This window comes from Streptomyces sp. NBC_01142 (assembly GCF_026341125.1).
Lineage (GTDB): Bacteria > Actinomycetota > Actinomycetes > Streptomycetales > Streptomycetaceae > Streptomyces.
The window spans coordinates 2,746,399-3,207,771 of sequence record NZ_JAPEOR010000001.1; the positions used below are offsets into that span (position 1 = coordinate 2,746,399).

Here is a 461,373-nt window from a genome sequence, read left to right on the forward strand (position 1 = left end):
CAAGACCAGGAATCTGCGCCGCGACGCCCGTGCCGGCTACCACGTGACCAGTAGCAACCGCTGGGCGTGGACCGTTGTGGAGGGCACTGCCGAGCTCTCCCCGGTCGCCGCCGATCCCTACGACGCCACCGTCGAGGAGCTGATCACCCTCTACCGCGACGTGCAGGGCGAGCACCCGGACTGGGACGACTACCGGCGGGCGATGGTCGACGACAAACGCCTCGTACTGAGGCTGCGTATCGAACGGGCCTATGGACAGCCCGGGGGATGAGCCCCGGCCCTCCGGCATCGCCCAGGGCCGGAAGGGGCCCGTTCTCCCGCTGTCGGACCCCCCGCACATAATGGAAAGACCCGAACACCTGGAGGTGCTGTGACCGGCGCTGGTTCCACCCACTCGCTGAGGTCCCGGCTGCGTGCGCTGCGACCTGCCGCCTTCGGGGCCGATCCCGACGGGGAGCGGATGGAGCGGATCCGCCGCTCGCCGAACTTTGCCGACGGAGTCTTCCAGAACCCCGTGGGGGCCAGGACCAGGCCGTCCGGTGCCTCCATGAAGGAGTTCGTCAAGATCTACTTCCAGAAGGAGGCGCGGGCACGCAGATCCCCGATCCGCTCTGTGCCCGTCCATGCCACCACGCTCGCCGACATCGCGAAGCCTCCGGCCTCGGGACTGCGGCTCACCTGGATGGGACACTCCAGCGTCCTCGCCGAGATCGACGGGCGGCGGGTGCTCTTCGACCCGGTCTGGGGCGATCGCTGTTCTCCCTTCGCCTTCGCAGGCCCCAAGAGGCTGCACCCCGTGCCCGTGCCGCTCGCGGCCCTCGGCACGGTCGATGTCGTCGTGATCTCCCACGACCACTACGACCACCTCGATCTGCCCACCATCCGCGCCCTGGCCTCCTCGGCCACCGTCTTTGCGGTGCCGCTCGGCGTCGGCGCCCACCTCGAGCGCTGGGGCGTGCCCGCCGACCGCCTGCGCGAGCTGGACTGGAACGAGTCGACGGAGGTGGCCGGCCTCCGGCTGACCGCCACCCCGGCGCGCCACTTCTGCGGTCGCGGGCTGCGCAATCAGCAGCACACGCTCTGGGCGTCCTGGGCGGTAGCGGGCCCCGAGCACCGGATCTACCACAGCGGTGACACCGGGTACTTCCCCGGCTTCAAGGACATCGGCGCCGAGCACGGCCCGTTCGACGCCACCATGATCCAGATCGGCGCGTACAGCGAGTACTGGCCCGACATCCACATGACGCCCGCGGAGGGCATGCGCGCCCACCTCGACCTTCAGGGCGGGAAGCCTTCCGGCGCGATGCTCCCGATCCACTGGGGGACGTTCAACCTTGCGCCGCACCCGTGGGCCGAGCCCGGCGAGGGCACGGTCGCGGCCGCCGCGGAGGCGGGCGCGCGCATCGCGCTGCCGCGGCCTGGCGAGCCGTTCGAGCCGACCGCCGAAAGCGTGCCGTCCGAGTCGTGGTGGCGCGCGGTTGCGCCGGAACCCGCCCAGGGATGGGCCAAGCCGACCGGGACGGGCACGCCCGAGGTGGCGCCGACCGCCTGACGCTCGGGCGTACGCCCCCTGCCCCGCCCCGATTTCCGCCCCCGGCCCCCGTCTGTGTTCGAACGCAGGCGGGGGCCGCGGTGTTCGAACGCAGAGGGCCGCGGTCAACTCGGCGTTTTCGCGCTGCCGTGCGATGCCTCATACCAGAGCGGGACGAATGGCGGGCAAGTTTGTCAACTGCCCGTCGCACGTGCCCGTTTGGCGACTACCGTGTGTGGCCGGTGATCAACGATGGGCTCATATGGTGTGTCCGAGCCTCTCCTTGCGCCGAAGCTGACCACTTGTCGTACGCCGATTCCTGGGGCCCCACGTACCAAGGACGCTGATGTCTCAACTACGCGCACCCGCCGCGCGGACCGACCGTCGCGAGGGCGGGCGCCACGGCCGGCCAGGCGCTCGCTCCCTGTCGTCAGCGGGAAGACAGCATTCCCCGCCGTCGTCGCCGGAAGCCCGCATACGCCCTCAACTCCTGCGCACCGCAGTGCTGCCGACGGTCATTGCCGCACTCAGCGGCGGTACCGGGGTGGTTCTCACCATCCGCGCTGCTGCCCCCGAGCCCTCCAGCGGCCTGTGGGCGGCGCTGACCGGCACCGCCGTGATCGCCATAGCGGCCGTGGCGGCCGCCGCGCTGGGTGCCGACCGTATGGCGAAATCCGTACTCGACCGCTGCGCCGCCATGCGCCGTTCCGCCGCACGCGGGCAGGCCGACCTGCGCACAGTGGTCGATCAGCTCAGACGGGGCGAAGGCCCGCCCGCCCGCAGTGCGCCCCTGCCCGCCTCGCTGGACGGGGACGAGTTCGACCTCCTGTCGCAGGAGCTGGGACGTTCCCACGAGGCCGCGGTAGCCGCGGTGGTCCAGGCGTCCCGGCTCTCCAGCAGCGTCGGCAATGAACAGAAGGTCGAGGTCTTCGTCAACCTGGCCCGGCGGCTCCAGTCGCTGGTCCACCGCGAGATCCAGCTCCTCGACGAGCTGGAGAACGAGGTGGAGGACCCCGAGCTGCTCAAGGGCCTCTTCCATGTCGACCACCTCGCCACCCGTATCCGCAGGCACGCCGAGAACCTCGCCGTTCTCGGCGGAGCCATGTCCCGGCGGCAGTGGTCCAACCCGGTCACCATGACCGAGGTGCTCCGGTCGGCCATCGCCGAGGTGGAGCAGTACCCGAGGGTCAAGCTGGTGCCGCCGGTCGACGGCACTCTGCGCGGCCACGCTGTCGCCGACGTGATCCACCTGCTGGCCGAACTGGTCGAGAACGCCACGCTGTTCTCCGCCCCGCACACCCAGGTACTGATGCGGGCAAGCCTCGTCACTGCCGGACTCGCCGTCGAGGTCGAGGACCGCGGCCTCGGCATGCCCGCCGGTGAGCAGCACAAGATGAACGCTCTGCTCGCCGACCCCGATCAGGTGAACGTCGCCCATCTTCTGCAGGACGGCCGGATCGGTCTCTTCGTGGTCTCGGCGCTCGCCCGCAGGCACGGCATCGCGGTCCGGCTGCAGTCGAACATCTACGGCGGCGTCCAGGCCATTCTCGTACTGCCGCAAGGGCTGCTCGGTTCCGAGCCGGAGGGACTCCCGCACGCCGGGACGGCCACAGCGCCCGATTCCACGCAACGCCCCGGCGCGGTGCAGGCGCCCGTGGGGCGGGCGGCCGCAAGGCCGCCCTCGATCCCGCAGCAGGCCCAGCCCCATCAGGGCCAGCCACAGCAACATCAACAGCCCCGCCAGCCGCAGTTGCACCAGTCGTCGCAGTCCCCTCATGGGCAGCATCAGGAGGCGCAGCCGCGACACGGCCGGCCCCAGCCGCCACCCCTACCTCAGCACGCCCAGGCCCAGGCCCACGTCCAGCCCCAGCCCCAGCAGCCTCCGTCACTGCACCAACTGCAGCCACAGCACCGGCCGGTGCACGCCGTGACGGCCACCGGCCCTCTGCCGGTACGCGGAGAACACAGCGACCGCCCCAACCCGTCCGCTGCTGTCCCGGGCGTCAACCACGCCCCGCTGCCGGAGAACCCTTCCGCCGCAACCGGGCACACCACGGCGAGTCCCCCCTCCGGCCCCGTGGTGCGCGGCACCATGGACCGGCCTCAACTGCCCAGGAGGCGCAGCCAGGAACACCTCATCCCTCAGCTCAGGGACGCCCCGCTGCCCCGCAAGGACAACGACCACGCCCTCCACGACCCCGGCCTGATGGCGGCCTTCCAGCGGGGCATAGGCCTGGCCGAGTCCCAGCCACTCGCGGAGCCCGCACCGCAGCCCGAACCGCACCGCCACGACAACACCTCCAAGGAGTAGATGCACCATGGCGAGCGATGTGCCGACCGGCCATGCCTCGGACCTCGACTGGCTGCTCAGCGGCCTGGTCCAGCGTGTGCCGTACACCCTCAATGCGGTACTGCTCTCCTCCGACGGGCTGGTGAAATCCGTACACGGCCTGGACAACGACAGCGCCGACCACATGGCGGCTCTCGCCTCCGGCCTGTACTCGCTGGGCCGCAGCGCAGGAGCGCGCTTCGGCGACGGGGGCGAGGTGCGCCAGGTGGTGGTGGAGCTCGACTCCACCCTGCTGTTCGTCTCCACCGCCGGCTCCGGCACCTGTCTCGCCGTGCTCGCAGGGCGCGAGGCGGATGCCGCGGTCCTCGGCTATGAGATGGCGATGCTGGTCAAGAGCGTGCGTCCTTACCTGACCACCCCGGCCAGAAAGTCCGCAGGGGCGCCGAGCGTCGCGGGGCAATGAGCGTGCCGGCCCCCAAGGACGGGCCGTTGCTCGACGACGCGGCCGGCCGGCTCATCCGTCCGTACACAGTGAGCGGCGGCCGCACCCGTCCGACGGCCGCCCTGGATCTGCTCTCCCTGGTGATGGCCACCGGGACCGTCCCGCAGGCGCAGCTCGGCCCGGAGCACGCCCTGGCGCTCGGGCTGTGCGACGGGCCGACCTCGGTCGCCGAGATCGCGGCCCACCTCCGGCTGCCGGCGGTCGTCACCAAGGTGCTGCTCTCCGATCTTGTGGACTGGGGCGCGTTGACCGCGCGAGCGCCCCGCTGCCATGACACACCCACCGATCGTTCATTGCTGGAGGCGGTGCTCGATGGCCTACGACGACGGCTCTGAAGTTGGCGAGCTCTTCCCCACCGCACTGAAGATCCTGGTCGCGGGTGGATTCGGGGTGGGCAAGACAACCTTTGTGGGAGCGGTGAGCGAGATCGATCCGCTGAGCACGGAGGAATTGCTGACCCAGGTCAGCATGGCGACCGACAACCTGGACGGCATCGAGTCCAAGACCACCACCACGGTCGCCATGGACTTCGGCCGGATCACCCTGGACGAGCACCATGTGCTCTATCTCTTCGGCACGCCGGGCCAGGAGCGGTTCTGGTTCATGTGGGACGAACTCTCCGAGGGCGCGCTCGGCGCGGTCATCCTCGCCGACACCCGTCGGCTGGAGGAATCCTTCTCCGCGGTGGACTTCTTCGAGCGGCGAGGCATCGGATTCGTCGTCGCCGTCAATGAGTTCGACGGCGCCTACCGCTACGACCCGGATGAGGTACGGGCCGCGATCGACCTCAAGCCGGAGGTGCCGGTGGTGCTGTGCGACGCGCGGATCGCCAGCTCCGGGATAGGGACCCTGGTCACTCTCGTCCAGCATCTGCTCACCACCACCGCGGTGCCGGCTCCGGCACCGAGCTACGGAGCACCGACATGACGTACGACCCGACCGGGCATCAGCTGCTCACCCCTATCGACCGAGAGGCGCCCGTGCGGGTGCAGCGGCTGCGCCAGCTGGGTTTCGGGGACCGGCCGGACCCCGCCTTCGACGAGTTCGCGCACAAGCTCGCCGAGGTGACCGGGGCGCCGTACTCCATGGTCAACTTCATTGACGAGGAACGGCAGTTCTTCGCCGGACTCCACACCCCGGCGGGTACGCACACCGGCACGCACAGCGGCAGGGACATGGGTGCGACGGCGGGCGGTGGCGAGGTCCGCCGCTTCATGGCGCGCGACCACGGCTACTGCCCGCATGTGGTCGTACGGCGCAAGGCGCTCGTTCTGGAGGACGTCTGCGACTATCCGAGGTTCGCGGGGAACCCGGTCGTCGACGAGATCGGCATCCGCTCCTATCTCGGGGCGCCGCTGATCGACCGTACAGGGATCGCGCTGGGCACGATCTGCGTGGTGGACACCCAACCGCGGCCCTGGGGCCGGGCCGGCCTTGAGACCATCAAGTCGCTCGCCGCGGAGCTGCTGGTACAGATCCACCGGCGCGAGGAGGGCAGCATCTGAGGACGGGCGGCATCCGAGGATGTCGGAACGCGATGTGGGGTGACGTCCCCGGGGGTGCTTCCCGCACTCCCGGGGACGTCGTTTGTCTAGGTCAGACGGTCGCTTCCAGCCGAACCATGTCGGACAGCCGCTGCGACCACTGGCCCTTCGCCGTGCCGAGCGCCACCTCCGCCAGGCGCAGCAGCTGTATGTCGGACGTGCCCGCCGGGGCGAACATATGGAGCGCGTCCCGCAGATACCGTTCGATGGGACGGTCGGTGAACAGTCCGGCCGCGGCGTGGATCTCCATGGAATTGCGCGCGGAGTCGATCGCCGACTCGACATTGACCAGCTTGGCGTTCATCAGCTCCGCGTCGCACGGCAGCCCCTGGTCGAGCAAATGCACTGCGTGGTACGCGGCGAGTCTGGCGGTCATCAGCCGGGACTGCAGTTTACCCAACTTCAGCTTGATGGACGGCAGTTCATGGAGCGGTTGGCCATAGCGGTGCCGCTCCTCGCAGAACCTCGTCGTCTCCTCCAGGATCGCCCGGTGGATGCCGAGCGATACGGCGGTGAGGTTGGCGCGCCCGTAGAGCACGCTGGAGGAGTACGCCACGGACAGCCCCTCGCCCTCCTCGCCGAGCCGATTCGGAGCGGGGACACGGCAGTTGTCGAAGTGCAGCTCGCCGAAGCTGAAGCCGTGCAGGCCCATCGTGGGCTGCTGCTCGCCGACATCGAGCCCCGGCCGGTCCGACTCCACCAGGAAGGCGGTGAGCCCCCCGGACCCGGGCCCGGTCCTGGCCACCACACCGTGCAGATCACCAATATGACTGTTCCCGACAAATACCTTCCGGCCATTGAGAATGTAGTCGTCGCCGTCCCGCACCGCGGTGGCGCTCATGCCCAGCACATGGCCGCCCGAATCGGGTTCGGTGACCGCTATCGTCGGCAGGCATTCCCCGGCGGCGATAGCGGGGAGCCAGGTCTTCTTCTGCTCGTCGCTGCCGAAGTGGACAATCTTGGCAGCACCCAGCTGAGAGGCCTGCACCATGGCGCCCATCGCGCCGCTGACGCGGGAGAGCTCCTCGATGATGATGGTCTTGGCGAGATGCCCCATCCCCATTCCGCCGTGCTCTCTGCTGATGGTGGCGCCGAGCCAGCCCTGCCTGGCTATCAGCCGGGACAGCTCGCGGTGGACCGAGCGGCCCGCCTCCATGGCGGGGATCCGTGGACGCACCTCGTTCTCGGCGAAATCACGGACATGGTCACGTAGTTGATGATGCAGTCGACCGGCGAAGTAACCGTCCATCGCGAGCCTTCCTCTGCGAAACGCCTGCTCGCGCGGTTGTTCGAGCAGGTGGTGCATCGGCAGTGATGCCGTCCCGAACAGGCCGACCACATCATGGTGTTGATCGATTCAAGGTGGTACAAGATCGACACCAACGTTGTCCAAAACGGGACCGTTGACGTTTGATTGAGGCTGTGCTCTGTGTGGTACGGGCCCGTCCGGTCCTGCCGTACGGCATTCCCCCCGCGCTTCTCTCTGCCACATGCCAACGGCAATGGTTTCATGGGCATATGGCACTGAGGGGCAAGTGTCGCCTCAGATATGCGCAGCTGTGGCATTCGGAAACATCGGAAAAACCGATACAGCGCGGCCCCTGAGCCAAAGTGGGCACGCTCGTCGGGCGGACAGGCATGAAGGTGGCGCACGGACGTGCCGTCCGGCGCTCGCGGCGCGCGAGAGGTGCAAGGGGCGCGTGTCTGTGCGCGCGTGAGCGATCGCGCGCCGCCCGGGACCCCGTCAGCCGCACCCGCAGTCCTCGGCGTGCGCGCACAGCCGCCGCGACAGGGTGGGTCCGGCGCTGTGTTGCTCCTTGGTGATCGCCGCATCCAGGCTCGTCGTGGGTCACAAGCCACAGCTGTGCCACGGCAGTTGACGGATCAGTTGGGGACCGTGACCGACGGACCGGGCATGAGTCCGTCGGTCCTGGGGAGGCCAGCCCCAGGACCGGAAACCGACCCTGGGGAGGACCTGTGCCCGCGTACCGTCCAGGACTGACGCACGCCCACGACGGCGTTCAGATCGCCACCTACACCTGGCTGCCGGAGAGTGGCCGACCGCGCGCCCTGGTGCAGATTGCGCACGGCGCCGCCGAACACGCCCTGCGCTACGACCGGTTCGCCCGCCACCTGGTCGCCCACGGCTATGGCGTCCTTGCCACCGATCACCGGGGCCATGGCGCGACCGCGCCCGCCACGGGTGGCCACGGCGTCACCGGCGAGGACAGCTGGCGTGCGATCGTGCGCGACCTGAAGGCGGCGGGCGACCGGCTCCGTGCCCTTCATCCGGGTGTGCCGCTGGTGCTGTTCGGGCACAGTCTCGGCTCGATGCTGGCACGCGACTACGCCCAGGAGTACGCCGGCGGGCTGTCCGGTCTCATCCTCTCCGGCACCTTCCGCACTCTGCCGGGAGCGGAGATCGAGAGCTCCCTCACCGCACTCGAACGGCAGGTCGCCGAGCGCGGACGCGCGGCCCGGTCCTCGTTCATTCCTGATCTCTTCGCCTCCTTCAATGACCCCTATCCGCGGCGCACGGGCTTCGAATGGCTCTCGCGCGACGAGGCGGAGGTCGACGCGTATGTCGCGGACGGCCGCTGCGGCTTCCCCTTCGGCGCGGGCCTCGCCCTGGACTGGGTGCGCGCGGTGCGCAAGGTCAACGACCCGCGCAATCTCGCCAGGATCCCGTCCGGCCTGCCTGTCCATGTCGCGGTCGGCACCGACGATCCGTGCAACCAGCGGATGACGCAGGTGTACGAGCTGCTGGAGGACTTCCGGTACATCGGGGTCGAGGACCTCAGTTGGAGGGGCTACCGAGGGGCACGGCACGAGATCCTGAACGAGACCAACCGCGACGAGGTGCAGGAAGATCTGACGGCCTGGCTCGACAAACACGTCTGATCGCGGACCGGGGATTGCGGATTGCGGACTGCCGACCGCGGGCGAGTGTCAGTGCCGCGTCGTACCGTCTTCGCATGGCCACGGCAGACGACGTACGGAGGCTGGCGCTCTCCCTCCCCGGCGCGAGGGAGAAGCTCGCCTGGGGCATGCCCACCTTCCGGCTCGAGAGCGGCGGGAGGATCTTCGCCTCGCTCGATGACGACGACACGGCGATGGGCGTGAAGTGCCCCAAGGAGGACCGCGAGGAACTGATCGCCTCCGAGCCCGACAAGTTCTTCATACGTGCGGGGCACGACGACAACTTCGCCTGGCTGCGGGTGCGCCTGGCGGCGTTGGAGGGCGATGAGGAGCTGTACGCGATCCTGCTCGACTCCTGGCGCCAGGCGGCACCCCGCAAGCTGCTCGACGCCCACCCCGAGCTGGGGCAGGCGCCGACGGGCTGAGCGGGCTCACCGCCTGCTGCCGACGCGCAGGAATCCGCCGATCCGCTCCCGCATGCTCCCCGCGTCGAGCCCGGGCCCGTGTCCGGGCCCCGGAGGGCGCGGCCAGGACTCGGCGCTGTGTGTCCGACACCCACCGTGAAACCTCACGTTTGATTGAGGTCGAGCACTTCGGGGCGCGGAAAGGGGTTCGTGACCATCGGTCGAAGTGCGGTATTGTTCTCATGCGCGTTCGGCCGGGGGAAACCCCAGGTCAGACGGGCATCGGGACGTGGCGCAGCTTGGTAGCGCACTTGACTGGGGGTCAAGGGGTCGCAGGTTCAAATCCTGTCGTCCCGACTTTTCGAAGTCGCAGATCAGAGGTCGTATCGGAGAACTCCGGTACGGCCTCTTGATCGTTTTCGGGGCGGCGGAGGGCCAGGCGCGCACGGTCTCCCGATGCGTAGGTGCGTAGGTGCGTGGCCCCGGCCGGGAGCCGGGCGAGTGCCGCGGCTCAGCCCCCGCCCGCCGCGCCCGCTGCGCCCGACGGACCCGACGGACCGGACGCGCGGGAGGCGGCGACGGCGGCAGCCACAGCGACCAGGACGGACTCCGCGTCGCCGACGACCCTGCGGATGATCTCGCCCGCCGGAAGGATCTCGTGGACGAGTCCTGCCGACTGTCCGGTGAACGGCAGATACTCGTCGCCGCGCCCGCTGCGGACAGCCTCCATCAGCAGCGGCACGACCTCTGTCGGGTCAATCCGCTCGGGATGCTCACGCAAGGTGTCCACCAGAGGGGTGCGCAGGGTCCTGGGTACGCCGAAGCTGCCGGGACGGGTGTACGGCGACAGTATGCCGTCGCTGTTGGTCGCCTTGACGGCATCGACGGCGTCCGCCGCCACGATCCGCTGTTTCCACTCGTCGGACGCGGTCATCTCCGCCGATGCCAGAAATCGGGTCCCCATCGACACTCCCTGGGCGCCCAGGACCAGCGCCGCGGCGAGGCCACGCCCGTCGGCGATTCCCCCGGCCGCGACGACCGGGGTGTCGCCCGCCATGTCGACGACCTGCGGTACCAGCACCATGGTGCTCACCTCGCCACCGTGGCCTCCGGCCTCGCCGCCCTGCGCGACGATGACATCGGCGCCTGCGTCGAGGGCCTCGGCCGCCTGCCGGGCATCCATCACCTGCTGGATCCACAGAATGCCGGCGTCATGAGCCCGAGCGATCAGGTCGTCGGGCACCGCGAGGTGGAAGGAGATGGCCGCGGGGCGTTCCTCGATCGTGGCCCGGAAGGCGTCCTCGTCGAGCGGCCGCGTCGTGTGGTTGATCGCGAACGGGCGGTCGGTCAGCCCGCGCAGCCGGGACCACTGCTGCCTGAGTTCGGGGAGGGACCGGGCCGCTGTACCCAGGCTGCCGAGGCCGCCGGCCTCGCACACGGCCGCTGCCAGCTCGACCTCTTCCCACGGACCGAAGGGGGCGCAGATGACGGGCACCTCTATGCCGAGCAGTTCACACACGGGCGTATGCATGTCTGCCTCCTGCATCGGGAGAGGTCACCGGCGCTGCTCGCCCAGGACACCGCCCGGGGGTCATTTCCATCATCCCCCCGGCTGCCGGGCCCGGCCCTCCGACCGCCGAGCGGACAGGCGTGCCCTGCGCCGCGGGCCCTTCCCGGCGCGGCGGAGCTCGGGCACCATGGCCGGACACACGTCGAACGCACGGCCGGACGTACAGCGCGCTCACACCGCAAGGACCTGTGCAGGAACCTTCCTTCCGACCGGAGGCGCCGCGTGGCGAGCAAAGATCACGCCAGGCTCGACGAGCTGCAACGCGATCCCTATCCGCTCTATGCGCGGGCGCGCCGGGCCGAGGGGCTCACGTTCGTTCCCGAGCTCGACGCCTGGCTCGTGGCGCGGGACGCGGATGTACGGGAAGTGCTGCGGCGGCCCGAGGAATTCTCGTCGGTGCGCGCACTGCTCCCCGAAGTGGTGCCCTCACCCGCCGCGCTGGAGGTACTGGCCAAGGGGTACGGGAAGCGGCCCACGGTCGTCTCCACCGACGGCCCCGCCCATCAGCGCCACCGGGCCCCGCTCAACCGTGGACTGTCCGCCGGACGCATCGCCGCGCTGGTGCCGTACGCCGCCGAGCGCGCCGAGGCCCTGCTCGACGGTTTCGCGCCGGACGGCGGCGTCGAGCTGATGGAGGCGTACGCGCGCGAGTTACCCGGTCAGGTGATCGGCCGGCTGATCGGCCTCGACCCCGCGGATGTGCCCCTCGCCGTGCATGGCGGCTACCGTGCGGAAGAGCTGCTGTTCCGGCCGCTGGACCCGGACGAGCAGGTCCGCGCCGCCCACGATGTTGTCGCGCTCCAGAATCTGCTCGACGCCTGCATACGCGACCGCCGGGCGAGCCCCCGCGACGATCTCTGCTCGATGATGGTCGCCGCGCTCGCGCCCGGAAGCGGACCACTCGCACTCGACCAGCGCCACGAACTCGTCTCGAACCTCCAGAACCTCCTGATCGCCGGGCATCTGACCACCACCGCGCTGATCGGCACGACACTGCTCCACCTGCTGCGCGACCGCAGCCAGTGGGAACTGATCTGCGCCGAACCGGAGTTGATACTGGGGGCCGTGGAGGAGGCCGCACGGTACGACACAGCGGTCCAGGGTTTCCGGCGGACCACCACCCGGCCCGTCACGATCGCCGGAACCGAACTTCCCCCCGGGTCCACCGTGTTCGTGGCCTACGGATCGGCCAACCGGGACGAGCGACGCTACGACCGGCCCGAGGTCTTCGACATCACCCGGCCGCTCTCCCGTCAGCATCTGGCATTCGGTCACGGAGCCCATGGCTGCCCCGGATCCCAGCTGGCCCGCGAACAACTTCGCCTGACGATCGGCCTGTTCACCCGCAGACTGCCCGGGCTGCGGCTCGCCGACGACCGCCCGCCGGTCGTGATGCGGCCCACGCTGATCCATCGCTCGCCCGAGGAGCTGCATCTCGCCTGGTGAGCGGCTCATCGAAGGCGGTCTGGCGAAGGGCCCGCCGAGCAGCACCATGTACTGCTCGCCGCGCTCCCGGCCCGCGACGAGAGCGCGGTCGGTGGCGTGGTGACCGGCCACCCGGGCCATGTACGCGACCTCTGGCCGAGTAGCCTCGATGCCATGCCCGGCACGCACATCCTCGTCCTCGGCGGTACTGCCGAAGCCCGGCAGCTCGCCGCCGAGCTCGCCGCCCGCCCCGCCACCCGGGTGACCACCTCGCTCGCCGGGCGGGTGGCGCAGCCCCGGATGCCCGCCGGAGACGTACGCATCGGAGGGTTCGGCGGGCCCGAAGGGCTCGGCGGCTGGCTGCGCGAGCAGGAGGTGGACGCCGTTGTCGACGCCACCCACCCCTTCGCCGCCGTCATCAGCGCCCATGCCGCTCAGGCCGCCGCCGCCGTGGGCATCCCGCTGTGCGTGCTGCGGCGGCCCGGCTGGAGCGCCGGTCCCGGGGACCGCTGGCATCCGGCCGACTCGCTCGCCGACGCCGCCGCGCAGCTGCCCGCGCTGGGACGGAGTGTCTTCCTCACCACCGGGCGCCTCGGCCTCGCCGCCTTCGCGGACCTCGGACAACTGCGCTTTCTCGTACGGTCGGTGGAGCCCCCCGAGCCGCCGCTGCCCCCGCACACCCACGTCCTGCTGGCCCGCGGCCCCTTCACCGTCGAGGGCGAGCGGGAGCTGCTGCGTACGCACGGCATCGACGTCCTCGTCACCAAGGACAGCGGCGGACCCGCCACCGCCGCCAAGCTCACCGCCGCACGCGAGCTGTCCCTGCCCGTCGTCGTGGTCCGCCGCCCGCCCGCGCCGACGGGGGTGGCCCTGGCCCCGGACGTGGCGGGCGTTCTCGAACTGCTCGGCGGACTGCTCAGCCGCGCCGCAGCAGGTAGGTGTCCATGATCCAGCCCTTGCGGGCGCGTGCCGCGGCCCGCAGCTCCTCGATCCGCTCCGACACCTCCGACAGCCGCCCCGACACCAGGATCTCGTCCTCGGTGCCCACATAGGCGCCCCAGTAGATGAACAGATCCTGGTCGAGGTGACGGGTGAAGGCATGCCGGGCGTCCAGCATCACGACCACGTCGTCCACGCCCTCCGGCCAGCCCTCGGCGAGCCGCCGGCCCGTCGTGATCTGCACGGGACGGGCGACCCGGTTGAGCCCGGTGCGATGCCTGGCGAGCAGCGCCGAGACGCTGCTGATGCCGGGAACCACCTCGTGGTCGAAGGCGACCGCGCCACGCTCCAGGATCTCCTCGAGGATGCCGAGGGTGGAGTCGTACAGCGCCGGATCGCCCCAGACGAGGAACGCCCCGCACTCGTCCTCGCCCAGCTCCTCGGCGATGAACCGCTCATAGAGGTCGGCCCGGCGGCGGCGCCAGTCGTCGACGGCGGGGGAGTAGTCCGATGTTTTCCGGTCCCGCTCCGGATCGCGCGCCTCGATCAGACGGTACGAAGGGTCCGCGATGTGCGCGTCGAGGATGTCGCGCCGCAGCTGTGTCAGATCCGACTTCTCCTCGCCCTTGTCGAGGATGAAGAACGCATCCGCCTTGTTCAGCGCCTTGACCGCCTGCAGCGTCAGATGGTCGGGGTCGCCCGCTCCGATGCCGATCACATAGATCTGTCTCACGTCCCCGAGTATGCCGGGTGCGCCGCACCGCTGATCGCGGGACCTACCGGGTCGGCCGGGACCGGCCTATCCTCCGACCATGCGTGTCGCACTCTTCGTCACCTGCGTCAACGACGCGTTGTATCCGGCCACGGGTATCGCGACGGTGAGACTCCTGGAGCGGCTGGGGGTGGAGGTGCACTTCCCGGCCGCGCAGACCTGTTGCGGGCAGCCTCAGTTCAACACCGGATACCGGCGTGAGACCGAACCTCTGGTACGGCGGACGGCACGGGCCTTCGAGGGGTACGAGTACGTCGTGACCCCGTCGGGATCCTGCGCGGCCATGGTGCGTGAGCACTACGCGGAGTTCGGGGAGACGTCGCTTCCGTCCCGTATGTACGAACTCACCGAGTTTCTTGTCGACGTCCTCGGTGTCACGGACGTCGGCGCGTACTTCCCGCACACCGTCACCTACCACCCCTCCTGCCACGGTCTGCGGATGCTCGGACTGGGGGAGCGGCCGAGGAAGCTCCTCGACGCGGTCAAGGGCCTGGAACTGCGTGAACTGCCCGGCGCCGAGGAGTGCTGCGGCTTCGGCGGCACGTTCGCCGTCAAGAACGCCGATGTCTCCCTCGCGATGGGCCAGGACAAGATCCGCAACGCCGCCTCCACTGGAGCCTCGGTGCTGTGCGGCGCCGACAACTCCTGCCTGATGCACATCGGCGGCATCCTGCGCCGCCAGGGCGAGCACACGAGCGACGCGCCACTGCGGGCCCTGCACATCGCGGACATTCTGAGCTGCACCGAAGAGGAGCCCCACCGATGAGCGGGACGTATCTCGGGATGCCGCCCTTCCCCACGGCGGCCAAGGAGGCCGTGCACAATGCGACGCTGCGCGCCAATCTGCGGCACGCCACCCACACCATCCGCGACAAGCGGGCCAAGGCAGTGGCGGAACTCGCCGACTGGGCACAGCTGCGCGAAGCCGGCAAGCAGATCAAGGACCGCACACTGCGTCATCTCGACCGATATCTCGAGCAGTTGGAGACGGCCGTCACCGCGGCCGGCGGCACCGTGCACTGGGCGGCCGACGCCGACGAGGCGAACAGGATCGTCGCCGACCTCGTGAAGGCCACCGGCGAGCGTGAGGTCGTCAAGGTCAAGTCGATGGCCACCCAGGAGATCGGCCTCAACGAAGCGCTGGAGGCCCAAGGCATCGCGGCGTACGAGACCGATCTCGCCGAGCTCATCGTGCAGCTCGGCGACGACCGGCCGTCGCACATCCTGGTCCCCGCCATCCACAGGAACCGCGGCGAGATCCGCGACATCTTCGAGGAGAAGATGGCGAGTTGGGGGCGGGCCGCACCCGAGGGGCTCTCCGACAGCCCGGCCGAACTCGCCGAGGCGGCCCGCCTTCACCTCCGGGAGAAGTTCCTGCGGGCCAAGGTCGGCATCTCCGGCGCCAACTTCATGGTCGCCGAGACCGGCACCCTCGTCGTCTTCGAGTCGGAGGGCAACGGCCGGATGTGCCTGACCCTGCCCGAGACGCTGATCTCGGTGGTGGGGATCGAGAAGGTCGTGCCGAGCTGGCGCGACCTGGAGGTCTTTCTGCAGACGCTCCCGCGCTCCTCGACCGCCGAGCGGATGAATCCGTACACCAGCATGTGGACCGGCACGGCCGATACGGACGGACCAGAGACCTTTCATCTGGTGCTGCTCGACAACGGGAGGACCGCCGCACTGGCCGACGAGGTCGGACGGCAGGCGCTGCGCTGCATTCGCTGCTCCGCCTGCCTCAATGTGTGCCCGGTGTACGAGCGGGCGGGCGGCCATGCGTACGGCTCCGTCTACCCCGGCCCCATCGGCGCGATCCTCAGCCCCCAGCTGCGCGGAACGCAGAGCGAGATCGATGCCTCCCTGCCGTACGCCTCCTCCCTCTGCGGTGCCTGTTACGAGGTGTGCCCGGTCGCCATCGACATCCCCGAGGTCCTCGTCCACCTCCGGGAGCGGGTCGCCGACCGGGGCGGCAAGGGGCACCGGCTGGAGAAGGCCGCGATCAAGGCGGCAGGCTGGGTCCTCGACCATCCCGCCGCGCTCGCCGCGGGGGAGCGCATCGCGTCCAGGACTCGCAAGCTGCATCCGAGGAAGCCGCCGGGCGCCGGGGCCTGGACGGCCGGCCGTGAACTGCCCGAGCTGCCCGCCGAATCCTTCCGTGACTGGTGGAAGAAGAACCGCACATGAGCACCGGGCCCCGCTCCACCGCGAGCTCCCGTGACCGCATTCTGGCGCGTGTCCGTGCGGCGGTGGCCGACGCGCCCGACACTCCAGAGCCCACCCGCGAGTACCTCCACAGCCACACTCCCGACGACCCTGCCGCGATCCTCGACCTGCTGCATGAGAACCTCGCGGACTACCGGGCCGTCGTGCACCGCACGGATGCCGGCCAACTGCCGTCGCTGCTGTCGCGGCTGCTCGCCGAGCACGGATCCGGGACCGTGCTGGTGCCGCCCGCGCTGCCGCAGTGGTGGCTCGGCGCTGCCGAAACCACCCGTATCCACGACCGCGCGGAGTCCACGGCACAGGAACTCGACGCGGTGGACAGCGTCGTCACCGGATGCGCGCTCGCCATCGCCGAGACGGGAACCATCGTTCTGGACGGCAGCCCCGACCAGGGACGCCGCCGCATCACGCTCGTACCGGACCATCACATCTGTGTCGTACGCGCCCCGGACCAGGTCGTCGCGTCGGTGCCGCAGGCGATGCCGCGTCTCGATCCGACGCGCCCGCTGACCTGGATCTCAGGCCCCTCCGCCACCAGTGACATCGAGCTCGACCGGGTCGAGGGTGTGCACGGCCCCCGCACCCTGGAGGTCGTCCTGCTACAGGGCTGAGGTCAGCCGGGGGGCCTCGGCGCCGGCGTCCAGCGGTCCTTCGACCCGGGCCGCGAGTTCCTGTGCCCAGGCGGTCAGTCCGGCCACATCGATGTCGTACGGGTCGGGGAATCCGGCGATCCGGTCCGCGCCTCTGAGCAGCAGCCGTGCGCCGCCCGCCGTATTGCCGCGGGCGGCGTGTGTGAGGCCGACTGCCAGCTGGGCGAGCCCGCGCCACAGCTCACGCTCCGCCTCGGGCCCGGACTTCCAGGCGTCCTCGAGGACCTCGTGCGCATGGAAGGGCATGCCCGCGTCGAGGAGCCGCTGCGCCTCGGTCAGTGTCTGACCGGGAGTGCGGATCACCCCCTCGGGCTGCCGCTCCACTCCTGGAGTCCCGTACGGAAGCGGGCGTCCCAGCCCGTCGCGGGGGCGTGCGTTGCGTGCGCGCCCCTCGGCGTCGCGGTCCCTTCGTGCGTTGTCCACGTCTCGGTCGTTGTCCACTCCTCGATTGTCCCCCGCGGGGGTGGGGACCGTACGAGCGCCTCCCTGTTGGTCAGACGCCGTTCCGTGCCGCCGGCCTTGTGTGCGGCAGGAGCAGGCAGCACGCCGCCGCGGCGGCCACCGTCGCCACCAGAGTGAAGATCCAGCCGTGCCGGAAGGCAGCGGCCACCTGCGCGCCCTGCGGCCTGCCGAGCACCGCGACGAGTCCCGCGACCCCCACCACACCGCCGGTCTGCCGTGCCATGGTCACCACCGCGGAGCCGGTGGAGAAGTTCGTCGGAGGAAGCCTGCTGACGGCGGTGCCCACCAGCGTGGGCAGCGTGAAGCACACGCCGATGCCGGTCAGCACCATGCCGGGCAGGAGCCCGGACACATAGTTGTGGTCGTCGGCGTTCAGGGTCGCGATCCACCAGATGAGGCCGGTCGCGAACAGCACACAGCCGGCAGCGGCCACGGTCGCCGCACCGAGCCGCTGCGCCAGCGTGCCCGCGAGCGCGGACAGGAGCGGGACCATCAGCGGCCCGGGGCTGATCGCCAGACCGGTCTGCAGCGCGGACCAGTGCCATACGTCCTGGCACCACAGCGCCGCGGAGAGCAGCATGGCGCTGAAAGCCACCGCGAACAGCAGATTCGCGAGCATGGCAGGGCCCATGGCCGGCAGCCGCAGCAGATCCAGCGGGAGGACCGGCGAGTCGTGCTGGGCCGAGCGCCGGACGAACAGCGCGAGCAGGACGACCGCGGCCACGAGCGTGAACGCCACAGAGCCAGACGTCCAGCCCCAGTCCGGCGCCTTGACCAGCCCGACGCCGCCCGCAGTCTTCAGTCACTCCTGCGGCGAGGAACTGGACATGGTCCACAGCTGCCGCCACTGCGGCGAGGAGGTCGTGCCCGACGATCTGCGGCTGCGGGTGCGAAGTCCCGGCTGGGACAAGCGCGGTCCCGTCGAGCGGGACGATGAGCCGGCGTGAGTGGTGAGGCGTGAGGCATGAGGCATGACCGCAGGCCGCGCGTCCGCCGGCCCCTCGGAGTGGGGTAATGTTCTCTTCGTTGCTCGGCCGGGAAACCGGCGGAACCGCAACGGGACGTGGCGCAGCTTGGTAGCGCACTTGACTGGGGGTCAAGGGGTCGCAGGTTCAAATCCTGTCGTCCCGACTCGAAAGAGTCGCAGGTCGGAGGCCGTTCTCTCATCGTGAGAGGACGGCCTTTTCCATGCCCGGGCGCGTGGTGGTCGCAGTGTGGTCGCACGTCCCGCGCGGGGCTGGTTCGCTGTGGAGCCGACCCCGAGTTTCACAGCGACCTCCTTCATCGCGGCTCACTCGGTGTCGTACCCAGGCACCTCAGCGGCCATCCGCACCGCACGGCGGCGCAGCTCGACGGGATCCTCGACGGACGTGCCATGGTCTGGGTGGAAGCAAGCCTCCACAGGTCCCCGGAGCGGTTCAGTGTTCCTTTCTGCGGAAGCTTCCGCCGGCGAGTGGAGTGGGAGGGCAGCCGGTCATGACCCTGTGTGTGACAGGTGCGCGGTGGGCACAGTCGTCCCGCGATGCTTGATGTTGACGGCCGAAGCCTTGGCCAGCGCCACGGGGTTCAAGAATCGCAGCGGACCGATCAGGCGGGATGCAAACAGGTGCATGTGCCGCGCCACCGACTCGTCGCGCGCTGCCGCCGAGAACATCAGCCGCTCCATGGGATTGAACGGACGGGCCTTGGCGAAGTCGGCGGCCAGGTACTGGTGACCGCGCAGCTGGCGCCGGTGCCTGCGTGCGTACATCACGAGCGACCTACTGAGGTCGCCCCGACCGGTTGCGGCCGAGGCGACCGTCTCTGCCAACCATTGCGCAGACTGCAGAGCCCACCCGCATCCCACTCCCCACAGGGGGTCGCCGGTCAGGGCGGCGTCGCCGATGAGCGCGACGCCCGGTGCGGTCGGCCTGCGGCTGTGAAGCGGGTAGTTGACAGTGCCGGTGATCTTCGTGAGGCGCTCGGCGGAGTCGATGGGCGGTGCCTCGGGTAGGGCGCGGACGAATGCGAAGAAGCTACCCTCCAGGTCTTCCCGGAAGGCCGGCAGCCGTTTCTTTTCCGGGAGCACCGCGATGACCGTCACCCCGTCGTCGTTCGGAAACGCGTACGCCATGTCGGGCTCGAGGAACCATGTGTGACCGATCCCGCCGTGCAGCGGAAGGTTGCGGAAGTGCGCGAGATAGCCGAACCGCGCGTTCTCGTGCAGCCGAGCAGGCACCCCGGCGAACTTCGCTACGGCCGAGTCCTTGCCATCGGCGCCGACCACCAGGCGGGCCCGGATCTCGCGCTCGCCCTGTGATGTCGACGCGCGCACCCCCAGAGTTCGCCCGGCTTCCCGGACCAGCCCGGTCACATGATGACCGAGGAGCAGATCGACGCCAGGAGTCTCCGCCGCATGGGACCTGATCAACGGGTCAAGGGTGCTGCGCCGAATGTTGTATGCGTACGGAAGCTCGGGGCCCGTCGGCGCTGCCCTCGGCTCGATCCATCCCCAGCGGGTGTACCAGCGGGCCTCGTTGCGGACGGCTCCCGCCTTCTCCAGAGCGGGGATGAGGCCGAGTTCGTCCAGCACCGGGTAGGCGCTGGCCTGGAGGGAGTGGGTGCAAAGCACCTTGTACGCTTCGGGGTCCGAGCGGCGTTCCAGCAGTGCAACGCGGACACCGCGTCGAGCGAGCAAGATCGCCGCGGCGCTGCCGGCGAGACCGGATCCGCTGATGACGACGTCGTAGTCGTATACCGCGCTCTCAGGCTTGGTCATGCCTGATCGCTCCCTTCGGGGTGTGGTGCCGTTCGTGGGAGTGGTGCAGTGCCACTGCTGTCAGGTGCATGAACAGTTGTCAAGAGTTGTGGATCGGGTGATGTGTGATCAGGCTGCGGTGGCCTCCTCCGTGCGTTCGATCAGGGCGCCGTTCTCGAACCTCGCGCCGGAGCGCGACACCTGCGGCGACTTGCGGCACCACGGGGCCAGGATCTTCGAGGAGAACCGCTTGTGCTCGCCGGTGGCCTCCTCGACGCGGCGGTCGTTCACCCGGGGCGCGGCGACCTCGACCGGGGACCGGCCGCGGTGACAACCGCGCGGGGCCGGTGGCGACCGTTGCGGACCACCAGGCGGTGCCCGCGCTCCTTCCGTTCGCCGGCCAACTCGGCTATGTACTGGCTGACTTCCGCCTCCAGCGTGGCGGCCGGCATCCGGCGGGAGCCTTCGCACGGGCGTGCCTTCCCAGCCCGCGCTGCAACGCGGGCCTACAGTCTGTGGGCTCCTCACCTGTGTGCGGACGTGACGGAACAGCGGTCGTCGCCGGCGAACGCGTCAGCGAAGGGGTCTCCGAGCGCCGGGAGGTTTGGTTACGGCTCAGTGCTGCTGAAGAAGCAGGGCAGGGTGGCGGCGTAGCGTGGCAGCGTGGCAAACGAAGACCTGGGACGGACCCTGCGCCGCTTGCGCCGTCTGGCCTCCCTGGCACAAGAAGAGCTGGCCGAGCGATCCGGCGTGTCCGTCGATGTGATCCGCCGGCTCGAACAGCGGCGGAAGCACTCGGCGCGCCTGCCCACACTGCACGCACTGGCCAACGGTCTCGGCGTGGAACTGACCACGCTCCTGGGCGACCCGCCTGCGGTCTCCGCCACAGGAGAGAACGACGGACCACGCTTGGTGGCCGTACGCCGCGCCATCATGCCCGTGCTCTGGGGGCCGGCGCCGGAGCCGCCAGGACCTGACTTCTCGCTGGACCGTCTTCGCGAGCAGATCGCGGACGGCTGGACGCAGTGCCACGCCGCCGAGTTCGACACGGTGATGAAGGCGCTGCCGGATTTGCTCTCGGACGCGCGCACTGCCACGGCCTCGGGCAACGACGACGATCGCAGGGCCGGTTTCGCAGCCCTGGGCAAGGCACGTCAGCTCGCCGGGCACGTCGCCGTGCGGATGGGCAGGACGACCTTGCCCTGACGAGCCTGGAGCGCGCCATAGACGCTGCGGGACAGTCCTCCGATCCACTGCTTCTGCCGATGATCGTCAACTCCACTGCGTGGACCTATCAGCGGCAAGGTCGCCTGGAGGATGCGTTGAGCATCGCCCTCTGCACCGCCGACGACATGGTGAACGCAGGCCGCGACGAGACAGCCGACGGCCTGAAGGTGTGGGGCGCACTGACCATGAGCGCCGCCACGTCGGCCGCAAGGAGCGGCGACTACGAGCGCGCGGCGGCGATGATGGAGACGGCGGAGAAGGAAGCCGCCCGAGTCTCGAAGCTGCCTGACGGTGGCGACAATCGCATGGTCAGCGTCTTCAGCCCGTCGTCGGTCCGCATCGAACGCGTCCGGCTCGCAGTCCAGTACGGGCACCCCCAGGACGCCTTGGCGCTGGCCAAGGGGATGCGGTTGAGCAAGGACACCCCTCCGTCCTGGCGGACGTGGCTGCTGCTGGACGTGGCCCGAGCCCACACGGACATCGGGGATGCTGCCGGGGCCGTGAAGACCCTGGAGTCCCTGCGCCGGGTGGCGCCGACGTGGATGCAGCACCACACGCTGGCCGTGACCATCGTGCGCGACCTGTGGGCGCTCCCCAAACACCCGCCGGGACTCCGGCCGTTGGCGGAGTTTCTGGGGGTCAGCGAATAGCGTGCTGGAAGTGGGACGTTGCGCGTGTACCTCCCGCGAGTCCACCACAGGGCCGGATCAGCGTGCCGACCGGTCCAGGAACGTGGTGATGAGCTTGAGCCATTCGTCGGGGCGTTCGGCGAACGGGAGGTGGCCGGTCGGGATCTCGACGAGTTCGGCGTCGGGGAGCGCGTCGGCTACCTCGCGGTGCAGATCGGGCGTGACCAGGAGGTCTTCGGTCGTGGAGATCACCAGGGTCGGTACGGTGATGCGGGCGAGGTCCTCGCGGACGTCGACGCGGGTGACGAGGTCGGTGTGTTCGGCCGAGCCCGGCGGGAGGGTCCGGGCGGTCGCCTGCAGCAGGGCGTCGAGATCATCGCCGGGGACGGCTTCCAGTACTGAAGCGCCGAGCGCCAGTGGTACGAGGAACTGCGCCAGCGGTGCGTGGGCGCCGGAGGCGTAGAGGTCCCGCCAGTGTTCGGCGTTCAAGCGCAGGCGTGCGTTGGGCCGGGCGAACGGTGCGGTCAGCACCATGGCCGTGATGCGCTCCGGGTGGCGGGCGGCGGCGCGGATCGCGACGGCGGTGCCCAGGGAGTAGCCGACGGCCGTAAAGGTTTCCAGGCCCTCGGCGACCGCGGCGGCCACAAGCTGGTCGGCCAGTTCGTCCAGGGCGAGGGGCGTGAGCGAACGGAGCGTGTCGCCGGTGCCAGGAAAGTCGACACCGACAACGGTGTGGCCGACGGTGAGCCCGTCGAGGATCGGTCCGTAGTTGGCCGCGATGCTTCCACCGGCGCCGTGGGCGAGCAACAGTCCCGGACCTGTGCCATGGACGCTGCGGGCGAAGGCGGGCTCGGGCAGGGTGATGTCAGGCATGGGAGTCCCCCAGAAGTTTTGTAGCGGTCGCTAAGAATCTGACCCGACCGTACCAGGTTTCTTAGGGGGCGCTATAAAATGGGTCCATGACGAAGACTGGAGGCCGCCCGAGGGGCTTCGACCGCGACACCGCCCTGGAGCAGGCGCTGACCGAGTTCTGGCGGCACGGGTACGAGGCCACCTCGATCGCCTCGCTGACCGCGGCGATGGGCATCAACCCGCCCAGCCTGTACGGAGCCTTCGGGGACAAGCGGAAGCTCTTCACCGAAGCGGTCCGGCGCTACGGGCAGACCTACGGCGCGTTCGGCGGCCGCGCCCTGGCGGAGGAACCCACGGCCCATGCCGCGGTACGACGTTTGCTGCATGAAGCCGCACAGGAGTACACCGATCCCGGCCACCCGCCCGGCTGCATGGTCATCACCGCCGCGACGAACTGCACGCCGGCGGCCGAGGACATCAAGGCCGAACTGCGCGCCCTGCGCGAGGCGAGCAAGCACGCCATCCACGAGAAGATCACTGCCGACCTGCGCGCCGGGTGCCTGGCCGCCTCCGTCGACGCGGCCGCGCTCGCCATGTTCTACGCGGCCACCCTCCAGGGCATGTCCACCCAGGCCTGCGACGGCGCCGGCCGAAGCGATCTGGAACGACTCGCCGACATCGCCATGACCGCCTGGCCGTCATGACCCCTTATCGGCTACGCGCGGTCTCGACCGCCGACCGGAACCCCGGCCATCAGATCGACGCCCTGCTGCGTGCAGGTGTTGATCGTGATCACATCCACCTCGACAAGGCGAGTGGCGCGAAGGTGTCCCGTCCGAAGCGCGACCTCGTGATGCAGCCGGCTGCGTGAGGGCGACACCTTGACGTGCGGGCAGCGACCCGCCCGCTGCGGGAGCCGCACGGAGCCGACGACGGCGCGGCATGAGTCACGCGGCCGGGGCGCGAGCCCAGGGGGCTCTCGTCTCACAGCTGGGTGACCGGCGCCTCCGGCGGTAGGCGGAAGTGCGTGCGGGCCGTTGCCTCCAGCGTGGCCGTTCCCTGCCACTCGCCATGCCGCACCATCTCCGCACCCCCTTCGGAGAAGGAGCGGCCGATCCAGTCGTCGTACCCCGCACCGTCCGGAGGGCTCTCCTGGTGGCGGACGCGGTAGCCGCCCTTCCCGTCCCGCGACAGCTCCATCACCCAGGGGGCCGCTATGCCGGTCCCCTCGACGAGGGTCCGGCCACGGACTGCCAGCTCGGAGCAGGCCATGTCCAGGCCGACCCTCAGGACTCCGTCCTGGGCCTCCCGGATCTCCACGACCTTCTCCGCACAGAACCAGCGGGCCTTGGATGCCGGCGCGGAGTCGCCCAGCATGCCGCCGTCCTTCCCCACTTCGGCGACCAGTGCCGCGTGCACGACGGGCTGGACGGCCTTCCTCAGCCGGGGGTCGACATCCGGGGGAGGTGCCGTGCAGCCGGCAACCACCCCTGCCACGACCGCGCACGCCCCCGCACTCCGCCACACACGCGCCCTGCTCATGGTCCCCCCACGCACCCCTGCGCCTGCCGTTCGCACCTCAACTCTATGCCGGAGCCGGGCTGCTGAGGCGGTGGCGCCGGAACCGGCGCCACCCGGCGCCGGGAGCCGCCCCGCGAGTCCGCGCCCCGCGAGTCCGCGCCCCGCGAGTCCGCGCCCCGCGAGTCCGCGCCCCGCGAGTCCGCATGCCCCGAGCCCGCATGCCCCGAGTCCGCACGCCCCGAGCCCGCACGCCCCGAGTCCGCACGCCCCGAGTCCGCACGCCCCGAGTGAAATGTCGGCACTCTTCGCCGTATCCGGGGTCCGTCGGAGTATCGACAGGAAGCCGCCTATTTTCCGTATCGTCCGGCCCAACTCCGTTATGCGGTTATGTTTCCCTCTCCGGACAGCAGGCCCCTTTCCTGCGGACTCCGGGCGAAGGCGACGTCTTGCAATGGCCGCGTAACACCTCTCGCCGCTGGGCGGACAGGAATTGGCGTCCTTCAGCGAATCTGCACACCGAATGCTCGGGCGGCACACGGTCTCCCAAGGTCTTCCCTGCGCTGACCTGCCCAGGAGCCCGTCTGTGGGGGAATGTCTCGTTCGATGTCAGGAAGTCACCGGATCCCGGGAATCGAGTCGGGTGATCTCGTGAAGAAGCTGCCACTAATCGATGGACGAACGTGCACGTCGAGGTAATTCCCCGCCGGGATGTGCCCTGACCGGCCGCTGTCCGATTAGCGGCCCAACGCGCTTACGTGCTTTGATCCTTCGCACTGCGGGAGTCGGCAAGAAGGGTTCCCGATTTCGGGTATCCGGCAGGGTCGGTCGCAGCCATTTCGAAATATCCATGCGAAGGGAAGCTCCCATCATGAACTTCATCCCCCAGGTCGAGACCCAGGAACTCTCCGACAGCGACCTGGACAACGTGTCCGGCGGCCTGCTCGGCGGCCTCGTCGGCAACGCCACGGCCACCCTCGACTCCGTCGCCCCGGTCTCGGGCACCCTGGGCTCGGTCACCGGCACCGTCGAGGGCGTCACCGGCCTGAACACGGCCGCGGTCACGGGTCTCGCCACCACCACGGTCGCCGGCGTCTGAGTCGGTCGTGTGCCGCTGAGCGGCACCGTCACACGCGGTGACTACGGCACGTCGGCATCCCCTCCTTGCCGACCGGCCGGGACGTCTGCCCCGGATCCGCCCAGGCTCCGGGGCAGGCGGCCACCGCCCCGGCGCGCGCCACGGGCGCCGCGTCGATCCAGCCGGACCATTGCAGTTGTTGCCATTGCAGTTGTTGAGGGAAGAGTGTCGTGCAGTTCCGCCAACAGGCCCTTTCCAAGCTGCAATCGCCCGAGGAAATCGATCTGCCGGTGCGTTTCGCCCGGCCTCAGGGCTGGTTTGTCCTGACCGTCACGGTCGTCGTCATGATTGCCGCATCCGTCTGGGCGGTGACCGGCACGGTGTCGTCCACCCTCGGCGCACCCGGGATCCTCACCCACGCCCAGGGCAGCTACGTCCTGCAGAGCCCCGTCGCGGGCCAGGTCACCGACGTACTCGCCGAAGAAGGCAAGAGGGTTCCCGCCAACACGCCTCTGCTGAAGGTCCGTACCGCGCAGGGAAGCACCGTCGTACGCACCATCGCCGCAGGCCGGCTGACGACACTCGTCGCCACGATCGGCTCCGTGGTCACCACCGGAGCGGACGTGGCGGCCGTGGAGCGCGTCGACAACGCGGACGATCCCCTGATGGCCGTCTTGTACGTGCCGGCCGACAGCGGCTCGACCGTGCCCGTCGGCGCGTCGGTGGATCTCACCGTCCAGTCGGTGCCGACACAGCAGTACGGGGTGCTGCGCGGCCGGGTGAAGGCCGTCGGCCGGACTGCCCAGACCCGCCAGCGGATCACCGGATTCCTCGGCAGCAGCCAGCTGGGCGAGCAGTTCTCGCAGCAGGGCCAGCCCGTGGCGGTACTGGTGCGGCTGGACCGGTCCTCGGCGGGTACGTCCGGCTACGCCTGGTCGTCCTCGGGCGGCCCGCCGTACGACGTCGACTCCATGACCCTGGCCACCGGCGCCATCCACCTGGCCGAGCAGCATCCGATCGATTGGCTGCTTCCATGACCACGCAGCAGCAACTGCCGCCGGCGGGACGCGGCCGCCATCGCCCCGACAGCGCCCCGGCCTCTCGACGCCGTGCGCGCACCCCTGCCCCGAAGGCAAAGAAGCCAAAGGCCGTTCGCACCCCCACCGTTCTCCAGATGGAGGCTGTGGAGTGCGGTGCCGCGGCACTGGCCATGGTCCTTGCCCACTACGGGCGGCATGTGCCTCTCGAGGAGCTGCGGATCGCGTGCGGCGTCTCCCGCGACGGCTCGCGGGCCAGCAACCTGCTGAAAGCGGCGCGCAGTTACGGTCTGCAGGCCAAGGGCATGCAGATGGAGTCGGCAGCGCTCGCCGAGGTGCAGGCGCCGGCTGTCCTGTTCTGGGAGTTCAACCACTACGTCGTCTACGACGGCACGGGGCGCCGCCTCGGCCGCCGTGGCGTATACATCAACGATCCGGACAAGGGCCGCCGCTTTGTGGCGACGGAGGAATTCGACACCAGTTTCACCGGTGTCGTCCTGGTCTTCGAGCCCGCCGACTCCTTCCGCCGGGGCGGCCGCAAACCGGGAGTGATGGGCGCCGTGCCCGCGAGGCTGCGCGGCACCACGGGCACCCTGCTGGCCGCTCTGCTCGCCAGCCTGCTGCTCGTCGGCGTCGGCGCGGCGGGGCCCGCGCTGAGCCGTACGTACATCGACATGTTCCTGATCGGCAATCAGACCTCGCTGCTGGGGCCCCTCTTCGCGTCGATGGCCGCGATGGTGGTGCTCACCGCCGTGCTGACCGGTCTCCAGCAGGCGAACCTGCTGCGCGGACGCATCATCTCGTCCACGCTGAGCAGCGCCCGCTTCCTGCGGCATCTGCTGCGACTGCCGGTCACGTTCTTCGCCCAGCGCAGCCCGGCCGATCTGGTGCAGCGTCTGCAGTCCAACGACGCGGTGGCCGAGACACTGGCGCGTGACCTCGCCGCCGCGGGCGTGGACGGCGTCGTGGTCATCCTCTATGCCGTCCTGCTGTGGACGTACGACCCTCAACTGACGGTCATCGGGGTGCTGATCGCGTTGCTGAACGTGGTCGCGATGCGGATCGTGATCCGGCTGCGGGCCACCCATACCCAGAAGCTGCGCGCGGACAGCGCACGGCTGACCAACACCTCGTACACCGGCCTTCAGCTGATCGAGACCATGAAGGCCACCGGCGGCGAGAACGGGTACTTCCGCCGGTGGGCCGGCCAGCACGCGACCACGCTGGAGGTGCAGCAGCGCCTCGGCGTGCCGAGCGCGGCCCTGGCCGTCGTCGCGCCCACCCTCGCGACGCTCAACAGCGCGCTGATCCTCTGGATCGGTGGCCTGCGGGCAGTGGAAGGCCATATCTCGATCGGCCTGCTCGTCGCCTTCCAGGCGCTGGTGGCGCGCTTCACCGCACCGATCACCCGGTTGAACGGAGTGGCGGGCAGGATTCAGGACTTCGCCGCGGATGTGGCCCGGCTGAAGGACGTCGAGAGTTTCCCGGTCGACGTGCTGTACTCGCGCCGGGAGCCGGACGCGAGCACGCGCAGGCTCAAGGGCAATGTGACGCTGGAGAACATCACCTTCGGCTACAGCCCGCTCGACAAGCCGCTGCTCAGCGGCTTCTCGCTGGCGGTCGGTCCTGGCCGGCAGGTCGCGCTCGTCGGCGGATCCGGCAGCGGCAAGTCCACCGTCTCCCGGCTGATCTCCGGCCTCTACAGTCCCTGGGAGGGGACGATCCGTATCGACGGGCAGCGACTGGAGGACATTTCCCGCAGCGCGCTGGCCGCCTCGGTCTCCTTCGTCGACCAGGACGTGTTCCTCTTCGAGGGCACGGTCCGGGACAACGTGGCGCTGTGGGACCCGTCGATACCCGACGAGGCTGTGGTCGCCGCTCTTCAGGACGCGGCGCTCTACGACGTGATCGCGCGGCGTCCCGAAGGCATCCACAGCCGGGTCGAGCAGGACGGCCGCAACTTCTCCGGCGGACAGCGGCAGCGACTGGAGATCGCCCGGGCCCTCGTCCGGCGGCCGAGCATTCTGGTCCTCGACGAGGTGACCAGCGCCCTGGACGCGGAGACCGAGCGGGTCATCATCGACAATCTGCGGCGGCGCGGCTGTGCCTGCGTGGTGATCGCCCACCGGCTGAGCACGGTGCGCGACAGCGACGAGATCGTGGTCCTCGACCACGGCTCGGTCGTCGAACGCGGCCGGCACGAGGACCTCGTCGCTGCCGGAGGCCCGTACGCCGAGCTGGTCAAGGAGCACTGACGTGTCATCCGGATACCCGTCTCACCCGTCCGCGGTCGTGGGACCGGGCGAGAGCGACGCGGTGACCCACGCGCTGGGCGGACTCGGCTCGCCTGTCGACTGCGCCGGACTGCGCAGCCTGCCACTGGAGGGGCCGCACGTGCTGTGGCTCGTGGTGGGCGGGACCCTGGATCTGTTCGCGGTCGACGCCGCCCAGCAGGGGCACTGGCACTTCCTCGGCCGCCTCGAGACGGGGACTCTGCTGCTCGGCCCGGTCGAAGGTCCTCAGCACACCCTCCTCGGCCGGCCTTCGCAGGACTGCCTGCTGCGCCGGATTCCGCTGCGGGAGCTGTACCGGCCCGAGTACGGCGAGTACGGCGATTCCTTCGCGTACGGCGATTCCTCCGCGTACGGGAGTCAGTACGGCGCCCAGTACGGGGTGGTGGCGCCGACGCCGCTGGAGCATGCCTTCGCGCTCGGCATCGGCCGCAGCCTGGGCGTCCTGTTCGAGGCTCCGCTGGACGGCCGGCCGGTCATCGACGAGGCGGTGGCCGACGACGACATCCTGTGGATGCCGGTGCCTCCCGGCAGCGTGCAGTACGGCGCCTCCTTCAGCGCGGAAGCGGCGAGCGACCTGCTGGTCGACGGCGCGCTGTGGCAGCGGATGGTCAACCAGCAGTACCGGCTGCTGTCCGCGGTGGACGGCTGGATCGAACAGCTCGAGCGCGCTCACGAGGACCGGACCGCGGCCGGTATCAAGGCGGGCGCAGCTGTCCGCGCGCGGGCCGACGAGGCGCTGCTGGCCTCCATCGGCAGACCGGACCGGTCCGGGCGGGCCGCCGCGGGTGTGGACGGCGCCACCGACGACGCGACGTTCGCCGTCTGCCACCGCGTCGCCGAGGCGGCCGGGATCACGCTCTGCGAGCCCTCGAAGGGCGGCGCGGTGGGCGATCGCATCACCCCGGTCGAACGCATCGCGGTCGGCTCCCGCATCCGTACCCGCGCGGTCAGACTCGACGGGCGCTGGTGGCGGTCGAACGCCGGTCCGCTGGTGGGCTACCGGGCCAAGTCCGGAGCCCCGGTCGCCCTGCTGTGGCGCCGTGGCAGGTACGAGGCCGTCAACCCGGCCACGGGCGCGCGGATACGCATCGGCAAGGACAACGCCGAGGAATTCGAGCAGCGTGCCGTCATGTTCTACCGCCCGCTGCCGGAACAGCCGATGACCGCCTGGCGGCTGATGCGCTTCAGCCTGCGCGGCACCCGCCTGGATGTGCGGAACCTGGTCATCAGCGGGCTGGTGACGGTCGGCCTGGGCGGGCTGGTGCCGATCGCGACCGGACAGGTGCTCGGTGTCTACGTACCGAACGCCGAGAGCAGCCTCATCGTGCAGGTCTCCCTGGCCGTCGTGGTCACCAGCATTGTCTCCGCCGCGTTCATGCTGCTGCAGAACCTCACCATCCTCCGTATGGAAGGCCGCATCGAATCGACGCTGCAGCCTGCTGTGTGGGACCGGCTGCTGCGGTTGCCGACGAAGTTCTTCACCGAGCGGTCCACCGGAGAGCTGGCCAGTGCGGCGATGGGGATCAGCTCCATCCGCCGTGTGCTGTCCGGCCTGGGCCCGGTGGCCGTACAGGCAAGCACGGTCGGTGCGATGAACCTGTTCCTGCTGCTCTGGTTCAGCGTGCCGCTGGCGCTGGCGGCGATGGGCATGCTGCTCGTCATCGCCGCCGTGTTCCTGGGGATGGGTCTGTGGCAGCTGCGGTGGCAGCGGCGGCTGGTCGAGCTCGGCAACAAGCTCAACAACCAGGCGTTCCAGACCCTTCGGGGACTGCCCAAACTGCGGGTCGCCGCGGCGGAAAGCTTTGCGTACGCCGCCTGGGCCCGGGAGTTCGCCCGCTCCCGCGAACTGCAGCAGCGGGCGGGCCGCATCAAGAACCTGACCACGGTTCTCGACGCGGTCTATCTGCCGCTCTGTTCGCTCACCCTGTTCATGCTGCTGGCCGGACCGGCTCGCGGCAGCATGACGGCCGGCGAGTTCCTCACCTTCAACACTGCGGTGACCATGCTGCTGACCTCGGTCACCCAGCTCACCGGCCTGCTCGTCTCGGCCGCTGCCGTACTGCCCATGTTCGAGCAGATCAAGCCGGTCCTGGACGAGGCACCGGAGGTCCGCGGTGCCAGCGCGCAGCCCGGCGCGCTGTCCGGCGGGATCGAGGCCAGGAAGCTCTCCTTCCGCTACGCCGACGACGGCCCACTGGTCCTCGACGACGTGTCGCTGCGGGTGCAGCCGGGGGAGTTTGTGGCCATCGTCGGACCCAGCGGCTGCGGCAAGTCGACACTGCTCCGGTTGCTCATCGGATTCGACAAACCGGTCTCCGGCAGCGTGCTGTACGACGGTCAGGACCTGGCCGCACTCGATCAGGCGGCCGTGCGCCGTCAGTGCGGGGTCGTCCTGCAGAACGCTCAGCCGCTCACCGGGTCGATCCTGGACTGCATCTGCGGTGCCGAGGCCTTCTCCCAGGAAGAGGCGTGGGAGGCCGCCGAGATGGCGGGCCTGGCCGAGGACATCAAGCGCATGCCGATGGGTCTGCACACCATGATCTCCGGCGGTGGCGCGATCTCCGGCGGACAGCGGCAGCGCCTGATGATCGCCCAGGCTCTCGTCCGCCGCCCGCGCATCCTCTTCTTCGACGAGGCCACCAGCGCCCTGGACAACGAGACCCAGCGCATCGTGATCGAGAGCACCCGCAGGCTGAGCGCCAGCCGCCTGGTGATCGCGCACCGCCTGTCCACGGTCATGGACGCCGACCGCGTGATCGTCATGGCGGACGGGCGGATCGTCGAACAGGGCCCGCCGGCCGAGCTGCTCGCCGACGCGGGCGGCCGGTTGCACGAACTGGTGCGCCGGCAGATGAGCTGAGCCCGCCCTGCTGGCGGACGGCGCTCCTTCCGCAACACGCCCCGGCCGACGCCACACCGGTCGGCGCCCGTCCTTGTGACGTGCCCCGACCGGTGTCGTGAACGGTGTGGTGAACGGCGATGCGTCAGACGATGTTCTCGGCGATCTCCGCCTGCTCACGGGCGTTTCCGTACGCTGCCGGCGTGCTGTACGAGCGGCGTGCCACGAACCACCACACGGTGGCCAGCACCAGCACCGCGGCCAGCGCGATCGAGGCGTAGTTCATCGAGTCGACCGTCACCGGGTTCGACTGCGGCAGACAGAACAGCACGGTGACACCGGCCACCCACACCACGGCCACCCAGCCGATCGGCTTGCTCCAGCGGCCCAGGTTCCACGGGCCGGGCTCGAAGCGGTTGCCGGCGCGCAGCCTGAGATAGATGGGGATCGCGTACGCCGGGGTGATGCCGATGACGTTGATCGCGGTCACCGCACCGTAGGCGGTGGCGGAGTACAGGGACGGCACAGCCAGCAGGCAGGCGAAGACGACCGAGAGCCACACCGCCGGGACCGGGGTCTGGGTGCGGCTGCTGACCTTGCGCCACAGCGCGGAGCCGGGCAGCGCGTTGTCGCGGCTGAACGCGAACACCATCCGGCTGGCCGCCGCCACCTCGGCGTTGCCGCAGAACAGCTGCGCCACGATCACGACAAGGAGCAGGGCCGTGGCACCGCCGTTGCCGAGGGCGTCCAGCAGGATCTGCGCGGGCGGCACGTTGGTGGAGGTTTCCTGGGTGCCTGTGTAGTCCTGGATGGCGAAGGTCAGGCCCGCCAGCAAGGCGAAACCGGCGATCCAGGAGACCCAGATGGAACGCACGATGCCCTTGGCGGCCGAGACGGAGGCGTTGGACGTCTCCTCCGACAGATGCGCCGAGGCGTCGTAGCCGGAGAAGGTGTACTGCGCCAGCAGCAGGCCGATCGCGGCCACATAGACGGGGTTGTCCCAGCCGGTGCCGTTGACGAACTCGCCGAAGACGAACTCGGGGACTGGTGGTTGGAGGGGACAATGGCCAGGGCGCCCACGATCAGGGCGACGCCGCCCAGATGCCACCACACGCTGATCGAGTTGAGGACGCTGACCAGCCGTACGCCGAAGAGGTTCAAGGTGGCGTGGAGCAGCAGAATGCACATGAAAATGATCATGGTGGAGCCGGGTGTGGGTTCAAATCCCCACTGCAGATTCAGGAAAGCGCCGGTGAACAGGGCGCAGCCGTAGTCGATGCCCGCGATCGCACCCAGCAGACCGAGAAGATTGAGCCAGCCGGTGTACCAGCCCCACTTACGGCCGCCGAGCCGGTCGGCCATGTAGTAGAGCGCACCGGAGGTGGGGTACGCGCTCGTCACCTCGGCCAGCGCCAAGCCGACGCAGAGGACGAACAGGCCGACGCCCACCCAGCCCCACATCATCACTGCCGGGCCGCCGGTGTTCAGCCCGAAGCCGTACAGCGTCATACAGCCGGACAGGATCGAGATGACGGAGAAGCTGATGGCGAAGTTGCCGAAGCCTCCCATGCGGCGCGCCAGAACCGGCTGGTAGCCGAGTTCCCGCAGCCGCTCCTCCTCGTCCTTGGGGGGAGCCGGGTCCGGACTCGACCACGTGGGCGGGGATATGGACATCGAAGTACCTCCGGGGGAAAGGAAGATGCACTGAGCGGACAGGGACAGGGGGAGAGAGCGGTGGATCAGTCGCGCCACCCGACGCCGGCATCGCGCGCGGCGGCGAGACATCGGCTGCGGGCACGGAGAAACATCTCTTCCGCCAGGCTCGCGTCGCCCGGACTGCGCGTGCGGTACGCCCACGGAAGGGTGGTGTAGTACGGGCCCAGTGCCTCGAAGACCCGTGCGCCGTCGGTGAACTGGTGCGCGCCCCACAGCGCGTGGGCGAGATGGTCGAGATCGAGCAGGGAGCACCCGGCCGGGGAAACGTTGTCGAACCAGAGGTGCAGTGCGCGGCGGGCGTCACGGGCCGCGTCGTCGGTCACCCAGTGGAGATCCAGCGCCTTCTCGTTGCCCTTCCCCCGGCGGTAGCGCTCGACCCGGACGTACAGCGGAAGGGCCAGCAGCGACGATCCGACCGGAGCCGAAGACGCCGCCCACTGAACGAAGTTGACCGCCTCGGACAGATGGCCGCCGGTCCTGCGGGCGTACACGAACTGCAGCATCCGGTGGTACGCCTCGCGGTTGTGCGGGTCGCGCTTGTCGGCCTGCGCCAGCAGACCCCACGGGCCGGGGAACAGCATCGGACCCGGCGGTGCCATCCGGTGCTCGTCCAGCCGCTGGTCCTCGTCGAGCTGGGACAGAGCCAGCAGGCACACCCAGGGCACCGGATCCTCCGGGGCGTGGTGCGCGGCGATCCGGCACGCCTCCCACGCTTCGTGCCACAGCTCCCGGGTGCGCTGGTGCCCTTCGCGGTGGGCCCGTAACGCCCGCTCCACCACGATCCGGCAGTGCATCACGGTCGCGGCGACACTGTGGGGTTCCTCGGTCCGCCAGGCCCGCACCGCATCGGATCCGGCGGCCACTGCGGCGAGCACCTGGGTCCGCTGGGTCCATCGCGTCCAGTCGGTGGTGGTGGTCAGCAGATTTCGCATCGACAGCCATCGGCCGGTGCGTAAGTCCTGCATGACGGTGCGCAGTTCGTTGTCGTGACCCGCCGGGTGATACACCGGGCGGAACTCGTCATGGGGCATCAGTCGGCAGGGCGTGTGGCGGTCGTCATGGGCCGGGGTCCTCTGGGGACGGTGGGGGGGCGAGGCGTTCCAGTGGTCAAGTGGGCGGCCGGCAGTGGCGAGGGTGACGTGCCGGCCCTCGCCCTGCTTTCTGTGCGTCGCCGATCTTACTCAAACGTACTGTGACGGCAAGGATTTGATGATGCGTCAGTGACTGAGGAGGCGAACCGGCGCCGATGGCGCAACCCCCTTGACGGCGGCCGTGCCCTGCTTCACCCTTTCGTCAGCGATCAAGGTTTCCGTCTACCGAGGAACGGGGTGGCCGATGACAGGCCCTGTGCTTGCCGTCGACCAGGGCACATCCGGCACAAAGGCGCTGGTCATCTGCCCCGACCGGGGTGTCATCGGCTCCGGCGCCGCACCTGTGAGCCCTCGCTACGGCTCCGGCGGACGTGTCGAGGCCGACCCTGCCGCGCTCCTCTCCTCGGTCGTCGACGCCGGGCGCCGGGCCCTGGCGCAGGCCGGGGAACCGGTCGCCGCCGTGGGCCTCGCCAACCAGGGCGAGACGGTTCTGGCCTGGGACCCCGCCACGGGAGACCCGCTGACCGAGGCGATCGTCTGGCAGGACCGCCGCGCCGAGCCGCTGTGCACCGAACTCGCCCCGCACGCCGAGAAGCTGACCCAGCTGACCGGGCTGCCTCTCGATCCGTACTTCGCCGCGCCAAAGATGGCGTGGATACGCCGTGAACTCACCCGGGAAGGTGTCGTCACCACCAGTGACGCCTGGCTGATCCACCGGCTGACCGGAGCGTTCGTCACGGACGCGGCGACCGCCGGACGCACCCAGCTGCTGGACCTCGACCGTGTCACCTGGTCGCCGGAGGCGCTCGACATCTTCGGCCTGGCCGAGGAGCGGATGCCCGAGGTCGTCGACGTGGACGGCGCCGTCGGCATCACCACCGCCTTCGGCGCGCCCTTGCCGCTCACCGGCCTTCTCGTCGACCAGCAGGCCGCACTGTTCGCCCAGCGCGTCACCGAACCGGGCACCGCCAAGTGCACCTACGGCACCGGGGCGTTCCTGCTCGCCCAGACCGGCCCCCGCCCGCGCCGTACCGGCAACGGCCTGGTCAGCTGTGTCGCATGGCGGCTCGCCGGACGCACCAGCTACTGCCTCGACGGGCAGGTCTACACGGCAGCCTCGGCCGTCCGCTGGCTCACCGACCTCGGAGTGATCTCGGGCGCGGCAGACCTGGACCCGGTCGGCTCCGCCGTGCCGGACAGCGGCGGCGTCACCTTCGTACCGGCGCTCGCCGGCCTCGCCGCCCCCTGGTGGCGCGGCGACCTGCGGGGCTCGCTGACCGGCCTCGGCCTGGACACCGGCCCCGGGCATCTCGTGCGGGCCCTGTGCGAAGGCATCGCCGCGCAGGTCGTCGAGCTCACCGACGCGGTCGCCGCCGACCTCGGCGCGCCGCTGACCTCTCTGCGCGTCGACGGCGGCCTGACCCGCTCCGCCCTGCTCATGCAGACCCAGGCCGATCTGCTCCAACTGCCCGTCGAGGTATCGGCGTTGCCCGATGCGACCGCGCTGGGGGTCGGCGCCGTGGCGATGCTGGGTATGGATCCGAGCCTGACGGCCGAGGAAGCCGTCCCGGCCTGGAAGCCGTCCGCCGTCTACGAGCCGCGGATCAGTGAGGCCGCGGCCGCCGAACGCCTCGCGGGCTTCCGCGCCCAGGTCGAAGCGCTGCTGGACCGTACGCCGCCGGCCGCCCACTGAAGGACAGAACAGGCACCATGACCGTCACGACCGCAGGGGAACTGCCGGACACCGTCCACGACGTGATCGTCGTCGGCGCCGGTGTGGTCGGCACGGCCATCGCCCGCGAACTCGCCCGCCACCGGCTGCGTACCGCCCTCCTCGATGCCTGCGACGACGTCGGCAGTGGCACGTCGAAGGCGAACACGGCGATCGTGCACACCGGCTTCGACGCCGTGCCGGGATCCCTGGAATCCCGGCTCGTACGCGAAGGGCAGCGGCGGCTGGCCGCGTACGCCACGGAAACCGGCATCCCCGTCGAGCCGCTCGGCGCGCTCCTCGTCGCCTGGGACCAGGAGCAGCTCGCCGCCCTCCCCGGGCTCGCCGCCAAGGCCGAACGCAACGGCTACCACGACGCGCGCCTGATCTGCGCCGACGAGGTGCGTGTACGAGAGCCGCACCTCGGACCGGGCGCACTCGGCGCGCTCGACGTCCCGGGCGAAAGCATCATCTGCCCCTGGACGACAACACTCGCGTACGCCACCCAGGCCGTCCGCGGCGGCGTCGATCTGCATCTGAACTGCCGGGTGGAGTCCGTGACCAGCGGCACCCACCACGAACTTGCCACCACCCGAGGCCTGTTGCGCACGCGCTACCTCGTCAACGCCGCCGGTCTGTACGCCGACGCACTCGACCGGCAGCTCGGACACGGGGACTTCACCGTCACCCCCCGCCGCGGCCAGCTGATCGTCTTCGACAAGCTCGCCCGTGACCTGGTCCGCCATATCCTGCTGCCGGTCCCGACCGCGCTCGGCAAGGGCGTGCTGGTGGCGCCCACCGTGTACGGCAATGTGATGCTCGGCCCGACCGCCGAGGACGTCGACGACAAGGAAGCCACCGCATCGACGGCCGAAGGGCTGGCCGCCCTGCGCGAGAAGGGCCGGCGGATCATGCCCGAGCTGCTCGACGAGGAGGTCACCGCCGTCTACGCGGGACTGCGCGCCGCCACCGAGCACGACGACTACCGGATCCGCGCCCACGCGCGGCAGCGGTACATCGCCGTGGGCGGCATCCGCTCCACCGGACTGACCGCCTCCATGGCCATCGCCGCGTACGTCACCGAGCTGCTCGCCGACGCCGGGCTCGGCCTCGGGCCGGCGAGTGAACTGGAGCCCCTGCGCATGCCCAACCTCGGGGAGGCACTTCCGCGCCCCTACCAACGCGCCGACCTCATCGCGGCGGACCCCGCGTACGGCACGCTCGTCTGCCACTGCGAACGTGTCTCGCGCGGTGAGATCCGCGATGCGCTGGACAGTACGGTCCCGCCGGGCTCGCTCGACGGACTCCGGCGCCGTACCCGTGCACGAGGCGGCCGCTGCCAGGGCTTCTACTGCGGGCCGGCCGTGCGCGACCTCTTCGAGGCCGGACAGCTCGGGGCGGGGCGATGAGCCGGCGGACACGTACGGCCGACGTCCTCGTCGTCGGCGCGGGCCCGGCCGGACTCGCCGCAGCCGCGCGGCTGGCCGCGGCGGGCGCGGGCCGCGTCGAGATCCTCGAGCGCGAACAGCAGCCCGGCGGCATCCCGCGCCACTGCCACCACGGCGGCTTCGGGCTGCGCGACCTGCGCCGTCCGATGAACGGCCCGCAGTACGTCCGCCACCTCGTCGACGCCGCGGTACGTGCCGGAGCGGACCTGCGCACCGGCGTCACCGTCACGGGATGGGCAGGCTCGCGCACCGTGGACACCACGAGCCCGGCAGGCCTGGAACGGATCACCGCACGGGCGGTCGTCCTGGCCACCGGAGCGCGCGAACGGCCGCGCAGCGCCCGGCTGGTGCCCGGCACCCGGCCGGCCGGGGTGCTCACGACGGGCGAGCTCCAGCAGGCGGTCCACCTCCACGGGCAGCGGGTCGGCAGCCGCGCCGTCGTCGTCGGCGCGGAGCCCGTCGCCTTCTCCGCGGTGGGCACCCTCCGGGCGGGCGGCGTCGAGGTCGTCGCGATGGTCACCGACCAGGCGCGCCCGCCGCAGACACTGCTCCGCGGCATCCCGCTGCTCACCCATGCCACGGTGACCGGACTGACCGGCCGGGGCCGCCTGACCGGAGTCGGGCTGCGGCACCGGGACGGCAGAACCACCACCGTCGGCTGCGACACCGTCGTCTTCACCGGCGACTGGATCCCCGACCACGAGCTGGCCAGACGCGGCGGAATCACGCTCGACCCCGGCACCCGGGGACCGGCCGTCGATGCCGCGTTCCGTACGGACGAGTCCGGCGTCTTCGCCGTCGGTAATCTGCTGCACGGAGGCGAGCGGGCGGACACCGCCGCCGAGGAGGGACGGCACGCCGCGGGCCCTGTACTGCGGCACCTCGCCGGGGAGCAATGGCCCACAACCACGCTGCCCGTGCAGGTCGAATGGCCGCTGTGCTGGGCCGCACCCAACATCATCGACCCCGACGGGCCGGCACCACGGCACGGCCGGTTCACACTGCGGACGTCCCGGACACTCGCCGGGCCGCGCCTTGTCGTCACCCAGGACGACCAGGTCCTGCACCGGCAACGTCTGCTCCGTCCCGCGGTGCCGGGGGGCCGTGCGCTCCAGTTGCGCGCCGACTGGATCAGTGGCGTGGACGTACGGGGCGGCCCCGTGCTGATCGCCGCGTACTGAACCCGCTACCGACTCCGGTACCGCATCCCGGGGTGCCGGTAAGAACTCTGTCGTTGAAGCCGGGCCGGGACGATCGGCGATCGTGGCACGGGCGCCGATGGATGTTGACGAGCTGGTTGAGCACTGGACGCTGCTGAAGGACGAGCAGGCGCTCGTGGCGGGCAAGCGTGGTGCGACGCGGTTGGGCTTCGCTGTGCTGCTGAAGTACTACACGCAGTACGGGCGGTTTCCCCGGGGCCGGTTCGAGCTGCCGGGCGAGGCCGTGGAGTTCGTCGCGCGGCAGGTGCAGGTACCCGCGTCCGAGCTGGGGGCGTACGAGTGGACCGGCCGGACGATCGAGTATCACCGTGCGCAGATCTGCGGGCACCTGGGCTTCCGTGAGTGCACCGTTGCGGACGCGGACAAGCTGACGCCTGGCTGGCCGAGCACGTCGCGTGCAAGGAACGGCGGCATCTACGATGGGCCGGTGACCGAGACACTGCCCCCCCGTGGGCATTGACCTCTTCGACGTTGAACGGCTCCTGCTGACCGAAGCTGCGGAGCCGCCGCTGCCGCCCCAGGACGCTGAGGCCCGAGACCGGGTGTGGGACATGGCAGTCCGGGCCAACCCCACCCTCTTCGACGGGCCTGTGGTGGCGTGTGGGGGACTGGAGCGGACTGGCCCGCGCATCCTGCGCCTCTCCTGGGTGCGTGTGACCTACCGGCACTACGCCTTGCGTCGCGTTCCCGGCGCCACCGCACTGCCCTCGTTGTTCGTGAACGTCGTCCAGCCGACAGACGACGGCCGTGTGCTGGCAGCGAGGATGTCGCCCTCTACGGCCGCCCCGGGCCGCTGGCAGCTGCCAGGGGGGTCTGTGGAGCCTCCCCAGAACGGGGCGGTGCTGGACGAGTCGGCACTCGCCGGCCAGGCCGCGCGAGAGCTCGCTGAGGAGGTGGGGATCGGCGCGGCCACCGAGGACCTGAAGCTGTGGGTCGTCACCCGCGGCGAGAACAGCAGCATCGGCCTGACCTACCTCGCCCCGGCTCTTCCCGAGGAAACGCTGCGCGCAGACTTCACCGCTGCTGCAGCAGCCGAGCGCGTCCAGGGCCGCGAACCTGAACTCGACGACATCGCCCTGGTGCGCTCGCCGGACGAACTGGCCGGTCTGGCCGGTCCACACGCGGACTATCTGGAGCCGATCGCCTGCCGCTTCTCCGGGTGCCGCTGAGGTCAGACGCGGGCGAGGAAGTCGCGTCCCCGTTCGTCGAGCTCGGCCACGCACCGCAGGCCACGGGCCCGGAAGCGTGCGAGGTCGCTGCGCATGCGGGAGACCGCCTTTCGGGTGCGGACGGAGCGGACACCGCCCATGTGGTCGAAGGCCCGGTGCCAGGTGGCGCACGCCTGCTCAACGCTGCCGCGCTTGAGGTGCATCTCCGCGCCTGCGACCAGGTCCAGGGCAACGATGCGCGCGTACATCGACGGCCGATCAGGACCCCGATCATCAGATCGACGCACTACTCCACCACGATGTCGACCGCGACAACATCCACGCCGACGTCGCCAGCGGCGCGAAGGCGTCCCGCCCGAAGCTCGACCTCGTCATGCAGCTGCTTAGCGAAGGCGACACGCTGCAGGTCACCCAGCTCGACCGGCTCTCCCGCTCCGTGCTGCACCAGGTGACCCTCGGCGCCGAACTGCGCGAGCGCGGCATCGGGCTGCACGTCATCGAGCAGGGCATCGACACCGCCACCACGTAGGGCCGGGCGACGTTCGGGATGCTGTCCGTACTGGCAGAGCTTCAGCGCGAGCTGATCGTGGCGAACACCAACGACGGACTCGCCTCCGCACAGGCTCGCGGCCGGGTCGGCGGGCGCCGGCCACGCTTCACCGAGGACCAGGCCGCACTCGCCCAACGGCTCTACGACGAGCGGGAGAAGACCGTCCAGCAGATCGCCGACATGTTCGGCGTGCCGAGGCCAACGGTGTACGGGCACCTCGACAAGACCAAGACCGTCCCTCGTCAGCCCAAGAAGACCGTGGTCACGAAGCCCTGACCGATCGATTGCGGCTGGTGACAGAGTTCTTACCGGCACCCCATACCATGCGGAACCCCCGCCCGAACGCCGTGTCCGATTTCCGCCAGCCCCGGGCCCGCGGCGGTGCCCATACTGGCCCCATGACGATCGAGGACAGCAGGTACGAGGCGGTGAGCAGCAAAGATGCCCGGTTCGACGGGGTGTTCTTCTTCGCCGTGTCCACCACCGGGATCTACTGCCGGCCCAGTTGCCCCGCGGTCACCCCCAAGCGCCAGAACGTGTCGTTCTACCGGACCGCCGCAGCGGCACAGGGCGCGGGCTTCCGGGCCTGCCGTCGCTGCCGCCCCGACGCCGTGCCCGGCTCCGCCGAGTGGAACGCCCGCGCCGATGTCGTCGGCCGCGCCATGCGGCTGATCGGCGACGGGATCGTGGACCGGGAGGGTGTGGCGGGTCTCGCCACCCGGCTGGGGTACAGCGCCCGGCAGGTGCAGCGGCAGCTGAACGCCGAACTCGGCGCGGGCCCCATCGCGCTGGCGCGGGCGCAGCGCGGTCACACCGCGCGCGTCCTGCTCCAGACGACCACGATGCAGACGGCGGAGATCGCGTTCGCGGCCGGGTTCGCGAGTGTGCGGCAGTTCAACGACACCATGCGGGAGATCTACGCGGCCACCCCCAGCGAACTCCGCTCCGCGAGGACCGGGCGCACCTCGCGCTTCGGCCCCATCGCCCAGGAGAACGGGGCCGCCGCCGGAGTCCCGCTGCGGCTGGCCTACCGCGGCCCCTACGCCTCCGTGGAGGTCTTCGACTACCTCGGCAGCCGCGCGATCACGGGGATCGAAGAGATCGTCGGCGAGCGCGGCTCCCGGATCTACCGCAGGACCCTCCGGCTGCCCGGCGGGTCCGGTATCGCCGAGGTCGGCGAACAGACAGGCCCCGGAGGCTGGCTCGCATGCCGGCTGCACCTCACGGACCTGCGCGACCTGACGACGGCCACCCAGCGGATGCGCCGCCTCTTCGACCTGGACGCCGACCCGTGCGCCGTCGCCGACCGGCTCGGCGCCGACCCGTCCCTGGCCCCGCTCGTCGCCGCCCGCCCGGGGCTGCGAGCCCCGGGGACCGCCGACCCCCACGAACTCGCCGTACGGGCGGTGCTGGGCGACCGACGGCTCGGCGACGCACTGGTGGCGGCGTACGGGCAGCGGCTGTGTGAGCCGAGCGGCGGTCTCACCCATCTGTTCCCGCAGCCGGACGCCCTCGCCGAGGCCCCTCTGGACGAGGCCGGTCTGGAGGCACTCGCGATGCCCGACGCGCGCCGCGCCACGCTCCGTACCCTCACCGCAGCACTCGCCGAGGGCGCGATCGCCCTCGACCCCGGCGCCGCCCGGGACGAGACCGAACGAGAGCTGCTCGCCCTGCCCGGCATCGGCCCGTGGACGGCCGGCTACATCCGGATGCGCGCGCTCGGCGACCCCGACGTCCTGCTGTCCGGGGACGCGGCGGTCCGGGCCGGGATGCGACGCGCGGGATCGACGACGGCCGACGCCCAAGGGTGGCGGCCCTGGAGTTCGTACGCCATGCACCACTTCTGGAACACGCCATGAGCACCCCCACGAAGCGGCCTCGCGCCGACTGGAGTGCCCTCGCCGAAGAGATCGACGAGTACGGCTGCGCGCTGACGCCGCCGGTTCTCACCCCCGCCCAGTGCCGGTCCGTCGCGGAGCTGTACGACGAGACGGACCGATTCCGCTCCACCGTCGACATGGCCCGCTACCGCTTCGGCTCCGGCCAGTACCGTTACTTCGCCGCGCCGCTGCCCGCGCTCGTTCAGGAGCTGCGGGAGACGTTCTACCCCCGTCTGCTGCCGATAGCCCGCGACTGGGCCGAGCGCCTCGGCCGGCCGGCACCCTGGCCGGATAGCCTGGCGGAGTGGCTGGCCATGTGCCACGAGGCCGGACAGACCAAGTCGTCGCAGATCCTGCTGCGGTACGGCGCCGAGGACTGGAACGCCCTGCACCGCGACCTGTTCGGCGATGCCGTCTTCCCCCTCCAGGTCGTCATCGGCCTCGACGAGCCTCAAGTCGACTACACAGGGGGAGAGTTCCTGCTCGTCGAGCAGCGGCCGCGGGCGCAGTCGCGCGGCACGGCGACGCTGCTGAAGCAGGGCCACGCCCTGATCTTCACCACCCGCGACCGCCCGGTCCGCTCACAGCGCGGCTGGTCGGCCTCCCCGGTGCGCCACGGGGTCAGCGCGGTGCGCTCGGGGAAGCGGCACTCACTGGGCCTGGTCTTCCACGAGGCGTCGTGACGTCACACGGAGTCTGTGGCGCAAGCCCCTCCCGGGACTCCGGGTGGACCCCGAAAATATCAACCGGCCCGCAGGTGAGGAGGCATCCTGGCCGGGCTGCTCGGGTAGCTCAGGCGATCGACGCCGAGACGATCGCCGACACCGCGATGTTGCAGGAGGCGGTCACCCACACCGCCGGGTGCGGCTCCGGCTCGACCAGGGTCGCGCCCAGCTTGCCCGGCGTGACCAGGTCCACCATCAGGAAGGCCACCGCCATCATCACCAGGCCCAGCAGACCGAACGCGGCGGTCGATGCCAGGCCCTTGCCGAAGTTGTCGTACGTCGTCCAGATCGAGGTGAACACGATGCCGCCGATGCCCAGCAGCGCGGAGCTCAGCAGTAGTGCGGCGTTGCGGTTGCGGTCCTCCCATATCTGCCGGCCGAGTTTTCCGGGCGTCAGCAGGTCGATCAGGACGATGCCGAGGATCAGGAGGACCACACCGAGGGCGCCGTACGCGCTCGCGCGGCCAAGTCCGTTGACGATGTCGCTCATTGAGGGGCCGGTCTCCGTGTCGATGAATTGGTACTGGTCAAGGGCGCGCAAAATCTACCGCACGGTTCCGGCCAGTGGATCAGGGCCCGGGTGGGAGGGGTCTTCTGCCCTGCTTTCGACCCGACCGTCGCCTCCGCGGCCCAAGGTCGCACTCGGACGGTACTCGGCCAACCCTTCGGCCCTTGTGTGGAGCCCGCGGCATTGCTGCCCGGCGCGCCCAGGGGATGAGCGGTTTCTTCACGACCCCGTGAGCGGAGGATCCTGAACGGGGTCTTACGGTGCGCCATCAGGCCGAAGTCGGCAGAAGGACCCAATTGGCGGCTGCAACAGGGAGTTTGATGAAGCGTCAACGAGCCAAGGATCTTGACAAGGACTCCCGGCCATCTCACGATTGAAACACGCATGACCCCTGTCAGTGAACTACAGGGAGCGGGTACCGATCAGAGCTCACAAGATCGGTTTGGCCGAAAATGCCGAATCGCATCGCCTCGCCACATTTCACTAGTTGTCCTGAAGAGAACCGCCCTGGCGGACGTCTCCGGTGCGTTGATGTACCGGGCGGCCAACATGAACACAACATCTGGCTCGGCGCGACGGCATGGCCTCGCACGGATGCATCAATCGCTAAAACGGGGAGCAGTCATGGCAGAAGTCAACGATGAGATCACTTACGTCGTGGTAGTGAACGGCGAGGAGCAGTATTCGATCTGGGTGTCCGGCCGTGAATTGCCGGACGGCTGGCGACAGGTCGGCGTGACGGGTACGAAGCAGGAATGTCTGTCCCATATTGAAGAAGTGTGGACTGACATGCGCCCCTTGAGCCTTCGCCGGTCGATGGCCCAGTCGCGGTAACTGTTCCCTCGATTCTCCTGGTTGTGCCAGTGGAGATGTGAGCGGATACGGGCGAAATGCCCGGACTCCGAGGCGTTGTCGTCGAACGGGAACGCGGAGGCCGTGCGCCGCTGGTGTTCCTCGGTGCGGTCCCGCAGCCGCCCCGGCCCGGACCACGGGGCGGGGCGCGTCGGGCGTCCTCGGCTGTCTTCGGCGCGGCGGCGCCGGCGGGCGCACATCACGTGCAGCGGCTGCGGACGCCCCTCCGCCCGCACCCCGTACGCGTCCGCCGACTCCTTCTACGGCCCACCAGCCCTCCTCGCCCCGGCCCGACTTGTGTCCGAACGCCGACGCGGCAACTTCGGCGCGGTCGTGCTGTGGGGAGGCATCGGCGCCGCCGGCTCCTCGTTCGCGGGCGGCGGCCGATCCGGGGTCGCGAGGGCACACCCATCGACCGCAGTGACCGATTTGTACCGCATCACCGCAGTTCACGAGTTGCCCTGAACAGTTGCAAAACAGCTAACAGGGTGCATTTGAGCAGTTTGAGACAACGGGGAGATCAGCATTGTCCGGCACAGCGATCGACCAGTGGTTCACCGGACGGCAGCGAGAATTGAACATCCTCGCGAAGGCAGTCCGTAATCTGCACAAGCGGCCCAGGCTCATCAAGATGCCCGGCGAAGCGGGCATCGGGAAAACCAGGCTGCTGACCGAATTCCTGGCGCTCGCGGCTGAGAATTCCGGCACGACCGTGATCGGCAGCACCGCCGCCGAGGACCAGCACGGCCCTTTCGACACACTGACATCGGTGCTCGGCACCCCGGCGCCCGGAGCCCCGGCAGCACCGCACCAGTCCCGCGCCCCGCTGGCGGAGCTCGCCGGACCGGGCGGACTGGTGCTGGTAGTCGATGACCTTCACGAGGCGACGCACGGGATCAACGTCGCTCTGGAGCAGTTACTGCGCCACCCACCGCTGACGAACCTGCTTGTGGTACTGGCCTACCGGTCTCGCGGTATCGCGAACCGACTGCTCGCCGCGCTGGGCACCGCGCAATCCCACTGGGACATCGAGGACCTCCCCCTGGGAGCGCTCGGCAGCGAGGCGGCCGAGCAGTTGTATCCGGAACATCTGTGCGGCCAGCATCAGATGACCCTGCACCAGCACAGCGGCGGCAACCCGCGCTATCTGCATCTCCTCATGGCGCTGTGCCAGGGCAAGAGCTGCCGTGGTGAGTCGATTCTGCGGGCGGGTATCGAGCTCCCGCACGAGGTCACCGCGCCGATCCTGATGGACCTGGACAGGCTGTCCGGCACTGCCCGGGTGGTCGCCCAGGCGGCAGCGGTGGTGGGTGATGCCTTCGATCTGGAACTGACCACGCTGGTCGCGGAACTGGACCGTGCGACCGTGCTCGTCGCGATCGACGAACTGCTGGCCTTCGACCTGGTCGAGGCGGAGAACGTGCCCGGCTGTTTCCGCTTCCGTCATCCGGTTCTCCGCGGTGTCGCCTACCGGTCGGCGCCGGACGGATGGCGGCTGGGCGCCCACGCCCGTGCCGTCGAGGCACTGCGCAGCCGGAACCAGCCGGCCGTCCGCATCGCCGAACACGTCGAGCGGGTGGGCGACGACGGCCCGGACAGCGTCGCCGTGCTGATCGCCGCGGGCCGGGCGATCGATCTGAGTGCTCCGGACACCGCGGCCTCCTGGTACCGCACCGCGTTGCGCCTGCTCGGCGACCGTCCGGAGCACCATGAGCAGCGCTTGGAGCTGCTGACCTCACTGGCTCGCGGCGCCATACTGACCGGACGGCTCGATGACGGCCGGGAAGCGCTGGACCGCCGTGACGAGCTGCTCAAGGGCGGCATGGATGGCTCCGCCGGCGCCGCTGCGGCCGTGGAGTGCCGTGCGCAACTCGCCCTGTATGCCGGCCGGTACACCGAAGCACGTGCGATGCTGCGGCTGGCCATCGCGCATGGGGACCCCGCGGCAAACGTGACGCGGCTGCGCCTGGCCCTGGCAGCCACCACCGTGTGGGACACCGGCTGGGAGTGGTCCGAGGACGCATTGCTCGGCGCGGCCGGCAGCGGCGATCACATGCTGCAAGTACTCGCGCTCGGCGTCCACGCCATTGCCTCGTTGGCCAAGGGCTCGTCCGTGGTGGCTCACCGCAGCGCCGGGGAAGCCGCACAGCTGATCGACCGGCAGCCCGACGATCAGCTGGCCCGCAGGCTCGACGCGGTGTGCTACGTGGGCTGGGCGGAGATCCATCTCGAACGGTATGCGCAGGCCATCCGGCACTTCACCAGGGGGCTGGCCCTCAGCAGGCCCTACGGCCAGTGGCAGCCGATGGTGCCGCTGCTGGTCGGTCTCGGCACGGCGCATCTGCGCCGGGGGCACCTGGAGAGCGCCCAGGCGCAGGCCGAGCAGGCGATCCGGCTCGCGCAGAACCACGGCTGCGAAGACCTGCTGGCGATGGCGCTGACCCTCCGAGCGCAGATCGCCCTCGCCGTGGGAGCCACGCTGAACTCACTCGCGGACAGCCGGGCGGCGAGCAGTGCGGTGACCCCGGACAGCCCGAGGTGGAGGCAGGCCCGGCTGACGCAAGCCGCTGCACTGCTGGCGAACGGCCAACCCGCCGAATGTCTGGAGGCGGTCCTCGACGCGGGCGGCGGTGCCTCGCTCCTCGATCTGCCGCTCTGGGACCACCCGAGGGCGTACGACCTGATGAGCCGGGCAGAACTGGTCAGGGACCGCCCGGACGAAGCCCGGGTCCGGGCCGAGCAGGTGCGGATCTCCGCCGAGGCGCTCGGACTGCCCGGCGTCATCGGGCTGGCCGCCGCGGCGCTCGCCCGGGTCGCCGTCTGCCCGGCCGAGGCACTGGCCCATGCCCTGCGGGCCATCGACGCCGGGACGACGAACGACCAGCCACTGGAAGCGGGGAAGGGGCATCTCCTGGCGTCCCGTGCACTGCTGGCGTTGGGGGAACCCGCCAGAGCCGAGAAGCACCTGGACGCTGCGGAGTCGACGGCCGTCAGCAGCGGTGCGGGTGATCTGCTGCCGGCGGTGCGCGCGCTGCGGGCCGAGATGAGCGCCAGGGTACCGGCGGCCCCTGTGCCGCCGGAGGAGCAGTACATGCTGAGCCAGCGGGAGTTCGAGATCGCCAACCTGGTCAGTCAGGGCAGGACGAACCGGCAGATCGCCCGGCAGCTCGAGGTCAGCCACAAGACCGTGGAAACCCATCTGGGCCGGATTTTCACCAAGCTCAGTGTCTCCTCGCGGGCCGAGATCGCCAACATGGTCGGCCGGGCCTCTGTGATCGCCAGGCCCCGCCGGACGGCCGCTGTTCGTTAGAGGCTCCATCGCCCGGGTGCCGGCACGCCTTGCCGGCACCCGGGCGATCCATGCCCGTGGCAGCTCGGTTCGCGGCGTTCCCACGCCATCGCGTGCTCGCCCGCCCGTGACAGTCAGGGTAATGACCGACAGGTCCGGCAGCTGCTGCGATGACAGTGTGGTTGACGAATCTGGTGACCGTCACGACCCAGAACGGGCCCAACATCACAGCAGATTTCGAACCGACGGAGGGATGTAATGGGGGCCTTCGGTGTGGCCGCGAGCAACTTCATGGGAAACCCGGTGGAAGGGCTTGCCGCGGCGACCGTTCGGCGCGGTTTCACGGTGTTGGAGGGAGCAAACCTTCGCCCGTTGCTGTCGGCAGACGAACTCGACGCATTCAGCCGGTTCTGGAACGACCTTCCGCTCGATGAAGCGCTGATCGACGGCGGAAAGTACCGGTACCGACGATATGGGCGGCTGCGAGTGGAGATCGGTGGCGACGGCCCCGAATTCGAGGTGTTGCCGCACAAGACCTTCCGGCAGGACGGCATTCCGCTGTGGAAGGGCGCGGATCGCGAATTCGCGCCCATCGAGGAGAAGGCGCTGCTGCACCCCGGTATGACCGCGCTGGTCGGTTTCGACACCGAACTGGCCACCACGATCTCCGGACAGCGAAGCTGGGAGCTGGGGATCCACCAGATCCGTATGGTCGCCCGCCGCGACGAGGTCGGTCTGCCGACGCCCGAGGGCCGGCACCGGGACGGTCATTGCTATATCGGAATGCATCTGATCCGCCGCGAGGACTGCATCGGCGGAGAATCCACGGTGTACCCCGAGAACGGTGAGGCGGCGCGTCTGACGCTGACCGATCCGCTGGACTCGATCTTTGTTGACGACCGGCTGGTCACCCACGAGGTGTCGCCGACGCAGGCGGTGAGCGAAACCGGCATCCGCGACATGCTGCTGGTCGACATCAATCCCCTCGGCGGCGGCGAATGACCTGGCCGGCCCCCGGCGACGAGACCGAACTGTTGCGGGCCATGGTGGAGATCCCCTCCTTCTCCGGAGAGGAGGGGGAGCTGGCCGCCATGCTGGCCGAGCGCATGGCCGCAGCGGGTTTCGACACGCACGTCGACGCGGTCGGGAACGTGCACGGGGCGGTCGGCGATCCGGACGGCCCTGAAGTGATGCTGCTCGGGCACATCGACACGGTGCGCGGATCGCTCCCCGTACGGCTGGACGGCGATGTTCTCTCCGGCCGGGGCTCGGTGGACGCGAAGGGCCCGCTGGCCACGATGATCTGCGCCGCCGCCAGACTCGCGGACAGCATCCCTGCGCGCCTCGTGGTGATCGGTGCCGCCGGCGAGGAAGCCACGTCCCACGGTGCCAGGCATCTGCTGCATCTGCCGGCGCCCGACGCATTGATCATCGGTGAGCCCAGCGGGGTGCATTCCATCGGCATCGGTTACAAGGGCGTATTCCGCTTCCGGATGGACTTCACCCAGCCCCCGGCCCACACCAGCTCCGACCAGGCGACCGCGGCCGAGGTCGCGTTCGAGTTCTGGAACGCGCTGACTGCCAGGCTGGCCGCGGACCACGCCGAGACCTCACCGCTGTTCGAGCGCGCGCTGCCGACGATCGTCGCCATGAGCGCGGATCTCGAACGGGCCGCCCTCGAGATCTCCTGCCGGATCCCCATCGGGTTCGACGTCGGAGCGTTCACGTCCTGGCTCAGTGACGGAGAAGGACGCCGGGTCACCGTGGTCGAGGAGGTGCCGGCCGTCCGCTCGGCCCGCACCGACCCCGTGGTGCGGGCCATCAGCGCGGCCGTGTCCGCCCGCGGTGCGCGCGCCGTCCCGAAGCTGAAGCTCGGCACCTCGGACTGGAACGTGGTCGGACGGTACTGGCAGGTGCCGACCGCGGCGTACGGGCCGGGCAACTCCCGGCTTTGCCACAGTGTCGACGAACACATCGAGATACCCGAATACCTGGCCGCCATCGATGTGTTGACCGATGCGTTGCCACGGCTCGTCGATTCGCTGCGCTCGATTCCGACACCCGGAGGCGCCGCGCGAGCGGGAAATGGAGCGTCAGATCGTGACCGCAGAACGAAAGAAGCTGGCCGTACTCACCTCGAGAGTACGACTGGAGGAGCGGCTGCTCCTCGCTGAGCTGCGCAGGCGCAACATCGAGTTCGACCAGATCGACGCCCGGAAGTTCACCGTCCGGCTGAACAACCAGGAGCGTCTGCACCTGCCTTACGCGGGAGCGCTCAGCCGGGAGATCTCCCACACCAGGAACTACTACGCCTGCCGACTGCTGGAGCATGCCGGAGTGCCGGTCGTGAACAGCTCCAGCGTCATCGGCCTGTGCGGCGACAAGCTGCTCACCACACTCGCTCTGCGGGACGGCGGCCTGCCCACGATCCGCGCTCTGGTCGGCCTGACTCCGGATCCGGTGCTGGAGGAGCTGGACGACTTCGGCTACCCGGCGGTGGTCAAGCCGCTCACGGGTTCCTGGGGCCGGCTGGCCGCGCGGATGCACGACCACGAGCAGGCCGAGGCACTGCTGGAGCACCGGGCCGCGCTGTCCGGACCGCAGCACCAGATCACGTACATCCAGGAGTATGTGGACAAGCCCGACCGCGACATCAAGGCCTATGTGTTCGGTGGCGAGGTGATCGGCGCGATCTACAAGGTGCGGCACGACCACTGGCGCACCAATACCGCGCGTGGCGGCCAGGCCGAGAACTGCCCGCTCACCGACGAACTGGTCAAGCTGCTGCAGGACACGGCGAACGCGATCGGCGAAGGTGTCCTGGGTGTGGACGTCATCGAGCACCGCGACGGCCGCCTCTTCGTCAACGAGGTCAACCACACGCCGGAGTTCCACGGTGCGATCGAGGTGCTCGGAGTGGATCTGGTCGGCGCGTACGTCGACTACGTGATCAGCCAGTTGAAGCTGTGGGGTGACCGGTGACCCGGTCCGTCGCGCTGGAGCTGACAGAACCGCTGCCCTGCCGCGGGCAGCTCGTCGACCTGCCCCACGGCCGGTACGACTGGCTGCGGATCGACCTGAGTGCCCCCGCGCAGCCGGAATCCGCCGAGACGGCCTGGCTGTACTACGAGCACGGCGTCGATCCCGAACGCTTCGTCGTGTCGGCGGCCGAGCCCGACCGGGTCTGGCTGCCGGTGCCGCGCCGGGACGTGCTGCTGGCTGTCCGGCTGCCCGACCGTCCAGAACTGGTCCTGAGCGCGATGGCCATGGTCGTTCCGCAGCGGGCGGCAGAAGAAGTGGGGGCGGGGACATGAGCGATGCCGTCAAACTGGCCATGTTCGGCGGGAGCCGTACGGTTGGCAAGCAGGACGTCAGCAAAGCGCTGGTCGGCTGGCCGGTGGTGACAGACCAGGAACAGGATGCGCTGCGCGGCGTCCTCGACCGTGGCCTGTTCACCTCCAACGACGCGGGCCGGGGCGAAGTCAGCGCATTGCAGCAGGAGTGGGCGCAGTACGTCGGCACCCAGTACTGCGCCGCTGTGGCGAACGGAACGGCGGCGCTGGAACTGTCGTTGGCGGCCCTGGACATCGAGCCGGGGTCGGAAGTCCTGGTGCCCGCACTGACCTTCATCGGCAGCGCGGCGCCGATCGTGCAGCGGCAACTGGTGCCGGTGTTCGTCGACATCGACCCGGTCACCTACACGATGGACCCGGTCGCGGCCGAGAAGGCCGTCACCGGGCGGACCAGGGCGCTCATCGCCGTACACCTGCACGGACTGCCCTGCGACATGGGCGCGCTGCGGGCGCTGGCCGACAGGCACGGCCTGTATGTGATCGAGGACGCGGCGCAGGCCCAGGGTGCCGAATACGGCGGACGGCGGGCCGGATCGCTCGGTGACATCAACGCGGTCAGCCTCAACGCGGTGAAGAACCTGCCGACCTGCGGCGAGGGCGGGCTGGTGACCACCAACGACGAGAACCTGCATGAACGTGTGGTGCTGCGCCGCCAGTTCGGCGAGGATCTGCGCCCCGGCCGCGAACGCGACTACATCTCACGGGTGCTCGCGGGCAACGAGAAGATGAGCGCGGTGCAAGCCGCCTTCACCCGCTGTCAACTGAGCCGCCTCGACAGCGACTCGGCCGCGCGCGACCGGGTGGTGCGCCGCTTCCTCGGCAGGCTGAGCGCCCTGCCGGGGGTGATCGCGCCGACCTGCCCCGACGACCGCACCCACGCCTGGCACATCCTGCGGCTGCGCTTCGATCCGGCCGCCGCGGGATTCCCCGAGCTGCCGGCCGGCCAGTTCCGGGCGATGCTGCAGCGAGCGCTGCGTGCGGAGGGCGTGCCGCTGCAGTCCTACCAGATCGTGCCGTTGCCCGGACAGCCGGCATTCCAGCACCTGGGTGTGCCGATCGCCGACTACCAGGTCAGCATGGCGGTGATCGACGAATCGGTCACCCTGCAGCGCTGGCACCTGAATCCGAACTGCGGCCCGGTGCTGGATCTCTGCGCGAGTGCCTTCGAGAAGGTGTGGGCACGGCTGGACGAGCTGGCGCCGCTGGCCGCCGCGATGAACCACCGACCGCCCTGGCACCAGGTGATGAGCGGAGCGGCACGATGACCGCCCCGACCCAACGATCAGACGTCGCATGCGCCGACCGTGCCTACCGGGTCAGGGAACGCATCCTTCAGATGGGCGCGACCGAGCACGGGGCGCACATCGGCGGCAGCCTGTCGTGTACGGACGTACTCGTACACCTCTACACGGAGGTGCTGCGGCTGCGGCCGGCCGAACCCGAATGGCCGGACCGTGACCGGTTCGTGCTCAGCAAGGGGCACGCCGCGCCTGCTCTCTACGCCGTGCTGGCAGAAGTCGGCATCATCGATCCGGACGAGCTGGAGACCTACACCCAGCAGGGCAGCAGGCTCGCGGGACACCCGTTGCGCCGGCTGCCGGGGGTGGAGTTCCCCACGGGGTCACTGGGCCATGGCCTGTCCCTGGGCGCCGGCGTCGCGGTGGCGATGCGCCGACTCGGGCGTGACAGCCGGGCCTTCGTTCTCCTCGGTGACGGCGAACTGCAGGAGGGTTCGGTCTGGGAGGCGGCGATGATGGCCTCCCAGTACCGGCTGGACAACCTGGTCGCGGTGGTGGACCGCAACGGTCTGCAGATCACCGGCGATACCGAGGACTGCATCGCGCTGGAGCCGCTGGCCGAGCGGTGGCGCAGCTTCGGCTGGAACGCCGTCGAGGTGGACGGGCACGATCACGCCGCCCTGCGAGCGGTCTTCGACGCACTGCCCGGCACATCGGGCCGTCCGACGGTAGTGATCGCCAAAACCGTCAAGGGGCGCGGTGTCGCCCTGTTCGAAGGCAAGAAGAAGAGCCATTCCGTTCAGCTCACGCCGCGGCTGTACCAGCGTGCGAAGGCAGGCCTCAGAGCAGGTAGGCAGTCATGAACGAACTGATCACCGACACCCCGGCGGCTCAGCAGGACTGGGCGGAGCGCTACGCGGTGCCCACCAGGGAGATGTACCGCCGCACACTGGTCGAGATGGCGCGGCTGGATCCCCGGATCTTCTGTGTCGACTCGGACATGGGCGGGCTGGAGGACCGGTTCGGGGAGCTGCTTCCGGACCAGTACGTCAACGTGGGCATTGCCGAGGCGAACCTGATGGGCGTGTCCGCCGGGCTGGCCCACTCCGGGCTGCTGCCCTACGCCAACACCATCTCCAGCTTCGCCGCGAGCAGGGCATGCGAGCAGGTGAAGATCGATGTGGCCGGCAACAACCTGCCTGTCCGCATCGTGGTGACGCATGCGGGGGTGTCCGCCGGGCACTACGGGCCGACGCACCACGCCGTCGAGGACATCGCGATCATCAGGACGCTGCCCAACATGACGATCGTCGTGCCGTGCGACGCCGCGGAGACCGAGGCCGCTGTTCACGCGACGGCCGATCTGCCGGGCCCGTTGTTCCTGCGGCTCGGCCGGGCGACGACACCGATGGTCAACACCGAACCGTACGAATTCCGGCTCGGCGAAGCCCGCCTGCTGCGGGACGGCGATGACGTCACCGTCGTCGCCACAGGGCCGTATCCCGTGGTGATGGCCCTGGAGGCCGCGGAACTCCTGGCGCAGCAGGGGTATTCCACGCGGGTGCTGAACATGCACACGGTCAAACCGCTCGATGTGGCGGCGCTCGGGCGCGCGGCCCGTCAGACCAGAGGGCTGGTCACCGTGGAAGACCATGTGCGGGTCGGCGGGCTGGGAGCAGCCGTCTGTGAGGCCGTCGCGGAGGACCACCCGTGCCCGGTCCGCCGCATCGGAGTGCCGGACGGGTACCTCGACTTCGTCGCCGACGAGCGAAACCTGCTGGAGCACGCGGGGGTGGGCCCCGAGCGGATCGCGGCTGCTGCCCTTGAGATTGCCCGGTCGCCGGGGTGACCCGGTCAGCTCGGCCGTACGGGCCGCTGTCGTACGGGCTGCTGTCGTACCGCGGTACTCCGCCACCACGCCAGCAGCGCGGGATGGAGCAGCCTCGGTCCGCAGAAAGCGGCAATCCCGGTCGCGGGCCGGCCGAAGAACAGTTCGTCCCGGCCCACCTGATCCGCCTCCTCGGCCAGCGCGTCCCGGACCCGGGCGAGTTCGGCCGGCCCGGCGGCGGGCCAGAAGTCGGCACCCAGTGGCGTCCGGTGGCAACCCGCGTCCGGCACCCCTTCGCCGGAGATCAACCGCAGACGGCAGACGGTTCCCGTGGGCACCGCCAGCCAGTCGAGCAGCAGACCGGGTCTGGCGGGGGGAGCGTCGTGCGGGACGGGGGCGGGGGCCTCGCGGAGATCTCGCTCCATCCGCACCTCGGACAGCGGCTTGTCGCCGGCCGGGAAGTGTCGCACGGTGCGGTACCCGACACGTGCGTAGAACGCCGGATTGCCCCGTTCCACAACGGCGTCCAGAACCACCCGGGACGCGCCGGCGGCCAGGGCGTCGGCCTCCAGCCGGCGCAGCAGGCGGCGGGCGGTCCCGGAGTGCCGGGACGACGGCGAGACGGCCAGTCGCCGGACCTCCCAGCTGTCCGGCGCGTTCCGGACGGCCCGGACGGTGCCCACGATCTCGCCCGACACCTGGGCAACCCAGAGCAGTTGCCCGGCGGACAGGTCGTGGAACAGCTCGGCGGAATCCGCCAGGGCGCCGTCCGCGGTCGGCAGGCCGGGCAGGAGATCCCCTGATGAATAGGCCGCCCGGATGATTTCTGAAACCGTCTCGGCCATTTCTCGGGAAACGGAACTTATGAGGTTCGCGTGCATCCACAAATGATAAGCACTGTCATTGACATTTCTGAAGCCTGTAACAATCTCGGTATCGGAAAGTCGGGGGCCGGTGAGGATTACGGCTTCAACATCTGGCGCAACACTTTCCCGGCCGAGGACCTGCCCGCGCCGGGATCCACCGTGGCGGTGGACGGCGTCGATTTCGAGTTCCCGCCGCGCGAGACCGGAAAGGGCGACAACATCCGCTGCCGCGGGCAGCTGGTCGCACTGCCCGGTGGCCACTACGAGTGGATCTATCTGCTGGGCGCGGCCGAGCGGCGGACCGAGGACGAGGTGGAACTCCACTACGCCGACGGTGCAGCACGCACCGAGTGGCTGCGGATGTCGGACTTCTGGCCCGAGACCGACTCCTGGTTCGGCGAGCCGGAGGCGTTCCGCGCCACCGGGCTGCGCTACCCCCGGCACACCCAGGCCGGGCACCGGCCGGTGATCTGGCAACAGCGCATCCCGGTGACCGTACCGGGGGCCCTGACCGCGCTGCGGCTGCCCGACAACCCGGCCATGCACGTGTTCGCACTCACCGCAGTGACGGATCCGGGGGTTCGTCATGCGCGTTGAACTGAAGCCCGTCGAGTACTGGCGGCACGAACTCGGGCACTGCCTGCACACCACCGCAGGGGTGCTGCTGGCTCAGCGGGGCATGGACCCGGTGGCTGTACTCGGAGCCGCCTGGGGTTTTCACTACCCCGGTGATCTGCGGCGGGAGGAGTACTACCTGCCGGGATACGCCGACTCGCTGTTCAGCGGTCTGGCGCCCCACCACGGGATCCGGTCGCGATGGCACCGGCCGGCCGACGCCGATCAGGGCTGGCTGCAGGTCCGGGCCGAGCTGGCCGCCGGGAACACGGTCGCGGTCGCCGCGGACAACTTCCATCTGCCCTTCCGGCCCGCGTACCGGGACGTGCACACCAACCACCTCCTCGTCGTCTACGGATTCGACGACGAAGCGGCAGAGGTGCTGGTGGCGGACCCGGTGCCGCCGGCCTTCCAGGGCGCCATCCCGCTGGACGAGTTCACCGCGGCCCGCGATTCCGGCAACCCGGTCACGCACGATCGCGACATGTTCTTCACCGCAAACCCGATCGGCAACCGGTGGCTGGAGCTCGAGGTGACCTCGCCGCAGCCCCGGTTCGAGCCGGATTTCGTCCGGCACGTACTCACCGAGAACCTGCGCGCGTTCACCGATCCGGCAGATCCGGCCACATCGGGACTGCCCGGGCTGCGCACCTTCCTGGCCGGTTCGTGGGACCGGATCGAGACCATGCCCGAGGTGGTGGACGAGGTGTTCATCGTGGCAGGGCCCGTGCTGGCGGTGACCGGCCTGCACGCGGCATTTCTGGAACTGGCCGGACGGCGCTTCGCCGATGCCCGTCTGCTCGAACTGTCCAGGCGGGTGGACGCGGTGGCGCACCACTGGTCGGCGCTGCGGATCGCGGTGGCCACGGCGCGCGCAGAGCGTGCCGCCGCCGTACCCGCGCTGCGCCGGCGGACCACCCGGCTGCTCTCGGAGTACGAACGCGTCCTCGAGGCGATGACCGTCCACCTGTCGGGGGTTTCCCCTACTGTCCGCGTGCCTGAGATTTCGCGAGCCTCTAGCCTCGCTGTTTCGGTTGGGGGTGATGAGGCGTCGCTGATCGTCAGCTGTCGGGTGGGCGAGTGTTTTCTCTGCTCGGGCATGGCGGAGTCCCGGCGCGGGGGTCGGGTTCTCCGAGGTCTTTCGGGTCGTGGGCGGGCTGGGGGTTACCGGTCAGCCGGCGGGTCGGGGCAGTGCGGCGAGGCGATGGAATGCCGTGGCGAGTTCGTCTCTCCAGGGCCAGGTCGCCGATATCCGCAAGCGCAGACGCCGACCGCCGCGGGTGAGGCGTGCGGCGACGTGCAGCAGCCGGTAGCGGAGCTTCTTCGGCTCGGCAGACGCGAGTTCACCGTCCAGCAGCAGGACGCGCATCCAGGCCAGCAGGTCGATCGCCGCAAGGCTGAGTTCGAGCCAGGCGGCATTGACGTTGAAGTCGCGGGAGGGGAAGCGGCCGAAGCCGGTGGTCTTGCCGCACCGGATGTGGTCCTCGACGCGTGCATGGCCGCGGTGACGGACCTCCAGGAACTGGGCGGATCCACCACCGGGGGAAGGGGTGTCGGTGAGGAACACCTGATGCCGCAGGCCCTCGTCCTGGTCGAACAGGGACAACTGGGCTCCGGGGTGCGGCCGCTCCCGGCGCACGATGATGCGGGTGCCGGCCGGGTAGCCGTCCAGGTCGACCATGCCGGTCAGCTCGGCGACCTCGGCCCCGGCACGCAGTGTCCCGTCCTGGTCCAGGGCGGGATGCCAGAGACGGCTGGGCATGGCCCGGATAGCGCGTCGGACCGGCTCGGTGATGGCGTATCCGACCGAGAAGAAGGTACGGATTCCTCGTTTGCGCAGGTCGCGGACGTGGGCGAGGAAGGCTTTTGCGGATCCGGCGCCGTCGGTGCGGATGAGGAGGTCGGTGCCGTGCCGGTGGGCTTCGGGGATCTGCCCGAGCGCCTGGTCGAGCACCGTGATGTGGTCGCTCGCGGTGTTGGCGCCGGCATTCCCGGGCCGCAGCCGGCCGGACAGTGCCTCGCCGGTGTTGGCGAGGAAGCACAGCAGCGGGTGGAACCCGAAGCCGCCCTTGTAGGTGGGTGCGGCCTGCGCTTTCTCTGAGTGGCAGGCGATCAGCGTGGCATCGAGATCCAGGACCAGACCGGGCAGCAAGCGCCCCGCGGTGCGGACTGCGGGTATGCCCTCACCGTGTTCGGCGGCCTGCAGCCAGGCGACTTCCCGGGCCTGGGCGCGAGCAGAAGCCAGCGAGGCGAGGGCGGTCTCGTCGACGTCGGCGAGCAGCCGCCAGGCCGTCGGTGTCGAGGCGATCGGGCCGAACACCCCTACCTGGTCCCGTAGCACGGCCAGGTCCGCGATGGCCTCACCGCCGTCGGCGAGCATCACCGCCAGGTCGGTGGCGATCCGGCCGGGGTCATGTCCCGTCCCGCGCGGTCGAAGCGGCCTGAGCGCGGCGGAGTACGCGGCGGTCAACCCCGTGGCATCGGCGAGATCCGCCAGCAGCCGTGCCCCGGCATGACCGACCACCCCCGAACCATCGGCGCTGACATGGATCTTGGGACGCAACCCGATACCCTGCACGTAGAAAGTGCCCTCCGCCTGGACCGACAGAACCCCTCAGCAAGGTTCATCGTCCCAGGTCAGGAAGGCACTTTCGCGTTTCCGCCGCAACAGCCGCCGTATTCAAGCGAAACGGCGAGGCTAGGTGTTGAACGAATGACCTTCAGGCGGAGGTAGAAAATTGATCGTGGCCTGTCCCGAATGTGTCGCGAACGTAGAATTCGCGGAAAAGCCCGAGCTCAACGAGATCATCGAATGCGGTGACTGTGCTGGTGAACTCGAGGTCATTTCGGTCGACCCGCTGGTAGTCGCAGTGGCGCCGGAGGTCGAGGAGGACTGGGGCGAGTGACCAGTGTGGGGATTGTGGGCGGGGCCGGTTATATCGGAGGCGAGCTGCTCCGGATCATCTCCGGGCACCCGGAGCTCGAGATCACCGCAGTCACTTCCTCCCGGCTGGCCGGTCGACGGGTGGACGGCAATCATCCGAACCTGCGCGGCAGGGTGGACCTCGCCTACATCTCCCCCGACCGGCTGCCCGAATGCGACGTACTGTTCCTGACGAGCTCATCGGTGGCCGACGTGGAGCAGCGAAGCTCACTCGTGGCCCGAGCCAAGATCGTCTACGACCTCAGCCCGGATCTGCGCCTCGCTGATCCCGATCGCTATCGCGAGCACTACGGCGAGCATCTTGCGCCGGAGTTGCTCGGCAAGGCGGTCATCGGCCTGCCGGAGCTGTACCGCGAGTCATTGCGCACCGCCGACACGGTCAGCGTGCCCGGATGCATGGCCACGGCCGCCATCCTGGCCCTGCGCCCGCTTGCCGGCGCAGGACTGCTCGAGTCGCGCGTCACCGTGGACGGCCGGGTCGGCTCCAGCGGCTCGGGCGCCTCCGCGGGAGAGCTGAATCTGCATGCCGAGCGCAGTGGCGTGCTCCGGGTGTTCGCCCCGCTCAACCATCGGCACCAGGCCGAGATCTCCCAGTCGACCGGCCTGGATGTGCGGATGACGGCCACCGGGGTGGACGCCGTGCGCGGGGTGCAGGTGCTGTGCCGGGCAACGGTGAGCCGTGAGGTCACCGAGGCGGAAGTACGCGGCGCCTATCGCGCCAGCTACGCCGAGGAACCGTTCGTCCGGGTGATCACCCAGAAGCGCGGCAACTACCGGCTTCCGGAGCCGAAGATCCTTCTCGGCTCCAACTACTGCGACGTGGGGTTCGCACTGGACCCGGCCAGTGGTCAGATGCTGCTCATCGGCGCACTCGACAACCTGGTCAAGGGCGGTGCCGGCAACGCCGTGCAGAGCTTGAACATCCGGATGGGCTGGGACGAGTCGCTCGGACTCGAATTCCCCGGTCTGCATCCGGCGTAAGGGAGCCTGATGACTGACGAGATCACGGTGGTCAAATGCGGCGGCGGGCTCTCGCTCGACCATGAGGCCATCTGCCGCGACCTGGCGGCGCTGCCGGCCGGACGGGCGGTTCTGGTGCACGGAGGTGCCGCCGAACTCGACCTGCTGGCCGGCCGGCTCGGCGTACCGCAGCGTCGGCTGACCACGCCGAGCGGCTCGTCGAGCCGGTACACCGACCCCGCCACCCTTGAGGTGCTGCTGATGGCGCTGGCGGGCAAGGTCAAGCCTGCCCTGGTGGCCTCGCTGGCCAGGCACGGCGCCCGTCCGGTGGGACTGACGGGCATGGACGCCCGCTTGGTGACGGCCAAGCGCACCGCCACGCACAGAGCGGTGCTGTCCGGCCGCAAGGTCGTGATCCGTGACGACCACAGCGGAAGGATCCGTACGGTGGACCCTTCCCTCCTGGTCACCCTGCTGGACGCGGGATGCCTGCCCGCCGTCTCGCCGCCCGCCATCGGGGAGGACGGCGAGGCGGTCAACGTCGATGCGGACCGAGCCGCGGCGGCGATAGCGGGTGCGCTGGCGCGGAGCCGGCCGGTACGGCTGGTCCTGCTGACCGCCGCACCGGGGGTGCTTCGCGATCCGGCCGACGAGAGTTCGCTGATGCCGGAGATCACCGTGTCCGAGGAGCCGTCCGGTGATGCGGCGATCATGGGCGGGATGACCGCGAAGCTGCAGGCCGCCCATGACGCACTGGTCGCCGGGGTGGGCACCGTGGTGATCGCCGACGGCCGCGTCGCCCACCCGGTGCGCGACGCGCTCGCCGGCGCCGGAACCACGGTCAAGAGAGTCGCAACCGTCGGGAGCCTGTGATGTCGAATCCATCGAATACCGGCGGGAAGAGCCTGGCCGAGACGCGCAGGAGTCTGCTCGCGCTGAGGGAACGTCAACGCGCAGGAGTGCGCGGCACGGGCGAGCAGGTGGTCCCGGTGAGCCGCGACCGGGCACTGCCGCTCTCGTACACCCAGCAACGGCTGTGGTTCCTCGATCAGCTGGCGCCGGGCACGTCGGTCTACAACGCCCCGGTCATCCTGTCGCTCCGTGCCGATCTCGATGAGCGGGCCCTGGGCAGGGCGCTGAACGCGTTGACGGACCGGCACGAGATCCTGCGCACCCGGTATCCGCTGCGCGACGGTGTGCCCTACCAGGACATGGCCCAGCCCGGGAACGCGGTACCGCTCCCGGTGACGGATCTGACCGGGGCGGACGAGCAAGAGGTCCGTGATCTCGTCTTCGGGCTGGCCCAGGCGCCGTTCGATCTCGAGAACGGTCCGGTCCTGCGCGCGCATCTGGTCAGAGTCGGGGCCCGTGAGCACGTGCTCGTCCTGGCCCTGCACCACATCGCCAGCGACGGCTGGTCGATGCCCATCGTGGTGGGCGAACTGTTCCAGCTCTACCGGGCGGAACTCACCGGCGAACCGGCAGGGCTGCCCGAACTCACGGTGCAGTACGCCGACTATGCCGTCTGGCAACGCGGAAGGATGACCGGGGCGGTGCTGGACGACCATCTGGCTTACTGGAAGCGGCAGTTGGCGGATCTGCCCACACTGGACCTGCCGACGGACCGGGCCCGCCCGGCCGTGCCCTCGCAGGCGGGCGCGGCCACGGACTGCCTGCTGCCCCTGGACCTGCGCGCGAACCTCAACCAGCTCGCCAGGGCCGAGCGGGTCACCCTGCTCACCGTGGTCCTGTCCGCTTTCATGGTGATGCTCGACCGCTACACCGGCCAGGACGACATCGTCGTCGGGTCGGTGTTCTCCGGGCGTGAGCGTCCCGAGATCGAGCCGCTGATCGGTTTCTTCGCCAACACGGTGGTGCTGCGCTGCTCCACGGCAGGGGACCCCACGTTCCGGGAACTGCTGGCGCGAGCCAACGAAACGGTGCTCGGAGCCCACTTCCACCAGGAGCTGCCCTTCGGCCGACTGGTCGACGAGCTCCGCCCCGAGCGTGACCCGAGCCGTAATCCGCTGTTCCAGACGTCCTTCACTCTCCAGCACGCCGGCGTCGAATCGGCACAGATCGCCGGCGTCGACGTCGAGGCGTACCCCCTGGAGGGGGACACCGCGCGGTTCGACCTTGCCGTCCAGCTCACGGAAATCCCGGAAGGCATCCGGCTGTGGGCGGAGTACTCCACCGACCTGTTCGACGCCGACCGGATCGAGCGCCTCTTCGGTCACTATGCACAGATCCTGGATGCAGTGGTGGCCGATCCGGACCTCCGCCTGAGCCGGCTGCCGATGCTCACCGAGCCGGAACGCGACCGGCTGACCGAAGTCAGCGGCAGGACCGCGCCCGTGCCGGAGGGATGCCTGCACGAACTGTTCGAGTCGGTGGCGGACACATCGCCGGACGCTGTGGCGACATCCTTCGACGGTCACCGGCTCACCTACCGCGAGCTGGACGACCGGGCCAACCGGCTGGCGTGGGCGCTGCAAGCCGTCGGCGTCGGCCCGGAGACCGTGGTCGGTGTGCTGCTCGACCGCGGCCCGGAACTGCCCACCGCGTTCTTCGGCGTCCAGAAGGCGGGCGGTGCCTATCTGCCCCTCGACCCGGACCACCCGGCCGGCCGCTGGGAGACCGGACTGACCGAGGCGCGCTGCGAGATCGTGGTGACCACCAGCGACCGGGCAGGCGAGCTGCCGCCCGGAGTCACCGCGGTCTGCGTGGACGACCCCGCGCTCGGTCAGCACTCCACAAAGCGGCCGCGTTCCGGCGTCGGACCGGGCAACCTCGCCTACATGATCTTCACGTCGGGTTCCACCGGCAAGCCCAAAGGGGTCCAGGTGGAACACCGGAGCATCGTCAACTTCACCCGGGCGAGCATCGAGATGTTCCGGCTCGGCGTGGGGGACAGGGTTCTGCAGTTCGCGAACCCCTCGTACGACGTCAGCCTGTTCGACTTCTTCAGCGCCTTGTGCTCCGGCGCGCAGCTGGTACAGGCGTCCAAGGCGACCCTGCTGGACCCCGAACGTCTGGCCGGGCTGATGCGCGAGGAGGGGGTCACCGTCACCGACCTGCCCCCGGCCGTGCTGGGACTGCTGGACGCCGATACGTTCCCGGCGCTGAGAGCTCTGTTCGTGGGGCTCGAGGCGTTCCCCGGCGAGCTGGTGAACCGGTGGAACATTCCGGGGCGGGAGTTCCACAACGGCTACGGTCCGACCGAGGCCACCGTGGCCTGCATCGACTATCTCTGCCCCGACGGCACGTACGCCGCCATGCCCCCCATCGGCACGCCGATGGCGAACTACCAGGCGCATGTGCTGGACCGGTACGGCAACCCGGTGCCGGTCGGCGTGCCCGGTGAGCTGTTCATCGGCGGTGTGGGAGTGGCCCGCGGATACGCGCATCAACCCGGGCTGACCGCGGAGCGCTTCGTGCCCGATCCGTTCGGCGAGCCCGGTGCGCGGCTGTACCGGACAGGGGACCTGGTGCGCCGTCAGGCCGACGGCAACCTGTACTTCCTCGGCCGGGTGGACAACCAGATCAAGATTCGCGGCCTGCGCGTGGAACCGGGTGAGATCGAGCACGCGGTGGAGACGCACTCCGCGGTCGCCGAGGCCGTGGTCGTCGCGTGGGGCTCCGGTGCCGAGGCAAGCCTGGTGTGCTATCTGTCCACGGCGCCCGGCCGTGAGGCGGAGCCCGAAGATCTGCGGCGCTACCTGGTCGACCGGTTGCCGGCCCATCTGGTGCCTGCCATGTTCGTGGTACTGCCCGAACTGCCGAGGGCGAGCAGCGGCAAGCTGGACCGCAAGCGGCTGCCGGAACCGGGCAAGGCAGCGGCGCGCCAGGCCGTGGCGCCCTCCACGCAGACAGAACTGATGCTCGCCGAGATCTGGCGTGAACTGCTCGACGAGACGCTGGAGATCGACGTACACGACAGCTTCTTCTCCGTCGGCGGCAACTCGCTGAAGGTGACGCAGCTGGCGTCCCGGATCCGCGGTGTGTTCGGTGTGGAGGTGGACCTGCGGGACCTGTTCGTACGGTCCACCATCGCGGAGCTCGCCGAGCTGATCGAAGCGAGTGAGCTGGACGACGCGTCCGAGGACGAGCTGGCGACCCTGCTTGCGCAACTCGAGGAGACCCCGTGACGAGTTCCGCTCCACCGGCCGTCCTGGAACAGGAGACCTTCCGTCAGGAGGTGCGGCGCTTCTTCGCCGGCGACGAGGTCCGCCGCACGCTCAAGACCGTCGCCGGCCATCGGCCCGACGAGGAGGCCGCCCGGCTGGATCTCTACCGCCTTCTCGGCGAACGCGGATGGCTGGCCCCGAACTGGCCGGTCGAATACGGCGGTCTCGGCCTGGGTGCCAGGGAAGCCGCGGTGGTGACCGAGGAGATGACGCTGGCCGGGGTGCCCGACGACGTGCACGTCCTCAGCATCGACATCGTCGGGATGTTCCTGGTGAAGGCGGGCACGGAAGAGCAGAAGCGCAGGCACCTGCCCGCGCTGGCCCGTGGCGAACAGACGGCCAGCGTGCTGTTCACCGAACCGGAAGCCGGTTCGGACCTGTCCGCGCTGCGCACCAGGGCGGAGCCCGACCAGGACGGATGGCGGCTGTACGGCACCAAGGTCTTCAACATGAAGTCCCAGTTCGCCGACGTCGCGCTGTGCGCCGCCCGTACCACCGACGGAGCGGTCGGGATGCACGGCATCACCCTGTTCCTGCTGCCGCTGCGCTCACCCGGCGTGCACATCGAACCGGTGCCGAGCATGCAGAACGACCAGTTCAACCTGGTGGTGATCGACGGTGTCCGGCTCACCGCCGCGGATGTCGTCGGCCGGGTGGACGACGGCTGGTGGATGCTGAACGACCTGCTCCAACTGGAGCGCACGGGCATCGACTTCCACGGCAAGGCGCGGCGGCTGCTCGATCTGATCATCCGTCGGGCCGCCGCCACCGGCAGGCTGACGGACCCGGTGTACGCCGTTCAGCTGGTCGAACTCGACGCCAAGTTGCGGGCCGGCCACGCGATGGCCTGGCAGATGGTCCGCAACCTCGCCGACGACAAGCCTGATCCGGTCGCTTCGGCGATGTCCAAGTGGTACGTGAGCGAGCAGTTCCGCCCCATCCTGCAGGCCGGCATGGAGATCGAGGGGGCGGGCGGCGTGTTGTCCAGCTGGGACGCAGAGGCGCCCGCCGAAGGCCTGCTGGAGGCGAACCACCGGCTGGGACCGGCGCACCGGCTGGCGTCCGGGACCTCCGAGATCATGCTCTACCTGATCGCGACCAACGGTTTGGGCCTGTTGTGAACCTCACCGAACTGTTCCACGAGGAGCTGAACCCTGTCCTGCGCCGTCTCGGGGCCAGGGCCAAGGGCGCCGGGCAGGAACTGCCGGACGAGGAGGACAGTGCCGTCCGGCACAGCGTGTGGTCCACGCTCGCCGAACTGGGAGGGCTGCGTCCCGCGTTGGCGCCCCGGCTGGGAGGACCGGCCGACGCGATGGCGGGGCTGGTGGAGACAGCCGAGCTCATGGGGCCCGCGCTCTACCAGAGCCCGTTCCTGGACACCATGATCGCAGCCGACCTGCTGGCCGGCGACGGCCGGCACGACCCGCTGCTGGCCGAGATCGCGGCGGGGCACCGGACCATCGCGCTCGCTGTGCGCGAGCAGGGCACGGACGAGCCGTCCGTGCCCCGGCCCATCGCACTCGACGCAGACCGCGGCGTGGTCGGTGGAACGCGCCGCTTCGTGGCCTTCGCGGCGGAGGTGGATTTCCTGCTCGTGATCGGCGAGCCCGGACACGCGCTGGTGCCCGTGGAGCAGCCGGGCGTGGTGCTGCACCGGCATGACGACATCGGCCGCGGAGATCTGTACCGGGTCACGTTCGACGCAGCGGAAACAGTCGCCGACGGAGTACTGGCACCGGGGCCGCGATACCCCGCTGCCCTGGCGCGAGGACGGCTCCTTCAGGCGGCCTATCTGGCCGGCCTGTCGCGCGGCGCCCTGGAACTCACGGTCGAGCGGCTGAAGAAGCGCACTGCGTTCGACCGCCCGCTGGCCAAACAGCAGGCGCCGGCCTACCGGCTGGCGGCGATGGCCGCCGAAGCGACGGCCGTGATGAGTCTGGTGCGCGCCGTGGCCGGGGACGCGGACTCAGGGGCGGATATCCGCCTCGCCTCGGCACAGGCCCTGTTTCTCTCCGCGGACCTGGCCCGTCAGGTCAGCGCCGAGGCGGTCCACCTGCACGGTGCCGCGGGCCTGACGGAGGAACACGACGTGTCCGTTTTCTACCGGCGGGCCGCTGTGGACGCCGTGCGGCTCGGCACCCCTACGCAGCTTCGCCGGGAAGCGGCCCAGCTCCTCGCCGCCGCGTACGACTCGACCACGGAGTGACCATGAGTACCTCGTCCGCCGTCGATCCGGTCCCCCTGCTGCAGGATCTGATCCGGATCAACACCACCAACCCGCCCGGCAACGAGATCGCCTGTGCCCAGTATCTGGTCGAGCGGCTCGCCCACCGGGACGACCTGGACATCAAGATCGTGGGCCGGAGCCGGGACCGGGCCAACCTGATCGTCCGGTTCCCCGGCCGGGGCATCGCCCCGCCGCTGCTGCTGCACGGACACTCCGACGTGGTACCCGTCTCCGGCCAGGACTGGCAACACCCGCCCTTCGAGGCCACGTTGGTGGACGGAGAGGTATGGGGCCGCGGTTCGATCGACATGAAGGGCGGCCTGGCGATGATGCTGTCGTCGCTGGCACGCCTGCACCAAGCCGGAGAACGGCCGCCCGGTGATGTCGTGCTGGCCGTGGTCGCGGACGAGGAGCACGGCAGCCTGGCCGGCGCCCGTTGGCTGGTCAGGGAGCACCCGGAGCTGTTCGCCGGGATCCGCTGTGCGATCGGCGAGGAGGGCGGCGCCGGAATCGAGCTCGGCGGGCGGCGGTTCCACCCGATCGTCGTCGCGGAGAAGCGTGCCTGCTGGTTCCGGGCGACGCTGCGCGGCCCCGGCGGGCACGCCTCCAGACTCACACCGCCCGGTACGCCCATGGAACAGCTCGGCCGGCTGCTCACCGCGCTGACCGGGGTACGGCTGCCGAGGCACCAGGAGCCCGCCGCCTACCGCATGCTGACCGAGCTGGCCGGCGCCCTGCCGGAGCCGCTTTCCGCGGCGATGCGCGGGATCAGGGACGACAACGACGGCGACGCGCCACCGGCCGGTCTGCCGATGTCACAGGCACTGCAGATCGACTCGCTGCTGCGCAACACCGTGAACCCGACGATCGTGCGGACGAGCGACAAGATCAATGTGGTGCCGGCCGAAATCACCGTCGACCTGGACGGCCGGATTCTGCCGGGAGCCCACACCAGGGAGGAATTCCTCTCCGAACTGCGCGCGCTGACAGGCCCCGACCTGCCGCTGGATTTGCTGGTGGAAGGCCTCCAGGTCGTCCAGGACCGGATCGAGGAGCCCGAGTTCGGCGGGTTCTACGAGACGTTGGCGGACATCACCCGCAAGGCAGACCCGGACGCCGTCCCCCTGCCGATGATGTCGCCCGCATCCACCGACGCCGGATTCTTCGCCCAGCTGGGCATCCGCTGTTACGGCTGGCTGCCGATGAAGCTGCCGGCCGGCAGCGACCACCGCACACTGCTGCACTCCGCCAACGAGCGCATTCCGGTCGAGGCGCTGGAGTTCGGCACCGAGTGCCTGACGTCGCTGCTGCGCGACTACCGGTAGCCACCGGGCATTCATTCCCCATGCAGGAGCCATGATGACCGAAGATCTTTTCGTCCTGCCCGCTTCGTTCGGCCAGCAGCGACTGTGGCTGCTGGAACAGATCCAGCCGGACATGCCGCTGTACAACGAGGCGGTCGGCCTGCGCCTGCGCGGCAGGCTCGAACCGGCCGCGCTGGCCCAGGCGATGACCGAGGTGCTGAGCCGGCACGAGGTGCTGCGAACGGTACTCGAGCTGGACGGCGCGGAGGTCGTACAGGTGGTGCGGGCGCCGGAGCCGGTGGAACTTCCGGTCTCCGACCTCGGCAGCTACGACGAGGCCATCGCCGAAGCGCGCCGTCTCGCCCTGATCCCCTTCGATCTGGGGCGAGGACCACTGATCCGCTGCCGGCTGATGCGGGTCGCGCCCGAGGAGCACCTGTTCGCCATCGTGGTGCACCACGCGGTCGCCGACGGCTGGTCGCTGGGCGTCATGCTGCACGAGCTCACCACGCTCTACCCCGCGGCGACGCGAGGCGAATCGCTGAACCTGCTGCCCGAACTGCCGGTGCAGTACGCGGACTTCGCCGCCTGGCAGAAACAGCGGTGGGACGAGGGCGAACTGGCCGGACAGCTCGAGTACTGGCGCGGGCAACTGGAGGGAACCGTCCCGTTGAGGCTCCCGGTCGATCACGCGCCGACCGGCGCGATCGGCTACGACACGGTGCACGCGCCGCTGAAGCTGCCGGCCGCGATGATCCGGCAGCTGCGCGCGATCGCCTCGGACGGCGACGTCACTCCCTTCATGGTCGTACTCGCCGCGTACGCGGCGGTGCTCTCACGCTGGACCAGGCAGCAGGACGTGGTGGTGGGCCTGCCCTTCGCCGGCCGGTCACAGGCGGACCTGGAGCCGCTCGTCGGTTTCTTCGTCAACACGCTGCCCGTGCGGCTGGACCTCTCCGGAGATCCCGGGTTTCTCGACCTGCTCCGCCAGGTCCGGGAGCGGTGCCTGGGCGCCTATCAGCACGCCGAGGTCCCTTTCGAACTCCTGGTGAACACGCTGAAACCGGAACGGCGAGTGGGACAGACGCCCTTGGCGCAGACCATGCTGGCCGTCAACAACACCTGGTTGCCGGAGTCGGTCGAGGCCGCCGGGCTGACGATCGAACCGGTCCCGCTGCTCCAGGAACGCGCACACTTCGAGGTGACGGTCGACCTGGACGGATCGGACGACGCGCTGAGCGGGTCCGTGGTGCTGCAGTCGGATCTGTTCGGCCAGGAGACCGCGGACCTGCTGGCCAAGTCGATCGTCTCAGTGCTGCGGACCGCATCCGCGAACCCCGGCGCCCACGTGTCGACGCTGTCCTGCCCGCTGGCCGACCAGCGCTCGGCCGCGGAGATCACACAGGAGCCGGCGGTGACCGGCCCTGTGGACCGGGAACCGTCGGACGGCCTGCCGAGGACCTCGACGGAGGTGATGTTGAGCCGGTTGTGGGCCGACGTGCTCGAATTGGACACGGTCGGCGTCAACGACGAGTTCTACGCCGCCGGCGGGAACTCCCTGCGGGCGGTGCGGGTGGTCATGCGCGCCAGGGAGCTCGGCGTCGAGCTGCCGGTGGAGAAGGTGCTCGGGGAGCACACCATCCGGGAACTCGCGGCCACGGTCTGAAGGATCTCGCGGCGGCGGTCCGAGGCGGCGACTCAGAGCCGCCGCAGGTTCCAGATGGTCCGGTTGGCAACCGGGAGCACCGACGCCAGCAGCACGATCGGGGCCAGCCAGAGTGTGGTGCGTCCGCCGAGCGTGTCCACCATGACACCGGCGATCACGGCGCCGATGGGGATGGTCCCGAAGTTCATCAACCGGTAGGTGGCGTTCATCCTCGCGTGCAACTCGGGCGGTGTGACCTTCTGACGCACCGTCACAGCGATCACGCTGCCGGCGGCGGAGCCGCCGAAGCCGAAGAAGAAACCGATGGACGCCGACCAGAAGACGGCGGTGTCCGGACCGGTGATCGCGGGCAGCAGGAAATAGGCGTTGGTGGAGAAGAACAGGGCGACGAGCAGGGCGGGGCCGTATCCGATCCTGTTGAACAGCACGGGCACGCCGATCGCGCCGCAGATGGCGCCGACCCCGCCGATCACCGTCACCATGCCGAAGGCAAATGTGCCCATGTCGAGGTCACGGATGAAGTGCATCAGGAAGGCCACGTTGATCAACGACCCGCCGGCGTTGTAGATCGCGGCGTGCAGGGCGATGGCGCGCACCGGCGGGTTGCCGAACACCGATCTGAGTCCGTCGGCGAGCTCGCGGCGCAGATTCCGCTCGGCCGTCGGCGGCTCGGCCACCTTCTCCCGGTGGCGTACCCGCATCAGCGCCACCGCGGATATCAGATAGCTCAGGGAGTCCAGGAACAGCACGCTGGCCGCTCCGAAGAGACCCGCCAGCCAGCCTCCGGTGCCCGGCCCCATCGTCGCGCTGATCGCCTGGTCCGTGGTGAGCTTGCTGTTGGCCGACCCGAGCTGTTCGGGCGGGACGAGACGTGGCAGATACGACTTGGCCGCGATGTCGTACACGACGCTCAGGGATCCGACGAGTACGGCGACCAGATACACGTGGGCGAGCGACAGCCGGCCCAGCACCGCGCCCACCGGAACCGTGACCACCAGCGCGAAGCGGGCGAGGTCCGCGGCGATCATCACGGGGCGACGGTCCCGGCGTTCCTGCCATACCCCGACGAACAGCGGAAGAGCGAAGAACGGGAGGGTGTACAGCGCCTCCAGCAGCCCTATCTGGGTGCCGGAGGCGTGCAGGGTGCTCACCATCACCAGCGGAAGAGCGAAGAGGGTCATCTCGGACCCGAGCTGGGAGACGAGATCGCCGGTCCAGAACAGGCGGAAGTCCCGGTGCCGGAGGAGGCTGCCTTCTGCGGTCCCGGTCGACGTCATGGCCGCCCGGCTGACTCGGCTGACTCGGCTGCCTTCCTTTCGGCCTCCTTCTCCGCGTTGTACGCGCGTTCGGCCGCCGCGTGTTCCGCCGCGTTGCCCTCGACGCAGAACTCGTTCCCGGCCGGATCCGCCATCACCACCCAGCCCCTGCCGTTCGGCTTGCGCCGGTCGTCGACAATGGTCGCGCCGAGGGCCGACAGACGCTCGACCTCCAGGTCCCGCGGCTGCTCCGGTCCCAGGTCGAAGTGCACCCTGTTCTTGAGTGTCTTCTTCTCCGGCACGCGCACGAACAGCAGGGTCGGCCGGCCGTCGGGCACCGTCAGGCACACCTCGTCGTCACCCGGCCCGTCCTCCGGATCCACCGGATGGCCGAGTACCTCACTCCAGAACCCGGCCAGCTCGTAGGGCTCGTGCGGGTCCGCACAGTCGAGGGTGATGTGCCGGATGAGGGACCTCAAGCTGATCTCCAGGGTCGGGAGGCGGTGTTCAGATCAGGGCACGGCCGTGGCCGCCGAACCGGCGGCCCGCGGAACTCCGCAGATCCGCCGTCACGTTGATGCGGCGCAGCCAGCGGTCGGTGCCGTCGTAACGGGCCTGGAAGGGCCGCCGCCCGTGCACCGCCCGCTTGTTGTCTATGATCAACAGCTCCCCGCTGTCCAGCGCAACATCTTTCATCCGTGCCTCAAAAGCGCTGATGACGGCCTCAAGTGCCTGCTCTGCGGGGGCGTCGTCGAGTTCACGCTGCATGAACGCGGGGTCGATCCGTACGTACGGCGTGTCCGGATCACCGCTGAGGATCGAGATCCGCTCCGGCTCCTGGTTCATCCGCCGGATCCGCTGGAAGGCCGCCGCCTGACTGCTGTTCGCGTCGATGCCGGTGGTCTCGGAGTTGAACTGGGCGGTGTGCGACTCATCGGGCAGGATGACGAACCGCTCCTCGAAGAGGATCTTCCCGTGCTCGTCGTCGATCTCCAGACCCTCGACCGGCGCGAACATGGTCGGCACCGCATCCGGATTGCGCAGGCAGAGCAGCATGATCCAGTCGGCGCGGTTGGGATGGAACGCGTCCTCGTTGTGCCACTCCAGCAATGTGGTGGAACTGGAGCCCAGTTGCTCCTCCTCGTGTCCCGCGATGGGGAACACGTCGAGGACCAACTTGCCGCGCTGCTGGGAAAGGTAGGAGAAGGGGTCGCCGAGCAGCGAGCCGACCAGCAGCAGGATCGCGGTCGCCGTGGTCACCTCCGCGCCGTCGGGCTCCGCCGTGTAGTCACCCGGAGTCGTGCCGACGGCATCCTCGTCCACCGGCAGGCCGGACAGCACCAGACCGCCGTTGGGCCGGCCGGTCAACCGGAACTCGTTCAACACCACCCGCAGGCGCTCCGGCATCCGGTGCGCGTACAGGGAGATCTCGCCCAGCAGCCGCTCCAGCTCGTCCGGTTCCTCTGCGCCGAACTCCCTGACGAAGGTCTCGGCGAGCGCGCGCACCTCGGTGCGTTCGGACGGCGTGAGCCGCAGATAGGGAATGCCGTCATGCCAGCTCAGCGCGGCCTCGGAGTTCTGTGCCTGGGTCCCGCCCACGATTTCCTCCCTGGCCGCGGATCATGCTGTCTCTTGGGATAAAGCATCGGTACAGAGAATGTGCGATGCGGCGTGACGGACACAGTCAGGAGGAATCCCTACGGCTTGCGGACGTGCCGTCCTGACAGGATCGACCGTCCCAGCACCGCCGAGCGCACGGGGGAGACGAGAAGGTGGACGACGATATCCAGCGGGAATGGAACGACACCGCCGAGGACTATCCGGACATCGCCGGTCTGTGCGTGCACCAGTCCTTCGAGCGCTGGGTGGACGTCCGGCCGTCGATGGCGGCGGCCCGGTTCGAGGGCGAGGAGCTCAGCTATCTCGAGCTGAACCGGCGTGCCAACCAGCTGGCCCGCCACCTGCACCGGCTCGGCATCGGCCCGGAATCGGTGGTCGGGGTCCTGCTGGAGCGCGGCCTCGGCCTTCCGGTGGCTCTGCTGGGCATTCTCAAGTCGGGCGCGGCGTATCTGCCGCTGGACGTCCAGCACCCGGCGAGCCGGCTGGGATACCTGGTCGAGGACGCCGGCTGCGAGGTGGTGGTGACCACCGGCGCGCCGGCCGCAGGGCTGCCCGACGACATCCTGCCGGTCTGCCTGGACGACCCCGCGGTCTCGGCCGCGCTGGCCGGTCTGCCGGACGGCAATCCCGACTGTCCGGTGCACCCGGACAACCTGGCCTATCTGCTGTACACCTCCGGTTCCACCGGTCCGCCGAAGGGCACACTCATCCAGCACGGATCGGTGGTCAACATGGCGGAGTACTGCCGTCAGGCGTACCGCCTCGAACCGCCGGACCGGATCCTGCAGTTCGCGAACCCGAGCTTCGACGTGAGCGTCTTCGACTTCTTCGCCGCGTTGTGCAACGGGATCACCCTGGTCCAGGGGGCGAGGCTGACCCTGCTCGATCCTCGGGCGCTCACCGAGCTGATCCGTGCGGAACGGGTCACCGTGATGGACATCCCGCCCGCCGTGGCGCGACTGCTGGACCCGGCCGGGCTGCCGGACCTGCGCATGGCGAACATCGGCGGTGAGGCCCTGCCGGGCGAGCTGGCCGACCGCTTCCAGGCGCCGCATCGGCAGGTGCACAACACCTACGGGCCGACGGAGGTGACCGTCACCTCGACCGACTACCGGTGTCCGCCCGATCTGCACGACAGCAGACCACCGATCGGAAAGCCCATCGCCAACCTTCGGGCCTATGTGATGGACACGGAGGGCAACCCGGTACCCCTGGGTGAACCGGGGGAGCTGATGATGGGCGGGATCGGGGTCGGCCGGGGCTACCACAGACGCCCGGCACTGACCGCGGAGAAGTTCGTGCCGGACCCGTTCGGCCCGCCGGGCACCCGGCTGTACCGCACCGGTGATCTGGTCCGCCGGCGTCCGGACGGGAACCTGGAGTTCCTCGATCGCATCGACACCCAGCTGAAGGTGAACGGCCACCGGGTCGAGCCGGGAGAGGTCGAGGCCGCGTTGTGCGAGCATCCCGGCATCGGCGCCGCGCTGGTCGATCTGACCGGCGGAGGCGCCGATCGCACGCTGGTCGCCTTCCTGGTGCCGCCGGACGGTGCGACGGCACCGTCGATCGAGGAGGTCCGGGCGCATCTGCGCGGACAGCTGCCCTCGTACATGATCCCCGGCCGGGTCATTGTGCTGGACGCTCTGCCGCTGACCCCGAACGGCAAGGTCGATCGGGGTCAGCTGCGGAGCGTGGCGGCCGGCCGGAGCTGACCGGGGTCAGGCCACCACCAGACGCTCCTTGAACAGTGCCTGGTAGAACGGCTCGTGCCGGGCACTGAAGTCCGCCAGCATGGCGTTGTTCCGGACGGTGGCGGCGTACTCGGTGGACTTGGCGGTGAAGCCGGAGCTGTTGCTCACCTCGGTGTGCCAGCGGTCGGAGCGCTCCCACTCGGCGCGCTTGCCCGGCTGCCAGTTCAGCGCCTCCGGCCGCGAGGGCAGCCCCACCGCGGCGCAGTAGGCGGCCACGGTCTCCACCGGCCGCCGCACGAGATCCTCGGAGTCCAGGACCACCGGACGGTCGCCCTTGTCGCACGCCGCCCGGTAGAGCTCGTACATCTGCTCCAGGCCGATGTCCTTCGCGGTCATGTCCTGCTTGAGGGCGTAGTACGACGCCGCGATCTCGTCCGGATGCCGGATCAGAAAGGTGTGCCGGGCCTCGCGCAGAAAGCGCGCGTCCTCGAGCACCGAGGGGTAGCGGTAGTCGGTGGTGTCCTTGAAGAACACCCGCTGCCGCTCGGACAGCGTCCGCATCGCCTCGATCAGCTCCTGGTCGGAGCGCACGACCTTGTCGTCGACCGTGGTCTCACCGAAGTCGACGAGATTGCAGAAGGGCTCGTGCAGCGTGGCCAGGTCACCACGCTCCACCATCGACCGGAAGAAGGCGGTCGACCGGGCTCGGGGTGCACTCCACAGGGCGATCACACGAGGGATGTTCTGACCGTCGTTCATAGAGGTTCCTCACACGTTGATCGTTCGGATGCCGATGCCCTGGCCGAACCCGGAGGGCGTCCAGGCGATCGTGGCGGGGCGCGGCGACTTGAGGGCCGAGGCCGGTACTTCGGCCGCATAGGCCAGCAGCCGCAGCGGCACCGGCGAGTCGCCGCGCAGCCGCAGCACCACCTCGAAGCCGCCTGCGGGAGCGACGAGGTGACAACCCCATTTCCAGGGAGTCGACGTCTGCCTGTTGCGCCCGCCCGGCAGCCGCTTCCCGTCCACCGTGACGTCGACCAGTTGCGTCCTGCGGGCGTCCGCGTAGAACGACAGCGCGGTCGCCGTCGCGCGATCGGCGCTCAGCCGCAGCCGTACCTCGCGGATGTCGCCGGAGCGCCGCTGCTGAAGCACCTTCGCCTGCGGCACCGGTGTGGTGCCACCGGACGCGGGGCCCTTGCGGTAGCCCCCGGGCTGGATGAGCGCGGGAATCCGCTCTTCCACGGAGGTCTTCGGGCCCGGCGCGTGCTGCCTGACCCAGGGTTCACCGGAGTCGGCGTCGCTGTACCAGGAGTCGGCACCGGTGTCCGCGTCATGCACATAGAACAGACCGGCCTGGGCGGGGTGGTGAGCGTCGACGCCGTCCGCGGCGGCACCGACTCCGACCAGGGCGCCTCCCAGCAGCGCACCAGCGGCCAGGGCCACCGGCACCAGCCGCCGCCGGGGGAGCGGCAGCAGTCCGGGCAGCGCGGGCAGAAGCAGCAGCACGACGACCGCGAGAGCCGCGCCGGAGAACGCCAGCCCGAGAGTCGGGAACAGCACCGCGGTCAGCGGCAGGAGCAGCACGACGGACGGCACCGCGGCGGCGGATAGGGCCACCGGCTGCCAGGGCGACTCGTCCGCCAGCCGCAGGGCAACGGCGAGCCCCAGTACGCCGATCAGGGTGGGCCAGAGGAACAGGTAGGACGCACCCGGCAACAGGAAGGCGGTCAGCAGGGCAAGGCCGGCGAACCAGCACAGGACCCCGGCTCCGACGGTGAAGGCGTCGCGCCGGCGGCGCATCCACAGCAGCCAGAACAGACAGGCCACGGCGGTGAGCACGATCAGTCCGGTGATCGCCGGGCCCGGGCGGTACGGATCGCCGAACTGGAACGCGTCGTAGTGCGGCCGCAGCACTACGAGTACCTGCCAGCCGAGAAAGCCCAGCGCCACCGAACCGACCAGCGGAAGCGGAAGCGTCCCTGCGACCAGCGCGACGCCGCGTACCCGGACGGCGCCGCGCCTGCGGGCGAACCAGATCAGTACCGCCGCTGCGGCCGAGCCGAGGACGGCCAGTGCCGTACCGAGCCCTTGCGGATAGCTCACCAGCAAGCCGAACACCGTGAAGTAGGTGCTGTCGCCGGCCTCCGGCACGGAGAGGTCGCCGCCGCTCAGTTTCCTGGTCGCCGCCAGCACGGTGGAACCCATGTCCTGCAGCGTTTCCAGTCGCTGGTTGGCCAGATTGTCCAGCTCCATGTCGTAGCGGGCCGAGCCGGCGACCACCGCGAAGTTCATCCCGGTGAAGCCGGCCTTCTGGAAGACCGTGAAGTCGGTGTCGTTCGGCAGGAGCCGGTAGATCTCGTCGGAGGTGGACGTGGCGAAGGGAGTGCGGTCGGACAGCGACGACAGGAAGGCAGCGTTGCCCTCGCCTGTCTCGAACATCACCAGCCGTCCCTTGGTGCCCCTCGCCTCCAGATTGAGGATCACGGTGTTCTTCGGATCCCCGGCGAGGGCCGAGTCGGTGAAGCCCTTGGCGCCGAGTGACCCAGGTTCCTCGCCGTCGGTGATCAGCAGTTCCACGGTGTTGCGCGGGGCCGGACCCGACTTCAGCGCTCTTGCGACCTCCAGGACGGTGGCCACACCCATGCCGTCGTCGGTCGCGCCGGGCCCGGTGAAGACCGAGTCGTAGTGGGCGACGATCAGCACGCGCCCTGTGCCGCCCGTGCCCGGGACGGTCGCATGGACGTTGCTGACCCGCCCGGCCACCGAGGCGTGATCCGGATAACTGTCGGCCGCGGTCACCTGCTGGACCTTCGGTTGCAGGCCCAACGCGCGGAGCTGCTCGACCAGATACGCGCGGACCTCGGCGTTTGCGGCCGACCCCATCGGCCGCGGCCGGGTCGCGATCCGCTCAATGTGCGGACGGGCACGTTCCGCGGAGAATTCGCCGGCCGGCGCGTCGAGACCGGCCGGGTCAGGACTGCGCAACGGCAGCAGCGCCAGAGCCCCGAGGACAACGAGCCCCAGCATCAGCAACAAGGTGCCGAGCCTGGCGCGCGGCATGCGCTTGGTCAGCAAGGTCCCTCCCAGGTATTCCGTTCATCCTCCCCGCCGCGGAGGGTCGCGAGTCTGTCGGTCATTTGCCCGACTGCCGGGTACACGCGGGCCATCCGCACCCTGTGACAGCGGACTTTTTGCACGGCGGAGGGGAGCTGTATGCGCCAGGACCTTCGGCAGAGGCTTGCACGGCTGACCCCCGAGCAGCGGGAGCGATTGCTTCAGGACATGCGCACGGAGAGGGTGAAGCGCCGCGCCGAGGATGTGATCCGCCCGGTGGACCGGGACCGGCCGCTCCCGCTGTCGTTCGCCCAGGCGCGCATGTGGTTCCTCGACCAGCTCGCTCCCGGGCTGCCGCTCTACAACACGCCGCTCGCGATGAGGCTGCGCGGTCCGCTCGACCGCCGGGCTCTGATCGAGGCCCTGAACGCGGTGGCGGCCCGGCACGAGGTACTGCGCACGCGCTACGTGGGCACTGAGGACGGCCCACGTCAGGTGATCGACCCCGCCGGACCCGTGGCGCTGGAGACACTGGAACTCGGCGCCTGCGACGAAGCCGAACGCGGACCGCGGGCCCTGAAGGTGGCCGCCGCGGCAGGATCCCGGCCGTTCGACCTCGCCCGTGGCCCGCTGGTGCGGGGCACACTGGCCAGGTTCACCGACGACGATCACGTCTTTGTGCTCGCGATGCACCACATCGTGCTTGATTCGTGGTCGGTCCCGTTGCTGATGCGCGAGCTCTCGGAGTGCTACCTGGCCATCAAGGCCGGTTTCCGGCCGGCGCAGGACCCTCTGCCGGTGCAGTGTGCCGACTACGCGATCTGGCAGCGTGAACGGCTCTCCGGCGGTGGTGCGGACGCTGACCTCGACTACTGGCGGCACAGGCTCGCCGACCTGACCGTACTCGAGTTCCCCACCGACAGGCCGCGGCCGGTCGATCGCACCTGGCTCGGGGAGAACATCACCGCCGAGTACCCGGCCGAGCTGCAACGCGGTCTCACCGCGCTGGCCGATCGCGCCCAGGTCCGGCTGCTGCCGGTCATGGTGGCGGGCTTCTCCGCGTTGCTGTCCCGGTACACCAACCAGCACGACATCGCGCTCGGTTCGGTGTTCACGGGTCGCAGCCGGCCCGAGATCGAGCCGCTGATCGGCTACTTCGCCAACACCGTCGTCCTGCGCACCGACACCTCCGGCGATCCCAGCTTCCTCGCATTGCTCGCCAGGGCCGACGACGCGGTGCTCGGCGCCCATTCCCACCAGGACCTGCCCTTCGACCAGCTCGTCGAGAACCTCGGCATCGAGCGGGACCCGGCCCGCAATCCGCTCTTCCAGTTCGCGCTGTACCAGGCGGATGCGGACCGGAGCGGATCACGGCTGGGCGATGTGCGGGTCGACGAGCTGCCGGTCGATCTGGGCGCCTCCCGGTTCGACGTCGGCCTGGGGTTCTCGGAGCTGCCGGCCGGGGGCCTGCACCTGAACATGGAGTTCTCCAGCGAGCTCTTCGACCGCCCTCGGACGGCCCGCCTGCTCGACCACTACCGGCGGGTGCTGGCCTCCGCGGTCGCCCGGCCGGACTCCCCGCTCAGCGAACTCGAGGTGATGTCGCCCGCAGAGCGCGAGCAGGTCGTGGTGCGGTGGAACGACACCGGCCGCGACTGGTCGGTACGTACCGTCTGCGATGCCTTCCAGGCCACCGTGGCCACGGCGGGTGATGCACCCGCGCTCGGCTTCGGGGACCTCGAGCTGTCCTTCGCCGAGCTCAACGCCAGGGCGAACCGCCTTGCACACTTCTTGATCTCTCGTGGTGCCGGTCCTGAGCGCAGGGTGGCGCTCGCCATGGGACGCAACGACCACCTGGTGGTGAGCATCCTGGCGGTGCTCAAGTCCGGTGCCGCCTATATGCCGGTGGATCTGGAGTATCCGGCCGAGCGGATCGCGTTCATGCTGGCCGACACGGATCCGGTGCTCCTGGTCACCACGGCGGTCGACGAGTCGTACATCCCGGACGCAACCGCAACCGCAACCGCAACCGGAACCGGAACCGGAACCGGGATCGAGCGGATCGTGCTCGACTCCGAGGAGACGTCTCAGGCACTGCGGAACTGCCCGGCGACCGACCCCACCGACGCCGACCGGATCGCCGCCCTCGATCCGGCCCATCCCGCGTACGTCCTCTACACCTCCGGTTCCAGCGGGAAGCCGAAGGGCGTGATCGTCGAGCACCGCTGTCTGGTGAACCTGCTGGACAGCCAGCGGCGCCGTGTGTACGACCCGGCGACGGCAGCACTGGGCCGGCCGCTGCGCACCGCCCACGTGCTCGCGCTGTCCTTCGACGGATCGTGGGAAGGCATGCTCTGGATGCTGGCCGGGCACTCGTTGTACCTCGTGGACGACGAGACCAGGCGCGATCCCGCGGCCACCGCCCGGCTGATGATCGAACGACGGGTGGACGCCATGACGTCCACTCCGTCCTTCGCGGAACAGCTGATCGGCGGCGGGGTGCTCGACGACGAAGCGCACTGTCCTTCGGTGCTTTCGTTCGGCGGCGAGCAGATCAGCGAGTGGATGTGGCAGCGGCTGCGGACGACTCCGGGACTGCGGGCCTTCAATGTGTACGGTCCGACCGAGGCCACCGTGCTCGCCACGATCGCCGACTTCGCAGACTCCGGGCACCCGGTCATCGGCCGCCCGGTGGACAACGTACGGGCCTACGTCCTCGACTCGCGGCTGCGGCCGCTGCCCATCGGGGTCCCCGGCGAGCTGTTCCTGGCCGGTGCCGGGGTGGCGCGCGGCTATCTGAACCAGCCGGGCCTGACCGCCGACCGGTTCCTGCCGGATCCGGCAGGCGGGCCCGGAACGCGGATGTACCGCACCGGTGATCGCGCGCGGTGGAACGCGGAAGGGAACCTGGAGTTCCTGGGACGCAATGACGATCAGGTCAAGATCCGCGGCTTCCGGATCGAGCTCGGAGAGATCGAGACCGCCCTGGTCGCCCACGAGGGAGTTGCCCAGGCGACCGTGACGACTTTCGCCGCCGACGGCGCACAGGACGAGCGGCTGGTCGCCTATGTCGTCCCGCAGCCGGGCACCGTCCTGGAGCAGGCCGCTCTGCGCGCCCACATCGTGGAGACCCTGCCCGAGCACATGATGCCGGCCGCGATCATCGAGTTGCCGGCGCTGCCGCTGACGGTCAACGACAAGCTGGACCACAAGGCACTCCCGGCACCGGACTTCGCTCGTGCACCCGACTCCCGGCCTCCGCGGACCGAGCGGGAACGGATGCTCTGCGAGCTGTTCGCGGACCTCCTCGGCCTGCCCGAGGTCGGCATGGACGACAACTTCTTCCAGCTCGGCGGGCATTCGCTGCTGGCCACCCGGCTGATCAGCAAGGTCCGGTCCGTGTTCGGCGTGGAGCTGCCGGTGCGCAGCCTGTTCGAGGCGCCGACGGCGGCCGGCCTGCTCGGACGGGTCGACGCCGCGCGCGGTGCCAGGGAGCCCGTACGGCCGATGCCGCGCCCGGACCGGATCCCGCTGTCGTACGGGCAGCGCCGGCTCTGGGTGCTCAACCAGCTCGACACCGCCGGCGCGGCCTACAACATGCCGATGGCGCTGCGGCTCTCGGGAGCACTGGACCGCCCCGCCCTGCAAGCGGCGCTGGCGGATGTGGTGGCCAGGCACGAGGTGCTTCGCACCGTTCTGCCCGAAATCGATGGCGAGCCGTACCAGCGGATCGTGGACATGCCGGCCGCAGAGCCGGTCATCCCGACGCGGACGGCCCGGGCCACCGAGCTTCCCGAGCTGATCAGCGACGCGGCCGGACAAGGGTTCGACCTGACGGTGGACCTGCCGCTGCGGCCGCACCTGTACCAACTCGGGCCCGACGAGCACGTGCTGGTCCTGGTGATCCATCACATCGCCGGCGACGCCTGGTCGGCCGTCCCGCTGGCACGGGATCTCTCCCTCGCCTATGTGGCGCGCACCGGCGGCACGGCCCCGGACTGGACGCCGTTGCCGGTGCAGTACGCGGACTACGCGTTGTGGCAGCGTGAACTCATCGGTGCGGAAGCCGATCCGGACAGCGTGGCAGCACAGCAGCTGGCCTACTGGTCGCGGACGCTCGCGGGCCTGCCCGAGGAGCTCACGCTTCCGACCGACCGGCCACGGCCGGTCGCGACCGGCTACCAGGGAGAGCTGGTCGACCTGAACATCGACGGGGAGCTGCACGCCAGACTCCTCGATGTGGCCCGCTCCCACGACGTGACCCTCTTCATGGTGTTGCAGGCCGCGCTGGCGGGATTGCTGACCCGGCTCGGCGCGGGTGACGACATCCCCATCGGCACGCCCGTCGCGGGACGGACCGACGAGACCCTCGACGACCTGATCGGTTTCTTCCTCAACACGCTGGTACTGCGGACCGACACGTCCAACGACCCGACGTTCAGCGATCTGCTGGCACGCGTGCGGGAGACGGATCTCACGGCGTACGCACATCAGGATGTGCCCTTCGAACAGCTCGTGGACAGGCTCAAGCCGGCGCGGTCGCTGGCGCGTCACCCGCTGTTCCAGGTGAGTCTGATGCTGCACAACAACGAGGAGGCACGGTTCGAGCTTCCCGGGCTGAGGATCGGCCTCGAACCGGTCGGCACGCGCACCACCAAGTTCGACCTGACGCTCTCGGTGTCCGAGAGCCGGGACACGGCGGGTGCGCCTTCCGGGATCAGCGGCGTCCTGGACTTCGCGACCGATCTGTTCGACCGGGTGACAGTCGAGGCGATGGCGGGGTGGCTCGTCGGGTTCCTGGACGCGGTCGCCGCCGACCCCGGTCTGCGGATCGGAGCCGTCGATCTGCTCGATGCCGAAGAACGCCGTACGCAGTTGGTTCGCTGGAACGACACCGAGGCCGAGGTGCCGCAGAACCGGTGGCTGACCGACCTGTTCGAGGAGCAGGCCGCGCGGACCCCGGACGCAACAGCGGTGCGCTCCGGCGACACCGCTCTCACCTACCGTGAGCTGAACACGAGGGCCAACCGGCTGGCACGCCGGCTGCTGCCGGCCGGCGTCGGCGCGGAACCGATGATCGCTCTGCTTCTTCCGCGTGGCGTCGACCTGTTGGCCGGTCTTCTGGCGGTGCTGAAGTCGGGAGCCGCCTACATTCCGCTCGACGCCGGGTACCCCGCGGACCGCATCGACCACATGCTGACCGATGCGGCCCCGGCGCTTGTCCTGACCACGACCGAGTACGCGGGCCTCCTGCCGCGGGACGTTCCCGCGCTCTGCCTCGACGCGGCCGACGACATCCACCGGCTGCCGGGGGAGAACCTGACCGACCAGGAACTTCCGGGCGGCCGGAATCCGGAGCATGCCGCGTACGTCATCTACACGTCAGGTTCCACGGGCCGGCCCAAGGGCGTCGTGATCTCCCACGGCGCGCTGCTGAACCTGCTGCTCGCCATGCGGGACACGACCCGGATCGGATGCGAGGACGTCCTGGTGGCGGTGACGACCATCGCGTTCGACATCGCGACCGTGGAGATGTACCTGCCGCTGCTCGTCGGCGGAAGCATCGTCATCGCCGACCATGACGTCGTGCGGGATCCGGTGGAGCTGCCGAAGCTCCTCGCGGACAGTGGCGCCACGATCATGCAGGCCACCCCTTCGCTCTACCAGGCCATGGTGACGGCGGACCCCGGCGCGTTCCGGGGCATGTCGTTGCTGGTCGGCGGGGAGGCGCTGCCGGCAGATCTCGCCGGCCGTCTCACGGCTGTGGCCGAGCGGGTCGTCAACTGCTACGGCCCGACCGAGACGACCGTCTGGTCGTCACTCAAGACGCTCACCGGCACTGCGGGGACGCCGTCGATCGGCACTCCGGTCTCCAACACCCGGATGTACGTCCTCGACGACGCTCTGCGTCCGGTGCCCGTCGGTGTCCCCGGCAGGCTCTACATTGCGGGTGACGGCGTGGCCCGCGGATATCTCCACCAGCCCGCCCTGACCGCGGAGCGGTTCGTCGTGAACCCGTTCGGGCCCGCCGGTTCCCGGATGTACGACACGGGCGACCAGGCCAGGTGGACCAGGGACGGTGAGCTCCACTTCCTCGGCCGGGCCGACCACCAGGTGAAACTCCGCGGCTTCCGGATCGAACCGGGCGAGATCCAGGCGGTTCTGAGCCGGCACGCGAGCGTCGCCGAGGCCGTGGTGATCCTCCGCGAGGACCGGCCGGGGGTCGAACACCTGGTGGGATACGTCGTCGCGGCTCCCGATGCCGAGGTCGACCTGGACCGGCTGCGTGCTCATGCGCACCTGGCGTTGCCGGACTACATGGTTCCCGCCGCGCTGGTCGTCCTGCCGGAGCTGCCGCTCACTCCCAATCGCAAGCTCGACCGCAAGGCGTTGCCCGCGCCGGAGTTCACCTCGGGCGGCCGTCAGCCGCGAACCATCGCGGAGCGTGCCCTGTGCGCGTTGTTCGCGGAGGTCCTGGGTGTCGCCGAGGTCGGTATCGACGACGACTTCTTCGCACTCGGCGGGCATTCGCTGCTGGCGGCACGGCTCGCCGGCCGGGCGCGCCGGGAGCTGGGCGTGGAGGTCACGATTCGTGCCCTGTTCGAGGCGCCGACGGTCGCCGGGCTGTCGGATCGATCGCGCGGCGGCGACCGGGCCGGCGAATTCCCCGTCCTGCTGCGGCTCCGGGCAGGCGGCTCCGACGCACCGCTCTTCTGCGTACACCCGGCGGCGGGCATCAGCTGGGGCTACGTCGGGCTGCTGCGTCACCTGGATCCGGACCGGGCCGTCTACGGGCTCCAGTCCAGAGGACTCACCGAGCACGGCTGGAAGCCGGCGAGCACGGCGGACATGGCATCCCAGTACATCGAAGAGATCCGCAAGGTGCAGCCCGAAGGCCCGTACCACCTGCTGGGGTGGTCGTTCGGCGGTCTCGTCGCGCACGACATCGCGGTCCGGCTCCAGGAGGACGGTCAGCAGGTCGCCTCCCTCACGATGCTGGACAGCTATCCCTTCATCGACGATGCCGGACCGGTGCAGTACGACGATCCGGAACTCCTGGCGGCCGTGGCCGGCTCGCTCGGATACGAGTCGGCCGCCGAGGGGCTGCTGGCCGACTTCGGGGACGACGGCGTTCAGGCACTGGCCAAGGTCTTCGCCGACAACGTGAACCTGCAACGGCACTTCGCACCCCGGGTGTTCGACGGTGACGTGCTGTTCTTCGCCGCCACGGAGGAACGCCCCCCGGGGTCGCCCGAGGCCGCGGCATGGCAGCCGTTCGTGACCGGACGCATCGAGATTCACCCGATCGCCGAGGCCCACGGGGCGCTGACCCGGCCGATCCCGATGGCGGAGATCGGACCGGTGCTCTCCGTCCGGCTGAAGCCATGACGATCAAGTTCTTCACTCACAGACGGAGCGGGGCTGTACGTGTTCATTGATCTTCCTTCCGTGGTGCGCGGACATGCCGGCCTGCGAGGCTCGGCGCAGGCGCTGACCTTCGCTCCGACGACGCTGGGGACGCCGAGGACCGATCTGACGTTCGGACAGGTGGACGACAGATCGCGTGCGGTGGCGGGCGTGCTTCAGCAGCGGCTCGGTCCCGGCGACCGTGTACTGATCATCATTCCGACCGCGCCCGAGTTCGTGCCGGCCTTCCTGGGATGCCTCGCGGCCGGCGTCATCGCGGTCCCGCTGCCCCTGCCGGTCGACGAGTCCTCCACCCAACGGGTGTTGAACGTGGCCAAGGACTGCTCGGCCACCGCCGTCCTTTCGATGTCCCCGGTCCGCCAGTACCTGGGCGACACCCCCTTCATGCAGCAGCTCGATCCTTCGATCGCCTGGATCGACGTCGATCTTGTCGACGAGGGGGAGTCCTCGGGGTGGTCGCAGTGCGGCATCGCGCCGGAAGACGTGGCCTTCCTGCAGTACACGTCGGGTTCGACGAAGGCTCCGCGCGGCGTGGTCGTTTCGCACGGCAGCCTCATGCACAACGAAGCCGCCATCCAGAAGTGCTTCGGAGTCACCCCGGACTCGACCAGCGTCAGCTGGCTGCCTCTGCACCACGACATGGGATTGATCGGCGGTCTGCTGCAGCCGCTGTACACGGGCTCCCGCGCCGTCATCCTCGATCCACTGTCCTTCCTGCAACGGCCCGCCTCGTGGCTGGAGGCGATCTCCGAGGAGAAGGCCCAGATCAGTGGCGGACCCAACTTCGCCTACGACCTGTGCGTACGGAAGATCACCGAAGAGGAGAAGGCACGGCTCGACCTGAGTTCATGGCGGCTTGCCTTCAACGGGGCGGCCCCCGTCTCGCCGCGGAGCCTGCGGTCGTTCACCGAGACCTTCGGCGAGGTGGGATTCCGGTCCCCGACACACACGCCCTGCTACGGCCTGGCCGAGGTGACGCTGCTCGTGGCGAGCGCCGAGGCGACCGTGGACTGCGAGAGCCGCTCGTTCTCCGTCGAATCCCTGGAACAGGGCCTGGCGCTCGAGGAGAAGGCACCGGACGCGGGACGTGAGCTGGTCTCCTACCGACTGCTCGAACATGCCTCCGTGCGTGTGGTCGATCCCGGCGACAGGCGACCGCTTGCCGAGGGGCACATCGGCGAGATCTGGGTGGACAGCGACAGCAACGGATCGGGCTACTGGGGCGACTCTGCCGGAAGCCTCTCCGCCTTCGGCGCCACGGTGGCCGGGGACGAATCGGCCACCTATGTGCGTACCGGGGACCTCGGCTTCCTCCACCGGGGCCGACTCCATGTGACCGGGCGGATGAAGGACCTGGTCATTCATCGGGGCCGCAACCTCCACCCGGAGGACCTCGAGGTCGACGTGGCCGCGAGCAGCCCGTCGCTCAGGCCGGGTTGTGGCGCGATCTTCAGTGTGGACGGCGACGGCGAGGAGGCAATGGTCGTCTGCCAGGAGGTTCGTACGGGCACTCCGCAGGAGCAGTACCCGGAGCTGGTGCGCGGGATCAGGGAGGTGCTCTCCCGTCGGTACGGAGTCTCTGCCCGGACGATTGCGCTGGTGCCGGCAGGCGCGATCATCAAGACGTCCAGCGGCAAGGTCCAGCGCTACACGGCCAGGACGAAGTTCCTGGCGGACACACTGCCCGTGCTGTGGTCCGAGACCTCGGACGCCGGGCCGGACGGAACAGTGCGGATGTCCGACCTGATCAGCGCCCACACCTTCCAAGAGGCGGACGGAGCAGACCGGATAGACCTCCTCACGCGCGCCATCCGCGCGTATCTCCAGCAGGTGCTCGGCGCGGACGAGCCGCTGGACGAATGGGCGTCGCCCACCTCACTGGGTGTGGATTCGCTGACGGCGGTGCAGCTGCAGCACGAGATCGAGAACCTGCTCGGGGTGCGGCTCCGCCCGAGCCTGGTGCTGCGGGCGGAATCGATCGCGGAGCTGGCCGAGACCGCGCTGGAGCACACCGCGCGGCCGACGAGCCCGGCCCCCGGCCCCGGCCGAGAGGATTACGAACTGACAGAGACGCAGCGCGCGCTGTGGTTCCTCCAGCGCACGTCGCCCGACAGTTACGCCTACAACGTCACCCGCGCCTTCAGCCTGACGGGCGACGTCGACATCGAGCGGCTGTCCGCCGCGCTCAACGCGGTGGTCCGCCGGCACGCCAACCTGCGGCTGTCCCTGCGGACGGTCGACGGCAGCCCGACCGCACACGTCGAGCCCGAGTGGGACGTGCGACCGGAGATCGTTGACGCGCGGTCATGGACGGAGGACCAGGTACAGGACTGGATCGCTGATCTGGCCACGAGGCCCTTCGTTCTCGAACAGGACAGGTTGATCCGGGCGGCGGTCGTCCGCCGGGAGGACTGCCACCTCCTGGTGCTGTCGCTGCATCACATCGTGTGTGATCTGACCTCGCTGGCCATCATTCTCGGGCAGTTCAAGGAGGCGTACGGTCCGGCTCCGGTCCGGGACGAGAGCGAGGATCCCGGCCTGTCGCCGTCCGCGCTGGAGCGTGCGGCACTCGCCGACCGGGGTGAGGAGCTCACTGCCTACTGGAAGGAACAGCTCGCGGGAGACCTGCCCGTGCTGGAGCTTCCCTCCAGCACCCGGAGCAGGGGGCACGCGGGCGCCACCGCCTCCTTCGAGGGTTCCCGGGAGCTGTTGTCCGCACTGACGCGGATCGCCCGGGACGAGGGGCTGACTCTGCACAACGTGCTGCTTGCCAGCTTCCAGGTGCTGCTGCACCGCGTGAGCGGGCAGTCCGACGTGGTGGTCGGCGTGCCGGTGGCGGGCCGGACGCATCAGGAACTCGCCTCCCACGTCGGCTACTTGGTCAACGTGCTGCCGATCCGGTCGGGATTCGGTTCCGGCATCGGCTTCGGGGAATTCGCGTCCACGGCGCACCAGCGGATGCTGGACGCCCTGGACCACCAGGACCTGCCTTTCCCCGTCATGACACAGCAGATCAACCCCGATCGCACCGCCGGTGCGCCGCCGATCTTCCAGGCGATGTTCAGCCACTACTCCGCCGCGCTGCCCGGCGGCCGGTCGGTGGCGGGAGCGGTTCTGGGCGATCCGTCCTCGGTGCTGGATCTGGACGGTGTCACCCTGCGCGGCTACGCAGTCCCGGACCCCACGGCCCAGTCGGACATCTCACTGAACGTGGCCGAGTTCCATGACTCCCTGCACTTCGGATTGCAGTTCGACACCGCGCTGGTGCCGCGTGCGCAGGCGGAGCAGTTCATGGTGGCCTACAAGGCGCTGCTGAGTGCTGTCGCGGCGGATCCGCAGGCCGACGTGGCCAGGCTCCCCCTGGTGGACTCCGACGGCGTGAAGGACCTGATCGCGACCGGTACCGGACCTCGTACTCCCCGCGAGGAGCACTACCTGGCGACCTTCGAACGGCAGGTGGTACGTACACCGGAGGCTCTGGCAGTCGACGACGGCACCGATCGGCTGAGCTATGCCGAGCTCAACGGGCGGGCGAATCACGTCGCGGAGCAATTGCGGGAGGCGGGCATCGGCTCCGAAGCGAACGTCGTGATGTGCGCCGGCCGCACGGCCGACTTCCTGGTGGCGCTGCTCGGCATCCACAAAGCAGGCGCCTGCTACGTACCGATCAGCCAGACGGAGGCGCCACGGCGCGTCGCGGACATGATGGCCACCCTCGGCGCCCGCGGGGTCATCGCGGACGGGAAGGGCCAGGCCCTCGTGGACCGGGCGCTCACCGAACGGGACGACATCGACCGGCCTCAGGTGTTCGCCATCGACGAGCTGTGCGACGGCCGTACCGAGCAGAACCCGCTGTGCTCCACCCCGATGATCGGCAGCGCGTACATCATTCACACGTCGGGATCCACCGGCGTACCGAAAGCCGCGATCGTGACGATGGGGGGAATGACCAATCACCTCTGGCAGATGATCGAGCATTTCGGCATCGAGTCGCACGACTGTATCGGCCAGACGGCGCCCGCCACGTTCGACATCTCTGTGTGGCAATTCCTTTCGCCTCTGATGGTGGGCGCCAGGCTCCGGATCGTCGACGATTCGCGTGTCATGTCGCCGGCGAAGCTCAGGGATTCGATCGTCGAGAGCAGAATGAGTCTCATGGAGGTCGTGCCTGTCGTGGTGGCGGCGCTGCTGGAGGCCGGTATTCAGCACGAGTCCCACGCTCTTCGTGCGATGATCTCCGGCGGCGAGGCGTTGAGCTGGGAAACCGCTCGGCAGTGGCTTTCCGAATGCCCGACCGTTGACCTCTACAACGCTTATGGGCCGACCGAGTGCGCCGACGACGTCAGCATCTATCAGGTGACCGAGGATTCTGATCAGTCTCGGCCGGTGTCGATCGGAAAGCCGCTGGCCAATATGACCGTATATATCCTCGACAATGAACTCGGGCTGGTGCCGAAGGGCATGGTGGGTTCATTGTGGGTCGGCGGGCTGGGCGTCGGACGCGGATATCTGGGAAACCCGGGCCGTACGGCCGAGGCCTTCATTCCCGACCCCTTCGGCGAACCGGGGGCCCGCCTCTATCGCACGGGTGATCTGGCGCGGTTCACCGTCGATGACGACCTCGAGTACATGGGACGCGTCGACCGGCAGATCAAGATGCGCGGTCTGCGCATCGAGCCCGGCGAGGTGGAGGCCATGCTGCGGCAGGTCCCGGGCGTTGCCGACGCGGTGGCGAAGGTGCATCGGACCCGGCAGGGCATGTCCCTGGTCGCCTACCTCGTAATGGAGGGCGAGGGCGAATCGAGACAGCTCGTGGCAGGGGAGTACGAGCACATCAGGCTGGCGCTGACCGACCGGCTGCCCAGGCACATGATCCCGACGGTGTTCGTGCGCGTCGGGGATCTGCCGCGGCTCAGCAACGGAAAGATCAACTATGGCGCCCTCGACTACGAGCCCGTCGAGTCCTCCAGTGAGATGAGCGCCGAGCTGCTGAGCGATCCCACCGTTGCCGCGGTCAGATCGATCTGGAGTGAGCTTCTCGACCATGAGGCGCTTGCGTGGCAGGACAATTTCTTCCTGCTCGGCGGCCATTCACTGCTGGCGCTGAGAATGATCGACAAAGTGGGCCAGGATCTGTCCGTCGACCTGGAGATCGATGCGGTGTTCGCCAATCCGACCCTGAACGAGTTTGTGGAGGCGGTGCGCCATGCAAAGCCTCGCTCGCATGCGGTAACCCCCATCTCGAAGATTTCCCGAGTTCCGGTCGGCGGCCGGCGTATGCATCGATCAGAGCCTTAAATCAGACGAGCCGACTCTGTCGTTCCCCTCGATCTATTTCGGCGAACGGCAGAGTTTGTGCTGCAAAGAAACGGCTCAAATATTATGGCTTGAGCGCAAAGCGCGGTTGTGTTTAGATAAATGGGCAAGTTCGGTCCGTGCCCAAGACGGCACCTTCATCGGGAGTGCATATGCAGAACACCGAAACGCAGACCCCCGCTTTCGAGCTCCTCCTCGAGGACGAGTACGAGGCTCCGCAGTACTGCCTGATTCCCAACTGCGCCTGAAACACATAACCATCCGCCGCCCGATGCCCCGCATCGGGCGGCGGGTCTTTCTCCCGAGGGGGACTGATGCGGCTACGCGTCTCGCGCCTGACCGTCTTCACCTGCAGGAACGGGCAGCTCGTCTGTGACGATCCGGTCAATCACCGCCAGTTCGCTCTGCGCCCCGCGGTGTGGGGCCTGTTGCCGCACTACTCGGCATGGTCGGAGCCCCGCGAGGGGGACGCGGACCTGGTGAAGCAACTCCTGGCGGCGGGCCTCCTGATCGAGGAGGGCTCGCCGGAGCACCGCCGTGAGGACGAGCTCGGCACGTGGCGGACCTGGGGCACCGCCGCGACCTACTTCCATCTGGCGTCCCGTACTCACGACGGCGAGCGCTTCGTCTCCGCGGCCGAGGACACCGTCCGGCTGCGGCAGAAGGGGGAGCAGGAGCCGCAACCCGAGCCGTTCAAGCGCTACCCCTCGCCGGCGATCCCGCTGCCCGACCCCGCTCCGCTGCCGATGGACCTGGCACAGGCGCTGCGGCGGCGCCGTACGACCCGGAGGTTCGCTGCGGACGAGCCGGTGAGCCTCATCCAGCTCAGCACCATGCTCCACTGGGCCGCGGGCGTCCAGCATCAGGTCGATCTCCCCGGCTTCGGCGTCTCGCTGCTCAAGGCGAGCCCGTCCGGGGGATCACGTCACCCGGTCGAGATCTACCCGGTCGTCCGCGACGTGGCGGGCGTGCGGCCGGGGATCTACCACTACGCCCCGGACATCCACGCCCTGGAACCGCTCCCCGTGGACGCCCCCACCGACGAGGAGATTCTCCACTGGTGCGGCGACCAGAGCTTCGTGGCCAGGGCTCCGGTCCTGTTCATGTACTCGGCGGTGCTCGAGCGTTCATCGTGGAAGTACCCGATGAGCAGGACGTACCGCGCGCTGTTCGCCGATCTCGGGCATGTGAGCCAGACGGCCTATCTCACAGGTACGGCACTGGGACTTGGGGTGTTCTTCACCGCCGCGATCCGGGACGAGACCGTGGAGAAGGTCCTCGACCTGGACTGGAACGTGGAGATCCCGATGGGCGTCACCGGCTTCGGGGTCCCGGATCCGGAAGAGGCCGAGCGGCAGGCAGGGATGCTGGAGGGAGGGGAGATCGCGTTCTCCTACCCCCGTGACGAGTGGGACGGGCTGGGATGAGCCGGGTCCGTGTGGACGTCGCCCGGGTACGGAAGAACATCGCCGCGTTCCACTCCCGGGCAGCGGTTCCGGTACGAGCCCATGTCAAGGGGCATCGAACGGTCGAGATCGCCCGTATGCAGCAGGAGGCGGGCGCCTGCGGGATCGCGGTGACGCGGCCACAGTTGGCCCGTCCCTTTGTCGCGGCGGGGTTCGAGGACATCGTCGCGGCCTGGCCCTGGCGCGATCCGTCCGTGCTGGACCGGTTCGCCGGGCTCGCCGCGGACTGCCGCTTGTCCGTGCACGTCGACGACGTCGAGACGGTCGAGATCCTGAGCCGGGCCGCGCGCCGGCACGGCGTGCGAGTCGGAGTCCGCGTACAGGTGGATCGCACGACCGATGTGGAGGCAATCGCCCGCGCCGTGGAGAGCACGAGGGAGCTGACGCTGGACGGAGTGGTCGGCTATCAGGCGCTCCTGAGTGCCGAGGATGCCCTGGATCGGTCGGCATCGGCTCGGGAACAGGCTCAGCACCTGGTGGAGAGCGCGGACCGGCTCCGTTCCGGTGGGCTGCCCTGTCCGGTAGTGGCGTTCGGCGGCACTCCGTCGGTGGACGCTCTCGTCCCGGGCATCACCGAGCTGGGAGCGGGCGCATACCCGCTGGGCGATGCCGGGCTGGTAGCGCTCGGCCTGCACGAACTGGACGACATCGCGGTCACGGTCGACCCCGCGGATGCCGAGCTCATGGCCGACTGCGGGCAGCCCTGGCATCCGCAGCCGTGGGTCGGACGAGGCGACGAGCTGGTGCCGTCTCACATCTGCCCCCTCGTGCTTCGCGTACCGCTGCTCCACACCAGCACCGGTGAGAGCTGGCCCGTCCTCGGCCGGGAAGATCTCCAGTGATCAGCAAGCTCGACGTCCTGCGGGTGCGCGACTTCCGCTGGTTCTTCCTGGGCAGCCTCGCCTCGCTGATCGGTGACTTCATGGCGCCGGTCGCGCTGGCGTTCGCCGTACTGTCCATCGGCGGGCCGGAGGACCTCGGCCTGGTGCTCGCCGCCCGCGTCCTCCCGCTGGTGGCGTTCATGCTGATCGGCGGCGTGATCGCGGATCGGCTCCCGCGCCGGACGGTGATGCTCTGGGCGGACGTGGTCCGCGCGGGCAGCCAGGGTGTGCTGGCCGTCCTGCTGCTGACCGGTTCGGCGAACGTCTGGCAGCTGGTCGTGCTGCAGATGGTGCACGGAACGGCTTCGGCGCTCTTCATGCCCGCGGTCACCGGCTTGGTCCAGCAGACGGTGCCCGAGGAGCGGCTGCAGGAGGCCAACTCGTTGACGAGCCTGGCCCGGGCCTCCGGGAACGTGGCCGGCCCCGTGCTGGCGGGTCTGCTGGTGGCCTTCGCCGGTGCCGGCTGGGCCATCGCGGTCGACGCGGCAACCTTCGCCCTCAGCGCGCTGTGCCTGGGATTCCTGCCGAGGGCCGTCGTCCCCGCCCGGCTGTCGGCCCGCGCGATGCTGGACGATCTGCGCGAGGGATGGCGGGAGTTCACGGCTCGCCGTTGGGTGTGGACGATCGTGGCCACGGCCTCGCTGGCCAATATGTTCCAGGCCGCCTACGCGGTGCTCGGCCCCGTCGTCGCGGACGACCAGCTCGGCGGCGCCGTCGGCTGGGGCCTGATCATGGCGAGCTTCGGTGCCGGAGCCGTCTGCGGCGGTCTGGTCACTCTCTGGCTGAAGACCCGCTTCCCCCTCAGAACGGGAGTTTTCGCGGTCTCTCTCTTCTCGGCCCCGATCCTGGCGCTGGCTCTCCAGCTCCCCGTCCCCGTCGTGGCGTTGGCGGCCTTCCTCGGCGGCTGCGGCCTGATGGTCTTCAACACCCTGTGGGAGACGACCCTGCAGAGCAACGTCCCCGCCGACCGGCTGTCCCGCGTCAGTGCCTACGAGTGGCTGGGCTCCATGGCCTGCCAACCCCTCGGCATGGTGATCATCCCCGTCGTCGCGGCAAGCACCGGCCCCCAACCGGTCCTGTGGACGTGCGGAATTGCCATGCTCGTCATGTTCCTCTCCCTCATGCTCATCCGCGACGTCCGGGAAATCCCCTCCGCCACCACAGCCAAGGTCCAGATCTAGGGAGGTTCAGCCGGACTCGACCACCTCGTGACCGGCAGCACGCAATGCGACACAGGCATCGGCCATCCGTACGCGGGGAACCAGGACGAGATCACTGTGGAAAGTTGACGAAACGAAGACCGGGACCGCCGCGGCCGCGAGGGGACCGATCACGGCTGCCAGCATGCCGGGCAGGTCCAGACCGTGGGCGACGTCCCCGTAGAACCCGGCCCAACGGTCCTGGGGGCTCGCGGTTGCTGTGCTCGGCTCCCCGGGCCCCCGCGCCTCGCGCACCACGGTGAGTCCTTCCGGAGCACGGAGCAGGGCATACCAGGAGTCGTCCGTCGGCAGCTGTCCGTCGGCCAGATGCTCGATGGTGAAGTCGACGGACAGTATCCGCAGGCGCTGAACCGGAGGTGTGATCATGCTGCACTCTAACGTTGCCCCACTGCCCGGACGACGGTGAACTCCCGTACTCCGAACGCTGGATGGGCGTTCCGCATCCCCTCCGCAGGGCGGCCCGCCCCTCGCTCTGCGCAACCCGCACACCCGTCAACCCCCACGCTCGAAAGGCAGGACCACCGGTGACGCGATCAAACGGAGAAGCCCCCGGAGCCGGCCAGGACCGTCCCTGGATGAACACCCTCCGCCGTGGCCGGGTCCCCGGACCCCGGCTGTCCCAGCAGCGCGTGGTGGACGACACCGGGACGAGCACCCGGAGCGTGCACGCCGGAACCTACGAGGACCCGGTCACCGGAGCCGTCGGCACCCCAGTCTTTCAGACCAGTACGTTCACCTTCACCGAGGACACCTACGAGGCGTTCGACCAGGGCCACATCAGGGACGTCCCGATCTACGGCCGGTACGGCAGTCCCAACCAGTGGGTCGTACAGGAGAAGCTCGCGTCGCTGGAGAACGCCGAGAGCGCCGTGCTGTTCTCCTCGGGCATGGCGGCGATCACGACGACGCTGCTCGCCCTCACCAATCGTGGCGGCCACATCGTCTCCTCGCGGGATGTCTACGGCGGCACCTTCAATCTGCTGCGCGAGGACATGCACCAGCTCGGACGCGAGGTCACCTTCACCGACCCGGTCGACATCGATGCCATCCGAGCGGCCGTCCGTGACAACACCCAGGTCCTGTTCTTCGAGACCCTGACCAACCCGCTGCTGAAGGCGGCGCCGCTCGTGGAGCTGGGCCGGCTCGCGCGGGAGAAGAACCTCCTGCTGGTCGTGGACGGCACCTTCCTGCCGCCGGTCTGCCTGCGTGCCCTGGAGCACGGCGCACACATCGTCATCCACAGCGCGACCAAGTACCTCAACGGTCACAGCGATGTGACGGCGGGCGTCGCGGCGGGTCCGCGCAAGTACGTCGACCGGATCTGGGCCCAGCTGCTGAAGTTCGGCGGCTCGCTGGACGCGATGATGTGCTTCCTGCTGGAGCGTGGCCTGAAGACGCTGGCGCTCCGGATGCGCCAGCACAGCGAGAGCGCCGTCGCCATCGCCGAGTTCCTCGCCGGCCACTCCGCGGTGCACCGGGTCCACCACCCCTCCCGCCCCGACTACCCCTACACCTGGCTGCACGAGATGCGCCCCGACGGCTTCGGCGGGATGGTCGCCTTCGAGCTGGGCGGCGGCGACGAAGCAGCGCTCAAGCTCATGGACCGGCTGCGCATCCCGGTGGTCGCCACCAGCCTCGGCGGCGTGGAGTCCCTGATCAGCCTGCCGTTCAACACCTCGCACAGTTTCCTCACCGAGCGTCAGCGCGCCGAGGTGGGGATCGCTCCGGGCCTGGTGCGGTTCTCGGTCGGCATCGAGGACACCAGCGACCTCGTCACCGATCTCGACCAGGCGCTCAGCAGCCTCTGATCCGCACGGAAAGGAACCAGCAGCATGCGCAACGGGCTGAACATCACCGGGGTCTCGGAGATGGTGCACGAGATCCGGGAGTACCCCGCGGAGGCCATCGCCGCCTTTGCCGTGCAGGCACCGGCAGGTGCCTCGGCCCCGGGCACCGTCACCTCCCGCACGCTCACGGCGCGCAACGGCACCGTGCGAATGGCCCGCGACTTCCGGCTTGCCCACCGGTTCGCGCTCACCCCTGACGGCTCGGACGCACCACCCCCCACGCCGTACGAGTCGGCGCTCGCCTCACTCGGCGCCTGCGTCCTGGTGACCACCGTCAACGGCTACACCGCACGCGGTGTCACGCTCGGCGGAATCTCCGTCACGGTCCGGGCCGAGCTGGCGCTCGACGACACGGGGCGGCCGGCCGCGGGCCGGCCGCTCGAGAACATCCGGTGGCGCTGCGACGTCGACTGTGACGCGGACGTGGACACGGCCCGCTCGATCAACCGGTTGGTCACCGCGTTCAGCCCCAACCACCGGATATTCCTGGACGAGGCCCCCTTCGACTCGGTCGGTGTCACACTCCCCGACGGCCGTACAACGCCCGTCACCCTCCCGCCGCCCGCCATCTCGTCGGACTTCCGCTCGTCGGACTTCCGCACCACCTGCTCCCTCGAGGCAACCGTGACCTGGGAGTACGGCTCCGAGGGCCGCTACAGCACCGCCGTCCGCGCCGACGGCGTACGCCATGAGTCGGGGCCCTGGCCGGTGGACCAGGCGAAGCAGATGCTGGGCATCGACCGGGCGCCCAACTCCCAGGAGATCCTGCTCGCCGCCCTGTGCGCCGAGCTGACTGCCCTGCTGTCCGGCGAACGCATCCCGGTCCGACTGCGGGCCGAGGGGCGACTCGACACCCGCGGCATGCTCAACGTCACCCGCGAGGCACCGAGCCGCTTCCACGGTCTGGCTCTCCAAGCCGCCGTACCAGACTCCACGATCGGTGCCACGGCGCTGACCACGGCGCTGACCACGGCATTGTCCCGGTCGGTACTTGTGGCCACCCTCGCCGCTCCACGAGCCGTAGATGTCGCACTATGGCTCGGCGGCGAACGCGTGGTGTCCGTGAACAGCACCACCGCGGACGCCGAAGCTGTCCGCGACGAACTCACACAGCGCTGACGCGCCACCGCCTCGTCGCGAACTTCGATCCTTCGAAACGGTCCGCCGGATGTTCCGGCGGACCGTTTCCTCCGTTCCTTGGTTGTCTGCCTGGGTGAGCCGTGTCTCACCCGGGCGGTGCCGCTTGTCTATGCAACGAGTTGCATAGAAGGATCGCCTGGGACGACCCGGCCGCGCTGATCCGCGAGGTCGGGCGGCACCATCAGGCGCACACCGACCGGCTCGCGCACTGTCTCGCGGGGGGAGCAGCGTGACGTCACCCGAGGCCTCCGGAACGTCCGGCGCCGGGGGAGCTCCGGCACGTCGTGCTGCGCGGCGGCATCGCGTACGAGCGGATGACGCCCGCTCGGCTCGACGACGTACTCGCCACCCTCCACCGGCTCTCCCGAGCGCTGAACCGGCGCCGGCGAGCCTCCCGTCCGCCCCGAGCACTCCCCTCACCACTCAACCCGCACCCTCAAGCCGGAAAGGCGAACATCCATGGCCGACCCGCTTCTGTTCAACCCGCGCACCTACGACCCGGCGCACTTCGACCCCGAGACCCGCAGGCTGCTGCGCGCCACCGTCGACTGGTTCGAGGACCGCGGCAAGCGCAGGCTGATCGAGGACTACCGCTCCCGTGCCTGGCTGGCGGACTTCCTCGCGTTCTCCGCCAAGGAAGGGCTGTTCGCGACCTTCCTCACCCCGGCCTCCGCCGCCGGGCAGCAGGACACGCGCTGGGACACCGCCCGGATCGCCGCTCTCAACGAGATCTTCGGCTTCTACGGGCTCGACTACTGGTACGCGTGGCAGGTCACCATCCTCGGTCTCGGCCCGGTCTGGCAGAGCGACAACGCTGCTGCTCGCACCCGAGCGGCGGAACTCCTCTCCCAGGGCGAGGTGTTCGCCTTCGGTCTGTCCGAGAAGGCCCACGGCGCCGACATCTACTCCACCGACATGCTGCTGGAGCCCGACGGCGACGGTGGCTTCCGGGCCAGTGGCTCCAAGTACTACATCGGCAACGGCAACGCTGCCGGGCTCGTCTCCGTCTTCGGCCGCCGCACCGACATCGAGGGCCCGGACGGCTACGTCTTCTTCGCCGCCGACAGTCGCCACCCGGCGTACCGGCTCGTGAAGAACGTCGTCGACTCCTCGAAGTACGTCAGCGAGTTCCGCCTCGACAACTACCCGGTCGGTCCGGACGACGTACTGCACACCGGCCGCGCTGCCTTCGACGCCGCCCTCAACACCGTCAACGTCGGCAAGTTCAATCTCTGCACCGCCTCGATCGGCATCTGCGAGCACGCGATGTACGAGGCCGTCACTCACGCACACAACCGCATCCTCTACGGCCGCCCCGTCACCGCCTTCCCGCACGTGCGCCGCGAACTGACCGACGCATACGTCCGCCTCGTCGGGATGAAGCTGTTCAGCGACCGAGCCGTCGACTACTTCCGCTCCGCCGGCCCCGACGACCGCCGCTACCTGCTCTTCAACCCGATGACGAAGATGAAGGTGACCACCGAGGGCGAGAAGGTCATCGACCTGATGTGGGACGTCATCGCCGCCAAGGGCTTTGAGAAGGACACCTACTTCGCCCAGGCCGCCACCGAGATCCGGGGGCTGCCGAAGCTGGAGGGCACGGTCCACGTCAACCTCGCGCTGATCCTCAAGTTCATGCGCAACCATCTGCTGGACCCGGCCGAGTACGCACCCGTGCCGACCCGCCTCGACGCCGCCGACGACGCATTCCTCTTCCAGCAGGGACCGGCCCGCGGCCTGGGCTCCGTACGCTTCCACGACTGGCGCACCGCCTACGACGCGTATGCCCATGTGCCCAATGTCGGACGCTTCCGGGAGCAGGCGGACGCGCTGTGCGAGTTCGTCACCACCGCAGCCCCGGGCGAGGAGCAGAGCCGCGACCTCGACCTTCTTCTCGCCGTCGGCCAGCTGTTCGCGCTGGTCGTCCACGGTCAGCTGATCCTGGAGCAGGCGCACCTGACCGGGCTCGACGAGGACGTGCTCGACGAACTGTTCGCCGTCCTCGTACGCGACTTCTCCGCGCACGCCGTCGAGCTGCACGGCAAGGACTCCGCCACCGCGGAACAGCAGCGCTGGGCGCTGGACGCGGTCCGGCGTCCGGTCGTCGAGGACGCCCGTTCGGCGCGCGTCTGGGAGCGTGTCGAGGCACTGTCCGGGGCGTACGAGATGGCGCCGTAACAACCGAGCGACCGAGTCGTCCGCCCCCCCCGGGGACGACAGCCGGCCCGACGTCGCGCACGTCGGGCCGGGCCCGCGGCGACTGCCGTCGGCGTACCGGCAAACTGGCCGTGCACTAGGGCAACGAGCGCACCGAGTGCAGTAGCTGATGAGGTCACCGACGGGTGCTCCCGCCAAGGGCGAAGGCTCACAGGCCGGAGCCGCCAGTCGCGTCGATCACCTTGCCGGTGACCCAGCGTGCGTCGTCAGAGGCGAGGAAGGCCACTATGTCGGCGACGTCTTCCGGTCGGCCGACCCTGCCCAGTGCTGCCAGCGAGGCCGCATGGGCTTCGGCCTCCGGGTTGCCGCGCAGCCAGCCGGCGTTGACGTCCGTGTCGATGATCCCGGGGGCGACCGAGTTCGCTGTGATGCCCCGGGCGCCCAGTTCCTTGGCGAGGTTGAGGGTGAAGTTGTCCAGGGCACTCTTGGTGGCGCCGTAGGCGATGGCCTCCGGCATGGCGAGGTGGGCCGCGCCGCTGGAGATGTTGATGATCCGGCCGGCGTTGCGCAGTCGCTTCAGCCCCTCTTGCACGATGAAGAACGGTGCTCGCACGTTCACGGCGAAGACCTCGTCGAAGCCGTCCTCGGTCAGTGACGTCAGGTCCGCACTGCGTCCTATGCCGGCGTTGTTGACGATGATGTCAACGGTCGGCTCGGACGCGTGGTGGGGAACCTGGGCGTCGAAGGTGGACCACAAGGCGGTGGCGTCGCCGCGACGGCCCAGCTGTGCCTGGAGGGCGAAGGCCCGGCCGCCGTCCTTTCGGATGCGCTCCACGACGTCGCGCGCCGCGCTCTCGTCGCGGGCGTAGGTCAGTGCGACAACAGCGCCGTCCTGGGCAAGCCGCGTCGCGACGGCCCGCCCGATGCCCCTGCTGCCGCCGGTGACCAGTGCGATCTTTCCTTCAAGTCGCCGCATACCCATGGTGGTTGGTCGCCTTTCATTTGTTGAGTGATCGACCAAGAAAGAAGCTAGCACGATTTCTTGGTCGGTCACTCTAAAATGGGGTGCATGACTGAGACGCCCAAGCGCGGCCGCCCGCGCACCTTCGACCGCGCAGCGGCGCTGACCGCGGCCACGCGCCTGTTCTGGGAGCGAGGCTATGAAGGCGTCTCCATCGGCGAGTTGACCGATGCGATGGGGATCCGCTCAGGGAGCCTGTACGCGGCCTTCGGCGACAAGAAGTCCCTGTTCGAAGAAGTGGTCGACACCTATGGCCGGTCACCCGTCGGCGGCTTCGCCGGCGTGGCGCTCCGCGAGGAGTCCACCGCATACGGGGCGTTCGCACGCATCCTCCGGGAGGCCGCGGTCATCTACCCGGACCCCGCGCACCCGGCCGGCTGCCTGGCCATCAGTGCCGCAACCAACGTCACTCCGCAGGACGCGGAGGTGCAGGTATTCCTCCGCAAACTGCGCAACAAGAACGTGGACGGGTTCGAGGCCCGGCTGCGCAAGGCGCAGCAGGCGGGCGAGCTGCCCGCCGAGGCCAGCCCTCGGGCATTGGCTGACTACTTCGCCGCAGTCCTCCAGGGGCTCTCGCATCGAGCCCAGGACGGCGCCACTGCCCCCCAACTGGCCGCGGCGGCCGAGCTGGCCCTGGCGGCCTGGCCCGGGCGCAATGCTGATCGGTTCGCCCACCCGGACCGGCAAGATCGCGAACTACAGCTGTAGTACTAGGCGTCGGGCCCGTGGCTGCGTAGGCTTGGCTCGGCCTCGTGAGGTGAGGTGGAAGGCGCGTTCGGCCTCCGCACTCGCCTGGCGAGGCATCAACAGAGTCAGCGATCGGTCAGCGTGCGTCGTGAAGTGCGACGAGAGCTGCCCGGGTGTGCAAGACATCATTGGGTAAGGAAATGCCCCTGACCTGCAATGGCAGGCGGGGAGCTGATAACCGGGAGCACCTCAGTGTTGCGTACCATGTTCAAGTCCAAGATCCACCGGGCCACCGTGACCCAGGCCGACCTGCACTACGTCGGATCCGTCACGGTCGACGCCGCCCTGATGGAAGCCGCCGATCTGCTGCCCGGCGAGCTCGTCCACATCGTTGACATCACCAACGGCGCCCGGCTGGAGACGTACGTCATCGAGGGCGAACGCGGCTCCGGCGTCATCGGCATCAACGGCGCGGCCGCCCATCTGGTGCACCCCGGCGATCTGGTGATCCTCATCAGTTATGCGCAGGTCGACGACACCGAGGCGCGCTCGCTGGTGCCGAGTGTCGTCCATGTCGACGCGGACAACCGTATCGTCGCCCTCGGCTCGGACGCCTCCGAGCCGGTGCCCGGCAGCGGCACCGCACGCAGCCCGCACGCCGTCACCGTATGACCCGCTCGAAGGAGACAGGTGCCATGCCGGAGCTCGCGATCCGTGACGACCGGGCGAACGGCCTCCTCGAGGCGTACGAGGGCGGCCAAGTCGTCGGCCGTATCGCCTACTTCACCCTCGACGGCACCCCGGCCGCCCTGGTCGCCGTGCACACCGTCGTCGAGCCGGAGCACGAGGGCAAGGGCATTGCGGGCGCGCTGGTGCGGGAGTTCTACGCGAGGGCGGGGCGCGAGGGCGTCCCCGTCGTGCCGCTGTGCCCGTACGCCGCCAAGTGGGCCGCGCGGCACCCGGACGAGGCCCCCGAGGCCCCGGCCGAGCCGGTGCGCGCGGCGGAGCAGCAGCTGAAGGCACATCCGCAGCTCGGGTGACCGGGGGCGTGGCGCGGGCATCCTGGTCATGCCGGCGCTGCTGCCCACCTCCCCGGTCCACATCCCGGTCTTCAACGCCCTGCGGGACGAGGACCACCCGGCTCTCGAGCTGCGGCATCTCATGGACGAGACTCTGCTCGCCCGGGCCCGGCAGGAGGGCCCCAGGCGGTCGCCCCCGCGGTCGCGGCCCTGCTCGCCGAGGCTGTCGCCGCGGGCGCGCGTGCCGTGTTGTGCACCTGCTCGACGATCGGGGCGTCGCGGAAGAGAGTGCGGCCGGTGTCGGCGCACCCGTACTGCGGGCTGATCGTCCGATGGCCGCAGCGGCCGCCCGCGAGCGCCGGGATCGTGATGGTCGCGGCCGTGCACAGCACCCTGGAGCCGACGGTCGCGCTCATCCGGGATAGAGGCGGCGGGCCGCGGCGCCGAGCTGCGCACGCTGCTGGTCGAGGGCGCCTGCGAGTGCTTCGAGGCGGGCGACCGCGACGGCTGTCTGACGGCAGCGGCAGCCGCGGTGGACACGGTGTGCGACGCGGACGTCATCGTTCTGGCCCAGGCGTCGATGGCGGATGGGGCCGCGCGTACGACCGCCGCGCTCCCGGTGCTCCCGAGCCCCCGGCCGGGCTCCTGGCAGCGGCCGGGCCGGCATCGTACGGATCATGACGCGTGGATCCGGCGCGCGTGGGCACGCGCCTCGGGAGACATTGGGAACGCACGACTGTGAACCCTGGAGGCCCGGCATGACCCATCCCCCCGTACCGCCTTCGCCCATCCCCTCTCCGGGGCCGCCCGGACCCGATCCGGGCCCGCTGCCCGGTCCGGTGCCGACTCCTTCACCGCCGCCGGGACCCGCGCCGGACCCCATTCCGAACCCGCCGGGACCCGGCCCCACCCCCGTCCCGCCGCCGGAGCCGGAGCCCGCGCCGGGCCCCGCGAGCTGATCAGCGTCGCGACAGACCGCTGATCAGCCGCCCGGAGCCCTGATCAGCCGGTGTTCACCTCCGAGCGGTCGCCGCCCCAGAGGGTGTGGAACGACCCCTCCCGGTCGGTCCGCCGGTAGGTGTGCGCACCGAAGTAGTCACGCTGGCCCTGGGTGAGCGCCGCGGGCAGCCGCTCGGCACGCAGGGCGTCGTAGTACGCGAGGGCCGCCGAGAAGCCCGGCGTCGGGACGCCCTGCCGGGCAGCTGCCGCGACCACCTCGCGCCAGTCGTCCTGGGCCGCGCCGATCTCCTCGGCGAACTGCTTGTCCGCCAGCAGACTCGGCAGATCGGGCCGTGCGTCGTACGCAGCACGGATCCGGTCCAGGAACGCCGCCCTGATGATGCACCCGGCCCGCCAGATCGCAGCCACCGAACCGGCGTCGATGTCCCAGTCGTACGCCTCGCTGCCCGCCTGGATCTGGTGGAAGCCCTGCGTGTACGACACGATCTTGGACGCGTACAGCGCCTGCTCCACCCGGTCGGCGAAACGCGCCGCCTCCGCCTCGCCCAGCGGCTGCACCTTCGGGCCCGGCAGCGACCGCGAGGCGTCACGCAGATCCGCATGGCCCGACAGCGAGCGGGCGAAGACCGCCTCCGCGATACCGGAGACCGGCACACCCAGATCGAGCGCGATCTGCACGGTCCAGCGGCCCGTGCCCTTCTGCTCCGCCTGGTCGGTGACGATGTCGACAAAGGGCTTTCCGGTCGCCGCGTCCGTGTGCGCGAGCACCTCCGCCGTGATCTCGATCAGATACGAGTCGAGCCGGCCGGTGTTCCAGGTACGGAAGGTCTCCGCGATCTGCGCCGGGGAGTAGCCCGCTACCGAGCGCAGCAGGTGGTACGCCTCGGCGATCAGCTGCATATCGGCGTACTCGATGCCGTTGTGCACCATCTTCACGAAGTGGCCCGCGCCGTCGGGGCCGATGTGCGCCACGGTGGGCGTGCCGTCGGGCGCCTTGGCGGCGATCTTCTCCAGCAGTGGGCCGAGCGAGGCGTACGACTTTGCCGAGCCGCCCGGCATGATGCTCGGCCCGTGCAGCGCACCCTCCTCGCCGCCCGAGATCCCCACGCCCACAAAGTGGATACCGCGCTCCCGCAGCTCCTTCTCGCGCCGCCGGGTGTCGGCGAAGTGGGCGTTGCCGCCGTCGATGATGACGTCGCCCTCCTCCAGCAGCGGCGCGAACTCCTGGATCACGGCGTCCGTGGGATCGCCCGCCTTGACCATGATGACCAGGCGGCGCGGGCGCTCCAGAGCCGCGACGAACTCCTCGGCCGACTCGGCCGCGACGAACGTGCCCTCGTCGCCGAACTCCTCGACCAGGGTGCGCGTCTTGGCGGCCGTGCGGTTGTGCACCGCCACCGTGAAGCCGTTGCGGGCGAAGTTACGGGCGAGATTGCGGCCCATCACCGCGAGCCCCGTGACGCCGATCTGGGCTGTTCCACTCATAGGTGTGCTCCTGGATGTCCGTCGGAAAATCCCATGTCCGCCCCTACGGATACGTACAGGCGGATCAAGCTATTCAAGCCATTCATGGATCTTCAAGTCCTCCCCAGCGTTCCGCATTCCGGGCCCCGGGAATCCTGCCCGCAGGCTCCATCCTGTCCGGCCGCGGGCGGAGATCGGACGCCGCCGGACCGCCAATCGGGCAGTGCCGTATGCCACAGCAAGCGTGTACGTCCGCCCGACCAGCATCGACACCATCACTGAAACGGGCACGAACGGGCACAGCAGATACCACGAAGAGCCTGGTCGAGGGGCCTTCCTTGCTTGTACAAACGACGCATGGGCCCGAACGGACGCCGGGCCCGCGGCAGAAACAGAGCACAGAGCACAAGCAGGGAAGTGTGCCGTGGACACCGAGGAACGCCGACGGGGAATTCTCGAGACGGCCCGACGGGACGGGTCGGTCGACGTCAACCGGCTGGCCGATCGGTTCCGGGTGGCCAAGGAGACCATCAGGCGGGATCTGCACGCGCTCGAGGAGCACGGTCTGGTCCGGCGCACACACGGCGGGGCGTACCCCGTCGAGAGCGCCGGCTTCGAGACCACGCTCGCGATGCGGACCACCCGCCATGTGCCACAGAAGTCGCGGATCGCGGCGGCCGCCGCCGATCTGCTCGGGGACGCGGAGACGGTCTTCGTCGACGAGGGCTTCACCCCGCAGCTCGTCGCCGAGGCACTGCCGAGGGGCCGGACACTGACCGTGGTCACCGCATCCCTGGCGGTGGCGACCGTTCTCGCCGACAGCGAGAAGATCGCCGTACTTCTGCTCGGCGGCCGTGTCCGCGGCGGCACCATGGCCACGGTCGACCACTGGGCCACCCGGATGCTCGCCGACTTCGTCATCGATCTGGCGTACGTCGGCGCGAACGGCATCTCCCGCGAGTACGGACTGACCACGCCGGATCCGGCGGTCAGCGCAGTCAAGGCACAGGCCATGCGCAGCGCACGCCGACGGGTGTTCGCAGGCGTCCATACGAAGTTCGGCGCGGTGAGCTTCTGCCGCTTCGCCGACGTCGGCGACTTCGATGCCGTCGTCACCGACACCGGCCTCCCCTCGGCCGAGGCCCAGCGCTACTCCCTCCTCGGCCCGCAGGTCATCCGAGTCTGACCACGCCCGCTTCTCTCCCCCGCCTCGCAGCATCCCCAGGCCCCGCAGCGGTCCCGGGGGCGGGCCGGTCATGCCCCGACACCGAACACCGAGCCGCTACGACTGATCAGGAGAACTCATGCCCCTCCAGCGACGACGACGTGGAATCCGCGTGCGTATGGGCGCGGGCACGGTTGCGACGGCACTCCTCGCCGGGTGCGCCGGAGCCGGCGGCACCTCCTTCGGAGGGGGTGACGCACTGAACGTACTGATGGTGAACAACCCGCAGATGGTGGAGCTGCAGAAGCTGACCGCGGACCACTTCACCAAGGAGACCGGAATCAAGGTCAACTTCACCGTGCTCCCGGAGAACGACGTCCGCGACAAGATCAGCCAGGACTACTCCAACCAGGCGGGCCAGTACGACGTCGCCACCATCAGCAATTTCGAGGTGCCGTTCTTCGCGAAGAACGGCTGGCTGCACGCACTCGACGAGTACGCCGACGCCGATACCGCCTTCGATCAGCAGGACATCCTCGAGCCGCTGCGGGAGTCGCTGACCGCGAAGGACGGAAAGCTCTACGCCGAGCCCTTCTACGGCGAGTCGTCCTTCCTCATGTACCGCAAGGACGTCTTCGCGAAGAAGGGGCTGACCATGCCCCCGAAACCCACCTGGCGGCAGGTCGCCGGCCTCGCCGCCGAAGCGGACGGGGCGGAGCGCGGCATGAAGGGGATCTGTCTGCGCGGACTGCCAGGCTGGGGCGAGGTCATCGCCCCCCTCACCACCGTCGTCAACACGATGGGAGGCACCTGGTTCACCGAGGACTGGCAGCCGAAGCTCACCTCTGCCGAGTTCAGGAAGGCCACCACGTTCTACGTCGATCTGGTGCGCCGGCACGGGGAGCTGGGCGCACCGCAGTCCGGGTACGCCGAGTGCCTCAACAACATGACTCAGGGCAAGACCGCGATGTGGTACGACGCCACCGCCGGCGCCGGATCGCTGGAGGCGTCCGGATCCCCGGTGAAGGGAAAGATCGGGTACGTGCCGGCGCCGGTGGAGCGCACCAAGAGCTCCGGCTGGCTCTACACCTGGGCCTGGGGCATGCAGAAGGCCTCCAAGAAGTCCGGCGACGCCTGGAAGTTCATCTCCTGGGCCTCCGGCAAGGAGTACGAGGCACTGGTCGGCGAGAAGAGCGGCTGGGCCAATGTGCCGGCGGGCAAACGGGCATCCACCTACGCCAACGCCGAGTACCGCAAGGCAGCGGGGGCGTTCGCGGACGTCACCGAGCAGGCCATCTCCAGCGCCGATCCGCAGAACCCCGGCACCCAGCCCCGCCCGACCACCGGCATCCAGTTCGTCGGCGTACCCGAATTCACCGATCTCGGCACCAAGGTCGCGCAGGAGATCAGTGCCGCCATCGCCGGCCGCCAGTCCGTGGACAAGGCCCTCGCGGCCTCCCAGAAGCTGGCCGAGAAGGTCGCCAAGGAGTACCGATGACCACATCGATCAGCAGACCAGCACTGTCGCGCCGCCCCGCCGTGATGCGGACCGGGAAGAGCGGCAGGGCACGCCAGTGGGCCACCCGTGCCCCGCTGCTGCCCGCCCTCGTCTTCCTGATCGCGGTCACCCAGCTGCCGTTCGTGGCAACCCTGGTGATCTCGCTCTTCGACTGGAACTCGCTCAGCCCCGACAAGCGTCACTTCACAGGCCTGTCCAACTACGCCTCCGTCGTCACCGACCCCGCGCTGCGCGACTCCGTCATCACCACGGTCGTGCTCACCACGAGCGTCGTCCTCGCCACCGTGGTCCTGGGCCTGCTCTTCGCCCTGCTCCTGGACCGCACCTTCTTCGGGCGGGGCATGGTGCGCACCCTGCTCATCACCCCCTTCCTGATCGTGCCGGTCTCCGCGGCGCTGCTGTGGAAGCACGCGCTCTACAACCCGGAGTACGGACTGCTGAACGGCACGCTCACCTGGCTGGGCGACCTGTTCGGCATCGAGAGCATGTCCCAGCCGGACTGGATCTCCGGGATGCCGCTGATCGCCGTCGAAGCGGCGCTGGTGTGGCAGTGGACGCCCTTCATGATGCTGATCCTGCTCGCGGGGCTGCAGAGCCGGCCCGCCGAGATGATCGAGGCCGCACGACTGGACGGGGCGAGCAGCTGGCAGACCTTCCGCTATCTGACCCTGCCGCATCTGCGCCGCTACCTCGAACTCGGCGTACTGCTGGGCTCCGTGTACATCGTGCAGAACTTCGACGCGGTGTTCACCATCACCGCCGGCGGGCTCGGCACGGCCAACCTTCCCTACACGATCTACGAGACCTTCTACCGAGCCCACGAGTACGGGCTGGCGTCCGCCGCGGGAGTCGTCGTGGTGATCGGCACCATGGTCATCGCCACCTTCGCTCTCCGGGTGGTCTCCTCCCTCTTCCGTGAGGAGGCGAACCGCGCATGAGCGCTTCCACCGCACCTTCCACACCGTCCCCCGTCGCAGCGACCGGTCGGACGCCCCAACTGCCGCCCGCCGCACGCAGGGCCGCACGGCGCTCGGCCGCCCTGGGAGTCATCGCCTGGATCGTCGGGCTCGGCTTCTGTCTGCCCGCCCTGTGGATGGTGCTGACCTCTTTGCACTCGGAGGCGGACGCGGCCACCAACCCGCCCTCGTTCGCCGCGTCGCTGACGCTGGACGGTTACCGCCAGTTCTTCGGCGGCGGAGGCGGGCCGACCCCCTGGCCGCCCCTGGTCAACTCCCTGTCCGCATCACTGTTCTCCACCGCCTTGGTGCTCGTCCTCGCGCTCCCGGCCGCGTACGCGCTCTCCATCCGGCGGGTCCGCAAGTGGACCGACGTGATGTTCTTCTTCCTCTCCACCAAGATGCTGCCGGTCGTCGCGGGCCTGCTGCCCGTCTATCTGTTCGCGAAGAACGCCGGGATGCTCGACAACATCTGGCTGCTCGTCCTCCTCTACACCTCGATGAACCTGCCGATCGCGGTGTGGATGATGCAGTCCTTCCTCGCGGACGTGCCGGTCTCCATCATCGAAGCAGCCCAGGTGGACGGCGCCAGGCTGCCCACCGTCCTGACCCGGGTCGTCGCGCCGGTAGCCGGCCCCGGGATCGCGGCCACCGCGCTGATCTGCTTCATCTTCAGCTGGAACGAGCTGCTCTTCGCCCGGGTGCTCACCGGCGTGGTCGCCCAGACCGCACCCGTCTACCTGACCGGATTCGTCACCAGCCAGGGGCTGTTCCTCGCCCAGCTGTGTGCCGCGTCCGTCGTCGTGTCCCTGCCGGTGCTCGTCGCCGGCTACGCCGCCCAGGACAAGCTTGTCCAGGGCCTCTCCCTTGGAGCTGTGAAATGAGGGCAGCGATCGTCGAAGCCCCCGGCAAGGTCTCCGTCACGACGGTCCCCGACCCCAGCCCGGGACCCAGGGATGTCGTGGTCTCCGTGGCCTCGTGCGGGCTGTGCGGCACCGATCTGCACATCTTGCAGGGCGAGTTCGCGCCCACCCTGCCGATCGTGCCCGGCCACGAGTTCGCCGGTGAGATCGTCGGCATCGGCAGCGACGTCACCGAACTGGCCGTCGGAGACAAGGTCGCCGTCGACCCGTCCCTGCACTGCCACGAATGCCGCTACTGCCGGTCCGGCCGCGGCAACCTCTGCGACCGCTGGGCCGCCATCGGCGTCACCGTGCCCGGCGGCGCGGCCGAGTTCGCCCTCGCGCCGGTCGCCAACTGCGTACGCCTGCCCGACCACATCGACGTCAAGGACGCGGCACTGATCGAGCCGCTGTCCTGCGCGGTCCGCGGCTACGACGTACTGAGCGGCACCCTCGGCGCCGAGGTGCTGATCTACGGCTCCGGAACCATGGGCCTGATGATGCTGGAACTCGCCAAGCGCACCGGGGCGGCCGGAGTCGACGTCCTCGACATCAATCCGGACCGGCTCGCCACCGCCGGACTGCTCGGCTGCTCCCGCTCGGCCGCCTCGGCAGAGGAACTGGACCGGCCGGGCGGCTGGGACGTCGTCATCGACGCGACCGGCAACGCCGCGGCCATCCAGGACGGCCTCGGCCGGGTCGCCAAGGGAGGCACCTTCCTGCAGTTCGGGGTCGCCGACTATGCGACGACAGCGGTCATCGAGCCGTACCGCATCTACAACCAGGAGATCACCATCACCGGCTCCATGGCGGTGCTGCACAGCTATGAGCGGGCCGCCGCGCTCTTCGCCTCCGGAGTGCTCGATCCGTCCGTCTTCATCAGCGACCGGCTGCCACTGGAGCAGTACGCGCAGGCAATCGACCAGTTCACGGCGGGCCGGGGCCGCAAGATCGTGGTGGAGCCGTGACGGGCGTCCCCGACGCCGTACTCGTCCTGGGCGAGGCGCTCATCGACCTCGTCCCCGTGGCCGGCGAGCCGGACGTCCGGTGCGCCCAGCCCGGCGGCGCGCCGGCCAATGTGGCGGTCGGCCTGGCCCGGCTCGGCCGGCAGGCAGTGTTCGCCGGGGCTCTCGGCGGCGACGGGTTCGCGCGGACCATCGAGCGTCGGCTGACGGACGCCGGCGTCGACCTGTCCCTGTGCGCGCGCTCCGCCCTCCCCACGGCGCTGGCGGTCGCCGATCCGGGAGAGACGGGGACGGGCTACCACTTCCATGTCCAGGACACGGCGACCTTCCAACTACCGGACCACAGCGCGGACATCGCGCACTTCGGTGCGGTGTACGTGGGGGGCCTGGCCGGCGTCGTGGATCCCGCGGCGCAGACCGTCGCGTCGACCGCAGGGGCAGCCGCGCGCCGTTCCCTCCTGGTGGTGGACCCCAATGTGCGCGAGGACCGCACGGTCGCCCCGGGCCGTGGCCCGGCGCTGCTGCGCGAGCTGTGCGACCTCGCGCATGTCGTCAAGGCCAGTGACGAGGACCTGGCGCGGCTGTGGCCGGACACCGCCCCGGACGACAGCTGCCGCAGGCTGGCCGGCGAGGGACGGCTGGTGGTGCTGACCCGCGGCGCGCAGGGTGCGGCCGCGTACCCTCCGGACGGCCCGCCCGTGTCCGTACCGGCGGTACCGGTCGAGGTGGTCAACACGATCGGTGCCGGGGACGCGTTCATGGCGGGAGTCCTCGCCTGGCTCGGCACGGTGGGCGGGTGGGAGCGCGCGCTGTCCCCGGAGCGTGCCGAGGCCATGCTGGAGTACGCCTCGCGGGTCGCCGCGTCCGTGGTCACGCAGACCGGCACGGAGCCGTCGGCGCCTGCGCATCTCTGACCGCGCCCGCCCCGCCGGATCCGATCCTGCGGGGCGGGCGCGGCCCCGGTCCCGGTCCCGGTCCCGTCGATGCTTCCGTGGGTGGGGTTGGCCGCGTTCAGGCCGTGGCTACGACTGCGGCGACGACCTCCTTGGTCGTCACCACCGTCGCGAAGCCTCCGCCGTGCAGTGACACTGCCGATGCCTGCGCCAGCTCGTCCGCGGACCGCCGCCAGCCGAACGGCCCCTCGAGATCGAATGTGTACGTCGCGTCCAGCGCGAAGAGCACCTCGTACCCGAGGTTTCCACCCATCCGTGCCGTCGTCTCCGCACACATATTGGTCTGGATCCCGGCCACCACGAACTGCGCGATGCCCTCGGCCTTGAACCACGCGTGCAGGTCCGGCGTTCCGTAGAAGGCCGAGTTCACGGTCTTCGTCACGAACAGCTCCGCCGCGGCCCCCTTACCCCGTCGCTGCTCGACGTACTCCTTGAAGCCGTTCCCCTCGTGCCCCTCTCGCAGCGGCGAGTCCGGCTTCGACGAGTCGTGCCGGACGAAGACGACCGGCCGCCCCGTTGCCTGCCAAGCGTCGATGAGCGAGGCGATGTTCTCGTCCGCCTCCGGATTGTTCCGCCGACCCCAGAAGTCCGGCTCATCGAAGCCCTTCTGTACGTCCACCACGACCAGTGCTGCGTTCTCTGCGATCTCCATACCCACGATGCTGCCGACCCGGTCGGCCTGGCCCCAGAGGGGCGCAAGTCAGCGATCGATGGTTTACTGCCACTGTGGCCGCCGACCCCGCCCCGTACCGTGTCGCCCTGGTCAGCTTCCCGGGTGTCCGAGCCTTCGACGTCTCCGTCGTCACCGAGGTCTGGGGCACGGATCGCACCGACCGCAGCGTCCCGGCCTTCGACCTGCGCCGCGTCGCCGCCGACAGCACGCCCGTCCCCATGCGCGGGGGGCTCAGCCTCACCCCCGACCGCACCCTCGCCTGGCTGGCCCGTGCCGACCTGATCCTGGTGCCCGGCCTGGACGACCATCTCACCCGTGCACCGGAACCGGTACTCGAAGCCCTGCGCCGCGCACACGTCCGCGGCACCACGGTCGCGGCCCTGTGCGGCGGTGCCTTCACACTCGCGCAGGCCGGCCTCCTGGACGGCCGCCGCGCGGTCACACACTGGAACCTCGTCGATCTGCTCCGCGCCCAGCACCCCCGCGTCACCGTCGAACCCGACGCCCTCTTCATCGAGGACGGCAACATCTGGACCGCCGCCGGTACGGCCGCCGGCATCGACCTGTGCCTGCACCTGGTCCGCACGGTCCACGGTGCCGAGGTGGCCGCGACCATCGCCCGCTCGATGGTCACCGCCCCCTTCCGCACCGGAACCCAGGCTCAGTTCATCGAGCACCCCACCCCCCGCACCGACCGCGACGCCGACGCTCTCGCGTCCGTGCGCGCATACGCGCTCCATCACCTCCACGAACCGCTGGCCGTCGCTGACCTCGCCGCCCACGCGGGCATGTCGGCACGTTCCTTCGCCCGCCACTTCGCCGCGGCCACCGGCATCACGCCCCTGCGCTGGGTCCTGGACCAGCGCATCGCCGCCGCCCAGAAGCTCCTCGAACACACCGACCTGCCCATGCCCGAGGTCGCCCGCCGTACGGGCTTCGGCAGCGAGATCACGATGCGCCAGCACTTCGCCTCGCGCCTCGCCACCAGCCCGCGCGCCTACCGCGCCTCCTTCGCCGCCCAGGCGTCCGGATCCTCCGAGCCGGGCCTGACCGGGAACCGCTGACCCAGGCGATTTGACCTTCAAGCTGGATGAACGTCGAGAATCGCGGTCATGGACGGCACCACGGAACTGTTGAGCATCAGCGCCTTCGCACGGCGCGTCGGTCTTGCCCCGAGCGCCCTGCGTTTCTATGACGACTGCCACGTCCTGCCACCTGCACACGTCGACGGGGTAACCGGTTACCGCTACTACAGCCCTGGCCAGGAACCTCGGGCACGGCTGGTGCGAAGTTCCGGGGAAGAGGCCCGCGCTGTACTGGAGCGGCACCGGAGCAGAGTGCGGAATCAGACCCGGGCGGCGGATGCCACGATCGCGGCGGTTCTGCGCTCCCTCTCCGAGGCTGGATCTCCGGCCTGGGTTCGAGTCGGCGGTGTCGAGCTGGCCAGTGCGGCCCGTCAGGTCGCGCTGGCCGTCGGCCACGACGAGCAACACCCGGAACTCGGGTGTGTCCTCGTCGAGATCGACGATGCCGAGATCCGGCTGGTGGCCACCGATCGCTACCGCTTCTCGATGCGCATCCTGCAACCGGCAGCGATGGATGGGCCTTCCTGCCGATTCCTGATGGACGCGGCTGCCCTGATCGAGATCGGGGCGTGGGCTGCGCGTTCTGCCGAGGTGACCATCGAGATCGGACCGGACGGAGCCAGAGCGCGCAATGCGTCCGCATCTCGCATCCTCCCGGTGGTCGACGGCCAGTTCCCTGCCTACCGCGACATGCTCTGCGCCCTTGCTCGCCCTCAATGCCGTGTGATCGTGGACCGGTCGGCGCTGCTCGCCGCCGTCTACAGCTGCGGTGACACGCCCGGGATCGCACTGAGGCTCGTCGAAGACGAAGTCGTCGTTTCGCTGCCTGATCACTCCCGTGCCACTGCTCTGTCGGCCGTCCGCCAGGAGGACCTGCCACTGACGATCGGGTTCGACCCGGCCGTCCTGGCACCGGCCTTGGAAGCCGGCGTCGGCCCCGACGTCCTGCTGGAGATCTCCACCGTGACCCAACCGGTCGTCGTGCGTTCCGCGGACCAAGGCAGCTTCACCACCTTGGTCATGCCGATCAGTCTCGGCACCCGCATCTGACGTCCCGCCACACCTCAGGCACCTGCCACACCTCAGACACCTGTCCCCCGAGGAGCCGAGATGGACCCCGAAAACGTCGTCGTGCAGCTGTGCACGAAGGGCATGCAAGCCGAAGGCGAAGGCAGGGAGGCCGACGCGCGCGACCTGTTCCTGCAGGCATGGGAAGCCGCCGAGAACGACTACGAGGCCTGCATAGCCGCGCACTACCTCGCCCGGCACCAACCGACCCCGCAGGAGACGTTGCGCTGGAACCAGGAATGCCTGACCCGTGCCGACCGGGTCGGCGACGACCGCGTCCGCGGCTTCTACGCCTCACTCCACGGCACCATGGGCCGCGCCCTCTTGGACCTCGGGCAGACCGACCAGGCCCGTAAGCACTTCGAGTCGGCGGCCGAGCACCTGGCCGACGTTCCGGCAGGCCAGTACGGAGAATGGCTCCGTCTCCGCATCGCCAGAGGACTGCGCGTCACGGCTCGAGCGGAGGGGACAGGGAATGAAGACCCCATTCGTGTACTCCTGCTACGGCTCTGCGAACGCGCCGATCTCGAATCGCTGAGTCTGCTTCTTCCCGCCTGCATGGGCAGCACCGGCAAGCCCGAGGACGAGGAGCGCATCACCACCGTCCTGCGCATGCTCCACGCCGAGAACCGCCTCCCCGAGCCGGAGCAAACCGCCCTCAGCCACGCGATCACGCTCCGGTCCGCCGTTTAGTACTTCCGTCTGGGCCTTGTCCGGCGGATCATGCCTGGGGCGTGATGGTCCGGCACGCCCATCGGCGGTGTTGTCGTCCGGTGAGGGAGGAGAATGAGCGGCATGACCATGGTGAAGGACATCGAAGTCCGCGGTATGCAGCACTGCGAGACGACGGCGCTGGGGGTGCTGCTGCGCCATGAGGGACTCGACTTGTCCGAGCCCATGCTGTTCGGGCTTGGCTCCGGGCTGTCCTTCATCTACTGGGACAGCAAAGGCATGGGCTTTCCCTTCCTGGGAGGCCGGGTCAAGCCGTTCGAGCTCACCAGGAACCTGGCCGCAGTACTCGGGCTTCAGCTGCTGGTCGGGGAGACCACCTCCCCACGCAAGGCATGGCAGAACGTGGCGGCATCCATCGACACCGGTCGCCCGGTCGGCCTTCAGCTCGACAGCTACCACCTGGACTACTTCAGCACCAAGGTGCACTTCGGCGGGCACGTCGTGGCCATGTACGGCTACGACGAACAGGACGCCTACCTGGTGGACACCGACCCGCAGGGCGGAGCCGTCTCGACCAGCCTCGCCGGCCTGGCCAGGGCCAGAGCCGAGCGCGGCCCCATGACCGCCAAGCACCGCTCCTTCACCATCACAGCGCCCAGCAACCTGACGTCACCGCAGGACCGGATCATCCCCGCGATCAAGACCTGCGCCGACGCCTTCCTGAACCCGCCCATCGCGAACCTGGGCCACCGGGGCATCGAGAAGACCGCGAAGCAAGTGCCGAAGTGGCTGCAGCGCAGCGACAATCCGCGGGAGGACCTGCCACGGGCCGCCGTCCTCATGGAGAGGGCAGGCACCGGCGGCGCCCTGTTCCGCAATCTCTACCGGGACTTCCTCGCCGAGTGTGCCCAGTTGATCGACAGCAGCCACCTGCGCACTGGCCACAGCCTGTATACCGAGGCCGCCACCCTCTGGACACAGGTGGCCGCACTCATCGGGACAGCAGGCGAATCCGGCGACGCGAAGAACCTCATACAGGCCGGCTCCATCCTCCACGAGCTCTCGCGCATCGAACGCGATGCGATGCAGGCACTCAGCATGCTCTAGGAGGCCCGTCCGGCGGGTCATGCGCGAAGCCAGAGTCGGATCGAGGCGGATGCGTTCCATGACCGGGATGAATTGCGGGCGTCGCCCTACTGGACCGGGGTGATCAGCAGGGCCAGTGGGCGGCGTCCGCCCTCACCGGCGAGATGGATTTTGCAGGTCAGGCCGCCCCGGCAGCACCGCCCCGACGAGGGACTCGGACTCAGGGAGGGGGCACCATGGCGGAGCGCAACAGACGGACAGTGCGTGACCTGCGGCGAGGCAACCGGGCGCGGGTCCTGCAACGTTTGTATTTCGAGGGACCGCTGAGCCGGCAGGAGCTCGGGCCCGCCGCCGGACTGAGTTCAGGTTCCCTCAGCAACGTTGTCACCGAGCTCATCGCCGAGGGGCTGCTCGAGGAAGCCGGAGTGGTCGACTCCGACGGCGGCCGCCCGCGCACACTGCTGCGGGTCGCACCCAACAGTGGCCTGCTGATCGGCATCGACATCGGCGAGACCCGCGTACACGTCGAGCTCTTCGACCTCTCGTTCACCGAACTCGCCCGCACCGAGAGCCTGCTGGCCCAGCACGGCTACGACGTCGAGCGCATCGTCGCCCATGTCCGTACCGGCGCCGGCGTCCTGCGGGACGCGGGCGCCGACGCGGCGAGCCTGCTCGGCGTCGGCATCGGCGTTCCCGGCATCATCGAGCAGGACGCCCCGGGCGGCGCGACCGTGCACGGCCAGACGATCGGCTGGAGCGCCGTCCCCTTCGAGAAGCTGCTGCGCGACGCCGTCGAACTGCCTCCGGAAGTACCGCTGTTCATCGACAACGGCGCCAAGACACTCGGCCAGGCGGAGATGTGATTCGGCGGCGGCCGCGGGGCCCGGGAGGCAGCCGTCGCGCTGATCGGCTCAGGCGTCGGCGCCTGCGTCGTCCATGGCGCCGCGCCCGACGAGAGCGCTCGCAGCAGCGCACTCGAATGGGGACACACGATCGTACGGATCCGGGGGCGCCGCTGCCGCTGTGGCTCCCTCGGCTGTCTGGAGGCGTACGCGGGCGCGGAGGCACTGCGCGAGCGCTGGCAGGAGGCGGGCGGACCGCTCCCCGCCGACGCCGACGACGAGACCGCGCTGGCCGCTCTGCTGGCGGCGGCCTTCCCTGCCCCGGGCGGACCCGGCCCCGACCCGGTCGCGCTCTCCCTCCTCGACGACACCGCCGAGTATCCGGGCGCGGCCGTCGCCGATCTCATCAACCTCTTCCGTCCCGAACGCATCCTGCTCGGCGGCTGGGCCGGACTGCTCCTCGGCCCCCATCTGCTGCCCGAAGTGCGCCGCTACGCGGGGGAGTACGCACTGCGCCACGCCGCCGATCGCACCATCATCGAACTGGGGCGGCTCGGTCCGGACGCGGTCACCATCGGCGCCGCCACCCTGCCCCTGGCCGACTTCCTCGCGCGTGGCGGCAGCAGGCCCCCGGTCCCGACGGCCGACGCGGCCGCCACGGCGGGAGCCGGCCGGCCGGGCGGCGCGCGACGCCGGAACCGCACCCCGGCGCAGACGGGAGGGACCCCGGGCTGAAGGGCCACTCGGTCCAGCGGCGCGTACGGCCCTTCAGGCCCCCCAGTACCGGTGCGCCGGGGCCTGAGCCCTTGTCATCGTCCTTGCCCTGCCCCTAAGTTGGCCGCTTGTGTGACCAACATGTGTGACTTACGTGTATGACCTACATGTCAGTGGGGGAGTCCCAGCATGGCCGCAACCGGTCGGCACCGCCGATATCAGCCGAGCCGCATCAACCGCGCTTCTCTCACTGTCACCGCGGGCGGCGCGGGGATAGCGCTGCCACTCATCGGCGCCGGGACGGCGCACGCGGCGTCCGTGGATGTCTGGGAGAAGGTCGCGGCCTGCGAGTCCACCAGCAACTGGAAGATCAACACCGGCAACGGCTACTACGGCGGGCTCCAGTTCAGCCAGTCCACCTGGGAGGCGTACGGCGGCACGCGGTACGCCCCGCGTGCGGATCTGGCCAGCAGGGACCAGCAGATCGCGATCGCCGAGAAGGTGCTCAAGGGGCAGGGCCCGCGGGCCTGGCCCGTGTGCTCGGACAAGGCCGGCCTCGGCCGCGGCGGCGATGCGCCCGACATCACGCCGGCCAAGCGCACGGAGGCCGCGTCCACGCCGAAGAAGACCTCCTCGTCGCAGAAGACCTCCCCGTCACAGAAGACCTCCCCGTCACAGAAGACCTCCTCGTCGCAGAAGGCCACGTCGCCCACCACCGTGCCCACACAGCGCGAGGGCTACACGGTCGCCCGCGGCGACTCCCTCTCCAGGATCGCGGATTCCGAGCGGGTGCAGGGCGGCTGGCAGCGGCTCTACTTACAGAACCGCGCCGTCGTCGGAAGCGACCCGGACCTCATTCGCCCGGGCCAGAAGCTCATCCTGCGGATCGAGGCGCCCTCCAAGCCCTCGACGCGCCCCTCCGTGCCCCCGGCTGCCGCCGCCCCGGCCAAGCCGGAGGAGAAGCAGAAGCCTGCGCCGCAGACCCGGCCGAGGACGCAGCCCAAGACCCCGCCCAAGACCCCGCCCACGACCCGGCCCAGACCTCAGCAGACGTCGAAGCCGGTACAGGCCGCCAAGCCGGCGCAGCGGGCCGGATTCAGCGCCCCCGTCGAGGCGGGCCCCAGCACCGCGTACCGCCAGGCCGGTTCCTCCTGGTCCAGCGGCTATCACACGGGTGTGGACTTCCCGGTCCCCACCGGCACCTCCGTGAGAGCCGTCGCCTCCGGCAAGGTCGTCTCGGCCGGCTGGGGCGGGGCGTACGGCTACCAGGTCGTCATCCGCCACAGCGACGGCAAGTACAGCCAGTACGCGCATCTGTCGGCGCTCACCGTACGTGAGGGCCAGCAGGTCAGCAGCGGTCAGCGCATTGCGCGCTCAGGATCCACCGGCAACAGCACGGGACCGCATCTCCACTTCGAGGTGCGTTCGGGGCCGGGGTACGGATCCGACATCGATCCCCTGGCCTATCTCAGATCGGGCGGAGTCTCGGTCTGAGTGGACGATCGTCGGCTGCGGCTGCGAAAGCAGCTGCGGAAGTGCCTGCGGTTGTCCCTCAGACCGAGGTTGAACTTGCGGATGGGCTGCTCCTGGACGCTCCGTCGTGAGCAGGATCAGCCCCCCGGCCGCCACCACGCCGAAGCTCAGCGCCAGCACCGTGCCCGGCACGCCGTACCGGAACTGTTCGCCGAAGAGCGTGATGCCGACCGCGGCCGCCACCACCGGATTGACCACCGTCACCGTGGCCAGCGGGGCCGCGAGCCCCGCGCCGCGGTAGGACGCCTGGGACAGCAGCAGACCGCCGGCCGCGAGAACCGCGATCACCAGCAGACTCGGCCACTGCGCGAACGGCACCCTCGACGTCCAGTCCACCGCGACGGTCTTGGTGAACACCGAGGCGATACCGAAGGCCACGCCCGCCGCACCGGCCAGCAGCACGCTCCGCACGATCGGCCGGTGCACGCTCTGCGCGAGAGCGAAGAGCAGCGCGACGCCCGCGAAGGTCGCCGCCGCCAGCACGGCGCGCTCCCCGCCGCCCAGCGAGTGGGACTCGGCAGGTCCGGTCAGCGCCAGCAGACCCGCGAGTCCGGCCGTCGCCATGATCGCGCCACGCCAGGCGGTGGGTCCGGCCTTGCGCCGTACGAACAGCGCCGCCATCGGCAGCGCGAAGACGATCGTGAGCGCGCCGAGGGGCTGGACCACGCTCAGCGGCCCGAAGGCGAGCGCGATCACATGCAGCACCGCTCCGATGCTGTTGAGCGCGACGGCCACCCACCATCCTGCCTGGTGCAGTGGGGCGTACGGGCGGTCGGGGGTGGTCGCCGCAACGTGCTCCTGCATGATCGCCCCGGCCGCGTAGGCGACCGCGGAGACCAGGGACAGAAGCACTGCCAGCGCAAGGGAACTCATAAAGACCACGATGTCCCTCTTCTGCGATCACGTCGTCGTCCTTGAGCAGGCACTTGGACATACTGCCGACGTAGTACGGGAGTAGGTCTCAGGTCCCCCTCCCGGCGGGGGCGAGGGCCGACGGATGGAGGCCGACCGTCCGGCGTGAACGAATTTCTCCACCCAGTATCCGGCTCACGGACCTCTGTCGCGCGCTACGGGGCGAGGGCCGCCGGGGGCAGGGGCCACAGCGTCCTGGCTACGGTATGCGGGACGGCATGCGGCTGCGGTATGCGGTGACGGGTATGCGGCAGGGCATCTCGTACAGCGATGACAGTGAGCGGGAGCGTGGGCGTGGATCTGGAGGAGCTGAACTCCGTGGGCGGGTTCTTCGCTCTGCGGGCAGGTGGGCCGAGCGGCGCACACGTCCCGCTGGCCCGTGTGTACGCGGGCGACACCGCAGCGCTCACGGACCGTGTCGACACGGTCGCGTCCCGCCTGCGCGCCCCCGAGCGCCGTGTCGCCGCCTCCATCGCGCATCTGGGGCTCGCTGCCCGGCTCTGGTCGGTCGCGCTCGGCTCCGCAGCTCTCCATGGACAGCTCCCCGACCTCGATCCCCGGCAGCTGTACTGGGATCCCGCCCGCACCTCGCCCGACGATCTGCGCCTTGCCGACCTGCGCCCGCTGCCCGCCACAGCGACAGCCACCGCCGAGACGGTCCGGGAGGCAGTCCAGTACGGCCATCTCGTCCCGCTGGCCCAGGCGCTGCGGCGCGATGTCCGGATCTCCCCGCGGCTGCTGTGGGGCAACGCGGGCTCCGCGCTCGCCGGGGCCGTACGTGAACTCCGCTCGTGGGCGCGGCGCAGCGGCCGGCCGGAAGTGGCCGAGCGGGCCGCGGCGCTCGCCGCCGGGCTCTTCGCGCACCCCGATCTGTCCGGCACGGTCCAGGGCACCGCGCTGCGGCGGCGCAGCTGCTGTCTCTACTACCGCTGCCCCGGCGGCGGCCTGTGCGGCGACTGCGTCTTCGACCACCCGCCGCAGAGCCCGGCGCACAGTTCCGCGCAGTGATCCTGACTGCGCTCTTCCGCGCGCGCCGTATCTGAGTGACCATCATGGGGTGAAAGTCGGACTGCTCACACGCGAGTATCCGCCGGACGTCTACGGAGGCGCCGGGGTCCATGTCGAGTTCCTCGCCCGGGAGTTACGGGCCCTGACCGATCTCGAGGTGCACTGCTGGGGCGAGGGCGCGGCCGAAGGGGTCCTGCGCCACCAGGCGCTCGCCGGACTCGACGGCGCGAACGACGCACTGCGCACCTTCTCCGTCGATCTTGCGATGGCCGCCGAGCTCCAGGGCCGCGAACTGGTCCACTCCCACACCTGGTACACCCATCTCGCCGGCCATCTCGCCAAGCTGCTTTACGGCGTACCGCATGTGATGACCGCGCACTCGTTGGAGCCCCTGCGCCCCTGGAAGGCCGAGCAGCTGGGCGGCGGCTACGCCCTCTCCAGCTGGGCCGAGCGCACCGCGATCGAGGCCGCGGACGCCGTGATCGCCGTCTCCCGCGGTATGCGTGCCGACATCCTCGCCTGCTACCCCGGCCTCGACCCGGACAAGGTCCGCGTCATCCACAACGGCATCGACACCCGCCTGTACCGCCCCGATCACGAGACGACCGCGCTCGACCGGATCGGTCTCGACCCGGACCGCCCCTTCGTCCTGTTTGTCGGCCGCATCACCCGCCAGAAGGGTGTCCCGCATCTGCTGCGCGCGGCCCGCTCCTTCGACCCGGGCGCCCAGCTGGTGCTGTGCGCGGGAGCCCCGGACACCCCGGAGATCGGACGTGAGTTCCGGGAGCTGTTCGAGGAGCTGGAGCGCGTACGCGACGGAGTGCACTGGATCCCCGAGATGCTGCCCCGGCCCCAGGTCATCCAACTGCTCAGCCACGCCGCCGTGTTCGTCTGCCCGTCGGTGTACGAGCCACTGGGTATCGTCAATCTGGAGGCCATGGCGTGCGGGACGGCCGTCGTCGCCTCGGCGGTGGGCGGTATCCCGGAGGTCGTGGACGACGGGGGCACGGGGCTGCTCGTGCCGTACGACTCCGCTGATCCCGAGGCCTTCGAATCGGGTATCACCCAGTCCGTGAACCGGGTCCTCGACGACGCCGGAGAGGCCGCCAGGATGGGTGCCGCCGGACGGGAGCGTGCGGTACGGGAGTTCGGCTGGGACCGGGTGGCCCGCCGCACGTACGAGGTGTACGAGGAGTTGCTCAAACAGGCGTAGCGGCAGTCACAGGTACAGCGGTCGTAGCAGCAGTCACAGGTACAGCACGTACAGCAGGGGCAACAGGTACAGCACGTGCAGCAGGTACAGCAGGTACAGCAGGCATAGAGGGGGCGCGATGCGCGGTGGACCTTCGGTGCTCGGAATCGTCCTGGCCGGTGGGGAGGGCAAACGGCTGATGCCGCTCACGGCCGACCGCGCCAAACCGGCGGTGATTTTCGGCGGTATGTACCGCCTCGTCGACTTTGTTCTCTCCAGCCTCGTCAACGGGGACATCCTGCGCATCTGCGTGCTGACGCAGTACAAGTCGCACTCGCTGGACCGCCATGTGACGACCACCTGGCGGATGTCGAGTCTGCTCGGCAACTACGTCACGCCCGTCCCGGCCCAGCAGCGCCTCGGGCGGCGCTGGTACCTGGGCAGCGCGGACGCGATCCTGCAGTCCCTCAACCTGGTCCACGACGAACAGCCCGACTACATCGCGGTGTTCGGCGCCGACCATGTCTACCGGATGGACCCGCGCCAGATGCTCCAGCGGCACATCGAGAGCGGCGCGGGTGCCACCGTCGCCGGGATCAGGGTGCCGCGCTCCGAAGCCTCCTCCTTCGGGATCATCACGCCCGCCTCGGACGGCACCCGGGTGGAGCGTTTTCTGGAGAAGCCCACCGACCCTCCGGGGCTGCCGGGCGACCCGGGCCGGGTGTTCGCGTCCATGGGCAACTACCTCTTCACCACCAAAGTCCTGGTCGACGCCCTGCACCGGGACGCCGAGGACGAGCACTCCGTCCATGACATGGGCGGCTCGATCCTGCCGATGCTCACGGAGCGGGGTGTGGCTCAGCTCTATGACTTCCATGAAAACCATGTGCCTGGCGAACGTGCCTGGGAGCATGGCTACTGGAGGGATGTGGGCACCCTCGACACGTACTACGAAGCCCACATGGATCTGATCTCCGACCGGCCCGCATTCGATCTCGACAACCGCCGCTGGCCCGTCTACACCCACTCCGGCCAGCTGCCGCCGGCTCGCTTCATCGGCGCGGGCATCACGAGCGAGTCGGTCGTCAGCCCCGGCTGCATCGTCCGCGGTCAGGTCACCCGCTCTGTCCTCTCGCCGGGCGTACTGGTCGAGGAGGGCGCGGTGGTGCAGGGCTCGGTGCTGCACGACAACGTACGCATCGGACGGGGCGCGGTGGTGCGCGGCGCGATCCTGGACAAGAACGTGGACGTCCCGCCCGGTGCGACGATCGGCGTCAACCCCGAGCGGGACCAGGAGCTCTACACCGTGTCCAAGAACGGAGTCATCGCGCTGGGCAAGGGGCAGCCGGTGCTCTGAGCTCGCACAATCCGGCCCGTTCAACCCGGTCGCGCGGCCGGTCCGGGTACGGGTTCGAAGCACGGCTGATTGCCGATCACGTCTCCCGGGCATCACACACGGGTGACGTAGTCGGCCGTTGTGCGAACTGTGCGGGCGGCCGCCCCATCCGGGGTACTCGGCTGTATGCGAAGGAACGGAGTGATTCCCATGCGTGCGCCCATGCGCGCCCGTCGGCGAGCCGCACGCGCGACGTACCTTCTGCCGCAGGCGGAGACATCGGCCGGCTGGGCGCGGTACCTGACGACCGTCTTTCTGACCCGCGGATGCGGCGAGGAAGTCTCCGGCGAGCAGGTGGAGGATGCGACGCTCATCGTCTCCGAACTGGTCACCAACGCCACCCGGCACGGGCACAGCAGCTGCCGGCTGCGGCTGCATGTCGACCCCGGGCTGGTCACCGTAGAAGTGGAGGACGACAGTCCGATCCCGCCGCGGCTGTGCGCACCGGATGCGACGGACGAGGGCGGCCGGGGCATCGCGTTGGTGCGTCTGCTCGCGCGGGACTTCTCCGTGCTCGGCGGACCCGGCGGAGGCAAGACCGTGCAGGCGGTGCTCGCCGCGTCCTGAGGTACCCGAGGTACCCGAGGTACCGGCCCTCAGCATGCCTGACGCCACACCCCCAGATCGAGCTTCTTGCGCATGGAGCTGAATCCGAGCTGGCGTGCCCGTTTGCAGAATCGGTCGACCGGGAGGGCGTACTCGACGTGGAAGACCGCCTTCCCGGCCTCGACGAACGGCTTCAGTGCCGCACAGTCGCCGTACTGCTCACACTCCTCGTTCACGGCGAAATCGAAGTCGTCCACCAGCTGCGGCACCTGAGGCAGATCGTTCTTCAGGCCCACTGACAGACCACGGTCATGGGCCAGTTGCGCGATCATGCGGTTGTACGCGAGCTGGTGTGCGGCCGTCAGCGGGAAGCCGGTGTCGTTGAGATACGCGTCCAGCAGATCGGGCTCGACCGCGTCGAATCCGCGCTCCCGGCACAGATCGATGCGCTTGGCCATCAGGGGGCGAAGGGTGTCGAGGCGCCGGATGTCCAGCCAGCGCTCGCCCTTCCAGCCGTTGGGGCCGCCCAGAACCGAGCGGGGAAAGTCCCTGTGGTCGGGACGGAAGGACTCCCACGCGCCCGCGTTGATGTAGCAGATGACCTTACGGCCGTCCCGGTGAAGTCCGCGGACGGTCGCCGCGTCGTTCTCGAAACCGTCGATGTCGTAGACGGGCACATCGACGCTGGTGTCGATGCGCCCGTCGAGCTGCCACTGCCAGTCCATGCCCGGCCGGGGCAGCCAGCGTGGCCCGGGGGACTGGTCCGGCGGCGGGGCCGAGCAGGCGGCGAGGACCGTGAGAGAGAGCACGAGGAACACGGCCCACAGCCGGGTCGGGCGGGTCATGAGGCCTTCCGGAGAGCGGGTGGCAGGGCGGACCAGGGGTTAGGGCCGTGGCCGGCGACGGCGCAGTGCACCGCGGCACGGCGGAGTTCCGCGGTACGGGCAGCGAGGCCGCAGAGCCTCGTGGGGACGCCGTGCACCAAGTGGCAGAAGGTTTCGGGAGGGTGGTCGGCGGTCCAGGCCGGGGCGACCGGGGCCGTACGGTAAGCGTCCCAGTTGCCTTCGAAGGTGACCAGCAGATCGGCGACCGATGCATAGCCGGGCGCGGGGTGGACTCCTGGATTGAGCGCGACGGTCCGCCCGCCGCGGGCGCGCGCGGCACGGGCGAGCCGCCGGTAGTGGCGCAGCCCGGCCGGGTCGGGTGCGACCTGGTCGAGAAAGAACCCGTCCGTCGCGTACCAGTCCCGGTGGCGCTCGAAGTCGAGAGCGACGGCGCGGGCGGGACGGCGCCCGTAGTCGGTGTCGGTGTACCCCAGCACCCGTACGCCGGCCGCCCGCAGCGCGCGGGCGGCGTCGGCGAACGCCGGATCGGGGGCCGTGCCCGGCCCGTCGTCGATGTTGAGCACCACGCCGTACAGCCGGGGCGCGGCCGCGACAAGGGCCCGCCAGGCGGCGGGATCGACGGCGGGGTGGACGTACATGGGCACCAGGAGCGTCATGACGGAGCGACCTCCACGGCGATGCGGCCGGCCGGGGCGGCGCCGACGGGATTCCCCGTCGGCGCGGGGCGGACGGCCCGGTCGCCGGGCGCGCACCGTGCCCCGGGCAGCTCTGGGCCGCGAGCTCTCCACGCCGGTCCCAAAGCCCTTCTCCCCGACGGCAGTTGCCTCTTGCCGAACCCGTCACCCTCGTCCCGAACGCCGCCCGGCAGCCGTACGGCCCGGTTTCCGCCCGCCGGTCGGCAGCCGTTCCGCACCGTCCCGCTCACAGCGCCGCCCCTGCCGGGGCCAGGGTCTTCCACAGATCCGTGAGCGAGTCTGTCAGCGTGCGCTCCGGGTGCCAGCCCAGTGCCGCACGCGCCGCCTCGATGTCCGCGCACTGCCAGGAGACGGCCGTGGACCGCGCCGAGCCCGCGCCCGTCTCCTCCAGGCGGCCGCGGAAGCCGGCCGCCCGGACCAGCCCGTCGGCCAGGTCGCGCACCCCCGTGGCGCGGCCGCTGCCGATGTTCAGCACGGGCGGGAGCGGTCCCGGAGCGGTCGCCGCGCGTACGGCCGCGGCCGCCACGTCCCGTACGTCCACGAAGTCGCGCGTCGCGGACAGGTCGCCGACCCGGACCACACCCTCGTCACCGGCCCGCCGCAGCTCCGCGGCGAGCCTGCCGGGCAGGCCCGCGGCGGGCGCGCCGGGACCGACGGGGTTGAAGACGCGGAGCACGACGGCGTCGAGACCGGATGTCGTGACCGCGACCGTGCCGGCGAGTTTGGTTGCCCCGTACGGCCCCAGCGGCCTCGTGGCGGCCGATTCCGCGACCGGTTCGCCCGGTGCGGTCGGCCCGTACTCGGCGGCCGAGCCGAGGTGGACGAGTCGTACACCCGGCACGGCCTCCCGCAGTGCCTCGCAGAGCGCGGCCGGGCCGCGCGCGTTGACGTCGGTGAGCCGGACCGTGCTGCCGGCCACCAGGCCCGCGCAGTTGACGACGGCCTCGGGCGCCGCCGCGCGCAGCGCGCCCGTGAGGACGGCGGGCCCTTCGGTGAGGTCGAGCGGGACGTCGGCCGCCGCGGACCGGCCCCCGACGAGCAGCCGCACACCCGGCAGGGCGCGGAGCTGCTCGGCGGTGTGCCCGCCCAGGAATCCGGTGGAGCCCAGGAGGAGGATGCGCACGGAACGTGTCACGCTCCCTTGAGGAGGAGGCCGCGGTGGGTGGTGAATTCCGCGTTCGCCCGGTCGTAGTCGTCGGGCCGGCCGATGTCGAGCCAGTAGCCGTCGAATTCGTAGGCGTGCGGCGGGTTCTCCGCCTTGAGCAGGTCCAGTACGAGTTCGTCGAAGCCGAGCGGCAGGCCGGGCGTGTAGCCGGCGAGCGTGTCCCGGGTCAGTCCGCACACCCATGGAGACGCGGTAGTCCATGCTCGGCTTCTCGGCGAAGCCGACGACCCTGCCCGACTCGGTGGTGAGCACCCCGAAGTCGATGGCGACCTTGCGGGCGTAGGTGGCGACGGTCAGCGAGGCGCCGGACGCGCGGTGCTGGGTGATGACGTCCCCGTAGTCGAGATCGGTGAGGATGTCGCCGTTCATGACCAGGAAGCTGTCGGGCAGCCGGTCCATCATGGTGAGCAGCGGGCCCATGGTGCCCAGGGGGCTGTCCTCGGTGGAGTAGCCGACGCGCAGGCCCCACTGGGAGCCGTTGCCGACGTAGGCGCGGATGATGTGCCCGAGGTGGCCTATGGCGATGGTGCAACTGGTGAAGCCGGCGGAGGCGAGCTGGCGCAGCACGATCTCGAGGATCGCGTGCTGGTCGCCGATGGGCACCAGCGGCTTGGGCAAGGCGGTCGTGTACGGCCGCAGCCGGACGCCCTTGCCTCCGGCGAGGATTACTGCGTGCATCGAGACTCCCCTGTGAGTGTCGTTCGGATGTCACTTGCGGACACGGTCGGTTGAGTGCGCGGCGGCGCCCGGTCGCGGGTCAGATGTTGTAGATGCCGGTCTTGTAGCGGGCCAGGTTGGCCGGGTCGCGGAAGAAGTCGATGGTGTGCCCGAGCCCCCGCTCGAGAGCGTGCTCGGGCTGCCAGCCGGTGGCCGCGCGCAGCCGGGTCGCGTCGGCGACCAGCCGCATCACCTCGGATGCCGCCGGCCGGATCCGCTGCTCGTCCTCGCGCACATCGAGGTCGGTGTCCATCAACTTGCCGATGAGCCGGGTAAGTTCTCCCACCGAGATCTCACCGCCGGTCCCGGCGTTGAAGGTCCGGCCGACGACCGCCTCGGCGGGCGCGGTGCCCACGGCGAGGAAGGCGCGTGCGGTGTCCTTCACGTACAGGAAGTCGCGGGTGGGCCGCAGGTCCCCGAGGGTGATGACCCGCTCTCCCGCCGCGACCTGGCCGATGACCGTCGGGATGACGGCCCGCATCGACTGGCGGGGCCCGAAGGTGTTGAACGGGCGCAGAGTGACGACAGGAGTGGCGAAGCTGGCGTGGTAGCTGTCGGCCAGCCGGTCCCCGCCCGCCTTGGAAGCCGCGTACGGAGACTGGGTGTTGATGGGGTGGTCCTCGGTGATCGGCACGGTCTGCGCGGTGCCGTACGTCTCGCTGGTGGAGGTGTGCACCATGCGCGGTGTCCCCAGCCTGCGCACGGCCTCCAGGACATTGAGGGTGCCCGTGACATTGGTGTCCACGTAGCTGTGCGGGGCCTGGTAGGAGTACGGGATCGCGATCAGCGCGGCGAGGTGGTAGACGGCCTCGGCGCCCTCCACGAGCTGATGTACGGAGCCGGGGTCGCGGACGTCGCCGAGGACGATCTCGACCTGGTCGAGGATGTCGGGAGAGAGCGTCTCCAGCCACCCGTAGGAGGAGAAGGAGTTGTACTGGGCCATGGCGCGGACCCGGTGGCCGGAGGCGACGAGGGTCTCGGTCAGATGCGATCCGATGAAACCTTCGGCTCCGGTGACGGCGACAAGCGCGTTCGATGTCACGAAAGGTGCTCCTGTTGTCGATGGACTGTTGTCGATGGGCAGGTGCGGTGCAGGCGGTGATGTCAGCGGTGCGCGGTGGGCCGGCCGAGGAACCGGCAGGCCACGACGGCCAGAGCGGCCGCCGCTGCGGTACGGCAGATCAGCTGTACGGGGCCGGCCGGCAGCCCGGCGGCGAGTGCCCCCGCCTCGAGAGCCGCGGCGGCGAGGCAGACGGCGGCCGGCGGCCAGGCCACCGAGAACGCCTGGAGCAGCAGCGCCGTCCAGAGCACAGCTCCCAGAGCCAGCAGGGCCGGCGGCCCGGTCCCCGCGACGAGAGCGCCGAGCGCGAGCAGCGCCAGATACGCGCCGAGGCAGACTGCCAGCGCCCGGCCGGCGCGCAGGGTGAAGCCGCGTGCGCTGGTACTGGCCCGCAGGGCGCCCAGCGCCAGCGAGCGATAGCGGTACAGCAGCCATTCGGCGAAGCCCATGCTGAGCGTGAGGACGACGATCGAGCGCGGGTCGTCCGCCCCGGCCAGGGCTGCCAGCACGCCCGCGGCCAGGCCGAACAGCCCGTACGGAAGGGAGAGCAGGAGCCCGGGAGAGGTATCCGGTCCGGGCGTGGGCGAGGACCGCAGGGCGGCGCGTACCGCGTGCCCGGCGGCGAGCACGGAGAGCGCCACCGTCACGAGCAGCAGCCCCAGGGCCAGCGGTGGCGGGGGCCGCCACACCACAACGGCCGCCGCACCCGCGGTGACGGGCAACAGGGTGACCAGCAGGGCGCGTTCGCGGCCCAGGACGAGCAGGACGCTCGCCGCGGCAAGATAGCAGGACTGCCCGGCGGCGAACGCCGCGCCCGTACCGGGCCCGGAGACGAGCAGCCCCGTGGCGGCGGCCCCCAGCGCACCGGCCGGCGCGCCGATGCGCAGGGTGCGTCCGGCCGCCGCCTGCCCGCCGGCCGCGAGCCGCAGATACGCGCGGTGACTGAGTCCCTGGTTCCACGCCCACGCCACGAGGGCGGAGGCGATGAGCCCGGTGACGTCGGCCGCCCCGTGCCACAGTCCGGCGCCCAGGACATACGCCAGTCCCGGCAGGGCGAAGACCAGTCCGCGCAGCGCACAGCGCAGATGGTCGGGGCGCCAGGGATCGGGTGCGGGCGGCGGCTCCGGGTAGTGGCGGGGCACACGTTCGTAGAGATCCTCGGCCAGCGTGAAGAGGTCATGACGCGCGTAGCGGTCGGTGATCTGCTCTCCCGTCAGGCCGTCCGACTCCAGCAGGGCCGCCACCTCGTAGGGATGGACGGCGGCGGCAACCGGTTCGACCAGACGCTCGGCGAGCTCGTCGATCGGGTCCTCCGCCCAGCTGGGCCGGGCACGGGTCCGGGAGCGCGGTCTCGGAAGTGCCGGCAGGGAGTCGCCCTCGCCCGGCAGCAGCCGCAGCGGGCCGCTCATGCGAGGACCCCCGCCGTCCGCCCGGCCGGGGACGAGGCCCAGGTCCCGGACGCCGGTCCGGCCGTACCCAGGGCGAGTTCGAGATAGATGGACCGGAAGGTGTCGACGGTCTGCCGCAGCGTGAACTGCTCGATCACCCGCAGCCGCGCCGCCTCGCCCATCGCGGCCCGGCGCTGCGGATCGCGCAACAGCTCCAGCGCCGCGCCCGCCATCGCCTCCGGCTCCCGTGGCGGCACGACCAGGCCGCTGTCGCCGACGGCCTCGCGCACCCCGCCCACGTCCGTGGAGACGGTGGCACGCCCGCACGACATCGCCTCTATCAGGGTGAAGGGGAAACCCTCGCTGATGCTGGAGAGCATCACGACGTTGCCGGCCGCGTACGCGTCCCGGATGTCCTCCACGCGCCCCTCGAAGGTGACGGCGTCCGCGTGCCCGAGCTCGGCGGCGAGCGCCTCGCAGCGCTCGCGGTAGGCCTCGCCGCCGCGCGGAGTGCCGCCGAAGAGCCGTAGCCGCGCCTCGGGTATCTCCTTGCGCACCAGCGCGAAGGCCCGGATCAGGGTCTCCAGGTCCTTGATCGGGTCGACGCGGCCGGCCCAGCTGAGGGTGGGCGCCTGCGGCTCGGGTCCCGCGGGCGGGAAGGCCGCCGGGTCGACGCCGTTGTAGACGGTGCGGATCAGCCGCGGGTCGGCCCCGCCGCGCTCCTCCCACAGCCGGTTGTAGCGGTTGCCGGGGGTGACCAGGGCGGCCACGCGGTACGTCTCCTCGGCGAGCAGCCGGAAGAAGCCGAGCAACAGTGCCTTGACCGGCCAGCGGTAGGGGCTGGAGCGGTAGCCCAGATACCGCTCGCGCAGATAGACGCCGTGCTCGGTGAGCAGGAGCGGTACGCCGTGCAGCTGCCTGCCCGCCAGGCCGGGCAGGCAGGCTATGCCGCCGCTGACCGCGTGTGCCACGCCGCGCTCCGGTGGCGCCGCCGTAAGCGGCCGCAGCGCGTGTTCCAGCAGGTCGGTGGCGGTGAGCGCGTCGTGCAGGGTGGGCCGGGCCGCGTACACCGGCAGGTCGTGCCGGTTCCAGACGCCGACCAGGGTGCGCACGGCGCGGTCGGTGCGCAGCGCGGGCGCGAGTACGCCGTCGCGGGCCCACCGGGCCAGTTCGTACAGCGCGGGCCCGAAGTGCTCCTCGGCGGCCGGGTCCAGGAGCGCGGTCAGGAACCGCTCGTACGTCGCCATCAGCTGCCGCAGCCGCCGTCCGCGCGGCGCGGGCCCGGCCGGGTCGGGGCCCCACATGGGGACGGTGACGGGCGGGGAGACATGGGCGGGCAGCTCCCAGGCGAGGGACTCCCGTCCGGTGCCGGTCACCGCGATGACCCTGAAGTCGACATCGGGCATACCGTCGACGAGTTGGTCGCACCACACGCTCACGCCGCCGTGGCTGTGCGGATAGGTGCCCTCGGTGAGGAGGGTGACCAAGGGCGCGCCGGATCGCGGCGCGCGGAATGACTCCATGTGGAACTGCTCCCCTGGGTGCGAGAAAGGGAAGGGGGCGCCTCGCCCGTCGGGCGGTGCGCGTCGGATGCGCGGTGGGGCGAGGCGGTACGCCCGGACGGGCGCCCGGCCCGGTACGGGCACGTGGTGCCGTACCGGGCGGGACCTCGGTGCCGTCAGCCCGTGACGCCGTAAGGAACGCGCTTGCGCGCACCCGTCGGCACCGTCAGCCGTGGTGTGACCGGCGAGAGGGGAGCGGCCTGGGCGGTGCGCCCGGCAGCGGGGGCCGATGCGGCGGGCAGGGCCAGGGTCACGCGGTCCTGGAGCAGTCCCGGCGTGACCCAGCCCGACGCCGATCCTGCATACGCGGTGCCGAAGCCCGCGGTGCCCAGGAGGAGGTTCTGGCGGGTGCCGGCCGGCATGGTGGCGGTGACCCGGACGCCGCTGGGAGCCTGCACGGTGACGGCGTCGCCGATGCGGTACGCGGTCACCCGGCCCGCCTTGACCGCGGTGTTCCAGGCTGCCCGGTCACGCAGCTCCGCCCCGATGTCGCGCTGGCGCAGGTTCACGAGCGGAGTGTTGTCCGCGTACAGCGCCCGGTAGTCGTCGATGATGCGGTTCAGGACCGGGTAGGCGATACGGTCCTCGGCGAGGTTCGACTGGTGGATGAAGTGCGGCCGCGGGTCGTTGGCGAGGGCATGACCGAGGCCGATACGGGCCTCCAGCGGCACCACGTAGTCGGTGTATCCGGTGACCGTGTCCAGCGGCTCCGCGAGGCAGGTGGAGTTGGCGGCGGTCTCACAGATGCCGCTGCCGCCGTCGGCCGCCCGGGTGTAGATCCAGTTGTACTCGTCGATCTGCTCGGTGGTGCGGCCCGCGTTGTAGAAGACGTTCATCGGGAAACGGGGCACGGTGAGGGCGGGGCCCACCCGACGCTGGGCGCGGTCGCGGGAGTTGTCGGAGCCGAGCCAGCCGACGGAGTTGTCGGTGAGCGCGGGGCCGAGGTGGGGGTTGTCGTCGGGCTGCTGCGGCAGGATCCTGAGCCCGGAGTGCTCGCCGGTGACCAACTCGTCGTTCTGCAGCGGAAGTCCGGCGCGCTGCGCCCAGGCGCGGTTCTCCCCGATCTGGGCGGATATCTCGGCCCGGGTCACGTACTTCGTGGAGCCGTCGGTGTTCTTGGCGCACGTCCACGGCACGGCGCTGACGTCCTGGACGCAGCCGAGGAAGGGGTGGTTGTAGGTGTGGTTCACCCATCGGTAGGAGTTCTTGTCGGCGGTGAGCTGCTGCGCGAGCGCGTCGTTGCCGCCGTTCTCCTCCTTGAACAGCTCGCTGCCGCCGCCGTTGAAGACCATGTCGAGGGTGAAGCCCTTGTCCGTGGACCACTGGGCCGCGTGCTGTGCGTCCGCGGCCGTCATCCGGATCGGGTCGGGCTCGCCCTGACCCGGAGTGCAGTCCACGTCGCCCGGGGTGCAGTTGAGCACGGTGTCCCAGCGGTCGTCGGCACCGAAGACGTCGTCGACATGTACGGCGAAGTAGTTGCGGGCCGCGCCGATCCGGACGCCCTGGGTCATCCAGTTCACGATGCCGCGGGCGAGCAGCCGGAACTGCTGCTGGTGCTGGTTGTAGACGAAGGTGACGACGAGCTCGCGGCGGCCGTCGTGCCGGTACTCGCCGACGATCGAACCGCGCTCCTGCGAGCCGGGCAGCGGTGCGTCCACGTAGCTGGTGAAGTCGGCGCCCGCGGCGGGTCTGGCGACGTAGGCGTAACTCTCCCCCACGGTGGGGGAGTTGTCCTCGAAGGGGACGGGCCCGTCGAGGTAACCGAAGGGGCCGGCCTTGCCCGCCGCCGTCACCGCAGCCTGCGCGCCGTCCAGCGATCCGCTGTAGCCGCCGTTGACCGGGTAGTCGAGGCCGACCTCAGGGCGGGCGTAGGTGTACGCGTCGACCTGCGGGATCGCAAAGCGCTGCTCGTACGAGGCGAGAGCCGCCAGCTCCGCGGAGTGCATACCGGCGGGGCTGTCGCTGGGCAGCACCACGGCCTGGAACTTGGCGCGCGGGCGCCCGTCCACGGTGTCGGCGAGGAACGTGGCATCGATCACCGGCCGGTCGGCCCGGGAGATGTCGACCACGGTGTACGGCGTTCCCGCTCCCTCGAGTTCCGCGGCGATGGCCGCGACGGCCGGGCCGCCGTCGTCCACCACCAGCACCTTCAGATCGATCCGTGGCGCCGGGGCCACGGCGCCGGCGGCAGGCGCGGCGAGCGCCAGCAGTAGTGCTCCGGCGGTGGACAAGGCAGCCGTACGGACAGTGCGCCTCATGTGTGTTGGTTCCTCCCCGGAAGGGCATGCCGGACCGAAGTCCGGCATGCCCTTTCCCCCCCTGCGGTGGTGGCCCCCCTGTTGGCGACGCCCCGCGTGTCCCGCTGTCGGATCACATAGTGGGGCGCGCTTTGGTCAAACTGTGTGGGCATTGTGAAACCTGGCGTAAAACGGATGCAAGGCATGTGTTCGGGTGATCGCCGGACCGGTATCTTCGGTGCCCCCTCGGGGCGCCCTTTCGCCACTCCCGCGGGGCCGGGAAGCCAGGTAATTGAAGGCGAAAGCGGTTGCCGGGGAGGGCGAGTGGCGTCAGAGGTCTATACCAATATGGCGGCGACTGGGCCACTCGTTGAAATTCGGCCAATGCGCCGGCGTCCGGCTGTCGTGTCCGGAGATCGCCGCCCGGTCGGCCGGGTGAATTGAGTGGCTTCTCCTGGCTCGGCACCATCACGTGGGGCCGCCCCGCGCCACCGATGGGGCCGCCCCGCATCATCCCGACTCCTCGCCGCAGCGGTCCAAGATCGCGGCATTTTGTCGACACCTCAACACTCAGTAAGATTGCGCTTTTGAAACTACTGCGTACGAGTGATCGAGGAACGGCAAAGACGATGACGGTGACAGATGACAGCCCGGTGTTCGGCCCGGGCATCGAGCCGGAGCGTCTGGCCGTCTGCCTCGGCGTGCTCGAGGAGCTCGACAAGCTGGACGTCGACCACCCCGACGCGATCACGGTACGCCGGGCCACCGCCGGCATCTACCGGACGGTGAAGCAGCGCCGCCGCCAGGAGCGCCGCGCCGCCAAGACCGCCCATGACAAGTCCGTCACCGAGGCGACCGCCACCGGCTCCGCCGAACGGATCGACGACGAGACCCAGGGTGTACTGCCGTCCTCCTCCGTCACCGGAGAGATCGCGGGCATACTTCAGCGCCCCCGGTCCTGCTACATCTGCAAGACCCGGTACGTCGAGGTCGACGCCTTCTACCACCAGCTGTGCCAGAAGTGCGCCGCCGAGAACCGTGCCCGCCGAGATGCCCGCACCGACCTCACCGGCAAGCGCGCCCTCCTCACCGGCGGCCGCGCCAAGATCGGCATGTACATTGCGCTGCGGCTGCTGCGCGACGGTGCCCACACCACCATCACCACCCGATTCCCCGGCGACGCGATCCGCCGCTTCAAGGCGATGCCGGACAGTGACGAGTGGATCCACCGCCTCAAGATCGTCGGAATCGACCTGCGTGACCCGGCACAGGTCGTCGCGCTCGCCGACTCGGTGGCCGCCGACGGCCCGCTGGACATCCTGATCAACAACGCCGCGCAGACGGTACGCCGCTCCCCGCAGGCGTACAGCGAACTGCTTGCCGCCGAGTCCGCGCCGCTGCCCGCGGGCGAGCTGCCCAGCTCCCATGTGATCGGCGCGTTCGGCAGCGGTGCCCAGGCCGCGCTGCCCGTCGGCCGCCCCGACGCGCTCTCCGCCCAGGACGTCACCGACCTGGCGCTGGTCACCGGATCCACCTCGCTCGCCCGGATCGAGGCGGGCACCGCCATCGACGCCGGTGGCCTGGTCCCCGATCTGCACGACACCAACAGCTGGGTCCAGACGGTCTCCGAGGTCGAGCCGGTCGAGCTCCTCGAGGTCCAGCTCTGCAACTCCACCGCGCCGTTCATCCTGATCAGCCGGCTCCGCCCGGCGATGTCGGCCGGCGCCGGCAAGCGCACCTACGTGGTGAACGTCTCCGCCATGGAGGGCGTCTTCGGCCGCGGCTACAAGGGCGCCGGCCACCCGCACACCAACATGGCCAAGGCCGCGCTGAACATGCTCACCCGCACCAGCGCCCAGGAGATGTTCGAGAACGACGGCATCCTGATGACCGCCGTCGACACCGGCTGGATCACCGACGAGCGCCCGCACCCCGACAAGATGCGCCTCGCCGAAGAGGGCTTCCATGCCCCGCTCGACCTGATCGACGGCGCCGCCCGCGTCTACGACCCGATCGTGCGCGGCGAGGACGGCGAGGACCTCTACGGCTGCTTCCTCAAGGACTACGCTCCGGCGAACTGGTAGCCCCCCGTCACCCATTCGGCCGAGCGGCAGACCCTCGGTGAACCACTGTTCGGTGCCCCGTCCGACGGAGTGTGACATCCCGGTGCGTACGCGCCCCGGTGCGCCCGCGTTCACCCGTACGGCCGGGGCCGGTTCACCGGCGAACTGCCGCGTGGGTGGCTGCCCGCGCCGCGGCGGGTGCGCTGTCCCCGAGCCGTACGCGCCGGGCGTCCCTGTCCGCCCCAACGTGCTTCGGCAGCCGCGTGGTTGACCGGAAAGTCGAGCCGCTCCCGCTCCCGTACCGCCGGAGCGTCCGGCGTGGAGCGGAGCTCCGGCGATGGCGAGCCCGAGGCCGTGGGCGGATCCTGTGAGCCAGAGCCGCCCTGCCGTCGAGGGATTTCTGTGCACGCCCGGACCGCATCGGCGCACGATGCCACGAAGGCCCGCGCTCTGACAGACCGTTGGCCGGAATTGAGCCGATGTGCAGGCCCCATCGAGCGGGGGCGCGCTCATTTGGTTAATGTGGGGCGAACGGACGCCACCAAGGGATCCACAAACGCCCCTTGGCCGTCCTGGGACAAGTCTGCAACCAGGCTGCGGTCCCGCCCGAGTGACGGCGCCACCGCGACCGAGCTGCCCCTGTCCCAGTTACGCGACACAGAGGAGTGCGCGGTGACAACTGAAGCGACGAAGCACGAACAGCGACCGCCGGAAAGTGGCGGCGAACGGGCCGGCCGGCCCAATGAACTCCCCAACCTGGAAGTCTGGGCCCGTTCGGCCCCGATCCGGCTGGCCGGGTACGAGGAAGACCTCGCCGAGCCGCACATCCTGCCCGGCATCGACTGAGCGGGTCGCTTCGCCCCGTACCCCCTGCCGCCGAGGCAGGGGGTACCGGTGGTCAAGGAGCCGCCCGTACCCCCGTGCTGATCACCACATCGCGCTCCACCAGTCGCTCCCCGCACACACCGCAGACCAGTCGCGGTCTGAACTCCCGTCCGCAGGGGCGGTGTACGGACACCAGCGCGGGTCCCTCCGGTGCCGCGTACCAGCGCTGCCCCCAGTCGATGAGCGTCATCACGACCGGGAAGAACGCCCGGCCCTTGGCGGTGAGCCGGTAGGTGGTTCCCGTCGCCCGGAGAACTCCCCGTGCGCAGAAGGTCTTCAGCCGGTCCGCGATCACCGTGGGCGGTGCGCCCAGGCGTTGCTGGAACTCCCCGAACCGCTGGTCGCCCAGGAAGGCCGAGCCGAGCAGCGCGACCGACCAGCGGTTGCCGATCAGCGCCGTCGTCTCGGGGAACAGCCCGGCCGCGCCGCCGTCCCCCGAGATGCTCCGCCGGCGGGTCGCCCCCGCGGGGACGGACCGGCCGGCGTCGCCGCTCGGCCCGAGGGCGGAGCGTACATCGCGCGGCTCGGTCTGCCCGCCGCAGGCGTCGCAGACCAGGACCGGCTCGCTGTGCCGGCCGCAGGAGTGGTGCCCCGTCCACGGCAGCTCCTCGCGCTGCCCGGCGACCCAGCGGAACTCCCAGCCCCAGACGGTGACGAGCACCGGCCACAGCGCACGGCCGCGGGGGGTGAGCCGGTACTCGTACCGCACCGGCCGCTCCTGGTACGCGGCACGGGTCAGCAGCCCCTGCTCCGTCATCCTGGCGAGCCGTCCGGTGAGCACGGCGTCCGAGATGGGTAGCTGCTCGCGCCAGTCCTGGTAGCGGCGAACACCCTGATGGGCGTAGCGCAGGATGAGCAGCGTCCACTCGTCGCCCAGCAGCCCGAAGGTGACCGCGATCGCGTTCTGCCCACCGGCCGGCAGCGGCGTCGGCGTCTCGTCGGTCACGGTATCCCCCAGGGGGTGTCTTTGGGATCGGGCTGGTTGAGCGGGGTCCGGTGATAGGGGCGCCTCCCGTGCACGAAGGGCCGCGGAGGATGGGGCCGCCGAACGCAGGGGGAGAGTCCACGCGGAGCGTAGCGATCGACGGCAACACAGCGAGGTGCCGTGCCAGGGCACGGCACCTCCAAGATCCCCAGGACACCCCTAGATGTCCATGGGCCCTTCGTACCAGCCGGGGAGGGCGGAGCCGGGAGCCCAGGTGGAGTGGGTGCCGCTGGAGATCCGTTCGGGCAGCCGCACCCGTGCGAGGGGACCGTCGCCCAGTCGTGCCGCGTCGAAGACCAGGCACTCGGAGCGATCGGCGTTCATGTCGGTCGTCAGCGTAACGAGGTAGCCGTCGTCCTCCCCGGCGGAGCCGGTGCGCGGTGCCATGGCAGTCTCGCTGCCGAAGACCCCGTCCCCGTACACGTACCGCTCCTCGCTCCCGGTGCGCAGATCGTGCTTGACGATGCCGTCCATCAGGAACCAGCCGGGCTGCTGGGTGGCTGCGTACGCATAGCGGTACGCCCGCCCGCCACGGTCCGGGTTGATCATGCCGAACTCGGTGAAGCGCTCGCTCAGCCGCTCCTCCTTCACCTGTCCCGTACGGAGATCGAGCCGCCAGCGGTGCAGTCGCGTCTGCAGCCGCTCCACCGCCAGAAAGCGGAACATCCGCTGGTACACGCCGTCGCCGCGCGGGTCCTCGGGCTCGGGGCAGCCCTGGTGGAAACCGTCGAGGACGATCTCGTCACCGTCCTCGTAGGCGTTCGTGAAGTGCAGGGCGTAGGTGGGCTCCGCCTCGAACCAGCGCACCTCGGTGCCGAGCCGCGGTACGACGCCGAAGCGGCTCGGCAGGCCGGGGTGGAACCGGGAGGCGTACTTGCCGAGCGTGATCAGCTCCGGGTCCCAGAAGAGCGGGAAGTCGTTGAGGATCGCGTAGTTCTGGGTGTACGCCATGTCGTGGGGCAGGCGAGGTCCCGGCAGGGGGACATCGGTGAGGTGCTTGAGGCGGTTGTCCGGACCCACGACCCCGTAGCGGAGATACGGCGCGTCGGTCGCGTACGAGAAGAACAGCAGCTCGCCCGTCGATTCGTCGACCTTGGTGTGCGCGGAGACACCCCAGTCCGGTGCCCACGGCGACTTGCCGACCGTCTCCAGGGTGAGCGGGTCCAGGCGGTAGAGGTCGCCGCACTGCCAGAAGCTGGACAGCGCCTGCCCGGCGTGGACGACGATGTCCGTGCTGGAGGCGTCCTTCATCCGGGTGCGCGCGCCCCAGCCGTCCTCACGCAGGGCGAGAGAGGGGCGTTCGGCGATGCCCGCCCACAGACTCTGCCCCGCCTCCTGCTCGGCCCGGAAACCGTCGGTGCGCACAAAGCGGTTGCGGTAGAAGGCCTTTCCGTCCCGGAAGCCGACGACATGGACCATGCCGTCGCCGTCGAAGGGGTGGTACAGCCTGAGCGCCGGGTGGACCGGGTTCTCGGTGTTGCGGAGATAGACGCCGTCGAGATCGGCGGGGATCTCGCCGGTCACCTCGAGGTCGTCGGCCCGCCACTCGGTGGTCTGCGGACGCCACGGGCCGCTGCGGTACGGATGGTCGTCGTCCGCCGGGAGCGTCGACAGTGCGCGCGAGACGATCTCAACGTCCATGGGTGTGGTCTCCCCTTCCACGACGAGGCCGACCGCGGTGGCGGCCTGCGTCGAGCAGCATCCGTACGCGGCGGCGGCAGTGAGCAGCCACTCCCCGGGCGGCCGGTCCTGTCAGTGCCCCGGCGACACCGAGCGCTTCACGCCACGAAACTACAATAAGCAGAGTGACGTGACCATCCTTCCCGCAGATCAGGGCGATTCATCCGATGCCTGTGCGAGGAAAGGTGACTTCTGGCGTGACTTCTGGCCCGTAGAGAGCATTGACAGGTCTCCGTCATGCTTCAATCATCGGATCTCATGACCGAACTTCCCAGGCGCCAGGTACTTGGAATGACGGCAGGGGCGGCAGTCGGCGCCGCCCTTATCCTCCCGGCCACGGCCGACGCCGATCCGCTGCCGGCGGCGGCGGACGAAGGTGAGGGCGCCAACGAAGGCGCCAACGAAGGCGACAACGGCGCAGGCGGGGGCGACTGGGGCACGGTCCCCACCGCGGTCCCGGTGCCGCTGGAGCGCTGGTTCGACAACGACGGCATCGACACCGCGGACGCCCGCGGCGGCAACTTCGACGGCTCCGGCCACACCTTCCCCGGTGAGGAACTCCCCGTCGGACAGACGGAGATCGACGGCATCGCCTACCTCTTCCCCGCCGCCACGGCGGGTGCCAAGAACAACATCGTCGCCCTCGGACAGCGCATCGACCTTCCCAGGGGCCGCTATCTCTCCGGCCTGTTCCTCCTCGCCGACAGCTACGGCGCGGCATCCGGCAAGGCGACCGTCCACTACGCGGACGGCACCACGCAGGCCGCCGCTCTCGGTGGCCCCGACTGGTACGCGGGCAGCGGCCCCATCACCGCCCCGTACCGCTACAACCCGGCCGAGCCGGACAAGTCCTCGCTCCACATCTTCGCGCTCACCCTCCAACCGGCCGCCGAGGGAAGGGCATTGGCGCTGCGCGACGCTCACTCCACGTCCTCCCTGCTCGACTCGGGCGCACAGAGCGTCGAGGCCACCGTGATCAACGCGGGCACGGCCGGCATCCTCGCCTCCGACCGGCTCACCCTCTCCGTGGAGGTACCGGGAGCGCGTACCGTCGCGCCCGCCACGGTCAGCCGGCTGGCGCCCGGCGAGCAGGCCAGGGTCCGCATCGGCATCCGCAGCAGACCCGGAACCCCGCCCGGCACCGGCCGCGACGGCAGGATCGTGGCCCGCGGCCGCGGCCACCGGGCGGCGGAGGCGCGCCGCGCCCTCACTCTCGGCGTGCCCGACTACCAGCCCACCGATGCCTCCCTGAACACCCATCAGGCGCCGTACTGGTTCCAGGACGTGAAGTTCGGGATCTTCATCCACTGGGGCGTCTACTCCGTGCCCGCGTGGGCACCGGTCGGCAAGCAGTACGCCGAGTGGTACTGGAACCAGATGCAGGATCCGAACAACCCGACGTACGCCCATCACCGCCGGACGTACGGGGAGTCCTTCGCCTACGACGACTTCATCCCGCGCTTCCGGGCCGAACGCTTCGACCCCCGCTCCTGGGTGGAGCTCTTCCGGGACGCCGGCGCCCAGTACCACGTCCTCACCGCCAAGCACCACGAGGGATTCGCGCTCTGGGACACCCGGCTCAGCGACCGCAACTCCGTGAAGATGGGCCCGAAGCGGGACCTGGTGAAGGAACTCTTCGACGCCTCGCGCCGCCACACCCCCGAGCTCCACCGCGGTCTGTACTTCTCGATGCCGGAGTGGTTCAACCCCGACGCCCCCTGGATGGGCCACGCGCCCCGCAACCCGTACACCCTGGAGCCCGTGCCGTACACCGGTCACCGGCCCGGGGACTACATCAAGGACCTGCAGGCCCCGCAGATGCTGGAGCTGATCAACGGGTACGACCCCGAGATCCTCTGGTGCGACATCGGCGGCGCCAACGACAGCCACCGGGTTCTGGCGGAGTACTTCAACCACGCCAAGAACCGGGCCCGGCCCGTCGAGGTGACTGTCAACAACCGCTCGGGGATCGGCCCGCACGACTTCACGACGCCCGAGTACACGACGTACGACTCGATCGTCACCGACACATGGGAGTCGAGCCGCGGACTCGACCCCTTCAGCTACGGCTACAACGCCGCCACCCCCGACGACCGCTACATGACGACGCAGGAAGTGGTGCACTCCCTCGTCGACATCGTCTCCAAGAACGGCAACTTCCTGCTGGACATCGGCCCGCGCGCCGACGGCATCATCCCCGAAATCATGGAGCGCCGGCTCCGCGAGACGGGCCAGTGGCTGAAGGTCAACGGCGAGGCGGTCTATGGCAGTACGTACTGGGCGCGGATGCCGCAGCTCGGCGAGGATCTGCGCTTCACCGTCCGCCCGGACAAGGCCTTCTACATCCACTCCCTCGCCGCGCCCGGCTCCGCCCTCACTGTCGAGGCTCCGGTGCCCGTCCGGCCCGGCGACAAGGTGACGATGCTCGGACACGGGCGGCCGCTGCGGTGGCGGACGACCGGCGGCAAGCTGGTGATCGACGTCCCCGCCGCGGCCCGCCGGGCCGGCAGACATGTCTGGGTGTTCAAAATAGCCTGGTCGGCCTGAGGAACTCCCGTACGTAGGTCCGGTGCCACCAGGCGCCGGTGGCCCGCAGTTCGCGCCAGGTGGTGTACCGGTAGCGGTACAGCCTGGCGCGGACGTACGTGGGCGGGGCGTCCGGGAACGGGTTGCGGCCCAGTAGCCGCAGCGTGTCCCGGTCGCCGTCGAGCAGCCGCTCCACGAAGGGGCCGAACCAGGAGCGGGCATAGACGGGGGAGAGCGCGGCGAACCACATCATCCAGTCGAGCCGCAGATGGTACGGGGCGAACTGGCGCGGCATCCTGCGTACGTCTGTGGGCTTGCCCTTGAACGTGTACTCCCGCCACACCGTCCCCTCGTGGAGCACTGTCTCGTCCGTGCCCTCGACGACCAGCTCATGGCGGACCCGCCCGACCGTGCCGAAGGCGCCGTAGGCATTGACCAGGTGGAGCGGGTCGAAGGACCGGTTCATCGCCTGTCGTCGGGAGAGCAGATTGACCGCCGGGCGGTAGCTCAGCGCCAGCAGCAGGGCGGCGACGGCGATCACGACGATCTCGTACCAGAGCGGCGGGGCGGGCAGCGCGGGCGGGTCCGCGATCAGCGAGCCGTCCACGGCGGACAGCGCGAGCACGATCGTGATCCAGTTCAGCCAGGCGAAGTTGCCGGAGAGCACCAGCCACAGCTGGGTCAGCACGATCATGCCCGCCGCGGCGCTCGCGACGGGCTGCGGTGTGAAGAGCAGGACGGGGACGAGAAGTTGGGTCACATGGTTGGCTCCGACCTCCACCCGGTGGAAGGGCCCGGGGAGATGGTGGAAGAACCAGCTCAGCGGGCCGGGCATCGGCTGTGTCTCGTGGTGGTAGTAGAGGCAGGTGAGGTTGCGCCAGCACTCGTCTCCGCGGATTTTGATCAGCCCCGCGCCGAACTCCACCCGGAACAGCACCCAGCGCAGCAGCCACAGCACCAGGACGGGGGGAGCCGTGCGCTCATTGCCGAGAAAGACGGCGAGAAAGCCCGTCTCGAGGAGAAGCGACTCCCAGCCGAAGCCGTACCAGGTCTGTCCGACATTGACGATCGACAGATACAGCACCCACGGCACAGCCCACCATGCCATCGCGGCCCACAGGGGGATCCGGTCGGCCGCGCCCGCGACCAGCGCCGCCGAGAGCAGACAGCCGGCCCATGCGACGAGGGCGAAGAACCGGTCGGAGTAGTGCAGTCGGAACAGACTCGGCGCGGCGCGCGGCGGCACCCGCCGCAGATATGCGGGCACCGGCAGCATGCCCCGCTCGCCGATCAGCGCCCGGAACTGCAGGGCGGCGGTGAGAAAGGCGATCAGATAGACACCGGCCAGAGCCCGCTGGAAAACCAGCCGGCTCAGCCAGTAGTCGCCGTCGCTGAACCACTCCATTGAGTCCAGTATCAGGTCGTGGCGATCCGCCGCAGTGTGTGACCGAGCCGCCGGGCGTACCACTTCTGCAGTACGGGCACGAGCGGACCCGCGAGGCGGGTGTACCAGGTCACCGGGCGGCTGAAGGCCATGACGGTGAACCACACCGACCCGTCGTCCCGGATGTCGACGATGAACGACTCCTCGCCGCACTCGGGGTGCCCGGCCAGAGTGCCGTATGCGAAGCCCGTACGGTCCTTCTCGTACGCCGTCCAGATCACCTCGCACGGCACGCTCAGCCGCAGCGGCCCGATGCCGGCCGAGATCTCGACCCGGGTGCCCGCCTCGGCGCGCTCCGCCCGGGCGCGGACCCGGGCGCCCGACAGACGGTGCATCCGCCAGGTGGTGACCGCCGCCCCCGCCGCCTCGAAGGCGGCGCGCCCACGGCCGATCCGGGCGGTGTGGTGGAGGTGGTGGTAGCCGTCGGGCAGCGGGCCGAGCCGGGTGGCGCCGGTCTCGGGGTAGGTGAGGGTGCTGATGTGGCTCACGCCGTGATCTCCTTGAGTCGTTGCCGGGCCAGCACCGAGCAGAGCGCGAAGCCGAGGGCGTTGCCGAGGCCGTGGGTGGCGGCCATCCAGGTCAGGGTGGGGTGGGGGAGTCCGGTGGCTTCGCCGAGCGCCCAGCTCAGGGCGAGCAGCATGGTGGCCACCAGTGCGGCGGCCGAGACGGCCAGCAGTACGCGGGTGAACCGGTTCCGTCCGCCTGCCCGGACATCGCGCCAGGTGAGCAGGGCGACGGTCCACATCCCCGCGGTCAGGACGAGCGCTCCCACCAGCTCGGCCCAGTCGTCGAGGAAGTAGCCGGCGAGGACCAGCAGGGTGCCCAGCGGCACGCTGAGCGCCGCGAAATGCCCGGCCGGTCCGGGTGCCGCCCTGCAGACCAGGCCCGCCACCAGCGCGGCGGCGAAGCCGGCGAAGTGGAAGTGCGGCACGGTCAGCGCCAGGATCGGCAGGCTGAAACCGAAGAGTTCGTGGCCCGAGCGTTCCGCGATCAGTGCGAGGCCGGCGACCGACGGTGTCACCAGAGCGGTGAGCACCGCGATTTCGGCCGGTGCGAGCGAGCGTGTGCGGGCGAGCCGCCGTGGGGCCTGCAGCGCGAGAACCAGCGTGCCGAGCGCGTACACGGCGGCGAGTACGGCCGCGATCGTCGATCGCGGAAGCCAGAGAGCGACCGCTCCCGGGACGGCGAAGAGCGGCCAGGTCCGCCGAATGGGTGCGAGCCCGTCGGTGTCGATGAGACGGAGTCCGGCCGGCACGACCACCAGCATGCCGAGCATCACGATCAGGTTGACCAGTACGGACATCTCCGCCCCACCCCTGGGTTTGAACGTGTTCAATTCCTTGGAGCCGAGCCTATGCCCTTACTTGAACGTGTTCAAGTAGCGGGGGTTGCGGGAGTCCGGCAGATATGGAGGGACATTTCGGATGGAAAGGCGGGAGATCTTCGTGCGCTCACCGATTCGTCGCGGGTACGGTGCCGTCGCGCTGTCCGCCACGCTGTCTGTCGGGCTGCTGGTTGCCGGATGTGGCGGCGACGGCAGCGCGGCGGAATCGGCGGATGTCTTCCTCCAGCCGGCCGCGGTCCAGGGCCCCGATCCGTACACCGCATCGACGGTGGGATCGCGCGCGGTCTCCCCTCAGCTCCCGCCCCTGCCCCGGTCGTCGAGCGCGCGGAGCAGGCCGCCCGGAGTGACGCAGGCGGTGCGCACCTTCTCCGGCGCGACACCCGGCCTGTACGGCGGCACGCAGTCGCTCGCCAGCTGCGACGTGGAGAAGCAGGTCCGCTTCCTCAGCGGCGACCGGGCCAAGGCGCGTGCCTTCGCCGAGGGCGCGGCGGTCGAACAGGCGGACATCGCGAGCTTCCTGCGGGCGCTGACGCCCGTCGCGCTGCGCGCCGACACCCGCGTCACCCACCACGGATACCGCAAGGGAGCCGTCACCGAATACCAGTCCGTGCTCCAGGCCGGCACGGCCGTACTGGTGGACCAGTACGGTGCGCCGCGCGTGAGATGCGCCTGCGGGAATCCGTTGGAGCCGGCGGTCGCCGTCGAAGGCAGGGTGGTCCAGAAGGGGCAGCCGTGGAGGGGCTACCGCCCCGAACGGGTGATCGTCATCAAGCCCACCGCACAGGTCATCACCAACCTTGTGATCGTCAATGACGTCGACAACACCTGGATCGAGCGGCAGACCGGGACGGATGGCGAGGAGGACAGGGCCCCCGCCGTGCTCCCGCTCGTCGACCCGCGTGACGTGTTCAGCGAGCCGTCGCTCGCCGGTTCGCTCGACCCCGGTGAGTCGGCCGGCCCGGGCGACCCGGGCGGCGGTCCGAAGACCGCGGGGCCGGCGCTGCCGGCGCGTCCACCCGTCGCGCCGCCGGTGGCCCCGCCCGTCGCCCCGGATCTGCCCCCGGAGGTGCCCCTCGACCCGCCCGTCGCTCCGGACCTGCCCCTCGAGCCGCCCATGGCCCTGGATCTGCCCCCGGAAGTGCCCCTCGAGCCCGAAGTGACCTTGGAGGAGGATCTGCCGCAGTCCGATCCCGGCGGCCTCAACCTCGGTGAGGAGCCGTCCGAGCCGGACTCCTTCCAGGGCTGAGCGGGTTTGCCGAACTGCTCGAAGAAACCGACAAATGATGGCAGAGTGGCCCCATGGTTGATCGGGCAGCGGGTGCCCTGTCGCTCCCCGACGACTGGCCGGCCCACGCGGATCTGAGCCTGACCCTCAACCGCATGGGCAGCTTCGACTGGGATTTGGCCAGCGGGCTGATGTACGTGGACCGGCCGGGCCTCGACGTGTTCGATCTGCGCCCCGACGAGTACGACGGCCACCCGGAGAGCCTGGCCCACCGGGTGCCGCGGGAGGAGGCCGCCCGGCTGGACGCCGTGGTGGCGCAGGCTCTCAAGAACGGCAGCGAACACTACGGTGCGTACTTCCGCATCCGCTGCCGCGACGGAAGTCTGCGCTGGACGCACACCCAGGGTCACGTCCGACGCGACGAGACGGGCCGGCCGCACCGCATCATCGGCATCATGCGCGACGCCACCCAGGAGCTCACCGACGCCACCGAGCGCCAGGAGGTCGATCAGGAGCGCCGCCGGCAGACCAGCGTCGTCGAGAGCACCACGGCGGCCCTCGCTCACGCCAGGACGGTTCAGGACGTCATCGACGTACTGAAGGACTCGCACGGTCTGGAACACTTCGGCGCGACCAGCCTGGTGATGGGCCTGCTGGAGGCGGGCAGGATTCATCTGGTCGCCGAGGGGCCCGTGGGCTCCTTCGTGCCCGGGACCCGCTGGACGAGAGTCGACGAGCAGTACCCGATGAGTGAGGTGGTGCGCACCCTCACCCCCCGTTTCATCGAGTCCAAACAGGACTTCGCCGACTCCTATCCGCGGTTGTGGCCGCACATCAGCGACCTGGATATCTGCGCCGCGGCCTATCTGCCGCTGATCGCCCAGGCCAAGCCGATTGGAGCGCTCGGCCTCCTCTACCGCGACAAGACCGGGTTCAGCGCCGACGAGCGCAATGTGCTGGTCGCGCTCAGCAGCAGCATTGCGCAGAGCCTCGCGCGCGCCGTGCTCTACGAACAGGAGCACGATCTCGCCGAGGGTCTTCAGCAGGCCATGCTGCCGCGCCGGATTCCCGACGTGCCCGGTGCGCAGATCGCGGTGCGCTACCGCTCGGCGCGGCTCGGCAGGGACATCGGCGGCGACTGGTACGACATCATCGCGCTCCCCGGTGGACGGGTCGGCGCGGTCATCGGAGACGTACAGGGGCATGACACCCACGCGGCCGCGGTGATGGGGCAGTTGCGCATCGTGCTGCGGGCGTACGCGGCCGAGGGGCACACCCCGGCCACCGTGATGGCGCGCGCGTCCGTCTTTCTCCATGAGCTGGACACCGAGCGGTTCGCGACATGTACGTATGCGGAGGCCGATCTGTCGACCGGTGTGATGCAGCTGGTGCGGGCGGGTCATGTCGACCCGCTGATCAGGGACAGCGACGGCAGCACCCGGCGGCTGTCGTTGGAGGGCGGGCTGCCGCTGGGGCTCTCGGCGGAGTTCGGCCAGCTCGAATACCCGGTCAGCACCGTCGAGCTGGACCCCGGGCAGGCATTGCTCCTCTACACGGACGGACTTGTCGAGCAGCCCGGCGCCGACCTCGACGACGGAATGCAGACGCTGACCTCACTGGTGCGCGGCGGCCCGCGTGATCTGCAACAACTGGCCGACCGGCTCTGCGAGGTGGTGGACGAGCGGGGCGGCGACGACGATGTCGCGATCCTGCTGCTGCGCCGCAAGGGTGCCTACACCGCGCAGGCGGGCGGTCGGCTCCAGCAGCACGTCGCGCAGAGCGACCCCGAGGCGCTGAGTTCGGCCCGGCACATGATCCGGGCGGCGGTCAGTGCCTGGGGGGCGCGGGAGAGGGCGGACGAGATCGAGCTGGCGGCCGACGAGATGACGACCAATGCGCTGATGCACACCGAAGGTGGGGCGATCGTGACCATCCGGGTGCTCTCCGGCATCGAACGGCGGCTGCGGGTGGAGGTCGAGGACCGTTCGAGTGCGCTGCCGCGCCGGCGTGACGCGGGCGAGTCCGGTGTCTCAGGGCGCGGGCTGATGCTGGTGGACAGGCTCGCGGAGGCGTGGGGCGTGGAGTCGCGAGGCAGTGGCAAGTGCGTGTGGTGCGAATTCATCATTCCGGACAGGCAGCCGATCGCGTGATCATTTACCTGTTGTTAACTGTCCGTGAACTGTTCATCCTTGACCGTAACCGACCGGAGGCGATTGACTGCGCACTCCCTGGCCTTCTAGGACATGAGGAACCTTTGAGCAGCGAGCTTCTCGCCCCTCTCGACCTGGCGTTCTGGCACCTCGAGTCCGCCGGGCACCCGATGCATCTCGGCGCCCTCGCCTTCTTCGCGCTCCCGCCAGTCGCCGCGTCCGCTGCCGCTCCCGTTCCTGCGCCGGGTCCCGTTTCCGCGCCGGGCGCGGGGGGCGGCGGGCGCATTCTGGATCTGCTCGCCACCCGCGCCGCCGCGATCCCCCGGCTGCGGATGCGGGTGAGGGACGTCTGGCTGCCCATCGGCGGCGCTGCCTGGTCCGTGGCCAAGGACTTCGACGTACGGCGGCATGTGCACCACATCCGTCTCCCGGACATCGACTTCGCCGCCGGGGCCGCGGCCCTCGCCGGTGAACTGATGGAGCGGCCACTCGAACGAGGCCTGCCGCCCTGGGAGATGTACCTCCTCACGGGAGGCAGGGAAGGCGGGGGAGGGAGGGACGGCTCCTTCGCGGTGCTGGTCAAGCTCCACCACGCGCTGGCCGACGGTATGCGCGCGGTCGCCATCGGGGCCGGGATCTTCGACGAGATCGCCGGCATCGCCGGCGCCCGCACGGCCGGCGTACGGCGGGTGCGCACCGTGCCGCCCACGTCCTGGCTCGCGGGCCCCCGGCAGGCGGCCGGCCTTGCCCGGAACCGTCTCGAGGAGCTGGGCAGGGCTCTGGACGTCGGAGCCTCGGTCGTACGGTCCAGCCGGTTCGACCCGCGCGGCGTGCCCGCCCTGTCGGCCGCATCGAGCGGCACCCGTCGGGTCGGCACCGCCGTGCTCGACCTGGAAGATGTGCAGCGCGTCCGCCGGGCGGCGGGCGGTACGGCCAACGATGTGCTGCTCGCGATCGTGGCGGGCGCGCTGCGGCGCTGGATGGGCGACCGCGGCGAGCGGCTGTCCCCGGCCGACCCGCGCGCCCTGGTCCCCGTCTCCCGGCGCAGGCCCGGCAGCCCGCCCGGCTCGGGCAACAAGCTCTCCGCGTATCTGCTCACCCTCCCGGTCCGTGACCCCGACCCGCGCTCACGGCTGGCTGCCGTACGCCGCGCCATGGACCGCAACAAGGAAGCGGGCCCCTCGCGAGGCGCCGGGGCGGTGGCCGTACTCGCCGACCAACTGCCGCCGCTGGCACACCGGTTCGGTGCCCCGCTGGCCGGCGGGGCGGCCCGGATGCTCTTCGACATCCTGGTGACGAGCGTGCCGCTGCCGCGCTCCGCCCTCTCGCTCGGCGGCTGCCCCCTGCGCGAGATCTACCCGATGGCGCCGCTCGCCCGTGGACAGTCCCTGGCGATCGCGCTGTCGACGTACGGCGGACAGGTACATGTCGGCCTGGTCGCCGACGGAAAGGCCGTACCCGATCTGGGCCGGCTCGCGCACGGTCTGCGTGAGGAGCTCGAGGAACTCCTCACTCTCACCCGATAGAACGGCACATCAAGAGAAGAGAATCCCTATAGATCGGATAGCTCGAAGGTTCGTCACGGAATCCAGGTCCCTTCAAGGGTGTTGACGCCCCAAGTGATCCGATGAATATTCGTCCTGACCGGTGGATGCCACGGCGAGGGGGCAGCGGCGGGATGCGATGGAGCACGCTCGGACACAGTGCGGTCGAGATCACCGAGCTGTCCTTCGGGGCAGCCGGAATCGGCAATCTGTACGCCCCCGTCGACCCCGGCGCGGCCGCGGCCGCGATCGATGCGGCCTGGGACGCGGGCATCCGCACCTTCGACACGGCACCCCACTACGGGCTCGGCCTGTCCGAACGCAGACTGGGTGAGGCGCTGCGCGGCCGCCCCCGCGACGCGTACACCCTCTCCACCAAGGCCGGACGGCTGCTCGAACCCTGCCCGGCCGAGGGCGACGACCTGGCCCACGGCTTCGCCGTCCCGGCCGACCACCGCCGCGTATGGGACTTCAGTGCCGCCGGGGTACGCCGCAGCATCGAGGAGAGCCTGCTGCGCCTCGGCCTCGACCGGATCGACATCGTCTATCTGCACGACCCGGACGACCATGAGGAAGCCGCCTTCCGCCACGGCTATCCGGCACTCGAGAAGCTGCGCGCCGAGGGCGTCATCGGTGCGATCGGCGCCGGAATGAACCAGGCCGCGATGCTCACCCGCTTTCTCCGCGACACCGACGTCGACGCTGTCCTCTGCGCCGGCCGCTACACCCTGCTCGACCAGAGCGCGGTGGCCGAGCTGTTGCCCGAAGCCACCGCCCGCGGCAAGAGCGTCGTCGTCGGCGGGGTCTTCAACTCCGGGCTGCTCGCCGATCCGCGGCCCGGAGCCACCTACGACTACACGGCCGCGCCCGACGACATCCTTCAGCGGGCTCTGCGCCTCAAGGCCGTCACCGAACGGCACGGCGTACCGCTGCGCGCCGCCGCTCTCCACTACCCCCTCGGCCATCCGGCCGTCGCCGGCGTCCTGGTCGGCGCCCGGTCCGCCGGCGAAGTACGGGACGCGGCCGATCTGCTCGGCCGCCCCGTGCCACCGGCACTCTGGGACGAGCTGCGAGCCGAAGGGCTGCTGCCCACGGACGGGGGTGCCCGATGAGGGTCGCCCTGCACACCACGGTCCGCGCCGACCGCATCGACGCGTACGAGGCGGCCCACCGCGCGGTCCCCGAGGAGCTCACCGCCGCGATCCGCGCCGCAGGCGCCACCTCCTGGACGATCTGGCGCAGCGGCACCGACCTCTTCCATCTGCTCGACTGCGACGACTACGCCCGTCTGCTGGCCGCACTCGAAGAACTCCCGGTCAATATCGCCTGGCAGGCGCGGATGGCCGAACTGCTCGATGTCGTCCACGACTACTCGACGAACGGCGCGGACGCCGGACTACCCGTCGTCTGGGAGCTGTGAGCCCCATGACGATCATCGACGCCCACCACCACGTCTGGGATCTGGCCGTACGGGACCAGGAGTGGATCACCGGTCCCGAGTTGGCCCCCATCCGCCGCACCTTCACCCTCGAGGACCTCACCCCCGACGCGCGCGCCGCGGGTGTACGGGCCACCGTCCTGGTCCAGACGGTCACTGTCGCCGAGGAGACCCCCGAATTCCTGGCTCTCGCCGACAGCCATGACCTCGTCGCCGGCGTCGTCGGCTGGACCGACCTCACTGCTCCTGATATCGCCGACACCCTCGCGGCCCTGCGTGAACTCCCCGGCGGGGACCGGCTCGTGGGCATCCGTCACCAGGTCCAGGGCGAACCCGACCCGCAGTGGCTGCTCCGCCCCGACGTGCTGCGCGGCCTCGCCGCCGTAGCCTCCGCAGGGCTCGTCTACGACCTCGTGGTGCTCCCGTGCCAGCTGCCCGCGGCGGCAGGGGCTGCGGCCCGGCTGCCCGAGCTCACCTTCGTACTCGACCATCTGGGCAAGCCGCCCATCGCCTCGAAGGAGATGGAGCCCTGGGCGGCCGATGTGCGCGCCCTGGCCGCCCGGCCCAACACTGTCTGCAAACTCTCCGGCATGGTGACCGAAGCCGCCTGGTCCACCTGGACCACCCCCGATCTGATCCCCTACGCCGATACGGTGCTCGACGCCTTCGGGCCCGGCCGGCTGATGTTCGGCTCCGACTGGCCGGTGTGCCGGCTGGCCGCCGGCTACGCCGAGGTGGTCGCCGCGGCCCGCGCGCTCACCCACCGGCTGGCCGACGGCGAACGGCGCGCGGTCTTCGAGACCACGGCGAGCCGCGTCTACGCACTGCGGGAGCGGGATCTGTGAGCGGGGTGGGGCCGCCGGCCCGGTGAACCTGCGGCTGCCCTGCCCCTGCGGCACCCTGGAGACATGCCGGAGCTGCCCGAAGTCGAAGCGCTGAGAGAGTTCCTCGACGGTCATCTGGTGGGACAGGAGATCGTCCGCGTCATGCCCCTGGCGATCAGCGTCCTCAAGACGTACGACCCGCCGCTGACCGCCCTCGAAGGTGCCACCGTCACCGCCGTGGACCGGCACGGGAAGTGGCTCGACATCACCGCGGGCGGACTCCATCTGGTCGCCCATCTCGCCCGTGCGGGCTGGCTCCAGTGGAAGGACGAGTTCCCGGCCGCGCCGCCACGACCCGGCAAGGGGCCGCTCGCTCTGCGCACCCTCCTTGCCGCGGGCGGCGGTTTCGACCTCACCGAGGCGGGCACCACCAAGCGCCTCGCCGTCCATCTCGTACGCGACCCGGCCGAGGTGCCCGGCATCGCCCGGCTCGGCCCGGACCCGCTCGCCGACGCCTTCGGCCGCGACACCTTCGCCGCGCTGCTTGCCGGCGAACGGCGGCAGATCAAGGGCGCGCTGCGCGATCAGAGCCTGATCGCCGGCATCGGCAACGCCTACAGCGACGAGATTCTGCACGTGGCGAGGATGTCGCCGTTCAAGCCCGTGCAGAATCTCGACGAGGACGAGACCACGCTGCTGTACGAGGCGCTGCGTTCCACGCTGCGCGAGGCCGTGGAGCGTTCGCGCGGCGTCGCGGCGGGCCGGCTGAAAGCCGAGAAGAAAAGCGGCCTGCGTGTCCACGGCCGTACCGGTCAGCCGTGCCCGGTGTGCGGGGACACGATCCGCGAAGTCTCCTTCAGCGACTCCTCGCTGCAGTACTGCCCCACCTGCCAGACCGGCGGCAAACCACTCGCCGACCGCAGACTCTCCCGTCTGCTGAAGTAGGCCGCCGCCGAAGCGTGGGACGTCCAGAGCCTGCCCTACCCACCGATGGAGACCAGACGCTTGCCGTCCCCGGTGCGGATCTCCCAGTGACCGATCTCGGCGCTCTGCAGGCCGGTGCCCCCTTCGATGTCCAGGGGCTGCTCGTGGCCCGGGGAGTCCGGCATCCCGTAGCCGCCGTCGGGCACCGCCCAGCTGAGGACCGGATGTTCGGCGCCGTCCTTGCCGATGGCGATCAGCCGGCAGACGCGCGGCCCGGTCAGCCCCGCCAGCTGCAGAGCGACCGCGGTGCCCCAGCCCCGTTCCCTGAGCGCGACGGATGCGGTGACACCCGACGCGAGGTCCGTCGCGACGATCTGCTGCCCGCCCGCGCTCCCACCGTCCTGGAGTGCCACCGCCGCGGCGGGCAGAGCGATGATCAGCGCGGCCGCCGCCGCGACCAGCCGCAGCCGGCGCCTGCGGCTGCGCCGGCGCAACGCGCCGACCTCGTCGGTGAGCCGCTCCAGCAGTCGCGGGGTGGGACGGGGCTCGGCCCGGCCGGGACCGGCGAGTTCGGTCAGGGCGGCGGTGACAGCGGTGAAGTCGGCGAGCTGCACCGCGCACATGACGCAGTCGGTCAGATGCTCCTCGAAGCGGAATGCGTCCGCCGGTTCCAGGACGCCCAGCGCATAGGCGGCCACGTCCCGGTGCCGCTGCTGCAGGTTCATGGGCGGTCCCCTCGATTCATCTCTTCGTCTCTTGCGGTCTGTCGCCCTGGAATACGGACCAGGGCCCCTGTCTGCTCAACCCGGCGCCGGGGCGGACACCAGGCCGTGGTCCCGGAATCGAGGCCCGCCTACACTCCGCAGCATGCTGCGCGTACTGGCTGTCGACGACGAGAAACCGGCGCTCGAGGAACTGCTCTACCTTCTCCGCTCCGACGCACGGGTCCGGAGCGCGGAAGGTGCCACGGATGCCACCGAGGCCCTGCGCCGCATCGGCCGTGCCCTGGACGCCGGCCCGGACGGGGAGGACGGCATCGATGTCGTCTTTCTCGACATCCACATGGCCGGGCTCACCGGGCTCGACGTCGCCAAGCTGCTGGCCGGCTTCGCCCGGCCGCCGCTGATCGTGTTCGTCACCGCTCATGAGGGCTTCGCCGTGCAGGCCTTCGACCTCAAGGCCGTCGACTACGTGCTCAAGCCGGTGCGCAGGGAGCGTCTCGCCGAGGCTGTACGCCGGGTCCGTGACCTCGTCGTCTCGGCGCGCGAGCCGCGGCAGCCGGAGCCGGTGGGCCCGGCCGGCCCCGGCGCCGCGGCCACCGTCGTGCCCAGCACACCGCCCAACGTCGAGCAGATACCGGTCGAACTGGGCGGTGTGACCCGGTTCGTGCCGATCGACGACATCGCCTATGTCGAAGCCCAGGGGGACTATGCCCGGCTCCATACCAAGGACGGCAGCCACCTGGTGAGAATTCCGCTCTCCACCCTGGAGGAGCGCTGGGCCTCCCGCGGTTTCGTACGGATACACCGCAGCCATCTCGTCGCGCTGGGCCGTATCGACGAACTGCGCCTGGACGCCGGTACGACCACGGTCCGGGTCGGCGACGCCGAGCTCGCCGTCAGCCGCCGCCATGCGCGCCAGCTGCGCGATCTGCTGATGCGGCACGCCGGGGGGTGACCGACCCGCGGTCGTGCCCTGCCCCCGCGGCCCCGGCAACTCGACGCGTCCGCCGCGTCCGTCCGCCCCTCCGCCGACCCCGCCCGCCGCGTCCGCCCCGTCCGCCCGTTCGGCGGCCGCGGACAGCCGCTCATCGCCCGGGAGCGGCCGTACGGCGACGGACATCCTCCGCTGACAGAGCCGGAGCCGCTTTCGGCGGCAGCCCCCTCCCACGCCGCCTAACCTTGATCGCGCAAGGGGAGAAGGGGCCTGATGTCCGACATCGAAGCGTTGCTGGAGGAGCTCCGGAGCCTGCCGGCGACCCGGCCGTCCAGCGCCCATGACATCGAGGCACTGATCGCCACGGCGAAGAGTGCCGCAGGCCGCTGGGCCGATGTGCTGTACGAGATCCGGGAATCGGCCCAGGGACTCGTCGGCCCCCGCGCCGAAGCCGCCCTCGGAGTTGCCTTCCGCAGGGCAGAGGAGTCCTACGTCGAGCTCGAGATCGCACTCAGCGACTGCGCCCGGCGCCCGGGCCGCTGACCGGTCACTGGCCAGCCGCTGACCAGCGATGGAGCGGCAATCGAGGTACTGCCGCCGGTGTCTACCGTCGGTAAACACTCCTGCGTAGACTCCACAGCTCCCGAGGGTTCGCCGAGAGACGCTGGAGCGGACGACGATGTCTGCAGAGCAACACCCCCGCCGCGAGGTCGTCACCGGGGTGCCGCGCGGCGCCAGGCGCGCGCCCGGGCATGCCCCCGCCCGGTCCGAGATCAGCGAGCAGACGACACTCGGCGCCACCTACGTACGCTCCCTGATGCGCAGCCAGCTGCGGGCCGCGCTCTACGCGCTGGGGGCCCTCGCCCTGCTGGTCGGTTCCCTGCCGCTGCTCTTCGCGCTGCCGGCCGCCGTCGGCGGCGATCTCTCCTCGCCGGAGCCCTTCGTCTGGTCATCGCTCGGCCTGGCCGTCTACCCGGTGATGTGGCTGACCGCTCGCTGGTACGTGCGCCGGGCGGAGCGCAACGAACGCGACTTCACCAGGCTCGTCGAAGGCCGCTGACCGGTGCTGCCCGGTGAAGCTTCATGAACCAGACCTACGCGGTGACAGCCGTCACCGTCGTGGTGCTCGCCACCCTGCTCATCGGCGCGCTCGGGCTGCGCATATCCCGCACCACCTCCGACTTCTATGTCGCCTCCCGCACGGTGAAGCCCGGTCTGAACGCCGCGGCCATCAGCGGTGAGTACCTCTCCGCCGCGTCCTTCCTCGGCATCGCGGGCCTGGTGCTCCTGCAGGGCCCCGACATGCTCTGGTACCCGGTCGGCTACACCGCCGGCTACCTCGTACTCCTGGTGCTGGTCGCCGCCCCGCTGCGCCGCTCGGGGGCGTACACCCTCTCCGACTTCGCCGAGGCCCGGCTGGAGTCCGGCGCGGTGCGCAGGCTCGCCAGCCTCTTCGTCGTCGGCATCGGCTGGCTCTATCTGCTGCCCCAGCTGCAGGGCGCCGGACTGACCCTGGAGATACTCACCGGCGCGCCCGACTGGGTCGGCGGTCTGGTCGTCGCGGTCGTCGTCACCGGAGCCGTTGCCGCGGGCGGCATGCGCAGCATCACCTTCGTCCAGGCTTTCCAGTACTGGCTCAAGCTCACCGCCCTGCTGGTGCCCGCGCTCTTCCTCGTCGCCGCCTGGCTCGGCGACGACGCGCCCCGAGCCCGCTTCGACGCGCCGACGCTCTTCCGCGAGCACACCGTCGTACGCGTCGACGACAGCGTCCGCATCGATCTCGACGAACCGCTCACTCTCACTGTCTCCGGCGGCATCGACGGCACCCGGCACGAGAAGCGGCACGTCACCCTGGACGAGGGCACCCACCGCATCGAGGCCGGCACCACCCTGAAGTTCCCCCGGGGCGCCGAAGTGCCCGAGCGGGCCTCCTCGGGAACCGACCCGTTCAGCTGGTCCCAGCCGCTGTCCGGCGGCCGGGACGGTTACCAGCTGTACGCGACGTACGGACTCATCCTCGCCACCTTCCTGGGCACGATGGGACTCCCGCATGTCGCCGTCCGCTTCTACACCAGCCCCAACGGCCGCGCTGCGCGCCGCACCACCCTTGTCGTCCTCGGGCTGATCGGCGCCTTCTATCTGCTGCCGCCCGTCTACGGCGCACTCGGGCGGATCTACGCACCCGAACTCGCCCTCACCGGCGAGGCCGACGCCGCTGTCCTGGTGCTGCCCGAACGGATCGTCGGCGGGCTCGCGGGAGATCTCCTCGGCGCGCTGCTGGCGGGCGGCGCGTTCGCCGCGTTCCTGTCCACCGCCTCCGGACTGACCATGTCCGTCGCCGGTGTCATCACCCAGGATGTGCTGCCCTCGCGCGGCGTACGGCACTTCCGCCTCGCCACTCTGCTCGCCATGGCGGTGCCGCTGGCGGTGAGTGTCGTGGCCACCAATGTGCCGGTCGCCGACGCCGTGGGGCTCGCGTTCGCCGTCTCCGCGTCCTCGTTCTGTCCGTTGCTGGTGCTCGGCATCTGGTGGCGGGGGCTGACCCCGCCCGGCGCGGGCGCCGGACTGGTGATCGGCGGCGGGTCCGCGCTCACCGCGGTGATGGCCACCCGCGCGGGCCTCCCTCCCGAGGGCTGGGTGCACACCCTGATGGCCTGGCCCGCCGTGTGGTCGGTGCCCCTCGGCTTTCTGACCATGGTGCTGGTGTCGCTCGCCACCCGGCACCACATACCTCCCGGCGCCGCCGCCATCCTTGCGCGGCTGCATCTGCCGGAAGACCTCGTCGGCAGGCCTCAGCCCGAAGGAGTGGAACGATGACGGGGACGGGACTGGCCGCACTGGCAGCGGCGGGAGCGGTACTGCTGGCGACGGGCATCGTCCTGGGCAGGATGACGGCACGCCGGGGCGCCAGGCCCGACCTCGACCTCGGCACGCCCGTCGAGCGTGCCACCTTCCACACCCTGCACACCGCCTCGCTCGCCGCACCCCCGCTGCGCGCCGGCCTCACCGAGGACACCGCACGCAAAGCCGCCCGGCGGCTGCGCTCCCTGCTCGGCACCGAGGCGCTCTGTCTCACCGACCGTGAGTCCGTGCTCGCCTGGGACGGCCCCGGCGCCGACCACCATGAGCAGCAGGTCATGGTGCGGGTCGCCGAAATACTCGACTCGGGGCGCAGCCAGAGCGTGCACACCGAGTGCGCGGACCTGGAGTGCCCGCTGCGCTGGGCCGTGATCGCCCCGCTGACGGGGGAGGAGGGAGTGCTCGGCGCGCTCGTCGCCTACGGGTCGCGGGAGTCGGCCGTCCTGGTGCGTGCCGCGACCGAGGTGGCCCGCTGGGTCTCCGTACAGCTGGAACTGGCCGAGCTCGACCGGTCCCGTACCCGGCTCATCGAGGCGGAGATCCGGGCCTTGCGCGCCCAGATATCGCCGCACTTCATCTTCAACTCGCTCGCCGCCATCGCCTCGTTCGTCCGCACCGATCCCGAGCGGGCACGTGAACTGCTGTTGGAATTCGCCGACTTCACCCGCTACTCCTTCCGCAGGCACGGCGACTTCACCAACCTCGCCGACGAACTGCGCTCCATCGAGCAGTATCTGGCGCTCGCCGGGGCCCGCTTCGGCGACCGGCTCAAGGTGACGCTCCAGGTGGCGCCGGAGGTGCTGCCGGTGACGCTGCCGTTCCTGTGTCTGCAGCCGCTCGTCGAGAACGCCGTCAAGCACGGCCTGGAGGACTCCAGGAACGAATGCCGTGTCGTGATCGCGGCGCGGGACGCCGGAGCGGAGGCCATGGTGACCATCGAGGACGACGGTGTGGGCATGGACCCGGCCGTCCTGCGGGGGATTCTCACGGGGGAGCGGACGGCGTCCTCGGGAATCGGCCTGTCCAATGTCGACGACCGGCTGCGCCAGGTGTACGGGGACGATTACGGACTCGTCATCGAGACAGGCGTCGGTGCCGGGATGAAGATCACGATCCGGATCCCCAAGTACCGCGCGGGGGTGCATTCCTCGGCAGGCCACTCGTCCCCGGGCTGAGCCCGTCGGCGCAGGCTGCCGGCGCAGCGCCGTCGGCCGCCCGCCGAGAGCCTCGCAAGCGTCTCACTCGCAAGGCCCTGACTCGCAAGGATCTCAGAAGAGATGGATGGCGAGATGACTCAGCGGCAGCCCGAGCTGCCAGGCCGGAGTCCAGACCTGCCTGCCTTCGTCCACGCCCGCACCCATCGGGTTCGCCGGGTGCCACGGCTCGCTGTCGCCGAGGTCGGCCGCGAGCAGCTCCGTCATCCGCAGCCAGTTCCAGGCGTCCCGCGCGAGCGCCAGATCGGGGTCGGCCCCGCCCTCGAGGTGGCGCTCCCGCTCCTCGCGGGCGGCCATCCGCTCCAGCACCCACTCCTGCCAGGGGTGTCCGTGCGAGGTGAGGGTCAGCCACTCCTCGATCCGGGCGACGGCACGGACACCCGCGAGTTCGTCCGCGCTGTCGCACAGACAGATGGTCAGCGCCAGTGTCTGCCGGCCGGCACGGAATTCGATCGAGCCGCTTTCCACGAGCTCTCCGGTGCGCAGCATCTCGTCGGCGATGTACTCGGCGCAGAGCCATGCCATGGGGACCGCCAGCCCGCCTGGGCTGGTGCCGTTCGTACTTTCGGGCTGCACCCTTCCCACCTTCTCCCGGACGACTTCGTGTGCCGACTCGACGTCGAGCCTCCACCGAGAGACACGGCTGAGGGTGCCTCTTTACTCAACTTGAGCGTGAGGTTTCGCATACTGTCGCCTGCTCGCCGTGGCCCGAGGGGGACGACGTCACCACCGGGACATCCGGGGCGTGCGTGACGGAGGCGTGGACCAGTACGAGCCACCGTCACACGCCGCCGTGTCACGCCACCGACGCCTCGGAGGCGGTCCGACTCGGACGCCAACTGCCGTCGTGGAGCTGCACACGCAACAGTGCGGCGCGGCACCGCCGCCACGCCGGGCTGCCCGGGGCCGCCGCGTTCAGCGCGATCAGGGCGAGCGCGGTGGCGGGCAGTTCGTCCTCGGTGCGGGCGTTGTCCTGCCGGGCCGCCGCAATCCTGGCCACTGCCTCGCGCACCGGCCGCCCCCCGCCTGCCGGGTGCTCCGCCAGGAGCCGTGCGGCCCACAGCGCGGGGGAGCCGGGCCGTCCGGTGAACGGGCAGGGTGTGCCGGTCGCGATGTCGCGGTCGAGCAGGCCGGCCAGCCGGCCGAGGGGCGCGCCGCCGACGACTGCCAGATCGACATGGACGGCCACCGCCTGCACGACCCGGCTCAGGACTGCGTACCCGGACGCGTCGAGCCGGGGGTGGCTCAGATCGACGGGTTCCTCTTCGCGCAGCGCCAGCGTGCGCAGCGCCGAATCGATCAGCTCGTCGGCGGAGCCGCGGGGCGGGGAGGGGATTGCGCGCAGCCAGCGGCGTGCCCGGCGTGCCGCCCGGGTGGCCGCGGTGTCGGGGCACCGGCTCAACGCGACGCAGGCCAGGGCCGTCGAGGCGATCGCCGGCCGTCGCGATGGGGGTGTCTCGGTCGGTGTCTCGGTCAAGGAAACCGTCCTCGGGTCGTCGCGCGTTCTCCGCACAGGTGCAGTACGCGCGCCGCCCGGCGCCGGTTCAGTTCCCGCTGTCGGCCCCCGTCCCCGACCCGGCCGGGCGGGGGTCGCGGCCGATGAGACCGAGCAGACGGTCCTGCAGCGGGGAGTCGTCGGGGACCTTCACCTCGGGACCGAACACCTCGATGTCCGGACCGAACGCGCCCGGCGTCCGGAGCTTCTCCATCACCTCGGCCGGAATCGCCGTGGTGCCCGCCCACAGCCGCGCCACGTCCTCGGCCGGGATGGTCTCGTCCTGCCCGGTGGCCCGGGCGAGGTCCCACCCGTGCAGGACGAGATCGTCGCTGACGACCTCGTCGATGTGCCGCTCGGCCGGCATGCGGCCCATGGGTGTGTCGCATACGGTCCCGGCGAGGCCGGGATCGTCGAGCACGGCCTGGACATCGGCACGAACTGCCCTGAACGCGGCCAGCGGGTCGTCCTGGACCGACGGCGCCGGGCCGGGCCGGCGGCCCACGGGGGTCAGCATGTAACCGTGCATCGAGACGATGTGGTCCACGACGTCGCGGGCGTTCCACTTCGCGCAGGGGGACGGGTTCGTCCACTGCTCGGGCCGTACCTCGGCGATCTTTCGTTCGAAGGCGTCGGCGTGCCTGCGATAGCGCTCGGCGATGGCGTTCATGGCCTGGGTTCCTTCCGCGTGCGAGGGGATGTTCGTACGGACTCCGACGGAGCCCTCACATCATCGGTCGCACAGGGTCCGCAGGCATCCGGGTCAGCGGCTGGACCGGGGACGCCGGGGCCTGCTGTACCCCGGAAGGCAGCGGGCGAGCGCGCGCAGCCCGTAGTACGAACGCGACTTGACCGTGCCCGGAGGTATGCCGAGCGCCTCCGCGGCCTCACTCACACTCAGGCCGCAGAAGTAGATCTGCACCAGCACCGCGCGATGCTCGGGGCTCAGCGACTCCACGGCCGCCCGGACATCCAGCGCGGCGACCGCGCTCTCCGTGACGTCCGCCGGGTCCGGAGTGCTGGCCAGAACGCCGTCACCGATCTCGGTGGGCCGGGCCATCCGGGAGCGGCGTGCGTCGATCGCGAGGCGGCGCCCGACCGTGAAGAGCCACGGCCGCATCGACTCGTACGGGGCGTCGAACGCCTCGGGATGCAGCCAGGCGCGTACCAGCGTCTCCTGCAGCAGATCCTCGGCCCGCTGCTGATCCCCGTACGTCAGATTGACCAGAAAGCTCAGCAGCGCCGGACCGTGCTCACGCTGCAGCTGCGCCATGGCCCGCTCGTCGGTCGTCGCGGTCGCCGTCGCCATTGCCAACACCCTTTCGTGCAGAGGTCGCTGCCACGTGGCGTATACGAACGCATCCGGCCGCGAAGGGACAGATGACGCACCGCTGTCGTCGCCGAGCGGTCGCACGGAGCGACGAATGGTGCGGTGAACGGTCAACCGGAGCCGGGCGGAGCGGATCGTGCCGCTCCAGGGGCCGGGGGCGGCCCGTCGCTCGAGGAGGCCGCGTCCCCCCGCGCCGCCCGCCCCCTCTCCGGCGGGAGCCCCGGCACCGCGCGGCTTCACGCTCCTGACGAGAAGCAGGTCGTCGCCGACGCCCGCGCCGCCCGGAACGCCGGTGGGGATGTCGTTGCCGTGAGCCTGCACCGGGGCACGGAGTGGAGGCCGGCCCGGACGACGAGCAGCTGCGGCTCGGCAGGAAGCACACCGCCTTACACCGCCACGGGGCGCGTGATCAATCTGCCGGACGCCCTGCGCCGCCACCGCGACAGGAAGGACTGCGGCCGGGTCCAGGAGGCGATCCGCGAGGCGGTCCTCCGCCGCGGCGCGGCCGAGAACGGTCTCTCCACGGGCCGGTAGGGGGTGTCTTCCGGATCTTGCCGGGCCCGCCGGCCTGATCCGGAGGACACCCGCCCGGCGCACACCCGTACACAACGCCGTACGACGGAACGGCAGGGCTACGGAACGACGGTCACCGGCCAGCGCCCGGCCCTCACCAGCCGGACCGCCACCGAACCGATGAACCGGTGGCCCGCCGACTCCGAAGCCCCCACCACCACGGCGTCCGCCTTCAGATCGTCGGCCGCGGTGACCAGCCCGCCGTACGGGTCGCCGTGCACGGTGTGGAACTCCCAGCGGACGTCCCAGATCCCCTTCACCCGCTCGGCGGCGGAGCGGATCTCGGCCACCAGCTCCTCGGCGATCTCCCCGGTCGTAGCCGCGACGGGCACCCCGAGCGCCGCGCCCGCCGGCATCACCGGCTGGACGTACACGATGGCGAGGCGGGCGTTCTGGCGCCGGGCGAGGCCGCTTGCGTACGCCGCGGCACGCAGTGAGGAGTCGGATCCGTCCACGCCCACCACGATCACCTTCGGGCCGTCTGTCCCGCGTTCGAACTGGTGAGGTCGCTGCGCGGTCACGCCATCGAGGCTATCCGTGCCCGACAGGCGGCCCGGTGCTGGTCTCCCTAGAGTGCAGATCATGAGTGTCACCGTGGAGGAGCCCACTCCCGCCCGTGGCAGCGTGCTGAGCAGGGTGCCGGGTGCGTTCGCGATGTTCTTCGCCGCGCTCGGCGTGTTCTGCGTCGTCATCTCGCTCATCCCCCCGCTGCGGCAGCTGCTGCGCCCGGTCGCACTCTTCCTGGACCGAGTCACCGTCCCGGTCAGCGCGAACCTCGCCTACGCCGTCTTCCTGCTGCTGCTCGCCGCCGCCATCGGCGCCCGCAAGAAGGCGGCGTGGTGGCTCGTCGTCACCTATATGGCGCTGCTGCTGATCGCGGACGTACTGGTGGTGGCCATCGACCACGACTGGACCTGGATCCCCAATCTGGTCCTGTGCCTGATCGCCCTGGTGGTGCTGGTCATGGCGCGCGGGGAGTTCTACGCCGAGACCCGGCGGGGCGCGCTGCTCCGCGCGCTCCTCGTCCTGGTCCTCGGACTCGCCGCCGGCGTACTGGCCGGCTGGGGTCTGGTCGAGCTCTTCCCCGGCACGCTGCCCCAGGACCAACGGCTGCTGTGGGCCTCCAACCGGGTACTGGGCGGGCTGGTCTCCGGCGACCAGTTCGACGGAAGCCCGCCCCGCATCCTCTTCTTCGTCCTCGGTCTGTTCGGCGCGCTCGCCCTGCTCGGCGCGGCCCACACGCTCTTCCGGTCACAGCGAATGGAAGCCGCCCTGCACGGCGACGAGGAGCCCCGCATCCGTGCCCTTCTCGGCGCGTACGGCTCCCAGGACTCGCTCGGCTACTTCGCCACCCGCCGTGACAAGGCCGTCGTCTTCTCGCCCAGCGGCAAGGGCGCCGTCACCTACCGGGTCGAGGCCGGGGTCTGCCTGGCCAGCGGTGACCCGGTCGGCGAGCGCGCGGCATGGACCCCCGCCATCGAGGCCTGGCTGGACGTCGCCAAGCGCTATGCCTGGGCCCCCGCCGTCATGGGCGCCTCCGAGGAGGGTGCCAAGGTCTACGCCCGCTCCGGTCTCGGTGCCATCCAGCTCGGCGACGAGGCGATCCTCCAGGTTGCCCGCTTCGACCTGGACGGCCGCGACATGCGGGTCACCCGGCAGGCCGTGAACCGGGTCAGACGGACCGGGGCCACCACCGAGATCCGCCGTCACTCCGCCCTGACCGACGAGGAGATGCAGCAAATCGTCTCCAAGGCCGACGCCTGGCGGGACACCGAGACCGAACGAGGCTTCTCCATGGCGCTCGACCGGCTCGGGGACCCGGCCGACGGCGACTGCCTGCTCGTCGAGGCTTTCGACGGGGACGGCAATCTGATCGCACTGCTCTCCTTCGTGCCCTGGGGGCGGGACGGCGTCTCGCTCGACCTGATGCGCCGTGACCGCACCGCCCCCAACGGGGTCATGGAGTTCATGGTCGCCGAACTCTGCGCGCACGCCGCGAAACTCGGTGTCCGCCGGATCTCCCTCAACTTCGCCGTCTTCCGCTCGGCCTTCGAGGAAGGCGCCCGCATCGGCGCGGGCCCGGTGCTGCGGATGTGGCGCAAGCTGCTGCTCTTCTTCTCCAGGTGGTGGCAGCTCGAGGCGTTGTACCGGTCCAACGTCAAGTACCAGCCCGAGTGGTATCCGCGCTTCCTCTGCTTCGGCGACGCCGGCTCCCTCGCCCGTGTCGGCCTCGCCTCCGGGATCGCCGAGGGGTTCGTCTCCGTACCGAGCCTGCGCAAGCTCTGGGGGAAGGGCAGAGGCCGGCCGCGCGGTGTCGTCAGCCCCGTCACCACCGAAGGGCTGCCGTCCATCGACTCGCTCGGCCTGGTGGGTCCCGGCGCGCCCGCGGAGGCGGGGGAGCAGCGGCTGCCCGAGCAGGTGCGCATCCGCCACCGCAAGCTGGAGCGGCTGCGCGCGGTCGGCATCGACCCGTACCCCGTCGGTGTCGCCGGGCGCACCCGCACTGTCGGCGAGATCCGTACCGCGTGTCCCGCGCCCGTCCCCGGCACCCGCAGCGGCGAACACGTCACCGTCGCGGGGCGCGTGATGGTCGTCCGCGACTTCGGCGGCGTCGTCTTCGCCGTGCTGCGGGACTGGTCGGGCGACCTCCAGCTCGCCTTCACCCGCGACGGTTCGGGCCATGACGTGCTCAACCGTTTCACTTCCGACGTCGACTTCGGCGACCACATCACCGCCACCGGCGAGATCGGCGTCACAGACAAGGGTGAGCTCTCGGTCTTCGTCACCGGCTGGCAGCTGACCGGCAAGTGCCTGCGCCCGCTGCCCGACAAGCGAGGCGGACTCGCCGACCCCGAGGCCCGGGTCCGCCGCCGCTATCTGGACCTGGTCGCCAGCCCCGGTGCCCGTGATGTCGTACGCCACCGTTCCACCGCCGTCCAGGCGTTGCGTCAGGGCCTGCTGGAGCGCGGCTATCTGGAGGTCGAGACGCCGATGCTGCAGCAGATCCACGGCGGCGCCAACGCCCGCCCCTTCACCACCCACATCAACGCCTACGACCTCGACCTGTATCTGCGCATCGCCCCCGAGCTGTATCTGAAGAGGCTGTGCGTGGGTGGCATGGAGAAGGTCTTCGAGATGGGCCGCACCTTCCGCAACGAGGGCGTCTCGTACAAGCACAACCCCGAGTTCACGATGCTGGAGGCATACCAGGCCTTCGCCGACTACGACGTGATGCTCGATCTGACCCGTGAGCTGATCCAGGGTGCGGCGACCGCCGCCTTCGGCTCCCCGGTCGCCCACAAGGCGGGGCCGGACGGCAAGTTCGTCGAGCACGACATCTCGGGCCCCTGGCCGGTCAAGACACTGTACGGCGCGGTGTCGGAGGCGCTCGGTGAGGAGGTCGACGCCGACACCGACGAGGATGTCCTCAGAAGGCTCTGCGACCGGGCGGGCGTCCCGCACGTCCCCGACGACACCCGCGGCGATGTGGTGCTCGAGATGTATGAGCGCCTCGTCGAGGAGCGCACCAAGATGCCCACGTTCTACAAGGACTTCCCGACCGACGTGTCCCCGCTCACCCGCCAGCACCGCCACGACCCGCGGCTCGCCGAACGCTGGGACCTGGTCGCCTTCGGTACCGAACTTGGCACCGCCTACTCGGAGTTGACCGACCCGGTGGAGCAGCGGCGCAGGCTCACCGCGCAGTCCCTGCTCGCGGCGGGGGGAGACCCGGAGGCCATGGAGCTCGACGAGGACTTCCTCGACGCGCTGGAGTACGCGATGCCGCCGACCGGCGGGCTGGGCATCGGCGTCGACCGGCTCGTCATGTTCCTCACCGGGCTGACCATCCGCGAGACACTGCCCTTCCCGCTGGTCCGCCGCAACTGACGGACGCGACCTGCGGGCTTCCGTTGATCCCTTCGGGTAGTTTCACCCGTGTAACCGGTGTTGATGAAGTCTGCGGGGCAAAGGCCGTGCGAGCAGTTGGTCATGAGAAAGGATCAGATGCTGCCCGCGCGTCGGTCGGTGCTCGGCATCGCGGCATGCCTCGGCGCAGCCGCCACCACCGGGCTGCTCTTCACCGAGCGCGCGACGGTCCCGGGCCGGACCACCACTCCGCGTCCGGCCGCAGGTCCGATCCCGGCCGCGGGCCCGGCGGCTGCCGCGGGCCCGCCGCTGAAGGCGACCACCTACCGGCTCCAGCCGATGACCACGCACGCACCGCCGAATCTTCGCCGGACCATGCCGCCGGTGCGCCGACGGCCGTTTCTCAAGGTGTCGGAGGCGGGCCGCGACATGGTTCTCACCTTCGACGACGGGCCCGATCCCCGCTACACCCCCGACATCCTCGGCACGCTGCGCGAGTACGGCGTGCGGGCGATGTTCTTCGTCTGTGGCGAAATGGCCACCGCCAACCGTGACCTGTTGCGCGAGATGGCCGGTGACGGCCATGTGGTGGGTAATCACTCCTGGTCGCACCCGCTGATCCCCAGGCTCCCGCCGTCCGCGATCCGCGCCGAACTGGGCCGTACGAGCGAGGTGGTCGAGGAGACGCTCGGTGCCGCGCCACTCTGGTACCGGGCCCCCTTCGGGGCCTGGAACAGGCACTCCTTCGAGATCGGCGCGGAGTTCGGCATGGAGCCCCTCGCCTGGACCCTCGACACGCTCGACTGGACGGAGCCCGGCACAGGGACCATCGTCCGCCGGGTGATGGACGGCGCGGGGCCCGGAGTCATCGTCCTCTCGCACGACGCGGGCGGCGACCGCTCGCAGAGCGTCTCGGCGCTGCGCAGATATCTGCCCGAGCTGCTGGACGCCGGATACCGCATCACCCTGCCGCCGCGATGAGCCGCGCGGCGGCAGAGTTCGGCCGGTCCGGGGATCAGTGGGTCTTGACCATGCGCGCGAAGACCACGACGTTCCCGTCGTAGCCCCCTGCCTTCGAGTAGCCACCGCCGCATGTGATCACGCGCAGCTCCGCCTGTCCGGTGTCGCCGTACACGCGGGGCCCGGGGAAGTTGTACTTGGAGAAGACCTCGACGCCGTACACCTCGAAGACCGCGGTCTTGCGGTCGAAGCGGCTCACCTCGATCCGCGCGCCCCTCCGGATCGAGCCGAGGCCGTAGAAGACGGCCGGCCCCGACAGGTTGTCGACATGGCCGACGACGACCGCCGTGCCCCGCTGGCCGGGGGCGATGCCGTTCTGGTACCAGCCCGCAACATTGGGGTCCTGTGGCGGCGGGGCGTCGATCCAGCCGTCCTGGTCCAGGCCTACATGCATGACCGGAGCGTCCACGTCGATCGACGGGATTCTCACGCGTTCCGCGGGGGCGTACGCGAGCGGCTCGAGGGGGACGGGGAGGAACGTCTCGCCCTGGGCGCGGCCGGCCAGCGCGGCTGCGGCGGCAGGCTGCGGCGGTCCCAGGGGCACGTCCACGCCATTCTTTATCAGGGCGATCCCGCTGAGCAGGACGAGAGCCAGTGCGCCCCAGGGTGAGCGGATCCTTGACACCGAGCCGCCGTAGTGCTGGCCCATTGTTCTCCCTTCGTGGCGTCTGTAGGCACGCTAAGTCCGCTGGGTTCAAGCGGCCAGGAGGGAAGGGCGAACGGGTGGTGGGGCCGGTGCCGATGACCCATCCGAGTATTCAGCAGATAAAAATACTGACGGTCTGTGACCTGCGACTCCATCAGATACTTCGGCGCGTCGTCGGCGTGTCGCCTCACCGGGGTGGACCAGTGCCGAAATGCGGCGACTCCATGCCCCAGTGAGTGTTCGTCATGGAGGACGTACTCGTCGAATCTCCCGGAGCACCGCTTTGGGGCGTCTTCCACTGGAGGTTCAACGATGCGTGCTTCACGCGCTCTCGCAGTGGCCGCGGCCTGCGTGGCCGTCGGGCTCTCTGCTCCGCCGGCCGCCGCGGGCGGCGACGACCTGGGGGGCAATGGTCTGGTGGGCATTAATCAGGGCAATGGTCAAGGTGACAATGGTCAGGGGGGCAACGGTGAAGGAGATAATGGTCTGGGGGACTTCGGCCGGGGGGACAACGGTCTTGGCGGTAACGGCCGCGGGGACAATGACCAGGGCGGCAATGGCCGCGGGGACAACGGGCTGGGCGGCAATAACCAGGGCGGTAACGGCCGCGGGGACAACGGGCTGGGCGGCAATAACCAGGGCGGTAACGGCCGGGGGGACAACGGGCTGGGCGGCAATAACCAGGGCGGTAACGGCCAGGGCGGCAACGGCCGGGGGGACAACGGGCTGGGCGGCAATAACCAGGGCGGTAACGGCCAGGGCGGCAACGGCCGGGGGGACAACGGGCTGGGCGGCAATAACCAGGGCGGTAACGGCCAGGGCGGCAACGGCCGCGGAGACAACGGTCAGGGCGGTAACGGTCAAGGTGGCAACGGCCGGGGGGACAACGGGCAGGGCGGCAATAACCAGGGCGGCAACGGCCGGGGAAACAACGGGCTGGGCGGCAATAACCAGGGCGGTAACGGCCAGGGCGGCAATGTCCGCAAGGACAACGGCCGGATCACTGTCCGCGTCAACCCGCAATCGGTCCACCAGGGCGGCACCCTGACGATCACGGTGCAGGGATGCAAGCGTGGTGGCACGGTCGCGTCCAACGCGTTCTCTCAGGTACAGCTCTCCAACAACGGTCAGAACCAGTCGACCGCTTCCGCGCGGATTCACGATCACACAACACCGGGTCAGTACAACCTGGCTGTCAGGTGCAACGACAACTCGAACGTGGCGACTGTCCAGTTCACCGTGCTCTCGGCCCGGGGCGCGCAGGGTGGCCTCGGTGGCTCGGTCGGTCCCAGCTCCACCGAGATGGCGATCGGCGGCGCCCTCGTCGCCACGGCGGCAGTCGGAGGCGGTCTGTTCGTCGCCCGTCGCCGCCGCACGGTCAGCGGGAGGGGCTGACCGGCCGAACCTCCCGGTCGGCCGAAACCGCCCGTCGCCCCGAGTCCTGGCCGGGACTCGGGGCGACGGGCGGTTTCGGTGTAGCGGGGGCGGAGAGAGGGACGTCAGTGCTGACGGCTCTCCGACCGCCGGCGTACGACATAGATGGTGCCGGTGGCCGCGGCCACGACCAGCGCCGTACCGGCCGCGAGCTCACCGGTGTTCAGTCCGCCGATGCTGCCGCCGAGGCCGCCCCTGACACCCTGGGGCGCGACGGTGGTGGAGCTGGCGGTCGGACGGGCCGGCGTGCCGGAGATCCTCATATCGAGCGATGCCGTGTCACTGCCGCAGGCGAAGCTCACGGCGTAGACGGCGCCCGGCTTGGCATCCCCGTCGACTGTTGCCGTCGCGGAGCCGTTCGACGGGATGGTGACGCTGTCGAACACCCCGGAGGAGGCGCTGGCCGTCGTGTTGCATCCGCCGGCGGTCAGCGTGACCCGCCCGCCCGGTGCGACGGTCGAGGGGGTGACAGTGAAGTCGTACGGCGTGTTGTTGACGCTCGTGGCCGCCGCCGCGAGAGGGGTGGCCAGTCCGAGTGAGGCCACTCCCAGCAGAGCGGCGGATGCGGCACGTATGGCGCGCATGGTGAATCCTCCGGATCCCCGAGGAGCAGCTGCGGAACCGATTTCCACAAAAGGCTGAAAGTGCACCTCGATGATCGAAACGCTAAGAGAATCCCTTTTTGTCCGCTATCGGTGTCGGGCGAATGGGTCATTCTTATCCCCCATGTGGCGGACACGATGACGTGTCGGGGCGGCAGCCCGGCGGGTGGATGAGGCCAGGGGCCGCGTCGGCGATCCGCTGCCGCATCGGCCGCCGGTGCAGCGCTTCCAGGGCTTCGCCGATCAGCTCGCTCAAGGGGAACGGCAGCTCGGCCTCGAAGGTGGCCGCTGCCGCGGTGGTGGCCGCCCACTCGGCCTCCAGTGCGGGCAGCAGAGCCTCGGCCTTGGGGGTCAGACGAACGATGCGCCGCCGTGCGTCCTTCCCGGGACCGATGGTGGCCAGCCCTTCCCTGACCAGCTGGGAGACCGTCTGGCTCGCCGCCGAGTGCGTCACGCCGATCGTGTGTGCCAGGTCCTGGATGGAGCGGGGGCCGTCGGCGGCCAGCGTACGTACGGACGGGGCGTACCGCGGGCGGAAACCGTCCAGTCCGAGGTCGGAGTAGACCGCGGTGACATCGGCCTCCAGGAGGCCGAGCAGGTGGCGCAGCCGAGTGCCGAGCAGTTCGGGGCCGGGGCCGGGCTCGGTGGCGGGGGAGCTCATCTGCTTAACATAACAGCGCTGTTGTATTTCTCCGACGGAAGGGACCACGACTCGTGCCTGAGCTGTATCCGCCGATCGAGCCGTACGAGCAGGGGATGCTCGATGTGGGCGACGGCAACCTCGTGTACTGGGAGGTCTGCGGCAATCCCGAGGGCAAGCCCGCGCTGTACGTCCACGGAGGGCCAGGGTCCGGCTGCACCACGCGCGCACGCCAGTACTTCGACCCGGACCGCTACCGCGTCGTCCTGTTCGACCAGCGCGGCTGCGGGCGCAGCACTCCGCATGCCGCCGACCCCGCGTTCGGCATGCACCACAACACCACCGGCCACCTGCTCGCCGACATGGAACAGCTGCGGCACCAACTCGGCATCGAGCGCTGGCTGCTGTGCGGCGGCTCCTGGGGGTCGACGCTGCTCCTCGCCTACGCCGAACTGCACCCGCACCGGGTGTCGGAGATCGTGATCGACGGAGTCACGACAACCCGGCGCTCGGAGATCGACTGGCTCTACCGGGGGGTGGGGCGGTTCTTCCCCGAACAGTGGGAGCGGTTCAGGTCCGGCGTCCCCGAGGCCGACCGCGCCGGCGATCTGGTCGCCTCGTACGCCCGCCTGATGACGGACCCGGACCCGGCGGTACGGGAGAGGGCCGCCACGGAATGGTGCCGCTGGGAGGATGCGGTGCTGTCGCTGGAACCCCATGGCGGGCCCACCCCCTACAGCGGCCGTCCTTCGGCCGGGCGCATCGCGCTCGTACGGATTGCCTCCCACTACTTCGCGCACGGCGCCTGGCTGGAGGAGGGCGCCCTGCTGCGCGGCGCCGGAGGTCTGAAGGGAATCCCGGGGGTGCTCCTCCACGGCCGCCTGGACATGAGCTCTCCGCTCGACACCGCCTGGGAATTGAGCCGCGCCTGGCCCGAGGCGGAACTCGTGGTCATCGGCGATGCGGGACACAAGGGCAGCAAGACGGTGAGAGCGCGGGTGCGCGGCGCACTGGACCGCTTCGCATCAACGCTCCCCGAGTGACTGATGGAGCCTGTGGTGCGGATGAGATCAAGCCATTCCGTCTTGGGGTGAATTCCCCTGATCGAGGGGGGATTTCCACGTTTCGCGTTTGCGGCACCGAAGATTTTTTTCAACGCGTTGAACACTCGCGGCCCCCACGTCCGTACCTAGGGCCAGGAACGGCGCACTGAAGCGTCGCAACGGGCTCGAAGGACTACGGGAGTGGACATGAACACCTGGCGGAACGCCTCGCTCGCGGTGACTGCGGCGGCCGTACTCGCGCTGACGACGGCGTGCGGTCAGGACAAGGGGAACGAGACCCCCAATGGCCAGGCGGTCGGAGCGGCCAACCCGGCGCAGCCCGGCGGTTACGGCTCGGACAGCGGTTACGGCGGCGCGGGCGCCGGTGCCGGCGCCCAGGGAGCTGCGGCGAAGCCCGGCGGTCAACTGGCCGTCTGGGACAGCAAGGATCTCGGCAAGGTCCTCACCGACAGCGCCGGCCTCACTCTCTACCGGTTCGACAAGGACACGGACAGTCCGCCGAAGTCGAATTGCGAAGGCGACTGCGCGAAGGCCTGGCCGGTTGTCGCCGCAGGCGGCGTCACCGCCGCACCCGGTGTCGACACCTCCCTGCTCGGCGAGGTCACCCGGGCGGACGGCACCAAGCAGCTCACCATCGCGGGCTGGCCCATGTACCGCTACGCCAAGGACACCAAGGCGGGTGACGCGAAGGGCCAGGGCGTCGGCGGGACCTGGTTCGCGTCGGCCCCCGACGGCAAGAAGGCGGCGCCGGGCGGCGCGGGCGCCGGCGAGGAAGCGGGCGAGGAGGGCGGTGCCGACCTGGCCGGCCTCTCCACCCGCAACGACCCCAAGCTCGGCGAGATCGTCATCGACAAGAACGGCATGACGGTCTACCGCTTCATGAAGGACTCCGCCTGGCCCATGAAGACGGCCTGCACCGGCGACTGCCTCAAGAAGTGGCCGGTTGTCGAGCCCGTCGGGAAGAACGACACCGAGGGAATCCTCAAGAAGGGCTTCGTGACCTTCGACCGTCCCGACGGAATCAAGCAGCAGACGATCGACTGCTGGCCCATCTACACCTTCGCGGGCGACTCCAAGCCCGGTGACACCAACGGCCAGGGCGTGGGCGGCACTTGGTATGCCGTCTCGCCCGAGGGCAAGCCGGTCGGAGCGCCCAAGTAGTCCCCACGCTGCGCGTCCGACCCGGCCGGCCCGTCTCACGCCCCCCGCGTGACGGCGGGCCGGCTCTCTGTTCCGCTGTCTGAGTCCTCGCATGTTCCGTCGATGTGACCAAGACGTGTGACCAAGAACGGACCGCTAATTTCCGTTTGGGCTCGCTCTCTTGGCGGGCGATCAGTAGCCTCGGCTCGAACACTGGCCATGGTCATGGCCGAACTCCCCCGTGGCGACTTGTTGGAGACATCGATGGAGCGTCCCGCCTGGGCCCCGCAGGGCATCGACATATCGGTGCCGAGCGTGGCCCGTATTTACGACTACTACCTGGGCGGCTCGCACAATTTCGAAGTCGACCGGGAAGCGGCCCGCCGCGCCATGGAGTTCATGCCGGGCCTCCCCAAGATCATGCAGGCGAACCGGGCGTTCATGCGCCGAGCCGTGAACTACGCGGTGGGGCAGGGCATCTCCCAGTTCCTCGACATCGGCTCCGGCATTCCGGCCTTCGGAAATGTGCATGAAGTGGCACGCAGGGCAAGCCCCGACGCCCGCGTGGTCTATGTCGACCACGACCCGGTGGCCGTCGCACACAGCCAGGCCGTACTGGAGGGTGACGAGCAGTCAGCCGTCGTCGCCGCCGATCTGCGCAAGCCGCGGCAGATCCTCGACAGTCCCGAAGTCACCGCGCTGCTCGACCTGGAACAGCCGGTGGCGCTGCTCCTGGTCGCCGTACTCCACTTCATCGAGGACCAGGACGACCCGTACAGTGCCGTCGCCGAGTTGCGCGACGCTCTCGCGCCCGGCAGCCTGCTCATCCTCACTCACGCCTCGTACGAGGGCATTCCCCTCCCCAAGGAGCAGGCGGGCGGCGCGGTCGGCATCTACCAGAACATCCGAAACCCCCTGGTCATGCGTTCACGCGCGGAGATCGCGCGGTTCTTCGAGGGGTACGGGACGATCGAGCCCGGGCTGGTGTCCATGCCGCTCTGGCGGCCCGACGCCCCCGCCAAGGAGGAGGACCCATACGCCTTCTCGGGCTTCGCCGGGGTGGGGCGCAAGGCGTGATGTCGCCGTCGCAGGCGGCGGGTCCCGCAGCGGACCCGGACAGCCCTGAGGACAGACTCCGCCGGTTCGCGACGATCTGGAGCCGGGCCGTCTTCCCGGTGACGGCCACGTCGATGACCCGGCCCGAGATCGAAGAGCATCTGCTGCCGCTGGCCCGGCGGCTGAGCGAGACGCTGCACGCGCGCCCCTTCGACCCGCAGGCCGCCCACCGTGTCGGGACCGCTCTGATCGATGCTCACTGCACCGACCCCGAAGCGCTCAGCCGCACACTCGGCGTCGTCGACTCCTATCTGGTCCTGTACTGCGGCGCCGGCGGTGAGTCCGAGCTGACCGCCGAAGAGAGCCGGGCCCGCTGCGCCAGGCTCCAGCACGCCCTCGCTGCCGGTTTCGCCCACGGGCTGCGCGAGCGCACCCTCGCCGAGCAGGAGGCCATCGCCCGCTCCTCGCTGCGGGCCCGCAGCGACGCGGCGCAGGCTCTGCACGCCACCGAGGCGCGCTTCAGGGCAGTGTTCGAGGGCGCCGCGATCGGCATCGGGATCGCCGACCTCGACGGCAACGTGCTGGAGGTCAACGAAACACTCACCCGGATGTTCGGCGGGCTCGAGCACCATGTGCGCGGCAGGAAGGTGACCGACTGGTCCCATCCCGAGGACCGGCCCCATGTCTGGCAGCTCTACCGGGAGCTGGTGCGCGGCGAGCGCGAGCACTTCCGGGCGGAGAAGCCGTTCTTCCGCAACGACGGCACCGTGCTGTGGACCAACCTGACGGTCTCCCTGCTGCGGGACGCCGACGGCAGGCCTCAGTACCAGCTGGCACTGATGGAGGACACCACCGAGCGGCGGCTGCTCAATCTGCGGCTGCGCTATGAGGCCACCCACGACGCGCTCACCGGACTGCCCAACCGGACGCTGTTCTTCGAGCGGTTGGAGAAGGCCCTGTCGGCGGGCGACGGCGCCCGCTTCGGCCTCTGCTACCTCGACCTCGACGGCTTCAAGGCGATCAACGACAGCCTTGGCCACGCGGCGGGGGACCGGCTGCTGGTGGAGGTCGCGGACCGACTGCAGAGCTGCGCCACCGCGCCGGGCGAGATGGTGGCCCGCCTGGGCGGCGACGAGTTCGTGGCACTGACCACCGGACCCGACACCCAGCGCGAGGTCGACGAACTCGCCACGCGCATCCTCGGCGTGCTCGGCTCGCCCATCCGCGTCGACGGCCGGGAGTTCACGGTCCGCGGGAGCATCGGCATCGTCGAAGGACCGGCGGGCGAGCGCACCGCCGCCGAGGTGCTGCGCAGCGCCGACATCACCATGTACCGCGCCAAGTCGGCGGGCGGCAACCGCTTCGAGGTCGCCGACCCGGAGGCGGACGCCCGCGCCATCACCCGGCACGGCCTGACCACCGCGCTGCCCGCGGCCCTGGAGCGGGAGGAGTTCTTCATCGAGTACCAGCCGCTGGTGCACCTGGGGGACGGAAGCGTTCACGGGGCCGAGGCGCTGGTGCGCTGGTGCCATCCGCAGCACGGCGTACTGGGACCGGACCGGTTCATTCCGCTCGCCGAGCATACCGGGCTGATCGTGCCGCTGGGCCGCTGGGTGCTCCAGGAGGCCGTACGGCAGGCCCGGTTCTGGCAGAAGCGTCACTGCGACGGCGGCCCGTTGCGGATCAATGTCAACCTCTCGCCGGCCCAGCTGCACCACCCGGGGCTGGTCGCCGACACGGTGGACGTGCTCGAGCGCTCCGGCCTCGAACCGGGCGCCCTGTGCCTGGAGGTCACCGAGTCCGCGCTGATCGGTGCCGACGAGGATCTCCTCAAACCGCTGCGCCAACTCGCCGAGATGGGCGTGGACATAGCGCTCGACGACTTCGGCACGGGCTATTCGAACCTCGCCAATCTCCGCCGGCTGCCCGTGAGCGTGCTCAAGCTGGACCGCTCCTTCACCCAGGGAATGCAGCGGCACCCGGCCGACCCCGTCGATCTGAAGATCGTCGAAGGGATCGTTTCGCTGGCCCACAGCCTGGAGCTGGCCGTCACGGTGGAGGGAGTGGAGACCGGCGCGCAGGCGGAGCAGCTGCGGGAGCTGGGCTGCGACACCGCCCAGGGCTGGTACTACGCCCGCCCGGGCGCACCCGACCGGATCCACTCGCTGCTACTGGCCGACGCGGTGTAGCGCGCTCAAGCCTGCGGAGGTCCCCCGGACGACGTCAGGGGGAGGGCGAAGCAGCCGTCGCCCGGGAACTGAGCAGCACCCGCTGCAACTCCCGGGCGGCGCGCGGCGGGGCCACATCGCTGCGGTGGGCGAGTGCGATCGTACGGCGCAGCCCCGGACGAGCGAGCGGGGTGACCCGCAGATCGTGCCCGGCCCGCTCCGCGACCATGCTCGGAACCACCGCGACACCGAGTCCGGCGCGTACGAATCCGAGTACGGCGTCCATCTCGCCGCCCTCGACGGTGAAGGACGGTTCGAAGCCCTCCGCGCGGCACGCGGCGACGGTCAGCTCGCGCAGGTCGTAGCCGTGCCGGAACATCACCAGCGGCTCGTCCTGCAGATCGGCGATCCGTACCGGGCGGCGCGGGCCCTTCGCCGTGGTGGGGGCACCTCCCGGCCGCCAGGCCGGGGGCGACACCACGACCAGGTCCTCCCGCAGCAGCTCGACGGTGGTCAGTGCGGGCGAGGAGGCCGGCAACGGCAGCACGATCAGGGCCAGATCGAGGGACCCGCGCGCCAGTTCCCGTACGAGATCGTGCGAACCGCTCTCCTCGATCAGCAGCTCGATGCCCGGATGCAGATCGTGGAAGGTCCGCAGCACATCGGGCAGCAGACCGGTGCACAGGCTCGGCGTGGCTCCCAGCCTGACCCGGCCGCGGCGCAGCTGGGCGAGCTCCTGCACCTCGTGGCGTGCGGTGTCGGCGTCGGCGAGGATGCGGCGCGCCAGGGGAAGCAGTGCCTCCCCGGCGTCGGTGAGGGTGATATTGCCACGGGCCCGGCTGAACAGTTCGGCCCCCAGCTCCTTCTCCAGCGCCCGGATCTGCTGCGAGAGCGACGGCTGGGCGACATGGACCCGCTCGGCGGCCTGGGTGAAATGCCGGGTTTCGGCGACCGCCACAAAGTAGAGGAGCTGCTGGAACTGCATGGACCCACGATAGGTCATGCCTATGGACATGAGCAGTACCATGTCTTGGACCTCTGGGGTGCTTCGGCCCTAGCGTCGTACCCATGGCTCTGGCAACGCGGACGGATCGAAAACCGTCCCACACGCGAACCTTCTGGGGATCCACCGTCGGCAAGAAGACGGTCATGGCCGTGAGCGGCCTGATCATGCTCGGCTACCTGGTGGCGCATGTGATGGGCAACCTCAAGGTCTTCTTCGGCGCGGGGGAGTTCAACGCCTACGGCCACTGGCTGCGCACCATGGGCGAACCCGTCCTGCACTACGAGTGGGGGCTCTGGATCGTCCGCGTGGTGCTGCTCGCGTCCGTCGTGGGGCACGCCGTCGCCGCGTACCAGCTCAGCCGCCGGGATCTGAAGGCCCGGCCCACCGCCTACGTCCACAAGCGGAAGCGGTCGAGCTACGCCACCCGCACCATGCGCTGGGGCGGCATCATCGTGGCACTGTTCATCGTCTGGCATCTGCTGGATCTGACGACCCTCACGGTCAACGAGAACGCGCAGCCCGGTCATCCGTACGAGAACGTCGTCGCGACGTTCTCCACCTGGTACGGCAACGTCATCTACATCGTCGCGATGCTCGCCGTCGGGCTGCACATCCGGCACGGCTTCTGGAGCGCCGCCCAGACCCTCGGCGTCGGCAACGCGACCCGCGACCGGATGCTCAAGACCGTTGCCAATGGTCTCGCGCTGGTGCTGACCGTGGGATTCGTCTCCGTCCCCGTCGCCGTCATGACCGGAGTGGTGAGCTGACATGAACTCGAACAACGAACCCAGCGAATACAACGAACCCAGCGAATACAACGAACCCGGCGAATACCGCGACGCCGGCGCGTACAACGACTACGCCGCGTACGCGACCGGCGAGCCGGTCGCCGACACCAAGGCTCCCGAAGGCCCCATCGCCGAGCGCTGGGACACCCGCCGCTTCGAGGCCAAGCTGGTCAACCCGGCCAACCGCCGCAAGCACACCGTCATCGTCGTCGGCACCGGCCTCGCGGGCGGCGCAGCGGGCGCCACGCTCGCCGAACAGGGCTACCACGTCGAGCAGTTCTGCTTCCAGGACTCGCCGCGCCGGGCGCACTCCATCGCCGCGCAGGGCGGAATCAACGCAGCCAAGAACTACCGCAACGACGGGGACTCGATCCACCGTCTCTTCTACGACACCGTCAAGGGCGGCGACTTCCGCGCCCGCGAGTCCAACGTCCACCGGCTCGCCCAGATCTCGGTGGAGATCATCGACCAGTGCGTGGCGCAGGGCGTGCCGTTCGCCCGCGAGTACGGCGGACTGCTCGACACCCGCTCGTTCGGCGGCGTACAGGTCTCCCGCACCTTCTACGCCCGCGGCCAGACGGGACAGCAGCTGCTGCTCGGTGCCTACCAGGCGCTCTCGCGGCAGATCGCCGCCGGAACAGTGACCCTGCACGCCCGCACCGAGATGCTCGATCTGATCGTCGTCGACGGGCGGGCGCGTGGCATCGTCGCCCGCGATCTGATCACCGGCAAGATCGACACCTACTTCGCGGACGCGGTGGTCCTGGCCTCCGGCGGCTACGGCAACGTCTTCTATCTCTCGACGAACGCCATGAACTCCAACGCCACCGCCATCTGGCGCGCCCACCGGCGCGGCGCCTACTTCGCCAACCCCTGCTTCACCCAGATCCACCCCACCTGCATCCCACGCACCGGCGACCACCAGTCCAAGCTGACCCTGATGAGCGAGTCACTGCGCAACGACGGCCGTATCTGGGTGCCGAAAGCGAAAGGCGACGCACGGCCGGCGAACGAGATCCCCGAGGACGAGCGCGACTACTACCTGGAGCGGATCTACCCCGCCTTCGGCAACCTCGTCCCGCGCGACATCGCCTCCCGGGCCGCGAAGAACGTATGCGACGAAGGCCGCGGCGTCGGCCCCGGCGGCCAGGGCGTCTACCTGGACTTCGCCGACGCCATCCGGCGCATGGGCCGGAATGCGGTCGAGGAGAAGTACGGCAACCTCTTCGACATGTACGCGCGGATCACCGCCGAGAACCCGTACGAAGTCCCGATGCGGATCTACCCCGCCGTGCACTACACGATGGGCGGACTGTGGGTCGACTACGACCTGCAGACCAGTGTCCCCGGGCTCTTCGCCATCGGCGAGGCCAACTTCTCCGACCACGGGGCGAACCGGCTGGGTGCGTCCGCGCTGATGCAGGGACTGGCGGACGGGTACTTCGTCCTGCCGTCCACGATCAACGACTATCTCGCCCGAAACCCCCTCGGGAACGACGTCGACTCCGCACACCCTGTGGTGGCCGAGACCGTCGCCGAGACGGAGGACCGGCTGAATCTGCTGCTGGCCGTCGACGGCGACCGCACCCCCGACTCCTTCCACCGCGAGATCGGTGAACTCATGTGGGAGTTCTGCGGCATGGCCCGCACCGACGAGGGTCTGCGCAAGGCGCTCGCCCGGATCCCGCAGATCCGCGAGGAGTTCTGGCGCCGTATCAAGGTGCCGGGCACCGGCGAGGAGTTCAACCAGTCGCTGGAGAAGGCCAACCGGATCGTCGACTATCTGGAGCTTGCCGAGCTGATGTGCCTCGATGCGCTGCACCGCTCCGAGTCCTGCGGCGGGCACTTCCGTGAGGAGTCCCAGACCCCGGACGGCGAAGCCGCCCGCAGGGACGAGGAGTTCGGCTACGCCGCGGCCTGGCAGTTCACCGGGACGGGCGAGGCGCCCGTCCTGCACAAGGAAGACCTCGTCTTCGAGTACGTCCATCCCACCCAGCGGAGCTACGCATGAAGCTCACCCTGCGCGTCTGGCGCCAGCGGAACCCCGACGCCCCCGGCGCCATGGCCACCTACGAAGTCGACGGCATCTCCCAGGACATGTCGTTCCTGGAGATGCTCGACACCCTCAACGAGGAGCTCATCCTCAAGGGGGACGAGCCGGTCGCCTTCGACCACGACTGCCGCGAGGGCATCTGCGGCGCATGCAGCCTCGTCATCAACGGCGACGCCCACGGCCCGGAGCGCACCACCACCTGCCAGCTCCATATGCGCTCCTTCAAGGACGGCGACACCATCGACGTCGAGCCGTGGCGGGCCTCCGCCTTCCCCGTCGTCAAGGACCTGGTGGTGGACCGGTCGGCGTTCGACCGGATCATCCAGGCCGGTGGCTACATCAGCGCTCCGACCGGCGCGGCTCCCGAGGCCCACGCCACAGCGGTGCCCAAGCCCGACGCGGACTACGCCTTCGAGCACGCCGAGTGCATCGGCTGCGGCGCATGCGTCGCAGCCTGCCCCAACGGCTCCGCGATGCTTTTCACCTCGGCGAAGATCAACCACCTCAATGTGCTCCCACAGGGCGCGCCCGAGCGCGAGACCCGGGTGCTGGACATGGTGGCGACGATGGACGACGAAGGCTTCGGCGGCTGCACGCTGACCGGAGAATGCGCCACCGCCTGCCCCAAGGGCATCCCGCTGCCGTCCATAGCGGCCATGAACAAGGAGTGGCTGCGGGCCACCCGCAAGGCCAAGCGCTAGCCGGGCGGGGACGGCGTCGGAGGGGACGCGGCGGACGGCTTCCTGGACGGCGGCGGTTCCTGCACGGCGAGGCGGCCGGCCCGCTCGCCCGCATCACGCCGGGTGGGACGGGAAGGTGGTCATTGCCCGGAGCCCAGCGCCCGGGCCAGATACGGGGCCGTAGGACCGCCGTCCGCACCCGCCACGTCGGCGGGAGACCCGGCGGCGACGATACGTCCGCCCTCGTCGCCGCCGCCCGGGCCGAGGTCGATGACCCAGTCCGCGCCCGCGACCACGTCCATGTCGTGCTCGACGACCACGACCGAGTGGCCCGCCTCGACCAGACCGTGCAACTGCCGCATCAGCACCTCCACATCGGCGGGATGCAGCCCGGTCGTCGGCTCGTCCAGGACATAGAGGGTGTGGCCTCGGCGCAGTCGCTGCAACTCCGTGGCGAGCTTGATCCGCTGGGCCTCACCGCCCGACAGCTCGGTCGCCGGCTGGCCGAGCCGCAGATAGCCGAGACCCACATCGAGCAGGGCGCGCAGACTGCGTACGGCGGCGGGCACACCGGCGAAGAAGTCCGCGGCGGCCTCGACCGTCAGGCCGAGCACCTCGGCGATGTTCAAACCCTCGTAGCGGACCTCGAGCGTCGCCGGGTTGTAGCGGTCGCCGTCGCAGTCGGGGCACGGGGCGTACGTACTGGGCAGGAAGAGCAGCTCCACCGAGACGAATCCCTCGCCCTGGCAGGTCTCGCAGCGGCCGCCCGCCACATTGAAGGAGAACCGGCCCGCCTTGTAGCCGCGGGCACGCGCCTCGTCGGTGGCGGCGAAGAGCTTGCGTACGACGTCGAACAGCCCGGTGTAGGTGGCCAGGTTGGAGCGGGGAGTACGGCCGATGGGGCGCTGGTCCACCTGCACCAGACGCTGCACGGCCGCCAGACCCTCGACCGAGACACAGCCGGGGGGAGCGGGCGATGCGCTCTCCGTGGACGCCGTGGTGTCCGTGGTGTCCATGATTTCCGAGGAGTCCGGGGGCTGTGAGCCGAGGTGCTCGGCGAGCACCCCCGCAAGCACCTGCCCCACCAGCGTCGACTTCCCCGAACCCGATACACCTGTCACCGCGGTGAACACCCCGAGCGGGAACCGCGCGTCCACGCCCCGCACATTGTGCCGGTCGACCCCCTTGAGCCCCAGCCAGCCCGACGGCGTACGGACCTCGCGCTCCGGCACGGCCTGCCGGTGGAAGAGGAACCGCCGCGTGGCCGAAGCCTCGACACCGGCCAGGTCGGCCACCGGACCACTGTGCAGCACCAGACCGCCGTGCTCGCCCGCGTGCGGCCCCACATCGACCAGCCAGTCCGCGCTGCGGACGACATCCAGATGGTGCTCCACCACGAAAACCGAGTTGCCGGCCGCCTTCAGCCGTTCCAGCACGACCAGCAGTGCCTCGGTGTCGGCGGGATGCAGACCGGCCGACGGCTCGTCCAGGACGTAGACGACGCCGAACAGCCCCGAACGCAGCTGGGTGGCCAGCCGCAGCCGCTGCAGTTCCCCGTTGGACAGGGTGGGAGTGGTGCGGTCGAGGCTGAGGTAGCCCAGGCCCAGCTCGGTGACCGTGGCGATGCGGGCGAGCAGATCGGCGGTCAGCACGCGCGCGGTCTCACCGCCGCCGACCGAGCCGGATTCCAGCACCTCGGCGAGCGAGGTCAGCGGCAGGCCTGCCAGGTCGGCGATCGTACGGCCCGCGAACGTCACCGCCAGCGCCTCGGGACGCAGTCTGCTGCCCCCGCACGACGGACAGGGCGCACTGGCCAGGAACCGCTCGGCCCTGGTGCGCAGCGTCTGGCTCTTGGAGTCGGCGAAGGTGTGCAGCACATAGCGCCGGGCGCTCATGTACGTGCCCTGGTACGGGCGTTGGATACGGCCCGCATCCCGTACCGGATGCACCGTGACGACCGGCTGCTCGTCGGTGAACAGGATCCAGTCCCGGTCCTTCTGCTCCAGCTCCCGCCACGGCCGGTCGATGCCGTACCCGAGTGCGTCCAGCACATCACGGAGGTTCTTGCCCTGCCACGCACCCGGCCAGGCGGCGATCGCGCCTTCGCGGACCGAGAGCGAGGGGTCGGGAACGAGAAGCTCCTCGCTGGTGCGGTGGACGCGGCCGAGACCGTGGCACTCGGGGCATGCCCCGGCGGCGGTGTTCGGCGAGAACGAGTCCGAGTCCAGCTGCTCGGCGCCCTCGGGATGGACGCCTGCCCGCGAGAAGAGCATGCGCAGCGAATTGGAGAGCGTGGTGACCGTGCCGACCGAGGAGCGCGAGGAGGGTGAGGAACGGCGCTGTTCCAGCGAGACCGCGGGCGGCAGACCGGTGATCTCGCCGACCTTGGGCGCGCCCACCTGGTGGATCAGCCGCCGGGCGTAGGGGGCGACGGACTCGAAGTAGCGCCGCTGCGCCTCGGCGTAGATCGTGCCGAAGGCGAGCGAGGACTTCCCGGACCCCGAGACGCCGGTGAAGACGACCAGGGCGTCGCGTGGGATGTCCACATCGACGCTGCGCAGATTGTGCTCCTGGGCGCCGCGTACGCGGACATACGGGTCATGGGGGCTGTGCATGGCGGACGATTCTAGGCGTCCGCCCCAGGGGGCGTCTTTCGGATCGTGCCGGGCTCGCGTGCCCCGGCGCGGCACCTCGCCGGCGTTGCCGTCGGTCACCGACTCAGAATGGGGCTCCCGCCTGCCTTCGGCGGGCCCCATCCTGAGCCTTGCGATGCTCCCCCGCAGCCCTGAGGGCACCGGAGGCGCCCCATGGCCGGACCCCGCTCACCGATCCAGCCCGATCCAAACGGCACCGCCTAGCCGTCCGCGCTGGTCAGCCCCGCGATCCCGGCGAGACGACGGAAGGAGTCGAGCAGCGCCTCACGGTCGTACGTACTGGTGGTGACCAGGACCTCGTCGGCGGCGCTGTCCTTGATCACAGCCTCGAGTGCGTCCGTGACCTGCTCCTCGGTCCCCGCGACATGGCCGCGCAGCCCCGACTCGTAGAACTCCCGCTCCCTGGCCGTCATCGTCAGCCCCTCGATCCGCCCGGGCGGGGCGAGCGGCGGGAACACGCCGTGCGTGCGGGAGTACGCCATCGACCAGGCCTCCGGCATCAGCATCCGGTGCGCGTCCTCCTCGGTGGCGGCGACCGCGACCGTGCCCGCGACGACGACGTAGGGCTGATCGGACCAGGCGGACGGCCGGAAGTCCTGGCGGTACCGGTCGATGGCAGCCAGCATCTTGTCCCGGCCTCGGAGGTCGCCGATGACCAGTGGCAGCCCGGCCCCGGCGGCGATCTGTGCCCCTTCGCCGATGGCCAGGACGTACGGCGGGACCCGTAGGCCCTCCGCCGGGCGGGCGTGGACCTGCGGATGCGCCGTCTGCCGGCTGCTGCCGTGCCCCTGTGGTGAGCGATCTGCGGACCCCCGGAAGTAGCCGAGCAGCTCGTCCAGCCGGCCTGCGAAGTCCTCCGCGTCCTTTTTGTCCCTACCGAGCGCCCGGCGTACCCCGTCGGTGAAGCCGACCGAGCGGCCCAGTCCCATATCGATCCGGCCGGGGAAGAGGGATTCGAGCACCCCGAACTGCTCGGCGACGACCAGGGGTTGGTGGTTGGGGAGCATCACTCCGCCGGTGCCGACGCGGATCGTCGAGGTCGCGGCCGCGACGGCCGCGGCGAGGACGGTCGGAGCGGAACCCGCCACACCCGGCACGCCGTGATGCTCGGAGACCCAGAAGCGGTGGTAGCCGAGCGCCTCCAGCTCCTGGGCCAGGCGCACGGTGTCGCGCAGGGCCGCGGGGCCGTCATGCCCCTAGCGGGTACGGGAACGGTCGAGTACGGAGAGGCGGGTGGACGCGATGACTGTGCTCACACAGGCTTCAACCCGCTCGCCGGTCCAGGATTCCCGCCGCGTTGCCTAGGGTGGGGACGTGACGCGAAACAGCAGGCCACTGGCCGTATTCGACCTGGACGGAACGCTCGCGGACTCCGGGCACCGGCAGCATTTCCTGGAGCGCAGGCCGCGCGACTGGGACGCCTTCTTCGAGGGCGCCCCCGACGACCCGCCGCTGGCCAAAGGTGTGGAGCTGTGCCTTGCGGCCGCCGAGGAGTGCGAGGTCATGTACCTCACGGGCAGGCCGGAACGGTGCCGCCGGGACACCCTCGCCTGGCTGGCGGAACAGGGGCTGCCCGAGGGACGGGTGTTCATGCGGCGCAACGACGACCGGCGGCCCGCCCGCAGGACCAAGCTGGAGATACTGCGGCGGCTCGGCCGCGACCGCGAGCTGCGGATGCTGGTGGACGACGACGAGCTGGTGTGCGACGACGCCGAACGGGCCGGCTTCCCTGTCGTACGGGCCCGGTGGGCGGCCGGTACGACCGAGGCGCTGAAGGACGCGCAGGAGCGGGAGGGTCGTACCTGATCCCCGGCGCGCCCGATCAGCCGCTCGGCCCCCCGTCAGTCGCTCGGCCCCCCCCGTCAGTCGCTCTCCTCGAGGCGGAAGCCGACCTTGAGACCGACCTGCCAGTGCTGGATCTGCCCGTCCACGATCTGGCCGCGAACCTCGGTCATCTCGAACCAGTCCAGTCCCCGCAGGGTCTGGGACGCACGGGTGATGCCGTTGCGGATGGCCTGGTCGACGCCCTCCGGCGAGGTGCCGACGATCTCGGTGACCCGGTAGGTGTGATTCGACATGTGTGGAGCACTCCTCTCGATGCGTTGACTCCAACCGTGCCCCACCGCAAGGCGGCGCGCGAGGCGTCGGGAGCGGACGGCCGAAGCCGGCGGCGCCGAGGGAATGCCGGGAAGGCGGGAGCGGCCGCTGCGATGGAGGGCGTCTGCCTGTTCCACAGGCAGGCAGGCAGGCTCGATCACCCGTACGGTCCGGGCGGTCACGACTCTGCATCGCTGCCGACGCCGGCCCGGCGCGGCCTCCGTGCTGTTCGCCGCCCGTCCCGCCGACTCATGAGTCGGCCTTACGGATCCCGCGCCCGCAGATGTGCATTTCGCTGTATATGCGGCGTTTACGGCGTACCGACAACGAAGGCCCCGACCGGCGAATCGGTCGGGGCCTTTCATCCGGTGGAGGACGGCCGCCCGTCCCCGCAGAAGTGGTACCGGGGCATGTGGCGGCCGGATTCGGGCCTTCTATCGGGCCGTTCCGAAGTCCTGCGTCCAGTAGTTTCCGGGCTGCGCGAGGCCGACGCCGATCTCCTTGAACGCACAGTTGAGGATGTTGCGCTTGTGGCCGGGGCTGGTCATCCAGCCCGCCATGACGCTCTCCGGCGTGGTGTAGCCGTAGGCCACGTTCTCGCCGTAGGTGCTCCAGCGATAGCCGGCATCCGTGATCCGGTCGCCCGGAGACGACCCGTTGGAGCCCGTATGGGACATGTTCCGATGGGACGCCATGTCCTTGCTGTGGTCCTGGGCGGCCTTTGTCAGCTTCGCGTTCAGGGTGAGCGGAGAGCATCCGGCCTTGCTGCGCTCGCTGTTGACGAGCTTCAGCACGCGCGCCGCAGCTCCGGATGCCGGCGCGGTGGCCTTCGGCGCGCTCGGAGCCGCGGTGGCCTTCGGAGCGCTCGGAGCCTTGGTGGTCTTGGGTGTGCTGGGGGCCGCGGTGGCCTTCGGTGCGCTCGGAGCCTTGGTGGTCTTGGGTGTACTAGGGGCCGCGGTGGTCTTGGGAGTGCTTGGCGAGGCGGTGGCCTTGGGCGTACCTGGAGTCGCAGAAGGCTTCTGCCACTTTCCCGCAGCCGGATTCTGGCCCCATGCGTCACCCCTCCACCGGTCCTCGGAGTTCGTGCTCTTCCAGTGGCCGTCGGACCGGCTGCCCGCGTTTTCCTGAGGGTCGAAGCAGGCCATGGCGGCAGAGGGCATGCCCACGGCTCCCACTGCGACGGCAGCGATGACTATCTGCCGGTAGTACGTCTTCTTACGATGCTTGCTCATGCGTGACCTCGCTCGGTAATCGCGGAGCGCCCCGGTGCTGCCGACTCTGCGCGTATCTGCGCCTGAGCTGCGGAGACGCCTTGCGGCCGCCATTCTTAGAACCACGGTCGGGGCAGGGCAACGACGGCACGTACTACCTCGGTTCGTAGGACCGGAGGTCTCTTGCAACGAGCGCACAGGCGTGCTGGTCCGGATCCTGGAGTTCCGGAAATCCCTGTTGCTCCGTCAGAAGTGCTTGCTCGCTCGACGGACGGGCAAAAGCGCCGAGCGGACCGAATGCCGCCGAAGGCTGTGCAGGGTATGTCTGCACCAAGACGGACAAATCTCCCTATGTCCCCGAGGTGTCATCTACTATTCAGCGACCTAAGTGCCAAAAATCCCTGTGGCCGATGTCACTTGACGCAAGCGCGGGATCATGGTTTCAGGCGATTCGCCGCTTCGATGCCCTCCCTGCCGACCTGGACAAACCGGTCACCGTGGTCGCATCGCGGGCACTTTGCCGACCGGGGGCGGATGCGAGGCGGACCTCCGTGCCCGCCGCCGGATCCGGCTCCACGCCTTCCGGCGCCCTGACCGGTTCTGCCGCCATCGACGTCATCAAGGCGACGGCGGGCAGGCAGTGGCAGACAGACCTCGCCCGGACGATGAACTACGTGCCGAACGAGACCACCCTCGCGGGCGTCATCGCGGACGAGGAGAGCACGGCGGCGACGGCAGCGGGAGCCGCGCGCGGCCGAGCCACGCCCAGCTCACCGCTGAGGGTCGACGTCGAGGCCGACAACCCCCATCAAGCCGCAAGTGAGTGCCGTCCTGCAGGCCGGGACCACGCTCGCGCGGCGCGGGCGGCATCCGGGCGCATCACCGAGGCGGTCGAGCCCCACTGAGCGGCACCCCCTCCCCGCCCCTCTCCCTGCGCTCTGCCTCCTTACCCTCTGTGCAGTTCCGGTGGCACCGCATTCCCCGGCATTCAGCCGTCGCACATCCGCACTCCGCCGGGCGGTCATGTCGAATCCAGCCGGCCACGGAAGAAGTAAGGAGCCGGGCCGCCGCACCCGCGGCCCGTCTCTTCCGTCCGGCACAGGAGACAGCCATGCCCGCATCGCCCGTCGTCGTCCCCGCCCCTCTCTCCGCGTCCGTTCCCGTCCAGCTTCCGTCGCCCCTCTCCGAATCCGACGAGCCCCGCTATGTCGTTTCCCTGGCCCGGGACCAGGAGGACGTACGAGCCGCGCAGCGGTTGCGCCACCAGGTGTTCGCCGGGGAGATGGGAGCGCGGCTCGAGAGCCCGGAGCCGGGCTTGGACATCGACGCCTTCGACGCGTACTGCGACCACCTTCTCGTCCGCGAGGCCGACACCGGCGAGGTCGTCGGCACCTACCGGCTGCTCCCGCCCGACCGCGCACGGGGCGCCGGACGCCTCTACTCCGAGGGCGAGTTCGACCTCACCAGGCTCGCCCCGATCCGCGACGACCTCGTCGAGGTCGGCCGCTCCTGTGTCCACCCCCTCCACCGCAACGGCGCCGTCATCGCCCTCATCTGGGCAGGACTCGCCCGCTACATGACCCGCACCGGGTACACCTGGCTGGCCGGCTGCTGCTCTCTACCGCTCGCGGACGGCGGCACGCTGGCGGCAGCCACCTGGGACACCGTGAAGGACAGGAACCTCGCCCCACAGGAGTACTGGGTCACCCCCCACAAGCTCTGGAACCCGGACTCCGTCACCCGCCCCGCCGGGCGCACCGAACTGCCGCCCCTGCTCCGCGGCTATCTGCGACTCGGCGCCTGGGTGTGCGGAGCGCCCGCCCACGACCCCGACTTCGGCGTGGCCGACCTGTACGTCCTGCTCTCCCTGCGCCGCACCAACCCCCGCTACCTGCGGCACTTCCTCTCCCTCGCCCCCGTGCGATGAGCGCCTGGCTGCCCAGCGCCCCCTGCACCCCGAAGGGCTGTGCCGTCCACCAGGGCCCGGCGGCCGGCGCTCTCACGGCGGCGGCCCGGCTGCTGGCCGGGACGCTGGCCGTGGCCGTGGGTGTGCTGCTCGCGCCGGCGGCCGCGCTGCTGGGGGCCCGGGTCCGTGACCCGCTGACCCGGTACTGGGCACGCACGGTGCTGCGCGCCTTCGGGCTACGGATACGGATCACCGGCCGGCCGTACGGCCCGCGGGCGTCCCTGGTGGTCGCCAACCACATCTCCTGGCTGGACATACCGCTGATGGCGGCGGCCCTTCCCGGACGGATGCTGGCCAAGAGCGAGGTCCGGCGCTGGCCGGTCCTCGGCCCGCTCGCCGCCCGGGGCGGCACCCTCTTCGTGGAGCGCGACCGGCTCCGTACGCTGCCCGGCACCGTGCGGGAGATGGCGTCCGCGCTCGGCGGCGGCGCACGCGTGATCGCCTTCCCCGAGGGCTCCACCTGGTGCGGACGCGATCAGGGCAGATTCCGGCCCGCCGTCTTCCAGGCCGCACTGGACTCGGGCGTCGCCGTCCAGCCCGTACACATCAGCTATCAGCCCACCGGAGCGGCCGCGTTCGTCGGGGACGATCCGCTGGCCGCGTCCCTGTGGCGGGTCGCGGCGGCCGGCGGGCTCACCGCGGAGATACGGCTGTTGCCGCCGATCCCCGCGGGGAGCTGCCCCGACCGCCGCTCACTGGCCCGCGCCGCTCAGCTGGCCGTTGCCGCTCAGCCTGCCGTCGCGAGAGAGAGCGCGAAGCGGCCCTCCGTATCCGTCCACCAGCGCATCAAATCCAGCCCGGCTTCCGCCAGTTCGGTGCGTACGCCTTCCTGACGGAACTTCGCCGACACCTCCGTGCGCATCTCCTCGCCCGCCTCGAAGGGGACCGCCAGACCCAGCTCGGGGATCTTCACGGTGAGCGCGGAACGGGCGCGCAGCCGCATCTCGACCCACTCCTGTTCGCGGTCCCACAGCGCCACATGCTCGAAGTCATCGGGGTCGACGTCCGCGCCCAGCTCCCGGGCGATGACGGCGAGCACGTTCTTGTTGAACGCGGCCGTCACCCCGGCCGCATCGTCGTACGCCCTGACCAAAACCGCCTCGTCCTTCACCAGATCCGTGCCCAGCAGCAGCGCGTCACCGGAGTCCATCAGCGACCGAACGGAGCGCAGGAACACCTCACGCTCGGCCGGCAGCAGATTGCCGATCGTGCCGCCGAGGAACGCCACCAGCCGCGGGCCCGGAGTACCGGGCAGGGCAAGACCGCGGGTGAAGTCGGCGATCAGGGCATGGACATTGAGTCCGGGCCGCTCGGCGAGCAGCGCCTCGGCCGCGCCGGTCAGCGCGCTCTCGCTCACATCGACCGGCACATAGCTGTGCAGGCCGGGCAGCGCGTCCAGCAGATGGCGGGTCTTCTCCGAGGATCCTGAGCCCAGCTCCACCAGGGTGCGCGCACCGGTCGCCGCTGCGATCTCGGACGCCCGGGCGGTCAGGATCTCCCGCTCCGCGCGCGTCGGGTAGTACTCGGGGAGCCGGGTGATCTCCTCGAAGAGTTCACTGCCGCGCGCGTCGTAGAACCACTTGGGCGGCAGGGCTTTGGGCGTACGGGTCAGGCCTTGCAGCACATCGGCGCGCAGGGCGGCGTCCGTCGCGTCCTCGGGCAGGGTACGTGTCAGCAGGAACGGGCTCACGCGGGGGGCTCCTTGAGCGGGGTCAGCAGGACATCGGTTCGGGTGGCGGCGAGCAGGGTGCGGTCGGGTACCTCCCGCCAGTAGGGATCGTCGTCGTACGGCTCCGAGGCCACGACCGTGCGACGGCCGGGCTCGGCGAGATACCAGAGGGTGTCGCCCCACGCGGTCGCCGCGATCGTCTCGCCGTCGGTGAGGAGCAGATTCAGCCGGGATCCCGGCGCGGCCTCGGCGACATCGTGAACGGTGTCGGCGAGCGCCTGGCCGAGCTCGTCGCCGTCGCGCAGCCGGTGCAGCACGAGCGCCCACAGCAGCGCGGAGTCGCAGCGGGCCTCGAGCGAGAGCAGCTCGGCCGCGGACAGGGACAGGGCGAGCGGCGCCAGTGAGCCGGGCCAGCCCTTGACCGCGCCGTTGTGGCTGAACAGCCAGGGCCCGCCGGTGAACGGCGCCGCCGCCGCCTCGCCGTCCGCGCCCGCCTCGGTGGCGTCCCGGACGGCGGCGAGCAGGGCACCGCTGCGGACCACCCGGGTGAGATCGGCGAAGGAGAGATCGGCCCAGATGGGCCCGGAGCGCCGGTAGCGGGCGGGCACGGGATCACCCTCGGCGTACCAGCCGACCCCGAACCCGTCGGCGTTGACCGTCCCGTACCGCTGCCGGCGCGGCGCCCAGGACTGCCGGAAGAGGCTGTGCGCGGGCTCGACAAGGAGCGCGCCGAGCGGCAGCGGGGGCCCGAGGAAGGCGAGATGCCTGCACATATCAGCGCACGCCTCCTTGCGGGAGCGCGCACGACGCCCGCCGTCGGGCGGTGTCACGCGCCGGCCGTTCCGGCTGCGCGATCGGCGCGCGTACGGCCGTTCCCAGGAGTCCCCCTCGGGTCGTCGCGGCCCGGGCGCGCGGCACATGCTGCCGCGCGTGCCGCTGTGCACTGTGCGTCGAAGTGGCACAGGCCCACGGCGACGGACGCCGTCCGCACGGCAATGGGTGCCGTCCGATTCGGCGTGCGCCGCGGCCGGGTGACGCGCCACGCGTCGTCCGTGCGGCCGGCCCCGTCCGTGTACTCACGATCCCTCCTGCGGGTCCGCGTCCCTCGCCGTGCGGAAACCGGAGAAGATCTGGCGGCGCACCGGCAGGTCCCAGTTGCGGAAGGTACCGCGGCAGGCCACCGCGTCCACGGCGAACGAACCACCGCGCAGCACCTTGTGCGCGCTGCCGAAGAAGACCTCGGAGTACTCGCGGTAGGGGAAGGCGGCGAAGCCCGGATACGGCAGGAAGTCGCTGGCCGTCCACTCCCACACATCACCGATCAACTGCCGGACGCCGAGCGGGGATTCGCCCTCCGGATAGCTGCCGGCCGAAGCGGGCCGCAGATGGCGCTGGCCGAGGTTGGCGTGCGACGGTGTCGGATCGGCGTCGCCCCACGGATAGCGCAGGGAACGGCCCGCGTCCGGATCGTGCCGGGCGGCCTTCTCCCACTCGGCCTCGGTGGGCAGCCGCCGCCCCGCCCAGCGGGCGTACGCATCGGCTTCGTACCAGCTCACATGCAGCACCGGCTCGTCCGCCGGCACCGGCTCCACCACCCCGAAGCGGCGGCGCAGCCACTGCCCTCCCTCGTGCTGCCAGAACAGCGGCGCACTGATGCCGTGCTGCCGGATCTGGTCCCAGCCCTCGGCCGCCCACCAGCGCTGCTCGCGGTAGCCGCCGTCCTCGATGAAGGCCTGGTAGGCGCCGCAGGTCACCGGCACGGTGTCGATGAAGTACGCCGACACGAGACGCTGATGCGCGGGCCGCTCATTGTCCAGCGCCCACGGCTCGGTGGAGGTACCCATCGTGAACGGGCCGCCCGGGACAAGCACTTCGGCAGGCAGGTCCTGAGCGCTGCCCGCCTGAGGCTCGGGAGCGGTGAGCGCGGCCGGGCCCCTCCGCAGCTGATGGGTGATCAGCATGGTCTCGTCGTGCTGCTGTTCGTGCTGCGCGATCATCCCGAAGGCGAAGCCGGAATCGATGAGCCGCCCTCCTTCGAGGGGGGTGCGGTCGAGGATGTCGAGGACTCTGCCCCGTACGTCCGAGGCGTAGACGCGCGCCTCGGCCGGGGCGAGCAGCGGAAGCGTGGGCCGCAGCGCGCGAGGATGCTCGAAGGCGTCGTAGACCGAGTCGATCTCGGGCCGCAGCGCCTCACGCCCGCCCACCGTCCGCAGCAGCCACTGCTCCTCCTGGTTGCCGATGTGTGCCAGATCCCAGACCAGCGGAGACATCAACGGGGAGTGCTGGGCGGTCAGATCATGGTCGTCCACGCAGGAGGTGAGCAGCGCGGTGCGGCTGCGGGCGGCGGTGAGTGCGTCGAGTGCGCGCCGTCGTAGTTCTTCACTCATGTGCTCAGTTCCTTCCCGAGGGACGGGATGCGCAGATCATCGGCGGGACATCGGCCCGTCAGGACATGACGCTCGTTGAAGTCGGCGACCGTGTCCTGCACGGCTTTCGACGCACCGATGCGGGGGAGTGCCTCCAGGGCGACGGCGAAGCAGGTCACCGCCGCCGCGTGCAGCTCGGGATCGGCCAGCCCGTCCCTGGCGGCGCTGACCCAGAGGGGGTTGCGCGGCGCGGGCAGCGGACCGGCAGTCTCCGCCAGCGGTTTGACGGCGCGATAGACCGTCTCCGCCGCCTCGGCGTCGTCGAACAGTGCGGTGGTGACGGCCAGCGGCACCATCCAGCCGTCCTCGCCCGACTGGGCGTCGATCATGCGCAATTCGAGATGGCCCCGGGGCCGTACCGGGGGAAAGAGCGTGGTCAGGTGGTAGTCGAGGTCTTCCCGGGTGGGCCGGCGTGGCACCCCTGAGCGCATCCACTGGCGAAAGGTGAGTCTCTCGGGCTGCTCCCACGGACTCTCTGCCATACGGACACACATCACCGGCGCGTCCAGCGCATGCGCGGTCCAGGCGGACCGCGGCTCCAGGCCCAGGGGCGGCGCAATGGGCCGTACGGCATCGAGCTCCGCCCACACGGCCTGCCGGGTGGAGCGCCACCCGGTGTAGCGGCCCTCCCGCGCGGGGGAGTTGGCGAACGCCGCCATCAGCACCGCTCCCAGCAGATGCGCGAGCTGCCAGCGCCGGCCGTGCCCGAGCGGACCCGGCTCCGCCTCGCCCGCGTCCAGACAGATCTGTATGGAGGCCGACGTGCACATCATGGCGCGACCGGACGGGCCCGTCCGGTCGAAGTATGCCTCCATGACGTCGTAACGGGGTGCGTGCAGCAGTCGGCGCGGCGGATGCCAGGGATCGAGGCCGAGTCCGGTGAGAGCGAGGCCTGCCGGGCGGAGCGCGGAGCGTACCGCGTCCAGATCGGCGGCGATGGAGTCGATGCACTCCATCAGGGAGGCGGCGGGAGCCGAGCTGAGCTCCAGCTGGCCGCCTGGTTCGAAGGTGAGGGCCGAGTTCAGTGGCAGGGAACGTACCTGGTCGAAGGCCGCCTCGAGACGGTCGGCCCGGACGCGGTGCTGGGGCAGGTCCAGGTCATGGACGAGCCATTCCACCTCCACGCCCACGGTGCGCGGTGGCCCGTTCTTGAAGCAGATACATCGGAGCAGGTCTTCTGCCTCGTCCTCGGCGATCGGCCGGCCGTAGTCGCCCGGATCGGGTGGATGCATGATCGGCTCCTCTGTCGACGGCTCTCTGCCAACCTAAGGCTACGGCCGCCGCTTCGCACAAGAGTGCCGCCGATATGCCCCTGACCTGCCCGTTACCTGCCCAGGGACAGGCCCGATCTGCCCGTGACGGGGCGCTGACGAGCGGAAATCCGATTGCCGCATACCCCCCTGGTCGCCGAGGATGCGCGCATGAGTGCACGACTGCGGGGGATCGCAAAGGAAACCGAAGAGATCGTCGAAGCGGGCCGGTATCACCTGCCCGGCGGACGAGAGATACGGATCGGGACCGAGGTGAGTGCCGCGCTGGAGGGCACCCGGATGTACGGCCCCGGGCCCGTACCCGTCACGCCCGGCACGGACCGTACAACAGCGTTCGAGGTCACCGGCGAGAGCAGCATGGAAGCCGCCCGTCGGCTGACCGCCGCGGACGCGGGACCGGTCGCCGTCCTGAACTTCGCCTCCGCGCGCAACCCGGGCGGCGGCTATCTCAACGGCGCACAGGCGCAGGAGGAAGCGCTCTGCCGTGCCTCCGCCCTGTACGTCACGCTGCTGCGTGCACCCGAGTTCTACAGCCATCACCGCGCCGACCGCAGCCCGTTCTACACCGACCGGGTCATCCACTCGCCCGGTGTGCCGGTCTTCCGTGACGACCGAGGACGGCTGCTGGACGCGCCGTACACCGTGGGCTTTTTGACCTCGCCCGCGCCGAACGCCGGAGTGATCGCGATGCGCACCCCGGACCAGGCGCACCGCATCCCGGCCGCCCTGGCCGCCCGCGCCGAGCGGGTCCTGGAGACGGCGGCCGGGCGCGGCTACCGGCGTCTGGTGCTGGGCGCCTGGGGCTGCGGGGTCTTCCGCAACGACCCCGCAGTGGTGGCGGGCGCCTTCCACGCACTGCTCACCGGGGGCGGACGGTTTGCGGGGCACTTCGAGGAGATCGTCTTCGCGGTACTGGACCGTACGCCCGCGCAGGCCACGCTCGGGGCGTTCCAGCGGACCTTCGCCGACCGGCTCGAGCGGCTCGGTCAGCGCCAGCCGTAGCGCTCCCGCAGCCGCTGTACGACCATGTCGAAGCGGGATCGGTCGAGCGCACACGCCTCACGGCGCATACCGTCCTCATGTACCCGCAGGACGCGGTCGAGGTCTACCCAGGACTCGCGTCCCGCGCGGTCCCACGGCCCGACGCCGATCGCCACCCACTCGCGGTCCCGGTCGTGGCGCTTGCTGGAGAGCTGGACGGCGAGCAGCGTGCCGCTCTTCTCCCGGGCCACCACCAGCACCGGGCGATCCTTGCCGCGCCCGTCGTTCTCCTCGAAAGGCACCCAGGTCCAGACGATTTCGCCGGGGTCGGGATCACCGTCGCGGTCGGGGGCGTACGAGGTGCGGACCGAGCCCACCTCGGTGGGATCGGCCTCGGTGGTGGCGGCGGGGCCGCTGCTGCCGGGAAGGTCGGAGGGCCCGCCGGATGTGCTGAATGCGCCGGATGTGCCGGATGCGCCAGGGAAGATCGTCACCCGCCTCACGGTAGGACCAGTAGCGGCAGTGCCGGGAGGCGGGTCGGGGAACGGGAGCCGTCACCTCCGGCACGGCACATCCGGCATTTCACCTCCGGCTGGTAGATCCAACCCGTCAGATCCAGCCCTCCAGCGACGTCATGAAGGCGTCGAAGTCGTCACGGTGGATGGTGTGGCCCGCGCCCTTGACCGTACGGACCTCGAAGCCGCGCCTCGCCAGCTCGGCGGCGTCGGCGGGAGAGACGAGAAGGCTCGGGTCGGCACGTGTCACCAGCGAAGGTACGACCGGTTTCGCCGGCCGCAGATCTGCGCCGAAGGTCTCGGTGAGGCCGAACGCGGTGGCCTCGTCCCAGAGCCTCAGAGTCTCCAGCTCGATGTCGACGTCACGCCCCTCCCAGCGCGGGTTCAAGGCCGCGATCTCCTCCCGCGTAAAGGCCTTGGCCCGGGCGAGGCGCTCGGGTCCGGTCCCGAGCGCGGCGGGGAGATGCCAGGCCGGGTCGGAGTAGACCGCACGCCGGGGCGCGAGCCGCTCCACGGCCAGCGAGAGCGTGAGGCCGCCCAGTGAGTGACCCACCGCCAACTCGGCGCCGCGGGGCAGCGTCTCGACGAGGTCGTCCGCGAAGAGCAGCGGGCTGTACGTGTCGCGGCCGCTTGCCCCGTGGCCGCGCAGATCGACGGCGATGACGCGGTAGCCCTGGGCGGCGAGCGCGGGCCCGACCTTCCGCCAGGTGCGGTGGTCGGCCATGATCCCGTGGACGAGGAGCGCGACGCGGTCGCCCTCGCCCCAGCTGGTGGTATGGAGTTGCACAGTGATGCCCTTCGAGTCCGATGCGGTGCGTGCGGTGCATGTCGGTGGGTTCAACAGACAGTACGGATCAGGTGCCCGGCACGTGCCCCGACGGCTGAGAGAGCTCCTGCCGCCGGTTCGAAGGCCCCGGCGGAGATCGCGGAGAGACCGGATACCAGGCCGAAGCCGGTCACGTTCCGGCCCTTGGGGCTGTGTGGCCGGCCGGGGCAAGAAGCGGCCGCTGTGCCCTTCCCGATAGGTGATCACATGCGGGGACCAGGAAGGAGACTCCGGCGTGTTGCACGTGTCAATGACTCGTGTAAACCCTGTGTGGCACTCGTTTCCGGCCATCCGTCAGACCTCGTGCACGACAGGTCTGGAAGGATGCCGAGGGCGATGAGCCAGACACCCGAGCAGTCCGCAGAACGCCCCGTTCCGACCAGTGCAGATGTCGCCCGGCTGGCCGGAGTCTCGCGGGCCACCGTCTCGTACGTCCTCAACAACACCGCAGCCGTACGGATCAGTGAGCCCACCCGCTGCCGTGTCCGGGAGGCCGCCGAAGAACTGGGTTATGTACCCCACGCCGCGGCCCGCAGCCTGCGCGCCGGACACACCCGGATGGTCCTGCTCCCCACGGCGCACGTCCCCGTCGGACCGCTGTACAGCCGCTTCTTCAACGAACTCCAGTGGGCGCTGCGCCGCCTCGACTACACCGTCGTGCAGTACGGCAGCCTGGGCCTCGACGGCGACGAGGCCGCCCGCGCCTGGGCGGAACTGCGCCCCGTCGCGGTCGTCTCCCTCGGGGAGGTCGCGCTCACCCGGCAGGGCGTCGCCGTTCTCAAGCGCTCCGGGGCCAAAGCCGTCATCACGCTCGGCCCGCAGCAGGTCGAAGGCGCCCACTCCCTCGTCATGGACCAGCGCGAGATCGGCGGCTGTGCTGTGGCGCACCTGCTGGAGCGCGGCCGGCGCGGCATCGGCGTCGTCATGCCGCAGGAGCCGGGGCTCGAGCTCTTCTCCGAGCCGCGGCTCGAAGGGGCGCGGACGGCAGCGGCGGGCACCGGTGCCCGGATCGAGCCGCTGACCATGGCGTACGGCGAGGAGTCGGCCGCCGTACTTGCCGCCCGCTGGCGGGGGCTCGATCTCGATGCCGTCTACGCCTACAACGACGAGTACGCCATGCTCCTGATGCGTGCCCTCCAGGACGAGGGCATCGACATCCCGCACGAGGTGGCGGTGATGGGGGCCGACGATCTGCTCCTCGGCAGACTGCTGCGGCCCCGGCTGAGCACGGTGCAGATCGACCTGGTCGCCGGTCAGCGACTTGCCGAACTCGTCGACCGCGTCGTGCGCGACCCCGGCGACGAGCCCGAGCGGCACGATCTGATGGGGGCGCGGCCGCTCCACCGCGAGTCCAGCTGACCCCCGCACCCGTACCCCCGGTGCCTCCCGGTGACGACATGCGCGCCCGACGGCGCGTGTCTAGCGTCGTTGCATGAGCACTCATCCGCAGCGCTTCGAGATCCTGGTGGTCCCCGAGCACGTTGAGGGCAGCGATGCCGCTTCCCTGGCCCAGAGCGCCCTCCGCTCGGCCGTGGTGCAGGCCACGGGGCAGCGCGGGTCCTCCGGCTACCCGCGCTATGTGGGCGAGGGCATGGAGGCCGACATCGACCCGGCGACCCGCACGGTCGAGGCCCTGCTGGTCGACGGGTCGGAGCTGGACTACGGGATGTCGGCGCGGGTGGTCGAGGTGCCGGACAACTGACCACCCGCGCGGGCCCGGGCCCCGCCTCCCGGGACGGGGGGCGAGGGCAGGGCGAAGGCGAGTACTGGCTTCTTAAAGCACGTCCTAGTACTGCAACGGTGCTTGCCGTGACGGTTGGGCAGGTCGGTCGTTTATCAGGTCATGGGTGGGGAACTTGCTGATGCCCGGTCGTGGGCCGGTGAACTGAAGGCCTTGCACGAGCGGTTCGTGCACCGTTTCTCCAGGTCGGAGCCGCGGGAGTCGGCTCTCGCCTATATGCGGGGGCTGATAGCTCCGCTGGAGCGGAAGAACGGCTGGACGCTTGCCGAGGAGGCCGGGCATGGCGGCCCGGACCGGATCCACCGGCTGCTGAACCGGATCGACTGGAGCGCGGACGAAGTCCTGGACGACGTGCGGGACTACGTCGTCGAGCACCTCGGCGATCCGGATGCGGTGCTGATCGTGGACGACACCGGGTTCCTGAAGAAGGGCATCCGCTCGGCCGGGGTCCAGCGCCAATACTCCGGAACCGCCGGCCGGACGGAGAACTCCCAGATCGGGGTCTTCCTCGCCTATGCCGGCGGACGCGGCCGCACATTGATCGACCGCCGCCTCTATCTGCCCACCTCATGGACCGATGACCGCGACCGGTGCCGGGCCGCGGGCATCGACGACACGGTCGCCTTCGAGACGAAAGTGGTGATGGCCAAGGCCATGGTCCGCCGGGCGATCACGGACCGGATCCCGTTCCGGTGGGTGACCGCCGACGCCGCCTACGGCTTCTCCAAGGGCTGGCGTTCTGAGCTGGAGCGGGCGGATGTCTTCCACGTGATGGCCACCACCCGGCATGACACCGTCGTCACCCGCTGGGCCATGGACCACCCCGTTCACGATCTGTTTCCCGGGCTGTCCCGGCAGAAGTGGAAGCGCCGTTCCTGCGGCAACGGCGCCCACGGCCCGAGGGTCTACGACTGGGCGAGGGTCGAGGTCCGTCCCTGGCACCGCGAGGACCGTCGTCACTGGGTGATCGCCCGCCGAAGTGTCCGCCGGCCCGAGGAGATCTCCTACTACATCGCCTACTGCCCGGCCGACACCACACTCGACGAGCTGATCCGCATCGCGGGCAGCCGGTGGGCGGTCGAGGAGTGCTTCCAGACCGCGAAGCAGGAGTGCGGCCTGGACGACTACCAGGTCCGCCGCTACGACGGCTGGCACCGCCACATCACCCTGGCCATGGCCGCACACGCCTGCCTCACCGTCCTGCGGGCCCGTGAACTCGACACCGGGAAAGCAGAAACGGATCCTCCCAGCTCATACCCCTGACCCTCCCCGAACTCAGACGCCTGATCACCCGCCTCACTCGACCCCGCCCAAGCACCGACCACGTCCTGCACTGGTCACACTGGCGCCGCAGACGACAACACCAAGCCCGCATCAGCCACTACAAACGACGCGGCCACACACCACCAGAAGCCAACAAACCATCAGAGCAAAGACCGTTGCAGTACTAGGACTCGGTCGAGGCCTCCGGCGCCGCAGCACCGTCCTTGGCGTCCTCGATCGACTTGCGGACCTGGTCCATGTCCAGCCCGCGCGCCTGACCGATCACATCCTCCAGGGCGGCCTCCGGCAGCGCGCCGGGCTGGGCGAAGACCGCGACATTGTCGCGGACGATCATCAGCGTGGGGATCGAGCGGATCTCGAAGGCGGCTGCGAGCTCCTGCTGAGCTTCGGTGTCGACCTTCGCGAAGACCAGGTCCGGGTGACGCTCGGCGGCGCCCTCGTACACCGGGGCGAACTGTCGGCAAGGACCGCACCAGGAAGCCCAGAAGTCGATCAAAATGAAGTCGTTGTCGGTCACGACCTGATCGAAGTTTTCCTTGGTGAGCTCAACAGTGCTCATGACGTGCTACCTCTTCCTGATGTCCGGCGGACTCGCCCCCGACAACGGTGCCCGGGGCCTTGCTATTCCTCCCCCTGCCCATGTGGCCAGGACGCACACCCGGGACCAGACTGGCTCTATGACGGATGCTGTGGAGTACGACGTCGTCGTGCTGGGTGCGGGCCCGGTCGGGGAGAACCTTGCGGATCGGACAAGGGCGGCGGGCCTGAGCACGGCGGTCGTGGAGAGCGAACTGGTCGGTGGCGAGTGTTCGTACTGGGCGTGCACGCCCAGCAAGGCCCTGCTGCGCCCGGCGATCGCGCGGGCGGATGCCCGCCGCGTCCCGGGCCTGCGTGAGTCGGTACAGAAGCCGCTCGACCCCGAGGCCGTCCTGGCCCACCGTGACGAGTACGTCTCCCACTGGAAGGACGACGGCCAGGTCGGCTGGCTGGACTCGATCGGCAGCCGCCTCTACCGCGGACACGGCAGGCTGCACGGCCCCAAGAAGGTCGTCGTCGAGGGTCCCGAGGGCGAGCGCCATGTCCTGACCGCGCGACATGCCGTCGCCGTGTGCACCGGCAGCCGTGCCGTCCTGCCAGGCGTTCCCGGCCTGGCCGGCGCCAAAGCGTGGACGAGCCGCGAGGCCACCAGCGCCCGCAGTGTGCCCGGCCGGCTCGCGGTCGTCGGCGGGGGAGTGGTCGGGGTGGAGATGGCCACCGCCTGGCAGGCGCTCGGCGCGCAGATCACCCTGCTCGTACGCGGCGCAGGGCTGCTGCCCCGGATGGAGCCCTTCGTCGGTGAGCATGTCGCCGATGCCCTGACCGAGGCAGGCGCCCAGGTCCGCACGCACACCGCTGTCGCCTCGGTCGAGCGCTCCGGCGGCACCGGCCCCGTCACGCTGGTGCTGGACGGCGGCGAGCGGATCGAGGCCGACGAGGTTCTCTTCGCGACCGGCCGCGCCCCGCGTACCGACGATCTCGGCCTGGAGTCGGTGGGCCAGGAACCGGGCTCCTGGCTGCCCGTCGACGACAGCTGCCGGGTCAAGGGCAGCGACTGGCTGTACGCGGTCGGCGACGTGAACCGCCGGGCGCTCCTCACCCACCAGGGCAAGTACCAGGCCCGTATCGCGGGAGCCGCCATCGCGGCCAGGGCCCAGCGGGTCCCCCTGCTGGAGAGCGACCGCTGGGGCGCCCACGCCGCGACCGCCGACCATGCGGCGGTCCCGCAGGTCGTCTTCACCGACCCCGAGGCCGCGGCCGTCGGACTCTCCCTCGTCCAGGCCGAGGAGGCCGGCCACCGGGTGCGCGCCGTCGACTACGACCTGGCCTCCGTCGCGGGGGCGGCTCTGTACGCGGACGGCTACCGCGGCCACGCCCGGATGATCGTCGACCTGGACCGCGAGATCCTGCTCGGCGTCACCTTCGTGGGGCCGGGTGTCGGTGAACTGCTGCACTCGGCCACGGTGGCGGTCGCGGGAGAGGTGCCGATCGACCGGCTGTGGCATGCGGTTCCCGCGTTTCCGACGATCAGTGAGGTGTGGCTGCGCCTGCTGGAGACGTACCGCGGTTGAGTCACTGCCGTCGCGCCACTGCCGTCGAGCGTCGCCGTCGAGCGGATGCGGATACGGCGGGTGCAGACGGCTGCCGTAACGGTCCACCGGGGTCCCGCTCTGCCGGTCAATCGCTCCGCCGCCGACCGGACGGCGGCCACGGTGCTGCTGCCGCTGGACGACAAGTGTGGTGTGACGAAGGACCGGTCGCCTGGGGAACGCGGGTCGGCGCTGTCACCTCGTGGGGTAGCGGTGGCCGCGCCGGCCCGGCCGGTGGCGGTCAGCTCCAGTCCGTGCCCGCGACCTGGCGGGTGGCCAGGTTCAGGCGGTTCCAGACATTCACCGTGGCGATGGCGAGGATCAGGGACGCGAGCTGCTCCTCGTTGTAGTGCTTGGCGGCCTCGTCGTAGACCGCGTCCGGGACCGGGTCGGACTGGTCGGCGGTGCGGGTGACGGCCTCGGCGAGGGCGAGTGCGGCGCGCTCGGCGTCGGTGAAGTACGGCGCGTCGCGCCAGCCGGCGACGGTGTCGATGCGCTCGTCCGATTCGCCGGCCTTGCGCAGGTCGCGGGCGTGCATGTGCAGGCACACGCTGCAGCCGTTGATCTGGCTGGCGCGCAGGTTGACCAGCTCGAGGGTGGCGGAGGGGATGCCGGTGGCGGCGGCCGCCCGGCCGAGCGCGAGCAGGGGCTTGATGGCATTGGGAACGACCAGTGCGGGGTTGCCCATACGTGCGGTCATGACAGTTCTCGTTGGGTTTCCGCCGGGCCCGGAGGCGGAACAACCACCGGCTCGTTCGGCGGGTCCTATCGTCGGGATCTTGTTCGTCACTGCACTGACGGAACGCGACGGGAGAATGTGACCGGTGAACGAAGAGGAATTTCTGGCGGAGCGGTTCGAGGCCGACAGAGGCCATCTGCGGTCGGTGGCCTACCGGATGCTCGGCTCGCTCAGCGAGGCGGAGGACGCCGTGCAGGAAGCCTGGTTCCGGCTTCACCGCACCGACGTCAGCGAGGTCCGGAACCTGAGCGGGTGGCTGACCACCGTCGTCGGCCGGGTCTGCCTGGACATGCTGCGCTCGCGCACGTCACGGCGTGAGGAAGCGCTGGACACCTACGTGCCCGATCCGATCGTCAGCCCCGCGGCCGGGGGCGACCCCGAGCACGAAGCCCTGCAGTCCGACTCCGTAGGTCTCGCCCTGCTCGTGGTCCTGGAGGCGCTGCCGCCGGCCGAGCGGCTCGCGTTCGTCCTGCACGACATGTTCGCCGTGCCCTTCGACGACATCGCCCTCATCGTGGAGCGCACCCCGGCCGCGACCCGGCAGCTCGCCAGCCGCGCACGCCGCCGTGTCCAGGGAGCCGCCCCGGCCCCGGAGGCGGACCGCACCCGCCAGCGCGAGGTCGTCGACGCCTTCCTCGCCGCGGCGCGCGGCGGCGACTTCGAGGCGCTCGTCGCGGTCCTCGATCCCGATGTCCTCCTGCGCGCCGACACCGGCGCCGGACCGGCCGGTGTCTCCCGGCTGATCCGTGGCTCGCTGGCCGTGGCCCAACAGGCGCTCACCTTCCAGCGTTTCGCCCAGTACGCCCGGCCGGCACTCATCAATGGAGCCTGGGGAATCGTCACTGTCCCCCATGGACAGGCGTACTCCGTCATGGACTTCACCGTCAGGGACGGGAAGGTCGTCGAGATCAACCTGCTCGCCGACCCCGCGCGCCTTGGCCGGCTCGGCCTGTAGCAGTTGACCGCTGCCGCCCGCCGAGAGGTCCGCGGCATCGCCGAGCGCCCCCAGCCCGATTCACGTGGGCTGAGGGCGCTTGCGTGTGTGATGCCGGGATCAGTTCAGCGGGGCGCTGATGGTTCCGTTGAACTGGATGGGAGGCCATCCACGGGAAGCGGCGACCTCGTTCAGAGCGTTCGCGATCTCCAGCGCGGTGATGTTGTTCTTCGGCGGCGCGTTCTCGACCCGGACGCTGAACTTCACTTCCATGTACGCATCGATGTCGCCGATGCTGGTGGACCCCTCGAACTGGGTCCCGGGACCGAACTCGACGGCTGACGCCTTTGAAGCCCCGGTGGTCTCGACTCCGGCTGCCTGCGCGGAACCGCTGGACGCGAGGACCGCACCGGCTGCGGCGGTGCCCGAGTAACCCAGCAGAGCACGTCTGGAAACCCTGGTCATGTTCCCCTCCTTGATCACGCAAAGCCTCCCCCCTTGGAGGCTGGCGTTGATCATATGAACGCGAGGGATGTCGTGAGGCAGAACGAGATCATCCGCTTATCTCGGTCTTAAACGTCCGATGCCGCTGGTGCGTCGAGCGTGATCGCTCGGTTCGGTAGCCGGCGTACGCGGAAGCGGCCTTCGTCCGAGACATGCGCTCCGACCGAGGGGTACGCATGTCCGGTTCTTGCGGTCTGGTGGTCGTCCGGGGCCGGGTCGGCAGGGATTCGGCGCTCGGGCCGGGCAAGTGGACTTCGGGGCGGACGTGCCGGCCTTCGCGAGCTAAGCGGGCGCGTCGCCCTCGAGGCGGCGCACCCGCTCCGTGTCGCAGGTCCGGGGGCAGGTGCCGCAGGCCTCGGCGGGGCGGATCGTGTAGTAGAGGCAGCAGCCGAGACGCGTGCGGGTGGTGTACGACTGTCCTTCGCGGCCCGTCAGCCGGCGGAAGTCGGCACCGCCGGGGAACGGTGGGACGGGCCCCGGAAGCAACTCTCCGGCCGCCCGCACCGCTTGCTCCTCCTGCCCGAGCATGCGTCCGAGGTACCAGATACCTGACACCAGGTCGTCGCCGACCATGCCCCACAACGCCCGTGGCCCCCGCCGCAGTTGCGGGCCGATTGCGGCCAGCAGGGGGCGTACGTGGTCGGCGACAGCCGCCCGCAGCTCGTCCCGCAGCGCTTCCTCGTGCGCCACCACGCGGGCGCCGGGCAGCTCGGCCGCCGGATCGTCGGGGAGGCACGCGAAGCCGCCCGGGACGATTCCGTAGGCCCCCGTGGTCAGGCTGATCCGGACGTCGTACGGGCGGATCCTCGGCACGCGCCGTTCCAGGTACCAGGGGCCGCTCATCAGCAGGCTGACGGACCAGAGGTAGTCGTGCAGCGCGCGGGAGGCGACGACATCGCGCCGGGCGGTGTGTGCGTGACGGTTGTGGATGCGCCGCGCCTCGGCGTCGAGGAACGCGTCGAGGAGTTCCGGACGGCCCGCCAGTTCGGCGCCGTCGGCCCAGCCCTGGGCGGCCGGTGAGCCGGGTTCCGCGATGTCCACCTGCAACGACTGGCAGAGTACGGCGAGTCGTCGGTAGGTCGAGGTGAGCAGGGCGGAGCAGCTCACGACGGGTGCGGCCAGTGCAAACCCCGGGGCCAGGGTCACGGGTACTCCTCAACACCAAAGCGAATACGAGGGAGGAGATAAGGCAAGGCTCACCTTAACCACACTGAGGATCTCGATGGCGAACCGGGCCCGCCCCGCGGCGAATTGACAGACTTAGGTATGCCTAACCTAGGCTCTCCGTTCGTGATCCAGAACAGAGGGGTCGCTCTCCCGGGCGGCCTGCCCGCCCGGCGGATGCCGCTCATCCCCGCCGGTGCAGGCGCGTCGGCGCCGTGCGCCGCGCCGGGAACCTGTCCCACCCGACCTTGCGCGCGGAAGTGATCCCTTCATGCAGCTGTACCTGCTCGCCCTCAACCCGACCGACTCGGTCACCGAGGGATTCCTCCCCGCCGCCCACCGGCTCGGCCTCGACGTGACCGTGCTCACCGACCGGCCCGAGGCGCACCGTGCCGTCCACCCGGACATCGAGCTCCTGGAGTGCGACGTACACGACTTCCGTGCGGTCATCACCCGCATAGCGACGCACCGCACTGCGGACGCGGTTTTCACCAACAGCGACCACCTGCAGACCCAGGCGGCCCTGGCCGCAGGTTACTTCGGCCTCCCCGCCAAGAACTGGCAGGCCACGCTGCGTACCAAGGACAAGGCGGAGATGCGCCGCCACCTCTCCGCCACCGGCGCCGACACCGTCCGGGCGGCGGAGCTCGCCGCCGGACAGGACCCGGCCGGAGCACTCGGCCTCGACGTGCCGTACCCCTGTGTGGTCAAGCCGCGCGAGGGCGTGGCCAGCGAGGACGTGGTACTGGCACAAACGCCCGGAGACCTGGTGCTGCGCTGCAAGGAGATCCAGGCGCGCCGGCCGCGGGCCGCACTGGTCGTCGAGGAGTATCTGGCCGGCGAGCTGTACACCCTGGAGACGCTCGGAGACGGCCGCATCCGCCATGTGCTGGGCGGATTCCATACCGAGCTGTCCCCACCGCCGTACTTCATCGAGGAGCGGCTGTCCTACGTCCCGGTCCACCCCGAGCCGGTGGTGGCGCAGGTCCTCGCCCAGCTGGACGCGCTCGGAGTCGGCTTCGGCGCCTGCCACACCGAGTTTGTGGTGCACGAAGGACGCGCACGCCTCATCGAGGTCAACTACCGTGCCATCGGCGACCAGTGCGACCTGCTCCTCGCCCAGTTGCTGGACGTTCCGCTCTTCGAGCACATCCTCCGTACGCACCTGGGTGAGCCGCTGCCTGCGGATTTGGGGATACGGACCGACGGCGTGGCCCGGCTGGACTATCCGTGTGCGGAGCGCGCCGGAACGTTGCGGGCCGCACCCGCCGCAGCCGATCTGGCGTTCGGTGACGTGAAGCTGACATACCGTCCGCTGCGCGGGATCGGCGAGCGGCACGAGCTCTACCGCACCAACCGCGACTTTCTGGGCGTTGTCCGGGCCATCGGTGCCGACAAGGAATCCGTGGACCGGGTCGTGGCCGACTTCCTCGCCGCGCAGCGCTGGGAGATCACGCCGTGACGGAGAAGCGGCCGGAGGCGGGGAAGGAAACGCGGGCGGGGGCGGTGACGAAGGCGGGGGCGGTGACGGGGACGAAGGCGACGGAGGCCTCCGCGGCCGAGGCGGAGCTGCTGCAGCGCGTGCTCGGCGCGCTGCTGCGCGAGGACGTCGTGGGCCTGCGCACCCGCGGCACCGTCCTCGAGCGGCCGGACGGAGCCTGGCTGCGCCTGGCAACCGATGACGGGGACGCGCTGCTGCTGCCGGTCCACGAGGACGGATTCCAGTGCGAGAGATCCGCCCGGCTGCCCCTGCTGAGACGGGAGTCCGACGGGACGGAGCTGACCACCGCCGACGGCATTCTGACTGTGCTCGGCGCCCTCGCCGACCCCGTGGACCGCCGCGGCTTCGACGCGTTCGCCGAGGAGTGCCGGCAGACGCTGGAGACCCTGCGCCTGCACGCCGACACGCAGGACGAGGTCACCACAGCGCTCGCCGACCGGCACGGCGCCGATCCCGCACAGTGGACCGGCCTCGCCGCAGGTCTGGCCCACGACACCCTTGCCGCCCGCCTCGACCACCCCGTCTACCCGACAGGACGCGGCCGCTCCGGGCTCACAAAGCACCAACTGCGCACGTACGCACCGGAGTTCCATCCCCGCTTCGCTCTGCGCTGGCTCGCCCTGCCCATCGAAGAGGTCACCTCGCAGGGCGGGGACCCTGCGGCGGACCCGGCCTGGCCGTGGCCCGCGCCGACGGCGCTCGGACTGCCGGAACTCGACGGCAGCCACCTCGCCCTCCCCGTCCACCCACTGACCGTGGGCGAACCGCTGCGGGACGCGCTGCGCGCCACCGGACTCGACAGCCGGGCCGTCCTGGCCGAGAGACCGTACCTGGAGGCCGTACCGACCCTGTCGATGCGGACCGTCGCCCTCGCCGCGCACCCCCGCATCCATCTCAAACTGCCCCTGGCCACCTCCACCCTGGGCCTGCTCAACCGGCGCACCATCAAGCCCGGCACGCTCGTCGACGGTGCTGCCGGCCAGCGCCTGCTGCAGACCGTGATCGCCCGCGAGCACCGCTTCCGCGACAGCATCCTCCACGCCGACGAGACGCGGTTCGCCCATGCCGGCCATGAACTCCTCGCCGTACTGGTGCGCCGCAACCCCGCCGGTCTGGACGACGCCGTCGTCGTACCGATGGCGGCCCTGCTGAGCCGGGCACCCGGTGGCCGACTGCTGATCGACCACCTCGCCGACCGCTTCTACGGCGGCGATCCGCTCGCCCTCCTCGATGCCGCTCTCACTCTGCTCTTCGACTGGCAGACCATGCTCTTCGGCTACGGGATAGCCCTGGAGTCCCACCAGCAGAACATCTCTCTGGTCCTGGAGGAGGACGGGGGCCGCCCCCGCATCCGGCTGCTGCTCAAGGACAACGACGGCCCGCGCATCAACACCGTCCGGATGCGCGAGACTCTCGGCGCCGACGCGCCGGACCCGGCGGCGTTCGACGACGTACGGATCTTCGGTGACAGCGACGGGCCCGTCGTCGATCTGTTCACCACCATCACCGTCCACCTGTGCGCGGGAGCGTACGCCTTCGGGCTCGCCCGGCACGGCCGCGCCCCGCTCCACCGGCTGCTCGGACTCGTCCGCGAACGGCTCGGAGAGGCCGTGGCACGGCTCGGGACGCGGCCGGGACAGCCCGGCGCCGTACTGCGCGAGCACGTCCTGGACGCGGCGCACCTGCCCGTCAAGGCGATGGTGACCGCCGGTACCCTGTTCACCAAGGACCGCTCGGGTGCGTCCGACATCAACAAGCACTACACCACCGGTCCCAACTACCTGTTGCGCGGAGTGTGACCGGCGATGTCCCCAGCCCATTCCTCTGCTCGTTCGTCCGCCCAGTCCTCCCCTCCCACCGGGCTGCCCACCGCCGACCAGGCCGTGGCCCACACCCTCCTCAACTGTCTGCTCCGCGAGGTGTCGGGCCCCGAGCACCAGACCGCCGTCATCGACGACCACCTGCTGCTGCGTCTGCCGCTGCGCGGGGTGCTGCTCCGGGTCGCCCTGCGCCGTACGTCCCTCCTGGGAGCGCACCGCTTCACCGGCCCGGTCACCGAACAGACCGACGGCGGCTGGTCCGAGCTGGACTGGCTCCGCCTCGCCGAGTACACGCATGCAGAGCTCTCGCTCCGTACGGGGTCGCGCAACGACGAATTCCTGGACCAGATCGTCTCGAGCCATCAGGGAGTCTCCTCCGCGCTGGCCGCGCCCCGTCCGGCCGTTGAGGCGCCGCATGCCGGAGTCGGGTCCCCTGACTGGCTCGTCACCTATCTCGCATCCGAGCAGTCCCTCGTGCTCGGCCACCGCTTCCACCCCACCCCCAAGGCACGCAGCGGCGATCGGGCCTCCTGGTCCGCCTATGCCCCGGAAGCCGCCGCCTCCTTCCCGCTGCGCCTGCTCGCCGTCCGCGACCACCTGATCGCGCAGGAGTCCGCCGAGCCCGGTGCCACCGACCCGCTGGACCGACTGGACCCGCTGGACCGGCGGGCGGTCCCCGACGGCTACCGGCTGCTGCCCGCACACCCGTGGCAGTACGGACTGCTGCACGAACACCCGGCACTGCGGTCGGCGCTCGACCGGGGCGACATACTCGACCTGGGCCTGGGCCGCAGGCGCTTCACCGCCACCGCGTCCGTACGCACCGTCTACGACGGCGACACGTTTCTGAAGTTCAGCCTCAACGTCCGTATCACCAACTGCCTGCGCAAGAACGCCAGTTACGAGCTCGCCGGTGCGGTGGCCCTCACCCGTCTGCTCGGTCCGGCCCTCACCGACCTGACTGCCCGTTTCCCGGGCAGTGGCATGCTCCGCGAACCCGCCTACCGCAGCCTCGCACTCCCCGGCCCGGACGGCCGGCCCGACCTCGCGCTCCTCGAAGGCTTCGGGGTGATCGTCCGTGAAGGGCTCACCGGCCACCTCGTCCCCGGCGCCACCCCGCTCCTCGCCGCGGCCGTCGCCGACGAGTACGCCACGGGTCCCGGCCATATCTCCCGCCTGCTGGCCGATACGGATCAGGGAACAGCGCTGGAGTGGTGGCAGACGTACCTCACGCTGCTCATCCCGCCCGTCCTGGCCGCCTACTTCGACCACGGGCTGGTCCTCGAACCCCATCTGCAGAACGTCCTCGTCTGTGTCGACGCCGACGGCAGGCCCGCCCAGGTCCTCTTCCGCGATCTGGAAGGCACCAAGCTGATTCCCGAGCACCACGCCCTCACCCTGGCCGCGCTGCCGGAGGAGGTCGCAGGCCCGATGACGTACGACGCACAGCGTGGCTGGGACCGCGTCGTCTACTGCCTGCTGGTGAACCATGTCGCCGAAATGCTCGCCGCCCTCGCCGATCTGCACCCGCAGACCGAGCCCGCCCTGTGGTCGCAGGTCCGCCGCACACTCCAGGACTATGCCGACGAGCACGGCTGCCCGCCCCGCCTGAACGCCCTGCTGGCAGGCGCGCCACTGCCCGCCAAGGCCAATCTGCTGACCCGCTGGGAGCGCACTGCCGACCGCGAGGCGGGCTATGTCCGCGTGCCCTCTCCGCTCGCCGAGGACGTGCTGTCCGGAGCGATCCGCACCGATGACGTCTGGAACGCCCGATGACGGTCTCCACGAACCCTGTTGCCCCCACCACCCCTGTTGCCCCCACCACCCCTGTCGTCCCGGCCCCCCTTGCTGTCCCCACCGCGCCGGTGCGCGAGCACGCCCTGTCGCTCACCGCCGAGAATCTGCCCGCGTACCTGTACGACCTCGGCGCACTGCGCGCGCACGCCGCGTCCGTACGATCGGCGCTTCCCGAGCGCGTCGAGCTCTACTACGCCGCCAAGGCCAACCCGGAACCGGAGATTCTCGCCACGCTCGCCCCGTACGTGGACGGCTACGAGGTCTCGTCCGGCGGCGAACTCGCCCATGTCGCCAAGGCCGTGCCGGGCCGTCCACTGGCCTTCGGCGGCCCCGGCAAAACCCCGGCCGAGACAGCAGCGGCCCTGGAACTGGGTGTGGAACGCTTCCATGTCGAGAGCGTCTCCGAACTCCATATGCTGGCGAACCTCGCCGCCCGCCTGGCACCCGACGCACACATCGCGGTCCTGCTCCGCTTCAACCTTCCCTTGGCGGACGGTTCGTTGGAGGCCAGCGCCCTGTCCATGGGCGGCCGCCCGACCCCGTTCGGACTGGACCCGTCCCAGGCGGACACCGCGGTCCGCATCCTCACCGACGGCACCCACCCGCAACTGGAGCTGCGCGGCATCCACGCCCACCTGGCCAGCGGCCTTCAGGCCCCCGAACAGCTCGCGGTCGCCGAGTCCGTGGTGGCCTGGGCCGCGAGCCTGGCCGCCCGCCACGGCATCTCCCTCCCCGAGGTGAATGTCGGCGGCGGCATGACGGTCGACTACACGGACCCGGAAGCCCGGTTCGACTGGCCGGCCTACGGCGCGGGCCTCGCCCGCCTCACCGCCGCCCACCCGGACCTGCTCCTCCGTATCGAACCGGGCCGCGCCCTGACCGCGTACTGCGGCTGGTACGCCACCGAGGTGCTCGATGTGAAGCACAGCCACGGCGAGGAGTTCGCGGTCGTCCGCGGTGGCACCCACCACCTGCGCACCCCCGCGACGAAGGGCCACGACCAGCCCTGCGCGCTGCTCCCCGTGGACACCTGGCCCCACCCCTGGCCGCGGTCCATGGCCAGGCAGGACCTGGTCACCCTGACCGGCCAGCTGTGCACACCGAAGGACGTCCTCGCCCGCCGGGTCCCGGCGGCGGGGCTGAGGGCGGGAGACCGTGTGGTGTTCGCGCTGGCCGGGGCGTACGCGTGGAACATCTCTCACCACGACTTCCTGATGCACCCCCGGCCGGGCTTCCACTTTCTCGACTCCTCCCTGCCGGCCGGGCCGTTCAATGGTGATCAGCAGCCGTCGAACGAGGACTAGAAGTGTCCTGAAGATCTTGAAGTCGCGCCTGGCTTGCCCACATTCATGGCGATTGACATTTACCGGCAATCCGGGGTGAGTCGGGCGGTCAGAGCAAGATCTTCATCGGTCTTCTAGTGGCGCTGGGCTTCCCGCGGGGGAGGGGCGGTGAGTGAGCTGCCGGCCTGGTATGCCGTCCCCGCGGGGGCTTGGCGGACTGCGTCGCCGCCCGGGCGATCCTGCGGCTGGTGTGTGCCGTGGACGATCAGTGCCCAGGTCAGGCAGGCGAACGCCGCGGTGTGGAGGAGAGCGCGGACGACGTTCCAGGTGACCCACTTGGCCTCGAACTGGGCCCGGACCACGCCTAGTTCATTGATCCGGTCGGGGTCGCCGGCCTGGGCGAGCTGGTCGTTGAGTGGGACGTTGACGCCGCTGGTGACCGCGAGGGCCACCACGTACAGGACCAGCGCGGCGATCAGCCACGGCAGTGCGGGGCGGCTGTGGCCCCGCCAGGCCAGGACCACGGCGAGGCCGACGAGCGGGATCGCGCCCATGAAGGGGAGCATGAACACCGGGTTGAGGATGGCCTTGTTGATGCCCTGCATGGCGTCGACGAGCGTGTGGTCGGAGGAGCGGGCGAGGCCGGGCATGACCGCGTAGGCGAAGGCCGCGAACAGGCCGGCCATCAACCCGGTGGAGAGGGTGGCGGCGAGCAGCGTGGCGGTCTGCAGGTGTCTCATTCCGCGCTCCCGGGGGCGGTGGCGGCGGCCGTCCAGACGCCGGTGGCGGCCGTCTCGTGGGCGTAGGCGGTGAAGTCCCGGGCCGGGCGGCCGAGGACCTGCTGGACGCCGTCGCCCAGGTAGGCGTTCCGGCCGTCGAGGACCGTGGTGAAGAGGTAGGTGATCAGGCCGGTGACCTCGTCCGGGACACCCTCGGCGGCCAGCGCGGCGGCGTAGGCGTCGGCCGGCACGGAGACGAAGGGGATGGTCCGGCCGGTCGCGTCGGCGATGGCGGAGACGGCGTCGGCGAAGGTGAGCAGGCGCGGTCCGGTGACGTCGTACGTCCGGCCGGTGTGCCCCTGCCCGGTGAGGACGGCCGCGGCGACCTCGGCGATGTCGCCTGCGTCCACGAAGGGCTCGCCCACCTCGAAGGCGGGCAGCGCCACCTCACCGGCCCGCACGGGCTCCAGCAGGTAGTCCTCGCTGAAGTTCTGGGCGAACCAACTGGCCCGCAGCACCGTCCAGTCCGCCCCCGAGGCGGCCACGGCCTTCTCGCAGTCCTCCGCCTCCGGCTCGCCGCGGCCGGAGAGCAGCACCAGGCGCCGCGCGCCCGACGCCACGGCCGTCTCGGCGAAGGCGCCGATCTCCTCCGGCGCTCCGGGAGCGGCCAGATCCGGGTAGTACGAGATGTACACCGCGCTCACCCCCGCCAGCGCGGGCGCCCAGGTCGCCCGGTCCGTCCAGTCGAACGGCACGCCGCCCGACCGGGAGCCGATCCGTACCGGCAGATCGCGTCCGGTCAGCAGCCGTGCGACGCGGCTGCCGGTCTTGCCGGTGCCGCCCAGGACGAGGGTCAGGTCATCACGGGTCATGGTGGTTGTCCTCCGCGTTCTCGGTGGTGGCGGCCGTGTCGTCCGGCCACATCCCTATCGTCGGGTGGCGGGGGATCGGCAACAACGAGCAAGCGTGCAAGGATCGTTGACCTACAGGTTCACGAACAGAGCCGGCGGCCGGACGGGTGGACACGGGCCCGGCGGACAGCGAACCGCGGACACCGGCCCGACGGACGAGGTGGTCATGGAACGGCGTGACATCGAGATCTTCCTGACCCTCGCCGAGGAACTGCACTTCGGCCGCAGCGCCGAGCGGCTGCACGTCTCCGTCGCCATGGTCAGCAAGGCGGTCAAGAAGCTGGAGCGCGCCGTCGGGGCCCCGCTGTTCGACCGCACCAGCCGCCGGGTGACCCTGACGCCCATCGGACAGCGCCTCGACGACGACATACGCCCCGCCCACCAGCAGATCCTCGAAGGCTTCGCGCGGGCGGTCGCCGCGGGCTCGGGACTCGACGGCGAGCTGCGCGTCGGTTTCCTCGGCACCGCGGTCGCCCAGTTCGTCCTGCAGGTCGCCGAGGCGTTCCAGGCCACCCACCCGGCCTGCCGGGTCGAGCTCATCGAGAGCCGTTACGCCGACGGCACCGCACTCCTGCACGGCGACACGGTCGACGTCCTGCTGATCGCCGCACCGGGCTTCGATCCCGACCTCGTCGAGAGCCCCGTGCTCTTCCGCGAGCCCCCGGTCCTCGCGGTCTCCGCCCGCCACCCCTTCGCCCGCCGCGCCTCCGTCTGCCTGGAGGACCTCGCCCGCGACAAGGTGCTGCGCCCGCGCGGCATCCCCGCCGAGATCGACGCCCTCTCCGTGCCCAGCCACACCCCCGCCGGCCGGCCCATCGAGCGCGGTACGGACTTCGCGACCGTCCAGGAGATGTTCGCCCTGGTGGGCGCGGGCCGCGGCATCTTCCCCGTCCCCACCCACGCGGCCCGCTACGACGCGCGGCCCGACGTGGTCTACGTCCCCCTCAGCGACGGCCTCCCCTACGCATGGCGCCTGATCTGGCGGGCCGCCGCCGAGACCAGCCGGACCCGCGCCTTCTGCCTGGCCGCCCGCGTGTTCGTCGAGGCCCACGGGAACCCGCTCTTGGCCGCGTGACGGACGGGCGGCCGTGAGGGTCCAGGCGTACGGGGGCCGAGTAGGAACGGACCAGGAAACCGGTGTTGCTGTCAGAAGTTTTGACAGGCCGTGATTCGGGCCGTCAGGGTGTGCGGGTGAGCGATGACCCGACGATCGGTTTCCTGAAGGCGGATGTGGCGCGGTTCTGCGCCGGTCTGGATGAGGTGGCTCCCGCGATCCGGTTGCGGCTGGTCGTCCAGTTGCGGCAGGCGTTGGGAGAGGTGACGGACGCGGCGCTGGACGGCGGGATGGCCGCGGCGAAGGCGGAGGGCTGGGGGCTGCGGCAGATCGGTGCTCAGGCGGGTCTGTCGCACGAGAAGGTCCGCTACCGGCTCGCCCGGGTGTCGGACGAGCCGCCTGGGCCTGCCTAAGTACTACAGATCTAGCGATGTGGTACTAGTTGCCGATGTCCGTGCGTCGCGTCGTGCCCGACATCCGGTCCGAGGCCATGGAGGAGAGCCGGGACTTCTACGGACTCATCGGGCTGGAGGAGGTCATGAACCACGGCTGGGTCATGACGCTCGCCTCCCGGTCCAACCCCACCGCGCAGGTCACCCTCAACACCCATGACGCGACCGCGTCGGTGGAGCCCGACATGAGCATCGAGGTGGACGACGTCGACGGGGTGTACGCGGCCATGCTCGAGCGGGGCGCGGAGATCGTGCACGCGCTGCGGGACGAGGAGTGGGGCGTACGCCGGTTCTTCGTACGCGACCCCAACGGCCGGGTGGTCAACGTCGTCACCCATCGCACATGACACCCGCGCGCTTCTCCCGGTGACAGGGACCGGCCGCCGGGACCGGCCGCCGGGCGTGGGCGTGTCCGCGGCCGCATGCCCCTTGCGCCCGGCGTTCGGACTGCTGCGGAGCAGGCGTGAGAGGTGGGCCGGACTCAGCAACTGCCGCAACTGCCCCTGCGCAGCCCCCTCGTGGAGGCTCTCGGCGCCGGGTTCACCTGGCCGGTCGGGCCGCCTGCCGGTCAGGACCTATGGTTGCCCATTCAACTAATGTCTCGGCGTGGGGGCTGACGGCTCATGCCCGTACAGGAATAGGTTGAGCGGCATGAGCAATCTGGATCGTCAGGCCGCCCTCTCCGTCTGCGGCGGTCGTGGCTTCGTTGTCGCCGAGCCCGTCCGCGAACTCCTCAGCCCCCGCAGGGTCCAGCTCGGCGAGTCCACCGAAGTCCGCCGACTGCTGCCCAACCTCGGCCGCCGGATGGTGGGAGCCTGGGCCTTCGTCGATCACTACGGTCCCGACGACATCGCCGACGAGCCCGGCATGCAGGTCCCGCCCCACCCGCACATGGGTCTCCAGACCGTCAGCTGGCTCCACGAGGGCGAGGTACTGCACCGCGACAGCACCGGCAGCCTGGCCACCGTCCGCCCGCGCGAACTCGGTCTGATGACCTCCGGCCGGGCGATCAGCCACTCCGAGGAGAGCCCCACGTCGCACGCGCGGTTTCTGCACGGGGCCCAGCTCTGGATCGCGCTCCCGAACACCGAGCGGAACGTCGAGCCGCACTTCCAGCACCACACCGGCCTGCCGACCGTCACCGCGCCGGGCCTGACGGCGACCGTCATCCTCGGCGCACTCGACGGCGCGGCCTCGCCCGGCACGACGTACTCCCCGCTCGTCGGCGCCGACCTGGCACTCGCCGGGGGCACCACGACGAGCCTGCCGGTCGACCCCGACTTCGAGTACGCCGTGCTCTCCATGTCCGGCGAGGCCCATGTCGACGGCGTGCCCGTACTGCCCGGCTCGATGCTCTACCTCGGCTGCGGCCGCACCGAACTCCCGCTGCGCGCCGAATCCGACGCCGGTCTGATGCTCCTGGGCGGCGAGCCGTTCGAGGAAGAGATCGTCATGTGGTGGAACTTCATCGGACGTTCCCACGAGGAGATCGAGGCAGCGAGGACGGACTGGATGTCCGGCTCACGCTTCGGGGAGGTGAAGGGCTACGACGGTGGCCCGCTGTCGGCCCCCGAGCTTCCGCCAGTGGCGTTGAAACCGCGCGGACGAGTGCGCTGACCTGGTGTTTGTCGGTCCGTTATGCGTGTCGGTCCAGTTCTGGGGAGGTGAGGGTCCCACGCCGCCTGCCTCAGTGCGGCCGGCGTCGACGGTGCGCACCGGCATCCGGCGGCTCACCCGCCGGGCCGTACGCGAGAACGCGCGCGGGTTGCCGAACGACGTGCGTGCACCGGCCGGGTGGCGGGCTCGTCGGCGGTCATCTCGGCTCCCTCGTCCCCCCATTGACGCTGTCAGCATCCGCCGGGCCGAGCCCGCGCCCCAGGGGCCGCCAGGGCAAGGACGGGGCCGACCGGCCCTGATGGCGAAGGCCTCGGTGAGCACGTCGTGCGGCTGCGCGGCGGACGGAATCCGGACCGGCTCGGCATGGGCCGAATGTCCCCGGCCGGGGCCGGTTCGCCCCTCCCCGGCCGCCCGCTGCCGTGGAAGCGTCCGAAGCGACGCTCCAGAGCGGGGGGTGTCCGGAAGGCGGTGACCCCGTGGACAGGCCGTTGTGCGTAGGAGCAGACGGCTCGGAGCCGAGCCCGCAATGCGGCCCGGTCCACCACGCCGCGCTGCACCACGCGGCCTGCCCGGTGGCCGTCGTTCCGCACGACTGACCGCAGCCGCGGCCCGGCTCACGCCGTTACTCCGCCGCACAGGGAGACTCACCATGGAACGCCACATCACCGCAGGCATCGACGGATCGAGCGAGAGCCTCGACGCCGCCGACTGGGCGGCCCGGGAAGCCCTCAGCCGCGGCCTTCCGCTCCACCTGGCCCACGCCGTCGACGAACCCGCGTCGCGAACCCGCCTCCCGGAACTCGACACCCCCGCCGAGCGCGAGCGCACGGCCCTGGACCGCGCCGCGCTGCGGCTGTCCTACGGCCACCCGACGCTGAGGATCCGTTCCAGCCGCGTCCCGGGCCCGCCGGTCCCAGCGCTGCTGGCCGCCGCGGAGTCCGCCGAGACCCTGGTACTCGGCTCGCGCGGCTACACCGGCTTCGCCGCCTTCATGGTCGGCTCCGTCGCCTTGGCGGTCACGGCCGGTGCTTCACGACCGGTCGTGCTCGTACGCGCGGGGGAGCGGCCCGCGGACGAACACGAGGACTCGACGTCCAGTCCTTACCTCCCGGTCGTCCTCGGCCTCGACCTGGAGCATGCGTGCGACGAGGTACTGGAGTACGCCTTCGACGCCGCGGCCGTCCGCCATGCGCCTCTCCACGTCGTGCACACCTGGATGGTGCCGCTGATGCCGTCGGCATCAGCCGACGACCCCGCGGAGGAGAAGGCCCGCGCTCTGTCCGCGACGCTGGCCCCGTGGCGCCACAAGTACCCCGAAATCCCGGTGCGGGAGCAGCTGTTCCACGGCCGGGCAGGTCACCATCTGCTGATGGCCTCCACCAAGGCGAGCCTGATGGTCATCGGCCGCCGCACCACACCGGGCGGGCATCTGGGGGTCACCACGCACTCGGTGGTCCACCATGTGCTGTGTCCGTTGGCGGTGGTACCGCATGCCTGATGGACGCAGTCGCCAACCCCGGCCGTGTGCCGCCGGGACCGGCCTCAGGAAGCGCCGGGACCGGTCTCAGGATGCACAGCCTCTGAGGACGCCGACGCTGCGGTGCTCGCCGGTGGACCGGTCGGTCACGTCGCATGTCACGCCGACCACGCCCTCGACCGCATGCGCGAGGCGGGCCGCCACCGGAATGAGTGCGCTGTCCCGGACGGCCGCCGCCGAGCGCGACCACTCCCTGAAATCCTTGGCACTCACCGAACCGGCCTTCGCCGTGTCGCGGAGCCGCTGCATCTGCTCGGTCGTCCCCGGACCGTCTTCGTGGAACTCCTCCTTGTGCAGCAGATCCGCCTCGGAGACCACCCCGACCACGCCTCGGAGACCACCCCGACCACATGGCACTCGCCTTCCGGGACCGGAACGGCCGTGACTTTCCACTGCCTCATGACGGCGACGATCTCCTTGAACTGAGCGTCGGGCGCGACAGCCACGAGGGTCGTGGTCACGACGCCGTGCACGGTGTACGGGCTGCCGGCCATGACGGGATCCTCATCCGACGTGGGCCGGAGCGGTATCTCAGCCTCAGCGTGGGACGGCCGTCGCGCTGCCGGACAGTGCCGACCGGGTGCCGCGGCGGCCGCACCGGCTCCCGTCGCGCACGGGCCGACAAGTCCCGCCGTGGGACCGCCCGGCCCAAGCGCCGCCGCCCTGCCCCGGGACACGCTGGAGGTGACCACCGGCAACCCAGGAAGCCCCAGGAGGAAGGACGACGTCATGAAGGCATTCGTCTTCGAGGGTCCGGGACAGACATCCTGGCGGGACGTACCGGATCCAGGTATCAAGGACGCCGCGGACGCGGTCATCCGCGTCGATGCGGTCACCATCTGCGGCACCGATCTGCACATCATCAAGGGAGACGTGCCCGAGGTGACCTCGGGAAGGATTTTGGGGCACGAGGCAGTCGGCGAGGTCATGGAAGTCGGGAGCGACGTCCGCTCCGTACGCCCCGGCGACCGAGTCCTGGTGTCCTGCATAGCGTCCTGCGGACGCTGCCGCTTCTGCCGGGAGAACCGGTACGGGCAGTGCCGGGGCGGCGGTGGCTGGGTGCTGGGCCATCTGATCGACGGCACCCAGGCCGAGTACGTCCGTGTGCCGTTCGCCGACCTGTCCGTACATCTGCTGCCCAGCGCCGTGGACAGCTACGACGCGGTGCTGCTTGCCGATATCTTCCCCACCGCCTACGAAGTGGGCGTACTCAACGGCCACGTGTGTCCCGGCGACACTGTCGTGGTGGTGGGCGTAGGTCCGATCGGGCTCGCCACGATCGCGACCGCCGAGCTGTACACGCCCGGGCGGGTCATCGCGGTCGACCTGGCCGACTCGCGGCTGGCCGCCGCCCGCGCCATGGGTGCCGACGCGACGGTCAACGCGGCCGAAGGCCCCGAGAAGCTGGTCGAAGACCTCACCGAGGGCCTCGGTGCCGACGTGGTGGTCGAAGCCGTCGGCGTGCCGGAGGCGTTCGAGATGTGCACCCGCATGGTGCGCCCGGGAGGACACGTCGCCAATGTCGGCGTTCACGGCAAACCCGCGGCCCTCCACCTCGAAGACCTGTGGATCAAGGATGTGACCATCACGACGGGCCTGGTCGACACGTACTCCACCCCGCTGTTGCTGCGCATGATGGCGGCCGACAGGCTGCCCGCCATCGCGCTCGTGACGCACCGCTTCGAGCTGGAGCAGATGGAGGAGGCGTACGACGTCTTCTCCCGTGCCGCCGACACCGGCGCGCTCAAGGTGGTGCTCGGAGAGGCCCAGCACACCACTGTGGTGCGCGCGTAGCGCCACCCGGGTCAGCGGCCGCCGGGCAAGCGCCGCAGTGACGGTTCGCGACACGAGCACCTCAGTTTCGCGACACGAGCACTCGATTAGGCACGAGCACCTCAGTCAGGCAGGAGCCGTCCTGAGGAGGAGGCACAGATCTGTGCAGGCCCGTCACACGATGTCGAGTATGTCGTTCACCGGTCGCCGCGGGGTCGCCGCGGGGTCGCCGCGGGGTCGCCGGGCCGGTCGGACCGTACCCGAGACGGATCACCATCTGTACGTGTGACATGGCCGATTCCGGATCCCGTACCGCCCACCGAAGCTCGGGCCATTCCAGAGCATGCGAGGTCATCGACGTGACCAGTCCGTCCAATGTCGCCTGCAACAGCACTCGTTCCATCGCCTGCCCGGCCAGCAGCCAGTCCGCCGGACGGTCGGAGGCCGTGCCCAGCAGCGCGATCCGTGGCCGCTTCTCGAACGTCGCCGAGTCACGGCCGGGTATGGGACGTCGCCCGGCGAAGTCCCGTACCGGAGCGGTGACATCGCGCTGACGAGGACCGAAGGCGTACGCGGGAATCCCCTCCACACGCGTGGCGTCGTCCTCCGCGCCCGTGCCCGTCCAACGGGCCGTCTCCTCTCCCCGGCCCGGATCCAGCACCTCGCGGCCCTCGGCGTCGTGGATCAGGTCCAGCACTGCCTGGACATGCCACTCGTCGGGCACATACAGCCGAACTCCTTCGAGTGTCGCGGCACCGCGCAGCTCGTCGAGAATCTCCGTCGGGATCTCCTCGTCGGTGAAGGGGAAGCGGCTGGTGTGCCGACGGCGGATCGCGGGGTGGAGGACGGCGAGTTCGTCGTCCGGGCTCGCGGGGCGGCCGAGGGCGACCTCGGCGAGCAGCCACGGGTCGGCCGGGTCGGGCAGCAGCGTGGTGAGCGGCTCCCAGCCCGCGTGTCGGGCGGCCACGCGGAGGTTGAACAGCGCGGCGCCGCAGCCCAGGTGCAGGGCGCGGTTGTCCGGGTCGGCCTTCGGCATGGTGCGCTCCGGGTCGGCACGGACCTGGAGCGAACCGTTCTCGCGCAGGAAGCGGAACCTCCATGGCTGGGCGTTGTGCATGGACGGGGCCGACGCGGCGTCCTCGACGAGGGCTGCCACGGAGGTCGCGTCGAGTGAGGGTGCGGACACTGGAGCCTCCTGGCGGTGAGCGGTCGCGCGCGACGGCAGCGCCCTTCCAGGGTCGCCGCGCGGCAGTCCGCGGCAGGAGGGGCCAAGGGGCCCTGCGTGGGACCGAACGGCACTGGCTCCCTGTTTCGGCCGTATCCGAAAGGTTGTTTCCGGTCACAAGCCGTAATGACTTCTGGTCAGGACGGCGGGCCGGGGGGCTCCCCGGGCGATACCGTGAAGGTGCAGGTGGCGTGCCGTGTTCGCTCGACCTTGGCGGAGGGCTCATGGGCGGGGAAGACCGGGGCGACGGGGGCCGAGTCCCGCGGCTGCGGTTCGACGAGCTGCTGGAGGAGCTCCACGCTCGTATCGACGAGGTGCGGGGGGCCAGGGACCGGCTGAACGGTCTGCTGGAGGCAGTGCTCTCCGTGGGCCAGGGGCTCGATCTGCCGCAGGTGTTGCGCGAGATCGTGGAGGCCGCCGTCGTCCTGGTGGACGCCGGCTACGGTGCTCTCGGCGTCATCGAGGGCGGCAAGAAGCTTTCCCAGTTCCTGCCGGTGGGCATCAGCGACGAGCTGCGCGCACAGATCGGCGACCTGCCGTCCGGGCACGGCCTGCTCGGCGAGCTGATCCGGCATCCCGAACCGCTGCGTCTTGGCGAGCTGTCCGAGCATCCGGCCTCGTCCGGCTTTCCGGCGCACCATCCGCCGATGCACTCCTTCCTCGGAGTACCCATCCGCGTCCGCGACGAGGTGTTCGGCAATCTCTATCTGACGGAGAAGCGCGGCGGGGCCGAGTTCGACGCCGAGGACGAAGCGGTGCTCTCGACGCTGGCCGTCGCCGCCGGAATTGCCATCGAGAACGCCCGGCTCTTCGAGGAGGTCCGGCTCAGAGAGCGCTGGCTGGCGGCGAGCGCGGAGTTCACCAGTGCGTTGCTGTCCGGATCGTCCGAGATCCAGGTGCTCGAGGTGATGACCGAGCGGGCCCGTCAGATCACCTCGGCCGAGCTCGGGGCGGTGTATCTGCTGGGCCGGGGCGGCGAGCTGCGCGGGGCGCTCGCGCTCGGCGAAGGTGCCGATGCGCACCGGGGGGTGGTCCTGCCCGGCGAAGGAACGCTGGCCGCCGCCGCGCTCGTCGAAGGGGGCCTGATCACCGCGGTGGATGTGGCCGCCGACGAGCGCGTGACTGTCGAGCGGGGCTGCTGGGACGGTTTCGGTCCCGTCGTGGCTGTCCCGGTCGGCACGAAGGACAAGGTCCGGGGTGTGCTCATGCTGGGGCGCCGCGCGGGACGTCCCGCGTTCACCGAGGCGGAGACCGCCCCCTTGTCCGGTTTCGCGGGCCAGACGGCGCTCGCACTCGAGCTGGCCGACCGGCGGCGGGACGCCGAACAGATGAGCCTGCTGGCGGACCGTGACCGGATCGCCCGCGATCTGCACGATCTCGCGATTCAACGGCTGTTCGCGACCGGCATGACATTGCAGAGCGTGCAGCGACTCGTCGAGCACCCGGAAGCCTCCGAGCGACTGGTGCGCGCGATCGACGACCTCGACTCCACCATCAAAATCATCCGGTCGACCATCTTCGGGCTCCGTGAGCACGAGACGCCGAACGCGCTGCCGGGGCTCAGGATTCGCGCCGTGCGGACCCTCGAAAAGTCGGCCGAGGTGCTCGGCTTCGCGCCCGCCCTGCGGTGGGAAGGCTTGATCGATACCGACGTGCCGCGCCCGGTCGCCGACGATGTCGTCGCGGTGCTCGGCGAAGCGCTCACCAACGTGGCCCGTCACGCGCAGGCATCGAAGGCAGAGGTCTCGCTGGTGGCGCAGGCCGGGACATTGGCTGTGACGGTCGTCGACGACGGTGTCGGCATCGCGGAGGACGGCCGACGCAGCGGCCTGCGCAACCTGGCCGAACGCGCTGCGAATCTCGGCGGCGAGCTGAGGGTGGCAGGCGCAGCCGACGGCGGTACGCGACTGGAGTGGCGTGTGCCGCTGGGCCGACGGCCTTGACGGCGGCCGGGTGTCAGGGGCGGCGCCGGGGTCAGTGAGGTGGATCCTCGTGTCCATGGACCTGTGCCGCGATGACCGCGGCCTGGACGCGGCGTTCCACACCGAGCTTCGACAGCAGCCTGGAGATGTGGTTCTTGACCGTCTTCTCCGACAGATAGAGCTTCTTGCCGATCTCCCGGTTGGTGAGCCCTGCTCCGATCAGCTCGAGAACGGCTCGCTCGCGCTCCGAGAGCACCGCCAGCCGTTCGTCCCCGGCGGGCTGCGTGGCCTCGGGATCGCGCAGCGAATGCATCAGCCGTGCCGTCGTCGCCGGGTCCAGCATCGACTGGCCGGTCGCCACTGTGCGTACGGCGGAGACGAGGTCGGACCCTTTGATCTGCTTGAGTACGTATCCGGCGGCTCCGGCCATGATCGCGTCCAGCAGCGCGTCCTCGTCATCGAAGGAAGTGAGCATCAGGCAGGCGAGCTGCGGCATGCGTGAGCGCAGCTCGCGGCAGACGGTGATGCCGTCGCTGTCCGGGAGACGGATGTCGAGAACCGCGACATGGGGACGGAGCGCGGGCCCGCGCGTCAGGGCCTGTTCGGCGTTCGCCGCGTCACCGACCACTTCGATGTCGGGCTCGCCGCCGAGCAGGTCGTGCAGTCCGCGACGGACGACCTCGTGATCGTCGAGGAGGAAAACCCGGATCGGGGTCTTTGCCGAGAACGCCGGTACCTCGGACATGTCAGCCCCCTGAAGCTCTGTCCCACTCGATCATGTCCATCGCCGGGCTGCCGCAACAGGGCCGAATGGTCCCCATCGCGCCCCCTTGCCCGCTCAGTCGTCGGCAACGGCGGCGTGAAGGACCTGCCATGGGTGGCGCTGGGCGAGAACCCGGGCCGGCCCGGCAACGATGACCGTGACGGCGATCAGCCTTGCGGTGGCCGCGGTACCGGAGTCCTTGCCGGCCGTCGTCACGCTTGCCCTGGTGCTGGGCGCCCGGCGTATGGCCGCTGGGCCGCCGCGGCGTGCTTCACGAGGGCTTGGACGTGACGCCCCCACCGCTGGCGTCCGGGCGGACGATCACCACCGGACACTTCGCGTGCTGCGCGCACTGCTGGCTCACCGAGCCGAGCAGCGCACGCGCGAACCCTCCCAGGCCACGGCTGCCCACGACCAGCACCTCGGCGCCGTCGGCCGCGTTCAGCAGCACCTCAGTCGGGTTTCCGCGGACCAGGAGCTCCCGCACTTGCGAGGTTCCCGACTCACCGAGCACCTCACGAACCTCGTTGACCAGCCCCTGTTCGGCTGCCTCCTTGTCGAACTCGACGTCCACCGCCGGCGCCGACCATCCACGCGCACCGGGCAGCTCGTACGCCGCCACCGCTTCGACGGCTCCTCCGACCAGACCGGCATACCGGACCGCCCATCGCAACGCAGCATGCGAGGAGGGCGAACCGTCGACACCGACCACGACGCGCGGAGACGAATCCTGCCTGTCCATACCGCTCCACCTCTCTGCATGCCCCTGGCAGCCACGCTGCGCGATTCCGCCGGGGTCCGCAATCCGAGCGCGGCCGAGCGGGGGCGGAGAGGTGGCGTGAGCCGACCGGTCATACGGGTGAGCACGGCCCCAGCCCCCGCAGACGGCAGCAACCGCGCCCCGGCCGCGTCGACCCGCCGCTCGACGTTCCGCCACCGGCACCGCAGCGGCCCTTCTGCCGCCAGATGTGATCGCCCCGTCGTCTACCGGCGGGTGCGTACGAGCAGATAGAGGAAGTACGGCGTGCCGATCACCGCGGTCATCAGGCCGGCGCCGAGCTGGGCAGGCGCGATCACCGTCCGGCCGATCAGGTCCGCGACGCAGACGAGCAGGGCACCGAGGAGCACCGAGACCGGAACCACCCGGGCGTGCTGCCGGCCCACCAAGGCCCTGGCCGCGTGCGGCGCCACGAGTCCCACGAAGGCGATCGTGCCCGCGGCGGCCACGGCGGTGGCGCTGAGCAGGACGCACAACACGAGGAAGCCCAGGCGTCCCCGCGACAGGTTGAGCCCCAGAAGCTTCGGGGTGTCCTCGTCCAGCGACACGAGATCGAGCTCGGTGCGCCGCAGGACCGCGACGAGCAGGCCCACGCAGAGCACGCCCGCGAGAGGAGCCACGTCGGGCAGGGTCCGCCCGTAGGTGGAGCCCGACAGCCAGGTGAGCGCCTTCGTGGCGTTGAACGGGTCGGTGAGGACGATGAGCAGGCTGATGAACGCGGCGGTTCCGGTGGCGACGCCGAACCCGACGAGGACGAGCCGGTTCTGCTGGAACCCGCCCCGCGCGGCGAGCCCGAAGACGAGGGCGGAGCTGGCCGCGGCGCCCGCGAACGCCGCGCCGGCCACGCTCCACGAGCCGGCCGCGGGCACCGTCGTCACGAGGAGCACTGCGCCGAGCGCGGCCCCGCCGGAGACGCCCAGGGTGGCGGGCTCCGCGAGCGGATTGCGGGTCACGGCCTGGACGAGTGTCCCTGCCAGGGCGAGTGCCGCGCCGGCGAGGAGCGCCGCGAGGACGCGGGGCACCCGGGTGTCGAGGACGAACCCGACGGTCTGGCCCGCTCTGCCCTGCGCCCAGTTCACCACGTCTCCCAGCAGCAGCTTGCTGTCGCCCAGCAGCACGGCGGCGATGGCGACGCCGACGAGCACCGCCACCAGGACGGCCGTGGTGGTCAGGAAGACGGCCCGGCTCCTGATGCGCAGCCGGTCGGGCGCGGCGGCTCCGGCGGTGTCCCGGACGCGGGTTGCCATCACGATCAGGAACACGGCGCCGACGAGGCTGGTGGCAACGCCCGTGGGCACGGCGACCGCCACGTCCGCCGCTACGAAGGTGCGCAGGAGCACGTCCGAGCCGAGCACCAGCACCGCACCGGCCAGGCCCGCGATCGGAACGCCCGTACGCGCCCGGGAGAACGCGCGGAACCTGCGGGCGAGCGGGCGGACCAGGGCGGGGGCGCACAGGCCGACGAAGCCGATCGGTCCGGCGAGCGTGACGGCAGCCGCGGAGAGCAGCGCCGAGAGCACGACTGTCGTGACACGCGTGGAACGCACGGGGACGCCGAGGCCGCGTGCCGCGTCGTCGCCGAGGGCCAGGGTGTCCACCCGGCGGGCGACGAGCAGCAGCCCGACGAGTCCGGCGAGGCCGATCGGCGCCATCTGGAGCACGCCGTCGAACCCGTTCTGCGAGATGCTGCCCTGGTTCCACCGGAAGATGCCCTCCGTCTGCTGGGGGAACAGCAGGAGCATCCCCTCGGTGACGGCGGTCAGGCCGAGGGTGAGGGAACTGCCGGCGAGAACGAGCCGTACGGTGCCGGCGCCCAGGCCCGACACACCGAGCACGGCCGCCGCAGCGGCGAGGCCGCCGACGAACGCGACGCCGGAGGCGGCGAACAGCGGCAGCGAGACACCTGTGACCGCTATCAGCCCGAGGGACAGGTAGGAACCCGCGTTCACCGCAAGGGTGTCGGGTGAGGCGAGCACGTTGCGGCTCACCGCCTGCAGGGCGGCGCCCGCCATGCCGAGCACGGCCCCGACGAGCAGCCCCGCGGTCATCCGCGGCAGCCGGGAGGCGATGATGACGGACGCGTCGTCCGGGTCGGCGCGTCCGGTGAGCGCCTTCCAGATCTCGGGGGCGCCGACGGAGGCCGTGCCCTGGGTGATGTCGACGACCGCGAGGGCGGCGACGAGGAGGACCAATGCGGCCGTCACCGCGGCCGCGCCCGTCCGGGACGGGGCCGTCGACGGACGGGTGGCGGGAGTGGAAGCGGTGACGGCCATGGGTGTTACTTCTTCGTCAGTGCCTGGACGACGGAGTCGACGTACTTGCCCATCGATTCGGGGCCGCCGAACATCCAGATGCCGTCGGGCAGCCGGTGGACGTTGCCCTTCTTCACGAACGGCAGCGAGGTCCACACCTTGTCCTTGGCCAGGACGCCGTTGAACGGCGTGCTGTTCTCGTCGCCTTCGCTGCCGATGTAGGCGAACTGCACGTCGCCGAGCTTGGTGAGGCCCTCGACGTCGGTGGTGGCGAGTCCGTAGGCCGGGTCGCCCTTGACGGTCCAGGCGTTCTTCAGGCCGATCTTCTCGTTGACGGCACCGATGAGCGAGCCGCTGGTGTACGGCCTGATCGAGACCTGCTTGGAGACGACGTAGCCGTCGGCGAAGGCGTACTTCGCGTCGGCGAGCTTGGCGTCGGCGAGGGCCTTCTTGCCCTCGGCGAGCTTCGCCTCGAAGTCCTTCTTGAGCTTCCCGGCCTGCTCCGTGGTGCCGGTGGCCTGGGCGATGAGGTCGAGGTTCTTGGTCATCTCCCCGATCGGGTCCTTGGCGTCGGCGGGCCGAACCTCCAGGACCGGGGCGACCTTGCGCAGCTGCTTCACGGCGGCCGGCTTCAGGTCGCTGGTGGCGACGATGAGGTCCGGCTTGAGGGAGGCGATGGTCTCCATGCTCGGCTCGCCGCGCGTGCCGATGTCCTTGGGCTCGTTCTTCAGCGGGACTGCGGTGTCCCAGGTCTTGTAGCCCTTGACGTCGGCGACGCCGACGGGGTCGACGCCCAGCGAGATCAGGCTCTCGACGACGTTCCACTCGGTGCCGACGACCTTCTTGGCCGGCCCGTCGAGCTCCACCTTCGCGCCGGTCGCGTCGGTGAGGGTGATGGGCTCGGCGCTCTTCTTCTTGGCGTCGTCGGCGGCGGGCTCGGTGGTACCGCAGGCGGTCAGGGTGAGGGCCGCCGCGGTCGCGACCGCGGCGGTGAGGAGGAGGCGTCTCATGAGGTGGGGCTGAGCCTTTCGGTTCGTGTGTGGTGGCGGCCGATCGCGCGGGTGCGCAGCCGGCCCGTCAGGGGATCGGTGTCGACTTCGATGCGGATCCCGTAGGTCTCGGTCAGCTGCTGCGCCGTCAGCACGTTCTCGGGGAGGCCGTCGGCGATGATCCGTCCCGCCTCGAGCAGCACGATCCGGTCGGCCACGGCCGCGGCCTGGTCGAGGTCGTGCAGGACGGCACCAACGGCGATTTGGTGGTCGTCCGCCAGGTCGCGGACGAGATCGAGGAGTTCGATCTGGTAGCGCAGGTCGAGGTAGGTCGTCGGCTCGTCGAGGAGCAGCACGCCGGTCTCCTGGGCGAGGCAGCAAGCGAGCCATACGCGCTGGAGCTGTCCTCCGGAGAGATGCTCGGCTCCCCGTTCGGCGAGTTCCGCGACGCCCGTCATGGCGAGCGCGCGGTCCACCGCGGCCCGCCCGTCCGGGTCCGCCTTGCCCCAGCGCCCCCGGTACGGGTAGCGGCCGAACTCGATGACGTCCCGTACGGTCAGCCCGCTGGGCGTGGGGCGTCCCTGTGTCAGCAGGGCAACACGGCGCGAGAACTCACGGGAGGTCAGAGCAAGGCCGTCGGTGTCGGCGTCGATGACGATGGTGGCGGTCCTGGCCCGCTGCAGCCGCGCGAGCGTGCGCAGCAGCGTCGACTTCCCGCTGCCGTTCGGTCCCACCAGGACGGTCACTTCGCCGGGCCGCAGCGTCAAGGACGCGTCGTGCACGACATCGACACCTTCGTACGCCACGGTGACACCCGTGGCCGACAGTTCATGACCGCGGGGGCCCATGGCCTCGGAGGTCTCTTCACCAACGTTCACGACGCAAAGGTTAGCCTAACCTTAGATCGGTTCGTGAAGAGGGTGGAATAGTCTGACGCAAGGCGATAATCCGCCAGATTGTGGCGGGCTGCTACCGCTCCGGCACTCCCGCCGGTGGAACGGAATCCGCAGAGGTCGGCTGCGTTGATCTTGCGTGTCGAAGGCGAACCGGTGTCTGTGTCGCGGGACGAGCAGCGCACCGTACAGAGGCGGCGAAAGCGGTCCACGCCAGGCAGAGGCCCGGCAGGCCGATCCGGGCGTGAACGCCGAGGAGCCGGCCGAGTGGGATGAGCAGCTGGTCGCTGGTCGCGGAGGCGATCATGACGCTTCGGGCACGCCATGTTTCCACCGGGCGGGGATTGACCGTCGGCGGAACCCTCCCGCAGCCGCAGCCGCAGCCGCAGCCGCAGCAGCCGTGCTGGACATCTGCGCTGTCCAGGAGCGTGCCGCGCGCATCCGCATCACTCGGCGATGTAGGTGCGGTAGGTCCAGCGGTAGACGGGCATTCTTTCACCGTGCAGAGTGCGGTACTCGTGCGTGAACTCGAAGTGCTCATAGGCGTTGTGGCGCAGTATCTTGACTGGCTCCCCGCACCCTCCGGGTGGCAGGGCCCGGACTTGAGGAAGGTCGTCCGGGCCTCCTTGAAGAAGCACTAGATTCGATGGGTGCATGGCTCATGCCTCCAGAGCCTGGGACGAGACGGAGTGAAGCAGCGTTGAAGGGCGAGCCGGTCGTACGAGCCGTCGGCGCGGCTCGCTTGAGGCTTGTGACGTGTGGGCTTATGAACCGTCAGGGTCCTGGAGCCTGAGGCCCATGTGGTCGGCGAGACCTGTGGCGAGCGCCGCCAGCGTCGGATGCTGATAGACGAAGTTGGCGGCGATCTTGATGCCGAGACCCGTTTCCAGGCGGGTTCGCAGTTCCAGGGACAGCAGCGAGTCGAACCCCAGTGACTTCAGCGGAGTCTGCGGATCGAGGGTGGTGTTTCCCAGCCGGAGCACCGCGCGGATGTGGTCGGCGATGTAGGCCTCGAGGGCGGTTCGTCGGGCAAGACCTGCCGGTATGGAGCTCAGCTCGGCCCGAATGTCGATGCTGTCGCCCTGCTCGGTGATTCCGGACGGTTCGTCTGCGAGGAGGCTGAACAGCGACGAATGCCTGACAGCCGGGAGGATCCAGGTATCCGGTTTCCCGGGGATCACGGCGGTGCGTGTGCGCCGGTGCACGAGGAGCGCGTTCAGCGCCTGGAGTCCCTTTTTCGTGGGGATGGTCTGGTAGCCGCGTTCGGCGAAGTCGACGGCGGCTCCTGTCTCACCCCATGCGCCCCAGTTCACGGAGAGGGTCGGCATGCCGCGGCCCGTCCGCCAGGTGGCGAATCCATCCAGCCAGGAGTTGGCGGCGGCGTAGACGCCCTGGCCGGGATTGCCCAGCAGGGAGGCCATGGACGAGAACACGACGAACCAGTCGGGGGCGTGGGTGGCGGTGGCTTCGTGCAGCCTCCACGCACCGGTTGCCTTGGGATGCCACACCCGTAGGAGCTGGTCGTCGGTGATGTTGGTGACCGCGGCGTCGTCGAGGACCATGGCCGCGTGTACGAGGCCGCGCAGGGCCTGGCCGTTCGCGGTGGCAGCGGTCACGAGGCGTTCGGCGGTGCCCGGGCCGGCGATGTCGCCGAGAACGACCGTGATCCGGGTCCCGCGGGCGCGCAGCTCCTCCAGGGTCCGTTCGGTGGACGGTGAGCCGGGCGAGCGGCCGTTGAGGACGAGATGACCGGCGCCCTGTTCGGCGAGCCAGCAGGCTGTCGCGAGGCCGACACCCCGCAGTCCGCCGGTGACGATGTAGGCGCCGTCCGGGTGCACGGCGGAGGGTCCTTCGGGGATCACGGCGGTCGTGTCGCCCCGGTCGGGGACGGTCAGGATCAGCTTGCCGATGTGACTCGCACCCGCCATGAAGCGGAACGCCTCTGTGACCTCGGCCAGGGGGAAGCTTCGGTGGGGCAGCGGCTTCAGACGTCCCGAGGCGACCTCGCCGAGCACCTCGCGGAGCATGCTGGTGAACACCTCTGATCGCTCGTGCTGGACCTCAATGAGGTCGACGGTGCTGAGGGTGATGTTGTGCCGGAACGGCGACAACCCGACGGACGCGTCGGAGAGGATGTCGCGCACCCCGAGTTCGACGAAACGGCCGAAGGGGCGCAGAGTTTCGAGCCCGGAGCGGATCGCCGCGCCCGACAAGGAGTTGAGGACGACATCGACGCCCTCGCCCCCGGTGGCGGCTCGCGTCTGCTCGGTGAAGTGCAAGGACCGGGAATCCATGACGTGCTCGATGCCCATACCGCGCAGATAGCCGCGCTTCTCCGCGTTGCCGGCTGTGGCCAGTACCTCGGCCCCCAGCATCCGGGCGACGCCGATGGCGGCAAGACCGGTCCCGCCGGTCGCCGAGTGGATCAGAATCCGTTCACCGGCGGTGAGCCGCGCCACGTGGCGCAAGGCGTACCACGCGGTGACGTACGCGGCGGGGAGTCCTGCCGCTGCGGTGAGATCGATTCCGGCCGGTACGGGCGCGACGGCTTGGACGGGCACGGTGACGAACGAACCGAAGGCCCCGCCCCGCAGGTCGACGGCCAGCACCGGGTCGCCCACGCGGACGGCCGTGACGTCCGGCCCCACCGCGGTGACCGTCCCCGCGCACTCGAAGCCGATGCGGTACCTCGCTTCCTCGTCCACGGAGAGAAGGCCCATGGCTGTGAGCACGTCCCGGAAGTTCACCGCTGCGGCACGGACGCGGAGTTCGACTTCCCCCGGCCCCGGGGCTGGCCTGTCGGTGGCGGTGAGTTCGAGAGAGCCCAGGTCGCCGAAGCGGCCGACCCGGAGCCGGAAGCGGTCCGTACCGTAGCGCACGGTGCGTGTGGTGGCCGTGCCGCGCTCGGTCTCCGTCAGCGGGGCGTAGTCCAGCCGGGCGATGTGGCGGGTGCCGCCGCGCAGGGCGACCTCGTCCTCGGGACCCGCGTTCAGCAGTTCGGCCGCCACGTCGTGCAGCGCGACGTCGGCCGGGTCGGCATCCAGATGGGTGGCGCGGACTTCGGGGTGCTCGTAGGCGAGGACGCGTACCACTCCGCGCAGTGCGCTCTGGCCGGGGTCGGCCGGGTCGCCGGGGTCGACGCTCTGGGCGCCACGGGTGACCACGAACAGGCGAGGAGGTTCGAGACAGCCGGAGACGGCGGCTTGCGCGACGTCGAGCAGCCGTCGGGTGCGTCGCAGCGCATGCGCTGCCGGGTCCCCGCCGTCGGCGGGTGGCGCGCAGACCAGCACCACCGCGTTCGGATGCGCCGGGTGGTCTGCCCAGCGGTCGAGGAGTGCGTCTTTGAGCAGCCCGAGCGGGTGGTCGCCGATGGGGGTGTCGAGCACGTCGGTGGTTGCCCCCGCCGTGTGCAGCACGGCGGCCAGCGCCTGGGCGGAGCCGTCCGCCTCACCGATGACGAGCCAGCTTCCGTGCGGTGTCGTCCCTTTCGTCTCCGGGCGCGCGGCTCGTTGCCAGCGGGTCTCGAGGAACCAGCCGTCGACACCGGCTGCACCGGGCGCGCCATGGCGTACCAGCTGCAGGCTGTCGATACTGAGCACGGGCTTGCCCGCCTCGTCCAGCAGACGGACGTGTCCGGTGACGCCGTCGGCCTTCTCCTCCACGATGCGGGCGTGGCAGTACACGGCTGTCGTGGGGTCGCCGAGGATGCGTATCGCCTTGACCCCGACCGGAAGGACCAGGCCCTGGCCGGGCTCCCGGATCAGCCCCGCCACCAGCGTTTGCGCGCAGCAATCGACAAGGACCGGGTGGATGCGCAGATCGTGCGGCGTCGATGTGGCCTCCGCCGGTATCTCGACGCGGGCCCACGTGCTCTCGCCGTCGCGTGAGACCCGCAGGTTCGTGATGCCGGTGAAGGCCGGGCCGTGTTCGATGCCGCGGGCACGCATGCTCGCGTAGAGGGAGGCCGGGTCGAGGGCGACCGGATGTTGTGCCGGCAGAGCTGTCAGCTTCGCCGTCGGCGGCAGCGGCAGTACGCCGGTGTGGTGCAGCTCGGCAGTCGCCTGCCGTACCCAGCTTCCGTTGTCACCGCGACCGAAGATCTCGCACTCGGCACGGTCCGGAGCGGTCACGGTGACGCTTGTGATCACCTCGGTATGCGCGGACAGTTGCAGCAACTCGAGGAACCGGACGTCGGTGACCTCGATTTCCTGCGGAGGCGCGCCGAACACCTCGCAGGCTGCTGTCAGGGCGACGGCGCAGTAGCCGGCGCCGGGGAATACCGGATCGGCGTGCACCCGGTGGTCGGCCAGCCATGGCACCGCCGCGGTCCCCGCGTCTCCCTGCCAGGAGTGGCGGACCTGTTCACCAGGGACCTCGGTGTGTGTGCCGGGCAGGCCGCCGGCCGTTCCCGCGGGAGCGCTCGGGAGCGGGGCGACATCGGCCCAGTGACGTTGCCGGTCGAAGGTGAAGGAGGGTACGTCGGCGAGCTCCGCGTCCGCGTAGAGCTTCGACCAGTCGACATTGACGCCCGCGCAGTGCAGAGCAGCCAACTGGGTGCGGAACGTGGTCAGTTCCTCCTCGTCGCGGCGCAGTGTGGGCAGGACGACCGGGTTCTCGATGAGCCGGGACAGGCTGTCCGTGACGGAGCGGGTGACCACCGGGTGGGGAGAGACTTCGACGAAGAGGTGGTGCCGGTCCGCGGCAGCTGCGGCGATCGCGGAGGCGAACCGGACGGGACGGCGCAGGTTCGCGCACCAGTAGACGGCGTCGAAGTCGGGAGTCCGGCGTGGGTCACTCAGCACTGTCGAGTAGAAGGGGACTCGGGGCTGCTCGGGTGTCACGTCCGCCAGAGCCGTGCGGAGGTCGGCGAGCAACGGATCCACCTGCGGAGAGTGCGAGGCGACATCCACGGCGATCAGGTGCGCGGGGATGGCCCGCGCATCCCAGGCGGCAACCAGCCGTTCCACCTCTTGCCTTTCACCGGCGACGACCGTTGAGCCGGGGGCAGCCAGGACGGCAATCGAGACCGCTCCGGTTGCACAGGCGGTGCTGAGTTCCTCTTCCACCGCGGCCCGATCCAGGTTCACGGTGGCCATCGCGCCGGCTCCGGCAATCCGGGTCAGCAGCGAGGACCGGCGGCAGATGACCCGCACACCGTCGGCGAGAGTCAGCGCTCCGGCCACGACAGCGGCCGCGACCTCACCCATGGAATGGCCCACGACGGCGGCCGGTTCGACCCCGTGCGCCCGCCACAGGGCGGCAAGCGAGATCTGCAGTGCGAACAGCAAGGGCTGCACCCGCGAGCATTCGGTCACCGGCACCCGGGTGTACACCATGTCGAGTACGGAGAACCCGGCCTCGTCCCTGATCAGCGCATCGGCTTCGGCCATGGCCTCGGCGAAGGCCGGTTCGTGGTCCAGCAGAGTGCGTCCCATGCCCGGCCATTGCGAGCCCTGCCCCGAGAACACCCACACCGGGCGCCGCGAGACTCCGGCGGCCACCGTGCCGGACACCAGGCCCGGGTGGGCCACTTCGGCCGCGAAGGACCTCAGGGCGCCGACCAGGTCACGGCGGGAGGCGGCCACCACGCCGAGGCGGCCGCGGCCCGGCGATCGCCTCAGTGCGAGTGTGTGGGCGACGTCGCACAGCGGCACGCTCGATCCGTCACCCTCGAGCCAGTCGGCGAGCCGTTCCGCCGCCAACGGGAGCACTCTGGCGGACCCCGCGGGTACGAGAAAGACCTCGGGCGTCGTGCCCTCCGGGCGGCGTGGGACAGGCCGACGGCCGGAGGCGGCGGCCGGTGCCTGCTCGAGTACGACGTGGGCGTTGGTGCCGGAGTATCCGAAGGACGAGACCGCCGCGAGCCGGGGGCTCGAGCGGGTGGGCCACTCGGTCAGCCGGGTGGGCGCGAAGAAGCGGGTTCCTTCCGCTCGGATGGCCGGGTTCCACTCGGTGAAGTGCAGGTTGGGCGGGACGAGTCCGCGCTGCAGGCACAGCACGGCCTTGATCAGGCCGCTGATTCCGGAGGCGGGTTCGAGATGTCCCAGGTTCGTCTTGACCGATCCGAGCGCGCACCGGTCCGGGCCCACGCCGTAGACCTGTGCCAGGCTCGAGAACTCGATCGGATCCCCGATCGGCGTGCCCGTACCGTGCGTCTCGATCAGCCCCACGTCCTGTGGGTCGGTCCCGGCACGTTCCAGTGCCTCCCGGAACAGGGCCTGCTGGGCGGTCGCCGAGGGGGCGGCCAGCCCGTCGGACCGACCGTCCTGATTCACGGCCGAGCCGCGTATCACGGCGAGTACACGGTCACCGTCCCGCAAGGCGTCGGCCAGGCGTTTGAGTACGACGACACCGCACCCCTCACCGCGCACGAAGCCGTCCGCGGCGGCGTCGAACGTATGGCAGCGTCCCGTCGGCGACAGCATTCCCATCCGCGCGAAGGACCTCATTGTCCTGGATCCGAGGATGAGCGTGACGCCGCCGGCCAGAGCGAGGTCGCACTCACCGGACTCCAGCGCCCCGCATGCCAGGTGGAGTGCCACGAGCGATGAGGAACACGCGGTGTCCAACGCGACACAGGGGCCGTGCAGCCCCAGGAGATAGGAGATCCGTCCCGCGGCGACGCAGTGACCGTTCGTCAGGAGCGAGCCCTCCAGCTCCAGCGGCTGCCCGGCGAGCCCCTCGTAATAGTCGTTGTAGCTGATGCCCAGGTACATCCCTGTGGAGCTCCCGGCCAGCCGGTCGGGCGGCAGCCCCGCGTGTTCCAGCGCCTCCCAGGCCACCTCCAGCAGCAGCCGGTGCTGCGGGTCGAGCACGGCCGCCTCGCGACCGGAGACACCGAAGAAGTCCGCGTCGAAGCCGGACACGTCCCGCAGGTAGCCGCCCTGTCGAGCCATCGGATTCCCGTTCCCGGACCCGGCGCTGTGCTGAGCGCCTGATGCCCCGGATCCGGTACGACCGGCAGGAGGGTCCCCCACCGCATCTCGTCCGTCGGCCAGCAGTCGCCACAGTGCGGCGGGCGAATCGGCGTCGCCGGGAAGCCGGCACCCCAGTCCGACAACAGCGATGCGCTTGTGCTCTCCGCTCGCTGGGAGCTCACGCTGGACCATGGGAAACCTCTCCTCCCGTCTGTCAGACGGGTCCGGATCGAAACACACTGTGGAATGGCTGTGCACCAGTCGGGTTTCAGCGCTGCTGAGCGGCGTCCAGGCTGCCCAGCAGGAGCGCGCTCTTCACACCGCCGATCTGGTAGGTGAAATTCAGCGCATGATGGAAGTCGAGAGAACGGGTGCGCACACCAGGGACCGGATCGAATACGAGACCGTCGGCCGGCTGCTCGCAATTCGTCGTGGGGCATACCTCGCCGCGTTCCATCATGAGGAGGGTCAGTGCCACCCCGAGGCATCCCGCCGGGGCTCCATTGTGGCCGAAACAGCCTTCCTGGGACGTCATGAGCAGACCGGCCGCGGCCGAGCCGTACAGGTGCCTGACGGCATTGACTTCAAAGGCGGTGACAACGGCGTCACCGTCGCTGCCGCCGTGAATGTAGGGAACCTGCTCGATGGACCACCGGTCCCCGAGGCAGGCACGGACGGCGGCCACGAGCCCCATTCCGCTCTCGTCGCTCGACAGGGGGTTGGCGAGCCCGTCGCGGGTCGTGGCCTGTGCGAGAACCTGGCCGTATGCGTGAGCGCCACGCCGATGTGCGTGGTCCCGGCTTTCGAGGATCAAAGTCACGGAACCCTCGCCGTAGTTCACGCAGTCCGCACGCCGGTCATACGGCCTCATAAGACGGTCGAACGACGGCAGGAGTGCGGGTTTTCCGGTCGATCGGATGGACGCGTTCGCTTGCTGAGCGACACGTAACAGGCGCTGCGCGTTCCGGACCAGGTCGACGTTGAAAACGTCGACGCCGGTCACCACCGCAATGTCCACCACACCATCGGCAATCATCTGGCGGGCGTTTCCGAGCTGCACGGCGGACGACGCACAACCGCAGGAAACCGTGTAGCAAGGACCGGTGGAGCGGGTCACCGCTCCCTGCACCAGGGCGACATCGGACGGAGATACGGCCAGTTCGGTGCCGATGAAGAGATCCATCGCCTCCAGGGCGCTGATCGTTTCAGGGTCGGCCCGGAGAACCGCCTGATAGCTGCCCACTTGGGCATCCACCCCGCCCCGTCCGGCCAGAATCGCCGCGGCTGTCAGGTCTCCCGCGTAAGGGTTCAACTCGGCGTCCCTGCACGCCTCTGCCAGTGAGGCCAGGCCGAACCGATGCGCGCTGGTGAAGTGACGGGCGAAAACTCCCGGAAATTCGGGCAGACGTTCCTCGAACATAGCGTCGGAAAGGTGGACCGGGCCGTGATAGACACCGTCACGAAGGAGGCAAGAACGCCCGTGCGAGGCGATGTCCCAGACTTCCTCCGCGGTGAAAACGGGCCGGCCCTCACCCGGCAGGCAGAACCCCATGCCGGTAACCACGGCATCCCGCGCACTCGCGCCCGCACTTCCTCGAGTTGCCGCCGCTCGACCGCTCATGTCACACCTCCGCACGCCGGGACGGCGTGGCAATGCACCACGCCACTGCCAGAGACTGGGTTTGGATCAGGACCCGGAATGCCGGACGCACTGGTGGGCGGACCGGCTCACAGCCGAGACCTGCTTGAAGACAACTGGCGGCGTTCACGGCGCGATGAAGGTCTGGCGCACCAGCCGGTCGCCGACAGCCTGAACAAAACCGACTACAGTTTTGTTCTGTAAGGGCTTTCCCAGCTTAAGTGGTGACGGGCAGTTACCGATAGGCCGGCGCCACGGCGCTCGAAGCACTGATAACGGCAAAACGTGCGCCGGAACTCCACCGGCGTATTCGTTTTTCCCGAAGGAATCGGGTTCGACGGTCGAGTTTTACCGCCGTTCGCCCCGAACGCAAGTGCCGGGCAACGTTCGCTCGGGCGCAGCGGGCAGGGTACCGCACGCGCCCGGCCGTGGATTTGCGGCTGAGAGGCAGGAGTCGAACGACTCGGTGCTGCGAACACGAGCCTGAAACTTTCCTCGGTTTCTCGTGGGCGAGTTGTGCAATACGAGAGTGGATCTCGGTCGTAACGATCGCGAGCCGTGGGCAGAGGACCGCACGGGAGCCTCAGGCGTCCGCGCCTCCTCGATCTCCTCATGGGGCCGCCCGACGAAGTTCCGTCACATCTGGGGCACTTGCACGGCCGCCTGCATCCGAGCTCCCGCCGGCGCCCTGAAACCCCGACGTCGGACGTGTTGACGTGGGCCTGTGTGGCCTGCTCGCGCGCCGGCAGCCGACGCTTCCCGTTCGTCACCGATTGCAACAATGAAGTCACCCTGTGCAATGATGATCTGGAGGGATGTTCCTTGCCCGAACCATTCCCGGTGATGCGCAGACAACAGGTGTGCCAGGTACTCCCCGAGCCGGATACGGAACTGGCCGTGATCGCGGCTGCGCGAGGCCCGGGAGTCCGCCAGTGTCCGGAGAGTGATCATGACGAGGGCGAACGCGGTGCCACAGGCCCCCGGTGGACTGCCGCTGGTCGGACACGCTCCCCGACTGCTGCGGGGTGTGCTGGAGTTCCTGCGCACGCTGCCCGCCCATGGCGACCTCGTCGGCGTCCGTCTCGGCCCGCTGCGGACGGTCGTGGTCTGCGAACCGGAGCTGACCCGGGAGTTCCTGCGCAGCGATCACATCTTCGACAAACGCGGTCCGTTCTTCGGGCTGGCCCGCGAGCTCGCCGGACCCAATCTCGCCACCTGCGAGCACGGACAGCACCGGCGCCAGCGTCGCCTCATGCAGCCGGCCTTCGCCCGCGACCGTTTCTCGGGTTACGGCCGCATCATGTCCCGGCGCGTCTCGGCCGTCGCCGACGACTGGCGGGGCGGCCAAGTGGTGGATGTGCTGCCGGAGATGCAGCGGATCACCATGGGCACGCTCATGGAGGCGATGTTCGCCGACGAGATGCCGCTGCCCGTCCAGCGTCGGGCGACCGCGGACCTGAGCACCATTTTCGGCGGCTCGTTCCTGCACGGCGTCGTGCCGGGCTGGCTGGCGTGGCTGCCCGGTATGCGCAAGCGCATGATCGTGCAGGCGGCGGACCGGCTGCGTGGCGACCTCGGCGTCATCATCTCCGGACGCCGGGCCGACGGCACCGATCGCGGGGACCTGCTGTCGGCGATGCTGGCCTCCGGTGGCGCCACCGACCGGGAATCCACGGGTTGCCCACACAACGGGAACGGGAACGGCTTCACCGCGACCGAGATCGGCGACCAGGCCATGGCGCTGCTCGGCGCGGGGACCGACACCACCGCCGCCACACTCGCGTGGGCGCTGCACCTGCTGTCGCAGCACGCCGACATCCAGCGCCGCATCCATGCCGAGGTCGACGACGTCCTGGCCGTTGCACCGGCACGCCTGCACCACCTGCCCGAGCTGACTCTGACGGGCCGGATCGTGACCGAGACGCTGCGGCTCTATCCCCCGGCGTGGCTGGTTCCCCGGGTCGTCACCGCCGACACCGTCCTGGGCGGCTACCGGCTGCCTGCCGGGGCCACCGTTTTCTACAGTCCCTACGTCATCCATCACCGCGGCGACCTGTACGAGGGTCCGGAGCGGTTCGACCCCGATCGTTGGGACGACTCCCGCCGGCCGCAGCCCCCGCGCCATGCCTATCTCCCCTTCGGCGCGGGGGCCCGCAAATGCATCGGCGACCAGTTCGCCTTCAAGGAAGCAGTCCTGGCGCTGGCCACCATCACCGCCCGGTGGCACCTGTACCCCGTCGCCGAACGGCCCGTGACCGCGCACCCCGGCATCGAGCTGCGGCCACGAGGGCTGCACCTGCGGGTGACGGCTCGGCCCGGGCCGTGAACCGCTCCGCCCGATCCCCGTCCCCCCGGGGGACCCGTAGCTCCGAAAGGCTGGTGACCGCTGCGATGACGGCGACCCAGGTTCCCGGTCCGACCGATGTCGGCTCGATGTACGACCGGTTCAACGATCTGTTCACTCGCCACCTGGGCGACAACCTGCATCTCGGCTTCTGGTCCGACGACCAGGACGGCGCGACCGCCGCGGAAGCGACCGACCGGATCACCGACATGGTCGCCGACCGGCTCGCGCCCGCACCCGGCACCGAGGTGCTCGACGTGGGCTGCGGCAGCGGGCGGCCCGCCGTCCGGATCGCCGACCGGCACCGAACCCACGTCACCGGCATCACCGTCAGCGCGCACCAGGTCCGGCTGGCGCACGCGCGCCCCGGGGCGGGGCCGGGCGCGGGCCGGGCCTCGTTCCAGCTCGCCGACGCGATGGCGCTGCCCTTCCCGGACGGCCGGTTCGCCGGCGCCTACGCCATCGAGTCGCTGCTGCACATGTCCGACCGTGCCAAGGCGGTCGCGGAGATCGCCCGGACGCTGCGCCCGGGCGCCCGCCTGGTGGTGCTCGACTTCTACCAGGACGGCGGCTTCTCGGCGCCGGAGTCCGACGTCATGAACCCCGTCTTCCAGGCTTTCCGGCTCCCGCCACTGCCTTGCTCCGGCCAGTACGAGCAGTACATGGCCGCGGCGGGCCTGGAGGTCACCGGGCTGGAGGACATCACCGGCAACGTCCGCCGCAGCCACCGGCTGATCGCGGACGCGATGCAAAACATCTCCGACGAACTCGACGTCGACGAGGAGACGCGCGGGCAGATCCGGCGGTACGTGGAGCTGAACGAGATCATCGGCCTTCATCCGGAGGTGCACTATGCGCTCATCACCGCCCGCCTGCCATGACGCATCGTCAGTTCCCGATGGTCGAGAGCCCGTACGAACCGCACATCTCGAGACAGTCCACAGATGGGAAACAGGAACGTGATCCGCGGATGTGATCTCCCCGAAGCGCCGGGGGGCCTGCCGGTGCTGGGGCACACCTGGGCGCTGCTGCGCGACCCGATGGGGTTCCTGGCCTCCCTGGCGGCCTGCGGGGACCTGGTCCAGATCCGGCTCGGGCCGCTGCGCGCGGTCGCGGTGTGCAACCCGGAGCTCGTCTCCCGGGTGCTGGCCGACGACCGCACCTTCGACAAGGCGGGCGGGCTGTTCGAGCGCGACGGCCGGGCAGCGCTGGGGGACGGCCTGGCGACGTGCCCGCACAGCCGGCACCGGCGCCAGCGGCGGCTGATCCAGCCGGCCTTTCACCGCTCCCGCCTCCCCGGCTACGCCGCGACGATGGCCGAACAGGCCGAGACCGTGTGCCGCGGGTGGCGCGAGGGCCAAGTGGTGGACGTCCCCCGGGAGATGAAGGAAATCACCATGCGGTCGCTGTCGGCCACGCTGTTCGCCGGCATGCTGACCGCCTCCCGGGTTCTCTCCCTGGCAGACCTCGACACGATCATGGCCGGGATCTACCGGGCCACGGTCACCCCGCCGCTGCTCGCCCGCCTGCCCACGCCCGGCAACCGCCGCTTCCGCCGGGTGAGCGCGCGCGTGCACCGCACCCTGCACACGCTGATCGCCGAGCGCCGCCGGGACGGCGTCGACCGCGGCGACCTGCTGTCGGCGCTGCTGGCCGCCCGTGACCCGGAGGGCACCGGCGTCGACCGCGGCCTGACCGACACCGAAATCGGCGACCAGGTCGTCACCTTCTTCGTCGCCGGTACCGAGACCAGCGCCGTCACGGTGTCCTGGGCCCTGCACCTGCTGGCCCGTCACCCCGCCGTCCAGGCCCGCGTGCACGCCGAGGTCGACGCCGCACTCGCCACCGCCCCTCTCGGCATCGACGCGCTCGACAGGCTGGAGCTGACCGGCCGGGTCATCGCCGAGACGCTCCGGCTGTATCCGCTGCCCTGGCTGTGCGCCCGGAGCGTCACCAGCGACACCGTCCTGGGCGGCCATCCCCTGCCCGCGGGCACCACGGTGGTCTACGCGCCCTATGTGATCCACCATCAGAGCGGTGTCTACGACGACCCCGACTGCTTCGACCCCGACCGCTGGGACCCGGTGCGACCGCAACCGCCGCGGCACTCCTACATCCCCTTCGGCGGCGGTGCGCGCAAGTGCATCGGGGACGAGTTCGGCACCATCCAGGCAACTCTCGTCCTGGCCACCGTCCTCGCGCACTGGCAACTGGAGCACGTCCCCGGCCCGCCGATCCGTCCGACCCTGAGCATCGTGCCGGGCCCCGGGAACCTGCGGATGCGCGCGACCCGGCGCACCCGACGGACGGCAGAGCTCGGTACGCCGTCGTAGTGCGGAGGTCTCCACGGGCCGGACGCCTCCCCGGTCACTGCAACCGCTTTGAACACGCACAGTCATGTTACGCTACGCATAGTAACGACCCGGTGGCTATTTGTAGTTACCGGGGTCTCTGCGGTCCCTCAGGCCGGAGGAGGTCATGGTGAGGATTCAGACGGCACCCCGCAGCCGTAACAGCGAGGACCAGGCGGACGGCAGGGAGATGCTCGCCCGCACACGCGCTCTCGTCGCGCCCGCCCTGCGCGAGGCCGTGGCAGGGCTGCGGCCGGAGATGGAACGCGTTGTGGGCTACCACCTGGGCACGCACGACCGCCACGGCGCCCCGGCGAACGGCGACGGCGGCAAGGCCTTCCGCCCTGCCCTCGCGTTGCTGGCCTGCCAGGCAGTGCACGGCGATCCGTCGCGGGCGTTGCCGGCCGCTGTCGCCGTGGAGCTGGCGCACAACGCCTCCCTGATCCACGACGACATCATCGACGGCGACCGCACCCGCCGCGGGCGGCCCGCTGTGTGGAGTACGTTCGGCATCCCCACCGCCATCCTGGCCGGCGACGCGCTGTTCTTCATGGCCGTCCAGGTCCTGGCCGAATCGCCGTCGCTGGCCGGTCAGGGCGTGGCGATCCTCACCACCGCGGTGCAGCGGCTGATCGAGGGCGAGCACACCGACCTTTTGCTGGAGAGCCGGACCGGCGCCGTACTCGCCGACGCACAGGAGACGGCCGCCGCCAAGACCGCGGCTCTGATCGCGGCCTCCTGCGCGCTGGGCGCCATCGCCGGAGGCGCCAACGCCGACCAGGTCGAGCGGTTGCACGGTTTCGGCCGCCACCTGGGCGCGGCCTTCCAGTTGATGGACGACCTGCAGGGCATCTGGGGCGACCCCGCCGTGACCGGCAAGCCGTCCTCCGACCTGGCCTCCGGCAAGAAGTCGCTGCCCGTTGCCTTCGCCCTGGCCGGCGACGGCAGGCCCAGCGCCGAACTGGCCGCGCTGTACGAGAGCGACCGCGCGCTGTGTCCCGATGAACTGGCCCGCGTCGCCGACCTGGTGGAGGCGGCCGGCGGCCGGGCCTGGGCCGCCGGGGAGGCCGAACGCCATATCCGCCAGGCGCAGTCCCTGCTGGAGAACGCCGCGTGCGACCCGGACGCCGCCGCGCACCTCGCCGCCCTCGGCAGCCTGATCACCACCATGGGCCGCCACAACTGACCGGCCGTCGGGGCAACGGCAAACGGGCCGGGCCCCGGGGCGGTCGGGGGTCGGCCACCCCGACCACGAAGCAGGGAGATGGATGTCGTGTCCGACGCGGAACGCGCAGCGCGGATTTCCGAGTCGTTGGAGCTGGCGGTGGCGGCGTTGCTGTCCGAACAGTCACCGGAGGGGTACTGGGAGGGCGAGCTCGACAACAAGATCAGTGTGGATGCCCATCACTTGTTGGTGCATCAGTTCCTCGGACTCGGACAGCCTGCGGAAGGCGACGCCATCAGGGCCTGGATCCGCACTCAGCAGACCGACGAGGGCGGCTGGCCCAATTTCGCGGGCGGACCGGACGACGTCTCGACCACGGTGATGGCGTATCTGGCGCTGCGGTTGGGGGGCGAGCCGCCCGGCCTGCCGTATATGCGGACGGCGGCCGAGCGCATCAACCAGCTCGGCGGCCCGGCGGCGTGCCGCACGTCCACCCGGCTGTGGCTGGCCCTGTTCGGGCTCTGGCCGTGGAGCGATGTGAAGGCGCTCCCGCCCGAAATCGTGTTGCTTCCTTCGCGGGGGCCCCTCTCACTGGACGACTTCGCCGACTGGGCGCGCTATCTGGTCGTCCCGCTCTCGGTCATCATGACGCTGCGTCCGGTACGGCGGACGGAGCTCGACCTCGGCGAGATCCGCGGCCTGCGGCCGTTGGACCGGGAAGCGCCGCGTGCCACGGCGGCGCCTCTCCAACGGCGCGCCCTGCTCTCCCGGGTACGCGCCCGTGCTCGCGCGCGCGCCGGCGAATGGCTGCGGGAGCGGCAGCAGTCCGACGGCTGCTGGAACGGCACCCACTCGGCGACCGTCTACGCCATGATCGCTCTCCACCTGCTGGACCGGCCCGGCGATCGGGAGGCGGTGGAGCGGGCCGCGGAGGGAGTCTCTCTGTTCGTCCGCCCTCGGGGGGACGGACTCAGCAGGGTCCAGTTCTCGCACGGACCGGTGTGGGACACCGCGCAGAGCCTGCTGGCCCTGCGCGCGGCGGGCGTCGAGAACGGCCATCCCGCCGTGCGCAAGGCCCGTGAGTGGCTCCTGGGACGGCAGACGTGCGATCGCGGGGACTGGGGCGTGCACCGTCCCGGCCTGCCGCCCGGCGGATGGTCTTTCCAGAGCGCCAACCGGATCAGCCCCGACACCGACGACACGGCCCTGGTGCTCTGCGCGCTCCAGGGCGGACCGTCAGTGGACGATCCCCTGCTGCCCGGCGCCGTCGAGCGCGGACGTCGCTGGCTCGCGGGAATGGAGTGGCGCGGCGGTGGCTGGGCCGCGTTCGACGTCGACGCCCGGGTGCGCCGGGTGCTGCGGTTGCCCCTGCGCGACGGACGGGCCATGACAGATCCGCCCACCGCCGATGTCACGGCCCACGTCGTGGAGTCCCTGGCCCGATCGGGCCCGCAGTACGCGCCGGCGGTGCGCCGCGGGGTGGGCTGGCTCCTGCGCCACCAGGAACCGGACGGCTCCTGGTTCGGTCAATGGGGCTGCAACTACCTCTACGGAACAACGGCGGCGCTGTGCGCGCTGGCCGCGGCAGGCACGGACGGCGGCCATGTCGCCGTCCGCAACGCCGTGAACTGGCTGTACTCACGGCAGAACGACGACGGCGGATGGGGCGAGGACCAGCGCTCCTACCGCTACGGCGCCTGGCGCGGGCGCGGTGAGGCGACCGCGTCCCAGACGGCCTGGGTGCTGCACGCGCTCATCACGACGGGGGAGCGCGACCAGCGTGTCACGGCCGGAGTCGACTGGCTGCTGCGGAACCAGGAGCTGTCGGGCCGGTGGGAGGAAACGCTGTACACCGGCACCGGGTTCCCCTGGGACGCGCCGATCCGATACGGCTCCTATCCTCGCGTCTTTCCCATCCTCGCCCTGGCCGGTTACCGCCGGACACTGGCCGATCCGGAAGTGGCAGCCGCGTACCGGTGAGGCCGCGCCCCAGCACCGCACCCACGAGGTGACCGCCAGAGAAAGGCGACCATGAAAAACACGCTCCGAGGTACCCGCCCGTCCGGCGAGCCGAGCGCGATGCCTTCCTTGCCGGCGGACGTCGCCCAGCGGCAGTGGGCGCCGTCCGACCGGGCCGTCGCGGCACAACGGCAGGCCCTTGAATGGCTGCATCGCCACGAGTTGGCACCGGACGCCAAGCTCCGGGAGCAGATCGAAGGCATCCACGTGGGGGCCGCTTTCGTCATGCTGTTCCCGAACGGGACGCCGGAGATCCAGGAGTTGGCGAGCGACGTCTTCACCTGGATCACGGCATTCGGTGATGTCCTGGTGGACGGCCGCGAATCCCGTGACCGCGACTTCACCGCACTCATGCTGCATTCGTCCGAACTGCTCCACGGCACCGCCGACACAGTCAGTGAGCCCGGCACCGGGTTCGCCGCCGCGCTGGCCGACATCCTGCGCCGTTCCGAAGAGCTGCTGCCGCCCGAGCACGCCCACCGTGTGAGGCAATCGCTCAACTCGTTCGTCATGACGCAGAACTGGCATGTCAACATGCTCGCGAACGCGGTCCCCCCCGACCTGGCGGACTATGTCGTCGCGCGCCGCCATCTGGTGGGCGGCTGGGCGCTCATCGCGCTGCTCGGCCCCCTGGAGAACTTCAGGTTCTCCGACAGGCCGTACCGCGATCCGCGCGCAGTCGAGCTGAACAAGGCGGCCTGCAACCTGCTGGCGTGGCTGAACGATCTCAGGTCCTACGAGCGGGAGAGCAGGGCCGGCGACGCGGAGCTCTCGCTGCCCTCGATCGTCGTGCGGGACCGGAACTGCACCCTGCAGGAGAGTCTGGCGATCGTGGCCGAGATGTGCGACGCGCAGACGGTCGACGCACAAGGTCTCGTGGCCCGGTCGCGCCGAGACGGGGACCTTGAAATGGCGGACTACGGGGAGCTGGTCTGCGGGCTCATGGGGCACTTTGCCTACTGGCACGCGACCATCGCCGCCGACCGCTACCGCTGACGCCCTGGATGCCGGCACGACCGTCACAGTGATCACCGCGCCCATGGCGCCCCGTTCCCACGGCGCCGTCCCACCAGATCGGGAGCACGATGAGTAGCGATCAGATCGGGAGCACGAAGAACAGCGATCAGATCGGGAGCACGAAGAGCAGCGATCGCCCGGCCCGCCTCCCGTCCCTGACCGGCCTGCGCTGCGTACTGAGCCTCACCACGCTGCTCTGCCATGCGCTGTACGTCTTCTACTCGGACCCGGTCCTCAACTCCACGGCCGTCCAAGCCGTGATGCTGGTGGGCCGGATCGGCGTGACCTGTTTCTTCGTACTCTCCGGCTTCGTGCTCACCTGGTCGGCCCGTATCGGGCACAGCGCCCCCTCGTTCTGGCGGCGGCGTGCCTGGAAGATCGTGCCGAACCATGTCCTGGCATGGACGATCGGCATGGTGTTCATCCTGCTGACCGGAGTCCGGCCGCCGTTCAGCGCGGGCGGCCAGGAGATCACCCCGGCCGACATCTGGTGCCTGCTTCTGGTGTCGGGATGGTGGCCGGCCCAGCACGACGGGGGCCCCAATCCGGCGATCTGGACGGTCACCTGCGAGGTCTTCTTCTATCTGTTGTTCCCGGTGCTGTTTGTCGCGCTCCACAGACTGTCCGGCCGCGTCCTGAAGCGCACCTGGCTGATCGTCGCCGCGGTCATCGTCCTCGTTCCGCTGCCCGTGTCGTTGATCCCGGGGCCGCCGCTGACGGAATCGCTGGGTGTCAGCTACGTCACCCTGTGGGCATGCTTTGTGCTGCCGCTCACCCGCTCGCTGGAATTCGTGCTCGGCATGGCCACGGCCCGCCTGCTCCAGACCGGCCAATGGCCCCACGCGATTCCCAGAACGGTGACGATGGGTTTGCCGGTCCTGATGTGCGCGCTTCTGCCGCTGCTGCCTCCGCACTACGCGCTCGGGCCGCTCTTCGCGATGCACACCGCCGTCTTCATCGTCGCCATCGCCCGCGGCGACATCAAAGGCCGCTCCGGGATGCTGGCCCGGCCGAGGGTCGTCCTCCTGGGAGACGCCTCCTACGCGCTCTACATCATCCATTTCCCCCTCCTGTTGATCGCAGCACACTGGATCGGTCCGGTCAGCGGACCTCGGGCCATCGTGGTCATGACGGCCTGCATGGCCGCGATGCCACTGGTGACGCTGCTGGTCTACCGGTATTTCGAGAAGCCGTTGCTGCTCCGCTACAGCCGTCCCACCCCGTCGCGGGCACCGCTCCCGGCGCATCCCGAACCGCCTGTGGCGAGCAGCGAATCCGAGCGCGCACTGCCCAACAGGTGAATGACAGTCAGCAGTCGAACGAGGAAGGACGCTCGATGTCGGCAGTCTCCGTGCCCGGCGGTTCCCACGCGATTCCCCTGGGGAAAATGGTTCATGGACTGCGCACGGGCGGTCTGCTCGGCGCGCTGAACCAGGTGCAGGCGCATTCGCAGGGAGGCATCAGCCGACTGCGGATGGGCCCGTTCCAGCCCCTCGTGGTGTCGCACCCCGACCATCTCGACCACATTCTGCGCCGCAACAGCGACAACTACACCCGCGGTACGGCGCTGTGGAAGGCGCTGCGACGGTTGACCGGGGACGGCATCACGGGCGAGGGCGCCCCGTGGCGGGTCAGCCGCGACATCATGCAGTCGGGGCTGTCGGCGCGCTGCCTGCAGGAGATGGGCGACGAGATGCTCTCCTCGATGACCACCGCGGTGGAGGACCTGGGGCGGCGCTCACTGCGCGAGGGCCCCGTGGACTCGCTCGTGGAGATGCAGCGCATCGTGCACCGGATCATCAACCCGGTGTTCTTCGGCTCGCGCATCCCGCAGGCGCAGTGCGACCGGCTCGCCGCAGCGGTCTCCACTGCGCTCAGAGGGGCGATGCGGCGCATGGCCGTCCCGTTCGTGCCGATGGCGATCCCCATGCCGGGGGACCGCGCCTTCCGCCGGGGCAGGAGCACCGTGTTCGAGATCCTGCGCCCGGTGATCGACCACGCGCGCACCCGGCCGCGCGACGGCGCCGACCTGATGACCAGGATGCTCAACGGCACCCACGCCGACGGCCGTCCGCTGTCGGCCGATCACATCACCCACGACGTCATCGCACTGTTCTTCGCGGGCTCGGAGACCAGCGCGGCCACCCTGAACTGGGTCTGGCTCCTGCTCGGCCGCCATCCCGAGATCGCCGCCGAGGTGAAGCGGGAGGCCGACCGGGTGCTGGCCGGGGGCCCGCCGAGGCGCGAGCACTACCGGCAGCTCACGTACACCCAGATGGTCATCGCCGAGGTGATGCGGCTGTACCCGCTGGCATGGATGCTGGGACGCACCGCGATCTCCGACGACGTCATCGACGGGACGCCGGTCCCGGCGGGTACGACGCTGGCGCTGTCACCGTTCCTGACCCACCGGTTGGCCGAGTTCTGGAAACGGCCGCTGGAGTTCGACCCCGAGCGCTTCACCAGACAGGCGGTCCGGGCCCGGCACCCGCTGGCCTACCTCCCGTTCGGCGACGGAGCGCACAGTTGCGTCGGGCAGTCCTTCTTCACCCAGGAGGCCACGCTCGTCCTGGCAACCATGATGAACCGCTACCACGTCACCGTGCTGAACGCCGTCACACCGAGCTTCACGTGGACGATGAACCCGTCCGAGCGGGTCCAGTTGGTGCTGAGGCCACGGGGCTGACGGCACACCCCGGTCTGCGCCTCCGGTCCCCGGACCCGGCTTGCCCCTGCCGTTCCCCGCTCCGGCTTGCCCTCCGCCTCAGCGCAGGTCTTCGGCAGCGACCGGACTGGGCGCGAGCTTCGTCGGCGTGTCCAGGTGCGTCCGGGGCCGCCGCGGCTCCGACCAGCGCCGCACGAGCGGCGCCTCGACGTACCGGTACACCACCAGACCGATGAGCACGGAGATCACCATGTAGGCGAGGGTCAGCAGCACGGACTCCCACAGCGAGTAGGCCCGGTTCGCGCCGAGCAGATACAAGCCGATCATCAGAATCGGTGTCTGGACGAGGTACAGCGCATAGGACGACTCGCCCAGGGCCATCGGGACGGGGCGGGCCAGCCGGCCGGTGCGGCCGTCGATGTCGGCCAGCGCCACTGCGGCGACCACCAGGGCGACCGGCGCGGTGAAGGTGCCTCCGAACAGGCACTGCAGGGGCAGAACCGGCATCAGTGCGACCGAGACGACCAGCGGCACGGTGATCGCGGTCCGCGACAGCCGCGGCCAGCGGCCGGTCTGGACGAGCCTGGCGGTCACGACGCCGATGGCGAACTCCGGGAGCCTCACCGGCGGCAGGAAGTAGCTGAACCAGAGACTGTTGTCGTCGAGCCCCAGGGGATCGCCGTAGACCAGACCGTGCATGGCGACGGGAACCAGCGGCATGACCAGCGTGGTGGCGGCCAGCACCCACCACGCGTGCCGGAGCCTGCTGTCCGGAATCTTCCGGACAGCAATGATCAGCAGCGGAAACATCGCGTAGAAGAACGCTTCACAAGACAGCGACCACGCCGGGATGTTGAAGCTTCCGATCACTCTCCAGTCCGGAATCCAGTTCTGCACGAGGAACAGCTGCAGTACGGCTGCGCGTAGTGAGTTCTCCCCGACAAGGTCGGGCAACGGCCGTGGTGTGACGAACACGTAGATCGCCACGACGATCCCCAGGCACAGGACATGATTCGGGAAGATCTTCCAGAAGCGGCGGCGCCAGAAGGCACGGGCGCCGTGGCCGGGCCGGTGCTTCCAGGTCAGGAGGAACCCCGACAGCACGAAGAAACCGCTCATCGCCGCCGTGCCGGGCGGCAAGGTCATCAACGCCAGCGTCTTCAGCGTGCCGGTGAAGAAGTTCGGCGCCACGAGCGCGTGGGCCAGCAGGGCGATGAAAGCCAGCGCCCATCGCAGACCGGTCAGCGAGGGCAGTGTGGGGGGTTTCTCTTGCATGAGCATCTCCCGGCACCGCAGGCAGGCGGCACGGTCTGGCAGACCGAGGCCCGGACACCCACCCGTCGATTGCTCATAGTAATCGGTTGATGACTAACAGTTACCACAAAGGTGCGCCCGGGGGGATGAGCCTCCAGGAATTCCCGCTGACAGGGCTCAGGCCGTCTCGGCGATGAGGTCGGCGGCGTGCCAGGCCGTAGCCATGATGGGGCCGTTGAGGTTGCCGGCGACCATGACGGGCAGGACCGAGCAGTCGACGATGCGGAGGTTGTCGATGCCGCGCACCCGGAGTTCGGGGTCGACGATGTCCTCGTCCGCGGGCCCCATCGCGCAGGTGCCGATGGCGTGGAACCCGCAGTAACCGCCGGTGATGGCCGCGTCGATAATCTCCTCCTCGGACCGCACGCCGCGGCCGGGGAAGGTCTCGTGGCTGATCCGGTTCGCGATCGGCTCGCCGGCGAGGAACTCGCGGATACGCCGCATCAGGTCGGCGCCCACCCGGCGGTCATGGTCGGTGCTGAAGAAACCGGGGTCGATGTCCAGGTCGCCGTCCGGGTCGGCCGAGGTGATCGCCACCGACCCTTCCGAGGTCGGCCGGAGGACCTGGCCGGCGACGGAGAAGCCGGGCTCGCGCTCGATCCTCACTGCCTTGCCCGGCACACAGACGCCGGTGGACCACGGGGCGAACAGCAGCATCCCGTCGGGTCGGTCCAACTCGGGCCGGGTCTTGAGGAACGCGATGACATCGTAGGCGGGGCCGGCCAGCGGGCCCTTGTGTGTCGCCAGATACTTCATCCCCGCCCAGGCCTGAGCCGCCGGGGTGGCCAGCTTCCTGTTGAGCCCCACGTCCTCGTTCAACCGGACCCGTACGGCCAGGCCGCGGTGTTCGCGCATCCGGGCGCCGACGTTGGCCCGATCCAGCCGTACGTCAACCCCCGCTCCACGCAGCACCTCGGCAGGCCCGATGCCGGACAACTGCAGCAGCTTCGGCGTCCCCAGACTGCCCAGGCTGAGCACGACCTCCCGCTCGGCGTGGTGGTCGGCGGTTCCGCCGCCCGGCGTGCGGGTGCGGACGCCGACGGCTTTGTCCCCCTCGAAGAGAATCTCCGAGACGAGGGTCCCGGTCAGGACCGTCAGGTTGGGCCGCCTGCGGACGGGGTGCAGGAAGGCGTCGGCGGCGCTCCACCGTCTGCCGGCCTTCATGGTGCACATGGCGCGGCCGATGCGTTCCCCGTCGGACTCGTTGATGTCGGGCATCGGGGTCAGGCCGACCGTGGCGCCGGTGGCGATCAGTTCGTCACACAGCGGATCGAGGTCGGGTGGCGCGGAGACGTGAAGCGGTCCTCCTGAGCCACGGGTCGGGGATGCGCCGAAGGCGTTGTCCTCGATCGCCCGGAAAATCGGCAGTATCGTGTCCCAGCCCCAGCCGGGGTTGCCCAGCCGTACGGGCTCGTCGTAGTCGGCCTGTTGACCCCGGTTGTAGATCAGGCCGTTGACCGAGCTGGACCCGCCGAGGACCCTGCCGCGGGTCCACTGCTCGGGCTGCCCACCCGGCTTGAGCGGCCGAGTCCGGTAACTCCACGCCACTTTGGGGTTCCCGAACAGCTTGCCGACCCCCTTGGGGATCTTGATGTACGGGTTGCGGTCCGGCCCCCCGGCCTCGATGAGCAGCACCTGTCTGCCGGGATCGGCCGACAGCCGGTTGGCCAGCACGCAGCCGGCGGACCCGGCGCCCACGATCACGTAGTCGAACATTCCGTTCCCCTTGGCAGCTTGGCAGCATTGGCTGCGGGCAGCGAGGTCGTGCACCAGCGGTACGTCCGTGCGCAGGAGCTGTCCGGCGTGTGCGGCGAGGGCGGTCGGGACTGCCGTTGCCGGGCACGACCGAGCCGAAGACTTGCTGAGCAGTTCGGTGAGATGCCCGCAGGCTGTGCGGAACGCCCGGTCGGGCCTGAGCGAGGACCTGGTCATCGTGGCAGCCCGCACGTGTTCGCCGCAGGTGCGACGCGCCGTACGGCAGGTTGCTGAGGTCTTGCGGATGGCGGAGGCGGTAGCCGCGTGTGCTTGCGGGGTTCCGCCAACGCGGGCACGTCGAACGGCTCATCGGGAAAACGACCGGATGTGCTCGACCTCCCCACGTGGTCGCTCAGTTGGCGATCGGGCCGCATTCGCCCATTGGTTGAGGTTCCGACCCCTCCTCCCGCCAAGGCCCGGGGCTCCTGCGTCTGCCCCCTCCGCACAGTTGCCCCGGCGCCCCCGCCGCTCCGAACTACCCCTCGACGACCGGCCGGTAGGTGCACACGTGCACGCCCGCGCCGCTGACGACGGTCGAGACCAGCTCGAGCGTGCGCAGCCCACCATCGCCCGGGAAGATCGATTTACCGCCGCCGAGCAGCACCGGCATGATCATGAGCCGGAGCTCGTCGACCAGGCCCTCGCCGAGGAGAGTGCGCACGAGCGTGGGGCTCCCCATGACCACCAGGTCGCCGCCGTCACGCTCGCGCAGCTCACGGATGCCGGCAACGGCCTTGTCGCCGGGGATGAGTGTGGTGTTGTCCCACGTCAGCTCGTCCTCGCCCAGTGTCCGGGACACCACGTACTTAGGGAGGGCGTTCAGCCGGTCGGCGAACGGGTCGCCGGCCCGCTCGGGCCACGCCCCCGCCATCGTCTGCCACGTGCGGCGCCCGAACAACAGTCCCCCGGCCGTGGCCGTCGCGTCGACAAAGGCACCGCCCACCACCTCGGGATCGAAGAACGGGTGCGACCATCCGCCGTGGGCGAAGCCACCGTCGTTGTCCTCGCCCGGTCCGCCCGGTGCCTGCACGACGCCGTCCAGGCTGATGAACTCGCTGATCACGATGCGCATGAGACTCGCTTCTCTACTCGCTGTGGATGTACGGCAATGGAGACTGCCGTGCCGGTCAAAAATCATCGAGCCCAATCGTTTCCGCAACAGTGATGTAGAACACGCAGCCACGCGTTACTCCTCGGGCCGTAGCCGTAGCCGTAGCCGTAGCCGTAGCCGTAGCCGTAGCCGTAGCCGCGGGCGCCGAGCAGCCCGCGGCCGGCTGTCGGGCGAATCCGGGGTGCGACGCCAGATGCGCGACCTTCACGACTGCTCGGTTACGTCCCCGCCGGCGGCCTGCGCGCGGCGTACGTTCCCGCGCACGCCGCCAGCAGCATCACGCAGCCCGTGAAGATCAGCCCGGCTTGGCGCAGCCCGATCCATGTCGCCATGGCGCCGACACCGACCACCGGCACCGAGATCCCCGCGTAGGCCACGACGAAGAACGCCGAAATGGTTCCGCCGCGACGCTGTGCCGGGGCCGCGTCGCTGACCAGGGCGAGTGCCGCGCGAAAGGCCAGTCCCTGGCCGGTGCCGCCGCACAGGGCACCCAGGACGAGCAGCAGCATGGATTCGGCGATCAGTGAGGACGCCACCAACAGCAGGCCCACGACGAGGATGCCGCACCCCACGGGGAGCGCGAGGCGCGCGCCGATCCGTTGTGTCAGGGACTGCCCGACGGTCGAAGCAAGGAACACGGAGAACACCACCGCGCCCGAAACAGCCAGGTTGTCCACACCCAGTGTCTGCGAGGCAAAGCTCGGCGCGACCGCCGTGAACAGCCCGAGAAGCGCGAAGCCGGCGAACGCCGCCAGCGCGGCGGGCGCGAACACCCCCTTCACCTCCGCAGGCACCGTGACTCCCTGCGGCTTCAGAGGTGGCCATCGCTTCGGCTCCGCCACGGTCTCCGGCAGGAACCAGGTGACCCCAGAGGCCACGGCCACCAGCCCCAGGTGGACCCAGAACGGCAACATCAGTGGCCAGGGCGTGTACTGCGCGAGGAGGCCGGAGAGCAGTGGTCCGCAGCCCAGACCACCCATGTTCGCCGCGGTGGCGGCGAACCCGGCCCGCGCCTTCCGCCCAGGACCGGCCAGCTCGATGACGGCCGCTGTCGCCGCGCCGCTCAGCAGGCCGGCCGCGCAGCCGGACAGCAGCCGCCCCGCGAAGAGCAGAGGCAGACCGCTCTGCAGGAGGAAGCAGCCCGCGCTCGCGGCCGACAAAGCCATGGCGCACAGGAGCACAGGTCTGCGGCCGACCTCGTCGGAGTAGTTTCCCGCCACCAGCAGCACGGTGATGACCGCGACGGCGTACACGGCGAAGACAACGGTCACCATCAGCTCGGAGAACCCGATCTGTTCCTGGTAGAGCCCGTACAGCGGTGTGGGCAGGGTGGTCCCGGCCATCCCGACGGCGAAGACTCCGGCCGCAGCCGGATAACCCGGTCGCCAGCCACCGCCTGCGTTCACTGCGTCCTTGCGAACGATCACGCCCGTCACCCTACGAGCGTCCCTGCGCTGCCGCCGCCCGGCACGAGCGGCGCGCTGCACCGCACGAATGGGAGCGGGCGCAGGCCTCGCCCGGCTCCGTACCGGGCCGTCCCTGGGGCTGCACGACCCGCGGCGGCTATCAGCGCAGACGACTGCGGAGAGCGGGGCGTACGCAGGTGATCAGCCTGCCCACTTCCTCGCGGCACATCGACGGGGCCGTTGTGGAGTGGACATGGACGGCTGCTCTGTTCCCGTGGGTGAATCAGGGGGCACGGTCGAGGTCCGGCTCAACCGACGAGGGCAAAGCTCACCAGAAGCAGTGTCACCCCGGACGTGCCGGCGAGCCAGAACCACCACGCGCGGCGCATCGTGGTGAGGGCCGTGGCGGCGAGGGCCTCGGCCACCACGGCGACGGCCGTGGCCGATGCCAGGAAGAGGGCGCGCCGACTGGCGCGTTCCGCCAGATCCACCTGGCGTACCTGCTCGGCCTGGGCGTTCGACAGGCGCTCCGGTGCCCTGCCCAGGGCTGCTACCGCCGCCGGGTCGACGCCGTCCGTGGCGGTGGGCGGCCGTCCCATGTAGTCGACGATCTTCCGTACCTGCTGCGCGATCACGTTCTCCACGATCGCAACCGTCTGCTCGTGCCGGGCCTCCTGCGGGCTGACTCCCGTCTCCAGAGAGGCGAATTCACGTGCCGTCGCCTGCAGGGCCGCGGCCTCGGCGGCACGCAGACCTTCGGTGAGGAACGCGGTCCGCTGGCCGTGGGCGGTGATCGAGGTGCTGAGCTGGACCGCCCTGCGCGCCGCCTCGGCCTGGGCACGCTGTTCGTTTCCTGCCGCGAGGATCTGGCCCAGGGGCAGCAGGAGCAGCATGGCGAAGACGAACAGATGGAGCTGGGCGGCGCGGCGGTTGCGGGTCGTGACGGCCGGTTGAGGGATGATCTCCACCGCCCTGAGCACGCGCGGACCGCCGGGCGCCGGTGTGCGGCGCCAGCGCCGTGGCCGGACGACGTTGCCGGTGACCACCGCCAACAGGACGGCGGCGACCGCAACGGCGGCACATGCCAGACCCCAGGCCACCTGCCGGTCGCCCGCCCGGAGTGTCGCGCCGGGATCGACGTCGTACAGCTCGGGCGTGCGCCGCTGTACGTCGGCCAGCCGGCGCGGCAGGTCGTAGCCGAGATCCTGGTGGCGGTAGCCGCCGTTGCCGAGCAGACTGCCGGGTTCCGCGGCGCGCCGCAGGCTGAAGGCGGTCTGTGCGGCAAGCGTGTGCTCGGAGGCCGCTACGCGCCCCTGGCCCTTCACGGCCTCAAGTCCGTCCGCGCGCGCGTGCGACGCGGCGACGCGGAGGGCGAGCGGAGCCTCGTCGCCGTACACGTACCGGATGTCCTCCAGCACGGCGGCCTGCCGTTTGACGTCCTGCCGCACCGCGTCCTGATAGGTACCGGATGCTTCGCTGAACTGCCAGGTGGCCAGCAGCACCGCCGCGGCGACGACGGCGATCAGCGCGAGCTGCACGCGGATACGGACACTGAACCGCCGCTCGGGGTCACTCACGTCGACGGCCGTTGAAAGGTCAGCCGCAGCCCATCGTCGCCGGTGAGGGCAAGGGTGTCGCCCGCCACCTCCCAGACGCGGGCCTCGGGTGTCAGCTCGCCGGGCTGGTCGGTGTAGTTGCCCGCCGGGTCCCCGGGGTCCTGACGTGTCCTGGTGACACTGGTCGGCTCCAGGAGCAGCACGTTTCCGTCGACGCGCGCGGTCCCGTCCGCGAGGTGGGTGATCTCGACGGTTCCGGCCGGCCCGGCGTAGGACATCAGACCGATGAACCGGTAGCGGCCGTCCGGCATGAACCGGTAGGCCAAGGTGGCGTCGTCACCCTCGGAGTCGCTCTCCCAGGCGCCCGCCAGGGACTCGGGGATGACCGTGTCCACTGCGGGAGGGGGGTCCGGCGGCGCGTCCGGAGAAGTCGTCACGGGGCCGGGACCCTGTCCGGAGTCGCTCGCATCCGACGAGGAGTGGTGGTCAGCGGTGTGGCCTCCGGAGGTGTCGGGGCCGGGGGAGCAGGCCCCGATGGCTGCGACCAGCAGCACGGAGACGAACGTCGTGCGTATGCCGGTGCGGGCCCGGCCCCGCCACGTGCTCGGCGGGCCCCCTGTCCGACGGATGTGGATGATCACTGCATGCCTCCCGTTGAGGTCGCGCGGTAGACCCGGGCGCCACCTTTACTGTTCGGCACGCTACGGACGAAGCGAGGGACTGCGCCTCGACAGGCGCCCCAGGGTTACCCCTAGCCTTGGGTCGGCCTGTCAGGCATCCGGGGCGAGCCTGCCCGCCAGATCCCTGCGGGAGGAGATGCCGAACTTGGCGTAGACATTGCGCAGGTGGTACTCGATGGTCTTGACGCTGAGGACCAGCTCGCTCGCGATCTGACGGTTCGTCCTGCCCTGGGCCGCGAAGGTGGCCACGGCCAGTTCCTGGGGGGTGAGCAGCGGGTGACGGGCGTCCTGCGGGCGCGTGGACACCCGGCCGCACGCGGCCAGCTCCGTGTCGCACCGCTCCAGGTACGGCGCGGCCCGCAGCTGGTGAAAGGCGCGCCGGGCGGCCTCCAGTTGAGGAACCGCGGTGCCACGCCTGTTGACGCGGCGCAGGAAGGTTCCGTAGGCGAGGCGCAACAGGGATTCCTCCCAGCACGGTTCGCCCCGCTCGCAGTGGGCCAGCCCGGTACGGAAGGCCTGTTCGGCTGCCCGCACATCGCCGCGTGAGCTTTCCACGATGCCGCGGCAACGCGCGGCCGCCGCCTGGTCGAGCCACCGGTTCCGCTCGGCGGCGCGGCTTTCGTACGGCTCCAGTACCTCTTCCGCCTCGTCCGGGCGTCCGCTGCGGGCCAGCGCCTCGACGAGCAGCGGACGCCACGGAACGATGCCGGCCTCGTCGATGCCGACGCGGTACGCGATCTCCTGCGCGAGGAGCGGGCTCAGCGCGGTGATCACCCCTTCGTGATCGCCTCGGGCCGCGTGTACCAGGGCCAGTGCGCTGGACGCGAACGCGGTGTCGTTGACGTCCCCGAGCACGCGCGCGTGCCCGGCCGCGGCCGCGGCATGCGCCTCGGCGGCCGGGAAGTCGCCCCGGCCGGCCAGGGGAAAGGCGGCGCAGGCGTGCACCACGGCGAGGATCGACACCTGGTCCGTGTCCTCGGCCAGGGACACGGCCTGCGTACCGTGGGCGATCGCGTCGTCCCACCGCCCGGCGCGGTACTCGGCGTCGGTGAGGAATCCGAGCGACACGAGAGCCGCGTACGGCAGCCCGCCCCGCCGATGGGAGGCGAGGGCATCCCGCAGATCACGCCTGGCGTCCCTCAGTTGCCCGTTCCACAGCCGCAGCATGCCGCGTGCGAGCAGGCCGTCCAGCTGCTCCGGCCCCTTCCGCGGCCCCGAGTCGGGCAGGTGCGCCAGGCACGCCATGCCCTGCTCGTAGTCGCCGGAGAGGGCCAGCCCGATCGCGAGGGAGTCCCGCAAGAAGGACGACCGTGACCCGGGCGGCAGGTCCAGTCCGCGCCGGGCCCAGTCGACGATGCCCCCGGCATCTCCCTGGATGAGGCTCAGCCAGGCCAATTGCTCAGCAGCGCAGCGGATGGTCTCCGTCCCGGTCGCCGCGTCGATGGTGTCCCAGCAGGCGGTGAGTTCGCGGCGCGCCTCCTCCAGCCGGCCGGCGGTCAGGGCGAGATGCCCCAGAACATAGTGCTGTTCGGCCGTCGGGGCCATCTCCCGCAGGCCCCCGGCGAGTTCGGTGGCCTGGCTGACGTCCCCGGCGAGCAGCAGCCATCCCACCGTCCGAAGCATCCGCTGAGCGTGGTGGGCGCGGCTCGTGGACAGCCGCGCGGCCGCCATCGAGGCAGAGGCGGCAGCCGACCAGGCCCCCTCGTCGGCCTGCTGCGCTGCGAAGGCCTCCAACTCGTCCGCCAGCTCCGCGTCCGGCCCGATCGCGGCATGCACCCGGTGGTGCAGGGCCGCGCCGGGGTTGTCCGCGAGGGCTGCCGCCCGTGTGTGAAGGCGGGAACGCTCGGCCGGTTCCACACCCTGGTACACGGCGGCCCGCAGCAACGGGTGGGGGAAGACGGCTCTGGGCATGGCACCGACCGGGCCCTCCTCCAGCAGCTCCCGGTCCATCGCCTCCGTCAGTGCCTCCAGAGGCTCCTCCACGCCGCCTACCTGCGCCGCGATGTGCAGCGGACTGGACATGCCGATGACGCTGACGGCACCGACCAGCCGACGCGTACGCGGCGCGCAGTCATCGAGCCGCTCGGCGATCAGCCGCTCGTACCTGCGCGGTGCGGGCAGGGGCATGGTGCCCGTACCCAGCACCTCGGCGGGGAACTGCTGGAGCAGCGCCTTGGTGTGCAGGGGGTTCCCGTGCGTGTGCCTCCTCAGCCGGGCGAGGGCCGCCCGAGGCAGCGGCGAAGTCCCCAAAGCCGCGTTGAGCGCGCTCAGTTCGGGCATGTCCAGGCCTTCCAGCGTCAGCCGGAGAGTGGTGTCGTCGTCGAGGATCCGGCGCAGCCCCCGCGGCAGCCGGGGATGACCGGCGTCCCGGGTCGCGAGCACCGTCAGCACGCGGTCGACACTCAGGCGGCGCAGCGCGAAGGTGAGCGCGTGCAGGGACGGTGTGTCGGCCCAGTGAGCGTCGTCGATCACCATGACGACGGGGGTCTTCTCCTGGAAGCCGCCCAGTGCGTCGATCAGGGAGGCGCCCACGAGAACGGGGTCGGGCAGCGCGGCCCCGGAGCGCCCACAGCGGCCCAGCTCCCGTAACGGCGAGTCGCGGGCCTGCGGCACATGTGCCAGCAATTGTGCGACGACCCCGTACGGCAGGTGCATCTCGATCTCCTCGCCGCCGGCCCGCAGGACGCAGCAGCGCGGATCCATGTCGGCGAGGAAGCGCCGTACGAGTGAGGTCTTTCCGATGCCTGCAGGCCCGTCGACGAGGACGATCTGCGGCTCACTGAGGATGGCTCTGGCCCACCGGGCGCCCATCCGTGAGAGCTCGTCCGCCCGACCGAAGAACAGCGCTTCGGGTACCTGCCGCCGCGGCATACGATTTCCTTCCCCCGGAGCGTCCCGCCGACCCTGCTCGCCGGCCCACGCCCATGCAGTGACCGACGTGGGCGCCGCCCGCCTGGTTCGGTGGCGGCGTACGCATCACCCGCACGAGCGAAACCCGCCGGGCCGGCGTGCCCGGCCCGCACCCCGAGCGAGCCGCGCTCGACAGCATCCCTCACGCCGCCGACGCGGCCGGCCCCGCCCGGGAGCGGCGGCGCGCCGGCGCGGAGCAGCCCCCCGAGGTGCGAAGCGGATCACTTGGGCCGAGATTGGAAGTAACCCGATCGGCCGTACGGGCGACCGTCCGACAGACCGGTCGTAGAGACGAAGGAGCGCATCATGACGAGTCATGTGAGCGGAACCCAGCCGGGTGCCGCGGCGCACAGTTCGGCGAAGAGCGGCCTCGGCAGCGGGTGGCTGGTCTTCGCCGGTGTTCTGATGATCTTCGGCGGCTTCATGACGCTCTTCGCGGGCATCGCCGCCATCGCCAACGACGAGGTGTTCGTCGCCACCCGCAACTACGTCTACCAGTTCGACCTCACCGGATGGGGCTGGATCCATCTCATCCTCGGAATCGTGATCGTTCTCGCCGGATTCGCCCTGTTCACGGGTGCCGCATGGGCGAGGGTCGTCGGTGTGGTGCTGGCAGGTCTGGGCATGGTCGCGAACTTCATGTGGCTGCCCTACGCGCCGCTCTGGGCGATCGTGCTGATCGCCGTCGACGGCTTCGTCATCTGGGCGCTGTGCGCGGCTCCGAGTCCTTCGGAGAGCTGACGCCAGGCACACCACCGGCACCGGCATCGGCGCGCGACGCGGGCGGAGCGGAGTCTGCGGCCCTGCTGCTCGTCGTCGGTCCCTCGGGATCGGGCAAGTCCACGGTGGCCCGGTTGCTCGCGGACCGGCTCGGCCGGCCCTACCGGGACGCGGACGATTTCCACCCCCCGGCCAACCGCGCCAAGATGGCGGCCGGTGAACCGCTGACCGACGCGGACAGGCGGCCGTGGCTGAACGCCATCGCCGCCTGGATGGACCAGGAGATCGCGGCGCGGCAACCGGCCGTCGTCACCTGCTCCGTACTCAAGCGCGTCTACCGGGACCAACTGCTCCGCGGACGGCCCCGGGTGCGCCTTGTGTACCTGCACGGTTCGCGGGAGCTCATCCGCTCCCGACTGGCTGCCCGGCAGGGCCACTTCTTCCCGGCCGCTCTGCTGGACAGCCAGTTCGCGGATCTCCAGGAGCCGGAGCCCGACGAACATCCCTGCGTGGTGGAGATCGACCAGCCGCCGGAAGCCATCGTCGCGGCCATCGTCTCCTTGCTGCGCGTGGACACCGCCCCGGACCACCCGGCCACCGGCGCGGCGGCCGCCCGCACCGCACCGACCGAGGAGCCGCACATGCCCCCGCGCGCGACGGGAGACGCGACAGGAGAACAGTGGCAGCTGCGCCACGGCGGGCAGTCGGCCGTCGTGGTCCAGCTGGGCGGCGCCCTGCGCCACTACGAGGTGGACGGCCGGCAGCTGCTGGACGGGTTCACCGCCGACGCACGGATCACCGGCGGCCGAGGGCAGCTTCTCGTCCCCTGGCCCAACCGGGTGGGCGGCGGGCGCTACCACTTCGAAGGCCAGGACCTGCAACTCCCGCTGACCGAGCCGGAGAGGCACAACGCCATCCACGGACTGCTGCGCTGGACCCCGTGGCAGCTGCTCGCCCGCAGCGACGACGGAGTCAGGGCGGGCACCACGCTCTTCCCGCAGCCGGGCTATCCCTTCCACCTCGAGGTATTCGCCGAGTACAAGCTGGGTCCCGAGGGGCTCGAGGTCACCGTCACCGCGACCAACGTGGGGGACACCGCGGCACCCTACGGTGTGGGCCAGCACCCCTACTTGACCGTGGGCACGGGTCGGGTGGACACGGCACTGCTGACGGTGCCCGCCCGCCACCGGCTGTGCACCGACGAGCAGGGCCTGCCGACCGGCCAGGAACCGGTCGAGGGCGGGGCGTACGACTTCCGCACCGCCCGCCCCATCGGCGACCAGCAGCTGGACACCGCCTTCGCCGGACTCGACCGTGACGCCGCCGGCCGGGCCGTAGTGCGGCTGGCCCACCCCTCGGGCCGCCACGGCATCGACCTCTGGCTCGGCGAAGGCACCCGATACGTGCAGGTGTACACCGGTGACACGCTGCCCGAACCCGAGCGGCGGCGGCGCGGTGTCGCCGTGGAGGCCATGTCCTGTCCGGCGGACGCGTTCCGCAGTGGTACGGATCTCACCACCCTCGAGCCGGGCGGCAGCCATGTGCTCCGGTGGGGGCTCAGCCCGTGGGGGACCAGCGGCTGAGGCCGGTGCCGCGGTCGCGGTCCCGGACCGGCCGATCGACAATGAGTCCGATCGATGAGGCCGATCGACAACGAGACGGCCGTACGCACAACTCGTCGGCGGGAGGCAGCATCCTCATGACCTCGCGCACGGAACCACCGGCCTCCCGGTCCATGACCACGGACGCCTTCCGGGCGCTGTACGAGCACCTGCGCGACGGGGCCCGGCGCGGTCCCGGCGACCGGCGCGGGGCGCTCTGCCACCTGACGCCCGAGCGTGTGGTGGCAGCCGCCGCCGAGGTCCGGTCCGGCCGTACGGTGTCCCTCGCCGCGCCCGTCGAGACCCGGCCCGGGCCGGACAACCCTGAACCTGCGGACCACCGGATGACCGGACCCACTGCCGGTGACATCGGCGCGGGCGGGCTGCACTTCGCCGTCGACCGGTTCGCGATGAACGTGCACGGGGACGCCGACAGCCATCTCGACGCGCTCTGCCACGTGCTGTTCGACGGTGAGCTCTACAACGGGGTCCCCGCGAGCAGTGTGACACCGGACGGCGCCGGCTCACTCTCCCTCGACGTCGTCCGGGACGGCATCGTCGGCCGCGGCGTGCTCCTGGACATCCCACGACTGCGCGGCGTGCCCTGGCTGGAACCCGGCGATCATGTGACGGCCGCCGACCTGACCGCCGCCGAGGCTGTCCAGGGCGTCCGGACCGGCCCGGGAGACCTGCTGTTCGTCCGGGTGGGTCACCGCCGTCGGCGCCGGGAACTCGGGGCTTGGAACGCGGCGCAGGCCCGGGCCGGCCTTCATCCGACGGCGATGCGGTTCCTGGCCGAGCGGAAGGTCGCGGTGCTCGGCTCGGACGGCAACAACGACACCGCCCCCAGTTCGGTGGCGGACATCGCGTTTCCCGTGCATGTGCTGGCCATACACGCCATGGGGCTGCACCTGATGGACTATCTGCAGTTCGAGGAGCTGGCTCCCGCGTGCGCAGATGCGGGCCGCTGGAGTTTCTTCTGTGTGGTCGCCCCGCTGCGGCTGCCCGCCGCCACCGGGTCGCCGGTGAATCCGATCGCCGTCCTGTGACCGCGGCCCGACGGCCGCGGCAGCGCCGGTCCGGTCGCCGCGAACCGAAAGGGCGGATAACTTCGAATGGGCGGGACGGGTGCGTTTCCGCAGCGCGCAGTGACAAGGTCCCAGCGGGGAGCGCAGGGCCGCGAGCGCAAGGACGGTGGTCGCCGTGGGCGATGCCCCTGGCTACGACATCATCATCATCGGTACCGGCGCCGGCGGCGGTACGCTCGCCCACCGGCTCGCCCCCTCCGGGAAACGCGTGCTCATCCTCGAGCGCGGTGACTATCTCCCGCGTGAGCGCGACAACTGGGACTCCACCGCCGTATTCGTCAAGGGCAAGTACCGGGCCCCGGAGTTCTGGCTCGACAAGCACGGCAACGAGTTCCCGCCCGAGGTCAACTACTACGTCGGCGGCAACACCAAGTTCTACGGCGCCGCCCTCTTCCGGCTGCGCCCCGAAGACTTCGGCGAACTCCGCCACCACGACGGCATCTCGCCCGCATGGCCGATCCGCTACGAGGACCTGGAGCCGTACTACACGCAGGCCGAACACCTCTACCTGGTGCACGGGCGGCACGGCGAGGACCCCACCGAGGGCCCGGCGAGCGGGCCGTACGCGTACCCGCCCGTCGAACACGAACCGCGCATCCAGCAGCTCAGCGACGACCTCGAGAAGCGCGGACTGCACCCGTTCCACCTGCCCATCGGCGTCAATCTGAGCCAGGACGGAAACGGCCGTGCGACCCATTCCAGCGTGTGTATCCGCTGCAACCGGGTGGACGGCTTCCCGTGTCTGGTGCGTGGCAAGTCCGACGCCCAGGTGATCTGCGTCGAGCCCGCACTGCAGCACCCCAACGTCGAGATGATCACCAACGCCCGGGTGGTCAGGCTGGAGACCGACCCGTCCGGGCTCAGCGTCAGCACGGTCGTCACCCGGCTCGCGGACGGCTCCGAGGCCCGGTTCGAGGCGAACATCGTGGTCGTGGCGTGCGGGGCGGTCAACTCCGCGGCTCTGCTGCTGGCATCGGCCAACGACCGGCACCCCCGGGGACTGGCAAACAGCTCCGATGTGGTCGGCCGGCACTACATGCGGCACAACAACCTGGCGTTGATGGCCATATCGAAGGAGCCCAACGACACCCAGTTCCAGAAGACCCTCGCGCTCCACGACTGGTACCTGGGAGCGGACGACTGGGACTACCCGCTGGGCGGCATCCAGATGCTCGGCAAGTCGGACGCCGAGCAGATCCACGGCGAGGCCCCGCGGTGGGCCGGAGCCGTGACCCCGGACCTGCCGTTCGAGGTGCTGGCCCATCACGCCGTGGACTTCTGGCTGTGCGGTGAGGATCTTCCCCTTCCGGACAGTCGCGTCACCCTGGACGCGGACGGCAGGATCCACCTCTCCCTCGACGAGAAGAACAACATGGCCGGGCTGAAGCGTCTGCAGCACAAACTGCAGTCCATGCTGGGCCACTTGGGCATGCACGAACACCACCTGCTGTCGCACAGCATCTATTTGCACAAGGGCATGCCCATCGGCGCCACCGCGCACCAGGCGGGCACCGTACGGTTCGGCGACGACCCGAACAGCTCTGCCCTGGACGTCAACTGCAAGGCCCACGACCTCGACAACCTCTATGTGGTCGACACGAGCTTCTTCCCGAGCATCGGCGCGGTCAATCCGTCGCTGACGGCCATCGCGAACGCCTTGCGGGTCGGCGACCACATCTTGGACCGGCTGACCTGACCTGACCGACCGGCCGACCTGCTCTGACCTGACCGACCGGCCGACCTGCTCTGCCCTGACCGGCCGGCCTGACCGCTGCGCCGGCGGTTGGGCCGACCGGGCGGAGATCGTCGGCCCAACGGCCCAACCGGAGCTCAGAGAGCGTGCCGCTCCCGCCCGCCGGTGATTCTGTGGCAAGCCGGGCTCGACCGGTGCTGCGGCACGCGGGACCCGGGGCCACGCACCGAGGAGGCAGGGCATCGTGAATTCCACCGCCGGCGCAACGCAGGGCGTGATCCCGGCGCACCTGCTGAAGGGGCAGAAGGCGCTGGTCACCGGCGCCAATTCCGGTATCGGCAAGGCGACGGCCATCGGCCTCGGCCGGGCCGGCGCCGACGTGGTCGTGAACTACGTGGCCGACCGCGAGGCGGCCGAGCAGGTCGTCGCGGAAATCAAGGCATTCGGCGTGCAGGCAGCTGCGTACGAAGCCGACGTCTCCCAGGAGGACCAGGTCACCGGCATGGTCGACCGTATGGTCCAGGAGTTCGGGACGATCGACATCCTGGTGGCCAACGCAGGGCTGCAGCGGGACGCCGGGTTCACCGAGATGACACTCGCCCAGTGGCAGAAGGTGCTGGACGTCAACCTCACCGGCCAGTTCCTGTGCGCCCGGGAGGCGACGAAGGAGTTTCTGCGCCGAGGCGTCGTCCCAGAGGTGTCACGCGCGGCCGGAAAGATCATTTGTATGAGCTCGGTACACCAGCTCATCCCCTGGGCGGGACACGTGAACTACGCCTCCTCCAAGGGCGGCGTGCAGATGATGATGCAGACGCTTGCCCAGGAACTCGCACCCCAGAAGATCCGGGTGAACGCGGTCGCCCCCGGAGCGATCAAGACGCCGATCAACCGCAGCGCCTGGGACACGCCGGAGGCCCAGACCGAGCTGCTGAAGCTGATCCCCTACGGCCGTGTCGGAGACACCGAGGACATCGCCCACGCGGTCGTCGGCCTGGCCTCCGACCTCATGGACTACGTGGTGGGGGCCACCCTCTACGTGGACGGCGGAATGACCCTCTTCCCCGGATTCGCCACCGGCGGCTGACCCACTTCTGAACGTCGCGAGCAGCAAAGGCACGTATGCACACCACGCTCCACCTGCTGGCGGACACCCCGGCCCAGCTGCTTCCGGCCAGACAGCTCATGGCGTTCACCCTGGCCTCCCACATCATCCTGGTGCCGCTGGGCGTGGCACTGCCGTTCATCACCCTGCTGATGCACTATCGCGGCCTGCGTCGCAACGACCCTGTCGCCCTGCTCCTCGCCAGACGCTGGTCGGCCGTCATGGCAGTGCAGTTCGCGATCGGCGTCGTCACCGGTACCGTCCTGTCCTTCGAGTTCGGCCTTCTCTGGCCCGGTCTGATGGGCAAGTGGGGCGACGTCTTCGGTATCGGCTTCGGTGTCGAGGCGTGGGCCTTCTTCCTCGAAGCGGTGCTCATCGCCATCTATCTCTACGGCTGGCGGAGGCTGAAGCCGCGCACCCACTTCCTGCTCGCCCTGCCCCTTCCGGCGACCGCGCTGCTCGGGGCGTTCGGAATCCTGGCGGCCAACTCGTGGATGAACACACCCCAGGGCTTCTCCCTCGACTCCGACGGCAACCCCGTCGACGTCGACATCTGGGCGGCGATCTTCACCCCGATGTTCGGACCGCAGTACTGGCACTTCGTCGTGGCGATGCTGGTGACCGCCGGATACGTCGTCGCCGGGGTCTACGCGGTCGGCTGGCTGCGGGGCCGCCGGGACCACTACCACCGGCTGGGCTTCACCATCCCCTTCACCGTTGCCGCGGTGTTCACCCCGGTGCAGTTCGTGCTGGGCGACTCCATCGCCCGTTCGGTCTTCCACAAGCAGCCGGTGAAGTTCGCCGCGATGGAGATCGTCTGGGAGACCGACACCCATGTGCCGGAGTACATGTTCGGCCGTATGCACCCGGACGGAAGCATCTCCGGCGGCTTCAAGATCCCCCAACTCGACTCCATCCTGGCCGGGTTCAAACCCGACACCAAGGTGACCGGGCTGACATCGGTGCCGGCGAGCGACCGGCCGACGGCCACCCAGGCCACCATCGTCCACTGGGCTTTCGACCTCATGGTGGTGATCGGCTCGCTGCTGCTGCTCCTCGCCCTCTGGTACGGCTTTGTCTGGCTGCGGCACCGCAGGCTGCCCGCCTCTCCGTGGTTCTTCCGCGGCGCGGCCTGCGCGGGTGTCGCCTCCGTCGTCGCCGTCGAATGCGGCTGGATCACGACCGAAGTGGGACGCCAGCCCTGGATCGTCTACCAGAACATGCGGGTCTCCGAGGCCGTGACGTCGACCCGGTCGTCGAGTCTGTGGATCATGCTGGGCCTGGTGATCGTGGTGTACCTGCTGATCTTCGGCTCACTGCTCGCCGTACTGCTCAAGATGCGAACCCGCTGGAGACTTGCCGACGAGGGCAGGGAGGCCGGGGAGCAGGACGAGGGACCGGAGACGGACACGCCCTACGGGCCCCGCTCCCGGCCGCCCGCCGACGACGCACTCGCCTCCCGTGGCGCCGGTTCCGGACCGGCCGAGGACGGCCGGCCATGACCGCGGATCTCATCGCCATGGTGCTGCTGCTCGCGGTGGCTGCCTATGCCTGCGCCGGCGGCACCGACTACGGGGCCGGATTCTGGGACCTGGCCGCCGGCGGTGCGGAACGCGGCAAGCGCCCCAGATGGCTGATCGATCACGCCATGGCCCCCGTGTGGGAGGTCAACAACGTCTGGCTGATCTTCATCTTCGTCATCATGTGGACCGGATTCCCAATCCTGTTCCAGACCGTGTTCTCCGCGATGTGGCTGCCGCTGGCGGTCGCCGCCATCGGGCTGGTGCTGCGCGGCGCCGGGTTCGCGCTGCGCAAACCCGCCCGACGCCTGGCCCGTCGGCGTATCTACGGGGCAGTGTTCGCCATTGCCTCGCTGCTCACGCCGTTCTTCCTCGGCGCGGCCGTCGGCGGCATCGCCTCCGGCCGGGTGGTGCCGGGAACCGAAGCCTCCGCGGACGCCTGGTCCAACCCCACCTCGATCCTCTTCGGACTGCTCACCGTCGCCTCGACGGCGTTCCTCGCAGCCGTGTTCCTGACCGGAGACGCCGCACGCTTCGGTGTGCCCGACCTCGTCGGCTACTTCCGGCTGCGGGCTCTCGGTAGCCTCGTCGTCGTGGCCGTGCTGGGGGTGGCCGCGCTCGCTGTCACTCGTGGCGACGCCTCCTACGTGTGGAACGGACTCACCGGCGGCCTCGGGCTCGCCTTTGTCATCCTGGCAGGAGTGTGCGCGGTAGCCACCGGATGGCTCCTGCTGCGGGCTTCCGGCGTCTGGTCCCGCATCACGGCGGTCGGCGTGGTCGCGGCGGCCGTCGTCGCCTGGGGGGTCGCCCAGCGCCCCTACCTCATCCCCACCTCACTGACCGTGGCGGAAGGCGCCGGCGCCCCGACGACGCTGCGGTGGCTCGCCGTCGTCACCCTGGTCGCCGTGGTGCTCGTCGGCCCGGCCGTCATCCTGCTCTACTGGCTGGACACCCACGGTGAGCTGGAACCCCTCACCGACGCCGACCTGCGGCGCGAGGGGGCCGGCCCCGGAGGCCCGGCCGACGGCGACTGACGTCCGCCGCCCTCGGCAGCGTACGCAGGTGTCTGCGGCAGGCGGGCGCCTGAAGGTGTCGTGCCGACGCGGGCGGCCACCCGGCCGGCAGGTACTGCGTCGACCGGGGGCCGGTGGTCGCGCTCGCCCTGGACGGCGTCACTCTCCGCGAACTCCGTCAGCGCGCGTTCAGTGTCGCGTCCAGGGTGATGGCCGCGTCGATGAGAGCGAGATGGGTGAAAGCCTGCGGGAAGTTGCCCAGCTGACGCCCGGTCAGGTCGATCTCCTCGGAGTACAGGCCGAGGTGATTGGCGTACGTCAGCATCTTCTCCAGGACGAGCCTGGCCTGGTCGGTCCGCCCGGCCCGGGCGAGGGCGTCGACGTACATGAACGTACACAGGGAGAAGGTTCCTTCGGAGCCGCGCAGACCGTCGGGCGATGCCTCGGGGTTGTACCGGTACACCAGGCTGTCGGACACCAGCTCCCGGTCCATCGCGTCCAGCGTGGAGATCCACATGGGATCGTGCGGGGTGATGAAGCCGACGGTGGGCATCCGCAACAGCGAGGAGTCCAGCACATCACTTCCGTAGTGCTGGACGAAGGCCTTGCGCCCGGCATCCCAGCCCTGTGTCAGGACCTGCTCGTTGATCTTGTTCCGCTCACCTGCCCAGCGCTCGACCGCGGCCGGCCGGCCGCTGGCGGACGCCAGTCGCAGCGCGCGGTCGAAGGCGACCCAGGACATCACCCGGCCGTAGGTGAAGTTCTTGCGACCGCCACGGGTCTCCCACAGGCCCTCTCCGGGCTGGTCCCAGTGATCGGTGAGCCAGTCGAGGAGGGTACGCAGCGAGTTCCAGCCGCGGTAGTCCAGCTGGATGCCGCGCTCGTGGGCGAAGTAGATGCTGTCCAGCGCCTCGCCGTAGATGTCCAGTTGCAGTTGGTTCGCGGCGCCGTTGCCTATACGCACCGGGCTGGAGCCCTGGTACCCCTCCCAGTGCTCCAGGATCTCTTCGACGAGATCGGACGAGCCGTCGACGCGGTACATGATGTTCAGCGGTCCCGTGTCGCCGTCACTGCCCGCCCTTTCTTTCACGCGGTCGCGCAGCCAGCCGATGAACGAGGCTGCCTCCTCCTTGAACCCCAGCCCCAGCAGGGCGTAGACGGAGAACGAGGCGTCGCGGATCCAGGTGAACCGGTAGTCCCAGTTCCGCTCGCCGCCCAGCTGCTCCGGCAGTCCCGCCGTCGGGGCCGCGACCAGAGCGCCGCTGGGTGCGTACGTCATCAGCTTCAGCGTCACGGCGGAGCGCTCCACCGCCTCCCGCCACCGGCCCGAGTAGCGGGACTGGCCGAGCCAGGACCGCCAGTAGCGGACGGTGGCGTCGAAAAGCTCCTGGAATTCGGCGAGGCGGATCTGCCGCGGCGGTCCGTCGGCGGCGGACTCCATGACCAGACCCCGCTCCTGACCGGCCTGCAAGGTCAGCGAGAGGTGCAGGTCGTGCTCGCCTGTGACGGAGTGCGCCAGCCGCTCGTCCTCCGGCTCCCGGACCGCGTGCACGGTCAGCTCCATCCCGTCCGCGGCGGCGAACACCGCCCCGTTCTCGGTGATGTGCAACTGGTGGGCCGTGCGGCCGTAGTTGAACCGGGGGGCGATCTCCACCTCGAACGTCATGCTGCCCCGCACGCAGCGCAGCATGCGGACCAGACGGTGGCGAGGGGTGGCAGTGTGGCCGGTCACCGGCATGAAGTCGACCACCTCGCCGGCACCCGCCTCGGTCATGAAACGGGTCACGAGAACCGCGGTGTCGGGAAGGTACAACTGCTTTGTCGCGTAGGTCTTGTGGGCCGGGCAGACTGTGAAATGCCCGCCCTTTTCACGGTCCAGCAAAGCCCCGAACACACTTGGCGAGTCGAAGCGTGGACAGCAGAACCAGTCGACCGTCCCATCGGTGCTCACCAGCGCCGCGGTCTGCAGGTCCCCGATCAGACCGTGATTCTCGATCAGCGGGTAGTCGCCCATCGTGAGCCCCTTTCGGCCCGTGCCGAAAAAAGTACCGGCTGCGCAACCTTCGGTACGGTTCTCCCGCATCGCGGATGTGAATCACCCATGTGCCGTTGAGCCGACTCGATGCCACCCGAACAGCTTAAGCAAGGAATTCCCCATGGGCCTGCCGAGCCGACAACGGTCCCTTTGAGCGGCGGAAACAGGCACAGGATCGCGAGTGCGCAATACGGGGGATCCGGACGGCTTTCTGCCTCTGCGCCCGCCGAAGAGGGGCATTACCGTGAATCTGGAAGGCCTGATTTCACGGAAGGCCTGATGCCAGAACCGAACCCGGAGGGTGCGGTGCCCGTGCTGTTGAGTCCTGCGCCTGCGCCCAGGCGGGGAAGGATCCGGGGGTGCGGACCATGATGTCCTGGGCGACGGTGTTCCGGCTGCGGCAATACGCCACGGCGCCAGCCTTTAGATCGTCCCGCCGCTCGGACTCGTACTCGGCGTCATTCTCGCGGAGTGAGCCGTAGCCGTAGCCGGATGGCTGCCGGCCGGCTGGCGCTATTCCGCGACAATGGCGAGCGGTGTGCTGAGTGTGATCGCCGGGCCATGGTCGCCCTGCTCGGATTCGTCGTGACCATCGGCGTTCTCGTCGTCCAGCGGGCCGCGGGAACGCTGTCCCCGCGGTGGGGGCAACAGGATTGCCGCTCGGCGCGCACAAGGGGGTCCACGTGCACCCCTTTGGCTGGACGCGTCGAGGACCACGGGTGCCGTACGGCACTGGCAGCAGGTCACCCCACTGGCGGGCGGTGCGGTGTTCGCAGGCCCGGCGTACGCGGCGCCGGCGTGACCGTCACCTGCTCATGGAGCTTCGTCGCTGTGTCCGCACACCCAGGCCAGGGCGTCGTGCACTCCGCGGCTGTAGTCGGCGGGGCCGGGCGGGCTGGTGGGGTCCTCCATCTGCACCACGGCAGCATCCACCTCGGCGGTGAGCAGCTGCAGATCCGGGATTCCCCGCGCGTCGACTGCCCCGGTTACCGGCGAGCGGTCGGCGCGGCCCAGCGCCCAACGGTAGGCCGCTGACGCGCCGTCGGAGAACTGCGGCGACCGGCCCCGCTCCGCATTCCTGGCGTCCAAGTGCTTGTGCGCCAGCTCGACGTCGCCGTAGCCCCGGGTTCCCACCCGCCGCTCCTCGCCCTGCCGCACGTTCTCATGAAGGGTCATACCCGCACGTCTACCCTGCGCGCGTCCCGTGATGTCGGCGTCGAGGGCGCGTGTCGCGTGTGCGACGTCTGTGGCGTCTGTGGCGTCTTCGACGTCTTCGGCGCAGACTGCGGCGGCAAGACCGCTCGCGTGACCCTGACCGCCACATCCGTTGCCGCCACGCGCCTGCCCGGATGTCGCCCGCGTTGCCCGGCGGGACGCGGTCACGCGGCACTCCGCGAGACCGCGTACGGAGCAGCTGAGGTCGGAAACCGGATGGACGACACATGAGGTTGCCGGTCGGGTGGTAGACGAACGGTCACCCCTTGGGCGCCGGGCACAGCCGTTCCCTACCGCTCGAAGGGTGCTGCCGAGGCGAGAAGGGCGCGGCTGAAGGGATGATGAACATGCTGGAGGAATCAACATCGATCGTGCATGACGTCTCGGTCGCAGCAGCCGTGGGACGACGCGCTCTGCCGCACCGACTCTGCACCGCGTTCCGGCAATCGCTGGGCGCGCAGCGGGCGGCCCTGTCGTTGCTGCCCAGACTGGAGCACTGGCAGCTGCTGCATGCCACCGACGAGCCGGCCCTTCAGGGAGAGGCCGCACAGTTCACCCTCGCCGACGGTCCTTCGGTCAGCGCCGCGCTCGAGATGAGGCCGGTCTTCGTACCCGACCTGCGCGACTACCACTGCCGCACCGGCCCACGTCTGTCGGAGGAACTCCCCGACGTCCAGCATGTGCTGGCGCTCCCGCTGTACGCTCGCCACACGCCGATCGGCGTGATCTGCCTCTACTACGCCGAGCGCACCGAGGTGACCGACACACACATCACCCATGCGCAAAGCGCCGCCGGCCTCGCTCTCGAGGCACTGCTGCGCTGGCGGCCCGTGCACGCGAGCACCGGCTGCCATCGCCCGGTGTGGACCACCGATACGCGCGCGGCGCGCTGGGAGCGCATCCACCAGGCCGCCGGCTATGTCGCGGTACGTGAGGACTGCGCTGTTGCCGAGGCGTTGGCGTGGCTACAAGCGGTGAGTGCACGCGATGGGCTGTCGCTGCTCGATGTGGCCGACGCCGTACTGCAGCCGTCGCACACCCATCGAGAGGCGGCCGGCCTTGAGGGCGTACTGCCCAGACAGGCGGCGGGTTGACGGCGTGGCTGCGGGGCCCGAAGAGGGCGTCCCGCAGCCACCGGCATCCCGGCCGGCCGCTACCGCTCAGAGCCCAGCCTGGTACGCATCCGGGCAAGCGTGCGGGCGAGCAGGCGTGAGACATGCATCTGGGAGATGCCGAGTTCGACGCCGATCTCCGCCTGAGTCAGGTCGTGGACGAACCGCAGCGCCAGGATCCTCCTGTCGCGCTCCGGCAGCGTGGCGATCAGCGGCTTGAGCGCGACGAGTTCTTCGATCCTCTCCATATCCACGTCGTGGATGCCGATGTGGTCGGCCAGGGTGTCCGTGGCCGCGTCGTCGGTCTGTGCGTCCAACGACGCCGCGCTGTAGCCGTTGGCGGCTGCCAGCCCCTCGACAACCTCATCGGGTTCCAGGTTGAGGTGTTCGGCGAGCTCGGCGACCGTGGGCGGCCGGCCCAGGTCCTGCTCCAGGGCGGCGGTGGCGCTCTGCAGGGTCAGGCGCAGCTCCTGCAGGCGGCGCGGGACACGCACGGCCCAGGTGGTGTCGCGGAAGAAACGCTTGATCTCGCCGATGATGGTGGGAAGGGCGAAGGTGGTGAACTCGCTGCCGCGCGCGGGATCGAAGCGGTTGATTGCCTTGATCAGGCCGATGGTGCCGACCTGGAGGACGTCCTCCATCGACTCGCCGCGGGTGCGAAGGCGCCGAGCGGCATGGTGCACCAGGGTCAGGTTCAGCTCGACCAGCGTGTTGCGCACATACGCGTACTCGGCGGTGCCTTCCTCCAATGCGTCCAGCCGTGCGAACAGCGGTTTGGACAAGGCACGGGCATCGGCCGGTGCGACATCGGTGAGGACTCCGAAACGGGGAAGGCCATGCGGCACGTTCGGGTCCGGCGCGGGGACGGTGGTGGCCACCGCGGTATGTCGGTCCAGCGACAGGCTGCACGGATGGTCTCTCACCGGGCTCGTCATCGCTTGCTCCTCTGCATTCAGGCGCCTGCGGCCGCGACCGCGACCGCGATGTGACGGTCTGTTACCTCATGCAGATTTCCGTACACCTTCAGTCACATCCATCGCTCGGCAACACCTGCGTCCGCTCGGCAACACCTGCGTCGCCGGTCGGACTCGGGAGCACGCGGCGTGCGGCATCACTCCAGTGGCGCCCTGTCACGAGGGTGAGTCTCACTCCCCCGGCAAGGAGCGCGGGGCCATCCGGTCGGCCGCAGCCTGGCGCAGGATTGCCACTGCTGATGCGGGGTAGCTGCACGATCACACTGCGTGGCGCTTGGTTGTCCGGCGCACAGCGGTGGTGAGATCGAGGGAAGGAGCGGCCATGAACGCGTCCGTGGAAGCGCTGCTTGACCGGGTTCAGGAGCGCGGAGGATACGCCGAGCGGCAGGAGGCGGCCGGGGCGGTGCAGAGTGTGCTTGAGGTACTGGGGGCACATCTGGTCGGCGATGACCGCAGTGATCTCGCCTCTCTGCTGCCCCGGCAGTGTGCTCCGTTACTCATCGATACCGCGCCGGCCAACGAACCCCTGACGCCCTCGGGTTTCGTCGAAGCGGTGGCTGCACGCCATGACGTCGGTGTTGCGGACGCCCGGCGTGCAGTCACCGCAGTGCTTGCCACGGTTGCGGAGGTGGCCGATGACGCGCTGCTGCGGCGCATCATCACGCAACTGCCGCCGGGGCACGCAGGCTTGTTCGGCCGCACGGATCCCGCGTGAATCGCCACCACGCGCGTGCCGTTCATGATCGCTCGGCCATGGGGCGACTTCGCGATGTGCATGTCCCCATGGCCAGGCTCGGCGGGGCCGGCTCAACTCTCTGAGGCGGACGTCTCAGTCCGGTACCGGGTCCTGGAACCCGCGCCGTCGGGCTGCTCGCGGACGGCAGCGCAGCAACCTGGCGACGATCAGTCGCCCACCACGAAGTGCTCCGTGCTGGTGCAGGGCTTGCACGGCATAGGTGGAGCAGGTCGGGGTGTAGGTGCAGCAGGCCGGCCGGAGAGGGCTGATCGCGACGCGGTAGTGACGTACGGCCTTGTACATCCTGGAGGCTGCGCGACCGGCCGGCCGTGGAGCTGCGGGGTCCTCGTCCGACCTGGCGGTCACGGCCGAGGGGCGGCAGACGGCGAGAAACAGAACCGTCAGCCACGCGGCTGGACAGCATCGGCTGTAGCCGACATAGGTGTCGAGCGCTGTCAGGCAGCAACCCTCTTCGTCATCATCCCGTTTATTCTGCTGTGTGGACCTGTTGGCCCGCGGCGACTTCGACACGACGTCCTGCTCCTCCCGGTCGGGCGGATCATACGCGTGGCGGCCCCGGGCACTCTGGGCAAGGGTGTTCCCAGGAGGCGCTCGTGGTCGGCGCGGCCGGACATCTGCCGACGGAGCATGTTGATGTCGTCATGCTCAGGCGGCGTCGTCGGCGAGGTCACACGGTCAGGCGGCCGATGTCCTGGGGGTTCAGGCCGGTGAGCTGAGCGATGCGTGGCGCGGGAATGCCCGCGGTCAAGGCGCGGTGCACAAGAGCTTCCCAGTCCTGGGTCGTGTCCCGGAATTCCAGAAGCTCCGTCTCCATGTCCGTGACGGACTGGGGCGCACACTCCTGCTGTACCCGCAGTGCTTCCTCCTCGCTCAGCGGAACGGGCAGGCGTTCGGCGTCCTCGGGGATGAATGCCTGCGACGCGGCCGGCAGGATCCTGACCTGTTCCGAGGAGGCCGAGACCCCGTGGGCCTGAAGCCAACCGTGTACGGCCGGTGTCTCCGCGCACTCCAGGGAACCGACGGCGGCCAGCGCGGCCCCCAGCCGCGGATGCCGGTCAGGGAGCAGGAACAGGTATGCGTCATCGGCCATCGCGCGGCATCGCCTTCTCGATCGGACATCAGCGGCGCACTGATGCTAGCGCCACCGCACGGGAGCATTCACGGACCACGCAGACCGCGAACACCATCCGGACGACAGCGGCAACTGCACCGGCACCCTCATGGGTGAGCGTGCCCGTGACGGAGCCGGGCAGGCGCACAGGATGGGATTCCTCGGAACCGTCGAACGTGTCATGGAGCGATGGACAACACCCCTGTGGGGCCTGCTGCTTCCCCCTGGGCAGCGGCAGGGGGAGGTCGTGGCAGTACTTCGCCGGCAGTGCGACGACAACGCCTTGATCCTGAGCCGCCGGCGCGTCGTGGTACCCAACGCCTTCGTCATCGAACTGCTCCCCGAGATCCATCGCCGGCTCGCGGCCCATGCTCTGCCGGTGGAGCCGCACCTCGTGAATCAGGTGCGCCGTCACGCCGCCGAACATGGCTACACCTTCGCAGGACCGGTGGCCGTCGACCTGTGCCCCTCTGCAGGCGGCACGACCGTCCGCTTCCGCATCCACAGCCGGATCGCACCCGCCGAAAAGCAGCTCTACCCCGTGGGCACTCGCAACAGGCGATGACCTGCTGCTCCGGGCCGACCAGAACCGTACCTGCCCGAATCGGTGCGGCCACCGAAACGGGACCGCGGGCATTCCGACCACGACATGCCGCTGCCGTCGGCGCAGTCGGTCGGGTGGTTCCCGGGTTCAGGTGACGTTGACACTCAGGTGACGGTGACACGCAGGACGTACGGCTCGCCGGTACTGATCGCGTCGGCCTGCTCGCGCAGATCGGCGTGAGTGAACTCGAGCAGGGCCTGATCGGCGGCCCGCCGTAGCAGGGGCAGGATCTCGGCCGCGGGACGGCCGCGGTGCGTCTCGGCGAGCTCGGTGAACGCCCGCTGGTAGGGGGCGCCGTACGCGCCTGCGCTGTCGGCCAGCAACCGGTCCAGGTGCTGCCTTCCCACACTGATCTCACCCATGGCCTGCTCCGTGCCCAAAGAGGCCCGGCCGGTCCGGGCCCTCACTCACGACGCTACGAGCTGGGTCTGACAGTCAAGACCTCGCACGGCATCGGCCCGCCCCTGCCCGGCCTGCCCCTGCCCGGCCTGCCCCCTGTCGCCGTTCGGTGAGCGATCTCGGACAGTCGTGCCGCAGGAGCGTTCTTTCCAGTGGAATCCCCAGGGAATCGAGGTGTGCCCCGCTCGACGATGTACGGACTCCACGGCGGCACACCGGTGCCGACCCAGGTGCATGCGCTCGGCCCGGCGGGGCAAGCGGCAACCAACCATCAACCCAGGGAGTCCTTCGTGATTGTTGTCGGTATCGTCGCCGTGTGCGTCGTCCTGGCGGTTCTCGCCTTCTTCGTGCCCCGCCTGTCCCGCCACCCCGAACGCGGCACCCAGCGCACCCTAGGAGCCGGATCGCGCGCAGGGGGCAAGGCCCCCGGCATCCTCGGCCGGATATTCAGCAAGCCCTTCCACAGCAGCTCCCGTGCCGTAGGCCGCAGCGGATCCGCCGGACGGCGTGCCCGCGGCCGCATGCCTTTCTGAGCGACGCGCACGCTTGAACATCCGACTGGCAGCACCAGCGACTCGAGGCATTCCGACGTTACCGAGCAACAAGGAGCAGACCACCGTGCTGAGGGCCCACCCCGCCATACTGCGGAACCTCGTCGAGGAGTACAAGGCGCTTCGTTCACTGCGCACCGAAGAGGAATCGATCGAGGCACGGCGTCAGCTGGAGGACGTCACCTACACGCTCTGTGTCTCAACGGGAACGCGCACCGCGGAGGCCGCCCTCATCGTGGCAGAGCAGCAATTGGCCGCAGCGCTCGCCGTCGCGTCGGCCGAGCCGGCCTCCGTGCCCGGCGGCGTACAGCTCACCGCCTGAACGGACACCCTGTGTTTGTGTCTGGGCCTGTGCCGTGCTCTTCCTGAGACAAGCCGCCACATGATTTCCTCGTCCCGGCCCAGCAGGACCGTGCCCGCACCCTTTTATCTGCAGCCGAGACCAGTCAGGTGACGCACGTGACGAGTACGCAGGATCCGCCGCAGCTGACACCTCATGTCTCGGGAGCGCAGGCCGGATCGCCGCTGAGAGGCCGTGCAGCGCGGATACGGCGTCGCCTGGAGCGGCTGATCGGGATCGCCGCGACGGAGGGAAATGTGCTGATCCCCTTGCGCAACGGGGATGAGATCTTCGCGGCGATGCTCAAGTGCATCCGCTCCGCTCAGCACACCGTGGACATGATGACCTTCGTGTACTGGAAAGGCGACATAGCCCGCGAGTTCGCCCAGGCATTGGCCGAGCGGGCCCGCGAGGGCGTGCGGGTGCGGCTGCTGCTGGACGGCTTCGGCAGTCGGCTGATCGAGAAGGACCAACTGGAGGCGATGGAGCGGGCGGGGGTCGACGTGGCCTGGTTCCGCAAGCCCCTCTACCTCTCACCCTTCAAGCAGAACCACCGCTGTCATCGCAAGGTTCTCGTCGTGGACGAGTGCACGGCGTTCGCCGGCGGGGTGGGGATCGCCGAGGAGTGGTGCGGCAACGCGCGCAACGAGCACGAGTGGCGTGACACCCACGTCGAGGTGCGAGGTCCCGCGGTGGACGGCATCGCCGCCGCGTTCGCCCAGAACTGGGCCGAGTGTCACGGCGAACTCTTCGACGACCGCGACCGGTTCATCGAGCATCGAGCCCAGGGTGACGCGGTGGTGCAGGTGGTGCGCGGTTCGGCGAGCTTCGGCTGGCAGGACATGCAGACCCTGCTCAGGGTGATGCTGGAGTCCGCGGAGGAACGCTTCCGTCTGGCCACCGCCTACTTCTCGCCCGACGAAACCTTCGTCGACCTGCTCTGCGCGACCGCGCGGCGCGGAGTCGAGGTGGAGATCCTGCTGCCCGGCCCGCACACCGACAAGCGAGTCTGCCGACTGAGCGGTCAGCGCTACTACGAGGCCCTCACCGCCTGCGGCATCAAGATCTTCCAGTATCAGCCGACGATGATGCACGCCAAGGTCATCACAGTGGACCGGACCGCCGCACTCATCGGCTCGACCAACTTCAACCGGCGTTCCCTCGACCACGACGAAGAGGTCATGCTGGCCATCCTGGACGAGACGTTCACCGCCACTCTGGACGCGCACTTCGATGAAGATCTGGCGGTGAGCGAGCGGATCCGGGAGGGTCGCTGGAGGAGACGCTCAGTGGCACAACGGGCCCGGGAATCGGCAGTCCTTCCCATCCGGCGGTTCCTGTAGCCCAGCCCGGGACACATCGTGAGGGATTCCGCGGGTTCTGACCGGCGCCGAACTCGTCGGCTGTTCTGGTCTGCGGCAGCCGACGCCGCGCTTGCGTGTTGAATTCCGCAGACCGGGGGCATACGGCAGCCATGAGTGATCTTGATGTTGTCGTCCGCGGGGGTGACCGCCACATATGACCGTACCCGTCCGTCGGCCCGGAGCGGCCAAGCGGAGGAGGGCCTTCAGTCTTCGGCAACTGGCCCTCTTCTTCGGGCTGGTTGCCCTCGCTCTCTGCGCCGCAGGGCTCACCCTGAAGTTGACCGTGCGAGCGGTCGAGGCTCACCCGGCCGCAGTGGTGGTCGTGGCTGTGGTGGTCATCGCCGCCGCTGTGGGGCTGTCAAGCGCACGCCGCCGTCGCGCCGCGGGAGATGTCGCCGACGGGCTCGTCGACCTCACGCACCGGATCGCCGAGCGGAACGCGGTGGAGCAGGAGCGACCACCCACGGCGGGCGTGGTCGAAGCGCCTGGTGAGACGTTCGTGGCCGCGGACTATGCGGCCATGGACCCGGTGAGCTTCGAACAGGCAGTAGCCGCCCTGTGCGAGCGCGACGGCTGCCGGGACGTCGAGGTCGTGGGCGGCGCCGGGGACCTGGGCGCGGACATCATGGCGATCGCGCCGGACGGGCGACGTGTGGTCATCCAGTGCAAGAGGTACGGGCCCCTGAACAAGGTCGGCTCCCAGGACATGCAGCGCTTCGGGGGAACCTGCTTCGCGGTACACGAGGCGCATGTCGCAGCCGTGGTCACCACGGGTGAATTCACCCAGCCCGCCGTCGAGTACGCCGAGCAGTGCGGAATCCGCTGCCTGGACCATCACCAGCTCCTCGCCTGGACCGACGGTTCAGGCCCCGCACCATGGGGGGAAACCGAAGCAGAGCTGCACCCCTGACGGGGCGAGATCGCGACGGCAACGCCGGAACCCGGCAGCCCTCCCGGACAAAGGCCCGGGCAACGGCCCTTCCATGCCCCTTCCACACCCATGGAAGGGGCATGCGTTGTGGGCGACGAGCCTGCCCCGGAGTGTGGGGGAGCCCTGGCTGCGGCTGCGGCAGACAGCGTTCACCGTGGCCGCAGTCGCGTTGTCACCGGGGCGACGCTCCAGGGACCGGGTCAGGGACCGGGACCGGCCGAGGAGCCTTTCTCGCCAAGTCGCCCTCCTCGGCGCGGATGTGAGGCGCCGATGTGCACGATTGCGGGTCCACCCCCGGGCACTACTCGCCGACGCCCTCAGCCGTCCTCTCCGCCTGCTGTGGAACGTGGCTGCGTCCGGCGGCCGCGAGCGCCTCTTCGACGTTGGGATGGATGGGCGTGGCAACGCTCAGTCCAGTGATCTCAAAGAGCCGGCGGACGGCAGGAGCGGGCGCGGCGAGGTGGAGGTCCCCGTCTGTGTTGCGCGCTTCGCGACCGGCTTTGATCAGAACGTTCAGCCCTGAGGAATCCATGAACTGCAGAGCGGAAAGGTCCAGGACGACGTGGCGGCGTCCGTGGAGGAACTGATTGGCCATGTGGTGGTGAAGCAACGTCGCGGTATCGATGTCCAGTTCGCCGCCGATGGTCAAGATCGCGGTGTCGGTATCGTGGATTGCGACCTCGATGTCCAGGTTGTTCTCTGTGGGGGACATTCCTCCGCCCTTCTGTGCAGGTGGTCTGGTCACTGGCGCTCATCTCGCTGTACGCCAACATCGATCGGTTGTGCCGCGCCGGCTCACCCGACCCCCGGGGGAGAGTGCAACAGCGCGTCGTGCAGCGTCGCAGCCGGCCGCGTACCCGCCGTGGCGACCTGCGCGCATGTGCCCCTCCCTGGTTTGTTGTCGCCCGGCAAATGTTAGCCGGTGTGCCGGCGTCGCCTGAGGGGGCGTCTTCCCGCTGCCCGGATTTCCGTTGTCGCCACAAGGGGGGTGGGCGCTCAGGAACCTGGCCCGGGATCGGGGTGCACCGGTTCGGTGATGCCTGCCCGGGCCGCCTCGAGCTGGGCGGCGAACGCGAGGCCGAGGAAGAGCGCGATGCCGGTGAGATTCGCCCACAGGAGCAGCGCGACAAAGGCTGTCAGGGGCCCGTAGACGGCACCGAACGAGCCGCTGTGTTCCACATAGAGGGCCAAGAGCCAGGTCGCGGTGATCCAGAGGGTGAGATGAACGGCCGACCCGAAGGCGAGCCATGTGTATCCCGGTTGGGTACGCCGCGGCGCCCACCGGAAGATCGCGGCCGACGCCACCCACGCCATGGAGATGCCGACGGGTATCTGCAGCCAGTGCCACCACCCCGGCAGTCCGGCGTCGCCGCCGAACGCTTTCACCGCGGCCTCGGCGACCGCGTCACCGGCCACGAGCACGAGGAACCCGGCCGCCATGGGTGCCCCTGCCGCTACCGAGAGGAGCAGGCTCCTGCCGTACTTGGAGCCGAAGGGGCGATCGCGTTCGATGCCGTAGATACGGTTGGCGCCGCGCTCGATCTGAGCCATGGCCGACGTCAGACTGACCACGGCGAACCCCAGACCCAGCCACATGGCGACCGCACCCGCGGCATCCGAATCCGCGTTGCGGCGCCCTTCCGCCAGGGCATCTTCGATCAGCCTCGAGCTGGCGCCTGGAGCTATCTGTGTGAGCGTGAGTTCGACGATGCGACCGACACTCTCGGTGTGGAGGGTCGTCGCCACGCCGACCAGCGCGATCGTGAAAGGCACCAGGGCGAGTGTCACCTGGAACGCCAGTGCGCGCGAGTGACTGAAGCCGTCGGCGTAGCGGAAGCGCAGGAACGCGTCGGTGAGAAGCGTTTGCCCGCCGTACCGCCTCAGCGCCGCCCAGGCCTCGTCCCCGGAGAGCTCTTCGCCGGCCATGTCCCGCGTCTGCGGAACATGCGCTGCGCTACCCATCCGTGTCCGCCCCCGTCTCTGCGTTGATCGTCGGTGCGGCTGCCGCCCGCGGGAAGTCTCTCGTGGCCCGGTTCGCGGCTATCGTTGCCGCGTAGCAAATGTTGTGCGGGTTCGTAGAATAGTGGGTGTTGTTGTGCCCGGCGCGGTCGCAGGCCGCATCGACGGGAGCGAGAGTGACCTGGCCCGCCGGGTCTGGTGTTACCGGCACGAAGAGAAGCCGGGGCTGGTGTCGCCGGCGCGAAGAGAAGCAGGATGACGTGGACAAATTCGCCGCCGTCGAGCGAGCTCTGCGCAGCGCTGCCCCGCACACCCTGCTGGATGTGGTCACTGGCGCGCTGAGGGACCAGTACGGCGTCGACCGTGTGGAGCTTCGGCTGGTCGACTACGGGATGAGTTCACTGCAGGCCGTGGAGAACGTGCCGTACACAACGGAGCCGGTGCCGGTGAACGGCAGTGCGCAGGGGCGCGCCTTCGGCTCGCAGGAGCCGTACGTGACGAGGGATGCCGGCGCGGTCGATGTGCATCTGCCCGTCACGATCCGCGGGGACCGGATGGGGGTCCTGACGGCGAGGATGGCCGAGGACCGCTATACGCAGTCGCTGCTGCCGGAGATGCAGCAGGTCTGCGAGGCGCTCGGTCACGAGATCCTGGTCGCCGAGCGGGACACGGACCTGTATGTCCTGGCCCGGCGGGCCGCGCGGCTGACGCTGGCGGCGGAAATGCAGTGGCAGCTGCTGCCGGGGCGATCCTGTGCCCGCCCGGAGTTCGCTCTCGGCGCGCACCTCGAACCGGCCTACGCGATCTTCGGCGACAACTACGACTGGTCCGCTTCTGCCGACCATCTGACGCTGACGGTCACCAACGGGATGGGGCAGGGCATCGAGGCGGCTCTGCTGACCAACCTGGCCGTCAATGCGCTGCGCAACGCCCGCCGGGCCGGTCTCGATCTTGCCGGACAGGCGTCCTTGGCTGATCAGGCCGTATACGCGCAGTACCGGGGCCGGGCATACGTGTCCGTTCTGCTGCTGCGTTTCGACCTCGATACCGGTGAGGTCGAGGCGCTGGATGCGGGTTCTCCGCGGATGTGGCGGTTGCGTGAAGGGGCGGTTGAGGCCATCTCCTTCGATGCGCAGCTGCCTCTGGGCATGTTCGAGGACACGGTCTACTTTCCCGAGCGGTTCACGGTGCAGTCCGGTGACCGTCTGCTGTTCGGGAGCGACGGTGTGTACGACGCGTCATCTCCGGCGGGGGAGCGCTACGGACAGCGGGCGCTGGCGCGGTCCCTCTCGGGTACGAGGCTTCTCCCGCCGACGCAGGTACCGGGCGCGGTACTGCGCGAGCTTGCCGGCTATCACGGGGAATCACCCCTCGACGATGACGCACTGGTCGTCTGTCTCGACTGGGCGGGGCGTCAGGGCATCGGCGACGGCGGTTTGCTGCACGTGGAGGAGCAGTGACCCGCCGACCGGGTGGTCACGTACGGGCGGGTCGGACGCTGTCCGCTGTCAGGCGGACTGTGCCGGGCTGACCGGCGGACTGTGACCTCGGGCGAGGTCCGTTGCTTGGGCTGCGTCGCGAAATCCGTTCAGGCCGTCCAGGAGCGCGGCCCGGGAGGCTGGGCGCATGGCCTTGATGGCTGTCAGCAGTATCCTCTCGCGGCGCGCGCGTAGCTCAACCAGATGCGCCCTCCCATGACTGGTCAGGCGCAGGGTCAGTTCCCGCCGGCTCACCGGGCTCGGTGTGCGCTCCACGAAGCCCAGTGCCTCGAGGCGGTCGCACAGGCGGCTTGCCGATGACGGAGCGGATCCCAGCAGACGGCCGAGTGTGCGGAGGTTGATGCCCTCCTCGCGCTCCAGGCTGTACAGCACGCGCAGTTGGGGCGGTGATACGGCTGAGGGGCCTGTGGCGTCCCGGCCCCGTTCCCACAGCACTTCGAGCAGCTCGATGACCTCGCACGCTGCTTGCGCTGCTTTGATGGACCGCTGCGGAGCGGGAGGGGGATCCGTGCTCATACCTTGACACTCCGAATCAGATCTTCTCTGTCGGCGCCGCAGACCGCCCGCCCCGCCCCTGCCTCATGTCGCTGCTGTGGCGATCTTCGGCCTGGCCGGCTTCAGCGCCGCAGGGGTAGTACTCCGTTCCGCACGTCAACCCTATCTCTCCCGCGTTTACCCGCCCGCGCTGAGCGCATTTCCCCTGCGGCAGAACATCTCGAGCGGATCATCGCCCGGACTTGACCAATACTTGCTTTAGGGCAACTGTTGTGGGGTAGGAAGGGTCATGGACGGGGGTGCGACGACAGAGGAGGAGTGATGACCACGGTGCCGGCGATGACGGAGCAATCGGTGAACCGCGTCGAGGCGGCTCGCAGCGCGGGATCGGGCGAAGTCAGCCTGCCGCGTGTCGAAGATGCCGCGGAAATGGCGCCGGCGGACGCACGAATGATCTCGAAGGTGTTCTTCGACAGGCTTCAGGAGCTCGAGGAAGGCACCCCGGAGTATCAGTACGCGCGCAACGCCCTGATCGAGATGAACATCTCGCTGGTCAAATTTGTCGCGCGCCGGTTCCGGCATCGCTCGGAAGCGGACGAGGACGTAGTCCAGGTGGGCACGATCGGCCTCATCAAGGCGATCGACCGGTTCGACCTCAGTCGCGAGGTCGAGTTCACGACCTTCGCCGTCCCCTACATCCTCGGGGAGATCAAGCGCTTCTTCCGGGACACGAGCTGGGCTGTGCACGTGCCGCGCCGCCTTCAGGAGCTCCGGCTGGAGCTGACCCACGCGACCAATCAGCTCTCCAGCACCCTCCACCGTTCACCCACGACGGCGGAGCTGGCCGAGTACATGGGACTGTCCGCCGAGGAGGTCACCGAAGGCCTCGTGGCCATGAACGGATATGTCGCCAGCTCCTTCGACGTGCCGAGCACCGAAGGGGACGGCGCAGGCGAGGCCTCCATCGCCGACCGCTTCGGTGACGTCGACCCGGCACTGGACCTGGTGGACAACCTGCAGGCACTCAAGCCGCTGCTCGACGGACTGGAAGACCGGGACCGCCTCATTCTCCAACTCCGCTTCGGGGACGAGCTGAAGCAGGCGGAGATCGGCGCCAGGCTGGGCATCTCGCAAATGCAGGTCTCGCGTCTGCTCACCCGTACGCTGACAAAGCTGCGCAAGGAGATGCTGGCATAGGGGCACTCTCGCCGGCGGCTTCGTTCCGGACGGGGGCCATGGCGGACAGGGCTCATCACGCCTGGCGGAGCGCCGAGGTCAGGCGGATCGGGCGCCCTTGACTGCAGAGTCCAGTCGGGGGGCAGGTCCTGCTTCGCCCAGTGCGTCCTGGAAGCCCATGAGTCCATTCAGCAGTGCCTTGCGCACCGGCGGCGTCATTGCGTCGATCACTGACAGCAACGCCTCCTCGCGCCGCGCCCGCAAGTCCCGTAGGTACGCCTTGCCGGGGGTGGTCAGATGCAGTTCCAGCTCCCGTCGGCTGACAGGGCTGGGAAGCCGCTGGACGAACCCGAGCGCTTCGAGGCGGTCGCACAGGCGACTGACCGACGGCGGAGTGGAGCCCAGCAACTCACCAAGGGTGCGGAGGTTGATGCCCTCTTCGCGATCGAGGCTGTACAGCACGCGAAGCTGAGAAGCGGACACGGGTGCCGAGGACACCATGTCCCTGCCGCGTTCCCACAGCACCTCCAGGAGCTCGATGACCTCGCGGGCCGCCTGAGCGGTCTCCTTCGGCCGGCGGTGGGAAGAGGCGCGGTTCGCGTCCATATCTAGTGACACTCCGAATCAGACGTCCTCGGCCGGCGGCGCCGCCCCTGCGCCGCGCTCCTTGTCTCCACATCCGTCCAGAGAACGGTGTTGGTCCGGTGGCACGACGGGTGCTGGGGGAACGAGCTTTGCGCGGGGCACCGGTCCATGGCCTCTTTGCACAGCAACCATATCTTTCCACTGGACGAGCTGACCGGTCGAGCGTGGCCGCGCCATGGGGGAGCGCGCGCGAGGGGTGGGTACACGTCCACGAGATGACTCAAGGGCGGGGGCAGGGGCGCCGCAGCCCTCACGTAGGCTGCCGACACGCATTCCACATTTCAGTGGGCCCGCTCATTGGCCGTCGATGGTTCGGAGGACTCTGCGTCGCGGGAGACAGCATGCACGGTGAACAGACAACGCCCTTCGGCCTGTCGCAGAGCCCAGCTGCCGTTCCACGCGGCCTGCCGCCCTGGGGCGATGTGCTCAGCGCGTTGCGCCGTACGCCCGGGGCCGTATGGACCGATGACCTCACCGACTGGGCTGCCGCTCTGACGTACTACGCCGTGCTGGCCCTCTTTCCGACCTTGCTCGTCACGGTGTCCTTGATCGGGATCGCGGATGCCTCACAGACCGGGACACTCATCGAGCGGCTGGCCGCCATCGTGCCGGCCACGTCGCGCCCGGTTGTGGAGAGCACGCTGCAGGACATGGCAGGCCGCCACTCGGCCGCATGGTTCCTCGCCGTCGCCGCAACGGGTGGCGCTGTGTGGTCCGCGTCCAGCTATCTCGCTGTGTTCCGCCGGGCTCTGCACGCGATGCACGACGTACGAGACCGTGGTTCCGTATGGCGTACGGCGCCACGGATCGTACTCACCTCGTGCGTACTGCTGGGGGTCCTGGTCTCCAGCGCGCTGGTGCTCGTGCTCAGTGGCCGGCTGGCCGAGTCCCTCGGTCAGGCACTGGGGGTAGGCGGCGCGGCAGCCGCCGCATGGGACGTCATGAAGTGGCCGATCCTGCTCTGCCTGGTGGCCACGATGGTTCTCGTGCTGTTCCGCTCGGGCCCGGCCCAGACGCGCGGGGTACGACGCAGGGCGCTCGGCGGCGTCCTCGCCGTTCTCCTCTGGCTCATCTCCTCCGCGGGATTCGCCCTGTACACGTCCCACGTCGGCACATACGACCGCCTGTACGGGTCTCTTGCAGGGGTCATCGTCTTCCTGCTCTGGCTCTGGGTGTCCAATCTCGCACTGCTGGTCGGCGCGCAATTCAACGCGGAACTCGCCAAGGTCACTTCGCGCTGAACGGGTACGGCCGTCCGTGCGAGTGAGGTCAAGTCCTTTCACTCCCGTCGGTGGCCGGTGTTGCGCCGGGCATTGTTTCCCCGGCAAGCCGCGGCGGGGTACTCTGCCTCGTATTTTGTCGCACGACAACAGTCTGGGAACGAGACCGTGAGGCGTGGAGACGGCGGCCCCGCCGGAAGGGCCGTGGCAGTGTCATGTCCTTTGACGGGAATCCGGATGAGCGTAACGAGGGTGGGTCATGGCTGATACGACAGTCGAGAACTCGCGTCCCGTACAGCGGACTCGGGCGCGCGGTACCGGCAAGGTGGGGGAGCCGGAGCTGCGGCAGCTGCTGGCCGGGCTCACGGCGGTGCGCGACGGGGACTTCGGTACGCGCCTGCCGGACGAGGCGGACGGCCTGCTCGGCGAGATCGCCACCGTGTTCAACGGCATGGTCGATCAGCTGTCGCTGTTCACCTCCGAGGTGACCCGCGTCGCCCGTGAGGTCGGCACCGAAGGAACACTGGGCGGGCAGGCGGAGGTTCCGGGCGTTTCCGGCACCTGGGCGGACCTCACCGACTCCGTGAACGCGATGGCGGGCAACCTCACCACCCAGGTCCGCGACATCGCGCATGTGGCCACCGCGGTGGCCCGGGGTGATCTGTCGCAGAAGATCGACGTCGATGCGCGGGGCGAGATCCTGGAGCTGAAGGAGACCATCAACACGATGGTCGATCAGCTGTCGGCGTTTGCCGACGAGGTGACGCGTGTGGCCCGTGAGGTCGGTACGGAAGGGCGCCTCGGCGGTCAGGCCGACGTCAAGGGCGTCTCCGGCACCTGGCGTGACCTCACTGACTCCGTGAACTTCATGGCGGGCAACCTGACCGCGCAGGTGCGCTCCATCGCGCATGTGGCCACCGCGGTGGCCCGGGGTGATCTGTCGCAGAAGATCGACGTCGATGCGCGGGGCGAGATCCTGGAGCTGAAGGAGACCATCAACACGATGGTCGATCAGCTGTCGGCGTTTGCCGACGAGGTGACGCGTGTGGCCCGTGAGGTCGGTACGGAAGGGCGCCTCGGCGGTCAGGCCGACGTCAAGGGCGTCTCCGGCACGTGGAAGGACCTCACCGAGTCGGTCAACGTCATGGGGGACAATCTGACCGCCCAGGTGCGCTCCATCGCCCAGGTCACGACGGCCGTCGCGCAGGGGGACCTCACCCAGAAGATCCGCGTGGACGCCCGCGGCGAGATTCTGGAGCTGAAGGAGACCATCAACACGATGGTCGACCAGCTGTCCGCGTTCGCCGACGAAGTCACCCGCGTCGCCCGCGAAGTAGGCACCGAGGGCAATCTCGGCGGGCAAGCGACCGTACGGGGCGCCTCCGGCACGTGGAAGGACCTCACCGACAACGTCAACGTGATGGCCTCCAACCTCACCGGCCAGGTGCGCTCCATCGCCCAGGTGGCCACCGCCGTGGCGCGCGGTGATCTGTCGCAGAAGATCACGGTCGAGGCCAAGGGCGAGGTCGCCGCGCTCGCCGAGGTCATCAACACGATGGTGGACACCCTGTCCGCATTCGCCGACGAGGTGACCCGCGTGGCGCGCGAGGTCGGCACCGAAGGCCGGCTCGGTGGCCAGGCCCGCGTACCGAACGTCGCCGGCACCTGGAAGGACCTCACCGACAACGTCAACTCCATGGCGAACAACCTGACCGGGCAGGTCCGTAACATCGCCCTGGTCACCACCGCCGTCGCCAACGGAGACCTGTCCAAGAAGATCGACGTCGACGCCCGCGGCGAGATTCTGGAACTGAAGACGACCATCAACACGATGGTCGACCAGCTGTCCTCCTTCGCGGCCGAGGTCACCCGCGTGGCCCGCGAGGTGGGCAGCGAAGGCCGGCTCGGCGGGCAGGCCGAGGTCGAAGGCGTCTCCGGCACCTGGAAGCGCCTCACCGAGAACGTCAACGAGCTGGCCGGCAACCTCACCCGGCAGGTGCGGGCCATCGCCGAAGTCGCCAGCGCCGTCGCCGAGGGCGATCTGACGCGGTCGATCACCGTCGACGCTTCCGGCGAGGTCGCCGAGCTGAAGGACAACATCAACTCGATGGTCGGCTCCCTGCGCGAAACGACGCGGGCCAACCAGGAACAGGACTGGCTGAAGTCCAACCTCGCGCGGATCTCCGGGCTGATGCAGGGTCATCGCGACCTGGCCGCTGTCGCCGAGCTCGTCATGGACGAGCTCACCCCGCTGGTCTCCGCTCAGTACGGCGCGTTCTACCTCGCGGAGGAGACCCCGGACGGCACCGAGCTCAGGCTCGTCGGCTCGTACGGACGCCCCGCCGACTCCGGCCATGATCGCTTCAAGCTGGGCGAATCCCTGGTCGGCCAGGCAGCGCGCAGTCGCCGCACCATCGCCGCCGACGGGGTGCCCGGCGACTACGTGAGCATCTCCTGCGGACTCGGCCGGACGACACCGGGAAGCCTGATCGTGCTGCCGATCGTCGTCGACGACCAGGTCCTCGGCGTCATCGAGCTCGCCTCCTTCACCTCCTTCACCGCCGTCCACCGGGCCTTCCTCGACCAGCTCATGGAGATGGTGGGCGTCAACGTCAACACCATCGTCGCCAACGCCCGCACCGACGAGCTGCTCGACGAATCGCAGCGGCTCGCCGGTGAACTCCAGTCACGTTCCGAGGAACTGCAGGTCCAGCAGGACGAACTCCAGCGCTCCAACGCGGAACTGGAGGAGAAGGCCGCCCTGCTGGCCTCCCAGAACCACGACATCGAAACCAAGAACCTGGAGATCGAACAGGCCCGGCAGGAACTGGAGGACCGTGCTCAGCAGCTCTCGCTGGCGTCGACGTACAAGTCCGAGTTCCTGGCCAACATGAGCCATGAACTCCGTACCCCGCTCAACAGCCTGCTGATTCTGGCTCAGTTGCTGGCCCAGAACCCGACCCGTAATCTCACCGCCAAGCAGGTCGAGTACGCGGGCATCATCCACTCGGCAGGATCCGATCTGCTCCAGCTGATCAACGACATCCTCGACCTGTCGAAGGTCGAGGCCGGAAAGATGGACATCAATCCGGAGCGCGTCTCGCTGCGGCAGCTTCTCGACTACGTCGAGGCGACCTTCCGCCCCATGACCACGCAGAAGAGTCTCGCCTTCACGATCACCACCGCACCCGGCGTACCGGTCGACCTGCTGACCGACGATTCCCGGCTTCGGCAGGTCCTGCGGAACCTGATCTCCAACGCCGTCAAGTTCACCGAACGCGGCAGCGTGGAGCTGTACATCGAACCGGCCGCCGACGGCGAGCTGCCGGGCCCGGTCCACCGCGGCGGTGCCATCGTGGCGTTCCGTGTCAAGGACACCGGCATCGGTATCGCCGAGCAGCAGCTCGAGGTCATCTTCGGTGCCTTCCAGCAGGCGGACGGCACCACCAGCCGCAAGTACGGGGGCACGGGACTGGGTCTGTCCATCAGCCGCGAGATCGCGCATCTGCTCGGCGGTGCCCTCACCGCCGAGAGCGCGCCCGGCAAGGGAAGTACCTTCACTCTCTATCTGCCCGTCGCACGCGCCGACTTCCAGGAGCGGACGGCCGACGACCCGGCCGGCTCTGGCGAGGCCGGCGAGGCTGCGGAGGTACCCGACAGGGTGCGGCGGGCTCTGGCCACCGCGGCCCCGCAGCCACGGCAGCCGCGCCGACTGCTGGTGATAGAGGAGCGCCCGCGCGGGCTGCTGTCCCTCGTCGCCGAGAGCGCGGTGGCCGAACTCACCGGCGGTCACGATTTCACCGACCGGGAGGACATCGAGGTCATCGCGGCGCTCGGACCGCAGGAAGCCGCCGGCGCTCTCGCCGCCCAGCCGTTCCACTGCGTGGTGCTCGAGCTCGACATGGCCAACAGCGAGGCCCTGCACTTCCTCGACGCGATGGACGGCGATGCCGCTCTGCGGACCGTCCCCGTCCTCGCACACAACAATCGCCGCCTGGACGCGGCGCATGAGCAGGCACTCCAGTCGCGTGCCCGTCGGCGGCCGCTGGAGCTGCTCTCCAGCCTGGACGAACTCCGCGAACGGATCGCGCTGCACCTCTCCGCCGAGCAGCCGGGGGACGTGGTGCCCCTGGTACGCGACGAGGAAACCCGTCAGCAGACCCCTCAGACCATCGACGACAGTCTCCACGGCCGTACCGTGCTCGTCGTCGACGACGATGCCCGTAACCTCTACGCCCTCAGCGGCATCCTGGAACTCCACGGCATCCAGGTCCTGCACGCGGAGAACGGCCGGAAGGGTATCGAGACACTCGCCGAGCACCCGGACATCGACTTGATCCTCATGGACGTGATGATGCCCGAGATGGACGGCTACACAGCGACCTCGGAGATCCGCCGGATGCCCGCGCACGCCGACCTGCCCATCATCACGGTCACCGCGAAGGCGATGCCCGGAGACCGGGAGAAGAGCCTTGCCTCCGGCGCCAGCGACTACGTCACCAAGCCGGTGGACGCCAACGACCTCATCGCCGGCGTCCGCCGATGGCTGAAGGACACCCCCTAGCCCGAGGACGGAATCCGCAGACCGTCCCCAGGTATTCGTACGACGATCCCGCGACATGCAGACACCCCGCCGAGGAGTCACCAGCACCATGAGTACTCCTGAACCCTTCCCCGACCCCCTCGCGGACGACGCACCGCCGAGACCCGAGCCCGGCCGGGAGCAGGACCTGTCCGCGGCCTCGGTGACCCACACCGCAGAGGCCGCTCGGCACATGCCCGTCGAGCCGCCGACGACCGGCCTCGTGCCTACGGTCGGGGCATTCGAACGGCCCCGCGATCTGCCGTCCCCACCCCTGGCGGCGGGGGGCACGGAGGGCATGACCAGCTCCGCCGTCCCTCCGGAACGGGGCCCGGCCCCGGCGGAGCCCTCGCCGGAGCAGACGTCCACCGTCGGTCGCCTGGCGGCCACGGTGGAACGGCTGCGCGGAGAGGTACAGGCGGCGCACGCCGCGGCCGACGGGCGCGCCCTGATCGAACTCGCCAAAGGCGTCATGATCGAGCGGCTCCAATGCGGTCCGGCACAGGCGGCACGGCAACTCGCCGAACTCGCGGACCAGGCCGGCCTGTCACAGCTCGAGCTGGCAGCGGACATCATCAACCAGGCCGCCCGCGACCAAGTGGCCGAAGCAGCAGGTGACTTCGTCCTGCGGGCAAACGGCGACGCCAAGCCCGAAGGAGAGGCCGCTTCGTCCGTCGCGGTGCGCCTGCGCACCGCGGAAAGCGCCGCGCTGGCCGCCGGCGACACTCAGGCCGTCGCCGAATCTCTGCTCGAACATGCGCTGACCCCGTTGGGAGCGACGGCCGTCGCCGTCTGGACCGCAGGCTCGGACGCCTCTCTCACCCTCTGTGGCCACGCGGGATTCAGCGCCGACGAGGCGGGACGCTGGCGGTACGTACCGCCCGGTGTGGCAACCGTCGCCCGCCAGGCCCTCAGCGAGCGCCGCACCGTGCGGATCTCCTCCCTCGCCGCGGCCGGCGTGCCCTCCATCGGGCATACGCAGAGCCCGGACGGCGGCCGTATCGCCCTGCCCGCCGGAACCGGCGGCCGCATACACGGCGTTCTGGAGATCTGCTGGCCCCAGCCGCTCGCTCCGCAGTCCCCGGCCGTCGTCCGCCAGATCGAAGCCCTGGCCGAGCTGTGCGCCCACACACTCGAAAGCCTCCCCGCCTCCGGCGTGTATCTCCCGGCCACACGGGAACCGGCCGACGTCTCCGAACTGGTGGACCTGTCCGACGGGCTGTACGACCCCGCGCTGGTCCTCACCCCGCACCTCGACGCGGAAGGCCACCTCACCGACTTCCGCATCCGTCACGCCAACAGCCGCTTCCTGGACCCGGCCGGACGCCCCCGCAGCGCCGTCAACGGGGCCTTGCTGCTGGAGGCCTACCCCATGGCCGCCGGCGACAGCGACCTCTTCGAGAAGACCGAACGCGTCTACGCCACCGGTGAACCCTTCCGCGCTCAGCGGATGACGCTGACCGCGCTCGTCGACCAGGTGCCGCTCGCGTCCGTCGCCGATCTCAGCATCAGCCGGCACGGCGGCAGCGTGCTGCTCATCTGGCGCATCGAGGACGAGACCGCCCGGCTCGCCAGCCTGCTCCAAAACGCGCAGCGCCTCGGCCGTATCGGCGGCTTCGAGGAGAACCTCGTAACGGGTGAGATCACCTGGAACGGGCAGCTCTTCGGCCTGTACGGACGTGCGGTCACCGACACCCCCGTGTCCCTGCAGGATCTCGCCGGTCACGCACACCCCGACGACGCCGTCGCCATCGGCCGCTTCCTCCAGGCAGTGCTTCACCACCGGCGTCCCCATTCGACGGCCTTCCGCCTTCAGCGTCCCGACGGAGTCACCCGCCACATCCGGGTCATCGCCGAACCCGTCCTCGACGCCGACGACCGGCTCCTCGCGGTGCGCGGCGCGTACCAGGACATCTCCTCCCAGCACTGGACCGAGGTGGCGCTCGCCGCCACCCGCGACCAACTCGCGCACACCGAACAGGAGTCGGCCGAGCGCAACCGCATGGCGCTGCAACTCCAGCACGCCATCATGCCGCCGACCCGGGGCCCCCTCGACGCCCCCGGCCTGCAGATCGCCGTACGGTACCGGCCGGCGGAGTCGGAGTCCCTGGTGGGCGGCGACTGGTACGACGCCGTCGTCCTGCCCTCCAAGCGGATCCTGCTCTGCGTCGGGGACATCGCCGGCCACGGCGTGGAGGCGGCAACCGGCATGGTGGTTCTGCGCAACGCCCTGCGCGGTCTCGCCATCACCGGCGCGGGCCCCGGCCAGCTGCTGTCGTGGCTGAACATCGTGGCGCATCACCTCACCGAACAGGTCACCGCCACCGCCGTCTGCGGCCTGTACGACCCCGACACCCGCATCCTGCGCTGGGCCAGGGCAGGCCACCTGCCTCCGGTCCTGGTGCGCGGAAGTGGGGCCACCACCCTGCCTCTGCTCGGCGGACTGCTCCTGGGTGCCCTGGCGGAGGCCGAGTACGAAGAGGCCGAGGTCCAACTCGAGCCGAACGACACCTTGCTGATGTACACCGACGGCCTCGTCGAACGCAGGGACACTTCCGTCCACGAGTCCCTCACCCAACTGCTCGCCACAGCACAGGCACCCGCACCCACCCTCGAGCGCCGACTCGACCGCCTGCTCACCCACAGCAAGTCGGACACCGATGACGACACCTGCCTCATCGGCATTCAGGTGTCCTGAACGGTCGCCTCGGGGCGGGAAAATGCCGGTCGGACGGGGTGGGGGCTTCACCGCGGCGGCGGTTCACTCCGGATCGGTGCCAGCTCCGGAGTCGGTGCCCGCCCCCGAGTCCGCCAGTTGCGCGATCACCTGGGCGTGGCACGCCTCCGGGACGCACCAGCAGCCGAGCCGGTGCCCACGGAGCTCCGGAAGCAGGGGGAGGAGGTCCGGGCGGCCGAGGAGATGTTCCCGGTACCGCTCCATGACCTCTTCCCGGCTGCCGTCGCGACCGGGACGGAAGGGGCTCGCCAGCGGGGAGGCACTCAGGTCCCAGCCGCCCCGGTGCATGGCCCGGCCGACGTAGACCACATCCGCGAACTCGGGATCGTTCCGGTGGCCCTTGAGATTGACGACCGTGGTCCTGGTCATGTCCTCAATCCTCCCCCCTCACCCGGCGCCCGGCAGGGCGAAGACCGCGCAGGTAGTGGTGCCGTGTGCGTACAGCTTGCCGTCCACGGCCCCGACGACCCGGGCCTCCGCCGTCGCGGTCGTGCGGCCCACATGGATGGCCGTGCCCTCGCAGCGCAGTGTCGGGGTGTTGCCGTACACCGGGCGTACCAGATTCACCCCCAGTTGCACGGTGGCGTAGGCCCGCCCGGCAGGCAGGGCGCTCATGACCGAGGTGCCGAGTGCCGAATCGAGCATCGTGGCCATGAAGCCGCCGTGGACGGTGCCCATGGGGTTGAACAGATGCTCGCCGGGATCGCCTTCGAAGACGGCCCGGCCCTCGTCGACCTCGACGAGCCGGAAGCCGAGCGTGCCGCAGATCGGTGCCGACGGCAGACGGCCGTCCAGGCCCATACGGATCAGCTCGATCCCCGAGCGGTCGCCGGCGTCGGCGTAGCTGGTCGGTGGTGCCCAGGTGTGGGTGCGCGAGCGCGCCGCGGGGGTGTCGGTTTCGGTGTGCTGGACCGTGGGCTGCGCCATGGTGCGTTCCATCCCTCTGACTCGTTGGATGTCATGTGCCGGGTACAGCGAACCCAAAGTGCCAGGCGCTCTTTTGCAGTGTCGCCTGCGACTCTTTGCATACCGTTCCCGTCATGCCGGACGCGTCCGGCACCGCGTTTCACCGGGTCAGGGAAGCTTGACCGCCAGGATGTCCACGGGGCGGATGTCCGGTGCGGAGCTGAGCATCGTCTCCGCGGCCTCCATCAGTGCCGCGGCGATCCTGCCCTGCAGGTGGGCGGTGCGGCCCTCCTCGTCCTGGAAGGTGTCGAACACCCCGAAGGTGGTGGCGTTCTCGCGGAACGCGAACCAGGTGACGGTGTGCTCCTCCTCCTTGGCGAGCCGCAGCGCATCGCGCAGCATGTCCCCGACCTTCTCTGCGTACTCGGGCTTGGCTTCGATCCTGGCCAACAGGCCGATCTTCGTCATGACGTACTCCGCTTCTCGGTGTTCGTGCCGGTGGTCGCCCGGTGGTCGTCCCGGTGGTCGTCCCGGTGTCGACGGGCCGGTCCGGTGGGCCGGTCTCGATCTGCCGCGCGTCCGTGTCCGTGTGGTGTGATCCGGACATCTGAAAGAAGCCTACGGCGGCGAACGATCGTGCCCCAGTGTCGTAAACGACGAGTCGGATACTGTTTCCGCCATGGATGTAGCTGTACTCGCCTACGACGGTGTGTTCGACTCCGGGCTCGCGGCGATCCTCGATGTACTCCAAGGGGCCAACGCCATGCGCGGGGAGCTGCCTCAGCCGCCGCCCGCCTGGGAGGTCACGACCGTAGGTTTCCACCGCCGGATCCGCACCGGCGCCGGACATGTGGTCGCCACCGCGCCCGTCTCGGAGGCAAGGGGGGCGGACCTGCTGCTCGTACCGGCCCTCGCCGAGCGGCGGCCCGAGGCACTGATCGACCATGTTTCGGGTCCCGGCTCCGCAGCCGTGCGGCGTCTGGTGGCCGATGCGCGGGAGCGGCAGACGCCTGTCGCCTCGGCCTGTACGGGCACTTTCCTGCTGGCCGAGTCCGGGGTGCTGGACGGACGGCGGGCGACCACGAGCTGGTGGCTCGCGCCGGTGTTCCGCATGCGCTATCCGGCGGTGACGGTCGACGAGACCAGGATGGTGACCACATCGGACGGCGTGACGACGGCCGGCGCGGCCTTCGGGCATGTCGACCTCGCCCTCGCGATCGTCCGGATGAGCAGCCCCGCCCTCGCCGATCTCGTCGCCCGCTATCTGGTGGTGGACGAGCGACCGTCCCAGTCGGCGTACACCATCCCGAGCGCGCTCGCCCAGAGCGATCCGACCGTGGCGGCCTTCGAGCGGTGGGCGCGACTGCATCTGGACGAGCCGATCAGTATCGGGCAGGCGGCGCAGGCGCTCGGCGTCAGCGAGCGCACCCTTCAGCGGGCCGTGCAGCGCGCACTCGGTACCTCACCCATCCGCTTCGTTCAGGACCTGCGGATCGAACAGGCCTCCCACCTGCTGCGGACCACGGACCTCTCACTGGAGGCCATCGCCCGCAGGGTCGGCTACGAACACGCCAACACCCTGCGCATCCTGTTGAGGGAACGCACCGGGAGCACGGCCGGAGCTTTGCGCCGCCGCTGACGTCGCATCACCCAGTGCGGCATACATGACGTGGGTGCGTTCGCCCAGCAGGGCGAGGAGTTGGAGTTCAGGCGTGTGGGCTCGCCACTGCTCGATGGCATCGGCGGGTTGACATCCGGAGTGCCGCCGACCGGGCGGGTATACGGCGGTGTGCCCGATCGGCCGACGTGCGCGTTCCTCCTCGCTGCGCTGTCCCCAGTGCCCGGCTCCGGTCGGCTATCGGCCCTGCAGCCACCAGGCGATTCCGGCGATGACAGCCGAGCCGGCTGCGGTGGCGATGCCGCGGACCAGACCGAACATGGCCGTGTGGCCGAGCTGCCGGACGGTTTGCCTGGTGTTCCTTTTGTTCGTCATCGTGATCCTTTTGGCGAGACGGTGTCCGGTTCGGTGCCAAATGCGCCGGACCATGAGCGAGTGGAGCTGGTGCAATCCGAAGTAGCGGCCACAGCAGGCGTGTTGCCCTTACGCTCCTGCTCGACAGCCCGGCCGGCGGATACCGCAGCGGAGGGGCCGGTTGCGCGAGGGGGAAATGGTGCCGGCGCGTGACCTTGTTCATTTCGACCAGCTGGGAACCTTCGAGGAGGGGCCGATGCCGCTCGCACCAAGGCGGCCGAGCGGAATTCACGGCGGGAGACGACGCGGGCGCTGGAGACGGCCCCGTACCGTCCGGCTCCGGGCACGTGATGGATCGGCACCCGGCTTCTGGCCGAGTGGGGGAGGGGCCCGACGGGCCCTATGGGGACACTGTCCCGGACTGTGCCGGCTGACACGCCCCACTCGTGCCGCCCTTGTGTCTCCGGGCTGGTTGACCGGTTGTCCCGGTGCGCTGCTGACCCGCCTTGAGCGCCGATGCGGCTCGCGGTTGCACCGGACAGTGAGGGAAACCGCGGGCGGTGCGAGTCGGCTGTGGGTGCTGCTGGATGGCCCCTCCGCCCACCAGCCCCGCGTCTGGGGGAGGACCTTCCTCACGGATTTCAGCGCGTGGGCGGCGAACTCCCGTACTTCCACCATCGCTCTCTCCGTCCTTTTCGGAACCTCGGATCACAACGGCGGCCAGCGTGCGCCGCAGAAGCGGCCGAGATCACCAGCGACGGCCGACCCCGGACCTGCCTGCCAAAGGTGCAGGTCAACGGACGGTCGGCAGCCATCAGCGCCGGATTCCGCCGGACACCGGACTCACGGGGAGGGACATGAGCGACGCTGCAGGCGGGGGTGACGCGGTCGAGGCGCAGCGGCACCGACTGGGGAAGCGGCTACGTGCTCTGCGCATCGAGGTCGGCCTGACCCAGACCGGTCTGGCCGGAAACATCGCCTCGGCCAACTCAACGATCTCCGATCTCGAGAACGGCAAGGGAAGGAATGCACCCGACCGCGGTCTGTTCGAGAGGTACGTCAGCGCCTGCCTGGCCGAGTCGGAGGCGGGCAAGGCCGTGAAGCAAGAACGGTGGGCGAGCCTGCTGGGGGACTACAAGGTGCTGCAGCTGTTGCTGGAGCATGCGCAGGATCACGGCGGTGGTCTCGCCGACCCGGCACCTGGTCATCTCGATGGCCGATGCCCCTACCCCGGCCTGCACTCCTTCACCGAGGACACAGCCGAATGGTTCTTCGGCCGCGGCACGCAAATCCAGGAACTGGTCAGGCTGCTGAACAAGCGCATCGGCGGCGGACCGCCCTTGTTCCTGATCGGCGCCTCGGGCGCCGGCAAGTCATCCCTGCTGAACGCTGGTTTGGCCCCCCTGTTACGCCTGGGACGTCTGTCGGCGGACGATTCGGCTCCCGCGGCGGTGGTACGGCTCACGCCGGGGGCGCATCCGCTGGAGGCGCTGCGCGCCCAGCTGGAGAGATCGAAGGGCAGGACCAGTGGCCGCTGGGTGCTGATCGTGGATCAGTTCGAGGAGACCTTTACCCAGTGCACGGACAGCGACGAGCGTCAGGCCTTCGTGGCCGCGCTCGTCGAGCAGGCATCCGGAGACAGGAGCCGCCGACCGGTCCCGGTCGTTGTGGCGGTGCGCGCCGACTTTTTCCACCGCTGCATTGCCGTGCCCGGACTGGCCGGATTGGTGAACAAGGGAAACATCGTGCTCGGACCGATGACCGAGCCCGATCTGCGCCAGGCGATCACTGGTCCGGCGCGCGCGGCACAGCTGGAACTGGAGCCGGGGCTGGTGGAGATGCTGCTGCGCGACCTGGGTGTGCGTGGCGGGGGTTATGACGCGGGCGCGCTGCCGCTGCTGGCGCACGCGCTGCAGGCCACCTGGGCCCAAGGCGACGGCCGTCGCATGACACTGGCTGGCTATCACGCCTCCGGAGGCATCCAGAACGCGGTGGCCAACACGGCTCAGGGGGTATACGACTCCCTGGATCGGGACGAGAAGCAAGCAGCGCGACGCATGCTGCTCCGCCTGGTCGCGGTGGACGACGGCGGTGAGGCCGTGCGGCGCCGGGTTTGCGAAGACGAGCTGGCACACGAGGGGGGTCCTGCCCGTGTCGCCCTGCAACGCCTGATCGAGGAACGTCTGGTCACCGCGGATGACGGGGTCGTGCAGATCACCCACGAAGCACTCGTACGAGCCTGGGCCCAGCTGCGGGAGTGGTTGGCCGAAGATCGTGACTGGCTGCGTGTGCACCGCGCCCTGACCGTAGCCGCCGAAGCCTGGCAGGCCCTGCAACGTGATCCAGGCAGCCTGTATCGGGGACACCGGCTGGCCCAGGCCACAGAGATGGCGGCCGGACGCCGAGCCGACCTCAATCCGCTGGAGCGCGAGTTCTTGGAGGACAGCGTCGCGGCGGCGCAGGCTGAGATCAGGAGGGCGGAAGCCGAGGCCGCAGCCACCGGTCGCCGAAACGAACGGCTTCGGCGTCTCACGGCAGCCCTCGCACTGTTGGTGGTGGCGTCACTGGTTGCCACAGCTGTCGCGGTGTGGCAGTGGCAGGCCGCTGAGGGACAGCGCAGGACGGCCGACCGGAAGAGCCGGATAGCCGCCGCGAGCAGTCTTGCCGCACAGTCCCGCGCGGTCCTGGGCACCCAGCCCGACCTCGCGAACCTTCTCGCCCTCGCCGGACTCCGCCAGGCAGCCATCGCTCCGACCCACGCGAGTGCACAAGCTGCCCTGTCGACCCCCGTGCATCCGGCTCGGCCGCTCGTCGGTCACACCGGGGAGGTCATCGCGGTGACGTTCAGCCCGGATGGGCACACCGTGGCTACGGGCAGCAAGGACGGGACCGCCCGACTCTGGGCCGGCGGGAGCCACCGAGTGGCCACCACTCTGCCCGGTCGGAGCGGCGAAGTCACTGCGGTGTCGTTCAGTCCGGACGGGAAGTTGTTGGCCGCGGGGTCTGCCGATGGCACCGCCCGGCTCTGGGACATCCGTACCGGCCGCACAGCCGCCATCCTGCGAGGCCATTCGCGCGGAGTGTACGCGGTGTCGTTCAGTCCCGACGGAAGGTCGTTGGCCACGGGATCTGCCGATGCCACCGCCCGGCTCTGGGACACCCGTACCGGACGAACAACCGCCACCCTGGCCGGTCACACCGGCAAAGTGAGTGCGGTGGCGTTCAGTCCCGACGGCGGGAGGCTGTTGACCGGCAGTTGGGACGACACCGCCCAGCTGTGGGATCTGGGCACCCGTAGGGCAGTTGGCACCTTGACGGGTCACACGGGCGAGGTGTACGGGGTGGCGTTCAGTCCGGACGGGAAGTCGTTGGCCACGGGGTCCGCCGATGGCACCGTCCGACTCTGGGACACCAGTACCCGGCGGGGCATCGCAACTCTGCGAGGGCACACCCGCGTAGTGAGTGCGGTGGCGTTCAGTCCCGACGGCGGGATGCTGTTGACCGGCAGTTGGGACGACACCGCCCGGCTGTGGGATCTGGGCACCCGTAGGGCAGTTGGCACCTTGACGGGTCACACGGGCGAGGTGAACGGGGTGGCGTTCAGTCCGGACGGGAAGTCGTTGGCCACGGGCTCCGCCGATGGCACCGCCCGGCTCTGGGGCACCCGTACCCGGCAGGCGACCACGACGCTGACCGGTCACAGCGGATACCTCGATGCGGTGGCGTTCAGCCCCGACGGCCGCATGCTTGCAACCGGGAGCAGGGACGGGACCGCCCGACTATGGGATCTCCGCACCCACCGAACGACCGCGACCATTGGCGGCCGGGCCGGCTACGTACTCGCGGTGGCATTCAGCCCCGACGGCCACACGCTTGCAACCGGCAACAAGGACGGAACCGCCCGACTATGGGACACCCGCACGCACCAGCTCATCGCTGCGCTGCGCGGGCACAGCGGCGCGGTGGCCGGGGTGTCGTTCAGTCCGGACGGCAGGACGTTGGCGTCCGCCTCCACCGACGGGACCGCCCGCCTCTGGGGCACCCGCACCCGCCGGCTCATCGCTACGCTGCGCGGGCACAGCGGCTGGGTGAGCGCGGTGTCGTTCAGTCCGGACGGCAGGACGTTGGCGTCCGCCTCCACCGACGGGACCGCCCGCCTCTGGGGCACCCGCACGCACCAGCTCATCGCTACCTTCAACAGCAGAACCGGATACATGAGCGCAGTGGTGTTCAGCCCGAACGGGAAGACCTTGGCCACTGCTCCCACCGATGGCACCGCCCAGTTGTGGGACGTCGCCACCCACAGGGCCATCGCCACCCTCACGGGCCATACCAACGAGGTGACCGCGGTGGCATTCAGCCCCGACGGAAACACCATCGCGACAAGCAGCAGGGACGGCACGGCACGCCTGTGGGCCAGCAGCAGCGGCGACCCGATCGCTACCCTGACGGGCCACACCGGATGGGTAGCCGCAGCGGTGTTCAGCCCCGACGGCAAGACCCTCGCTACTGCATCCTGGGACCGCACCGCCCGGCTCACCCCCGTACCGGGCGTGTGGGCTCACGAACTATGCCGCGGAGCGGGCCGCAACCTGACTCACGACGAGTGGAACTTCTACGTCGGCGACGACCGTTACCAGCGTCTGTGCCCGAACTTCCCCTCCGGTTGAGGATCAGTCCCGTGGGCAGGGCACCGCCGCTGTATCCGTAACAACACCGCGGGAATCCGACCGCGCTGGTGCTATGCGGTGCCCGCCGCTGTCAGGAGCGCGACCGGCAGGAGCAGGATCCACTGCGGCAGCCGGAGCAGGGGCCTGGGCCAGCCGGCCGACAGCGTGACGGCCAGGAAGACCGCCGCGTACGCGAGGAAGTGCGCGGCCACGAACCACGCGACCAGGCCAGTCCCTGACGTACCGTCCGCCAGAGCGAGGTAGACCAAGGCGGCTGCGGAGAGCACCAGGTCCGCGGTGACCATGTGCCATACGGCGTGCATGACTCTCCTGGGTTCGTCTGCGAGTCCACTGGACAGCAGCGGGCGTACCACGTCCCGGTGCCCGCCGGCGATGTGCACCGCGGCCACGCCGAATGCGGTGATGCCCGCTGCGAGAAGCCAGCCGTTCATCGGATCTCGATTCCTTTGGCAACGACAGCAGCCAGCCGGCCGGCCAACTGCGGGGTGGGGTGCTCTCCCACCAGTCCGACATGGAAGAACACCGCTCCTGCCAGCGTGTCCAGGACCAGGTCCACCGGTGTGCCGGCGGCGATCTCCCCGCGCAGCACGGCGCGTTCGAAGACAATCAGCAGCCGTTCCTTCGACGGGGCGAGGAAGTCGCTACGGATGCGCGCCTTCAGGGCCGGATCGGCGGCGAAGTCGGCGAGCAGTCCCGGGAGCGCCGCTGCGGAGGCAGGCGCATGGAACTCCTCGACCAGGCCCCGCAGCAGGGCGGTCAGGTCCCCGGTGAGCGTTCCCGTGTCCGGTATCGGAGCGTGGTCGGTGGTCGTGAACACGGCCTCGAAGACCAGCTCCGGCTTGCCCGACCATCGTCGGTAGATCGTGTCCTTGCCGACACCGGCCCGCGCCGCCACGGCCCCGATCGACGTCGCGGCGTAGCCGGCCTCGGCCACCAGCTCCGCGGTCGCGCTGATGATCGCCTCGTGCGAGCGGGGGTCCCTGGGGCGCCCCCTGGAGGGAGGAGAAGAGTGCATGGCAATTACTTTACGGGTCGACCCGTTTGGTTAACAAGAGTTGCGGTTGGCCGCGTGCCCGGCACGTGACCCCACCGCCTTCCGGTCGGATCGCCACACGCCAGCGCCGGGGGCGACAAGGCGGCCGGCCGAGGGAACCTGTTCGAATGCTCAGGGCCTGCGCAGGGGGAGCTGCCAGTACGTCGGCGAATGGCCGTCGGCGATGCGCAGTTCGGAGCGCAGGTACGGCGTGCCGACGGGGACGTAGACCTCCATCGTGACCGTGGTGCGCTCGCCCGGGGCGAGGCGGTCCGGGAACCACGGTTCCTGTGGGCGGCCGATGCCCCACGCGCCGCGTGCCATCGCACCGTTGGGGAGCGTCATCTCCTCGTCGATGCCGTTTTGGACGAGTTCGACGGTTCTGCTGCCGTCGTTGGCGTAGGTGACGGTGTAGGAGTACATGGCGTCTCCCGGCCGGTACCCGGGGTCGTCGGTGATGGCAGTGACGCGGCGGGGTACGCCCACGGTCACCCGTACGTCGTCCTCGTACCGCTGCGGGTCTCCGGCCGCCACTGGGCTGCCAGGACCGGTGTAGGGGCCGGCCAGTTCGTAGTACGGGGCGGAAGCCCTGGTGTGTTCCAGGGACCACAGCATGAAGGCGAACCAGCAGACAACCGCGAGGACCATGGCGAGGACCGCCGCCAGGACGGCCTTGACGACGCGTGAGGCGGCGCGCGCCGGGTCGCGCGGCAGCCAGGACCGCGGCGCGGCGGGGGCCGGGACGGAGGTGGAGGAACGGGCGTTGCCACTGTGCATGGGGGCACGCTATGCCTCGTCTCCAGTGGAGACATCGGTACGGAAACGCGGAGGCGGGTGGGTGCGGGTACTCAGGGAATCAGCCAGTGGTGAGAGCGGCAGGACGACCCCGTCCGCGCTTTCGCGTGGAACGTGCTTCCTGGCGGTCAACGCCACCGGTCTGCTGCCACCACGGCCGGCAGCGGACCGGTGGCGTTCGCCGTGATCTGGTTCCGGCACCGCCGGCGAACGCAGCAGGGCTATGAGAGAGGACCCACACCCGTTGCACGGGGGTGTGGGTCCTCCTGCCCAGGGCTTGGCACGACGGGGTACCGACTCCGACCTGCGTACCGGCCGAAGCACCACCGGATTCTGGGCAACGGGATGAGGATGCCGCCCCCCCGCTGTCGGTCACGGCATAGCAGGATCGAGCACGACGGGCAGTTCCGCGAGGCCGCGGAAGGCCGGGAACGGAACCTCCATCCAAGGCGCCTCACGTGCGGGGTCGGCCAGAGCCATCCTTGGGAAACGGCTGAACAGACCGGTGAGAGCGAGTTGCATCTCCAGTCTGGCCAGAGGCGCTCCCAGGCAGTAGTGAATGCCCTGCCCGAACCCCAGATGGGCACTTTGCGCGTTGTCCGGTCGCGTCACGTCGAACTGGTCCGGGGAGTCGAACTTCAGCGGGTCCCGGTTGGCCGAGGCGAGCGCGATCTGAACCAGAGCGCCCTTCGGAATCCGCGTCCCGGCGATGTCCACATCCTCGGTCGCGAAACGGAACGTCGCGCTCTCCACCGAGCCGTCGTAGCGCAGCACCTCCTCAACCGCCTGTCCGACCAGCTCCGGGTTCCGCTGCACGGCGCGAAGCTGCGAAGGATGGGCGAGGAGATGGTAGACCGCGTTGCCGATGAGGTAGGCAGTCGTCTTGTGACCCGCGAACATCAGCAGAAACGCTGTCGAGGTCAGCTCGTTCCGGGACAGCCCGCCGTCCTTGTCCCGGACTTCGGTGAGCGCGCTGAGCAGGTCATCACCCGGGTGGCTGCGCTTACGCGCGAGGAGATCCTCGAAGTACGCGTGCAGGCTCTCCTCGGCCTTCTGGTGGGCCTGCTTGGCTTCCTTGCTGAACCCGGTGTTCGCCACCGTGGTGGACCAGCCCTGCACCTCCGACCGCTCTTCCGGCGGCACGCCGAGCAGTTCACAGATCACGGTGATCGGCAGCGGAAACGCGAACGCGGGCAGCAGGTCGACGGGTTCCTGCGTCGCGAATCCGTCCATCAGGGTCTCGACGATGTCCTGGATCTGCGGCCGCAGGGATTCCACCCGGCGCGGAGTGAACTGGGAGTTGACCAGCTTGCGTAGCCGGGTGTGCTTGGGCGGGTCGGAGTTGAGCATGTGATCGTCCAGTGCGACGGACGAGTCACCGAAGATCCTTCGGTAGGCGTCCATGGCCCCGTACATGTCCTTGCTCAACCGGGGATCCGACAGGGCGGCCCGCGCGTCCTCGTACCGGGTGATCAGGTACGTGTCGATGCCGTGCGGCGGCCGCATGGGGCAGACGGGCGCCGCATCCCGCAGGTAGGCGTAGACAGGGTAGGGGTTCCGTCGGAACTCGGGGGTGCACCGCGAGGCTGCGGCGACGGGGTCTTCCAGTGTGGTCACGGACGGCTCCTCAGGTCGAAGAGGGCCTCGGCGTTGCCACCGAGAATGAGCTGCTGAGACGCTTTGTCGACAGGCAGCTTCTCGATCATGCGCAGGAACTCCTCCAGCGGCGCGGACATCGGCGGCGAGTCGGTGCCGAACAGCATCCGCTCCGGCCCCAGCACCTCCGCGTTGAGGCTCAGGTGCGCCGTGCTGAACGGGCTGGTGTCGACATACATGCGCCGAAGCGCCGCGCCCGGGTCGGCCGCCGGCGGGGCGGGGGGCGCCGCGGGCGCGCCCCCGCCCCAGTGCCGGGGGCGCGCCGCCGTCTGCAGGCGTTCCGGCAGCAGAGCCATCGCGCCGCCGCCGGTGGCACCGATCAGTCGCAGGCCGGGATACTTGTCCAGCCATCCCGCGAACGCGATCATGGCCATGCTCATGGTGATGTCGCCGAACCGTCCGATCTGCTCGACGAAGCCGACGTCGTCGACCCGCTCCGTGCCGATCGGTTCGGCAGGGGCGTGCACCAGGACCGGCACTTCCATCTCGGCGGCCAGCGCGAAGAAGGAGTCGGCTCGCGGAGAGCCGAGCAGCTCGCCGTGGACACTGGAGGTGGTGATCAGGCCGACGAAGGCGGGATCTGCCAGCGTCTCCCGGACTCCTTCCAGGTGATCGTCGTCCCCGAACGGGTTGGCGTACACATACCCGCGCAACTGGTCCGGGAAGGAGGCGATCAGGCCCGACATCCAGGCGTGGAAGCCTCGCAGCCGGTCTCGTGGTTGCGCGTAGTTGTCGACGCCCGGGACTCGCGCCATCGCCCCGGCGCCCACCGGGCTGCCGATGATGGTGAGGTCGATCCCGGCCTGAGCGCGGGCGGCGAGCATTCCGTCGACGTCGGTCAGGCTGGGAGGCATGGGGAAGCGTTGGGCGGCCTCCGGTGGGGACAGATGCCCGTGGATGTCGATGATCATGTGGCGGTTCCCCGCTTCGGCGTGAGTGCGTGGGCGACCGCGACACAGTCCTCGTCGCCGAATCCCTGCTCGGTGGCGCGGAGGTGGGTCTCCGCGGCTGCCGCGGCGAGCGGAAGCCGCAGCCCGGCCGCCGCGGCCTGGTCCGCGACAAGCTTGAGATCCTTGGCCATCAGGCGGAGCCGGAAGTCGGGCTTGTCGAAGCGCCCGACAGCCAGGCGTTTCGACTTGAACGACATGACCGGCGAGGCGAAGCCGCTGCCCGCGATCGTGCTGAGGACGAGCTTCGGGTCGAGGCCGGTGCCGGCCGCCAACTCGACGGCTTCGGCCAGCGCCTGTACCTCTATTCCCATCAGCAGGTTGAGGAGCAGCTTCATCCGCATGCCGGAACCGAGTTCGCCGAGGTGGACGACCTGCTTGCCGAGCAGTTCGAGCAGCGGCCGCCCCGCGGTGAAGACCCGCTCCTCGCCGCCGACGAACAGCCGCAGCTCGCCGTTGCGGGCGTGCTCGTTGTTGCCCAGCATGCCGACGTCCAGAACGGAGGACACGCTCCCGGCGAGGCGCACGACCTCGTCGGGGGCGACGGTGCTGGCGCACACCAGGGCGCCGGGGTACGGGCCTCCGGAAAGGACCCCGTTTGGTCCCCGCAGCACAGCGCCGAGGGCTTCGCCGTCGGCCACGGTGCAGATGGCAGCGCTCGTACCCTCGACGGCATCGGCCGGGTGGGCTGCGGCGAAGGCGCCGGCCTTGGCGAGCGGACCGGTCCGCTCCGCGGTGCGGTTCCAGACCCGGACCTGAACGCCCTGGTCGAGGAGGCGGGTGGCCAGACCGGTGCCCATCGTGCCGAGACCGAGGACGGCGACAGGCCCGCTGGGGCGCGTCATGCCTTCACCCCAACGGTCTCCTGTATGACCCGGTAGCGCAGCGACTGGGTCTCCTCGACCCACTCGCGCAGCGGAGCCACCAGTTCGCGGTGGTCCTCGCCCTGCTGCCAGGCGAAGAAGTGCTCGGGCGTCTCCCACTCGCTGGTGATCACCCACTGCCGGGAGTCGTCGATGGGCTCTCCCAGCCGGTCGATGATGTGCCCGGGCACGCGGGAGACGGACTTCCGAATCCGCTCGTACATGGCCAGAAACCCTTGCTCGCCACCCTCGATGACGCGAACCGCGTACACCACGGACAGCTTGTCGGCCGATTGGCCCTTCGGAACAGCGCTCATGTCTCCTCCTGGGGGTGAGATCTGGTAGAGCACGACTCCCACCGACTCATGGCTCCCGTGGCCATGCAACTCCGACGGGGGGACAGCCCAATGGAGACAAGGGCTCTCCCGCGGTTGCTAGCCCGTACGGGTGACAATTGAAGTGCCCCTTTCGGAGGGGATTCTGGGTGCCTCGCGCCCCATCACCGAGGACTCGCCTGCTCCTTGAGATCCGGCTCCGCGCCGAGGCCGGCAGTTCGCTTCCCGGCCTCCGCGTCCGCCCTGGGCGGCCGGTTCCGCATGGGCCCTCGAACAGGCGAGCAGAACGCGCGGGCGTCCCCCGGCCGGGCTGCAATGGACAGGTGACTGCGCCCCCCGACGACTGCCTCGCGCGCAATGAATGGATCTGTGGTGAGTACCTCTCCACCCGCAGCGAGATCCTCCTGGACGCGGTCCTCCAGCACCTCCAGCTCACCCTCGTCGCCGTCCTCATCGGCGTCGTGCTCGCCGTCCCCTTCGCCGTCGCAGCCCGCCGCTGGAACTGGGCCGCAGGTCCCGTACTCGGCCTGACGACGATCCTCTACACGGTCCCGTCGCTCGCGATGTTCTCCCTGCTCCTGCCGGTGTACGGACTCTCCGCCTCACTCGTCGTCGCCGGCCTCGTCCTCTACTCGCTCACCCTGCTCGTACGGAACATCCTCGCCGGGCTGCGCGCGGTGCCCGAGGAGACCCGGCAGGCCGCACGCGGCATGGGATACGGACCGATCCGGCTGCTGCTCGCCGTCGAGCTGCCGCTCGCGCTGCCCGCCGCCATGGCCGGGCTGCGCATCGCCACGGTCTCCGCCATCTCGCTGGTCACCATCGGCGCGATCGTGGGTTTCGGCGGTCTCGGCAATCTCATCTACTCCGGTATGAACACCTACTTCAAGGCCCAGGTGCTCACCGCGTCCGTACTCTGCGTGATCATCGCCGTCGTCGCCGACCTGCTGCTCCTGCTGATCCAGCGGCTGCTCACCCCGTGGACGAGAGGGCAGAACGCATGAACACGCTCTCGTCCGCCTGGGACTGGCTTACCAGCGCCGCCAACTGGTCGGGTGCCAACGGCATCTGGAACCGTCTCGGCGAACATCTCTTCCTCACCGTCGTCTGCCTCGCCCTGAGCTGCCTGATCGCGCTGCCGGTCGCACTCGTCCTCGGGCACCTCGGCAAGGGCGGCGCGCTCGCGGTCAATATCTCCAACGTCGGCCGTGCCGTGCCCACTTTCGCCGTCCTCGTTCTGCTGCTGCTCAGTCCCATCGGTTCGTACGGCTCGTGGCCCACGATCATCGCGCTGGTGCTCTTCGCCGTCCCGCCGCTGCTGACCAACGCGTACGTGGGGATGCGCGGCGTCGACCAGGACGTCGTACGCGCCGCCCGCGGTATGGGAATGACCGGCTCGCAGATGCTGCTGCGGGTGGAAGTGCCCCTCGCCCTGCCGCTGATCCTCACCGGCGTGCGGATCGCCGCCGTACAGCTGGTGGCCACCGCGACCATCGCCGCGCTCGCGGGCGGCGGCGGACTCGGCCGCATCATCACGGCGGGATTCAATCTCGCCTCCACCCCCCAGGTGGTTGCGGGAGCGGCCCTCGTGGCGGCCTTCGCGCTGATCGTGGAGACGCTGTTCGTGGTGGCGCAGCGGCTGTCCCCCGAGTGGGCGAGGGGGACAGCCGGATGAGTCCGCGGCGGGCGCTCGTGGCCGCCGCTCTGCTGGTCGTCCCCGCCTGCACCACCGGGCCTTCCCTGGAGACGCAGGGCGAGGTGACCGTGCCGCCCGGTGACAGCAGGCATCTGACGATCGGCTCCGCAGGCTTCACCGAGAGCGATCTGCTGGCGCAGATGTACGCACATCTCCTCGACGAGGCCGGATATCACACGGAGATCCTGTCCGTCACCAACCGCGAGATCTACGAACCCGCGCTGGAGAGCGGCCAGATCGACGTGGTGCCGGAGTACGCCGCGACGTTCGCGGACTGGCTCAACGCCAAGGCCAATGGCCCCGAAGCGAAAACGGTCGGCTCGCCCGACCTGACCGCGACGATGACGGCGCTGCGGGGGCTCGCCACCCCGCGCGGCCTCACCGTGCTCGACGCCGGGAAGGCCGTCGACCAGAACGCCTTCGCCGTCCCCCGGGCCTTCGCCGAGCGGCACCGGCTCAAGACCTTGAGCGACCTGGGCAGGTCCCGACTGCCCGTACGGCTCGCGGCGGGCGACGAGTGTGTCCAACGTCCGTACTGCGAACCGGGGCTGAAGAAGACCTACGGCATCGACATCACCGGCGTCGACCCCAAGGGGGTGGGCACCACACAGGCCAAACAGGCTGTCCAGAGCGGCCAGGACCAGATGGTTCTGACCACGACCACCGACGCGACGCTCGATGAATACGGCCTGGTCCTGCTCGCCGACGACAAACACCTGCAGAACGCCGACTACATCGTGCCGGTCGTCAACCGGGCCAGGGCGGGCAGCGCAGGGGCGACGCGTGCGCTGGGCCGGCTCAACACCGTACTGACGACCACGGATCTGGCGTCCCTCAACGAGCAGGTGGACAGCTGGCGGCGGCTGCCCAAGGACGTCGCCAGGAACTATCTGGAGTCCAAGAAGCTGCTCGGCACGTCCGGCTGAGGGGCAGTCGGCTCAGGGACAGCCGACCGAGGAACAGTCGGCTCAGGGACAGCCGACCGAGGAACATTCGGCCGCTCAGCCGGTGAAGCGACGCACATAGCGCCGCTGCCACGGGGTTTCGACGGCCCGAGGGGCGTAGTGCCGGCGCACGTAGTCGACCGCCTTCTCCGCCGGCACTCCGTCGAGAACGGCCAGGCAGGCGAGGGCCGTTCCGGTCCGGCCGCGACCGCCGCCGCAGGCGATCTCGACACGTTCGACGCCGGCACGTGCCCATGCCTCGCCGAGAATCTCCTGGGCGTGTGCGTGGTTGCCGGGGAGCCAGAAGTCCGGCCAGCGCAGCCAGCGGGCCTCCCAGGGGACTTCGGGGGGCTGTTTGGCAAGCAGGTGGACGGCGTAGGTGGGTGTCGGTCCGGCCGGAAGCGGCCGGCGGAGCGCACGGCCGCGGACCAGGCGCCCGGAGGGGAGCCGCAGGACACCGGCGTCGGTCGAATTCCAGCTCTCGGTCACGTGCCCACCGTACCCAGTGCCTGGGGCGCACACCGCTACGCGTCCGCCACCGAATCGAACTCCACCTCGTCGCGCGCGACACCCTGCGCGTCCGCGTCCACCGAGCGGCGCAGCGCCTCGTGCAGCTTCGCCGGGGTCAGCACGCCGAGGAAGCGCTCCTCGTCCAGCACCGCCACCCACCCCGCGTCGTGCTGCAGCATCTCGCTGAACGCCTGCTTCAGCGGCGAACCCACCGGCACCCAGGCCTCCATCCGACGGGCCAGATCGCCGACCGTTCCCTGCTCGCCGGCGATCGAGAGGGCGTCCGCGGAGACCCAGCCGTGCAGCTCGCCCTCGGCGCCCAGCACCACGGCCCAGCGCGCGCCCTCGGTACGCAGCCGGGCCGCGGCCGTCCTGGCCGTCTCGTCCAGGCGGGCGACCGGCGGTTCCTCCAGGTCGTCCACCTCGACCGTGGTGACCGAGAGCCGCTTCAGTCCGCGGTCCGCGCCCACGAACTGCGCCACGTACGGAGTGGCGGGTGTGCCGAGGACCGCCGCCGGGGTGTCGAACTGCTCGATCCTGCCCTGCCCGTAGACCGCGATACGGTCACCCATCCGCACCGCCTCCTCGATGTCATGGGTGACCAGCAGCACCGTCTTGCGGACCGTCGCCTGCAGACTCAGGAACTCGTTCTGCAGGCGCTCACGCACCACCGGGTCGACCGCGCCGAACGGCTCGTCCATCAGCAGCACCGGGGGGTCGGCCGCCAGCGCCCGCGCCACTCCCACCCGCTGGCGCTGTCCCCCGGAGAGCTGTGCCGGATAGCGGGAGCCGTACGTCTTCGGGTCGAGCCCCACCAGATCGAGCAGCTCGGCGGCCCGCTTGCGCGCCTTCGCCTTCTTCCAGCCGACCAGGGAGGGGACGGTCGCGGTGTTGTCGAGGACCGTACGGTGCGGAAAGAGCCCGACCTGCTGGATGACGTAGCCGATCCGGCGGCGCAGTTTGACCGGGTCGACGGTGGAGATGTCCTCGCCCTCGACGAGGATGCGGCCCGAGGTGGGCTCGATCAGCCGGTTGACCATCATCATCGTGGTCGTCTTGCCGCAGCCGGAGGGGCCGACGAGGGTGACCAGTTCGCCTTCCGCGACCTCGAAGGACAGGCCGTCGACGGCGGTCGTCCCGTCCGGGTAGACCTTGCTGACCTGCTCGAACCGGATCATGCCCTCACGCTAGGAGCGGCCGGGCGGCGGCGCACACGGGCCACGACTGTACGAGTCACGAGTCACGTGGCACGCCCCCCGGCACGTCCCCGACGAGTGGCATCAGTGACAGAGTCGCAGGAGGCGTCACGGGCGGCGTCAGGCGAGTCGCCGGGCTCCCGCGCTTGCCGGTCCGTGACCGGATCACAAGCGCGGACAACTTCCCGACGAGCTGAGCCGGACTCCGTACGACTGCCGCCCGCCCCGCATGATCCACGGGTTGGGTGGCGCGGGGTATCGGCCCGCCCGGAGCCGTATCCTGCGCGCATGACCGAGCAAGTGATCGAACAGCTGGCACCCATGCCGGAAGACTGGACGCGCGCGCTGGCCGTCGTCGCGCACCCCGACGATCTCGAGTACGGCGGCGCCGCCGCCATCGCCGGCTGGACCGACGGCGGCCGGGAGGTGGTCTACCTCCTCGCCACGCGTGGCGAGGCAGGCATCGACACCATCGAACCGGCCAAGTGCGCCCCGCTGCGCGAGCAGGAGCAGCGGGCGAGCGCGGCGGTCGTCGGTGTCTCCACCGTGGAGTTCCTGGACCACCAGGACGGGGTGATCGAGTACGGGACCGCGCTGCGCCGGGACATCGCGGCAGCCATTCGCCGTCACCGCCCCGAACTGGTCATCACCCTCAACCACCGCGACACCTGGGGCGGCACCGCCTGGAACACACCCGATCACCGGGCTGTGGGGCGGGCGACGCTGGACGCGGCCGGGGATGCCGGAAATCGCTGGATCTTCCCCGAGCTCATCTCGGAGCGGGGGCTGGAGCCGTGGAGCGGGGTGCGCTGGGTTGCCGTCGCGGGCTCCTCGAGTCCTACCCACGCGGTCGACGCGACCGCGGGCATGGAGCGTTCCATCCAGTCCCTGCTGGCACACCGCACGTATATCGAGGGGCTGACGGACCAGGACCCGGAAACGTACTGCCGAGGCTTCCTGACCGGAAACGCGCAGGCCACCGCGGCGCGCTTCGGCGGCCGGCCCGCCGTCGCCTTCGAGCTGTTCGGCCGCTGACACCGAGCGGTACGTCGCCCAGCACCATTTTCTGATGAATCGTCAGAAAGGCTGGGGCGGTGATCGACCATTGAACCGGGAGATCGCCGAGGGTGAGGAGCGGATACGCCTCGACACCGAGGACGGCATCGCCTTCTCACTCTCGGCCGGCCCGACAAGCTCAACGGCTGGAGCGGGCAATCCTGCCGCCGACCGGGCCCGATGGCCGATCGGATCCGCTACGACCTCACCATCAGGGCCGTGCTGCTGCGCGGCGAGGGCAGGGCGAACGCCCTTCTGGGGGCCGCGGATTCCGGTCGGATTCGTACGTACGACAGTCGCGCCCATTGTCATGCCCGGGCATCCCCTCAGGCAGTCGCCGCGCGGTCCAGGTCGGCGAAGACCAGCTCGTTGTTGATCGTCGCCCCCGCCCGGTGCCCCGCGCTCGCGGCGTTCACCACCTGCTCCCCGGGCCCCGCCACGTTCCCGGCCGCCCAGACGCCCGGCACGGTCGTCCGCCCCGTCCCGTCCACCCTGACGAACCGGCCGAAGGGTGTGTCGTCCGTCTCCGCCCCGAGCGCCGCCAGCAGTCCGTCCCGCGGCCGGAAGTGCGGAGGGACGAAGACGACGGACCTGGGGTGGACCAGCCCCCCTTCCATCCGGACGCCCGTCAGCCGGTCCTCCTCGACGGCCAGCCCCGCCACCTCGCCGCTCACCACCGGGACCTTCGCCGCCGCGAGCCGTCGCCGGTCGTCGTCGGAGAGCGTGTCCACCGTGTGCAGGAAGAGCGTCACGTCGTCGGACCACTGCGAGACCAGCAGCGCCTGGTGCGCGCCCAGCACCGGTGAGGCGATCACGCCGAAAGCCTGGTCCCGGACCTCCCACCCGTGGCAGTACGGGCAGTGCAGCACATCCCGGCCCCAGCGCTCGGCCAGCCCCTCGATCTCGGGCAGCTCATCGACGAGCCCTGTTGTCACGATCAGGCGCCTCGCGTGGACCGCGCGCCCGCCCGCGAGCCGGACATCGAAGCCGTCCGCCCCGTCCGGTATCGCGTCGGTCACCTCGTCCTCGGCCAACTCCACGCCGTACGCGGTGACTTCACGGCGGCCGACGGCCAGGAACTCCGCCGGGCTCATTCCGTCCCGCGACAGATAGCCCTGCATGTGCGCGGCCGGGGCGTTGCGGGGCTCGCCCGCGTCGACCACCAGTACGCTGCGCCGCGACCGGCCCAGGATCAGCGCGGCGCTCAGCCCGGCCGCAGAGCCGCCGACAACCACCACGTCGTATTCGTTCTCGTTGATGACCATGACGCGAGCATTGATCCGCCTCGCGTCATTGACAAACCTTGTTGCTGTTTCTGCAATAGGGGCATGGACGACGACGCACGGCTCGATGCCGTACTGAGTGAGGTGGGGCCCCGCCTCCGCAGAATCCGGCGCGAGCGGGGCGCCACGCTCGGCGCGCTCTCCGAGGCGACCGGCATCTCGGTGAGTACCCTGTCCCGGCTGGAGTCCGGTGGGCGCAAGCCCAGCCTCGAGCTGCTCCTGCCCATCGCCCGGGCTCATCAGGTCCCGCTCGACGAGCTGGTCGGCGCCCCGCCGGTCGGTGACCCGCGGGTCCGGTCCAAGCCCATCGTGCGGGGCGGCAGGACGATGCTTCCGCTCACTCGCCAGCCGGGCGGCCTCCAGGCGTACAAGGTGGTGCACCGGCCCGACGGCGAGGAGCCCGTGCAGCGGACGCACGAGGGCTACGAATGGCTGTACGTCCTCGCCGGCAGGCTGCGGCTGCTGCTGGGCGACCACGAGGTGGTGCTGGGCGCGGGGGAGGCGGCGGAGTTCGACACGCAGGTTCCGCACTGGTTCGGCCCGGCGGGGGAGAGGTCGGTGGAGTTTCTGAGCCTGTTCGGGCCGCAGGGCGAGCGGATGCATGTGCGGGCGAGACCCAAACAGGGCTGACACCGAAGCGGGGTCGAAGGGGCCCTTCCCGTGAGACAAGCGACCGCTTAGTATGCGTTCGAGCGTGGTACTGCCTACGGTTTGTGGAGGCCCGAAATGCAGGCATGGCGAGTGCACCGGAACGGCGAGCCGAGCGAGGTGATGCGGCTCGAGGAGGTGGACCGGCCCACGCCGGGCGAGGGGCAGGTGCTGCTGAAGGTCCGCGCCGCGAACATCAACTTCCCCGACGCGCTGCTCTGCCGCGGTCAGTACCAGGTGCGGCCGCCGCTGCCCTTCACGCCGGGCGTGGAGATCTGCGGCGAAACCGAGGACGGCCGCCGGGTGATCGCCAACCCGGCGCTCCCGCACGGCGGACTCGCCGAGTACGTCGTCGCCGACGCGGCGGCGATGCTGCCCGCACCCGAAGCCCTCGACGACGCCGAGGCGGCCGCACTGCACATCGGCTACCAGACAGGCTGGTTCGGGCTGCACCGCCGTGCACATCTCCAGGCCGGTGAGACGCTCCTCGTGCATGCGGCGGCGGGCGGCGTCGGCAGCGCCGCCGTGCAGCTCGGCAAGGCGGCCGGCGCGCGCGTGATCGGTGTCGTCGGAGGCGCCGACAAGGTGCGTACGGCACGCGAGCTGGGCTGCGACGTCGTCATCGACCGCAGGGCGGACGACATTGTCGCCGGGGTCAAGGAGGCGACCGGCGGGCGCGGCGCGGACGTCGTCTACGACCCGGTCGGCGGAGACGCCTACGCCAAGTCCGTGAAGTGCATCGCCTTCGAGGGCCGGATCGTGATCGTCGGCTTCGCGAGCGGCGCGATCCCCTCGCCGGGCCTCAACCACGCCCTGGTGAAGAACTACTCCATCGTCGGCCTCCACTGGGGCCTGTACAACCAGATGGATCCGGCCGCGATCCGCGACTGCCACGAGGAGCTGACCAAGCTGGCGGCGCAGGGCGTGGTCAAGCCGCTGATCAGCGGACGCGTCGCCATGAAGGACGCCGCCGACGCCGTCCAGCGGGTCGCCGACGGCACGACCACGGGCCGCCTGGTCGTCATCCCGGAGGGAGAGGCCCGATGACGGACGCCGCCGAACTGCGCAGCCGCACCGAGGAGTTGCTGGCCGCGCATCCGCCGGCCACCACCGGCCGCACCGACTTCCTGAAGGCGCGCTTCGACGCGGGTCTCGCCTGGGTGCACTACCCGAAGGGCCTCGGCGGCCTCGGCGCCCCCCGCTCGCTGCAGGCCGTCGTGGACGCCGGGCTGGCGGCGGCCCAGGCACCCGACAACGACCCGCGCCGGATCGGCATCGGCCTCGGCATGGCCGCGCCGACGGTTCTCACGTACGGCTCCGAGGAGGTGAAGCAGCGCTTCCTGCGTCCGTTGTGGGTCGGTGAAGAGGTGTGGTGCCAGCTCTTCAGTGAACCCGGTGCAGGATCCGACCTTGCGGCTCTCGGCACCCGGGCCGTACGGGACGGCGACGACTGGGTGGTCAATGGGCAGAAGGTGTGGACCTCCAGCGCCCATGTGGCCCGCTGGGCGATCCTCATCGCCCGCACCGACCCCGATCTGCCCAAGCACCGGGGCATCACCTATTTCATCTGCGACATGAGCGACCCGGGCGTCGAGGTGCGCCCGCTGCGCCAGATCACGGGTGAGGCGGAGTTCAACGAAGTCTTCCTGACCGACGTACGCATCCCCGACGCGCACCGGCTCGGGGAGGCCGGCGAAGGCTGGAAGGTCGCCCAGACCACCCTCATGAACGAGCGTGTCTCGATCGGCGGCAGTCGCATTCCCCGCGAAGGGGGCATGATCGGCCCGATCGCGCAGACCTGGCGCGAACGCCCCGAGCTGCGCAGCCACGATCTGCACCAGCGGCTGCTGACGCTGTGGGTGGACGCGGAGGTCGCCAGACTGGCCGGAGAGCGGCTGCGCCAGCAGCTCGTCGCGGGCCAGCCGGGCCCCGAGGGCAGCGGAATGAAGCTCGCCTTCGCCCGCCTCAACCAGGAGATCAGCGGTCTCGAGGTCGAACTCCGCGGTGAGGAAGGCCTGTTGTACGACGACTGGGCCATGCGCCGTCCCGAACTCGTCGACTTCACCGGGCGCGACGCCGGCTACCGCTATCTGCGCTCCAAGGGCAACTCCATCGAGGGCGGCACCAGCGAGGTGCTGCTGAACATCGTCGCGGAACGCGTCCTCGGACTGCCCTCCGAGCCGCGCAACGACAAGGACGTCGCCTGGAAGGACCTGGCCCGATGAACACGCAGCCCGATCTTCTCTACTCCGAGGCCGAGGACGACCTGCGCGCGGCCGTCCGCTCGTTGCTCGCCGACCGCAGCGACACGGCGTCCGTCCTGGTGCGCGCCGAGTCCGGCACGCCGTACGACCCCGAGCTGTGGAAGGCGCTCGCCGGGGAGGTCGGCGCCGCAGGACTGCTGGTTCCCGAGAAGCTCGGCGGACAGGGCGCGAGCCACCGCGAGGCCGCCGTGGTGCTGGAGGAACTGGGCCGCAGGGCCGTCCCGGCGCCGTACCTCACGGGCTCCGTCATCGCGACCGAGACGCTGCTTGCGCTCCACACGGGCACGGCGAGCGAGGCGGTCGCCGGACTGCTGACCGCCCTCGCGAACGGCCGCAAGGTCGCCGTGCTCGCCGTGCCGCTGTCCGCGTCCCCGGACGGCCCGTTGCCCGTCGATGCGACGAGGATCACCGGTGTCGCGGACGCGGCAGCCGCGGATGTGCTGCTGGTGCTGAAGTCCGACGGGCTGTACGCCATCGACACGGCGAGTGTCACCGTCGAACCGCAGACCTCGCTCGACCTGACCCGTCCGCTCAGTGCCGTCACCCTCGAGGACGCATCCGCCGCGACCCGCCTCGCGGACGCGGAGAGCGGGCATGCGGCCGTCCGCCGGGGGCTGCTCGCCGGGGCCGGACTGCTGGCCTCCGAGCAGCTGGGGCTCGCCGAATGGTGCCTGGAGGAGACCGTCCGCCACACCCGTGAGCGCCATCAGTTCAACCGGCCCATCGGCTCCTTCCAGGCGCTCAAGCACCGGATGGCACAGCTGTGGCTCGAGGTCGTCTCGGCCCGCGCGGCCGCCCGCAGCGCGGCGGACGCCCTCGCCACCGGCAGTCCGGAGGCCGCCCTGGCGGTGGCCGTCGCCCAGGCGTACTGCTCCAGGGTCGCCGTGCACGCCGCCGAGGAGTGCGTCCAGTTGCACGCGGGCATCGGCATGACCTGGGAGCACCCCGCGCACCTGTATCTCAAGCGCGCCAAGGCCGACGAGATCGCCCTGGGGACTCCGGGCCGGCACAAGGAGACGCTGGCCGGGCTGGTCGACCTCCCCGTTCCGTAGGGGGTCATGGGTAGCTGCGCCCTTTACATACTGTTTAATTGCCAGTGCTTGGCAATAACAGTTGATCTTCAATAGGGGTGCGCAGAGCATGACGGCCCGATCGATACGGGTGTTGGCCGCCGCGACGCTGGCCGCCGCGCTGACCATCAGCGCGGCGGCCTGCTCGAACCCGGGCAGCGGCACGGCAGGCAACAAGGCCGCCAAGGGGACGGTGGTCGTCGGCATCGCATACGAGCCCGAAAGCCTCAGCCCGCTGCTCGGGTACGGCAAGGACGGCAACTCCAAGATCTTCGACGGGCTGCTAGCCGTCGACGGTGAGATGAAGCTCCGGCCGGCACTCGCCTCAGCGCTGCCCGAGGTGAGCAAGGACGGGCTGACGTACACGTACAAGCTCCGCCAGGGCGTGAAGTTCAGCGACGGCAAGCCGTTCGGCGCCAAGGACGTCGTCTTCACCTACCGGACCATCCTGGACAAGAAGACCAACAACGCCTCCAAGACCGAGCTCGACGCCGTCAAGGACATCAAGGCGACCGGCGACGACACCGTCGTCTTCACACTCAAGTACCCCTACGCGCCCTTCGCCGAGCGCACCGTTGTGCCCATCGCCCCCGAGCACATCGCGGCCGGACAGGACGTCAACACCGGTGACTTCACCACCAAGCCGATCGGCACCGGCCCCTACGTCCTGACCGGCTGGTCCAAGGGCGAGAAGATCAGCTTCAAGGCCAACCCCGGCTACTGGGGCGGCGCGCCGAAGGTGAAGAAGTTCACCATGGCGATCATCAAGGACGACGATGTCCGCGCCACCCGGCTGCGCTCCGGCGACCTCGACGGCGCGATCCTGCCGCCCAACCTCGCCAAGGGCTTCAGGGGCGAGAACGGCAGGAAGACGTACGCCGCCACGACGTACGACTACCGCACCGTGACTCTGCCGACCCACAACAAGGTCGCCGGCGACACCGCCGTCCGCCGGGCCCTCGATGTCGCCGTCGACCGCGAGACCATGGTCGACAAGATCCTCGAAGGCGCAGGCAAGCCCGCCTACGGCCCTGTCCCCACCGACAGCGAGTGGTTCGCCGAGGGCACCGAGCGCACCCACGACATCGCGCGGGCGAAGAAGATCCTCGACGACGCCGGCTGGAAGCCCGGCAAGGACGGTATCCGCGTCAAGGACGGCGTACGCGCCACCTTCCCGCTCTGGTACCTCTCCGGCGACAAGCTCCGCCAGGAGCACGCCCTCGCCTACGCCTCCGACGCCAAGAAGGCCGGCATCGACATCAGGACCGAGGCGGGCACCTGGGAGGTCATCGAGCCGCGCATGAAGGACGACGCGGTCCTCGCGGGCGGCGGCGCGCCCGGCGACCCCGACTTCGACCAGTACCTGCTGCTGAAGTCCTCCCTCGGCGGCGACGGCTTCAACAACATGGCGTGGTACGACAACAAGGCCGTCGACACGGCCCTGGAGAAGGGCCGCAAGAGCGGGACGAAGGCGGTACGCAAGGCCGCGTACGACACCGTCCAGCGCGAGCTCGTGAAGAACCCGGGCTACACCTTCCTCACCCACATCGACCACCTGTACGTCGTGGGCGACCACTGGGACGGCCTCTCCACCCAGGTCGAGCCGCACGACCACGGCCTGGCCTCGGGGCCCTGGTGGAACGTCGAGGACTGGACGCCGAAGAAGTGATCCGCAGCCTCCCCTGGGGGGCAATGGCACGGATGACGGGGCGGCGGGCACTGCTCGCCGCCCCCGTCCTCCTGGTGGTGACCTTCGGGGTCTTCGCCGTCGCCGCGGCCTCCCCCTTCGACCCCGTCAAGGCGTACACCGGCACCGCCGGGCTGACCGCCTCGCAGGAGAACCTCGACCAGATCCGCGCCAACCTCGGCGTCGACCAGCCGCTGGTGACCCGCTGGTGGAACTGGCTGACGGCCGCTGTGAGCGGCGACTTCGGCGATTCCAGCGTGATGCGCCAGCCCGTTGCCGACGTCATCGCCGAGCGGATCGGCTGGTCGGCGCTGCTCGCCGCCACCGCGTTCGCCGTCGCGATCCTGCTCGGCACGGTCCTCGGTGTCCTGGCCGCCCGACGCAGGGGCGGCTGGCTCGACCGCTGCGTCAGCTCCGCGGCGTACACCCTCGAGGCCGCGCCCGCCTTCTGGCTGGGCCTGCTCGCCATCTGGTTCTTCGCGCTGAAGCTGGACGTGCTGCCGGCCGGCGGCCTCACCGACACCGCGAGCGACGTCGTCACCGCCGGCCAGGTCGCCTCGCATCTGGTGCTGCCCGCGGCCGTCCTCGGGATCTCCCAACTGCCCTGGTTCTTCCTGTACGTACGCCAGGGAGTTGCCGACGCCCTGGACGAGGACCCGGTGCGCGGCGCCCGGGCGCGGGGCCTCGCCGAGCGGACCGTGCTGCTCGGGCATGCCCTCAGGTCCGGCATGCTGCCGATGCTCACCCTCATCGGCTCTCGTGTACCCGAGCTGATCACCGGCGCGCTGCTCGTCGAAACGGTCTTCAGCTGGCCCGGCATCGCCGCCGCCACCGTGCAGGCCGCGACCTCCGTCGACTTCCCGCTGCTGGCCGCGCTCACCGTTCTCGCCACGGCCGCGGTGCTGCTCGGCAATCTCCTCTCCGACCTGCTGTACGGACTCGCCGACCCGAGGGTGGGCTTCGATGGCTGACCTCGTATGGCGCTCGCACGGGCGCACCCGCCGCTCCACCCGCACCGTCCGCGTCTCGGTCTCCGTCGTGATCGTCGCCGCCGTGGTGCTTGCCGTTCTCGTCGTACCGCCGCTGGTCCAGCTCGACCAGCAGGCCGTCGATCTCGCCCGGAAGCTTCAACCGCCGTCCCTCGCACACCCCTTCGGGACCGACGACGTCGGCCGCGATCTGCTGCTGCGCTGTGTGTACGGACTGCGGGTCTCGCTGCTCGTCGGCCTTGTCGCGGCGCTGGTGGCCACCGTCATCGGCACGGCGGTGGGCGCGGCGGCAGCGGCCTTCGGCGGCTGGACCGACCGGCTCGTGATGCGGCTCGTGGACACCTTCTCGTCCGTGCCGCACCTGCTGCTCGGCATCTTCATCGTGGCCATGTTCCGTCCCGGGGCAGGGCCGGTCATCGTCTCCGTCGCGCTGACGCACTGGCTCTCCACGGCCCGTATCGTCCGCGCCGAAGTCCTCTCGTTGCGCTCGCGCCCGTACATCGACGCGGCGATCAGCGGAGGCGCGAACCGGTGGCGGGTCACAGTGCGCCATCTGCTGCCCGGTGTGCTGCCCCAGGCGGGGCTGGCGGCCGTGCTGATGGTGCCGCACGCCATGTGGCACGAGTCCGCGCTGTCCTTCCTCGGCCTGGGCCTGCCCGCCCACCAGGCGAGCCTCGGCAACCTGGTGCAGTCCGCGCGAGGCTCACTGCTCGCGGGCGACTGGTGGCCGACGCTCTTCCCCGGACTGTTCCTGATCATCCCGACCCTCGCCATCGCGGGCCTGGCGGGCGCCTGGCGGGAACGGATCAACCCGCGCCGCCGATCGGAGCTGATGCTGTGACCACGCCGCACCCCGTCCTGACGGTGCGCGAGCTCTCCGTACGGTTCCGGATGCGCGGCGGGCGGCACATCGCCGCCGTCACCGGCGCGAGCTTCGACCTCGCCGCAGGCGAATGTCTCGCCCTCGTCGGTGAGAGCGGCTGCGGCAAGTCCGTGCTCGCCTCCGCGCTGCTCGGCCTGCTGCCCGGCAACGCCCGGACCGCCGGCTCCGCCGTCGTCGACGGCATCGAGCTGCTCGGCGCGGACGAGCGGACACTCGCGCGCACGGTGCGGGGGCGCCGCATCGGACTCGTACCGCAGAGCCCGGCCGCCCACCTCACCCCCGTACGGACCGTCAGATCGCAGCTGGAGGAGACCCTGCGCGAGCTGACCGGTACACCCCGGCGCGACGTACGCAGGGCCGCAGTGGTGGCGGCCGAGCGGGCCGCCTTCCCCGCCGATCACCTCGACCGCCATCCGCACGAGCTCTCCGGCGGGCTCGCCCAGCGCGCCGCTACCGCACTGGCTCTCATCGGAGACGCGCCCCTGCTGCTCGCCGACGAGCCGACGACGGGGCTCGACCGCGAGCTCGTGGACCGTACGGCCGACGAGCTGCGCCGTCACGCCGACGAGGGCCGGGCGCTGCTGATGATCACCCATGATCTGGCAGCGGCCGAGCGGATCGCCGACCGCGTCGCCGTGATGTACGCCGGCCGGATCGTCGAACTCGCCGACGCGGACGCCTTCTTCGGGAAGCCGGGACCTCGCCACCCGTACGCCCGTGGACTGCTCAACGCCCTGCCCGAGCGGGACTTCGCGCCGATCCCCGGCCTGCCGCCGGAGCTCGGTGACCTGCCCGACGGCTGCGCCTTCGCACCGCGCTGCGATGTGGCGACCCCGGCATGCGGCACTCGGCCTGCCCTCGTGAACGGGTCCGCCTGCCACCACCCGCTGGGCGTGGATGCGCCCCGTTCCCAGGAGGCGCACCGTGCTTGAGCTCGAAGCGATCACCGCCGGGTACGACCGTCGCCGGCCCGTCGTACGGGACGTCTCACTGAGCCTCGCCCCCGGCGAGGCGGTCGGACTGCTCGGCCCCAGCGGCTGCGGCAAGTCCACCCTCGCGAAGGTGGCGGCGCTGCTGCACCGGCCGCACGCCGGCCGCGTGGTCATCGACGGCGAACCCGTTCGCCGCTGGCGGCACGGCGCTCCACAGTCCCAGCGCACCGCCATCGGCGTCGTCTTCCAGCAGCCGAGACTCTCAGCCGATCCACGGCTGCCGCTGCGCGACCTGATCGCCGAGCCTCTGCGTGCCACGGGCCGCAGGAGCGAGATCACCGAGCGGACCGCTGAGCTGGCCGACGCCGTGGGGCTCACCGGCGAACTGCTGGGCCGCCGCCCGCACGAGGTCAGCGACGGCCAGCTGCAGCGTGCCTGCCTGGCGCGGGCGCTGGTGCTGCGGCCGCGCTGGCTGGTGTGCGACGAGATGACCGCGATGCTCGACGCGTCCACAACTGCCGCGCTGGTCACCGTCGTCGAGGAGTACCGCCGCGAACACGGCGCGGGCCTGCTCGCCGTCGGCCACGACCGCGTCCTGCTGGAACGCTGGTGCGACCGTACGGTCCACTGGTCCGAGCTCGGCGGCCGGTGACCCGCAGGCCGACCGGAACGCCACCGCCCCGGCGCCTGTGCTCCGCGATGTGCTCTGAGACCGTGCTGATCAACAGGTGACGCGTGGCCGAACTCTTCGCGCTGCTCTGCCCATTGGGCCGCCCGGGGCGGATACTCGCCGGTGTCCCTCCCGACCCGCAGAGCCCGGAGGCACCATCGTGCTGATCACCCGCCGCAGAGCCGTCACCACCCTCGCCGCCGCGCTGGCCGGCGCCGTTGCCGTGCCCACGTACGCGCAGGCCGCGCAGGCCGCGCAGAAGCACAGTGGGCCCACTCGCCCGAGGCCGCTGCGCCAGGCACATGCTCACAACGACTATCTGCACGAACGGCCCCTGCACGACGCCCTGTCGCACGGTTTCACCAGTGTGGAGGCCGACGTCTTCCTGGTGGACGGGGAACTGCTCGTCGCCCACGAGCCGGCGGAACTCGACCCGACCCGTACGCTGCGTTCGCTCTACCTGGACCCGCTGCTGGCCCGGGTGAAGGCCAACCACGGCCGCGTGTACCGCGGATACCACCGGCCCGTTCAGCTGCTGATCGACATCAAGACGAACGGGGTCGCCGCGTATCTCGAACTCGACCGCCAGTTGAGGCCCTACCGGCGGATGCTGAGCAGCTGCACGTACGGCCGTGTGCGCCTCGGCGCCGTCACCCCGGTCATCTCCGGTGACCGTAGTGCCCGCGTCCCGATGGAGGCACAGCGTGTGCGGTACGCCTTCTACGACGGCCGTCTCGAAGACCTCGGCAGCTCGGCCCCTGCCGCCTTCATCCCGCTGATCTCGAGCAACTGGACGCAGAGCTTCAGCTGGCTCGGTACAGGACCGTTCCCGGCCACGGAGCGGGAGAAGTTGCACACGACCGTCTCCACCGCCCACCGCAACGGCCAACGGGTCCGCTTCTGGGCCACGCCGGACGTGGCCGGGCCCGCGCGGGACGCCGTCTGGAGCGAACTGCTCGCCGCGCGCGTCGACCACCTCAACACGGACGACCTGGCCGGCCTCGAACGCTTCCTCCGCGCACGCGTCCAGTAGCCCCAAGTCCCTGTCGGACAACACCCGAACGGCGGACATGCCAGTCGGCCGTTTGGGCCCTCCGTTACGCCACACTGGCGGCCGAATGCCGCAATTCCGGCGCGGCGGCGGAGGAGGTTGGCGATGGCCATTTCGATCTCAGTGGTGCTGCTTCTGCTCGTTCTCGCAGTGATCTTTCTGCGCAACGGCGGACTGAAGCTGTCCCACGCGCTGGTCTGCGCCCTGCTCGGCTTCTTTCTCGCGGGCACGAGCATGGCGCCGACCATCCAGGAAGGCATCGCGGCCACCGCCCATGTGGTCGGCAGCCTCACGCCCTGACGGACGAATCAGCGCCGAGGCGGGACCCGTCCCCATTCGGCCGCGGTTCAGAACGCACCGGTTCGCCTCCCGCCCGGTGCGCGAAGGCGGCTCGTCTCCGGACGCCTCGCAAAGTCGGCCGTCAGGCGGGAGCAGGCCAGGGAGAACCCGCCCGCCCACCGCCCAGCACCCCCGTCGGTGATTCCGTCCACGCCGGTGATGAGGTCAGGGCGTCTTCTCCGTCGTCGCAAAGTTCCTCCAGCATGATGCGCCGACACCTGTACCTGCCGGGTTCTGCTGTGAAGTGGACAAGAACTTCCCGGTCGTGAAGCGCCCATGAAATATGGCGCCCATCCATGGACACCTCGAGGGGCCCGCCCTAACGTCGGGCGGCGGCGCGGCTGTACACCGCACGTACCGTACGCAACCGAGGAGCCGAATGTTCCCAAGAGCGCTCGCCCGCGCCCTGGCCCTGACCCTCGCCGTCGGCGCCATCACCTTCACGGCCCCGGCCGCCGGCCGGGCCGAGGAGATACCCAAGGCCCCGGGGCACCGTCTGGTCAGTCAGTACGAAGGTGCGCCCGCCGCCGCGCGGCCGGTACCGGGGCAGGCGCCTCCGCAGCACCCCTTCCTCGCCCCCAACGGGCGCAGCGGCATGCACGCGGACGCCGCCGGCAGCGGCACCCACCCCTATTCCGGCCCCCTCGGCCACGACCCGCGGGTCACCAGCGAGAAGATCGCGCCGATCGGCGGCGAGTGCGCCACCGCGACCTTCGACGCGGACGGCCGGCTGATCACCGTCTGCGGAACCTTCACCGGGTTCCTCCTCAAGCTGCTCGACCCGCGCACCCTCGACACCCTTGCCGAGTACCGGCTGCCACAACGCTCCTCGACCGTCGAGGCCATCACCCGGCTCGACTTCTCGAAGATCTTCAAGGACACCTCGGGCGGCGCCTACTTCTACCTCGACGACCAGGACCGGGTGATTCTCGCGGACTCGCGCCAGCACGTTCTGCGCATCGCCCACAACCAGGCATCGGACGGCAGTTGGCGCTTCGCCGTCGAGGACGACTGGGACCTCACCGCACATGTCCCGCACGACTGCGTCAGCTGGACGAACCTCTTCCCCAGTGGCACCTGCGACCCCGTCACCTCGGTCATGCCCGACTGGCAGGGCCGGATCTGGTGGGTGACCCGGCTCGGCCGGGTCGGCACGGTGGACCCCGAGACCTCCCGGATCCGCTCCGTCCGGCTCGAGGGTGAGGAGATCCAGAACTCCTTCTCGGTAGCGAAGGACGGGGTCTCGATCGTCTCCGACCACGCGCTCTACAGCTTCCGCGCGGACGCGGACGGCACGCCGCAGGTGCAGTGGCGCCAGACGTACGACCGCGGAACCGGTACCAAACCCGGGTCGGTGAACCAGGGTTCGGGCACCACACCCGACCTCTTCGGCAAGGACTACGTCGCCATCACCGACAACGCCGACGACCGGATGAACGTCCTGGTCTACCGCCGCGGCACCGGCATCCCGGCCGGGGGCCGGCTGGTCTGCAAGGTGCCCGTCTTCGGCCCGGGCGCGTCCACCACCGACAACTCCCTGATCAGCTGGGGCAACAGCCTCGTCGTGGAGAACAACTACGGTTACGAGAACCCCGCCTCGCTCACCTTCGGCCGCAGTGTCGTCGGTGGTGTGACCAGGATCGACGTACGCGAGGACGGCAGCGGCTGCGACACCGTCTGGCAGAGCGACGTCCGCTCGCCGTCCACGGTTCCCAAGCTCTCCACCGCCAACGGACTGCTCTACTTCTACGAGAAGGAGCCCCACCGGCTCGGCATCGACGCCTGGTATCTGACGGCCGTCGACTTCCGCACCGGCGAGCGACGCTGGAAGCGGCTCACCGGCACGGGAGTGTCGTACGACAACAACTGGGCGCCGATCACCATCGGTCCGGACGGCACTGTGTACGCGGGTGTCTTCAACGGCATCGTTGCCGTACGCGACCGGGACTGACGACCACGACCACGACCGCGTCGACGGTCACGACTGCGCCGGATCGTCGGCCAGCCGGGACCGAATGAGGAAGCGGACCCCTTCTGGCGCCTCCAGCGAGAACCCGCTGCCCCGGCCCTCGACCACGTCCACGATCAGCCGGGTGTGCGACCACACCTCGTACTGGCTGACCGACATCCAGAAGGAGACGGGCTCCTCGACGCCCTCCACCCGAAGGGATTCGAGGAGGACGTCGGACGCCCCCGTACGGAACTCACCGTCCGGGTAGCACATGGGCGAGCTGCCGTCGCAGCAGCCGCCGGACTGGTGGAACATCAACGGGCCGTGGGTCTCCCGCAGTTGCCGCAGCATCGCGGCGGCCGCGGGGGTGAGTTCCACACGGGGAGCCTGGGACATGGGCGACTCCTGGAAGAGACCGAGGTGCGGGAGGAGGAGCGCGCGGCCGGCCGGTCGGCCGGATTCCATGGGACCATCCGGCCCGTTGCGACTACGTTGCAGGATCCGGATCCGGATCCGGGTTTGTGGCCGGGGTCGTGGTGGGGTCCGGGGCCGCGTCAGGAGCCGGGGCGGGAACCGGGCCCTTCACCTCCAGCATGGGGATGAACATCTGCGCCAGCGGGCCGATCGCGACGGCGTAGATGACCGTGCCGATGCCGAGCGTGGCCCCCAGCAGAAAGCCGATGACCAGTACGGTCAGTTCGATGACCCAGCGGACCCCGCGGATGGAGTGGCCGCGCGCCGCCCAGCCGGTCATCAGACCGTCGCGGGGGCCGGGTCCCAGTCCCGCGCCGATATAGGCGCCGGTGGCGACGCCGTTGAGAACGACACCCGCGATCAGCACCGTCCAGCGCAGCCACATGGCCTCCGGGACGGGGGTCCAGGCCATGAAGATGTCCATGACCGTGCCCACCAGCAGCACATTGCACACCGTGCCCAGACCGGGCTTGGTGCGCAGGGGGATCCACAGCAGAAGCACCAGCGCGCCGATGATGTTGGTCCACATGCCGATGCCAAGGCCGACCGTCCGCGACAGCCCCTGACTCAGCGCGTCCCACGGCTCGACACCGAGACCGGACTGGATCACCATCGCGTCGCTGACGCCGTACAGGACCAGGCCGAACAGCAGTTGCGACATCCGCCGGGCGGGCCGGTCGGGAATCAGCGGGCGCTGGATGACCGTACCGGCCCCGCGCGAGAAGCGGCCGGGCTTGCGCGCGAAGGGGCGCGGGCTGTCACGCGTCGATGTCATGGGTGCTCCCGAGTGCGGGGGTGGCGAGCCACTCTGCCACCGCGTCCAGGTACGCCGGGACCTCCATCAGGAAGGCGTCGTGCCCGCCCCGGGAGGTCTCCTCGTGGAAGTGCGCACAGCGGACCCCGGCCTTGGTCAGATGCTCGAGGATGTGGCGGCTGTGGTCGATCCCGTACAGCCGGTCGGACTCGAAACTGAAGAGACGCACATCCGGGTCGGCAGCCGTGACCAGGTCGCACGGCGTGGCGAAGGCGTCGAACAGGTCCATGGCCGTGGTCAGGGCGAGATAGCTGTTCGCGTCGAAGCGCGCGACGAGCTTGTCCGCCTGATGCTCCAGATAGCGCTCCACGGAGTACGGCCCCCAGGCCGGGACCGTCCCCGCATCGGCGCCGCCCGGCGGCGAGAGATCGCGCCCGAACTTGGCCTGCAGTGAATCCCCCGACATATAGGTGAGATGGCCGACCATCCGGGCGATTCCCAGCCCCACTGCCGGGCCGTCGTCGGCGGCATAGGCCCCGCCACGGAAGCGCGGGTCGCTGCGGATGGCGGCCCGCCCGATCGCGTTGTACGCCAGGTTGTCGGTGGTCAGCTGTGCCGAGGTGGCGATCAGCCCGTACTGGCGGGCGTCCCGCGGGTGGCGCAGCAGCCATTCGAGAACCTGCATACCGCCGAGCGAACCGCCGATGACGGCGTGCAGCCGCGGGACACCCAGGTGGCGCAGCAACTCGCGGTGGACAGCGACCATGTCGGCAACCGTCACCTGCGGGAACGGTGCGCCCGCGGGGCCGTCGCCCCTGGCGCCGGGGGCCGGCCCCAGGGTGCCCGAACAGCCGCCGAGCACATTGGCGCACACCACATGGAAACGCCGTGTGTCGATCGGCCGGCCGGGCCCCACCATCGCCTCCCACCATCCGGGCGCGTCGTCCTCGTCGTGCCGGGTCACATGCGAATCACCGGTCAGCGCATGGCAGATGAAGACCGTGTTGCGGCCCGTGGGGTCCGGCGGTCCGTACCGTTCGAAGGCCACCGGGACATCGGTGAGGGTCCCGCCCGACGCGAGGCGCAGCGGACGGTCCGCGCCGAAAAGCAGCGCGCGTTCCGGGCGGTGAGGGGTGTCCGTCACCCGCGCCTCCCGGCGCGTTCGGCGGCAGCCGCGCCGAAGGCGGTGAACAGCGGCTTGGAGACCGGATCCGAGGAGGCGTACCACTCCGGATGCCACTGCACGGCGAGACAGAAGGCGGCCGCGTCCGTCGCCGAGACGGCCTCGATGACGCCGTCGGCCGTCGTGGCCTCACGGCGCAGCCCCGGCGCGAGTCGGTCGATCGCCTGCTGGTGCAGGGAGTTGACCCGTACGGAGTCCTGGCCGGTGATCTCGCGCAGCAGACCGCCGGGAGTCAGAGCGATGTCGTGCCGCGGCAGGTACTGCTCGTCCCTGGGCAGCGTCAGGTCCTCGCGGTGGCCCGCACCGAGCGGCAGCGCGCCGATGTCCCGCAGCGTTCCGCCGTACGCCACATTGAGCTCCTGCAGCCCGCGGCAGATGCCGAGTACGGGAATGCCTGCTTCTACGGCCCGGGGGAGCAGGGACAGCGCCAGCTCGTCCCGTTCCGGGGCGCGTGGGCCCGGCGCGGGCGGGCTTCCGAACCGCTCGGGCGCGACATTGGACTCGTGTCCGCCGAGTACGACTCCGTCGAACCGGTCGAGCACGGCGGGCAGCCAGGCCGCCGGACCCTGCACCAGGGCGACCGCGCAGCCCGCGACCTCCTCGAGAGCGGAGACATACACCTGGCGCACCGCCGCGTGCGGCACTCGGCCGATGTCTTCGGTGACGCAGGCGAGGGCGACCAGCGGTGTGCTCATATCGCCTTCAGGGCCTGGTCGAGATCGGCGAGCAGATCGTCGATGTGCTCGACGCCGACCGCCAGCCGGATCGACCCCTGAGTGACCCCGGCGGCGATCTGCTCCGCCTCCGGGAGCTGCGCGTGCGTGGTGGACGCGGGGTGCGTCGCCATGGACCGGACGTCCCCGATGTTGGTGACGTGGGAGATCAGACGCAGTGCCTCGATGAACCGGCTGCCTGCCTCCCGTCCGCCCGTGACCTCGAACTGCACCAGCGGACCGCAGTTGCCGCGCAGATAACGGCGGACGCGAGCGCCCTCCTCGCCCTCGGCCAGGCTGGGGTGGAGGACCTGCTCCACCAGCGGATGGCCGTGCAGGAAGGCGGCCACCCGGGCGGAGTTCTCGCCGTGCACGCGCATACGGAGGGGGAGTGTCTCCAGCCCCTGGAGCAGAAGAAAGGCGTTGAACGGGCTCAGACACGGCCCGAGATCGCGCAACAGTGTCTCGCGGGCCTTGAGCAGATAGGAGCTGCGCCCGAGCGCGCCGCTCAGCTCCCTCCCGGTGCGGGTCCACACGACGCCGCCGTGCGCCTTGTCGGGAGTGGTCATCAGCGGGTGCCGGCCGGCATGCCGGTCCCAGTCGAAGGTGCCCGCGTCCACGATCAGCCCGCCGAGGCTGGAACCGTGGCCGCCGATGTACTTGGTCGCCGAGTACACCAGGATGTGCGCCCCGAACTCGATCGGCCGCAGGACGTACGGCAGCATCGTGTTGTCGAGGACGAGCGGCAGACCGTGGGCCTCGGCCGCCTCGGCGACCTCCTCGATCGGGAACAGCCGCAGGCGGGGGTTGGGCAGGCTCTCGCCGAAGTAGCAGCGGGTGCGGTCGTCGGTGGCAGCCGCGAAGTTCGCCGGGTCCTCGGGGCTGACGAACCGCGTCTCGATCCCGAACCGGGCGAAGGTGTTCGCCAGCAGGTTCCAGGTGCCGCCGTAGAGCTCGTTGGAGCTGACGATGTTGTCCCCGGCCTGGCAGAGGTTGAGCAGCGCGAGACTGACGGCGGCCTGGCCGGACGCGACGGCGAGTCCCGCGGCCGCGCCGTCGATCGCGGCCATCCGCTCTTCGAGGACGTCGCATGTCGGATTGTTCAGCCGGGTGTAGGCGTGCCCGTCCTGAAGGAGATCGAAGATGCCTGCCGCGACAGCGGTACTGGGCAGTTCGTACGCGGCGGTCTGGAAGATCGGCGTCACCACCGGCGGCGTGAGGCCCATCCGCGCCTGCGAACCGCCGTGCACAGCAGCCGATTCGGGCCTGGTGAAGTCCTTGGCTGCGGGAGTCTCCCGGTCACGCTGCGACATCGCGTCCTTCTTGGATCTGGTTCCCGGGCGTGGCCTCGGTACGGGTCATGGAACGGACGATCTCCGACATGGTGCTCGGCTGGCCTTCGGGACCACGGTGGAACAGCCCGCCCAACGCACCATCGACAGCCGCATAGTTGGGGTCCCGTAACCGGACCAGGCGTGTCTTGTGCAGGTTCCAGAAGGGCGTACGGGGGTCGAGGTGGTGCTCCAGGTGGTAGTTGTCGTTGTGAATGCCCGTCAGGAACTTCTCCCAGGTGCGGCTCTTGCGGTTGCGCGTCATATACAGATCGACGTTGGAGTCACGCACCAGCGGGGTGTGTTCGGAGAGTTCGATGTACCAGCCCAGGATCTGGAAGCTGGTGAGGTACGGAACCACCCAGAACAGCAGCAGGCCCAGCAGCCAGCCTCCGTACCAGGCGAGCCCGACGACGGCGGCCCAGAACAGCCAGAATCCCGCGCGGTCCAGCGCACGCTTGCGCCGCTGCACCGGTGAGGAGGCCTCGGCCCGCGTGTCCACTCCCTTGAGTACCCGGTACCGGTTGCGCACCAGATACCGCAGATAGGCCCAGGTCTGTGACCCCAGCAGCGGGAGGATGACCACCCGGCGCACATAGTTGCGCGTCGCGGCCTTGCGGTAGGCGCCCTGCTCGATGAAGAACCGCAGATCGGGGTCGCCGTCGGGGCTGCCCAGCTTGGGGTGGTGGGTGAAGACGTGCGAGACCTTGTAGGCGTAGTGCTGCTGGAAGATCGGGTACGCGGTGAGCACCGTCCCGGCGAACATCTGCAGCCGCTTGTCCGCGACGCCCACGCCGTGGGCGCAGTCGTGCAGCAAGGTGGACAGACCGCGCTGGCGGGCGCCGATGATCAGCGCCGCGAGCGGATAGAGCCAGTAGGAGCCGTACACGCAGACAGCGACGGACAGCGCCATCCAGAACACGTCCTCGGCCCAGGCGAGGAACACATGCCAGTTGTCGGCCCGGTTGAGGGTGTTCAGTTCCTGTTGGACATCGGAAGGGAATCGGTACATCCGGTAGCGCTTGCCGTCGTACGCCCACGTGCTGCTGGTGCTGGTGCTCAACAACTGCTCCTCATGCCCTGGTCCGGGATGACTTGTCGTGCAGCAGTGCGATTCTGCTGACACGAGCGAGCAGGGGACAACAGGATTTTGAGACAGCACTCATCGCCGCGACACCACTGACAAGGCCGGCCTCCGGGCCGGTCCCGGCTGTGGTGCAGAACACGCCGAGCCGCGCGCTCGGGCGACTGCGTCCCGGCGGTGTGCACCGAGAGGTTCGCGTGGCTCGAGCCTCACGGTGGCTCGACAGAACTTCAAGGGATCGGCGTCAGTGATGAGCGGTGAATACGGCCGGTCCGGGCTGCGCTGCCGAGAGCGGTACCCGGCCCCCTGGCGCCACCCTCGGGTGCGTGTCCGAAAAGCGACGGCACGCCACAGCGCTTCCGCTCCAGAGCGCGGCACGGCGAACATCCGGACCGCGGTCGGGATGCCGCATCGGCATGGCACCCGGGGCCGATGTGTGAGACGCCCGGTCCGCACAGTGAGACGTGGCATGAGGGAACGCATCGCGGCGGAGCCGTTCACGTGCCGAATGTCGCCGATGGCAACCGAGCCCGCCCGTGCCCGGGGGTGGTACCTGGTCGACCGAGAGGGCCTCACCCCCACTCCGCGCCCGGTGAGCAGGCAGCTCGCCCGCCTCGCCGTACCAGGGAGAGGGGGGCGCAGCGCCGCAGGTCACGGACTCCGCTCCCCGCGCACACGGGGCCGGACCATCCACTGCCGCGACGAGACGACGTGTTTGTGCCGCCGGTAGGGGCAGGGCCCTGTCGAGAGGGGGGCGATCGCCGGATATCTTGATGTCGAGCAATGTTGCAGAACGTGGAGCGGAGCACCCGGTGACTGACTCGACCATCATCTATACGCACACCGACGAGGCCCCTGCCCTGGCGACCTATTCGTTCCTGCCTGTGGTCGAGGCGTACGCCTCGACCGCCGGGGTCACTGTGGAGAGCCGTGACATCTCTCTGGCGGGGCGGATCATCGCCAGTTTCCCTGAGCGTCTTGAGGCGAGCCAGCGCATCGATGACGCGCTCGCCGAGCTCGGTGAGCTGGCCAAGACGCCCGGGGCCAACATCATCAAGCTGCCGAACATCTCGGCCTCGATCCCGCAGCTGAAGGCGGCGATCGCCGAGCTGCAGCAGCAGGGCTACGCGCTGCCGGACTACCCGGACGACCCGAAGACCGACGAGGACAAGGACGTCCGCGCGCGTTACGACAAGACCAAGGGCAGCGCCGTGAACCCGGTGCTGCGCGAGGGCAACTCCGACCGGCGCGCCCCGGCGTCGGTCAAGAACTACGCCAAGGCGCACCCGCACCGCATGGGCGCGTGGACGTCCGAGTCGAAGACGAACGTCGCGCACATGGACGCCGACGACTTCCGCTCCACCGAGAAGTCCGCCGTGATCGCCGAGGCCGGCTCGCTGCGCATCGAGCTCGCCGGGGACGACGGCAGCACCACCGTCCTGCGCGAGTCGGTGCCCGTCCTCGCGGGCGAGGTCGTGGACGCGTCCGTCATGCGTGTCGCGCCGCTGCGCGAGTTCCTCACGGCGCAGGTCGCCCGTGCCAAGGCCGAGGGCGTGCTGTTCTCGGTGCACCTCAAGGCCACGATGATGAAGGTCTCCGACCCGATCGTCTTCGGCCACGTGGTGCGCGCCTTCTTCCCGAAGACGTTCGCCGCGCACGGTGACACGCTCGCCGCGGCCGGCCTGAGCCCGAACGACGGACTCGGCGGCATCCTCAAGGGCCTGGAGTCGCTGTCCGAGGGCGCGGAGATCAAGGCTTCCTTCGAGGCCGAGATCGCCGAGGGCCCCGCGCTGGCGATGGTCGACTCCGACCGCGGCATCACCAACCTGCACGTGCCGAGCGATGTCATCGTCGACGCCTCCATGCCGGCCATGATCCGCACCTCCGGTCACATGTGGGGTCCGGACGGCCAGGAGGCCGACACCCTCGCGGTCCTCCCCGACAGCAGCTACGCCGGCATCTACCAGGTCGTGATCGACGACTGCCGTGCGAACGGCGCCTACGACCCGTCGACGATGGGCTCGGTACCCAACGTCGGTCTGATGGCGCAGAAGGCCGAGGAGTACGGCAGCCACGACAAGACCTTCGAGATCCCCGCCACGGGCACGGTGCGGGTCGTCGACGGTGACGGCAACGTCGTGCTCGAGCAGGCGGTGGGCGCCGGCGACATCTTCCGCATGTGCCAGACCAAGGACCTGCCGATCCAGGACTGGGTCAAGCTCGCCGTCACCCGCGCCCGCGCGACCGGCGACCCGGCGGTGTTCTGGCTGGACGAGGGCCGCGCGCACGACGCGACCCTCATCGCGAAGGTCAAGTCCTACCTCGCCGACCACGACACCGACGGTCTGCAGATCGAGATCATGCCGCCGGTCGACGCGACCGCGTTCTCCCTCGAGCGGATCCGCCGGGGCGAGGACACGATCTCGGTCACCGGCAACGTACTGCGTGACTACCTGACCGACCTGTTCCCGATCCTCGAGCTCGGCACGAGCGCGAAGATGCTCTCGGTCGTCCCGCTCATGAACGGTGGCGGACTGTTCGAGACCGGTGCCGGCGGCTCCGCGCCCAAGCACGTCCAGCAGCTCGTCAAGGAGAACTACCTGCGCTGGGACAGCCTGGGCGAGTTCCTCGCGCTCGCGGTCAGCTTCGAGCACCTCGCGCAGACCACGGGCAACGCGCGCGCCCAGGTACTCGCCGACACCCTGGACCGCGCGACCGGCACCTTCCTCAACGAGGACAAGTCGCCGAGCCGCAAGCTGGGTGGCATCGACAACCGCGGCAGCCACTTCTACCTGGCGCTCTACTGGGCGCAGGAGCTGGCGAAGCAGACCGACGACGCGCAGCTCGCGGAGGCGTTCGCCGCTCTCGCCAAGACGCTGAGCGAGCAGGAGCAGACCATCGTCGACGAGCTGATCGCGGTGCAGGGCTCGCCCGCCGAGATCGGCGGCTACTACCAGCCCGACGCGTCCAAGGCCTCGGCCGTCATGCGTCCGTCGACGACCTTCACCCAGGCCCTGGCGACCCTCGGCTGACACGAACGAAGGCTGTTGCAGGTGAGCGTTTCACCTGTTCCGCCCCGGCCGGCATCCGCCCGGCCGGGGCGGCGCCCGTTGTGGCTGCGCCGCTGCGCTCCGTCTGCCGCCCGGTCGGTGGCTGCCGAAGCGGGTCCTCCGCGGTGTGTGACCCGAAGCGGTTCACCGTGTGGCGGTGCCTTACGCACAGTCAGATTCCATCACCCCAGGGCCTGGTGGCCGGCCGTGTGCTTCGACCGGACCTCCTCGTACCTCTTCTCGGCCTCGCCGGAGTTGGCGCCCACAGGATGGGCTGGGGATGCACATGGCAGCATTCGCGCGCACCATGTCAGGTGAGGGAGAAGACGCACGACGGAATGCGCCGCGCAGGGAAGCCATGAGCCGGCGCCGAGTCCAGTTTCGGCATGTCCCGCAGGTGCAAGGTGGGCAGACTCGTGCTCGAAGTGAACCGGCGATCCACAGAGTTCCATCCACTCCCCGAGGCGGGCGTTGCTGCACGGAAACTGCCGCGCGCCAAGCCCGCACTACTTGCGGCCGGGCTCCTGGTCACCGCCGCCCTGTGCACCACCCAAGCGCATGCGGAGGCGTCCGCCGCGCCGGCTGCGGGTCCGTACGGCCCCGACACGTGTGTGCAGGGCACGGTCTGGCGTGAAGCGACGCCCGAGGACCACGTGTGCGTCCCCTACCAGACACGCACTCAGACACGGGCCGAGAACGAAAGGGGTCCGAGCCTGCGCGAAGGGAACTCCGACACCTGCGTGGCCGGCTTCGTTCCGCGCGCGGCCGTACCGGGTGACCGCGTGTGTGTGGACCCCGGAGTGCGCGAGCAGGCGCGCAAGGACAACGAGCGGGCACCGATCAACTGGGCGGCCACCCGGGACCGGACGGATGCCGGCAACTACGTCCCCCACCCGTTCGCGTTCCCGGGGAACGACTACCTCATCAAGAGTTCCGACACGAGAGAGCGCGACGGACTTCATGTCCTCGTGGCCGACGTCTCCAACGCCAGCACCGCGGACGGCACCGGGCTCGTCGTCTGGGAGAGAGTGGGCGGCGGGCACCAGGAATTCGACTTCCGGCGGAAGGGCAACGGCCTCGCCTTCCAGAACAGCTTCGAGATCGTGGCGCGGCACAGCGGCAAGTGCCTGGATGTGGCGGCCTGGAGCAAGGACGACGGCGCCAGGGTGATTCAGTGGCCCTGCCACGGTGGAGCGAATCAGAAGTGGTACCTGGAGCGGCGCGCTGACAACGAATGGCAGGTGCGCTCGGTCCACAGCGACAAGTGCCTGGATGCCCACAACCCGGCGTTGACCGCTCCTCCGCAGGGGACGTACCTGCAGCAGTGGACGTGTGTCGGAGGAAAGAACCAGGCATGGCGGCTGCTGAGCGTGGGCTGACCGCGGCGGAGCCGGACGGGGGAGCCGGACAGGGGAGCGCGTCGCTCACGCCGGCCGTCCATGGTCGCCACAGGGGAACTTGTACCGCCGTTTGTTCTCCTCGCCGAAAGGAGAGTCCCGCTGGAATTGAGCGGACAGAGGACCACCGGTGGCTGCCGACGGCCCGTACGGAAGCCCGACTGCGCTCGGAGGCCGAGTGGCGAGGAGGGCTTTCACCCTCGCAGGCGGAGGTGTGGGACCGACGTGCTTGCGACGGTGAAGACAGCGACACGTGCGTGAGTACGCTGCCTGCGGTCGGGCCGGCCGGCGCCGTGACGGCCGTTCATCAGGGCGGCCCACACGGCGCTCGGTGCGAGAGCCGGCGACCCGATCGGTCCGGCGACGGAGGAACAGCGCGGCGCAGGGACGTGTCGGCTCCGTTCTGGATGACACACCGTCAGGAGGTCTGCGATGAACCGGCGGTCCGCGGCCCGGCAACTGCCGCTCAGGCTGAGCGCAGGGGCTTTCATCCTCAATTCCGGGCTCACCAAGTTGAAGGCGGACGAGGAGGCTGCCGCACAGCTGCAGGGATTCGCCGCCACCACCTACCCGTTCCTGGGCAAGCTCGATCCGCAGCAGTTCGCAGGGCTGCTGGGCAAGGCGGAGCTCGCGCTGAGCGCGGTACTGCTGCTGCCCGTGGTCCCGCCCGCTGTCGGGGGTGCTGCCCTGACTGCTTTCTCGTCCGGCCTGGTCGGCTTGTATCTGCGGACGCCCGGTATGCGCCAGGAAGGCAGTCTGCGCCCCACGGAACAGGGGGTGGTCCTGGCCAAGGACGTCTGGATGCTCGCCATGGGGCTGTCCCTGGTGGCGGAGGGCCTCCTCCCCGAGAGCAAGGGCAGGAGAAGGCGCCGGCGCTGACCCCGGACGGGGAGCGCGGCACCGGGCGGGGGTGCGGTCCGGGCGGACGCGTGGGGCCGATGGGATCGGACCTCCCGGGCGGCACCGGGTGTGATACGGGTGGACTCGCCTATTCAGCTGTTGCCAATTCCCCGCGGAGCCCAGGGCCGCTAGGAGGGCGAGCCCGACCAGGATGAGGCCGATGAGGTCGAGAGCGGCGACCGCGACGAGGGCGGGCCCCGCCCGCGAGGTGCGCGGCATCAGCCCTCGTAGTCCTCCTGGTCCTCACCCTCGTCGTCGTACCAGCCTTCGACCATCCCGACGAGCCGTTCATCAATCGGATTGCCCACCTCGTCGTCCTCGGCGAGCAGGCGGCGTAGCGTGTTCAGCGGGTACCAGTGCTCACCGGGACCGGCCGCGGGTGCGCCCACGCAGGGGGTGTCCAGGAGTCCCGGCGCTTGTGTCTCGCCGTAGAACGGTGGTACTTCGCCTGTGTCGAAGTCCGGCTCGAACTTCCATACCCACCCCTTGCGGCGGCACAAGACTTCGCCGATGTACCACACGGCGCCTTGGATGAAGAGGGCGCGGCGGTGCTGAGTGATCTCCTCCGTCTTGGTGTACGTCTCCCTCACCAGGTCTTCCAGTGCGTCTAAGGAGGCGTTGGAGAAGTCGAACAGGGTGACGCCTCCAGCTTCGTGGGCCCAGGGTTCGAAGCCGGTCTGTCGTTCGGTCAGCCACGCCAGGAGATCGGGGTGACGGGTCGAGTCGTAGCTGTCACGGGGATCAGGCATGCCCGGAACCGTACCGAAGTCGATTCCCTTCACCTTCCTGGCTGTCGGGGTACTGTTCGGCCGCGAGGGGAGGCCGACGCCGCTGGGGCAGGCGTTCGCCGAAGCCAGCTGGAGCGCGCCCACACCGACCTCGCATCCCGGGAACTGAGCGGTCAGCCCGTTCAGGCGATCGCGGCCCGCTGGGGCTTCTCCAGCGCTACCAGGTTCAGCCGGGCGTTCCGCGAAGCCTACGGAATCACCCCTACCGAACACCGTGCGCTGTCCCTGGCCGCCCCACGGCACGCAGAGCACAGAAACCCTGCACGCCATGAACACCACCGCACGCTCCTCGGGCCTACATTCTCCGCTGGAGACAGCGCCACAGCGTGAGTTGGGGAGGCCGGTCGCCCCGCCCTGAGCAGGGCGACCGACGCTACTCATGGTGTGAGTGCCGATGGGCAACAATTCGTCAGGGGAGACATCGCATGGCTGGAAAGATCAGCAAGTTCGCGGCCGCGGCGGCCGCGGCGACGGCGCTCGTGACGCTCGCGGGGAGCCCGGCGAGCGCGGCCGACACGGCGTACAACACGCGGAGTGTGTTCCTGGACGGCGAACCGAGTGGGGCAAACGTAAGCGCGTGCACCACCAGGAGCATGTACCTGGCCAGCGGCACCTACACGTGGACGCAGATCCTCGGGGGCAGCCGCACGCCGACCCGCGACATCTACCTGGCCACGGGCACCTACACGTGGAGGGACTGCATCGTCCCCCATAACGGCTACTACGAGCAGACGTCCAGCCTGTCCAAGCCCGGTTCGGAGACGGCGTACCTCATCGAACCGAGCTTCCGCCAGCCGGCGCGCACTTACACCTTCGGCTCGCTGCTCGACCCGCACTTCTGATCGACCGCCCGGGCATCGCCCCGATCCGCTGAGGCGCGCCGGCCAGGGCCGGCCCGCCTCAGCGGCAGCGGCGCGCCGGCCCCAAGCAGCGGGCGACCACCGACACCAGCGCGGCGTGTGACCCGTTAAGGAACATCTGCCACTACCTGACCCACCAGGCATAGTCACCGCCACGAAGCTGTGCCACTCCGGCCGGACGAGCGTGGCGTCGGCACCCCACCGAAGATCACATAGGGTCACCAAGAGTCCCGCCAAGGCCGACAACTGGCGATAGTTGAATAGGCGAGCTCACCAGTATCACACCCGGGCACCGGGCGGGCTCAGCAGGCTGGCGCCGACACCAGAACCGAACGCCCGACAAGCCGTTCACGTTGTCCGGCAAGGGAGCACGCGCCATGAGGCGGCTGACCTCCGCCGGGCCGGCACAGCCGAGCTCGGCCACCTCGGCAGAGCGGGTGCCGGCGGGCTGATCAGTCGTCCGAACCCGCAATTGCGTCCCGGGCCTGTTCGGTGGGTAGTTCCGCGAGGAGGGTCCTGGCCCGGCGCAGTACGGTGTCATCCGCATCCTGGTCGCCGGCGATGGCCTTGTCGAACCAGTAACGCGCTTCGCCGGGCAGGCCTTCTCCTTCGGCGGCCCGACCCAAGAGGACGAGCAGGGCGAGCGGGAGCCGGGGCAGGACAGCCGTCCCCTTCGCTCCGAGGGCAGGGGCGGCCGCAGGGGCCGCGACCGGGGCATCGGTCATCCGGTCCGCCTTGCCGGATGTCGTCGCTGCGAACTCTGGAGCAGGCTCGTCCCAGGGACTGCTGCTCGGTGGCAGGGCACGCGCCGGGGGCCGGTGTCCGACCGCATGTCCCGAATCCTCCATTGCCAGCAGCGCCTGGGCCCTGGCGTCCATGTCGACCGAGGCGGCGGCTTCCTCGAAGTACTCCCGTGCCTCGTCGGGCCGTCCCCCCAGGACAGCCAACTGGCCGAGTACGACGAGACCTTGTGGCCGGTGTTCCCTGTCGTCGGAGCGGGCCAGTGGCAGTAGTACCTCCTGCGCCTCGGGCCAGCGGTCGAGCTGGGCCAGCGCACTGCCGAGGTAGCGCCTGACCAGTGGTTCGATCGCGGCCACCTCGCAGGCGAGCGCCTCCGTGAGCGCCTCCCGTGCTCCCTCGAGGTCGTTTTCGGCGAGCAGGGCGACCCCGATGAGGGCGAGGGCCTTGGGTGAGACTTCCGGGTCGTCCATGTCAAGTGCGGCATGCAGGTACTGCTGGGCGACAGCGGAGTCCCCGGCGTCCAGCAGATACTCACCGCGGCCCATCAGGGCGATCGCCGCCGCATCGGGGCGGTCGGAGGCGGCCGCTTCGTCGAGCAGTTCCAGAGCCGCGTCAACCTCGCCCCGGCGCAGCCGAAGTGCGCCCAGGTGGGCGCGGGCCAGCGGGGCCATCTCGGCCGCGACGCCACTGTCGGAGGACAGCAGGGCCTGGAAACGCGCTGCCGCTTCGTCCAGCCGACCCGCGTCGGCCGCCAGCTTCGCGAGCTGGATACCGGCCAGGTCCACAGCCTCGGCCGACTCCGATGCAGCGGCCCGCTCGAGGAGTTCACGGCCTTCGTCGGCATGACCCTGATGGATGCGCAGGATGCCCAGGAAGCCCGCGGCGATGTCGGCGAGCGACGACCCCGTCTCGGCCTCCTCGGCCAGCAGGGCCGCGGACCGAGGAATCTCGTCGATGTCCGCCAGCATCAGTGCGAGGTCCACCCGGGCGACCGCGGCCCAGTGCTCGTGCCCGGAGTCGATTGCCTTCCGGTAAGCCGCTTCCGCTCCGGTCCAGTCGCCCCGGGCGGCCAGCGCGTCGCCCAGCAGATCCCCGGCGCGCGGGCCCTGGTCCGTCTCGCCGGAGTCCGCGATTCGGGTCAGCATAACGAGGCCTCGCTCGTCGCCGATCCTGGTGAGCATCACTGCAAGGTCCATCCGAGCGATGGAGGCCCACACAGGGTGGCCGGAGTTGATGACCCCCCTGTACGCCGTTTCGGCACCCGCCCAGTCCTCCTGGGCGGCCAGCACGTCACCGAGCAGGTCGGCGGCGCGTGGTCCCTGTTCGGGGTGGTTCGAGCCGGCGATCTCGGCGAATGCGGCACGGGCCTGCTCGTATTCGCCGGCCTGCGCCCAGTACATGGCCTGATCGGCCCGGGCGGCCACCGCCCACCCGGGATGCCCGGAGTCGACCACCATCTGGAGTGCTTCGACGGCGCCCTCGAGATCCCCTTCGGTCGCCCGGACTGTGCCCAGCAGGCAACGGGCGCGCAGCACTGCTTCCGGATTGCTGAAACCGAGGGCGCGCTCCAGGTGCTCCCCGGCCTGCTCCGGTTCACCCTGCAGACACAGCAGCCAGCCGAGGGTGACCTCGGCATGCTGCGCTGCGAAGAGGTTGTCCGAACGGACGGCGGATTCGAGGAGCTCGCGGCCCTGGTCGAAGTCGCCCTGCTGGATGAACAGCCCGCCCAGACTGGCCTGGGCCAGCGGTACGACCAGGGGGTTGGCGGAGGATATGGCGGCGTGCAGGAGGTCGCCGGCGCGTTCCAGGTCGCCCGTGTCGATCAGGAGTGCGGCGAGGTTGGCCTGTGCGAGTGGCACGGCCTGGGAGATCGCCGATTCACGGACTGCGCGCGGCAGGCTCAGAGGTCCGCCGCCGGCGCTGCCCGGGTGTCCCGGCGAGGTGGGTGCTGTGTGCGGTCCGGACGGTTCGCGCTTGTCCTGGGAGGGTGCACGCGCCGTGGACATCTCACCGCGCTGCACGATCAGTCCGCCGAGGTTCGCGGCGGCGAGCGGGACGATTTGCGGGTCTCCCGAGTTGACCGCGGATTCCAGGAGTTCGCGTGCGCGGTCGAGTTCCCCCTGGGCGAGCAGCAGCCCGCCCAGACTGGCCTGGGCCAGCGGCGCCGCTTGCGGGTCGCGGGACGCGAGCGCCAACTCCAGCATGTGCTGCGCGTCCTCGGTCTCTCCGACGAGTTGGAACAGGGCGGCGAGGTCGACCTGCGCCAGCGGCACAACGTCGGGCGATTGTGAGGCATGGGCCTGTTCGAGCAACGTCCTGGCGCGTTCGAGGTCCTCGTTGCGCATCGCCACTTCGCCCAGGATCAGAGCCGCCCAGGCGACGACTTCGCGGCGTGCCGCGCTGTCGTGGGCGCGCTCCAGGGCGCTGACGGCGATGTCCGGCTCCTCGCGGGTGAACGCGGCGAAGGCGATACCGAGCAGGTCGTCGGGCGGTACGTACTGCACCGCGTAATCCCAGGCAAAGCGCGGGACGAGTGTGGTTTCCGGGTCGCCGCGGGCGTCGACGTAGGCCGGCAGATAGGCGAATGCCTCGTAGTGGTTCTCGCCGTCGTCCCCGCCCCCCAGGTACTCGCTCAGCAGGGCGATGCTGCCGGCCACGTTCCTGGTCGCCCAGTCCAGCGAGGTGTCGAAAGCGGCGTCCGTCGCGGCCCGGTGACTCGGTCCCGCCGCCAGATAGTGAACGAAGAGTTGGCGCAGGGCGGTTTTGGTGAGCGGCGCCTCGCACCCCATCCGCTGCCAGTCGACGGCTGCGCGCACCACGGCCCAGCCTTCGGGGCACTCCTCCCTGCCCCCGTTGAGCCGATCCTCCAGGAGGGGCGCGGCGATCATCTGTTCGCCGATGCCACGGTCGGTGAAGTCCTCCTGCTCATAGAGGCGTTGTGCCTCGGCTCGGTCCTCGTCGCGCAGCAGACGGGGCAGAATGATCGGCTTCACCTTGCCGAGCACCTGACGTGCCGCGCGATTCACCTCCCCCTTGGGGGCCTTGAGCCGGCTGTACGCCTCGGAGGTGATCGTGGCGACCACGGTGACGGCCGGCTGGTGCCGTGCGAAGGCTTCGAGGACCTTCAGGTCGACGCCGCCCGGCCGCAGGTACTCGTGGATGTCGTCGAGCCAGAGCACCGCACGGTCCCCGCCGGTGGGCAGCGACAACTTGCCGAGATCGCCGGGCGCCGAAGGTGTGTCCTTGGGAACGATCAGCCGGGCGTCCGGGCACGCGTGACGCAGCAGTTCGATCAGAGTGCGGGACTTGCCGGCCTTGGATTCCCCGGCCAGCAGGATGAACGGCTGGGTGTCCAGGGCGCTCTTGAGGAGCCCGTCTTCGATCTGCCGGGGCACATAGGGCGGGTCCGGGTCGTGTGCCAGATTCTTGGAGGGCGTCACGCCGATGTCGTAGATGCGGACATCGCGGATCCTGGGCAGCTCTCCGTCCGGCCGCAGCGGCAGCGCCAGCAGGTTCTCGACCTCGGCGCGCTGTTCCTCGGCGACCGGCTTGCGGATCAACTCCCGCAGCGGCGGCCAGAATCCGGCGAGCGCTTCCACGGGGATCGCGTACCCGGTTCTGGGATCGTGCTTCTCGCCGGGCTTGTCACGGGCGGCGACGATGCCGATGACACCCCCGAGCGTGATGTCCCACACGGGCGAACCGGAGAAGCCGGGGGCCAGACCATGACCGAGCGTGGACGTCGACTCGAGCTGGATCCAGTCCGGCCCCGCCCGCCCGCTGATCGTGCCGTTCGCGGATACGCCGCCCGCTCTGTGATCGCCCTCCGGGTAGCCGTACACGTGGAAGCGGTGGCCCCAGACCCCGTTTTCGGTGGATACCAGGGGCGCGGTGGCGGCGGTTCCCGGCAGCGGGGTCTGCAGTTCCAGTACGGCCAGGTCGCCCGTTCGCAGGACGCTGTCCTGAGGGTGCCAGCCTCCCTCGACGACGACGGCGGGTATGGGTTCGTGCGGGTCTGCGTGGTGGAAGTGAACGAAGAGGGGACCCTCGGGCGGCTGCCGGCGGTTGTTCGGGACCGTGACATGGGCGCAGGTCAGCACATGACGGTCGGTGACGAGCACACCTGCGCCGTTGGGCGCCCGGTCATGCGCTCGTCGGATGCTCACCAGCCAGGGTGCTTTCTCCCAGAGCACCATGCCGGGTCACTCCGGCACGGTGGAGCCGGTGGCTGCGGGAGCAGGGGAGCCGGTTGTCCCGGTGGCGCCGGCCTGCCCGTCGGCATCCCGCCGTTCTGACCGCTGCCAGGCGAGGCGCACATTGAAATGCCCCTCGGTGGCGGTCTTGGCGACCACCACGCCCGCCTCGGCGTTGAGCTTGATGCCGAACTCGACTTCGTACTCGTCGGGCGCCAGTCCCCTCAGCAGCCCGAGCACCGCTTCGATGGTCGGCCGGGCTCCGGAAAGAATCTGGTCGAGACGTCGGCCGGCCTCCAGTACGCCGTTGTCGTTGCGCGAAACGTTCTCCAGCCCCGGCGCGCTGTCCTCGACCTCCACGATCATCGCCGAGCCGTCCCGCGTCTCGAACCGCACCAGATCGCTCATACGCCCGCCCCCGTCGCCCCGGTGTCGGCCCCCTCGGCCGAAGTGCGCCACGAGTGTAGTCCGTATCATCGGCACGGATTCTGAAATGAGGCCATCTTCCTGGAAAGTGCCGGAAGCTGGCCGCCGCTCGGTAATCTGGGCGGGACCGGTGAGTGCGCGAGCAACACGGGCCAAACAGAAGGCGCGCGGGTGCGCGGGGCGGCGGGCGGGCGGTGGGGCCGTGTTCGTGGGCATGGACGTCGGCACGGGGACGGTCGTGACAGGCGACACGGACGGCGATCGGCCGCCGGAGTTCGCGCCAAGGGGACTTGGAGAGATTCTGCGCCGGGCTCCGGAGCGGGTCGAGAGTCTCGTACTCGCTGTTCCGGACAGCTGGTTCGACGGCGACGGCGACGGTGCCGCGCGGCGGGAGGCGCTGCACGGCGAGCTGGTCGCCCAACGTGGGTTTCCCTTACGTCAGTTCGTGCCTCAGACGGTTGCCGCCGCGGCGTGCGGCGCTCAGGACCTTCCCGCCGCATGCCCCGACCGGCTGGTGTTGCGCATCGGCACGGACGAGGTCGGCGCGGGGCTGTGCCGCGTCTCCGGTCCTTCCGTCGGTCTCGTCGCCACCGAGAGCCGTCCCGTATCCGGCGATGGCGCCGAGCTGGTGGCCCTCGCCCGGGCCCATCGGGATGCCGGGAGTGACCGTGGGCGAAGGGCCGCTCTGCTGCTCGCCCGTGCAAGGACCTTTCCGCGCTACCGAGCCGCCCCGGTGCATGCCTGTGAGACCGCGGAGGGACGCAGGACCATGACGGCCGGAGCGGTCATCGATGACTTCGAATCGGTCGCGGAGGCCCTTCGGGCTACGGTCACGGGCCTTCTCGACCGGTGTCCCCCCGGTCCCCGGCCGTCGGCAGAGCACCGAGTCCTGGTGAGTGGTGACCTGAACGCCCATCCCTTGGCGCTCGTCGCCGTACGGGACTCACTCCGTGACCCCGTGCCGGAGCCGGGCCCGCAGGTGCTCGATCCTCATGCGACAGCGCTCGGCGCGCTGCGGATCGCCCAAGGCGCGGTCCGGGCGCCCGAGACGGCCCGGCACTCGCTGAGCCTGTTCGCCCACCGGCTCCGCCGCGGCAGGCCGGCGGAAGTGCGCATCCCGCTCACCGTGACCGGAGCGGCCGTGCCCATGACGGTGACGGCCGGAGGCGAACCCCTGACCGTGGACATGCCCACGGCGAGCGGCTTCCGGCTCGGGATCGACGTACAGGAGTACGGGCAGGGGCCGTACCGAGTCCTCGAACTGCCGTGCCCTGGACTGCCTGCGGGCAGTGTCCACGTGGGACTGCATCCGGCGGGAACCGGGTTCGGAGTGCTGGTCCTCCGTCCGGTGGGAGGCGGGGAGTCTGTTCTGCTGCCGCTCGGCGGGCCCGTCGGCCGCGGCGTGACGACTACGGAGGCAGGACGTTGAGCGAGGAAGCGAAGGAACGGCTTGCCGAGGCGGTGGAGCGCGGTGACGACCTCGACGCCCTCCACGCCCTGCGCTGGAGCCTGACGTGGTCGGCCCAGGCCATGGGCCGACTGTCACGGGAGCAGTCCGCGACGGCCCCCGTCGAGGCGGTGTTTCTCCTGGATGACGCGCTCAGTGAGACCGAGGCCGTGTCGCGGGCCGTACCCGGGCTGCTCGCGGCAGCGGATCCGGGCCCGGATGTGGGGGAGTACGTCGAGCAGCGGGAGCGTGAGATTGCGCAGGTGCGGCAGCGGATTGCCGCGTGCAGGCAGCAGATGGACGCGGCGGCCAAGGACGAGGCCGAGCTGCGGGACCGGCTCGCGGAACACGAGGCGCTGCGGGCGCAAGTAGCCGAACTGCGCCGCCTGGAACGGCTGGTCGAGGTACTTGACGAGGTCGAGGGGCAGCGCCGCGTCGTCGAGGAACGACTTCTGCTGCTGCGGGAGCGGGCGAACGGTACAGAGCCGACCCTGGAGCGCGGAAGTGCCGAGCTTCTTCGGCTGACACAGGATCAGCTGTCGCGACTCGCCCCCTCGGTGTGTACGGCGCTGGAAGGGGCCGCGCGCAAACAGGCGGAACTGGCCGCGGCGGAGGAGTCGCTGGCGGGCGCCGAAGCGGACGTGACCGCGGCCTCCTCCCGGCTGGCGGAGCACGAGGTGCGATTGGCGGAACTGGGTGCTCATGCCGACGCCAACCGGCGACTCATGGAGGCGATGGCTTCGTTCGAGGATGCCGCCCAGGCGGACGGCAGCCACCTCACCGCTCTGGAGCGGGCCCGCGTGCTGATCGACGGCATCGAGACGCGGCTGCGCGAGGTCGACACGGCTCTGAGCAGCGCGCTGGAGGCCGGCGACCGGGCCACCGGTCCCGGCCGGGCTGTCGTCGCCTGGAGCGGCGAGGACCCGGCCGGGCGTCGCTGAGCGGCGTATCACGAGGAGCAGCCCGTTGCTCAGGAGACGAGCAGTTCCGCCGCTTCGGCGAGGGCGTCGAGGTCATCGGCGATGCCCTTGGCGATCTCACTCATGAGTTTTTGCCCACCGTCGTCCAGGAACTGCGCGCTGAACGCCGCCGCCAGCTGCGCCTCCTGGGGCCCTGCCCCCTGACGCAGCTTGTTGACGAGCCGGTTCTCGCCGCCGACCTTGCGCATCCACATCGGAATATTGGCCTCCTGCGCCTTGCGCATCGCCGCTTCCTTGCCCTCACTGAGCCCGACCAGCACCACGACGAAGGCGATGATCACGGCGAACGGCCCGGTCGCGGCGATGATGGCGGTGCCGGCACCGAACAGGGTCGTCGCGACCACTCCGGCGACGACCACGTTCATGACTTTGGCGATATTGTCCAGCACCTGCGTGGCGGCGGCCGAGTCGAACGGCACCTCCAGCTGCCCGCCGCTCACCTCCACGGCGGGCAGTGCCATCGCTGACGGCGGAATGTGCCAGCGTCGGCAGATGGGCCTGGTCAACTCCTCCAGGTCGGGGCGCAGTTCGTTCTGCCAGTCGGTGATCACCTGCTTGAGCCGCGGGTTGTCGGGATCGGTCAGCTCGGCGTGCAGAGCCGAAGTGATGCCCGCCGCCATGTCGTTGAGCGTCGCGATGTGACCGGCCTGCCAGCGCCGGAAGGCGGGGATCGCATGCCGTTCGGTCATTCCGTCCGCCACCGCCTCACCCAGCTTCGCGCCCAGGGACGGCAGCCTGTCCTGCACGAGCGATCCGATCCGGTCGCCCTCGAGGAGCTTGCGGATGTCGGCCCGAAAGCCCGCGGCCCGCAGGCTCATCCGGCCGGCCAGCGCCAGTCCGCGAGCGATCGCCACCTCCGGTTCCAGGCCGAGCAGCACCCTGTCCGCCCCGAACACCTCCCGGGTCTGCTCCTGCACGAAGTGCATGCGCGATGCCCCTCCGGTGAGCAGTACGGCGTCCGGCTGCCCGCCCACCTCTTGGGCGACCTCGTCCAGGGCGTCGCGAAAAGCCTGCCGCCAGGAGCGGCCCTCAAGACTGGGCTGGGGCGCGTCCAGCACGGCCTCCATGTCGGCTGCCGTCAGTTCGATGTCGAAGTAGAACGACTTCTTGTCGATCTGGACCCGGTGGACTCCGCCCACCGTGGCGTCGGGGTCGTCGGCGAATCGGCTGGGGTCGGTGCGGAAGTAGATCTCCTTCACCTCCCGGCACAGCAGCTCCAGTCTCAGCCGCAGCAGTCGGTTGTTGTGGAGCAACTCCTCCAGTGCCTTGCGCTCGGAGTGCCGTTCGAGCTGGCGCTCCAGGATGGTCCGGTCGATGAGCCCGGCGCCGAGCTGGACGCCGGTGTCGATGGGTGGTCCGGTGTGATAGCCGAGAACGCGAGTGAAGTCGGTTGTGGAGGACCCGACGTCCGTGACGACGATGCTTCCCGACAACTGGTCCTGGCCGATGGTGATGTCCATGGACTCTCGGGCATACAGCATGGCGGCCCGCGACTCGGGGACCACGTCCACATGCTGCAGGCCCGCGGACCTCAGCAGGTCCGCATAGGCGCGGCGCAGGTCACCGCTCCAGCCCGAGGGCGCTCCGAACACCCAGCGCACCCGGCGCTTGTCGCCCAGTTCACCGTCGCGGGCGACGGCATCCGCCTTCACTTTGGCCACGAAGAGAAGAACAGGGTGGCGAACTTCCTCACGGCCGAATTCGGGCGACTTGAAGGCGAGATAGAGCGACGTGACGCCCTTGGCTTCGGCAGCCTCCCTGCCGACGAGGACACCGCGGGTGGGGTGCTCCGCGACCACGGTGACATGCTGCCTGCCGCCTCCGGTGGATCCGATGTCGACGATTTCGGGCGCCAGCGTCGTGCTGGTGTGCGCTTTTGCGAGTGCGCTCTCGCCGTGCCCGAGGTCGAAGCCCACCACTACGGTGCCGGACGTGTCAGCCATTGTTGCGCTCCTTGTGCTCGTCGCCCTGCTCCCCGTGGTCCGGGCGCTCGTGGGCAGGGGCAGGGGCCCCGCCGCCCGGTGGTCCCGGCGGCGCCGGGGCGGGCTCATGGACCTCTCCCCGGCGCAGTACCCGGCCGTCCGCCGTCACCAGGGCCGGTTGTACGGTCACGACCCGTTGCTGCTCCGGATCAGGATGGATACCGAAGGCGAACAGCCTCTCGTTGGTTCCGTCGAAGTCGACGACTTTGATGTCGTGCAGCAGCGCCAGGTTCTTGCGCAGCCGGTCGATGTGGCGCAGCGCGAGTTCGCCGTCCCACTCGGCATGCGCTGCCATCAAGTCCCTGATCAGATTGAGGAGTTCCGCGTCCTCGGACCATGGCAGCGCCACGCGCTCCGGGGGCGGCGGCTCGGCCTCGGCGAGCAGCCGGTCCGCGGCCTCCATGGCGGCCTGCACGTGGTCGAGCAGCGAGAGCGTGTGCACGGTCGGGCGCGGCGGCTGTCGTCGGCGCTGTTCCTCCAGTTCTCGTGCCTCTGCCTCGTGGCTGTCCTCGTCGTCGCCGCCCAGACCGAGGAAGGCGATGCGCGGGAACGGCGAGCGGCGCGCCGGCGGACGGGGTCTGGGCGGGGGTACGGCGGGGGCGCGCACGGTGGAGAGCGTGCCGACGACGGCGGCGCGCAGCAGATCCACGGTGGCGACGAGTTGCTGGCGGGCGGCGTCCGCAAGCGTGCTGTCCGGGGCCTGTCCCGGCGCCCGGTACGAGGCGCCGTAGGACGCCGCGTCGAGGCGCTCCAGGACTTCGCGCAGGGCCGCGGTCACGGTGTCCGCGCCTGCGTTGTCGTCGAGGCGCATTTCGAGCTGGGGCCGCTGGTGCTTGAAGGCCGAGGTCAGGAAGCCTTCGGTCACGGCGCCCTCCTTTCGGGCAGAGTCGGTACCGGTGTCAGTGCAGGCGCGGGAGGCGCCAGGCCCGAACGAGCCCGTCGCCGTCCGCGCTCAGAAGTTCTCCGAGCCGGTTGAAGTCCAGTGCACGCACCGGGCTTGAGTGCGCCCCCACGGCCAGGCTCTGGACTTCGCCGGGCGGCGCTCCGCGCGGGTCGGCGCTGCGCACCCGGATGCCTCCGGTGTCGTCGGCGGCCGCCAGGGACCCGCCGGGCCCGAAGGCGAGGGCACGCAACGGGCCGCTGTGGCCGGTCCATCGGCCGACTGGGTCGCGTTCGTGCAGGTCGTGGATGTGGATGGTGCCGTCGGCGCAGCCGATGGCGAGGAGCCGGTCCCCGGCGTCCAGGGCGAGGGCGGTGACGGTGGAGCCGGTGGTCACGGAGAACAGCCGGGTGCCGCTTGTGCCGTCCCGGACGACCGCCTCCCCGGCGCCGCCGACCACGAGGATCCGGGCGTCGGAGGTGACCGCCAGCCGGGCCGCGGCCGACGACCAGGCGACGCGCAGCGGAAACGGGGTGGCGGCGTCGTTCGGTTCCGCGAACAGTGTGGACCTGCGTATTCCGTCGTCGCTGAGGCTGAACACGACGCCGGCCCGGATCCGTACGGCATCGACCCAGCCCTGGTGCCGGGCCAGTGTCCGCGCTCGCCCGGAGCCGCCGAACGACCACAGCCGTACGGCACCGTCCTTGCCTCCGCTCACCACCGATCTGCCCTCGTCGGCGATGTCGACGGCGGTCACCCGGCCTTGGTGCAGGGACCGGACTTCGAACGGCTCGGGGTCCCACAGCCGCCAAATGCGGACCGAGCCGTCCGCGCCGCCGCCCGCGAGCCGCACGGCGTCCGCGTCCTGTTCCCAGGCCGCCGCGGTGAACCCGTCAGCGTGCCGCATCGTGTCCGGCGGCGGCGCCTCGCCCGGCAGCCGTACGGATTCGGCGTCCGGCAGCCGCTGCTCCAGCAGTCCGAGCAGAGACTCGGGCACGGTCCAGCCGGATACACGGTTCACCAGGACGGTCCGCTCCGCCATGTGCTCGAGTGTCTCGGGTATGACGAGAGCGTCCGTACCTGCCCGCGGTCCCGTCCCGTGCCCGATGCCGCCCGCGAGGATGAACAGCGCCGCATCAGGGTCCTTCGGCAGCCCGGCCAGCAGCTCGGCCCAGCTCCAGGTGCGCACATCAGCCCGCTCGGTGGTCTCGCCGTCCTGCCCCCGGCCGAATACGGTGGCTGTCAGCCCGCTCGCCGTGATCTCGGCGAGCGTGACATCCGGCGAGTGCCCGGACCCGGCGGCGAGGGCCGCGCGCGCCAGATCCCGCAGCGTCCGTGCGCCGGCCGCATCGCTCGGCCTGCCGGCGCTGTCGGGCGAGACGGCAGCCGGCCGCTTCCCCTCCTCTTCCAGTTCGCGCAGCACGTCCTCCCGTTCGCCCGGCGGCGGCGGCCCCTCCCGAACCAGGGCCTCCATCCGGTCGAGCCGTACGAGATCCGTCCGCCACGGCGCGCCGGACGCACGGGCCGCGGCGGTCAGGTCGAAGCGGCGTCGGGCTGCTGCGAGCCGATCGTCGATGTCGTTCCGGATCTTCGGCGTGAGGCGGCCGAGGATGAGCTTCCCGCTCAGCATGCAGCCGCAGCTGCCGCACTCCGGCTCGTCGCCGATCGGCGCGGCGCAGACAGGACACGCTTCGTCGGCCAGGGGCGCGGTGGCAGTGACGGAATCAGTCGTCGCCATCGGGCACGTCCTCCGGGGCGAAGGCGAGGGGGCCGGTGACGGGGCCTTCGCCGCCACCGAGGCGCCGGGCCAGGCGTGCCTCCATACGGTCCAGCAGAACTCGTACGGTTCTTCCGTTACCGAAGTCCCGGGGGTGCGCGACGCGTTGGCGATCCAGCCAGGTCCGTGCCCGCCGGGCCACCGGCGCGGGAAGGACGTACCCCTGCTGCTCGGCCGTGCGGCGAAGGATCTCGACCAGTTCGGGCCCCGAGTAGTGCGGGAAGATCACCCGTTCTGTGAACCGGGAGCGCAGTCCGTGGTTCTCGGCGAGGAAGTCGTCCATCGGCGCCGGGTATCCGGCGGCGACGACCACAAGGCGGCCGCGCAGGTCCTCCATCTCGCGTGTCAGGGTGTCGATGGCTTCCGTGCCGAAGTCTCCGCCGTGCTCACGGCGGGAGAGGCTGTATGCCTCGTCGATGAACAGCACTCCGTCGAGAGCGGACCGTATCGCCTCCTTCGTCTTGAGGGCCGTCTGTCCGACGTAGCCTGCGACGAGTTCGGCCCGGGTGACCTCGATCATGTGTCCGCGGTTGAGCAGCCCGAGTGCGTGGAAGAGGCCACCGACGAGTCGCGCCACGGTTGTTTTCCCGGTCCCGGGCGGACCGACGAACAGCAGATGGGGCGGCGGAAAGGACTCCTTGCCCTGCTGCCGGCGTAGCCGCAGCCGTCCCGCCAAATCCCGGATCAGTTCCTTGACGGGATCGAGCCCCACCAAACCGTCGAGTTCGGCGAGGAGTTCATCGACCGGGGGAGTGGGCTGCCGCAGATGGGTCCGGTACCTGTCGGGCAGATCCCCCGGTTCCATGGGCTCGCTCACCACTGCCCGTACGCGCCGTGCCCAACGTGTCTTGAGCTCGTCGGCGAGGTCGCGCATGGCCCGGCCGTTACCGAAGTCCGCGCCGCGTGTGGCGTGCATGCCCTGCGTGACCTCGCGCAGCCGGTCCTCCAGCTCCGGGGTCCAGCTCAGGCCGAGGTCGCGCATCCGAGCGAGGAGGATGGCATGCAGCTCGGGCGGCTCGTAGTCGGGAAAGTGGATGATGTTGGCGGCGGAGGCCCGGCTGCGCAGGCCGGGGTTGGAGCCGAGGAACTCCTCCATCTTGTCGGGGTAGCCGGCGACGATCAGTACGAATCTGCCGCGGTCGTTCTCCATACGGCTGAGCAGTGTGTCGATGGCTTCCTGTCCGAAGCCGCGGCCGCTCTGGTCGCTGAGCCGGTACGCCTCGTCGATGAGCAGCACTCCGTCCAGGGCCCGGTCCACGGTCTCGTTGGTCCTGATCGCCGTCTGGCCCACCACGCCGGCCACCAGGTCCGGGACCTCGGCCTCCACGAGATGCCCTCGGCGCAGCAGGCCGAGGTCGCGGTAGATCTCGCCGACCAGGCGTGCGACTGTGGTCTTGCCGGTGCCGGGGTTGCCGGTGAACACCAGATGCGGTGAGCCGGGCTCCGCGTCGAGGCCGAGACCCCGGGCGCGCAGTGCGGCGTCCGTGGTGACACGCCAGCGCAGGTCCTCCAGATGCTCTTTCACCGAGCCGAGGCCCACCATCCGGTCGATGCGGTCCGAGACGCTGAGTTCGTCCTGGGTGCTGCCGCCGACCCACTGTCGCTGCCGCAGTTCGGCGAGGCGCAGCGGGTGTTTCTCGTCGGCCAGTCGCCGCAGCAGCGACTGCCAGTTCTTGGCCGGCATCGGCTCGGCAGCCATGGCCCGGACGACGAGCGGAAGTTCACGCCAGTCGCCGATGCGCAGCCCGTTCCTGATCCGCGTGGCATGGACGAGCCGGTCCAGTTCCGCTGCGTGCGGATGGCCGATCGCCGCGGTGGCGCGGCCGGTGGAACGCTGCCGCTGGTCGTGCAGGTAGCTCTCCAGCCGCGGGACACTGCGCAGGTCGGCAACGAACTGCTGCACCTCTTCAAGCGTGTGTTTACGGAAGAGGAGGACGCAGAGGTTGTGGTCGTCGTGGTGCTCCGCCCAGCCCGCGAGCGCTCCGGCGAGGGCTCGATCCGCCCGGTCGTAGCGCAGGGACTCCTCGGCGTGGCTGAGGACGACGGCGGTGCGAACCCCGCTCTGCCGCATGAAGTGGTCGAGCATCATCACACGGTGCTGGTCGGTCAGTGTGACGGGTGCGGGATACACGGCGCCTGGGTCGGGGGAGGGCACTTTGGGCACGTCCCCCGAGCCGGCCACCGTTTCGGGCAGGAGCCGCCGGCCGAGCGGGCCGCGGAACTCGGGACGCATCAGGTTGCGGCCGGTGGCCGCGGGTGCCGGTTTGCGCCGTCGGGACAGATCCCGCGACCGCGTGTCCCTGAAGTACAGCGGCCGGGACAGCGTCGAATACACGACCCGCTCGAAGCCCGCCGCGTGCAGCAGTTCCCACAGAAGTTCCTCGATGCCCCGACCGCGGTAGTCGTGACCGACGAAGACGTCGTCCATGCCGCGGCCGTGCACGATGAACAGCGAGTCGCCGACGGGCAGCCGGAACCCTTCGAGGCGCTCGACGAGGGGGCCGTGGACGAGAGGGCCGTAACGGCCGTGCACCGACATTTCCGGGTCCGCCCGCTTCAGCTTTCCGTGGCGGTGCTCGGCAGCGCCTGGCCCTGGGTCTGCGTCGGTGCCTGTCCGAGTGCTTTGAAGTCTCGGTACAGGGGGTCAGGGTCTCCTTCCTCGGCCTGCGGTTCGGAGGCCCGGATACCGTGCGCCTGCAGCTGCCGGCTCAGTGCTCGTCCCCGGTCGTCCAGTTCGTCACGGGCCGCGGTGTCGTGGTCGTACGACAGCACGCGCAGCACTGACCCGCCCGAGTCGCCCTCGGCGGGAGCGACTTCGATGACCATCTCGTTCCGGTTGCGGTGGACGAGCTTGGCGAAGTACGCCTCCCGCTGGTCCTGTCCGAGGTAGGTGACCTCGTCCAGCTCATAGGCGGTCATGTCTTCTAGGGTCTGCACGACGGCCTCGGCCAGGTTCACGCGCTGCTGGGAGGCGATCAGCCGCTGACCGGCCCGTCCGACGATCGCCGCGAGGCGCTGCTCGAGGGCCGGTGCCCTGTGCTCCACGATATCGCGCAGCTCTTGCGCCTCCAGGGGCTGGTTCTCGTCCTTGATGCGCTGTTCGAGGGCGGTGGTCTCCGCTCGCAGCGCCGTCAGTTCGCCGCGCGACCAGTAGTCGACATCGAGGTCCACATCGCCGAACACCTCGCCTTCGGGTCCGTACACCGGCTGCGAGGCACTGCTTTTGGTCTGCAGTTGTACGACCAGGATCCGCTCACTGGCCTGCACCTGCAGGTAGCGCTGCTCGCGGTCGCGTTCCTCGAGGTCCAGCCGGAGTTCGCTGAGCTCCTGATATGCGCCTTGGGCGGTGGCCAGGGCTGCGTCGAACCTGGCCTGCGCGATATTTCCGTCCGCGCGGTCGAGGTGCTGCTCCAGACTGGCGAGGCGTCCGGCGGCGTACCGCTGGTGCGGCAGTGTGTCCCGGATCAGCCGGTGCATGGCGCGTGCGTCGGAGAGAGCGTCGCGGGCGATGACGGCGGCTCGCTCCTGGTCCTGGACCAGTTCGCCGAGTTCGGTCGCCAGGCGCTGTACATCCGCCTGGCGCCGTCGTCGCTCGTCCGCGATCTCGCCCCGCAGCCTGTGTGTCTGCTCGGCGAGATGTACTCGGGTCTCCTTGCGCAGTTCGCCTGCGGAGGCCCTGAGTTCCTCGGCCCAGCGGCGTGCTTGCGCCTGCAGGCGCTGCTGGGTCTCGGTCTCCAGGCGGCGCGTCTGCTCGCTGAGACCCTCCACCACCTGCTCGACCGAGCGCTGGCGGTCCTCGATGACACCGAAGACCCGCTCCAGGTCGTCGTGCGTCTGGCGGCGTACCTCTTTGATCAGTCCTGGCAGGCTCCGTCGGATGTCCTTGAGCCGGGATGCCTCGCGCTGCAGCCGGTACCACTCCGACTCTTCGACCTGGATGCGCTTCCTACCGCTCATGTGCCCCCCTGGTGTGCGCGGCGTTGTCGCGCCGTGCCCGGCGTGTCCGGTCGACGGCGGCGTCGAAGACGGTGAGGAGGGCGGGCGGAGGAACGCCGATGAGCAGCGCTTCGGGGCCGTCCATGGCTATCTCGGCCGTACGGGCACGGCCGGTGAAGTCGTAGCCGCTGTCCGCCAGTCGTCCGGAGAGATGGTGCACCCGTTGGTTCGTGCTGCCGCGCAGTCCGGTCCCGTCGTCGCGCCCCGCGATGTACAGCCCGTCGACGAGCACGTCCACTTCGGCGAGCAGCTCGGCCACCCCGGGTGCGGGCGGGCGGGCACGCAGCCGCTCCAGTCGGTATCCGGTGAAGCAGACCAGGGTGACGTCGCGGATGCGGCGGGCGCACCTGGCCAGCTGCGCCAGTCCTGCGGCCTGCTGCATCGGCTCGCCGCCCGAAAACGTCAGCCCGTCGATTGCGGGGTCGGCCAGCAGCTCCGCAGCCAGCCCGGCAGCCTCGGCCGAGTGAGCGGGCACCTGCGGTATCCAGTCCGCAGACATACAGCCGGGGCAACTGAAGGGACAGCCCTGCACCCATACGACGGAGCGGACGCCGGGACCGAGCGCGGTGGTGCCGACCCACGTCGCGGCAACATTCAGCGATTCATTCAGTCTCACAAATCCCCCCGCCCGCGGGCGCCGGCGGCATCTTCATGTCCGCGCGTCCCGTCGAGCCCTCTCAGGCTCCTCCGGCCCCGAAGTCGGGTCAAGGGGCGCGAACCGGAACGGATGGGGCGCTCAACTCCCGTTGCGCGCGCCCCCGGTCATCGGGAACCCTTGTCCAGCCACGCCGGCTTCCAGCGGGTCGCGCCGGCCTGCCGGTGCCGTTCCGCCGGGCGGCCGAGACAGACGGCGGCGAGATCGGCGACGGTCGACCGCGAGAACAGGTGCACCGCCCGGCCCGCCGGGGAGAGACCGACCGTGTGCCGGGGGAGCCGCAGGCGGAGGGCCCCGGGGAGCGTGGCGAACACGATCGGCGGCTCGACCGTCAACGCCTCGCCGTCGACCCCCACGGCCACGGGGCCGCCGGAGCGCACTTCGAATCGCTCCGCGGTCCACTGGAGCCAGCCGGGGAACCGTCGCACCTGCCCGGCCGCCTGCAGGGTCGTGAACTGAAGGGCTTCGGCGGCGTCGCGGATCGTGAGCGTGACCACGCCGAGTCTCCCGGAGTCCATGCGCTCCCGGGTGCCACGGCCTTCGAGACGGTCGAGCTGGTAGGGGCCGTTCGAGACGAGGATGAGCTGCGCCGTGGAGTGCGGGGCACCGTCCGGCCCTGTGAAGCGCAGGTCGGGCCCGACCGCGTCCGGACCGAGGAGGTCCGGGAGTGTCTCCGCGGCGGTCTTGAGCTTGGCATCCCGGTACTGGGGCGACTGCACGACGTGCGCGTACAGGCCGAGCGAGGCGTTGTTGACGAACACACGGCCGTTGAGGGTCGCCAGGTCGATCCGCCGTTCCACTGCGTCGACGAACGCGTCGAGGGCCCCGACCACATCGTCACGGTCCAGTCCGAGGTCGAGCGCGAGATGATTGCGCGTGCCCGTCGGGACCACGACGTACGGGATGTTGTGCCGCGCGGTGACCTCCGCGACGATCGCCTGCGAGCCGTCCCCGCCGGCCATGCCGATGGCATCGGCACCGCGCGCAAGCGCCTGCTCGGCGAGCTCTCGCAGATCCTCACCCGGCTTCAACAGGACGGCCTCGACGCCGCGGCGGCGGCATGCGTCCGCCAGGCCAAAGCGCTCGACCTTGCCTCCGCCGGACTTCGGGTTCATCAGCAGGACCGGGTGGGCCGGTTTCGCGGCGGGTCTGCCCGCCGCCGCGACGGATCTTCCGTGCCGGCGCAGCGCGACGCGTGCCGCTGCCGTGGAGAGCGCCGCCAGCACGAGGACCACCGCGAGACGCGGCAGGCTGAGCTCCGCGAGGACGACGGCCACCAGCAGCGCCAGCGCGAGGACGGTGCCCAGGCCCGCCACTGCCCGTCGCGTTCCTCTGCGCGAGACCGCGTGCCAGCCTGCCGTCACTCCGACCAGCAATGCCACGACAGCCGCCACCAGGGCTGCCCAGTTCATGACGGCTCCGACGAGGAGGATGGTCAGCGCTGCCGGCAGCGCCGCCAGGGCCACGAACGCGGCGAGGCGCTCGGCGGGGCGGGGCCGGCCTGACCGGTCGTGGTCGGCCACTACGGAAGGCACCTCCTGTGTCGGTGGCGCGCCAGGCGGCGTACCAATGCCTGTGCCGCAGGATCGTGAGGCCGGAGTACAGGCAGGCCACCGCAGCGGAACGGCCGGGGGTCGTAAGCCGCGATCATCGGAATCCTCCAGCGTGGATGCCCGCTGACCGCCGCTTGTGGGACCCGCTTGGCACTCGGCACCGAGGGGCCGCCACCGAGGCGGCACAGAGGGAAGACGGTTGCGTTGCGGGCGAGGCGGCCGTCGCATCGGCTGCCGCCCGCGGCGCCAGGGAACAGTGGGCAATGCCGGCGCGCGCCAAACGGTGGGCGGTCCCGCGCGACCTGCGACAGCACCACATGGGATTTCCTTTCGAGGTGCTCACCGCGTGGGCCGACCACGGTCGAGGAACCCCCACCACTCGCATGCTAACTCTGCTCGCTCGGCCCTCCGGCCGCCCACCGCTGTGTCCGGCATTCGGCGGCATCGGCCGGGGGCCTATCGCCAGAGCCCGGGATCAGGGTATTCAGAGCTCCGAGTCATGGCGCCGCAGTGTGAGGGGCACAGGGCCTCCAAGCGTGTGAGTCGGCCGGCCCGGTTCTCGGTGCCGAGAGCCGTCCGCCGTCCGCTGTCCGCGAAGACGTCCTCACGGGCGAGCGCACGGGTGGTCGGCCTGCCGATGTTGCCTGTGGTACGGAAATAGGGGGAAGAGCTCAAGGGTGCGTGAAGTTACCGACCCTTTGCTGGATCTCGTCCGGCGGCACAGAGAGCCCGTGGTCGTGCAGACGGTCCGGTCGACCGTAGCCGCCGTGATCTCCTACGTCGTAGCCCTGATGCTGAGCAGTGAACCGGCGCCGCTGACCGCACCTCTGACCGCGCTGCTCGTCGTCCAGGTCACTCTGTACACGACCCTCACCACCGGCATGCGCAGAGTGAACGCGGTCGTGGCGGGCGTGGTCATCGCCATCGGCTTCAGCTCCTTGGTGGGCTTGACCTGGTGGAGCCTGGGACTGGTCATTCTCGCCTCGCTGGTGATCGGCCGTTTTGTACGCGCCGGTGAGTTCGTCCCCGAGGTGGCCATCAGCGCCATGCTGGTGCTGGGTGTGACACGGGTCGCCGCGACGGCCTGGGACCGGGTGCTCGAGACCCTCATCGGGGCGGTCGTCGGACTGCTTTTCAACGTCCTGTTCGTGCCACCCGTCTGGGTGCAACCCGCCAGTGCGGCCATCGAGGATCTCGCCGGCCGTATGCGGCGGTTGCTGCTCAGTCTCAGCGATGTGGTGTGCGGCCACACCCCCGTGGCGGAGGCCGCTGCGCTGCTGCACCAGGCGCGGCGGCTGGATCACGACATCGTCCAGGTGGACGAGTCCCTGCGCCAGGCGGAGGACAGCCTCCGGCTCAACCCTCGCGTCAAGAAGGGCCTGCTCTACCGCGTCGTCCTGCGCACCGGCCTGGACACGCTGGAGATCTCCGCGGTGGTGCTCCGTACGGTGTGCCGCACTCTGACGGATCTCGCCAAGGCGCGGACGGAAGAGCCGCTCTTCCCTGCGGACATCGCCAACGCCCTGCGGGAGCTGTTCACGCACATGGCCCGTGCGATCGAGAGCTTCGCCGTACTGATCACCACGCAGGTCAGCGCCAACGCGGAGGAGGCCGAGGAACGGCTCGTCAGGGAGCTCGAAGCCAGCCGCCACAGCCGTGGGATCGTCGCGCATCTGCTCCTCGACGGGGTGCAGGAACACCCGCGCCAGTGGCAGCTGCACGGAGCGCTGCTGGCCGAGATCGACCGGATCCTGGACGAGCTGGACGTGGACAAGCGGTCCCAGCGGCTGGCGGAGGAGCTGCACCGCCAGTCCCGTGAGCAGCGGGAGAGGTACCGGCTGGTGGACAAGCTCCGGGGGCGGTTGAGCGTTGGCCGGTCGGCTGAGTGACGCAGCGGCCCCAGGTTGCATACCCCCAGACGGGCGATGCGGGGAAGGCGGCCCGAGTCGGCTCCGAGCAGGAGACCCGGGCCTGGGCCTGCATCAGTCGTCGGCCGCACTCCGGTCCGTCCTCTTCCCGTCCTCGGTGGCGCCCGAGGTGTCTCTCAGCCGTTGCTGACGATCACGGTGGCGTCGGCCGTATGCGGCGTTGTGTACCGCTGTGCACTCCTCGAGCCCCGTTCCGAAAGCCCCGCCGATCATGGAGATGGAGGCGATGAACCAGCCCAGAAACACGTACTCATAGTCGCCCGAATCGACATCAGTGCAGAACGACTGGGTCAATCCGCAGTGTGTATATCGAGGCATCGGACAAGCGGGTTGTGTAGGGAATTGGATCCGCATGTGATCTCCAGCCACTGCTTTTGCAATTCGCGACGGGCTCTGCGATAAATGGCAGTCGATCAAGGTCCTGGCTGCTCCGGGGGAGTAATCCGTGGGGGAAATTCGCGCGCCTGACAGGCAGGGAGACAGGTCCCCCGCTGTCACTGTCCCCGGGCGTGCAGAGACCGGCGAACCTGAGCGCAGCGATCTGCGGCGGGGGAAGAAGACGCTGCCCACGGTCCGGGCCGCCGCCGAGAGCCCCCCATTCGCAGGCCGGCTTTCCCGGCTTCTCGAACCACCTTGTGAAGATGCCGAGTTGGAGCATGCCTGTCGACTGAACGAGCGCGCGGGCGGGCGGCAGCGCTGCCAGGAGCAGGCATACCGGCGACCGGAGTGCGCCCGGCCGGCGGCCGACGAGTTACCGCTCTCCGTCGAGGCCCGGGATGAACTGACCGCCATGGCGGGCCAGTTCATCCTGCCGCGCTCAGTGGCCGGATCCCGGCAGGGCTGGGGAGCGCCATGACAGTCGAGTTGCCGACGGCGTCCGCGCCCCGGCCGTCCGGTGCTTCTGCCGCGCGGGTCGGACGCATGACGCCCGGGATCCGCCCCCAGCTGGAGCTCATACGGCTCGACCCTCCGGTCGGTGCCCTGCCGGCGGTTCTCCCCGGCTGGGTGAGCGTGGCGCCGGCGTCCGGCGCTCTCGCCGGCTGGCGCCTGCCCGCAGGCATGCTGGTCCAGGGCGTTCCGGCGAGAAGTGCCGGATGCACTGTCAAGGACATCGCCGACCGCCGCTTCGATGCGTGTGTGCCCCGCACCGCCGGACGCCCGGGGATGCCTTCACCTGAACGCGCCGGGTGTGAAAGGAAGATCGTTCAGCCATGACCGCCTTACGTATTGCCATCGTCGGCGGGGGAATCGCCGGGCTGACCCTCGCCCTGGCCTCCCATCGGGCCGGGCTGCACCCGATCGTCTACGAGAAGTCCCGGCAGCCACGGGACACCGAGACCGGCCTCCAGCTCAGCCCCAACGCGGTGCGGCAGCTGCGTCGTCTGGGAGCAGGGCCGGGCCTGCGGTCCGTCTCCTCGCTCCCCCAAGCGCTGGACTTCGTGCACTGGCGGGAGGGCGCCCCGCTCCTGCGGGTGCCGATCCGTCCTGCCTATGCCGAGCGCTTCGATTCGGACCACCACGCGCTCCGGCGTGCGGACCTTCGTGACATCCTGCTGCGCCTCCTCCCCGTGGGCACCGTCCGCCTCGGCCGTCTCTGCGGTTGGGTGGACGAGCACGCCGACGGTGTCAGGCTCACCTTTGCCGACGGCACCAGCGCGGAGGCCGACGTGGCCGTCGGCGCCGATGGTGTCCACTCGGGTATCCGCGCGCTCTCGAACCCCGCCAGCGAGCCCGTGCACTCGGGGATGGACGCGTACCGGGGTCTGTCGCAGGCCGACTCCGCCATCCCGGGCGAGCCCCCCGTCGTCAGGGTCTGGCTCGGCCAGGACCGCCACTTCGTGTGCTACCCCGTTGACTCCGGCCGCCTGATCAACTTCGTTGCGGTCGTGCCGACCCCATCGCCACGCGCCTTCGCAACCGCGGCGGGGGCGCCGGCGACTCACGAGGACGTCCTCCGCGAATTCGCCGGGTGGGACCCGGCTGTCGGCGCCCTCGTCCGCGCCGCGCCCTCGATCAGCCGCTGGCCGGTGTTCGACCAGGACCCCCTCACCACCTGGAACACGGCACGCACCACCCTGGTCGGCGACGCGGCGCACCCGATGCTTCCGCATCAGGCCCAGGGAGCCTGCCAGGGAATCGAGGACGCGGTGGCCCTCGCCGAACTCCTGCGGCACACCGGCCGGCTGGGCGTCACCGAAGCCCTGCGCAGATACGCCGCCCTGCGCGCTCCTCGAACCGCCCGCATCCAGTTGCTCTCCCGGGAGTACGGCACGTTGATGCACTCGCCCGAGGGTGCCGAGCTGGCCGCGGTGCTCCAGCCCCGGGATGTGATCGACCAGATGGCGGAGACCTACGCCTACGACGCGCACGCACGGGCCGTCGAAGCCGCCCTGGAGTGAAACCGGCAGACCTCGACCACCGTGGCCCTGACTCCCGCTCTCGCTGCGAATCACGCTGTTCCCACGCCTGGAGGACATCCACCCGTGATCAGTGAAGCGACTGAGCCGACCGCCCCGCCGCCGGCACCCGACTGCCTCGTGCAGCCGGCCTTCGGGTTCAGCGTAGCGAAAGCAGTGCTGAGCGCGGTGGAGCCGGCAGTGTTCGCGGAGCTGTCGCGCCGTGGCCCGCAGGACGCCGCCGCCCTGGCCGCGGGGCTGGGCCTGCACCCCCGGCCGGCCCCGAGTCCATGGTGGTCGGCATCACGTAACGACTGGCCCGCCGCCGCCGCCACCACGCCGCGCCACGCGAGAACGACGCGCTGAAGAGGGTGCAGGGACTTGCGGCCGGGCGCTCCAGGGGGCGGATTCGCCGACTGACGCACCCGCTGCGCTGCCCTGTCCCTCTGACCTCGAGGTCTTCCACGGCGCCCCGGGGCGCCGTGGAAGGTCAGGATCGCCCGGAGTATCCGCTGCGCGCCGCCCGTAGGCGCGCAGCGCCCCGCGTCGACCTCTCGGATAGGGTAATTCGGAAGGAAATGCGCCCCCCGGGGTTAGGCCGATGCATTGGACACTCACCAGTCGATGAGCGAGGTGCCGGACCAGCCCGTGGCGGCTGTCGGGCACGCGGGTGTGCTCCGCGAACTGCTTCCGATCGCGCTGTGGAGGGAGGACGCGGAAGGGCGTGTTCTGGAGTGGTCGCTCGCCGCCCAGGACCTGCTCGGTCACCGACCCGAAGACCTCCTGGGCCGCCCTGCCTCACCCGTACTGGTCCCCGAGGCCAACCGGGAACTGGCCGAGCAGCTCACGCGGCGGGTCCAGGCCGGCGAGACCGTGGTCGGGACCCTGCCCGTGCGGCATCGCGACGGACACCAGGTGACGATGGAGATGTGGATCGTCCCCGCCGTCGACCCGCAGGGCCGTCCGGGCTCCATGCTGATCGCCGTGGAGACCTCGGAGGTCCTGCGCATGCGGGACTCACTGGCGGCTCTGCAGAGTCTCTTCACCCAGTCACCCATCGGCCTGGCCACCCTCGGTCCGGACCTGCGGTTCATCCGGGTCAACGACGCCTTGGCCCGGATGAACGGCGTCCTGGCGACCGAGCACCTGGGCAAGCGGCTCACGGAGGTGGTCCCCGGTGTCAACGCCACGGCCTTGGAGGCGATGATGCAGCAGGTCCTGGACCGCGGTGCGCCGGTCGTCGACGCGCGCCGCACCGGCCGGACCCCGGCCGATCCCGATCACGACCGGACCTGGTCCTGCTCCTACGCCCCGCTGCTCGACGGCGCCGGCCGGCGGCTGGGTCTGATCGCCTCCCTCATCGACATCACTGAAGGGCAGCGGGCGCTCATCGAGGCCGACCGGGCCCGTCGGCGCTTCGCCCTGCTCGCGGAGGCGGGCGCCCGCATCGGCACCACCCTGGACCTGCGGCAGACCGCCGAGGAAATGGTGCAGGTGCTGGTGCCACAGCTCGCCGACTCGGCCGACGTACAGCTGCTGGAAGCGGTCCTTGCCCCCGACGAGGGCGCGGCGGCGGCCGCGGCCACCCGGGGCGTGCTCCGCCGGCTGGCGGTCGCCTTCCCCGACCCGACCGCCCCCACCGCGAAACTGGCGGCCGGCCAGACCATGCAGATCCCGCCCGGCACGGTGTACGAGCGGGTCATCGCCGACGGCCGGCCGATGAACCTGTACCGGTCCGACGTCCCGGCGCTGATCAGGGACCCCCGCGCCGAGAGCCTGCGTAACTACCTCGCCAGTCTGGGATCGGCGCGACTGGTCCCCCTGGTCGCGCGCGGCAAGGTGCTCGGAGCGGTCACGGTGACGCGGCTCCGCAGCCGCGAGTCGTTCGACGAGCAGGACTGCGTCCTCGTCGACGAAGTGGTCGCGCGAGCGGCGCTCAACATCGACAACGCACGCATGTACACCACCCAGCGGGAGGCGGCCCTCACCCTGCAGCGCAGCCTGACGAACAACGCGCTGCCCGATGTCACCGGCCTCGAACTCACCGGGCGTTACCTCCCTGCCAGCGACCACGACGTCGGCGGCGACTGGTTCGACGTCATCACCCTGCCCGGGGGCCGGACCGGACTCGTCATCGGGGACGTCATGGGCCACGGGATCCACGCGGCGGCCGTCATGGGGCAACTGCGCACAGCGGTGCGTACGCTCGCCCGGCACGACGTTCCGCCCGCGCAGATGCTCCGCTCCCTCGACGCTGTCGTCTCCGACCTGGGGGAGGACGAAATGGCGACCTGCGTCTACGCCGTGCACGACCCGGCATCCGGTGGATGCGTGATCGGCAGGGCCGGCCACCTTCCGCCGGCCGTGGCCACGCCCGGCGGGGCGATCACGTTCCTCGACGGTCCACTGGGCACCCCCCTGGGCACGGGAGGGCAGGACTACCCCACCGAACAGGTGCCACTGCCCCCGGGCAGCCTGCTGGTCCTGTACACCGACGGTCTCATCGAAGCCCGGGACAGGGACCTCGACCAGGGCATGGACCAGCTCGCGCAGGCGCTGCGGAACCTAGACCAGCCGCTGGAGGAGCTCTGTGACAGTGTCCTGGGGCGGCTGCTGCCCCGTCCTGCGCAGGACGACGTGGCGGTGCTCCTGGCCCGCACCCTGCGGACGTGACGCTCGCCCCCGAGGCCGTCAGATCGCGTCGATGTCGAGGAAGTCCGGGAACTGATTCACCGAGCCCTCCGAGGAGCCCGACAGCGGCTGCTCGGCCCAGATGACCTTGCCCTCGGGGGTGTACCGGGTACCCCACCGCTGGCTGAGCTGCGCCACCAGGAAGAGCCCACGCCCGCCCTCGTCCGTGGTGGCGGCATAGCGGAGATGGGGTGAGGTGCTGCTCCCGTCGGACACCTCACAGGTCAGCGTGCGATCGCGCAGCAGCCGTACGCGGACCGGGGCGGAGCCGTGTCGGATCGCATTGGTGATCAACTCGCTGAGCATCAGCTCCGTGCCGAATGCGAGATCGGACAGGCCCCATTCCTCCAGCTTCTCCACGACGACGGCTCGCATGGCGCCCACCGCGCTCGGCTCGAACGCCACAGCCCAATCGACGACGTCACCGTCGCCGAGGGTTCGGGTCCGTGCGATGAGCAGAGCCACATCGTCGCGAGGACGAGCCGGCAGGAGTGCGTCGAGAACCGCCTGGCAGCTCTCCTGCGGGTGCCGGTCGGGATGGCTCAGGGCTGTGCGCAGCAGTTCCAGTCCGTCGCCGATGTCACGGGTGGGGTCCTCGACCAGTCCGTCCGTGTAGAGCACGAGCTGGCTGCCCTCGCTCAGGCTCAGCTCCGCCGTCTCGAACGGCATCCCGCCCAGCCCCAGCGGCGGTCCGGCCGGCAGCTCCATGATGTCCACCGTGCCGTCGGGGCTGACTACCAGCGGCGGCATGTGTCCCGCCCGTGCCACGATGCAGCGCTGGGACACCGGGTCGTAGACCGCGTACAGGCAGGTGGCGCCCAGTACGCCGCCGTCGCCCGCATCCCCGTCATGATCGATGCGCTGGACGAGGTCGTCGAGCCGGGCGAGCAGCTCGTCGGGCGGCAGGTCGAGTGACGAGAAGTTGTGCACCGCCGTCCGCAGCCGGCCCATGGTGGCCGCGGCGTGCAGTCCGTGCCCGACCACGTCGCCGACGACGAGCGCGACGCGGCAGCCCGGCAGCGGGATGACGTCGAACCAGTCGCCGCCCACCCCGGCCTGCGCGGGCTGGTAGTAGTGCGCCACCTCCACGGCGCTCTGGTCGGGCAGGGCGCGCGGCAGCAGGCTGCGCTGGAGCGTCACGGCCATGGCGTGCTCACGGGTGTACCGGCGGGCGTTGTCGATGCTGACCGCGGCCCGGGCGACCAGCTCCTCGGCCAGGGACAGATCTTCGTCGTCGAAGGGCTCCGGCTTCTGCGAGCGCCAGAAGGTGACGATTCCGAGTACGACGCCCCGCGATTTGAGGGGGGCTGTGATGAGGGAGTGGATGCCGTAGTCGATGATGCTCTGCGCCCGTGGCGGATCCTGCGCGTACCAGCCCGGCGCGTCGGCCAGGTCCGGTACCAGTTCGGCCTGGCCGCTGCTGAGGCCCCGCGCGTGTGGCGTGGACGGTTTGAAGTTGATCATTTTGCCGCGCGGATAGAGAGGTTCGTCGTCGCGAATGCCGCTGACCGCCGTACGGCGCACGTCGGAGCTCGTGCCGGTCGGTTCGTCGCCGTGGAGTACAGGGTCCGCCAGATCGACGGTCACGAAGTCCGCGAACCGGGGTACGGCGACATCCGCCAGCTCCTCGGCCGTCCGCGTCACGTCGAGACTGGTGCCGATGCCGATACCGGCGTCGTACAGCAGTTTCAGCCGTCGGCGAGCTGCTTCCGCCCGGCTGGTGAGGATGCGCATCTCGGTGGAGTCGCGGATGGTGACCACGGCCCCCTCGGGCTGGCCGCGGGGCATCGTCGGCCGCTGGTTGACCACCAGCAGCCGGTCCCCGGCCGCGAGGACCTCGTCCGTGGCCACCCGGCCGGACAGCAGGAGGCCGGCCACGCGCTGGTCGAGTGCGGGCAGGCGTTCGATATCGCGTCCCTCCGCGTCGGCCGGCAGTGCGAGCAGCCGTCTGGCCTCGTCGTTCGCGAGCACCAGCCGACCGTCCCCATCGGTGATCAGTACGCCCTCGCGGACGGCGTGCAGGACCGCGTCGTGGTGTTCGTACATCCGGGTCATCTCGAGGGGCCCGAGCCCGTGGGTCTGCCGCTGCAGCCGTCTGGTGATCAGTGCCGTGCCGACGGTGGCCACGCCCAGGCCGGCCGCGCTGACGCCGAGGATGACCGGAAGCTGCCGGTCGACCACGCCGGTCACGTTCTCCACCGTGAGACCGGCCGACACCAGCGCAATGACCCGGCCGTTGGCGGAGGTCACCGGGACCACGGCCTGGATCTCCTGGCCGAGAGGCCCTCGCACGCTCTCGGTATGCACCCGGCCGGCCAGGGAGGGTGCGATCGTGCCCACGAATCGCTTGCCGATACGTTCGGGCTGGGGGTGCGTGTAGCGGATTCCGTCAGTGTTCATCACCACGATGAAGTCGACGCCCGCGGCCTTGCGCGTCTCTTCCGTGAGCGGCTGGAGGATCTTGGACGGGTCCGGGGTCCTCAGCACCGCGGGGAGCCCGATTGAGTGGGCGAATGTCTGGGCGACCCCCACCGATACGGCGCGGGCCTCACGATCGACGTCGTGGCGCGACTGGAGCACCAGCGCCAGTACGGCACCGGCAGCGAGCAGCACCACAACCGCCGCCTGGAGTATGAACACCTGTCCGGCGACGCTTCGTGGGTGCTTCCCGGTCAGTGACCGCACCAAGGCGCTCGGCACGGGTTGCATGGATGAATCACATTTTCATTTAACACCGCAGAGCCTTCGAGGGACGGGCCGAAACCGGCGGACGGCTCGCACGACCTGCCGGACGCCGCTCGTGGGCGTGGAGCGTGGGCACCACGTGATCAAGGTGTCTGCCGGGGAACCCGCCGGCCCCGCGGCCATCACCTGCGGGCCTGCGGCAGGGGCGCCGGGATCGTGTCGTACATACCGCGCTGCGGCTGACGCAGACCCCGAAGACGCCCGCCGGATGGGCACCGGCGCGGCCGGCTCCTTACGGGGACGGGCGGGCGTCGTTCTTCCCGGACTTCTTGTCCGCTGTCGGAACCTCTGACGCCACCGGCACTCTCCCTCGCGGAGCAGCATCCGCGCCGGTCCGGGAGCCGTGACTCGAAACCGACCAGGGTGACGTGCTCGTCCGCCGACGGCTCGATCCATGACGTGGCGCAGGCTCGTGCGGGACAGATCGACAGCCGACGGGTGGCCAAGCTCGCGAAGCTCCTGGTTCAGACGGTGAATCTTGGCCGTGACCCGTCTGTCAGGCGCTTCGTCGTTCATGCTGTACGGGATGACCACCCAACGCGCCCGGCCCGCCCGCCAGGTTGCGAAGGCTCAGTCTGTAGGTGCCTCGCTGTAGTTGCCTCGATCACCGGACCGGAGGAGCACAGAACCATGCCGGAAGCAGCCGACGCCCCCGTGATCCTGAGCAATGAGCCAGGATCGTTCGCCTGGGGGGTTCTGGCCGAGCGGCATCCGGCGCTCATCCAGAAGGTCCGGGACGCCTTCCCCTACGGCCCCGAACAGCGCCGCGCGCTCGACGCCCTGCTGAAGAGCGGCACCGAGGGGGTGATCGAACCGCTCGGCGCGGGAGCGCACGACCGGGAGCAGTGGGACGAGTGGGGACGGGAGTACTTCGGCCTGCCCTGGTTCGACGCGCCGTTCCTGTGGGCCGAGAGCTACTTCTATCGCCGGCTCCTCGGTGCTGTCGGGTACTTCGCGGCCGGGCCCTGGCAGGCAATCGACCCGTTCCGCCCGTTCAAGCTGCTGGAACTCCAGACCTCGGAGGCCGACGAGGAACTGGCCGCGCTCGACCGGCTCGCACAGCGGCCGTCCGACGAGCAGGACCGGGCGCTGGTCCACGGCTCGCTCTGGGGCAACCGCGCGGACCTCGGCTTCCACATGTCCTCCGGCGCTGCGGCGACGGAGGCCGCAGACTCACATCTGGTCGCGGACGACAGCGAGTTGCTGTGGTCGCTGCTGCCCGGCGGAGCCGCGGGCACCCTGTGCCTGGTCGCGGACAACGCCGGACGGGAACTCATCCCCGACCTGATCCTCATCGACCACCTCCTCCGGCACCACCACGCCGAGCGGGTCGTCCTGCACGTCAAGCCGTACCCCTACTTCGTCTCCGATGCCACGACCGCCGACGTCGTCGACTGCCTGCGCCGCCTGGCCCGGGCCCAGGGGGTTGCGGTCGAGGTCGGCAAGCGCCTGTGGTCGGCGATGGGCAGCGGTCGGCTCACGGTCCGGGCCCACCCTTTCTCCTGCGCGCCGCTGCCGTACTCCGAGATGCCGGACGATCTCCGGCAGGAGTTCGCCGAGGCCACCGTGACCATCATGAAGGGTGACCTGAACTACCGGCGCCTCGTGGGCGATCAACTGTGGTCTCCCACCACGCCCTTCGCAGACCGCACCGCGTACTTCCCCGGCCCGGTGGCTGCATTTCGTACGTTGAAGTCCGACGTCATCGTCGGTCTCGACGAGCGCACCGAGTCCGCGCTCGTCGCGGCGCACGCACAGCGGTGGCGTACGAGGGGGACCCATGCGCTGATCCAGGTGCGGACGTGACGACGGCAGCGTGACGCACCTGCCGGCGTCCCTCGCCCATCTCGCCCGGGACGGGGACAGCCTGTCGGCGCTCGTCGGGCTCGTACCGTCATCGCCAAGGACCGCCCGGACCGCCGTCGTGCTCTGGAGCCGCCCCGCCAGGATCGGGCGACGCCGGTCGCGGTGGCGACCTGCCCGCCCGAGCCGGCCCGCACCGAAGCCTGCACCCGGAGCTTCACGTGCTCGGTTTCGTCGTCTCCTCTGCGGCGCTGCCCCGCGGGGCCGCCATGTTTCACGCCCCGGAGGGGGCCGCCCGGGTGAGTCCTGCTCAGTCGCCGCTCAGCGGCATGTCCGGGGCCACATGGTTGGCGATCGAAACCAAGAGCGCCGTACTGAAATTCTCGCTGGCGTTGTTACCGATCCCCTGTGTCCCGACCGTCGCGATCGTGATCTTCTTGGACGGCAGATAGGCGACCGTTGCCTGGTAGCCGGCGAACGACGGATTCTGCAGGAGCCAGGTGTTCTGCACGGCCAAGCCAAGGGCATAGGAGGTATTCGACGAAACCTTGGAGACGGGTGTGATCTGTTCCTTGTGCGACTCGGGCGTCAGCAACTTCCCTTCGCCCAGCGCCGTCACGGACTTCCCCAGATCCTCCAGTGTTCCCGTCATGATCGCTCCGGGTGCCAGTGTCCATGACGGATTCCAGTAGGTGGAGTCCTCGAATACGCGCCGTTCGTTGTCGAAGGCATGGAGCACCGGGGGCGGGATCTCGGCCGTGGACGGGTTGTCGGTCTGAGTCAGGCCGAGCGGCTTCAGGATGTCATTCCGCATCACTTCCGCCAGGGGCTTCTTCTCCACCTTCGAGATGATGTCACCCAGGATCACCCAATTGGCGTGCGAGTACACAAAACCCGTTCCCGGGGGTTTCACGAGGGGCTTGGAGACGGCGATCTTCACCCGTTCTCCCGCCGTCCACTCGCGGAACGGATTCTTGTAGAGTTCGGCCAAGAACGTACGATCCTGGACGTAGTCCGAGTATCCAGAGGTGGTAGAGGCCAGCATCTTCAGTGTGATCTCGTCCGCGTGCGGAAGGTCGGGGCGCCACCGGGAAATCTTGTCGTCGAGCTTGACCTTGCCCTCGTCGACGAGCTTGAGGATTTCGGTCGTCAAATAGGGAATCGCAACCGATCCGATCCGGAAATGCATGTCCGTCGAAACGGGGACGCCCGTCATCGATTCTCCTGAAGCGACGGTCGTAACTCTCTTTCCGTCGACCCATACCCCTGCCATGACTGCGTTGAGCTTGTACTTCTTCAGGGCGTCTGCGACCTGCTTCCTGGTGAACGCGGAAGTGCCGGCCGGAATGCACGTGTCGCCTTGAGCGATCTGGCCGGACGGACATGCCTTCGGCGCGCTCTCGGCCTCACTGGCTACGCAGCCCGCCAGCGAAGCACCCAAAAGAAGTAGCAGGCACACGAGGGTAACTGTCCTGGGTCGACGCACCGCGGAACCTCCCTACAGGTCGAGGCTGAGATCCTCGAAGGCTGAGATCCCCCTGTCGCAATTTCGGGCCCCGTTCCGCATGCTAACCGTCGGCGTCATCTGTCGCGCTTCAGAAGAATTCCAGGAGCTCCTGAATGGGCGCGATCGCGAACACGCACTGCGCGGGAGCCGCCGACCGCGACCGTCCCAGGCGCCTACTGAGGGAAGGTGGCCCCGGCCGACGAGACTGACGCACGCAGCGCGCTCAGGAGTCCTGCCGGATACGCGCGTGAAGGTGCACGTCGTGCCAGCCGTCCGCATGCAGCCAGGCCCTGCGACGGATGCCCTCCTCCTCGAACCCGGCCTTGATCGCGACGCGGCAAGACGGCCGATTGGCGGTCGAATGCTCAAGTTCGATTCGGTGGAACCCGCCCTTCCCCAGCGCCCAGCGAGTCAGCACCATGACCGCGCGGGGGCACAGTCCACCACCGCGTGCTGACGGCACCATCCAGTAGGCGAGTTCAGCCTTGCCATCCGTCAGGACCAGTGACTTCAGAGCGACCCGGCCCAGAAGCGTGTCACTTTCGGCGTCGACCACCGCCCAGTGAGCGCCCGTCTCCTCCCGCCAACCGCTCCGCCACCCTTCGATCCACTCCCGCGCCTCATCCAGGGAATCAGCCCTCCGCACATGCCAGCGTTGGATTGCCGGATCCTGGAACGCCTCCCTCACGGCAGCAGCATCTGTGAGCAGCCAAGGACGCAGCAGCACATCATCTCCGACCGGCAAAGTGGGCTGGTCGGATTCGGCAAGATGACCAACGGACATCGCGGGAGCGACCAAAGAAGGCATGACCAGCATTCTGCCGAAGACGCCTTGCGGCACAGGCCGCTGTCTCCCCATGGGCTATCGATATGTCCGCCCGCAGGCACCGTTCACGTCGCAACGCTCCCTGGCGGTTCGTCCGTCAGTGAGCGCAGGCATCCCGGTGCGATGGAGTGCCATGTCGTCGAGCCGGCCGCGGACGGCTCCTGTGTGCGCCCGAGCGGCCCTCGCGGGTCCCGACCGCTCGGGACATCCGCCCGGCTCGGCGAAGTGCCCCGGAGAAGCCGACGGCTCTCCGGGGCACTCGACACAAGGGCGCGGTTACTTGACGTTGACCGCTGCCCAGGCGGCGGCGACGGTCTTCGCCTCGGTCCCGTCAGCTCCGTACAGGTCGTTCGCCGCCTTCACGGTCGCCTCACGGGCGGCCTTGTAGTCGGTCGTCGAAGTCATGTACGCGGTGAGGGCCTTGTACCAGATCTTGTAGGCCTTCTCCCGGCCGATCCCGGCGACGGTCGAGCCGTCCGAGGTGGGGGAGTCGTACGCGACACCGTTGATCGTCTTCTTGCCGCTGCCCTCGGCCAGCAGATAGAAGAAGTGGTTGGCGATGCCCGAGGAGTGGTGGACATCGGCGTCGCCGGCGCCCTCCTTCCAGGCGTCCAGCGATTTGCCGTCCTTGCTCGGCTTGTCCATGTAGCGCAGCGGGGTGCCGTCTCCGCGAATGTCGATCTTTTCGCCGATGAGATAGTCGCCGACGTCTTCCTTGTTGTCGGCGAAGAACTCGACCGAGGTGCCGAAGATGTCGCTGGTCGCCTCGTTGAGTCCACCGGACTCACCGCTGTACTCCAGGTTGGCGGTGTGCGAGGTCAGACCGTGGCTCATCTCGTGGCCCGCCACGTCGATCTCGGTGAGGGGCCTCTTGTTGCCCTCTCCGTCGCCGTAGGTCATGCAGAAGCAGCTGTCGTCCCAGAAGGCGTTGACGTACGCGTTGCCGTAGTGGACCCGGGAGTAGGCGGCTTTGCCGTCGCCCGCGATCCCGTTGCGCCCCAGCTCCGCCTTGTAGAAGTCCCAGGTCACGGCGGCCCCGTAGTGGGCGTCGACGGCGGCGGTCTGCCGGTCGGAGTTGCTGCCGTCGCCCCACTTGTCGTCGTCGTCCGACAGGAGCTCGCCGGTGCCGCTCTGGCCCTGGGCCAGGTCGTACGTCTTGTGGCCACCGCGCTCGCCGTCGGTGAGCTCGAAACCGGATCCGCCCTTGGTGGTGGTGAGGGGGACCTCACCGCTGTACTGGCTGGTGCCGGTGCCGGTCTCGATGGCCTCGTACTGGTGGAGCTTCTTACCGGTGGCGGCGTCGGTGATGACGTGCAGTCTGCTGGGAGTGCCGTCCTTCTGGACACCGGACTTGACGGTCTCGAAGGCGAGGACAGGCTTGCCCTTGCCGGCCCAGATCACCTTGCGGGCACCGGCGACGGCCCGTCGCGCCGTGTTGGTGGTCGCCACCTGTATTCGGGCGTCGTTCGCCTTGTCCACACTCTTGAGCTTGCCGTTCTTGGCGGTGTGGGTGACGAGGTCGCCGCCGAGGACCGGCAGCCCGGCGTAGGTGCGCTCGTAGCGGGTGTGTACGGTGCCGTCGGCGTCCTTGACGACGTCACGGACGACCAGCTTCTCCTCGGAGCCGAGCCCCAGTTGTCCGGCGGCCGTGACGGACTGCGCCTGGGCCGCCTTGATGACTGCGGCGCGCTCGGAAGCACGCGGCGCCGGGGTGGGGCTGTCGGCGCGGTCGGGGACGGCGGTTGCCGAACCGGTCTCCACGCCGACGACGAGCATGGCGGCAGCGGCCACGAGGGCAGCGGCGCGCCGGGTGTTCTTGTGGGGGGTCATGCGATCTCCATCGCTTGTCCTGTGGGGGGTTGACCGCGACTGAGCGTGCCACCGAACGAGCGGAATCGACCGAGCGCTGACAATTACCTCACAACTTTTTGACCAGCTCTTGTCCGACTGGGGTGTCTCTCTATCCGATATCCGACAATCCTTGACGTCCTGTCAGCACTGTTTGTGCACAACCGGATTGACAGTGACCTGCTCGGGGCGGGGGATATCGGCCGGAACGGCTGTGGTGCGTGGCGCGTTCGTATCCCGTTGGCTGAACCGGCTCGTGATGCGACGATCCGGGCCCTGCAGCCCCTCGCTCCCGAGGAATCCAACTCCGTTGGACACCCAGGGTTTACATGCGCTCGACCTGCCCGGCCGAGGGGACTTGCTATGGTGCTACTCATCGGTAGTAGCCGAACGGGGGGCACGAGGAGTCGGTGGACGCATCGCCGCAACTCCTCGTGCGGGCGGTCGAGACGGACGACCTGGCAAGGGGGCCAGGTCGGCGACGACTTCTGCGCATACGTACGACGCGGCCCCGGACTCCGGCTTCCTCGCCCACCTATCCGGACAGGTGAGACTCGTTACATGGCTCGTTCCCTGGTCGACTTACTGACCGCGCATGCCTCGCAACAGCCCGACCGGACCGCCTACCGCTATCTCGTCACGGGGGACTGCGGCGGAGAGATCCAGAACATCTCGTACGGGCGTCTGGCCGGCCGGTCCCGCGCCATCGCCGCCTGGCTGCAGGAGCGCGGCCTGGCCGGTTCCCGCGCCATGCTGCTGTACCCGCCCGGCCTCGAGTTCATCTGCGGCTACCTGGGCTGTCTCTCGGCCGGAGTCGTCGCCGTGCCCGGCGTGCCCCCGCAGGGGCGGTCGCAGAACCACCGCGCCCTGACGCGGATGAAGCGCGTGATCGCCGACGCGGACGCCAAGGTGATCCTGGGCGGCCGTGAGGTGATCGCCGCCCTGGGCGCCATGGCGGAACACCTGCCCGAACTGGCCGAGATCACCTGCGTCGCCACTGAGGACATTCCCGACGAGGCGGCCGGCTCCTGGCGCGAGCCCGATCTCACCGCCGACTCGGTCGCCTTCCTCCAGTACACCTCCGGGTCCACCTCCGCCCCGCGCGGTGTGATGGTGACGCACGGGAACCTGCTGGACAACGAGCGGGTCATCACCGAGCGGATGGGCCACTCCCCGGACATGATCGCGGAGTACGACCACGAACTGTTCGTCAGCTGGCTGCCCGTGTACCACGACATGGGCCTCATCGGCCCGGTCCTGAACACGGTCTATCTCGGCGCCACTGCCACGCTCTTCTCGCCCCTGCACTTCCTGCAGCAGCCCGGGCGCTGGCTGACCGCCCTCAGCCGCTACCGCCCGCACACCAGCGGCGGCCCCAACTTCGCGTACGAGCTGTGCCTGAAGCACGCTGCGCCCGACCTCATCGACGGCCTCGACCTGAGCCGGTGGAAGGTTGCCTTCAACGGCGCCGAACCGGTGCGGGCAGCCACCCTGCGGCGGTTCAGCGAGACCTTCGGTACGGCCGGCTTCCGCCGCGAGGCCCTGTACCCGTGCTACGGCCTGGCCGAGGCCACCCTGATGGTCACCGGCAGCTCGGTGGAGGCCCCGCCCACCCTGATCGAAGCCGCTGCGACCGGGCCGCACGCCGGCGCGGCGGACGCGGCGGCGGTCAGCTCCGGCCGCCCCGGCCCCGGCATGACCGTGGTGATCGCCGACCCCGAGCGGCAGGAGGAACTGCCCGAGGGCGAGGCCGGCGAAATCTGGGTCGGCGGCGCGAGCGTCGCCAAGGGCTACTGGCGCAATACCCTCGCCACCCGCGAGACCTTCCGGGCCACTCTGAAGGGCCGGGAGGGCCGTTTTCTGCGGACCGGTGACCTCGGATTCCTGCGTGACGGCGAACTGTTCGTCACCGGCCGCCTCAAGGACCTGATAGTCATCGACGGGCGCAACCACTACCCGCAGGACCTGGAGCTGTCCGCCGAGATGTCCCACTGGGCGCTGCGGCCGGGCTGCACCGCAGCGTTCTCCGTGGACAGCGGAGTTGAGGGCGAGCGGCCCGTCATCGTCGCCGAGACGGCCCCGGAGGTGGCGGGCGAGTCCGAGAAGATCAACGACCTGATCCGCAGCGCGATCGGCGAGGCCCACGGCCTGTCGCTGCACGACATCGTGCTGGTCCACCCCGGCACCATCCCCAAGACGTCCAGCGGGAAGATCCAGCGCCGCGCGTCCCGGGCGGCGTACCTCGACGGCACCCTCTCGGTGGTCGACGCGCCCGCCACGAGTTGACGTCCGCCCGCCGTCGGCGCGCGCGTCCGCGCCGACGGCGGCATGACGGACATACGGGTCGTGCGCCGGTTCCACGGTCGTACGTTGCCCGAATCCGCCGTACGTCGGCCATCAGCCGTACCCCAGGCGTACCAGCCGCATCGGTCGTACGGAAACCGCCTGAGCCCGAGTTCACGAGGACACCTGTCTAGATGCCTGCGAACGAGACCCCGAAGCAGTTCCCCGAGATATCCATCACGACTCCCGAGGGCGTGCGAGCCTGGCTGGTGCCGGCCGTCGCCGAGGCGGCCGGGCTCGACCCGCTGGCCGTCGACCCGGAGCGGCCGATCGCCGAATTCGGTCTGGGATCACTTCAGTTGGTGAGGCTGGCCGCAGACCTCTCGGCGCGGATCGGCCGGTCTTTGGAGCCGTCCCTCGTCTTCAACCACCCGACGATCGCGGCGATCGCCGACGTGGTCTTCGACGCACGGCCCGCCGGCGCGGTGGCGGCGGACCCGGCGCCGACGGTAGCGCCCGGACGGGCGGACGACGACATCGCGATCATCTCCATGGCCTGCCGCTTCCCCGGCGGAGCCGACAGCCCCGAGGCGCTGTGGCGGCTGCTGGCCGAGGGCGAGGACGCCATCGCCGAGGTGCCCGCGGGCCGTTGGGACACCCAGGGGCTCTACGACCCCGACCCGGAGGCCACCGGCAAGGCGTACACCCTGCGCGGCGGCTTCCTCCGCGACATCGACCGTTTCGACGCGTCCTTCTTCGGGATCTCGCCGCGCGAGGCCGCGGCCATGGACCCGCAGCAGCGGCTGCTGCTGCAGACCACCTGGGAGGCCATCGAGCGCACCGGCATCGTCCCGGAGACGCTGAACGGCAGCTCCACAGGCGTCTACATCGGCCTGTACGACAGCGGATACCTGGCCTCGGCCGGACTGGAGCAGCTCGACGGGCACGTCGGCACGGGCTCGGCATCCAGCGTGGCCTCCGGACGTATCGCCTACACCCTCGGACTCCAGGGCCCGGCGCTGACCGTCGACACCGCCTGCTCCTCCTCCCTCGTCGCCCTGCACCTGGCAGCACGGGCGCTGGCGAACGGCGAGTGCGACCTCGCACTGGCAGGCGGTGCGACGCTGCTGGTGACGCCGCGCGGACACGTCGAGTTCAGCAGGCTGCGCGGGCTGTCGCCGTCCGGGCAGTGCAGCCCGTTCTCGACCGACGCGGACGGCGTGGTGTGGGCCGAGGGCTGCGGTCTGGTGCTGCTCAAGCGGCTCGCGGACGCGCGCCGGCACGGTGACCGGGTCCTTGCGGTCGTCAAGGGGTCGGCGATCAACCAGGACGGCCGCAGCCAGGGCCTGAGTGCCCCGAACGGCCCCGCCCAGGAGCGGGTGCTGCGCGCGGCGCTCGACTCCGCCGGCCTCCGGCCGGACGACCTGGACTACGTCGAGGCGCACGGCACGGGCACGCGGCTCGGCGACCCCATCGAGGGCGGGGCGCTGGCCGCCGTCTTCGGACCGGGGCGACCGGCCGACCGGCCGCTCGGCGTCGGCTCCCTCAAGTCCAACATCGGTCACACACAGGCCGCGGCGGGCATCGGCGGCGTCATCAAGACGGTACTGGCCCTCGGCCATGAGCTGCTCCCGGCATCGCTGCACGCCGATACCCCGACCGAGCACGTCGAGTGGGCGGACAGCGGCCTGCGCGTGCACAGCAGCGCCCAGGCGTGGCCGCGAGGCGACGACCGGGTGCGGCGCGCCGGGGTGAGCGCGTTCGGGATCAGCGGCACGAACGCGCATGTGGTTCTGGAGGAGGCGCCTTCGGACCTGGCGCGGATGGCCGGCGCGCCGACGCCTGCCCAGCAGCCGCCTGCCCAGCAGCCGACCACGGGGCAGCCGACCGAGGAGCAGTCGACCGAGGAGCAGTCGGCTGCCGAGCCCGAGCCTGCCCAGGAGCCGACCGCCGAAGAGCCCACCGCGGAACTGCCCGCAAAGACCCTCTTCCCGCTCTCCGCCCGCACCCTCCCCGCCCTCCGGGGGCAGGCCGGCCGCCTCCTCGAAGTGCTCGCGGCGCAGCCGCAGTTGCCGCTGCCCGACGTGGCCGCAACGCTGACCCACCACCGTACGCACTTCGAGCACCGAGCCGTCGTCCAGACGAGCAGCCGCGACGAACTGCTGACCGCGTTGCGCGGGCTGGCCGAGGGACAGCCCGACGCCGACATGGTCGTCGGCCCCCAACAGACCCTTCTCCCGGGCAAGCTGGCCTTCGTCTTCCCCGGCCAGGGCGCCCAGTGGGCCGGCATGGCCCGCGATCTGCAGGACCACTCACCGGTGTTCGCGGACGAACTCGACCGGTGCGACGCCGCGCTGCGCCCGTTCACCACGTGGTCGGTGGCGGCCGTCCTGCGCGGCGACGCGGGCGCCCCGTCCCTGGACCGCGTGGACGTCGTCCAGCCCGTCCTCTTCGCCGTCACCGTGTCCCTGGCAGCGGTGTGGCGGGCCCGTGGCATACGCCCCGATGCCGTGATCGGGCACAGCCAGGGCGAGGTCGCCGCGGCCTGCGTCGCCGGGGCGCTCAGCCTCAACGACGCTGCGGCGGTGGTCGCCCTGCGCAGCCAGGCCCTGACCGAGCTGTCCGGCACCGGCACCATGGCGGTCGTCGCCCTGCCGCACACCGAGGTCGAGGCCCTCCTCGCCGACCTCGGCGGCCGGGTGTCCGTCGCTGCTGTGAACAGCGGCCGGTCGACGGTGATCGCCGGTGACCTGGAGCCACTCGAAGCTCTGCTCGCCGACCTCGACCGGCAGCACGTGTTCGTCCGCCGCCTCGACGTCGACTACGCCTCCCACAGCGCCCAGGTCGAGCCGGTCCGGCGGGCGATCCTCGACGAACTCGACGGCATCACCACGTACCCGACGTCCGTCGCCTGGTACTCCACGGTCCTGGGCGAGCCGGTCACCGAGGAGCTGGAAGCCGACTACTGGTACACCAACCTGCGCGAACCCGTCCGCTTCGCGCCCACCGTGGAACGCATGACGGCCGACGGCTACCGGTACTTCGTCGAACTCAGCCCCCACCCGTCCCTGCTCACCGCCCTGCGCACGGTCGCCGAAGACGCCGGGGCCGCCGAAGACGCCGGGGCTGCCGAAGACACAGCCCGTGACCTGGTCGCCGTCGGATCGCTCCGCCGCGACGAGGACGGGCCCGCCTGCCTGGACCGGGCCGCCGCCGAACTCCACGTCCACGGACGGCAGATCGACTGGCGCCGCCTGGTCGCGGATGCCGGAACGGCGGACCTGCCGACGTACGCCTGGGACCTGCAGCGCCACTGGATCGAGCCCGAGTCCGCCGTCGGTGCCCCCGGTCTGTTCGACCGCGCTGCGCACCCGCTGCTCGGCATCCAGCTGCAGTCGGCGGACGAGACCCGCTGGACCTTCCGCAACGAGTGGTCCCCGGCCACCGCCGACTGGCTGCCCGACCACGCCGTGTTCGGGCGGACAGTGGTGTCGGGCACGACCCTGATGGAGCTGTGCCGCGCCGCGCTCGCCGTGGCCTGCCCGGACGATCCGGGTGACGTCACCGACCTGCTTCTCCTCTCGCCCCTCACACTGCCCGAGTCCGGCACGGCCGAGGTGTCCATCGAGGTGGTCACTGCCGGTCCCGTACCGGAGATCACCGTGCACAGCCGTCCGCACTCCCAGGAGGCGGAAGCCAGGGGGTGGACCCTGCACGCCACCGCGTCGGCGTCCGAGCCCGCTCCGGTGGCGGCCGGACCGCCGCCGGTGTGGCCGGAGGCGGCCGAGCCGGCCTGGAGCCCGCAGACGTACGAGCGGCTCGCCGGGCTCGGCCTCGGCTACGGCCCGGCCTTCCAGGGCGTACGGTCGGCGGTCACGACCGGCGACGGTGAGCTGCTGGCCCGGCTCTCGCTGCCGTCCGTGGCCCGCGACGCGGCCGACCCGTACCCGGTCCACCCGGCGCTGCTGGACGCCGCGCTGCACGTGGCCGCTGTGTTCGATACGTCCGACGCGTCCGACGGCCGGGTGCTGCTGCCGGTCGCGGTGGGCCGCTGTGTCCTGCCGCCCGGTGGCGCGAGTGACCTCATCGCGTCCGTACGGAGGTCGGGCGGCACCGGGACGGACCTCACACTGGACGTGACGCTGTGGGACGCCGACGGTCTCCCGGCGGGCCGCCTGGAGGGCGTACGGCTGCGGGCCGCGGACCCGGCGGACCTGAACGGCGGCTCGGAGAACGGCCGGCACCTGTACGAGGTGGCGTGGACGGCCCTGCCCGAAGAGCCCGCCGGGGCGCCGGGCACCGAGTGGGCCGTCCTCGGCGACCTCACGGCCCCCGAGGTCGCGGTGGCCCTGCGAGGCCTTGAGGCGGCGGGGATCCAGCTGCGTGAAGCGGGCGCCGACGTCCTCGTACGGTTCTGGCCGCGCCGGGCGTCGGATGCCGAACCGGCTGCCGAGGCACAGGAGTTGGCGGCCACAGCGCTGGCTGAACTGCAGGCGCTGATCGCCCTCCCGCAGGATGAGGCGCCCGCCCGGACCGTCTGGGTGACCTGCGGCGCGGTCGCGGCCGGCGACGGGGACACCGTGCCGGGCCTGGCCCAGTCGGTGCTGTGGGGCCTGGCCCGCAGCACCCGCACCGAACACCCGGACCTCGGGCTGACCCTGCTCGACCTCGAGGGCTCAGACTTCGAGGGCTCAGACTTCGAGGGCTCAGACCGGGAGGGCTACGCCCCCGCGAACGCACTGCTCGCTGCCGTCGCCTACGCCGACGAGCCCGAACTCGCCCTCCGTGCGGGCGCGTTGCTCGTCCCGCGGCTGGTGCGCGCCCGTGCCAAGGACGAGTTGCGGATCCCGGCCGGGGACCAGTACGAGCTGGCGGGCCAACCGGCGGATGTGACACTGCGCGCGGTGGCGCCCCGGGCCTTGGCCCCCGGCCAGGTGAGGATCCAGGTGCACGCGGCCCGTCTGCACCCCACTGCGGCCCCCGTCCCGGGTGACGAAGCACTGCTCGCCGAGTGCGCCGGCGTGCTCACCGAGGTCGGCGCCGGCGTCGAGGGACTCGCCCCCGGCCTGCGGGTCGTCGCTCTCACCGACACCGCGCCCGGCTCCGAGGCGCTCGCCGACGCCCGGCTGGTCACGGTGCTCCCGGACGACCTGCCGTTCACCACCGCGGCCGCCCTGCCCCTTGCCCACGTGCCCCTCGACCACGCCGTCGCCGCCGAAGCCGCCGCGCCCGGCCGCGAACAGCTCGGCGCGGCCCTTGCCGCGGCTGTCGCGTCGGTCGCCGCCGGACAGACGCGTCCCGCACGCGCCCAGGTCCTGCCCGTCACCGCCGCACGCGAGGCGATACGGCGGCGGATCGCATCCGGCGGCCCCGTCGTCCTCGACCTGGTCGGGCGGCCCACCCTGGTGCCCACCGACGGCACAGTGCTGATCACCGGCGGTCTGGGCGCGGTCGGCCGGCACATCGCCCGGCTCCTCGCCGGCCACGGCGTCCCCCGCCTGCTGCTGACGTCCCGCCGGGGCGCCGACGACCCGCGCACCGCCGAGGTCACCGCGGAACTGACCGCGCTCGGTGCCGACATCGAAGTGGCGGCGTGCGACGTCGCCGACGCTACGGCCGTGGCCGGCGTACTCGCCCGTGCCGGCGACGAGTTGCCGCTGCGCGGCGTTGTGCACTGTGCCGGCGTCCTGGCCGACGGCGTGGTCGCCGACCTGACGCCCGAACGCCTCGCGCAGGTGCTGCGCCCCAAGGTCGACGGCGCCGCCCACCTGCACCGGCTCACCGCCGACGCGCCGCTCGACCTCTTCCTGCTGGTCTCCTCGGCCGCCGGCGTCGTCGGCAACGCGGGCCAGAGCAACTACGCGGCGGCCAACACCTTCCTCGACCAACTGGCCCATCACCGAAGGGCCTTGGGCCTGCCCGGCGTCTCGGTCTCCTTCGGCGCCTGGGCGGGCGAGGGACTGGCCGCCGAACACGCCGACCTGGAGCGGATGGCCCGCCTCGGCCACCGCGCCCTCACCCCCGACCAGGGCCGGGACCTCGTCGAACTGTCCCTGCGGCGAGGCGCACCGCACCTGGTCGCCTGGGCCCTGGACCTGCCCCGCATGTGGGGGACCGCGGCGGTCGCAGGCGGCGCCACGGCGGCCCTGTGGCGCTCGCTGCTGCCCGCGCCCCGCACCGGCCAGGACGGCGGCGACGGCCTGGCCGGCCGCCTGGCCCGGCTGCCGGAGACCGAACGCGCCGCACGCGTCCTGGCCCTGGTCCGCGAAGAGGCCTCCCGCGCCCTGGGCCTGCGCTCAGCGGAGTCCGTCCGCCCCGACCAGCCGCTGCGCGAACTCGGCATGGACTCGTTGACGGCGGTCGAACTCCGCAGCCGCATCGGCACCCGCATCGGCGCCAAACTCCCCGCCACCTTGCTGTTCGACCACCCCACCGCGGCCCGGCTCGCCGAGTACCTGCTGACCACCGCACTCGCGACGGGCGGCCGTACGCCCCGTCGGGCCGCGCCCGACAGGCAGCGGATCCGCACGGCGTCGGCACCCGACGAGCCGGTGGCCGTGGTGGCCATGGCATGCCGCCTGCCGGGCGGAGTGAACGATCCGGAAGACCTCTGGCGCCTGGTCGCGGAGGGCCGTGACGCGGTGGGCCCGTTCCCGGCGGGACGCTGGGACGTGGAGTCCCTGTACGACCCCGACCCGGAGGTCATGGGCAAGTCGTACGTCCGGGAAGGCGGCTTCCTCGGCGACATCGAGTCCTTCGATGCGGGCTTCTTCGGGATCACTCCGAAGGAGGCGGCAGCCATGGACCCGCAGCAGCGACTGCTGCTGGAGACGGCGTGGGAGGCGCTGGAGCACGCGGGGATCGTGCCCGCCGGGCTGGCGGGGAGCACCACCGGTGTGTACGTCGGCATGTTCGGCAGCGACTACCTGGCGGGCTCCCGGCTCGACCAGCTGGACGGGTACGTCGGTACGGGGTCGGCGCTGAGCGTGGCCTCGGGCCGGCTCGCGTACGCGCTGGGGCTCAACGGCCCGGCGTTGACGGTGGACACGGCGTGCTCGTCGTCGCTCGTGGCGACGCACCTGGCGGCGCAGGCGCTGCGGTCGGGCGAGTGCGACCTGGCGCTCGCCGGCGGCGTGACGCTGATGGTGACGCCGCAGACCTTCGTGGAGTTCAGCCGCCTGCGGGGTCTGTCCCCGACCGGCCGCTGCCGTTCCTTCTCCGACGAGGCCGACGGCGCCATCTGGGCCGAGGGCGCGGGCATGGTCGTCCTGAAGCGCCTGAGTGACGCGCGGCGTGACGGTGACGAGGTGCTGGCGGTGCTGCGCGGCACGGCCGTCAACCAGGACGGCCGCAGCCAGGGGCTGTCCGCGCCGAACGGTCCGGCTCAGGAACAGGTGATCCGGCGGGCGCTGGAGCTGTCCGGGCTCGAAGCCACCGACATCGACTACGTGGAGGCGCACGGGACGGGGACGACGCTGGGCGACCCGATCGAGGCGAACGCCCTGGCGGAGGTCTTCGGCGACTCGCGTCCGCACGGCCGCCCCCTGTACCTGGGCTCGCTCAAGTCCAACATCGGTCATGCACAGGCGGCTTCGGGTGTGGCCGGGCTGATCAAGGTGGTGCAGTCGCTGCACCACCAGACCCTGCCGGCCACCCTGCACGCCGGCACGCCCAGCAGGCACATCGACTGGGACGGCAGCGGGCTGGATCTGCTGCAGGAGGCGGTGGCCTGGCCGTCGTCGGGGGAGCGGGTACGGCGCGCCGGCGTGAGCGCCTTCGGGATCAGCGGAACCAACGCGCATGTCATCGTGGAGGAGGCCCCGCGGGTCGAGGCGGAGCCGAAGGGCGACGTCACACCGGGGAAGCGGCTGTTCGTGCTGTCCGGCCGCAGTGAGGCCGCCGTGCGGGGGCAGGCCGCGCAGCTGGCCCGGTACGTGACCGAAGGCACCGACCTGCCGGACGTCGCCCACACCCTGGCACGGCACCGCAGCCACTTCGAGCGGCGCGCGGCGATCGTGGCGGGCGACCGGGACGAACTGCGCGCCGCGCTGCACGCGTTGGCGGCCGGACGGGCACCCCTGGCAGCGCCTCGCGAGGAGCACACGGGCAAGGTGGCCTTCGTCTTCGCCGGACACGGTGGTCAATGGCCGGGCATGGGCGTGGAGTTGATGGCCGACTCGGAGGCCTTCCGGGAGGAGCTGGCCCGTATCGACGAGGCAGTACGCCGTCACGTCGGCTGGTCGGTGCTCACTGTGCTGCGGGCGCCGGAGGAAATCGCCCCCCTCAACCGGACCGAGTTCCTTCAGCCGGTGCTGTTCGCGGTCAACGCGGCGCTGGCCGCCGCCTGGCGTGCGCTCGGCGTCGCCCCGGACGCCGTGGTCGGGCACAGCCTGGGCGAGATAGCCGCCGCGTACAGCGCGGGCGCCCTCACCCTGGACGACGCCGTGGCCGTGGTGACCGGGCGTGCCGAGGCGGTCGTACCGCTGGTCGGGCAGGGCGGAATGCTGGCCGTGGAGCTGCCGCGCACACAGATCGAGGAGCTGCTCGCGCCGTACGCGGACCGGCTGTTCGTCGCGGCGGTCAACAGCGCGCACTCCACTGCCGTCTCCGGCGACGCCGACGCCCTGGCCGAGCTGCGACGACACCTCGACGAGCAGCACATCTCCGCACGACGGCTGTCGACGCCGTTCGCCTCGCACACCCCCATGATGGATCCGCTCCGCGAGGAACTGCTCGAGCGGTTCTCCGGCATCCGGGGCAGGCGGACGCCGACCCCGCTGTACTCGGCGGTGCTGGCCGAGCCCGTGCCCGGTGACCGGCTGGACGCCGCGTACTGGTACGCCAACCTCCGGCAACCCGTCCGCTTCGCGGACGCGATCCGACGGATGCTGGACGACGGCTACCGCTACTTCGTGGAGCTGAGCCCGCACCCGTCGCTCACCGCGTCGATCGAGGCGGTGGCGGCCGAGGCCGGGATCGACGCGGTCGGCGTCGGCTCGCTGCGCCGCCAGCAGGACGGGCGCGGCGTTCTGCTGCGCAGGCTGGGGGAGATGTACGCGGCGGGGCACACGCCCGACTGGCCGGTGCTGTTCCCGGAGGGCCGCCGAGTCGGCCTGCCCACGTACGCGTTCGCCCGCGAGCGCCACTGGCTCGCACCCGCACCCGCCACCGCAACAGGCGGTTCGCCGCTCCTCGGTACGCACGTCGAGGCCAGCGACGAACCCGACCGGCACCTCTTCCAGAGCGAAATAGACCTGCGCGACAGCCGTTTCGCCTATCTGACCGACCACCAGGTCACCGGCGAGGTCTGGCTGCCCGGCGCCGCCTTCCTCGACATGGCCCTGGAGGCGGCGGCCGCGCTGCAGGACGGCGGCGACGTCCGGCTGGCCGACGTCAGATTCGTACAGCCGCTGCGTCTGGACGCGGAGAAGCCCGTACGGCTGCAACTGGTCCTGCGGCCCGCCGAGGACGGCTTCCGGCACTTCACCATCGCCTCGGCGGCCACCGGTGAGCGCCGTACGCGGTGGGAGCGGCACGTCAGCGGACGCGTCGCAGTCACCCCGGCCGAAGCCGCCGCCGATACGGGAGAGGGGCTCGCCGCGCTGCGCGAGCGGTGTGTGCAGGAGGTGGACCTGCCGGATGTCTACGCCCGGTTGACCGCTCTCGGCATTGACTACGGTCCCTCCTTCCGGGGCCTGGAGAAGGGCCACCGCACGGACTCCGCGGCGCTCGGCCGGCTGGCCGACAGGCCCGCCGCCGGTCATCTGCTGCACCCCGCGGTCCTCGACGCCGCCTTCCACGCGGCCGCCCTGCCGGGCGACGCGCCCGAGGGCCGGGCGTTCGTGCCCGCCGGGGTCGGACGGCTGCGGTTCACCGGGCTGCGCACTACGCCTGTGTGGGTGACCTGCCACCTCCATTCCGTGGACGGCGACACCGCGACCCTGGACCTGCGTCTGCTGGACGAGAACGAGCAACTGGTCCTGGAGGCACTGGACGTCGAGCTCGCTGCGCTCTCGCCGCTGGACGGCGCGCTCTTCGAGACCCGCTGGCAGCCGCGCCCGGTCGCGCAGGAGCCGCCCGACCGGGGCAGTTGGCTGATCCTGGCGGACGAGACGGGCGTGGCCGCCGAACTCGCCGAGCGGCTGGGCTCCTCGGAGCCGCATGTGATCGCCCGCAGGGGTGAGGCGTTCGGCGTCGAGGGGCCCGGCCGGTACGTGCTCGATCCGGCCGATCCGCAGCATCTGGCCCGGCTGCTCGACGAGGCCTTCGCGGACGGGTTGCCCGAGCGGGTGGTCCAGCTGTCGGCGCTCGACGCTCCGGCGATCGGGGATGCCCGTACGGCCCAGGAGGCGGCCCGGCTGTGCTGCCTGAGCACCCTGCACCTGGTGCGGACGCTCGCCGACCGTCCGCACGGCCGGGCCCCCCGCCTGTTCGTGGTCGTACGCGGCAGCCAGGCCGCCGGTGACAGCATGCAGGTGACGCACCCTCAGCAGGCGCTCGCCTGGGGCTTCGGTCTCTCGGTGGCACAGGAGTACCCGGAGCTGTCGACCACGCTGGTCGACTTGCCGCCCACGGACGGCGTCGACGCCTTGTGGACGCAGTTGCGGCACGCGGACGACGAACGGCTGGTCGCGCTGCGGGAGCCGGGCCGCCTGGTGCCGCGCCTGGCCCGCACCCGCCCGGACGACGGCGGCCACGGCGCCGTCACCCCGGACGGTGTGTACCTGATCACCGGTGGTCTGGGCGGCCTCGGCCGCGTCGTCGCCGAGCGACTGGTGAGCCGGGGTGCCCGCCGACTGGCCCTGATGAGCCGGGGCAAGCCCACCACGGACGCGGCGAACTGGATCAAGGGTCTCGAAGAGCGCGGCGTCACCGTGCACCTCGCCCGCGCCGACGTCGCCGACCGGAACGGCCTGACGGCCGCCCTGGACGCCGTACGACGTGCAGCCGGACCCATCGCCGGCGTCGTCCACGCGGCCGGTGTCCTCGACGACGCCACGGTGGCGAACCTGACCGGCGAACGAGTACTGCGCGTGCTCGCCCCCAAGGTCCTGGGCACCACCCTGCTCACGGAGCTGATCCCGGAAGCCGAGAACCTGGTCCTCTTCGCCTCGGCGGCCGGTGTCCTCGGCTCGGCCGGACAGAGTCCGTACTCGGCGGCGAACGCCTTCCTCGACGCCTGGGCGCACCATCTCTCCCGTACCGACCGCCGGGCGCTGAGCCTGGACTGGGGTGCCTGGACGGGCGTCGGCATGGTCTCCGAGTCCGGTACCCGGGCCGCCGAGACCAGCCGGTCGGGTCTGGTCGGGCTCTCCGCGCAGGAGGGCGGCGAGCTGTTCGAGCGGGTGCTGGCCACGGCCCGCCGCCAGCTCGCGCCCATCGCCCTGGACTGGGAGATGCTGGCGCTCGACCCGGACGCGACGCGCACCCGCCCGATCCTGGGCGACCTGGTCACCGTCCCGACGGGGACGGCGGCCTCGGACGACCTCGTCAAGAAGGTGTTCGCGGCGACGACCGGCCACGACCGCGCCGCATGGCTCGAAGCGTACGTACGGGCCAGGGTCGGCGAAGTCTCCGGAGGTGCCGTGGACGCGTCCGCGACCACGGCCCTCAAGGAACTGGGCATGGACTCCCTCATGCTGGTGCGGCTGCGCAATGCCTTCGCCCGCGAGCTGGGCGTCGAACTCCCGGCTGCCGAGGTGTTCTCGGCGTCCGACATCCGCGGACTCGCACGGGCGCTGGGCGCGGCCCTGCCCGAGCGCGACACCGCGGCGCAGGGTGGGGAGCAGCAGGCTGACGTCACCTCCGAGGTGCCCGGCAGCGAACTGCGGCCCGCGACCCGCGATGTCGTACGGCTGTTGCGCAGTGCCCAGCCGGGCATGCCGGACGCGGCGCACGCCGTCGGCCTGGCCGTACGGCTCACCGCGCCGACCACTCGCGAGACGCTCACCGACATCCTCACCCGGCTCGCGGGACGGCACGCGGCCCTGCGCACCGCGATCGTCACCGGCGACGGACACGGGCGGCAGCTGCGGGTGGACCGGGAGTTGGCGCAACCGGTGCTGCGCTGGACAGGCGTGGCAGCCGATGCCGAACTCGACACCGCCGACCGGCTGAGTCAGCTGCTGGAGCCGCCGTTCGACCTGGCGAACCCCTCGCTGTGGAGGTTCGAACTGTTCGACGGCGGTGCACGGGGTCAGATCCTGGTGTTCGGCGCACACCACGCGGTGAGCGATCTGCAGTCGCTGCTGCTCGTGGCAGGGGAGATCGACGCCGAGCTGTCCGGCATCCCGCTCGGCGACGCCGTCACCAACCGGGACATCGACCTGCTGATCGAGGCCCAGCATCCCCAGCAGACCGGTGCCGGGCCCGGCACCGGCGCCGCGGAGTGGCGCGAGGCCTTCCACGGCAGCGCCCGTCTCGACCTGACGCTCGCCCGGCCGCGCCCCGCGGCGCGATCGTACCGGGCCGGCAGCGTGACCGTGGCGATCCCCGACGGGCTCATGGAGCGAGTGTCGGCAGCCGCGAGCAGGCTCGCCATCACGCCCGCCGCCTTCTGTCTCGGCACGCTGACCGTGCTGCTGGCGCGGAAGCGGGAGCGCGAGCGCTTCGTGCTCGCCGTGCCCGTGGACACGCGCATCCACGTCGACGCGTACGACGCGGTGGGCTTCTTCGGAGTGCCGGTGCCGTTCCCGGCCGGGGCCGGGGCGGGTGAGCGGATCGAGGAGGTGCTGCGCCGCACCGACGGCCGCCTCGACCGGGTCCTCGCGAAGGGCGCCATGTTCTCGGACGTCCTGTCGACGCTGGCCCAGCAGGGGCTGTACCGGGCGAACGCGCCGCTCGTCGAGGTGTACTTCAACTACGTACGCTCCTCCGCGGGCAGCCTCGCCAACCTGGAGGTGCTGCCGGCCGGGACGGGCTACTCCGACCTCGACCTGATGCTCACCATGACCCCGGACGCGGGCCGGATCCGGCTCGACCACAACCTCGACATCCTCGACGCGGCGACCTCCAGCGAGCTGGGGGAGGAGTTCGTGCGACTGCTCGTGGAGGCGGTCGAGGATCCGACGGCACCGGTTCGGACGACGCGTATGACAATCGATGCCGCTCCCGCCACGACCGAAGCTCCCGCCACGACCGGAACCCCGGCCACGACTGAAGCCCCGGTCGCCGACGAGCCCGCTGCCGCCCCGCGCCGCTCCCTCGCCCTCGCCGCCACCTTCGCCCTCGGCAACCTTCCGTTGATGTGCGAGACGGCGGTCAACGAGGGGGCGCAGGACGGCGGCGTGACGGTCGCGGAAGCCCCGTACCACCAGGCGCTCGCGAGCCTGCGGGACCCCTCTGGTGTCTTCGCCGACCCCTCTACGGCGGTGGGTGCGGTGCTGTTGCGGGCGGCGGACCTGGAACGGTTCGGCCCGGTGGACGACGCGCTGCTCGCCCAGCTGCGCACCGAGTACCCGGCCGCGCTGCGGGCGCTGTCCGAGCGGACCCGCACGCCGTTGATCGTCGGCTTCCTGCCGTCCTCGCGCAACGATGACCGCTTCGAGCGGTGGGAGCGCGAAATCGCCGCCGAGCTGGCCGAGCTGCCCGGCATCGCGGTGCTCCGCCCCGACGACTGGACCCGGCACCACGCCGTCGAAGAACGCTTCGACGAGCGGACCGAGCAGCTGGCCCACCTCCCCTTCACCCCGCACTTCCAGGCGGCGGTTGCCCTCCGGCTGGCCGAGGTCGTACGGGCGGTGCGGCGCCCCGCGCCCAAGGTGATCGCGGTGGACGGTGACGAGACCCTGTGGGGCGGGGTGGCCGGGGAGACCGGCCCGGAGGCGGTGGACCTGACCGGTCCGCGTGCCCTGCTGGCACGGAGGCTGTTGCAGTGGCGTGCCGGCGGCGCGCTGCTGGCGCTGGTCAGCAACAACGACGAGGACACGGTCCGGGCCGTCCTGGATCGCCCGGACAGCCTGCTGAAGGCGGAGCACTTCAGCGTGCTCTCCGCCGCGTGGGGCCCGAAGTCGGGCCGTCTGGCGCAGGCGGCGCGCACGCTCAACCTCGGTCTGGACAGCTTCCTGTTCCTCGACGACAACCCGGTCGAGATCGCGGGGGTGCGGGCGGCGCTGCCGGAGGTGCTGTCGGTGACCTGCCCGCCGACAGCTCAACTCGAGGAGTTCCTGGACCGGTTGTGGCCGCTGGTTCCGGCGGCGGCAACGGCCGAGGACTCACTGCGGGCGCATTTCTACGAGCAGGAGCGGGAACGGGACGCCCTCCAGGAGCAGGCCGGTTTCGAGGAGTTCCTCGACCGGTTGGAACTGGAGGTCGACATCCGGGCCCTGTCGGACGCCGACGTCCAGCGGGCCGAGCAACTCGACCGCCGTACGAACCAGTTCACCCTCCGCGCCCGGTCGGCCGACGGCGGTGATCTCGCCCGGTGGCGGGAGCACGGCGAGGTGTGGACGGCCGCGGCCCGCGACCGTTTCGGTGACTACGGCCAGATCGGCCTGCTCGCCATCCGCCCGGACGGCGGCCAACTCGACGTACTGGCCTGGATGATGAGCTGCCGGGCACTCGGCCGAGGTGTCGAGGAACACCTGTTGCAATGGCTGGCCGACCGCGCCGAGGAGCTGGGCTGCGCGAAGGTCCGGCTGACGGCGGAGCGCACCCCGCGCAACGTACCGGCCCGTCGTCTCCTCGCCGCGCTCGGCGGCGGCGACCAGGACGACGAGCGCCTGGAGACCGTGGTCACGCCGGAACACCTGCGGGCATTCCGCTCCTGGCAGCAGCAGCAGTGACCGGGCCGGCTCCGGCCTTCGCCGGCAGTGATGGAAAGGACAGCGCACACCATGAAGGGCTCTCATGCATGACGTGAACGAGGAAGCGTCGGCGTTTGGCGGACAGCGGCCGACCGGCGAGTCGATCGAGCGGGGCGGGGCCGGGCTCAGCGTGACCGACCTGCTGGCCAAGGTCATGACGACCGCCGTGCCCCAGCCGACCGGCACCGGTACGGATTCCGCTGCCGGCGCCACTCCGACCCAGGATGTGGACGGCCTGGCCGCCGCCATCGCCGCCGCGGCGGGCAGCTATCTGCCCGACGGGCACCTGTCGCCCGACACCGATTTCTTCGACGCCGGGGGCACCTCCGTGCACGCCGTGGAACTCGTCGCGGCGCTGGAGCGCGAGCTGGGCCTGGAAATCGGCCTGGACGACGTGTTCGCCGACGCCCGGCCGCGCAGCCTCGCCCAGCGCTGGCTCTCGACCACCGGGACCACGGCCGTCCCGTCGACCACGGCCATTTCAGGAACCCCGGCGGTCCCGGCGACCCCGACCCGGGTGACCACCGCGACCGGCACCTCGACGCGCCCGGGCGCCCTCCCGCTCTCCGCCGCCGGCACCCGCCCGGCCCCGGCGCCGGGCACCCTCCCCGTCCCGTCTCCGCGCACCCCACCGGCGACCATCCCCCTGCCCGGCAGCAGCGACTCCGCCCACTCCGTAGCCCGTCGCGAGGACCTCGACCAGATCCTTGCCGACCTCTCCCTCGCCGACCGCCTGCCCTGGACCGGCTCGCCCGAGCCGCTGCCGCCACGCCGGATCCTGCTGACCGGCGCCACCGGCTTCCTCGGCAGCCACATGCTCCTCGACCTGCTGCGGCACAGCGACGCCCATGTCTACTGCCTGGTCCGTGCAGCCGACGAGGAGGCGGCCGTCGCCCGGCTCGGCGAGGCGCTGCAGAGCTACCAGCAGCCCTGGTCGTCGGAGATCCGCCGCCGGGTGACCGTGCTCCCCGGCGACATCCGGCGCCCGCACCTGGGCCTGTCCGACGATGTGTGGGACATGCTCGCCCACGAGCTGGACAGCGTCGTCGGCGTGGCGGCGGCCGTGGACTTCCTGCGCGGCTACCAGTCGCTGCGGCAGAGCAATGTCCTCGGTGCGCTGACCCTGGCCGAACTGGCGGCGACCGGCCGGCCCAAGCCACTGCACCACATCTCCTCGATCGCGGTCTTCAACGAGGTCGGCATCGCCTCCATGGGCGAGGACGACCCGCTCGCCCACGTCGACCGCCTCATCGCGGGCTACGACCAGACGAAGTGGGCCGCCGAAGTCGCGCTGCGGCGTGCCCGCGACCACGGCCTGGTGGTCACGGCGATGCGCCCGGGCGGCATCGGCGGCCACACCAGGACCGGCGCCTACAACCCCCAGGACCTCAGCAGCGGCCTCATCTCGGCCTTCGGCCGCTTCCGCACCGTGCCCGCCTTCCGCTACCTGAATGCGGCCCCGGTGGACTGGGTGAGCCGGGTCGCGGTCGGCGTCATCTGCGAACCCGACGCCTGGGGCTACGACTACAACCTGACCGGCGTGCCCAACACCCTCGACGGCGTCGTACGGGACATGGCGCTCGGCGGCATGCATGTGCGCGTACAGGACTGGGACGAGTGGCGCACCGACGCCCTGGCCCGCCTGGAGGCCGACCCGGTGCCCGAACTGGCCTTTCTGACACGGGTGTTGCAGAGTCCCACCGCCCTCAAGCTGTGCGAGGCGACGCTGCAGGGCCCGGCGGCCACCGACGAGCGCACCGCCGCGTTCGTCGAGGCGCTCGGGCTTCCGCGCGCGGCCCGCTACGACGCCCAGGCGCAGCTCAAGACGTTCGAGCGGCTCGCCGGTGACGGCCTCGCCCGGCTGCCGCACAAGGACGACCAGCCGTACCTGTGGTTCTCCGAGACGACCGAGGGCAGCCTGGGCCCGGTCGGCGCCCCCGCCGACACCCCCTGCTCGATGGCGCTCACCCTCTCCATCGCGAGCATGTACCAGCTGGTGAAGGAGCGCCGGGTGGATGTCAGCGGCACGCTGATGTGTGCGGCGGTGCACCCCGAGCCGCTGGTCGTGGAGCGCGGCGACGTCTGGATCCGCCCCGAGGAAGGCATCCCGCAGCAGCACGGTCTGCGGCACCAACTCCTGTGCTACCGGCTGTGGTTGCGCGACGCGGACGGCGGGCGCTGGTGGCTGGACGGCCGCAAGTACGCCCGGGCCCGCCGCGACGTGTGGCGGCAGACCCGCGCGCTGAGTGTCGAGATCGGCCGCGAGGGCGAGGCTGCCGTCCTGGCCGGCGAGGTCGTCGTGCCCGCGGACAGCTACGTACGCGACCAGATCGACGGCATCAAGGTCGACCCGCGCCTGACCAGCCAGGAGAAACGGGCCGCCAAACTGACCTGGCTCGCCTGGTTCGGCCTGGAGATGGGCCGCGGCCTGCTCGGCCCCTTCGCCCGGGTCGCCGCGGACCTGCTCGACCTGCGTCGCACCCCGACCTCTTCGGAGCGCAACCGATGATCCTCAGAACAACGAACTCCAAGGCCAGGCCGATGATCCGCAAGGTCAGGACCACCACGGCCCTGCGCCCGCTCCACCACCGTCTCGACCCGGCGGCCGTCGAGGAGATCCCCTTCCGGGCGGGAGACGGCGTCCGGCTCGGCCTGACCCGCATCGACAGCGGCGAGGCGGACCGGCCCGCCGTGCTGCTCCTGCACGGACACACCGCGTCCTCCGACATGTTCCTGCTGCCCGAGACCCGCAACCTCGTCGACGTCCTCCTCGACGACGGCTACGAACCATGGCTGCTGGACTGGCGGGGGAGCTGCCGACTGCCCTACAACGAGACCGGCCAGAAGTACACCTACGACGACGTCGCCCTGTACGACATCCCCGAGGCCGTCGCCCACATCCGGCAACGCATCGGCGACCGGCCGCTGTTCGTGGTCGCGCACTGCATCGGCTCGCTCACGTTGTCGCTGAGCATGGCGGCGGGGCTGGTGCCGGGACTCGCGGGCGTGGTGTCGCAGGGCGTGTTCCTGACGCCGAAGCTCGCGGGCCGCACCTCGCTTCGGATGTCGGTGGCCGGGGAGCTGCTGAAGTCCCGGATCGATCACGTGCCGGTCGACTTCCGCAAGGTGGGCTTCTGGTCGAAGTACACGCCGCTGTTCGCGCTGGCCTCCCGGAAGGCGAGTTGCCCGGATCCGACCTGTCAGATCCTGCACAACTCGGCGTGGGGCACCGGCGCCTCGCTGTTCGTGCACGAGCACCTCTCCGAGGCCACCCACAACCGGCTCGCGGAGCTGCTCGGCCCCGCGCCGCTGTGGATCCTGCCGCACCTGCGCCGGATCGAGCTGGCCCGCAGCGTGGTGCGCTGGCACGACGGCGACCACCGCTACCGGGCACTGCCGCCCAACGCACTGGACGCGGCCTCCCGCATCGACACCCCCGTCCTGCTGCTCGCGGGCAGCGAGAACGGCCTGTGGCTGGACTCCCAGAAGCTCTGCCACGAGGTGCTCGCCCACCGGCAGCCGCAATTGGACGTGGCGTACACCGAGATTCCCGGCTACGGTCACCTCGATACATTCCTCGGCCGGGGCGCCGCCCTCGACGTGTTCGGGCACATCCTCGACTTCCTCGGCAAGCGGCGGTGAAGGACGGCCTCCGGCGCGGCCGGAGGCAGCACCCGGCCGTACTCGGACCACACCCCAGGAGGCAACGCCCCATGCCGCAGCTCGCTGTCGACGGCGCAGCACTGACGTACGACGACGAGGGCCCCCGTGACGGTGACGGCGTCCCCCTGGTGTTCATCCACGGCTGGACGGCCAACCGGCACCGCTGGGACCACCAGATGGCTCACTTCGCCCCGAAGCGGCGGGTCGTACGGCTCGACCTGCGCGGGCACGGCGAGAGCAGCGGGTCGGGGGCGCGGACGATCGAAGAGCTGGCCGGGGATGTCCTCGCCCTCCTCGACCACCTGGAGGTCCACCGGTTCGTGCTCGTCGGCCACTCCATGGGCGGCATGATCGCGCAGACCCTCGCCCTGGGCCATCCCGAGCGGATCGAGCGCCTGGTACTGGTGAACTCGATCAGCCGGATGACCTACAGCCGGGGGAGGGGCGTGCTGATGGCGGCGTCCACGCGGGTGCCGTTCAAGCTGTTCGTCGCCACCAACATCCAGCGGGCCTTTGCCCCCGGCTATCCGCGCGAGCAGATCCGCGAGTACATCCGGGCCTCCTCGGCCACGCCGCGGGAGGTGGTCATGACGTGCTACGCCGCCATGCGGACCTTCGACATCCTCGACCGGGTCGGCGAGATCCGCACGCCCACCCTGTTGGTGCACGGCTACCACGACATCCAGCTGCCCGTCGCGCAGATGCTGCGGATGGCGAAGGCCTACCCGGACGCGGTGGTCCGGATCGTGGACGCCGGCCACGAACTGCCGGTGGAGAAGCCGGCCGAACTGACCGCGGCGCTCGACCGGTTCGTGACCGACCGAGCATGAGGCGGGGTGGGCGGCCGAGTGGATCCCCTGCGGGTCTTCGGGACGCGTAGGCGCTCTCCAGATGCCCGCCACCACGGCCGCCGCGAGCACATGCACAAGGCGGATCGTTGGCCCGGGGGCGCGCCCGCCAGTTCCGGCCCGGGCGCGCTCACCTGCGCGTCGTGTGAATTCCCCCGGCCCCCACGAGGCCACCCGAGTGCTGTTGGGTGGCGACGATGCGGCGCTGCTGCATCGACGTCACCTGCTGCACGACCACGACGGCCAGCACCGCCGATGCCAGGGTCAGTACGCCTTCGAACAGGCTCAGCAGGGCGAGCAGCCGGGCTTCGTCGAGATTCTGGGCCTCGTCCCAGGGCTGCCAGGCCTTGGAGACGTACAGCAGGCCGATGCTCCCGGCGAACGACAGCCACCATGCGTGCAGTGCGCCGCGTGAGGGTGTCGGCCGCTGGGGCTGGGTGGCATAGGACGCGGGAGCGGGCGGCGATGCGCTGGCGGTCCAGACGTCGTTGATGACCTGCTTGGGCACCCAGAGATGAGCCACGGGCACGAACCAGGCGGCCAGTGCCCATCCGCGCCCGAGCCTGTGCGCCTGTGGGTCGAACAGTTCGGCGTTGATCCGTACGCGCCGGAACCAGATGAGCCACAGTACGACGGTCGCGAGCATGATGAGGAACCAGAGCCCCATGAACGCGTCCGGGGTGCCCTTCCACGTCAACTGGAGCGCGTAGAGCAGGTCGGAAGGATTCGATCCGGTCAGCTCCACCGTGCTTTGGACGTCGGCCAGTTCGCCGACGAGCTTCGCCTCGTAGTTGAGGTCGATGACGGACACGAGCATTCCGGTGCCCAGCAGGATGACCAGCGCATTGGACAGGCCCCTGGGCGACTTCAGCGCCGGCCGGCCGGCCGCCGGCCGCGGCGGCGGTGTCGCGGGCCCGAACACCGGCGGCGGCACCGGCCCGTGGATGCCGGGAGTCGGGTGGGGCGGGAACGGGTACGCGGGCCCGAACTGCCCTGTCGGGACGCTCGGTACGTGACCGCCGGGCACCACCGTCGGCGGCTGCCCCGCCAGTTCGGCGTCCAGCAGCCGTGCCGCGTGGCGCCCCAGATGCGCGGTCAGCTCGGCAGGGAGCCATGCGCCCGCGTCCTGTTCCCGCATGTACGGCTCGGTGAACTCCCGCAGTTGCGCGACCGTCGGCCGGTCCTCGGGATTCTTGGCGAGACAGGCGGTGATCAGACGGAGGAGGGGGCCCTCCGGGAGCGCCGAGAGGTCCGGATCCTCGTGGGCGATACGGAAGAGCAGCGCGTGGATGCCGCTCTCGATGCCGCCGAACGGCACCCGCCCGGTCATGGCGTACGCGAGGACCGCGCCGAGGCAGAACACATCGCTCGCCGTGCCGACCCGCTCGCCCCGCACCTGCTCGGGTGACATGAAGCCGGGAGAGCCGATCACGGCACCGGTGCGGGTGGCCGGGGCTTCCGCGACCGGTTCCAGGGCGCGGGCGATCCCGAAGTCGATGACGCGCGGACCGTCGAGGGTGACCAGCACATTGGAGGGCTTGAGGTCACGATGGACGAGTCCCGCACGGTGGATGTCCGCGAGAGCTCCGAGCAGTCCGTCGGCCAGGATGAGCACGGACCGATCGGGCAGTGGCCCGTAGTCGGCGTCGGCCACGATGTCCTGGAGCGACGGTCCTGCGATGTAGCCGGTCGCCACCCATGGCGTGGCGGCGTTCGTGTCGGAGTCGAGCACGGGGGCGGTCCACTGGCCGCCCACGCGCCGGGCGGCCTCCACCTCCTGCTGGAAGCGCCGCCGGAACTCCGCCTGGCCGGCGAGCTCTCTGTGCACCAGTTTTACGGCGACGGTACGGCCGCCGGCGGAGCGGGCCAGATAGACCTGTCCCATGCCTCCGGCACCGAGTCTGCGCAGCAGCCGGTACGCACCGATCGCCTGCGGATCGCCCGGATTGAGGTACTCCATGTGAGGTTGGTCCTCCCCCTGCTGCCATTCGCTCACGACGCCAGCCAGAAGGATATGTGTGTTCGAGGATCGGGACACCCAGGGGGCCCTCCGGTGCCCTGAGGAGCGCGGCGGCGCATGGTCGGCGTTGCGCCACGGACGCGGGTACAAGTCTCCCTGTCGGCCTGGTCGCAGCATCAGGAGGACCCGGCCGAGGAGCCCGTCGGCGCACGAGGGCGAGGGCAGGGAGGAGTACGGACGGCTCCACGCCCGACACCATGTTCGCGCTCCCGTCGCGGCAGCACCGGGCCTTCCGAGCTGCCCGGCACGCCGGACGCGGAACCGGGTCAAGGCCATGACCAGCAGGCGGGCCGCCCCACGTACACGAAGCCCAACCAGGCCCGGCGGGTGTGCGAGGACAGCCTCGACAGGGTGTGACCGCCCCGCGCAAGCCCCCCAAACGGACGGTTACAGGAAAGGCCGCACCCTTCATATCGTCGTCCCCGGCGGCGCCGAGGAAGGCCCGCCGGAGGGGGATGAGCCGGTGTCTGACCTCTGGCCGGCGCTGACGGACGACGCGTTCCACCAGCACTGGAGTGGGCGGCCGAGGCGTGAGAAGTACGCGGCGAAGGGCCCGGCCGCCGGGGGCCGGGCCTGCCTGACCGACGCTCTGCGGACGTGGTGGAGCCCGGACGGCCCGCCTGCTGTGGAGCAGCGCCGGAAGATCCGCCTCTCCACGACCGCCGACCGCCGCCATTACACCTCGGCACTGTCGCCGCAGCACGCCCTGCTGAGACGTATGAGAGAGCTCCTACTCGACCAAGCACGTTGAACTCCCTCTTCCCCGCGCACGAAGAGAGGCAGATGACCATGCCGTACGACCGCACCACCACGGGCCACGACGGCCATCACCGAAGACAAGGGGAACTCATCGGCCGGGACGCCGAGATGGGGCAGGTCGTGACCTCGCTGGCTGCCGCCCGGTCAGGGCGGGGCGGAGCGGTCTTCGTCACCGGCGAGCCAGGCGTCGGCAAGACCCGGCTCGCTTCCGAGGCCATCGCCGCCGCTGCCGAGGCGGACATGGTCACGGCCCAGGGGCGGGCAAGCACGGTGGGCTCGGTCGTCCCGTACCGACCGCTGGTCGAAGCGCTGCTCTCGCTGTCCCGCGCCGGCCTGCTGCCGGACCGGGGCGAGCTGGGCCGCTACGGGCCGGTTCTTGCCCAACTGCTCACCGACACGCGGGACACGGGTGTCGGTACCACGTCTCACATTATGGTTGCCGAGGCGGTACTGCGCCTGGTCGCCGTCGTCGGACGTCTGCGGGGCTGCCTGCTCGTCCTCGACGACCTGCACGACGCCGACGCCGGGACGCTGGCGATGGTCGAGTACCTGCTGGACAACATCGGGCAACAGCCGGCCGTGCTCCTGCTCACCGCAGGGCGCGAACCCTGCGCGGCGACCGAGCTGGCCGCGCGGGCGCGCCAGCGCGGGGCAGCGGCGATTCTCGACCTGTGCCCCCTCAGCCGCGCCGACGTGCACATCCTCGTCGCGACCGAGCTGGGAATCGCCCCGGCCGAGGTCAGCCCCGAGCTCGTCCACCGCATGGTGAGCGGCAGCGCCGGGATCCCGTTCGTGGTCAAGGAGCTCCTCCACGACCTCACCGGCGACGCTCGCGACGACAGCCGGATGTTGTCCGTCCCCTCCACCGTCGCCGACAGCGTCAGACGCCGGGCCGAGAAGCTCGGCCGGCTCGGCGTGGAATGCTTGAGCATGGCGGCCCTGTTCGGGCAGCGCTTCCCGCCGGCGGTGCTGCAGCACGCAATCGGCTGTGACCACAGGGAACTGTCCGCGATCCTGCGTGCCGGGGTCGCGTCGTACCTGATCGTGCCGGACGGGTCGAGCACGCAGTGGTACGCGTTCCGGTACCAGCTGGCGGCGGAGGCTCTGCTGGACGACCTCGGACCGGGTGAGCGCGCCGGGTACGCACGGCGGGCGGCGCGTGCACTGGTCGACCTGTACCCGGGGCTGCCCGGAGTGTGGTGCGCACTCGCCGCCGAGCTGCACGGGCACGCCGGCGACCCTCAGGAGTCCATCCGCCTGTACTGCGAGGCGGCGAGGCGGGCGATGACCGAGGGCACGGTGGAACGGGCGGTGGCACTGCTGACCCGGGCACACCATCTCGTCGAACCCGGTACCGCACCAGAACTGCACGCCACGGTGCTGGAGCAACTGCTGGACGCCGTCGCCTGCTCGGCCCGATTCGACCAGGTGCCCGCGCTGGCCATCAGCCTGGAAACCTTGGGCGGCGACCACGACATACCGGCCCAGCGCCGGGCCGGGCTTCACGCACGACTGGCCGACGTCGCCACCCTGATGGGGCGGCCGGCGGAAGCCCTCCGGCACCTCGACACCGCCCGCTGGTTGCTCGGGGGCCGCCCGGCCGATGCCCACTCCGCTCTTGTGGACCTTGCCGCGGCGCATGTGGAGCTGAGCCGGTTTGCCCCCGACCGGCTGTCCACCGCCGCCGAGTTCGCGCGCCGGGCGGCGGACGCGGCCCAGCGCGCCGGCCTGCCGGCAGTGGCCTGCAAAGCTCTGCTGGTGCTCGGGCAGCTGGCCTGGGAACGGGACGAGCCGACCGCGATAACACACTTCGTGCGTGCCTGCGCGATCGCCCACGCGCGCCGGCTCCCCGTACTCCGGGTGTCCGCCGAGGTGTACCTGGCAAGGATCGCGGCGCGGCGCGACGGCCGGCTGGCCCGGGTCGAGCAGGCCCGGCAGGACGCCCTGCGGATGGGCGTACTGCCGCTGGCCCAGGAGACAGGCTTCGTCCTCGCACTGGACCAGATCCAGCGCTGCGAGTTCGAGGGAGCCCGGGACCGGATCCGCGAGGGGGTGGCCGATGCGACGCGGCCGAGGCTGGGCCGGGCCGCCCTGTCCATGCTGTGGCTGGCCGAGGCGGTGCGGTACGCCCACCAGGGCCGGCGCGCTGAGATGCAGGAGGCACTGGAGTTACTCGCCCCGCTCATCGATACCGTCCCCGGCGCGCGATCGATGTCGTACGGGCTGGCGCGGGCGTTCTGTTCGCTGCTGGAGGAGAATCACGACGCCGCCGAGCAGGAGTTCGCACAGGCGCTCGCCTACGACGCGGAGAACCCGGCGACCGGCGAGTTCGGCAAGCACGGCATCATCCTGCTGCTGGGGGTGCTGGCCGGGCGCATGGGGCGGCGGCACTACGCCGGTATTGCGGAGGCAAGCGTCAGCGGTACCCGCTGGAACCGCCAGTTCGTCGGCCTGGCGCACGCTGTGCTGCTGGGCCGCGAGGGCCGCTCCGGCGAGGCGACGGCCGCCGCGGGCGCTGCGCTGGAGGCGGCCGAGCTCTACCCCATGGCGCGCCACCTGTGTCTGCGTCTGGTCGCGCAGTCGGCGTACGAGGACGGCTGGGGAGCACCGGTCGACTGGTTGCGCGAGGCGGAGGAGTACTTCCACGGCGCCGGCCTCCAGGCGGTCGCCGGCGCCTGCCGGGCCCTGCTCCGCGGGATGGGTGCGCCGGTCCGGCAACGACGCACGGGTACCGAGCAGGTGCCGCCGGATCTGCGCCGGTGCGGCATCACCGTCCGCGAGTTCGAGGTGGCCCGGCTGCTCGCCGAACGGATTGGCAACAAGGACATCGCCGGCCGACTGCACATCTCGCCGCGCACCGTGGAGAAGCACGTGGCGAGCCTCCTCCAGAAGACCGGCCACCCCAACCGGGCGGCATTCGCCTCCGCCACCCGCGACCTGGTCACCGCTTCCGGTGCCACCGTGCCGAACGCCGCGCCGGCGGTCAGCTTCGCGATGTAGATGATGAGTCCGGCTGCGGCGGCCGCGTAGAGCGTCGGTCTTCTGCTGTGCCCGCGAGGCCGCCGCTCACTGACGGCTTCGCCGAACCCTGCGGTGTCGGTGGGTACGTGGGCCAGGTGCAGGCCACCGGCTCAGGAGAGTGCGGTGGCCACCGCCAAGGTCACCACCCGGTCGAAGTGGCTGTCGAGATCCTCGTCCCCGTGGTGCACGACAAGGAGGGCGCGTCCCTCGGTCCGCTCCCGCAGCGTCCGGAGCACCATGTCCCTGCCCTTCTCGTCGAGGTTCGAGAACGGCTCGTCGGCGAGGTACACGTCCGCGTCCTCGCACAGGAGCGCGGCGACTCCGACCCGCTGCCGTTGCCCGGACGACAGCTCGGAGGGCAGCTGATCGGCCAGGCCGTCCAGGCCCATCGATGCGCGCAGCCGCCCGTCGGCGACCAGTTCGCGTACCGGCAGCGGCGGCAGGTTCACCGAAGTGGTCAGGCTCGCCACCCGGGGCGGCAGGGTGACCGCACCGGCGTCGGGGGCGAGCGTCCCGGAGATGATGTGCAGGAGGGTGGTCTTTCCGCAGCCGTTGGGGCCGCGGAGCAGTACATGCTCGCCGGCGCGCAGCTCGAAGTCGTCGATCGACACGTCGGCGCCGTCGCCGTACCTGACCCGGGCTCCGCGGACCAGCACCAGGGATCCTTCGTCGTGGTACGGCGTCCCCCGGGAGTCGCGCAGAGCCTGGATCCGCTTGAGGACGGCGGTGCTCCGGCGGGCCTGCGGAATCATGTTGATGAGGTCGAAGATCCCGCTGACGGCTCGCCACAGCGAGTTCACGAAGGCGAGAAAGCTGCCGAACGACATCCTGCCGGAGAAGACGAAGAAGGCTCCGATGATCATCGAAGCGGTGTCCGACAGGTTCATCACCAGGTCGCTGAGGGTTCTCTGCTTCAACGACAGCCGGTAGTTGACGAAGGTGATGCCGAGGAATCCGCGCAGCGCGTCCTGGTTCGCCGCGCGGGTGCCGGGCAGCAGCGACGGCAGACCGCGGAGCGCGTGGAACGACTCGAGCGTCCGGGTCAGCTTGTTGATGTACCGCGCCTCCGCCTCGCGTTCGGGCTCGGTGTTGTCCTCGATCCGCTTGGCCAGCCGGTTGCTCACGAGCACCAGCGGCGGCACGATGACCAGCAGGATGAGGCTGGCCTGCCAGGACAGGTACAACAGCACGCCGAGGAAGACGACCGACGCGACCGTCTGTCTCGCGATGCGGATGCAGACGTCGACGGCCGGCAGGACGCCCTCGGAGACATCGTTGTGGATACGGCTGACGTAGGAGGCGTTTCCCGCCTCCGACACCTTCCGGCCGTCCAGACCGAGCGTGCGGGCCAGCAGCTCCGTCTCCAGCACCAGCACGAACGAGTTCTCGAACCGCTTGCGCCACCAGGAGATCCAGTAACCCGCGAGGTTGAGGGTCAGTCCCAGCAGCAGGTAGCCGACGCCGAGGACGAGGAATCTGTGGAAATCCGCGGTCAGGATCGCCTGGTCGAACAGGGCCTTGAGCAGCAGCGGGTGAAGCAGGGCTTCGAGCCCGCCCGTGGTCGCCTCGGCGGCGAGAATCACGACGAACTGGGCCCGGTGACCCCGCAGGGTGCGCCACAACTGCTTCACCGCACTGCCTCGTCCAGCAGGAAGTCGGTCGTGCCACCGCTGTTCACGCGATGGAGTACCCGCAGCACGCCCGCCGAGCCGGTCAGGTAGTCGCAGGCGCAGCGCAGCAGCCCCTCGCCGGGGACGCCCAGAGGGGTCACCCCGGTCACCCCGCTGCGGCGCGGCACCGCGAAGCGCTCGGCGGGCTCGAACAGGAAGACCTTCCGGACGAAGTCGAGTTGCCGCAACGCGGTGTCACGGTACGAACGGTCGCCGGTGAACTCGGCCGCGTCCAGCAGCGCGTCGGCGACCCCGCTCATGCCGAAGGCGTACCCCGGCAGCACCGAGTACCCGACGTCCAGCCCGCGCAGTACGGTTCGTGCGGCGTCCAGGTCTCCGTAGCGCAGCAGCACCTGCGCCACGCCCGCGGACCCCACCTCGATGTACGGCTCAAAGGTCCCTTCGTGCTCGAACATGACCGGGCCGTCGTCGGCATCGGCGTCCAAGGGTCTTGCATGGGCCATCTCCCAGGAGAGCGCGTCCCGCCCGAGCCGCAGATAGCGTTCCTCTCCCGTGACCTGGTGCATCCGCAACAGGAACATCGCGACACCGGCCTGACCGAAGCCCAGCCCGGTCAGCGGCCCCTTGGTCGCGAATTCGTTCAGCCAGTAGACCTGCCGGCCGTCGCGCTGCGCGGCGGCGCACAGCACACGCGCGCACTGCTGCGCGGCGGCGAGATCGCGTGGGTCGTGGCTGCGCAGGAAGAAGCGCAGATTCGTCATCCCCACTCCGGCGAGGCCGTAGTAGAACGTGTAGTCGCCGGCCTCCTGCGCGCGCTGATTGGCCTGTGTCAGCAACTCCCTGGCCCGGGTCCGGAGCCCGAGCGAGTCGGCCGCCCAGGCGATGCCGGCCAGGCCGCTCATGAGACCGTCCGGGTACTCCGCCACGTCAATGCCGGCCAGTTTGTCGCGCAGCCAGTCACGCCATTCGGGCCGGATCGGCATGCCGGAGGCGTCCAGCGACCACAGGACGCCGCTGGCCCCGAAGCCGAGGCTCAGCGGATTGGTGACATGCGCGAACGGGTCCACGGGGAAGAGGGTGTCCCGGTCGGTGTCGGCGACGGCCTCGACGAATGCGGCCACCCCGGCCTCGGCCTCCTCCAGCCCGAGCCGCTCCTCGACGACCGGTCGCGGCGGTGCGGCCTTGACCTGGTCGAGCAGGTCCGCCTCGTGCTCCAGGGCCTCGAGTACGTCGGCGAGGGTGATCCGCGCCCGGGCCAGGTCGGTGAGCAGCCGATGGATCCGCTCCGGCCAGCCCAGGCCGTCGGTGAAGATCCGGTACGAATCGAGGACGTCCTCGCGCACGTACGACATCGCCGCGATCGGGAAGATGAAGTACGCCATGGTGTTCGCCAGGCCGTACAGGTCGCCCTCCGGTCCGGATGCCTTGAAGCGGCTCCGGGAGAGGCTGAACCCCGGTGTGAACAGTTCGACCGGCTTCTCCAGCGAGGCCTCGCCGCTCCCGCCCCCGGCCAGTCGGCACGCCTCCAGATCGACGATGGTCACCTCGTGGGTGTCGGGGTCGATGAGCAGGTTCGCGGGGGTGAAGTCACCGAGGATCACCTGGCGCTCGTGGGCGGCCCGGATCGCACGTGCCAGTCCGCGGAAGACGGCGATGAAGATCCGCAGGAACTCCCGCGAGCGTTCGATGTCGAACCCCGGCCGCGCGAGCGGGTTGCGTTCGAGCAGCACCGAGCGGATGTCGGTGCCGTCGATGAACTCCTCGGCTATGTAGTGGTGCTCCCAGTGCTGGAACGTGGCGATCGGAGCCGGATACGAGCCGATGCCGGCCAGCCGGTTCAGGAACATCCATTCCCGGGCGAGGATGTCCACGGCGTCGTGGTCCTGACGCGGGTTGATGTTGGTGTGCGGGCGGGCCTCCTTGAGCACCACCGGCCGGTCGTCGTTCGCCGTGTCCTCGGCCGTGTACACCCCGCCGCTGTTGGAGAACTGGATCGCCCCGGTCACCCGGAAGCGGCCCCCGAGCAAGCCGTCCGCGTCGTCTTCGTCGTCGGAGGGCTTCCAGTCGGTGAACGGCCAGGGCACCCACCACGGTTGGGCGTACCCGGGGCGTCGGTCGTCGGGGGCCGGCCCGTCCGGTCCGACGATGTGCGGCACCCGCCGCCCGAGGACGTCGACGCTGTGGGTGTCGAGGAACTGGCCGTACCGGAAATGGAGCGCCTTGCTGTCCCGGTACCGCAGGTCCGACAGTACGTAGGCGCCCTCGGCGCCCTCCAGGATGCCGGCCAGGTCGGCCAGGCATGCCCTGAACTCATCGTCGTCGCGCGGGTAGACGGTGATGAGTTTGCCGCCGCTGCCCCTGGACATGGCCTTGGAGTTGAGCATCTCGAAGATGTTGAGGTCGAGAGCGATCTTGAAGTCGATCTCGTGTGCCGTCAGATATCCGATCACCGAGGCGGCGACCTTGTGCACGTGACGCTGACTCGCCGACACATGGATCTTCCAGCCCTGCGCCGGCAGGGTCGGGTTGTGCCGATGACTCCACCAGATGCCGTTGCGCACGAATCGCGTCCGCACCTGCTCGTCGAGCTCGGCGAGGAAGTGGTCGGCCCTCGGCTCGTAGGAGACGTCGAGCGGGTCGAAGAACAGCGTGTCGTTCCAGGCGAAGAGGAATCGGTAGACCCATCGTTCGTTACGCATGTCAGCCTCTGTGTTCGTCCGAGGGGCAGCACGGCGATCCGTACGAGGACACAGCGCGTCCCCGCACGGATCGCCGTCAGGGTTACACCGGCTTGGTGGAACAGCAGCTGCTGCTGCTGCTCGTCAGGCTGATGACGGCAGCGCTGTTGTTCGTCGCCACGGGCTGCAGGTTCTGGAGCTTGAGTACGCTCATCGGGGTCACCTCCTCGGAGGTCGAGTGGAGTCGGGTACCGGCCGATCGGCATGCCCGAGTCAACGCCATCCGCCGTACACGCACATGAGAGATCGACCCCCATAATTCCCACGCGCCACCCCCAGGGAAGAGCCGATCCGGGCGGGGGTAAATGGTGGTGGTCACCAGCCGGGCGCCGCGAGCCGGGCGCCGCGAGCCGGGCGCCGCGAGCCGGGCGCCGCGCGGCAGCCCTGGCCGCACCGCCCTCTCCCCGCTGCCGTGTGCAGCGGCTCGGGCTCGACGGAGAGCGAGACGGACAAGGGGAAGTCCGACGCCAAGGCCTCCCAGTCGGCCGAGGTGCTGAAGAAACGGGGCGCTGAATTCCGAGGTACTGAAGGACGGGCGGCGCGATTCACGCACTGGGTGCGCGCCGATGCACTCGACCGCGCCACTCCTCAGGGCACGCTCATCACCGGCGGCTCTGCTTCGGCGCCGGTCTCCGGCGAATGCGAAGGACCGTTCCCGTTCCCGTTGGCGTCCCCGGTGGCCGGGGCGAGCAGTTCCTCAAGGACCTGGGCCGCCCCGCTGATCCGCAGCAGAGTCTCCCGCAGCGCGGACTCCTGCTGGACCAGCGTCCGCAGCCGCGCCTCGCCCTCCTGGTACTCCTGCTTGAGTTCGGTCAGACGCGACCGCATCTGCTCCCGCATCGTCGTCACTGCTCCTCCTCGGGGGACGGTGCGAGGCGGTCCGCGACGAACTGCCCCATGTTGCTGCTTGCGGGCCGGCCATGACCCTCCGGGTACAGATACAGGTCCAGCGCCTCCGCCGGCTTGTCCTCCTCGACGTTGATGCGGTGGTCGTTGGCCCACGCGTCCTGGCGTACGCCCGTCACCTGCCAGGAGACTTTGACCCGTGGCTGGTTGGTGCGGATACGGAAGGCGTGGCCCTGGATCTCCCGGGACACCCAGGCGTGCGCCGCACCGATCGGGTTGATCGGGGTGAGCTGGTAGCGGAAGTCGCGGTTGAGGGCCTCGAAGTAGTCGGGAAGGCGGACGGTCGCCGCGCCCTCCTCGTTCGTGACGACGGTGCCGTCGTAAAAGTTCTTCATGTCGGGCGACTCGACGAACGAGTGCGAGAGGTATCTGTTCGCCGGGTCCAGGGGGTGATCGATCCTGAAGCCGCCGCCGTTCTTGTGCAGCGTGCCCCGGACGGCGACATCGCCCTCGAACCAGCCGGCCATCCAGCTGCCGCGCCCGATGATGCCGGTGACGCCCGAGGAATCGACGCCCACATGACGGCTGTTGACCTGGATCCCGCCGTCGTTCGTGTTCATCCGCAGGCCCCAGCCGAAGCCGGTGCCGAAGAAGCCGACCTGGTTGTCGTCCGCCATGCCGACGAACCCGCGGAGGCCCGGCCCGTTCTGGTGGAACCAGATGCCGGCCGAGTTGTCCCAGCCCTGCCGTACGCGCACCCGGGCCGGGATGTCGAGGGCGTCGCCCTCGCCCCCCAGCCCGATGGTCAGCCGGTCGATCCCGGACCAGAGCCGTGCGCGGCCGTCGAGCGCGTACCAGACCCAGCGCTCACCTGCTCCCGGGCCCTCGGCGAATCCCCCGAAGTTCCGGTCGGCGAAGGAGAATCCGCCCGCCGGGCCGCCGCTGTGGACCTCGTGGCCCTCGACATGCAGGGGCCGCTGCGCGGCGATCGAGCCGGGGCCGATGGTGACGCGGCCTTCCTGATCGATCACGATCCGGTCGACGCGCGCACCGTGATCGGCGAAGTGCCATTTCCCGTCGGCGCCCGAGTACATTCCGTAACTCCTTGCACCGGTGGAGGTGTTCGCGAGCTCCAGCCCCGAGCCCATCCCCGGCCCGGACGACGTCAGCCGCAGCGCCGACTCGTTCGTCGACCCCTTGTCGATCTCCAGACCCGCCGAAGGCGCGGATGTTCCGATGCCCACTCGGCCCGTGTCGCCCCGTACCGTCAAGGCCAGCCTGCGCGTACCGTTGACGGTCGACACCCGGTACAGGTCCAGGCTGCCGTCCTCCCGGGCCTGCAGATCCGCCGCCGCTACGTGTTCCACCCGCAGCTCGGACCCCGTGTCGACGGTCCGCCGCACCTGCAATTCGAGCCGCTCCAGCGATGCCCCCACGGCCCGCCGAGGGCCGGACTCGATGGTCACGACCGAGCGCGCGTCGTCGTCGTTCACCGTCACCCGGGCCAGCACCACCTGCTCGCCCACGTCCTGGAAGCCGCTCTCGGGCAGCAGTCGCAGCCAGGGTGCGTGCAGCAGCACGAACGGATTGTCCGCTCCCAGTACTTCACGCCAGGTCAGCGTCAGCAGCCGGACACCGATCGGCCCCGCCGTGCCGAGCGTGACCCCCTCCGCGCCGACCGGGACAGTGGGGATGTTCTGTACCTGCGTGGGATCCACGTCCGGGTCGACGATCGCGAACGACCCCTTCGCCAGTACGAGAAGGCGCCCCGCCGCGTCCAGCGCGGCGCCCGGTGAGACGGTCACCCCCGGCTCCGCCCGCTTGGCGGTGACCCGGAGCCCGTCGGCCACCCCCCATCCGTACAGGCTCGTGTTCCGTGCCTGTTCCATGGGCAGCAGATGGCTCTCCATGTCGGTCACGCTCTCGCCGTGTCCGGTAGGGCCTTCCAGCGGGGTGGGCGGGCTCGAACTCAGGTCCCAGTACTGCGTACGCATCAGCGCCATGTCACTCACTCCACAACTGGTCACTTCACGAAGACGGACAGGGTGTGCGCGGGTTTGTTCTGCTCGACGATCGTCCGGATGTCTCCCACCGCCTGGCGCCGCGCCTTCGTCCTGGCCGGCCCCTCGTCCGGGAGCCGGGATTCGGTGAAGTGGATGACGACGTCGAATTGGTAGGGCCGTACCCGTGACCAGAACGTCTGCTGCCCGGGCACATCGGGCTGCCCGGGATCGCAGACGATCAGCCGCCCGCCGTCGGCCGCCATCCCGGTGGGGTGGACGAACCCGCCGGGTTCGGTGATCCGCGTCGCGGCCGGGGAAGCCGCGCCGGGGTCCACCCGGAGGACGGCGGCGGGTTCCGCGACTTTGAGGACGAAGGGGTCGCCGGCCGGGGGAAGCAGCGGTTTCAGGCCGGTGTCCAGGACGTACAGCAGACCCTCGGCGTCCTCGGTGACGGCGGCCGGTGCCACCAGCGGGTTGGCGGACGACAGCAGGGCCGTCTCGGTCCAGCCCGTCGCGCCGCCGCGGTCGATCCGCACCAGATTGCCGGGGAACTGCTCCGGGCCGGTGGGCCGTTGTGTCCCGCCGTCACCGACGATCAGGGTTCCGTCGCTCCGTACGAGCAGCGAGAGCGGCTCCACCACCGTGTGCAGCGCCGTGGCCGCCGAACTCACCGGGGACAGCTTGACCGTGATCACCTTGGGCACCGAACTCGACGGCGGGCCGAAGCCGCGGTCGAGCACCAGCAGATCCCCGTTACCGTCGACGCACATGGCCACCGGCCACAGGGGGGTGCCCGCGGTGGCCAGCGAGGTGACCAGGGCCGCCGGACGGTCGGTATACGGCGCCTCCACGGCGTAGAGCTTCCCGGAACGGTCCAGCGCGTACAGGGTTTCGGGCCGCTCGTCCCGGGCCGGCCGTACCGTCACCGCCACGACCCGGGTCAGCGGCAGCGTGGCGGCGGCGACAGGGACCGGCTTGGGGGGCGAGCCCGCCAGTTCGTAGTGGCCCGCCGCGCCGATCCGCCACACCCGGCTCGGCAGCACCGGGGTGACGCCGTCGGGGGTGCCCGAGTCGCCGAGGAAGACGCTCCCGTCGGGGGCGGTGGCCACACAGGTGGGGCGCAGCAGCCCTTCCGCCCAGACCGTGCCGTCCGGGGCGAGGACCGGGCCCTGGGTCACGAGGGCGGCGACCGGGGTGGCGGCGGCGGTGGCGACAGGGGCGGTGACGAGCGTGGTCCGTGCTGTTCCGGGGGTGAGGGTCAGCACCCGGCTGCCGTCGTCCAGGGCGACCCGGGGTCTGAGCCGGCTCACCGCGTACAGATCCAGATAGGTGCTCAGCCCGGCCTTCAGGCCGCGCAGTCGGTAGATCCGGGCGATCTCGGAGGTCACTTTGCGCCGCTGGTACTCGTCCCAGAGCTGTTGGCCCTGCAGCGTCGGGAACTCAAGGGCGACCCAGGAGGCGAGCCAGGGCAGGAACCGTTCGGGCGTCTGCCAGGCATCGAACAGCCGGTCGAGGCGGGCGATCTGATCCGTGATCGGCGCGTGGGTGTGATCGCCGTGCGGGATGGTGACGCCGTCCGCGACGCCGGTCAGGATCTTCTCGAAGACGAGCAGGGCCCTGCCCAGCGAGAACTCCGGGGCGTCGGGCTCGTTCTCCCAGAGCACGGGCGGGAGATGACGCAGATAACTGCTCTTCCCGGGGTTCCCCTCCGGCACGGCAGGTCCAGCGGTCACAGTGTTGCCTCCTCCCTCGGGCCTCTCCGGCTCAGCTGTTCGACACCGTCGGCGTGACCAGATGGGCGCTGTCGGCGGCGGCGCACACCAGCTCGTAGTCGGCCAGCCGGACGGAGGCCGCGAAATCCGTGAGCGCCAGGGGCCGTTCCCGCTCGGGCTGGTAGTTGCCGGCCGTGCCGGCCGGGTTCAGCGGTGGGAAGTGGTAGGCGGGGATGTCGGGTTTGACCCGGAGGGTCGCGAGATAGCCGAGGTCGTCGGGCGGCCGGACAGCCTGGAACAGATCCGAACCGAAGACATGCTGTCCCACCTGCCAGCCCGAGCCCGACGGGCCGCCCCGGACCGGGTGCAGAAAGGCGTTGATCTTCCGTAGGGTGTCCTTCCTGATCTCTTCCAGGTCCGCGCCCGCGTCGGCCGCCTGCTTCCACACCACGATGCTCGCCTCGACGACGACCGGCAGATAGCGCGGCCCGTGCACCTCGAGCCGGGCGGTCAGATCCCTTCGCCGGTCGAGATGGGCGCGTACCGCCCGGAGCACTTCCCGGGTCGGTTCGGGCCGGGGCACGGTGAGATCCTGGTCGGGTACGACGATGACGTTGACGCTCCCCGGTGCACGGACGATCCCGGCGAAGCTCCAGGGATCCTCCTTCTTCCAGACCGGCGGGCTGCCGGGCCCGTTGGCGGTGTGCAGCCGGGGCCCCAGACAGCGGCTGATCCGGATCTCGCCCGCCGCTTCCCTGGCGAGGAACTCGTAGTCGTCGGCGGTGACCGCGCGGTCGCGGATCTTGAGCTGCTCCGGGGCCCGGCGCAGTGTCTCCTCGACCGGCTCCTCGTCGGCCCCGTCCAGGCCCGCGCCCGGATTGGTGACCTTGGTGATCCCGGACGGCAGCGCGCCGGCCGGTGTTGTGCCGATGACCGTGACCCGCCCGGGGGCGACATTGCCGCTCGCGCCCGCGCCGACATGCCGGTAGCGCAGGGCCCGTACGAGACTGCCGGCCGGCGGCACCGTGCCATGGCCCTGCCCGGTGCGTTCGTCATGGTTGCCGAAGGTGATCTCGGCGGTCACGGGGTCGGCCCGGAACACCTCGCCGGGGCCCGGCGGCAGATCGTCGACCAGCCGCCAGGGCTGCCACACGGGCGGCTCGCCCCGGCCCACCTCGACGACAAGCTCGCCGGGCGGCAGTTCGGAGTCCCGCCGCCGGAACAGCGGACGCCCGCGCAGTGGGAAGGTCTGGAAGGGCTCACCGGTGCTCTCGCCCAGCAGTTCGGGCGAGCGGATCGTCGGCGCGGAGTGCGCGAGCGCGGAGTTGAACAGGATCCGGTCGAAGCCGACGGCCAGCGGAGCGGGGGAGGAGTTGGTGATCCGTACACCGATCCAGAACCGGGCCTCCGTGACCGTCTGCGCCGGATCCCGGGCGGTCACCGTGCTCCACACCGTGCCCGGCGGACCGCCGCTGCCGGACGGCGGGGCCGTGGGGCGCTGGGCCCCCCAGTCGGCCGGCGGTCGCAGCCGTACGGTGCCGTCCTGGCGCAGCAGCCGCGTCCCGTCCACGGCCCCGGGAACGGCGGGCCAGGCCTGTGGCTGGACCGTGTCCTTCGCGTACACCCAGCTCACCAGGGTCTGCGCGGGTGCCACCGAGTCCGGCACGGGCAGATAGAGCCGAGGGCGCAGCAGCACCTCCTCGGTGGTGGCCCGGTCGAAGCCGAGGCACAGCTGGACCGTCCGGTTCGGTTCCACGGTGACCAGGTACTTCCCTGCCGGCGGTCCGACGACAGCGGCCGACACCTGGTCGTACGACGCGGAGGCGGCACCCGCCGGGTAGGGGCCGATGAGGACCGCGTCGCGCAGGTTGACCGGCAGTACCGTCACCTCCTCGTCGGTCTCGAAGACGACTGGCAGTTCTCCCTCCTCCGAGGGGGTCTGGGCCTGCGTCCCGGCCGGTACGGTCACCGCGCCCGCGCCCGAGGTGAAGGTCAGGTGGGTGTGGGCGGGGGTAGCGGGGTCGCGTGTGATGCCGAGCAGGCGCAGAAAGGCGAGATAGTGCTTGTCCGGGACCCGGTTGAGCCGGTAGATGACGCCCTCGGCGAGCCAGGCGAACAGTTCGATGAGGGTGATGCCCAGGTCGCTGGGGTTGTGGTCGGTCCACTCGGGCGCGTACCGGGGGATCAGGGCGCGCATCTCGTCGACGAGTTCCTGCCAGCTGCGGTCGTCCAGATCGGGGGGCTGGATGCGCCCGCGCTCTGATTCGTAGGTCATCGCGGCCCCTCCAGGGAGAACGGATGGACGAGGCTGTGGATGTCCTGCGTGGCTCGCAGGCGGTAGGTGACGCCGATCAGCAACGCATCGCGGGTCTGGTCGTTCTCGACCACGACCTCGACGAGTTCGATACGCGGCTCCCATCGTCCGAGGCCCTCCTCGACGTAATAGCGGGCCAGGTTGGCCGTAGTGGCGTTGTTGGGCGCGAAGGCCAGCCGCTTGAGGTCGCAGCCGAAGCGGGGTCGCATCACCCGCTCGCCGTGTTGCGTGCCGAGGATGATCCGGATGGACTCCTCGACCTTCCTGGGACCGGCCGACTGAGCGAGGCCCAGGGTGCCGAGCCGCATCGGGAAGGCGATGCCCCGGCCGTGGAATTCGATCGCCCCGGAACTGGAGCCGGAGTTGATCGGGTACATGATGTGGTCCCCGCCGCCGTCAGGAGGCCCGCAGCCTGGCCTGTCCGGCCACCGCGAACAGCGCCGTCTGCGGAGTCGTCCCGCTCACCGTGCCGTCGGTCGTCCCGCCGAGCGTGTCGAGCAGGACGGGGTCCCCGCCCGCCTTGAGCTTGAGGGCCTCGCCGGTGGTCACACTCTTGACGGTCAGGCACTTCACGAACGGCGGCGAACTCGACTCGGTGGTACCGCAGACAGTGACCGCGGATCCCACGAGCTCCGTCTTCCGCAGGACGGGGTGACCGCCGATTCTCAGCTTGGCGGAGCCCGCCGCCCGCACATTGCCGGCTCCCGGCAGATGCCCGCACCCCACCGTGCTCGCCGTCGTCACTACGTACGCCATCGCTCTCTCCACCCCTCACGTGACGTCGACCTGTGTCGCGTCCATCGAGATCTTCGTCTTGCCCCCGGCGGCCTCCAGGCTGATGGTGCCCTTGGCCTTGATCGTCAGATTTCCGCCGGCTTCGATGGTGATCGAGCCGTCCCGGGCGTTCAGCGTGATGGCGCTGCCCGCCATGTCCCTGATCACCAACTCCCCGGTGTCCAGGGTGTCGTCGAAGGTGATGCTGTGACCGGCGCGGCTCTTGATGACCCGGATGCTGTTCGTGCCGTCCGTGTTGGTGGCCGGCGGGCCCTTCTCGACCGTCCACAGACCACCGAGGACATACGGCTTGCTCAGATCCCCGTGTTCGAAGGCGACCAGCACTTGGTCGCCGGTCTCGGGCAGCGCGTAGAAGCCCATGTCCTTGCCGGCCATGGGGCGGGCGCACGGTGCCCAGCCGCTGGTGAACTTCTTGGACAGGCCCGGATAAGACACCTTCACCCGGCCGAGCGGCACCGTCGGCGGAACGTCCAGCACCTCGTTGTTGTCCTCGACCTCGGCCACCAGCACGCCGTAGAAGCGCTCGGCCCGGTTGGGCGGGGGCTCTTCCACCAACTGCTTGCGGAGCAGGCCGAGGAGATTGGTATGACCGCGCTGGGTGATCGAGAAGTCGGTGGTGAACCCGCTGTCGTCCAGGCGGTGCGTCACCTTGCGCACCCGGTAGGTGCCGCCGAACCGCTTGCCGACGCCGCGGATCTCGACGTAGGCGCCCGCGGACAGGCCCGGTATGCCGATGCAGGAGCCGTGCCCCTCGTACATGCCCTCGAGCAGTTCGGCCAGCAGGGACCTGGCCAGCACCGCGGCGTCCAGCGGGTTGTCCAGGGTGTGCTTGCGGATGCCCTTGCGGACCAGCGAGGCCAGCAGGTCCATGGCGGTCTCGCCCAGCCGCTCGGCCAGGTCCGCCACGTCCAGGTCGGCGGCCAGCGCGGTGCTGTGGATGGTCTGCGCGAGTTCCTGGTTGTAGCCGCGGACGACCTGCAGACCGGCCAGCCCCGCGGCGGAGATCCGGGGCGAGAAACTCGACAGATTCCTGCCCCACTCCAGCACATGGGCGGCCGTGCGGGGACGCGGGAAGTGGAAGTGCAGCCGGTCCCACTCGACGTACACATCGAAGAAGTACTTCTCGGCGCGCGCCTTCAGGAACGCCATGTCGCTCTCGACCTGGGGGGTCTTGGCCGGGAGCCCCGGGGTGGGGTCCACGACCGGGATCAGACCGTTCTCCACCGCGATTCGCGCGGCGATGAGCCCGTCGTTCATCAGCGGGTACTCGGTGGGCTCCGGCTGGACGCGGCGCATCCGGTACGACTTGTCGTAGCCGGAGACCCGGATGGTGGGTGGACCGTCCCGGGGGAAGGACGGCTCGACGGAGGCGATCTCGCCGAGGAAGGCGGGCAGCAGTTCATTGCCGTACCCGAGATGGATCTCGACGGTCCGGCCGGGATCCAGCAGCGCCGAGTCGAGCAGCGTGTTGCCGGAGTTGCGCAGGACCAGGGAGAAGGAGCCCGCAAGGTCCAGGTCGGTCTCGACGGTCAGGCTCAGCACCTGGTCGGCCACGTCGGCAGCGAGCGTCACGCCCGAGATACGCACGTCGAAGCGGGGCGCGTAGTACGACGGTTCGGTCGCGGGTTCGGTCACGGCCGGGGTCCTCCTGAGCCGGTGGGGATGACCAGCGGCAGACCCGGCGGCAGGGCGAAGGGATCCTCGCTGTCATTCGCCCCGGCGATCTCGCGCCAGCGGGCGGGATCGCCCAGATAGACCCCCGCGAGCGCGCTGAGGGTGTCCCCCGCCACGGTGATGTGCACGGTCGCGGAGCCGCGGAGCACGGAACGCGCCGTCTGCGCAGCGGTGTTCACGGCCGTGTTCGCAGCGGCGGAGACCGTCGGCGAGCCGACGAAGAAGCCACTGCGGATCTCGACATCGACCCGTACGTACTCCTGGAACCGCACGGACAGAGTGCAGCGTACGGGCGTGCCGTCGCGCAGGAACATGGTGTAGCGCTGGCCCGCGTCGACCAGTACGCACTCGAAGTGGAAACGGCCCAGGGAGAACAGCAGGACCGGCGGGCCCTGGGTCAGCGGGTCCTTGTCGAGCAGCCGGACGATCGGCGCGGTATGCCCGCGGACGTCCTGCGGGGGATCGGTTTCGTACGTGTCGAAGAACAGCTCCATGGTGAGTGCACGGGCCCTGCCGCGCACATACTGGACCGGCGGGCTGTTCAGACCGGGGATGCCGACCTCGGCGAAGTTGTTGCCCTGTTCGAGCCTGAACTCCTCCGGGTTGTACATGACGGGGAAGGCTTCGCCTGTCGACGTGTTCACGATCAGGGCCTTGGCCAGCTCGTTGCTCACGGGGGGTGGCACGTCAACCTCCGCGCTCGAAGTCGGTCCGGAGCCGGTGCATCAGCTCGTCGAGGAGGCTCTGCCGGAGCCGCTCCAGGTCCGGCGGGGGCGGGGCGGATACGGCGGGGGACAACTGGCCGTCCCGGTCGGCGGGGGCTGCCGCGGGGCGGGCGGCGGGGGAGTGCGCCGGGGAAGGCAGGTGCCCGGGAGCGGTCGTATGCAGTGTCGGATGCGGCAGCGCGTGCGGTGCCGGGGGCCCGCCGTGCCGAGCCGCCTGCGGTACGACGCCGGGGGCGACGGCGGCACGTTCGCCGGCCAGCGCCTCCGCCTCCTCGTCCTGGGCGCCGCCGCCCGTCGCCCGGCGCCAGGCCGCGCCCGGTCGCAGCAGGGCCAGCACATGGGTGGCCTCGTGTACAAGGAGCCCGAATCCGCGCGGCTCGCGCGGTTGGAACCGCCCCGCGCGAAAGTACACATTGCGGCCCACCGTCACCGCGTCGGCCCGATGGGCGTGGGCGAGGGAGTCTGCAGTGTCGTCGTCGTGTACGCGCAGTGCGTCGGCGGCCGGACCGGCCACGTCACGCAGCCGGGACCGCACATCGGCGGGCAACGGCCGCCCCGGCGTGAACCGGTCGGCCCTCGCACCGGGCGCCTTCCGGTCCGGCCAGGCTGCCGGCCCCGGCCGTGCTCCTGGATCCGTTTCCGGACCCGTTTCCGGACCCGTTTCCCGGCCGAACGCGCGCGTGGCCGTCGGCCGCAGCGCGGCACCGGCGCTCTCCGGAGCCGACTCGACCCGGTCGAAGCGCCCGTCGAACGGTGCGGCGATCTCCCCGGCGTGTTCGATCAGCGTCCCCAGCGGACCCGCCCAGGGGAACGTGGGCGTCAGCCGGCCCGACAGCCACCGCGCCTGCGCGTCGAGCAGCTCGCCGAGCGTGGCCGACGCGGGCCGACCCTCCTGCTCGTGCCGCTGCTCATCCCGCTCCAGTTCCTTCATACTCCTCCGTCACTGCTGTTCCGACGCGGCCGAGTCGCCGACCTCGCGCACCCAGCGCCGCCGCTGCGCGTGATCCAGGTTCAGTACCTCGGTGAGGGTCCAGTGGACATACCGGCCGAGAAAGGCCACCTCCTGGTGAACCCGGTCCAGGGGGTAGCCCGTCATCCCCCCAGCGGCGGCACCTCCGCCTGCTGCTCCGTACCGCACCGCGTGCACTGCACCGTGATGACCGTCGGCGTCAGCCCGTTGATCCGGTTGTAGAGGTCCTGGAGATGAGCCAGGTCCTGCGAGAACAGGCCTTCGATGACGCCTGGATTGATCTCCGGCACCCCGCCGAGTTTCGTCACCACACGTGAGAGCAGGATGACGACCAGATACGCGGGCCAGTTCCGCACCCGCGGATCCTTCAGCGGATAGATCTCGTCCGCCGCCGTGGCCAGCCGCATCACCCCGGTGCGATGCAGGTTCCCCTCGGCGTCGACGTACCCCTTCGGCAGTTCGAACTCGACTTCGGTCACCAGCATGGCCGCGCTCACACCCTCGTCAGACCTTCGTGAGCCAGCACCAGCGTGTCGATGGCGATGTCGCTGCCCTTCGCGTTGAAGGCGGCACCCTCCCATTTGCTCGGCCACGCGTTGATGAAGTTCCAACGGGCGACCTCGGTGCGGTTGCCGAGGTCGTAGACGACGATGGAGCCGTTCTTCCGCAGCGGTTTCCCGTCCACCACCTGCTGCCGCCAGGCCCACAGTTGCGTCGACTCGGTGAGCCCCCACTTCAGGGTGATGTCGGTGAAGCTGGTCCTGCCCGGAAGTTTGCTCACGGTCGAGTTGTCGCCGCCCTGGCGTGTCTCGATGACCTCCGTCGTCGAGCCCAGGCCGCTGCATTCGGTGAAACTGGCCTGGGCGATGCCCTCCAGCTCCACCAGGAAGTTGAAATTGCGGAATGGATCGACGCGCTGACCTGTCTGTGGCATCGCCGGATCCTCCTCTCAGCCATAGGTGCTGCGGCTCTCAGCCTTCGGTGATCCCGGCGCCACCGGCCCACAGGCCCAGGCGCACCACGACATGCTCGGCGGGGCGGGTCGGCGCCACCCCGATCTCCACCACGATCTGCCCCAAGTCCCGCACCGCCGCCGGGTTGAGCTCCTCGTCGATCTTGACGTAGAAGGCCTCCGCCGCCGTACGCCCGAAGAGTGCGCCCGCCTGCCAGATCCGGGTCAGGAACTCGGTGATCGACCGCTCGAGTCCCTTCCACAGCGCAGTGTTGTTCGGTTCGAAGACTGCCCAGCGCAGCCCCTGCAGCAGCGACGCCTCGATGTAGGAGACGAGCCGCCGGACGTTCACATGGCGCCAGGCAGTCTCGTCCGAGAGGGTGCGCGCACCCCACACCAGCGGCGGGCGGCCGGGGAATCGGCGGATGGCGTTGACACCGCCCTGGTTGAGCTTTCCGTGTTCGGTGTCATTGAGCGCGTACGCCAGATCCAGCGCTCCCCTGACCGGCTCGTTGGCGGGCGCCTTGTGCACCCCGCGCAGGCTGTCGCTGCGCGCCATGACACCGGCGACATGGCCGGAGGGCGGCACGGTCACCATGGCCGACGCGCCGCCGGAAGCGGTCGGATCGCTGATGAGGATCCATGGCCAGTACAACGCGGCGAAGGCCCCGTCGGAGGAGATCAGCGAGCCGCGCTGGGTCTGCAGCGCGCCATCGGCCTTGAGCGGTGTCTGATCCTGGGCACCGTCCAGGATCGCGAAGCGGTTCCCCATGGCCACGCAGTGGTCGATGACCTTCTTCTGCGCGGCGACGTCGACCACGCCGGGCAGGCACACCATGCTCACATCGGGCACCCGGGTGAGCTGGTCCAGGGCGGTGTCGAGCCCCGTCATGTCCTTGACCGGCACCACCTGGGCCAGAGTTCCTCCGTTGCCGAAGAACCCCCGGACGGCGTGCGGAAGTTGCAGGTTCTGCTGGTAGCCGTCGAAGGACGCGGTGTACGCGGTCCAGCTGGTGACGGCGACCGGCCTGCCCAGGGCGGCGTCCGGCAGCGCTTTGGCCGCTGTGCCGATGAGCGCCGCGGCGCCCGCGCCGACGCCGGCAATCGGGCCGGCCGGGGTGATCTCCTCGATGTGCACACCGGGTGTGCTGTCCTCGTAGTTGGCCATCGGCTCGGTTCCTCCTTGTCATCGAAGGGCATCGCGGTCTTCGCGGTCCCGCTCGCTCAGGGACCGGGCAGGATCACGTCATGGACCTGGCTGTCGGCCGCGTACCGCACCTCACGGCGCAGCTCCGGCCGGTTCGGCGGCTGCACGAGCAGGGTGTATGTACCGAACTCCAGCTGGTCGAAGGCGAATCGTCCGGCGGCTCCTGCCACCGTCCGCCGCTGCGCCTCGACCACGGTCACCGGCGTACCGGCCAGCGGAGCCAGCCCGCTGTCCAGCACCCGTCCCGCGAGCGCCGGATGGCTGAGCGAGGTGGAGGCGATCCGGAGCACATCGGTGGCCGGGTACGCGTCCGGTTCCTCGGAGAGCTGCATGCCGATGGTGACGGTGAGCGCGATGGCCGGCCGGGGCGCCACCCCCAGGGCGGTCCAGAACTGGCCCATGCCCTGGCCCTCCTTCGTCTGGGCGACGGAGGAGGGCAGCGGATACAGCGGAGGCGGAGTCTTCAGCTCGCCGCGCAGAAAGCGGTCCTCGATCACTGGGAAGCGATGGAGCCACAGCAACAGAAGCCCGAGCAGCCGGTGCTCCTCCTCGGCCTTCAGACCCCCGCTCCTCGTCGACCAGGTGGTGGCCAGATACGTACAGTCCACCCGCAGCGGCGGCCGCCGGCTCAGATAACCGTCCGCCGTCCGCTCCAGCAACGGTGTGTCGTCCCGCAGCGTCCTGTTCTCCTGGACGTCGTGGAGGAACAGGTTCACCGTTGTGAGCGTGGGCTGGAAACCCTTGTCCGGCGTGTCGAAACTGATGTCGGCTGCGCGGAGGACGGCCGGCGCGTCCAAGTCGGTCAGCATCGCCTTGAGCGTGGCATCCAGGTCCTGAAACATCTTTGCCACCTTGTACGTTCATGCCGGCTCCCGGTGTGCGTACGGGTCAGCGTCGGGAACGACCTTGCCCATCTTCTGGTATTCGCGCCGGACGGCGGTGAGCAGCTGCGTCATCCCGATCCGGGTCCGCTGGGCGGCGGCCAGATACGCCGCGTGCAGCACGACGTTGCGGATGTTGCCGCCGGACAGCTGGAAGTCGCCGGCCAGCCGGTCGTAGTCGATCGCCGGGTCGCAGGGTGCTTCCGGCGGCATCCGGACCTTCCAGATACGCCGCCGCTCGGCGTCTTCCGGGAAGGGGAAGTCGATGACGAACTGAAGCCGGCGGGTGAACGCGTCGTCCATGTGCCGGCGCAGATTGGTGGCCAGGACAGCGAGACCGTCGTACTGCTCCATGCGCTGGAGCAGATAGGAGATCTCGACATTGGCGTACCGGTCGTGCGCGTCATGTACCTCGGAACGCTTGCCGAACAGCGCGTCCGCCTCGTCGAACAGCAGGATGGCGTTGGCGTCGGCCGCTGCGATGAAGACGCGTTCCAGGTTCTTCTCGGTCTCCCCGATGTACTTGCTGATCACCGAGGACAGGTCGATCTTGAAGAGGTCCAGGCCGAGTTCGTGGGCGACGACCTCGGTGGCCATGGTTTTTCCGGTACCCGAAGGCCCCGCGAAAAGTGCGCTGATCCCCTTGCCCTGGGACATCCGGCGGCCGATGCCCCAGTCCTCCATGACCTGCTGCCGGTGCGCGACCCACTCGCACAGTTCGTGTAACTGGGCCAGGGAGTCCGTGGGGAGGACGAGATCGTCCCAGTCGGCGACCGGCTCGATCCTTCGCGTGAGCGCCGCCAGGTCATGACCGGTCTGACCACGGGCCGCCGCGAACAGCGTGCCGCGACCGGGCCCCGCCCCACCACCTTCACCCGATGCGAGAGAGGTCAGTACGGCGTCCTCGATCTGCTCGTGCCCGAGGCGGAACCGCCCGGCCAGGGCGTCGAGATCGGCCGCGGGGACGGCGGCGCCGTGCGCGGCCAGTGTCCGCTCCCACACCGCGCGCCGGGCCACCGCGTCCGGCCGTAGGAAGGTCACACACCGCACGCCCAGCGGCCGTCCCGGCACCGGAGCCCATGGGGCGGTCCCGGACATGACGACGACACCCTCGTGCCCGGCGAGCTGGTCCGCCAGCGACCGCTGGTGGCCGATCCCGCAGACCCCGTCGATGTAGAGGAGCGCGCCCTGCAGCGACGCCTCCCGCAGGACCAGCGCGAGAACGTCACGCAATGGACCCTCCTCCTGCGGCAGCCGCCCGGCGTCGACGCTGAGCAGCGGTACGCGAAGCGCACCCGCCAGCGACTCGGCGGCCCGGCGCCGCCCGGCGCCCGGGGGGCCGTGGAAGTACAGCCGCAACGGATGGTGTCCCCAGGCCCGTTCCACCGGCCCCAGCAGCCTCGGATCGGGCGCTTCCGCGGACGAGTGGGCGGGTGGGGGAGGCGTGAGCCGGCAGCAGGGTGCCAGTCTGCGGTCCAGGCCTGTCTGGCCGAGCAGCACATCGATGATCTGTTCGTCGAGCACCAGGAAATGCGCGAGCAGCGGCGGCGCGACGGCCCGGGGGTCCGGGACAGCGGTCAGGACCCGGCGGCTCAGCATCGGGGCCCCGGCACCGAACACACCGCGAGCGGCCAGCCGTTCCTCGGGGGTGGCGGTCAGCAGGTCCAGGGCCAGGCCGACGGTCGGGCGCCGTCGGCTCACGTCGTCCTGGAGGTAGCCGTACAGCCGCTCGTACCGCAGATCCATCTCCGGAGCCAGGGTCAGGAGCACCACATCGAGTTCGAGGTCCGAGAGGCCGTAGGCATCGCGGAGCCAGGCCCAGCCGCGTGCCTCGTCGGTGATCCGCTTCCAGTCCGGCTCGAGCGGTGCGCCGCCACTGCCCGCCAACAGGGGCTCACCCGCCGGGACTTCGAGCGCGCGCTCCGCCTGCACGGCGCTCACAAAGAGCCCCCGGAAGGAATCGGCCGCGGCCTCCGCCCCGAACCGCGTCCGGGCGGCCTCCACGGCTCGGGCGAGCAGTCTGTCGAGCCGCAGGAATGCCAGGGATGCCGGGGACGGGAAGTCGTGATCCACGCGGGCACTCCTCGGGCAGTCGATTCAGCAGTCGATTCAGCAGTCGATCCGGGGGAGTTGATCAAACTCGACCGATTGGTCGATTGGGCGAGGAATGTCAAAGCTAGGGAGATTTGGGCAGAGCGGTCAAGGCGTTGCCCCGACGGCGCCGGAGCCAAACCGCCTGATGGTGTCGTCGGGTGGGGCTGGTGTGGACGGGGGCTCACTTTTTGCGGGGTCTGCGGATCATCGCCTTGACGATCTCCTCGAATTCGTCCTCCGGAATCCAGTCGAATTCGTCCCGGTTCCTCAGCAGCCAGTCCGTGAAGCTCTCGTTCCGTCCGCCGAGCCGCGGAGCGTGATCGAACACGCCCTCCGCGAGCGCCCCCTTGGAGTTCGCCAGCCCTCCTGCAACGTTCTCGTTCCTCCTGGCCTGATTCAGATAGAGGGTGAGTTCCTGGTAGTAGGGGTCCGTGTGCAGGACCTGATGACGGGTCAGCCCCTGCGGAACCGTTCTCGGATCCACCGTGGTACTCGGCAGGCGGACGCCGTTCTCCGCAGCGTTGGCGGGATTGAAGCCCTCTTCACGAAGAATTCTGCGGGCGATCTCGCCTCGGGGGTCACGGTCGGCCACGATGTGGTGCCAGTCGTGCCCGTACAACTCGTGTTCACCGATCCCGGCCAGATTGTCGCCCAACTGGGCGGAGGGCCTGCGGCCGTCCTCCGCCGGAACGTGGGTCTCCGGATCCTCGATCACGTCGAGCTTCTCCGGAGGATGATCGCCGGGCTCGTGATGCATGGCCTGCTCGTTGTGCCAGGACGGCTCGTTCGCGTCCGCGTCCGGCGTGGGCATGAGTTCGTCCAGGCGTTCTTCGAGTTTTCCGATGTGCTCCATGGCCTGCACCGGGTTCTCCCGGGCCATGTTCTCCAGGACGAGAAGCTGCTCCTCCACCACCGCCGGATGGCGTGCGGCCTGTCCCCCGACCCTGGCGCGAATGCGGGCGAGGCGCCTGAGAGCGATGTCTGTCGGGCTTTGGGGAACCCCCTTGGGGAACTGCGGGGACCCGCTTCCCGGCTGCTTGGCAGGCGCGCCGCCCGCCGTTGTCGTGGAGCTACCGGAAGCCGTGTTCTGCGGAGTCGCTGTCTGCTTCGGCGCTTTGACTCCGGGGGGTTGGTCCGCCATCGCCCGTACGGGATCGGGGCCGCGGCCCGCAGCGGTCGTCACCGCGCCGTCGGTGCCGGTGCCCGCGATGACGGCGGGCTCCTCGATGAGGGCGGCCTGGGGAACGGCCTCGGGGACCGGCTCGGGGACGGGCGGCTCCTTCGGGCCGGGGATGCGGCCGGCCTTGCGGGTGCCTTTCGGGATCCGGCCCAGCTTGGCCTGCTGCGCTTTCGTCAGCTCGGAGACGGGGGGCTTCACCGGGCGCTTGAATTGCAGGAGCTTTCCCGGGGGCTTCGGCGTGGACACGGGCGTGGGTGTGGGCGCGGGCGTGGGTGTGGGTACGGACTTCGGTGCGGGCGCCGGCTTGGGTGCGGGCTTCGATGCCGCCAGGGGTGCTGGTGCCGGCGTCGGTGCGGACTTCGCCGCCGCCTCGTCCACGAGCGGCGCCACCCCGTGTGCCGCCGCGGTACCGGCCTCGCGCTCGGCCAGGCCGAGCAGCCGCTTCAGATAACCCAGCAGACGTTCGAGGACCGGGAGGAACGGGGCCATGATCGCCTGGGCCGCCCTGCTGCGGAGCACCACCGCGGTCACGGCGTTGATCGCCTCTTCCACCTCGGTCACGACCGCCCCGAGAGCCCCCACCGCCTTGCCCACGGTGCCGAGCACTCTGCCGTACTGGCCCAGCTTCCCCGCGAGCTGGCTCAGGGCAGTGCCGACCCCCAGGGTGAAGTACGCCAACAGGCCGTTGCTCACGAGCATGCCGATGGTGTGACCGATCGAGTAGCCGGCGCTCGCGCGGGGAGTGGTGGTGACAAAGGAGTCGATGGCCCTGCCGAACTTTCCCGTGACCAGACTCAGCACACCACTGTGCTCCGCCTCGGTGTGGGTGGTGAGGATCTGTTCGAGGGTCTCGGGAGGGCGCGTTTCCTCCTCCTTCTTCTTGTCCGTGCCGGTGAAGAAGCCGACGATGCCTTTCGCGGCCTCCCGGCCGGCCTTGCCCGCCGCGCCCCCGGCGGCTGTCTGAGCCTGGAGACCGGCGTTCGCGAGGAATTCGTAGAGTTCTCCGGGACTCATCTTCTTCAGCTCGGCCTGGAGGTCACGCACCCGGTCGGGCAGACCGTCGCGGAACTTCTGGATCGCGGTGAGGATTTCGAATGCCTCGGCGGCAAAGGCATCGGCCCCCCGCCATGCCCGTAGGCCCAGGTTCTTTGCGATCAGCGGGAGTTGCTCGGCCAGCGCACCGAGCACCAGCAGGTCCGTCGCCGGGCTGATGACTCCCGCGCCCAGGCCGACCAGGTATCCGCGCTCGAACTCCTTGGCGTTGGCCGGTACCAGCATCCCGGCGAGCGCGGCCTTGGCCCTGGCCAGGTCGAGGCTGTCGCCGGCCGTGAGCCCGTGCCCCAGCTCCGCGACGAAGCCGCGCAGTGCGGCGGCCAGCAACCGCTGGTGCGGACCACGGCCCACCACCTGGCGGGTGAGCCCGTCGACGAATGCGTCCCCGATGGGTCCGAGGGAGTCTGCCTCAGCACCGGACCCGCTCGTGGCTGCATCTCGCTTGGGCAGGAGAGCAATGCCCACAGCCGTTCCTCCGATCCCGGCTCCGGACCCGACACCCGTTCCGTCGCCCGCCCCCGCCGCGGCCCGTTCGGACTCCCTGGACCCGGCCGGAGCAGTCCCGCCGCGTGCCTGCTGGACCGTGTGCCGCAGCTCATGAGCCAGCACCTCGCGGCCCGCGGCCTCTGCGGGGCGGTACTCACCGGGCCCGAAGACGATGTCCTGCCCCACGGTGTACGCCCTGGCTTCCAGAGCGGTGGCCGAGGCGGCCGCGTCGGCGTCGGTGTGCACCCGTACCCGTGACAGATCCGCACCGAGCCGGGCCTCCATGAACGCGCGGGCGGCCGGATCGAGTGGCCGGCCCCCGGTCGCGGCCGGTCCGAGCAGTGCCTGGATCGCCTGGTTCCCCATCGCCGACGCCCAGGCCGTTGCCGGCTCGTCCGGGAACGCCTCGGAGTGGGCTTCGCCCCTGGGTGTGGGATCCGATGACCGTACGGCCCGCTCAACCGTCATGGCTCCCCCGCCCGGTTCGGAACCTCTTGGTGCTTCTGATGCTTCTCGGTGCGATTTACGCTAACTTGCCGTCAGTTGGCCGCGCAAGACCGAGGGTGTTCCGTGCAGGCGATGGCCGCCGCCAACAACCCGACTCCACCGTCAGGTTGGAAAGAGCGCAGGGGAGTCCACCCACTGCATCTTGCGTAGTTCGGCCGGCCGCCAAGACCAGTCAGTCCATCGCCCACAGCATGTCCCGCCACAGGGACAGGGGGTGGCAGGGCCTGGGCCGCATGCGGGGAAACCTGGCTGGTGGTCTCCCGGCCGAGCCGGAAGACCACCGCTCGCTCACGTACGCAGAGTTCTGACCCCTGTTTCCGCGCGGCCGGGCGGGCGGCCGGGCGGGCGGGCGGTGCTCGGCGCAGTCCTGGGCGCACCGGTCATCGCCTCTCTCCTGACCGTTGCTCTGAGCGGGTGGGAGTGTAGGTGGCTGACTCCCGTGGCGATGCTCCTGTCCGGCGTGGCAAGCCGGATCGTTCTGCCCCGGCTGCGTGGGCTCCCCAGCCGCTGGGACAGGGGCGATCACGAAAATTACCGGACCGCCCAGATCGCCCGATCCCGTGAGCGGAGAGTCACGGGTGCTCTTGTGGGGCGCATGCGATGCCCTCTAGGGTGAACCGCCTCTTGTAGTACGCGAGTTCGAGAAATTCGAGCAAGGGAGAGGCCGTGGAGATCAAAAAGGTAGTGATCCGCGAGGAAGAGCGCACGAACCGCCGGCCCGCCGTCATGGAGAAGCGGCCGCCGAGCCGCTGACCGGGGGGAGCGCAGGCAGGTGTCCACGGGGACGGAGAGGGCGGTATGCGTGTTCAGCTGGTGACCATGCCCTGGCACCCGATCGATCTGCCGTCTCTTCAGGTGGGCCTGTTGCACCGCCTGCTGCAACAGGTCCGCCCGGACGACGAGGTGCGTGAGTTTCACGGCTCGCTGCGCTGGGCGGAGTTCCTCCTTGAGCGGTCCGGCGGGCGGCTGCGCCCCGGTGACTACGAGGCGATCGGCAGCGATTCGATCTTCGACGGCCTCGGCGACTGGGTCTTCTCGGGTGCTCTGTACGAGGACGAGAACTGGGGCGTCGCACGCCTGAAGGAATACGCGGCGCGTCGCGGCATCTGCACCGACACCGCCTCCGACATGCGGGTGTACGCGGCCGAGTTCATCGTCGAGTGCGCGGCGGAAGTGCTCGCTCAGGAGCCTGATGTCGTCGGGTTCACCAGCACGTTCATGCAGAACGTGCCCTCACTCGCGCTGGCCAGGGAGCTCAAGCGCTGCCGCCCCGACCTCACCGTCATCTTCGGCGGCAGCAATTGCGACGGCCCGATGGGGCACGCCCTGCACCGCAACCATCCCTTCGTCGACCACGTGGTGCGCGGCGAGGGCGAGTACGCCTTCCCGGCACTCCTTCGCCACCTGGACGCCGGCACGCCGCCCGCCGACGTACCGGGCCTGTGCTGGTGGGACGGCCGGACGTCCCGGGCGAACACCCTGTCGCGGCGCACCGTGGCGCCCGCTGACATCCCCGCACCGGACTACGACCAGTGGCAGGCCGTCCTGGAGGCGTCCCCGGTCCTCGAATACGTGTATCCGAAGCTGGTCGTCGAGGGAGCTCGCGGCTGCTGGTGGGGCGAGAAGCACCACTGCACCTTCTGCGGGCTCAACGGCTCCTCCATGGCCTTCCGCGCCAAGACGGGGGCGCAGCTGTGGAGCGAGATCGACCACCTCGTACGACGGCACCGCCTCCTCGACGTCGTCACCGTCGACAACATGATCGACATGGCGTACTTCAAGGACTTCCTGCCGCTCGCCGTCGAGAGCGGCTGGGACCTGCGGATGCACTACGAGGTCAAGTCCAACCTCACCCGCGAACAGATCGCCCTCCTGGGCCGGGCCGGAGCGGTGCTCATCCAGCCCGGCATCGAAAGTCTGAGCAACCGGGTCCTCGACCTCATGGACAAGGGTGTCAGCGGCGCCCGCAATGTACGCACGCTTCGCGAGTGCGAGAACCACTCGTTGACCTGCACCTGGAACTACCTGTACGGCTTCCCGGGCGAGACCGTCGAGGACTACGCCTGCGTCGTCGACCAACTGCCCGCGCTCGTACACCTGCAGCCCCCGGGCGGCGCCCACCGTATCCAACTGGAGCGGTTCAGCCCGAACTTCACCGACCCGGGGTTCGGCTTCGGCAAGCGGCGTCCCTCCGAGATGTACCAGCATGTCTACGAACTGCCCGAGGCCGAACTCACCGATCTCGTCTATCTGTTCGACACCGAGGACGCGGGTATCGGCGGGCAGGCCGAGAGCCGGCTCAAGCGGGCCGTCGGGAAATGGCGCGACGGACATCCCGGATCAAGTCTGGTGATGGAGGAAACAGAGCCGCAGGAGGGCGTGGACGTACTGCTCGTACACGACCGGCGGCACGGCTGGCCCCGGCGCACCCACCGGTTGACCGGCTGGCAGGCGGAGGCACTGCGACGGCTGGAGGACGGGCGGACCGAGCCCGCACTGCACCGGTTGCTGACCGGCGACGGATATGACGTCCCGGCCGGAGAGCTGAATGTATGGATCCAGCACGCTCAGGCGATGGGGCTGTTGTTCCGCGACGGACGGACGTACGTGTCCCTGCCCACGTGGGAGGTGCCGGCCCGCATCGACCGCGACCCGGCGGACCGCGTCGCAGACCTTCAGGCGGCGGACCCGGCGGACCTTCAGGCGGCGGACCGTCAGGCGGTGGCCGGATGACCGGGCTGCCCGCCACCGTCACCCACCGCGTCACTGGCCGGCAGGTCCACGTGGACGAGCCGCTACGCCTGGGCGGGGCGGGGCGTGAGACGGCGGTGGCGGTCCAGTTCCTGCGCGAGTGCCAGAGCCATGGGCTCCGTACGCACTGGGAGATTGCGCACGAAGAGGCGCCGGGCGACGACGCGTATGACGCGCGGATGCTGCACCACCTCCCGCCGCCCGCCGAACGGCCCGGTGAACCAGAGGAGTTGAGTCAGTGGCGCACCTCGTACGCCGCCTTCCCTTCCGGGATGCTCTACCACCGCCGCGGGCCGGACTTCATCACCGTCATGGACCGCAGAGAACGACCCGCCTCGGCGAGGTTCACCCTTGACCACCCGGATCTGCTCACCACCTTCGGCACAGTGCAGGAGGCCACGGCGCTCAGTGAACTGAGCGCCGTGCAGCGGGAGGCCGTCGACCTGCTCGCGGCAGAGCGACTCGCCCTGGTGGCAGACGGGTGGGCGGTAGCCCTGCCGACGCGGCTGCATCGCTGGCCCGTACCCTGTACGGGGATCTGACGGTTGGGCGCGGCGTCGGCCGACGGGCCGGTCCCCCTGTATCGGCACCGTCCCTTCGTGCTGCTGTGCGGAGAGCAGGTCGCCAGCTCCGTCGGGCGGCAGATCACCGCCCTTGCGCTGACACTGCTGGCCGTGACCGGCCTCGGCGCGGGACCGTTCGGGGCGGCCGCACTGCTGGCACTGACCTATCTGCCCGGCGCCGTGCTGAGCCCGCTGGCCGGAGCGCTCGTCGACCGGATCCGGCTGCGCCGCCTGCTCGTGTGGGTCACCTCCCTGCAGACCCTGGTCGTCGGCTCGATCCCGTTCGCCGGTGCCGTGGGGCACATCACCCTGCCGCAGCTGTACGTGGTCGCCGCCGTCTCCGGCACCCTGACCTTCACGCTCTCGGTCGCCCTCCAGGCGGCGCTGCCGCGCGTCGTCGGACCGGAGAGGCTGCTGGGCGCCAACTCCGCGCTGACCGCGGCCCGTACGAGCGGACAGATCGGCGGGCCGGCGCTCGGCGGCGTCATGGTCGGGCTCCTCGGAGCCGATTCGGCGCTCCTTGCGGGCAGTGCTGCCTACGCCGTCGAGGCGCTGTTCCTGCTCGCCCTGCCCGCCGCCCTGAACACCCCGGCAGGGTCGCGGGAGCCCGCGAAGTCCGTGGCCGGCTTGCTGCGTACGGGACTTGCGGTGGTTCGCGCCGAGCGCCGGCTGCGCCGCATGGTCCTGGCGGGCGCCGGACTCAACCTCGGCAGCGGCGCGGCGACCGCGCTCTACGTGTTCTACGCGACCCACGATCTGGCTCTGCCCGCCTGGCAGTTGGGAACGACATACGCCACCTACAGCGCGGCCACCCTGGCGGGTGCGCTGCTCGCCGGACGGTTCGCGAGGACCACGGGGCTGTGGCGGGCCACACAGATCTTCGGGCTCGCGGCGGGCGCGGCGGTGTTCCTGATCCCGGCCGCGTCGCTGGGCCTCGCCTTCCCCGTGCTGCTCGCGTACCAGGTCTGTTACGGGCTCTCCGGCACCGTGTGGATGATCTCCATGACCACCACGCAGCAACTGGTCACCCCGGACGGCATGCAGGGACGCGTTGCCGGTCTCGTGCAGGCGGTGCTGCTCACGACGGTACCGGTGGGGGCGCTGGCGGGCGGCGCACTGGCCGCCTGGCTCGGCAGCGTACCCGTACTCATGGGATCGGCGGCGGTGACCTTGCTCTCGGCGGCAACCCTCTGGGCACCCACGGGGACGAGCATCACCGTGGCGGAGCCGGCCGCGGACGCGGAGAGCCGCCGCTAGGGCCGTTTCGACTGACGTGCAGTGGGCGCGGATCGAGTCGTTGCTGCCGCCCAGGCGGACGCCGAAGGCGACCTCGACCGGGTCGTCGCAGTCGGCCCCGCCATCGTCCGCGCCCACCAGCACGCCGCCGGGGCCCGTCATTGGGCGGCCCGGCCGGCGAGCCGGACGATCATGTCCTCGTGGGCTTTCCCGACAGCATCACCGGGACCATGACACCCGCGCCGGGGAAGCCAACGCGAGGGAAAGCCGCATCGCAGCTCGGCGGGCAACGGTGTACGGGATCTTGCGGAGTCGTGCTCCAGCGTCCCTCACGTCGGCGCTTGGCTCGCCATGAAGACTCCACCGACCGTGCGGAACGGTGCGGGCGCCTGGGGCAGCAGATCCTCCGTGTGTAAGCGCCTCTGAGGTCCACTGCTATGCGTTTATGGATGGTTTTATTAAGGAAGCATATACATGAGAGTGATTTGCCCATTTCTCGCTACTTGGCTCCGAAACCGCGGAGTGCCGCGACGCTTCTGGGCCTTCTGGTCAGCGGTCACCGCCGGCGTGGATCAGCAATGGTGCTTCAGAGGGGAAAACAGATGACTGGGCAAGTGAACTTGGCTTACGACTATCCGCTCCTGGGTGCGTTCTGGACCATGCTGTGGATCTTCCTGTGGGTCATTTGGATCTTCCTGCTCTTCCGGGTCTTCGTGGACGTCTTCCGTGACGACTCCCTCAACGGGTGGGCCAAGGCAGGGTGGTGCATCTTCGTGATCGTCGTCCCCTTCCTCGGGGTCTTCGTATACCTCATAGCGCGTGGCAAAGGCATGGGTCAGCGCGAAGTGAATCAGGCCCGAGCTCGGCAGCAGGCGTTCGACAGCTACGTCCGCGAGACCGCAGGCCCCGCCGAGCCGAGCGCGACCGAGGAACTCGCGAGGCTCTCGGAAATCAAGGCCAGGGGCGACCTCACGAACGAGGAGTTCCAGCGCGCCAAGGAGAAGATCCTGCGCTGACCGGACTCCGCACCGCCTGCCTACCCTCGGCATGCCCGTCTCGAGGGCACGCATAACTGGGCGGGCCCCGATGGTTCTGGGGCTGGGCGCCCGCCGCGTCACCTGTGGCTGGCCGGAGCTGGTCGGCCGCCGCGTTGCCCGCCCCTATGGGCGAAGGGCCCATGCAGCCCTCCAGGTGGTCGAGAGTCTCCTCGCTCACACTCCGGCTAGCCGCCATCGCTGTCGTGGTTCCGGCACCAAGAGCGGTATGCGGCAAGCGCGGTGGGCAGCGTGGGAAAGATCCGGTCCTCGCCGACGGATGCGCCGAGTCCGTACGCGTCCAGCTCGTCTCGCAGATCCTGTTTGACGCGGGCCATGGCGAACTCGATGCCGCGCCGGGTCAGTTCCCGCCGTAGTTGGTCCAGCGAGTCAAGTGCGGTGATGTCCACCTCCACGTTCGCCTCGGCGTTGAGGACGAACCACCTGACCGGGATCTCCTGCTCGGCCACCGCGTCCAGGGCACTGCGCCTGAAGTCCTCCGCATTGGCGAAGAACAGAGGGGAGTCGTAGCGGTAGACCAGCAGCCCGGGGACCACCCGGGCCTGCGGGTAGTCGTCGACGTCGTGCATGCCCGGCATACCGGGCACCAGGCCCTGGACGGCGTCGTGCGGCCGCGCCACCCTGCTCAGGAGCTCGGCGACCGACAGACCCACGGCCACGAGCACCCCGTACAGGATGTCCAGGACGAGGACTCCGGCGAGGCAGCCGAGGGCCAGCAGAAGTTCCCGCCGGCGGAAGGACGCCAGCCGCCGGAAGCCGGCCAGGTCGATCATCCGGATCGCGGCGTAGACGACCAGCGCACCCAGTACGGCCATGGGGGTGCTGGTGAGCAGCGGACTCAGGAAAAGGAGTACAGCCAGAACGGCAGCCCCGGCGGCGAGCCCATACGCCTGGGTGTGCGCGCCCGTGGACTGAGCGATTGCGGTACGACTGGCGCTGCTGCTCACCGGGAATCCCTGCAGCGTGCCGGCGCCGAGATTCACGGCGCCCAGGGCCAACAGCTCCTGGTTCGCGTCCAGGGGCGGCCCACCGTCGTCGGTGGCGAAGGCACGCGCGGTGAGGATGAAGTCGGTATAGCCCACGAGCAGGACACCGACGGCGGGCAGCAGCAACTGGGGCAGGCTGTCGAGATCGGGCAGGTCCGGGCGGGGCAGCCCGGCCGGGATCTCCCCGATCACCGCGAGACCGCGGTCCTGCAGGCCGAACACCGCCACCACCGCCGTACCGAACACCAGGGCCAGCAGTGGGCCGGGAATGCCCCAACGAAATCGCGTGGCCAGGTACAGGAAGATCAGCGTTCCGGCGCTGAAGATCAACGTCGTGGGATGGACCTGGGCCAGGTTCTGCGCGAAGGAGACCAGCTTCGGGAAGAACCCCGAACCTTCCGTGGGGACACCGGTGAGCTTGGTGAGCTGATCCACCATCATGATCAGCGCCACGCCCGCCAGATAGCCGATCAGCACGGGCCGTGAGAGCAGATCGGCCACGAATCCCAGCCTCGCCGCCCACGCCACAAGACACATCAGACCCACCGCGACGGCGAGCGCGGAGGCCAGGACCGCGTACCGCGCGGGATCGCCCCCGGCGAGCGGCCCCACGACGGTCGCGGTCATCAGCGCTGTCGTCGACTCGGGCCCCACCGACAGCAGTCGGGACGAGCCCAGGAAGGCGTACAGCACGAGCGCGGGCAGGATGGCCCAGAGGCCCACGACCGGTGGCAGGCCCGCGACGCTGGCGTACGCCATGACCTGCGGTACGAGATACGCGGCGACCGTGACCCCGGCCAGGAGGTCCCCACGCAGCCAGCTCCGTCGGTACCCCCTGAAGACCGTGAGGCCCGGCACCCCCGGCACAGCACGACGCCAACTTCCGCGGGGGGTGCCGGGGTGCTTCGCCATGGGTGTCCTTCGGGTAGGTTCGCGTCGGCTGGTCACGGACGAGGGAACGGGGCGCACTCACCCGCGGCGCTTCACCCTGCGGGCCAGGAGCTTGCCCAGTTCCCACAGCAGCAGAAGCACGAAGGCGGACAGCAGCGCCCAGCCGAACTGCCGCAGGTTGATCTCGGTGGTGCCGAGGATGCGGCGGAACCCGTCCAACTGGGTCACCAGCACCGCGAGCACGAACTGGGCCAGCGCCACCCAGTTCATCTGCTTGCTGTCGAACGTGCTCGTCGTCAGTATCGAATCCGTCTCGCTGCGGCATTCGAACGCGGCCACGATCAGGCAGAGCGCAAAGGCGGTGAACGCCATCGAACTGCCGATGTGGACGCTGCCGAAGTGGGACTCACCCAGCTTGATCAGACCGAGCAGAACGACGGTGATCGCCAGTCCGCCGCGTCCGACCGTCACCATCACGGGCCGGGTCAGCACCGACTCACCTCGAGGACGCGGCCTGCGCCGCATGAGCCCCGGGCTCTCCTGGTCGAAGCCGAGCGCGAACCCGAACGAGGCATTGACCACGAAGTGGATCCACAACACCTGCGGCGGGGTGAAGGGTTCACCGGCCGCGATGTTGAAAATGGTGGCTCCGAGGAAGGTCAGAACGAAGGTGACCAGCAACAGGAGTACGAACCGGATGTACTTGGTCAGGTTGTCGTAGAGCTTTCGGCCCTGCTCCACGGCATAGACGATCGTGGCGAAGTTGTCGTCGGACAGGATCATCCGCCCCGCGTTCTTCGCCACGTCCGTGCCGCTGCCCATGGCGATACCGATGTCGGCGGACTTGATGGCGGGCGCGTCGTTGACGCCGTCGCCGGTCATCGCCACGACGTCGCCCTTCTTCTTGAGTGTGGCGGCGAGCAGCACCTTGTGCTCCGGCGCGACCCGCCCCACCACACCGATGTCGTCGATGCGGGCCAGTTGCTCGTGCTCCGGGAGCGCGGCGAAATCGGCGCCGAGGAGAGCCTCCCCGGGGATCCCGAGCTGCCGGGCGATGGCGGCACCGGTGGTGACGTCGTCCCCGGTCACCATGCGGACCCGGATGTGGGCGTCCTGGGCGCTCGCCACGGCTGCCCGGGACTCGTCGCGCGGTGGATCGACCATGCCGACCAGGCTGGTCATCTGCAGGTCGGCGACGTAGGCGAGCAGGTCGGCGTCGGGATCGAAGCCGGCCGGGTCCAGATCCCGGGTGGCCGCTGCCATCACCCGGCGTCCCTCACCGCCCATGCGCTCGGCCTGCTCCTGGGCGCGCCGACTCAGCTCGGCGTCCCACGGGATGGTCGCGCCGGCCGAGAGCGCGGTGGCTGCGCGGGCCGTCACCGCCGGGGCCGCGCCCTTGACGAAGCATCGCACCACAGGCCGGCCGGAGGCATCGACTGCGGAGTTGAAGGTGGCCATCAGTTTGTAGCTCGGGTCGAACGGCAGCGTGGCAATGCGGGACAGCCGCTCGCGCGTGGCTTCGACGTCCAGCCCGGCCTTGTGGGCCAGTACCAGGAACGCGCCCTCGGTGGGATCGCCCACGACATCCCCGTCCACCAGCTTGGCGTCATTCGCGACGAGGTACGGGAGGATCGCGTCCTCGATGCCCGCGGAGGAGCCCGCAGCGTGATGGATCTTCCCGTCGAGGCCGTAGCCCGTGCCCGAGACGGTGTACCGGTCGGTGGGGGTCACGACCTCGACGGCCGTCATCTGATTCATGGTGAGGGTGCCGGTCTTGTCCGAGTTGATCGCCGACGTGAACGCCAGGGTCTCGACCGACGGCAGTTCCTTCACGATCGCGTTGCGCTTCGCCAGGTTGAGACTGCCGACGGAGAGGATCGCCTGGGTCACCGTCGGCAGGGCCTCGGGAATGGCGGCGATGGCCAGCGAGACCGCGCTGACGAACAGGGCGTCCCATGCCTGGTCGCGGCTGCGCCCGAGAGCGAACATCACGATCATGGTCAGGCCCGCGGCGGCCGTGATCCACAGCGTCAGCTTGTTGAGCTCCTTGGTGAGCGGCGGCTCCTCCTTCTCGGTCGCCGACAGCATCTCCGAGATCTTTCCGAGCTCCGTGTCCTCGCCGGTCCCGGTGATGATGACGACGCCGCTGCCGTGCGTGACCGGGGTGTGCATGAACGCCGTGTTCGACCGGTCCCCCGGGCCCAGCCGGGTGTCCGGAAGTGTTCCGGCGTCCTTCGCGGCGGGGACGCTCTCACCGGTGAGGGTCGACTCGTCGATCTGCAGCGCGTGAGCTTCGATGATCCGCCCGTCCGCCGGGACCTGGTCACCGGCGGAGATGAGCACGACATCGCCCACGACCAGCTGTTCCGCCGGGATCTCCGACTCGGTTCCGTCCCGCCTCACCCGGGCTGTCGTCGTCAGCATGGACTTCAGCGCGTTCATCGCGCTCTCGGCTCTGCCCTCCTGGCGCAGGCCCACGATCGCGTTCAGCAGCGTCAGCGCGATGAGCAGGATTGCTGTGCTCCACTGTGCGATCAGCAGTGAGACGACTGCCGCTGCCACGAGGACGATCTGCATATAGCTGCGGTACTGCTCGATGAACCGTCGCCACGCCGGAGTCGGCTTCTCCTCCGGCAGCGCGTTCGGTCCGTTCACCGCCAGCAGCTCGGCGACCCTGGGCGAGGAGAGTCCGGACGCCGGATCGACACCGAATGCCGAGGCGACTTCCTGCGGAGAACGCGTGTACCAAGAAACCGGATCACCGGGCAGCCGGGCCGGCCGCTTCGACTGCATCTCCATCTCAGGCCTCCGATCCGGATCCGGTCCGCTGTGTCCCGACGGGCCCTGGTTCGCCTGTCCTTCTTGGTCCGCCGCGCCGCTACGAATGCTTTCGCTTCGCGGTACGGCCGGTTCGCTGCTGTTCGCCGCCCGCTTCGGGGACCGGATGCCTGGCCGCGTACGGATCGGCCGGGGCGCCCTCAGGGGCCTCGGCCTCCAGCTCCTGCCTGGCGGCCCGGAGGTCCTTGCGCGTCTCCTTGCCGACCACGGGGTAGTGGGGGTCGATGTCCATCAGCGTGTGCGCCAGCACCGCTGCCGTGCAGATACGCGCGAACCACTTCCGGTCCGCCGGTACGACGTACCAGGGCGCCCACGGCGTACTGGTCGCCGAGAGCATCTCGGAGAACGCCTGCTGGTAGTCGTCCCACCGCCGGCGCTCCCGGACATCGGCGGCGGAGAACTTCCAGTTCTTCTCCGGCAGGTCGAGCCGCTTCATGAAACGGATGCGCTGCTCTTCCTTGGAAAGGTTCAGGAAGACCTTTACCACCTTGAACCCGTTGTCGGTCAGGTAGCGCTCCCAGTTGTTGATATCCCGGTAGCGACGGTCCCAGATGTCCGCCCTTCGCTCCGGCAGTCGCTGCCGATCGAGAACCTCCGGGTGCACCCGTACCACGAGAACCTCCTCGTAGTGCGAACGGTTGAAGATCGCGATGTCGCCGCGCGCGGGCAGCCTGGCGGCGTACCGCCACAGATAGTCGTGGTCGAGCTCTTCGGCGGAGGGCTGCTTGAAGCTGCTCACCTTGACACCCTGCGGGTTCACCCCGCTCATGACATGCCGGATCGTCCCGTCCTTGCCTCCGGCATCGAGCGCCTGCAGACAGAGCAGCACTCCGTACGTGTCCTGGGCGGCCAGACGCTCCTGGTACTCGGCGAGCAGCAACACACCCGCGTGCAGCAGCTCTGCACCGTGCTTCTTCTTCAGGCCGGCCTTGTAGCGGGGATCGAAGTCCCTGCCCAGGTTGACCCGCGATCCCGGCTTCACCCGCAGTGGCTCGATGAGCTTCGCGATGCGTTCGGCCCTGGCGTCCGTCATGACGAGCCGCCTCTTTCCTGTCGCGCCGAGTGCCACACGGTCATGTGCGCTCACCACGGTCAGGGCTCACGTCCGACGTGCGCGACGGGCGGAGCCTCCGCGGCCTCCACCGGCTGCGCAGGGGAGAGCGCGCCATGCTCCCGGTCGACTGCTCCGCCGTCCCTCGCGTGGTCGGCAGTGAGACGGCCGAGCCGCCTCCGGCCGCGGAGGAGACACCTTCACGGCCGATGGCGCTGAGCATGATCCGGACCCGGCGTGCGACCAGAATCGGGACGTAAGTCCTGATCTTCGCCTGCTGGAACGTGCCGTAGGCCGTCGCGACCGCTGTGTCCACGATCGCCGGGTCGACCGAAGGATAGGCGGTCTTCAAGCCCGCGGACAGGTGCCGGATGGCCACTTCCTCGTCCTGCGGGGCGGACGCCTCGGCTACCTGGGGCGGCGCCGGATCCGCACATACCCGTGGACCAGGACCGCGACCCGCTCCCTGTGGTGGGGTGCTGTCGTCCGCCACGGACGCCGACTCATCCGTCCTCATCGCTCAACCGCCCGCGCGCTCGCACGACCCAGTTCTCAAGGGTCAGAGACTGCATGGCTCATGGCCACGGACCCGACAACCCCGAACCGGCTCATGGGCCGACTGCGAGGCCGCCACTCTCATTCTCCGGCCCCCCGGTCGAAACCGCCTCACGGACGACGCCCCTCACGCGGGTTCCTGCGATGCCGCAGGATCGGTACTCGAAACCGGGCCGCGAGGGAGGAACGCAGCACCGACGGGGGCCACGAGGCTGATGACCGCCGGCGTGATCACCGCGGCGTAGGACCGGCAGGCTGCCGCCGACAGGATCCGGGACGTGGTACGGGCGGATCCGGCCTCGGCGGCGGAGGAGCGGGACGCGGTGGCGACGCCCGGCGGTCGGGCGGCAGGCCCTGCTCGCCCCGGCCCACCTGTCGTGCGGCGACACTGCCTGGGTGTGGCGCGCGAGGCAGAGCCGGTGCTGTCGGTGTCCGTCACAGGTCGTCCGGGGTTCCTTCGATGGCCGGTCCGCAGTTGTCGGGCAGGCTGGCCACGATGAGTTCGACGGCTTCCTCCACGGTGTCCGGTTCGCCGAGCACCGTCCTGTCGGAGTGCCGGAACACATGGAATCCGCCGGGACGGGGGAACAGGGCGGCCACGTCGTGGGTCCACGGGTACTGGGTGCACCGGCTGAAGTACAGCGCTCCGTGGCTGACCATGGGGAACAACTCCCGCAGCCGGGAATGCGCGTGAGCCGCAGGCGGGATCGCGGGATTGATGCGCCTTTCGCCGAGCTCAAGGATCCTCTGCCACGCCGCAGCCACGATCTCTGCCGCTCCACGCGGGGGTTCGCTGTTCATCGTGCTCCCACGTCACTTGTTCTTCTTGATGGCAGCGTGCGGGTCGATCTCCGGGATGTCGGGCTTCGGGACCTTGATCTCCTTGTACACCCCGTTCTCCTCGCCGCGGGTGTACCAGTGGATGTCGTCCCAGGACCGCCCGCCCGGGTTCGGCTCGTTGAAGATGTTGGCTTCTCCCTCGTACACGACCGTGTTCCGCGTGACCACGCTCATCTCCCAGGCGGTCCCGTTTCCGTACACGGGCCGATTGCCTCATCGGTCGAGAACGGCGAACCCTGCTCGACGGCCGTCTGGAACGCATCGACGATATCGGCCGGCGTGTTCCAGTTGCCGCGTTCGCCCTTGCTGTTCGTCGTGGCCATTCCGGTCCGGCTCGTCGTCCCGGTGCGACGACCGCGCCCCTACGGCTCGTCGTCCCCGGACGGCGGCGGGTCGAGCGGGAGCGACACCCGGAACAGGGTGTCGCCGGGGCTGGACGAGACCCGGATGTCACCGCGGTGCTTGTTCACCACGATCCGATACGAGATGTCCAGTCCGAGGCCGGTCCCCTGCCCGACCGGTTTCGTCGAGAAGAACGGCTCGAAGATCCGTGGCCGGATCTCGGGGTCGATGCCCGTGCCGGTGTCCCGTACCTCCACGTACGCATGACCGTCCTCGTGCCAGGTGGCGAGGGTGAGGGTCCCGCTGCCGTCCATCGCGGCGAGCGCGTTGTCGATGAGGTTCGTCCACACCTGGTTCAGCTCCGCCCCGTAGGCGGGAACGAGCGGCAGGTCGCCGTCGTACTCCTTGACCACGCGCACCCCGTCGGGGATCTTGGCGCGGAGCATCACGACCGTGGCGTCGAGGAGTTCGTGGATGTCCACCGGCTGCTGTGCGGCGCGGTCGAGCTGGGAGTACTGCCGGGCCGCGTCGACCAGGCCGGAGATGCGCCGGGTGGCGTCCTCGATCTCGCCCATCAGCAGCTCGGTGTCGACGGTGTAGGTCAGCCAGCCGACCGCCGCCCTGCGGTGGTCGCCGGTGAGGCCCTCGGTGGCGCCGGCCAGCCAGTCGGCGTCGATGCCTCCGGCCACGAGGGTGGGGGCGATGTCCCAGGCGTTCTCCACCTCCGCGTCCTCCAGCCAGTCGCCGAGTTCGTCCTCGGCGTCGGCGGCCTCGATCGCCGGGAGTGGGCGCGCCTCCCTGGCCCGCCGTACGGCGGCGTCCTGCATCTCCACCAGCTCGTGCAGCCGGGTGCCGTCGAGCCTGCCGTCGGCGATGAGTGCCAGCTTGTGCCGCATCCGGGACACCCGGTCACGCAGGGTGTCGGTAGCCCTGACCGCGGCGGCGGCGGGATTGTTGAGTTCATGAGTGAGCCCGGCCGTCAGCGAGCCGAGGGCGATGAGCCGCTCCCGTTCGCCGACGATGACGTCGATGGCGCGCGTGCCGAAGAACAGCCCTTCCAGCAGATGCAGGGCCATGGGGAACCAGTTCCGCACGGCGGTGGCGAACTCGGCGGCCGGCAGTACGAAGAGCTCCACATCGGTGACCGCCCGCATCGTGTGGGAGTAGACCTGGTCCACCCGGTCGCCGAGGTAGGCCTGGGTGGCGCCGCCGTAGGCACCCCGCTGGTCGGTGCGGCTGAGCTCGATGTCGTCGCCGTGGAGTCGCCTGCTGAGTGCGACAGCCCCGCTGAGGAGTACGAAGAAGCAGGACGCGTTCTCTCCCTGCGCGTACACGGCCGTCGACGCCTCCCGCACCTCGACCCGGCCCCGTTCGGCGAGCCAGGCCAGCTGGGCGGGGTCGAGGGCCTCGAAGAGGAAGAGAGTGCTCAGTTCGTCCGGGGTGGGTGCGGTGCGGGAGGCGTCGGCGGTCATTGTGCCTCCAGGTAGCGGTGCACCAGCGTGACGGCCATGGCGCCCTCGCCCACCGCCGAGGCGACCCGCTTGACGGACTCGGCACGTACGTCGCCGGCCGCGAACACCCCCGGGACGCTGGTTTCCAGGTGGTACGGGGCGCGGGCCAGCGGCCACCGGGGTGAGTGGCCCCCGGGCCCCGGCAGGTCGGGCCCGGTGAGGACGAATCCGCGTGCGTCGCGGGCCACCAGGCCGTCCAGCCACTGAGTCTGCGGTTCCGCGCCGATGAACACGAACAGCCACGAGGCGTCGACCGTCGTGAGGGCGCCGGTGAGGTTGTCGCGCAGGGTGAGCCGTTCGAGGTGGTCCACGCCGTCGCCGGCGGCGGCCTCGGTGCAGGCGTGGATCTCGATGCCGGGGATGGCCTCGATCTGCTCGATCAGATAGTGCGACATGGACCGGTTGAGGTCGGGGCCGCGCACCAACAGATGCACCCGGCGCGCGTAGCGCGAGAAGTAGACGGCGGCCTGGCCGGCGGAATTCGCGCCGCCGACGATGTACACCTCGTCGCCTCGGCAGTTGGCCGCTTCGAAGGACCCGGAGCCGTAGAACACACCGGCGCCGGCGTAGTCGTCGAGGTGTGTTCCCGCCAGCCGCCGGTACGAGACTCCGGTGGCCAGCACGACAGTGTGCGTGCCGATCGAGGTGCCGTCGGCGAACCGCAGCACACGTCCCGCCCCGGCGGCCTCCAGTGCCACCACCTCGGTCGCGCTGAGGATCTCGGCGCCGAAGCGCGCCGCCTGCCGGCGTGCCCGGTCGGTCAGCTGCGCTCCCGACACCCCGTCGGGGAAGCCCAGGTAGTTCTCGATACGGCTGCTCTGGCCCGCCTGACCCCCGGTCGCCCTGCGCTCGACGAGCACCGTGCGCAGTCCCTCGGAGGCGGCATACACGGCGGCGCCCAGGCCGGCCGGGCCCGCGCCGATGACGACGACGTCGTAGAAGTCGGACGCGGGGCTGGTGCGTAGTCCGACGTGTTCGGCGAGCTTCGCCTCCGAAGGGGCGTGCAGTACCTTGCCCTCGGCCGTGACCACCAGCGGTACGTCCGCTGCGGTGAGACCCGCCGCTTCGAGCAGCTGGGCCCCCTCGGGCTCGTCGGCGGCGATCCACCGGTAGGGAACGAGGTTCCGCGCGAGGAACTCCCGCACCGAGAAGGACGGCGCGGACCAGCGGTGCCCGACGACCCGCGTCTCGGGTGCCCCGGAGTCGGGTGCCGCGTCCCACAGCTCCAGCAGGGTGTCGAGGACCGGGTAGAGGTTCTCCTCCGGCGGACTCCACGGCTTGAGGAGGTAGTGGTCGAGATCGACCACGTTGATGGCGTCGATCGCCGCGCCGGTGTCCGCGTATGCGGTCAGCAGCACGCGCCTCGCCGCGGGAAACAGGTCCATGGCGGACTCCAAGAACTGGACGCCGTTCATGGTGGGCATGCGATAGTCCGCGATCATCACGGCCACCGCTTCCCCTCGGAGCTTCACCTCCCGCAGAGCCACCAGGGCCTCGTCCCCGGACACGGCGCGCAGCACCCGGAACCGCTCCCCGTAGCGGCGCCGCAGGTCGCGGGCGATGGCCCGGGAGACGCCCGGATCGTCGTCGACGGTCAGGATCGTCGCCTTCGACATTTCTTCATGATGCGCCCGCGGCGGTGGGCCTGCCCACCGGCGGGGGACCTGCTGGGCAGGCCGGCCCGGCGGCCAGGGGGCGTGGGCGGGTGGACGGTCGCACCGGTGGTGCCTCTCCCGTCACCGGCTCGGCCGACGCCCCCCGACCGCGCCCACCGCACGGCGTCGGCACCTCATCGACCCGCAGGTCAGCAGCCCGGCCCTGAAGTGCCGGGACGACCAGCGGAGACCGCGGCCGCCTTGGACGCGCTCGCACCGTGCCACGGCCACGGCAGCTACCTGCCGCGGCCTCTGTGAGTTTGAGGCGTCGGGTTACCGGAATGCTCTGTTTCTTGGGTATCCGACGGGGCATCGGCCACACAGGTATGCACCTGGTCCTTGACCGGTCCCTGAGAAGGGCCGGCCGGTACCGGAACGGACGTGTCAGTCGGTGGAGGAACCGTGCCGTCCGGCCCCGGACGCGAAGCGCGCGGCACCCGAGAGTGTCTCGCCGGCCGAGAGCGGCACCATGCCGTGCCGGAGCTCGGCGGCCAGTGCCTCGGGCTCGGCCAGCCCGTGCTGCTCCCGTACGGAGAGCCGGTCATGGCGCAGGCACAGTTGCGGGAACGCGGCGATCTCCCGGGCAAGTTCCTCCGCCGCATGCCGGGCCTGCCCCGGCGGTACGAGGCGGTTGGCGAGCCCGATCGCGTACGCCTCGGCGGCCGGGACCGGCCGGCCGGTCAAGATCAGGTCCATGGCGCGGCTCTCGCCGATCAGCCGCGGCAGCAGGACCGTGCCGCCGTCGATCAGCGGTACCCCCCACCGGCGGCAGAACACCCCGAGGACCGCGTTCTCCTCGACCACGCGCAGATCGCACCACAGGGCCAGTTCCACCCGCCGGCCACGGCATGGCCGGCTACGGCCGCGATGACCGGCTTGGTCAGGTGCAACCGGGTCGGCCCCATCGGGCCATCGCCGTCGGGCTCCACGCGGTTGCCGCGTTCGGTGCCGATGGCCTTGAGGTCGGCGCCCGCGCAGAACGTCCCGCCCTCGCCCCACAGCACCGCGACCGAGGCCTCGGCGTCTGCTTCGAACGCCCTGAAGGCGTGGGCCAGTTGCCGGGCCATCGGCCCGTCCACGGCGTTGCGGGCGGCGGGCCGGGACAACACCACGGTGGTCACGGGCCCGGCACGCTCCACGCGGACGGCGGGTGCGGTGTCCTGCTCCGCCGCTGTCGCGGGGGCAGTTGAGGTGGTCGGCGTATCTGGGGTATCGGCCATGGCTGCATTCTCACGTGGCCGCAGTCCGACGACCAGACCGGCGATCACGACGGCGATCCCCGGCCACACCGGCAGACCCGGCGTGTCCTCGCGGTCATGCCCCCGCCGGAAGACCGAGCCGTGTCGAGCTCGGAGTACAGGGCCGCGAAGCCCTCGCTCACCGGCCACAGTGGGCAGACCACCGCATCTGCCCCGTGGAACAGCAGGCTCGCGGGCACACCGCCGAACTCGTCGGCGTCGGCGATGGCACCGGCATGCCCGCACGGCAGGCCGACAGGAATGCGAAGCGGGCCGTGGTGGGCCGGCCGAGGACATCTCCCGCGGACCACAGCTCGCCCAGGAGCCGGAGGCGGCGTCCCGCATAGCGGGCGTACAGAGTGCCCCTGGCCCCGCGTTCCATCCACAGCTCCACGTCACCGGCCTCGGCGTCGGGCGCTACTGCGGCTGCGCGTCTGCGGAGTCGGCCGACGCCGGGCAGGTCGGCGACGGACTCCCCGACCGGATCTCCTTCCACGTCGGCGCACGGGCCACCCAATCAAAGGGTCGCCCGCACGGACATCCTCCGGGGAAGGGGCTACCAGCAGAGCGGATCGGGCCGGGTCCTGGGGATCCGCGTGTCCATGGCCGCTGAAATGGAAGGCGCCGGCCTGGGCGAGGTGCTCGGCCACATTGGAGCTGGTGGCCTCAGGGCCGACCAGGACGGTGGATCGACAGTCAGGCGGGTGGTGGTTCTTCACCGAACCGGCCTCGGAGGCGGAGCACGGGAGATCGCCCGTCGGATCGCAGACAACAAGGTCCGTCTTCATCGCGGGTGGGCTGAGGCGCGCCCGGGACTGTACGAACTCCCGGGCGCTGGGGTAAATGGACATGGGAGTGTCGAGGAGGCTGGGCAGGGCGCGGAACGGCACGAAATGCAGCCAGCGGTGAGGTATGACCACCAGCCGGCGTGTCCCCGACCGCATGATCTTGTCCCTCACCAGCCGTCCGATCGCCGCTTCGACGGCTGGGACGACGGCCCGCAAAGCCGCCTGTGAGGCGGAGGAGTCCAGTCGTCCCGACAGAGCGTCGACCCAGCCGCCGGAGATTTCGAGCAACTCCTGCCAGCGGTCCCACGGCCACTCAGGCAGGCAGACCAGGCGAAGGGCGGGACGGGACCTGTCGTTGTCGCGCGTGATGTAGAAGACCAGAGTCGCCGAATCGCCGACTCCGAGGATGACCGCGGCCTCGTCGGGCCCGAGCGCGGCCGCGATCTCCTCGGACGAGGGGCTGCGTAGTGCCTCGCCGGTCAGGTCGGGGCGCATCAGGCGATATCGCTCCAGGAGCTGCGCGCGGAGGGAGATCGGCCGTCCAGGGACGGCCGGCGGCGGGCTATCGGCCATGGCCTGAGAAATCTCGTGCGCGCGTGTGGCGGCCAGGATGTCCTGTTCCAGGGCCAGGAGTTCCTCGTGCGAGGGCAGCCGGGACAGTTCTGAACGGTAGCGGCGGCGCATGCTCTTGGAGTCCTCCAGCACGCGGAGCGCCGCTTCCGGCTCGCCGCAGTGGACGTGCGCCACTGCCAGCAGGGCTGACGCTCGATTGAAGGAGAAGGCGGCCTGGGCTACGTCGTGTTCCGTGACGGCCGTGAGGTAGCGGTCGCGGATCGACGGTAAGAACTGTGCCATCCGTCTACGGACGCTCTCATGCTCGCCGAGGTGACCGAGGTGTGTGGCATGGCTCAGGTCCAGTACCTGCGTGGTGCGCGACTGTGGATCGGCCGCCCGGTCGATTAGGCGGCCGTAGATCTCGGCCGCCCGGCGCGCGTCTCCAGCGATGTCCAGATGGCGCGCAACCATTCCGGCTGTGCGGGTGTCGAGCTCCGTCCGCTCGTACTCGCCCAGTGCGATACCGAGCAGCCCGGCGGCTCGTTCCATCCAGGAGGTGTGGCTGTCGGCATCGCGGGCCATCAAAGCCTCGCCGGCACGCATCAGACAGTAGGTGTGGGCCGATTCCAAGAAGTCTCGTACGGCTGAGGGGCGCTCGTCGCCGGTCAGTGACGCACACGCTTCGTCCATCAGCGCGACGGACTGCTCTGGCGACAGCAGTTCGTACTTGAGCAGGTAGTACGCAGCCGCCAGTTGCTCGTTGCGGTCGTCGGCGCGCCGCCCCAGCTCCAGGCTCGTGAGGAGTCGGCGGCGTGCCGACTCGAGATCCCTCTCGCTCTCCGGCGGGAGGCGCAGGAGAGCGAGCGCGCCGAGTCGTAGCGCTAGGGGATCGTCGTGGCCGGTGCCGCCCCAGGCGTCCACGGCTCGAGCCCGCCGCTCCGCTTCATCGGCACGTGCCGTCAGCCGCTCTCCGGCGAACCATCGGATCAGCAGGTCCTGGGCTTCGCGGATGAGTGCGGCAAGGGGCTCGGCGGCGAGGGCGACTTCTCCCCGGCGGGCGAGTTCCGCCATGAGCCGCAAGGTGTCCACCAAGGCCGGACCGTGTTCGACCAGGGTCTCGGCGAGCAGGGTCTGCCGCGCCCGGGTGTCCTGCTCCAGCAGGCGGCGCGCGTCGTGTGTGCGTTGACGGATGTGCTCCGCGCTCTCCTCGGACAGCGTCGTCCCCCCTTGCCGTCATGCACCGAACGATCCGCTGGAATGCACTACCCACCCCCTGAGCCGTCCGAACCACGCGCCGGGCAGAGGCGCCGAGGAGAAGGGGGAATCTGCATGGCCGGGATTCATGGCGATGTCGTACCTCGGGACCGAATGATCCCGGCCGTTCGCTGTAAGGCGGCGCGAAGACGGAGCGCGGCGGTCAGGGCACGATGCGCCGGCGGTTCCCTCGTGATCTCCCCGCGGACCTTCCGCCGACGAACGTGCCGTGTGCCATTTTGTCCTGGCTGCTGAGCCTCCCACCCGTCACGCACTGCAGCGGGATGGGTCCGAGGTCTCGTTTGCGGGTGCAGACGAGGAGTTCCCTGTCTGTCTCGGCCCTTGGTGCGCTGCTAACCAGAGGCGCTCGCCGACTGACGGATCTCTGGTGCCCTTACTGGTTCGGAGTCGTGGAGATGCAGGTCGCCTGCGGCGCGTGGGCAGGCCCAGAGACCGTGTCGCTCAAGACCGCGGACAGGCATGGGGTGGTGATCACCGCTACGCAAGGGCTGATGGCCCCGACCAGGTCTCCACGAGTCGGGGCCCGTTGTGCGTGCCCGAATCGAGGACTCTGTCGCCGCCGCATGGGAGCGGATCAGCGGGCGGTGCCCGGCATCAAACACGCGGAGACCGTCCCCGTTGTCTTGGTGCTCGGCGATCCCGGCGACGACCACCTGACGGTCCGCAGTGCTAGGACTAGTCTTGGTTCGCTGCGGTGACGCTCATTCTGATGGGGCTGTCAGGTTGCTGTCGGTACAGGTGGGAGCGTCAGCCGATGCGGTCTCGACGGTGAAGAGATCTTCTTGAAGTTGTCGTCCTTGGGGCTCTGACCTGCGGAGGCCGCCTGGACCCCCGCTTCGACCTGGGCTGATGAGCGTTTCCGGTGCTTTCGCTTTGCTGCCCGGTTGCGCGATCGATTCTCCCCAGGTGCTCCCCAACGGGGCTCCGCTCTCCCTGGATTCTCCCCAGCGGCAGTGCTCGACGAGAAGCTGGATGACGGCCCTTGGCTGATCGACGCGTTGCCTACTCACGTACAGCTCGGGCGCGGGCAGTGCCCCCAAGCCGATGTCTGCCGAACTGGCGGATGTGCTCTGCGATGTTCATGGCGATCGCGTCCACACCCTCATCCTTCGACAGCTGAGTGTTCACGCCGTCCAAGCCGATGGCTTCGAAGAGCTGCCTGATGAGGTGCTCGAACTCCGTGGGCTTCAGTTCCATCAATACTGGGCGGCTCGAGGCCCGCCGCGACGTCCAGGCGCCCGAAGCGTGATGAGGCAAGGATGGACGTTCCGAGCCACCGCTCACGCCGGCCCAGAGACTCCTTGCTTGATTCGCCCGGATCTCCACGCACTTCCGCCCACGACGGCATCTGCTCACAGCCAGTGACTACCGCACCGAACTGGCCGAATAATTCCGCGTCTGGAAGACCGTCACCGGGACACCCGTGCACGCCTGAACGCAGTGCCCCTCACGGCACCTGCGCACCATCGGCATGCCTCAACTCGCCTATCCCGCAAGCAACTCGCCTGTTCCACAAGCAAGTTGACGGCGCCCTTTCATCGGGTAGCGGTGGCCCCGGTACGACGGGCGGCATCGGCGTCCACGAAGAAGATCGTGTCACGGCGGCCCGCCGACGTGACGGTACCGATGCGAGATCTCGCTGCCCGACCCGCGGCTTCCACCGGGGACGAGGAAGTGCTGTCCGGCCAGTCTCAGCGGTCCGCGACGAACTGGGCGCGCTCGTGGTGAGCGGTCGTGCGTTCCAACGTCGGACCGTACGGCTGGTCTGGCTCGTGTTCAACCGTCCGCCCGCACACCAGGGCAGGGGTCGCCCGCTTCCGCTCAGGGCGGCGGCTCTGTTCCACATGCCCGTGAGCACGTGGCTGCGAGCGTCCGAGCTCCGGCGGCGCACCGTCTGAGTGCTGCGGCCGGCGGGTCCGGTCACGGATGGCGACGTTCGCCTGCCGTATGGCCGAAACCTGCATCTGAGCAACCGAACAATCTTGGGATCTCTGGTCATGCGCCTCTCCAGGCACTTAAGTACCTGTCGGGCACTCGCTACCGGCCAAGAGCGAAAGTCGCTGGCCGGGTTATGCGCCAGCGGCCGTCTCCGCCCTGCTCGTCGGCCCACACCGCTGTCCTTCGCATGACCGTGCCACCCCGTCCCAACTGCCCCGAGGGTCCTTCTGCCTATGCACGCCAGTGCACACCGTTCGGTGTCGTGCTCACACCACCCGGCGAGCCGCAGCGCTCACGGCAGCGGCCTGCAGGCGGCCCGCCGCAGAGCACGCCCTGCGCAGCCGGGCCGAGTGCTGAGCCACCGGGTCGCGTCCGAGGAAACGGACGACCTGCTGCCCGTCGGGCGCGCCACCAGGTCTCGGCAGCGCCGTCCGAACCGGCCGGTCGCCGCGTGAAGGCGCCCAGACCGCCAAGACGCCGCGCGCAGGAGTGCCGGCCGAAGGCGCACGACGTGCCACTGCAGGCACCGGAGAAGCCCAACAGGTCACCCTCCGGCGCCAAGCCCGGCCTCCCCGTGACCCCAGCGGCTCCAGCTGACGGCCCCCTGCGGCCCCCCCTGTGCCCGGCCGGCCGAGGGGGGCGCTGATGGAGAGTTCGAACCCGACCGGCCGGGCGAACCCAGTCGGCCGAGACACAGACCTCTATGCGGCAGTGCAGGACATTCAGGCGGGTTACTGGATGCAGATGCGGCAGGTGCTGGCCCGGACGGGCAACTGGCCGCAGTGGACATCCCGCACTCAGGTGCTGGGGGTTGTCGCAGCTCAGGCCAACGTTGTGGAGTTGTGGCTGAAAGAGGAACCGGAGAACCTCGCTGCCCGGGTGATGTACGCCAGAGTCGCCACCGAACGGGTGCTGCAGGCCCACCGAAGGCACTGGGCGCGTGACTCCCGGACGGCACAGGACCTGGAGAAACTGGTGGCCCGGGCCCGGGATGCGTGCCACAAGGCGGGCCAGGGGAATCCCGACGACTCGGTGCCCTGGATCTGCCGCCTGGCCCTGGCCGAAACGGACACGACAGGACGCTACCCGGAGCATCACGTGGCTCCACCACCCCATGAGTATCTGCTGCCTTACGGGCCATGGGGACTGCTGGGGGAGGTGCACCGACGAGATCCGTTCAACCGCGAGGCATGGCACCGCATGTCCCAGGCGCTCCAGACCCACCCAGGTCCAGCGGGCCGCCAGGCAGTCGCGACGGATTTCGCCCGCTGGACGGGCTCTTTCGCGCCGCCCGACTCGCCCCTGCTTCTGCTGCCTCTCTACGCCCGTGTGCAGGAGCACCGGGAGCGGCGGGACAGAGGCGCCGAGGTCATGCTGAACCTGCTGTGGACCAGGGAGGACAGCACCCGAGCCGTCACGCAGGCATTCGAGGGCTGGTTCCAGAAGTGCGATCCGGCCACCAGTTCCCAGCTGGATCTGAACTACCTCGCATACGCCCTGGCGAGGGGTGGCTTCCCTCAATGGGCAACTGAAGTGTTCGATGCCATCGGCGACTTCGCCACTCCTGCCCCGTGGCAGTACGACGCCCGGCACCCGGAGGACCAGTGGCGGAAGGCATTCGAGGAGGACCGCGTCGCCTGCCTGAGATCCCACCCGCGGCATACGGGAAAACACCCATGACCGCCGACCTGCCCCCACGGGCGGGCGCCGCCACATCCCGCTAGCGGCCCGACGGCCACCCCGCCTGCACCCCTTACTTTCAGCCTTCCTGTGCGGAGAACCAATGACTTCGGTAAGAGCACGGCGTCAGCAGCCGAACCCGGTCAACGACGACGGGGAGGACGCGCGCATCCTCCAATCGCTGGGCTACACCCAGCAACTGCACCGCCGGATGGGGGCTTTCGGTAATTTCTCCGCCTCCCTGTCGGTCATATCGATCATGTCGGGGACCTTGCTGCTGTTCGGCTTCGGCCTGAACTCGGGAGGCCCCGCGGTGATCATGTGGGGATGGCTCGCTGTCGGGCCGCTGGTGCTGTGCCTGGCCGCGGCCCTGGCGGAGATCACCTCCCGCTACCCCACCAGCGGCGGCCTGTACTACATGGCCCGCCAGCTCGGAGGCGAGCGATGGAGCTGGTACACCGGCTGGCTCAACCTCCTGGGCCTGCTCGGCGGAATCGCCGCCCAGGACTACGGCATCGCGACGTTCACCGCCGCGTGGATGAACCTGCAGTTCGGATACACGCCGACCCCGGAATCCCTGCTGGTCCTGTACGCGGTCATCCTCGCGCTGCACGCGGTCCTGAACCTCTTCGGCACCCGGCTGATGAACATCCTGACGTCTGTGAGCGCGTGGTGGCACCTGGCAGGGGCCGTCGTCATCATCGGCGCCCTGGCGTTCGTGCCCTCCGACCACCAGTCGGCCGGCTTCGTCTTCACCGAGTTCACCAACAACACGGGCTGGAGCGTCCCGGTCTACGTGATCCTGCTGGGCATGCTGCTGCCGGTCTTCGCCCTGGCCGGCTACGACACCTCGGCCCACTTGAGCGAGGAGACGAACCATGCCTCCGTCGCCGCGGCCCGCGGGATCTTCCGCTCGGTGGCGGTGTCCTGGATCGCCGGCGGCATCCTGCTGCTAACACTGCTGTTCGCCATCCAGGACTACACCACGACCCTGTCCGGCCCGACCGGCGTACCAGTGGCACAGATCCTTCTGGACGCGCTGGGCGAGGCGGCGGCAAAGGCCCTGCTGCTGGTGATCATCGTGGCCCAGTTCCTGTGCGGCTACACCGTGACCGCCAGTGCCAGCCGGATGATCTACGCCTTCGCCCGGGACGGTGCCCTGCCCGGATCGACGCGCTGGAAGAAGGTCAGCCGCCGCACCGCCATCCCCGCCAACGCGGTCTGGCTCGCGGTCGCCGTGGCTTTCGTGCTCGCGCTGCCGTCCTTGTATTCCACAACGGCGTTCTCGGCGGTGACCGCCATCTCGGCCGTGGGATTCACCTCGGCCTACGCCATCCCGGTGCTGCTGCGACTGCTCCACCGCGACCGATTCTCCCCAGGGCCCTGGCACCTGGGCCGCTGGAGCCGGCCGATCGGCTGGGTGGCGGTGGTGTGGGCGGCCGCGGTCACAGTGCTGTTCCTGCTGCCGCAGAGCGGCCCGATCACCGCCACCACCTTCAACTACACCCCCGTCGCCGTAGCGGTGGCCTTCCTCATAGCCGCCCTGTGGCGGCGCTTCGGACGCAGCTCCTACCACGTGCCCCGCTCCCATTCCCACACCGAAGACAAACAGTTCGAAGGCATCATCTGATGACGGCGACACCGCATGCCGCATGTGCAGTTCCCACCGGCCCAGAGGCGCCAGAGCCGTCCGCCCCTGGCTCCGGGGCCTCCACGACCTCAACGACCTCAACGACCCATGGGAGTACGGTGACTGGCCTCACGGCGTCCATCGAATCGGCACAGCAGCTCACCGTGGCCTGGCGGGCCATGGTGCTCGACCGTGATGCGGACGCGGATGTGCGAGACCTCCCCGGCATCGCCGTCCGCTGGGCCGACTGCCGATTCTCGTTCTACAACTGCATCACCCTGACCGACCCAGGAGCAGGAGCCGATCTCGTCGCACAGCGTCTGAGCCAGGCCGCGGACATCATGCGCGCGAAGAAGCACCCGGGCTTCCTGTGGCTCTTCGAGGGCCTCCTCGACGACGAGGCTCGCACCGCGCTGGCCACGGCGGCCGAGGGGGCCGGCCTGCAGTACGCCTTCCCCGGCAGGGGCATGGCCGGAGACCTGCTGCCCATCCCTGACCCGGTCCACCCCGACCTGACGTTCGTGCGTGTGCGCACCGACGAGCACTTGCGGGCCTACGCGGACCTCCAATCACGCGCCTACGGGTTCCCCTTGGAGGAAGGCCGCGACGGCCTGGTCGGATCTGCGCGCTGGAAGAGCGAGATGTACGCCTACCTGGGCATGCGAGGCGACGTTCCGGTGGCGTGCGCCGCGACGGTCGAAGCGCAAGGCCGCCTCTTCGTCGCCTTCGTCGCCACCGACCCGCAGTGGCAGCGCAGGGGCTATGGCGAGGCAGTCACGCGCAAGGCGCTGTACGAGGGCGCCCGAGCCACCGGGCTGACCCGCGCTGCTTTGCACGCGACCGTCGCCGGGGCCCCCGTATACCCGCGTATCGGTTTCACGCCGAACTCACCCATCCACTTCTACAACTTGAAGGAGTGAGCCGACGAGGTTGGCCCACGTTTACGAGGGACGACGGCCATCAGCAGGATCGCGAAGGGGTAGCCGGCGGCCCACTTCAGTTCCGGCATGTCCTCGAAGTTCATCGGCGTGGCACCGGACGGGCGGCTGTTCCGCAATGAGGCAGGGAGCTACGTGGACGCTGCCGCGTACGGCAAGACGTGGGCGCGAGCGCGTGAGGAGGCCCTGACCCTCAGCGATCATGCCCTACAGCTGGCGAAGCGGCCCTACGACCTGCGCCATGCCGGGATCTCCTTTTGGCTGGCTTCCGGTGTCGACCCCGCTGAGTGCGCTCGCTGGGCCGGGCAGAGCATCCAGGTTCTGTTCCGCTACTACGCCAAGTTCCTCGCTGAGACGAGGGACCACGCCAACCGTCTGATCGAGGACTCCATGCGGCAGTGGGACGGGCCCACGGAGGCGGCAGACGAGGGGTTAGCGGGAATCTGGCCCGGAAATGCCCCGGCACAGCTGGTCAAAGGTGGGATACCGGTGGGAGATATCGGGAGGGAACGCACATATCTCCCCGCCGCGTGAGTGAGTGCCATGAAGGGCGCCTGACGGGCATAAGTCCTGGTCAGGCGCCCTTCGCGTGCGTCTAGAAGAACCCCAATTTCTTTGCTGAATAGCTCACCAGGAGATTCTTCGTTTGCTGGTGGTACACGGCCGGCTCGGACGGTCTCCATGGTGATCGTCTGGACCTGATCCCAGATGATCGTACGGCGAAAGCGTCGGTGGTGGTGATCCCGTACCAGGGCTGAGCCGTAGGCGGGAGCAGACCGCAGGTGCAGTGAGGGAAGGGCCGCCCCATGGCGGACCAGCCCTTCGTGGTGGTCCGGGTCCTGGTAACCAACTTCCTCTCTGTCACTGACTGTTGCCCGATGCATGGAATGATGCGGGCGGACACCAACCGGGGGGCTGAGGTACATGTGGGGACCGTTGCGCGAGGGCGCGCCGTCGCAGGTCGGACCGTACGAGGTGTTGGCGCAGCTCGGTAGTGGCGGGATGGGCGAGGTGTTCCTCGGGCGGGCCCGGGAGGGCGACCGGAGGCTGGTCGCTGTAAAGACCGTGAGGCGCGATCTCGCCGGGAACGCCGAGTTCCGTGACCGCTTCCGGCGCGAGATCGCGGTGGTCGGCCGTGTCCGGTCGCCGTACGCCGCCCGGCCCGCCGGGGGTGACGCCGACGCCGCGGTGCCCTGGCTCGCGACCGAGTACGTCGCGGGGCCCACCCTCTCCGCCGCGGTGCGGCGCGACGGGCCACTGCCCGCCGATGCCGTACGGGCGCTGGGCGCCGACCTCGCCCGCACCCTGCACGATCTGCACGCGGGCGGGGTGCTGCACCGCGACCTCAAGCCCGGCAATGTGCTGCTTGATCTCGACGGGCCCCGGCTGATCGACTTCGGTATCGCGCGCTCCCAGGGCGCCACGACCATGACCGCCACCGGGCTGATGGTCGGCACGCCGGGCTTCATGTCGCCCGAGCATCTCGCGGGGGCGCGTACCGTCACCACCGCCTCGGACGTCTTCTGTCTCGCCTCGCTGCTCTGTTACGCGGCGACCGGCGACGATCCCTTCGGGGACGGGCCCGTGGCGGCAGTCCTTTACCGGGTTGCACGGGCGGAGACGGACCTGAGGGCCGTGCCGGATGAGGAGCTGCGCGAGTTCCTCGCCCAGTGCCTGAGTATCGATCCTGCCGGGCGGCCCACCCCCGAGCAGCTGGTGGAGTGGCTGGGCGGGGAACGGGAGCCCGAGTGGCCGGGCGGCGTGCGCACGCATGTCGAGGAGTACCGGCGCGGTGCGGAGCAGCTGCTCGCGGCGGGGGTACCGCTGGCCGCGGTGGCCCCGGCGGCTCCTGCCGCGTCGTATCAGCTGCACCAGATGCCGACTGTCGGCCCCCCTCCTGCCGCCGCCCCCGTGGCGCCCACCGCCGGGCGGCGGTGGCGGACCGCGCTGGCCGTCTGTCTCGCCGCCGCGGTGGTGGGCGGGGGCACCGGGCTCGGGCTCTATCTGGCCGGTCCTGACGGGAAGGACAGAGGTGCGGGCGAGAGCGGCGGTGGCGGTACGGGTGCCGCTCGGCCGGCCTCTGCGGGCCCGCCCGTCCCCGGCGTCGACGACCGGGGTCCGGCCGACAGCTCCGGAGCCGTACCGCAGAACGCGGCCCAGCGGCCCGCCGGATGGAAGCCGTGGCAGGGGAAGCTGTCCGCACCCGCGTTCGGCTGCGCTGCCGGGAAGGCTGTCCTGGTCTGCCGGATGACGGACGGACGGTACGAGGCACTGGATGCCGCCACCGGGAAGCGGCTGTGGGACACCGGTTCCGCCGGAAGCACCGACGGCTACGGCAGCAGCATCGGGCCGAGCGGCGCCGTCTTCGTCGCGAACGGCAGCACCCAGCCGACCGTCCACGACGACATCGTCGCGTTCGTCTCGAAGCAGCGTCTCCAGGTGCGGGATGCGAAGAGCGGGAAGGTCCGCTGGGAGAAGGCGGCGGCAGGCGCGGCCGGTGCCGGGACTAGGCCGCTGGTGGGTGACGGCATGGTCTTCGCGGCAACGGGAAAGTCGGGCCTGACCGCCTTCGCGCTCGGCGACGGCCGCGCGCTGTGGACCAAGGCGCTGACCAACAGGGATCTCGCGCGCGCCGAGCAGCGTACCTTCGAGCCCAAGGCGTACGCGAACGGGCTGGTGTACGCGCTCAGTGACGCGGGCCTCGTGTCGTACGACGCGAAGACCGGAGCTCAACGTGGCCAGGTCGACAAGTCCATGGAGGGCTGCGACGCGCTGCTCATCCACGGGAAGTCGGCCCACTGCTCCGAGCGCTCCGTGACTGGCGAGGGAAGCATGAACCTGTACCGGATGGACGCCACCACCCTCGCCCCGTCGGGCAGTGGCAGGGTCCCCGTCCCGGTCGAGGTGGCGAAGCCCGGTCCCTACCCCACGGCGGTGGACACCCGTGTCGTGGTGGTCTTCGACCAGGGGGCTGGGTCTTACGCGGACTGGGGCACCGGCGGCGCCGCGACCGGGCTCTCAGCCCTCTCCCCGGGCAGCGGCGCGGTGCTCGGGCGCTATGCGGTGCCGCCCAGCGGCGGCAAGAACCGGCCGAGGCAGCGCTTCTCCTCGCCGCTGATTGCCGGGGACGCGGTGCTGTACGCGGACTTCTCAGCGCTGCATGTCATTCCGCTGGGCAAGGCCGGGAAGACCGGGAAGGAACTGGTGGTTCCGGTCGAGGGCGCCCCGGGGCCGCGGGTCGAGACGGAGTACGACCGGGTCGACGGCCTCGACTTCGCGCGGGAGATCCGCGATCCGCTGGTGCTGCCCATCGGCGGTGTGGCACACGTCGTGTACGACACCGGGGTCGTCTCCTCCGTCGCACTCCCCGTTCCTGACCCCTCCTGAAAGGATTCGACCCGTGCTCCAGGCGCTTCCCGATGGGCTTCCGGTCCGTCTCGTCGGCCCGTACCGGCTGCTGGCCGGGCTCGGCAGCGGCGGTATGGGTGAGGTCCATCTGGCGTGCGACGCACGGCGGTTGACATCCGATCCGTACCGGATGGTCGCGGTGAAGACGGTCCGCGAGGACCTTCAGGTGGACGGCGAGTTCCGGGTGCGGTTCCGGCGTGAGATCGCGGCGGCGCGGGCGGTGCGCAGTCCGTACGCGGCGGTGCTGGTCGCGGGGGACGCGGACGCCGCCTCGCCGTGGCTGGCGACCGAGTACGTACCGGGGCCCTCGCTCGCCGAGGCGGTGGACCGGAGTGGTCCCCTGCCCGTGGCCGCGGTACGAGAACTGGGTGGCGACCTCGCGCGAGCGCTGGACGCCATCCACCGCGCGCAAGTGTTGCACCGGGATCTCAAACCCGCCAATGTGCTGCTCTCCGCGGGCGGGCCCAAGGTGATCGACTTCGGTATCGCGCAGGCTTTTGACGCGACCGCACTCACGTCGACGGGGCTCGTGGTGGGGACGCCGGGGTTCATGGCGCCGGAGCACCTGGAGGGCAGCAGGGCGGTGGTTCCAGCGACCGATGTTTTCTGTCTGGGCGCGCTGCTGGCGTTCGCCGCGACGGGGCGCGGACCTTTTGAGGACGACGAGATGGGCGCGGTGATCTATCGGATAAGCCGGGCCGACGCCGACCTGTCCGGCGTGCCGGAGGAGTTGCGGGAGGTGATCGGTGACTGTCTGCGACTCGATCCCGCCGAGCGTCCTTCGGCCGCGGCGCTGGCGGAGCGGCTGGCACCGTCGCGCACGGGGGTGTTTCCGTGGCCGGGTGGTGTGCTGTCGCTGCTCGCCGAGCACGGGGACGCCGCACGGCGGTTCGGCGAGGCGGCCGCGTCCGGTACGGGGGTCGCTGAGCTGCCGACGATGGGACCGACGCCGGTGCCCTACTCGCCGACCGCGCTGGGGGCAGGGCTGCGGCCGCGGCCGGCCGCCTTTCCCGTGCCGTCGGCGTCGGCTGCGGACGCGGCCCGGAAGCGGACTCGCCGGGGCCGGATCGCTACGGGGGCCGTGGCCTTGGCGGTGCTGGCCGCAGTGGGCGTCGTCCTGCTCGACAAGGGGGAAAACAAGGGGAGTTCCGGAGGGAAGAACGCTATCGCCGGAGGCGCGGGCGGCGGGGAGGGCAGCGGCGCGGGCCGGGCTCCCGCGGCGTCCAAGAGCCAACTTGTCCTGCCGTACGGTGGCACAGGCCATACCCAGGACTTCGGCGCCGGCGCCACCGACCGATCCGCGCGCGCGGCCGGTTGGTCGCCCTGGGAGGCGAAGGTACCCGTCGGCGCGGGCCCGTGCGTGCTGGCCGGTGAACTGCTCGTCTGCTCCGGCCCCGGGGGCGCGGTCACGGTGCTGCGCGCGGCGGACGGCAAGGAGGCCTGGACCAAGCCGGGGCGGGGCGCCGAACCGCGAAGCCCGGCCTGGGCCCCGGCGGTCGCGGATGGGGCCGTACACATCACGGACGCCGAGGGAGTCAGCGCGTACGAACTCGACAGCGGGAAGAAGTCCGCTCAGTGGCCGCATCCCGAGGGCGGCTACGTGGCGAAGGGCACGGAGAGTCTCGACGGCGTCCTCTACACCACATATGTCCGCCCTGACCAGGCCGCCAAAAATCTGCTCACTGCCCGCCAACTGACCGGCTCTAAAGGTGAGGTGTGGCGTGCCTCGCTGAGTGGCATTCCGGATTCACCGGTCGCGGCGGGCGGCCGGGTCTACGTCCCAGTGGGCACGAAACTGTGGTCGTTCGACGCCAGGAGCGGCAAACAGGTGGTGCGCGGCGGCCCTTCCGGCGCCGGGGGCGGGTGCTGGGGCGTGGTGGTGCACGGGGGCGCGGTGCTGTGCGGGGGCGGGGGCGAGAGCGGGATCGCGGTGCTGGACGCCCGGACGCTGAAGCAACGGCGGGTGATCGCGGACGGGGTGGCTCCAGTGGTGGGCCCCGCGGTGACCGCCAAGGGCGTGATGGTTCTTGGCGATGGGGGCCATCTCTACGCGTACGACGTACGGACCGGACGCGAGCTGTGGCGCAAAGAGACCGAGGACGACGGCGGTGACCTGATCATCGCGGGCGGGCAGATCCTCGCGGGCTCGGGCCTCACGGTCTCCGCCCACACCCTGGACGGGAAGGGCACTGCCGACAGGACCATCTTCGAGGTCCCGAAGGAGGTGGCGAGCAGCGCCGGTGAAACCGGGTACAGGCAGGCGCTCGTCAGCGGAGGGGTCTTGTTCCTCGTCCTCTCGGAAGGGGTGGTGGTCTCGGGCTATGCCCCCTGACGAGCTCGTGCATGGTTGGCGGTGGCCGCTGATTGACCTGCCGTTCCAATGGCCCGCCTTCGACTCGAAGTGATCTACGACGGCGGCATGCTGCCAGTTCCGCTTGTCAGCGACCGGTGATTCGAAACAATTCGCTCGAATGAGCGAGAGCTCACGATGGGCTGCCATTGTGCGGGCGAACTGGATGGCCGCGCGGGCGGCGATCTTTGCCTTTGCCGTCAATTCGCCTCCGCAAGCTGCCGGCGAGAAGGCCAGTGGCTTGGGTCGGGGCCTTCAGTCACTGAGCTTCGCGCGCAAGCGTTCGTTCTCCTTCTCGAGGCTCTTAACGCGTTGCTCGAGGTCGGCTCGTGTCGGCTTCTTCGGGGGCGGCGGAGGTAGGGGTTCTGTTGCCTCCGGTGGCTCGCCACGCAGCCCGATGGGTTCGAAGGCCACGATTGCTTGTCGGTCTTCCCCGCACTCAGAGCATCGCCTGCCGTATGACCCGGCGGATAGCGGGTCGGTGTACGTGTAGTGCGCCTCCGTCTCGATGATGTGGCCGCAATACAGTCGGACACGCCACCGCATGATCTCGTGGTCGGCCTTCTTGAAGGACTGCATCAGCTTCGCGACGTTCTCGAACGCCTGGCGGCGACGCTCTGCCCTCGCTGGGTCTGCCCGGCATTTGGCGATGTCCTCCTCGACCTGAAGCCGAACCGACTCGCTGATCTCCTCGCTCTGCTTCTGGCGGCGATGGTCTCCGCGGGTGAGTTCATACTCCTCCAACGGAACCCCGCTGCTCCGGTACCCGACTTCGCGCATGACGGCCAGCGTAGAAGCGGCGTCCACGCGGCCGTGGAGAAGAACGGTGTTGGTCAACCAGCTTGCTGATTCTGCCCACGAGTGACAGCCGGGGGGCGTACTGGCTCAGAGGGGCCGGCCTCCACAAAGCCGTGGATGGTTGATCGGATTCGTGGTCACAGAGAGCCATTTCCAGGCCTCCAAACCTCAGCCGTATCCCTCCAGGGATGCCGAATGAGTATTTGTGACAAGCCGCGTGCCTCACTGGTGACAACCAGGCTGCTTCGGCCGGTCCCATTCGCCATGTCATCCGGCTCTGCCGGTGACAACTACTGAGCTTCGGCTCACCGGCCACACTCACCACCATGACCGCTCCCGTGCTGAGGTGACACAGAAGCGGGCTTGTTGTCACCCGGCAAGCGGCCGTAGTGAGCAGGGCGTGCTTTCGGGGCGGTGCCCGGGTCGGCTGCCGACCCGGGCACCCCGTTCACGCCTCTACTCCGTGAACTGGAAGGTCCATGCCTGGCGTCGGTTGTCGACGTCGAGTGGCCTCAGGGCGATGCGGGGCGGGAAGATCCGCAGCAGGCTGAGGTCCATGGCCAGCTCCACGCCGTCAACGGGGCCTCCAGGGACGACGACGTGGAAGGTGTGCGGCTCCGCGCTCTGGTAGAGCGCCCACTCGCGCGGCTCGGGGTATCCGACGACCGGCTTGTTCATCTCCGGGTAGCCGTCGTAGGAGAGATAGGTTTCGCTCCGGAGATTGCGGATCGTGCAGTTGCCGTTGTCGAGCGCCTCCAGCTGCCATTCCTGCTCGCCGGGGGCGCCGGTGGGCGGCAGCAGGACTACGGGTGTCTTGGGCTCCGACGCCCCTCCCTCCAGCGTGAGCAGTTGCTCGGGAGGACGGGTGATCATGTAGAGGCCGTTCGGTACAGGTGCCAAGGCCGACTCCACTTCTGACGCGCGGCGCCCGCGCGGGTCGCCGCCGATCTCTTGGGTCAGCGAATCCCTTCCCCGCCAACGCGCGACAAGGGTCGGAAGGGCTCTGCGTCACCCTTCAGGAGTACAGCGGATGCGTCCCGGTGTTGGACCAGCTTGGTGAAGGTGTCCTCCGGTGCCTTCCGTGGCGTGTCCGGTGACAGTTGCTCTGCCGATCCCATTGCTGATGACAAGTAGCGTGCCGATCCCGTGGCAACTACAGCCCCTCACCAACGCGAAAACGCAGGTCGACAGCTGCCGCTGGTGACACCTACCGTGCGTCGGCACAGCCATCGACCGCGACAAGAGCCCGCTGCTCGACGCCGACCACGACGCCGCTCGCATCGCCGACGCGTTGCGCAACAGCCCGCACGCCATCAGCGCCGACGCCGAACCGGGCGACGACACCGTCACCTTCACCACCGTGGCGGCACCGGCTTCACCCTCACCCTCAAGGACGCCGAACCCACCCACGGCGACCTCCTGCCCAAGCCGGTGCTCACGGAGGTGACCGCCGCGGCGATCCTCAACCACCCAGCGTTCGTGACGGCCGCCGCCGACTCGCCGCGCGAGGACACCATCACCGTCCAGACGCGGAACGGCATCCGCTACCTCCTGGTCCTGGATTCGACCGCGACGCCGACGGCGGCCAGGACCTGTCGACCCCGGTCGCCGACGTCGCCGACGTCGCCGACCGGCTCCTCACCGCCGACGCGGACCGCGCCGTCGCAGGGCTCCTCAACTTCGTCGCGGCCACCTGGGACCGGCATGACGTCCCGCTGCGCGAGCACGCCCATGCCGTGGCCCGCTCCCTGACCCGGTAGAAGGGGATCGCCGCATGTCCGTCTCCACCACCTCGCGGCGCGCGTACCGTGACGGTATGACCTGCCGGGAGGAACAGCCGATGAGCGCGCAGCCCGACCACGCATCCGTCACGCCGTACGCGCCGGCCCCGGGTGCTCCTGCCGAACTGCTCGCGCAGCTGCGCGCCACCCCCCGTGCCGACCGGTGGGTGCCGGCCTTCGAGCAGGAGTGGGCAACGGCCCTGGAGGAGTCTCGCCGGACGTTCTCGCTCACCACGCTGTACGAGGTCGTCCATGTCTGGCAGGCCCGCGTCGCCTCCGCCCCGGCGGTCGACGCCTTCCTCGCCTCCGGCAAGGACGACACCGGGTTCGTGGACCTGGCGGACATCCGCAGGAAGCGCCGGTGAGCGGTCAGCCGTATGCGGTCCGGCTCTCCCCGCCGGCCGCGAAGGTGCTCGCCGAACTGCCCGAGCATGCGGAAGAGATGGTGTGGGACGTCCTGGACGCCGCAGCGGCGGACCCGTGGGGATTCCAGCAGTGGGACGCCGGTGACCCCGAGGGCGAGGACGTCCGCATCGCGTCGGTCGGCCGGCTGTCCGTCATCTACTTCGCGAACCGAGCACTGAGCCACCTGTCCGTGATGGACATCGTCTGGCTCGGCTGACCTCGCACTCGAACGAACAGCGGCCCGTCCCCGGCAGCTGGCGGGGACGGGCCGTTCCGCATCGTACGCACCGCGGCTATCCCCAAGGCGGGGCAGTTGGTGAGCCCTTTCCAACCTCACGCTGAGGCATGGTGAAGGACGCGGACGCCTTCACGATGTCGGTGATCCGGTTGGTGCTACAGCGGAGTTTCCGCAACGGGCGCGTGAGGCGCTGCTCAGCCTCGATGAGCACGCCCTTGAGTTGGCGAAGCGTCCCTACGACCTGCGCCACGCAGGAATCTCCTTCTGGCTTGCCTCAGGTGTCGACCCCGCGGAGTGTGCGCGCCGGGCCGGACAGAGTATCCAGGTCCTCTTCCGCTACTACGCCAAGTTCCTGGCCGAGGCGAGGAATCATGCCAACAGCTTGATAGAGGAGTCGATGCGGCGGTGGGAGGGGCCGGACGGCACCGCGCAGGACACATGAGCCGGGCCTTGGCCCGGAAATGCCCCGGAACAGCTGGTCAGAGGTGGGATAGGAGTGGGAGATATCAGGAGTTACCTCGCATCTCGCTCCACGCCCCAAATGCGTGCCACGAAGGGCGCCTGGCAGGTAAAGCACCTGTTCAGGCGCCCATTTTCGGTGTCTAAGGGTTGTCCCGTAATGATCTTGGAGTCGATGGAGACGCGGCAGGTCGCTGTCCTGCCCATTCGCCTATCCGGCGAGGGTGAGGTTGTGCAGGCGGGCGATGCCGAGCATGGCGTGATGGACGCCGTCGCCTTTGAGTCGGCAGTCGCGCAGGATCTTCCAGCCCTTCATACGGGCGAAGGTGTGCTCAACGCGGGCCCTCACCTGCTTGTGCGACCGGTTGTGTTCCTCCTTCCAGTCCGGGAGTTCCTCGCCCTTGCGGCGGCGGTGCGGGATGACCAGTCCGGTCCCCTGGTAGCCACCGTCCGCGATGGTCATGGTGTTGCCGACGGCGGCCTTGGCGCCGGATTCTTCCCAGCCGCGGGAGTCGTGCCGGTTGCCCGGCAAGGGCCGGCCGACCACGACGACCAGGCGAGTGTCGGCGTCGATGACGACCTGATGGGCCGTGGAATACCGGTAGTTCTTCGACTGCTCTGCGACCTGGTGGTCGCGGGTGGGCACCAGGGTGCCATCCACGATCAAGACGGTGTCCTTACGGAACCGCTTCCTCGGCTGCAACGCGAGCACCGGTCCGAGGTGGTCGATGATCCGGTCCGCCGCCGACTTCGAGATCCCGAACAGCGGGGCCAGCTGGCGCATCGTCAAGTTCGTGCGCCAGTACGCCGCGATCAACAGGACTCGGTCTTCCAGCGGGAGCCCCCAGGGCCGCCCGCGCTGGAGCTCAGCAGCGGTCTCGCGGCGCACCGCGGTCACCAACTTGCCAAAGCAGCGCGGGCTCAGCCCGGTGAAGGGACCTATCCAAGACGGCTCCGACGCCGTGATCACACCAGCCACACCAAGATCATCTCACCCCTGACCAGCGGTTACGGGACAGCCCTTAGAAGAAGCCGAGCTTCTTCGGCGAGTACAACACCAGCAGGTTCTTCGTCTGCTGGTGGTACATGCGTTACACCTCCCTGACCAGCAGAAGCAAACGAATCTGTCTCGAACGAGGGGATGGTGGCCCGGAATTGGCCCGGATCTTGGTCTGCTCGGAGGTCCCGGCTGACCGGTGCGTCGATGAGGCCTCGGCCGGGCAGGTCCAGCAAGCGCCGCTCGACCCCGGCGCTCTCAACGAGGATCGCGACGTTGTTGTGTGTTGCGCGGTGGAGTGCCCGGACGTGGAGTTCGTGTACCAGTGCGTGTCCTGTCGGTGATAGCCGTCCAGTCGTACGAGATCCCGTGGCCTTGGACCTGACGTACGGCCAGAGGCCACCGGTGTGTGACGACGGCTTCTCTTGCGACGGAGCCACCCGGACGCCGCCAAGGAGAAGGGTGATGAAGCGGGCCACGTCGGTCCAGCGGTCGAAGTATTCGAGACCCGGGACGTCCACCGGCGTTCTGTCTCACGGTGCGGCAGGTGTCTGGTCGGCAGCCCTCGCCAACCAGCTCTCGGTGCGCGCTGCGCCGAAGCTGATGAGGCCGGCAGCCGCGGCGAGTGCGATACCGGTCCACGATGGGGATGAGGTGTCCAACAGGTCTGCCAGGAAGGGTACGTAGAGTGCGGCAGCGCCCAGCCCCGCCGCAGTCAGCACAGCTGCGGGCAGAAGCAGATTTTGGCGCGAGAACAGTCGCTCCCGCAGCCCCAGAGCGACGCCGAGCTGGGCGGCCAGCAGGGCGATGAACAGGACGGTCTGCCAGGGGCCGCCGGAGTGCCGGACCCAGAGGCTGGCAGCGAGGCTGGCTGCCGTGACCAGGACCGACAGCCGCAGTACCCGCTGCCAGAGCCCGTCGCCGAGTACGTGCTGCTGCGGCGGGCGCGGCGCGCGTCGCATGGCGTGGGGTGAGACCGGTTCGGCGCCCATGGCGACCCCTGTCAGACCATGAGTGAGCAGGTTGATCCACAGAATCTGACCTGCTCGCAGAGGCAATGCGAGTCCGAGCATCGGGCCAATGAGCATAACGAGGATTTCCGCGGCACCGCCGGCCAGCGCATAGACCAGGAACCGGCGGATGTTGGCGTAGACACGGCGGCCCTCTTCCACAGCCGAGATCACCGAGGTCAGTTCATCGTCGGCGAGGACCAGATCGGCAGCTTGGCGGGCAACTTCGGTTCCCCGGCGGCCCATCGCCACGCCGATGTCGGCCTGCCGCAGGGCGGGGCCGTCGTTGACGCCGTCGCCGGTCATCGCGGTGACCTCTCCGCGAGCGCGCCACGCTTGGACGATGTCCAGTTTCTGTTGAGGCGTGGTACGAGCGAAAACCCTGACCTGGGTGGGGTCCGGGATCTGTCCGGCGGTCAGCTCTTTGCCGGTGGCCACGCGGCTCGGCATGGTGGCGTCAACTCCCGTGAGGATACCGACCCTTTCCGCGATCGCACGGGCAGTCGCTGGGTGGTCTCCAGTGATGAGAACCGGAGTGATCCCGGCACGGCGGCAGGCTTGCACGGTCGCCGTGGCTGCTTCTTTGGGCGGGTCGCTGATGGCTGTCAGTCCCAGCAGTCGCAAGCCGCTTTCCGACTCCTCGATCGGGACAGGAATACGGGCGGACGAACCTGACGCTATGGCCAGGACGCGGTAGCCCTCGGCGGACAGGGCGGCGGCCTCCTTACGCGCATGCTCCAGTGACGCGGGACTATCGTTCAGAAGCGCGGCGTCCAGCACCATTTCAGGTGCGCCCTTGAGGTAGATCTCGATCCTTCCCGAGGGCGTGCGGTGGATGGTGGTCATACGTTTGCGAAGGCTGTCGAACGGCACCTCGTCGACGCGGGGATGAGTTCGCACCAACTCGTCGGGTGTGCAGCCCACTTTGGCGGCGGCGGTCAGCAGGGCGGCCTCGGTCGGATCACCGAGCGGGGTCCATTGCGCGTCTGCTTCCGCGGGCGGAATCAGCGACGCGTCGTTGCACAACGCCGCTGCGATGAGCACTTCTCGTACGGCATTCCTGGTGGCGGGTTCTGGATGTCGGCCGGTCGTGAGAATTTCACCAACGGGTTCGTATCCCGCGCCCGTCAGGGTCACCGTGCCGTGGGCGGCGGTCCATACTCGTTCGACGACCATGCGGCCTTCGGTGAGGGTGCCTGTCTTGTCCGTGGCCAGTACGGTGACCGATCCCAGGGTCTCCACTGCGGACAGGCGGCGAACCACGGCGTTGCGAGCGGCCATCCGCCGCGCGCCCAGCGCCAGGCCGAGGGTGACGACGGCCGGTAGTGACTCCGGGACGGCTGCCACGACGAGGCTGATGGCCGTTACCGCCATCGTCTCCAAGGACTGGCCGCGCACCAGTCCCAGGACGAGTACGAGGAGGCACAGCCCTACAGTGACCAGGGCCAGTACCCGGCCGAGCCCGGCCAGGCGCTTTTGGAGCGGGGTCTGTTGCTGTCGGGGGTGCAGTGAGGCGGCGATCATGCCGAGGGTGCTGCGCGGCCCGGTGGCGGTGACGGTGGCGACAGCGCGGCCACGCAGTACGACGGTTCCCGCCTGTAGTTGTCCCGTGTGCGGATCCGTTCCGTGGACGTCCTTGTCGACCGGTACGGATTCGCCGGTCAGCGCCGACTCGTCGATCAGAAGGGCAGCGGCCTGCGTGAGCGCGGCGTCAGCGGGGACGATGTCGCCCTCGCCGACTACCAGCACGTCGCCCGGGACGACGGCTGACGAGGTCACCTCCTGTTCCGTCCCGCCGCGCAGTACTCGTGCGGCAGGCGCGGTCATGGCGGAGAGGGCAGCGACCGCATTGTCGGCGCGCACCTCCTGCACCACCCCGACGGTGGTGTTGAAGAGCACGACCACACAGATGACGACTGCGTCGGCGTAGTCCCCGGTCGCCACGGTCAGTGCCACGGCCGCCAGCAGCACGATGATCAGCGGGTCACGAAGCTGAGCGAAGATTCGGGACCGAAGCGATATCCTGCGCTGTCCGCTGAGCTCGTTGGGACCCCACTCCGCCAGCAGCTGGGATGCCTGCTCCTGACTGAGACCTGTCGCCCGGGCGGCCCCCGAAAGGGGTGCGGATGTAAGGGGCATGGTGACTCCGGTTGCTTCAAGGTGCTCATGGTCTTACGGGCCTGGCTCAGTGGGCGCTGGGTGCGTTGGCCGCGTCAGTTGGAGCTTTGACCGCGTCAGTTGGAGCTGGGGTGCATCAGCGTCCTGTCTCCGACATCACGGACCAACACCGG

Annotated in this window: 356 protein-coding genes, 2 tRNA genes and 13 pseudogenes (1 of these 371 only partly in view); 206 read left to right on the top strand and 165 right to left on the bottom strand. The window is 70.1% G+C overall.

Annotated features, from left to right (window positions below):
- The 7 genes from OG883_RS12525 to OG883_RS12555 form a co-directional block, all read left to right on the top strand.
- Window positions 1-271: the 3' portion of a PPOX class F420-dependent oxidoreductase gene (locus tag OG883_RS12525; RefSeq protein ID WP_266539165.1), read on the top strand. It extends 179 nt beyond the left edge of the window; only the last 271 of its 450 coding nucleotides appear in the window; its start codon lies beyond the left edge, outside the window; its stop codon occupies window positions 269-271.
- 99 nt (window positions 272-370) lie between these two features.
- Complete coding sequence (locus OG883_RS12530) at window positions 371-1,552, top strand: MBL fold metallo-hydrolase (protein ID WP_266539167.1); 1,182 nt, start codon at window positions 371-373, stop codon at window positions 1,550-1,552.
- A gap of 325 nt (window positions 1,553-1,877) precedes the next feature.
- Complete coding sequence (locus tag OG883_RS12535) at window positions 1,878-3,842, top strand: ATP-binding protein (RefSeq protein WP_266539169.1); 1,965 nt, start codon at window positions 1,878-1,880, stop codon at window positions 3,840-3,842.
- A gap of 7 nt (window positions 3,843-3,849) precedes the next feature.
- The gene (locus OG883_RS12540; protein ID WP_266539171.1) at window positions 3,850-4,284 is read left to right on the top strand and encodes a roadblock/LC7 domain-containing protein; all 435 of its coding nucleotides are present in this window, start codon (window positions 3,850-3,852) and stop codon (window positions 4,282-4,284) included.
- Window positions 4,285-4,286: 2 nt separating this feature from the next.
- On the top strand, window positions 4,287-4,658 hold the full coding sequence (locus OG883_RS12545) for a DUF742 domain-containing protein (RefSeq protein WP_266541468.1): 372 nt from the start codon (window positions 4,287-4,289) through the stop codon (window positions 4,656-4,658).
- Window positions 4,636-5,250: an ATP/GTP-binding protein gene (locus OG883_RS12550; protein WP_266539173.1), complete on the top strand. Its 615-nt coding sequence runs from the start codon at window positions 4,636-4,638 to the stop codon at window positions 5,248-5,250. Before OG883_RS12545 ends, OG883_RS12550 begins: the two co-directional genes overlap by 23 nt.
- Window positions 5,247-5,828, top strand: coding sequence for a GAF domain-containing protein (locus OG883_RS12555; protein WP_266539175.1), 582 nt, complete (start codon window positions 5,247-5,249; stop codon window positions 5,826-5,828). Before OG883_RS12550 ends, OG883_RS12555 begins: the two co-directional genes overlap by 4 nt.
- 91 nt (window positions 5,829-5,919) lie before the next feature.
- On the opposite strand, the gene OG883_RS12560 is transcribed toward OG883_RS12555, so the two are convergent.
- The gene (locus OG883_RS12560; protein WP_266539177.1) at window positions 5,920-7,116 is read right to left on the bottom strand and encodes an acyl-CoA dehydrogenase family protein; all 1,197 of its coding nucleotides are present in this window, start codon (window positions 7,114-7,116) and stop codon (window positions 5,920-5,922) included.
- Between the two features lie 728 nt (window positions 7,117-7,844).
- On the opposite strand from OG883_RS12560, the gene OG883_RS12565 reads away from it, so the two are divergent.
- The 3 genes from OG883_RS12565 (at window position 7,845) to OG883_RS12575 (ending at window position 9,547) form a co-directional block, all read left to right on the top strand.
- Complete coding sequence (locus OG883_RS12565; RefSeq protein ID WP_266539179.1) at window positions 7,845-8,768, top strand: alpha/beta fold hydrolase; 924 nt, start codon at window positions 7,845-7,847, stop codon at window positions 8,766-8,768.
- Window positions 8,769-8,842: 74 nt separating this feature from the next.
- The gene (locus OG883_RS12570) at window positions 8,843-9,211 is read left to right on the top strand and encodes an MmcQ/YjbR family DNA-binding protein (protein ID WP_266539181.1); all 369 of its coding nucleotides are present in this window, start codon (window positions 8,843-8,845) and stop codon (window positions 9,209-9,211) included.
- A 262-nt stretch (window positions 9,212-9,473) separates the two neighbouring features.
- Window positions 9,474-9,547: transfer RNA gene (locus OG883_RS12575), tRNA-Pro, on the top strand.
- 154 nt (window positions 9,548-9,701) lie between these two features.
- Here the strand turns inward: OG883_RS12575 and OG883_RS12580 are convergent.
- A complete protein-coding gene (locus OG883_RS12580) occupies window positions 9,702-10,721 on the bottom strand; it encodes a nitronate monooxygenase family protein (protein WP_266539183.1) in 1,020 nt (339 codons plus the stop codon).
- 261 nt (window positions 10,722-10,982) lie between these two features.
- On the opposite strand from OG883_RS12580, the gene OG883_RS12585 reads away from it, so the two are divergent.
- Window positions 10,983-12,206 (top strand): cytochrome P450, encoded by a 1,224-nt coding sequence (locus tag OG883_RS12585; RefSeq protein ID WP_266539185.1) that lies wholly within the window; start codon window positions 10,983-10,985, stop codon window positions 12,204-12,206.
- A gap of 153 nt (window positions 12,207-12,359) precedes the next feature.
- On the top strand, window positions 12,360-13,133 hold the full coding sequence (locus tag OG883_RS12590; RefSeq protein ID WP_266539187.1) for a cobalt-precorrin-6A reductase: 774 nt from the start codon (window positions 12,360-12,362) through the stop codon (window positions 13,131-13,133).
- Here OG883_RS12590 and cobF read toward each other — a convergent pair.
- Window positions 13,102-13,857, bottom strand: coding sequence for a precorrin-6A synthase (deacetylating) (gene cobF / locus OG883_RS12595; RefSeq protein ID WP_266539189.1), 756 nt, complete (start codon window positions 13,855-13,857; stop codon window positions 13,102-13,104). The two genes, OG883_RS12590 and cobF, sit on opposite strands and share 32 nt — an antisense overlap.
- Window positions 13,858-13,936: 79 nt before the next feature.
- Between cobF and OG883_RS12600 the strand changes: the two genes are divergently transcribed.
- The 3 genes from OG883_RS12600 to OG883_RS12610 are packed head-to-tail and all read left to right on the top strand — an operon-like array spanning window position 13,937 to window position 16,727.
- Complete coding sequence (locus OG883_RS12600; RefSeq protein WP_266539190.1) at window positions 13,937-14,662, top strand: (Fe-S)-binding protein; 726 nt, start codon at window positions 13,937-13,939, stop codon at window positions 14,660-14,662.
- Complete coding sequence (locus tag OG883_RS12605; RefSeq protein WP_266539192.1) at window positions 14,659-16,077, top strand: LutB/LldF family L-lactate oxidation iron-sulfur protein; 1,419 nt, start codon at window positions 14,659-14,661, stop codon at window positions 16,075-16,077. Before OG883_RS12600 ends, OG883_RS12605 begins: the two co-directional genes overlap by 4 nt.
- Window positions 16,074-16,727, top strand: a complete 654-nt coding sequence (locus tag OG883_RS12610) for an LUD domain-containing protein (RefSeq protein WP_266539194.1) — start codon at window positions 16,074-16,076, stop codon at window positions 16,725-16,727. The genes OG883_RS12605 and OG883_RS12610 overlap by 4 nt, the downstream gene beginning before the upstream one ends.
- Here OG883_RS12610 and OG883_RS12615 read toward each other — a convergent pair.
- Together OG883_RS12615 and OG883_RS12620 are read right to left on the bottom strand one after the other, a co-directional pair.
- Window positions 16,716-17,189: a DUF309 domain-containing protein gene (locus OG883_RS12615; protein WP_266541471.1), complete on the bottom strand. Its 474-nt coding sequence runs from the start codon at window positions 17,187-17,189 to the stop codon at window positions 16,716-16,718. The genes OG883_RS12610 and OG883_RS12615 overlap by 12 nt on opposite strands.
- Window positions 17,190-17,259: 70 nt before the next feature.
- Window positions 17,260-17,967 carry an MFS transporter gene (locus tag OG883_RS12620; protein WP_323180899.1) on the bottom strand — a complete coding sequence of 236 codons (708 nt, stop codon included), beginning with the start codon at window positions 17,965-17,967 and terminating at the stop codon, window positions 17,260-17,262.
- A gap of 31 nt (window positions 17,968-17,998) precedes the next feature.
- Between OG883_RS12620 and OG883_RS12625 the strand changes: the two genes are divergently transcribed.
- Window positions 17,999-18,175: a hypothetical protein gene (locus OG883_RS12625; RefSeq protein WP_266539196.1), complete on the top strand. Its 177-nt coding sequence runs from the start codon at window positions 17,999-18,001 to the stop codon at window positions 18,173-18,175.
- Window positions 18,176-18,285: 110 nt separating this feature from the next.
- Window positions 18,286-18,359: transfer RNA gene (locus tag OG883_RS12630), tRNA-Pro, on the top strand.
- Window positions 18,360-18,702: 343 nt separating this feature from the next.
- On the opposite strand, the gene OG883_RS12635 is transcribed toward OG883_RS12630, so the two are convergent.
- Together OG883_RS12635 and OG883_RS12640 are read right to left on the bottom strand one after the other, a co-directional pair.
- Window positions 18,703-19,986: an NAD(P)/FAD-dependent oxidoreductase gene (locus OG883_RS12635; RefSeq protein ID WP_266539198.1), complete on the bottom strand. Its 1,284-nt coding sequence runs from the start codon at window positions 19,984-19,986 to the stop codon at window positions 18,703-18,705.
- A gap of 174 nt (window positions 19,987-20,160) precedes the next feature.
- Window positions 20,161-20,417, bottom strand: a pseudogene (locus OG883_RS12640) (IS256 family transposase); the annotation flags it as partial.
- 211 nt (window positions 20,418-20,628) lie between these two features.
- Here OG883_RS12640 and OG883_RS12645 point away from each other — a divergent pair.
- Window positions 20,629-21,842 (top strand): annotated as a pseudogene (locus tag OG883_RS12645) (helix-turn-helix domain-containing protein).
- A 57-nt stretch (window positions 21,843-21,899) separates the two neighbouring features.
- Here OG883_RS12645 and OG883_RS12650 read toward each other — a convergent pair.
- Window positions 21,900-22,694, bottom strand: a complete 795-nt coding sequence (locus tag OG883_RS12650) for an alpha/beta fold hydrolase (protein ID WP_266539200.1) — start codon at window positions 22,692-22,694, stop codon at window positions 21,900-21,902.
- An 86-nt stretch (window positions 22,695-22,780) separates the two neighbouring features.
- Between OG883_RS12650 and OG883_RS12655 the strand changes: the two genes are divergently transcribed.
- Window positions 22,781-23,377 (top strand): TetR/AcrR family transcriptional regulator, encoded by a 597-nt coding sequence (locus OG883_RS12655; RefSeq protein WP_266539203.1) that lies wholly within the window; start codon window positions 22,781-22,783, stop codon window positions 23,375-23,377.
- Between the two features lie 280 nt (window positions 23,378-23,657).
- Here the strand turns inward: OG883_RS12655 and OG883_RS12660 are convergent, their stop codons facing one another.
- The gene (locus OG883_RS12660) at window positions 23,658-24,215 is read right to left on the bottom strand and encodes a hypothetical protein (protein WP_266539206.1); all 558 of its coding nucleotides are present in this window, start codon (window positions 24,213-24,215) and stop codon (window positions 23,658-23,660) included.
- A gap of 847 nt (window positions 24,216-25,062) precedes the next feature.
- Here OG883_RS12660 and OG883_RS12665 point away from each other — a divergent pair.
- From OG883_RS12665 to OG883_RS12680, 4 genes are all read left to right on the top strand, one after another.
- Window positions 25,063-25,290 (top strand): type A2 lantipeptide, encoded by a 228-nt coding sequence (locus OG883_RS12665; protein WP_266539209.1) that lies wholly within the window; start codon window positions 25,063-25,065, stop codon window positions 25,288-25,290.
- A gap of 209 nt (window positions 25,291-25,499) precedes the next feature.
- Window positions 25,500-26,306 carry an HlyD family efflux transporter periplasmic adaptor subunit gene (locus tag OG883_RS12670; protein WP_266539212.1) on the top strand — a complete coding sequence of 269 codons (807 nt, stop codon included), beginning with the start codon at window positions 25,500-25,502 and terminating at the stop codon, window positions 26,304-26,306.
- Window positions 26,303-28,561: an NHLP family bacteriocin export ABC transporter peptidase/permease/ATPase subunit gene (locus tag OG883_RS12675; RefSeq protein WP_266539215.1), complete on the top strand. Its 2,259-nt coding sequence runs from the start codon at window positions 26,303-26,305 to the stop codon at window positions 28,559-28,561. The genes OG883_RS12670 and OG883_RS12675 overlap by 4 nt, the downstream gene beginning before the upstream one ends.
- A 37-nt stretch (window positions 28,562-28,598) precedes the next feature.
- Window positions 28,599-31,460 (top strand): NHLP bacteriocin export ABC transporter permease/ATPase subunit, encoded by a 2,862-nt coding sequence (locus tag OG883_RS12680; protein WP_266541477.1) that lies wholly within the window; start codon window positions 28,599-28,601, stop codon window positions 31,458-31,460.
- 124 nt (window positions 31,461-31,584) lie between these two features.
- Here OG883_RS12680 and OG883_RS12685 read toward each other — a convergent pair.
- Together OG883_RS12685 and OG883_RS12690 are read right to left on the bottom strand one after the other, a co-directional pair.
- A pseudogene (locus OG883_RS12685) lies at window positions 31,585-33,224 on the bottom strand (amino acid permease).
- Entirely contained in the window at window positions 33,179-34,186 is a 1,008-nt protein-coding gene (locus OG883_RS12690; RefSeq protein ID WP_266539218.1) for a hypothetical protein, read from the bottom strand. Before OG883_RS12690 ends, OG883_RS12685 begins: the two are co-directional and overlap by 46 nt.
- Before the next feature lie 304 nt (window positions 34,187-34,490).
- Here OG883_RS12690 and OG883_RS12695 point away from each other — a divergent pair, with 304 nt between their 5' ends.
- The 5 genes from OG883_RS12695 (at window position 34,491) to OG883_RS12715 (ending at window position 39,794) form a co-directional block, all read left to right on the top strand.
- Window positions 34,491-35,939: an FGGY family carbohydrate kinase gene (locus tag OG883_RS12695; protein ID WP_266539221.1), complete on the top strand. Its 1,449-nt coding sequence runs from the start codon at window positions 34,491-34,493 to the stop codon at window positions 35,937-35,939.
- Between the two features lie 17 nt (window positions 35,940-35,956).
- A complete protein-coding gene (locus tag OG883_RS12700) occupies window positions 35,957-37,366 on the top strand; it encodes an FAD-dependent oxidoreductase (RefSeq protein WP_266539224.1) in 1,410 nt (469 codons plus the stop codon).
- Complete coding sequence (locus tag OG883_RS12705) at window positions 37,363-38,586, top strand: NAD(P)/FAD-dependent oxidoreductase (RefSeq protein ID WP_266539234.1); 1,224 nt, start codon at window positions 37,363-37,365, stop codon at window positions 38,584-38,586. Before OG883_RS12700 ends, OG883_RS12705 begins: the two co-directional genes overlap by 4 nt.
- Window positions 38,587-38,668: 82 nt before the next feature.
- Window positions 38,669-39,085 (top strand): DUF4158 domain-containing protein, encoded by a 417-nt coding sequence (locus tag OG883_RS12710; protein ID WP_266539237.1) that lies wholly within the window; start codon window positions 38,669-38,671, stop codon window positions 39,083-39,085.
- Window positions 39,075-39,794, top strand: coding sequence for an NUDIX hydrolase (locus OG883_RS12715; protein WP_266539240.1), 720 nt, complete (start codon window positions 39,075-39,077; stop codon window positions 39,792-39,794). The genes OG883_RS12710 and OG883_RS12715 overlap by 11 nt, the downstream gene beginning before the upstream one ends.
- 2 nt (window positions 39,795-39,796) lie before the next feature.
- Here the strand turns inward: OG883_RS12715 and OG883_RS12720 are convergent, their stop codons facing one another.
- Window positions 39,797-40,042, bottom strand: a complete 246-nt coding sequence (locus OG883_RS12720) for a hypothetical protein (protein ID WP_266539243.1) — start codon at window positions 40,040-40,042, stop codon at window positions 39,797-39,799.
- 29 nt (window positions 40,043-40,071) lie between these two features.
- Between OG883_RS12720 and OG883_RS12725 the strand changes: the two are divergent.
- The 4 genes and pseudogenes from OG883_RS12725 to OG883_RS12740 all read left to right on the top strand — a co-directional run.
- Window positions 40,072-40,368: pseudogene (locus OG883_RS12725) on the top strand (recombinase family protein); the annotation flags it as partial.
- Window positions 40,342-40,620 carry a helix-turn-helix domain-containing protein gene (locus OG883_RS12730; RefSeq protein ID WP_266539246.1) on the top strand — a complete coding sequence of 93 codons (279 nt, stop codon included), beginning with the start codon at window positions 40,342-40,344 and terminating at the stop codon, window positions 40,618-40,620. The pseudogene OG883_RS12725 and the gene OG883_RS12730, both read left to right, overlap by 27 nt.
- 122 nt (window positions 40,621-40,742) lie before the next feature.
- Window positions 40,743-42,203 (top strand): AlkA N-terminal domain-containing protein, encoded by a 1,461-nt coding sequence (locus OG883_RS12735; protein WP_266539249.1) that lies wholly within the window; start codon window positions 40,743-40,745, stop codon window positions 42,201-42,203.
- Window positions 42,200-42,907, top strand: coding sequence for a 2OG-Fe(II) oxygenase (locus tag OG883_RS12740; RefSeq protein ID WP_266539252.1), 708 nt, complete (start codon window positions 42,200-42,202; stop codon window positions 42,905-42,907). Before OG883_RS12735 ends, OG883_RS12740 begins: the two co-directional genes overlap by 4 nt.
- A 109-nt stretch (window positions 42,908-43,016) precedes the next feature.
- On the opposite strand, the gene OG883_RS12745 is transcribed toward OG883_RS12740, so the two are convergent.
- Window positions 43,017-43,439, bottom strand: a complete 423-nt coding sequence (locus OG883_RS12745) for a DUF350 domain-containing protein (protein WP_266539255.1) — start codon at window positions 43,437-43,439, stop codon at window positions 43,017-43,019.
- Between the two features lie 642 nt (window positions 43,440-44,081).
- Between OG883_RS12745 and OG883_RS12750 the strand changes: the two genes are divergently transcribed.
- From OG883_RS12750 to OG883_RS12790, 9 genes are all read left to right on the top strand, one after another.
- On the top strand, window positions 44,082-44,291 hold the full coding sequence (locus tag OG883_RS12750) for an MbtH family NRPS accessory protein (RefSeq protein WP_266539258.1): 210 nt from the start codon (window positions 44,082-44,084) through the stop codon (window positions 44,289-44,291).
- 544 nt (window positions 44,292-44,835) lie between these two features.
- Window positions 44,836-47,619 (top strand): LuxR C-terminal-related transcriptional regulator, encoded by a 2,784-nt coding sequence (locus OG883_RS12755; RefSeq protein ID WP_266539261.1) that lies wholly within the window; start codon window positions 44,836-44,838, stop codon window positions 47,617-47,619.
- 237 nt (window positions 47,620-47,856) lie between these two features.
- A complete protein-coding gene (locus tag OG883_RS12760; RefSeq protein WP_266539264.1) occupies window positions 47,857-48,600 on the top strand; it encodes a 2OG-Fe dioxygenase family protein in 744 nt (247 codons plus the stop codon).
- Window positions 48,597-49,772, top strand: coding sequence for a M20/M25/M40 family metallo-hydrolase (locus tag OG883_RS12765; RefSeq protein WP_266539267.1), 1,176 nt, complete (start codon window positions 48,597-48,599; stop codon window positions 49,770-49,772). Before OG883_RS12760 ends, OG883_RS12765 begins: the two co-directional genes overlap by 4 nt.
- Window positions 49,699-50,580, top strand: a complete 882-nt coding sequence (gene lysX, locus OG883_RS12770) for a lysine biosynthesis protein LysX (protein WP_266539270.1) — start codon at window positions 49,699-49,701, stop codon at window positions 50,578-50,580. The genes OG883_RS12765 and lysX (OG883_RS12770) overlap by 74 nt, the downstream gene beginning before the upstream one ends.
- The gene (locus tag OG883_RS12775; protein WP_266539273.1) at window positions 50,577-50,912 is read left to right on the top strand and encodes a hypothetical protein; all 336 of its coding nucleotides are present in this window, start codon (window positions 50,577-50,579) and stop codon (window positions 50,910-50,912) included. The genes lysX (OG883_RS12770) and OG883_RS12775 overlap by 4 nt, the downstream gene beginning before the upstream one ends.
- The gene (locus OG883_RS12780; protein WP_266539276.1) at window positions 50,909-52,216 is read left to right on the top strand and encodes a DegT/DnrJ/EryC1/StrS aminotransferase family protein; all 1,308 of its coding nucleotides are present in this window, start codon (window positions 50,909-50,911) and stop codon (window positions 52,214-52,216) included. The genes OG883_RS12775 and OG883_RS12780 overlap by 4 nt, the downstream gene beginning before the upstream one ends.
- Window positions 52,213-53,052, top strand: coding sequence for a transketolase (locus OG883_RS12785; RefSeq protein WP_266539279.1), 840 nt, complete (start codon window positions 52,213-52,215; stop codon window positions 53,050-53,052). Before OG883_RS12780 ends, OG883_RS12785 begins: the two co-directional genes overlap by 4 nt.
- On the top strand, window positions 53,049-54,038 hold the full coding sequence (locus OG883_RS12790) for a transketolase family protein (protein ID WP_266539282.1): 990 nt from the start codon (window positions 53,049-53,051) through the stop codon (window positions 54,036-54,038). Before OG883_RS12785 ends, OG883_RS12790 begins: the two co-directional genes overlap by 4 nt.
- A 5-nt stretch (window positions 54,039-54,043) precedes the next feature.
- On the opposite strand, the gene OG883_RS12795 is transcribed toward OG883_RS12790, so the two are convergent.
- Entirely contained in the window at window positions 54,044-54,862 is an 819-nt protein-coding gene (locus OG883_RS12795) for a GNAT family N-acetyltransferase (RefSeq protein WP_266539285.1), read from the bottom strand.
- Between the two features lie 42 nt (window positions 54,863-54,904).
- On the opposite strand from OG883_RS12795, the gene OG883_RS12800 reads away from it, so the two are divergent.
- Together OG883_RS12800 and OG883_RS47000 are read left to right on the top strand one after the other, a co-directional pair.
- Entirely contained in the window at window positions 54,905-55,480 is a 576-nt protein-coding gene (locus OG883_RS12800) for a hypothetical protein (RefSeq protein WP_266539288.1), read from the top strand.
- Between the two features lie 82 nt (window positions 55,481-55,562).
- Window positions 55,563-55,835, top strand: a pseudogene (locus OG883_RS47000) (BtrH N-terminal domain-containing protein); the annotation flags it as partial.
- Between the two features lie 834 nt (window positions 55,836-56,669).
- Here the strand turns inward: OG883_RS47000 and OG883_RS12810 are convergent.
- Window positions 56,670-58,061, bottom strand: coding sequence for an IS1380 family transposase (locus OG883_RS12810; RefSeq protein ID WP_266539294.1), 1,392 nt, complete (start codon window positions 58,059-58,061; stop codon window positions 56,670-56,672).
- A 178-nt stretch (window positions 58,062-58,239) separates the two neighbouring features.
- Here OG883_RS12810 and lysW point away from each other — a divergent pair, with 178 nt between their 5' ends.
- From lysW to OG883_RS12850, 8 genes are read left to right on the top strand one after another with little or no spacing between them, the layout of a single operon-like run.
- Window positions 58,240-58,404 (top strand): lysine biosynthesis protein LysW, encoded by a 165-nt coding sequence (lysW, locus tag OG883_RS12815; RefSeq protein ID WP_266541483.1) that lies wholly within the window; start codon window positions 58,240-58,242, stop codon window positions 58,402-58,404.
- Window positions 58,401-59,423, top strand: coding sequence for an N-acetyl-gamma-glutamyl-phosphate reductase (gene argC / locus OG883_RS12820; RefSeq protein WP_266539297.1), 1,023 nt, complete (start codon window positions 58,401-58,403; stop codon window positions 59,421-59,423). The genes lysW and argC overlap by 4 nt, the downstream gene beginning before the upstream one ends.
- Before the next feature lie 9 nt (window positions 59,424-59,432).
- Complete coding sequence (locus tag OG883_RS12825) at window positions 59,433-60,275, top strand: [LysW]-aminoadipate kinase (protein ID WP_266539300.1); 843 nt, start codon at window positions 59,433-59,435, stop codon at window positions 60,273-60,275.
- Window positions 60,275-63,550 (top strand): amino acid adenylation domain-containing protein, encoded by a 3,276-nt coding sequence (locus tag OG883_RS12830; RefSeq protein WP_266539303.1) that lies wholly within the window; start codon window positions 60,275-60,277, stop codon window positions 63,548-63,550. The genes OG883_RS12825 and OG883_RS12830 overlap by 1 nt, the downstream gene beginning before the upstream one ends.
- Entirely contained in the window at window positions 63,547-64,710 is a 1,164-nt protein-coding gene (locus tag OG883_RS12835) for an acyl-CoA dehydrogenase family protein (RefSeq protein WP_266539306.1), read from the top strand. Before OG883_RS12830 ends, OG883_RS12835 begins: the two co-directional genes overlap by 4 nt.
- On the top strand, window positions 64,707-65,795 hold the full coding sequence (locus tag OG883_RS12840; RefSeq protein WP_266539309.1) for an acyl-CoA dehydrogenase family protein: 1,089 nt from the start codon (window positions 64,707-64,709) through the stop codon (window positions 65,793-65,795). Before OG883_RS12835 ends, OG883_RS12840 begins: the two co-directional genes overlap by 4 nt.
- Window positions 65,796-65,797: 2 nt before the next feature.
- Window positions 65,798-67,141 (top strand): M20/M25/M40 family metallo-hydrolase, encoded by a 1,344-nt coding sequence (locus OG883_RS12845; protein WP_266539312.1) that lies wholly within the window; start codon window positions 65,798-65,800, stop codon window positions 67,139-67,141.
- A 34-nt stretch (window positions 67,142-67,175) separates the two neighbouring features.
- The gene (locus OG883_RS12850) at window positions 67,176-68,786 is read left to right on the top strand and encodes a condensation domain-containing protein (protein WP_266539315.1); all 1,611 of its coding nucleotides are present in this window, start codon (window positions 67,176-67,178) and stop codon (window positions 68,784-68,786) included.
- Between the two features lie 32 nt (window positions 68,787-68,818).
- Here OG883_RS12850 and OG883_RS12855 read toward each other — a convergent pair whose 3' ends face one another.
- From OG883_RS12855 to gntD, 3 genes are read right to left on the bottom strand one after another with little or no spacing between them, the layout of a single operon-like run.
- Complete coding sequence (locus tag OG883_RS12855; RefSeq protein WP_266539318.1) at window positions 68,819-70,063, bottom strand: MFS transporter; 1,245 nt, start codon at window positions 70,061-70,063, stop codon at window positions 68,819-68,821.
- Window positions 70,060-70,521 (bottom strand): VOC family protein, encoded by a 462-nt coding sequence (locus tag OG883_RS12860; protein ID WP_266539321.1) that lies wholly within the window; start codon window positions 70,519-70,521, stop codon window positions 70,060-70,062. The genes OG883_RS12855 and OG883_RS12860 overlap by 4 nt, the downstream gene beginning before the upstream one ends.
- Window positions 70,522-70,549: 28 nt before the next feature.
- Window positions 70,550-71,641, bottom strand: coding sequence for a guanitoxin biosynthesis L-enduracididine beta-hydroxylase GntD (gene gntD / locus OG883_RS12865; RefSeq protein ID WP_266539324.1), 1,092 nt, complete (start codon window positions 71,639-71,641; stop codon window positions 70,550-70,552).
- A 173-nt stretch (window positions 71,642-71,814) separates the two neighbouring features.
- Here gntD and OG883_RS12870 point away from each other — a divergent pair, with 173 nt between their 5' ends.
- Complete coding sequence (locus OG883_RS12870; RefSeq protein ID WP_266539327.1) at window positions 71,815-73,374, top strand: amino acid adenylation domain-containing protein; 1,560 nt, start codon at window positions 71,815-71,817, stop codon at window positions 73,372-73,374.
- Window positions 73,375-73,380: 6 nt separating this feature from the next.
- On the opposite strand, the gene OG883_RS12875 is transcribed toward OG883_RS12870, so the two are convergent.
- Together OG883_RS12875 and OG883_RS12880 are read right to left on the bottom strand one after the other, a co-directional pair.
- The gene (locus OG883_RS12875; RefSeq protein ID WP_266539330.1) at window positions 73,381-74,112 is read right to left on the bottom strand and encodes a sulfotransferase family protein; all 732 of its coding nucleotides are present in this window, start codon (window positions 74,110-74,112) and stop codon (window positions 73,381-73,383) included.
- Between the two features lie 9 nt (window positions 74,113-74,121).
- Window positions 74,122-76,428, bottom strand: a complete 2,307-nt coding sequence (locus OG883_RS12880; protein WP_266539333.1) for a M20/M25/M40 family metallo-hydrolase — start codon at window positions 76,426-76,428, stop codon at window positions 74,122-74,124.
- Window positions 76,429-76,566: 138 nt separating this feature from the next.
- Here OG883_RS12880 and OG883_RS12885 point away from each other — a divergent pair, with 138 nt between their 5' ends.
- The 5 genes from OG883_RS12885 (at window position 76,567) to OG883_RS12905 (ending at window position 92,679) form a co-directional block, all read left to right on the top strand.
- Window positions 76,567-83,796: a non-ribosomal peptide synthetase gene (locus OG883_RS12885; protein ID WP_266539336.1), complete on the top strand. Its 7,230-nt coding sequence runs from the start codon at window positions 76,567-76,569 to the stop codon at window positions 83,794-83,796.
- A 39-nt stretch (window positions 83,797-83,835) separates the two neighbouring features.
- Complete coding sequence (locus OG883_RS12890) at window positions 83,836-89,133, top strand: non-ribosomal peptide synthetase (RefSeq protein WP_266539339.1); 5,298 nt, start codon at window positions 83,836-83,838, stop codon at window positions 89,131-89,133.
- Between the two features lie 332 nt (window positions 89,134-89,465).
- Window positions 89,466-90,578, top strand: a complete 1,113-nt coding sequence (locus OG883_RS12895) for a SagB family peptide dehydrogenase (protein ID WP_266539342.1) — start codon at window positions 89,466-89,468, stop codon at window positions 90,576-90,578.
- Entirely contained in the window at window positions 90,575-91,459 is an 885-nt protein-coding gene (locus tag OG883_RS12900) for an alanine racemase (protein ID WP_266539345.1), read from the top strand. The genes OG883_RS12895 and OG883_RS12900 overlap by 4 nt, the downstream gene beginning before the upstream one ends.
- Window positions 91,456-92,679 (top strand): MFS transporter, encoded by a 1,224-nt coding sequence (locus tag OG883_RS12905; protein WP_266539348.1) that lies wholly within the window; start codon window positions 91,456-91,458, stop codon window positions 92,677-92,679. Before OG883_RS12900 ends, OG883_RS12905 begins: the two co-directional genes overlap by 4 nt.
- A 6-nt stretch (window positions 92,680-92,685) precedes the next feature.
- On the opposite strand, the gene OG883_RS12910 is transcribed toward OG883_RS12905, so the two are convergent.
- The gene (locus OG883_RS12910) at window positions 92,686-93,084 is read right to left on the bottom strand and encodes an ACT domain-containing protein (protein ID WP_266539350.1); all 399 of its coding nucleotides are present in this window, start codon (window positions 93,082-93,084) and stop codon (window positions 92,686-92,688) included.
- Window positions 93,085-93,293: 209 nt separating this feature from the next.
- Here OG883_RS12910 and OG883_RS12915 point away from each other — a divergent pair, with 209 nt between their 5' ends.
- From OG883_RS12915 to OG883_RS12930, 4 genes and pseudogenes are all read left to right on the top strand, one after another.
- Complete coding sequence (locus OG883_RS12915; RefSeq protein ID WP_266539353.1) at window positions 93,294-94,526, top strand: PLP-dependent aspartate aminotransferase family protein; 1,233 nt, start codon at window positions 93,294-93,296, stop codon at window positions 94,524-94,526.
- A gap of 24 nt (window positions 94,527-94,550) precedes the next feature.
- Window positions 94,551-95,684, top strand: coding sequence for an OsmC family protein (locus OG883_RS12920; RefSeq protein WP_266539356.1), 1,134 nt, complete (start codon window positions 94,551-94,553; stop codon window positions 95,682-95,684).
- 128 nt (window positions 95,685-95,812) lie between these two features.
- Window positions 95,813-96,067, top strand: a pseudogene (locus OG883_RS12925) (PadR family transcriptional regulator); the annotation flags it as partial.
- A gap of 97 nt (window positions 96,068-96,164) precedes the next feature.
- On the top strand, window positions 96,165-97,883 hold the full coding sequence (locus OG883_RS12930; RefSeq protein ID WP_266539359.1) for an acyl-CoA dehydrogenase family protein: 1,719 nt from the start codon (window positions 96,165-96,167) through the stop codon (window positions 97,881-97,883).
- 187 nt (window positions 97,884-98,070) lie between these two features.
- On the opposite strand, the gene OG883_RS12935 is transcribed toward OG883_RS12930, so the two are convergent.
- Complete coding sequence (locus OG883_RS12935) at window positions 98,071-98,844, bottom strand: SDR family NAD(P)-dependent oxidoreductase (RefSeq protein WP_266539362.1); 774 nt, start codon at window positions 98,842-98,844, stop codon at window positions 98,071-98,073.
- Window positions 98,845-98,931: 87 nt separating this feature from the next.
- Here OG883_RS12935 and OG883_RS12940 point away from each other — a divergent pair, with 87 nt between their 5' ends.
- From OG883_RS12940 to OG883_RS12955, 4 genes and pseudogenes are all read left to right on the top strand, one after another.
- Entirely contained in the window at window positions 98,932-99,591 is a 660-nt protein-coding gene (locus OG883_RS12940; protein WP_266539365.1) for a TetR/AcrR family transcriptional regulator, read from the top strand.
- A gap of 231 nt (window positions 99,592-99,822) precedes the next feature.
- Window positions 99,823-100,242: an aspartate 1-decarboxylase gene (gene panD / locus OG883_RS12945; protein WP_266539368.1), complete on the top strand. Its 420-nt coding sequence runs from the start codon at window positions 99,823-99,825 to the stop codon at window positions 100,240-100,242.
- Window positions 100,243-100,265: 23 nt separating this feature from the next.
- Window positions 100,266-100,610 (top strand): GNAT family N-acetyltransferase, encoded by a 345-nt coding sequence (locus OG883_RS12950; RefSeq protein WP_266539371.1) that lies wholly within the window; start codon window positions 100,266-100,268, stop codon window positions 100,608-100,610.
- A 28-nt stretch (window positions 100,611-100,638) separates the two neighbouring features.
- Window positions 100,639-101,331 (top strand): annotated as a pseudogene (locus OG883_RS12955) (arylsulfatase).
- A gap of 260 nt (window positions 101,332-101,591) precedes the next feature.
- Here OG883_RS12955 and gndA read toward each other — a convergent pair.
- Window positions 101,592-103,034 carry an NADP-dependent phosphogluconate dehydrogenase gene (gndA, locus tag OG883_RS12960; RefSeq protein WP_266539374.1) on the bottom strand — a complete coding sequence of 481 codons (1,443 nt, stop codon included), beginning with the start codon at window positions 103,032-103,034 and terminating at the stop codon, window positions 101,592-101,594.
- A 403-nt stretch (window positions 103,035-103,437) separates the two neighbouring features.
- Between gndA and OG883_RS12965 the strand changes: the two genes are divergently transcribed.
- From OG883_RS12965 to OG883_RS12990, 6 genes are all read left to right on the top strand, one after another.
- On the top strand, window positions 103,438-104,199 hold the full coding sequence (locus OG883_RS12965; protein WP_266539377.1) for a DeoR/GlpR family DNA-binding transcription regulator: 762 nt from the start codon (window positions 103,438-103,440) through the stop codon (window positions 104,197-104,199).
- Between the two features lie 157 nt (window positions 104,200-104,356).
- Window positions 104,357-105,676, top strand: coding sequence for a sugar ABC transporter substrate-binding protein (locus OG883_RS12970; protein WP_266541486.1), 1,320 nt, complete (start codon window positions 104,357-104,359; stop codon window positions 105,674-105,676).
- A gap of 44 nt (window positions 105,677-105,720) precedes the next feature.
- Window positions 105,721-106,635, top strand: a complete 915-nt coding sequence (locus OG883_RS12975) for a carbohydrate ABC transporter permease (protein ID WP_266541489.1) — start codon at window positions 105,721-105,723, stop codon at window positions 106,633-106,635.
- Window positions 106,632-107,537, top strand: a complete 906-nt coding sequence (locus tag OG883_RS12980; RefSeq protein WP_266539380.1) for a carbohydrate ABC transporter permease — start codon at window positions 106,632-106,634, stop codon at window positions 107,535-107,537. Before OG883_RS12975 ends, OG883_RS12980 begins: the two co-directional genes overlap by 4 nt.
- Window positions 107,534-108,523, top strand: a complete 990-nt coding sequence (locus OG883_RS12985; protein ID WP_266539383.1) for a zinc-dependent alcohol dehydrogenase family protein — start codon at window positions 107,534-107,536, stop codon at window positions 108,521-108,523. The genes OG883_RS12980 and OG883_RS12985 overlap by 4 nt, the downstream gene beginning before the upstream one ends.
- A complete protein-coding gene (locus tag OG883_RS12990) occupies window positions 108,520-109,434 on the top strand; it encodes a PfkB family carbohydrate kinase (RefSeq protein WP_266539386.1) in 915 nt (304 codons plus the stop codon). The genes OG883_RS12985 and OG883_RS12990 overlap by 4 nt, the downstream gene beginning before the upstream one ends.
- Before the next feature lie 97 nt (window positions 109,435-109,531).
- On the opposite strand, the gene OG883_RS12995 is transcribed toward OG883_RS12990, so the two are convergent.
- Window positions 109,532-110,125, bottom strand: coding sequence for a cysteine hydrolase family protein (locus OG883_RS12995; protein ID WP_266539389.1), 594 nt, complete (start codon window positions 110,123-110,125; stop codon window positions 109,532-109,534).
- Window positions 110,126-110,199: 74 nt separating this feature from the next.
- On the opposite strand from OG883_RS12995, the gene OG883_RS13000 reads away from it, so the two are divergent.
- The 4 genes from OG883_RS13000 to OG883_RS13015 all read left to right on the top strand — a co-directional run bounded on the left by OG883_RS13000 (window position 110,200) and on the right by OG883_RS13015 (window position 114,078).
- A complete protein-coding gene (locus OG883_RS13000) occupies window positions 110,200-111,210 on the top strand; it encodes a GlxA family transcriptional regulator (protein WP_266539392.1) in 1,011 nt (336 codons plus the stop codon).
- Between the two features lie 48 nt (window positions 111,211-111,258).
- Window positions 111,259-112,281, top strand: coding sequence for a MerR family transcriptional regulator (locus OG883_RS13005; protein WP_266539395.1), 1,023 nt, complete (start codon window positions 111,259-111,261; stop codon window positions 112,279-112,281).
- A 60-nt stretch (window positions 112,282-112,341) separates the two neighbouring features.
- Entirely contained in the window at window positions 112,342-112,992 is a 651-nt protein-coding gene (locus OG883_RS13010; RefSeq protein ID WP_266539398.1) for a hypothetical protein, read from the top strand.
- A gap of 102 nt (window positions 112,993-113,094) precedes the next feature.
- Complete coding sequence (locus OG883_RS13015; protein WP_266539401.1) at window positions 113,095-114,078, top strand: BtrH N-terminal domain-containing protein; 984 nt, start codon at window positions 113,095-113,097, stop codon at window positions 114,076-114,078.
- Between the two features lie 89 nt (window positions 114,079-114,167).
- Here OG883_RS13015 and OG883_RS13020 read toward each other — a convergent pair.
- A pseudogene (locus OG883_RS13020) lies at window positions 114,168-114,260 on the bottom strand (IS5/IS1182 family transposase); the annotation flags it as partial.
- Window positions 114,261-114,293: 33 nt separating this feature from the next.
- On the opposite strand from OG883_RS13020, the pseudogene OG883_RS13025 reads away from it, so the two are divergent.
- Both OG883_RS13025 and OG883_RS13030 read left to right on the top strand, forming a co-directional pair.
- Window positions 114,294-115,634 (top strand): annotated as a pseudogene (locus OG883_RS13025) (ROK family protein).
- Window positions 115,635-115,802: 168 nt separating this feature from the next.
- Window positions 115,803-117,107, top strand: a complete 1,305-nt coding sequence (locus OG883_RS13030) for a transglycosylase family protein (protein WP_266539404.1) — start codon at window positions 115,803-115,805, stop codon at window positions 117,105-117,107.
- On the opposite strand, the gene OG883_RS13035 is transcribed toward OG883_RS13030, so the two are convergent.
- Window positions 116,988-118,019, bottom strand: coding sequence for a DMT family transporter (locus tag OG883_RS13035; RefSeq protein WP_266539407.1), 1,032 nt, complete (start codon window positions 118,017-118,019; stop codon window positions 116,988-116,990). The two genes, OG883_RS13030 and OG883_RS13035, sit on opposite strands and share 120 nt — an antisense overlap.
- Window positions 118,020-118,352: 333 nt before the next feature.
- Between OG883_RS13035 and OG883_RS13040 the strand changes: the two genes are divergently transcribed.
- From OG883_RS13040 to OG883_RS13055, 4 genes are all read left to right on the top strand, one after another.
- On the top strand, window positions 118,353-119,066 hold the full coding sequence (locus tag OG883_RS13040) for a (2Fe-2S)-binding protein (RefSeq protein ID WP_266541492.1): 714 nt from the start codon (window positions 118,353-118,355) through the stop codon (window positions 119,064-119,066).
- Between the two features lie 49 nt (window positions 119,067-119,115).
- On the top strand, window positions 119,116-120,279 hold the full coding sequence (gene glgA / locus OG883_RS13045) for a glycogen synthase (RefSeq protein ID WP_266539410.1): 1,164 nt from the start codon (window positions 119,116-119,118) through the stop codon (window positions 120,277-120,279).
- Between the two features lie 118 nt (window positions 120,280-120,397).
- The gene (gene glgC / locus OG883_RS13050) at window positions 120,398-121,615 is read left to right on the top strand and encodes a glucose-1-phosphate adenylyltransferase (protein ID WP_266539413.1); all 1,218 of its coding nucleotides are present in this window, start codon (window positions 120,398-120,400) and stop codon (window positions 121,613-121,615) included.
- Between the two features lie 189 nt (window positions 121,616-121,804).
- Complete coding sequence (locus tag OG883_RS13055) at window positions 121,805-122,221, top strand: ATP-binding protein (protein WP_266539416.1); 417 nt, start codon at window positions 121,805-121,807, stop codon at window positions 122,219-122,221.
- A 29-nt stretch (window positions 122,222-122,250) separates the two neighbouring features.
- Here the strand turns inward: OG883_RS13055 and OG883_RS13060 are convergent, their stop codons facing one another.
- The 8 genes and pseudogenes from OG883_RS13060 to OG883_RS13095 form a co-directional block, all read right to left on the bottom strand.
- Window positions 122,251-123,045 carry an endo alpha-1,4 polygalactosaminidase gene (locus OG883_RS13060; protein ID WP_266539419.1) on the bottom strand — a complete coding sequence of 265 codons (795 nt, stop codon included), beginning with the start codon at window positions 123,043-123,045 and terminating at the stop codon, window positions 122,251-122,253.
- Complete coding sequence (locus tag OG883_RS13065; protein ID WP_266539422.1) at window positions 123,042-123,701, bottom strand: spherulation-specific family 4 protein; 660 nt, start codon at window positions 123,699-123,701, stop codon at window positions 123,042-123,044. Before OG883_RS13065 ends, OG883_RS13060 begins: the two co-directional genes overlap by 4 nt.
- Before the next feature lie 265 nt (window positions 123,702-123,966).
- Window positions 123,967-124,863 (bottom strand): NAD(P)-dependent oxidoreductase, encoded by an 897-nt coding sequence (locus OG883_RS13070; protein ID WP_266539425.1) that lies wholly within the window; start codon window positions 124,861-124,863, stop codon window positions 123,967-123,969.
- A gap of 8 nt (window positions 124,864-124,871) precedes the next feature.
- Window positions 124,872-125,583, bottom strand: a pseudogene (locus OG883_RS13075) (NDP-sugar synthase).
- A gap of 79 nt (window positions 125,584-125,662) precedes the next feature.
- Entirely contained in the window at window positions 125,663-126,664 is a 1,002-nt protein-coding gene (locus tag OG883_RS13080) for an SDR family NAD(P)-dependent oxidoreductase (protein ID WP_266539428.1), read from the bottom strand.
- A 62-nt stretch (window positions 126,665-126,726) separates the two neighbouring features.
- A complete protein-coding gene (locus OG883_RS13085; RefSeq protein ID WP_266539431.1) occupies window positions 126,727-128,091 on the bottom strand; it encodes a hypothetical protein in 1,365 nt (454 codons plus the stop codon).
- A complete protein-coding gene (pelF, locus tag OG883_RS13090; RefSeq protein ID WP_266539434.1) occupies window positions 128,088-129,593 on the bottom strand; it encodes a GT4 family glycosyltransferase PelF in 1,506 nt (501 codons plus the stop codon). The genes OG883_RS13085 and pelF overlap by 4 nt, the downstream gene beginning before the upstream one ends.
- A gap of 155 nt (window positions 129,594-129,748) precedes the next feature.
- Window positions 129,749-131,890 (bottom strand): hypothetical protein, encoded by a 2,142-nt coding sequence (locus OG883_RS13095; protein WP_266539435.1) that lies wholly within the window; start codon window positions 131,888-131,890, stop codon window positions 129,749-129,751.
- Window positions 131,891-132,498: 608 nt separating this feature from the next.
- On the opposite strand from OG883_RS13095, the gene OG883_RS13100 reads away from it, so the two are divergent.
- Together OG883_RS13100 and OG883_RS13105 are read left to right on the top strand one after the other, a co-directional pair.
- Window positions 132,499-133,953, top strand: a complete 1,455-nt coding sequence (locus OG883_RS13100; protein ID WP_266539438.1) for an SDR family NAD(P)-dependent oxidoreductase — start codon at window positions 132,499-132,501, stop codon at window positions 133,951-133,953.
- Between the two features lie 651 nt (window positions 133,954-134,604).
- The gene (locus OG883_RS13105; RefSeq protein ID WP_266539441.1) at window positions 134,605-134,778 is read left to right on the top strand and encodes a hypothetical protein; all 174 of its coding nucleotides are present in this window, start codon (window positions 134,605-134,607) and stop codon (window positions 134,776-134,778) included.
- Between the two features lie 52 nt (window positions 134,779-134,830).
- Here the strand turns inward: OG883_RS13105 and OG883_RS13110 are convergent, their stop codons facing one another.
- On the bottom strand, window positions 134,831-135,763 hold the full coding sequence (locus OG883_RS13110) for a helix-turn-helix domain-containing protein (protein WP_266539443.1): 933 nt from the start codon (window positions 135,761-135,763) through the stop codon (window positions 134,831-134,833).
- A gap of 198 nt (window positions 135,764-135,961) precedes the next feature.
- On the bottom strand, window positions 135,962-137,443 hold the full coding sequence (locus OG883_RS13115) for a carotenoid oxygenase family protein (protein ID WP_266539445.1): 1,482 nt from the start codon (window positions 137,441-137,443) through the stop codon (window positions 135,962-135,964).
- 297 nt (window positions 137,444-137,740) lie between these two features.
- Here OG883_RS13115 and OG883_RS13120 point away from each other — a divergent pair, with 297 nt between their 5' ends.
- On the top strand, window positions 137,741-140,029 hold the full coding sequence (locus OG883_RS13120; protein ID WP_266539448.1) for an alpha-L-fucosidase: 2,289 nt from the start codon (window positions 137,741-137,743) through the stop codon (window positions 140,027-140,029).
- Here OG883_RS13120 and OG883_RS13125 read toward each other — a convergent pair.
- Genes OG883_RS13125 through OG883_RS13135 form a run of 3 tightly spaced genes read right to left on the bottom strand, consistent with a single transcriptional unit; the run spans window position 140,007 to window position 142,755 of the window.
- On the bottom strand, window positions 140,007-141,413 hold the full coding sequence (locus OG883_RS13125; RefSeq protein ID WP_266539451.1) for a lipase maturation factor family protein: 1,407 nt from the start codon (window positions 141,411-141,413) through the stop codon (window positions 140,007-140,009). The genes OG883_RS13120 and OG883_RS13125 overlap by 23 nt on opposite strands.
- 11 nt (window positions 141,414-141,424) lie before the next feature.
- Window positions 141,425-141,931, bottom strand: a complete 507-nt coding sequence (locus OG883_RS13130; protein ID WP_266541494.1) for a DUF1990 family protein — start codon at window positions 141,929-141,931, stop codon at window positions 141,425-141,427.
- 5 nt (window positions 141,932-141,936) lie between these two features.
- A complete protein-coding gene (locus OG883_RS13135; protein ID WP_266539455.1) occupies window positions 141,937-142,755 on the bottom strand; it encodes a YndJ family protein in 819 nt (272 codons plus the stop codon).
- Window positions 142,756-142,897: 142 nt separating this feature from the next.
- On the opposite strand from OG883_RS13135, the gene OG883_RS13140 reads away from it, so the two are divergent.
- From OG883_RS13140 to OG883_RS13170, 7 genes are all read left to right on the top strand, one after another.
- Entirely contained in the window at window positions 142,898-144,043 is a 1,146-nt protein-coding gene (locus tag OG883_RS13140; protein ID WP_266539464.1) for a DUF6777 domain-containing protein, read from the top strand.
- Window positions 144,044-144,096: 53 nt separating this feature from the next.
- Window positions 144,097-146,172 (top strand): SpoIIE family protein phosphatase, encoded by a 2,076-nt coding sequence (locus OG883_RS13145; protein WP_266539467.1) that lies wholly within the window; start codon window positions 144,097-144,099, stop codon window positions 146,170-146,172.
- A 104-nt stretch (window positions 146,173-146,276) separates the two neighbouring features.
- Window positions 146,277-147,698: a wax ester/triacylglycerol synthase family O-acyltransferase gene (locus OG883_RS13150; RefSeq protein ID WP_266539470.1), complete on the top strand. Its 1,422-nt coding sequence runs from the start codon at window positions 146,277-146,279 to the stop codon at window positions 147,696-147,698.
- Window positions 147,699-147,850: 152 nt separating this feature from the next.
- Entirely contained in the window at window positions 147,851-148,828 is a 978-nt protein-coding gene (locus OG883_RS13155; RefSeq protein WP_266539473.1) for an aldo/keto reductase, read from the top strand.
- Window positions 148,825-149,136 carry an L-rhamnose mutarotase gene (locus OG883_RS13160; protein WP_266539476.1) on the top strand — a complete coding sequence of 104 codons (312 nt, stop codon included), beginning with the start codon at window positions 148,825-148,827 and terminating at the stop codon, window positions 149,134-149,136. The genes OG883_RS13155 and OG883_RS13160 overlap by 4 nt, the downstream gene beginning before the upstream one ends.
- 5 nt (window positions 149,137-149,141) lie before the next feature.
- On the top strand, window positions 149,142-149,999 hold the full coding sequence (locus tag OG883_RS13165) for an amidohydrolase (RefSeq protein WP_266539479.1): 858 nt from the start codon (window positions 149,142-149,144) through the stop codon (window positions 149,997-149,999).
- Window positions 150,000-150,062: 63 nt separating this feature from the next.
- Window positions 150,063-150,923, top strand: a complete 861-nt coding sequence (locus tag OG883_RS13170; RefSeq protein ID WP_266539482.1) for an Fpg/Nei family DNA glycosylase — start codon at window positions 150,063-150,065, stop codon at window positions 150,921-150,923.
- 35 nt (window positions 150,924-150,958) lie between these two features.
- On the opposite strand, the gene OG883_RS13175 is transcribed toward OG883_RS13170, so the two are convergent.
- On the bottom strand, window positions 150,959-151,627 hold the full coding sequence (locus tag OG883_RS13175; protein ID WP_266539485.1) for an anti-sigma factor: 669 nt from the start codon (window positions 151,625-151,627) through the stop codon (window positions 150,959-150,961).
- 142 nt (window positions 151,628-151,769) lie between these two features.
- Here OG883_RS13175 and OG883_RS13180 point away from each other — a divergent pair, with 142 nt between their 5' ends.
- The 5 genes from OG883_RS13180 to OG883_RS13200 all read left to right on the top strand — a co-directional run bounded on the left by OG883_RS13180 (window position 151,770) and on the right by OG883_RS13200 (window position 156,592).
- Window positions 151,770-152,579, top strand: a complete 810-nt coding sequence (locus OG883_RS13180) for a LytTR family DNA-binding domain-containing protein (protein ID WP_266539488.1) — start codon at window positions 151,770-151,772, stop codon at window positions 152,577-152,579.
- Between the two features lie 252 nt (window positions 152,580-152,831).
- Window positions 152,832-153,101, top strand: coding sequence for a hypothetical protein (locus tag OG883_RS13185; RefSeq protein ID WP_266539491.1), 270 nt, complete (start codon window positions 152,832-152,834; stop codon window positions 153,099-153,101).
- Window positions 153,102-153,237: 136 nt separating this feature from the next.
- Window positions 153,238-153,618, top strand: a complete 381-nt coding sequence (locus OG883_RS13190; protein WP_266539494.1) for a hypothetical protein — start codon at window positions 153,238-153,240, stop codon at window positions 153,616-153,618.
- A 23-nt stretch (window positions 153,619-153,641) separates the two neighbouring features.
- Window positions 153,642-155,375, top strand: coding sequence for a cation acetate symporter (locus OG883_RS13195; RefSeq protein WP_266539497.1), 1,734 nt, complete (start codon window positions 153,642-153,644; stop codon window positions 155,373-155,375).
- Window positions 155,372-156,592, top strand: a complete 1,221-nt coding sequence (locus OG883_RS13200; RefSeq protein WP_266539500.1) for a sensor histidine kinase — start codon at window positions 155,372-155,374, stop codon at window positions 156,590-156,592. Before OG883_RS13195 ends, OG883_RS13200 begins: the two co-directional genes overlap by 4 nt.
- A gap of 93 nt (window positions 156,593-156,685) precedes the next feature.
- On the opposite strand, the gene OG883_RS13205 is transcribed toward OG883_RS13200, so the two are convergent.
- The 4 genes from OG883_RS13205 to OG883_RS13220 all read right to left on the bottom strand — a co-directional run bounded on the left by OG883_RS13205 (window position 156,686) and on the right by OG883_RS13220 (window position 159,435).
- The gene (locus OG883_RS13205; RefSeq protein WP_266539503.1) at window positions 156,686-157,207 is read right to left on the bottom strand and encodes a hypothetical protein; all 522 of its coding nucleotides are present in this window, start codon (window positions 157,205-157,207) and stop codon (window positions 156,686-156,688) included.
- 220 nt (window positions 157,208-157,427) lie between these two features.
- A complete protein-coding gene (locus OG883_RS13210; protein WP_266539506.1) occupies window positions 157,428-158,108 on the bottom strand; it encodes a hypothetical protein in 681 nt (226 codons plus the stop codon).
- 67 nt (window positions 158,109-158,175) lie between these two features.
- Window positions 158,176-158,796, bottom strand: coding sequence for a TIGR03086 family metal-binding protein (locus OG883_RS13215; RefSeq protein ID WP_266539509.1), 621 nt, complete (start codon window positions 158,794-158,796; stop codon window positions 158,176-158,178).
- A 93-nt stretch (window positions 158,797-158,889) separates the two neighbouring features.
- Window positions 158,890-159,435 (bottom strand): sigma-70 family RNA polymerase sigma factor, encoded by a 546-nt coding sequence (locus OG883_RS13220; RefSeq protein WP_266539511.1) that lies wholly within the window; start codon window positions 159,433-159,435, stop codon window positions 158,890-158,892.
- Window positions 159,436-159,702: 267 nt separating this feature from the next.
- Here OG883_RS13220 and OG883_RS13225 point away from each other — a divergent pair.
- Window positions 159,703-159,842, top strand: a pseudogene (locus tag OG883_RS13225) (CapA family protein); the annotation flags it as partial.
- A 246-nt stretch (window positions 159,843-160,088) separates the two neighbouring features.
- On the opposite strand, the gene OG883_RS13230 reads toward OG883_RS13225, so the two are convergent.
- Complete coding sequence (locus OG883_RS13230) at window positions 160,089-160,550, bottom strand: universal stress protein (protein ID WP_266539513.1); 462 nt, start codon at window positions 160,548-160,550, stop codon at window positions 160,089-160,091.
- A 61-nt stretch (window positions 160,551-160,611) separates the two neighbouring features.
- Between OG883_RS13230 and lysX (OG883_RS13235) the strand changes: the two genes are divergently transcribed.
- Together lysX (OG883_RS13235) and OG883_RS13240 are read left to right on the top strand one after the other, a co-directional pair.
- A complete protein-coding gene (gene lysX / locus OG883_RS13235) occupies window positions 160,612-163,917 on the top strand; it encodes a bifunctional lysylphosphatidylglycerol synthetase/lysine--tRNA ligase LysX (protein WP_266539516.1) in 3,306 nt (1,101 codons plus the stop codon).
- Between the two features lie 102 nt (window positions 163,918-164,019).
- Window positions 164,020-164,877, top strand: a complete 858-nt coding sequence (locus OG883_RS13240; protein ID WP_266539519.1) for a polysaccharide deacetylase family protein — start codon at window positions 164,020-164,022, stop codon at window positions 164,875-164,877.
- A 34-nt stretch (window positions 164,878-164,911) separates the two neighbouring features.
- Here the strand turns inward: OG883_RS13240 and OG883_RS13245 are convergent, their stop codons facing one another.
- Window positions 164,912-165,565 carry a class F sortase gene (locus OG883_RS13245; RefSeq protein WP_266539521.1) on the bottom strand — a complete coding sequence of 218 codons (654 nt, stop codon included), beginning with the start codon at window positions 165,563-165,565 and terminating at the stop codon, window positions 164,912-164,914.
- A gap of 933 nt (window positions 165,566-166,498) precedes the next feature.
- Here OG883_RS13245 and OG883_RS13250 point away from each other — a divergent pair.
- Window positions 166,499-166,957, top strand: coding sequence for a hypothetical protein (locus tag OG883_RS13250; protein WP_266541497.1), 459 nt, complete (start codon window positions 166,499-166,501; stop codon window positions 166,955-166,957).
- A gap of 104 nt (window positions 166,958-167,061) precedes the next feature.
- Here the strand turns inward: OG883_RS13250 and OG883_RS13255 are convergent, their stop codons facing one another.
- The gene (locus OG883_RS13255; RefSeq protein WP_266539524.1) at window positions 167,062-167,580 is read right to left on the bottom strand and encodes a hypothetical protein; all 519 of its coding nucleotides are present in this window, start codon (window positions 167,578-167,580) and stop codon (window positions 167,062-167,064) included.
- Window positions 167,581-167,713: 133 nt separating this feature from the next.
- Window positions 167,714-168,259: a MarR family winged helix-turn-helix transcriptional regulator gene (locus tag OG883_RS13260; RefSeq protein WP_266539527.1), complete on the bottom strand. Its 546-nt coding sequence runs from the start codon at window positions 168,257-168,259 to the stop codon at window positions 167,714-167,716.
- Between the two features lie 53 nt (window positions 168,260-168,312).
- On the opposite strand from OG883_RS13260, the gene pip reads away from it, so the two are divergent.
- The 4 genes from pip (at window position 168,313) to OG883_RS13280 (ending at window position 173,687) form a co-directional block, all read left to right on the top strand.
- Entirely contained in the window at window positions 168,313-169,281 is a 969-nt protein-coding gene (pip, locus tag OG883_RS13265; RefSeq protein WP_266539530.1) for a prolyl aminopeptidase, read from the top strand.
- 207 nt (window positions 169,282-169,488) lie between these two features.
- Complete coding sequence (locus tag OG883_RS13270; RefSeq protein ID WP_266539533.1) at window positions 169,489-170,463, top strand: SCO0930 family lipoprotein; 975 nt, start codon at window positions 169,489-169,491, stop codon at window positions 170,461-170,463.
- Between the two features lie 243 nt (window positions 170,464-170,706).
- Window positions 170,707-171,519 (top strand): SAM-dependent methyltransferase, encoded by an 813-nt coding sequence (locus OG883_RS13275; RefSeq protein WP_266541500.1) that lies wholly within the window; start codon window positions 170,707-170,709, stop codon window positions 171,517-171,519.
- Window positions 171,516-173,687, top strand: a complete 2,172-nt coding sequence (locus tag OG883_RS13280; protein ID WP_323180900.1) for an EAL domain-containing protein — start codon at window positions 171,516-171,518, stop codon at window positions 173,685-173,687. The genes OG883_RS13275 and OG883_RS13280 overlap by 4 nt, the downstream gene beginning before the upstream one ends.
- 34 nt (window positions 173,688-173,721) lie before the next feature.
- Here the strand turns inward: OG883_RS13280 and OG883_RS13285 are convergent, their stop codons facing one another.
- Window positions 173,722-174,651 carry a LysR family transcriptional regulator gene (locus tag OG883_RS13285; RefSeq protein ID WP_266539538.1) on the bottom strand — a complete coding sequence of 310 codons (930 nt, stop codon included), beginning with the start codon at window positions 174,649-174,651 and terminating at the stop codon, window positions 173,722-173,724.
- An 83-nt stretch (window positions 174,652-174,734) separates the two neighbouring features.
- Here OG883_RS13285 and OG883_RS13290 point away from each other — a divergent pair, with 83 nt between their 5' ends.
- From OG883_RS13290 to OG883_RS13300, 3 genes are read left to right on the top strand one after another with little or no spacing between them, the layout of a single operon-like run.
- Window positions 174,735-175,439: a succinate dehydrogenase cytochrome b subunit gene (locus tag OG883_RS13290; RefSeq protein WP_266539542.1), complete on the top strand. Its 705-nt coding sequence runs from the start codon at window positions 174,735-174,737 to the stop codon at window positions 175,437-175,439.
- 1 nt (window position 175,440) lies between these two features.
- Window positions 175,441-177,471, top strand: a complete 2,031-nt coding sequence (locus tag OG883_RS13295) for a fumarate reductase/succinate dehydrogenase flavoprotein subunit (RefSeq protein ID WP_266539544.1) — start codon at window positions 175,441-175,443, stop codon at window positions 177,469-177,471.
- Window positions 177,468-178,214, top strand: a complete 747-nt coding sequence (locus OG883_RS13300; protein ID WP_266539546.1) for a succinate dehydrogenase/fumarate reductase iron-sulfur subunit — start codon at window positions 177,468-177,470, stop codon at window positions 178,212-178,214. The genes OG883_RS13295 and OG883_RS13300 overlap by 4 nt, the downstream gene beginning before the upstream one ends.
- Before the next feature lie 119 nt (window positions 178,215-178,333).
- On the opposite strand, the gene OG883_RS13305 is transcribed toward OG883_RS13300, so the two are convergent.
- Together OG883_RS13305 and OG883_RS13310 are read right to left on the bottom strand one after the other, a co-directional pair.
- The gene (locus tag OG883_RS13305) at window positions 178,334-180,808 is read right to left on the bottom strand and encodes an excinuclease ABC subunit UvrA (RefSeq protein ID WP_266539548.1); all 2,475 of its coding nucleotides are present in this window, start codon (window positions 180,806-180,808) and stop codon (window positions 178,334-178,336) included.
- Window positions 180,809-181,047: 239 nt separating this feature from the next.
- Window positions 181,048-182,103, bottom strand: a pseudogene (locus OG883_RS13310) (MsnO8 family LLM class oxidoreductase).
- Window positions 182,104-182,161: 58 nt separating this feature from the next.
- Here OG883_RS13310 and OG883_RS13315 point away from each other — a divergent pair.
- A complete protein-coding gene (locus OG883_RS13315; RefSeq protein WP_266539551.1) occupies window positions 182,162-182,653 on the top strand; it encodes a hypothetical protein in 492 nt (163 codons plus the stop codon).
- 56 nt (window positions 182,654-182,709) lie between these two features.
- On the opposite strand, the gene OG883_RS13320 is transcribed toward OG883_RS13315, so the two are convergent.
- Window positions 182,710-182,925 (bottom strand): dodecin, encoded by a 216-nt coding sequence (locus OG883_RS13320; RefSeq protein ID WP_266539554.1) that lies wholly within the window; start codon window positions 182,923-182,925, stop codon window positions 182,710-182,712.
- A gap of 453 nt (window positions 182,926-183,378) precedes the next feature.
- Entirely contained in the window at window positions 183,379-184,176 is a 798-nt protein-coding gene (locus OG883_RS13325) for a CAP domain-containing protein (protein WP_266539557.1), read from the bottom strand.
- 530 nt (window positions 184,177-184,706) lie between these two features.
- Here OG883_RS13325 and OG883_RS13330 point away from each other — a divergent pair.
- From OG883_RS13330 to OG883_RS13340, 3 genes are all read left to right on the top strand, one after another.
- A complete protein-coding gene (locus tag OG883_RS13330; RefSeq protein WP_266539560.1) occupies window positions 184,707-185,060 on the top strand; it encodes a hypothetical protein in 354 nt (117 codons plus the stop codon).
- A gap of 206 nt (window positions 185,061-185,266) precedes the next feature.
- Complete coding sequence (locus tag OG883_RS13335) at window positions 185,267-186,082, top strand: GNAT family N-acetyltransferase (protein ID WP_266539563.1); 816 nt, start codon at window positions 185,267-185,269, stop codon at window positions 186,080-186,082.
- A complete protein-coding gene (locus OG883_RS13340) occupies window positions 186,079-186,954 on the top strand; it encodes a 1-acyl-sn-glycerol-3-phosphate acyltransferase (RefSeq protein WP_266539566.1) in 876 nt (291 codons plus the stop codon). The genes OG883_RS13335 and OG883_RS13340 overlap by 4 nt, the downstream gene beginning before the upstream one ends.
- Here OG883_RS13340 and egtD read toward each other — a convergent pair.
- From egtD to egtA, 4 genes are all read right to left on the bottom strand, one after another.
- On the bottom strand, window positions 186,849-187,811 hold the full coding sequence (egtD, locus tag OG883_RS13345) for an L-histidine N(alpha)-methyltransferase (protein WP_266539570.1): 963 nt from the start codon (window positions 187,809-187,811) through the stop codon (window positions 186,849-186,851). The two genes, OG883_RS13340 and egtD, sit on opposite strands and share 106 nt — an antisense overlap.
- Window positions 187,808-188,563: an ergothioneine biosynthesis protein EgtC gene (egtC, locus tag OG883_RS13350; protein WP_266539573.1), complete on the bottom strand. Its 756-nt coding sequence runs from the start codon at window positions 188,561-188,563 to the stop codon at window positions 187,808-187,810. Before egtC ends, egtD begins: the two co-directional genes overlap by 4 nt.
- Before the next feature lie 303 nt (window positions 188,564-188,866).
- Window positions 188,867-190,177: an ergothioneine biosynthesis protein EgtB gene (gene egtB, locus OG883_RS13355; RefSeq protein ID WP_266539576.1), complete on the bottom strand. Its 1,311-nt coding sequence runs from the start codon at window positions 190,175-190,177 to the stop codon at window positions 188,867-188,869.
- The gene (gene egtA / locus OG883_RS13360) at window positions 190,174-191,448 is read right to left on the bottom strand and encodes an ergothioneine biosynthesis glutamate--cysteine ligase EgtA (protein WP_266539579.1); all 1,275 of its coding nucleotides are present in this window, start codon (window positions 191,446-191,448) and stop codon (window positions 190,174-190,176) included. Before egtA ends, egtB begins: the two co-directional genes overlap by 4 nt.
- A gap of 189 nt (window positions 191,449-191,637) precedes the next feature.
- On the opposite strand from egtA, the gene OG883_RS13365 reads away from it, so the two are divergent.
- Window positions 191,638-192,489 (top strand): TIGR02452 family protein, encoded by an 852-nt coding sequence (locus OG883_RS13365; protein ID WP_266539582.1) that lies wholly within the window; start codon window positions 191,638-191,640, stop codon window positions 192,487-192,489.
- On the opposite strand, the gene OG883_RS13370 is transcribed toward OG883_RS13365, so the two are convergent.
- Together OG883_RS13370 and OG883_RS13375 are read right to left on the bottom strand one after the other, a co-directional pair.
- The gene (locus tag OG883_RS13370) at window positions 192,474-192,956 is read right to left on the bottom strand and encodes a type II toxin-antitoxin system PemK/MazF family toxin (protein WP_266541503.1); all 483 of its coding nucleotides are present in this window, start codon (window positions 192,954-192,956) and stop codon (window positions 192,474-192,476) included. The two genes, OG883_RS13365 and OG883_RS13370, sit on opposite strands and share 16 nt — an antisense overlap.
- Window positions 192,957-193,077: 121 nt before the next feature.
- The gene (locus tag OG883_RS13375) at window positions 193,078-193,770 is read right to left on the bottom strand and encodes an alpha/beta fold hydrolase (protein WP_266539585.1); all 693 of its coding nucleotides are present in this window, start codon (window positions 193,768-193,770) and stop codon (window positions 193,078-193,080) included.
- A gap of 375 nt (window positions 193,771-194,145) precedes the next feature.
- Between OG883_RS13375 and OG883_RS13380 the strand changes: the two genes are divergently transcribed.
- From OG883_RS13380 to OG883_RS13390, 3 genes are all read left to right on the top strand, one after another.
- A complete protein-coding gene (locus OG883_RS13380) occupies window positions 194,146-195,168 on the top strand; it encodes a LacI family DNA-binding transcriptional regulator (RefSeq protein ID WP_266539587.1) in 1,023 nt (340 codons plus the stop codon).
- Window positions 195,169-195,241: 73 nt separating this feature from the next.
- A complete protein-coding gene (locus OG883_RS13385) occupies window positions 195,242-195,511 on the top strand; it encodes a hypothetical protein (RefSeq protein WP_266539590.1) in 270 nt (89 codons plus the stop codon).
- A 141-nt stretch (window positions 195,512-195,652) separates the two neighbouring features.
- The gene (locus OG883_RS13390; protein WP_266533120.1) at window positions 195,653-196,813 is read left to right on the top strand and encodes an IS701 family transposase; all 1,161 of its coding nucleotides are present in this window, start codon (window positions 195,653-195,655) and stop codon (window positions 196,811-196,813) included.
- Window positions 196,814-196,997: 184 nt separating this feature from the next.
- Here OG883_RS13390 and trxA read toward each other — a convergent pair whose 3' ends face one another.
- On the bottom strand, window positions 196,998-197,393 hold the full coding sequence (gene trxA, locus OG883_RS13395) for a thioredoxin (RefSeq protein ID WP_266539593.1): 396 nt from the start codon (window positions 197,391-197,393) through the stop codon (window positions 196,998-197,000).
- 118 nt (window positions 197,394-197,511) lie between these two features.
- Here trxA and OG883_RS13400 point away from each other — a divergent pair, with 118 nt between their 5' ends.
- Window positions 197,512-198,942: an NAD(P)/FAD-dependent oxidoreductase gene (locus tag OG883_RS13400; RefSeq protein ID WP_266539596.1), complete on the top strand. Its 1,431-nt coding sequence runs from the start codon at window positions 197,512-197,514 to the stop codon at window positions 198,940-198,942.
- A gap of 259 nt (window positions 198,943-199,201) precedes the next feature.
- Here OG883_RS13400 and OG883_RS13405 read toward each other — a convergent pair whose 3' ends face one another.
- Window positions 199,202-199,660, bottom strand: coding sequence for a carboxymuconolactone decarboxylase family protein (locus OG883_RS13405; RefSeq protein ID WP_266539599.1), 459 nt, complete (start codon window positions 199,658-199,660; stop codon window positions 199,202-199,204).
- A 124-nt stretch (window positions 199,661-199,784) separates the two neighbouring features.
- Between OG883_RS13405 and sigJ the strand changes: the two genes are divergently transcribed.
- The gene (sigJ, locus tag OG883_RS13410) at window positions 199,785-200,654 is read left to right on the top strand and encodes an RNA polymerase sigma factor SigJ (protein ID WP_266539602.1); all 870 of its coding nucleotides are present in this window, start codon (window positions 199,785-199,787) and stop codon (window positions 200,652-200,654) included.
- Between the two features lie 99 nt (window positions 200,655-200,753).
- Here the strand turns inward: sigJ and OG883_RS13415 are convergent, their stop codons facing one another.
- Together OG883_RS13415 and OG883_RS13420 are read right to left on the bottom strand one after the other, a co-directional pair.
- Window positions 200,754-201,098: a hypothetical protein gene (locus OG883_RS13415; protein WP_266539605.1), complete on the bottom strand. Its 345-nt coding sequence runs from the start codon at window positions 201,096-201,098 to the stop codon at window positions 200,754-200,756.
- A 321-nt stretch (window positions 201,099-201,419) separates the two neighbouring features.
- Window positions 201,420-202,283 carry a (2Fe-2S)-binding protein gene (locus OG883_RS13420; RefSeq protein WP_266539608.1) on the bottom strand — a complete coding sequence of 288 codons (864 nt, stop codon included), beginning with the start codon at window positions 202,281-202,283 and terminating at the stop codon, window positions 201,420-201,422.
- Window positions 202,284-202,572: 289 nt separating this feature from the next.
- Between OG883_RS13420 and OG883_RS13425 the strand changes: the two genes are divergently transcribed.
- From OG883_RS13425 to OG883_RS13440, 4 genes are all read left to right on the top strand, one after another.
- Window positions 202,573-203,763 (top strand): acetyl-CoA carboxylase biotin carboxylase subunit family protein, encoded by a 1,191-nt coding sequence (locus OG883_RS13425; RefSeq protein WP_266539611.1) that lies wholly within the window; start codon window positions 202,573-202,575, stop codon window positions 203,761-203,763.
- 62 nt (window positions 203,764-203,825) lie between these two features.
- Complete coding sequence (locus tag OG883_RS13430) at window positions 203,826-205,601, top strand: IucA/IucC family protein (protein ID WP_266541506.1); 1,776 nt, start codon at window positions 203,826-203,828, stop codon at window positions 205,599-205,601.
- Between the two features lie 6 nt (window positions 205,602-205,607).
- Window positions 205,608-207,398, top strand: coding sequence for an IucA/IucC family siderophore biosynthesis protein (locus OG883_RS13435; RefSeq protein WP_266539614.1), 1,791 nt, complete (start codon window positions 205,608-205,610; stop codon window positions 207,396-207,398).
- Window positions 207,395-208,723 carry a type III PLP-dependent enzyme gene (locus OG883_RS13440; protein ID WP_266539617.1) on the top strand — a complete coding sequence of 443 codons (1,329 nt, stop codon included), beginning with the start codon at window positions 207,395-207,397 and terminating at the stop codon, window positions 208,721-208,723. Before OG883_RS13435 ends, OG883_RS13440 begins: the two co-directional genes overlap by 4 nt.
- Window positions 208,724-208,836: 113 nt before the next feature.
- Here the strand turns inward: OG883_RS13440 and OG883_RS13445 are convergent, their stop codons facing one another.
- Both OG883_RS13445 and OG883_RS13450 read right to left on the bottom strand, forming a co-directional pair.
- On the bottom strand, window positions 208,837-209,442 hold the full coding sequence (locus OG883_RS13445) for a DUF1772 domain-containing protein (protein WP_266539620.1): 606 nt from the start codon (window positions 209,440-209,442) through the stop codon (window positions 208,837-208,839).
- Window positions 209,439-210,293: an NAD(P)H-binding protein gene (locus OG883_RS13450; RefSeq protein WP_266539623.1), complete on the bottom strand. Its 855-nt coding sequence runs from the start codon at window positions 210,291-210,293 to the stop codon at window positions 209,439-209,441. The genes OG883_RS13445 and OG883_RS13450 overlap by 4 nt, the downstream gene beginning before the upstream one ends.
- A 205-nt stretch (window positions 210,294-210,498) precedes the next feature.
- On the opposite strand from OG883_RS13450, the gene OG883_RS13455 reads away from it, so the two are divergent.
- From OG883_RS13455 to OG883_RS13475, 5 genes are all read left to right on the top strand, one after another.
- Complete coding sequence (locus OG883_RS13455) at window positions 210,499-211,407, top strand: LysR family transcriptional regulator (RefSeq protein WP_266539626.1); 909 nt, start codon at window positions 210,499-210,501, stop codon at window positions 211,405-211,407.
- 116 nt (window positions 211,408-211,523) lie between these two features.
- A complete protein-coding gene (locus tag OG883_RS13460; protein ID WP_266539629.1) occupies window positions 211,524-211,799 on the top strand; it encodes a hypothetical protein in 276 nt (91 codons plus the stop codon).
- A gap of 35 nt (window positions 211,800-211,834) precedes the next feature.
- Complete coding sequence (locus OG883_RS13465) at window positions 211,835-212,185, top strand: VOC family protein (protein ID WP_266539632.1); 351 nt, start codon at window positions 211,835-211,837, stop codon at window positions 212,183-212,185.
- A gap of 304 nt (window positions 212,186-212,489) precedes the next feature.
- The gene (locus OG883_RS13470; RefSeq protein WP_266539633.1) at window positions 212,490-213,455 is read left to right on the top strand and encodes a pirin family protein; all 966 of its coding nucleotides are present in this window, start codon (window positions 212,490-212,492) and stop codon (window positions 213,453-213,455) included.
- 649 nt (window positions 213,456-214,104) lie between these two features.
- Window positions 214,105-214,953, top strand: a complete 849-nt coding sequence (locus OG883_RS13475; protein WP_266539634.1) for a universal stress protein — start codon at window positions 214,105-214,107, stop codon at window positions 214,951-214,953.
- A gap of 66 nt (window positions 214,954-215,019) precedes the next feature.
- Here OG883_RS13475 and OG883_RS13480 read toward each other — a convergent pair whose 3' ends face one another.
- Entirely contained in the window at window positions 215,020-215,319 is a 300-nt protein-coding gene (locus OG883_RS13480; RefSeq protein ID WP_266539635.1) for a hypothetical protein, read from the bottom strand.
- A gap of 402 nt (window positions 215,320-215,721) precedes the next feature.
- Here OG883_RS13480 and OG883_RS13485 point away from each other — a divergent pair, with 402 nt between their 5' ends.
- A complete protein-coding gene (locus tag OG883_RS13485) occupies window positions 215,722-216,786 on the top strand; it encodes an alcohol dehydrogenase catalytic domain-containing protein (protein WP_266539636.1) in 1,065 nt (354 codons plus the stop codon).
- Window positions 216,787-216,847: 61 nt separating this feature from the next.
- Here OG883_RS13485 and OG883_RS13490 read toward each other — a convergent pair whose 3' ends face one another.
- Window positions 216,848-217,951: a nitroreductase gene (locus OG883_RS13490; RefSeq protein WP_266539637.1), complete on the bottom strand. Its 1,104-nt coding sequence runs from the start codon at window positions 217,949-217,951 to the stop codon at window positions 216,848-216,850.
- Between the two features lie 263 nt (window positions 217,952-218,214).
- On the opposite strand from OG883_RS13490, the gene OG883_RS13495 reads away from it, so the two are divergent.
- Window positions 218,215-219,933 (top strand): GAF domain-containing protein, encoded by a 1,719-nt coding sequence (locus OG883_RS13495; protein WP_266539638.1) that lies wholly within the window; start codon window positions 218,215-218,217, stop codon window positions 219,931-219,933.
- A 31-nt stretch (window positions 219,934-219,964) separates the two neighbouring features.
- Here OG883_RS13495 and OG883_RS13500 read toward each other — a convergent pair whose 3' ends face one another.
- From OG883_RS13500 to OG883_RS13540, 9 genes are all read right to left on the bottom strand, one after another.
- The gene (locus OG883_RS13500; protein WP_266539639.1) at window positions 219,965-220,657 is read right to left on the bottom strand and encodes a response regulator transcription factor; all 693 of its coding nucleotides are present in this window, start codon (window positions 220,655-220,657) and stop codon (window positions 219,965-219,967) included.
- A gap of 93 nt (window positions 220,658-220,750) precedes the next feature.
- Window positions 220,751-220,891, bottom strand: coding sequence for a hypothetical protein (locus tag OG883_RS13505; RefSeq protein ID WP_266539640.1), 141 nt, complete (start codon window positions 220,889-220,891; stop codon window positions 220,751-220,753).
- Between the two features lie 55 nt (window positions 220,892-220,946).
- Complete coding sequence (locus OG883_RS13510; RefSeq protein ID WP_266539641.1) at window positions 220,947-221,417, bottom strand: universal stress protein; 471 nt, start codon at window positions 221,415-221,417, stop codon at window positions 220,947-220,949.
- A gap of 242 nt (window positions 221,418-221,659) precedes the next feature.
- The gene (locus OG883_RS13515) at window positions 221,660-223,726 is read right to left on the bottom strand and encodes an iron ABC transporter permease (RefSeq protein ID WP_266539642.1); all 2,067 of its coding nucleotides are present in this window, start codon (window positions 223,724-223,726) and stop codon (window positions 221,660-221,662) included.
- 5 nt (window positions 223,727-223,731) lie between these two features.
- Window positions 223,732-224,715: an iron-siderophore ABC transporter substrate-binding protein gene (locus OG883_RS13520; RefSeq protein ID WP_266539643.1), complete on the bottom strand. Its 984-nt coding sequence runs from the start codon at window positions 224,713-224,715 to the stop codon at window positions 223,732-223,734.
- On the bottom strand, window positions 224,712-225,542 hold the full coding sequence (locus OG883_RS13525; protein ID WP_266541509.1) for an ABC transporter ATP-binding protein: 831 nt from the start codon (window positions 225,540-225,542) through the stop codon (window positions 224,712-224,714). Before OG883_RS13525 ends, OG883_RS13520 begins: the two co-directional genes overlap by 4 nt.
- A gap of 491 nt (window positions 225,543-226,033) precedes the next feature.
- Window positions 226,034-226,243 carry a DUF5988 family protein gene (locus OG883_RS13530; RefSeq protein ID WP_266539645.1) on the bottom strand — a complete coding sequence of 70 codons (210 nt, stop codon included), beginning with the start codon at window positions 226,241-226,243 and terminating at the stop codon, window positions 226,034-226,036.
- Between the two features lie 108 nt (window positions 226,244-226,351).
- Entirely contained in the window at window positions 226,352-232,696 is a 6,345-nt protein-coding gene (locus tag OG883_RS13535) for a type I polyketide synthase (protein ID WP_266539647.1), read from the bottom strand.
- 76 nt (window positions 232,697-232,772) lie between these two features.
- Window positions 232,773-234,125 (bottom strand): beta-ketoacyl synthase N-terminal-like domain-containing protein, encoded by a 1,353-nt coding sequence (locus OG883_RS13540; protein WP_266539649.1) that lies wholly within the window; start codon window positions 234,123-234,125, stop codon window positions 232,773-232,775.
- Between the two features lie 78 nt (window positions 234,126-234,203).
- Here OG883_RS13540 and OG883_RS13545 point away from each other — a divergent pair, with 78 nt between their 5' ends.
- The 9 genes from OG883_RS13545 to OG883_RS13585 all read left to right on the top strand — a co-directional run bounded on the left by OG883_RS13545 (window position 234,204) and on the right by OG883_RS13585 (window position 245,725).
- A complete protein-coding gene (locus tag OG883_RS13545; protein WP_266539651.1) occupies window positions 234,204-234,347 on the top strand; it encodes a hypothetical protein in 144 nt (47 codons plus the stop codon).
- A 745-nt stretch (window positions 234,348-235,092) separates the two neighbouring features.
- Window positions 235,093-236,469 (top strand): cytochrome P450, encoded by a 1,377-nt coding sequence (locus tag OG883_RS13550; RefSeq protein WP_266539665.1) that lies wholly within the window; start codon window positions 235,093-235,095, stop codon window positions 236,467-236,469.
- Window positions 236,470-236,534: 65 nt separating this feature from the next.
- The gene (locus OG883_RS13555; protein WP_266539667.1) at window positions 236,535-237,368 is read left to right on the top strand and encodes a cyclopropane-fatty-acyl-phospholipid synthase family protein; all 834 of its coding nucleotides are present in this window, start codon (window positions 236,535-236,537) and stop codon (window positions 237,366-237,368) included.
- Between the two features lie 63 nt (window positions 237,369-237,431).
- On the top strand, window positions 237,432-238,820 hold the full coding sequence (locus tag OG883_RS13560; protein ID WP_266539679.1) for a cytochrome P450: 1,389 nt from the start codon (window positions 237,432-237,434) through the stop codon (window positions 238,818-238,820).
- 145 nt (window positions 238,821-238,965) lie between these two features.
- On the top strand, window positions 238,966-240,024 hold the full coding sequence (locus OG883_RS13565; protein WP_266539681.1) for a polyprenyl synthetase family protein: 1,059 nt from the start codon (window positions 238,966-238,968) through the stop codon (window positions 240,022-240,024).
- A gap of 87 nt (window positions 240,025-240,111) precedes the next feature.
- The gene (shc, locus tag OG883_RS13570; protein ID WP_266539683.1) at window positions 240,112-241,983 is read left to right on the top strand and encodes a squalene--hopene cyclase; all 1,872 of its coding nucleotides are present in this window, start codon (window positions 240,112-240,114) and stop codon (window positions 241,981-241,983) included.
- 51 nt (window positions 241,984-242,034) lie between these two features.
- Window positions 242,035-243,018: a hypothetical protein gene (locus tag OG883_RS13575; RefSeq protein ID WP_266539685.1), complete on the top strand. Its 984-nt coding sequence runs from the start codon at window positions 242,035-242,037 to the stop codon at window positions 243,016-243,018.
- Window positions 243,019-243,107: 89 nt separating this feature from the next.
- A complete protein-coding gene (locus OG883_RS13580) occupies window positions 243,108-244,340 on the top strand; it encodes an acyltransferase (RefSeq protein WP_266539687.1) in 1,233 nt (410 codons plus the stop codon).
- An 86-nt stretch (window positions 244,341-244,426) separates the two neighbouring features.
- The gene (locus OG883_RS13585) at window positions 244,427-245,725 is read left to right on the top strand and encodes a cytochrome P450 (RefSeq protein ID WP_266539700.1); all 1,299 of its coding nucleotides are present in this window, start codon (window positions 244,427-244,429) and stop codon (window positions 245,723-245,725) included.
- Between the two features lie 78 nt (window positions 245,726-245,803).
- Here the strand turns inward: OG883_RS13585 and OG883_RS13590 are convergent, their stop codons facing one another.
- From OG883_RS13590 to OG883_RS13620, 7 genes are all read right to left on the bottom strand, one after another.
- Window positions 245,804-246,979: an acyltransferase gene (locus OG883_RS13590; protein ID WP_266539702.1), complete on the bottom strand. Its 1,176-nt coding sequence runs from the start codon at window positions 246,977-246,979 to the stop codon at window positions 245,804-245,806.
- Window positions 246,980-247,135: 156 nt separating this feature from the next.
- Window positions 247,136-248,950, bottom strand: coding sequence for a GMC family oxidoreductase (locus OG883_RS13595; protein WP_266539704.1), 1,815 nt, complete (start codon window positions 248,948-248,950; stop codon window positions 247,136-247,138).
- Between the two features lie 298 nt (window positions 248,951-249,248).
- Window positions 249,249-249,845, bottom strand: a complete 597-nt coding sequence (locus OG883_RS13600; protein ID WP_266539706.1) for a dihydrofolate reductase family protein — start codon at window positions 249,843-249,845, stop codon at window positions 249,249-249,251.
- A gap of 257 nt (window positions 249,846-250,102) precedes the next feature.
- On the bottom strand, window positions 250,103-251,227 hold the full coding sequence (locus OG883_RS13605) for an MFS transporter (protein ID WP_266541512.1): 1,125 nt from the start codon (window positions 251,225-251,227) through the stop codon (window positions 250,103-250,105).
- Window positions 251,228-251,598: 371 nt separating this feature from the next.
- Window positions 251,599-252,867, bottom strand: coding sequence for a hypothetical protein (locus OG883_RS13610; RefSeq protein ID WP_266539708.1), 1,269 nt, complete (start codon window positions 252,865-252,867; stop codon window positions 251,599-251,601).
- Complete coding sequence (locus OG883_RS13615; protein ID WP_266539710.1) at window positions 252,864-253,487, bottom strand: hypothetical protein; 624 nt, start codon at window positions 253,485-253,487, stop codon at window positions 252,864-252,866. The genes OG883_RS13610 and OG883_RS13615 overlap by 4 nt, the downstream gene beginning before the upstream one ends.
- A 129-nt stretch (window positions 253,488-253,616) precedes the next feature.
- Window positions 253,617-256,397 carry an AAA family ATPase gene (locus tag OG883_RS13620; RefSeq protein WP_266539712.1) on the bottom strand — a complete coding sequence of 927 codons (2,781 nt, stop codon included), beginning with the start codon at window positions 256,395-256,397 and terminating at the stop codon, window positions 253,617-253,619.
- Between the two features lie 345 nt (window positions 256,398-256,742).
- Here OG883_RS13620 and OG883_RS13625 point away from each other — a divergent pair, with 345 nt between their 5' ends.
- The 7 genes from OG883_RS13625 to OG883_RS13655 all read left to right on the top strand — a co-directional run bounded on the left by OG883_RS13625 (window position 256,743) and on the right by OG883_RS13655 (window position 265,194).
- The gene (locus OG883_RS13625) at window positions 256,743-257,177 is read left to right on the top strand and encodes a hypothetical protein (protein WP_266539714.1); all 435 of its coding nucleotides are present in this window, start codon (window positions 256,743-256,745) and stop codon (window positions 257,175-257,177) included.
- Window positions 257,147-258,739, top strand: a complete 1,593-nt coding sequence (locus OG883_RS13630) for a gluconokinase, GntK/IdnK-type (protein WP_266539716.1) — start codon at window positions 257,147-257,149, stop codon at window positions 258,737-258,739. Before OG883_RS13625 ends, OG883_RS13630 begins: the two co-directional genes overlap by 31 nt.
- A 152-nt stretch (window positions 258,740-258,891) precedes the next feature.
- Window positions 258,892-259,806 (top strand): cyclase family protein, encoded by a 915-nt coding sequence (locus OG883_RS13635; RefSeq protein ID WP_266541515.1) that lies wholly within the window; start codon window positions 258,892-258,894, stop codon window positions 259,804-259,806.
- A 154-nt stretch (window positions 259,807-259,960) separates the two neighbouring features.
- A complete protein-coding gene (locus tag OG883_RS13640; protein WP_266539718.1) occupies window positions 259,961-261,541 on the top strand; it encodes a GMC oxidoreductase in 1,581 nt (526 codons plus the stop codon).
- Between the two features lie 241 nt (window positions 261,542-261,782).
- Window positions 261,783-262,622 carry an SDR family oxidoreductase gene (locus OG883_RS13645; protein ID WP_266539720.1) on the top strand — a complete coding sequence of 280 codons (840 nt, stop codon included), beginning with the start codon at window positions 261,783-261,785 and terminating at the stop codon, window positions 262,620-262,622.
- Between the two features lie 35 nt (window positions 262,623-262,657).
- Window positions 262,658-264,142 carry a cytochrome ubiquinol oxidase subunit I gene (locus OG883_RS13650; protein ID WP_266539722.1) on the top strand — a complete coding sequence of 495 codons (1,485 nt, stop codon included), beginning with the start codon at window positions 262,658-262,660 and terminating at the stop codon, window positions 264,140-264,142.
- Complete coding sequence (locus OG883_RS13655) at window positions 264,139-265,194, top strand: cytochrome d ubiquinol oxidase subunit II (RefSeq protein ID WP_266539724.1); 1,056 nt, start codon at window positions 264,139-264,141, stop codon at window positions 265,192-265,194. Before OG883_RS13650 ends, OG883_RS13655 begins: the two co-directional genes overlap by 4 nt.
- A gap of 157 nt (window positions 265,195-265,351) precedes the next feature.
- Here OG883_RS13655 and OG883_RS13660 read toward each other — a convergent pair whose 3' ends face one another.
- A complete protein-coding gene (locus OG883_RS13660; protein ID WP_266539726.1) occupies window positions 265,352-267,187 on the bottom strand; it encodes a glycoside hydrolase family 15 protein in 1,836 nt (611 codons plus the stop codon).
- An 834-nt stretch (window positions 267,188-268,021) separates the two neighbouring features.
- The gene (locus OG883_RS13665) at window positions 268,022-268,384 is read right to left on the bottom strand and encodes a hypothetical protein (RefSeq protein ID WP_266539728.1); all 363 of its coding nucleotides are present in this window, start codon (window positions 268,382-268,384) and stop codon (window positions 268,022-268,024) included.
- 386 nt (window positions 268,385-268,770) lie between these two features.
- Here OG883_RS13665 and OG883_RS13670 point away from each other — a divergent pair, with 386 nt between their 5' ends.
- A complete protein-coding gene (locus OG883_RS13670) occupies window positions 268,771-269,517 on the top strand; it encodes a GAF and ANTAR domain-containing protein (RefSeq protein WP_266539730.1) in 747 nt (248 codons plus the stop codon).
- Between the two features lie 59 nt (window positions 269,518-269,576).
- Here the strand turns inward: OG883_RS13670 and OG883_RS13675 are convergent, their stop codons facing one another.
- Entirely contained in the window at window positions 269,577-270,470 is an 894-nt protein-coding gene (locus OG883_RS13675) for an RNA polymerase sigma factor SigF (protein ID WP_266539732.1), read from the bottom strand.
- A gap of 361 nt (window positions 270,471-270,831) precedes the next feature.
- Between OG883_RS13675 and OG883_RS13680 the strand changes: the two genes are divergently transcribed.
- The gene (locus tag OG883_RS13680; RefSeq protein WP_266539737.1) at window positions 270,832-271,224 is read left to right on the top strand and encodes a DUF2267 domain-containing protein; all 393 of its coding nucleotides are present in this window, start codon (window positions 270,832-270,834) and stop codon (window positions 271,222-271,224) included.
- A 114-nt stretch (window positions 271,225-271,338) separates the two neighbouring features.
- Here OG883_RS13680 and yidD read toward each other — a convergent pair whose 3' ends face one another.
- Together yidD and OG883_RS13690 are read right to left on the bottom strand one after the other, a co-directional pair.
- Window positions 271,339-271,548: a membrane protein insertion efficiency factor YidD gene (gene yidD, locus OG883_RS13685; protein ID WP_266539739.1), complete on the bottom strand. Its 210-nt coding sequence runs from the start codon at window positions 271,546-271,548 to the stop codon at window positions 271,339-271,341.
- A gap of 385 nt (window positions 271,549-271,933) precedes the next feature.
- Complete coding sequence (locus OG883_RS13690; RefSeq protein ID WP_266539741.1) at window positions 271,934-272,356, bottom strand: DUF6003 family protein; 423 nt, start codon at window positions 272,354-272,356, stop codon at window positions 271,934-271,936.
- Between the two features lie 268 nt (window positions 272,357-272,624).
- On the opposite strand from OG883_RS13690, the gene OG883_RS13695 reads away from it, so the two are divergent.
- Complete coding sequence (locus OG883_RS13695) at window positions 272,625-272,942, top strand: FhaA domain-containing protein (RefSeq protein ID WP_266539743.1); 318 nt, start codon at window positions 272,625-272,627, stop codon at window positions 272,940-272,942.
- 143 nt (window positions 272,943-273,085) lie between these two features.
- Here OG883_RS13695 and OG883_RS13700 read toward each other — a convergent pair whose 3' ends face one another.
- The gene (locus tag OG883_RS13700) at window positions 273,086-273,343 is read right to left on the bottom strand and encodes a hypothetical protein (protein ID WP_266539745.1); all 258 of its coding nucleotides are present in this window, start codon (window positions 273,341-273,343) and stop codon (window positions 273,086-273,088) included.
- A 327-nt stretch (window positions 273,344-273,670) separates the two neighbouring features.
- Here OG883_RS13700 and OG883_RS13705 point away from each other — a divergent pair, with 327 nt between their 5' ends.
- The 4 genes from OG883_RS13705 (at window position 273,671) to OG883_RS13720 (ending at window position 276,545) form a co-directional block, all read left to right on the top strand.
- Window positions 273,671-273,913, top strand: coding sequence for a DUF6411 family protein (locus tag OG883_RS13705; protein WP_266539747.1), 243 nt, complete (start codon window positions 273,671-273,673; stop codon window positions 273,911-273,913).
- An 85-nt stretch (window positions 273,914-273,998) separates the two neighbouring features.
- Window positions 273,999-274,253: a DUF5133 domain-containing protein gene (locus OG883_RS13710; RefSeq protein ID WP_266539749.1), complete on the top strand. Its 255-nt coding sequence runs from the start codon at window positions 273,999-274,001 to the stop codon at window positions 274,251-274,253.
- A gap of 164 nt (window positions 274,254-274,417) precedes the next feature.
- On the top strand, window positions 274,418-275,614 hold the full coding sequence (locus tag OG883_RS13715; RefSeq protein WP_266541518.1) for a phosphatidylserine/phosphatidylglycerophosphate/cardiolipin synthase family protein: 1,197 nt from the start codon (window positions 274,418-274,420) through the stop codon (window positions 275,612-275,614).
- Between the two features lie 175 nt (window positions 275,615-275,789).
- Window positions 275,790-276,545 carry a restriction endonuclease gene (locus tag OG883_RS13720; protein ID WP_266539750.1) on the top strand — a complete coding sequence of 252 codons (756 nt, stop codon included), beginning with the start codon at window positions 275,790-275,792 and terminating at the stop codon, window positions 276,543-276,545.
- 322 nt (window positions 276,546-276,867) lie between these two features.
- Here the strand turns inward: OG883_RS13720 and OG883_RS13725 are convergent, their stop codons facing one another.
- Window positions 276,868-277,278 (bottom strand): STAS domain-containing protein, encoded by a 411-nt coding sequence (locus tag OG883_RS13725; protein ID WP_266539752.1) that lies wholly within the window; start codon window positions 277,276-277,278, stop codon window positions 276,868-276,870.
- 284 nt (window positions 277,279-277,562) lie between these two features.
- Window positions 277,563-278,528: a YihY/virulence factor BrkB family protein gene (locus tag OG883_RS13730; protein ID WP_266539754.1), complete on the bottom strand. Its 966-nt coding sequence runs from the start codon at window positions 278,526-278,528 to the stop codon at window positions 277,563-277,565.
- 257 nt (window positions 278,529-278,785) lie between these two features.
- Here OG883_RS13730 and OG883_RS13735 point away from each other — a divergent pair, with 257 nt between their 5' ends.
- Window positions 278,786-279,985 carry a PP2C family protein-serine/threonine phosphatase gene (locus tag OG883_RS13735; RefSeq protein WP_266539755.1) on the top strand — a complete coding sequence of 400 codons (1,200 nt, stop codon included), beginning with the start codon at window positions 278,786-278,788 and terminating at the stop codon, window positions 279,983-279,985.
- A 48-nt stretch (window positions 279,986-280,033) separates the two neighbouring features.
- Here OG883_RS13735 and OG883_RS13740 read toward each other — a convergent pair whose 3' ends face one another.
- Window positions 280,034-280,540 (bottom strand): MarR family winged helix-turn-helix transcriptional regulator, encoded by a 507-nt coding sequence (locus tag OG883_RS13740; protein WP_266539757.1) that lies wholly within the window; start codon window positions 280,538-280,540, stop codon window positions 280,034-280,036.
- Between the two features lie 300 nt (window positions 280,541-280,840).
- Between OG883_RS13740 and OG883_RS13745 the strand changes: the two genes are divergently transcribed.
- The gene (locus OG883_RS13745; RefSeq protein WP_266539759.1) at window positions 280,841-281,716 is read left to right on the top strand and encodes an RNA polymerase sigma factor SigF; all 876 of its coding nucleotides are present in this window, start codon (window positions 280,841-280,843) and stop codon (window positions 281,714-281,716) included.
- A 78-nt stretch (window positions 281,717-281,794) separates the two neighbouring features.
- Here OG883_RS13745 and OG883_RS13750 read toward each other — a convergent pair whose 3' ends face one another.
- Entirely contained in the window at window positions 281,795-282,301 is a 507-nt protein-coding gene (locus tag OG883_RS13750; RefSeq protein ID WP_266539761.1) for a MarR family transcriptional regulator, read from the bottom strand.
- 380 nt (window positions 282,302-282,681) lie between these two features.
- Here OG883_RS13750 and OG883_RS13755 point away from each other — a divergent pair, with 380 nt between their 5' ends.
- The 3 genes from OG883_RS13755 (at window position 282,682) to OG883_RS13765 (ending at window position 290,840) form a co-directional block, all read left to right on the top strand.
- Window positions 282,682-283,581 (top strand): YihY/virulence factor BrkB family protein, encoded by a 900-nt coding sequence (locus tag OG883_RS13755; protein ID WP_266539763.1) that lies wholly within the window; start codon window positions 282,682-282,684, stop codon window positions 283,579-283,581.
- Window positions 283,582-283,819: 238 nt separating this feature from the next.
- A complete protein-coding gene (locus tag OG883_RS13760; protein ID WP_266539765.1) occupies window positions 283,820-288,124 on the top strand; it encodes a HAMP domain-containing protein in 4,305 nt (1,434 codons plus the stop codon).
- A 316-nt stretch (window positions 288,125-288,440) separates the two neighbouring features.
- Window positions 288,441-290,840, top strand: a complete 2,400-nt coding sequence (locus OG883_RS13765) for a SpoIIE family protein phosphatase (RefSeq protein WP_266541521.1) — start codon at window positions 288,441-288,443, stop codon at window positions 290,838-290,840.
- A 63-nt stretch (window positions 290,841-290,903) separates the two neighbouring features.
- On the opposite strand, the gene OG883_RS13770 is transcribed toward OG883_RS13765, so the two are convergent.
- The 3 genes from OG883_RS13770 to OG883_RS13780 form a co-directional block, all read right to left on the bottom strand.
- Window positions 290,904-291,248 carry a DUF4326 domain-containing protein gene (locus OG883_RS13770; protein WP_266539767.1) on the bottom strand — a complete coding sequence of 115 codons (345 nt, stop codon included), beginning with the start codon at window positions 291,246-291,248 and terminating at the stop codon, window positions 290,904-290,906.
- Window positions 291,249-291,266: 18 nt separating this feature from the next.
- Window positions 291,267-291,818, bottom strand: a complete 552-nt coding sequence (locus OG883_RS13775; RefSeq protein WP_266539783.1) for a PaaI family thioesterase — start codon at window positions 291,816-291,818, stop codon at window positions 291,267-291,269.
- 135 nt (window positions 291,819-291,953) lie between these two features.
- On the bottom strand, window positions 291,954-292,253 hold the full coding sequence (locus tag OG883_RS13780; protein ID WP_266539785.1) for a putative quinol monooxygenase: 300 nt from the start codon (window positions 292,251-292,253) through the stop codon (window positions 291,954-291,956).
- A 211-nt stretch (window positions 292,254-292,464) separates the two neighbouring features.
- On the opposite strand from OG883_RS13780, the gene OG883_RS13785 reads away from it, so the two are divergent.
- On the top strand, window positions 292,465-293,424 hold the full coding sequence (locus OG883_RS13785) for a GlxA family transcriptional regulator (RefSeq protein ID WP_266539787.1): 960 nt from the start codon (window positions 292,465-292,467) through the stop codon (window positions 293,422-293,424).
- Window positions 293,425-293,640: 216 nt separating this feature from the next.
- Here OG883_RS13785 and OG883_RS13790 read toward each other — a convergent pair whose 3' ends face one another.
- The gene (locus OG883_RS13790) at window positions 293,641-293,778 is read right to left on the bottom strand and encodes a hypothetical protein (RefSeq protein WP_266539789.1); all 138 of its coding nucleotides are present in this window, start codon (window positions 293,776-293,778) and stop codon (window positions 293,641-293,643) included.
- A gap of 836 nt (window positions 293,779-294,614) precedes the next feature.
- Here OG883_RS13790 and OG883_RS13795 point away from each other — a divergent pair.
- On the top strand, window positions 294,615-298,427 hold the full coding sequence (locus OG883_RS13795) for a helix-turn-helix domain-containing protein (RefSeq protein WP_266539791.1): 3,813 nt from the start codon (window positions 294,615-294,617) through the stop codon (window positions 298,425-298,427).
- 71 nt (window positions 298,428-298,498) lie between these two features.
- Here the strand turns inward: OG883_RS13795 and OG883_RS13800 are convergent, their stop codons facing one another.
- The 7 genes from OG883_RS13800 to OG883_RS13830 form a co-directional block, all read right to left on the bottom strand.
- Complete coding sequence (locus tag OG883_RS13800) at window positions 298,499-298,879, bottom strand: hypothetical protein (protein ID WP_266539793.1); 381 nt, start codon at window positions 298,877-298,879, stop codon at window positions 298,499-298,501.
- Window positions 298,876-299,463 carry a TetR/AcrR family transcriptional regulator gene (locus OG883_RS13805; RefSeq protein WP_266539795.1) on the bottom strand — a complete coding sequence of 196 codons (588 nt, stop codon included), beginning with the start codon at window positions 299,461-299,463 and terminating at the stop codon, window positions 298,876-298,878. Before OG883_RS13805 ends, OG883_RS13800 begins: the two co-directional genes overlap by 4 nt.
- 150 nt (window positions 299,464-299,613) lie before the next feature.
- Window positions 299,614-300,258 (bottom strand): hypothetical protein, encoded by a 645-nt coding sequence (locus OG883_RS13810; protein ID WP_266539797.1) that lies wholly within the window; start codon window positions 300,256-300,258, stop codon window positions 299,614-299,616.
- Window positions 300,259-300,648: 390 nt separating this feature from the next.
- A complete protein-coding gene (locus OG883_RS13815; protein ID WP_266539799.1) occupies window positions 300,649-301,893 on the bottom strand; it encodes a cytochrome P450 in 1,245 nt (414 codons plus the stop codon).
- Window positions 301,890-302,843 carry an amidohydrolase family protein gene (locus OG883_RS13820; protein WP_266539801.1) on the bottom strand — a complete coding sequence of 318 codons (954 nt, stop codon included), beginning with the start codon at window positions 302,841-302,843 and terminating at the stop codon, window positions 301,890-301,892. The genes OG883_RS13815 and OG883_RS13820 overlap by 4 nt, the downstream gene beginning before the upstream one ends.
- Complete coding sequence (locus OG883_RS13825; RefSeq protein WP_266539803.1) at window positions 302,840-303,724, bottom strand: NAD(P)-dependent oxidoreductase; 885 nt, start codon at window positions 303,722-303,724, stop codon at window positions 302,840-302,842. The genes OG883_RS13820 and OG883_RS13825 overlap by 4 nt, the downstream gene beginning before the upstream one ends.
- A complete protein-coding gene (locus tag OG883_RS13830) occupies window positions 303,721-304,059 on the bottom strand; it encodes an antibiotic biosynthesis monooxygenase (protein WP_266539805.1) in 339 nt (112 codons plus the stop codon). The genes OG883_RS13825 and OG883_RS13830 overlap by 4 nt, the downstream gene beginning before the upstream one ends.
- Window positions 304,060-304,400: 341 nt before the next feature.
- On the opposite strand from OG883_RS13830, the gene OG883_RS13835 reads away from it, so the two are divergent.
- Genes OG883_RS13835 through OG883_RS13845 form a run of 3 tightly spaced genes read left to right on the top strand, consistent with a single transcriptional unit; the run spans window position 304,401 to window position 306,699 of the window.
- On the top strand, window positions 304,401-305,081 hold the full coding sequence (locus tag OG883_RS13835) for an ABC transporter permease (RefSeq protein WP_266539807.1): 681 nt from the start codon (window positions 304,401-304,403) through the stop codon (window positions 305,079-305,081).
- Window positions 305,078-305,752: an ABC transporter permease gene (locus OG883_RS13840; protein ID WP_266539809.1), complete on the top strand. Its 675-nt coding sequence runs from the start codon at window positions 305,078-305,080 to the stop codon at window positions 305,750-305,752. The genes OG883_RS13835 and OG883_RS13840 overlap by 4 nt, the downstream gene beginning before the upstream one ends.
- Window positions 305,749-306,699, top strand: a complete 951-nt coding sequence (locus tag OG883_RS13845; RefSeq protein ID WP_266539810.1) for an ABC transporter substrate-binding protein — start codon at window positions 305,749-305,751, stop codon at window positions 306,697-306,699. Before OG883_RS13840 ends, OG883_RS13845 begins: the two co-directional genes overlap by 4 nt.
- A 75-nt stretch (window positions 306,700-306,774) precedes the next feature.
- Here the strand turns inward: OG883_RS13845 and OG883_RS13850 are convergent, their stop codons facing one another.
- Both OG883_RS13850 and OG883_RS13855 read right to left on the bottom strand, forming a co-directional pair.
- Window positions 306,775-307,206 carry a protein phosphatase gene (locus tag OG883_RS13850; protein ID WP_266539812.1) on the bottom strand — a complete coding sequence of 144 codons (432 nt, stop codon included), beginning with the start codon at window positions 307,204-307,206 and terminating at the stop codon, window positions 306,775-306,777.
- A gap of 35 nt (window positions 307,207-307,241) precedes the next feature.
- On the bottom strand, window positions 307,242-308,405 hold the full coding sequence (locus tag OG883_RS13855) for an ABC transporter ATP-binding protein (protein WP_266539814.1): 1,164 nt from the start codon (window positions 308,403-308,405) through the stop codon (window positions 307,242-307,244).
- A gap of 306 nt (window positions 308,406-308,711) precedes the next feature.
- Between OG883_RS13855 and OG883_RS13860 the strand changes: the two genes are divergently transcribed.
- The gene (locus tag OG883_RS13860) at window positions 308,712-309,458 is read left to right on the top strand and encodes a PIG-L deacetylase family protein (protein WP_266539816.1); all 747 of its coding nucleotides are present in this window, start codon (window positions 308,712-308,714) and stop codon (window positions 309,456-309,458) included.
- Between the two features lie 347 nt (window positions 309,459-309,805).
- On the opposite strand, the gene OG883_RS13865 is transcribed toward OG883_RS13860, so the two are convergent.
- Entirely contained in the window at window positions 309,806-310,744 is a 939-nt protein-coding gene (locus tag OG883_RS13865) for an NAD(P)/FAD-dependent oxidoreductase (protein ID WP_266539818.1), read from the bottom strand.
- A gap of 63 nt (window positions 310,745-310,807) precedes the next feature.
- On the opposite strand from OG883_RS13865, the gene OG883_RS13870 reads away from it, so the two are divergent.
- From OG883_RS13870 to OG883_RS13925, 12 genes are all read left to right on the top strand, one after another.
- Window positions 310,808-311,392, top strand: coding sequence for a helix-turn-helix domain-containing protein (locus OG883_RS13870; protein ID WP_266539820.1), 585 nt, complete (start codon window positions 310,808-310,810; stop codon window positions 311,390-311,392).
- A gap of 96 nt (window positions 311,393-311,488) precedes the next feature.
- Window positions 311,489-312,457, top strand: coding sequence for an NADPH:quinone oxidoreductase family protein (locus tag OG883_RS13875; protein ID WP_266539822.1), 969 nt, complete (start codon window positions 311,489-311,491; stop codon window positions 312,455-312,457).
- Window positions 312,454-313,635: an acyl-CoA dehydrogenase family protein gene (locus tag OG883_RS13880; protein ID WP_266539824.1), complete on the top strand. Its 1,182-nt coding sequence runs from the start codon at window positions 312,454-312,456 to the stop codon at window positions 313,633-313,635. The genes OG883_RS13875 and OG883_RS13880 overlap by 4 nt, the downstream gene beginning before the upstream one ends.
- A complete protein-coding gene (locus OG883_RS13885; RefSeq protein WP_266539826.1) occupies window positions 313,632-314,726 on the top strand; it encodes an acyl-CoA dehydrogenase family protein in 1,095 nt (364 codons plus the stop codon). Before OG883_RS13880 ends, OG883_RS13885 begins: the two co-directional genes overlap by 4 nt.
- Window positions 314,727-314,814: 88 nt before the next feature.
- Window positions 314,815-316,413, top strand: a complete 1,599-nt coding sequence (locus OG883_RS13890) for an ABC transporter substrate-binding protein (RefSeq protein WP_266539828.1) — start codon at window positions 314,815-314,817, stop codon at window positions 316,411-316,413.
- Window positions 316,414-316,436: 23 nt separating this feature from the next.
- Window positions 316,437-317,402, top strand: coding sequence for an ABC transporter permease (locus tag OG883_RS13895; protein ID WP_266539830.1), 966 nt, complete (start codon window positions 316,437-316,439; stop codon window positions 317,400-317,402).
- The gene (locus OG883_RS13900; protein WP_266539832.1) at window positions 317,395-318,261 is read left to right on the top strand and encodes an ABC transporter permease; all 867 of its coding nucleotides are present in this window, start codon (window positions 317,395-317,397) and stop codon (window positions 318,259-318,261) included. Before OG883_RS13895 ends, OG883_RS13900 begins: the two co-directional genes overlap by 8 nt.
- 50 nt (window positions 318,262-318,311) lie before the next feature.
- Window positions 318,312-319,235, top strand: coding sequence for an ABC transporter ATP-binding protein (locus tag OG883_RS13905; protein ID WP_266541524.1), 924 nt, complete (start codon window positions 318,312-318,314; stop codon window positions 319,233-319,235).
- Window positions 319,228-319,887 carry an ABC transporter ATP-binding protein gene (locus OG883_RS13910; RefSeq protein WP_266539834.1) on the top strand — a complete coding sequence of 220 codons (660 nt, stop codon included), beginning with the start codon at window positions 319,228-319,230 and terminating at the stop codon, window positions 319,885-319,887. Before OG883_RS13905 ends, OG883_RS13910 begins: the two co-directional genes overlap by 8 nt.
- A gap of 175 nt (window positions 319,888-320,062) precedes the next feature.
- Complete coding sequence (locus OG883_RS13915) at window positions 320,063-320,938, top strand: phosphatidylinositol-specific phospholipase C/glycerophosphodiester phosphodiesterase family protein (RefSeq protein WP_266541526.1); 876 nt, start codon at window positions 320,063-320,065, stop codon at window positions 320,936-320,938.
- A 123-nt stretch (window positions 320,939-321,061) separates the two neighbouring features.
- On the top strand, window positions 321,062-321,256 hold the full coding sequence (locus OG883_RS13920) for a hypothetical protein (RefSeq protein WP_266539836.1): 195 nt from the start codon (window positions 321,062-321,064) through the stop codon (window positions 321,254-321,256).
- Window positions 321,257-321,674: 418 nt separating this feature from the next.
- Window positions 321,675-323,246: a hypothetical protein gene (locus OG883_RS13925; RefSeq protein ID WP_266539838.1), complete on the top strand. Its 1,572-nt coding sequence runs from the start codon at window positions 321,675-321,677 to the stop codon at window positions 323,244-323,246.
- A gap of 27 nt (window positions 323,247-323,273) precedes the next feature.
- On the opposite strand, the gene OG883_RS13930 is transcribed toward OG883_RS13925, so the two are convergent.
- The 6 genes from OG883_RS13930 to OG883_RS13955 all read right to left on the bottom strand — a co-directional run bounded on the left by OG883_RS13930 (window position 323,274) and on the right by OG883_RS13955 (window position 328,764).
- Window positions 323,274-323,642, bottom strand: a complete 369-nt coding sequence (locus OG883_RS13930; RefSeq protein WP_266539840.1) for a DUF779 domain-containing protein — start codon at window positions 323,640-323,642, stop codon at window positions 323,274-323,276.
- 91 nt (window positions 323,643-323,733) lie between these two features.
- The gene (locus OG883_RS13935; RefSeq protein WP_266539842.1) at window positions 323,734-324,495 is read right to left on the bottom strand and encodes a YitT family protein; all 762 of its coding nucleotides are present in this window, start codon (window positions 324,493-324,495) and stop codon (window positions 323,734-323,736) included.
- Complete coding sequence (locus tag OG883_RS13940) at window positions 324,479-325,618, bottom strand: homoserine O-acetyltransferase (RefSeq protein WP_266539844.1); 1,140 nt, start codon at window positions 325,616-325,618, stop codon at window positions 324,479-324,481. The genes OG883_RS13935 and OG883_RS13940 overlap by 17 nt, the downstream gene beginning before the upstream one ends.
- On the bottom strand, window positions 325,615-326,352 hold the full coding sequence (locus OG883_RS13945; protein WP_266539845.1) for a gamma-glutamyl-gamma-aminobutyrate hydrolase family protein: 738 nt from the start codon (window positions 326,350-326,352) through the stop codon (window positions 325,615-325,617). Before OG883_RS13945 ends, OG883_RS13940 begins: the two co-directional genes overlap by 4 nt.
- Window positions 326,349-327,683 (bottom strand): O-acetylhomoserine aminocarboxypropyltransferase/cysteine synthase family protein, encoded by a 1,335-nt coding sequence (locus OG883_RS13950; protein WP_266539848.1) that lies wholly within the window; start codon window positions 327,681-327,683, stop codon window positions 326,349-326,351. Before OG883_RS13950 ends, OG883_RS13945 begins: the two co-directional genes overlap by 4 nt.
- The gene (locus tag OG883_RS13955) at window positions 327,670-328,764 is read right to left on the bottom strand and encodes a fatty acid desaturase family protein (protein WP_266539851.1); all 1,095 of its coding nucleotides are present in this window, start codon (window positions 328,762-328,764) and stop codon (window positions 327,670-327,672) included. The genes OG883_RS13950 and OG883_RS13955 overlap by 14 nt, the downstream gene beginning before the upstream one ends.
- 833 nt (window positions 328,765-329,597) lie before the next feature.
- Between OG883_RS13955 and OG883_RS13960 the strand changes: the two genes are divergently transcribed.
- The 3 genes from OG883_RS13960 to OG883_RS13970 all read left to right on the top strand — a co-directional run bounded on the left by OG883_RS13960 (window position 329,598) and on the right by OG883_RS13970 (window position 334,111).
- Entirely contained in the window at window positions 329,598-331,817 is a 2,220-nt protein-coding gene (locus tag OG883_RS13960) for an NADP-dependent isocitrate dehydrogenase (protein ID WP_266539853.1), read from the top strand.
- A gap of 434 nt (window positions 331,818-332,251) precedes the next feature.
- Window positions 332,252-333,214, top strand: coding sequence for an RICIN domain-containing protein (locus tag OG883_RS13965; protein ID WP_266539855.1), 963 nt, complete (start codon window positions 332,252-332,254; stop codon window positions 333,212-333,214).
- 450 nt (window positions 333,215-333,664) lie between these two features.
- Entirely contained in the window at window positions 333,665-334,111 is a 447-nt protein-coding gene (locus tag OG883_RS13970) for a DoxX family membrane protein (protein ID WP_266539857.1), read from the top strand.
- A gap of 239 nt (window positions 334,112-334,350) precedes the next feature.
- On the opposite strand, the gene OG883_RS13975 is transcribed toward OG883_RS13970, so the two are convergent.
- Entirely contained in the window at window positions 334,351-334,881 is a 531-nt protein-coding gene (locus OG883_RS13975; protein ID WP_266539859.1) for a hypothetical protein, read from the bottom strand.
- Between OG883_RS13975 and OG883_RS13980 the strand changes: the two genes are divergently transcribed.
- The 3 genes from OG883_RS13980 (at window position 334,880) to OG883_RS13990 (ending at window position 335,762) form a co-directional block, all read left to right on the top strand.
- Window positions 334,880-335,029: a hypothetical protein gene (locus tag OG883_RS13980; RefSeq protein ID WP_266541687.1), complete on the top strand. Its 150-nt coding sequence runs from the start codon at window positions 334,880-334,882 to the stop codon at window positions 335,027-335,029. The genes OG883_RS13975 and OG883_RS13980 overlap by 2 nt on opposite strands.
- Window positions 335,026-335,250, top strand: a complete 225-nt coding sequence (locus tag OG883_RS13985) for a helix-turn-helix domain-containing protein (protein WP_266541528.1) — start codon at window positions 335,026-335,028, stop codon at window positions 335,248-335,250. The genes OG883_RS13980 and OG883_RS13985 overlap by 4 nt, the downstream gene beginning before the upstream one ends.
- Before the next feature lie 95 nt (window positions 335,251-335,345).
- A complete protein-coding gene (locus OG883_RS13990) occupies window positions 335,346-335,762 on the top strand; it encodes a hypothetical protein (protein ID WP_266539861.1) in 417 nt (138 codons plus the stop codon).
- 470 nt (window positions 335,763-336,232) lie between these two features.
- Here OG883_RS13990 and OG883_RS13995 read toward each other — a convergent pair whose 3' ends face one another.
- Entirely contained in the window at window positions 336,233-340,687 is a 4,455-nt protein-coding gene (locus tag OG883_RS13995; RefSeq protein ID WP_266539863.1) for a tetratricopeptide repeat protein, read from the bottom strand.
- A 36-nt stretch (window positions 340,688-340,723) separates the two neighbouring features.
- Complete coding sequence (locus OG883_RS14000) at window positions 340,724-341,122, bottom strand: CU044_2847 family protein (protein WP_266539865.1); 399 nt, start codon at window positions 341,120-341,122, stop codon at window positions 340,724-340,726.
- Between the two features lie 256 nt (window positions 341,123-341,378).
- Here OG883_RS14000 and OG883_RS14005 point away from each other — a divergent pair, with 256 nt between their 5' ends.
- Window positions 341,379-342,569 (top strand): hypothetical protein, encoded by a 1,191-nt coding sequence (locus OG883_RS14005; protein WP_266539867.1) that lies wholly within the window; start codon window positions 341,379-341,381, stop codon window positions 342,567-342,569.
- Entirely contained in the window at window positions 342,566-343,528 is a 963-nt protein-coding gene (locus OG883_RS14010; protein WP_266539869.1) for a hypothetical protein, read from the top strand. Before OG883_RS14005 ends, OG883_RS14010 begins: the two co-directional genes overlap by 4 nt.
- 29 nt (window positions 343,529-343,557) lie before the next feature.
- Here the strand turns inward: OG883_RS14010 and OG883_RS14015 are convergent, their stop codons facing one another.
- The 7 genes from OG883_RS14015 to OG883_RS14045 form a co-directional block, all read right to left on the bottom strand.
- Window positions 343,558-345,510 carry an Hsp70 family protein gene (locus tag OG883_RS14015; RefSeq protein WP_266539871.1) on the bottom strand — a complete coding sequence of 651 codons (1,953 nt, stop codon included), beginning with the start codon at window positions 345,508-345,510 and terminating at the stop codon, window positions 343,558-343,560.
- Window positions 345,503-346,414 carry a hypothetical protein gene (locus OG883_RS14020; protein WP_266539873.1) on the bottom strand — a complete coding sequence of 304 codons (912 nt, stop codon included), beginning with the start codon at window positions 346,412-346,414 and terminating at the stop codon, window positions 345,503-345,505. Before OG883_RS14020 ends, OG883_RS14015 begins: the two co-directional genes overlap by 8 nt.
- 34 nt (window positions 346,415-346,448) lie before the next feature.
- The gene (locus tag OG883_RS14025; protein WP_266539879.1) at window positions 346,449-348,167 is read right to left on the bottom strand and encodes a WD40 repeat domain-containing protein; all 1,719 of its coding nucleotides are present in this window, start codon (window positions 348,165-348,167) and stop codon (window positions 346,449-346,451) included.
- Entirely contained in the window at window positions 348,154-350,745 is a 2,592-nt protein-coding gene (locus OG883_RS14030; protein ID WP_266539881.1) for an AAA family ATPase, read from the bottom strand. Before OG883_RS14030 ends, OG883_RS14025 begins: the two co-directional genes overlap by 14 nt.
- A gap of 17 nt (window positions 350,746-350,762) precedes the next feature.
- Window positions 350,763-352,163, bottom strand: coding sequence for a hypothetical protein (locus OG883_RS14035; protein WP_266539883.1), 1,401 nt, complete (start codon window positions 352,161-352,163; stop codon window positions 350,763-350,765).
- Window positions 352,153-352,818 (bottom strand): 4Fe-4S single cluster domain-containing protein, encoded by a 666-nt coding sequence (locus OG883_RS14040; RefSeq protein WP_266539885.1) that lies wholly within the window; start codon window positions 352,816-352,818, stop codon window positions 352,153-352,155. Before OG883_RS14040 ends, OG883_RS14035 begins: the two co-directional genes overlap by 11 nt.
- Before the next feature lie 146 nt (window positions 352,819-352,964).
- Window positions 352,965-354,380, bottom strand: coding sequence for a diacylglycerol kinase family protein (locus OG883_RS14045; RefSeq protein ID WP_266539887.1), 1,416 nt, complete (start codon window positions 354,378-354,380; stop codon window positions 352,965-352,967).
- 707 nt (window positions 354,381-355,087) lie between these two features.
- Between OG883_RS14045 and OG883_RS14050 the strand changes: the two genes are divergently transcribed.
- The gene (locus OG883_RS14050) at window positions 355,088-356,299 is read left to right on the top strand and encodes an aromatic acid exporter family protein (protein WP_266539889.1); all 1,212 of its coding nucleotides are present in this window, start codon (window positions 355,088-355,090) and stop codon (window positions 356,297-356,299) included.
- Window positions 356,300-356,392: 93 nt separating this feature from the next.
- On the opposite strand, the gene OG883_RS14055 is transcribed toward OG883_RS14050, so the two are convergent.
- Window positions 356,393-356,632: a hypothetical protein gene (locus OG883_RS14055; protein WP_266539891.1), complete on the bottom strand. Its 240-nt coding sequence runs from the start codon at window positions 356,630-356,632 to the stop codon at window positions 356,393-356,395.
- Between the two features lie 917 nt (window positions 356,633-357,549).
- Between OG883_RS14055 and OG883_RS14060 the strand changes: the two genes are divergently transcribed.
- Together OG883_RS14060 and OG883_RS14065 are read left to right on the top strand one after the other, a co-directional pair.
- Window positions 357,550-358,737, top strand: coding sequence for an FAD-dependent monooxygenase (locus tag OG883_RS14060; protein ID WP_266539893.1), 1,188 nt, complete (start codon window positions 357,550-357,552; stop codon window positions 358,735-358,737).
- Between the two features lie 621 nt (window positions 358,738-359,358).
- Window positions 359,359-361,407 carry a SpoIIE family protein phosphatase gene (locus OG883_RS14065; RefSeq protein WP_266539895.1) on the top strand — a complete coding sequence of 683 codons (2,049 nt, stop codon included), beginning with the start codon at window positions 359,359-359,361 and terminating at the stop codon, window positions 361,405-361,407.
- 18 nt (window positions 361,408-361,425) lie between these two features.
- On the opposite strand, the gene OG883_RS14070 is transcribed toward OG883_RS14065, so the two are convergent.
- Window positions 361,426-364,134: a SpoIIE family protein phosphatase/ATP-binding protein gene (locus OG883_RS14070; RefSeq protein ID WP_266539897.1), complete on the bottom strand. Its 2,709-nt coding sequence runs from the start codon at window positions 364,132-364,134 to the stop codon at window positions 361,426-361,428.
- Window positions 364,135-364,800: 666 nt separating this feature from the next.
- Between OG883_RS14070 and OG883_RS14075 the strand changes: the two genes are divergently transcribed.
- Window positions 364,801-365,976: a damage-control phosphatase ARMT1 family protein gene (locus tag OG883_RS14075; protein ID WP_266539899.1), complete on the top strand. Its 1,176-nt coding sequence runs from the start codon at window positions 364,801-364,803 to the stop codon at window positions 365,974-365,976.
- A 307-nt stretch (window positions 365,977-366,283) separates the two neighbouring features.
- On the opposite strand, the gene OG883_RS14080 is transcribed toward OG883_RS14075, so the two are convergent.
- The 3 genes from OG883_RS14080 to OG883_RS14090 form a co-directional block, all read right to left on the bottom strand.
- On the bottom strand, window positions 366,284-367,432 hold the full coding sequence (locus OG883_RS14080; protein ID WP_266539901.1) for a serine hydrolase: 1,149 nt from the start codon (window positions 367,430-367,432) through the stop codon (window positions 366,284-366,286).
- A gap of 271 nt (window positions 367,433-367,703) precedes the next feature.
- The gene (locus OG883_RS14085; protein ID WP_266539903.1) at window positions 367,704-368,288 is read right to left on the bottom strand and encodes a GNAT family N-acetyltransferase; all 585 of its coding nucleotides are present in this window, start codon (window positions 368,286-368,288) and stop codon (window positions 367,704-367,706) included.
- A 294-nt stretch (window positions 368,289-368,582) separates the two neighbouring features.
- Window positions 368,583-370,136 carry a M4 family metallopeptidase gene (locus OG883_RS14090; RefSeq protein ID WP_266539905.1) on the bottom strand — a complete coding sequence of 518 codons (1,554 nt, stop codon included), beginning with the start codon at window positions 370,134-370,136 and terminating at the stop codon, window positions 368,583-368,585.
- Window positions 370,137-370,715: 579 nt separating this feature from the next.
- On the opposite strand from OG883_RS14090, the gene OG883_RS14095 reads away from it, so the two are divergent.
- From OG883_RS14095 to OG883_RS14115, 5 genes are all read left to right on the top strand, one after another.
- The gene (locus tag OG883_RS14095) at window positions 370,716-372,440 is read left to right on the top strand and encodes a fatty acyl-AMP ligase (RefSeq protein WP_266539907.1); all 1,725 of its coding nucleotides are present in this window, start codon (window positions 370,716-370,718) and stop codon (window positions 372,438-372,440) included.
- Window positions 372,441-372,631: 191 nt separating this feature from the next.
- Window positions 372,632-387,220, top strand: coding sequence for a type I polyketide synthase (locus OG883_RS14100; protein WP_266539909.1), 14,589 nt, complete (start codon window positions 372,632-372,634; stop codon window positions 387,218-387,220).
- A 64-nt stretch (window positions 387,221-387,284) separates the two neighbouring features.
- Window positions 387,285-389,750, top strand: coding sequence for a thioester reductase domain-containing protein (locus OG883_RS14105; protein WP_266539911.1), 2,466 nt, complete (start codon window positions 387,285-387,287; stop codon window positions 389,748-389,750).
- Window positions 389,747-390,883 (top strand): alpha/beta hydrolase, encoded by a 1,137-nt coding sequence (locus OG883_RS14110; protein WP_266539913.1) that lies wholly within the window; start codon window positions 389,747-389,749, stop codon window positions 390,881-390,883. Before OG883_RS14105 ends, OG883_RS14110 begins: the two co-directional genes overlap by 4 nt.
- A gap of 71 nt (window positions 390,884-390,954) precedes the next feature.
- Window positions 390,955-391,734: an alpha/beta fold hydrolase gene (locus OG883_RS14115; protein ID WP_266539915.1), complete on the top strand. Its 780-nt coding sequence runs from the start codon at window positions 390,955-390,957 to the stop codon at window positions 391,732-391,734.
- 148 nt (window positions 391,735-391,882) lie between these two features.
- Here the strand turns inward: OG883_RS14115 and OG883_RS14120 are convergent, their stop codons facing one another.
- A complete protein-coding gene (locus tag OG883_RS14120) occupies window positions 391,883-393,712 on the bottom strand; it encodes a DUF4328 domain-containing protein (protein WP_266539917.1) in 1,830 nt (609 codons plus the stop codon).
- Window positions 393,713-394,235: 523 nt separating this feature from the next.
- On the opposite strand from OG883_RS14120, the gene OG883_RS14125 reads away from it, so the two are divergent.
- Together OG883_RS14125 and OG883_RS14130 are read left to right on the top strand one after the other, a co-directional pair.
- A complete protein-coding gene (locus OG883_RS14125) occupies window positions 394,236-394,523 on the top strand; it encodes a hypothetical protein (RefSeq protein ID WP_266539919.1) in 288 nt (95 codons plus the stop codon).
- A 32-nt stretch (window positions 394,524-394,555) separates the two neighbouring features.
- On the top strand, window positions 394,556-397,531 hold the full coding sequence (locus tag OG883_RS14130) for a LuxR family transcriptional regulator (protein WP_266539921.1): 2,976 nt from the start codon (window positions 394,556-394,558) through the stop codon (window positions 397,529-397,531).
- Between the two features lie 131 nt (window positions 397,532-397,662).
- Here the strand turns inward: OG883_RS14130 and OG883_RS14135 are convergent, their stop codons facing one another.
- The 19 genes from OG883_RS14135 to OG883_RS14225 all read right to left on the bottom strand — a co-directional run bounded on the left by OG883_RS14135 (window position 397,663) and on the right by OG883_RS14225 (window position 421,281).
- Window positions 397,663-399,183: an ABC transporter ATP-binding protein gene (locus OG883_RS14135; protein ID WP_266539923.1), complete on the bottom strand. Its 1,521-nt coding sequence runs from the start codon at window positions 399,181-399,183 to the stop codon at window positions 397,663-397,665.
- On the bottom strand, window positions 399,180-401,882 hold the full coding sequence (gene lanKC, locus OG883_RS14140; RefSeq protein WP_266539925.1) for a class III lanthionine synthetase LanKC: 2,703 nt from the start codon (window positions 401,880-401,882) through the stop codon (window positions 399,180-399,182). The genes OG883_RS14135 and lanKC overlap by 4 nt, the downstream gene beginning before the upstream one ends.
- 82 nt (window positions 401,883-401,964) lie before the next feature.
- Window positions 401,965-402,075: a class III lanthipeptide gene (locus OG883_RS14145; protein WP_266539927.1), complete on the bottom strand. Its 111-nt coding sequence runs from the start codon at window positions 402,073-402,075 to the stop codon at window positions 401,965-401,967.
- A gap of 434 nt (window positions 402,076-402,509) precedes the next feature.
- On the bottom strand, window positions 402,510-402,770 hold the full coding sequence (locus tag OG883_RS14150) for a hypothetical protein (protein ID WP_266539929.1): 261 nt from the start codon (window positions 402,768-402,770) through the stop codon (window positions 402,510-402,512).
- The gene (locus OG883_RS14155; RefSeq protein ID WP_266539931.1) at window positions 402,767-404,770 is read right to left on the bottom strand and encodes a hypothetical protein; all 2,004 of its coding nucleotides are present in this window, start codon (window positions 404,768-404,770) and stop codon (window positions 402,767-402,769) included. Before OG883_RS14155 ends, OG883_RS14150 begins: the two co-directional genes overlap by 4 nt.
- Before the next feature lie 20 nt (window positions 404,771-404,790).
- A complete protein-coding gene (locus OG883_RS14160; RefSeq protein ID WP_266539933.1) occupies window positions 404,791-406,503 on the bottom strand; it encodes a phage tail protein in 1,713 nt (570 codons plus the stop codon).
- Window positions 406,504-406,534: 31 nt separating this feature from the next.
- Window positions 406,535-408,757 carry a baseplate J/gp47 family protein gene (locus tag OG883_RS14165; RefSeq protein ID WP_266539935.1) on the bottom strand — a complete coding sequence of 741 codons (2,223 nt, stop codon included), beginning with the start codon at window positions 408,755-408,757 and terminating at the stop codon, window positions 406,535-406,537.
- On the bottom strand, window positions 408,754-409,173 hold the full coding sequence (locus OG883_RS14170; RefSeq protein ID WP_266539937.1) for a GPW/gp25 family protein: 420 nt from the start codon (window positions 409,171-409,173) through the stop codon (window positions 408,754-408,756). Before OG883_RS14170 ends, OG883_RS14165 begins: the two co-directional genes overlap by 4 nt.
- A gap of 19 nt (window positions 409,174-409,192) precedes the next feature.
- Window positions 409,193-409,552 (bottom strand): hypothetical protein, encoded by a 360-nt coding sequence (locus OG883_RS14175; RefSeq protein WP_266539939.1) that lies wholly within the window; start codon window positions 409,550-409,552, stop codon window positions 409,193-409,195.
- Between the two features lie 15 nt (window positions 409,553-409,567).
- Complete coding sequence (locus OG883_RS14180; protein WP_266539941.1) at window positions 409,568-411,226, bottom strand: phage baseplate assembly protein V; 1,659 nt, start codon at window positions 411,224-411,226, stop codon at window positions 409,568-409,570.
- Window positions 411,223-411,951, bottom strand: coding sequence for a hypothetical protein (locus tag OG883_RS14185; RefSeq protein ID WP_266539943.1), 729 nt, complete (start codon window positions 411,949-411,951; stop codon window positions 411,223-411,225). Before OG883_RS14185 ends, OG883_RS14180 begins: the two co-directional genes overlap by 4 nt.
- Window position 411,952: 1 nt before the next feature.
- Window positions 411,953-412,921, bottom strand: coding sequence for a DUF4157 domain-containing protein (locus tag OG883_RS14190; protein WP_266539945.1), 969 nt, complete (start codon window positions 412,919-412,921; stop codon window positions 411,953-411,955).
- Window positions 412,922-412,930: 9 nt separating this feature from the next.
- Window positions 412,931-413,086 (bottom strand): DUF6760 family protein, encoded by a 156-nt coding sequence (locus OG883_RS14195; protein WP_266539947.1) that lies wholly within the window; start codon window positions 413,084-413,086, stop codon window positions 412,931-412,933.
- Entirely contained in the window at window positions 413,083-413,445 is a 363-nt protein-coding gene (locus OG883_RS14200; RefSeq protein WP_266539949.1) for a hypothetical protein, read from the bottom strand. Before OG883_RS14200 ends, OG883_RS14195 begins: the two co-directional genes overlap by 4 nt.
- 8 nt (window positions 413,446-413,453) lie before the next feature.
- On the bottom strand, window positions 413,454-413,894 hold the full coding sequence (locus OG883_RS14205; RefSeq protein WP_266539951.1) for a phage tail protein: 441 nt from the start codon (window positions 413,892-413,894) through the stop codon (window positions 413,454-413,456).
- A 37-nt stretch (window positions 413,895-413,931) separates the two neighbouring features.
- Window positions 413,932-415,080 carry a phage tail sheath subtilisin-like domain-containing protein gene (locus OG883_RS14210; RefSeq protein ID WP_266539953.1) on the bottom strand — a complete coding sequence of 383 codons (1,149 nt, stop codon included), beginning with the start codon at window positions 415,078-415,080 and terminating at the stop codon, window positions 413,932-413,934.
- A gap of 56 nt (window positions 415,081-415,136) precedes the next feature.
- Window positions 415,137-415,961: a Pvc16 family protein gene (locus OG883_RS14215; protein WP_266539955.1), complete on the bottom strand. Its 825-nt coding sequence runs from the start codon at window positions 415,959-415,961 to the stop codon at window positions 415,137-415,139.
- A gap of 18 nt (window positions 415,962-415,979) precedes the next feature.
- Window positions 415,980-418,073: an ATP-binding protein gene (locus OG883_RS14220; protein WP_266539957.1), complete on the bottom strand. Its 2,094-nt coding sequence runs from the start codon at window positions 418,071-418,073 to the stop codon at window positions 415,980-415,982.
- Window positions 418,074-418,275: 202 nt separating this feature from the next.
- Window positions 418,276-421,281: a DUF4157 domain-containing protein gene (locus OG883_RS14225; protein WP_266539959.1), complete on the bottom strand. Its 3,006-nt coding sequence runs from the start codon at window positions 421,279-421,281 to the stop codon at window positions 418,276-418,278.
- An 837-nt stretch (window positions 421,282-422,118) separates the two neighbouring features.
- On the opposite strand from OG883_RS14225, the gene OG883_RS14230 reads away from it, so the two are divergent.
- The 4 genes from OG883_RS14230 to OG883_RS14245 all read left to right on the top strand — a co-directional run bounded on the left by OG883_RS14230 (window position 422,119) and on the right by OG883_RS14245 (window position 426,886).
- Window positions 422,119-424,053, top strand: coding sequence for a RiPP maturation radical SAM C-methyltransferase (locus tag OG883_RS14230; protein WP_266539961.1), 1,935 nt, complete (start codon window positions 422,119-422,121; stop codon window positions 424,051-424,053).
- Window positions 424,050-424,613 (top strand): DUF5825 family protein, encoded by a 564-nt coding sequence (locus OG883_RS14235; protein ID WP_266539963.1) that lies wholly within the window; start codon window positions 424,050-424,052, stop codon window positions 424,611-424,613. The genes OG883_RS14230 and OG883_RS14235 overlap by 4 nt, the downstream gene beginning before the upstream one ends.
- A gap of 3 nt (window positions 424,614-424,616) precedes the next feature.
- Window positions 424,617-425,891: an MFS transporter gene (locus OG883_RS14240; RefSeq protein WP_266539965.1), complete on the top strand. Its 1,275-nt coding sequence runs from the start codon at window positions 424,617-424,619 to the stop codon at window positions 425,889-425,891.
- A gap of 581 nt (window positions 425,892-426,472) precedes the next feature.
- Entirely contained in the window at window positions 426,473-426,886 is a 414-nt protein-coding gene (locus OG883_RS14245) for an SHOCT domain-containing protein (RefSeq protein WP_266539967.1), read from the top strand.
- A gap of 206 nt (window positions 426,887-427,092) precedes the next feature.
- Here the strand turns inward: OG883_RS14245 and OG883_RS14250 are convergent, their stop codons facing one another.
- The 12 genes and pseudogenes from OG883_RS14250 to OG883_RS14305 all read right to left on the bottom strand — a co-directional run bounded on the left by OG883_RS14250 (window position 427,093) and on the right by OG883_RS14305 (window position 442,647).
- Window positions 427,093-428,823, bottom strand: coding sequence for a SulP family inorganic anion transporter (locus OG883_RS14250; RefSeq protein WP_266539969.1), 1,731 nt, complete (start codon window positions 428,821-428,823; stop codon window positions 427,093-427,095).
- 57 nt (window positions 428,824-428,880) lie between these two features.
- Complete coding sequence (locus OG883_RS14255; RefSeq protein ID WP_266539971.1) at window positions 428,881-431,601, bottom strand: HAD-IC family P-type ATPase; 2,721 nt, start codon at window positions 431,599-431,601, stop codon at window positions 428,881-428,883.
- A gap of 79 nt (window positions 431,602-431,680) precedes the next feature.
- Entirely contained in the window at window positions 431,681-432,673 is a 993-nt protein-coding gene (locus OG883_RS14260) for a polyphosphate kinase 2 family protein (RefSeq protein ID WP_266539973.1), read from the bottom strand.
- Between the two features lie 40 nt (window positions 432,674-432,713).
- Window positions 432,714-433,070 (bottom strand): three-helix bundle dimerization domain-containing protein, encoded by a 357-nt coding sequence (locus tag OG883_RS14265; RefSeq protein ID WP_266539975.1) that lies wholly within the window; start codon window positions 433,068-433,070, stop codon window positions 432,714-432,716.
- A 611-nt stretch (window positions 433,071-433,681) separates the two neighbouring features.
- Window positions 433,682-434,047, bottom strand: coding sequence for a DUF6193 family natural product biosynthesis protein (locus OG883_RS14270; protein ID WP_266539977.1), 366 nt, complete (start codon window positions 434,045-434,047; stop codon window positions 433,682-433,684).
- 12 nt (window positions 434,048-434,059) lie between these two features.
- Window positions 434,060-434,260 carry a hypothetical protein gene (locus OG883_RS14275; RefSeq protein ID WP_266539979.1) on the bottom strand — a complete coding sequence of 67 codons (201 nt, stop codon included), beginning with the start codon at window positions 434,258-434,260 and terminating at the stop codon, window positions 434,060-434,062.
- A complete protein-coding gene (locus OG883_RS14280; protein WP_266539981.1) occupies window positions 434,257-434,409 on the bottom strand; it encodes a hypothetical protein in 153 nt (50 codons plus the stop codon). The genes OG883_RS14275 and OG883_RS14280 overlap by 4 nt, the downstream gene beginning before the upstream one ends.
- A 39-nt stretch (window positions 434,410-434,448) precedes the next feature.
- On the bottom strand, window positions 434,449-435,900 hold the full coding sequence (locus OG883_RS14285) for an ATP-binding protein (RefSeq protein WP_266539983.1): 1,452 nt from the start codon (window positions 435,898-435,900) through the stop codon (window positions 434,449-434,451).
- Window positions 435,897-437,555, bottom strand: a complete 1,659-nt coding sequence (locus OG883_RS14290; RefSeq protein ID WP_266539985.1) for an FAD-dependent oxidoreductase — start codon at window positions 437,553-437,555, stop codon at window positions 435,897-435,899. Before OG883_RS14290 ends, OG883_RS14285 begins: the two co-directional genes overlap by 4 nt.
- Before the next feature lie 423 nt (window positions 437,556-437,978).
- Window positions 437,979-438,814: pseudogene (locus OG883_RS14295) on the bottom strand (crotonase/enoyl-CoA hydratase family protein).
- Between the two features lie 413 nt (window positions 438,815-439,227).
- Window positions 439,228-441,264, bottom strand: coding sequence for a CHAT domain-containing protein (locus OG883_RS14300; RefSeq protein WP_266541531.1), 2,037 nt, complete (start codon window positions 441,262-441,264; stop codon window positions 439,228-439,230).
- 1,188 nt (window positions 441,265-442,452) lie between these two features.
- Entirely contained in the window at window positions 442,453-442,647 is a 195-nt protein-coding gene (locus OG883_RS14305; RefSeq protein ID WP_266539987.1) for a restriction endonuclease, read from the bottom strand.
- A gap of 1,386 nt (window positions 442,648-444,033) precedes the next feature.
- Between OG883_RS14305 and OG883_RS14310 the strand changes: the two genes are divergently transcribed.
- From OG883_RS14310 to OG883_RS14335, 6 genes are all read left to right on the top strand, one after another.
- Complete coding sequence (locus tag OG883_RS14310; RefSeq protein WP_266539989.1) at window positions 444,034-445,068, top strand: hypothetical protein; 1,035 nt, start codon at window positions 444,034-444,036, stop codon at window positions 445,066-445,068.
- 103 nt (window positions 445,069-445,171) lie between these two features.
- Window positions 445,172-446,698 (top strand): amino acid permease, encoded by a 1,527-nt coding sequence (locus tag OG883_RS14315; protein ID WP_266539991.1) that lies wholly within the window; start codon window positions 445,172-445,174, stop codon window positions 446,696-446,698.
- Window positions 446,699-446,817: 119 nt separating this feature from the next.
- A complete protein-coding gene (locus tag OG883_RS14320; protein ID WP_266539993.1) occupies window positions 446,818-447,618 on the top strand; it encodes a GNAT family N-acetyltransferase in 801 nt (266 codons plus the stop codon).
- 87 nt (window positions 447,619-447,705) lie between these two features.
- Entirely contained in the window at window positions 447,706-448,170 is a 465-nt protein-coding gene (locus OG883_RS14325) for a hypothetical protein (RefSeq protein ID WP_266539995.1), read from the top strand.
- A gap of 390 nt (window positions 448,171-448,560) precedes the next feature.
- The gene (locus OG883_RS14330) at window positions 448,561-451,023 is read left to right on the top strand and encodes a protein kinase (protein ID WP_266539997.1); all 2,463 of its coding nucleotides are present in this window, start codon (window positions 448,561-448,563) and stop codon (window positions 451,021-451,023) included.
- 13 nt (window positions 451,024-451,036) lie between these two features.
- Window positions 451,037-453,376: a protein kinase gene (locus OG883_RS14335; protein WP_266540000.1), complete on the top strand. Its 2,340-nt coding sequence runs from the start codon at window positions 451,037-451,039 to the stop codon at window positions 453,374-453,376.
- Window positions 453,377-453,649: 273 nt separating this feature from the next.
- Here OG883_RS14335 and OG883_RS14340 read toward each other — a convergent pair whose 3' ends face one another.
- From OG883_RS14340 to OG883_RS14350, 3 genes are all read right to left on the bottom strand, one after another.
- Window positions 453,650-454,231, bottom strand: a complete 582-nt coding sequence (locus tag OG883_RS14340) for a hypothetical protein (protein WP_266540002.1) — start codon at window positions 454,229-454,231, stop codon at window positions 453,650-453,652.
- 417 nt (window positions 454,232-454,648) lie between these two features.
- Window positions 454,649-455,092, bottom strand: a complete 444-nt coding sequence (locus tag OG883_RS14345) for a hypothetical protein (protein ID WP_266540004.1) — start codon at window positions 455,090-455,092, stop codon at window positions 454,649-454,651.
- 644 nt (window positions 455,093-455,736) lie between these two features.
- Entirely contained in the window at window positions 455,737-455,925 is a 189-nt protein-coding gene (locus tag OG883_RS14350) for a hypothetical protein (protein WP_266540006.1), read from the bottom strand.
- Window positions 455,926-456,032: 107 nt separating this feature from the next.
- Here OG883_RS14350 and OG883_RS14355 point away from each other — a divergent pair, with 107 nt between their 5' ends.
- From OG883_RS14355 to OG883_RS14365, 3 genes are all read left to right on the top strand, one after another.
- The gene (locus tag OG883_RS14355) at window positions 456,033-456,338 is read left to right on the top strand and encodes a DUF6247 family protein (protein WP_266541533.1); all 306 of its coding nucleotides are present in this window, start codon (window positions 456,033-456,035) and stop codon (window positions 456,336-456,338) included.
- Window positions 456,335-456,595, top strand: a complete 261-nt coding sequence (locus OG883_RS14360) for a hypothetical protein (RefSeq protein ID WP_266540008.1) — start codon at window positions 456,335-456,337, stop codon at window positions 456,593-456,595. The genes OG883_RS14355 and OG883_RS14360 overlap by 4 nt, the downstream gene beginning before the upstream one ends.
- 241 nt (window positions 456,596-456,836) lie before the next feature.
- The gene (locus OG883_RS14365; RefSeq protein ID WP_266540010.1) at window positions 456,837-457,058 is read left to right on the top strand and encodes a hypothetical protein; all 222 of its coding nucleotides are present in this window, start codon (window positions 456,837-456,839) and stop codon (window positions 457,056-457,058) included.
- Between the two features lie 228 nt (window positions 457,059-457,286).
- On the opposite strand, the gene OG883_RS14370 is transcribed toward OG883_RS14365, so the two are convergent.
- Both OG883_RS14370 and OG883_RS14375 read right to left on the bottom strand, forming a co-directional pair.
- On the bottom strand, window positions 457,287-458,054 hold the full coding sequence (locus OG883_RS14370) for a transposase (protein ID WP_266537196.1): 768 nt from the start codon (window positions 458,052-458,054) through the stop codon (window positions 457,287-457,289).
- A gap of 551 nt (window positions 458,055-458,605) precedes the next feature.
- A complete protein-coding gene (locus OG883_RS14375; protein WP_266540012.1) occupies window positions 458,606-461,221 on the bottom strand; it encodes a cation-translocating P-type ATPase in 2,616 nt (871 codons plus the stop codon).
- Window positions 461,222-461,373: the final 152 nt, after the last annotated feature.

Bases quoted from the DNA above. Each gene is read 5' to 3' on its own strand.
- OG883_RS13635 (WP_266541515.1), top strand. From the start codon at position 258,892: ATGACCACGGACGCCTTCCGGGCGCTGTACGAGCACCTGCGCGACGGG.
- OG883_RS13905 (WP_266541524.1), top strand. From the start codon at position 318,312: ATGCGCGGCGGGCGGCACATCGCCGCCGTCACCGGCGCGAGCTTCGAC.
- OG883_RS12650 (WP_266539200.1), bottom strand. From the start codon at position 22,694: ATGCCTGACATCACCCTGCCCGAGCCCGCCTTCGCCCGCAGCGTCCAT.
- OG883_RS12705 (WP_266539234.1), top strand. From the start codon at position 37,363: ATGAGCCGGCGGACACGTACGGCCGACGTCCTCGTCGTCGGCGCGGGC.
- OG883_RS13785 (WP_266539787.1), top strand. From the start codon at position 292,465: ATGGATGTAGCTGTACTCGCCTACGACGGTGTGTTCGACTCCGGGCTC.
- OG883_RS14255 (WP_266539971.1), bottom strand. From the start codon at position 431,601: ATGGAGATGCAGTCGAAGCGGCCGGCCCGGCTGCCCGGTGATCCGGTT.
- OG883_RS12795 (WP_266539285.1), bottom strand. From the start codon at position 54,862: ATGGCCGAGACGGTTTCAGAAATCATCCGGGCGGCCTATTCATCAGGG.
- OG883_RS13465 (WP_266539632.1), top strand. From the start codon at position 211,835: ATGTCCGTGCGTCGCGTCGTGCCCGACATCCGGTCCGAGGCCATGGAG.
- OG883_RS14065 (WP_266539895.1), top strand. From the start codon at position 359,359: ATGAGCGAGGTGCCGGACCAGCCCGTGGCGGCTGTCGGGCACGCGGGT.
- OG883_RS14145 (WP_266539927.1), bottom strand. From the start codon at position 402,075: ATGAGCGTACTCAAGCTCCAGAACCTGCAGCCCGTGGCGACGAACAAC.
- OG883_RS12580 (WP_266539183.1), bottom strand. From the start codon at position 10,721: ATGCATACGCCCGTGTGTGAACTGCTCGGCATAGAGGTGCCCGTCATC.
- OG883_RS13260 (WP_266539527.1), bottom strand. From the start codon at position 168,259: ATGAGCTCCCCCGCCACCGAGCCCGGCCCCGGCCCCGAACTGCTCGGC.
- OG883_RS14245 (WP_266539967.1), top strand. From the start codon at position 426,473: ATGACTGGGCAAGTGAACTTGGCTTACGACTATCCGCTCCTGGGTGCG.
- egtB (WP_266539576.1), bottom strand. From the start codon at position 190,177: ATGAGTGAAGAACTACGACGGCGCGCACTCGACGCACTCACCGCCGCC.
- OG883_RS12780 (WP_266539276.1), top strand. From the start codon at position 50,909: ATGAGCGATGCCGTCAAACTGGCCATGTTCGGCGGGAGCCGTACGGTT.
- OG883_RS13215 (WP_266539509.1), bottom strand. From the start codon at position 158,796: ATGAACGCCATCGCCGAGCGCTATCGCAGGCACGCCGACGCCTTCGAA.
- OG883_RS14110 (WP_266539913.1), top strand. From the start codon at position 389,747: ATGATCCTCAGAACAACGAACTCCAAGGCCAGGCCGATGATCCGCAAG.
- OG883_RS14230 (WP_266539961.1), top strand. From the start codon at position 422,119: ATGCGTGTTCAGCTGGTGACCATGCCCTGGCACCCGATCGATCTGCCG.
- OG883_RS12550 (WP_266539173.1), top strand. From the start codon at position 4,636: ATGGCCTACGACGACGGCTCTGAAGTTGGCGAGCTCTTCCCCACCGCA.
- OG883_RS13240 (WP_266539519.1), top strand. From the start codon at position 164,020: ATGAGAAAGGATCAGATGCTGCCCGCGCGTCGGTCGGTGCTCGGCATC.
- OG883_RS14090 (WP_266539905.1), bottom strand. From the start codon at position 370,136: ATGACCCCCCACAAGAACACCCGGCGCGCCGCTGCCCTCGTGGCCGCT.
- OG883_RS12985 (WP_266539383.1), top strand. From the start codon at position 107,534: ATGAGGGCAGCGATCGTCGAAGCCCCCGGCAAGGTCTCCGTCACGACG.
- OG883_RS14290 (WP_266539985.1), bottom strand. From the start codon at position 437,555: ATGTCGAAGGCGACGATCCTGACCGTCGACGACGATCCGGGCGTCTCC.
- OG883_RS13445 (WP_266539620.1), bottom strand. From the start codon at position 209,442: ATGAGACACCTGCAGACCGCCACGCTGCTCGCCGCCACCCTCTCCACC.
- OG883_RS13860 (WP_266539816.1), top strand. From the start codon at position 308,712: ATGACCGAGCAAGTGATCGAACAGCTGGCACCCATGCCGGAAGACTGG.
- OG883_RS13575 (WP_266539685.1), top strand. From the start codon at position 242,035: ATGAAAAACACGCTCCGAGGTACCCGCCCGTCCGGCGAGCCGAGCGCG.
- OG883_RS13520 (WP_266539643.1), bottom strand. From the start codon at position 224,715: ATGAGACGCCTCCTCCTCACCGCCGCGGTCGCGACCGCGGCGGCCCTC.
- OG883_RS14205 (WP_266539951.1), bottom strand. From the start codon at position 413,894: ATGCCACAGACAGGTCAGCGCGTCGATCCATTCCGCAATTTCAACTTC.
- OG883_RS12740 (WP_266539252.1), top strand. From the start codon at position 42,200: ATGAGCACCCCCACGAAGCGGCCTCGCGCCGACTGGAGTGCCCTCGCC.
- OG883_RS13775 (WP_266539783.1), bottom strand. From the start codon at position 291,818: ATGGAACGCACCATGGCGCAGCCCACGGTCCAGCACACCGAAACCGAC.
- OG883_RS14035 (WP_266539883.1), bottom strand. From the start codon at position 352,163: ATGAGCGGTAGGAAGCGCATCCAGGTCGAAGAGTCGGAGTGGTACCGG.
- OG883_RS13660 (WP_266539726.1), bottom strand. From the start codon at position 267,187: ATGGGCGACTACCCGCTGATCGAGAATCACGGTCTGATCGGGGACCTG.
- OG883_RS12915 (WP_266539353.1), top strand. From the start codon at position 93,294: ATGAACACCCTCCGCCGTGGCCGGGTCCCCGGACCCCGGCTGTCCCAG.
- OG883_RS12875 (WP_266539330.1), bottom strand. From the start codon at position 74,112: ATGAACGACGGTCAGAACATCCCTCGTGTGATCGCCCTGTGGAGTGCA.
- OG883_RS12900 (WP_266539345.1), top strand. From the start codon at position 90,575: ATGAGCCGGGTCCGTGTGGACGTCGCCCGGGTACGGAAGAACATCGCC.
- OG883_RS13600 (WP_266539706.1), bottom strand. From the start codon at position 249,845: ATGCGCATCGTGATCAGCGAGTTCATCAGCCTGGACGGCGTCGTGCAG.
- OG883_RS13730 (WP_266539754.1), bottom strand. From the start codon at position 278,528: ATGGGTAGCGCAGCGCATGTTCCGCAGACGCGGGACATGGCCGGCGAA.
- OG883_RS14270 (WP_266539977.1), bottom strand. From the start codon at position 434,047: ATGAACAGCGAACCCCCGCGTGGAGCGGCAGAGATCGTGGCTGCGGCG.
- OG883_RS13550 (WP_266539665.1), top strand. From the start codon at position 235,093: ATGACGAGGGCGAACGCGGTGCCACAGGCCCCCGGTGGACTGCCGCTG.
- OG883_RS12920 (WP_266539356.1), top strand. From the start codon at position 94,551: ATGCGCAACGGGCTGAACATCACCGGGGTCTCGGAGATGGTGCACGAG.
- OG883_RS12760 (WP_266539264.1), top strand. From the start codon at position 47,857: ATGGGGGCCTTCGGTGTGGCCGCGAGCAACTTCATGGGAAACCCGGTG.
- OG883_RS13030 (WP_266539404.1), top strand. From the start codon at position 115,803: ATGGCCGCAACCGGTCGGCACCGCCGATATCAGCCGAGCCGCATCAAC.
- OG883_RS14015 (WP_266539871.1), bottom strand. From the start codon at position 345,510: ATGGCTGACACGTCCGGCACCGTAGTGGTGGGCTTCGACCTCGGGCAC.
- OG883_RS13620 (WP_266539712.1), bottom strand. From the start codon at position 256,397: ATGCCGCGGCGGCAGGTACCCGAAGCGCTGTTCTTCGGTCGGGCGGAC.
- OG883_RS13220 (WP_266539511.1), bottom strand. From the start codon at position 159,435: ATGGCGACGGCGACCGCGACGACCGACGAGCGGGCCATGGCGCAGCTG.
- OG883_RS13160 (WP_266539476.1), top strand. From the start codon at position 148,825: ATGAGGGTCGCCCTGCACACCACGGTCCGCGCCGACCGCATCGACGCG.
- OG883_RS13120 (WP_266539448.1), top strand. From the start codon at position 137,741: ATGACCGAACTTCCCAGGCGCCAGGTACTTGGAATGACGGCAGGGGCG.
- OG883_RS13745 (WP_266539759.1), top strand. From the start codon at position 280,841: ATGACCACGGTGCCGGCGATGACGGAGCAATCGGTGAACCGCGTCGAG.
- OG883_RS12830 (WP_266539303.1), top strand. From the start codon at position 60,275: ATGTCGAATCCATCGAATACCGGCGGGAAGAGCCTGGCCGAGACGCGC.
- OG883_RS13470 (WP_266539633.1), top strand. From the start codon at position 212,490: ATGAGCAATCTGGATCGTCAGGCCGCCCTCTCCGTCTGCGGCGGTCGT.
- OG883_RS13870 (WP_266539820.1), top strand. From the start codon at position 310,808: ATGGACGACGACGCACGGCTCGATGCCGTACTGAGTGAGGTGGGGCCC.
- OG883_RS13885 (WP_266539826.1), top strand. From the start codon at position 313,632: ATGAACACGCAGCCCGATCTTCTCTACTCCGAGGCCGAGGACGACCTG.
- OG883_RS13580 (WP_266539687.1), top strand. From the start codon at position 243,108: ATGAGTAGCGATCAGATCGGGAGCACGAAGAACAGCGATCAGATCGGG.
- OG883_RS12825 (WP_266539300.1), top strand. From the start codon at position 59,433: ATGACTGACGAGATCACGGTGGTCAAATGCGGCGGCGGGCTCTCGCTC.
- OG883_RS13185 (WP_266539491.1), top strand. From the start codon at position 152,832: ATGTCCGACATCGAAGCGTTGCTGGAGGAGCTCCGGAGCCTGCCGGCG.
- OG883_RS14330 (WP_266539997.1), top strand. From the start codon at position 448,561: ATGTGGGGACCGTTGCGCGAGGGCGCGCCGTCGCAGGTCGGACCGTAC.
- OG883_RS12750 (WP_266539258.1), top strand. From the start codon at position 44,082: ATGGCAGAAGTCAACGATGAGATCACTTACGTCGTGGTAGTGAACGGC.
- OG883_RS13380 (WP_266539587.1), top strand. From the start codon at position 194,146: ATGAGCCAGACACCCGAGCAGTCCGCAGAACGCCCCGTTCCGACCAGT.
- OG883_RS12690 (WP_266539218.1), bottom strand. From the start codon at position 34,186: ATGCCCCATGACGAGTTCCGCCCGGTGTATCACCCGGCGGGTCACGAC.
- OG883_RS12555 (WP_266539175.1), top strand. From the start codon at position 5,247: ATGACGTACGACCCGACCGGGCATCAGCTGCTCACCCCTATCGACCGA.
- OG883_RS13565 (WP_266539681.1), top strand. From the start codon at position 238,966: ATGGTGAGGATTCAGACGGCACCCCGCAGCCGTAACAGCGAGGACCAG.
- OG883_RS14120 (WP_266539917.1), bottom strand. From the start codon at position 393,712: ATGGAGTACCTCAATCCGGGCGATCCGCAGGCGATCGGTGCGTACCGG.
- trxA (WP_266539593.1), bottom strand. From the start codon at position 197,393: ATGAGCACTGTTGAGCTCACCAAGGAAAACTTCGATCAGGTCGTGACC.
- OG883_RS14350 (WP_266540006.1), bottom strand. From the start codon at position 455,925: ATGGGCGTGCTCGCGCAGCGGGACGTCATGCCGGTCCCAGGTGGCCGC.
- OG883_RS12930 (WP_266539359.1), top strand. From the start codon at position 96,165: ATGGCCGACCCGCTTCTGTTCAACCCGCGCACCTACGACCCGGCGCAC.
- OG883_RS12535 (WP_266539169.1), top strand. From the start codon at position 1,878: ATGTCTCAACTACGCGCACCCGCCGCGCGGACCGACCGTCGCGAGGGC.
- OG883_RS13720 (WP_266539750.1), top strand. From the start codon at position 275,790: ATGACCGTACCCGTCCGTCGGCCCGGAGCGGCCAAGCGGAGGAGGGCC.
- OG883_RS13680 (WP_266539737.1), top strand. From the start codon at position 270,832: ATGAACGCGTCCGTGGAAGCGCTGCTTGACCGGGTTCAGGAGCGCGGA.
- OG883_RS12950 (WP_266539371.1), top strand. From the start codon at position 100,266: ATGCCGGAGCTCGCGATCCGTGACGACCGGGCGAACGGCCTCCTCGAG.
- OG883_RS12785 (WP_266539279.1), top strand. From the start codon at position 52,213: ATGACCGCCCCGACCCAACGATCAGACGTCGCATGCGCCGACCGTGCC.
- OG883_RS13515 (WP_266539642.1), bottom strand. From the start codon at position 223,726: ATGGCCGTCACCGCTTCCACTCCCGCCACCCGTCCGTCGACGGCCCCG.
- OG883_RS14105 (WP_266539911.1), top strand. From the start codon at position 387,285: ATGCATGACGTGAACGAGGAAGCGTCGGCGTTTGGCGGACAGCGGCCG.
- OG883_RS13340 (WP_266539566.1), top strand. From the start codon at position 186,079: ATGAGCGCCTGGCTGCCCAGCGCCCCCTGCACCCCGAAGGGCTGTGCC.
- OG883_RS13095 (WP_266539435.1), bottom strand. From the start codon at position 131,890: ATGAGGCGCACTGTCCGTACGGCTGCCTTGTCCACCGCCGGAGCACTA.
- OG883_RS13935 (WP_266539842.1), bottom strand. From the start codon at position 324,495: ATGACATCGACGCGTGACAGCCCGCGCCCCTTCGCGCGCAAGCCCGGC.
- OG883_RS13055 (WP_266539416.1), top strand. From the start codon at position 121,805: ATGCGTGCGCCCATGCGCGCCCGTCGGCGAGCCGCACGCGCGACGTAC.
- OG883_RS13335 (WP_266539563.1), top strand. From the start codon at position 185,267: ATGCCCGCATCGCCCGTCGTCGTCCCCGCCCCTCTCTCCGCGTCCGTT.
- OG883_RS13925 (WP_266539838.1), top strand. From the start codon at position 321,675: ATGTTCCCAAGAGCGCTCGCCCGCGCCCTGGCCCTGACCCTCGCCGTC.
- OG883_RS13295 (WP_266539544.1), top strand. From the start codon at position 175,441: ATGAACTCGAACAACGAACCCAGCGAATACAACGAACCCAGCGAATAC.
- OG883_RS13015 (WP_266539401.1), top strand. From the start codon at position 113,095: ATGACCATGGTGAAGGACATCGAAGTCCGCGGTATGCAGCACTGCGAG.
- OG883_RS14115 (WP_266539915.1), top strand. From the start codon at position 390,955: ATGCCGCAGCTCGCTGTCGACGGCGCAGCACTGACGTACGACGACGAG.
- OG883_RS13035 (WP_266539407.1), bottom strand. From the start codon at position 118,019: ATGAGTTCCCTTGCGCTGGCAGTGCTTCTGTCCCTGGTCTCCGCGGTC.
- OG883_RS13750 (WP_266539761.1), bottom strand. From the start codon at position 282,301: ATGGACGCGAACCGCGCCTCTTCCCACCGCCGGCCGAAGGAGACCGCT.
- OG883_RS12560 (WP_266539177.1), bottom strand. From the start codon at position 7,116: ATGGACGGTTACTTCGCCGGTCGACTGCATCATCAACTACGTGACCAT.
- OG883_RS13290 (WP_266539542.1), top strand. From the start codon at position 174,735: ATGGCTCTGGCAACGCGGACGGATCGAAAACCGTCCCACACGCGAACC.
- OG883_RS13945 (WP_266539845.1), bottom strand. From the start codon at position 326,352: ATGAGCACACCGCTGGTCGCCCTCGCCTGCGTCACCGAAGACATCGGC.
- egtC (WP_266539573.1), bottom strand. From the start codon at position 188,563: ATGTGCAGGCATCTCGCCTTCCTCGGGCCCCCGCTGCCGCTCGGCGCG.
- OG883_RS14310 (WP_266539989.1), top strand. From the start codon at position 444,034: ATGGAGAGTTCGAACCCGACCGGCCGGGCGAACCCAGTCGGCCGAGAC.
- OG883_RS13790 (WP_266539789.1), bottom strand. From the start codon at position 293,778: ATGACGAACAAAAGGAACACCAGGCAAACCGTCCGGCAGCTCGGCCAC.
- OG883_RS13425 (WP_266539611.1), top strand. From the start codon at position 202,573: ATGCAGCTGTACCTGCTCGCCCTCAACCCGACCGACTCGGTCACCGAG.
- OG883_RS13690 (WP_266539741.1), bottom strand. From the start codon at position 272,356: ATGGCCGATGACGCATACCTGTTCCTGCTCCCTGACCGGCATCCGCGG.
- OG883_RS13805 (WP_266539795.1), bottom strand. From the start codon at position 299,463: ATGCACTCTTCTCCTCCCTCCAGGGGGCGCCCCAGGGACCCCCGCTCG.
- OG883_RS14315 (WP_266539991.1), top strand. From the start codon at position 445,172: ATGACTTCGGTAAGAGCACGGCGTCAGCAGCCGAACCCGGTCAACGAC.
- OG883_RS13545 (WP_266539651.1), top strand. From the start codon at position 234,204: ATGCCGGACGCACTGGTGGGCGGACCGGCTCACAGCCGAGACCTGCTT.
- OG883_RS13275 (WP_266541500.1), top strand. From the start codon at position 170,707: ATGGAGCGTCCCGCCTGGGCCCCGCAGGGCATCGACATATCGGTGCCG.
- yidD (WP_266539739.1), bottom strand. From the start codon at position 271,548: ATGTACAAGGCCGTACGTCACTACCGCGTCGCGATCAGCCCTCTCCGG.
- OG883_RS13830 (WP_266539805.1), bottom strand. From the start codon at position 304,059: ATGAGCGCTGTTCCGAAGGGCCAATCGGCCGACAAGCTGTCCGTGGTG.
- OG883_RS13010 (WP_266539398.1), top strand. From the start codon at position 112,342: ATGGACCCCGAAAACGTCGTCGTGCAGCTGTGCACGAAGGGCATGCAA.
- OG883_RS13320 (WP_266539554.1), bottom strand. From the start codon at position 182,925: ATGTCGAATCACACCTACCGGGTCACCGAGATCGTCGGCACCTCGCCG.
- OG883_RS14215 (WP_266539955.1), bottom strand. From the start codon at position 415,961: ATGTTTCAGGACCTGGATGCCACGCTCAAGGCGATGCTGACCGACTTG.
- lysX (WP_266539516.1), top strand. From the start codon at position 160,612: ATGAGTGTCACCGTGGAGGAGCCCACTCCCGCCCGTGGCAGCGTGCTG.
- OG883_RS12735 (WP_266539249.1), top strand. From the start codon at position 40,743: ATGACGATCGAGGACAGCAGGTACGAGGCGGTGAGCAGCAAAGATGCC.
- OG883_RS13540 (WP_266539649.1), bottom strand. From the start codon at position 234,125: ATGAGCGGTCGAGCGGCGGCAACTCGAGGAAGTGCGGGCGCGAGTGCG.
- OG883_RS14060 (WP_266539893.1), top strand. From the start codon at position 357,550: ATGACCGCCTTACGTATTGCCATCGTCGGCGGGGGAATCGCCGGGCTG.
- OG883_RS13890 (WP_266539828.1), top strand. From the start codon at position 314,815: ATGACGGCCCGATCGATACGGGTGTTGGCCGCCGCGACGCTGGCCGCC.
- OG883_RS13810 (WP_266539797.1), bottom strand. From the start codon at position 300,258: ATGCACAGTGGCAACGCCCGTTCCTCCACCTCCGTCCCGGCCCCCGCC.
- OG883_RS13980 (WP_266541687.1), top strand. From the start codon at position 334,880: ATGCCCGGAACCGTACCGAAGTCGATTCCCTTCACCTTCCTGGCTGTC.
- OG883_RS13700 (WP_266539745.1), bottom strand. From the start codon at position 273,343: ATGGGTGAGATCAGTGTGGGAAGGCAGCACCTGGACCGGTTGCTGGCC.
- OG883_RS12700 (WP_266539224.1), top strand. From the start codon at position 35,957: ATGACCGTCACGACCGCAGGGGAACTGCCGGACACCGTCCACGACGTG.
- OG883_RS14250 (WP_266539969.1), bottom strand. From the start codon at position 428,823: ATGGCGAAGCACCCCGGCACCCCCCGCGGAAGTTGGCGTCGTGCTGTG.
- OG883_RS13325 (WP_266539557.1), bottom strand. From the start codon at position 184,176: ATGAGCAAGCATCGTAAGAAGACGTACTACCGGCAGATAGTCATCGCT.
- OG883_RS12790 (WP_266539282.1), top strand. From the start codon at position 53,049: ATGAACGAACTGATCACCGACACCCCGGCGGCTCAGCAGGACTGGGCG.
- OG883_RS13135 (WP_266539455.1), bottom strand. From the start codon at position 142,755: ATGTCCGTACTGGTCAACCTGATCGTGATGCTCGGCATGCTGGTGGTC.
- OG883_RS12895 (WP_266539342.1), top strand. From the start codon at position 89,466: ATGCGGCTACGCGTCTCGCGCCTGACCGTCTTCACCTGCAGGAACGGG.
- egtA (WP_266539579.1), bottom strand. From the start codon at position 191,448: ATGCATCCACCCGATCCGGGCGACTACGGCCGGCCGATCGCCGAGGAC.
- OG883_RS13060 (WP_266539419.1), bottom strand. From the start codon at position 123,045: ATGACCCGCCCGACCCGGCTGTGGGCCGTGTTCCTCGTGCTCTCTCTC.
- OG883_RS12665 (WP_266539209.1), top strand. From the start codon at position 25,063: ATGAACTTCATCCCCCAGGTCGAGACCCAGGAACTCTCCGACAGCGAC.
- OG883_RS13535 (WP_266539647.1), bottom strand. From the start codon at position 232,696: ATGGTCCAGCGTGAGCTCCCAGCGAGCGGAGAGCACAAGCGCATCGCT.
- OG883_RS13485 (WP_266539636.1), top strand. From the start codon at position 215,722: ATGAAGGCATTCGTCTTCGAGGGTCCGGGACAGACATCCTGGCGGGAC.
- OG883_RS12540 (WP_266539171.1), top strand. From the start codon at position 3,850: ATGGCGAGCGATGTGCCGACCGGCCATGCCTCGGACCTCGACTGGCTG.
- OG883_RS13415 (WP_266539605.1), bottom strand. From the start codon at position 201,098: ATGACCAGGGTTTCCAGACGTGCTCTGCTGGGTTACTCGGGCACCGCC.
- OG883_RS13450 (WP_266539623.1), bottom strand. From the start codon at position 210,293: ATGACCCGTGATGACCTGACCCTCGTCCTGGGCGGCACCGGCAAGACC.
- OG883_RS12970 (WP_266541486.1), top strand. From the start codon at position 104,357: ATGGGCGCGGGCACGGTTGCGACGGCACTCCTCGCCGGGTGCGCCGGA.
- OG883_RS14000 (WP_266539865.1), bottom strand. From the start codon at position 341,122: ATGAGCGATCTGGTGCGGTTCGAGACGCGGGACGGCTCGGCGATGATC.
- OG883_RS13975 (WP_266539859.1), bottom strand. From the start codon at position 334,881: ATGCCTGATCCCCGTGACAGCTACGACTCGACCCGTCACCCCGATCTC.
- OG883_RS13920 (WP_266539836.1), top strand. From the start codon at position 321,062: ATGGCCATTTCGATCTCAGTGGTGCTGCTTCTGCTCGTTCTCGCAGTG.
- OG883_RS14130 (WP_266539921.1), top strand. From the start codon at position 394,556: ATGACCATGCCGTACGACCGCACCACCACGGGCCACGACGGCCATCAC.
- OG883_RS13865 (WP_266539818.1), bottom strand. From the start codon at position 310,744: ATGGTCATCAACGAGAACGAATACGACGTGGTGGTTGTCGGCGGCTCT.
- OG883_RS13605 (WP_266541512.1), bottom strand. From the start codon at position 251,227: ATGGCCGGGACCACCCTGCCCACACCGCTGTACGGGCTCTACCAGGAA.
- OG883_RS13435 (WP_266539614.1), top strand. From the start codon at position 205,608: ATGTCCCCAGCCCATTCCTCTGCTCGTTCGTCCGCCCAGTCCTCCCCT.
- OG883_RS14030 (WP_266539881.1), bottom strand. From the start codon at position 350,745: ATGTCGGTGCACGGCCGTTACGGCCCTCTCGTCCACGGCCCCCTCGTC.
- OG883_RS12730 (WP_266539246.1), top strand. From the start codon at position 40,342: ATGCTGTCCGTACTGGCAGAGCTTCAGCGCGAGCTGATCGTGGCGAAC.
- OG883_RS12940 (WP_266539365.1), top strand. From the start codon at position 98,932: ATGACTGAGACGCCCAAGCGCGGCCGCCCGCGCACCTTCGACCGCGCA.
- OG883_RS13065 (WP_266539422.1), bottom strand. From the start codon at position 123,701: ATGACGCTCCTGGTGCCCATGTACGTCCACCCCGCCGTCGATCCCGCC.
- OG883_RS13795 (WP_266539791.1), top strand. From the start codon at position 294,615: ATGAGCGACGCTGCAGGCGGGGGTGACGCGGTCGAGGCGCAGCGGCAC.
- OG883_RS13495 (WP_266539638.1), top strand. From the start codon at position 218,215: ATGGGCGGGGAAGACCGGGGCGACGGGGGCCGAGTCCCGCGGCTGCGG.
- lanKC (WP_266539925.1), bottom strand. From the start codon at position 401,882: ATGCGTAACGAACGATGGGTCTACCGATTCCTCTTCGCCTGGAACGAC.
- OG883_RS12660 (WP_266539206.1), bottom strand. From the start codon at position 24,215: ATGAGCAGGGCGCGTGTGTGGCGGAGTGCGGGGGCGTGCGCGGTCGTG.
- OG883_RS14195 (WP_266539947.1), bottom strand. From the start codon at position 413,086: ATGACGGGCTACCCCCTGGACCGGGTTCACCAGGAGGTGGCCTTTCTC.
- gndA (WP_266539374.1), bottom strand. From the start codon at position 103,034: ATGAGTGGAACAGCCCAGATCGGCGTCACGGGGCTCGCGGTGATGGGC.
- OG883_RS13560 (WP_266539679.1), top strand. From the start codon at position 237,432: ATGGGAAACAGGAACGTGATCCGCGGATGTGATCTCCCCGAAGCGCCG.
- OG883_RS12720 (WP_266539243.1), bottom strand. From the start codon at position 40,042: ATGTACGCGCGCATCGTTGCCCTGGACCTGGTCGCAGGCGCGGAGATG.
- OG883_RS12745 (WP_266539255.1), bottom strand. From the start codon at position 43,439: ATGAGCGACATCGTCAACGGACTTGGCCGCGCGAGCGCGTACGGCGCC.
- OG883_RS14210 (WP_266539953.1), bottom strand. From the start codon at position 415,080: ATGGCCAACTACGAGGACAGCACACCCGGTGTGCACATCGAGGAGATC.
- OG883_RS14200 (WP_266539949.1), bottom strand. From the start codon at position 413,445: ATGCTGGTGACCGAAGTCGAGTTCGAACTGCCGAAGGGGTACGTCGAC.
- OG883_RS13245 (WP_266539521.1), bottom strand. From the start codon at position 165,565: ATGGGCCAGCACTACGGCGGCTCGGTGTCAAGGATCCGCTCACCCTGG.
- glgC (WP_266539413.1), top strand. From the start codon at position 120,398: ATGCGCGGTGGACCTTCGGTGCTCGGAATCGTCCTGGCCGGTGGGGAG.
- OG883_RS13650 (WP_266539722.1), top strand. From the start codon at position 262,658: ATGCACACCACGCTCCACCTGCTGGCGGACACCCCGGCCCAGCTGCTT.
- OG883_RS13100 (WP_266539438.1), top strand. From the start codon at position 132,499: ATGACGGTGACAGATGACAGCCCGGTGTTCGGCCCGGGCATCGAGCCG.
- OG883_RS13880 (WP_266539824.1), top strand. From the start codon at position 312,454: ATGACGGACGCCGCCGAACTGCGCAGCCGCACCGAGGAGTTGCTGGCC.
- OG883_RS13840 (WP_266539809.1), top strand. From the start codon at position 305,078: ATGAACACGCTCTCGTCCGCCTGGGACTGGCTTACCAGCGCCGCCAAC.
- OG883_RS13170 (WP_266539482.1), top strand. From the start codon at position 150,063: ATGCCGGAGCTGCCCGAAGTCGAAGCGCTGAGAGAGTTCCTCGACGGT.
- OG883_RS14190 (WP_266539945.1), bottom strand. From the start codon at position 412,921: ATGAAGGAACTGGAGCGGGATGAGCAGCGGCACGAGCAGGAGGGTCGG.
- OG883_RS14170 (WP_266539937.1), bottom strand. From the start codon at position 409,173: ATGTACCCGATCAACTCCGGCTCCAGTTCCGGGGCGATCGAATTCCAC.
- OG883_RS12600 (WP_266539190.1), top strand. From the start codon at position 13,937: ATGCGTGTCGCACTCTTCGTCACCTGCGTCAACGACGCGTTGTATCCG.
- OG883_RS13305 (WP_266539548.1), bottom strand. From the start codon at position 180,808: ATGCACAGCCCCCATGACCCGTATGTCCGCGTACGCGGCGCCCAGGAG.
- OG883_RS13530 (WP_266539645.1), bottom strand. From the start codon at position 226,243: ATGCACCCATCGAATCTAGTGCTTCTTCAAGGAGGCCCGGACGACCTT.
- OG883_RS13990 (WP_266539861.1), top strand. From the start codon at position 335,346: ATGGCTGGAAAGATCAGCAAGTTCGCGGCCGCGGCGGCCGCGGCGACG.
- OG883_RS12850 (WP_266539315.1), top strand. From the start codon at position 67,176: ATGACCGAAGATCTTTTCGTCCTGCCCGCTTCGTTCGGCCAGCAGCGA.
- OG883_RS13585 (WP_266539700.1), top strand. From the start codon at position 244,427: ATGGTTCATGGACTGCGCACGGGCGGTCTGCTCGGCGCGCTGAACCAG.
- OG883_RS13440 (WP_266539617.1), top strand. From the start codon at position 207,395: ATGACGGTCTCCACGAACCCTGTTGCCCCCACCACCCCTGTTGCCCCC.
- OG883_RS13825 (WP_266539803.1), bottom strand. From the start codon at position 303,724: ATGACGCGCCCCAGCGGGCCTGTCGCCGTCCTCGGTCTCGGCACGATG.
- OG883_RS14280 (WP_266539981.1), bottom strand. From the start codon at position 434,409: ATGGCCACGACGAACAGCAAGGGCGAACGCGGCAACTGGAACACGCCG.
- OG883_RS14260 (WP_266539973.1), bottom strand. From the start codon at position 432,673: ATGACGGACGCCAGGGCCGAACGCATCGCGAAGCTCATCGAGCCACTG.
- OG883_RS13755 (WP_266539763.1), top strand. From the start codon at position 282,682: ATGCACGGTGAACAGACAACGCCCTTCGGCCTGTCGCAGAGCCCAGCT.
- OG883_RS14275 (WP_266539979.1), bottom strand. From the start codon at position 434,260: ATGAGCGTGGTCACGCGGAACACGGTCGTGTACGAGGGAGAAGCCAAC.
- OG883_RS13195 (WP_266539497.1), top strand. From the start codon at position 153,642: ATGAACCAGACCTACGCGGTGACAGCCGTCACCGTCGTGGTGCTCGCC.
- OG883_RS14325 (WP_266539995.1), top strand. From the start codon at position 447,706: ATGTCCTCGAAGTTCATCGGCGTGGCACCGGACGGGCGGCTGTTCCGC.
- OG883_RS13085 (WP_266539431.1), bottom strand. From the start codon at position 128,091: ATGAGCGGCCCGCTGCGGCTGCTGCCGGGCGAGGGCGACTCCCTGCCG.
- OG883_RS14155 (WP_266539931.1), bottom strand. From the start codon at position 404,770: ATGGCGCTGATGCGTACGCAGTACTGGGACCTGAGTTCGAGCCCGCCC.
- OG883_RS13155 (WP_266539473.1), top strand. From the start codon at position 147,851: ATGCGATGGAGCACGCTCGGACACAGTGCGGTCGAGATCACCGAGCTG.
- OG883_RS12910 (WP_266539350.1), bottom strand. From the start codon at position 93,084: ATGATCACACCTCCGGTTCAGCGCCTGCGGATACTGTCCGTCGACTTC.
- OG883_RS14075 (WP_266539899.1), top strand. From the start codon at position 364,801: ATGCCGGAAGCAGCCGACGCCCCCGTGATCCTGAGCAATGAGCCAGGA.
- OG883_RS12935 (WP_266539362.1), bottom strand. From the start codon at position 98,844: ATGGGTATGCGGCGACTTGAAGGAAAGATCGCACTGGTCACCGGCGGC.
- OG883_RS13765 (WP_266541521.1), top strand. From the start codon at position 288,441: ATGACCAGCTCCGCCGTCCCTCCGGAACGGGGCCCGGCCCCGGCGGAG.
- OG883_RS13900 (WP_266539832.1), top strand. From the start codon at position 317,395: ATGGCTGACCTCGTATGGCGCTCGCACGGGCGCACCCGCCGCTCCACC.
- OG883_RS13005 (WP_266539395.1), top strand. From the start codon at position 111,259: ATGGACGGCACCACGGAACTGTTGAGCATCAGCGCCTTCGCACGGCGC.
- OG883_RS13255 (WP_266539524.1), bottom strand. From the start codon at position 167,580: ATGCGCGCCATACGTGCCGCATCCGCCGCTCTGCTGGGAGTGGCCTCA.
- OG883_RS13800 (WP_266539793.1), bottom strand. From the start codon at position 298,879: ATGAACGGCTGGCTTCTCGCAGCGGGCATCACCGCATTCGGCGTGGCC.
- OG883_RS12655 (WP_266539203.1), top strand. From the start codon at position 22,781: ATGACGAAGACTGGAGGCCGCCCGAGGGGCTTCGACCGCGACACCGCC.
- OG883_RS13270 (WP_266539533.1), top strand. From the start codon at position 169,489: ATGAACACCTGGCGGAACGCCTCGCTCGCGGTGACTGCGGCGGCCGTA.
- OG883_RS12590 (WP_266539187.1), top strand. From the start codon at position 12,360: ATGCCCGGCACGCACATCCTCGTCCTCGGCGGTACTGCCGAAGCCCGG.
- OG883_RS13180 (WP_266539488.1), top strand. From the start codon at position 151,770: ATGCTGCGCGTACTGGCTGTCGACGACGAGAAACCGGCGCTCGAGGAA.
- OG883_RS13500 (WP_266539639.1), bottom strand. From the start codon at position 220,657: ATGTCCGAGGTACCGGCGTTCTCGGCAAAGACCCCGATCCGGGTTTTC.
- OG883_RS14375 (WP_266540012.1), bottom strand. From the start codon at position 461,221: ATGCCCCTTACATCCGCACCCCTTTCGGGGGCCGCCCGGGCGACAGGT.
- OG883_RS13525 (WP_266541509.1), bottom strand. From the start codon at position 225,542: ATGGGCCCCCGCGGTCATGAACTGTCGGCCACGGGTGTCACCGTGGCG.
- OG883_RS13675 (WP_266539732.1), bottom strand. From the start codon at position 270,470: ATGACGAGCCCGGTGAGAGACCATCCGTGCAGCCTGTCGCTGGACCGA.
- OG883_RS13175 (WP_266539485.1), bottom strand. From the start codon at position 151,627: ATGAACCTGCAGCAGCGGCACCGGGACGTGGCCGCCTATGCGCTGGGC.
- OG883_RS13115 (WP_266539445.1), bottom strand. From the start codon at position 137,443: ATGGACGTTGAGATCGTCTCGCGCGCACTGTCGACGCTCCCGGCGGAC.
- OG883_RS13780 (WP_266539785.1), bottom strand. From the start codon at position 292,253: ATGACGAAGATCGGCCTGTTGGCCAGGATCGAAGCCAAGCCCGAGTAC.
- OG883_RS14100 (WP_266539909.1), top strand. From the start codon at position 372,632: ATGCCTGCGAACGAGACCCCGAAGCAGTTCCCCGAGATATCCATCACG.
- OG883_RS14355 (WP_266541533.1), top strand. From the start codon at position 456,033: ATGAGCGCGCAGCCCGACCACGCATCCGTCACGCCGTACGCGCCGGCC.
- OG883_RS12675 (WP_266539215.1), top strand. From the start codon at position 26,303: ATGACCACGCAGCAGCAACTGCCGCCGGCGGGACGCGGCCGCCATCGC.
- OG883_RS13760 (WP_266539765.1), top strand. From the start codon at position 283,820: ATGGCTGATACGACAGTCGAGAACTCGCGTCCCGTACAGCGGACTCGG.
- OG883_RS13400 (WP_266539596.1), top strand. From the start codon at position 197,512: ATGACGGATGCTGTGGAGTACGACGTCGTCGTGCTGGGTGCGGGCCCG.
- OG883_RS13365 (WP_266539582.1), top strand. From the start codon at position 191,638: ATGAGTGCACGACTGCGGGGGATCGCAAAGGAAACCGAAGAGATCGTC.
- OG883_RS14235 (WP_266539963.1), top strand. From the start codon at position 424,050: ATGACCGGGCTGCCCGCCACCGTCACCCACCGCGTCACTGGCCGGCAG.
- OG883_RS13165 (WP_266539479.1), top strand. From the start codon at position 149,142: ATGACGATCATCGACGCCCACCACCACGTCTGGGATCTGGCCGTACGG.
- OG883_RS13510 (WP_266539641.1), bottom strand. From the start codon at position 221,417: ATGGACAGGCAGGATTCGTCTCCGCGCGTCGTGGTCGGTGTCGACGGT.
- OG883_RS13895 (WP_266539830.1), top strand. From the start codon at position 316,437: ATGGCACGGATGACGGGGCGGCGGGCACTGCTCGCCGCCCCCGTCCTC.
- OG883_RS13670 (WP_266539730.1), top strand. From the start codon at position 268,771: ATGCTGGAGGAATCAACATCGATCGTGCATGACGTCTCGGTCGCAGCA.
- OG883_RS13875 (WP_266539822.1), top strand. From the start codon at position 311,489: ATGCAGGCATGGCGAGTGCACCGGAACGGCGAGCCGAGCGAGGTGATG.
- OG883_RS13740 (WP_266539757.1), bottom strand. From the start codon at position 280,540: ATGAGCACGGATCCCCCTCCCGCTCCGCAGCGGTCCATCAAAGCAGCG.
- OG883_RS13820 (WP_266539801.1), bottom strand. From the start codon at position 302,843: ATGATCATCGACATCCACGGGCATCTGTCCCCACCGGAGGCCGCCCAA.
- OG883_RS13770 (WP_266539767.1), bottom strand. From the start codon at position 291,248: ATGACCAGGACCACGGTCGTCAATCTCAAGGGCCACCGGAACGATCCC.
- OG883_RS12980 (WP_266539380.1), top strand. From the start codon at position 106,632: ATGAGCGCTTCCACCGCACCTTCCACACCGTCCCCCGTCGCAGCGACC.
- OG883_RS12995 (WP_266539389.1), bottom strand. From the start codon at position 110,125: ATGGAGATCGCAGAGAACGCAGCACTGGTCGTGGTGGACGTACAGAAG.
- OG883_RS14070 (WP_266539897.1), bottom strand. From the start codon at position 364,134: ATGCAACCCGTGCCGAGCGCCTTGGTGCGGTCACTGACCGGGAAGCAC.
- OG883_RS13855 (WP_266539814.1), bottom strand. From the start codon at position 308,405: ATGATCCGGTTCGAGCAGGTCAGCAAGGTCTACCCGGACGGGACGACC.
- OG883_RS13725 (WP_266539752.1), bottom strand. From the start codon at position 277,278: ATGTCCCCCACAGAGAACAACCTGGACATCGAGGTCGCAATCCACGAT.
- OG883_RS13655 (WP_266539724.1), top strand. From the start codon at position 264,139: ATGACCGCGGATCTCATCGCCATGGTGCTGCTGCTCGCGGTGGCTGCC.
- OG883_RS13145 (WP_266539467.1), top strand. From the start codon at position 144,097: ATGGTTGATCGGGCAGCGGGTGCCCTGTCGCTCCCCGACGACTGGCCG.
- OG883_RS13405 (WP_266539599.1), bottom strand. From the start codon at position 199,660: ATGACCGCACGTATGGGCAACCCCGCACTGGTCGTTCCCAATGCCATC.
- OG883_RS14175 (WP_266539939.1), bottom strand. From the start codon at position 409,552: ATGGCGTACGTAGTGACGACGGCGAGCACGGTGGGGTGCGGGCATCTG.
- OG883_RS12570 (WP_266539181.1), top strand. From the start codon at position 8,843: ATGGCCACGGCAGACGACGTACGGAGGCTGGCGCTCTCCCTCCCCGGC.
- OG883_RS14305 (WP_266539987.1), bottom strand. From the start codon at position 442,647: ATGGAACTGAAGCCCACGGAGTTCGAGCACCTCATCAGGCAGCTCTTC.
- OG883_RS13625 (WP_266539714.1), top strand. From the start codon at position 256,743: ATGACGAGTCATGTGAGCGGAACCCAGCCGGGTGCCGCGGCGCACAGT.
- OG883_RS13950 (WP_266539848.1), bottom strand. From the start codon at position 327,683: ATGTCGCAGCGTGACCGGGAGACTCCCGCAGCCAAGGACTTCACCAGG.
- OG883_RS12800 (WP_266539288.1), top strand. From the start codon at position 54,905: ATGATAAGCACTGTCATTGACATTTCTGAAGCCTGTAACAATCTCGGT.
- OG883_RS14225 (WP_266539959.1), bottom strand. From the start codon at position 421,281: ATGACGGTTGAGCGGGCCGTACGGTCATCGGATCCCACACCCAGGGGC.
- OG883_RS13300 (WP_266539546.1), top strand. From the start codon at position 177,468: ATGAAGCTCACCCTGCGCGTCTGGCGCCAGCGGAACCCCGACGCCCCC.
- OG883_RS13190 (WP_266539494.1), top strand. From the start codon at position 153,238: ATGTCTGCAGAGCAACACCCCCGCCGCGAGGTCGTCACCGGGGTGCCG.
- pelF (WP_266539434.1), bottom strand. From the start codon at position 129,593: ATGGAGTCATTCCGCGCGCCGCGATCCGGCGCGCCCTTGGTCACCCTC.
- OG883_RS13845 (WP_266539810.1), top strand. From the start codon at position 305,749: ATGAGTCCGCGGCGGGCGCTCGTGGCCGCCGCTCTGCTGGTCGTCCCC.
- OG883_RS12975 (WP_266541489.1), top strand. From the start codon at position 105,721: ATGCGGACCGGGAAGAGCGGCAGGGCACGCCAGTGGGCCACCCGTGCC.
- OG883_RS13555 (WP_266539667.1), top strand. From the start codon at position 236,535: ATGACGGCGACCCAGGTTCCCGGTCCGACCGATGTCGGCTCGATGTAC.
- OG883_RS13125 (WP_266539451.1), bottom strand. From the start codon at position 141,413: ATGGAGTGGTTCAGCGACGGCGACTACTGGCTGAGCCGGCTGGTTTTC.
- OG883_RS12605 (WP_266539192.1), top strand. From the start codon at position 14,659: ATGAGCGGGACGTATCTCGGGATGCCGCCCTTCCCCACGGCGGCCAAG.
- OG883_RS14025 (WP_266539879.1), bottom strand. From the start codon at position 348,167: ATGGCGACGACTGATTCCGTCACTGCCACCGCGCCCCTGGCCGACGAA.
- OG883_RS13590 (WP_266539702.1), bottom strand. From the start codon at position 246,979: ATGCAAGAGAAACCCCCCACACTGCCCTCGCTGACCGGTCTGCGATGG.
- OG883_RS13595 (WP_266539704.1), bottom strand. From the start codon at position 248,950: ATGACCAGGTCCTCGCTCAGGCCCGACCGGGCGTTCCGCACAGCCTGC.
- OG883_RS13970 (WP_266539857.1), top strand. From the start codon at position 333,665: ATGAACCGGCGGTCCGCGGCCCGGCAACTGCCGCTCAGGCTGAGCGCA.
- OG883_RS12845 (WP_266539312.1), top strand. From the start codon at position 65,798: ATGAGTACCTCGTCCGCCGTCGATCCGGTCCCCCTGCTGCAGGATCTG.
- OG883_RS13385 (WP_266539590.1), top strand. From the start codon at position 195,242: ATGAGCACTCATCCGCAGCGCTTCGAGATCCTGGTGGTCCCCGAGCAC.
- OG883_RS13455 (WP_266539626.1), top strand. From the start codon at position 210,499: ATGGAACGGCGTGACATCGAGATCTTCCTGACCCTCGCCGAGGAACTG.
- OG883_RS14095 (WP_266539907.1), top strand. From the start codon at position 370,716: ATGGCTCGTTCCCTGGTCGACTTACTGACCGCGCATGCCTCGCAACAG.
- OG883_RS13665 (WP_266539728.1), bottom strand. From the start codon at position 268,384: ATGACCCTTCATGAGAACGTGCGGCAGGGCGAGGAGCGGCGGGTGGGA.
- OG883_RS13200 (WP_266539500.1), top strand. From the start codon at position 155,372: ATGACGGGGACGGGACTGGCCGCACTGGCAGCGGCGGGAGCGGTACTG.
- OG883_RS13285 (WP_266539538.1), bottom strand. From the start codon at position 174,651: ATGCAGTTCCAGCAGCTCCTCTACTTTGTGGCGGTCGCCGAAACCCGG.
- OG883_RS12695 (WP_266539221.1), top strand. From the start codon at position 34,491: ATGACAGGCCCTGTGCTTGCCGTCGACCAGGGCACATCCGGCACAAAG.
- OG883_RS13930 (WP_266539840.1), bottom strand. From the start codon at position 323,642: ATGTCCCAGGCTCCCCGTGTGGAACTCACCCCCGCGGCCGCCGCGATG.
- OG883_RS12765 (WP_266539267.1), top strand. From the start codon at position 48,597: ATGACCTGGCCGGCCCCCGGCGACGAGACCGAACTGTTGCGGGCCATG.
- OG883_RS12610 (WP_266539194.1), top strand. From the start codon at position 16,074: ATGAGCACCGGGCCCCGCTCCACCGCGAGCTCCCGTGACCGCATTCTG.
- OG883_RS13475 (WP_266539634.1), top strand. From the start codon at position 214,105: ATGGAACGCCACATCACCGCAGGCATCGACGGATCGAGCGAGAGCCTC.
- OG883_RS12855 (WP_266539318.1), bottom strand. From the start codon at position 70,063: ATGACGTCGACCGGGACCGCAGAAGGCAGCCTCCTCCGGCACCGGGAC.
- OG883_RS14165 (WP_266539935.1), bottom strand. From the start codon at position 408,757: ATGACCTACGAATCAGAGCGCGGGCGCATCCAGCCCCCCGATCTGGAC.
- OG883_RS12635 (WP_266539198.1), bottom strand. From the start codon at position 19,986: ATGACCAAGCCTGAGAGCGCGGTATACGACTACGACGTCGTCATCAGC.
- OG883_RS13390 (WP_266533120.1), top strand. From the start codon at position 195,653: ATGGGTGGGGAACTTGCTGATGCCCGGTCGTGGGCCGGTGAACTGAAG.
- OG883_RS14085 (WP_266539903.1), bottom strand. From the start codon at position 368,288: ATGCCTTCTTTGGTCGCTCCCGCGATGTCCGTTGGTCATCTTGCCGAA.
- OG883_RS14285 (WP_266539983.1), bottom strand. From the start codon at position 435,900: ATGACCGCCGACGCCTCCCGCACCGCACCCACCCCGGACGAACTGAGC.
- OG883_RS12885 (WP_266539336.1), top strand. From the start codon at position 76,567: ATGCGCCAGGACCTTCGGCAGAGGCTTGCACGGCTGACCCCCGAGCAG.